At 71.0% G+C, this 452,714-nt stretch carries 431 protein-coding genes, 4 tRNA genes, 3 rRNA genes, 1 other RNA gene, 2 pseudogenes and 2 riboswitches (1 of these 443 running past the window's edge); of the genes and pseudogenes, 282 read left to right on the top strand and 159 right to left on the bottom strand.

The annotated features are described in order from the left end of the window. Window positions 1-154, bottom strand: partial view of a superoxide dismutase, Ni gene (gene sodN / locus KUV85_RS08300; RefSeq protein WP_219962739.1) — the 5' portion only. 248 nt of this gene lie to the left of the window's left edge; 154 of the gene's 402 nt are visible here — the first part of the coding sequence; its start codon is at window positions 152-154; its stop codon lies beyond the left edge, outside the window. A gap of 59 nt (window positions 155-213) precedes the next feature. On the opposite strand from sodN, the gene KUV85_RS08295 reads away from it, so the two are divergent. The 3 genes from KUV85_RS08295 (at window position 214) to KUV85_RS08285 (ending at window position 2,942) form a co-directional block, all read left to right on the top strand. Next, on the top strand, window positions 214-552 hold the full coding sequence (locus KUV85_RS08295) for a S24/S26 family peptidase (protein ID WP_219962738.1): 339 nt from the start codon (window positions 214-216) through the stop codon (window positions 550-552). A 116-nt stretch (window positions 553-668) separates the two neighbouring features. Then, the gene (locus KUV85_RS08290) at window positions 669-1,790 is read left to right on the top strand and encodes an NAD(P)-dependent malic enzyme (RefSeq protein ID WP_219962882.1); all 1,122 of its coding nucleotides are present in this window, start codon (window positions 669-671) and stop codon (window positions 1,788-1,790) included. Between the two features lie 183 nt (window positions 1,791-1,973). After that, entirely contained in the window at window positions 1,974-2,942 is a 969-nt protein-coding gene (locus tag KUV85_RS08285) for a zinc-binding dehydrogenase (RefSeq protein ID WP_219962737.1), read from the top strand. A 16-nt stretch (window positions 2,943-2,958) separates the two neighbouring features. Here KUV85_RS08285 and KUV85_RS08280 read toward each other — a convergent pair whose 3' ends face one another. The 4 genes from KUV85_RS08280 to KUV85_RS08265 are packed head-to-tail and all read right to left on the bottom strand — an operon-like array spanning window position 2,959 to window position 7,804. Continuing rightward, window positions 2,959-5,301: a CHAT domain-containing protein gene (locus KUV85_RS08280; RefSeq protein ID WP_219962736.1), complete on the bottom strand. Its 2,343-nt coding sequence runs from the start codon at window positions 5,299-5,301 to the stop codon at window positions 2,959-2,961. A gap of 12 nt (window positions 5,302-5,313) precedes the next feature. Beyond that, the gene (locus KUV85_RS08275) at window positions 5,314-6,783 is read right to left on the bottom strand and encodes a S8 family peptidase (protein ID WP_219962735.1); all 1,470 of its coding nucleotides are present in this window, start codon (window positions 6,781-6,783) and stop codon (window positions 5,314-5,316) included. 3 nt (window positions 6,784-6,786) lie between these two features. Next, the gene (locus KUV85_RS08270) at window positions 6,787-7,215 is read right to left on the bottom strand and encodes a hypothetical protein (protein ID WP_219962734.1); all 429 of its coding nucleotides are present in this window, start codon (window positions 7,213-7,215) and stop codon (window positions 6,787-6,789) included. After that, window positions 7,208-7,804, bottom strand: a complete 597-nt coding sequence (locus KUV85_RS08265) for an RNA polymerase sigma factor (RefSeq protein ID WP_219962733.1) — start codon at window positions 7,802-7,804, stop codon at window positions 7,208-7,210. The genes KUV85_RS08270 and KUV85_RS08265 overlap by 8 nt, the downstream gene beginning before the upstream one ends. Window positions 7,805-8,018: 214 nt before the next feature. Here KUV85_RS08265 and KUV85_RS08260 point away from each other — a divergent pair, with 214 nt between their 5' ends. Further along, window positions 8,019-9,527 carry an MDR family MFS transporter gene (locus KUV85_RS08260; protein ID WP_219962732.1) on the top strand — a complete coding sequence of 503 codons (1,509 nt, stop codon included), beginning with the start codon at window positions 8,019-8,021 and terminating at the stop codon, window positions 9,525-9,527. 22 nt (window positions 9,528-9,549) lie between these two features. Here the strand turns inward: KUV85_RS08260 and KUV85_RS08255 are convergent, their stop codons facing one another. Continuing rightward, window positions 9,550-10,173 carry a TetR family transcriptional regulator gene (locus tag KUV85_RS08255; RefSeq protein ID WP_219962731.1) on the bottom strand — a complete coding sequence of 208 codons (624 nt, stop codon included), beginning with the start codon at window positions 10,171-10,173 and terminating at the stop codon, window positions 9,550-9,552. A gap of 119 nt (window positions 10,174-10,292) precedes the next feature. On the opposite strand from KUV85_RS08255, the gene KUV85_RS08250 reads away from it, so the two are divergent. The 3 genes from KUV85_RS08250 (at window position 10,293) to KUV85_RS08240 (ending at window position 12,879) form a co-directional block, all read left to right on the top strand. After that, window positions 10,293-11,423, top strand: coding sequence for a ferredoxin reductase (locus tag KUV85_RS08250; RefSeq protein WP_219962730.1), 1,131 nt, complete (start codon window positions 10,293-10,295; stop codon window positions 11,421-11,423). A 62-nt stretch (window positions 11,424-11,485) separates the two neighbouring features. Next, complete coding sequence (locus tag KUV85_RS08245) at window positions 11,486-12,640, top strand: fatty acid desaturase family protein (RefSeq protein WP_219962729.1); 1,155 nt, start codon at window positions 11,486-11,488, stop codon at window positions 12,638-12,640. A gap of 23 nt (window positions 12,641-12,663) precedes the next feature. After that, window positions 12,664-12,879, top strand: coding sequence for a hypothetical protein (locus KUV85_RS08240; RefSeq protein WP_219962728.1), 216 nt, complete (start codon window positions 12,664-12,666; stop codon window positions 12,877-12,879). A 48-nt stretch (window positions 12,880-12,927) separates the two neighbouring features. On the opposite strand, the gene ptsP is transcribed toward KUV85_RS08240, so the two are convergent. Beyond that, window positions 12,928-14,595: a phosphoenolpyruvate--protein phosphotransferase gene (gene ptsP, locus KUV85_RS08235; RefSeq protein ID WP_219962727.1), complete on the bottom strand. Its 1,668-nt coding sequence runs from the start codon at window positions 14,593-14,595 to the stop codon at window positions 12,928-12,930. Window positions 14,596-14,684: 89 nt separating this feature from the next. On the opposite strand from ptsP, the gene KUV85_RS08230 reads away from it, so the two are divergent. The 4 genes from KUV85_RS08230 to KUV85_RS08215 are packed head-to-tail and all read left to right on the top strand — an operon-like array spanning window position 14,685 to window position 18,786. After that, entirely contained in the window at window positions 14,685-15,452 is a 768-nt protein-coding gene (locus KUV85_RS08230; RefSeq protein WP_219962726.1) for a DeoR/GlpR family DNA-binding transcription regulator, read from the top strand. Further along, complete coding sequence (locus KUV85_RS08225) at window positions 15,449-16,408, top strand: 1-phosphofructokinase family hexose kinase (RefSeq protein ID WP_219962725.1); 960 nt, start codon at window positions 15,449-15,451, stop codon at window positions 16,406-16,408. Before KUV85_RS08230 ends, KUV85_RS08225 begins: the two co-directional genes overlap by 4 nt. 11 nt (window positions 16,409-16,419) lie before the next feature. After that, a complete protein-coding gene (locus KUV85_RS08220; RefSeq protein WP_219962724.1) occupies window positions 16,420-18,483 on the top strand; it encodes a PTS fructose transporter subunit IIABC in 2,064 nt (687 codons plus the stop codon). 42 nt (window positions 18,484-18,525) lie between these two features. Further along, window positions 18,526-18,786 (top strand): HPr family phosphocarrier protein, encoded by a 261-nt coding sequence (locus tag KUV85_RS08215; RefSeq protein WP_219962723.1) that lies wholly within the window; start codon window positions 18,526-18,528, stop codon window positions 18,784-18,786. 2 nt (window positions 18,787-18,788) lie between these two features. Here KUV85_RS08215 and KUV85_RS08210 read toward each other — a convergent pair whose 3' ends face one another. From KUV85_RS08210 to KUV85_RS08195, 4 genes are read right to left on the bottom strand one after another with little or no spacing between them, the layout of a single operon-like run. Further along, the gene (locus KUV85_RS08210) at window positions 18,789-19,397 is read right to left on the bottom strand and encodes an acetoacetate decarboxylase family protein (RefSeq protein ID WP_219962722.1); all 609 of its coding nucleotides are present in this window, start codon (window positions 19,395-19,397) and stop codon (window positions 18,789-18,791) included. Next, on the bottom strand, window positions 19,394-20,083 hold the full coding sequence (locus KUV85_RS08205; protein ID WP_219962721.1) for a hypothetical protein: 690 nt from the start codon (window positions 20,081-20,083) through the stop codon (window positions 19,394-19,396). The genes KUV85_RS08210 and KUV85_RS08205 overlap by 4 nt, the downstream gene beginning before the upstream one ends. A 48-nt stretch (window positions 20,084-20,131) precedes the next feature. Next, complete coding sequence (locus tag KUV85_RS08200) at window positions 20,132-20,890, bottom strand: DeoR/GlpR family DNA-binding transcription regulator (protein WP_219962720.1); 759 nt, start codon at window positions 20,888-20,890, stop codon at window positions 20,132-20,134. Window positions 20,891-20,913: 23 nt separating this feature from the next. After that, window positions 20,914-22,899, bottom strand: coding sequence for a PTS mannitol transporter subunit IICBA (locus tag KUV85_RS08195; protein WP_219962719.1), 1,986 nt, complete (start codon window positions 22,897-22,899; stop codon window positions 20,914-20,916). A 191-nt stretch (window positions 22,900-23,090) separates the two neighbouring features. Between KUV85_RS08195 and KUV85_RS08190 the strand changes: the two genes are divergently transcribed. Next, window positions 23,091-24,149, top strand: a complete 1,059-nt coding sequence (locus KUV85_RS08190; protein ID WP_219962718.1) for a zinc-dependent dehydrogenase — start codon at window positions 23,091-23,093, stop codon at window positions 24,147-24,149. A 15-nt stretch (window positions 24,150-24,164) separates the two neighbouring features. Here KUV85_RS08190 and KUV85_RS08185 read toward each other — a convergent pair whose 3' ends face one another. After that, on the bottom strand, window positions 24,165-24,341 hold the full coding sequence (locus KUV85_RS08185; RefSeq protein ID WP_219962717.1) for a DUF6104 family protein: 177 nt from the start codon (window positions 24,339-24,341) through the stop codon (window positions 24,165-24,167). 18 nt (window positions 24,342-24,359) lie between these two features. Next, window positions 24,360-28,187, bottom strand: coding sequence for a multifunctional oxoglutarate decarboxylase/oxoglutarate dehydrogenase thiamine pyrophosphate-binding subunit/dihydrolipoyllysine-residue succinyltransferase subunit (locus KUV85_RS08180; protein WP_219962716.1), 3,828 nt, complete (start codon window positions 28,185-28,187; stop codon window positions 24,360-24,362). Between the two features lie 190 nt (window positions 28,188-28,377). Between KUV85_RS08180 and KUV85_RS08175 the strand changes: the two genes are divergently transcribed. Next, window positions 28,378-28,965 carry a hypothetical protein gene (locus KUV85_RS08175; protein WP_219962715.1) on the top strand — a complete coding sequence of 196 codons (588 nt, stop codon included), beginning with the start codon at window positions 28,378-28,380 and terminating at the stop codon, window positions 28,963-28,965. Next, complete coding sequence (locus tag KUV85_RS08170; protein WP_219962714.1) at window positions 28,965-29,870, top strand: LCP family protein; 906 nt, start codon at window positions 28,965-28,967, stop codon at window positions 29,868-29,870. Before KUV85_RS08175 ends, KUV85_RS08170 begins: the two co-directional genes overlap by 1 nt. Before the next feature lie 25 nt (window positions 29,871-29,895). Here the strand turns inward: KUV85_RS08170 and KUV85_RS08165 are convergent, their stop codons facing one another. Beyond that, entirely contained in the window at window positions 29,896-31,068 is a 1,173-nt protein-coding gene (locus tag KUV85_RS08165) for an MFS transporter (protein WP_219962713.1), read from the bottom strand. A 101-nt stretch (window positions 31,069-31,169) separates the two neighbouring features. On the opposite strand from KUV85_RS08165, the gene KUV85_RS08160 reads away from it, so the two are divergent. Next, a complete protein-coding gene (locus tag KUV85_RS08160; RefSeq protein ID WP_219962712.1) occupies window positions 31,170-31,889 on the top strand; it encodes an AzlC family ABC transporter permease in 720 nt (239 codons plus the stop codon). Continuing rightward, on the top strand, window positions 31,886-32,194 hold the full coding sequence (locus KUV85_RS08155; protein WP_219962711.1) for an AzlD domain-containing protein: 309 nt from the start codon (window positions 31,886-31,888) through the stop codon (window positions 32,192-32,194). The genes KUV85_RS08160 and KUV85_RS08155 overlap by 4 nt, the downstream gene beginning before the upstream one ends. Here KUV85_RS08155 and KUV85_RS08150 read toward each other — a convergent pair whose 3' ends face one another. Further along, window positions 32,195-32,641 carry an Lrp/AsnC family transcriptional regulator gene (locus tag KUV85_RS08150; protein WP_219962710.1) on the bottom strand — a complete coding sequence of 149 codons (447 nt, stop codon included), beginning with the start codon at window positions 32,639-32,641 and terminating at the stop codon, window positions 32,195-32,197. Between the two features lie 133 nt (window positions 32,642-32,774). Between KUV85_RS08150 and ddaH the strand changes: the two genes are divergently transcribed. Genes ddaH through KUV85_RS08130 form a run of 4 tightly spaced genes read left to right on the top strand, consistent with a single transcriptional unit; the run spans window position 32,775 to window position 36,552 of the window. Further along, window positions 32,775-33,617, top strand: a complete 843-nt coding sequence (gene ddaH / locus KUV85_RS08145) for a dimethylargininase (RefSeq protein ID WP_219962709.1) — start codon at window positions 32,775-32,777, stop codon at window positions 33,615-33,617. Window positions 33,618-33,664: 47 nt separating this feature from the next. After that, window positions 33,665-34,876: a YibE/F family protein gene (locus KUV85_RS08140; protein ID WP_219962708.1), complete on the top strand. Its 1,212-nt coding sequence runs from the start codon at window positions 33,665-33,667 to the stop codon at window positions 34,874-34,876. Between the two features lie 39 nt (window positions 34,877-34,915). Further along, window positions 34,916-35,668 (top strand): SurA N-terminal domain-containing protein, encoded by a 753-nt coding sequence (locus tag KUV85_RS08135; protein ID WP_219962707.1) that lies wholly within the window; start codon window positions 34,916-34,918, stop codon window positions 35,666-35,668. Window positions 35,669-35,685: 17 nt separating this feature from the next. Further along, entirely contained in the window at window positions 35,686-36,552 is an 867-nt protein-coding gene (locus KUV85_RS08130; protein WP_219962706.1) for an ATP-grasp domain-containing protein, read from the top strand. A gap of 418 nt (window positions 36,553-36,970) precedes the next feature. On the opposite strand, the gene KUV85_RS08125 is transcribed toward KUV85_RS08130, so the two are convergent. Continuing rightward, window positions 36,971-37,043: transfer RNA gene (locus KUV85_RS08125), tRNA-Arg, on the bottom strand. A gap of 84 nt (window positions 37,044-37,127) precedes the next feature. Here KUV85_RS08125 and argS point away from each other — a divergent pair. The 23 genes from argS (at window position 37,128) to KUV85_RS08010 (ending at window position 58,564) form a co-directional block, all read left to right on the top strand. Continuing rightward, the gene (gene argS, locus KUV85_RS08120; RefSeq protein ID WP_219962705.1) at window positions 37,128-38,801 is read left to right on the top strand and encodes an arginine--tRNA ligase; all 1,674 of its coding nucleotides are present in this window, start codon (window positions 37,128-37,130) and stop codon (window positions 38,799-38,801) included. A gap of 4 nt (window positions 38,802-38,805) precedes the next feature. Continuing rightward, window positions 38,806-40,212 carry a diaminopimelate decarboxylase gene (gene lysA, locus KUV85_RS08115; RefSeq protein WP_219962704.1) on the top strand — a complete coding sequence of 469 codons (1,407 nt, stop codon included), beginning with the start codon at window positions 38,806-38,808 and terminating at the stop codon, window positions 40,210-40,212. Further along, entirely contained in the window at window positions 40,209-41,501 is a 1,293-nt protein-coding gene (locus tag KUV85_RS08110) for a homoserine dehydrogenase (RefSeq protein ID WP_219962703.1), read from the top strand. The genes lysA and KUV85_RS08110 overlap by 4 nt, the downstream gene beginning before the upstream one ends. Further along, complete coding sequence (thrC, locus tag KUV85_RS08105; RefSeq protein WP_219962702.1) at window positions 41,498-42,580, top strand: threonine synthase; 1,083 nt, start codon at window positions 41,498-41,500, stop codon at window positions 42,578-42,580. Before KUV85_RS08110 ends, thrC begins: the two co-directional genes overlap by 4 nt. Next, window positions 42,577-43,473, top strand: coding sequence for a homoserine kinase (gene thrB, locus KUV85_RS08100; protein WP_219962701.1), 897 nt, complete (start codon window positions 42,577-42,579; stop codon window positions 43,471-43,473). Before thrC ends, thrB begins: the two co-directional genes overlap by 4 nt. A 210-nt stretch (window positions 43,474-43,683) precedes the next feature. Next, complete coding sequence (gene rho, locus KUV85_RS08095; protein ID WP_219962700.1) at window positions 43,684-45,465, top strand: transcription termination factor Rho; 1,782 nt, start codon at window positions 43,684-43,686, stop codon at window positions 45,463-45,465. 128 nt (window positions 45,466-45,593) lie between these two features. Continuing rightward, window positions 45,594-45,800, top strand: coding sequence for a 50S ribosomal protein L31 (gene rpmE / locus KUV85_RS08090; RefSeq protein ID WP_219962699.1), 207 nt, complete (start codon window positions 45,594-45,596; stop codon window positions 45,798-45,800). Window positions 45,801-45,944: 144 nt separating this feature from the next. Further along, window positions 45,945-47,021 carry a peptide chain release factor 1 gene (prfA, locus tag KUV85_RS08085; RefSeq protein ID WP_219962698.1) on the top strand — a complete coding sequence of 359 codons (1,077 nt, stop codon included), beginning with the start codon at window positions 45,945-45,947 and terminating at the stop codon, window positions 47,019-47,021. Beyond that, the gene (gene prmC / locus KUV85_RS08080) at window positions 47,014-47,892 is read left to right on the top strand and encodes a peptide chain release factor N(5)-glutamine methyltransferase (protein WP_219962697.1); all 879 of its coding nucleotides are present in this window, start codon (window positions 47,014-47,016) and stop codon (window positions 47,890-47,892) included. The genes prfA and prmC overlap by 8 nt, the downstream gene beginning before the upstream one ends. Further along, complete coding sequence (locus KUV85_RS08075; protein ID WP_219962696.1) at window positions 47,889-48,563, top strand: L-threonylcarbamoyladenylate synthase; 675 nt, start codon at window positions 47,889-47,891, stop codon at window positions 48,561-48,563. Before prmC ends, KUV85_RS08075 begins: the two co-directional genes overlap by 4 nt. 7 nt (window positions 48,564-48,570) lie before the next feature. Then, entirely contained in the window at window positions 48,571-49,734 is a 1,164-nt protein-coding gene (locus tag KUV85_RS08070) for a glycosyltransferase family 4 protein (RefSeq protein ID WP_219962695.1), read from the top strand. Between the two features lie 57 nt (window positions 49,735-49,791). Then, window positions 49,792-50,262: a hypothetical protein gene (locus KUV85_RS08065; protein WP_219962694.1), complete on the top strand. Its 471-nt coding sequence runs from the start codon at window positions 49,792-49,794 to the stop codon at window positions 50,260-50,262. Window positions 50,263-50,292: 30 nt separating this feature from the next. Next, window positions 50,293-50,547 (top strand): AtpZ/AtpI family protein, encoded by a 255-nt coding sequence (locus KUV85_RS08060; RefSeq protein ID WP_219962693.1) that lies wholly within the window; start codon window positions 50,293-50,295, stop codon window positions 50,545-50,547. A 13-nt stretch (window positions 50,548-50,560) separates the two neighbouring features. Beyond that, complete coding sequence (atpB, locus tag KUV85_RS08055) at window positions 50,561-51,331, top strand: F0F1 ATP synthase subunit A (protein WP_219962692.1); 771 nt, start codon at window positions 50,561-50,563, stop codon at window positions 51,329-51,331. Window positions 51,332-51,444: 113 nt separating this feature from the next. Then, a complete protein-coding gene (locus KUV85_RS08050; RefSeq protein ID WP_219962691.1) occupies window positions 51,445-51,648 on the top strand; it encodes an ATP synthase F0 subunit C in 204 nt (67 codons plus the stop codon). A gap of 48 nt (window positions 51,649-51,696) precedes the next feature. After that, window positions 51,697-52,251, top strand: coding sequence for a F0F1 ATP synthase subunit B (locus tag KUV85_RS08045; protein ID WP_219962690.1), 555 nt, complete (start codon window positions 51,697-51,699; stop codon window positions 52,249-52,251). Beyond that, a complete protein-coding gene (locus tag KUV85_RS08040) occupies window positions 52,251-53,075 on the top strand; it encodes a F0F1 ATP synthase subunit delta (protein WP_219962689.1) in 825 nt (274 codons plus the stop codon). The genes KUV85_RS08045 and KUV85_RS08040 overlap by 1 nt, the downstream gene beginning before the upstream one ends. A gap of 51 nt (window positions 53,076-53,126) precedes the next feature. Then, complete coding sequence (gene atpA / locus KUV85_RS08035; protein WP_219962688.1) at window positions 53,127-54,761, top strand: F0F1 ATP synthase subunit alpha; 1,635 nt, start codon at window positions 53,127-53,129, stop codon at window positions 54,759-54,761. 33 nt (window positions 54,762-54,794) lie between these two features. Beyond that, window positions 54,795-55,697 carry a F0F1 ATP synthase subunit gamma gene (locus KUV85_RS08030; protein WP_219962687.1) on the top strand — a complete coding sequence of 301 codons (903 nt, stop codon included), beginning with the start codon at window positions 54,795-54,797 and terminating at the stop codon, window positions 55,695-55,697. Between the two features lie 48 nt (window positions 55,698-55,745). Next, complete coding sequence (gene atpD, locus KUV85_RS08025; RefSeq protein WP_219962686.1) at window positions 55,746-57,206, top strand: F0F1 ATP synthase subunit beta; 1,461 nt, start codon at window positions 55,746-55,748, stop codon at window positions 57,204-57,206. Beyond that, window positions 57,203-57,613 carry a F0F1 ATP synthase subunit epsilon gene (locus KUV85_RS08020; RefSeq protein WP_219962685.1) on the top strand — a complete coding sequence of 137 codons (411 nt, stop codon included), beginning with the start codon at window positions 57,203-57,205 and terminating at the stop codon, window positions 57,611-57,613. The genes atpD and KUV85_RS08020 overlap by 4 nt, the downstream gene beginning before the upstream one ends. Window positions 57,614-57,625: 12 nt before the next feature. Next, the gene (locus KUV85_RS08015; RefSeq protein WP_219962684.1) at window positions 57,626-58,072 is read left to right on the top strand and encodes a DUF2550 domain-containing protein; all 447 of its coding nucleotides are present in this window, start codon (window positions 57,626-57,628) and stop codon (window positions 58,070-58,072) included. A 60-nt stretch (window positions 58,073-58,132) separates the two neighbouring features. Next, entirely contained in the window at window positions 58,133-58,564 is a 432-nt protein-coding gene (locus tag KUV85_RS08010; protein ID WP_219962683.1) for a hypothetical protein, read from the top strand. Between the two features lie 48 nt (window positions 58,565-58,612). Here the strand turns inward: KUV85_RS08010 and KUV85_RS08005 are convergent, their stop codons facing one another. Then, window positions 58,613-60,997, bottom strand: coding sequence for an immune inhibitor A domain-containing protein (locus KUV85_RS08005; RefSeq protein ID WP_219962682.1), 2,385 nt, complete (start codon window positions 60,995-60,997; stop codon window positions 58,613-58,615). 231 nt (window positions 60,998-61,228) lie between these two features. Between KUV85_RS08005 and KUV85_RS08000 the strand changes: the two genes are divergently transcribed. Continuing rightward, window positions 61,229-61,876 carry a LysE family translocator gene (locus KUV85_RS08000; protein WP_219962681.1) on the top strand — a complete coding sequence of 216 codons (648 nt, stop codon included), beginning with the start codon at window positions 61,229-61,231 and terminating at the stop codon, window positions 61,874-61,876. A 21-nt stretch (window positions 61,877-61,897) separates the two neighbouring features. Here KUV85_RS08000 and KUV85_RS07995 read toward each other — a convergent pair whose 3' ends face one another. Both KUV85_RS07995 and KUV85_RS07990 read right to left on the bottom strand, forming a co-directional pair. Then, complete coding sequence (locus KUV85_RS07995) at window positions 61,898-62,845, bottom strand: transglycosylase SLT domain-containing protein (protein WP_219962680.1); 948 nt, start codon at window positions 62,843-62,845, stop codon at window positions 61,898-61,900. Next, complete coding sequence (locus KUV85_RS07990; RefSeq protein WP_219962679.1) at window positions 62,842-63,477, bottom strand: cob(I)yrinic acid a,c-diamide adenosyltransferase; 636 nt, start codon at window positions 63,475-63,477, stop codon at window positions 62,842-62,844. The genes KUV85_RS07995 and KUV85_RS07990 overlap by 4 nt, the downstream gene beginning before the upstream one ends. 139 nt (window positions 63,478-63,616) lie before the next feature. Between KUV85_RS07990 and KUV85_RS07985 the strand changes: the two genes are divergently transcribed. The 31 genes from KUV85_RS07985 (at window position 63,617) to KUV85_RS07835 (ending at window position 104,706) form a co-directional block, all read left to right on the top strand. Continuing rightward, window positions 63,617-63,916 (top strand): STAS domain-containing protein, encoded by a 300-nt coding sequence (locus KUV85_RS07985; RefSeq protein WP_219962678.1) that lies wholly within the window; start codon window positions 63,617-63,619, stop codon window positions 63,914-63,916. A gap of 112 nt (window positions 63,917-64,028) precedes the next feature. Further along, a complete protein-coding gene (locus KUV85_RS07980; RefSeq protein ID WP_219962677.1) occupies window positions 64,029-64,889 on the top strand; it encodes a PP2C family protein-serine/threonine phosphatase in 861 nt (286 codons plus the stop codon). Further along, complete coding sequence (locus KUV85_RS07975) at window positions 64,886-65,956, top strand: FHA domain-containing protein (protein ID WP_219962676.1); 1,071 nt, start codon at window positions 64,886-64,888, stop codon at window positions 65,954-65,956. The genes KUV85_RS07980 and KUV85_RS07975 overlap by 4 nt, the downstream gene beginning before the upstream one ends. Continuing rightward, entirely contained in the window at window positions 65,953-67,494 is a 1,542-nt protein-coding gene (locus KUV85_RS07970; protein ID WP_219962675.1) for a serine/threonine-protein kinase, read from the top strand. Before KUV85_RS07975 ends, KUV85_RS07970 begins: the two co-directional genes overlap by 4 nt. A gap of 81 nt (window positions 67,495-67,575) precedes the next feature. Beyond that, window positions 67,576-68,286, top strand: a complete 711-nt coding sequence (locus tag KUV85_RS07965) for an FHA domain-containing protein (protein WP_219962674.1) — start codon at window positions 67,576-67,578, stop codon at window positions 68,284-68,286. Next, window positions 68,283-74,513: a fibronectin type III domain-containing protein gene (locus KUV85_RS07960; protein ID WP_219962673.1), complete on the top strand. Its 6,231-nt coding sequence runs from the start codon at window positions 68,283-68,285 to the stop codon at window positions 74,511-74,513. The genes KUV85_RS07965 and KUV85_RS07960 overlap by 4 nt, the downstream gene beginning before the upstream one ends. Window positions 74,514-74,541: 28 nt before the next feature. Continuing rightward, window positions 74,542-75,513: an AAA family ATPase gene (locus KUV85_RS07955; RefSeq protein ID WP_219962672.1), complete on the top strand. Its 972-nt coding sequence runs from the start codon at window positions 74,542-74,544 to the stop codon at window positions 75,511-75,513. Continuing rightward, complete coding sequence (locus KUV85_RS07950) at window positions 75,510-76,799, top strand: DUF58 domain-containing protein (protein WP_219962671.1); 1,290 nt, start codon at window positions 75,510-75,512, stop codon at window positions 76,797-76,799. Before KUV85_RS07955 ends, KUV85_RS07950 begins: the two co-directional genes overlap by 4 nt. Continuing rightward, entirely contained in the window at window positions 76,796-79,084 is a 2,289-nt protein-coding gene (locus tag KUV85_RS07945) for a transglutaminase-like domain-containing protein (RefSeq protein WP_219962670.1), read from the top strand. Before KUV85_RS07950 ends, KUV85_RS07945 begins: the two co-directional genes overlap by 4 nt. Window positions 79,085-79,097: 13 nt before the next feature. Continuing rightward, on the top strand, window positions 79,098-80,156 hold the full coding sequence (locus KUV85_RS07940) for an RDD family protein (protein WP_219962669.1): 1,059 nt from the start codon (window positions 79,098-79,100) through the stop codon (window positions 80,154-80,156). Continuing rightward, a complete protein-coding gene (locus tag KUV85_RS07935; RefSeq protein WP_219962668.1) occupies window positions 80,153-81,535 on the top strand; it encodes an RDD family protein in 1,383 nt (460 codons plus the stop codon). The genes KUV85_RS07940 and KUV85_RS07935 overlap by 4 nt, the downstream gene beginning before the upstream one ends. 56 nt (window positions 81,536-81,591) lie before the next feature. Further along, window positions 81,592-86,094: an FtsK/SpoIIIE domain-containing protein gene (locus KUV85_RS07930; RefSeq protein WP_219962667.1), complete on the top strand. Its 4,503-nt coding sequence runs from the start codon at window positions 81,592-81,594 to the stop codon at window positions 86,092-86,094. A gap of 110 nt (window positions 86,095-86,204) precedes the next feature. Continuing rightward, complete coding sequence (locus KUV85_RS07925) at window positions 86,205-86,492, top strand: WXG100 family type VII secretion target (RefSeq protein ID WP_425299390.1); 288 nt, start codon at window positions 86,205-86,207, stop codon at window positions 86,490-86,492. A 130-nt stretch (window positions 86,493-86,622) separates the two neighbouring features. Further along, the gene (locus KUV85_RS07920; protein WP_219962665.1) at window positions 86,623-86,922 is read left to right on the top strand and encodes a hypothetical protein; all 300 of its coding nucleotides are present in this window, start codon (window positions 86,623-86,625) and stop codon (window positions 86,920-86,922) included. 42 nt (window positions 86,923-86,964) lie between these two features. Then, window positions 86,965-88,173 carry a hypothetical protein gene (locus KUV85_RS07915; RefSeq protein WP_219962664.1) on the top strand — a complete coding sequence of 403 codons (1,209 nt, stop codon included), beginning with the start codon at window positions 86,965-86,967 and terminating at the stop codon, window positions 88,171-88,173. A gap of 48 nt (window positions 88,174-88,221) precedes the next feature. Next, window positions 88,222-88,863, top strand: a complete 642-nt coding sequence (locus KUV85_RS07910) for a hypothetical protein (RefSeq protein WP_219962663.1) — start codon at window positions 88,222-88,224, stop codon at window positions 88,861-88,863. A 9-nt stretch (window positions 88,864-88,872) separates the two neighbouring features. Further along, window positions 88,873-89,487 (top strand): hypothetical protein, encoded by a 615-nt coding sequence (locus tag KUV85_RS07905; protein ID WP_219962662.1) that lies wholly within the window; start codon window positions 88,873-88,875, stop codon window positions 89,485-89,487. A gap of 169 nt (window positions 89,488-89,656) precedes the next feature. Further along, window positions 89,657-90,328, top strand: coding sequence for a hypothetical protein (locus tag KUV85_RS07900; RefSeq protein WP_219962661.1), 672 nt, complete (start codon window positions 89,657-89,659; stop codon window positions 90,326-90,328). Window positions 90,329-90,349: 21 nt separating this feature from the next. Further along, window positions 90,350-90,682 carry a hypothetical protein gene (locus KUV85_RS07895; RefSeq protein WP_219962660.1) on the top strand — a complete coding sequence of 111 codons (333 nt, stop codon included), beginning with the start codon at window positions 90,350-90,352 and terminating at the stop codon, window positions 90,680-90,682. Between the two features lie 151 nt (window positions 90,683-90,833). Continuing rightward, on the top strand, window positions 90,834-91,433 hold the full coding sequence (locus KUV85_RS07890) for a hypothetical protein (RefSeq protein WP_219962659.1): 600 nt from the start codon (window positions 90,834-90,836) through the stop codon (window positions 91,431-91,433). Window positions 91,434-91,506: 73 nt separating this feature from the next. Then, complete coding sequence (locus tag KUV85_RS07885; RefSeq protein ID WP_219962658.1) at window positions 91,507-93,243, top strand: hypothetical protein; 1,737 nt, start codon at window positions 91,507-91,509, stop codon at window positions 93,241-93,243. Between the two features lie 7 nt (window positions 93,244-93,250). Beyond that, complete coding sequence (locus KUV85_RS07880) at window positions 93,251-94,147, top strand: spermidine synthase (protein ID WP_219962657.1); 897 nt, start codon at window positions 93,251-93,253, stop codon at window positions 94,145-94,147. A 61-nt stretch (window positions 94,148-94,208) separates the two neighbouring features. Continuing rightward, window positions 94,209-96,224 (top strand): protein meaA, encoded by a 2,016-nt coding sequence (locus tag KUV85_RS07875; RefSeq protein WP_425299400.1) that lies wholly within the window; start codon window positions 94,209-94,211, stop codon window positions 96,222-96,224. A 46-nt stretch (window positions 96,225-96,270) separates the two neighbouring features. Beyond that, window positions 96,271-97,647 (top strand): NAD(P)-binding protein, encoded by a 1,377-nt coding sequence (locus tag KUV85_RS07870; RefSeq protein WP_219962655.1) that lies wholly within the window; start codon window positions 96,271-96,273, stop codon window positions 97,645-97,647. Window positions 97,648-97,763: 116 nt separating this feature from the next. Next, window positions 97,764-98,984 carry a N(2)-acetyl-L-2,4-diaminobutanoate deacetylase DoeB2 gene (gene doeB2, locus KUV85_RS07865; protein WP_237690225.1) on the top strand — a complete coding sequence of 407 codons (1,221 nt, stop codon included), beginning with the start codon at window positions 97,764-97,766 and terminating at the stop codon, window positions 98,982-98,984. A 46-nt stretch (window positions 98,985-99,030) separates the two neighbouring features. Further along, window positions 99,031-100,290 carry an aspartate aminotransferase family protein gene (locus tag KUV85_RS07860; protein WP_237690224.1) on the top strand — a complete coding sequence of 420 codons (1,260 nt, stop codon included), beginning with the start codon at window positions 99,031-99,033 and terminating at the stop codon, window positions 100,288-100,290. Between the two features lies 1 nt (window position 100,291). Then, the gene (gene doeA, locus KUV85_RS07855) at window positions 100,292-101,506 is read left to right on the top strand and encodes an ectoine hydrolase (protein ID WP_219962654.1); all 1,215 of its coding nucleotides are present in this window, start codon (window positions 100,292-100,294) and stop codon (window positions 101,504-101,506) included. An 18-nt stretch (window positions 101,507-101,524) separates the two neighbouring features. Beyond that, a complete protein-coding gene (locus KUV85_RS07850) occupies window positions 101,525-102,916 on the top strand; it encodes an NAD-dependent succinate-semialdehyde dehydrogenase (protein ID WP_219962653.1) in 1,392 nt (463 codons plus the stop codon). An 80-nt stretch (window positions 102,917-102,996) separates the two neighbouring features. Then, window positions 102,997-103,185 carry a hypothetical protein gene (locus tag KUV85_RS07845; protein WP_219962652.1) on the top strand — a complete coding sequence of 63 codons (189 nt, stop codon included), beginning with the start codon at window positions 102,997-102,999 and terminating at the stop codon, window positions 103,183-103,185. A gap of 62 nt (window positions 103,186-103,247) precedes the next feature. Further along, on the top strand, window positions 103,248-103,772 hold the full coding sequence (locus KUV85_RS07840) for a ferritin (protein WP_219962651.1): 525 nt from the start codon (window positions 103,248-103,250) through the stop codon (window positions 103,770-103,772). Window positions 103,773-103,785: 13 nt separating this feature from the next. Further along, window positions 103,786-104,706 (top strand): FAD-dependent oxidoreductase, encoded by a 921-nt coding sequence (locus tag KUV85_RS07835; protein ID WP_219962650.1) that lies wholly within the window; start codon window positions 103,786-103,788, stop codon window positions 104,704-104,706. Here KUV85_RS07835 and KUV85_RS07830 read toward each other — a convergent pair. The 3 genes from KUV85_RS07830 to KUV85_RS07820 form a co-directional block, all read right to left on the bottom strand. Next, window positions 104,692-105,345: a DUF952 domain-containing protein gene (locus KUV85_RS07830; RefSeq protein ID WP_219962649.1), complete on the bottom strand. Its 654-nt coding sequence runs from the start codon at window positions 105,343-105,345 to the stop codon at window positions 104,692-104,694. The genes KUV85_RS07835 and KUV85_RS07830 overlap by 15 nt on opposite strands. Before the next feature lie 183 nt (window positions 105,346-105,528). Beyond that, entirely contained in the window at window positions 105,529-106,215 is a 687-nt protein-coding gene (gene nucS, locus KUV85_RS07825) for an endonuclease NucS (RefSeq protein WP_219962648.1), read from the bottom strand. A gap of 51 nt (window positions 106,216-106,266) precedes the next feature. Then, window positions 106,267-107,946: a class I SAM-dependent methyltransferase gene (locus KUV85_RS07820; RefSeq protein ID WP_219962647.1), complete on the bottom strand. Its 1,680-nt coding sequence runs from the start codon at window positions 107,944-107,946 to the stop codon at window positions 106,267-106,269. 243 nt (window positions 107,947-108,189) lie between these two features. Between KUV85_RS07820 and KUV85_RS07815 the strand changes: the two genes are divergently transcribed. Continuing rightward, window positions 108,190-109,359: a 3-hydroxyacyl-CoA dehydrogenase NAD-binding domain-containing protein gene (locus tag KUV85_RS07815; RefSeq protein WP_219962646.1), complete on the top strand. Its 1,170-nt coding sequence runs from the start codon at window positions 108,190-108,192 to the stop codon at window positions 109,357-109,359. A gap of 36 nt (window positions 109,360-109,395) precedes the next feature. Here KUV85_RS07815 and KUV85_RS07810 read toward each other — a convergent pair whose 3' ends face one another. Then, complete coding sequence (locus KUV85_RS07810; RefSeq protein ID WP_219962645.1) at window positions 109,396-109,848, bottom strand: DUF4189 domain-containing protein; 453 nt, start codon at window positions 109,846-109,848, stop codon at window positions 109,396-109,398. Window positions 109,849-109,927: 79 nt separating this feature from the next. Here KUV85_RS07810 and KUV85_RS07805 point away from each other — a divergent pair, with 79 nt between their 5' ends. Continuing rightward, a complete protein-coding gene (locus tag KUV85_RS07805) occupies window positions 109,928-110,713 on the top strand; it encodes an alpha/beta fold hydrolase (protein WP_219962644.1) in 786 nt (261 codons plus the stop codon). Between the two features lie 20 nt (window positions 110,714-110,733). Here KUV85_RS07805 and KUV85_RS07800 read toward each other — a convergent pair whose 3' ends face one another. Continuing rightward, window positions 110,734-111,282, bottom strand: a complete 549-nt coding sequence (locus KUV85_RS07800; protein WP_219962643.1) for a CGNR zinc finger domain-containing protein — start codon at window positions 111,280-111,282, stop codon at window positions 110,734-110,736. A gap of 48 nt (window positions 111,283-111,330) precedes the next feature. Between KUV85_RS07800 and KUV85_RS07795 the strand changes: the two genes are divergently transcribed. Then, window positions 111,331-112,290, top strand: coding sequence for an EamA family transporter (locus tag KUV85_RS07795; protein ID WP_219962642.1), 960 nt, complete (start codon window positions 111,331-111,333; stop codon window positions 112,288-112,290). A gap of 72 nt (window positions 112,291-112,362) precedes the next feature. Here the strand turns inward: KUV85_RS07795 and KUV85_RS07790 are convergent, their stop codons facing one another. The 3 genes from KUV85_RS07790 to mce form a co-directional block, all read right to left on the bottom strand. Beyond that, complete coding sequence (locus tag KUV85_RS07790; RefSeq protein WP_219962641.1) at window positions 112,363-113,433, bottom strand: hypothetical protein; 1,071 nt, start codon at window positions 113,431-113,433, stop codon at window positions 112,363-112,365. A gap of 266 nt (window positions 113,434-113,699) precedes the next feature. Continuing rightward, the gene (ccrA, locus tag KUV85_RS07785) at window positions 113,700-115,040 is read right to left on the bottom strand and encodes a crotonyl-CoA carboxylase/reductase (RefSeq protein ID WP_219962640.1); all 1,341 of its coding nucleotides are present in this window, start codon (window positions 115,038-115,040) and stop codon (window positions 113,700-113,702) included. A gap of 139 nt (window positions 115,041-115,179) precedes the next feature. Continuing rightward, the gene (mce, locus tag KUV85_RS07780; RefSeq protein ID WP_219962639.1) at window positions 115,180-115,629 is read right to left on the bottom strand and encodes a methylmalonyl-CoA epimerase; all 450 of its coding nucleotides are present in this window, start codon (window positions 115,627-115,629) and stop codon (window positions 115,180-115,182) included. A 196-nt stretch (window positions 115,630-115,825) separates the two neighbouring features. On the opposite strand from mce, the gene KUV85_RS07775 reads away from it, so the two are divergent. From KUV85_RS07775 to KUV85_RS07730, 10 genes are all read left to right on the top strand, one after another. Beyond that, a complete protein-coding gene (locus KUV85_RS07775; RefSeq protein ID WP_219962638.1) occupies window positions 115,826-117,022 on the top strand; it encodes an acetyl-CoA C-acetyltransferase in 1,197 nt (398 codons plus the stop codon). After that, window positions 117,019-118,002, top strand: coding sequence for a methylmalonyl Co-A mutase-associated GTPase MeaB (gene meaB / locus KUV85_RS07770; protein ID WP_237690266.1), 984 nt, complete (start codon window positions 117,019-117,021; stop codon window positions 118,000-118,002). The genes KUV85_RS07775 and meaB overlap by 4 nt, the downstream gene beginning before the upstream one ends. A 14-nt stretch (window positions 118,003-118,016) precedes the next feature. Continuing rightward, complete coding sequence (dxr, locus tag KUV85_RS07765) at window positions 118,017-119,132, top strand: 1-deoxy-D-xylulose-5-phosphate reductoisomerase (RefSeq protein ID WP_219962879.1); 1,116 nt, start codon at window positions 118,017-118,019, stop codon at window positions 119,130-119,132. Then, window positions 119,129-120,529, top strand: a complete 1,401-nt coding sequence (locus tag KUV85_RS07760; RefSeq protein WP_219962636.1) for a M50 family metallopeptidase — start codon at window positions 119,129-119,131, stop codon at window positions 120,527-120,529. Before dxr ends, KUV85_RS07760 begins: the two co-directional genes overlap by 4 nt. A gap of 48 nt (window positions 120,530-120,577) precedes the next feature. Beyond that, the gene (ispG, locus tag KUV85_RS07755) at window positions 120,578-121,729 is read left to right on the top strand and encodes a flavodoxin-dependent (E)-4-hydroxy-3-methylbut-2-enyl-diphosphate synthase (protein WP_219962635.1); all 1,152 of its coding nucleotides are present in this window, start codon (window positions 120,578-120,580) and stop codon (window positions 121,727-121,729) included. Beyond that, window positions 121,726-122,109 (top strand): DoxX family protein, encoded by a 384-nt coding sequence (locus KUV85_RS07750; protein WP_219962634.1) that lies wholly within the window; start codon window positions 121,726-121,728, stop codon window positions 122,107-122,109. The genes ispG and KUV85_RS07750 overlap by 4 nt, the downstream gene beginning before the upstream one ends. A gap of 29 nt (window positions 122,110-122,138) precedes the next feature. Next, window positions 122,139-122,987: a GNAT family N-acetyltransferase gene (locus tag KUV85_RS07745; protein WP_219962633.1), complete on the top strand. Its 849-nt coding sequence runs from the start codon at window positions 122,139-122,141 to the stop codon at window positions 122,985-122,987. 64 nt (window positions 122,988-123,051) lie between these two features. Beyond that, window positions 123,052-124,824, top strand: coding sequence for a proline--tRNA ligase (locus KUV85_RS07740; protein WP_219962632.1), 1,773 nt, complete (start codon window positions 123,052-123,054; stop codon window positions 124,822-124,824). 7 nt (window positions 124,825-124,831) lie between these two features. Then, window positions 124,832-125,398 (top strand): GNAT family N-acetyltransferase, encoded by a 567-nt coding sequence (locus KUV85_RS07735; RefSeq protein ID WP_219962631.1) that lies wholly within the window; start codon window positions 124,832-124,834, stop codon window positions 125,396-125,398. 10 nt (window positions 125,399-125,408) lie between these two features. After that, window positions 125,409-126,128: an HAD family hydrolase gene (locus KUV85_RS07730; RefSeq protein ID WP_219962630.1), complete on the top strand. Its 720-nt coding sequence runs from the start codon at window positions 125,409-125,411 to the stop codon at window positions 126,126-126,128. A 30-nt stretch (window positions 126,129-126,158) separates the two neighbouring features. Here the strand turns inward: KUV85_RS07730 and KUV85_RS07725 are convergent, their stop codons facing one another. Both KUV85_RS07725 and KUV85_RS07720 read right to left on the bottom strand, forming a co-directional pair. After that, window positions 126,159-126,572 carry a DUF4439 domain-containing protein gene (locus tag KUV85_RS07725; protein ID WP_219962629.1) on the bottom strand — a complete coding sequence of 138 codons (414 nt, stop codon included), beginning with the start codon at window positions 126,570-126,572 and terminating at the stop codon, window positions 126,159-126,161. Next, entirely contained in the window at window positions 126,569-127,033 is a 465-nt protein-coding gene (locus KUV85_RS07720; RefSeq protein ID WP_219962628.1) for a hypothetical protein, read from the bottom strand. The genes KUV85_RS07725 and KUV85_RS07720 overlap by 4 nt, the downstream gene beginning before the upstream one ends. A 133-nt stretch (window positions 127,034-127,166) precedes the next feature. On the opposite strand from KUV85_RS07720, the gene rimP reads away from it, so the two are divergent. The 8 genes from rimP (at window position 127,167) to KUV85_RS17565 (ending at window position 135,553) form a co-directional block, all read left to right on the top strand. Further along, window positions 127,167-127,661: a ribosome maturation factor RimP gene (gene rimP, locus KUV85_RS07715; RefSeq protein WP_219962627.1), complete on the top strand. Its 495-nt coding sequence runs from the start codon at window positions 127,167-127,169 to the stop codon at window positions 127,659-127,661. Continuing rightward, window positions 127,661-128,629: a transcription termination factor NusA gene (nusA, locus tag KUV85_RS07710; protein ID WP_219962626.1), complete on the top strand. Its 969-nt coding sequence runs from the start codon at window positions 127,661-127,663 to the stop codon at window positions 128,627-128,629. Before rimP ends, nusA begins: the two co-directional genes overlap by 1 nt. A gap of 87 nt (window positions 128,630-128,716) precedes the next feature. Beyond that, complete coding sequence (locus tag KUV85_RS07705; protein WP_219962625.1) at window positions 128,717-129,928, top strand: S1C family serine protease; 1,212 nt, start codon at window positions 128,717-128,719, stop codon at window positions 129,926-129,928. Between the two features lie 80 nt (window positions 129,929-130,008). Continuing rightward, the gene (locus KUV85_RS07700) at window positions 130,009-130,356 is read left to right on the top strand and encodes a YlxR family protein (protein WP_219962624.1); all 348 of its coding nucleotides are present in this window, start codon (window positions 130,009-130,011) and stop codon (window positions 130,354-130,356) included. A 93-nt stretch (window positions 130,357-130,449) separates the two neighbouring features. Beyond that, on the top strand, window positions 130,450-133,251 hold the full coding sequence (gene infB / locus KUV85_RS07695) for a translation initiation factor IF-2 (protein ID WP_219962623.1): 2,802 nt from the start codon (window positions 130,450-130,452) through the stop codon (window positions 133,249-133,251). Continuing rightward, complete coding sequence (gene rbfA, locus KUV85_RS07690) at window positions 133,248-133,712, top strand: 30S ribosome-binding factor RbfA (RefSeq protein WP_219962622.1); 465 nt, start codon at window positions 133,248-133,250, stop codon at window positions 133,710-133,712. Before infB ends, rbfA begins: the two co-directional genes overlap by 4 nt. Beyond that, the gene (gene truB / locus KUV85_RS07685; RefSeq protein WP_219962621.1) at window positions 133,705-134,568 is read left to right on the top strand and encodes a tRNA pseudouridine(55) synthase TruB; all 864 of its coding nucleotides are present in this window, start codon (window positions 133,705-133,707) and stop codon (window positions 134,566-134,568) included. Before rbfA ends, truB begins: the two co-directional genes overlap by 8 nt. A gap of 49 nt (window positions 134,569-134,617) precedes the next feature. Beyond that, complete coding sequence (locus KUV85_RS17565) at window positions 134,618-135,553, top strand: bifunctional riboflavin kinase/FAD synthetase (protein WP_237690265.1); 936 nt, start codon at window positions 134,618-134,620, stop codon at window positions 135,551-135,553. A gap of 233 nt (window positions 135,554-135,786) precedes the next feature. Here KUV85_RS17565 and KUV85_RS17560 read toward each other — a convergent pair. Next, window positions 135,787-136,224, bottom strand: a pseudogene (locus KUV85_RS17560) (O-antigen ligase family protein); the annotation flags it as partial. Between the two features lie 749 nt (window positions 136,225-136,973). Here KUV85_RS17560 and rpsO point away from each other — a divergent pair. From rpsO to KUV85_RS07660, 4 genes are all read left to right on the top strand, one after another. After that, on the top strand, window positions 136,974-137,249 hold the full coding sequence (rpsO, locus tag KUV85_RS07675; protein WP_219962619.1) for a 30S ribosomal protein S15: 276 nt from the start codon (window positions 136,974-136,976) through the stop codon (window positions 137,247-137,249). A gap of 259 nt (window positions 137,250-137,508) precedes the next feature. Beyond that, on the top strand, window positions 137,509-139,725 hold the full coding sequence (locus KUV85_RS07670; RefSeq protein WP_219962618.1) for a polyribonucleotide nucleotidyltransferase: 2,217 nt from the start codon (window positions 137,509-137,511) through the stop codon (window positions 139,723-139,725). Beyond that, window positions 139,722-141,083, top strand: coding sequence for a M16 family metallopeptidase (locus KUV85_RS07665; RefSeq protein ID WP_219962617.1), 1,362 nt, complete (start codon window positions 139,722-139,724; stop codon window positions 141,081-141,083). The genes KUV85_RS07670 and KUV85_RS07665 overlap by 4 nt, the downstream gene beginning before the upstream one ends. A 102-nt stretch (window positions 141,084-141,185) precedes the next feature. Continuing rightward, on the top strand, window positions 141,186-142,859 hold the full coding sequence (locus KUV85_RS07660) for a BCCT family transporter (protein ID WP_425299389.1): 1,674 nt from the start codon (window positions 141,186-141,188) through the stop codon (window positions 142,857-142,859). A 143-nt stretch (window positions 142,860-143,002) separates the two neighbouring features. Here KUV85_RS07660 and KUV85_RS07655 read toward each other — a convergent pair whose 3' ends face one another. Then, entirely contained in the window at window positions 143,003-143,521 is a 519-nt protein-coding gene (locus tag KUV85_RS07655) for a class I SAM-dependent methyltransferase (RefSeq protein ID WP_219962615.1), read from the bottom strand. Between the two features lie 52 nt (window positions 143,522-143,573). On the opposite strand from KUV85_RS07655, the gene dapB reads away from it, so the two are divergent. Continuing rightward, window positions 143,574-144,341, top strand: coding sequence for a 4-hydroxy-tetrahydrodipicolinate reductase (dapB, locus tag KUV85_RS07650; RefSeq protein ID WP_219962614.1), 768 nt, complete (start codon window positions 143,574-143,576; stop codon window positions 144,339-144,341). Here the strand turns inward: dapB and KUV85_RS07645 are convergent. Beyond that, window positions 144,338-144,916, bottom strand: a complete 579-nt coding sequence (locus KUV85_RS07645) for a GNAT family N-acetyltransferase (RefSeq protein WP_219962613.1) — start codon at window positions 144,914-144,916, stop codon at window positions 144,338-144,340. The two genes, dapB and KUV85_RS07645, sit on opposite strands and share 4 nt — an antisense overlap. A 67-nt stretch (window positions 144,917-144,983) precedes the next feature. On the opposite strand from KUV85_RS07645, the gene KUV85_RS07640 reads away from it, so the two are divergent. Next, window positions 144,984-145,979, top strand: coding sequence for an aldo/keto reductase family protein (locus KUV85_RS07640; RefSeq protein ID WP_219962612.1), 996 nt, complete (start codon window positions 144,984-144,986; stop codon window positions 145,977-145,979). Between the two features lie 30 nt (window positions 145,980-146,009). On the opposite strand, the gene KUV85_RS07635 is transcribed toward KUV85_RS07640, so the two are convergent. The 4 genes from KUV85_RS07635 to KUV85_RS07620 form a co-directional block, all read right to left on the bottom strand. Beyond that, window positions 146,010-146,591 carry a DUF3043 domain-containing protein gene (locus KUV85_RS07635; protein ID WP_219962611.1) on the bottom strand — a complete coding sequence of 194 codons (582 nt, stop codon included), beginning with the start codon at window positions 146,589-146,591 and terminating at the stop codon, window positions 146,010-146,012. Window positions 146,592-146,644: 53 nt separating this feature from the next. Further along, window positions 146,645-147,823 carry a quinolinate synthase NadA gene (gene nadA / locus KUV85_RS07630; RefSeq protein WP_219962610.1) on the bottom strand — a complete coding sequence of 393 codons (1,179 nt, stop codon included), beginning with the start codon at window positions 147,821-147,823 and terminating at the stop codon, window positions 146,645-146,647. A 24-nt stretch (window positions 147,824-147,847) separates the two neighbouring features. Then, a complete protein-coding gene (locus KUV85_RS07625) occupies window positions 147,848-148,732 on the bottom strand; it encodes a GNAT family N-acetyltransferase (RefSeq protein WP_219962609.1) in 885 nt (294 codons plus the stop codon). A gap of 66 nt (window positions 148,733-148,798) precedes the next feature. Next, complete coding sequence (locus KUV85_RS07620) at window positions 148,799-150,172, bottom strand: HNH endonuclease signature motif containing protein (RefSeq protein WP_219962608.1); 1,374 nt, start codon at window positions 150,170-150,172, stop codon at window positions 148,799-148,801. A 235-nt stretch (window positions 150,173-150,407) separates the two neighbouring features. Between KUV85_RS07620 and KUV85_RS07615 the strand changes: the two genes are divergently transcribed. The 5 genes from KUV85_RS07615 to era all read left to right on the top strand — a co-directional run bounded on the left by KUV85_RS07615 (window position 150,408) and on the right by era (window position 155,418). Next, window positions 150,408-150,755 carry a hypothetical protein gene (locus KUV85_RS07615; protein WP_219962607.1) on the top strand — a complete coding sequence of 116 codons (348 nt, stop codon included), beginning with the start codon at window positions 150,408-150,410 and terminating at the stop codon, window positions 150,753-150,755. Between the two features lie 72 nt (window positions 150,756-150,827). After that, complete coding sequence (locus KUV85_RS07610) at window positions 150,828-152,303, top strand: FAD-binding oxidoreductase (protein WP_219962606.1); 1,476 nt, start codon at window positions 150,828-150,830, stop codon at window positions 152,301-152,303. Between the two features lie 10 nt (window positions 152,304-152,313). Then, window positions 152,314-153,600 (top strand): SAM-dependent methyltransferase, encoded by a 1,287-nt coding sequence (locus KUV85_RS07605; protein ID WP_219962605.1) that lies wholly within the window; start codon window positions 152,314-152,316, stop codon window positions 153,598-153,600. A gap of 53 nt (window positions 153,601-153,653) precedes the next feature. Continuing rightward, a complete protein-coding gene (locus KUV85_RS07600; RefSeq protein WP_219962604.1) occupies window positions 153,654-154,439 on the top strand; it encodes a siderophore-interacting protein in 786 nt (261 codons plus the stop codon). 46 nt (window positions 154,440-154,485) lie between these two features. Next, entirely contained in the window at window positions 154,486-155,418 is a 933-nt protein-coding gene (era, locus tag KUV85_RS07595; RefSeq protein WP_219962878.1) for a GTPase Era, read from the top strand. 3 nt (window positions 155,419-155,421) lie between these two features. Here the strand turns inward: era and KUV85_RS07590 are convergent, their stop codons facing one another. Genes KUV85_RS07590 through KUV85_RS07580 form a run of 3 tightly spaced genes read right to left on the bottom strand, consistent with a single transcriptional unit; the run spans window position 155,422 to window position 157,596 of the window. Further along, window positions 155,422-156,234 carry a septum formation family protein gene (locus tag KUV85_RS07590; protein WP_219962603.1) on the bottom strand — a complete coding sequence of 271 codons (813 nt, stop codon included), beginning with the start codon at window positions 156,232-156,234 and terminating at the stop codon, window positions 155,422-155,424. 11 nt (window positions 156,235-156,245) lie between these two features. Next, window positions 156,246-157,043: a septum formation family protein gene (locus KUV85_RS07585; RefSeq protein ID WP_219962602.1), complete on the bottom strand. Its 798-nt coding sequence runs from the start codon at window positions 157,041-157,043 to the stop codon at window positions 156,246-156,248. A 43-nt stretch (window positions 157,044-157,086) separates the two neighbouring features. Beyond that, on the bottom strand, window positions 157,087-157,596 hold the full coding sequence (locus KUV85_RS07580; RefSeq protein ID WP_219962601.1) for an NAD(P)H-dependent oxidoreductase: 510 nt from the start codon (window positions 157,594-157,596) through the stop codon (window positions 157,087-157,089). 177 nt (window positions 157,597-157,773) lie between these two features. On the opposite strand from KUV85_RS07580, the gene leuA reads away from it, so the two are divergent. From leuA to KUV85_RS07565, 3 genes are all read left to right on the top strand, one after another. Continuing rightward, complete coding sequence (gene leuA / locus KUV85_RS07575; protein WP_237690222.1) at window positions 157,774-159,498, top strand: 2-isopropylmalate synthase; 1,725 nt, start codon at window positions 157,774-157,776, stop codon at window positions 159,496-159,498. A gap of 210 nt (window positions 159,499-159,708) precedes the next feature. Then, window positions 159,709-160,410, top strand: coding sequence for a matrixin family metalloprotease (locus tag KUV85_RS07570; protein ID WP_219962600.1), 702 nt, complete (start codon window positions 159,709-159,711; stop codon window positions 160,408-160,410). Between the two features lie 23 nt (window positions 160,411-160,433). Next, window positions 160,434-161,300, top strand: coding sequence for an alpha/beta fold hydrolase (locus KUV85_RS07565; protein ID WP_219962599.1), 867 nt, complete (start codon window positions 160,434-160,436; stop codon window positions 161,298-161,300). A 4-nt stretch (window positions 161,301-161,304) separates the two neighbouring features. On the opposite strand, the gene KUV85_RS07560 is transcribed toward KUV85_RS07565, so the two are convergent. Next, window positions 161,305-163,134, bottom strand: coding sequence for an SLC13 family permease (locus KUV85_RS07560; protein ID WP_219962598.1), 1,830 nt, complete (start codon window positions 163,132-163,134; stop codon window positions 161,305-161,307). 11 nt (window positions 163,135-163,145) lie between these two features. Beyond that, window positions 163,146-163,706 (bottom strand): gluconokinase, encoded by a 561-nt coding sequence (locus KUV85_RS07555; RefSeq protein WP_219962597.1) that lies wholly within the window; start codon window positions 163,704-163,706, stop codon window positions 163,146-163,148. A 56-nt stretch (window positions 163,707-163,762) separates the two neighbouring features. On the opposite strand from KUV85_RS07555, the gene KUV85_RS07550 reads away from it, so the two are divergent. Then, complete coding sequence (locus KUV85_RS07550) at window positions 163,763-164,452, top strand: FadR/GntR family transcriptional regulator (protein WP_219962596.1); 690 nt, start codon at window positions 163,763-163,765, stop codon at window positions 164,450-164,452. Window positions 164,453-164,475: 23 nt separating this feature from the next. Here KUV85_RS07550 and KUV85_RS07545 read toward each other — a convergent pair whose 3' ends face one another. Together KUV85_RS07545 and KUV85_RS07540 are read right to left on the bottom strand one after the other, a co-directional pair. After that, a complete protein-coding gene (locus KUV85_RS07545) occupies window positions 164,476-165,870 on the bottom strand; it encodes a GntP family permease (protein WP_219962595.1) in 1,395 nt (464 codons plus the stop codon). 105 nt (window positions 165,871-165,975) lie between these two features. Beyond that, window positions 165,976-166,779, bottom strand: a complete 804-nt coding sequence (locus tag KUV85_RS07540; RefSeq protein ID WP_219962594.1) for an ion transporter — start codon at window positions 166,777-166,779, stop codon at window positions 165,976-165,978. Between the two features lie 17 nt (window positions 166,780-166,796). On the opposite strand from KUV85_RS07540, the gene recO reads away from it, so the two are divergent. Further along, a complete protein-coding gene (gene recO, locus KUV85_RS07535) occupies window positions 166,797-167,525 on the top strand; it encodes a DNA repair protein RecO (RefSeq protein ID WP_219962593.1) in 729 nt (242 codons plus the stop codon). 35 nt (window positions 167,526-167,560) lie between these two features. After that, window positions 167,561-168,334 carry an isoprenyl transferase gene (locus tag KUV85_RS07530; protein ID WP_219962592.1) on the top strand — a complete coding sequence of 258 codons (774 nt, stop codon included), beginning with the start codon at window positions 167,561-167,563 and terminating at the stop codon, window positions 168,332-168,334. 120 nt (window positions 168,335-168,454) lie between these two features. Here KUV85_RS07530 and KUV85_RS07525 read toward each other — a convergent pair whose 3' ends face one another. The 3 genes from KUV85_RS07525 to KUV85_RS07515 are packed head-to-tail and all read right to left on the bottom strand — an operon-like array spanning window position 168,455 to window position 171,260. Next, complete coding sequence (locus KUV85_RS07525; RefSeq protein ID WP_219962591.1) at window positions 168,455-169,459, bottom strand: metal ABC transporter permease; 1,005 nt, start codon at window positions 169,457-169,459, stop codon at window positions 168,455-168,457. Next, window positions 169,456-170,262, bottom strand: a complete 807-nt coding sequence (locus KUV85_RS07520) for a metal ABC transporter ATP-binding protein (RefSeq protein ID WP_219962590.1) — start codon at window positions 170,260-170,262, stop codon at window positions 169,456-169,458. Before KUV85_RS07520 ends, KUV85_RS07525 begins: the two co-directional genes overlap by 4 nt. Continuing rightward, the gene (locus KUV85_RS07515) at window positions 170,259-171,260 is read right to left on the bottom strand and encodes a metal ABC transporter substrate-binding protein (RefSeq protein ID WP_219962589.1); all 1,002 of its coding nucleotides are present in this window, start codon (window positions 171,258-171,260) and stop codon (window positions 170,259-170,261) included. Before KUV85_RS07515 ends, KUV85_RS07520 begins: the two co-directional genes overlap by 4 nt. Before the next feature lie 53 nt (window positions 171,261-171,313). Here KUV85_RS07515 and KUV85_RS07510 point away from each other — a divergent pair, with 53 nt between their 5' ends. The 6 genes from KUV85_RS07510 to KUV85_RS07485 all read left to right on the top strand — a co-directional run bounded on the left by KUV85_RS07510 (window position 171,314) and on the right by KUV85_RS07485 (window position 177,376). After that, entirely contained in the window at window positions 171,314-171,628 is a 315-nt protein-coding gene (locus KUV85_RS07510) for an antibiotic biosynthesis monooxygenase family protein (protein ID WP_219962588.1), read from the top strand. Between the two features lie 84 nt (window positions 171,629-171,712). Beyond that, window positions 171,713-173,113: a glycine--tRNA ligase gene (locus KUV85_RS07505; protein WP_219962587.1), complete on the top strand. Its 1,401-nt coding sequence runs from the start codon at window positions 171,713-171,715 to the stop codon at window positions 173,111-173,113. A gap of 40 nt (window positions 173,114-173,153) precedes the next feature. Next, complete coding sequence (locus KUV85_RS07500; protein WP_219962586.1) at window positions 173,154-173,840, top strand: hypothetical protein; 687 nt, start codon at window positions 173,154-173,156, stop codon at window positions 173,838-173,840. After that, window positions 173,837-174,970 (top strand): tRNA dihydrouridine synthase DusB, encoded by a 1,134-nt coding sequence (gene dusB / locus KUV85_RS07495; RefSeq protein ID WP_219962585.1) that lies wholly within the window; start codon window positions 173,837-173,839, stop codon window positions 174,968-174,970. The genes KUV85_RS07500 and dusB overlap by 4 nt, the downstream gene beginning before the upstream one ends. Before the next feature lie 127 nt (window positions 174,971-175,097). Further along, window positions 175,098-175,988, top strand: coding sequence for a hypothetical protein (locus KUV85_RS07490; protein WP_219962584.1), 891 nt, complete (start codon window positions 175,098-175,100; stop codon window positions 175,986-175,988). Between the two features lie 128 nt (window positions 175,989-176,116). Next, window positions 176,117-177,376 (top strand): deoxyguanosinetriphosphate triphosphohydrolase, encoded by a 1,260-nt coding sequence (locus KUV85_RS07485; RefSeq protein WP_219962583.1) that lies wholly within the window; start codon window positions 176,117-176,119, stop codon window positions 177,374-177,376. A 27-nt stretch (window positions 177,377-177,403) separates the two neighbouring features. On the opposite strand, the gene KUV85_RS07480 is transcribed toward KUV85_RS07485, so the two are convergent. Together KUV85_RS07480 and KUV85_RS07475 are read right to left on the bottom strand one after the other, a co-directional pair. After that, complete coding sequence (locus KUV85_RS07480) at window positions 177,404-178,363, bottom strand: hypothetical protein (protein ID WP_219962582.1); 960 nt, start codon at window positions 178,361-178,363, stop codon at window positions 177,404-177,406. 71 nt (window positions 178,364-178,434) lie between these two features. After that, window positions 178,435-179,247 carry a L,D-transpeptidase gene (locus tag KUV85_RS07475; RefSeq protein ID WP_219962581.1) on the bottom strand — a complete coding sequence of 271 codons (813 nt, stop codon included), beginning with the start codon at window positions 179,245-179,247 and terminating at the stop codon, window positions 178,435-178,437. A gap of 179 nt (window positions 179,248-179,426) precedes the next feature. Between KUV85_RS07475 and dnaG the strand changes: the two genes are divergently transcribed. The 4 genes from dnaG (at window position 179,427) to KUV85_RS07455 (ending at window position 182,074) form a co-directional block, all read left to right on the top strand. Next, the gene (gene dnaG, locus KUV85_RS07470) at window positions 179,427-181,301 is read left to right on the top strand and encodes a DNA primase (RefSeq protein ID WP_219962580.1); all 1,875 of its coding nucleotides are present in this window, start codon (window positions 179,427-179,429) and stop codon (window positions 181,299-181,301) included. Further along, window positions 181,298-181,783, top strand: coding sequence for a hypothetical protein (locus KUV85_RS07465; protein ID WP_219962579.1), 486 nt, complete (start codon window positions 181,298-181,300; stop codon window positions 181,781-181,783). Before dnaG ends, KUV85_RS07465 begins: the two co-directional genes overlap by 4 nt. Window positions 181,784-181,863: 80 nt before the next feature. Continuing rightward, window positions 181,864-181,936, top strand: a tRNA-Asn gene (locus KUV85_RS07460). A gap of 64 nt (window positions 181,937-182,000) precedes the next feature. Next, a tRNA-Ile gene (locus KUV85_RS07455) sits at window positions 182,001-182,074 on the top strand. A gap of 36 nt (window positions 182,075-182,110) precedes the next feature. Here the strand turns inward: KUV85_RS07455 and KUV85_RS07450 are convergent. Next, window positions 182,111-182,857, bottom strand: coding sequence for a PIG-L deacetylase family protein (locus KUV85_RS07450; protein WP_219962578.1), 747 nt, complete (start codon window positions 182,855-182,857; stop codon window positions 182,111-182,113). Window positions 182,858-182,931: 74 nt separating this feature from the next. On the opposite strand from KUV85_RS07450, the gene KUV85_RS07445 reads away from it, so the two are divergent. Continuing rightward, entirely contained in the window at window positions 182,932-183,900 is a 969-nt protein-coding gene (locus KUV85_RS07445; RefSeq protein ID WP_219962577.1) for an NAD-dependent epimerase/dehydratase family protein, read from the top strand. Between the two features lie 36 nt (window positions 183,901-183,936). Then, on the top strand, window positions 183,937-185,004 hold the full coding sequence (locus KUV85_RS07440; RefSeq protein WP_219962576.1) for a DNA adenine methylase: 1,068 nt from the start codon (window positions 183,937-183,939) through the stop codon (window positions 185,002-185,004). Window positions 185,005-185,014: 10 nt separating this feature from the next. Here the strand turns inward: KUV85_RS07440 and KUV85_RS07435 are convergent, their stop codons facing one another. Further along, window positions 185,015-186,364, bottom strand: coding sequence for a serine/threonine-protein kinase (locus tag KUV85_RS07435; protein ID WP_219962575.1), 1,350 nt, complete (start codon window positions 186,362-186,364; stop codon window positions 185,015-185,017). Window positions 186,365-186,463: 99 nt separating this feature from the next. On the opposite strand from KUV85_RS07435, the gene tyrS reads away from it, so the two are divergent. From tyrS to KUV85_RS07410, 5 genes are all read left to right on the top strand, one after another. Continuing rightward, window positions 186,464-187,747 carry a tyrosine--tRNA ligase gene (gene tyrS, locus KUV85_RS07430; RefSeq protein ID WP_219962574.1) on the top strand — a complete coding sequence of 428 codons (1,284 nt, stop codon included), beginning with the start codon at window positions 186,464-186,466 and terminating at the stop codon, window positions 187,745-187,747. A 433-nt stretch (window positions 187,748-188,180) separates the two neighbouring features. Further along, window positions 188,181-189,710, top strand: a 16S ribosomal RNA gene (locus KUV85_RS07425). A gap of 372 nt (window positions 189,711-190,082) precedes the next feature. Continuing rightward, window positions 190,083-193,206: ribosomal RNA gene (locus tag KUV85_RS07420) — 23S ribosomal RNA — on the top strand. Between the two features lie 184 nt (window positions 193,207-193,390). Continuing rightward, a 5S ribosomal RNA gene (gene rrf / locus KUV85_RS07415) occupies window positions 193,391-193,508 on the top strand. Together the 16S, 23S and 5S rRNA genes form the textbook arrangement of a ribosomal RNA operon. A gap of 86 nt (window positions 193,509-193,594) precedes the next feature. Further along, window positions 193,595-194,458, top strand: a complete 864-nt coding sequence (locus tag KUV85_RS07410; protein ID WP_219962573.1) for a hypothetical protein — start codon at window positions 193,595-193,597, stop codon at window positions 194,456-194,458. 7 nt (window positions 194,459-194,465) lie between these two features. Here the strand turns inward: KUV85_RS07410 and KUV85_RS07405 are convergent, their stop codons facing one another. Beyond that, window positions 194,466-195,005 (bottom strand): hypothetical protein, encoded by a 540-nt coding sequence (locus tag KUV85_RS07405; protein WP_219962572.1) that lies wholly within the window; start codon window positions 195,003-195,005, stop codon window positions 194,466-194,468. 101 nt (window positions 195,006-195,106) lie between these two features. Between KUV85_RS07405 and KUV85_RS07400 the strand changes: the two genes are divergently transcribed. Further along, window positions 195,107-196,012 (top strand): alpha/beta fold hydrolase, encoded by a 906-nt coding sequence (locus KUV85_RS07400; protein WP_219962571.1) that lies wholly within the window; start codon window positions 195,107-195,109, stop codon window positions 196,010-196,012. 163 nt (window positions 196,013-196,175) lie between these two features. Next, a complete protein-coding gene (locus KUV85_RS07395) occupies window positions 196,176-196,685 on the top strand; it encodes a DUF3145 domain-containing protein (RefSeq protein WP_219962570.1) in 510 nt (169 codons plus the stop codon). A 113-nt stretch (window positions 196,686-196,798) separates the two neighbouring features. Here KUV85_RS07395 and KUV85_RS07390 read toward each other — a convergent pair whose 3' ends face one another. From KUV85_RS07390 to KUV85_RS07365, 6 genes are all read right to left on the bottom strand, one after another. Then, on the bottom strand, window positions 196,799-198,235 hold the full coding sequence (locus KUV85_RS07390) for an acyl-CoA carboxylase subunit beta (RefSeq protein ID WP_219962569.1): 1,437 nt from the start codon (window positions 198,233-198,235) through the stop codon (window positions 196,799-196,801). A 1-nt stretch (window position 198,236) separates the two neighbouring features. Then, window positions 198,237-199,511: a beta-ketoacyl-[acyl-carrier-protein] synthase family protein gene (locus KUV85_RS07385; protein ID WP_219962568.1), complete on the bottom strand. Its 1,275-nt coding sequence runs from the start codon at window positions 199,509-199,511 to the stop codon at window positions 198,237-198,239. Between the two features lie 27 nt (window positions 199,512-199,538). Next, window positions 199,539-199,784, bottom strand: a complete 246-nt coding sequence (locus tag KUV85_RS07380) for an acyl carrier protein (protein WP_219962567.1) — start codon at window positions 199,782-199,784, stop codon at window positions 199,539-199,541. 44 nt (window positions 199,785-199,828) lie between these two features. Then, window positions 199,829-200,830 carry a beta-ketoacyl-ACP synthase III gene (locus tag KUV85_RS07375; RefSeq protein WP_219962566.1) on the bottom strand — a complete coding sequence of 334 codons (1,002 nt, stop codon included), beginning with the start codon at window positions 200,828-200,830 and terminating at the stop codon, window positions 199,829-199,831. Between the two features lie 19 nt (window positions 200,831-200,849). Then, window positions 200,850-202,040 carry an acyltransferase domain-containing protein gene (locus KUV85_RS07370; RefSeq protein WP_219962565.1) on the bottom strand — a complete coding sequence of 397 codons (1,191 nt, stop codon included), beginning with the start codon at window positions 202,038-202,040 and terminating at the stop codon, window positions 200,850-200,852. A gap of 80 nt (window positions 202,041-202,120) precedes the next feature. Continuing rightward, the gene (locus KUV85_RS07365; protein ID WP_219962564.1) at window positions 202,121-203,320 is read right to left on the bottom strand and encodes a PucR family transcriptional regulator; all 1,200 of its coding nucleotides are present in this window, start codon (window positions 203,318-203,320) and stop codon (window positions 202,121-202,123) included. Window positions 203,321-203,458: 138 nt separating this feature from the next. Here KUV85_RS07365 and KUV85_RS07360 point away from each other — a divergent pair, with 138 nt between their 5' ends. Beyond that, window positions 203,459-204,436 (top strand): alpha/beta fold hydrolase, encoded by a 978-nt coding sequence (locus tag KUV85_RS07360; RefSeq protein ID WP_219962563.1) that lies wholly within the window; start codon window positions 203,459-203,461, stop codon window positions 204,434-204,436. 51 nt (window positions 204,437-204,487) lie between these two features. Here KUV85_RS07360 and aceE read toward each other — a convergent pair whose 3' ends face one another. Continuing rightward, the gene (gene aceE, locus KUV85_RS07355; protein ID WP_237690221.1) at window positions 204,488-207,268 is read right to left on the bottom strand and encodes a pyruvate dehydrogenase (acetyl-transferring), homodimeric type; all 2,781 of its coding nucleotides are present in this window, start codon (window positions 207,266-207,268) and stop codon (window positions 204,488-204,490) included. A gap of 190 nt (window positions 207,269-207,458) precedes the next feature. Here aceE and KUV85_RS07350 point away from each other — a divergent pair, with 190 nt between their 5' ends. The 6 genes from KUV85_RS07350 (at window position 207,459) to KUV85_RS07325 (ending at window position 211,812) form a co-directional block, all read left to right on the top strand. After that, window positions 207,459-207,836: a DUF3052 domain-containing protein gene (locus tag KUV85_RS07350; RefSeq protein ID WP_219962875.1), complete on the top strand. Its 378-nt coding sequence runs from the start codon at window positions 207,459-207,461 to the stop codon at window positions 207,834-207,836. A gap of 16 nt (window positions 207,837-207,852) precedes the next feature. Then, window positions 207,853-209,463 carry an AMP-binding protein gene (locus KUV85_RS07345; RefSeq protein WP_219962562.1) on the top strand — a complete coding sequence of 537 codons (1,611 nt, stop codon included), beginning with the start codon at window positions 207,853-207,855 and terminating at the stop codon, window positions 209,461-209,463. Window positions 209,464-209,487: 24 nt separating this feature from the next. Next, a complete protein-coding gene (locus KUV85_RS07340) occupies window positions 209,488-209,961 on the top strand; it encodes a peroxiredoxin (protein WP_219962561.1) in 474 nt (157 codons plus the stop codon). A gap of 213 nt (window positions 209,962-210,174) precedes the next feature. Further along, a tRNA-Val gene (locus KUV85_RS07335) sits at window positions 210,175-210,247 on the top strand. A 90-nt stretch (window positions 210,248-210,337) separates the two neighbouring features. Then, on the top strand, window positions 210,338-210,913 hold the full coding sequence (locus KUV85_RS07330) for a hypothetical protein (RefSeq protein ID WP_219962560.1): 576 nt from the start codon (window positions 210,338-210,340) through the stop codon (window positions 210,911-210,913). Next, entirely contained in the window at window positions 210,913-211,812 is a 900-nt protein-coding gene (locus KUV85_RS07325) for a serine/threonine-protein kinase (protein ID WP_219962559.1), read from the top strand. Before KUV85_RS07330 ends, KUV85_RS07325 begins: the two co-directional genes overlap by 1 nt. 13 nt (window positions 211,813-211,825) lie before the next feature. Here KUV85_RS07325 and KUV85_RS07320 read toward each other — a convergent pair whose 3' ends face one another. Genes KUV85_RS07320 through KUV85_RS07310 form a run of 3 tightly spaced genes read right to left on the bottom strand, consistent with a single transcriptional unit; the run spans window position 211,826 to window position 214,291 of the window. Then, complete coding sequence (locus KUV85_RS07320; RefSeq protein ID WP_219962558.1) at window positions 211,826-212,494, bottom strand: response regulator transcription factor; 669 nt, start codon at window positions 212,492-212,494, stop codon at window positions 211,826-211,828. Next, a complete protein-coding gene (locus KUV85_RS07315) occupies window positions 212,479-213,951 on the bottom strand; it encodes a sensor histidine kinase (RefSeq protein WP_219962557.1) in 1,473 nt (490 codons plus the stop codon). The genes KUV85_RS07320 and KUV85_RS07315 overlap by 16 nt, the downstream gene beginning before the upstream one ends. After that, window positions 213,917-214,291 (bottom strand): hypothetical protein, encoded by a 375-nt coding sequence (locus tag KUV85_RS07310; protein ID WP_219962556.1) that lies wholly within the window; start codon window positions 214,289-214,291, stop codon window positions 213,917-213,919. The genes KUV85_RS07315 and KUV85_RS07310 overlap by 35 nt, the downstream gene beginning before the upstream one ends. Window positions 214,292-214,478: 187 nt before the next feature. Between KUV85_RS07310 and KUV85_RS07305 the strand changes: the two genes are divergently transcribed. Continuing rightward, window positions 214,479-216,023: an AMP-binding protein gene (locus tag KUV85_RS07305; RefSeq protein ID WP_219962555.1), complete on the top strand. Its 1,545-nt coding sequence runs from the start codon at window positions 214,479-214,481 to the stop codon at window positions 216,021-216,023. Here the strand turns inward: KUV85_RS07305 and KUV85_RS07300 are convergent. After that, window positions 216,011-216,529, bottom strand: a complete 519-nt coding sequence (locus KUV85_RS07300; protein ID WP_219962554.1) for a hypothetical protein — start codon at window positions 216,527-216,529, stop codon at window positions 216,011-216,013. The genes KUV85_RS07305 and KUV85_RS07300 overlap by 13 nt on opposite strands. Beyond that, window positions 216,524-216,667, top strand: a riboswitch (cobalamin riboswitch). Its footprint overlaps the gene before it by 6 nt. A 31-nt stretch (window positions 216,668-216,698) precedes the next feature. Between KUV85_RS07300 and cobN the strand changes: the two genes are divergently transcribed. The 4 genes from cobN to KUV85_RS07280 all read left to right on the top strand — a co-directional run bounded on the left by cobN (window position 216,699) and on the right by KUV85_RS07280 (window position 223,350). Beyond that, window positions 216,699-220,412: a cobaltochelatase subunit CobN gene (gene cobN / locus KUV85_RS07295; RefSeq protein WP_219962553.1), complete on the top strand. Its 3,714-nt coding sequence runs from the start codon at window positions 216,699-216,701 to the stop codon at window positions 220,410-220,412. A gap of 37 nt (window positions 220,413-220,449) precedes the next feature. After that, on the top strand, window positions 220,450-221,139 hold the full coding sequence (locus tag KUV85_RS07290; RefSeq protein WP_219962552.1) for a precorrin 6A synthase: 690 nt from the start codon (window positions 220,450-220,452) through the stop codon (window positions 221,137-221,139). Between the two features lie 88 nt (window positions 221,140-221,227). After that, on the top strand, window positions 221,228-222,622 hold the full coding sequence (locus KUV85_RS07285; protein WP_219962551.1) for a cobyric acid synthase: 1,395 nt from the start codon (window positions 221,228-221,230) through the stop codon (window positions 222,620-222,622). Beyond that, window positions 222,622-223,350 carry a cobalt-precorrin-6A reductase gene (locus KUV85_RS07280; RefSeq protein ID WP_219962550.1) on the top strand — a complete coding sequence of 243 codons (729 nt, stop codon included), beginning with the start codon at window positions 222,622-222,624 and terminating at the stop codon, window positions 223,348-223,350. Before KUV85_RS07285 ends, KUV85_RS07280 begins: the two co-directional genes overlap by 1 nt. Here the strand turns inward: KUV85_RS07280 and KUV85_RS07275 are convergent. The 13 genes from KUV85_RS07275 to KUV85_RS07215 all read right to left on the bottom strand — a co-directional run bounded on the left by KUV85_RS07275 (window position 223,307) and on the right by KUV85_RS07215 (window position 236,405). Continuing rightward, window positions 223,307-224,227 carry a cobalamin biosynthesis protein gene (locus KUV85_RS07275; protein ID WP_219962549.1) on the bottom strand — a complete coding sequence of 307 codons (921 nt, stop codon included), beginning with the start codon at window positions 224,225-224,227 and terminating at the stop codon, window positions 223,307-223,309. The genes KUV85_RS07280 and KUV85_RS07275 overlap by 44 nt on opposite strands. A gap of 19 nt (window positions 224,228-224,246) precedes the next feature. After that, complete coding sequence (locus tag KUV85_RS07270; protein WP_219962548.1) at window positions 224,247-225,080, bottom strand: CbtA family protein; 834 nt, start codon at window positions 225,078-225,080, stop codon at window positions 224,247-224,249. 12 nt (window positions 225,081-225,092) lie between these two features. Beyond that, window positions 225,093-225,305, bottom strand: coding sequence for a CbtB domain-containing protein (locus KUV85_RS07265; RefSeq protein ID WP_219962547.1), 213 nt, complete (start codon window positions 225,303-225,305; stop codon window positions 225,093-225,095). A gap of 157 nt (window positions 225,306-225,462) precedes the next feature. Beyond that, the gene (gene cobC / locus KUV85_RS07260; RefSeq protein WP_219962546.1) at window positions 225,463-226,500 is read right to left on the bottom strand and encodes an Rv2231c family pyridoxal phosphate-dependent protein CobC; all 1,038 of its coding nucleotides are present in this window, start codon (window positions 226,498-226,500) and stop codon (window positions 225,463-225,465) included. Then, window positions 226,493-227,944, bottom strand: coding sequence for a cobyrinate a,c-diamide synthase (locus KUV85_RS07255; RefSeq protein ID WP_219962545.1), 1,452 nt, complete (start codon window positions 227,942-227,944; stop codon window positions 226,493-226,495). Before KUV85_RS07255 ends, cobC begins: the two co-directional genes overlap by 8 nt. Further along, on the bottom strand, window positions 227,941-228,555 hold the full coding sequence (cobO, locus tag KUV85_RS07250) for a cob(I)yrinic acid a,c-diamide adenosyltransferase (RefSeq protein ID WP_219962544.1): 615 nt from the start codon (window positions 228,553-228,555) through the stop codon (window positions 227,941-227,943). Before cobO ends, KUV85_RS07255 begins: the two co-directional genes overlap by 4 nt. Beyond that, entirely contained in the window at window positions 228,555-229,187 is a 633-nt protein-coding gene (gene bluB / locus KUV85_RS07245) for a 5,6-dimethylbenzimidazole synthase (protein WP_219962543.1), read from the bottom strand. Before bluB ends, cobO begins: the two co-directional genes overlap by 1 nt. Then, window positions 229,184-231,235, bottom strand: coding sequence for a VWA domain-containing protein (locus KUV85_RS07240; RefSeq protein WP_219962542.1), 2,052 nt, complete (start codon window positions 231,233-231,235; stop codon window positions 229,184-229,186). The genes bluB and KUV85_RS07240 overlap by 4 nt, the downstream gene beginning before the upstream one ends. Next, window positions 231,232-232,005, bottom strand: a complete 774-nt coding sequence (locus tag KUV85_RS07235) for a cobalt-precorrin-4/precorrin-4 C(11)-methyltransferase (RefSeq protein ID WP_219962541.1) — start codon at window positions 232,003-232,005, stop codon at window positions 231,232-231,234. The genes KUV85_RS07240 and KUV85_RS07235 overlap by 4 nt, the downstream gene beginning before the upstream one ends. Then, a complete protein-coding gene (gene cbiE, locus KUV85_RS07230; protein WP_219962540.1) occupies window positions 232,002-233,240 on the bottom strand; it encodes a precorrin-6y C5,15-methyltransferase (decarboxylating) subunit CbiE in 1,239 nt (412 codons plus the stop codon). The genes KUV85_RS07235 and cbiE overlap by 4 nt, the downstream gene beginning before the upstream one ends. Beyond that, window positions 233,237-234,892 (bottom strand): precorrin-3B C(17)-methyltransferase, encoded by a 1,656-nt coding sequence (gene cobJ, locus KUV85_RS07225; RefSeq protein WP_219962539.1) that lies wholly within the window; start codon window positions 234,890-234,892, stop codon window positions 233,237-233,239. The genes cbiE and cobJ overlap by 4 nt, the downstream gene beginning before the upstream one ends. Beyond that, window positions 234,892-235,554 (bottom strand): precorrin-8X methylmutase, encoded by a 663-nt coding sequence (locus tag KUV85_RS07220; protein ID WP_219962538.1) that lies wholly within the window; start codon window positions 235,552-235,554, stop codon window positions 234,892-234,894. Before KUV85_RS07220 ends, cobJ begins: the two co-directional genes overlap by 1 nt. After that, window positions 235,551-236,405: a hypothetical protein gene (locus tag KUV85_RS07215; RefSeq protein WP_219962537.1), complete on the bottom strand. Its 855-nt coding sequence runs from the start codon at window positions 236,403-236,405 to the stop codon at window positions 235,551-235,553. The genes KUV85_RS07220 and KUV85_RS07215 overlap by 4 nt, the downstream gene beginning before the upstream one ends. Window positions 236,406-236,458: 53 nt before the next feature. Beyond that, window positions 236,459-236,660: riboswitch (cobalamin riboswitch) on the bottom strand. Window positions 236,661-236,684: 24 nt separating this feature from the next. On the opposite strand from KUV85_RS07215, the gene KUV85_RS07210 reads away from it, so the two are divergent. The 3 genes from KUV85_RS07210 to KUV85_RS07200 are packed head-to-tail and all read left to right on the top strand — an operon-like array spanning window position 236,685 to window position 239,232. Next, window positions 236,685-237,797, top strand: coding sequence for a Nif3-like dinuclear metal center hexameric protein (locus KUV85_RS07210; RefSeq protein WP_219962536.1), 1,113 nt, complete (start codon window positions 236,685-236,687; stop codon window positions 237,795-237,797). Continuing rightward, on the top strand, window positions 237,794-238,537 hold the full coding sequence (locus KUV85_RS07205; protein ID WP_219962535.1) for a zinc ribbon domain-containing protein: 744 nt from the start codon (window positions 237,794-237,796) through the stop codon (window positions 238,535-238,537). Before KUV85_RS07210 ends, KUV85_RS07205 begins: the two co-directional genes overlap by 4 nt. Next, window positions 238,534-239,232: a histidine phosphatase family protein gene (locus tag KUV85_RS07200; RefSeq protein WP_219962534.1), complete on the top strand. Its 699-nt coding sequence runs from the start codon at window positions 238,534-238,536 to the stop codon at window positions 239,230-239,232. Before KUV85_RS07205 ends, KUV85_RS07200 begins: the two co-directional genes overlap by 4 nt. A gap of 64 nt (window positions 239,233-239,296) precedes the next feature. Here the strand turns inward: KUV85_RS07200 and yaaA are convergent, their stop codons facing one another. Next, the gene (gene yaaA, locus KUV85_RS07195; RefSeq protein WP_219962533.1) at window positions 239,297-240,076 is read right to left on the bottom strand and encodes a peroxide stress protein YaaA; all 780 of its coding nucleotides are present in this window, start codon (window positions 240,074-240,076) and stop codon (window positions 239,297-239,299) included. Window positions 240,077-240,129: 53 nt separating this feature from the next. Here yaaA and KUV85_RS07190 point away from each other — a divergent pair, with 53 nt between their 5' ends. Both KUV85_RS07190 and KUV85_RS07185 read left to right on the top strand, forming a co-directional pair. After that, complete coding sequence (locus tag KUV85_RS07190; RefSeq protein ID WP_219962532.1) at window positions 240,130-241,593, top strand: RNB domain-containing ribonuclease; 1,464 nt, start codon at window positions 240,130-240,132, stop codon at window positions 241,591-241,593. Further along, window positions 241,586-242,116 carry a bifunctional adenosylcobinamide kinase/adenosylcobinamide-phosphate guanylyltransferase gene (locus KUV85_RS07185; RefSeq protein WP_219962531.1) on the top strand — a complete coding sequence of 177 codons (531 nt, stop codon included), beginning with the start codon at window positions 241,586-241,588 and terminating at the stop codon, window positions 242,114-242,116. The genes KUV85_RS07190 and KUV85_RS07185 overlap by 8 nt, the downstream gene beginning before the upstream one ends. A 45-nt stretch (window positions 242,117-242,161) precedes the next feature. Here the strand turns inward: KUV85_RS07185 and KUV85_RS07180 are convergent, their stop codons facing one another. Together KUV85_RS07180 and cobT are read right to left on the bottom strand one after the other, a co-directional pair. Next, complete coding sequence (locus KUV85_RS07180; protein ID WP_219962530.1) at window positions 242,162-242,929, bottom strand: adenosylcobinamide-GDP ribazoletransferase; 768 nt, start codon at window positions 242,927-242,929, stop codon at window positions 242,162-242,164. After that, entirely contained in the window at window positions 242,929-243,966 is a 1,038-nt protein-coding gene (gene cobT, locus KUV85_RS07175; protein ID WP_219962529.1) for a nicotinate-nucleotide--dimethylbenzimidazole phosphoribosyltransferase, read from the bottom strand. The genes KUV85_RS07180 and cobT overlap by 1 nt, the downstream gene beginning before the upstream one ends. 68 nt (window positions 243,967-244,034) lie before the next feature. Here cobT and KUV85_RS07170 point away from each other — a divergent pair, with 68 nt between their 5' ends. The 3 genes from KUV85_RS07170 to KUV85_RS07160 all read left to right on the top strand — a co-directional run bounded on the left by KUV85_RS07170 (window position 244,035) and on the right by KUV85_RS07160 (window position 246,485). Next, window positions 244,035-245,561 carry a sulfatase family protein gene (locus KUV85_RS07170; RefSeq protein ID WP_219962528.1) on the top strand — a complete coding sequence of 509 codons (1,527 nt, stop codon included), beginning with the start codon at window positions 244,035-244,037 and terminating at the stop codon, window positions 245,559-245,561. Next, a complete protein-coding gene (locus KUV85_RS07165; RefSeq protein WP_219962527.1) occupies window positions 245,558-246,091 on the top strand; it encodes a 2'-5' RNA ligase family protein in 534 nt (177 codons plus the stop codon). The genes KUV85_RS07170 and KUV85_RS07165 overlap by 4 nt, the downstream gene beginning before the upstream one ends. Before the next feature lie 82 nt (window positions 246,092-246,173). Continuing rightward, complete coding sequence (locus KUV85_RS07160) at window positions 246,174-246,485, top strand: DUF7218 family protein (RefSeq protein ID WP_219962526.1); 312 nt, start codon at window positions 246,174-246,176, stop codon at window positions 246,483-246,485. A gap of 169 nt (window positions 246,486-246,654) precedes the next feature. Here the strand turns inward: KUV85_RS07160 and KUV85_RS07155 are convergent, their stop codons facing one another. Both KUV85_RS07155 and KUV85_RS07150 read right to left on the bottom strand, forming a co-directional pair. Next, window positions 246,655-247,326 (bottom strand): HAD family hydrolase, encoded by a 672-nt coding sequence (locus tag KUV85_RS07155; RefSeq protein WP_219962525.1) that lies wholly within the window; start codon window positions 247,324-247,326, stop codon window positions 246,655-246,657. After that, window positions 247,323-248,309 (bottom strand): LLM class F420-dependent oxidoreductase, encoded by a 987-nt coding sequence (locus tag KUV85_RS07150; RefSeq protein WP_219962524.1) that lies wholly within the window; start codon window positions 248,307-248,309, stop codon window positions 247,323-247,325. The genes KUV85_RS07155 and KUV85_RS07150 overlap by 4 nt, the downstream gene beginning before the upstream one ends. A 109-nt stretch (window positions 248,310-248,418) precedes the next feature. Here KUV85_RS07150 and KUV85_RS07145 point away from each other — a divergent pair, with 109 nt between their 5' ends. Further along, complete coding sequence (locus tag KUV85_RS07145) at window positions 248,419-250,386, top strand: aconitate hydratase (RefSeq protein WP_219962523.1); 1,968 nt, start codon at window positions 248,419-248,421, stop codon at window positions 250,384-250,386. 58 nt (window positions 250,387-250,444) lie between these two features. Continuing rightward, window positions 250,445-250,690 carry a hypothetical protein gene (locus KUV85_RS07140; protein ID WP_219962522.1) on the top strand — a complete coding sequence of 82 codons (246 nt, stop codon included), beginning with the start codon at window positions 250,445-250,447 and terminating at the stop codon, window positions 250,688-250,690. Window positions 250,691-250,798: 108 nt separating this feature from the next. On the opposite strand, the gene KUV85_RS07135 is transcribed toward KUV85_RS07140, so the two are convergent. Both KUV85_RS07135 and KUV85_RS07130 read right to left on the bottom strand, forming a co-directional pair. Continuing rightward, window positions 250,799-251,551 carry an SDR family NAD(P)-dependent oxidoreductase gene (locus KUV85_RS07135; protein WP_219962521.1) on the bottom strand — a complete coding sequence of 251 codons (753 nt, stop codon included), beginning with the start codon at window positions 251,549-251,551 and terminating at the stop codon, window positions 250,799-250,801. Next, window positions 251,548-252,912 carry an MFS transporter gene (locus tag KUV85_RS07130; protein WP_219962520.1) on the bottom strand — a complete coding sequence of 455 codons (1,365 nt, stop codon included), beginning with the start codon at window positions 252,910-252,912 and terminating at the stop codon, window positions 251,548-251,550. Before KUV85_RS07130 ends, KUV85_RS07135 begins: the two co-directional genes overlap by 4 nt. A gap of 161 nt (window positions 252,913-253,073) precedes the next feature. Between KUV85_RS07130 and KUV85_RS07125 the strand changes: the two genes are divergently transcribed. Next, on the top strand, window positions 253,074-253,982 hold the full coding sequence (locus KUV85_RS07125) for a LysR family transcriptional regulator (RefSeq protein WP_219962519.1): 909 nt from the start codon (window positions 253,074-253,076) through the stop codon (window positions 253,980-253,982). Window positions 253,983-254,219: 237 nt separating this feature from the next. Continuing rightward, on the top strand, window positions 254,220-254,645 hold the full coding sequence (locus KUV85_RS07120) for a DUF6069 family protein (protein WP_219962518.1): 426 nt from the start codon (window positions 254,220-254,222) through the stop codon (window positions 254,643-254,645). A gap of 12 nt (window positions 254,646-254,657) precedes the next feature. Here KUV85_RS07120 and KUV85_RS07115 read toward each other — a convergent pair whose 3' ends face one another. Together KUV85_RS07115 and KUV85_RS07110 are read right to left on the bottom strand one after the other, a co-directional pair. Next, a complete protein-coding gene (locus KUV85_RS07115; RefSeq protein WP_219962517.1) occupies window positions 254,658-256,115 on the bottom strand; it encodes an FAD-dependent monooxygenase in 1,458 nt (485 codons plus the stop codon). 691 nt (window positions 256,116-256,806) lie between these two features. Beyond that, window positions 256,807-257,409, bottom strand: a complete 603-nt coding sequence (locus tag KUV85_RS07110) for a class I SAM-dependent methyltransferase (RefSeq protein WP_219962516.1) — start codon at window positions 257,407-257,409, stop codon at window positions 256,807-256,809. 52 nt (window positions 257,410-257,461) lie between these two features. Here KUV85_RS07110 and KUV85_RS07105 point away from each other — a divergent pair, with 52 nt between their 5' ends. After that, on the top strand, window positions 257,462-257,818 hold the full coding sequence (locus KUV85_RS07105) for an ArsR/SmtB family transcription factor (RefSeq protein WP_219962515.1): 357 nt from the start codon (window positions 257,462-257,464) through the stop codon (window positions 257,816-257,818). Then, window positions 257,815-258,462, top strand: coding sequence for a cation transporter (locus KUV85_RS07100; RefSeq protein WP_219962514.1), 648 nt, complete (start codon window positions 257,815-257,817; stop codon window positions 258,460-258,462). The genes KUV85_RS07105 and KUV85_RS07100 overlap by 4 nt, the downstream gene beginning before the upstream one ends. Before the next feature lie 144 nt (window positions 258,463-258,606). Here KUV85_RS07100 and KUV85_RS07095 read toward each other — a convergent pair whose 3' ends face one another. From KUV85_RS07095 to KUV85_RS07085, 3 genes are all read right to left on the bottom strand, one after another. Then, window positions 258,607-259,650: a hypothetical protein gene (locus KUV85_RS07095; RefSeq protein ID WP_219962513.1), complete on the bottom strand. Its 1,044-nt coding sequence runs from the start codon at window positions 259,648-259,650 to the stop codon at window positions 258,607-258,609. Window positions 259,651-260,357: 707 nt separating this feature from the next. Next, window positions 260,358-262,082 carry a thiamine pyrophosphate-dependent enzyme gene (locus tag KUV85_RS07090; protein WP_219962512.1) on the bottom strand — a complete coding sequence of 575 codons (1,725 nt, stop codon included), beginning with the start codon at window positions 262,080-262,082 and terminating at the stop codon, window positions 260,358-260,360. 25 nt (window positions 262,083-262,107) lie between these two features. Continuing rightward, window positions 262,108-263,688, bottom strand: coding sequence for an FMN-binding glutamate synthase family protein (locus KUV85_RS07085; RefSeq protein ID WP_219962511.1), 1,581 nt, complete (start codon window positions 263,686-263,688; stop codon window positions 262,108-262,110). 565 nt (window positions 263,689-264,253) lie between these two features. Between KUV85_RS07085 and KUV85_RS07080 the strand changes: the two genes are divergently transcribed. The 13 genes from KUV85_RS07080 (at window position 264,254) to KUV85_RS07020 (ending at window position 275,872) form a co-directional block, all read left to right on the top strand. Then, entirely contained in the window at window positions 264,254-264,565 is a 312-nt protein-coding gene (locus KUV85_RS07080; RefSeq protein ID WP_219962510.1) for a metal-sensitive transcriptional regulator, read from the top strand. A gap of 97 nt (window positions 264,566-264,662) precedes the next feature. Then, the gene (locus KUV85_RS07075) at window positions 264,663-264,869 is read left to right on the top strand and encodes a heavy-metal-associated domain-containing protein (protein ID WP_219962509.1); all 207 of its coding nucleotides are present in this window, start codon (window positions 264,663-264,665) and stop codon (window positions 264,867-264,869) included. 92 nt (window positions 264,870-264,961) lie between these two features. Further along, complete coding sequence (locus tag KUV85_RS07070) at window positions 264,962-265,117, top strand: hypothetical protein (RefSeq protein WP_219962508.1); 156 nt, start codon at window positions 264,962-264,964, stop codon at window positions 265,115-265,117. A gap of 45 nt (window positions 265,118-265,162) precedes the next feature. After that, window positions 265,163-267,502: a heavy metal translocating P-type ATPase gene (locus tag KUV85_RS07065; RefSeq protein WP_425299388.1), complete on the top strand. Its 2,340-nt coding sequence runs from the start codon at window positions 265,163-265,165 to the stop codon at window positions 267,500-267,502. A gap of 6 nt (window positions 267,503-267,508) precedes the next feature. Further along, window positions 267,509-267,847, top strand: a complete 339-nt coding sequence (locus tag KUV85_RS07060) for an NADH-quinone oxidoreductase subunit A (protein ID WP_219962506.1) — start codon at window positions 267,509-267,511, stop codon at window positions 267,845-267,847. A 119-nt stretch (window positions 267,848-267,966) separates the two neighbouring features. Beyond that, window positions 267,967-268,935, top strand: coding sequence for a hypothetical protein (locus tag KUV85_RS07055; RefSeq protein ID WP_219962505.1), 969 nt, complete (start codon window positions 267,967-267,969; stop codon window positions 268,933-268,935). Next, window positions 268,928-269,845, top strand: coding sequence for an NADH-quinone oxidoreductase subunit H (locus tag KUV85_RS07050; RefSeq protein WP_219962504.1), 918 nt, complete (start codon window positions 268,928-268,930; stop codon window positions 269,843-269,845). Before KUV85_RS07055 ends, KUV85_RS07050 begins: the two co-directional genes overlap by 8 nt. Next, window positions 269,845-270,444: an NADH-quinone oxidoreductase subunit J gene (locus KUV85_RS07045; RefSeq protein ID WP_219962503.1), complete on the top strand. Its 600-nt coding sequence runs from the start codon at window positions 269,845-269,847 to the stop codon at window positions 270,442-270,444. Before KUV85_RS07050 ends, KUV85_RS07045 begins: the two co-directional genes overlap by 1 nt. Next, the gene (locus KUV85_RS07040; RefSeq protein WP_219962502.1) at window positions 270,441-270,743 is read left to right on the top strand and encodes an NADH-quinone oxidoreductase subunit NuoK; all 303 of its coding nucleotides are present in this window, start codon (window positions 270,441-270,443) and stop codon (window positions 270,741-270,743) included. Before KUV85_RS07045 ends, KUV85_RS07040 begins: the two co-directional genes overlap by 4 nt. Continuing rightward, window positions 270,740-272,638 (top strand): proton-conducting transporter membrane subunit, encoded by a 1,899-nt coding sequence (locus KUV85_RS07035; protein WP_219962501.1) that lies wholly within the window; start codon window positions 270,740-270,742, stop codon window positions 272,636-272,638. Before KUV85_RS07040 ends, KUV85_RS07035 begins: the two co-directional genes overlap by 4 nt. An 8-nt stretch (window positions 272,639-272,646) precedes the next feature. Beyond that, complete coding sequence (locus tag KUV85_RS07030; RefSeq protein WP_219962500.1) at window positions 272,647-274,134, top strand: complex I subunit 4 family protein; 1,488 nt, start codon at window positions 272,647-272,649, stop codon at window positions 274,132-274,134. Window positions 274,135-274,148: 14 nt separating this feature from the next. Next, the gene (locus tag KUV85_RS07025) at window positions 274,149-275,546 is read left to right on the top strand and encodes an NADH-quinone oxidoreductase subunit N (RefSeq protein ID WP_219962499.1); all 1,398 of its coding nucleotides are present in this window, start codon (window positions 274,149-274,151) and stop codon (window positions 275,544-275,546) included. A 38-nt stretch (window positions 275,547-275,584) separates the two neighbouring features. Then, window positions 275,585-275,872 (top strand): YrhK family protein, encoded by a 288-nt coding sequence (locus KUV85_RS07020; RefSeq protein WP_219962498.1) that lies wholly within the window; start codon window positions 275,585-275,587, stop codon window positions 275,870-275,872. 63 nt (window positions 275,873-275,935) lie between these two features. On the opposite strand, the gene KUV85_RS07015 is transcribed toward KUV85_RS07020, so the two are convergent. From KUV85_RS07015 to KUV85_RS06995, 5 genes are all read right to left on the bottom strand, one after another. Then, entirely contained in the window at window positions 275,936-276,790 is an 855-nt protein-coding gene (locus KUV85_RS07015; protein WP_219962497.1) for a F510_1955 family glycosylhydrolase, read from the bottom strand. Window positions 276,791-276,833: 43 nt separating this feature from the next. After that, complete coding sequence (locus tag KUV85_RS07010; RefSeq protein ID WP_219962496.1) at window positions 276,834-277,271, bottom strand: DUF2752 domain-containing protein; 438 nt, start codon at window positions 277,269-277,271, stop codon at window positions 276,834-276,836. A gap of 60 nt (window positions 277,272-277,331) precedes the next feature. Further along, entirely contained in the window at window positions 277,332-278,303 is a 972-nt protein-coding gene (gene ccsB, locus KUV85_RS07005; RefSeq protein ID WP_219962495.1) for a c-type cytochrome biogenesis protein CcsB, read from the bottom strand. Continuing rightward, on the bottom strand, window positions 278,300-279,781 hold the full coding sequence (resB, locus tag KUV85_RS07000; protein WP_219962494.1) for a cytochrome c biogenesis protein ResB: 1,482 nt from the start codon (window positions 279,779-279,781) through the stop codon (window positions 278,300-278,302). Before resB ends, ccsB begins: the two co-directional genes overlap by 4 nt. Window positions 279,782-279,954: 173 nt before the next feature. Further along, the gene (locus KUV85_RS06995; RefSeq protein ID WP_219962493.1) at window positions 279,955-280,773 is read right to left on the bottom strand and encodes a cytochrome c biogenesis CcdA family protein; all 819 of its coding nucleotides are present in this window, start codon (window positions 280,771-280,773) and stop codon (window positions 279,955-279,957) included. A 149-nt stretch (window positions 280,774-280,922) separates the two neighbouring features. Between KUV85_RS06995 and KUV85_RS06990 the strand changes: the two genes are divergently transcribed. Together KUV85_RS06990 and KUV85_RS06985 are read left to right on the top strand one after the other, a co-directional pair. Further along, window positions 280,923-281,291 (top strand): BlaI/MecI/CopY family transcriptional regulator, encoded by a 369-nt coding sequence (locus KUV85_RS06990; protein ID WP_219962492.1) that lies wholly within the window; start codon window positions 280,923-280,925, stop codon window positions 281,289-281,291. After that, window positions 281,288-282,238, top strand: a complete 951-nt coding sequence (locus KUV85_RS06985) for a M56 family metallopeptidase (RefSeq protein ID WP_219962491.1) — start codon at window positions 281,288-281,290, stop codon at window positions 282,236-282,238. Before KUV85_RS06990 ends, KUV85_RS06985 begins: the two co-directional genes overlap by 4 nt. Before the next feature lie 25 nt (window positions 282,239-282,263). Here the strand turns inward: KUV85_RS06985 and KUV85_RS06980 are convergent, their stop codons facing one another. The 3 genes from KUV85_RS06980 to KUV85_RS06970 all read right to left on the bottom strand — a co-directional run bounded on the left by KUV85_RS06980 (window position 282,264) and on the right by KUV85_RS06970 (window position 285,864). Further along, window positions 282,264-282,872, bottom strand: a complete 609-nt coding sequence (locus KUV85_RS06980; RefSeq protein WP_219962490.1) for a TlpA family protein disulfide reductase — start codon at window positions 282,870-282,872, stop codon at window positions 282,264-282,266. A 63-nt stretch (window positions 282,873-282,935) separates the two neighbouring features. After that, window positions 282,936-283,628, bottom strand: a complete 693-nt coding sequence (locus KUV85_RS06975; protein ID WP_219962489.1) for a hypothetical protein — start codon at window positions 283,626-283,628, stop codon at window positions 282,936-282,938. A 652-nt stretch (window positions 283,629-284,280) separates the two neighbouring features. Next, window positions 284,281-285,864 carry a multicopper oxidase family protein gene (locus KUV85_RS06970; protein ID WP_219962488.1) on the bottom strand — a complete coding sequence of 528 codons (1,584 nt, stop codon included), beginning with the start codon at window positions 285,862-285,864 and terminating at the stop codon, window positions 284,281-284,283. A 268-nt stretch (window positions 285,865-286,132) separates the two neighbouring features. Between KUV85_RS06970 and mobF the strand changes: the two genes are divergently transcribed. The 3 genes from mobF to KUV85_RS06955 all read left to right on the top strand — a co-directional run bounded on the left by mobF (window position 286,133) and on the right by KUV85_RS06955 (window position 290,540). Continuing rightward, on the top strand, window positions 286,133-288,916 hold the full coding sequence (mobF, locus tag KUV85_RS06965; protein ID WP_219962487.1) for a MobF family relaxase: 2,784 nt from the start codon (window positions 286,133-286,135) through the stop codon (window positions 288,914-288,916). A gap of 213 nt (window positions 288,917-289,129) precedes the next feature. Further along, window positions 289,130-289,363: a helix-turn-helix transcriptional regulator gene (locus KUV85_RS06960; RefSeq protein WP_219962486.1), complete on the top strand. Its 234-nt coding sequence runs from the start codon at window positions 289,130-289,132 to the stop codon at window positions 289,361-289,363. 37 nt (window positions 289,364-289,400) lie between these two features. Then, a complete protein-coding gene (locus KUV85_RS06955) occupies window positions 289,401-290,540 on the top strand; it encodes a tyrosine-type recombinase/integrase (RefSeq protein WP_219962485.1) in 1,140 nt (379 codons plus the stop codon). A gap of 281 nt (window positions 290,541-290,821) precedes the next feature. Here KUV85_RS06955 and rnpB read toward each other — a convergent pair. Next, window positions 290,822-291,175: RNase P RNA component class A (gene rnpB, locus KUV85_RS06950), an RNA gene on the bottom strand. A gap of 88 nt (window positions 291,176-291,263) precedes the next feature. Here rnpB and KUV85_RS06945 point away from each other — a divergent pair. Continuing rightward, the gene (locus KUV85_RS06945; RefSeq protein ID WP_219962484.1) at window positions 291,264-291,689 is read left to right on the top strand and encodes a tetratricopeptide repeat protein; all 426 of its coding nucleotides are present in this window, start codon (window positions 291,264-291,266) and stop codon (window positions 291,687-291,689) included. Window positions 291,690-291,752: 63 nt separating this feature from the next. Here the strand turns inward: KUV85_RS06945 and KUV85_RS06940 are convergent, their stop codons facing one another. Then, window positions 291,753-292,049: a GIY-YIG nuclease family protein gene (locus KUV85_RS06940; protein WP_219962483.1), complete on the bottom strand. Its 297-nt coding sequence runs from the start codon at window positions 292,047-292,049 to the stop codon at window positions 291,753-291,755. Between the two features lie 940 nt (window positions 292,050-292,989). Between KUV85_RS06940 and KUV85_RS06935 the strand changes: the two genes are divergently transcribed. Further along, a complete protein-coding gene (locus KUV85_RS06935; protein WP_219962482.1) occupies window positions 292,990-293,796 on the top strand; it encodes a DUF427 domain-containing protein in 807 nt (268 codons plus the stop codon). 3 nt (window positions 293,797-293,799) lie between these two features. Here the strand turns inward: KUV85_RS06935 and KUV85_RS06930 are convergent, their stop codons facing one another. Next, window positions 293,800-294,393 (bottom strand): TetR/AcrR family transcriptional regulator, encoded by a 594-nt coding sequence (locus tag KUV85_RS06930; RefSeq protein WP_219962481.1) that lies wholly within the window; start codon window positions 294,391-294,393, stop codon window positions 293,800-293,802. 39 nt (window positions 294,394-294,432) lie between these two features. Here KUV85_RS06930 and KUV85_RS06925 point away from each other — a divergent pair, with 39 nt between their 5' ends. From KUV85_RS06925 to KUV85_RS06910, 4 genes are all read left to right on the top strand, one after another. After that, entirely contained in the window at window positions 294,433-295,137 is a 705-nt protein-coding gene (locus KUV85_RS06925) for a hypothetical protein (protein WP_219962480.1), read from the top strand. A 362-nt stretch (window positions 295,138-295,499) separates the two neighbouring features. Continuing rightward, window positions 295,500-295,754 (top strand): hypothetical protein, encoded by a 255-nt coding sequence (locus tag KUV85_RS06920; RefSeq protein WP_219962479.1) that lies wholly within the window; start codon window positions 295,500-295,502, stop codon window positions 295,752-295,754. Continuing rightward, window positions 295,754-296,005, top strand: coding sequence for a DUF1918 domain-containing protein (locus KUV85_RS06915; RefSeq protein ID WP_219962478.1), 252 nt, complete (start codon window positions 295,754-295,756; stop codon window positions 296,003-296,005). The genes KUV85_RS06920 and KUV85_RS06915 overlap by 1 nt, the downstream gene beginning before the upstream one ends. A gap of 87 nt (window positions 296,006-296,092) precedes the next feature. Beyond that, complete coding sequence (locus KUV85_RS06910; protein ID WP_219962477.1) at window positions 296,093-296,827, top strand: TY-Chap domain-containing protein; 735 nt, start codon at window positions 296,093-296,095, stop codon at window positions 296,825-296,827. A gap of 3 nt (window positions 296,828-296,830) precedes the next feature. Here KUV85_RS06910 and KUV85_RS06905 read toward each other — a convergent pair whose 3' ends face one another. Further along, window positions 296,831-297,832 (bottom strand): 5'-3' exonuclease, encoded by a 1,002-nt coding sequence (locus KUV85_RS06905; protein ID WP_219962476.1) that lies wholly within the window; start codon window positions 297,830-297,832, stop codon window positions 296,831-296,833. 138 nt (window positions 297,833-297,970) lie between these two features. Here KUV85_RS06905 and aqpZ point away from each other — a divergent pair, with 138 nt between their 5' ends. Next, window positions 297,971-298,693, top strand: coding sequence for an aquaporin Z (gene aqpZ / locus KUV85_RS06900; RefSeq protein ID WP_219962475.1), 723 nt, complete (start codon window positions 297,971-297,973; stop codon window positions 298,691-298,693). Between the two features lie 15 nt (window positions 298,694-298,708). Here aqpZ and KUV85_RS06895 read toward each other — a convergent pair whose 3' ends face one another. After that, window positions 298,709-299,314 (bottom strand): hypothetical protein, encoded by a 606-nt coding sequence (locus KUV85_RS06895; protein ID WP_219962474.1) that lies wholly within the window; start codon window positions 299,312-299,314, stop codon window positions 298,709-298,711. 184 nt (window positions 299,315-299,498) lie between these two features. Between KUV85_RS06895 and KUV85_RS06890 the strand changes: the two genes are divergently transcribed. The 5 genes from KUV85_RS06890 (at window position 299,499) to KUV85_RS06870 (ending at window position 303,065) form a co-directional block, all read left to right on the top strand. Further along, complete coding sequence (locus tag KUV85_RS06890) at window positions 299,499-300,353, top strand: nuclease-related domain-containing protein (protein WP_219962473.1); 855 nt, start codon at window positions 299,499-299,501, stop codon at window positions 300,351-300,353. Between the two features lie 112 nt (window positions 300,354-300,465). Next, a complete protein-coding gene (locus KUV85_RS06885) occupies window positions 300,466-301,737 on the top strand; it encodes a DUF222 domain-containing protein (protein ID WP_219962472.1) in 1,272 nt (423 codons plus the stop codon). A gap of 42 nt (window positions 301,738-301,779) precedes the next feature. Continuing rightward, entirely contained in the window at window positions 301,780-302,568 is a 789-nt protein-coding gene (locus tag KUV85_RS06880) for an N-formylglutamate amidohydrolase (protein WP_219962471.1), read from the top strand. A gap of 9 nt (window positions 302,569-302,577) precedes the next feature. Next, window positions 302,578-302,769 (top strand): hypothetical protein, encoded by a 192-nt coding sequence (locus tag KUV85_RS06875; RefSeq protein WP_219962470.1) that lies wholly within the window; start codon window positions 302,578-302,580, stop codon window positions 302,767-302,769. Next, a complete protein-coding gene (locus KUV85_RS06870) occupies window positions 302,766-303,065 on the top strand; it encodes a hypothetical protein (RefSeq protein WP_219962469.1) in 300 nt (99 codons plus the stop codon). The genes KUV85_RS06875 and KUV85_RS06870 overlap by 4 nt, the downstream gene beginning before the upstream one ends. A gap of 8 nt (window positions 303,066-303,073) precedes the next feature. Here KUV85_RS06870 and KUV85_RS06865 read toward each other — a convergent pair whose 3' ends face one another. Together KUV85_RS06865 and KUV85_RS06860 are read right to left on the bottom strand one after the other, a co-directional pair. After that, entirely contained in the window at window positions 303,074-303,856 is a 783-nt protein-coding gene (locus KUV85_RS06865) for a PKD domain-containing protein (RefSeq protein WP_219962468.1), read from the bottom strand. Then, complete coding sequence (locus KUV85_RS06860; protein WP_219962467.1) at window positions 303,853-304,392, bottom strand: DUF6318 family protein; 540 nt, start codon at window positions 304,390-304,392, stop codon at window positions 303,853-303,855. Before KUV85_RS06860 ends, KUV85_RS06865 begins: the two co-directional genes overlap by 4 nt. Before the next feature lie 127 nt (window positions 304,393-304,519). Here KUV85_RS06860 and KUV85_RS06855 point away from each other — a divergent pair, with 127 nt between their 5' ends. The 17 genes from KUV85_RS06855 to KUV85_RS06775 all read left to right on the top strand — a co-directional run bounded on the left by KUV85_RS06855 (window position 304,520) and on the right by KUV85_RS06775 (window position 315,621). After that, window positions 304,520-305,083 carry an HhH-GPD-type base excision DNA repair protein gene (locus KUV85_RS06855; RefSeq protein ID WP_219962466.1) on the top strand — a complete coding sequence of 188 codons (564 nt, stop codon included), beginning with the start codon at window positions 304,520-304,522 and terminating at the stop codon, window positions 305,081-305,083. 142 nt (window positions 305,084-305,225) lie between these two features. Then, entirely contained in the window at window positions 305,226-306,815 is a 1,590-nt protein-coding gene (locus tag KUV85_RS06850; protein ID WP_237690220.1) for an RNA polymerase sigma factor, read from the top strand. Between the two features lie 117 nt (window positions 306,816-306,932). After that, complete coding sequence (locus KUV85_RS06845; protein WP_219962464.1) at window positions 306,933-307,850, top strand: tyrosine-type recombinase/integrase; 918 nt, start codon at window positions 306,933-306,935, stop codon at window positions 307,848-307,850. Window positions 307,851-308,134: 284 nt separating this feature from the next. Further along, window positions 308,135-308,404, top strand: coding sequence for a hypothetical protein (locus KUV85_RS06840; RefSeq protein ID WP_219962463.1), 270 nt, complete (start codon window positions 308,135-308,137; stop codon window positions 308,402-308,404). A 106-nt stretch (window positions 308,405-308,510) separates the two neighbouring features. Beyond that, window positions 308,511-308,762 (top strand): hypothetical protein, encoded by a 252-nt coding sequence (locus KUV85_RS06835; RefSeq protein WP_219962462.1) that lies wholly within the window; start codon window positions 308,511-308,513, stop codon window positions 308,760-308,762. Further along, window positions 308,759-308,992, top strand: coding sequence for a hypothetical protein (locus tag KUV85_RS06830; RefSeq protein ID WP_219962461.1), 234 nt, complete (start codon window positions 308,759-308,761; stop codon window positions 308,990-308,992). The genes KUV85_RS06835 and KUV85_RS06830 overlap by 4 nt, the downstream gene beginning before the upstream one ends. Then, complete coding sequence (locus KUV85_RS06825; RefSeq protein ID WP_219962460.1) at window positions 308,989-309,528, top strand: hypothetical protein; 540 nt, start codon at window positions 308,989-308,991, stop codon at window positions 309,526-309,528. Before KUV85_RS06830 ends, KUV85_RS06825 begins: the two co-directional genes overlap by 4 nt. Next, window positions 309,525-309,800, top strand: a complete 276-nt coding sequence (locus KUV85_RS06820; protein ID WP_219962459.1) for a WhiB family transcriptional regulator — start codon at window positions 309,525-309,527, stop codon at window positions 309,798-309,800. The genes KUV85_RS06825 and KUV85_RS06820 overlap by 4 nt, the downstream gene beginning before the upstream one ends. Further along, window positions 309,797-309,952: a hypothetical protein gene (locus KUV85_RS06815; protein ID WP_219962458.1), complete on the top strand. Its 156-nt coding sequence runs from the start codon at window positions 309,797-309,799 to the stop codon at window positions 309,950-309,952. Before KUV85_RS06820 ends, KUV85_RS06815 begins: the two co-directional genes overlap by 4 nt. After that, on the top strand, window positions 309,949-310,104 hold the full coding sequence (locus KUV85_RS06810) for a hypothetical protein (protein ID WP_219962457.1): 156 nt from the start codon (window positions 309,949-309,951) through the stop codon (window positions 310,102-310,104). The genes KUV85_RS06815 and KUV85_RS06810 overlap by 4 nt, the downstream gene beginning before the upstream one ends. Beyond that, window positions 310,101-310,358: a hypothetical protein gene (locus KUV85_RS06805; protein ID WP_219962456.1), complete on the top strand. Its 258-nt coding sequence runs from the start codon at window positions 310,101-310,103 to the stop codon at window positions 310,356-310,358. Before KUV85_RS06810 ends, KUV85_RS06805 begins: the two co-directional genes overlap by 4 nt. A gap of 2 nt (window positions 310,359-310,360) precedes the next feature. Further along, complete coding sequence (locus KUV85_RS06800) at window positions 310,361-311,218, top strand: hypothetical protein (RefSeq protein WP_219962455.1); 858 nt, start codon at window positions 310,361-310,363, stop codon at window positions 311,216-311,218. A 32-nt stretch (window positions 311,219-311,250) separates the two neighbouring features. After that, entirely contained in the window at window positions 311,251-311,427 is a 177-nt protein-coding gene (locus KUV85_RS06795) for a hypothetical protein (protein WP_219962454.1), read from the top strand. 157 nt (window positions 311,428-311,584) lie between these two features. Further along, window positions 311,585-311,839, top strand: a complete 255-nt coding sequence (locus KUV85_RS06790) for a hypothetical protein (protein WP_219962453.1) — start codon at window positions 311,585-311,587, stop codon at window positions 311,837-311,839. Then, a complete protein-coding gene (locus KUV85_RS06785; RefSeq protein ID WP_219962452.1) occupies window positions 311,836-314,553 on the top strand; it encodes a phage tail tape measure protein in 2,718 nt (905 codons plus the stop codon). Before KUV85_RS06790 ends, KUV85_RS06785 begins: the two co-directional genes overlap by 4 nt. A gap of 157 nt (window positions 314,554-314,710) precedes the next feature. Beyond that, complete coding sequence (locus KUV85_RS06780; protein ID WP_219962451.1) at window positions 314,711-315,244, top strand: Panacea domain-containing protein; 534 nt, start codon at window positions 314,711-314,713, stop codon at window positions 315,242-315,244. After that, a complete protein-coding gene (locus KUV85_RS06775) occupies window positions 315,241-315,621 on the top strand; it encodes a type II toxin-antitoxin system death-on-curing family toxin (RefSeq protein ID WP_219962450.1) in 381 nt (126 codons plus the stop codon). The genes KUV85_RS06780 and KUV85_RS06775 overlap by 4 nt, the downstream gene beginning before the upstream one ends. An 87-nt stretch (window positions 315,622-315,708) precedes the next feature. Here KUV85_RS06775 and KUV85_RS06770 read toward each other — a convergent pair whose 3' ends face one another. From KUV85_RS06770 to KUV85_RS06750, 5 genes are all read right to left on the bottom strand, one after another. Continuing rightward, entirely contained in the window at window positions 315,709-316,026 is a 318-nt protein-coding gene (locus tag KUV85_RS06770) for a DUF6907 domain-containing protein (protein WP_219962449.1), read from the bottom strand. After that, window positions 316,023-316,268 carry a hypothetical protein gene (locus tag KUV85_RS06765; protein WP_219962448.1) on the bottom strand — a complete coding sequence of 82 codons (246 nt, stop codon included), beginning with the start codon at window positions 316,266-316,268 and terminating at the stop codon, window positions 316,023-316,025. The genes KUV85_RS06770 and KUV85_RS06765 overlap by 4 nt, the downstream gene beginning before the upstream one ends. Continuing rightward, on the bottom strand, window positions 316,265-316,570 hold the full coding sequence (locus KUV85_RS06760; RefSeq protein ID WP_219962447.1) for a hypothetical protein: 306 nt from the start codon (window positions 316,568-316,570) through the stop codon (window positions 316,265-316,267). The genes KUV85_RS06765 and KUV85_RS06760 overlap by 4 nt, the downstream gene beginning before the upstream one ends. Before the next feature lie 401 nt (window positions 316,571-316,971). Continuing rightward, window positions 316,972-317,808 carry a DMT family transporter gene (locus tag KUV85_RS06755; protein ID WP_219962446.1) on the bottom strand — a complete coding sequence of 279 codons (837 nt, stop codon included), beginning with the start codon at window positions 317,806-317,808 and terminating at the stop codon, window positions 316,972-316,974. A gap of 118 nt (window positions 317,809-317,926) precedes the next feature. Beyond that, entirely contained in the window at window positions 317,927-318,133 is a 207-nt protein-coding gene (locus KUV85_RS06750) for a DUF7455 domain-containing protein (protein WP_219962445.1), read from the bottom strand. Window positions 318,134-318,368: 235 nt separating this feature from the next. Here KUV85_RS06750 and KUV85_RS06745 point away from each other — a divergent pair, with 235 nt between their 5' ends. Genes KUV85_RS06745 through KUV85_RS06735 form a run of 3 tightly spaced genes read left to right on the top strand, consistent with a single transcriptional unit; the run spans window position 318,369 to window position 321,207 of the window. Further along, entirely contained in the window at window positions 318,369-320,537 is a 2,169-nt protein-coding gene (locus KUV85_RS06745) for a DNA gyrase/topoisomerase IV subunit B (protein WP_219962444.1), read from the top strand. Then, the gene (locus KUV85_RS06740; protein ID WP_219962443.1) at window positions 320,534-320,830 is read left to right on the top strand and encodes a SelT/SelW/SelH family protein; all 297 of its coding nucleotides are present in this window, start codon (window positions 320,534-320,536) and stop codon (window positions 320,828-320,830) included. The genes KUV85_RS06745 and KUV85_RS06740 overlap by 4 nt, the downstream gene beginning before the upstream one ends. Window positions 320,831-320,832: 2 nt before the next feature. Further along, window positions 320,833-321,207 (top strand): hypothetical protein, encoded by a 375-nt coding sequence (locus KUV85_RS06735; protein WP_219962442.1) that lies wholly within the window; start codon window positions 320,833-320,835, stop codon window positions 321,205-321,207. Window positions 321,208-321,214: 7 nt separating this feature from the next. On the opposite strand, the gene KUV85_RS06730 is transcribed toward KUV85_RS06735, so the two are convergent. The 4 genes from KUV85_RS06730 to KUV85_RS06715 all read right to left on the bottom strand — a co-directional run bounded on the left by KUV85_RS06730 (window position 321,215) and on the right by KUV85_RS06715 (window position 326,785). After that, on the bottom strand, window positions 321,215-321,709 hold the full coding sequence (locus KUV85_RS06730) for a beta-class carbonic anhydrase (protein ID WP_219962441.1): 495 nt from the start codon (window positions 321,707-321,709) through the stop codon (window positions 321,215-321,217). Between the two features lie 80 nt (window positions 321,710-321,789). Next, complete coding sequence (locus KUV85_RS06725) at window positions 321,790-323,538, bottom strand: MFS transporter (RefSeq protein WP_219962440.1); 1,749 nt, start codon at window positions 323,536-323,538, stop codon at window positions 321,790-321,792. A gap of 8 nt (window positions 323,539-323,546) precedes the next feature. After that, window positions 323,547-324,272: an LppX_LprAFG lipoprotein gene (locus KUV85_RS06720; RefSeq protein ID WP_219962439.1), complete on the bottom strand. Its 726-nt coding sequence runs from the start codon at window positions 324,270-324,272 to the stop codon at window positions 323,547-323,549. 17 nt (window positions 324,273-324,289) lie between these two features. Then, window positions 324,290-326,785 (bottom strand): DNA gyrase/topoisomerase IV subunit A, encoded by a 2,496-nt coding sequence (locus KUV85_RS06715; RefSeq protein ID WP_219962438.1) that lies wholly within the window; start codon window positions 326,783-326,785, stop codon window positions 324,290-324,292. Window positions 326,786-326,864: 79 nt separating this feature from the next. On the opposite strand from KUV85_RS06715, the gene KUV85_RS06710 reads away from it, so the two are divergent. From KUV85_RS06710 to KUV85_RS06695, 4 genes are all read left to right on the top strand, one after another. After that, window positions 326,865-329,579 carry a bifunctional GNAT family N-acetyltransferase/acetate--CoA ligase family protein gene (locus KUV85_RS06710; RefSeq protein ID WP_219962437.1) on the top strand — a complete coding sequence of 905 codons (2,715 nt, stop codon included), beginning with the start codon at window positions 326,865-326,867 and terminating at the stop codon, window positions 329,577-329,579. Window positions 329,580-329,591: 12 nt separating this feature from the next. Next, window positions 329,592-330,179, top strand: a complete 588-nt coding sequence (locus KUV85_RS06705) for a DUF5998 family protein (protein WP_219962436.1) — start codon at window positions 329,592-329,594, stop codon at window positions 330,177-330,179. Continuing rightward, a complete protein-coding gene (locus tag KUV85_RS06700) occupies window positions 330,176-331,318 on the top strand; it encodes an alkaline phosphatase family protein (RefSeq protein ID WP_219962435.1) in 1,143 nt (380 codons plus the stop codon). Before KUV85_RS06705 ends, KUV85_RS06700 begins: the two co-directional genes overlap by 4 nt. Before the next feature lie 63 nt (window positions 331,319-331,381). Further along, complete coding sequence (locus tag KUV85_RS06695) at window positions 331,382-332,029, top strand: thymidine kinase (RefSeq protein WP_219962434.1); 648 nt, start codon at window positions 331,382-331,384, stop codon at window positions 332,027-332,029. A gap of 61 nt (window positions 332,030-332,090) precedes the next feature. Here KUV85_RS06695 and KUV85_RS06690 read toward each other — a convergent pair whose 3' ends face one another. Both KUV85_RS06690 and KUV85_RS06685 read right to left on the bottom strand, forming a co-directional pair. Beyond that, window positions 332,091-333,806, bottom strand: coding sequence for an aldehyde dehydrogenase family protein (locus KUV85_RS06690; RefSeq protein ID WP_219962433.1), 1,716 nt, complete (start codon window positions 333,804-333,806; stop codon window positions 332,091-332,093). Further along, window positions 333,803-335,395 (bottom strand): GMC family oxidoreductase, encoded by a 1,593-nt coding sequence (locus KUV85_RS06685; protein WP_219962432.1) that lies wholly within the window; start codon window positions 335,393-335,395, stop codon window positions 333,803-333,805. The genes KUV85_RS06690 and KUV85_RS06685 overlap by 4 nt, the downstream gene beginning before the upstream one ends. Before the next feature lie 170 nt (window positions 335,396-335,565). Here KUV85_RS06685 and KUV85_RS06680 point away from each other — a divergent pair, with 170 nt between their 5' ends. Next, window positions 335,566-336,780 carry a PucR family transcriptional regulator gene (locus KUV85_RS06680; RefSeq protein ID WP_219962431.1) on the top strand — a complete coding sequence of 405 codons (1,215 nt, stop codon included), beginning with the start codon at window positions 335,566-335,568 and terminating at the stop codon, window positions 336,778-336,780. 5 nt (window positions 336,781-336,785) lie between these two features. On the opposite strand, the gene panB is transcribed toward KUV85_RS06680, so the two are convergent. Continuing rightward, a complete protein-coding gene (gene panB, locus KUV85_RS06675; RefSeq protein ID WP_219962430.1) occupies window positions 336,786-337,643 on the bottom strand; it encodes a 3-methyl-2-oxobutanoate hydroxymethyltransferase in 858 nt (285 codons plus the stop codon). Window positions 337,644-337,811: 168 nt separating this feature from the next. Between panB and KUV85_RS06670 the strand changes: the two genes are divergently transcribed. The 7 genes from KUV85_RS06670 to KUV85_RS06640 all read left to right on the top strand — a co-directional run bounded on the left by KUV85_RS06670 (window position 337,812) and on the right by KUV85_RS06640 (window position 347,265). Then, entirely contained in the window at window positions 337,812-339,872 is a 2,061-nt protein-coding gene (locus tag KUV85_RS06670; RefSeq protein WP_219962429.1) for an NAD(+) synthase, read from the top strand. Window positions 339,873-339,939: 67 nt separating this feature from the next. Further along, complete coding sequence (locus KUV85_RS06665) at window positions 339,940-340,608, top strand: SatD family protein (protein WP_219962428.1); 669 nt, start codon at window positions 339,940-339,942, stop codon at window positions 340,606-340,608. After that, window positions 340,605-341,339, top strand: coding sequence for a hypothetical protein (locus KUV85_RS06660; protein ID WP_219962427.1), 735 nt, complete (start codon window positions 340,605-340,607; stop codon window positions 341,337-341,339). The genes KUV85_RS06665 and KUV85_RS06660 overlap by 4 nt, the downstream gene beginning before the upstream one ends. 76 nt (window positions 341,340-341,415) lie before the next feature. Then, the gene (locus tag KUV85_RS06655; protein WP_219962426.1) at window positions 341,416-342,213 is read left to right on the top strand and encodes a MerR family transcriptional regulator; all 798 of its coding nucleotides are present in this window, start codon (window positions 341,416-341,418) and stop codon (window positions 342,211-342,213) included. A 57-nt stretch (window positions 342,214-342,270) separates the two neighbouring features. Continuing rightward, window positions 342,271-343,608 (top strand): glutamine synthetase family protein, encoded by a 1,338-nt coding sequence (locus tag KUV85_RS06650; protein WP_219962425.1) that lies wholly within the window; start codon window positions 342,271-342,273, stop codon window positions 343,606-343,608. Between the two features lie 13 nt (window positions 343,609-343,621). Continuing rightward, entirely contained in the window at window positions 343,622-346,585 is a 2,964-nt protein-coding gene (locus KUV85_RS06645; protein WP_425299399.1) for a bifunctional [glutamine synthetase] adenylyltransferase/[glutamine synthetase]-adenylyl-L-tyrosine phosphorylase, read from the top strand. A gap of 125 nt (window positions 346,586-346,710) precedes the next feature. After that, window positions 346,711-347,265 carry a manganese efflux pump MntP family protein gene (locus KUV85_RS06640; protein ID WP_219962423.1) on the top strand — a complete coding sequence of 185 codons (555 nt, stop codon included), beginning with the start codon at window positions 346,711-346,713 and terminating at the stop codon, window positions 347,263-347,265. Window positions 347,266-347,280: 15 nt separating this feature from the next. On the opposite strand, the gene KUV85_RS06635 is transcribed toward KUV85_RS06640, so the two are convergent. Continuing rightward, a complete protein-coding gene (locus tag KUV85_RS06635; protein ID WP_219962422.1) occupies window positions 347,281-348,471 on the bottom strand; it encodes an acyl-CoA dehydrogenase family protein in 1,191 nt (396 codons plus the stop codon). A gap of 85 nt (window positions 348,472-348,556) precedes the next feature. Between KUV85_RS06635 and KUV85_RS06630 the strand changes: the two genes are divergently transcribed. After that, a complete protein-coding gene (locus tag KUV85_RS06630; RefSeq protein WP_219962421.1) occupies window positions 348,557-349,159 on the top strand; it encodes a TetR/AcrR family transcriptional regulator in 603 nt (200 codons plus the stop codon). 34 nt (window positions 349,160-349,193) lie between these two features. Here KUV85_RS06630 and KUV85_RS06625 read toward each other — a convergent pair whose 3' ends face one another. The 3 genes from KUV85_RS06625 to KUV85_RS06615 form a co-directional block, all read right to left on the bottom strand. Further along, window positions 349,194-350,348 (bottom strand): ScyD/ScyE family protein, encoded by a 1,155-nt coding sequence (locus KUV85_RS06625; protein WP_219962420.1) that lies wholly within the window; start codon window positions 350,346-350,348, stop codon window positions 349,194-349,196. A 158-nt stretch (window positions 350,349-350,506) separates the two neighbouring features. Then, window positions 350,507-352,726, bottom strand: a complete 2,220-nt coding sequence (locus KUV85_RS06620; RefSeq protein ID WP_219962419.1) for a DEAD/DEAH box helicase — start codon at window positions 352,724-352,726, stop codon at window positions 350,507-350,509. A 94-nt stretch (window positions 352,727-352,820) separates the two neighbouring features. Continuing rightward, window positions 352,821-355,262, bottom strand: a complete 2,442-nt coding sequence (locus tag KUV85_RS06615; protein ID WP_219962418.1) for an ExeM/NucH family extracellular endonuclease — start codon at window positions 355,260-355,262, stop codon at window positions 352,821-352,823. A gap of 213 nt (window positions 355,263-355,475) precedes the next feature. Here KUV85_RS06615 and KUV85_RS06610 point away from each other — a divergent pair, with 213 nt between their 5' ends. Continuing rightward, complete coding sequence (locus tag KUV85_RS06610) at window positions 355,476-356,642, top strand: acyl-CoA dehydrogenase family protein (RefSeq protein ID WP_219962417.1); 1,167 nt, start codon at window positions 355,476-355,478, stop codon at window positions 356,640-356,642. Between the two features lie 13 nt (window positions 356,643-356,655). Here KUV85_RS06610 and KUV85_RS06605 read toward each other — a convergent pair whose 3' ends face one another. Further along, complete coding sequence (locus tag KUV85_RS06605; RefSeq protein WP_219962416.1) at window positions 356,656-357,111, bottom strand: SRPBCC family protein; 456 nt, start codon at window positions 357,109-357,111, stop codon at window positions 356,656-356,658. A 75-nt stretch (window positions 357,112-357,186) separates the two neighbouring features. Between KUV85_RS06605 and KUV85_RS06600 the strand changes: the two genes are divergently transcribed. After that, a complete protein-coding gene (locus tag KUV85_RS06600; RefSeq protein ID WP_219962415.1) occupies window positions 357,187-357,606 on the top strand; it encodes a DUF1801 domain-containing protein in 420 nt (139 codons plus the stop codon). A gap of 35 nt (window positions 357,607-357,641) precedes the next feature. Here KUV85_RS06600 and KUV85_RS06595 read toward each other — a convergent pair whose 3' ends face one another. Together KUV85_RS06595 and KUV85_RS06590 are read right to left on the bottom strand one after the other, a co-directional pair. Continuing rightward, window positions 357,642-358,205 carry a sugar O-acetyltransferase gene (locus KUV85_RS06595; protein WP_273544002.1) on the bottom strand — a complete coding sequence of 188 codons (564 nt, stop codon included), beginning with the start codon at window positions 358,203-358,205 and terminating at the stop codon, window positions 357,642-357,644. 51 nt (window positions 358,206-358,256) lie between these two features. Next, window positions 358,257-359,423, bottom strand: a complete 1,167-nt coding sequence (locus tag KUV85_RS06590; RefSeq protein WP_219962414.1) for a hypothetical protein — start codon at window positions 359,421-359,423, stop codon at window positions 358,257-358,259. Between the two features lie 74 nt (window positions 359,424-359,497). Here KUV85_RS06590 and KUV85_RS06585 point away from each other — a divergent pair, with 74 nt between their 5' ends. Together KUV85_RS06585 and KUV85_RS06580 are read left to right on the top strand one after the other, a co-directional pair. Next, entirely contained in the window at window positions 359,498-360,199 is a 702-nt protein-coding gene (locus KUV85_RS06585) for a haloacid dehalogenase type II (protein ID WP_219962413.1), read from the top strand. An 85-nt stretch (window positions 360,200-360,284) separates the two neighbouring features. Further along, window positions 360,285-360,794, top strand: coding sequence for a peroxiredoxin-like family protein (locus KUV85_RS06580; protein ID WP_237690262.1), 510 nt, complete (start codon window positions 360,285-360,287; stop codon window positions 360,792-360,794). Window positions 360,795-360,822: 28 nt separating this feature from the next. Here KUV85_RS06580 and KUV85_RS06575 read toward each other — a convergent pair whose 3' ends face one another. The 9 genes from KUV85_RS06575 to lipB all read right to left on the bottom strand — a co-directional run bounded on the left by KUV85_RS06575 (window position 360,823) and on the right by lipB (window position 368,712). After that, window positions 360,823-361,407 carry a GNAT family N-acetyltransferase gene (locus tag KUV85_RS06575; RefSeq protein WP_219962411.1) on the bottom strand — a complete coding sequence of 195 codons (585 nt, stop codon included), beginning with the start codon at window positions 361,405-361,407 and terminating at the stop codon, window positions 360,823-360,825. A gap of 60 nt (window positions 361,408-361,467) precedes the next feature. Continuing rightward, window positions 361,468-361,968: an inorganic diphosphatase gene (locus tag KUV85_RS06570; protein WP_219962410.1), complete on the bottom strand. Its 501-nt coding sequence runs from the start codon at window positions 361,966-361,968 to the stop codon at window positions 361,468-361,470. Between the two features lie 212 nt (window positions 361,969-362,180). Then, window positions 362,181-363,284, bottom strand: a complete 1,104-nt coding sequence (locus KUV85_RS06565; protein ID WP_219962409.1) for a sensor histidine kinase — start codon at window positions 363,282-363,284, stop codon at window positions 362,181-362,183. A 35-nt stretch (window positions 363,285-363,319) separates the two neighbouring features. After that, on the bottom strand, window positions 363,320-363,964 hold the full coding sequence (locus tag KUV85_RS06560; protein WP_219962408.1) for a hypothetical protein: 645 nt from the start codon (window positions 363,962-363,964) through the stop codon (window positions 363,320-363,322). A gap of 160 nt (window positions 363,965-364,124) precedes the next feature. Further along, window positions 364,125-365,543 carry a type I glutamate--ammonia ligase gene (gene glnA / locus KUV85_RS06555; RefSeq protein WP_219962407.1) on the bottom strand — a complete coding sequence of 473 codons (1,419 nt, stop codon included), beginning with the start codon at window positions 365,541-365,543 and terminating at the stop codon, window positions 364,125-364,127. A gap of 180 nt (window positions 365,544-365,723) precedes the next feature. Beyond that, entirely contained in the window at window positions 365,724-366,146 is a 423-nt protein-coding gene (locus tag KUV85_RS06550; protein ID WP_219962406.1) for an RDD family protein, read from the bottom strand. Continuing rightward, window positions 366,136-366,873, bottom strand: coding sequence for a DUF4191 domain-containing protein (locus tag KUV85_RS06545; protein WP_219962405.1), 738 nt, complete (start codon window positions 366,871-366,873; stop codon window positions 366,136-366,138). Before KUV85_RS06545 ends, KUV85_RS06550 begins: the two co-directional genes overlap by 11 nt. A gap of 73 nt (window positions 366,874-366,946) precedes the next feature. After that, window positions 366,947-367,921 (bottom strand): lipoyl synthase, encoded by a 975-nt coding sequence (gene lipA, locus KUV85_RS06540; RefSeq protein WP_219962404.1) that lies wholly within the window; start codon window positions 367,919-367,921, stop codon window positions 366,947-366,949. Window positions 367,922-367,971: 50 nt separating this feature from the next. Then, the gene (gene lipB, locus KUV85_RS06535) at window positions 367,972-368,712 is read right to left on the bottom strand and encodes a lipoyl(octanoyl) transferase LipB (protein ID WP_219962403.1); all 741 of its coding nucleotides are present in this window, start codon (window positions 368,710-368,712) and stop codon (window positions 367,972-367,974) included. Window positions 368,713-368,794: 82 nt separating this feature from the next. Here lipB and KUV85_RS06530 point away from each other — a divergent pair, with 82 nt between their 5' ends. Next, a complete protein-coding gene (locus tag KUV85_RS06530; RefSeq protein WP_219962402.1) occupies window positions 368,795-369,445 on the top strand; it encodes a hypothetical protein in 651 nt (216 codons plus the stop codon). Here the strand turns inward: KUV85_RS06530 and KUV85_RS06525 are convergent. After that, entirely contained in the window at window positions 369,391-370,284 is an 894-nt protein-coding gene (locus tag KUV85_RS06525) for a TIGR01777 family oxidoreductase (protein ID WP_237690261.1), read from the bottom strand. The genes KUV85_RS06530 and KUV85_RS06525 overlap by 55 nt on opposite strands. A gap of 31 nt (window positions 370,285-370,315) precedes the next feature. Continuing rightward, window positions 370,316-372,076 carry a 2-oxoglutarate dehydrogenase, E2 component, dihydrolipoamide succinyltransferase gene (gene sucB, locus KUV85_RS06520; RefSeq protein WP_219962400.1) on the bottom strand — a complete coding sequence of 587 codons (1,761 nt, stop codon included), beginning with the start codon at window positions 372,074-372,076 and terminating at the stop codon, window positions 370,316-370,318. 134 nt (window positions 372,077-372,210) lie between these two features. Here sucB and KUV85_RS06515 point away from each other — a divergent pair, with 134 nt between their 5' ends. Continuing rightward, window positions 372,211-372,600, top strand: a complete 390-nt coding sequence (locus KUV85_RS06515; protein WP_219962399.1) for a hypothetical protein — start codon at window positions 372,211-372,213, stop codon at window positions 372,598-372,600. Between the two features lie 44 nt (window positions 372,601-372,644). On the opposite strand, the gene KUV85_RS06510 is transcribed toward KUV85_RS06515, so the two are convergent. Then, entirely contained in the window at window positions 372,645-374,156 is a 1,512-nt protein-coding gene (locus tag KUV85_RS06510; RefSeq protein ID WP_219962398.1) for a leucyl aminopeptidase, read from the bottom strand. Between the two features lie 53 nt (window positions 374,157-374,209). Here KUV85_RS06510 and gcvT point away from each other — a divergent pair, with 53 nt between their 5' ends. The 18 genes from gcvT (at window position 374,210) to KUV85_RS06420 (ending at window position 393,026) form a co-directional block, all read left to right on the top strand. Then, the gene (gcvT, locus tag KUV85_RS06505) at window positions 374,210-375,325 is read left to right on the top strand and encodes a glycine cleavage system aminomethyltransferase GcvT (RefSeq protein ID WP_219962397.1); all 1,116 of its coding nucleotides are present in this window, start codon (window positions 374,210-374,212) and stop codon (window positions 375,323-375,325) included. A gap of 1 nt (window position 375,326) precedes the next feature. Then, window positions 375,327-375,596, top strand: a complete 270-nt coding sequence (locus KUV85_RS06500; protein WP_219962396.1) for a hypothetical protein — start codon at window positions 375,327-375,329, stop codon at window positions 375,594-375,596. Between the two features lie 9 nt (window positions 375,597-375,605). Beyond that, window positions 375,606-376,400 (top strand): thymidylate synthase, encoded by a 795-nt coding sequence (locus tag KUV85_RS06495; protein ID WP_219962395.1) that lies wholly within the window; start codon window positions 375,606-375,608, stop codon window positions 376,398-376,400. An 88-nt stretch (window positions 376,401-376,488) separates the two neighbouring features. Then, on the top strand, window positions 376,489-377,010 hold the full coding sequence (locus tag KUV85_RS06490) for a dihydrofolate reductase (RefSeq protein ID WP_219962394.1): 522 nt from the start codon (window positions 376,489-376,491) through the stop codon (window positions 377,008-377,010). Between the two features lie 199 nt (window positions 377,011-377,209). Beyond that, window positions 377,210-378,112, top strand: a complete 903-nt coding sequence (ehuB, locus tag KUV85_RS06485; RefSeq protein WP_219962393.1) for an ectoine/hydroxyectoine ABC transporter substrate-binding protein EhuB — start codon at window positions 377,210-377,212, stop codon at window positions 378,110-378,112. An 80-nt stretch (window positions 378,113-378,192) separates the two neighbouring features. Next, the gene (locus KUV85_RS06480; protein WP_219962392.1) at window positions 378,193-378,939 is read left to right on the top strand and encodes an amino acid ABC transporter permease; all 747 of its coding nucleotides are present in this window, start codon (window positions 378,193-378,195) and stop codon (window positions 378,937-378,939) included. A gap of 8 nt (window positions 378,940-378,947) precedes the next feature. Beyond that, the gene (ehuD, locus tag KUV85_RS06475; protein WP_219962391.1) at window positions 378,948-379,793 is read left to right on the top strand and encodes an ectoine/hydroxyectoine ABC transporter permease subunit EhuD; all 846 of its coding nucleotides are present in this window, start codon (window positions 378,948-378,950) and stop codon (window positions 379,791-379,793) included. Further along, entirely contained in the window at window positions 379,780-380,595 is an 816-nt protein-coding gene (gene ehuA / locus KUV85_RS06470) for an ectoine/hydroxyectoine ABC transporter ATP-binding protein EhuA (RefSeq protein WP_219962390.1), read from the top strand. The genes ehuD and ehuA overlap by 14 nt, the downstream gene beginning before the upstream one ends. Window positions 380,596-380,662: 67 nt before the next feature. Continuing rightward, window positions 380,663-381,601 carry an LLM class F420-dependent oxidoreductase gene (locus KUV85_RS06465; protein WP_219962389.1) on the top strand — a complete coding sequence of 313 codons (939 nt, stop codon included), beginning with the start codon at window positions 380,663-380,665 and terminating at the stop codon, window positions 381,599-381,601. 22 nt (window positions 381,602-381,623) lie between these two features. Then, window positions 381,624-382,517, top strand: a complete 894-nt coding sequence (dapA, locus tag KUV85_RS06460; RefSeq protein ID WP_219962388.1) for a 4-hydroxy-tetrahydrodipicolinate synthase — start codon at window positions 381,624-381,626, stop codon at window positions 382,515-382,517. 42 nt (window positions 382,518-382,559) lie between these two features. Beyond that, entirely contained in the window at window positions 382,560-384,245 is a 1,686-nt protein-coding gene (locus tag KUV85_RS06455; RefSeq protein WP_237690219.1) for a ribonuclease J, read from the top strand. A 241-nt stretch (window positions 384,246-384,486) separates the two neighbouring features. Beyond that, window positions 384,487-387,060, top strand: coding sequence for a DNA translocase FtsK (locus KUV85_RS06450; RefSeq protein WP_219962387.1), 2,574 nt, complete (start codon window positions 384,487-384,489; stop codon window positions 387,058-387,060). Between the two features lie 6 nt (window positions 387,061-387,066). Next, on the top strand, window positions 387,067-388,806 hold the full coding sequence (locus KUV85_RS06445; protein WP_219962386.1) for a helix-turn-helix domain-containing protein: 1,740 nt from the start codon (window positions 387,067-387,069) through the stop codon (window positions 388,804-388,806). A gap of 53 nt (window positions 388,807-388,859) precedes the next feature. Further along, the gene (gene rimO, locus KUV85_RS06440) at window positions 388,860-390,293 is read left to right on the top strand and encodes a 30S ribosomal protein S12 methylthiotransferase RimO (RefSeq protein WP_219962385.1); all 1,434 of its coding nucleotides are present in this window, start codon (window positions 388,860-388,862) and stop codon (window positions 390,291-390,293) included. Next, window positions 390,290-390,928, top strand: a complete 639-nt coding sequence (gene pgsA / locus KUV85_RS06435; protein ID WP_219962384.1) for a CDP-diacylglycerol--glycerol-3-phosphate 3-phosphatidyltransferase — start codon at window positions 390,290-390,292, stop codon at window positions 390,926-390,928. Before rimO ends, pgsA begins: the two co-directional genes overlap by 4 nt. Further along, the gene (locus KUV85_RS06430) at window positions 390,928-391,425 is read left to right on the top strand and encodes a CinA family protein (protein WP_219962383.1); all 498 of its coding nucleotides are present in this window, start codon (window positions 390,928-390,930) and stop codon (window positions 391,423-391,425) included. Before pgsA ends, KUV85_RS06430 begins: the two co-directional genes overlap by 1 nt. A gap of 67 nt (window positions 391,426-391,492) precedes the next feature. Continuing rightward, the gene (locus KUV85_RS06425; RefSeq protein WP_219962382.1) at window positions 391,493-391,801 is read left to right on the top strand and encodes a helix-turn-helix domain-containing protein; all 309 of its coding nucleotides are present in this window, start codon (window positions 391,493-391,495) and stop codon (window positions 391,799-391,801) included. 64 nt (window positions 391,802-391,865) lie between these two features. Next, a complete protein-coding gene (locus KUV85_RS06420) occupies window positions 391,866-393,026 on the top strand; it encodes a PQQ-dependent sugar dehydrogenase (protein WP_219962381.1) in 1,161 nt (386 codons plus the stop codon). 25 nt (window positions 393,027-393,051) lie between these two features. Here KUV85_RS06420 and KUV85_RS06415 read toward each other — a convergent pair whose 3' ends face one another. The 7 genes from KUV85_RS06415 to KUV85_RS06385 all read right to left on the bottom strand — a co-directional run bounded on the left by KUV85_RS06415 (window position 393,052) and on the right by KUV85_RS06385 (window position 403,360). Next, window positions 393,052-394,413, bottom strand: a complete 1,362-nt coding sequence (locus KUV85_RS06415; protein WP_219962380.1) for an HNH endonuclease signature motif containing protein — start codon at window positions 394,411-394,413, stop codon at window positions 393,052-393,054. Between the two features lie 76 nt (window positions 394,414-394,489). Beyond that, on the bottom strand, window positions 394,490-395,359 hold the full coding sequence (gene htpX, locus KUV85_RS06410; RefSeq protein ID WP_219962379.1) for a zinc metalloprotease HtpX: 870 nt from the start codon (window positions 395,357-395,359) through the stop codon (window positions 394,490-394,492). A 59-nt stretch (window positions 395,360-395,418) separates the two neighbouring features. Then, entirely contained in the window at window positions 395,419-396,195 is a 777-nt protein-coding gene (locus KUV85_RS06405; protein WP_219962378.1) for a DNA-formamidopyrimidine glycosylase family protein, read from the bottom strand. Continuing rightward, complete coding sequence (locus KUV85_RS06400) at window positions 396,188-400,726, bottom strand: ATP-dependent helicase (RefSeq protein ID WP_219962377.1); 4,539 nt, start codon at window positions 400,724-400,726, stop codon at window positions 396,188-396,190. The genes KUV85_RS06405 and KUV85_RS06400 overlap by 8 nt, the downstream gene beginning before the upstream one ends. A 59-nt stretch (window positions 400,727-400,785) precedes the next feature. Then, window positions 400,786-401,502, bottom strand: coding sequence for an NUDIX hydrolase (locus tag KUV85_RS06395; RefSeq protein ID WP_219962376.1), 717 nt, complete (start codon window positions 401,500-401,502; stop codon window positions 400,786-400,788). After that, the gene (locus KUV85_RS06390) at window positions 401,499-402,080 is read right to left on the bottom strand and encodes an isochorismatase family protein (RefSeq protein ID WP_219962375.1); all 582 of its coding nucleotides are present in this window, start codon (window positions 402,078-402,080) and stop codon (window positions 401,499-401,501) included. The genes KUV85_RS06395 and KUV85_RS06390 overlap by 4 nt, the downstream gene beginning before the upstream one ends. Beyond that, window positions 402,077-403,360 carry a nicotinate phosphoribosyltransferase gene (locus KUV85_RS06385; RefSeq protein WP_219962374.1) on the bottom strand — a complete coding sequence of 428 codons (1,284 nt, stop codon included), beginning with the start codon at window positions 403,358-403,360 and terminating at the stop codon, window positions 402,077-402,079. Before KUV85_RS06385 ends, KUV85_RS06390 begins: the two co-directional genes overlap by 4 nt. Before the next feature lie 68 nt (window positions 403,361-403,428). Here KUV85_RS06385 and KUV85_RS06380 point away from each other — a divergent pair, with 68 nt between their 5' ends. Genes KUV85_RS06380 through KUV85_RS06355 form a run of 6 tightly spaced genes read left to right on the top strand, consistent with a single transcriptional unit; the run spans window position 403,429 to window position 409,488 of the window. Continuing rightward, window positions 403,429-404,985, top strand: coding sequence for an HsdM family class I SAM-dependent methyltransferase (locus KUV85_RS06380; RefSeq protein WP_219962373.1), 1,557 nt, complete (start codon window positions 403,429-403,431; stop codon window positions 404,983-404,985). A gap of 33 nt (window positions 404,986-405,018) precedes the next feature. Further along, complete coding sequence (locus tag KUV85_RS06375; RefSeq protein WP_219962372.1) at window positions 405,019-405,954, top strand: ABC transporter ATP-binding protein; 936 nt, start codon at window positions 405,019-405,021, stop codon at window positions 405,952-405,954. Next, entirely contained in the window at window positions 405,954-406,808 is an 855-nt protein-coding gene (locus KUV85_RS06370; protein ID WP_219962371.1) for an ABC transporter permease, read from the top strand. Before KUV85_RS06375 ends, KUV85_RS06370 begins: the two co-directional genes overlap by 1 nt. After that, window positions 406,805-407,608: an ABC transporter permease gene (locus KUV85_RS06365; RefSeq protein ID WP_219962370.1), complete on the top strand. Its 804-nt coding sequence runs from the start codon at window positions 406,805-406,807 to the stop codon at window positions 407,606-407,608. Before KUV85_RS06370 ends, KUV85_RS06365 begins: the two co-directional genes overlap by 4 nt. Before the next feature lie 27 nt (window positions 407,609-407,635). Beyond that, a complete protein-coding gene (locus tag KUV85_RS06360; RefSeq protein ID WP_219962369.1) occupies window positions 407,636-408,439 on the top strand; it encodes an S-methyl-5'-thioadenosine phosphorylase in 804 nt (267 codons plus the stop codon). Beyond that, a complete protein-coding gene (locus KUV85_RS06355) occupies window positions 408,436-409,488 on the top strand; it encodes an NAD-dependent epimerase/dehydratase family protein (RefSeq protein WP_219962368.1) in 1,053 nt (350 codons plus the stop codon). Before KUV85_RS06360 ends, KUV85_RS06355 begins: the two co-directional genes overlap by 4 nt. Window positions 409,489-409,609: 121 nt before the next feature. On the opposite strand, the gene KUV85_RS06350 is transcribed toward KUV85_RS06355, so the two are convergent. Then, window positions 409,610-410,998, bottom strand: a complete 1,389-nt coding sequence (locus KUV85_RS06350; RefSeq protein WP_219962367.1) for a hypothetical protein — start codon at window positions 410,996-410,998, stop codon at window positions 409,610-409,612. A 111-nt stretch (window positions 410,999-411,109) separates the two neighbouring features. Between KUV85_RS06350 and KUV85_RS06345 the strand changes: the two genes are divergently transcribed. Genes KUV85_RS06345 through KUV85_RS06315 form a run of 7 tightly spaced genes read left to right on the top strand, consistent with a single transcriptional unit; the run spans window position 411,110 to window position 416,438 of the window. Further along, on the top strand, window positions 411,110-411,784 hold the full coding sequence (locus tag KUV85_RS06345; protein WP_219962366.1) for a glycosyltransferase: 675 nt from the start codon (window positions 411,110-411,112) through the stop codon (window positions 411,782-411,784). After that, on the top strand, window positions 411,781-412,431 hold the full coding sequence (locus KUV85_RS06340) for a TIGR04282 family arsenosugar biosynthesis glycosyltransferase (RefSeq protein ID WP_219962365.1): 651 nt from the start codon (window positions 411,781-411,783) through the stop codon (window positions 412,429-412,431). The genes KUV85_RS06345 and KUV85_RS06340 overlap by 4 nt, the downstream gene beginning before the upstream one ends. Then, a complete protein-coding gene (locus KUV85_RS06335) occupies window positions 412,428-413,060 on the top strand; it encodes a class I SAM-dependent methyltransferase (RefSeq protein ID WP_219962364.1) in 633 nt (210 codons plus the stop codon). The genes KUV85_RS06340 and KUV85_RS06335 overlap by 4 nt, the downstream gene beginning before the upstream one ends. Continuing rightward, entirely contained in the window at window positions 413,057-414,196 is a 1,140-nt protein-coding gene (locus KUV85_RS06330; protein WP_219962363.1) for a molybdopterin-dependent oxidoreductase, read from the top strand. The genes KUV85_RS06335 and KUV85_RS06330 overlap by 4 nt, the downstream gene beginning before the upstream one ends. Further along, window positions 414,193-414,651: a hypothetical protein gene (locus tag KUV85_RS06325; protein WP_219962362.1), complete on the top strand. Its 459-nt coding sequence runs from the start codon at window positions 414,193-414,195 to the stop codon at window positions 414,649-414,651. Before KUV85_RS06330 ends, KUV85_RS06325 begins: the two co-directional genes overlap by 4 nt. Next, window positions 414,629-415,312, top strand: coding sequence for a response regulator transcription factor (locus tag KUV85_RS06320; RefSeq protein WP_219962361.1), 684 nt, complete (start codon window positions 414,629-414,631; stop codon window positions 415,310-415,312). The genes KUV85_RS06325 and KUV85_RS06320 overlap by 23 nt, the downstream gene beginning before the upstream one ends. Next, window positions 415,302-416,438, top strand: coding sequence for a sensor histidine kinase (locus KUV85_RS06315; RefSeq protein ID WP_219962360.1), 1,137 nt, complete (start codon window positions 415,302-415,304; stop codon window positions 416,436-416,438). The genes KUV85_RS06320 and KUV85_RS06315 overlap by 11 nt, the downstream gene beginning before the upstream one ends. Window positions 416,439-416,454: 16 nt before the next feature. On the opposite strand, the gene KUV85_RS06310 is transcribed toward KUV85_RS06315, so the two are convergent. Next, window positions 416,455-418,374 carry an alpha/beta fold hydrolase gene (locus KUV85_RS06310; RefSeq protein ID WP_219962359.1) on the bottom strand — a complete coding sequence of 640 codons (1,920 nt, stop codon included), beginning with the start codon at window positions 418,372-418,374 and terminating at the stop codon, window positions 416,455-416,457. A 121-nt stretch (window positions 418,375-418,495) separates the two neighbouring features. Between KUV85_RS06310 and KUV85_RS06305 the strand changes: the two genes are divergently transcribed. The 11 genes from KUV85_RS06305 (at window position 418,496) to KUV85_RS06255 (ending at window position 427,169) form a co-directional block, all read left to right on the top strand. Then, window positions 418,496-419,344, top strand: a complete 849-nt coding sequence (locus KUV85_RS06305) for an alpha/beta fold hydrolase (protein ID WP_219962358.1) — start codon at window positions 418,496-418,498, stop codon at window positions 419,342-419,344. A 53-nt stretch (window positions 419,345-419,397) separates the two neighbouring features. Beyond that, window positions 419,398-419,829 (top strand): ester cyclase, encoded by a 432-nt coding sequence (locus KUV85_RS06300; protein WP_219962357.1) that lies wholly within the window; start codon window positions 419,398-419,400, stop codon window positions 419,827-419,829. Window positions 419,830-419,978: 149 nt separating this feature from the next. Continuing rightward, window positions 419,979-421,232 carry a YeeE/YedE family protein gene (locus KUV85_RS06295; RefSeq protein WP_219962356.1) on the top strand — a complete coding sequence of 418 codons (1,254 nt, stop codon included), beginning with the start codon at window positions 419,979-419,981 and terminating at the stop codon, window positions 421,230-421,232. Between the two features lie 86 nt (window positions 421,233-421,318). Then, entirely contained in the window at window positions 421,319-421,846 is a 528-nt protein-coding gene (locus tag KUV85_RS06290; protein WP_219962355.1) for a DinB family protein, read from the top strand. Continuing rightward, window positions 421,846-422,040: a DUF3046 domain-containing protein gene (locus tag KUV85_RS06285; RefSeq protein WP_219962354.1), complete on the top strand. Its 195-nt coding sequence runs from the start codon at window positions 421,846-421,848 to the stop codon at window positions 422,038-422,040. The genes KUV85_RS06290 and KUV85_RS06285 overlap by 1 nt, the downstream gene beginning before the upstream one ends. Further along, window positions 422,037-423,314, top strand: a complete 1,278-nt coding sequence (locus KUV85_RS06280) for an MFS transporter (RefSeq protein WP_219962353.1) — start codon at window positions 422,037-422,039, stop codon at window positions 423,312-423,314. The genes KUV85_RS06285 and KUV85_RS06280 overlap by 4 nt, the downstream gene beginning before the upstream one ends. A 196-nt stretch (window positions 423,315-423,510) precedes the next feature. Further along, window positions 423,511-424,560 (top strand): recombinase RecA, encoded by a 1,050-nt coding sequence (gene recA / locus KUV85_RS06275; RefSeq protein WP_219962352.1) that lies wholly within the window; start codon window positions 423,511-423,513, stop codon window positions 424,558-424,560. Beyond that, the gene (locus KUV85_RS06270) at window positions 424,544-425,164 is read left to right on the top strand and encodes a regulatory protein RecX (protein WP_219962351.1); all 621 of its coding nucleotides are present in this window, start codon (window positions 424,544-424,546) and stop codon (window positions 425,162-425,164) included. Before recA ends, KUV85_RS06270 begins: the two co-directional genes overlap by 17 nt. A gap of 13 nt (window positions 425,165-425,177) precedes the next feature. Further along, the gene (locus KUV85_RS06265; protein ID WP_219962350.1) at window positions 425,178-426,017 is read left to right on the top strand and encodes a polyphosphate kinase 2 family protein; all 840 of its coding nucleotides are present in this window, start codon (window positions 425,178-425,180) and stop codon (window positions 426,015-426,017) included. Between the two features lie 4 nt (window positions 426,018-426,021). Continuing rightward, window positions 426,022-426,795, top strand: coding sequence for a HipA family kinase (locus tag KUV85_RS06260; protein ID WP_219962349.1), 774 nt, complete (start codon window positions 426,022-426,024; stop codon window positions 426,793-426,795). After that, window positions 426,792-427,169, top strand: a complete 378-nt coding sequence (locus KUV85_RS06255; RefSeq protein WP_219962348.1) for a DUF3037 domain-containing protein — start codon at window positions 426,792-426,794, stop codon at window positions 427,167-427,169. The genes KUV85_RS06260 and KUV85_RS06255 overlap by 4 nt, the downstream gene beginning before the upstream one ends. Before the next feature lie 4 nt (window positions 427,170-427,173). Here KUV85_RS06255 and KUV85_RS06250 read toward each other — a convergent pair whose 3' ends face one another. The 3 genes from KUV85_RS06250 to KUV85_RS06240 are packed head-to-tail and all read right to left on the bottom strand — an operon-like array spanning window position 427,174 to window position 430,466. After that, window positions 427,174-427,917 carry a sirohydrochlorin chelatase gene (locus KUV85_RS06250; RefSeq protein ID WP_219962347.1) on the bottom strand — a complete coding sequence of 248 codons (744 nt, stop codon included), beginning with the start codon at window positions 427,915-427,917 and terminating at the stop codon, window positions 427,174-427,176. A gap of 55 nt (window positions 427,918-427,972) precedes the next feature. After that, window positions 427,973-428,719, bottom strand: a complete 747-nt coding sequence (locus KUV85_RS06245; protein ID WP_219962346.1) for a phosphoadenylyl-sulfate reductase — start codon at window positions 428,717-428,719, stop codon at window positions 427,973-427,975. A gap of 19 nt (window positions 428,720-428,738) precedes the next feature. Continuing rightward, a complete protein-coding gene (locus KUV85_RS06240) occupies window positions 428,739-430,466 on the bottom strand; it encodes a nitrite/sulfite reductase (RefSeq protein ID WP_219962345.1) in 1,728 nt (575 codons plus the stop codon). Window positions 430,467-430,818: 352 nt separating this feature from the next. Between KUV85_RS06240 and KUV85_RS06235 the strand changes: the two genes are divergently transcribed. The 5 genes from KUV85_RS06235 to KUV85_RS06215 all read left to right on the top strand — a co-directional run bounded on the left by KUV85_RS06235 (window position 430,819) and on the right by KUV85_RS06215 (window position 436,257). Further along, the gene (locus tag KUV85_RS06235) at window positions 430,819-432,267 is read left to right on the top strand and encodes a glycine hydroxymethyltransferase (protein WP_219962344.1); all 1,449 of its coding nucleotides are present in this window, start codon (window positions 430,819-430,821) and stop codon (window positions 432,265-432,267) included. Between the two features lie 87 nt (window positions 432,268-432,354). Further along, window positions 432,355-433,326 carry a YihY/virulence factor BrkB family protein gene (locus KUV85_RS06230; RefSeq protein WP_219962343.1) on the top strand — a complete coding sequence of 324 codons (972 nt, stop codon included), beginning with the start codon at window positions 432,355-432,357 and terminating at the stop codon, window positions 433,324-433,326. 34 nt (window positions 433,327-433,360) lie between these two features. Then, entirely contained in the window at window positions 433,361-434,443 is a 1,083-nt protein-coding gene (locus KUV85_RS06225) for a potassium channel family protein (RefSeq protein WP_237690260.1), read from the top strand. A gap of 101 nt (window positions 434,444-434,544) precedes the next feature. Continuing rightward, window positions 434,545-435,255: a thermonuclease family protein gene (locus KUV85_RS06220; RefSeq protein WP_219962341.1), complete on the top strand. Its 711-nt coding sequence runs from the start codon at window positions 434,545-434,547 to the stop codon at window positions 435,253-435,255. A 96-nt stretch (window positions 435,256-435,351) separates the two neighbouring features. Continuing rightward, complete coding sequence (locus KUV85_RS06215; protein ID WP_219962340.1) at window positions 435,352-436,257, top strand: universal stress protein; 906 nt, start codon at window positions 435,352-435,354, stop codon at window positions 436,255-436,257. A gap of 26 nt (window positions 436,258-436,283) precedes the next feature. On the opposite strand, the gene KUV85_RS06210 is transcribed toward KUV85_RS06215, so the two are convergent. Then, window positions 436,284-436,928 carry a potassium channel family protein gene (locus KUV85_RS06210; protein ID WP_219962339.1) on the bottom strand — a complete coding sequence of 215 codons (645 nt, stop codon included), beginning with the start codon at window positions 436,926-436,928 and terminating at the stop codon, window positions 436,284-436,286. Between the two features lie 66 nt (window positions 436,929-436,994). Between KUV85_RS06210 and KUV85_RS06205 the strand changes: the two genes are divergently transcribed. Beyond that, on the top strand, window positions 436,995-437,210 hold the full coding sequence (locus KUV85_RS06205) for a hypothetical protein (protein ID WP_219962338.1): 216 nt from the start codon (window positions 436,995-436,997) through the stop codon (window positions 437,208-437,210). A 111-nt stretch (window positions 437,211-437,321) separates the two neighbouring features. Continuing rightward, a complete protein-coding gene (locus KUV85_RS06200) occupies window positions 437,322-437,588 on the top strand; it encodes a hypothetical protein (RefSeq protein WP_219962337.1) in 267 nt (88 codons plus the stop codon). Between the two features lie 25 nt (window positions 437,589-437,613). Here KUV85_RS06200 and KUV85_RS06195 read toward each other — a convergent pair whose 3' ends face one another. The 3 genes from KUV85_RS06195 to KUV85_RS06185 form a co-directional block, all read right to left on the bottom strand. Then, window positions 437,614-437,850: a hypothetical protein gene (locus KUV85_RS06195; protein ID WP_219962336.1), complete on the bottom strand. Its 237-nt coding sequence runs from the start codon at window positions 437,848-437,850 to the stop codon at window positions 437,614-437,616. Window positions 437,851-438,245: 395 nt separating this feature from the next. Then, entirely contained in the window at window positions 438,246-438,560 is a 315-nt protein-coding gene (locus KUV85_RS06190; protein ID WP_425299387.1) for a DUF86 domain-containing protein, read from the bottom strand. Next, window positions 438,557-438,877 carry a nucleotidyltransferase family protein gene (locus KUV85_RS06185; RefSeq protein WP_219962334.1) on the bottom strand — a complete coding sequence of 107 codons (321 nt, stop codon included), beginning with the start codon at window positions 438,875-438,877 and terminating at the stop codon, window positions 438,557-438,559. The genes KUV85_RS06190 and KUV85_RS06185 overlap by 4 nt, the downstream gene beginning before the upstream one ends. A gap of 130 nt (window positions 438,878-439,007) precedes the next feature. Between KUV85_RS06185 and KUV85_RS06180 the strand changes: the two genes are divergently transcribed. Both KUV85_RS06180 and KUV85_RS06175 read left to right on the top strand, forming a co-directional pair. Then, on the top strand, window positions 439,008-439,508 hold the full coding sequence (locus KUV85_RS06180) for a SigE family RNA polymerase sigma factor (RefSeq protein WP_219962333.1): 501 nt from the start codon (window positions 439,008-439,010) through the stop codon (window positions 439,506-439,508). Next, on the top strand, window positions 439,505-440,575 hold the full coding sequence (locus KUV85_RS06175; RefSeq protein ID WP_219962332.1) for an META domain-containing protein: 1,071 nt from the start codon (window positions 439,505-439,507) through the stop codon (window positions 440,573-440,575). Before KUV85_RS06180 ends, KUV85_RS06175 begins: the two co-directional genes overlap by 4 nt. A 97-nt stretch (window positions 440,576-440,672) precedes the next feature. On the opposite strand, the gene KUV85_RS06170 is transcribed toward KUV85_RS06175, so the two are convergent. The 4 genes from KUV85_RS06170 to KUV85_RS06155 all read right to left on the bottom strand — a co-directional run bounded on the left by KUV85_RS06170 (window position 440,673) and on the right by KUV85_RS06155 (window position 442,404). Continuing rightward, a complete protein-coding gene (locus tag KUV85_RS06170; protein ID WP_219962331.1) occupies window positions 440,673-441,179 on the bottom strand; it encodes a DUF5994 family protein in 507 nt (168 codons plus the stop codon). A 457-nt stretch (window positions 441,180-441,636) separates the two neighbouring features. Then, window positions 441,637-441,798 carry a hypothetical protein gene (locus tag KUV85_RS06165; protein WP_219962330.1) on the bottom strand — a complete coding sequence of 54 codons (162 nt, stop codon included), beginning with the start codon at window positions 441,796-441,798 and terminating at the stop codon, window positions 441,637-441,639. 64 nt (window positions 441,799-441,862) lie between these two features. After that, the gene (locus KUV85_RS06160; RefSeq protein ID WP_219962329.1) at window positions 441,863-442,102 is read right to left on the bottom strand and encodes a hypothetical protein; all 240 of its coding nucleotides are present in this window, start codon (window positions 442,100-442,102) and stop codon (window positions 441,863-441,865) included. Beyond that, complete coding sequence (locus KUV85_RS06155) at window positions 442,099-442,404, bottom strand: hypothetical protein (protein WP_219962328.1); 306 nt, start codon at window positions 442,402-442,404, stop codon at window positions 442,099-442,101. The genes KUV85_RS06160 and KUV85_RS06155 overlap by 4 nt, the downstream gene beginning before the upstream one ends. A 339-nt stretch (window positions 442,405-442,743) precedes the next feature. Between KUV85_RS06155 and KUV85_RS06150 the strand changes: the two genes are divergently transcribed. Next, window positions 442,744-443,838 (top strand): tyrosine-type recombinase/integrase, encoded by a 1,095-nt coding sequence (locus KUV85_RS06150; protein ID WP_219962327.1) that lies wholly within the window; start codon window positions 442,744-442,746, stop codon window positions 443,836-443,838. Window positions 443,839-443,869: 31 nt separating this feature from the next. Here KUV85_RS06150 and KUV85_RS06145 read toward each other — a convergent pair whose 3' ends face one another. Both KUV85_RS06145 and KUV85_RS06140 read right to left on the bottom strand, forming a co-directional pair. Then, window positions 443,870-444,184, bottom strand: a complete 315-nt coding sequence (locus KUV85_RS06145) for a DUF86 domain-containing protein (RefSeq protein WP_425299386.1) — start codon at window positions 444,182-444,184, stop codon at window positions 443,870-443,872. Further along, on the bottom strand, window positions 444,181-444,501 hold the full coding sequence (locus tag KUV85_RS06140; protein ID WP_219962325.1) for a nucleotidyltransferase family protein: 321 nt from the start codon (window positions 444,499-444,501) through the stop codon (window positions 444,181-444,183). The genes KUV85_RS06145 and KUV85_RS06140 overlap by 4 nt, the downstream gene beginning before the upstream one ends. A gap of 118 nt (window positions 444,502-444,619) precedes the next feature. On the opposite strand from KUV85_RS06140, the gene KUV85_RS06135 reads away from it, so the two are divergent. Next, on the top strand, window positions 444,620-445,441 hold the full coding sequence (locus KUV85_RS06135) for a hypothetical protein (RefSeq protein WP_219962324.1): 822 nt from the start codon (window positions 444,620-444,622) through the stop codon (window positions 445,439-445,441). Between the two features lie 76 nt (window positions 445,442-445,517). Here KUV85_RS06135 and KUV85_RS06130 read toward each other — a convergent pair whose 3' ends face one another. Then, window positions 445,518-446,309: an abortive infection family protein gene (locus KUV85_RS06130; RefSeq protein ID WP_219962323.1), complete on the bottom strand. Its 792-nt coding sequence runs from the start codon at window positions 446,307-446,309 to the stop codon at window positions 445,518-445,520. Window positions 446,310-446,781: 472 nt separating this feature from the next. Here KUV85_RS06130 and KUV85_RS17685 point away from each other — a divergent pair. Then, window positions 446,782-447,533: pseudogene (locus KUV85_RS17685) on the top strand (protein adenylyltransferase SelO family protein). Beyond that, window positions 447,503-447,964, top strand: a complete 462-nt coding sequence (locus KUV85_RS17545) for a recombinase family protein (RefSeq protein WP_273544001.1) — start codon at window positions 447,503-447,505, stop codon at window positions 447,962-447,964. Before KUV85_RS17685 ends, KUV85_RS17545 begins: the two are co-directional and overlap by 31 nt. 581 nt (window positions 447,965-448,545) lie before the next feature. On the opposite strand, the gene KUV85_RS06115 is transcribed toward KUV85_RS17545, so the two are convergent. From KUV85_RS06115 to KUV85_RS06105, 3 genes are all read right to left on the bottom strand, one after another. Beyond that, window positions 448,546-449,502: a matrixin family metalloprotease gene (locus KUV85_RS06115; RefSeq protein WP_219962322.1), complete on the bottom strand. Its 957-nt coding sequence runs from the start codon at window positions 449,500-449,502 to the stop codon at window positions 448,546-448,548. A 182-nt stretch (window positions 449,503-449,684) separates the two neighbouring features. Further along, window positions 449,685-450,269 carry a recombinase family protein gene (locus KUV85_RS06110; protein WP_425299385.1) on the bottom strand — a complete coding sequence of 195 codons (585 nt, stop codon included), beginning with the start codon at window positions 450,267-450,269 and terminating at the stop codon, window positions 449,685-449,687. Window positions 450,270-450,636: 367 nt separating this feature from the next. Beyond that, window positions 450,637-451,368 carry a hypothetical protein gene (locus tag KUV85_RS06105; RefSeq protein ID WP_219962320.1) on the bottom strand — a complete coding sequence of 244 codons (732 nt, stop codon included), beginning with the start codon at window positions 451,366-451,368 and terminating at the stop codon, window positions 450,637-450,639. Window positions 451,369-452,714 lie beyond the last annotated feature (1,346 nt).

The raw sequence follows: 452,714 nt of genomic DNA, 5'->3' as shown, positions 1-452,714 counted from the left end.
CACGGAAGTCCGGGTCGTCGCTGTCGAGCGCCTTCTGGATGACCATCTTGACCGACTCGGCCTCGATGCGGGCCTGGGCGGGGTCGTAGACGCCGCACGGCAGGTCGCAGTGGGCCGAGACCTCGATGGTGGGAGCGAACAGTCGCTGGAACATGCGTGTCCTCTCTGTGCTCTAGCTTTCGGTGGATGTGGCTGCCTGCGACACTACTCGCCGTGAGCGGTGAGGCAACGGGGGGTCGTCGGCGGCTGGGGCTGGCCGTGGTCAGCGGCGCCTCGATGCTCCCGACGCTGCGTGGCGGCGACCGGCTCCTGGTCCGCCACGGCGGCAACGCGCGCCCGGGGAGGGTCGTCGTCGCCCGACTCCCCGACGGCACGGTCGCGGTCAAGCGGGCCGTGGAGGAGCGCACCACCGCGAGCGGTGCCGCCGGCTGGTGGCTGCTCAGTGACAACCCCGACGCGGGCGTGGACTCGCGCCATCGCGGCCCCGTCGCGGACGGCGACGTCCTCGCCGTCGCCCTCGCGCGGGTGTGGCCGGCGCCACGCCTGCTCTGAGACCGTGTCGGCTGCGCGGGGGCGCTGTGGAAGAATCGCCGCCCGTGGCCGCTGACGTCCCTTCCACCCATCCCCGGGCAGGTGACCCGGTCTTCGACCTGCACCTCGGTGGGAAGATGGAGGTCCGCTCCTCGGTGGCCCTCGACAGTGCTGCGGAGCTCTCGCTGGCCTACACGCCGGGTGTCGCGCGCGTGTGCTCGGCGATCGCCGAGGACCCCACGCTGACCCGCTCCTACACCTGGGTGCCGAACACCGTCGCCGTGGTCACCGACGGCACCGCGGTCCTCGGTCTCGGCGACATCGGTCCCGCTGCGGCGATGCCGGTCATGGAGGGCAAGGCCGTCCTCTTCAAGCAGTTCGGCGGCGTCGACGGCATCCCGGTGTGCCTGGACACCACCGACACCGAGGAGATCATCGAGACCGTCGTCCGCATGGCGCCCAGCTTCGGTGGCATCAACCTCGAGGACATCTCGGCGCCGCGCTGCTTCGAGATCGAGGATCGGCTCAAGGAGCGCCTCGACATCCCGGTCTTCCACGACGACCAGCACGGCACCGCCGTGGTCACCCTCGCCGCGCTCGTCAACGCGCTGCGACTGACCGGTCGTGAGCCGGGGGAGACCCGCATCGTCATCTCCGGTGCCGGTGCCGCCGGCGTGGCGATCGCCAAGATCCTCCTCAACGCCGGTATGCACGACATCGTCGTCACCGACCGCAAGGGCGTGGTCAGCTCGGACCGCTCGGACCTGACGCCGGTCAAGAAGGAGCTCGCCGCCCTCACCGCCGACCCCAACGGACGCAGCGGCACCCTCGCCGACGCCTTCGACGGCGCCGACGTCTACATCGGCGTCTCCGGGGGCACCGTCCCCGAGGACGTCGTCGCGACCATGGCCGAGGACGCGATCATCTTCGCGATGGCCAACCCCGACCCCGAGGTGCACCCCGAGGTCGCCCACCGGTACGCCGCAGTGGTCGCCACCGGACGCTCCGACTTCCCCAACCAGATCAACAACGTGCTGGCGTTCCCCGGGATCTTCCGTGGCGCCTTCGACGCCCAGGCCACCGCCATCACGGAGGGGATGAAGGTCGCGGCGGCGACCGCGCTCGCCGACCTCGTCGGGGACGAGCTGCGTCCCGACCTGGTGATCCCCTCGCCGTTCGACGCACGGGTCGGCCCCGCGGTGGCCCAGGCGGTGTCCGGGGCCGCCCACGCCGACGGCGTCGCACGGGCCCCGCGCTGAAGCGGCGGGCTCGGCATCCCCCCAGAACGCCGACCCCGCCGCTGGCCCGCCCTGCTCGGGACGGCGGCGCGCGGTGCACCACTGCCGACGAGGAGTCGACCGACGGCGGCCTGATACGCCGCCGCGGAAGAAACCTTCCGACGGGCCGTTGCGGCGTCATCCGGGGTCGGTAGGGTCGCGGACATGTTCGCCGTCTACGCCGAGTCCTTCTCCACCGACGACCCGCTGTCCGGCCTCGTGGTCGGTGAGCGGCCCGACCCGGTCGCACCCGACGGGTGGACCACCGTGACGGTCAAGGCCGCATCGCTCAACCACCACGACCTGTGGTCGCTGCGCGGCGTGGGCCTGAAGGAGGACAAGCTGCCGATGATCCTGGGCTGCGACGCGGCCGGGATCGACGAGGACGGCAACGAGGTCGTCGTGCACGCCGTGGTCTCCGACCCCAACTGGCGCGGTGACGAGACCTTCGACCCGGGCCGCTCCCTGCTCTCCGAGCACCACCAGGGCAGCTTCGCGGACAAGGTCGTCGTACCGCGCGGCAACGTCGTGCCGAAGCCGGCCTCGCTCTCCTTCGAGCAGGCCGCCTGCCTGCCGACCGCATGGCTGACGGCGTACCGCATGCTGTTCACCCAGGGTGGCCTCAAGCCCGGTGACTCCGTGCTCGTCCAGGGAGCCGGTGGCGGTGTCGCCACCGCGCTGATCACCTTGGCCCGCGCCGGTGGCCTGAAGGTCTTCGCCACCAGTCGCGACGAGGCCAAGCGGGCCAAGGCGCTCGAGTTGGGCGCCCACGAGGTCTTCGAGTCCGGCGAGCGGCTGCCGTTCAAGGTCGACGCCGTGATGGAGACCGTGGGCCGCGCCACCTGGTCGCACTCCGTCCGGTCGCTGCGCCCCGGCGGCAAGATCGTCATCTCCGGCACCACCTCCGGGCCTGACGTGGACGACGCCGGCCTGATGCGGATCTTCTTCCTGCAGCTGCAGGTGATCGGCTCCACCATGGGCACGCGCGACGAGCTCGGGTCGCTGGTGCAGCTGCTGGACGCCTCCGGCTCCGCGCCGCTGATCGACCGCACCATGCCGATGGAGCAGGCCCGCGACGGGTTCGCCGCCATGGCCGACGGCGACGTCTTCGGCAAGATCGTCTTCACTCGCTGAGGTGGGCGCCGCGGGGTCACCCCGCGGTCGGCGACGGGCCGTAGCACTGGACCGCGCAGTCCAGTGCGTCCGCCCCGAACGCCTGGGCGACCGCGTCGGCGGGCGCCACGCCGTGGGCGAGCAGCTCATGGAGCCGCGGGAACCGCTCGGCGGCCGCTGACTCGGAGATGTCCGACGGGGCGGCGATGACGTGGCGCGCCCCGGCGTGCAGCCACGCGCGCGCCATCCCGAGCGAGCCGCCGCCGACCCCACAGGCGGAGAGCACGACGACCTCGGGCACCCTGCGCAGCGGCTCGACGTCGTGGCCGAACCAGGGGCCGTCGTGGAGCTCGGTCGCGGCGAACAGCCGATGGCCCTCACGGTCGCGGCCGTGGGCACACACGTGGAGCACGTCGACCGCGTCCGCCAGGGCCCGCAGCTCCGCGCAGGTCGCCGCGGGACGCACGCCGGCCTCGGCCACGCCCTGCCAGGCCGCCGCCACGGCCGTGGACTCCGCCGCGCCCGTGCGGGTGCCCGGCCCGAGGACCACGCCGACCGACCCGGGGGTGATCGGCCGGTGGGGAGCGCTCGCCCACGCCGTCGCCGAGAGGGGGAGGGCGACCGCGGTGCCCCGGAGACTCGCCAGCTGGCCCCAGGGGATCCTCGCCAGCTCGTCGGGCACCGTGAGCACGACCTGCCCCGCGTGCGCGAACGCCGGCGCCACGATGGCATCGATCGCCGCGAGGCGTGACCCGAGGCTGCGGCGTACGACGGCCGCCGTCGACTGGGCGGTCAGGGCCAGGTCGGCGGGCAGGCCCGTCAGGAGGGAGGCGAGGCGGGGCCACGGCCCCAGTCGGAGCACTTCGACCTCGTCGGGCGCGACGACGAGCGCGACGACCTCGTCCGCGACCCGCAGGATGCTGACGAAGCGGGCGTCCACCAGTGCGGTGCGGAGTCCGTCCAGGGAGAGCGGCGCGATCGACTGCACCGCCCCGCTGGCCCGCCAGCGACCGCGCCGGATCTGGTCGATCAGTCGTGCCCGCTCCTGCTGGTCACCCTCCGGGCCGAGGTGGCGCAGGCGGGCCAGCAGGTCGCCCAGCTCGTCGGGCGGGCGTGGGGGGATGCCGCGGGCCGCCACCTCACGGGCACGCTCGGACCACTCGAGCAACGCGGCGGGGTCGCCACTCGCGAGCGCGGCGCGCTGCCCCAGGAGCACCACGTGCTCGCCCCGGGTGAGGGTCGACCCCTGGAGCTCGAGGCTGCCGATGTGGCGTTGCCACTCCTCGAGCTCGTCGATGGCGGCGGCCGCCCGGCGCAGCGCCTGCTCGGTGTCACCTGCCGCCAGCGCCACCGCCGCGCCGACCTCACCGGCGAGGAGTCGGTTCGCCAGGGGCTCCTCGGAGCCGACGGTGCCCGGTGCCTCGCCCCGCAGCCCGGCGGCGTGGATGCGGAGGGCACGTGCAGCCGTCCGTGCTTCGGCCGCCTCGAGCCGGGTCGCCAGATCGGTCAGCTCCCCGACCGAGGGTGGGTCGGCGGTCCGCAGGCGCAGCTCCAGCTCCGTCGCGGCCGCCCGGTCCGCCTCCACGGCGTTGCCCTGGGCGGCGCACCGCGCCGCGGCCTCCTGCGCCAGTGAGACGGCGGCGGGGCCGGCCGTGAGGCGCGCCAACCGGATGTCGACGTCGGACTGCGCCCGCCAGAGCCCGCTGTCGGCGAGCCGGTCGCGGACCTCGCGCAGCAGCCCGACCGCCTCCTGGCGGAGTCCGGCGGCCTCCAGCGCCTCGCACCGGTCGATGTCGATCGGCGCGGTGACGAACGGACCGAGCGAGTCCAGGGTGGGTCGCGCGCCGTCCATCAGCTGCAGCGCATCCACCAGCTCCCCGCGCAGCAGATGCACGTAGCCCAGGTTGTGGGCGCACTTGGCGACCTCGAGTGCGTCACTGCCGCCGAGTCCGGTGGCGAAGTCGGCGGCGGCGCCGTCGAGCTCGCCCAGCCCCAGTTGCACCACGCCGCGGTTGTTCAGCACGCGGTCGCGTGCCGGTCCCGTCAGGTGCTCGAGCGCCTCGCTGAACAGCACGACCGCGTCCCGGGCGCGGCCCCCGAGCCAGCGCACGTACCCGACCTGTCCCACCAGGGTCGCCCGGCCGGCCGCGGACATCCCGGCACGTGACAGTGCCCGGTCGCAGCGCTGCCCGGCCGCGTCGACCGCCCCCTGCTCGGCCTCCACGAACGCCAGCGTGCCGTCGACCAGGGCGAGCTCGTCGACGTCCACGGCGAGCGGGAGGGCCCGCCGCAGCAGCGCCTCGGCCCCTCCGAGGTCCCCGGCGTTGGCGAGTTCGGTGGCGCGTCGGTGCAGATCGACGGCCGTGGCGTGGGCGCCCACCGCGTCATCGTGTCAGAACTGGCGGCGAGCCGCCCGGAGCGCCGCAGCGGCACCCTTGATGCGCTCGGCCCGCGTCCGCGTCGGCTTGAGGTGCGCGGCCACCCGGGCCGCGACGATCGGTGCAGCGAACGACGTACCGCTCCAGCAGGCGAAGCCGCTGCCGTAGTCGTCGGGATCGATGGTCTCGCGACCACCGGAGCGCACGAGCGGCTCGTACGCCGTGTTGACTCGCGGGTGGGTGCTCACCAGCGAGGCACCGACGACGTGCGCGGTCACCCACGGTCCGTCGTTGCTGAACGCCGCCACGGTGCCGTTGGGGTTGCGGGCGCCGACCGAGACCAGGGGTGCCACGTGCTTGGCGGTGCGGGTCGCGAACGCCGCCGGGTAGTGCGGACGGCTGGTGCCGGCGTTGCCCGCGGAGGCGACCACCGTGGTGCCCTGCGCCCGCAGCAGTTGGAGGACGGCGTAGAGCCCCTCGCTGTAGACCTGGTCGTCGTCGCTCTCGTGGGTGTAGCTCAGCGACAGGTTCACCACGTCGACCGGGTGGCCGCGGTGCTGGTGGGCGACGAGGTCGGCGAGGGTCCCGACGAGCGTGAACTCGTCGACCAGTCCGTCGCCCTGGCACACGCGGATCGCGAGGACGTCGGCGCCGGGAGCGAGCTGGCGCACCAGCCCGGCGATGAAGGTCCCGTGCCCGGCAGCCGGTTCGGCGAGCCCGTCCAACGGGGTGCCGTCGTCGGGCTCGCGCTCGGCGTCGATGCCGCCGAGCAGGCCGATGGGGGAGCCGTCGAGGTCGGGACGGGTGACGACCCCGTCCAGCCACGGGTGCGGTGCGCAACCGGTGTCGAGCACGGCGACCGTGACCGGGCGGCCGCGACCGGAGGGACGGGGCGGCGGCGGGGCCAGCACGGCGACCGGCTGCTTGCCGCCCGCGCCGGGCACCAGGTAGCTCGTCACCGGGTTGGTGGAGGTGACGGGGTTGGTCGAGGTGACGGGGTTCGTGGACGTGACCGGGTTGGTCGAGGTCACCGGGTTGGTCGAGGTCACCGGGTTGGTCGAGGTCACCGGACCGATGGCCAGCACGTGGTCGAGACCGACCACGCCCTTGCCGCGCTGCTCTCGCAGTGCACGGAGGAGCACGTGGGCATCGGGCGTGTCCGCGGGCGTGCCGGGAGCGCGGGCCACGCGCAGCCGCGTCACCCCCGACGGACCGGCCCCGCGGGGGAGCCCGGCACGGGTGAGGTCCTGCATGCTCGGCGCCCCCCGGGGAGGTGGCGTGAACTCGACCACGCCGTCGGCCTCGAGCACCCAGCCGCGTGCCTCCGCCAGGGAGCGCAGCGCCGCGAGCTCGTCCTCGGCGCCGGGCACCTGGGGGACCAGCAGCGCGTCGGGCACGTACGCCGTCGGGTACCGCCCGGCGTCCGGCTCGGCGGGGCTGACCCGCCACGACAACGTCCGGTACGCGTCCTGCCACGAAGCCACCGCTCACACCTCGATCTCGGGGGTCTGGAATGCCTTGCGCTCACCACGGAGCCGGAGACGGACCGGGCCCCGTGGGACGTCGTCGAACTCGAAGCGGCCACCGTCGCCCACGTCCGCCACCCGGCGCCCCACGGGCGTCAGCAGCTCGACCTGCCGCACGCCCTCGGACCACCCGTCCACCCGCCGGCTCCCGTCGGGTTCGTCGGAGATCCGCACCAGGAGCGTCAGCTCGTCGGTCGCGCACTCCAGGACCTGCGCCTCGTCGCCCCGCACGGCTGTCTCGGTGATCGCCGACAGCGAGAGCAACTCGAACTCCAGGTCCTCGGCGGCGATCGCGGCGACGATCCGGTCGGGAAGGTCGACCGGCATCGGGTCGCGGCGCTGCCACATCGCCTGCAGCTCGTTCAGCAGGACCTCGTCGGGCTCAGTCATGGTTCGCTCCCCGGGTCGGGCCGGCGCCGTTCGCGGCGAGCAGCGTGCGGAGCTTGGCGAGGCAGCGTCCGCGGGTCGGTCCGATGCTTCCCACCGGCATGTCGAGGTCCGCGGCGAGCCGCGCGTAGTCGGGTCGGTCGAGGAACGCCGCGACGCGGAGCAGCCGCTGGCACCGATCCGACAGTTGCGCCACCGCGTGCCACAGGCTCCGGTCACGCAGGTTGGTCGTCGCCTCCTCCTCCGCCGACCGGGACGCGGGCAGCGGGAGGTCCTCGTCCACCACGGGATCGGTGCGGCCGCGTTGGCGGGCCACCCGCCACGCCTCGCGTCGCGTGGCGGTGGTGAGCCAGCGCCCGACCGCGACGGGGTCACGCACGCTGTCGGGGTTGCGCACCAAGGCGAGCCATGCGGACTGGACGACGTCCCCGGCCGTCTCCTCGTCGAGGTGCTGGGCACGGGCGACCTGCCACAGGACGGGCGTGAGCAGCCGCACGAGTTCGTCCATGGCGGCGGTGTCGCCGTCCCGCCAGTGGACGAAGTGGCGCGTCGCGTCGTTCCAGAGCTGCTCGGTGCCGCCCGTGGTCGCCATGACAGGAGTGTTCACGGTCCACAGGTGTCCGCGCCACCCCTGCTGATACCGGAGGGGTGATTTCGGCGGATTCGGTGCCCACGGAAATGATTTCGCGATCAGCAACGTTGACCGCGATGATGGGTGCCGCGCTGCGGCCACGGCTCGGCGCCCACCGGCGGTCCCCGAGCGGGGACGGCGCCGCCCCGCTCGCACGACCTGCTGAGGATCGCCCATGACTGCGCCCGACCGGACTGCCACCGCTGCCGAGGGCCGTGCGGACGCGCCCCGGCGTACGCCGCCGGTCGTCCGGCTGCTGGTGCTCGCGGCGTTCGTGGTCATCCTGAACGAGACGATCATGGTCAACGCGATCCCGCGGCTGATGAGCAGCTTCGGGGTCACCGAGGCGTCGGCCCAGTGGGTCTCGACCGCGTTCATGCTCACCATGGCGGCGGTCATCCCGGTGACCGGTTGGTTCCTGCAGCGCTTCAGCACCCGACGCGCCTACGCGACCGCCATGGGCACCTTCCTGGTCGGCACCGCCATCGCCGGCCTCGCGCCGACGTTCGAGGTCCTGCTGCTGGGGCGCATCGTGCAGGCCGCCGGCACCGCGGTGATGGTGCCGCTGCTGATGACCACGCTGATGACCGTGGTGCCGCCCCACGACCGCGGCCGGGTGATGGGCAACGTCACGCTCGCCATCTCGGTCGCACCCGCCCTGGGCCCGACGATCTCCGGCGTCGTGCTGCAGACCGGGTCCTGGCGGCTGCTGTTCGCCGTGGTCCTCCCGATCGCCGCGTTCATCACGTGGTCGGGGCTGCGTCGCCTCGAGAACGTGGGGGAGTCCGGCACCGACCACGTCGACTGGGCCAGCGTCGTCATCGCCGCTGCCGGCTTCGGTGGCCTGGTCTACGGCCTGACCCGCTTCGCCGAGGGCGAGGTCGGGCTGCCGATCGCGATCGCCGGCGCCGGTCTCGCCCTGGTCGTGGTGTTCGTGCTGCGCCAGGTCCAGCTGATCCGCCGTGGATCGCCGCTGCTGGACCTGCGCGCGCTGCGCCACTCCACCTTCGCCCGCGGCCTGCTGCTGATGACGATCGCGTTCATGACCATGCTCGGCGCGATGATGCTGCTGCCGCTGTACCTGCAGAACCTGCGGGGGCTCTCGCCGCTGCAGACCGGCCTGCTGGTGATGCCCGGCGGCCTCGCGATGGGACTGCTCGGCCCCACCGTCGGGCGGCTCTTCGACGCCCACGGCAGTCGACCACTGGTGATCCCGGGCACCGTCGGCATCGTCGCCGCACTGGTCGGGCTCACCCAGCTCTCGCTCACCATGCCCTACGCCGTGGTGCTCGCGCTGCACGTGCTGCTGATGCTGTCGCTGGCGTTCACCTTCACCCCGGTCTTCACGCTGAGCCTGGGCGTCCTCCCGGCGCACCTGTACTCCCACGGCAGCTCCATCCTGGGCACGCTCCAGCAGGTGGCGGCCGCCTTCGGCACGGCACTGGCCGTGACGGTGATGACGGTCCGTGCCGACGCCGTGGTTGCCGAGGTGGGCCAGCGGGCCGCCACGGTCAGTGGCATGCGGTGGGCGTTCGGTGTGGCCGCCGCCATCGCGCTGCTGACGGTCGTGGCTGCGGTGATGCTGCCGCGCCGCGTCGAGGAGGTCGAGGCTCCGGTGGAGCCCCGTGACCCCGTCGACCCCGTCAACGCCGTCGAGCGTCTCGACGAGCCCGCGGGCGCCTGAGCCGAGCCGTGCCTCGGTTCGCCTAGGGGCGCGACTTCCAGCCGAGGGCGCCGATCAGGAGCATCCGCAGCTGGGTGCGCGCCTGGTCGACCAGTGCGCGTTCCTCGCTCGAGGCGGATCCGGTCTTGACCAGTGACTCGGTGGTCACCACGAGGACCGAGACGATGAGGTTGGCCAGCGTCCGCAGGTCGGCGTCGCTCCACTCGCCGACCACCGGCTGGTGGGCCAGGTCGGTCGCCAGTTCGCGCTCGAAGATCTCGATGTTGCGGTCGATCTCCGCGCGCACCGCCGGCGGGCCGGCGAAGCGTTCGCGGGCGATGAAGGCGAAGTGGCGGTCGCGCCGACGGACGTGGTCGACCAGCACGGCGACCGAGGAGTCGATCATGTCGCCGGCCTCTGCGGTGCCCTGGCGGCGTACGTCGCGCAGCATCTCGCGCAGTGTCGCGAAGGACTCCTCCACCAGGGCCAGGCCGAGCGCGTCGATGGAGTCGAAGTGGCGGTAGAACGCGGTGGGCACGATGCCCACCTCCTTGGCCACCTGTCGCAACGAGAGGGCGACGAGTGCGCGCTCCTGGCTGAGGTCCAGGGCGGCGTCGAGGATCGCGCGGCGCGTGCGCTCCTTGCGCTCGACTCGGGTCTCGGTCACGGGACGATCCTACGAAGTGAACATGTGTGCACCATCACCACGCCGGTTCCTTGACCCTCCGTTCGGCGGCACGGCACCATTTCGGTGTACGCACGTTCACTGAACGAGGAGTTCACCGCATGAGCATCGTCGCCGACACGACCGGACGGTTGCTGCGGTCGCGGCTGGCCGGCGCACTTGCCTCGCCGCACGGCGTGGACACCTACCTCCAGCTGCTCGACCCGATGCTGGCCGCCCACGACGTGCGAGCGCGCGTCGTGGACGTCACGCGGGAGACGACGGGCACCGGGAGCGCGCCGGTGGCGACCCTCACCCTGCAGCCCACCCGCACCTGGCGCGGTCACCGGGCCGGGCAGCACGTACTCGTGGGCGTCGACCTGCCGGGATCGGCCAAGCGCCACACCCGCGCCTTCACCATCTCTTCGGCCGGGTCCCAGCCGGGCGAGTGCTTCACCCTCACCGTGCGGGCGCACGAGGAGGGCCAGGTGTCGAAGTTCCTGGTCCGCGAGGCGCGCCCCGGGCAGCTCCTGCACCTCTCCCAGGCCCAGGGCGAGTTCACCCTCAACGAGAGCCCGGCCACCCCCACCAACAACCACCTGCTCTTCATCACCGGCGGCTCGGGTATCACGCCGGCCATGTCGATGCTGCGCACGCTGCTGCGGGACGGCTACGACGGCCACGCCGGCCGCAAGGTGACCTTCCTGCACTACGCCCGCAGTCCCGAGGACCAGATCTTCGCCGAGGAGCTCGCCGCGATCGCCGCGGCCGACAACGGCGTCGAGGTCCACCTGCGCCACGGCGACCAGACCTTCAGCGAGTTCGAGCTGCGCCGCCTCGTGCCGCACTTCCGCGACACCGACACCTGGCTGTGCGGGCCCCCGGGGCTGGTCGAGCTGGTCCGGGCGGCGTACGGCGACTCCGAGGGGGCGCGCCGCCGGCTGCGCATGGAGTTCTTCAAGCCCGCCGTGGCCCGCGCCGCCAGCGACGGCGAGCCCGCCGGTGGCGAGGTCAGCTTCACCCGCTCCGGCCGCACCGGCACCAACGGCGGCACCAGCCTGCTCGAGCAGGCCGAGGAGCTCGGGCTGAACCCCGAGTCCGGCTGCCGGATGGGCATCTGCTTCTCCTGCACGGCCCGCAAGACCGCCGGCACGACCCGCGACGTCCTCACCGGCGAGGAGTCCTCGCTGCCCGACGAGGACATCCGCATCTGCGTCAGCCAGCCCGTCGGCGAGTGCCACATCGACCTCTGAGGGTCTCGACGCGCCCGTTCGTACCCGCGGGCACACGACCACCGAATCCACCAGGAGTGACCATGAGTCAGACCACGACCGACCAGACCCCCACCGCGGCGACGTATCACGGCCTCACCGAGGAGCAGCTGGACTCCTTCGGTGCGGAGATGGACGCCATCCGCCAGCGCGTGCTCGCCGACCTCGGCGACGCCGACCGCGACTACCTGATGCGCGTGCTGAAGTGGCAGCGCGGGCTGGAGATCACCGGCCGGGCGCTGTTCTACCTGCCGCCGGCCTGGCCGATCGCCGTCGGCGCGCTGAGCGTGGCCAAGATCCTGGACAACATGGAGATCGGCCACAACGTGATGCACGGGCAGTACGACTGGATGGGCGATCCCGCCCTCAACTCCCGCATGTTCGAGTGGGACAACGTCTGCCCCAGCGACCAGTGGAAGTACTCGCACAACTACATCCACCACACCTTCACCAACGTGCTGGGCAAGGACCGCGACATCGGCTACGGCATCCTGCGCATGGACGAGGACCAGGCGTGGCACCCGTACTACCTGGGCAACCCGCTCTACGCCTTCCTGCTGATGGTCTTCTTCGAGTGGGGCGTTGCGTTGCACGACCTCGAGGTCGAGAACATCGTCAACGGGACCCGGAAGCTGGAGGACAACAAGGCGCTCCACGCCGGGATCATGCGCAAGGTCCGCAAGCAGGCGCTGAAGGACTACGTGCTGTTCCCGCTGCTCACCGGGCCGTTCTTCCCGCTGACCTTCCTGGGCAACGCCACGGCCAACCTCATCCGCAACGTGTGGGCCTTCAACATCATCTTCTGCGGCCACTTCCCGGCCGGCGTGGAGTCCTTCACCGAGGACGAGATCGTCGACGAGAACGGCGACGAGGCCCGCGGCAAGTGGTACCTGCGCCAGCTGCTGGGCTCGGCCAACATCACCGGTGGCCCGCTGTTCCACATCATGAGCGGCAACCTGTCCCACCAGATCGAGCACCACCTGTTCCCCGACCTGCCGGCGCGCCGGTACCCCGAGGTGGCCGGCGAGGTCCGTGAGATCTGTGAGCGCTACGGCCTGCAGTACAACACCGGTCCGCTGCGCAAGCAGCTGGGAAGCGTCTTCGCGAAGATCTGCCGCCTCGCGCTCCCGGACCGTACGCCGTCCGGGCGGGACGGCGACCGGGCCGGTCGCGTGACGCAGGACGCGTTGGCGGCCTGAGGCCGACGGGGCACACTGTTTCCATGGAGCACGACAAGGACCGCCTCAGCAGGGCCGAGATCGGCAAGGACGCGATCCAGTCGACCGCGGAGGCCGCCGCCACGACCGTCGGCGAGGTGTCCTCGATCATCGTCGGCGCCGTCCGAGACGTGGCCACCGCCGTCGGCGGGTTCGCGACCGAGGTGTTCGAGATCCGCGAGGCGAGCCGCCGCGCCGCGGAGGAGCACGCCGAGGACTGACGCCGCCGGGTGGTGGGACCGCCCCGTGGCGGGGGAGTGCCGGGTCGGTCAGGCCAGCGCTGTGGTCGCGGCCGTCCGAGCCGAGGCGGGGTCCGGCGCCGCCAGTGCGGCCGCCGCCGCGGCCTCGCACTGGGCGAGGGTGAGATCGCCGAGCCGGGCGCCCACCGATCGCACGGCCGCCGCCGCCATGGACAGCGACGTGACGCCGAGGCCGACCAGCACCGCGGCGAGCTGGGGGTCGGCCGCGGCCTCGCCGCACACGCCGACGGGCTTGTCGGCCGCGCGACCCGCCGCCGCTGCCAGGGAGACCAGGTGGAGGACGGCGGGCTGCCACGGGTCGGTCAGGTGGGCCAGGTCGGTCGCCATCCGGTCGGCCGCCATCGTGTACTGGGTGAGGTCGTTGGTGCCCAGTGAGCAGAAGTCGACCTCGTCGAGGATCTGGCGTGCCTGGATCGCGGCGCTGGGCACCTCGATCATCACCCCCGCCCGCAGGCCGCGGGCCCGCGCCAGGGTGGCGAAGGCGCGTGCCTCGCTCGGCGTGGCGATCATCGGGGCCATGACCGACGTGGCCACGCCACTGCGCCGGGCGGCCTCGGCGATGGCGTCGAGCTGGCGCTCGAGCAGCCCGGGGTTGCCCGCGCACAGTCGGTAGCCCCGCACGCCCAGCGCCGGGTTGTCCTCGTCGGTGTGCGAGGCGAACGCGATGGGCTTGTCCGACCCGGCGTCGAGCGTGCGGGCCACGACCTCCCGCTCGTCGGCGTACGGCGTGAATACCTCGGCGTAGATCGCGGCCTGCTCGTCCACCGACGGCTCGGTGTCGCGGTTGAGGAAGCACAACTCGGTGCGGAACAGTCCCACGCCGGCCACGGGCTCCAGGCCGGCGGTGCGCGCCGACTCGCCGTCGGCGACGTTGGCGAGCAGCTTGACCGGGTGGCCGTCGGCGGTGCTCCCGGGGCCGGACCAGCCCTCGAGCGCGGCTCGCTGGCGACGGTGCTCGGCGACCCGCTCGGTCGCGGTGGCCTCGTCCGGCTCGACCTCGGCGGTGCCGGCGGTCCCGTCGACCAGGACCCGTACGCCGGCCGCCAGGTCCAGCGCGCCCGCCGTGCCGACGACACAGGGGATGCCGAGCTGTCGCGCGATGATCGCGGTGTGGCTGGTCGGCCCGCCGCGCTCGGTCACGATCGCGAGCACGACCGAGGGGTCCAGCTCCGCGGTGTCGGCGGGCGCGAGGTCCTCGGCGACCAGGATCGACGGCTCCTCGGGGGTGGGGACGCCGGGCTCGGGGGCGCCGACGAGGTGGGCGAGCACGCGGCCGTGGATGTCGCGCAGGTCGGTGGCGCGCTCGGCCATCAGGCCGCCCTGGGTGGTGAACACCGTGACGAACTGCTCGATGGCGGCCCCGAGCGCGGGGACCAGGTCCTCACCGGCCCTGAGGTGCTTGCTCACCGCCGACCGCAGGCCCCGGTCGGTGGTGAGGCCGGCGCTGGCCGTGAGCACCTGGGCGGTGGCGCCGGCAGCGCTGGCCGCACGGCGCTGGAGGCCGTCGGCGACTGCCCGCGTTGCCGCGTCGTAGGCGGCGAGGGCGGCGTCGACGTCGGCGTGACCGCCGTCCCCGTACGCCGCGACGGCCTCGGCGGGGACCGCGTCGGAGGCGACCAGCGTGGGGCCGTAGGCGATGCCCGGGACGACCGGGGTGCCGTGCAACAAGGTGACCATGGTCACAACTGAAGCACGACTCACCCTTGACATGCAACAGAAACGGGCATAAAACAATACATACGAAGATCGTGACGGAGGCCACAACCATGTACGCAGAGGAACGGCAGCAGGCGATGGCGACGCAGGTCAGCGCCCAGGGCCGACGCTCCGTCGCGGACCTGGCACAGGACTACGGCGTGACCACCGAGACCGTGCGGCGCGACCTCTCGGTGTTGGAACGGTTGGGTTTGGTGCGGCGGGTGCACGGCGGTGCCGTCCCGGCGTCGGGGCTCACCTCCCTCGAGGTCACCCTCGGTGAGCGCGGACGTGCGCAGACCGAGGAGAAGCGGGCCATCGCCCGGGCCGCGCTCGACCTGCTGCCCCCGGCCGGGGCCTCGGTCCTGCTCGATGCCGGGAGCACGACGGCCCGCCTCGCGGCCGTGCTTCCCGAGGGCCACGCGCTCACCGTCTACACGCACGCGGTCCCGCTGCTCACCCGCCTGGTGTCGAACCCGGCGCTCGCGGTGCACGTCCTGCCCGGACGCGTGCGGCAGACGACGCGCGCCGCGGTCGGCCCGGACACGGTGGCCGCCCTGGCCGACCTGCGGGTCGACGTGGCCTTCGTTGGTGCCAACGGGGTGAGCCTCGCCCACGGGCTGTCCACCCCCGACCCCGAGGAGGCCGCGACGAAGCGGGCGCTGGTGTCCTCCGCCCGACGCGTGGTGGCCCTCGCCGACGCCTCCAAGATCGGCGTCGACGCGATGGTGCGCTTCGCGGGCCTCGACGACGTCGACACCCTGGTCACCGACTCCTCGGTCGACCCGGCGCAGCGCCGGGCGCTCACCGAGGCCGGACTCGAGGTCGTGGTCGGATGATCATCACCGTCACGCCCAACCCCAGCATCGACCGGACCATCGCACTTCCCGGCCCGCTCGAGCGCGGCGCCGTGCAGCGCGTGGACTCGGTGCTCTCCCAGCCGGGTGGCAAGGGAGTCAACATCTCCCGCGCCTGCGTCGCCGCCGGTGTCGACACCGTGGCCGTGCTGCCCGCTGCCGCGGACGACCCGATGGTCGCCGAGCTGTCGGCGACCGGTGTCGTGTGCCAGCCCGTCGCGCCGGCAGGGCCGATGCGGGTCAACCTCACCATCACCGAGCCCGACGGCGTCACGACCAAGCTCAACGCCGCGGGCGCCGCCGTCGGTCCACACGACCTCGACGCGTTGGTCGACGCCGCGCTCTCCGGGCCGCGGGGCGCCTGGGTGGTGCTCGCCGGCTCGCTGCCGCCCGGCGCCGACCCCCAGTGGTACGTCGGCGCCACCGCTCGGCTGCGTGCCGCAGGGATGCGGGTCGCGGTGGACACCAGTGGTGACGCCCTCGACGCGGTGATCGCGGCGCTCGCGCCCGGCGAGGGGCCCGACCTGCTCAAGCCCAACGCCGAGGAGCTCGCCGGCGCCACCGGCGCCGCTGTGTCCGACGTCCACGAGGACGCCGGCACGGCCGCCGCCGCGGCCCGGACGCTGCTCGACCGCGGCGCCGGCGCGGTCCTCGCCACCCTCGGGGGCGCTGGCGCCGTCCTCGTCGATGCGACCGGCGCGTGGCACGCCGTCCCCCCGCCGACGACCGTGGTCAGCACCGTCGGTGCGGGAGACGCCAGTCTCTTCGGCCACCTGGTGGCCGACCTCCGGGGCGCCGACGGCCCCGGTCGCCTCGCGTCCGCCGTGGCCCACGGCAGCGCCGCGGCCGGCCTGCCGGGCACCACGGCCCCGACCCCTGCCGACGTCCGGACCGACCTGGTCGGTGTTGCCGCGCTCGACCTGTCCACCGCCCACTGAAGGAAACCGCCATGACTGACCTGATGACCCGCGACCTCGTCGTCCTCGACGCCGACCTCGGCGGCGACCGCGAGGAGGTGATCGGCGCGCTCGCCCGGGTGGTCACCGATGCCGGCCGCGCCACCGACGGCGCTGCGCTGGAGCGCGACGTGCTCGCCCGCGAGGCCAAGGCCGCCACCGGCATGAAGGGCGGCATCGCGATCCCGCACTGCCGCTCCGCGGCCGTCACCGAGCCCACCCTGGCCTTCGCCCGGGTCAGCCCGAGCGTCGACTTCGGTGCCAAGGACGGGCCGGCCGAGCTGGTCTTCCTCATCGCCGCCCCGGAGGGCGGGGGCAACACCCACATGCAGATCCTCACCAAGCTCGCCCGAGCATTGGTCAAGCCCGAGTTCACCGATGCGCTCCGTGCCGCCGGCACCCCGGAGGAGGTCGTCGCCATCGTGGGTGAGCAGGTCGCCGCCCCGGCCGGTGCGGCGGCACAGCCGTCGTCCACCGGCGCCGAGCCGACCCCGCCGGACGCCGCCGGGAGCAGCGTCCGCCGCCTCGTGGCCGTGACCTCGTGCCCGACGGGCATCGCCCACACCTACATGGCCGCGGAGGCACTGGAGAACGCCGCGCGGCGCGCGGGCGTGGAGATCACCGTGGAGACGCAGGGATCGGCGGGCGGCTCCACCGTGGCGCAGGCCGACATCGATGCCGCGGACGCCGTCATCTTCGCCGCCGACGTCGGCGTACGTGACCGCGGTCGCTTCGCCGGCAAGCCGGTGGTCACGACCGGTGTGAAGGGACCCATCGACGACGGCGACGCCATCATCGCCGAGGCCTTGGCTCACGCCGCGTCCCCGAACCCGCCGCGCGTCGCCGCCGGTGGTGGCGACGGCGGCAGCCAGACGCAGGCGGGCGGCCAGGAGTCCTGGGGCGGACGGGTACGCCGCGTGCTGATGACCGGCGTCTCCTACATGATCCCGTTCGTCGCGGCCGGCGGCCTGCTGATCGCGCTCGGGTTCCTCCTCGGCGGCTACGAGATCACCGGCCCCGCCGACGACATCGTCGCGAACAACACGCTGTTCAACCTGCCCGACCTCCAGGAGTCCGGCCTGGAGCACGCGCTGCTCGACAGTGCGCTGCTCGCCTACCTCGGCGCGCTGCTGTTCAAGCTGGGGGCGCTCGCGTTCGGCTTCCTGGTCCCCGCGCTGGCGGGGTACATCGCCTACGCGATCGCGGACCGGCCCGGCATCGCCCCGGGCTTCGTGATGGGGGCCGTGGCCGGCGCCATCAACACCGGCTTCCTCGGCGGCATCGTCGGTGGCGTCCTCGCGGGCCTGGTGGCGCACTGGATCGCCGGGTGGCAGGTCCCGGCCGCGCTGCGGGGCCTCATGCCGGTGCTCGTGATCCCGCTGGGGGCGACCCTGGTCAGCGGACTGCTGATGCTGCTGGTGCTCGCCGAGCCGCTCGGCTCCCTGATGACCGCGCTCAACAACGGCCTGGACTCGATGAGCGGTGGCTCCGCGGTCGTCCTCGGTGCCGTCCTGGGCCTGATGATGGCCTTCGACATGGGCGGCCCCCTCAACAAGGTCGCCTACGGCTTCGCGACCGCCGGCCTCTCGGCAGCCGGGGCGGCATCGGATGCCCCGCAGCTGACCATCATGGCGGCGGTCATGCTGGCCGGCATGGTGCCGCCGATCGCCTTGGCACTCGCCACCGTCGTACGGCCGCGACTCTTCGACTCCGCGGAGCGGGAGAACGGCAAGGCGGCCTGGCTGATGGGCGCCTCGTTCATCACCGAGGGCGCGATCCCGTTCGCCGCGGCCGACCCGGTCCGCGTCATCCCCTCGATCATGCTCGGGAGCGCCGTCACCGGCGGCCTGGCGCAGGCCTTGGACGTGTCGCTGCGCGCACCGCACGGCGGCGTGTTCGTGCTGTTCGCCGTCGGCAACGTCGTCGGGTTCCTGATCAGCCTGGCTGCCGGCGTCCTGGTGGCCGCCGCTGCCGTCATCGCCCTCAAGTCGATCGGTCGTTCCGGCAGCACCGACCGTGCCGACGCCGAGGTCCCTCCCGCCCCGGTCCGGGCCTGACCCGACCGCAGCAGCACCCGACACCCACAGGAAGGTCCCACCATGGTCACCAAGTCCGTCGTCGTCGGCTCCGCCGTCGGCCTCCACGCCCGCCCGGCCGCACTCATCTCCGAGGCCGCCGAGGACCTCGCCTCCGAGGTGCTCATCGGGCTCCCCGGTGAGGAGCCGGTGGACGCGGCGTCCTCGCTGATGATCATGACGCTCGGAGCCGAGAACGGCGCCACCGTCGAGGTGTCGGGCGAGGTCGAGGCCGACGTCGTCAAGATCGCCGCCCTGGTCGAGCAGGACCTCGACGCCGAGTAGGGCTACCCGAACTGGAGCCGGAAGTCGCGCATCCGGAACGTCCCCAGCTGGCGTGCGCCGCGGAGGAACCCCAGCGGTCCGTCGGCGGCGAAGTGCCACTGCGCCCGCGCGGGCAGGGCACGAGCGGTCCCCTTCATCACCACGTGCGCGGTCGCGGGGTGGTCGGGGATCCCCGGCTGCACCACCCGTCCGGTGAAGGGGAGGCGTGGCGCCACCCGCGAGACGTCGGTGAACCGCGCCTCGGCGATGGGGGAGCGGCCCAGGGTGGCCGTCCAGCTGGTCCGGGTGAGTGGTCCGGTGGTCGCCGACTCGTGCTCGAAGTCGCACAGGTCCTTCGGGATCGCCCACAGCTCCCGGCCGCCGGCACGTGAGGCCGGTGAGTCGACCCAGATGTCGGTGATGCTGACAGTCTGGGGGCCGGTGGTCCCCGTCGCCACGCTGCGTGCGACGAGCAGCTCGCCGTAGGTGAGCGGGCTCGGCGCCCGGTAGTCCACCAGCGCCGCGCCGTAGATGCCGGCGGGGCGCGTCTCGTCGACGTCCTCGCGGACCCGGAAGACCGTGAGCCACATGGAGCCGTGCATCGGCCACGGCGCGGGGGGATAGGACGTCATGAGGGATCCACCTCTCGTGGGTCGGTCTCGGGGTCGAGGTAGCGGTCGGCTGTCTCGACGATCTCGGTCTCCAAGGCCCCGGGGAGGTCCTCGGTCAGCTCCTCGGCGCGGTCCGGTCCGGGGCCGAGGGAGGCGACGGCACGCCCCACGGCTCCGGAGACGTCGATCGTGCGGGCCCGGCGGACGTGCGGCTTCTCCACCTCACGCGCGACATAGCGCGCGACGAACCGGCACAGCTCGCGCTCGACGCCGGCGGCGTACCGGGTGATGGAGGCGGGCAGGCCCTGCGCCACGAGCTTCACCTCGACCTCGTGCGGCTCCGGAGCGACCACGTCGAGCTCGATGGCGAGGTCGGCGCGGGCGTGGACGGAGATCGACAGGGGCACCACGATGGCGGCGTCGAAGCGTTGCTTGTGCAGGCCCAGGTCGATGACGAACTCGAGGTCGACCGGCAGGTCGACGGCGAAGCACAGCGGGGCCCGCGCGACGCGACGCCCCGTCGCGGTGCCGATCCGGCCCCGGGCACGGACCCGGGCCAGGCGCCCCGGGCCGACACCGAGGGGGCCCACGTCGATCGGCTGCCCGGCGAGGACGTTGACGCCGGTCAGCACCCGCTCGGTCGTGACGGCCTCCGCGAAGAAGAGCTCGCCCCAGGCGGCGTACTCGATCCGTTCCTCGCGGGTCACGCGGACACCCTAGACCGCGCAGGTCGGGGCGACGGGGCGTGTCCGGCGTCAGACCCGGATGACGTGCGGACCGAGCGCCTCGTACCTCCGGGCGTCCTCGAGCGGGAGCTCGGTGCCGGTGACGATGGCCTCGAAGTCGGCGACGTCGGCGAAGCGCGTGAAGTTGCTGATGCCGAACTTGCTGTGGGCGGCCAGCAGCACGCGACGCCGGGACCGCTTGAGCGCCGCGTGCTTCACGGCGGCCACGGCCGGGTCCGGGGTCGTCAGGCCGTCGTCGGGAGTGATCGCGTTGGTGCCGAGGTAGGCGAGGTCGATGACGAGCTCGTCGAGCATGCGCAGCGCCCAGTGGTCCACCGTGGCGAGCGTCCGGCCGCGCATCCGGCCGCCCAGCAGCAGGACGGTGACGCTGTCACTGCCCGCGAGCGCCTCGGCGGCCAGCAGCGAGGAGGTCACCACCGTCAGCTCGCGGTCGGCGAGCTTCTCGGCCACCAGCCGCGGGCTGTAGCCCTCGTCGAGGTAGACGGTCTCCGCCCCGTGCAGCAGGTCGGCCGCAGCCGAGGCGATCCGGCGCTTCTGCGCCAGGTCGACCCGGCTGCGGTACTCGACCCCGGACTCGAAGCCCACGCTCTCCAGCGGGATCGCCCCGCCGTGCACCCGCTTCACCAGGCGACGGTCGGCGAGGGCCCGCAGGTCGCGACGGATGGTCTCCGTCGCCACGTCGAACTCACCGGCGAGGGGGATGACCTCCACCCGCCCGCGGGTCCGGGCGAACTCGAGGATCTGCGACTGCCGCGTGTCCGAATCCATGCAGGCATTGTGGTGCATGGCGCTCAGCCGTGCTCGGCCTCCAGCAGGTCCCGCACCTCCTCGGCGGTGCGGGCCGCGCGGAGCCGCTCGACGCGACCCTCGTCGACGAAGACGGCTGCGATCCGGCGGAGCAGGTCGAGGTGGTCCTGGCCCGCGCCCGCGATGCCGATCACGAACTCGGCCCGCTTGCCGTTCCAGTCGATGCCCTCGGGGTAGCGGACGAAGGAGAGCGCCGTACGCCGGATCGCACTCTTGGCCTCGTTGGTGCCGTGGGGGATGGCGAGCAGGTTGCCCATGTGGGTCGAGACCGAACGCTCGCGCTCGTGCATCGCCTCGACGTAGGAGGCCTCCACCGCGCCGGTCGTCACCAGCAGTTCGCCGGCCTCGGTGATCGCGCCGTCGCGCGTCGTGGCCGTCCCGTCCAGGGCGACGGCTCCGAGCTCGAGGGCCGACACCTTGGTCCCGGCAGCGCCGCCGGCCCCGGCGGTGTCCGATGCCGGAGCCGCGCCGGACGCAGGTGCACCGCGGTCGGACTCCTGGAGCATCTCCACGATCTCGTCATAGCGCGGGCTGCCCATGAAGTCGTCCACCGAGACGTGGACCGCCGACGGGGTCCGCTGCTCGGCACGGGCGGTGAGGTCACGGTGGGTGACGACGAGACCGTAGGTGTCGGTCAGGTTCGCGATCGCCTGGTTGACCACGGTGACGTCGGTCAGCCCCGCTGCGTCGATCTTGCGGCGGAGCACCGAGGCGCCCATGGCCGAGGAGCCCATGCCGGCGTCGCAGGCGAACACGATGCTCGTGATCGCCGGGGCGTCGCCCGAGCTGCCGACCAGGGCGCTGGAGGCCACCGAGCGCTTGCCCTTCATCGACTCCATGGCGCTCGTGGCGGTGGCCAGGTCGGCTTCGTCGTCGCTGCGGTCGGTCTTGAGCAGCACGGCGGCGATCAGGAAGGTGACGGTGGCGGCGCCGAGCACCGACAGCGTCACGCCGAGGTAGCTGTCGCTGGCGGTCTGGGCGTAGACGGCGAAGATCGAGCCCGGTGCGGCCGGGGCGCGCAGGCCGGAGTCGAAGGCGACGTTGATGAACACACCGGTCATGCCGCCGCCGATCATGGCCAGGATCAGCTTGGGCTTCATCAGCACGTAGGGGAAGTAGATCTCGTGGATGCCGCCGAGGAAGTGGATGATCGCCGCGCCGGGTGCGGAGGCACGGGCGAGGCCCTTGCCGAAGACCATGAAGGCCAGGAGCAGGCCGAGTCCGGGGCCGGGGTTGGCCTCGAGCAGGAACAGCACCGACTTGCCGTCCTCCAACGCCTGGTTGGTGCCCAGCGGGGTCAGCACGCCGTGGTTGATCGCGTTGTTGAGGAAGAGGACCTTCGCCGGCTCGATCAGGATCGAGGTGAGGGGGAGGAGCCCGGCGTCGACGAGGGTGTCGACGACCGTCTCGGCGAGCTCGCTGAAGCGGGTGACCGCCGGGCCGACGGCGAAGAAGCCGACGCTGGCGAGGATGCCGCCCCAGATCCCGGCGGAGAAGTTGTTGACCAGCATCTCGAAACCGGGCCGGATCTTGCCGTCCCAGAGCGCGTCGATGCGCTTCATCGACCAGCCGCCGAGCGGTCCCATGATCATGGCACCGAGGAACATCGGCACCTCCGAGCCGGCGATGACGCCCATGGTCGCGATCGCGCCGACGACGCCGCCACGGGTGTCGTAGACGATGCGACCGCCGGTGGCGCCGATGAGCACGGGCAGGAGGTAGACGATCATCGGACCGACGATGCCGCCGCCGGCGAAGTCGCCCCAGCCGCCGATCTTGGCGACCCAGCTGCCCGGGTCCTCACCGATCGCCATGCTGGTCAGCCAGCCGGTCTCGATGAACAGCGCGGTGATCAGGCCCCAGGCGATGAACGCGCCGATGTTGGGCATGACCATGTTGGACAGGAACGTGCCGAATTGCTGCACGCGGACCCGGACGCCGGTGCGGTGTGCAGGGGTGGTGGTGGACATCGTGGCTCCTCCAGGCGATCAAGTGATGTCGATCACATCGATGTCCAGTAAACCCCACGAACGGGCACATTGCCAAGAGAGTGGGCAAAAATGGGCACGTCTTTGTGTGGTTTTGTGCCCGATTCGCTGCTACGGTCAGTGGGCGACGTCACACCGACCTCGTGATCCGTCCCGCTGAAAGGACCCCTGAGATGAAGGCACTCCGCTTCTACGCCCCCGGCGACCTCCGGCTCGAGGACGTGCCGGAGCCCCAGTGCGGTCCGGGCGAGGTCAAGCTCCGGGTGCGCAACTGCTCCACGTGCGGCACGGACGTGAAGATCCAGCACAACGGCCACCAGAACCTCACCCCGCCGCGGATCACCGGCCACGAGATCGCCGGCGAGGTCGTCGAGGTCGGGGCCGACGTCAACGCCACCCACGGCACCGACTGGCAGGTCGGTGACCGGGCCCAGGTCATCGCCGCCGTCCCGTGCGGGGAGTGCCACGAGTGCCGCAAGGGCTGGATGGCGGTGTGCCAGAACCAGACCTCGGTCGGCTACCAGTACGACGGCGGGTTCGCGGAGTACATGGTCGTGCCGCGCGAGGTCCTCAAGGTCGACGGCCTCAACCAGATCCCCGACAACGTCGGGTTCGACGAGGCCTCGGCGGCCGAGCCGTTGGCCTGTGCCATCAACGCCCAGGAGCTGCTCGGGATCGAGCCCGGCGACAGCGTCGTGGTCTTCGGTGCCGGCCCCATCGGGTGCCTGCACATCCGCATCGCTCGCGGCGTGTACGACGTGGGCCCGGTCTACCTGGTCGACGTCAACGCCGAGCGGTTGGCCATGTCGGCCGACGCGGTGTCGCCGGACGAGACGATCAACGCCGCCGAGGTCGACGTGGTCGAGCGGGTCATGGAGCTGACCGACGGGCGCGGCGCCGACGTGGTCATCACCGCCACCTCGGCCAACCTCACCCAGGAGCAGGCGATCGCGATGGCGGCCCGCAACGGCCGGATCTCCTTCTTCGGCGGGCTGCCCAAGACCGACCCGACGATCACCTGCGACTCCAACGTCGTGCACTACCGGCAGCTGCACATCCACGGTGCCAACGGGTCGGCCCCCGCGCACAACAAGCGCGCACTGGAGTACATCGGGACGGGGCAGGTGCCGGTCAAGGACCTCATCACCCGCCACGTCCCGCTGGAGAAGGTGCTCGACGCCTTCGACGTGGTCAAGAACGGCGAGGCCATCAAGGTCACCGTCGAGCCCTGAGGAGGGCGGCGACCCTCAGTCGTCGGGGTCGTCCAGGCGTGCGAGCCAGGTCGCGAACCGCTCGATCGGCGTCTCGAACTCGGGGTGGACGTCGACGAATGCCTGCAGCTGGTCGCCCAGCCACGCCAGGGAGACCTCCTCGTCTCCCCGGCGTTGCTGGAGCTCCTCGATGCCGCGATCGGTGAAGTACATCGCTGACCTGCCCCTCGCTCAGTCGAACGCGCGCGCGACCAGGTCCTTCTGCTCCTCCAGGTGCCGCTTGGCGGTGCCGACGGCGGGGGAGGAGGATGCGACGCGCGTGATCTGCTCGACCTCGGCGTCGATCGCCGGCCACAGGTTGAGCCGCAGGTGGGGCGCCGGCCCCATGTTGAGCGGCTCGTCCTGCACCCAGCGCACGTGCTTGAGGTTCGGGTACTTCGCGATCTCGCTGGCGATCTGGTCGGCCGGGGTCGGGTAGAGCTGCTCGATCCGGCCGATCGCGTAGCTCTCGGCGTTGTCGCGGTTGCCGCGCTCGGCCATCAGGTCCCAGGTGACGCGGCCCGAGCACAGCAGCAGCGTCTCGACCTTGTCGGGGTCGGCCTCGGCGTCGCCGAGGAAGGGCTGGAAGGTGCCCTCGGTGAACGCGCTGACGGGGGAGGCCGCCTCCTTGCGGCGCAGCATCGACTTCGGCGTGAAGACGATGAGCGGCTTGTGCTCGCCGCCCAGCGAGTGCTTGCGCAGCAGGTGGAAGTGGGACGCCGGGCTCGACGGCTGGGCCACCACGAAGGCCTCGTCGGCGGCCATGGTGAGGAACCGCTCGATGCGCGCCGAGGAGTGGTCCGCGCCCTGGCCCTCGTAGCCGTGGGGGAGGAGCAGGACCACGCCGGACTGCTGCTGCCACTTGCTCTCACCGGCGGTGATGAACTCGTCGATGATGGTCTGGGCGCCGTTGACGAAGTCGCCGAACTGGGCCTCCCACGCCACGAGCGCGTCCGGACGAGCGACGGAGTAGCCGTACTCGAAACCGAGGGCGGCGAACTCCGAGAGCAGGCTGTCGTAGATGTGGAACTTCGCCTGCTCCTCACTGAGACCGCTCAGCGGCGTCCACTCGTCGGCGTTGTTGCGGTCGATGATCGTCGCGAACCGCTGGACGAACGTGCCACGACGCGAGTCCTGGCCGGACAGCCGCACCGGACGACCGTCGAGCAGCAGCGCGCCGAAGGCGAGGATCTCGCCGGTGCCCCAGTCGACCGGACCCTCGGTGATGGCCGAGGCGCGGCGCTGCAGCTGCGGCATCACCTTCGGGTGGACGGTGAAGCCCTCCGGCGGCGTCACGTAGGCGTCGGCGATCTGCTTCAGCGTCTCGAACGAGACCGCGGTGTTGGTCTCCGCCGCCGGCTTGTCGGGGTAGTCGGGGACGGTCGTCCACTCGTCGGGCTGGCTGGTCGCCTCGCGGACCTCGGTGAAGACCCGCTCGAGCTTCTCCTGGTAGTCCTTGACGACCTGCTCGGCCTCCTCCACGGTGATGTCACCGCGACCGATGAGCGACTCGGTGTAGAGCTTGCGCACCGAGCGCTTCTGCTCGATCAGGTCATACATCAGCGGCTGCGTGTACGACGGGTCGTCGCCCTCGTTGTGGCCGCGGCGCCGGTAGCAGACCAGGTCGATCACGACGTCCTTGTTGAACGCCTGGCGGTACTCGAAGGCCAGCCGAGCCACGCGGATGCAGGCCTCGGGGTCGTCGCCGTTGACGTGGAAGATCGGCGCCTGCACCATCCGGGCCACGTCGGTGCAGTACAGCGAGGACCGCGACGCGGCCGGCGCGGTGGTGAAGCCGACCTGGTTGTTGACCACGAGGTGGATCGTGCCGCCGGTGCGGTAGCCCCGCAGCTGCGAGAGGTTGAGCGTCTCTGCCACGACTCCCTGCCCGGCGAACGCGGCGTCACCGTGCACCAGCAGCGGCAGCACCGGGAACTCCTCGCCCCGGTCGAGCACGTCCTGCTTGGCGCGGGAGATGCCCTCCAGGACCGGGTCGACGGCCTCGAGGTGGGACGGGTTGGCGGCCACCGAGACCTTGACCTTGTCGCCGCGGTCCGCGACGAACTCGCCCTCGGCGCCGAGGTGGTACTTCACGTCGCCCGAGCCCTGCACGGTGCGGGGGTCGATGTTGCCCTCGAACTCGCGGAAGATCTGGGAGTAGTTCTTCCCCACGATGTTCGCGAGCACGTTGAGGCGGCCCCGGTGGGCCATGCCGATGGTGACCTCGTCGAGGCCGGACTCCGCGGAGGCCTCGCAGATCTCGTCGATGACCGGGACGGTGGTCTCGCCGCCCTCGAGGCTGAAGCGCTTCTGGCCGACGAACTTGGTCTGCAGGAAGGTCTCGAACGCCTCGGCCTGGTTGAGCTTGAGCAGGATCCGCAGCTGCTCCTCGCGGGGCGGCTTGGTGTGCGGCTGCTCGACGCGCTCCTGGATCCAGCGGCGCTGCTCGGGATCCATGATGTGCATGTACTCGATGCCGGTGGTGCGGCAGTAGGAGTCGCGCAGGATCCCCAGGATGTGGCGCAGCTTCATGAAGCGGCGACCCTCGCCGCCGAACGAGCCGGTCGCGAACTCGCGGTCCAGGTCCCACAGCGTCAGCCCGTGCGACTCGATCCGCAGGTCGGGGTGGCTGCGCTGCTGGTACTCCAGCGGGTCGGTGTCGGCCATCATGTGGCCGCGCACGCGGTAGGCGTGGATCAGCTCCAGGATGCGGGCCTGCTTGCTGATCTCGTCGTCGTGGGAGGTCGCGATGTCGGCGGACCAGCGGATCGGCTCGTACGGGATCCGCAGGGCGCGGAAGATGTCGTCGTAGAAGCCGTTCTCGCCCAGCAGCAGCTCGTGGACCCGCTTGAGGAACTCACCGGACTGCGCACCCTGGATGACGCGGTGGTCGTAGGTGGAGGTCATCGTCATGACCTTGCTGATGCCGTTGCGGGCGATCGCGTCCTCCGACGCCCCCTGCCAGGCGGCGGGGTAGTTCATCGCACCGACGCCGATGATGGCCGCCTGGCCCTTCATCAGCCGCGGGACGGAGTGGACCGTCCCCAGGCCGCCGACGTTGGTGAGGCTGACGGTCGTGCCGCCGTAGTCCTCCATCGTCAGCTTGTTGTCCTTGGCCTTGCGGATCATGTCCTCGTACGCCGTCCAGAAGGCCGCGAAGTCCATGGTCTCGCAGCCCTTGATCGAGGGCGCCACGAGCTGGCGGGTGCCGTCGGGCTTCTGCTGGTCGATCGCCAGGCCGAGGTTGATGTGGGCCGGGCTCACCATCGTGGGCTTGCCGTCGACCTCGCCGAAGGAGTTGTTCATCTCCGGCATCGAGGTCAGGGCGCGCACGAGCGCGTAGCCGATGATGTGGGTGAAGGAGACCTTGCCGCCGCGGGCGCGCTTGAGGTGGCTGTTGATGACGATGCGGTTGTCCCACAGCAGCTTCACCGGGATGTCGCGCACGGACGTCGCGGTCGGCACCGTCAGCGAGACGTCCATGTTCTTCGCGGTCGCCGCGGCGATGCCGCGCAGCGTGGTGTAGGTCGGCTCGTCGGTGGCCTCGGTCGGCTCGGGGCGGGGCGACTCCTTCGGGGTCGGCTTGCCGCCCTTCTCGCCCTTCCGACCCTTGTCGCCCTTCTTGGCCTCGTCGGACTTGCTCGACGTGTCCGACTTGCTCGACGTGCCGGACTTCTCGGACGTGGCCGGCTTCTCCGAGGTGGTGGCCTTCGCGGACTTCGTGGTGGACCCGTCCTTGCCGGACGCCTTCGCGGACTTCGCCGTCGACGCCGATGCCGAGCCCTGCGAGCCGGACGAGGCGGTCGCTCCGGCCGGCTGCGGCGAGCGGGCCTCGCCGCCGCGGCCGTTGCTGTGGCGTGCCTCGGCCGGACTGGCGCCCTCGCCGCGGAAGTACTCGGCCCACGCCGGATCCACGCTGTCGGGATCGGCGTCGAACCGTTCCTTCATCTCCTCGACGAGCCACTCGTTGGCTCCGAAGTCGACTGTGTTGTTGGACTGCTTGTCTGACGACTGCGCCACGACTCGCTTCGCCTCTTCCGCTGGCTCCGGGTTCGACCTCGCCCGCGTCCACGGGCGTCCGGGGACAAGGCTAGACCCACCACGGATGAAATGCCGCCTGCCACCCATCCTTTGGGGCACAGTGTGCGCAGCGTGACACTCTGGGGGCCGTTCCCGGGGGCCGTCCGGGCAGGAACAGGGAGGACGATCGGTGCGCAGGATCATGGCCGGAGCAGCGGGCCTGTTGCTCGCCTCGACGGTGCTCGTGGGGTGCACCGGCGACGAGGAGACCCCGGAGTCGGGTGGCGGCGGCGCCGGCTCGTCGACGACCCAGGCGCCGGTCGAGACCTCGGCATCGGTGGGCACCGTGGCGGGCAGGCTCGGCAAGAAGCAGCGTCGCCAGTTCCTCCAGGACGCCACGGCCACGGTCGACGAGTGGCTCGACGCGGCGTACGTCGCCGGCGACTACCCGCGCTCGGACTTCGGCAAGGCATTCCCCGGCTTCACGCAGGGTGCGGCGGCGCTGGCGCGCAAGCAGCCCAAGGTGATGAGCAACGCGGCCGTCGGTGACCGCGTCGAGCAGGTCACGGTGAAGAAGCGCAAGGTCACCGTCGACGTCCTCGCGCCGGGCGGCAAGCCCGCCGGCGCCACGGCGCGTGTGGTCCTGGTGGTCCAGCTCGACGGCGACGTGGAGCGCAAGGACCGCATCAGCGGTCGCCTGATGCTGACGCCGAAGGGGAAGCAGTGGAAGGTCTTCGGGTTCGACATGACGCGCAACGTGAAGGGGAAGGGCAAGTGATGACGCGCTGGCGCAACCCGGTGCGGACCGTGGTGCTCGGCCTGGTCCTGGCCCTGGCGGCGGTCGTGGTGCCCAACAGTTCGGTGGCCCCGACCCAGGCGGCCCTGGTGAAGTTCCAGCAGACCGACGGGGTCGACGTGCACCCGAACGTGGTCTGGGTGCTCGCGGTGGGGTCCGACGCCCGTCAGGGCCAGGACATGCTGCGCACCCGCGGGGACGCCCTGCAGATGATCGGCATCAACACCCGCACCGGCGCGGCCACCGCGATCGGCATCCCGCGTGACAGTTGGGTCCCGATCCCCGGTCGCGGCTCGAGCCGGGTCAACGCGGCGCTCTTCTTCGGGGGCCCGCAGCTGCTCGGCGAGACCGTGGGCAACCTGATCGGGGTGCAGCCGGACTACGTCTTCGTGACCCGTTTCCAGGGGCTGCGCGAGATGGTCAACTCCATCGGCGGCATCCGCGTCCAGAACCCGCGCTACTTCTCCGACTCCGACCTGTGGCCCCAGGGCTTCAAGCAGGGCTCGGTCCGGGTCAACGGCCACGGCGCCACCGCGTTCGGCCGCATCCGCAAGTCGCTGCCGGGCGGTGACTTCGACCGGTCCGCCAACCAGCAGCGCGTGCTGCGGGGCATCCACGAGCGGGTCCTCGAGCGCGCCGCCCAGCCGGGCTTCGTCGAGCGGGGCGTGACCTCGGTGATGCAGCACCTGCACACCGACCTCGGTCCCGTCGAGCTGTTCAAGCTCGCGCAGGCCGGCACCCAGGTCGACGCCGGCAAGATCACCAACTGCGTCCTGCCCGGCAGCATCGGCAACGTCGGCGGCGCCTCGGTCGTGTTCCCCTCGACCAGCAAGGCCCGCAGTTGGGGCGACCAGGCCCGCACCACGGGCGTCATCAAGAACTGCTGACCGGGCGCGCTCCCGCGGACGGCGCTCAGCGGCGTACGGCGGGCAGCACCAGCACGATGGCCAGGGCGGCCACGAGGAAGGCGCCGCCCATGTCCAGCGGCAGGGCGAGCACGCCGATCGCGTAGGCACCGAACCCGCTGCCCGCGTCGTAGGCGAGGTTCCACACCGTGCTGGCGCGTCCGTGCGCCCCGGGGCCGGCCCGCTGGAACATCAGCACCAGCGTCTCGTTCTGGATCGCCCCGAACCCGACGCCGTACGCCGCAGCGGCCGGGACGGCGAGGAGCGCCGCGCCGCTGTCCAGGTCCAGGGCGACGCCGAGGCCGGCCATGCCGAGCGCCGCGGTCGCGATGCCCGTCATCAGCAGCAGGGTGGTCGCTCCCGTGCGGTCGCTGAGGACGCCGGCCGCCCAGCGTCCGGTGATCATCGCCGCCGACGCGACGAAGAGCACGACCGACGCCACGTCCGAGGACGGCAGGGTCAGCGGCACGAAGGTCACCACGCCGCCGTAGGCGCACGCGACGGCCAGCAGCAGCACCCACGGGGCCAGCAGGGGCGTCCAGCGACGGCCGGAGGCGAGGGCATCGGTCGGCGTGGTGGGGGAGGCGACCAGCAGTCGGTCGTCGGTCATGCCGCGGAGCAGGGGGACCGCCGCGACCGCGAGCAGCGCAGCGGTCCAGAAGATCGGCGCGAACCCGACCTGCTCCACCAACCACACGCCGAGCGGGAGCAGCAGGACGGCGGGGAGCCCGACGGCCACGCCGTACTGTCCCGCGGCCCGGCCGCGTTCGGCCGGCGGGACGAGCACCGCCACCAGTGCGCTGCCGGCGACCACGACCATGCCGAAGCCGACGCCGCGCACCGCGGAGACCGCGAGCAGCCACCACAGCTCCTGGGAGGGCAGGTAGGCCAGCGTCGGGACGCCCAGCAGCAGGGCACCCAGGACGAACATCGAGCGGAGCGACAGCAGCCGCAGCAGCACGCCCATGCTGAGCTGGGCGGCGACCGTGCCGGCCATCATGACCGCGGTGAGCGAGCCGGCGCCCGCCGAGCCGGCGCCACCGGCGTCGGCCCAGAGAGCGCCGACCGAGAGCAGCGGGGCGTAGTTGGCGAAGGTCGCCAGCGTCGCGGCGAGCAGCAGCCGGAAGTCGCGCCCGGCGATCCCGCCGGGCGCCACGGAGCCCTCGGTCGCGCGCGTCACGACGAGCCCAACGGGCGGGCGGCCGCCGATGTTCCTGTCGCCGCAGATCGGGGGTGTCAACGATTGGGGCGCTGTCGGCGCCCGGTCCTAGGCTGAGCGCCGTGAGTGAGCCCGAGTCGGTGGTGTCGGGCGACCGGGCCCCGATCGTTCGTCGCGCCCTGCTCGACGCCGTTCCCCTGATCATCCCCGCGGTGCCGTTCGCCCTGGTGGTCGGGCTCGCCATCACCGAGTCCGGGCTCGGCAATCTCCTCGGGTGGACCACCGCCCCCGTCGTGTTCGCGGGCGCTGCCCAGCTGACGCTGATCACGCTCCTCGGCGGCGGCGCGTTCTGGGTGGCGGCAGTCGGCGCGGCCCTGGTGGTCAACGCCCGCCACCTGATGTACTCCGCCGCCCTCGCGCGGTACTTCCGCGGCCAGCCGCGCTGGTTCCGCTGGTTCGCGCCCTACCTGCTCATCGACCAGGTGTTCGCGCTGGCGACCCTGCGCCGGGGCGACGACCCGCGCACCTTCCGGACCTACTACCTGGCGATGGGCGCCGCGTTCGCGGTGTTCTGGTTCACCGCCGTGGCGCTGGGCCTGCTCATCGGGCCGGTCGTGCCCGAGGAGTGGCAGCTGAAGTTCGCGATCCCGGTGATGTTCACCGGCATCGTGGTGATGGCGATCGACCGTGCGCCGAAGCTGGTCGCGGCGACGGTGGCGGTGCTCGTCACCTGGCTCAGTGCCGGCCTGCCGAGCCAGTCGGGCCTGCTCGTCGGCGCCGTCGCGGGTGTCGCGGCCGGGTTCGGTGCCGGGTACCTCGCCGAACGGAGGTCGCGCCGATGACCGTCGCCCTCGCCATCGTGCTCACCGGACTCGGCACCTATGCCAGTCGCGCCGTCTTCATCGTCGCCTTCGCCGACCGGACCCTGCCGCCGCGCGTCGAGCAGGCCCTGGAGTACGTCGGGCCCGCCACGTTGGCGGCGCTGGTCGCCACGTTGCTCCTGGACGGGTCGGGGAGCCTGGCCGTCGGCGTACCGGAGGCAGCCGCCCTCGCCGTGGGCGCGGCGGTGGCGTGGCGGTTCCGAAACCTGCTGGCCGTCGTCGCAGCGGGCATGGGCGTCTTCTGGGTGACCGGTCTCTGGTTCTGACTACCCGGCGGTGCCGCGGGGGCGCTCGAAGAGCCGGGTCATCACGATCGAGCTCCGGGTGCGGTCGACCCGCATGTTCTGCCGGACCTGCTCCACGCAGGCCTCGACGTCGGCCATGTTGCGCGCCATGACGTGCACCAGCGCGTCCGCGTCGCCGGAGACGGTCCACACGCCGACCACCTGCGGGATGGTCTCCAGGCTCCGGCGCAGCTCGGCGGGCGAGACGTTGCCGCGGTAGTACACCTCCACGTAGGCCTCGGTGGACCACCCCAGGGCGGCGGGGTCGACGACGGCGGTGAAGCCCGCGATCTCGCCGCTGGCCCGCATGCGGTCGACACGGCGCTTGACGGCCGGGGCCGAGAGGCCCACGCCGCTGCCGATCTCGGCGAAGCTGGCGCGCCCGTCGCGCAGCAGGTGGCCGAGGATGTCGCGGTCGACCTCGTCCATGGTGCCTCCGATCCTTGCGTCACCGATCAACGAATCGACACCAAGTATGCCGAATCTGCAACGAAAGTCCCTCGTTGCGACGTTCTGCGCAACGTAGTGTCGCCCTGACCGTGCTCCGACCCGGGAGGTGCCCATGACCGCGACCACCGCGCCACTGACTGCTGTTCCCGAGCCGGAGGGCCGGGCGACGCCGCGTCGGTACCTGATGTGCCGGCCCGACCACTTCGAGGTCAGCTACGCCATCAACCCGTGGATGGACACCAGCACCCCGGTGGACCGCGCCCGGGCGATCGGCCAGTGGGAGGCCCTCCGGGCGGCGTACGTCGCCCACGGCCACACGGTCGAGACCCTCGCCCCGGAGCCGGGGCTGCCCGACATGGTGTTCGCGGCCAACGGCGGCATCGCCATCGGGGAGCGCGCCATGGCTGCGCGGTTCGTGCACCCCGAGCGCCAGCCCGAGGGCGACGCCTACCAGGCCTGGTTCGAGCAGGCGCACCGCGACGTCACGCGCTCCACCGACGACAACGAGGGCCAGGGCGACTTCCTCCAGGTCGGCGAGATCATGCTCGCCGGCACCGGCTTCCGCACCTCGGTGGCCGCACACCGTGAGGTGGAGCGCTTCTTCGGGGTCCCGGTGGTCACCCTCGAGCTCGTCGACCCGCGCTTCTACCACCTCGACACCGCGCTGGCCGTCCTCGACGCGGAGACCGTCGCGTACTACCCACCGGCCTTCACGCCGGCCAGCCGCACGCTGCTGCGCCGTCTCTTCCCCGACGCGATCATCGCCACCGACGAGGACGCCGCGGTGCTCGGCCTGAACGCGGTCTCTGATGGCCACCACGTGTTCCTCAGCGCCGCCGCGACCGGCCTCCACGACGCCCTCCGGGTGCGTGGCTTCGAGCCCGTCGGCATCGAGCTCTCCGAGCTGCTCAAGGCCGGCGGCAGCGTGAAGTGCTGCACCCTGGAGCTGCACTGAGGCCCGCTCGCCCCTGAGGTGAGGGCGACAGGGGACAATCTGCTGCCATGGGCAGCCACCACGCTCGGCACGCCGAGACCGACGACCACCCGATGCGGCGCATCGCGATCGCGGTGATCGCGCCGTTGGCGTTGGTCACGCTGGCGGGGCTGGTGTGGCTCTGGCCGCCGCCGGTCGAGGAGGCCCCCACGCCCGAGGGGGCCGGGGCGCAGTACGACGCCGAGGTGACCGCCATCGAGCAGGAGCCCTGCCCGGAGGAGCCCGAGGTTCCCGAGGCGCAGTCGCCGGCCGACCAGGTCAACGGGTGCGGGACCGCCACGGTGCGCGTGACCGAGGGGCAGCGCGAGGGCACCGAGTACGACGTCCCACTGCCCAACGGCCCCGGCGCGGCCGAGATCGTCGAGGGCGACCAGGTGGTGCTGCTGGAGTCCGAGACGCCCGACGGGGCGACGTACGCCATCGTCGACCACCAGCGCGACAGCCAGCTGTGGCTGCTGGGCATCGCGTTCGTGCTCGCGGTGGTCGCCTTCGGTCGCTGGCGGGGTGTCAGCGCGCTTGCCGGCCTCGCGGTGACCTTCTTCGTGCTGCTCTACTTCGTGGTGCCGGCCATCCTCGACGGCTCGCCGCCACTGCTGGTGGCCATCATCGGGTCGGCGGCGATCATGCTCACGGTGCTCTACCTGACCCACGGCCTCGCGTGGTCGACGACCGTCGCGGTGCTCGGCACGTTGGGCAGCCTCGCCCTGACCGGCGTGTTGGCGCTGGTCGCCGTCGAGGCGATGCACCTGACCGGCTTCGCCGACGACGCCTCCACCTTCGTCGGCGAGATCCACAGCGTGAACCTGCAGGGCCTCCTGCTCGCCGGCATCGTCATCGGGTCCCTGGGCGTCCTCGACGACGTGACCGTCACCCAGTCGGCGACCGTCACCGAGCTGGCTCGTGCGAACCCCACCTACCGCTTCGGCGACCTCTACCGCGCCGGCGCCCGGGTGGGGCGCTCCCACATCGCGTCGGTGATCAACACCATCATCCTCGCCTACGCCGGCTCGTCGCTGCCGCTGATGATCCTCATCATCGCCGGCAACCAGTCCTTCGGTGACGTGGTGACCGACCAGATCATCGCCCAGGAGATCGTCCGCAGCGCGGTGGCGACCATCGGCCTGGTCGCCGCCGTGCCGCTCACCACCGCCCTGGGTGCCGCCACGGCACGTCGCGGCGCCCCTCGCCGGGACGACGGTTCCCTTGCCCCGGGTCCGTAGGTTCGTCCGGACGCCACCAACGGAGAGGGAGTTCTCGCAGTGCGTGTGAAGAAGGTGCTCGCGGCCGCCCTGGTCGCGCCCACGGTGTTCCTGGCGGCCTGCTCGTCCGACGACGGGGCAGGTTCCGAGGCGACCTCGCAGGAGTCGTCCTCCTCCGCGGAGGAGGGCGCCGGCGGCGAGGCCGCCGCAGAGCCGGACCTCGACGGCGTTCCCGACGTCGTGGCCGAGGTCAACGGCGAGGAGATCAGCAAGGACGAGTTCGTGCCGGCGTACGAGCAGCAGTTCCAGCAGATGGCCGCCCAGTCGCAGATGACCGGGCAGCAGCCGGACCAGGACGAGCTCAAGAAGCAGGTCGCCGACCAGCTGGTCAACACCGAGCTGCTGGAGCAGGCGGCCGCCGAGCGTGGCATCGAGGCCAGTGAGAAGCAGGTCGACCGGACCCTCGCCGACCTGGCCAAGAGCAACCAGATGGGCTCGGCGGACGAGTTCATCTCCGCGCTGAAGGAGCAGGGCATGTCCGAGGACGAGGTCCTGTCCCAGGTCGCGGTGCAGGTCAAGCTCGACCAGCTGCTGGAGAAGGAGTCGGGCGGGGTGAAGATCACCGACGCCGAGCTCCGCAAGGCCTACGACCAGCTCAAGTCGCAGAGCAAGCAGACCGGCCAGAAGGCGCCGTCCTTCCAGAAGTCCCGTTCGCAGCTGGAGGAGCAGGTCAAGAGCGAGAAGCTCAACGGCGTCGCCCAGACGCTGCTGAAGGACCTCCGCAAGGACGCGGAGATCTCGGTCAACGTCTGATGGTGTGAGATGGCGCCGTGAGCGCGCTCCGTGACCCGTCGCCGACCGTGCTGCTCGCCACCTGCGAGCGGCTGCCCGACGGCGAGCCGGGGGCCGCGGCGCTCGAGGCAGCGTTGGCCGACCGGGGCATCGCGTCCCGGTGGGTGCGCTGGGACGATCCTGCGGTGGACTGGACCGCGGCCGACCTGGTCGCGGTCCGGTCCACCTGGGACTACGCCGAGCGGGTCGAGGAGTTCCTGGCGTGGTCGGCCCGCGTCGGGTCGCAGGTGGTGCACGGCCCGACGGTCTTCGGCTGGAACACCCACAAGGGCTACCTCGCCGAGCTCGGCGCCGCCGGGGTGCCGATCGTGCCCACCGAGGTCGCGACCACCACCGCGGAGGTGCGGGACCTGGTGGCTCGCGAGGGCTCCTGGGTGGTGAAGCCGGCCGTCGGCGCCGGTGGTCGGGGAGTGGTCCTGGTCGACGACCCGCGTGGCGTGGACCGTGTCGGCGGTGCGGGACCGTGGGTCGTGCAGCCCTTCGTGCCGAGCGTCGCCGAGGCGGGCGAGGCGTCGGTCTTCGTCATCGATGGCGCACCGGTCGCGCAGGTCGCCAAACGGCCCGCGTCGGGGGAGATCCGGGTTCACGAGACCTACGGCGGCACCTCGACCCCCGTGGCCCTCACCGAGGCGGCGACCACCCCCGCACTCGACGCGTGCGCGACCGTCTCCCGGCTGCTCGGGGTCGACCTGGTCTATGCGCGCGTCGACCTGTTGTGGTGGCGCGACGCCTGGGTCGTGAGCGAGGTCGAGCTCACCGAGCCCGGCCTCTACCTCGACGTCATGCCGGAGAACGCCGGTCCCTTCGCCGACGCGCTCGCGAGGCGGCTGGGCCGCTCGGGCTGAGCGGCTGCGGAGGTCTCGACACGGTGCCGCTCGTCCCTCGCGACACCGGCTCGACCACCAAGTCATTGCCGCCCGAGGATCGAGCGGCTCTGCTGGTCGAGCCGGCGGAGCGTGGTCGGACCCTCGAGTGAGCTCGGTGGTCGAGCCGTGTCGGCCCCCGAGTGAGTGGCCTTGGTGGTCGAGCCGTGTCGGCCCCCGAGTGAGTGGCCTTGGTGGTCGAGCCGGCGAAGCGTGGTCGGGACCGTCGAGTGAGGTCGGTGGTCGAGCCGTGTCGGCCCCCGAGTGAGTGGCCTTGGTGGTCGAGCCGGCGAGCGCCAGCGAGCCGTGTCGAGACCCCCGGAGCGTCCAGGGTCGGGTGCCCCTGTCGGTCGAACCGTGTCGGGACCCGTCGCAGTCGACGACGGAAAGAGGGGGTGGGCGCCTCCGGCAGGATTCGAACCTGCGACTCCTGGTACCGGAAACCAGTGCTCTATCCCCTGAGCTACGGAGGCATGCGCCGGCGACCGGCGCAGTCGCGAACACTACCGGTCGACATCGGCTGCGGGGAAACCAGCACCGGTCGATAGGCTTGACCGGTGACTCCGCAGCAACTCTCCGCCACCATCGTCGACTGCCTCACCGCGCTCGTCGACCGTGGTGAATTGGCCCTGTCCGACGGCGTTCCGGGCGAGGTCAGGGTGGAGCGACCGCGGCAGCAGGGCCACGGCGACTACGCCACCAACATCGCGATGCAGCTGGCCAAGTCCGCCGGCGCCAACCCCCGTGCCATCGGTGAGCTGCTCGCCGCCGAGCTCCAGCAGGCGGCGGGCATCAGCGACGTCGAGGTGGCTGGACCCGGCTTCGTCAACATCACCGTCGAGGCCGACGCCCAGGGCAAGGTCGCGGCCGACATCGTGGCGGCCGGTGCGGCGTACGGCCGCACCGAGACGCTGGCCGGCCAGCACATCAACGTGGAGTTCATCTCCGCCAACCCCACCGGCCCCCTCCACCTGGGGCACACCCGGTGGGCCGTGCTCGGGGACGCGATCGGCCGGGTGCTCGCCGCCGCCGGCGCCGAGGTGACGCGCGAGTTCTACATCAACGACCGCGGCGTGCAGATGAACCACTTCGCCGACTCCGTGATCGCGGCCGCGACGGGGCAGCCCACCCCGGAGAACGGCTACGCGGGCGGCTACATCGAGGACCTCGCCGCGGCGGTGGCCGAGGCGTCACCGGGCATCTTCGACCTGCCCGAGGACGAGCGCCGGGTCGCGGTGCGCGAGCAGGCCTACGCCCTGCAGCTGCGCGAGCAGCAGGACCAGCTCGCGGGCTTCCACACCCACTTCGACGTGTGGTTCTCCGAACTGTCGCTGCACGAGTCCGGCTCGGTGCCCGACACCCTGGCCCACCTCAAGGAGCTCGGCCACGTCTACGACGAGGACGGCGCGCTGTGGATGCGCACCACCGACTTCGGCGACGACAAGGACCGGGTGCTGATCAAGTCCGACGGCGAACTGACCTACTTCGCCTCCGACACCGCCTACTACCTGGACAAGCGGCGCCGCGGGTTCGACCACTGCATCTACCTGCTCGGCGCCGACCACCACGGCTACGTCGGCAGGCTGCGGGCGATGGCCGCCTGCGTGGGCGACGACCCGGACCAGACGCTCAACGTGATGATCGGCCAGCTGGTCAAGATCCTGCGGGACGGCGCGGAGCTGAAGCTCTCCAAGCGCGCCGGCACGATCGTGACGCTCCACGAGCTCGCCGAGGAGATCGGGGTGGACGCCCTGCGCTACTCCCTGGCGCGCTATCCCGCGGACAGCCCGCTGACCCTCGACGTCGCCGAGATCACCAAGGCCTCCAACGACAACCCGGTCTACTACGTGCAGTACGCCCACGCGCGCACCTGCCGGATGCGGGAGAACGCGAGCGACCTCGGCATGACGCTCCCCGAGGGCGACGCCTTCGACCCCTCCCTGCTCAGTCACGAGCGCGACGGGCAGCTGCTGCGGGCGCTGGCCGAGTTCCCGCGCGTGGTCGCCAGTGCGGCGGAGCTGCGCGAGCCGCACCGCATCGCCCGCTACCTGGAGGACACCGCCTCGGTGTTCAACAAGTGGTACGACACCAAGGAGTGCCGCATGCTGCCCCAGGGCGACGAGCCGGTGACGCCCACCAACGAGGCGCGCCTGCTGCTGGTCGCGGCGATCCAGACGGTGCTCGCCGGCGGCCTGGACCTGCTGGGCGTCACCGCCCCGGAACGGATGTGAGCACATGACCCACGAAGCAGGCTGGGCCCACGCGCCCGGCGCACTGCGCGGCCCGTCGTGGCTGGATCGCCCCACCGACGTCAACGCGCTGGTGCCCCAGCTGTGGTCCCGCACCGCCCGCAAGGTCGACGGCGACCTGGTCATCGGTGGCGTGGCGGTCGCGGACCTGGTCGCCGAGCACAACACCCCGGCGTACGTACTGGACGAGGAGGACTTCCGCCACCGTGCGCGCGCCTTCCGGGACGCGTTCGACGAGGCGGGCTGGGACGTCTACTACGCGGGCAAGGCCTTCCTGTGCACCACGGTCGCCCAGTGGGTGGCCGAGGAGGGCCTCTGCCTCGACGTCTGCTCCGACGGCGAGCTGACCGTCGCCCTGCGTGCCGGGTTCCCGGCCGAGCGCATCGGCTACCACGGCAACAACAAGGCCCACGTCGAGTTGCGGCGGGCAGTGGCCGAGGGCGTGGGCCGGATCGTCGTCGACTCCTTCGACGAGGTCGAGCGGCTGGTCGCGATCACCGAGGAGACCGGGACCACTGCCCGCGTCATGGTGCGGGTCACCGCCGGCGTCGAGGCCCACACCCACGAGTACATCGCCACGGCGCACGAGGACCAGAAGTTCGGCTTCTCCATCACCTCCGGCGATGCGCTCGAGGCCGTACGCCGCCTCGTCGCGGCCCCGCGCGTGGAGTTCCTCGGCCTGCACTCCCACATCGGCAGCCAGATCTTCGACACCTCCGGCTTCGAGGTCGCGGCCCGACGCGTCCTGCGCCTCCACGCCCAGGTGGCCGAGGAGCTCGGGGTCACCGCACCCGAGCTGGACCTCGGTGGCGGCTTCGGCATCGCCTACACCACGCAGGACGACCCGGCCGACCCGGCCGACCTCGCGGCGGGGATGCAGCAGATCGTCACCGGCGAGTGCGCTGCGCTGGGCATCGAACGGCCGCGCCTGTCCATCGAGCCCGGACGGGCCGTGGTGGGCCCGTCGATGTGCACCGTCTACACCGTGGGCACGGTCAAGCCGGTCACGCTCGACGCCGGGGCGGTGCGCACCTACGTCAGCGTCGACGGCGGCATGAGCGACAACGTCCGCACGGCGCTCTACGACGCCGACTACTCCTGCACCCTGGCCGGCCGCACCTCCGAGGCGCCGCCCGTCCTGGGCCGTGTCGTGGGCAAGCACTGCGAGGCCGGCGACATCGTGGTGCGCGACGAGTTCGTGCCCGCCGACGTCGCCCCCGGAGACCTCGTGGCGGTGCCGGGCACCGGCGCCTACTGCCGCTCGATGGCCTCCAACTACAACCACGCCCTCCGCCCACCGGTGATCGCGGTGCGGGACGGCGCAGCGCGCGTCGTCCTCCGGCGGGAGACTGTGGACGACCTGTTGGCGACGGACATGGGAGCGCACGCGTGAGTGACAAGCCGCTGAAGGTGGCCGTGCTGGGCTGTGGCTCGGTCGGCTCCCAGGTGGTGCGCCTGCTCGGGGAGCAGGCCGACGACCTCGCCGCCCGCATCGGCGCCCCTGTCGAGCTGGCCGGGGTCGCCGTACGCCGCCTCGAGGGCGACCGCGAGATCGACGTGCCCGCCGACCTGCTCACCACCGATGCCGAGGGACTGGTGTCCCGCGAGGACGTCGACGTGGTCGTCGAGCTCATCGGCGGGTTCGAACCGGCGCGCACCCTGATCCTGTCGGCCCTGCGCCACGGCGCGAGCGTCGTCAGCGCCAACAAGGCACTGATCGCCGAGCACGGACCCGAGCTGTTCCAGGCCGCCGAGGACGCCGGCCGCGACCTCTACTACGAGGCCGCCGCCGCGGGCGCCATCCCGATCGTGCGGCCGTTGCGGGAGTCGTTGGCCGGCGACCGCGTCACGCGGGTGCTGGGGATCGTCAACGGCACCACCAACTACGTGCTGGACAAGATGGACTCGGTGGGCGCCGGCTACGAGGAGACCCTCACCGAGGCCCAGGAGCTGGGCTACGCCGAGGCGGACCCGACGGCCGACGTCGAGGGATTCGACGCGGCGGCGAAGGCGGCGATCCTGGCCAGCCTCGCCTTCCACACCCGGGTCACGGCGGCGGACGTCTACCGCGAGGGCATCAGTGAGATCACCGCGGCCGACGCCCGCTCCGCGCAGGCGATGGGCTGCGTGGTCAAGCTGCTGGCCATCGCCGAGCTGCACGATGACGCGGTCTCGGTGCGCGTGCACCCCGCGATGATCCCGCGGTCGCACCCGCTGGCGAGCGTCCGCGAGGCCTTCAACGCCGTCTTCGTGGAGTCCGACGCCGCGGGCCAGCTGATGTTCTACGGCCCGGGCGCGGGCGGGTCGCCGACGGCGAGTGCCGTGCTCGGCGACCTGGTCACCGTGGCGCGCAACCGCCAGCTCGACACCAAGGGCATGGGGGAGTCGACCTACGCCGCCCGCCGCGTGCTCCCGATCGGGGAGGCCCGCACCCGCTACCACGTCAACATCGGCGTCGACGACCGTGCGGGCGTGCTGGCCGCGGTGGCCAACGCCTTCGCCACCCACGACGTCTCCATCCAGACCGTCCGGCAGCAGGGCCGCGGTGAGGAGGCCGAGCTGGTGGTCGTCTCCCACGAGGCCACCGATGCCCAGCTCTCCGCCACGGTGCGGGAGCTCAAGGGCATGGACATCGTGCGCGACGTCACCTCGGTGATGCGGGTGGAAGGGGAGATGGAATGAGCCCGACGACCCACCAGTGGCGCGGCGTCATCGAGGAGTACCGCGACCTGCTCGAGATCCCCGCGGACACGCCCGCCGTCACGCTGCGCGAGGGTGGCACGCCGTTGGTCCACTCCGAGTGGCTCTCCGACGAGACCGGTGCGGAGGTCTGGCTCAAGGTCGAGGGGGACAACCCGACCGGCTCCTTCAAGGACCGCGGCATGACGTGCGCGATCTCGGTGGCCCGGCACCAGGGCGCGGAGGCGGTCGTGTGTGCCTCCACCGGCAACACCTCGGCGTCGATGTCGGCGTACGCCGCCAAGGCCGGGCTGAAGCCCATCGTGCTGGTGCCCGAGGGCAAGATCGCCGCCGGCAAGATGGCGCAGGCGATCATGCACGGCGGCCGCGTGATCATGGTGCGCGGCAACTTCGACGACTGCCTGGGCCTCGCACGCGGCCTGGCCGACCAGCACCCGGTGGCCCTGGTGAACTCGGTGAACCCGGTCCGGCTCCAGGGCCAGAAGACGGCCGCGTTCGAGGTCGTGGACTTCCTCGGCGACGCACCCGACCTCCACTTCCTGCCGGTCGGCAACGCCGGCAACATCTCGGCGTACTGGATGGGCTACACCGAGTACGCCGCGCTGGGACGCGCGAGCAGGAGCCCGGCGATGCGGGGCTTCCAGGCCGAGGGCGCCAGCCCGCTGGTCACCGGTGAGCCCTTCCCGGAGCCGGAGACCGTGGCGACGGCGATCCGGGTCGGCAACCCCGCCTCGTGGAAGCTGGCCGAGGCGGCGGCGGCCGAGTCCGGCGGTGGCTTCGCCGCGCTGAGCGACCACGCGATCCTCAGCGCCCAGCGCGAGCTGGCCCGCACCGGCGTCTTCGTGGAGCCGGCCAGCGCGGCGGGCGTGGCCGGCCTGCTGGCCGCCGTGCAACGTGGCGAGTCCTTCGCGGGCCGCACCGTCGTCGTCACCGTCACCGGCCACGGGCTCAAGGACACCGACACCGCGCTGTCCTTCCACGACGAGGTGGGCGACACCGTGGTGGACGAGGTCATCGACGCCGAGGTCGCCGCGGCGGCGGCTGCGGCGGGCCTGACGTGACGTCGTTCGTCCAGGGGCCGGTCCGCACGAGCGTGGCCGCGACGTCGGCCAACCTCGGTCCCGGGTTCGACTCCCTCGGCCTCGCCCTGGGCCTGCGGGACCGGTTGGAGGCCGAGGTCGTCCCCGACGGCCTCGCCGTGACGGTCGAGGGTGTCGGCCAGGGCGAGGTGCCGCTGGGGGAGGAGCACCTGGTCGTGCGCGCGATGCGGGCCGCCTTCGCCCGGCTCGCCGTGGAGCCACCGGGGCTGCGCCTGCACTGTCGCAACGTGATCCCGCACGCCCGCGGCCTCGGGTCGTCCTCGGCAGCGATCGTGGGCGGGCTGTGGCTGGCGCGTGACCTGGTGGCCGGTGGGCGCCTGCTGCTCGACGACGACGCGCTGCTGGACCTGGCCACCGGCCTCGAGGGACACCCCGACAACGTCGCGCCGGCCCTCTTCGGCGGCTTCGTCATCTCCGGCCAGGACGAGGACGGCGCCAGCTATGCCGTCGCCTCCGACGTCGATCCACGCATCGGCGCCGCCGTGTTCGTCCCGCCCGAGCCGGTCTCCACCGAGGCCGCCCGGGGCCTGCTCCCCGACGCGGTCCCGCACGCCGACGCCGCCGCCAACGCCGGCCGTACGGCGCTGCTCGTGGCCGCGCTCGCGGGCCGGCCCGACCAGCTGCTGCGCGCGACGCGCGACCTGTTGCACCAGCCGTACCGGCGACCGGCGATGCCGGCGAGCCTGGACCTGGTCGAGCAACTGCGCGGCGACGGTCATCCGGCCATCGTCTCGGGTGCGGGGCCGACGGTCCTGGTCTTCACCGACACCACCGACGGGGTGCTCGACCGGTGCCCCGTGGGGTGGACGGCCCACCGGCTCGGTGTCGACACGCACGGCCCGCTGCCGTGGTGATGGCGGACGTGGAGACCGCGGGTGTTACATTGGCGACACGCCGCCATTTCGGCGCATGCTCACGGGGCCGCGCTCCGGAGCACATCCTCCTTCCTCGCCCGTTGCGGGCCTCGCGTCCGTGTGCTCTGACGGGGAAGATCTGACCAGCTCGCCGTGCTACTCCGCCCCGGGGTTGAGCAGGACGGCCGCACAACGTGGGAAGGACCTCACGTGACCGAAGCATCCGACGCCACCACGCCGGCGCCCGAGAAGGCGCCGAAGAAGCGCGGTGGGCTCAACTCCATGCTCATCGCCGACCTGAAGGCGATGGCGAACGGCATGGGTGTCGCCGGCGCCAACAACATGAAGAAGGCGCAGCTCGTCGAGGCGATCAAGGCCCAGCAGTCGCAGGCCACGTCCGACGCGCAGCAGGCGGCCGACGCCAAGCAGTCAGGCCAGTCGGGCCAGTCCGCCCAGTCGGGCGGGTCGAACCGGCCCGACCGTGCCGACGCGCCGAACGGCGAGGACCAGCGTGCGAAGCCGGCCCGCGAGGACCGCGGCCAGGGCAAGTCCGACCAGGGCAAGTCCGACCAGGGCAAGTCCGACCAGGGCAAGCCGACCAAGCAGGACCAGCCCGACCAGCGCAAGCAGGGCAGGCCCGACCAGGCCAAGGGCCGCGGCAAGGACCAGGACCGGGGCAAGGACGACTCCGAGGAGAAGTCCGGCCAGGGCAACCGCCCGGGGCAGCAGAACCCGCAGGGGGGCGGCAACCAGGGCGGCGGCCAGGGTGACGACGGCCGCAACCGCAACCGCAACCGCCGCCGCGGCCGTGGTCGGGGCGGCAACCGCGAGCCCGACACCGAGATCCGTGAGGACGACGTCCTCGTGCCGGCGGCCGGCATCCTCGACGTGCTCGACAACTACGCCTTCGTGCGGACCAGCGGCTACCTGCCCGGTCCCGACGACGTCTACCTGTCGCTGTCGCTGGTGCGGAAGTACGGCCTGCGGCGCGGTGACGCCATCGTCGGCCAGGTGCGCCAGCCCCGCGAGGGGGAGCGCCGGGAGAAGTTCAACCCGATGGTGCGCATCGACAGCGTCAACGGGATCGACCCCGAGCAGGCCAAGGAGCGGCCGGAGTTCTCCAAGCTGACCCCGCTCTACCCGAGCGAGCGGCTGCGCCTCGAGACCGGTCCGGACAACCTCATCGGACGCGTCATCGACATCGCGGCGCCCATCGGCAAGGGCCAGCGTGGCCTCATCGTCTCGCCCGCCAAGGCCGGCAAGACCATGATCCTGCAGTCGGTCGCGAACTCCATCACCGCCAACAACCCCGAGTGCCACCTGATGGTGGTCCTCGTGGACGAGCGGCCCGAGGAGGTCACCGACTTCCAGCGTTCGGTCAAGGGCGAGGTCATCTCCTCCACCTTCGACCGGCCCGCCACCGACCACACCACGGTCGCCGAGCTGAGCATCGAGCGTGCCAAGCGGCTGGTGGAGGCCGGCCACGACGTCGTCGTGCTGCTGGACGGCATCACCCGCCTCGGCCGGGCCTACAACCTCGCCGCCCCCGCCAGCGGCCGGATCCTCTCCGGCGGCGTGGACTCCGCGGCGCTCTACCCGCCCAAGAAGTTCTTCGGCGCCGCCCGCAACATCGAGGGCGGCGGCTCGCTGACGATCCTGGCGACCGCCCTGATCGAGAGCGGCTCGAAGATGGATGAAGTGATCTTCGAGGAGTTCAAGGGCACCGGCAACATGGAGCTGCGGCTGCGGCGCGACTTCGCCGAGAAGCGGCTCTTCCCCGCCATCGACGCCGTCGCCTCGGGCACCCGCCGCGAGGAGCTGCTGATGAGCAGCGACGAGCTCCAGATCGTGTGGAAGCTGCGCCGGGTGCTGTCAGCACTCGACGGTCAGCAGGCCCTCGAGCTGCTGATGGGCAAGCTGAAGAAGTCCCGGACCAACGTGGAGTTCCTCATGGAGGTCCAGAAGACCACCCCCAAGCCCGAGGACTCCTGAGGACCAGGCCCCCTGCCCGGTGCGGGAATCACCGATTCGCCCGCAGCGTTGGGGCTCCGTAGGATGGCACGTCGATTCCGGTTCACGCCCACACCCCGTGCGGCGACCCGGCGTCATGAGAGGACACCATGAAGAAGGACATCCACCCCGACTACGTCGTGACCGAGGTGACCTGCACCTGCGGCAACACCTTCACGACCCGTAGCACCTCCGAGAGCGGCAGCCTGCACGCGGACGTGTGTGCCAAGTGCCACCCGTTCTACACCGGCAAGCAGAAGATCCTCGACACCGGTGGTCGCGTCGCCAAGTTCGAGAAGAAGTACGGCAAGCGCTAGCCCCAGCGCCGCTCGGCACGCGCACTCGCTGCGTTGTCGTCGGTCGCCGGCCCGCTTCGCTAGGAGGCCGACTCCCTCCTCCGCCTTGCGATCGCACGCACCGAACGACGCTGCGATCCATCCTGCGGAGGAGGGACTTCTCTCATGTTCGAGGCCGTTGAAGGTCTCCTGGTCGAGCACGGCGAGATCGAGCAGCGTCTCGCCGAGCCCGAGACGCATGCCGACGCCCGCCTCGCGCGGCGGCTGAACCGGCGCTACGCCGAGCTCGGCCGCATCATCGCCGGGTGGCGGGAGTGGCAGCAGCTCGGCGAGGACGAGTCCGCTGCGCGTGAGCTCGCCGTCGACGACGGCGCCTTCGCCGAGGAGGCCGACGACCTCGCCACGTCGCGGGAGGAGTCGGCCGAGCGGTTGCGCCGGCTCCTCGTCCCGCGGGACCCGGCGGACGACAAGGACGCGTTGCTGGAGGTCAAGTCCGGCGAGGGCGGCGAGGAGAGCGCGCTGTTCGCCGCCGACCTGCTGCGGATGTACTCCCGGTTCGCCGAGCGCACCGGCTGGCAGACCGAGCTGATCGACGCCACCGAGTCCGACCTCGGGGGCTACAAGTCCGTGACGGTCGCGGTGAAGGGCGCCAGCGCCGAGGAGACGCCGTACGCCCTGTTGAAGTTCGAGGGTGGCGTCCACCGCGTGCAGCGCGTCCCCGTGACCGAGTCCCAGGGCCGCATCCACACCAGCGCAGCCGGCGTCCTGGTGCTGCCCGAGGCCGAGGCCATCGACGTGGAGATCCACGACAACGACCTGCGCATCGACGTCTTCCGCAGCTCGGGGCCCGGCGGCCAGAGCGTCAACACGACCGACTCGGCCGTCCGGATCACCCACGAGCCGACCGGCATCGTGGTGAGCTGCCAGAACGAGAAGAGCCAGCTGCAGAACAAGGAGCAGGCGCTGCGGATCCTCCGTGCCCGACTCCTGGCCGCCGCGCAGGAGGAGGCCGACGCCGCCGCCGGCGAGGCCCGCCGCAGCCAGGTCCGCACCGTGGACCGTTCCGAGCGGATCCGCACCTACAACTTCCCCGAGAACCGGATCTCCGACCACCGCACTGGCTACAAGGCCTACAACCTCGACCAAGTGCTCGACGGCGACCTCGGTCCGGTCCTCGCCTCCTGTGTCGACGCCGACATGGCCGAGCGCCTCGCCGCACTCGAGGAGGGCTCCGGTGGGTGAGCCGCCACCGCTGGTGAGCCCGTCGACGCCCCGCGACCTCGTCCGCGAGGCCACCACGCGGCTGGCCGCGGCCGGCGTACCCAGCCCGGAGCACGACGCCGGGGCCTTGTTGGCACACGTACTCGGCCGCTCCCGCGGCGAGCTCGTCCTGGTCGACGACGTGGCCGGCGCTGACGCCGCGACGTACGACGCGCTGGTCGCGCGACGCGCCGAGCGGGAGCCGCTGCAGCACCTGACCGGCGTCGCGGCGTTCCGCCACGTCGAGCTGGCGGTCGGACCGGGCGTGTTCGTCCCCCGCCCCGAGACCGAGCTGCTGGCCGGCTGGGCGATCGAGGCGGCGACGGCGCCCGGCCTCACCGGCCCCCCGGTCGTCGTCGACCTGTGCACCGGGTCGGGCGCGATCGCGCGCGCGATCGCCGACGAGGTTCCCGAGGCCCGGGTGCACGCGGTCGAGCTCGACGAGGCGGCGCACGGGTGGGCCTCCCGCAACCTCGCCGGCACCGGGGTCGACCTGCGGCGTGGCGACTTCGCTGCCGCCTTCGACGACCTCGTCGGCAGCGTCGACGTCGTGGTGTGCAACCCGCCCTACGTCCCCCTCGACGCCTGGGAGTCGGTGGCCCCCGAGGCCCGCGACCACGACCCGCACCTCGCACTCTTCTCCGGACGCGACGGGCTCGACGCGATCCGGGTGCTGGAGCACCGCGCGGCGCTCCTGCTGCGGCGCGGGGGAGTGCTCGGGGTCGAGCACGCCGACGCCCAGGGCGACGCGGTGCCCGCCGTCTTCGTCCGGTCGGGACGGTGGAGCACGGTTCGTGACCACCACGACCTGGCGGGCCGTCCCCGCTTCACCACGGCACGACTGGCAACATGACCTCCGTGACGCAGCGGTTGCCCACCACGAGTGCGGAGGAGTACGACGACGCCCTGGAGGCGGCGAGCCGAGCCATCCAGCGCGGCGAGCTGGTCGTCTTCCCGACCGACACCGTCTACGGCCTGGCCGCCGACGCCTTCGACCCGGCGGCGGTCAAGCGCCTGCTCGAGGCGAAGGGGCGCGGCCGGGACATGCCGCCGCCGGTGCTGGTCTCCTCACCGGGCACGGTCGACGCGCTCGCCACGCGCGTCCCCGACTACGCCCGCAGCCTGATCACCGCCCACTGGCCCGGTGCGCTGACCCTGGTCTGCCACCAGCAGCAGTCGCTGCGATGGGACCTGGGCGACACCCGCGGCACCGTCGCCGTGCGGATGCCCGACCACGACCTCGCCCGCGACCTGCTGGAGCGGACCGGCCCGCTCGCGGTGAGCTCGGCCAACCTCACCGGCGAGCCGGCGGCGGTCGACGCCGACGCCGCCGAGCAGATGCTGGACGGCCGGGTGGCCCTCGTCGTCGACGGCGGTGCCTCGGGCGGAGCGACGCCGTCGACGATCATCGACGCCACGGCCGAGCGGCCGCGGCTGCTGCGCCGGGGCGCGATCGACGTCGCCGACCTGGACGCCACGTTGGCCGACCTCGACGTGACCGTCGAGACCGAGTCGGGGGACTAGCCCCCGGATGCGCGAGTACGTCGTCGTCTTCCTGGTCGCCGGGGCGGTGACCTTCCTGCTGACCGTGATCGCCCGCGAGATCGCCGTGCGGACCGGTGCGGTGGCCAAGGTCCGCGACCGCGACGTGCACGCCGAGCCGATCCCGTACCTGGGCGGGCTGGCGATGCTCGGCGGCCTCGCGTCGGCGTACGTCGTGGCGCGGGAGCTGCCGTTCCTGGGGTCCAACCTCGGCCCCTTCGCCCGGGAGGACGCGGCCGGGGTGCTCGTCGCCGGCGCGCTGATCTGCGCGGTGGGCGTCCTGGACGACATCTTCGACCTCGACGCGCTGACCAAGTTCGGCGGCCAGGTGCTCGCGGTCGGGATCCTGGTCTACTCCGGAGTCCGGTACCGCTTCTTCATCCAGCCCAACGGCGAGCAGTTCTCGCTCGACGAGGCCCAGGCGGTCCTGCTCACCGCGCTGGTCGTGCTGGCCACCGTCAACGCGGTCAACTTCATCGACGGGCTCGACGGGCTGGCCGCGGGCGTGATCGGCATCGGGGCCACGGCGTTCTTCCTGTTCTGCTACCTCCTCACCGTGGTCAACGACGTCGGTCGGGCCAGCACGGGGGCCCTGCTGTCGGCCGCGCTGGCCGGTGCCTGCGCCGGCTTCCTGGTGCACAACTTCCATCCGGCGCGGCTGTTCATGGGCGACAGCGGCTCCATGCTGATCGGGCTGGTGCTCTCGGGGGCGGCGATCTCGGTGACCACGGGGTTCTCCTCGGTCGACATCGCCAGTGGTGCCGACGGGGCGCGGGCGAGCCTGCTGCCGCTGCTGCTGCCCATCGCGATACCGATCCTGATCCTGATCGTGCCGTTGGCCGACCTCGTGCTCGCGGTGGTGCGGCGTACGGCGGCCGGACGCTCGCCGTTCGCCCCGGACAAGCAGCACCTGCACCACCGGCTGCTCGAGATCGGGCACTCCCACCGCCGCGCGGTGCTGATCATGTGGCTCTGGGCCGCGCTCATCGGTTTCGGCACCGTGCTGGCCAGCCTGCTGACCGGGTGGCTGGTCTGGGTGGGGGTCGGCGTGGGCTTTGCGGTGACCCTGGCGCTCACGCTGGTCGTGCCCACGCTGCCGGACGTGCACCACCTGGGGGAGTCGACCGGTTCGGAGTCCGAGCACCCCTTGTGATAGTTTTCACGAGCGTCGCCACGACGCCTCGTGACCCCGAGCAGAACGGCCGCCATCATGACGACCGACAGCCCGCTGACCAGGCCCCTGCCTGGCTCGCTGGGCGCGGATCCGCAGGTCCGGGCGGTCCTCTGGGTCGGGCTGGGATGCGCCGCCGTCGGAGCCGGTGCCGCTGTGCTGGGCGGGCTCCTCGTCGGACCGTCCGCTGCCCGTGGCGCGGGTGTCGGGACCGCGATGGCGCTGGGCATCTTCCTCACCGGGGCACTGGTCGTCGCCGTCGTCTCCCGGCTCCTTCCGGCGGCCGCGCTGCTGGTCGCCCTGGTGACCTACGCCGGCCAGGTGGTGCTCGCCGTGGCCGTCTTCGCGCGACTCCAGGGCAGTGAGGTGCTCGTCGACGGCACCCTCGACGCGGGCTGGCTGGCCGGCGTCATGGTGGCCTGCACGCTGCTGTGGATGGGGGTCCAGGTGCGCACCGTCGCGACCCGTCGCGAGCTGCTCTTCGATCTGACCGAGGGCGGTGTCCGATGATCACGACCGCCTGCTATCGTCCGTCGCGCGATGGCTCAGCAGGACGATCAAGCTGCAGGTCCGCACGACGACTCCCCGCCGGGCGATCCCTGGCACGCATTCGGTTACCTCGTGGCGGGCGTGCTGTTCTATGGTCTGATCGGCTGGGCACTCGACCGGTGGCTGGGGACGTCGTTCCTGGTCGTCATCGGGATCCTCTTCGGAGCGGGTCTCGGCACGTACATGACCTTCGCCCGCTTCGGCGGCCTTCCGAACAAGCACGAGACCACCAAGCACGACAAGTAGGGCAGGAGACCAAGTGAGCGTGACCGCCGCCGAGGAGTTCATCGCGCCGGGCCCCGGGCTCTTCGAGCTCCCTCCCATCGTCTGGGAGATCACCAAGCCGATGGTCCTGCTGACGCTGTCGGCCGTCATCGTCATCGGCGTCATGCACCTCGCCTCCCGCCAGGCCGCGGTGGTGCCGGGCCGCCTGCAGTTCGCCGGCGAGCAGGCCTATGACTTCGTGCGCAACTCGATCGCGCGCGACAACATCGGTGCCGACCACTACATGAAGTTCGTGCCGTACCTCTTCGGCCTCTTCATGTTCATCATCATCAACAACTACTACGGCATCGTCCCGCTGTTGCAGTTCCCCACGTTCTCGCGGATCGGCTACATCATCCCGATGGCGCTGGTCTCGTGGCTGGTGTTCATCGGTGCCGGCATGTGGCGCCACGGAGCGCTGGGCTACTTCAAGCACGCGACCGTCCCCAGCGGCGTCCCGCCCTGGATCCTGGTCCTGCTGGTGCCGCTGGAGTTCCTCTCCAACATCGTCGTCCGGCCGTTCACGCTCACGCTGCGTCTGTTCGGCAACATGTTCGCCGGGCACCTGCTGCTGGCGCTGTTCGCGACCGGCGGTGCCTACCTGCTGACCAGTGGCAACGTGCTGTACGCCGCGACCGGCGTGCTCGCGTTCGTCATGGGCGTGCTCGTGGGCTTCCTGGAGATCATCGTGATGTTCCTCCAGGCCTACGTCTTCACCCTGTTGTCGGCCATGTACATCGGCGAGGCCATCGCCGAGGACCACTGAGCCGCACCGCGTCGTGCTGGCCACCCGGCCACACCGACCACCTCCACAACTGAAACCCACGATTTTCGCCAACAGCGGCGCGACCGACGCGTCGCCGACGAAAGGAAAAGCCCATGGACGGCAACCTCAACCTGATCGGTCTCGGCCTCTCGGCGATCGGCCCCGGTGTCGCGATCGGCCTGATCTTCGCTGCCCTGATCAGCGGGATCGCCCGTCAGCCCGAGGCTGCGAACGTGCTGTTCGGCCGCGCGATCCTCGGCTTCGTGCTGGCTGAGGCCCTGTTCATCATCACGCTCGCCATCGCGTTCGTCCTCTAGGACTGACCCGCTCGCAACATCGGAGAGTCCGGGACAGGGAGATCCACGATGACCACTGAAGTTCTGCTCGCAGCAGCCGAGGGAGAGCACAACCCGCTCGTGCCCGTCGTGTCCGAGATCATCCTCGGCGCGATCATCTTCGCGATCGTCATCTACGGCATCTGGAAGTTCGTCGTACCCAACTTCGAGAAGGCCTACGCCGAGCGCACGGCCGCCATCGAGGGAGGGCTCAACGCGGCGGAGACCAAGCAGGCCGAGGCCGACGCCAAGCTGGCCGAGCTCGAGCAGCAGCTCGCCGATGCCCGTCACGAGGCGGCTCGCATCCGCGAGGAGGCCCGTGAGCAGGGTGCCGCGATCGTCGCGGAGATGCGCGAGCAGGCCAACAGCGAGTCCGAGCGCATCCTCGAGCACGGTCGCACCCAGATCGAGGCCGAGCGGCAGCAGGCGGTGGCCTCGCTGCGCAGCGAGGTCGGCAGCCTGGCCACCGGCCTGGCTGGTCGCATCGTCGGGGAGTCGCTCGAGGACGACGCACGCCAGTCGCGCGTCGTGGAGCGCTTCCTCGCCGACCTCGAGACCGACGGCGCAGGCGGGACGGCGAACTGATGACGGTTCGATACGGCTTCCGTGGCGGCTCGTCCGACGCCGTGGCCGAGCTCACCGACCAGCTCGCCTCCCTCGCCGACACGGCGAGCGGTGAGCTGGGTGCGGTGGCCGAGGAGCTGTTCTCGGTCGCCGGCACCCTGCGGGGTGAGGGTGCGCTGCGGCGCTTCGCGACCGACAGCTCGGTCCCGGCCGAGGCCCGCACGGGCCTGGTCGAGGAGCTGTTCTCCGCGAAGGTCACCGGCGGCACGCTGGACCTGGTCCGCTCGGCGGTGCAGCACCGGTGGAGTCGCGCGCGCGACCTCGCCGACGCCCTGGAGCACCTCGGCGTCATCGCCGCGGTCCGCTCGACCGGCAGCGACACCGAGAAGCTCGTGGGGGAGCTGTTCTCCCTGCGCTCGCTCGTGGACGACCACGCCGAGCTGCGCACCGCGCTCTCGGACCCGGCACGTCCCGTGGTGGCCAAGCAGGAGCTGCTGTCCTCGCTGCTGGACGGCAAGGCGCTGGCAGCCACGGTGCTGCTGGCCCGGCAGTCACTGACCGGGGGCCACCGCTCGGTGTCGGTCGCCCTCGAGGAGTACCAGGAGGTGGCCGCGGACGTGCACGGTGAGAACGTCGCCACGGTCCGCGTTGCCCGGGAGCTCTCCGAGGCCGACACGCAGCGCCTCGCCGAGTCGCTCAGCCGGCAGTACGGCCGCCCCGTGCACCTCAATGTCGTCGTCGACCCCGAGGTCGTCGGCGGTATCCGGGTCGAGATCGGGGACGATGTCATCGACGGCACCGTCTCCAGCCGCTTGGCCGACGCCCGACGACTCCTCGCTGGTTGATCCAGCGACCCTGACATTCGACCCACGAATCCGAGAGAGAAGGACGAGACGATGACGGAACTCTCCATCCGTCCCGATGAGATCCGCGACGCGCTGGCCAAGCACGTCGCCGACTACCAGCCGGACGCGGCCAGCAAGGAAGAGGTCGGCACCGTCGCGGCCGCCGCGGACGGCATCGCACGCGTCAGCGGTCTCCCCTCGGCGATGGCCAACGAGCTGCTCGAGTTCGAGGACGGCACCCTCGGCCTCGCCCTGAACCTCGAGGAGCGCGAGATCGGTGTCGTCGTCCTCGGTGACTTCGACCAGATCGAGGAGGGCCAGGAGGTCCGCCGCACCGGCGAGATCCTCTCGGTCCCGGTCGGCGACAAGTTCATGGGCCGCGTGGTCGACCCGCTGGGCAAGCCCATCGACGGTCTCGGCGACATCGAGTCGACCGCCCGCCGTGCGCTGGAGCTCCAGGCCCCGTCGGTGACCCAGCGCAAGTCGGTCCACGAGCCCATGGCGACCGGTATCAAGGCGATCGACGCCATGACGCCGATCGGCCGTGGCCAGCGCCAGCTCATCATCGGCGACCGCGCGACGGGCAAGACCACGATCGCGATCGACACCATCATCAACCAGAAGCAGAACTGGGACTCCGGCGACCCGGACAAGCAGGTGCGCTGCGTCTATGTCGCCATCGGCCAGAAGGGCTCCACCATCGCATCGGTGCGCGGTGCCCTCGAGGAGGCGGGTGCGCTGGAGTACACCACCATCGTTGCGGCGCCCGCCTCCGACAGTGCCGGTTTCAAGTACCTCGCGCCCTACACGGGGTCCGCGATCGGCCAGCACTGGATGTATGAGGGCAAGCACGTTCTGGTGGTCTTCGACGACCTCACCAAGCAGGCCGAGGCCTACCGCGCCGTGTCGCTGCTGCTGCGCCGTCCGCCGGGCCGTGAGGCCTACCCGGGCGACGTGTTCTACCTGCACTCCCGCCTGCTGGAGCGCTGCGCGAAGCTCTCCGACGAGATGGGCAAGGGCTCGATGACCGGCCTGCCGATCATCGAGACCAAGGCCAACGACGTGTCGGCCTACATCCCGACCAACGTCATCTCGATCACCGACGGCCAGATCTTCCTGCAGTCGGACCTGTTCGCGTCCAACCAGCGCCCTGCGATCGACGTCGGTGTGTCGGTCTCCCGGGTGGGGGGGTCGGCGATGACCAAGGCGCTCAAGGGAGTCACCGGTTCGCTGAAGGTCGACCTGGCGCAGTACCGCGCCATGGAGGCGTTCGCGATGTTCGCCTCCGACCTCGACGCCGCGTCGAAGAAGCAGCTCGAGCGGGGCCAGCGGCTCATGGCGCTGCTCAAGCAGCCGGCGTACTCCCCGTACCCGCTGGAGGACATGACCCTGTCACTGTGGCTGGGCACCACCGGCCGCCTGGACAAGGTGCCGACCGACGACGTCCTCCGCTTCGAGCAGGAGTTCATCGACTACGTCAAGCGCTCCCACGCCGGGATCATGGACGGCATCCGTGAGACCAACCGCTTCGAGGACGAGGACGCTGCCGCGGCGGCGTACGACGAGTTCCTCAAGCAGTTCGAGACCACCGAGGGTGGCGGCATCCACGCCGGCACCGAGTCCTCGGACGCGATGGAGGACGACGAGGTCGGTCAGGAGCAGATCGTCAAGCAGAAGCGGAGCTGACGGCGTGCGCAACGAAGACAAGGGTGGTCGCTGATGGCTGTATCGCTGCGTGAGTACCGTGCGCGGATCAAGTCGACGGAGTCGATGAAGAAGATCACGCGCGCCATGGAGCTCATTGCTGCGTCGCGGATCATCAAGGCCCAGCAGCGGGCCAAGGCGGCGGCGCCGTATGCCCACGAGCTCACCCGCGCGGTGTCGGCGGTGGCCACGTACTCCAACGTGGACCACCCGCTGACCACCGAGCCGGAGGAGCCGCGGCGTGCCGCCGTGCTGATCGTGACCAGCGACCGTGGACTGGCCGGTGCGTACTCCTCGAGCGTGCTCAAGGAGGCCGACCGGCTCACGACTCTCCTCCGTGAGGAGGGCAAGGACGTCCAGCACTACATCACCGGCCGCAAGGGTGAGGCGTACTTCAAGTTCCGCCAGCGCCCGGTCGTGCAGTCCTGGACCGGGTTCTCCGACCAGCCGACCTATGACGTCGCGGCCGAGATCGGCCAGACGCTCATCGACACCTTCGTCGACGACGAGGGGGTCGACGAGGTCCACGTGGTCTACACCCGGTTCAAGTCGATGCTGGTGCAGGAGCCGACCGCGATTCGCCTGCTGCCGCTGTCGGTGGTCGAGGGCGAGGAGACTCCCGACGACGCCGACCTGCTGCCGCTGTACGAGTTCGAGCCGTCCCCGGAGTCGGTGCTGGACTCGCTGCTGCCCCAGTACGTGCAGAGCCGGATCTTCTTCTGCCTGCTGCAGGCGGCGGCCTCCGAGCTCGCCGCGCGCCAGAAGGCGATGAAGGCGGCGACCGACAACGCCGACGAGCTCATCAAGAAGTTCACCCGGATCGCCAACCAGGCGCGCCAGGCCGGCATCACCCAGGAGATCAGCGAGATCGTCGGTGGCGTCAATGCGTTGGCCGACGCCCAGGCTGCCAACGACTGACCATCCGGCCCACCCAAGCAACGGCCACGAAATTCATGGAGTGAAGCAATGACTGCAACGGTTGAAGAGACCACCACCAGTGGTGCGGCCGGCTCGACGGGTCGGATCGCGCGCGTCATCGGGCCGGTCGTCGACGTGGAGTTCCCCGTCGACGCGATGCCCGACATCTATAACAAGCTCACCACCGAGGTCACCCTCGGTGGCGAGACCGCCACCCTGCCCCTCGAGGTCGCGCAGCACATCGGTGACGGCATGGTCCGCGCCATCTCGCTGAAGCCCACCGACGGTTTGGTCCGGGGCGCCACCGTCGTCGACACCGGTGGGCCGATCAGTGTCCCGGTCGGCGAGGCGACCCTCGGCAAGGTGTTCAACGCGACCGGCGACTGCCTCAACCTCGCCGAGGGCGAGACCCTCGAGGTCGACGAGCGCTGGGGCATCCACCGCAAGGCCCCGGCCTTCGACCAGCTGGAGTCCAAGACCCAGATGTTCGAGACGGGCATCAAGGTCATCGACCTCCTCACGCCCTACGTCCAGGGCGGCAAGATCGGCCTGTTCGGCGGCGCCGGCGTCGGCAAGACGGTGCTCATCCAGGAGATGATCGCCCGCGTCGCGAAGGACCACGGCGGCGTCTCGGTGTTCGCCGGCGTCGGCGAGCGCACCCGCGAGGGCAACGACCTGATCGTCGAGATGGAGGAGGCCGGCGTCATCGGCCAGACCGCCCTGGTCTTCGGCCAGATGGACGAGCCCCCGGGCACTCGGCTGCGGGTGGCGCTGTCCGCGCTCACGATGGCGGAGTACTTCCGTGACGTGCAGGAGCAGGACGTGCTGCTGTTCATCGACAACATCTTCCGGTTCACCCAGGCCGGCCAAGAGGTCTCGACCCTGCTGGGCCGCATGCCCTCGGCCGTGGGCTACCAGCCGACACTGGCCGACGAGATGGGTGTCCTGCAGGAGCGCATCACCTCCACGCGTGGCCACTCGATCACCTCGATGCAGGCGATCTACGTGCCGGCCGACGACTACACCGACCCGGCGCCGGCCACGACGTTCGCGCACCTGGACGCCACCACGGAGTTGAACCGCGAGATCGCGTCGATGGGCATCTACCCGGCGGTGGACCCGCTGACCTCGACCTCGCGGATCCTTGACCCCCAGTACATCGGCAATGCGCACTACGACTGCGCGATCCGCGTCAAGCAGATCCTGCAGCGCAACAAGGAGCTCCAGGACATCATCGCGATCCTCGGTGTGGACGAGCTGTCCGAGGAGGACAAGGTCATCGTCTCCCGGGCGCGCCGCATCCAGCGCTTCCTGTCGCAGAACACCTACGTCGCCAAGCAGTTCACCGGCATGGAGGGCTCGACGGTCCCGGTCTCGGAGACCATCGAGGCGTTCAACAAGATCTGTGACGGCGAGTACGACCACGTCGCGGAGCAGGCGTTCTTCATGTGCGGTGGCCTCGAGGACGTCGAGCGCAACTGGGACGAGATCCAGAAGGACCTGGGATGACCGAGGTCTCGCCGCTGCACGTCGAGCTCGTTGCCGCCGACCGGACCGTGTGGTCCGGTGACGCGGCGATGGTGATCGCGCGCACCACCGAGGGTGACGTCGGCATCCTGCGCGGCCACGCCCCGATGCTGTCGGTGCTCACCGACGCGGTGGTGGAGATCCAGGTCGACGGCACCGAGGAGGTCGTCATCGCTGCGGCCGACGGTGGCTTCATCTCGGTGGCCGACGACCGGGTCTCGATCCTCTCCGAGCACATCGTGCTCGCGGAGGACATCGTCGTGGACAAGGCCAAGGTCGAGTTGGAGGAGGCCGGCCAGCTCATCGGGGTCGACGACGACGCCATCCGCCGGATCCGTCGTGCCGAGGCCCGGATCCGGGCAGCGGAGAAGATCGCCTCACGCCGATGATGCGTCGCTGACATGACGTGGTGGGAGTGGCTGCTGCAGTTCTGCGGCTTGATGCTGCTCCTCGCCGTGGCCGCCGTGCTGGGCATGGTGCTCCGACGCCGGCTCCTGGCACGTCACGGTGGCACGTTCGAACTCAGCCACCGGCTCCGGCCCGAGCAGTCGGGCCGGGGCTGGGTGCTGGGGCTGGGACGCTACTCCGGGGAGCGCCTGGAGTGGTTCCGCATCTTCACGCTGTGGCCCGGGCCCAAGGTTGTCTGGGAGCGCGACCAGCTCAGCTACGACGGCCGCCGCGAACCGATGGGGGCCGAGCAGGCCTCGTTGTACCCCGACCACCTCGTGATCCGGTGCGGGTCGCCGGACGGCGAGGTCGAGTTCGCCATGAGCGCCGCCTCGCTGATGGGCTTCCAGGCCTGGCTGGAGGCGCGACCCCCCGGCACCGACTGGAACCGGCTCGCCTGAGGTCGGATCCGAACCGGGGCCGGCCGGGAACCGGCGGCGGACGTCGTACGTCCCAGAGTCATGACCGTTCCCCGCACCCGCCAGGTCCCGTCCTGGTGTGCCCCGGGCCTCGTGGCGCTCGTGGTCCTCTGCCTGGGCATCACCGCCTGTGGCGATGCGACGCAGCGAGCGTCGGACGACGGCGAGCCTGCCACGAGCCCCGGAACGGCGACGCCGCTGCCCACGTCGGCCGCCCCCACCCGCCCGCCGACGACGCCCTCCGATGCGGGTACCAAGGTGCGCCTGGTCGGCGTGGTCGTCTCGGTGGGTGATGACCACGCCGTGCTCGAGGACGGCAACGGGGTGCGCTGGGCGCTCGTCGGCGGTGACGTGACCGCGCTCCGCGTCGACCAGTCCGTCCGGGTGACGGGCCAGTCGCGTCCGGACCGCGAGCACTCCGGTCACCCGGTCGTCGTGGTGGTCGGTGACATGACGACGCCCCGCGGTTCCTGACACGCAGGACCCGCGGGGCGCCGGTCGGTCACCTCCCGCCGGGGGAGGTCACCTGACGCGAATCGTCATCCGCGGTCCCTTCTGCTTGAGCACCTTGATCTTCACCCCGGCGCCGGCGACCTTGACGCCGATCCGCTCCATGCCCGCCTCGGCGTACGGCGCGTAGTAGCGGTCGGGGTCGTTGTCCTTGAAGACGTTGTTGCCCTTGCCGCCGCGCACGTAGCTGCGCTTGCCGTCCACGTGGAGGGGGAAGGAGTCAACGCGCTCCTTGCCGAACGGCGCGTCGTAGGTCTGGATACGACCACGCCACGCCTCACCCTCGAGGTTGTAGTCGACCTCGGGGTGGGCATCGACCGGCAGCACCAGGCCGTGGCCGGGGTGCTGGCTGGTGTTGTTGTCGGTGTAGGAGGTGTCCCAGTAGTTGACCAGCAGTCCGTTCTGGTACGGGAAGTGCTCCGCCCGGTCAGGCTGCTCGGGGAACCCGAAGTTGTACGGGCCCGTCTCGAGGTAGCGGTCGTAGGACACGTACGCCCGGTTGCTCGCCAGGTAGAACTGGTCGAACTCCTGGGTCTGCTCCCCGCCCACGGCCTGGAACCCGTTGAGGCTCCACCCGTTCGGCGGGTTCTCCGCACCGTCGGCGAACAGCGTCTGGCCACCGGAGGTGAGGACGATGTCGTCGACGAACAGCCCGGACCAGTCCAGCTCGGGGTCCTGGCCCTGCACGGCACCGTCGGTGCGGTACTGGGCGCGGAAGCCGATCGTCTGGCCGGCGTAGGGCGTCAGGTCGTAGCTGGCGTCGACGTAGCCACCGCTGACGCCGTCGATGCCGTCCTCCACCGCGGCGCCGTCACCGTCGTCGTCGAACTGGTCGGTCGGCAGCGTGGTCCAGTTGCCGCTCCCGGCCGGGACCTCGACCTCGAGGTAGCCGTAGTCGTAGTCCTCCTCGATGTTGTAGTTCAGCTTCAGGTCCAGCTGGGCACCCGCAGCGGGTACCTCGAGGTCGGCACGCGACATCGTGGCCGTGTAGTCGTCGCCGGAGCCGCTCCACCACTGCTGCTCGCCCTCGGCGGGATCGGGCAGGTCAGTGGTGACCTCCTTGTCGGGCAGCACCACGGCCACGCCCTGCGCCCGCGGCGAGTTGTACTCGTGGGGGCCGAGGTCGATCTTGCGGTTCTGGCCCGCGACGACCGTCTCGTAGTCGAGCCAGCCCAGCTGCAGCTTGTCCCACACACCCAGGTCGGCGGCACGGGTGCCGAGGCCCTGGTCGCCCTTCGCCGACACGCGGCTCTGGGCCATCAGTGTCCACCAGCTGACGGGGTTGTCGCCGCTCGCGGCGGTGTCGTAGTGGTCGGGCAGGCCGAGGTCGTGGCCGTACTCGTGGGCGATGACCGACAGCCCGCCGTTCTCGGGCTGCACGGTGTAGTCACCGACCCACAGGCCGGTGTCACCGATCTCGGTGCCGCCGGAGAGGTTCTCCGAGGGACCCGTCTGTCCGAAGTCCTGGTAGTTGGTGTACCAGCGGTGGCTCCAGATGGCGTCCTCGCCGTAGATCGGGTCACCGTCGGCCTGGTCGCCGCCGGCGTGGACGATCTGGAAGCGGTCGAGGTAACCGTCGGGCTCGTCGAAGTTGCCGTCGCCGTCGTAGTCGTAGCGGTCACGGACGTCGAAGGTCGCCAGTTCCTCGCGGATCGCTGCGTCGGACTTGCCGGCAGCACGCTGGTCCTCGACCCACTGCTCCATGCCGTCCTCGATCAGCGCCCAGGTGTTGTTGCACACGATCCCGGCGCACGGCTCGCCGTTGCTCCGGCCGTAGCGCGCCTGGTTGTACTGGACCTTGGTGAACTCGGTGACGTTGCCCTCGACGGAGTAGCGACCCGAGGACTGCTTCTCGTAGTAGGTCTTGAGCGACTCCACGCCCTGGCCCTCACCGAAGTAGAGGTCCTCGTAGTACTCCCGGTCGTACTCGGGCTCCCACTGGGTGGTGTTGTCGTTCGGACCGGGCTCGGGGATCTCGTTGAAGCGCGGTCCGTCGAACCTCGCCGGACCCTCGGTGTCGGGGTCGGTGTCCTGGTCGGGGAAGTCGGGGTGGCGCTCGTCGCCGAACTCGACCAGGAACACGAACACGCGGTCGGTGCGCTCGTTGTCGAGCTCGACGTACTGCGGCTGGCGCTCGGTCTTGGCCTGCGAGCGCCGGGTGTGGCCCCGCTGGGACGTCGCCGCGGCCGGCTCGTCACCCAGACGCACCACCCGGTTGCCGTTGATGCGGCGCGGCTTGGTCTCACCCTTGAGCACCTGGGCCACGGCCTCCTGCCGGAGGCGGTCCTGCTTGTCCGAGATCGGGTTCGGCAGCGCGTCGGTCGGCGTGGCCGTGTCCGGATCGGGTTGGCCGACCACCGGGGGTGTGGCGGTCGCCGGGCCGTCAGCGTAGGTCACGCTGAGCCCGGTGGCGGCGAAAGCCAGACTGATCAGTCCGGCAGCCTTCCTCGAGATTCTCACGAAGTGTTCCCTTCAGTTCCGAGATGAAAACGACTCCGCGGTCCGTGCCGCCGAGTCGACCGGTGGACCGACTCTAGACGCCTTAAATGATCTTGAACACACCCTGAACGGACTCATTTGGTCGCGCGCGACTGGTGCCGACGACGGGGGAGCGGCGATACTTGCGCCGTGCCGACGACCAGCCAGTTCCTCGCCTTCGCGGTCGCCTCCCTGCTGTTCATCCAGGTGCCCGGCCCGAGCCTGTTGTTCACCATCGGGCGCGCGCTGACCGTGGGGCGGCGCGACGCCCTCCTCTCGGTCGTGGGCAACGCCCTCGGCCTGGTGCTCCAGGTCGTGTGCGTCGCGGTCGGGCTCGGCGCACTCGTGGCGGCCTCCTCGACCGCGTTCACCGTGCTGAAGGTCCTCGGCGCGGGCTACGTGGTCTACCTCGGCGTCCAGGCGATCCGGCACCGTGGAGCCGCACGGGCGGCGCTGGAGCTCGACGTGGCGATGGAGCGGGCGCCGGCGTGGCGTTCGGTCCGCACCGGCCTGGTGGTCGGCGCGACGAACCCGAAGACGATCGTCTTCTTCGCCGCCTTCCTGCCGCAGTTCGTCACCGCCGGGGCACCCGCGGCGCCGCAGGTCGTCGTCCTGGGCGTGCTGTTCGGCGTGCTCGCGGTGCTCTCGGACTCGATCTGGGCGCTGGCGGCCGGCAAGGCGCGCACCTGGTTCGCCCGTCGCCCCCATCGTCTCGACGCCCTCGGCGCGACCGGCGGCACGATGATGATCGGCCTGGGCGCCACCCTCGTGCTGCAGGGCAGTGGCTCGACGCACTGAGCGCGTGCGGCCCGGGACCGGTCAGCTGGTGGCGGTGCTGAGCCGGTGGCCGGGGTTCTCGCGCAGGTAGCGCCGCACCGGGACGGGATCGGCGCGGTCGTAGCCCACCGGGAGCCAGACGTCGCCGACCTCGGACAGGTAGATGATGCGCCAGTGGTAGAAACCGCGGAATGCGCGCGCGTCCTCGGTCATGATCGATGCCCACGCCTTCACCGCGGCGACGTACGCCGGGTGGTTGTTGTAGCGGAACAGGGCGTTGTCGATGCGGCCCGAACCCCCACCGTTGTGGGCGAGGTAGCGGGCCGCGGCCATGATGGCGTCCCGCGGATCGTTGATGTCGCCCCGGCCGAACGCGTCCCAGGTGGAGGGGATGAACTGCATCGGTCCCTGCGCGCCGGCCACCGAGGTCCCGCGGATACGGCCCATGCCGGTCTCGACGAGGTTGACCGCCGCGAGCACTTCCCACGGCACCCCGAACTCCGCCTCGGCGTCGCGGTAGTGGCGGCGCAGCTGCGCCGCCGGCGCCGGGTCGACGATCCGCCACGCGGGCAGCGTGTCCGACAGCGAGCTGTGCATCGACCGGAGCTCGGTCCGTGCGGTGATGTGGGCACGCACCGTGTCCCGGTGGCGCGGCGGCACCGCCGCGACCACCCGGTCGTGCCATCCGCCACGCCGCCCCAGCTGGCGGTAGAGCACCTGGAGCTCGAACGCCGCCGCCCGGACCTGCTCGCCCGGCGTTGCCGAGCGGCGTACGGCGTCCTCGGCGTCGGTGACCCGCCGGGCGAGGTCTGCCGGACCGTCGGCCGGCTCCTGCGGGTCGAAGCGGGGCGGTGAAGTGGTCTCCACCGCGGACGGAGCCGGTGCGTCCGGCCCCGCGGTGCCCGGCGCCCCGTCCGGTCCGTTGCTGCAGGCAGCGAGCAACGTGGCCGCCGCGAGGACGGCCGCGACGGTGCGGCGCCGCCGGGTCATCGGCCCCGCTCACCGCCGCGCTGGTCCGCGGTGTCGCGGACTCCGCTCGTTCCTCGCTCCGTCCGCTCACCGCCGGGCACCCACAGCACGTCCCCCTCCGCCCGGTTCGCGTACCGCGCCAGGATGAACAGCAGGTCGGAGAGCCGGTTGAGGTAGGTGATGGCCAGCTTGTTCATCGTCTCGCCGTGCTCGGCGTACGCCGCCCAGCCGGCCCGCTCGGCACGGCGGGTGACGGTGCGCGCGACATGGAGGTGTGCCGCGGCGGGGGTCCCGCCGTTGAGGATGAACGAGCGCAACTTCGGCAGGTCCTCGTTGTAGCGGTCGCACCACTCCTCGAGCCGGTCGACGTAGTCCTGCTCGACCCGCAGCGGCGGGTACTCGGGATCGGGGGTGACGGGGTTGGACAGGTCCGCCCCGACGTCGAAGAGGTCGTTCTGGACGTGATGGAGCACGGCCACCACGTCCGCGTCCAGCCCGCCGGTGGCCACGGCCACGCCGAGGTGGGCGTTGGCCTCGTCGGAGTTGGCGTAGGCCTCGAGCCGCAGGTCGGTCTTGGCGGCGAGGCTCATGTCGCCCAGGCGCGTCTCGCCGGCGTCCCCGGTGCGGGTGTAGATGCGGGTCAGGTTGACCACTGTTGCTCCTGTCTCGTGCCGGTCCGCGGGTGCTCCCGAGGATCTCGTTGCCGCCGGGATGCAACCAAACCGGGCCGTCGTGCGTCTGGAGGGGTGGAAGCACCCAGTTCTCGGGGTGTGCCCCCACCGAGAGGGACACATGGACATCATGGCTGACGGCACCACGCTGCGGTTGTCGGGCGACCTGACGGGACGCTCGACCGCCGCGATCCGCGGGGAGGTCCACCGGCACCTGGACCGGTACGGCGACCGGGCCGTGCTGGACGTCGCGGACGTGACCGCCGTGGACGCGACCGCCCTGCGGATGCTCGCGGCGGCCAGCTGCCGCGCGGGACGGCAGGTCAGGCTCCGGGGAGCCTCGGCCCCGATCCGGCGCCTGCTCCACCTGACCCGGTTGCACCGGTTCGTCCGTGCCGAGTCCACGCCCGTCGGCGCGTGAGCGGCGGCGGGATCGCCCGATGGGGAGTCGTCCCCATCGCGTGAGGCGTCCTTCGCGCCCTAGTATGTGGGCCGGTGTACGCCCATGGGGGACGCAGGAAGGACGCTGCCCAGTGACGGCTGACGAACTGTCCGACGTGCGATGGTCCCCACCCGCGACGGGGACGACGACGCAGTTGCAGTACTCCGCCGACACCCACGTCGGCCAGGTGCGCGCCGTCAACGAGGACTCCTTCCTCGCTGGTCCGCCGGTCTTCGTCGTCGCCGACGGCATGGGCGGCTACGAGCGGGGCGACATCGCCTCAGCCATCGTCGTGGAGGAGTTCGAGGCGCTGGTCGGTCGTGACCACGTCGCGCCCACGGACCTCGAGAACTGCATTGCGAACGCCCGCGTCCGGATCCGGTCGCTCGCCACCGAACGGGTCTCGCCGGGCTCCACGGTGCTCGCGGCGGCGTACGTCGAGCAGTCCGGACGGGGCTACTGGGCCATCGCCCACGAGGGCGACTCCCGCGCCTACCAGTGGCGCCGGGGCACCCTGGTGCGGATCACCACGGACCACTCGATCGTGCAGGAGATGGTCGACGACGGGGAGATCACCGAGGAGGAGGCACGGGTCCACCCCGAGCGCCACGTGATCACTCGTGCGCTGGGCGGCACCGGCGGCACCGGGCCCGAGTTCTCCCTGGTCCCGGTCGAGGCCGGCGCCCGGCTGCTGCTGTGCAGCGACGGACTGACCGGGGAGCTCAGCGAGCACTCGATCTCGCAGGTCCTGGGCGACGAGCCGGGGTCGGCGGCCGCGGTCGACCTGCTGGTGCGCCGCGCCGTCGAGGCGGGCGGGCACGACAACGTCACCGTGGTGATCGTCGACGTGGTCTCGGTGGGGGACCGGGCCGTGGTCGAGGACACCCTGGACTCGCTGTCCCCGGTGGCCGTGGCCGAGGACACCATCCCGAGCGGACGGAGGAGCCGATGAACGCCTGGTACGCGCCGGGGGAGCGTGCCGTCGCCGTGGGGCCGCGGGCGGTCGTGATGGCTGCCGGCGAGCGTGCGGCCGACCTCGCGGCGCTCGCGGAGGGGGCCGCCACGCCGCTGGGCGTCCTGTCGGCGCTGTCCGGTGGCGACGTGGCGCGGCTCCCCGAGTTCGCCGCCGTGGTCGTCGACGGCGAGGAGTACGTCGTCATGGTCCGCGGGCAGTACCGGATCGAGCGGGGCGAGGAGGCGTGGTCGGGCGGCGACGTGGCCACCTGGCGTGAGCACCGGGTCGCGGCCGGCGATACCGACTTCGTCGTCGTGGCCGCGGAATCCGCCGTGGAGGACACGACGCTGCCGCTGGACGGGGGCGTCGTGCTCGCCGCCCGCGTCGCCTGGCACGCCGGGGCACCAGCGACGTCGGCCGACGCAGTGGCAGCACCCGTGCCACCGCTCGCGGCGCCGGACGCCGCGGCCGCACCGGGCCCTGCGCCAGCGCCTGCCCCGCCCGCCGAGCCGGACCCCGAGTTCACCCTGTCCGAGGAGGACTCCTTCGACGAGGTGGTCGGCGCGACCATCCAGGGACAGCGAGCACCCGAGCCGCCACCTGCTCCGCCGGCGCCCGAGCAGCCCGCCGGTGACCACGACGGCCGGACCATCACCGCTGCGCAGTTGCAGGAGCTCCGTGAGCAGAGCGCGCCCAGCGGTCCGGGTGCCGTGGGTCCGCGCGCGAGCGCGACCCTGATGATGAGCGACGGCGAGGCGGTGGAGCTGACCCAGCCCGTGGTCATCGGCCGCTCTCCCCGGGCCGACCGGATGAGCAGCACCCAGCTGCCGCGACTGGTCGTCGTCGACGACCCCTACGTGTCAGGCACCCACCTGGAGGTCGCCGTGGAGGACGACGCCGTGGTCGCCATCGATCGCTCGACCAACGGCACCACGCTGACCCGGCCCGGACGCGAGCCACAGCGACTGACGCGTGACGAGCCGACGGTCCTCGGCGACGGCTGCGTCCTGGGGCTCTCCGACGACGTCACCGCGACGCTCGCGGTCCGGGGAGCGGATACGTGACGTCTGGCTCCCCTCCACAGATCCCCGGCTTCTCCTTCGTCGAACCCATCGGCACCGGTGGGTTCGCCGACGTCCACCTCTACCAGCAGGAGCTGCCGGCGCGCCGTGTCGCGGTGAAGGTGCTGCGTGAGTCGGCGACCCAGGTCGGCCGCGAGCAGTTCCACGCCGAGGCCAACGTGATGGCCCAGTTGTCGGGGCACCCCTCGATCGTCTCCATCCACCAGGCCGACGTCAGCACCGACGGCCGGGCGTTCCTGGTGATGGAGTACTGCCCGCCGCCCCACATCGCCCAGCGCTACCGCCACGAGCGCATCCCGGTACCCGAGGTCCTCGACATCGGCGTCAAGATCGCCAGCGCCGTCGAGACCGCCCACCGCGTCGGGATCCTGCACCGCGACATCAAGCCGCACAACATCCTGACCAGCCCGTTCGGGGCGCCGTTGCTGACCGACTTCGGCATCGCGGCCGTGGCCAGCGAGGACACCGAGGCCAGCCGCGGCATGTCGGTGCCCTGGTCCCCGCCCGAGGTCCTGGGGGAGGACGCCCCCCTCGACGTCCGCAGCGACGTCTACGCGCTCGCGGCGACGGTCTACTCGCTGCTCGCCGGACGCTCGCCGTTCGAGGTTCCCGGCGCCGCCAACGACACGGCGACGCTGATCCACCGGATCGAGAACAAGGTGCCGAGCCGGGTCCTGCGTCCCGACGTGCCGGAGGCTCTCAACGACCTGCTGGCCCGGGCCCTGTCGCGCCGGATGGCGGACCGGCCCTCCTCGGCGATGGCGTTCGCGCGGCTGCTGCAGGAGGTGCAGATCGAGCTCCAGCTCGCACCCACCCGGCTCGAGGTCATGGACGCCTCGCCGGAGGGCGACGCAGGGACCGCGGTGGCCGACGAGCGCACGCTGGTCAAGCCGGTACAGGTCATCGTCCCCGAGGAGATCGCCCGGCAGGGCACGCTGCTGCGGCCGCGCGAGGTCGCCCAGGTCGATGACCGGACTGCTCTCCCGCCCCGCCGTGAGCCCGCCCCGGACACGATCCACCAGCGACCGCCCACCCCGGTGGGGGCGCCGGAGGTCGGGCCGGGCGTGGCCGCACCGTCCGAGGACACCCGACCCCACCTGCGCCGCTCCCGGCTGCTGCTGGGCGTCGGGCTCCTGCTCGCGGTCGTCGTCGGCGTGGGGGCGGCTCTCGCACTGGGCACCGGGCCGGACCCCGAGGACCCCGGGAACGTGGCCGCTCCGCCGTCGGTCGACGTGGTGGTCGGCGGCCCCCTCGCACCGGTCGACCTGGAGCACCGCGTGCGCGAGGGCCGTGCGGTCTTCACCTGGCGCAACCCCTCCCCGGAGGTCGGCGACACCTTCCAGGTGCGGGCCGGCGAGACGATCGCGACCATGTCGGAGCAGTACCGCGGAGAGCGCAACCGCGTGGGCGTCCCGGTCAGTCCGGGAGACCAGGCCTGCATCTCGATCACCGTGGTCCGCAGCGGTGCCGTGTCCGAGGCGCTGACCGAGTGCATCGTCGTGCCGCAACAGGGCGCCTGACCGGTTCGTCACTTCGGGGGATCAACGACGTTGAACATGGGTACGATGCCCGCGACCATCACTCGGGAAAGGCGACAGACCTTGACGGCCGAACTCACCGTTGAGTACTGCGGCGAGGAGTTTCCGCTCAGCGGCGACCGCAACTTCACCATCGGCCGCGACGCCGACCTCGTCGTCGACGACAACGCCTACCTGCACCGCCAGCTGGCCGAGCTCTCCTTCGCCGACGGCTTCTGGTGGGTCGCCAACGTCGGGACCCGGCTCTCGCTCACGGTCAGCGGGGAGGCCGGCACGCTGCACGCCGTCCTCGCCCCGGGCGCCCGGGTGCCGATCGTGCTGCCCTCGGTGGCGTTGCTCTTCACCGCGGGCCAGACCACCTACGAGGTCAACGTGAGCTGCGACGTGCCCACCTTCAACGCCGTCCCGCAGTCCGCCGGTCCCGACGGCCTCGACAACACGGACATGACGCTGGGCAGCGTCAACCTCACCTCCAGCCAGTTCCTGATGGTGCTCTCGCTGTGCGAGAACGCGTTGCGGCGCAGCGGCACCGGGCCGACCGACCTGCCGACCAACGCCCAGGCCGCCGACCGGCTCGGCTGGCCGATCACCCGGTTCAACCGCAAGCTCGACAACGTCTGCGACAAGTTCGACCGTGCCGGCGTGCAGGGGCTGCGCGGTGGCCGCGGCAACAACGCCACCCAGCGCCGCGCCCGGCTGGTGGAGTACGCCGTCACCGCCCGCATCGTCCGCCCCGAGCACCTCCCGCTCCTGGACGAGGAGACGGCGCCGTGAGGTGGCGGCCGCGGCTGCCCGGCCGCGCCACCCGTCGCCACCCGCGCCGCCGCACGGCCCAGGCGCTCGCGATCACGCTGGTCGCCGGTGTGCTGACCGTCCTCGCGATCAACCACGACGGTTCGCCGATCAACGACGTCGACCTCAACGACGGCGGCGTGTGGGTCAGCAACCAGAACCTGCAGATGATGGGTCGGCTGAACTCGCAGGTCAAGGAGCTCGACATGGGCATCCTGACCTCGTCGACCAGCGACGACATCTTCCAGCAGGGCGCCAGCGTGCAGGTCTACGACGACGGTGGAGGCAACGCCGAGCGCGCGCTGCGGCTCGCCGACCCGGTCACCGGCACCGCCGAGCCCGTCGATCTCCCCGAGTCCTTCCTCGCCCGGGCCGGCGGCGGCACGGTCGCGATCACCGATCGGGAGACCGGCAGCGTGTGGGTCCGGCGCGCCGACCAGCTCGACTCCTTCACCGAGAACACCCCGCCGGACTTCGAGGTGGCCCCCCGCGGCCAGCTCGTGGTCACCGAGCGCGGCACGGCGCTCGTGGCGGACCGACCCGCCGGCACCGTGACGGCGTACCGCCTCGACGTCTCGGGGGTCCCGCTGGAGGAGGACGTCCACGACTTCGGCACCGAGTTCACCGACGACGTGGCGCTCACCGCGGTCGGCGAGGTCCCGGTCGCCCTGCAGGAGGGCACCCTGCTGCGTGCCGGCGAGGAGCCGGTCCCCGTGGCCGGCGACGGCGCGGTGCTGCAGCAGGTCGGTCCGGCCTCCTCCACCGTGCAGGTCGCCACCGACGAGGCGCTGTGGCAGGGCGAGCTGTCCGGCGGCGGACTCGAGGAGCGCACGGCAGTGCCCGCCGGTGGCCCCGCCGCGGCGCCGGCCGTCGTCGCCGGGTGCGTCCACGCGGCCTGGCTCGCGCCGGGCGAGGACAACTACCAGCGGCAGTGCGGCGACGACGAGCCGTTCACCGACCGCATCGAGCCGTTGAGCCGCGACGGCGAGCTGGTCTTCCGCAGCAACCGCGACGTGGTGGTCATCAACGACGTCGCCACCGGCGGTGCGTGGCTGGTGGAGCAGAACGGCCTGACGCTGGTGGACAACTGGCCCTCGGTCAACCCCAACGCCCGCGACCCCCAGGTGGCCGAGGCCTCCGACGAGAAGTCGAGCTCGAAGCGCAACAAGCCTCCCCAGGCGGTCGACGACACCTTCGGTGGTCGGCCGGGCGCGACCGTGGTGCTGCCGGTCACGCTCAACGACATCGACCCCGACGGTGACGTCCTCACCCTCACCAAGGCGCCGGGATCGACCCGGCAGGCGAGCTTCAGCATCACCGGCGGCGGCACCCAGGTGCAGGCCCGACTCGCACCGAACGTGGAGGGCTCGGTCAGCTTCACCTACGAGATCTCCGACGGTCGGCCGGCCAACCCGCCCTCGGAGGCGAAGGTCACGATCCAGGTGTTCGGGGAGGACGTGGACAAGAAGCCAGCGCTGATCGAGGGCCAGAAGAACGAGCTCACCGTGGCCTCGGGCCACGAGGCGACGACCAACGTGCTGCCGGGCTGGATCGACCCCGAGGGTGACTCCCTGGTCCTCGCCGAGGCGAGCAGCGAGGGAGGCGAGGTCGGGTTCCGGCCCGACGGCACCGTGGACTTCCTCGACGACGGCACCGGCGGGGGACGCAAGACGATCGACTTCGTCGTCCGTGGCGGTGAGGCGACGGCCGAGGGCAGCGTCGAGCTGACCGTGGTCGACCCGGAGAAGGCACGGCCGGAGGTGGTCGCCGACCGGTTCTCCGGCCCGGTCGGCTCCTCGATCCTGCTCGAGCCGCTGGAGAACGACACCGACCCCCTCGGGGGCCAGCTCACCCTGCCGCGCGTGCAGGTCGTGGCCGGTGGCGCGGCGTCGATCGCCAAGGACACCGAGCGCGGCACGGCCACCTTCGAGTCCGACCGGCACGGCACCTACTACCTCGAGTACGAGGCCTCCAGCTCCAACGGGCAGCCGTCGGACACCGAGGTCATCCGGGTCGACGTGCTGCCCCGCAGCGGCAACAACCGGCCCCCGGTGGCCACCCGCGACGTCGCCGCCGTGCAGTCCGACGGCACCGTGCTGGTCGACGTCCTGGCCAACGACGTGGACCCCGACGGCGACGTCATGGTGGTGCAGGGCGTGCGGGTGCCCCCGGAGTGGCAGGACTCCGTGACCGCCTCGCTGATCAACAAGCGCTTCGTGCGCGTGGAGGTCACCGGCGACCTGCAGGACGAGCGTCCCGAGTTCGAGTACCTCGTCTCCGACGGCGAGAGCGACCAGGTGAGCGGTCAGGTGTCGGTCGCGCTGTCGGACAACCTGAAGAACCGTCGACCGGTTGCGCGGGAGGACGTCGTCACCGTCCGTGCCGGCACGATCGTCACCGTCCCGGTGCTCGACAACGACGAGGACCCCGACGGCGACTCGCTCTCGGTCTACCAACAAGACCTCTTCGACGTCGACACCCACACCGAGTGGGTCGCCGACGGCACCGTCCCGATCGTCGCCACCGGCGACGGCATCCGGGTCAAGGTGCCCGACGACGGCACCACCCAGATGCAGGTCGGGTACGGCGTACGCGACCGCGAGCAGGCGCGCGCCGACGCGCGGCTGGTGCTCAACATCAAGCCCGACGACCCGGACAACAACCGTGCGCCCGAGGCGCCGCCCATCGAGGACCGCACGGTCTCGGGACAGCGCATCCGGGTGCCCGTGGACATCTTCGGTGCCGACCCCGACGGCGACCCCGTGGTCTACACGGGGCTGGAGGAGCCGCCACGGTTCGGCCGGATCGTCCGTGCCGGCGCCGGCTGGTTCGAGTACGAGCCCTTCGAGGGAGAGAAGAACACCGGCACCGACCAGTTCAAGGTGCGCGTCAGCGACCCCTACGGTGCGTCGGGCACCGCCGACGTCCGCATCGGCGTGGCGGCCCGCAGCGCGGTCAACCAGGCGCCGGCCGCGCTCGACGACCGGCTGCTGGTCAAGCCCGGCCTCACCATCCAGTACCCCGTCACGCAGAACGACTCCGACCCCGACGGCGACCCGCTGATCCTGGAGGAGGACGAGTTCAGTGCACCCGAGGGCGTGGACGCCCGCATCGTCGACGACTTCGTCGAGATGAAGGTCCCGGCGCTGGGGGAGCAGTCCGAGGTCAGCAAGGGCGCGCTCTACTCGATCACCGACGGCCTCGGCACGTCGTCCTCGGCGCTGCTGACCGTCACTGCCCGCAAGGACGCGCCGGACCATGCGCCGCTCGCCGCCGACGACGTCGTCACCACCGACCAGATGGCCGGCAAGACGGCGGGGGAGACCGTCGACGTCGACGTGCTCGCCAACGACGGTGACCTGGACGGCTCCCGCGACGACCTCGAGCTCGAGGCGGTCGAGACCGACGGCTCCTCGATCGAGGGTCGTCAGTTGCAGGTGGAGCTCCGGCCGGAGGCACGCACGGTGCCCTACAAGATCACCGATGCGACCGGGCAGTCCTCGTTCGGCTTCGTCTACGTCTCCGGCACCGAGAACACCCCGCCGCAGCTCAACACCGCGGCGGTGCCGGTCGAGGTCGTCGCCGGCGAGGAGGAGACGATCGCGCTCGAGGACGTGGTGGTCGTCCGCGACGGCCGCACGCCCAAGGTGGCGCGCACCGACCGCATCACCACCACCAACGGCGACACCCGCACCGAGGGCCTCACCGAGTTGCTCTTCCGTGCGCCGCCGGCCTACCACGGGCCGGCCTCGGTGACCCTGGACGTCATCGACGGCGAGGACCTCAACGACCCGACCGGCCTGACCGCGCAGGTCACGATCCCGATCAACGTGCTGCCGGCGAGCAACGTGGCGCCCGAGGTGCGCTCCACCGAGGTCGTCGTGTACGCCGGCGGTGAGCCCCGCACGGTCGACCTCGACCGCCTGGCGACCGACGTCAACGAGGACGACCTCGACTTCGAGGTCGAGGGAGCCCGCGACGGCGTCGAGGCCGGCATCGAGGACGGCGTCCTCGTCGTCTCCGCAGAGGACGGTGCGCCCAGCGGCGAGCTGGACCTCGAGGTGCGGGCCTCCGACGGCGATGCCGACCCGCAGGTGGGCACCGTGGGCGTCACCGTCATCGGTGTCGACCCCGATGAGGAGGAGGACGAGGAGGAGCAGGAGTCGGCGCCCCCGATGCAGCTGGTGGAGCTGCGCGTCGCCGACGGCGTCGCGGGCGAGCCGGTGACCGTCGACACCGCCGAGGCCGTCGCCTTCGACCCCTACCCGGGCCAGTCCAAGACCGTGACGTTCACCTCGACGGGCACGGCCTCGGGATCGACGATCACCCTGACTCCCGACGGTGCCGGCGAGATCGTGGTGACCTATCGCCTCGACGACGGGTCCGGCGACGCCGCACGCGAGGTCCAGGGCCGCGTGGTCGTGGTCGTCGCCGACGTGCCGGCTGCCCCGCTACCGCCCACGGCGGTCGAGGGTGGGCCGGACTCGGTGCAACTGACCTGGCGGGCGCCCGATGACCAGGGCAGCCCGATCCAGCACTACCTCGTCCGCCGCGTCGGCTCCGGCGACACCACCCGGTGCGTGGCGACCCAGTGCACCATCGAGGGCCTCGATGCGGGCGCCGAGTACCGCTTCACCGTCGCGGCAGTGAACGCGATCGGCGAGGGCGAGCCGAGTGCCGCCTCCGGTCCGGTCACGCCCGACACCGTGCCCGGGACCATGGTGGCGCCCGTGCTGAGCGAGTCCGACTACGAGGACCGCAACGGCAAGCTCCGACTGTCCTGGACCAAGCCGCAGAACGAGGGGTCCGACATCACCAGCTACGAGCTGGAGTCGCAGCCGGCGACCTCGCGCAAGTCGGTCGGTGCCGGGCAGACCCAGGTGACGTGGCAGGGCCTGCAGAACGGCACGTCGTACCGGTTCCGCGTCCGGGCGGTCAACGATCGGGGCGAGGGCGTGTGGTCGCCGTGGTCGGACACCCAGACACCGTTCACCAGGCCGTCGCAGATGTCGCCGCCCACGCTCGAGGCGGCCGGCAACGAGGACGGCAACGGTGAGGGCTACCTCGCCGTGCGCTGGGCCGAGCCCCAGCCGCCGGCCAACGGCCACGACCCGGTGACGTCGTACGAGGTCCAGGTCTTCCGCGACGGTGCGTTGTACCGGACCAAGCCGGCGACCGCGACGAGCACCGACTTCACCGTGCCCAACGGCTCCTCCTACACCGCCACCGTGCGGGCGACCAACCGGGCGGGCTGGAGCGACTGGTCGGGCCAGTCGGCCGCGCAGATCACCTATGACCAGGCATCGGCACCCCGCAACATCACCAAGGTCAACGACTGTGACAACTGCGGCGCGTCGACGTCGGCCTACCGCGGCGTCGTGCGCTTCCAGGCGCCCGCCGACAACGGTGGCTACCCGGTCGTCGCCTACGACTTCCGGACCACCGACGGCGTCACCGGTCGCTGGACCGTCGGCGCGGGTGAGACCACGGTCCAGCGCCGGGTGAACTTCACCTCCATCGGTGCCGGCAAGGACGTGACCATCACCCCGGTCACCCGACCACCGGGCCGCGGGGAGATCGCCGGCGCTGCGGCCCGCGGCGGCAACTTCAGCCCCTACGCCAAGCCGTTCCCGCCGAGCATCTCCTGGATCCAGGGTTACCGCATGGTCGGTGCGACGTGGAGCTGCGACGGCAACGGGCGTCCCGTGCAGGACTTCAACGCCGTCTACACCGGTGCCCAGTCCGGGCAGTCTGTCAACGGCGCCCGGTGCGGGCAGCGCCACACCGAGAGCCCGATCGAGGGCGGTGACTCGCGGTGCTTCAAGTCCTCGATCCGCACCGCGGGCGGCACCTCCACGGTCAACGAGCACGGCTGTCGCCGGGCCGACGATCCCACCGTGGACGTCAGCTTCGTGTCCGGTGCCAACGCCCCGGTGAGCGACTGCGCGCGTCCTTGCTACAACGTGCGCGTCTCCGCCGCCGGCTTCCTCCAGGGCTCCTGGACCATGACGGCACAGACCGGCTCGGGGCCGGGCAGCTGTGGCCCCGGCAACTTCGGCGGGTCCCGCAAGAGCATGGGCATCGGTTCCGACGGCCGCGGTGCCACCACCACCAGCTGGTTCATCTCCGGGAGCTGCAGTGGCACCCGGGTGACGGTGACCATCCAGGGCCGCCACGCCAACTGGTCCGGCTCGAGGAACGTGCCGTGACGACCCCTTCCATGACCGAGGAGCAGCAGTGACCCTGTCCGCCGAACAGACCCAGTGGTTCGCCCAGACCTTCGCGCAACTGGTCGCGAACGTCGAGCGCGCCGTCGTGGGCAAGCACGAGGTCGTGCAGCTCGCCTTCACCGCGCTCGTCGCCGAGGGCCACCTGCTGCTCGAGGACTTCCCCGGCACCGGCAAGACCTCGCTGGCCCGGGCGATGGCCGACACCCTCAAGGGCGAGCACCATCGCATCCAGTTCACCCCGGACCTGCTGCCCAGCGACGTGACCGGCGTGACGATCTTCGACCAGGCGACCCAGCGCTTCGAGTTCCGCCGCGGGCCGATCTTCGCCAACGTGGTCCTCGCCGACGAGATCAACCGCGCCTCGCCCAAGACGCAGTCCGCACTGCTGGAGGTCATGGAGGAGCACCAGGTCACCGTCGACGGCGTGACGCACAAGGTGGGGCGGCCCTTCATGGTGATCGCCACGCAGAACCCGATCGAGCAGGCCGGCACCTACCGCCTGCCGGAGGCGCAACTGGACCGCTTCATGATGAAGTCCTCCATCGGCTACCCCGACCACGGCAGCTCGGTGTCGATCCTGGCCAACCCCAAGGCCGGCCGCCACGGTGGCGGCCTCGACGCCATCATCAGCCCCGAGCACGTGGTGAGCATGGTCGAGCTCGCCGAGGAGGTCCACGCCGACGGCGCGGTCCTGGAGTACGTCGCCACTCTCTGCGAGGAGACGCGCAACGCCACCGACGTGGTGCTCGGGTGCAGCATCCGCGCCGGCCTCGCACTGATGCGTGCCGCTCGCGTGTGGGCCGCGGCCTGTGGCCGCAACTACGTGCTGCCCGACGACATCAAGGTGCTCGCGATCCCCGTGTTGGCCCACCGCATGGTGTTGGACCCGGAGGAGGAGTTCCGCGGCCTCACCAACGAGAAGGTCATCCAGCGCATCCTCGACACCGTGCCGGCACCCCAGGAGCGGCAGCCTGCATGACGTCGACGGTCGCGGAGCAGCGCGGCTCGTGGGGGCGACGCCTCACGGGCCTGCGGCGGCGCGCCGTCGGGCGGATGCTCGACGGCCGTGCGTGGCTCGCTGACCGCACCGAGCGGCCGCGGGCGGCGGTCGCCCCGGTCACGTCGGTGGTCTCGCCCGCAGCGTGGGTCCTGGCGTGCTGCGCGGTCGCATGCCTCTGGGCCGGACTCCGGCTGCACTGGAGCGAGCTCTGGCTCGTTGCCTGCTTCCTGGGGGTCGTGCTGCTCGTGGGCGTCGCCTTCGTCCTCGGCGGCCACCACGTCGCCGCCGAGCTCGACCTCAGTCGCAACCGCGTGGTCGTGGGAGAGCGGGCCACGGGCAGCCTCGTGGTCACCAACACCTCCCGCCGCCGGATCCTGCCGCTGACCATCCAGCTGCCGGTCGGCCCCACCACGGCCGACTTCGACCTGCCCTCGCTGCACGGGGAGGAACGCCACGAGGAACTCTTCGCCATCCCCACCCAGCGGCGCGCCGTCCTCGACCTCGGCCCGGTGCGGGCCGTGCGGGCCGATCCGCTCTGGCTGCTGCGCCGCGACCAGGACCTCACCGAGCCCGACGTGTTGCACGTGCATCCCCGCACGGTGCCGATCGGCAGCTCCTCCTCCGGCTTCATCCGCGACCTCGAGGGCACCACGGTCCGCAAGATCTCCGACCACGACGTCGCGTTCCACGCGCTGCGGGAGTACGTCCCCGGCGACGACCGGCGCTTCATCCACTGGAAGACCAGCGCGCGCACCGGCACGCTCATGGTGCGGCAGTTCGAGGAGACCCGACGGGCGCACCTGATGGTCGTGCTGAGCACCCGGCTCGACGACTACGTCTCGGATGAGGAGTTCGAGCTCGCCGTCTCCGTGGCCGGCTCGCTCGGGGCACAGACCCTCCGCGACGGACACACGCTCTCGGAGATGACCTCCACCGCCCACCTGCGTTCCGAGCACCCCGTGGTCCTCCTCGACCAGCTCTCCGGCGTCGACTACGAGGGTCAGGCGCCCCGCCTGGTCGACACGGTCCGCCGGTTGGGCGGCGAGGTCTCCGGCGCCAGCGTCGCCATCTTCGTCGTCGGCTCGCTGGTCCCCGACGCCGATCTGCGCCGCGCCCGCCGGCAGCTGCCGCTGGACGTGCGCACGATCGTCGTGCGGGCCACCCTCGGCTCCGAGGTGCTGCTGCGCACCATGGCTGACCTCGACACCACCATGCTCGGTGAACTCGACGAGCTGCCACTGCTGATGCGGAGGCTGGCGGGATGAGCCGCGCCGACCTCCGGCTGCGCGTCGCCGACACCGCGTGCCTGGCGCTCGCGCTCGCGATCGCGGTCTCGCCGCTCACCGACGTCTGGGCCGACCGCACGTGGATGGTCACCGTCGCGGTCGGCCTGCTGCTGGCAGTGGGCACCACACTGGTGGCCGAGCGCTACCGGTTGGGACCGGTGCTCACCGGTCTGCTGGTGGCGCTCGGCTACCTGGTCGTGGCGCCGGCTGCGGCCGCCCCGAGCCAGACCGTCGGCGGCGTCGTACCGACCCCCGATGCCGCGCGGACGGTGGTCGTCGGGCTCGTCGAGTCCTGGCGCAGCGTGATCACGCTGCCCCTGCCGCTGGGCGTCGATCGCGGCGAACTCGTGGTGCCCTTCGTCATCGCGCTGGGCGCGGGCGTCCTGGCGACCACCTTCCTGTGGCGGACGCGGTTCCCGGGACTCGCCCACCTCACGGTCGCGGCCGCGTTCCTGGCGGCAGCAGCGTTCGGCAGCAGCGAGGCCGCGCTGCCGCTGGCGCGCGGCCTCCTGCTGGTCGTCGTGCTGGTGCTGTGGAACCGTTGGCGGTCGCTGCGGACGTTGCGCACCTCGTGGGTACGCCGCGTCGCGATGGGTGCCGCCGTGGTCACGGTCGCCGGCCTCGCCGGGTGGGGGCTGGCCACGGCCACCGCGGGCCCTGAGCGGGAGGTGCTGCGCGACCACGTGGAGCCGCCCCTGGCCGAGCTCGACCTCAAGAGCCCGCTCGCCCGCTACCGCCATTACTACAAGGCCCACAAGACCGACGTCCTGTTCCGGTTCGACAACGTCCCCGCGGGTGACCCGCACGTACGGCTCGCCACGATGGACAGCTTCGACGGCCTCGTCTGGAACGTCACCACCTCCGACCTCGCCAGCGGCACCAGCGCCTACCGGCCGGCTCCCAGCGCCCAGGGCGGTGGCTCCCTGCGGGTCACCTCCGAGGAGTACACCGGCACCTGGGTGCCTTCGGTCGGCACCGCGACGGCCGCCACGCTGGACAGCGACGCCGCGCCCGACGTGCCGCGTGAGCTGCTGCTCAACACCGCCACGGGCGGCGTGGCGATGTCGGGGGAGGTGCGACCCGGGGACGAGTTCCTCGTCGACTGGGCGCCCCGGCCCGAGCGCACAAACGCGCTGCTGTCGCGTGACGCCGACCGCTCCGTCCTGGTGCCGGAGTCCTCCTCGCCACCGATCGAGAAGCTGGACCAGCTCGCGCAGCAGTGGGTGGGGCAGTCCGGGGCGTCCTCGGACTTCCAACGGGCCGTGGCGCTCGAACAGGGCTTCCGCGACAACGGCTACTTCAACGACGGGGAGGACCCCGAGCGCTTCGGCTTCTCCGCCTCCGGCCACGGCACCAAGCGGTTGGCCGACCTGGTGCAGGACGAGAAGCGGATGGTCGGCAACGACGAGCAGTACGCCTCCGCGATGGCGTACGCCGCGCAACGCCTCGGCCTCCCGGCCCGGGTCGCGCTCGGGTTCGAGGAGATCAGCGGCACCGGCACCGTGACCGGCGACGACATCGCGGCCTGGGTCGAGATCGCCTTCGCCGACCACGGCTGGGTGCCGTTCGACCCCACGCCGCCCGAGGACCGCACGCCCCCGCCGCTGGACGAGAAGAACAACCCGGTGCCGCAGCCCTACGTGGTCCAGCCGCCGGTCATCCCCGAGGAGCCCGAGGACGTCCAGGGCGTGCCGCCCGAAGGCGCCGGCAAGGACCTCGCTGACGAGCTCTGGGACTGGCTGTTCGACCTGCTGGGCTACCTCTGGATCCTGCTGCAGGTGCTGCTCCTCCTCTCACCGCTGTGGCTGATCGTGCTGATCAAGCGGATCCGCCGTCGGCGCCGCCGCAAGGCGGCCGACCCGCTGGTGCGGCTCAGCGGCGGGTGGCGCGAGATCACCGACCGCGCGAAGGACCTGGGCACGACGATCCCGGTCGGCCACACCCGCAGTGAGAACTGCGCGGTGCTCGTGGGGCGCTTCGGCGAGAGCGCGCCGACCGACCTCGCCGTGACCGCGGACCGGCACACCTTCGGTCCCGGCACGTTGAGCGAGGAGGAGGTCGCGGCGTACTGGGAGGACGTCGGGACGGCGTTGAAGCGGATGCGTCGCGAGGTGCCGCGCTGGCGGCGCTGGTGGGCGGTACTCTCACCGGCGTCGTTGCCGTGGCGCGAGGCCGGACGTGCCGTCCGGCGGGCTCCGCGGCGGTGGACGTCGGCCGTCGTGGGCCGCCTCGGTGGGCTGGCCCGTCGTGGCGGTCGGGACTGAGGGAGGTGCGGGCATGACCGGACAGCAACAGGTCGGCATCGGGACGCGCCTCGCTGCGCGACTGGTGGACGGTGTGGTCGTCGCGCCCCTGCTCGGTGGCGGCTACGCGCTCCTGCTCCTCGCCGACGGACTGCCGGCACTCCTCGGAGTCGCGCTGGTCGTCCTCGCGGTCGCGTTCTCGTTCTACAACCAGGTCGTCCGGGTGGGTCGTCGTGGGCAGAGCATCGGCAAGCAGGTGCTGGGGTTGCGGGTGCAGGACCAGGACACCGGCGCGCCGGTCGGGGTCGGCCGCGCCCTCGGCCGGGACTTCGTGTTCGGGTTGCTCTTCGCCGCGTGCTGGGTCCCCGGACTCGCGAACGTCGTCATCACGGCCCGGGACCTCCGCCGGCAGGGCTGGCACGACAAGGCGGTCCGTTCCGTGGTCGTCGCGACCGGTGACCGCGCGCCGGCCGTGGCGCCCGCCGACCCGGCGACCGGGGCGGCGGCGTACAACCCGTCCGCGCCGCCGGCGGCCCCGGTCTCGGCCCCGCCCCCGCCACCGACCACGGGCGGTCGGCCACAGGAGGAGACGGTGACGCCCGCGGCAAAGGCGACACCGCCGACCGGGATGGTGGTCGGTCCGCCGCCCGGCGTGGTGCCGCCCCCGCCGGAGCCGAGCACGCCGCCGGAGTCGAGCACGCCGGTCGAGCAGACGGTCACCCCTGACGTCGCGGCGACGCCGTCTCCGTCTCCCGCACAGCCCTCGCCGGCGTGGCGGCTGACCACCGCGGCCGGTCCCTCGCACGTCCTCGACGGCCCCCTCCTCGTGGGACGCGACCCCGACCCCGACCTGGTCGCCGGAGCGGCGGCATGGGCACTGGACGACCCCCAGTTGACGATGTCCAAGACCCACGCACTGCTCGGCGTCGAGGACGGCACGGCCTGGGTCGAGGACTGGCATTCGACCAACGGCGTCACCCTGCACCGGGACACCGCCGCCACCGCACTCGAGCCCCACTCGCGGACCACGCTGCGTGAGGGTGACGTCGTCGAGTTCGGTGCCTTCACCGTCACCGTGGAGGTCGACCGATGAGCTCGCCCCACACCCCGATCTGGGAGTTGCCCGACGAGGACGAGCGGGTCGACGGCCTCGACGAGTACGGCGACCCCGACCCGGCGTACGCCGCCGCGTTGGGCCTGCTGCCGGCTCCGCTCGGGCGACGCGCGGGTGCCGCCGCGGTGGACATCGGCCTCTACCTGCTGCTGCAGGTCCCGTACTGGGTGTTCTCGTTGCCGCTGCTGGTCAGCCTGCTCGCCGGACGCATCAGCTGGTACGGGTTCGTGAACCACCCCGACTTCATCCTGGCGGTGGTCATGGCCTCGGTCACGACCGTGCTCACCCTCGCCTTCGTCATCGTGCAGCTGGCCCTCCTGGGGCGGTCGGGTGTCACCCTCGGCAAGGCCGTGACCGGCCTGCGGGCGGTCAACGTCAGGACCCTCGCCAAGCCGGGCTTCTGGCGGGTCGCACTGCGCGGGCTGGTGCTGTGGGGATCGGCGGCCGCGGTGGTCGGGCCGCTGGTCTTCCTGCTGTCCCCGCTCTTCGATCCCCAGCGCCGCGGACGCGGCTGGCACGACGTGATCGGCCAGCTGTGGCTGGTCGACGTCCGGCACGGCCTGCACCCGTACGACAAGAAGCGGATGCGCATCGCCCGCAAGACGGTGACGGCTGCGCCGGCCCCGCAGGCCAAGGCACTCCCGTCGCTCGCGACGGCCACCGAGGCCGGTCACGAGGGGGAGTACCGCCCGGCCGGCCGGACGAGCGCGGGTGTCCTCGGTGTCGCCCGCCCCCACGGCGCCCAGGGACGCACCCGGGTGGGCCTGACGGGGCTGGAGCAGTCCGACACCCCGCCCGCCGGCACCTCCGGCGCCGCACCGGGACGCCCGGTGATCGGTGGCTACCTCTCCTCCCAGTCCGACCGGCCGGCGGCGCCCACCGACGCCGCACCTCCCACGGCACCGTCGTCGGTCCCGTCCCCGCAGCCCCCGGCGTCGCCCGCGCCTCCGGCACCGGAGGCTGGGCAGGCGTCGTCCCCGCCACCCGCGCCACCGGCACCGGGGGCGCGGCGCGACGACGGCACGGCGACGTCGCCGTTGGCCGAGTTCCTCGTGCGTCTGGACACTGGCGACCGGATCGAGATCGCCGAGCCACTGCTGGTCGGGCGGATGCCGGCCGACCGCGAGGGGGCACGAACGGTGGCGATCGACGACGACTCGCTGTCGGTCTCCAAGACACACCTGGTGCTGCGCCCGGCCGAGGACGGCGTGGAGGTCGTGGACCAAGGATCGACCAACGGGACGTCGATCGTCCACGACGGCAAGGAGCGGTCGTTGCCGGTCGGCGAGGCGGGGGTCGCGGTCCCCGGCGACACGATCCGGTTCGGCGACCGGAGCGCTGCGGTGGCGCGCACATGAGTGGCCGGCGTGACCGGCCCGGCCTGACGCAGACACGGTCCGAGGTGAGGTGAGGGATGAAGGTCAAGCTGACGTTGCACCGTGACGGGGTCGAGCCCACGGACGTGATCGTGACCGCCGACTCGACGGCGACCGCGGCCGACGTCGCCCGCCACATCGCCGAGTCGGACCCGGCCCGCACGATCCTCGCGGCCGCCGACGACGTGCTCACCCTCGCCGTGGCGCCGCCGACCGATGACCGTCTCGAGCCGCTGGAGCCGGGGGTGCACATCGGCGAGGCCGCGATCGGTTCGGGCTTCTCGGCCACCGTGGTCAACCTGGGGCCGCGGACGGAGGCCTCGGCGCCGGTGGGCGCGGGCGCCCACCGGGACACGATCGGCGTCCTGCTGGCGGCCGACGGTCCGTTGCGCGGCCAGGAGTTCCCGCTGAGCACCGGCCACGCGACGATCGGCCGCCTGCCCGGCAACGACATCGTGCTCGACGACCCGATGGTGTCCAAGACCCACGCCCGCATCGAGGTGAGCAGTTCGGTCGAGCTGGTCGACCTCAACTCCGCCAACGGCGTACTCGTCGACGGTGCTCCGGTGCAGCGCGTCCGCGTCGCGCCCGGCAAGTCCTTCGTCATCGGCGGCACGACGCTGGTGCTCTACCTCGCCCGCGACTTCGACGGCGTCGACGACCCGGTCCTCGAACGTGGCGGCGGCCTGCTGTTCAACCGCAGCCCGCGGGTCGACGTGCGCTACCCGGGCATCGCCCACCCGCCACCGCGCATGCCGACCGAGGCGATCGGCAAGCTCTTCCCGTGGACGATGCTCGTCGCACCGATCATCATGGCGGCCGCGATCTACGCCATCACCGGCCGCGAGCGTGCGCTGTTGCTGATCTTCATGACGCCCATGATGGCGATGGGCAACTTCATCAACCAACGCACCCAGACCGCCAACAAGAAGAACCACGAGATCGAGCTCTTCGAGCGGCAGTTCGAGTACCTCGAGGAGACGCTCTTCCGGGCCAAGCCGGAGGAGGAGCAGGCGCGCAACGACGAGGTCCCGCCCGTCGCGGAGGTCTACGAGCACGCGATGCGGCTGGGCCCGATGCTGTGGACGCGCCGCCCCGAGCACTGGAACTACTTGGCGTTGCGCCTCGGCACGACCCGTGCCGTCTCACGCAACTCCATCGCCGAGCAGGACACCCAGGACGGCCTGCCCGAGTACATCGAGCGGCTCGACCGCCTCCGGGCGCGCTACCGCTACGTCGACGGCGTCCCGCTGCTGGAGTCGCTGCGCGCGGTCGGGTCGGTCGGCGTGGCAGGACCGACGGGCCCGGCTTCGGATGCGATGCGCGGGCTCGCGGTCCAACTCTTCGGCCTCCACGCACCCAACGAGGTCGTCAGCGTCGCCTTCGCCGACAGCGACTGGGCGGGCGAGCTGGAGTGGATCAAGTGGCTGCCCCACACGACCAGCGAGACGAGCCCCTTCAAGGACCTGCCGCTGGCCGACTCCGCGCCCACGGCCAACGCGCTGCTCAGTGCGCTGGAGGAGTACGTCCTCCGCGCCGGTCGCGCCCCCGAGCAGCGGGGTCCGTTCGCGGAACGCTGGAACCCCATGCAGTACGGCACCGACGTGCACCGTGCGGGGGAGGAGACCTCGACCCGGGAGCAGGTCTCGGTCATCGTCTTCGTCACCAACGACGCGCCGGTCGACCGACCGCGGCTGACCCAGGTGCTCGAGCGGGGGGCCGACGTGGGGGTCCACGCGGTCTTCCTGTCGCCGACGGTCGAGTCGCTGCCGGCGGCGTGCCGCAGCTTCATGGACGTCACCGCGGGCCTGGACGACACTGCGGTGGGGTTGGTCCGCAACGGCTCCTTCCACGCGCACGTCGCGGTCGAGGGCGTCTCCAACGCCTACATGCACACCTTCGCCAAGCGCATGGCGCCCGTCGTGGACGCCAGCACCGTGGTGCACGACGCCTCCGACATCCCGAACTCGGTCATGTTCCTGTCGCTGGTCGGTCAGGAGGTCGCCGAGGAGCCCGACTCGGTCGTGGAGCGGTGGCAGCAGAACAACACCATCATCGACCGCAGTGCCGCGGACCGTCCGCAGCTGAAGAAGGCGGGCAACCTCCGCGCGATCATCGGACAGGGCGCGAGCGACGCGATGACCCTCGATCTCCGCGCACAGGGCCCGCACGCGTTGGTCGGCGGCACGACGGGTGCCGGCAAGTCCGAGTTCCTCCAGGCCTGGGTGCTGGGCATCGCCTCCGCGCACAGCCCGGACCGCGTCACCTTCCTCTTCGTCGACTACAAGGGGGGCTCGGCCTTCGCCGACTGCGTCGACCTGCCCCACTGCGTCGGCCTGGTCACCGACCTCAGCCCGCACCTGGTACGTCGGGCGCTGACCAGCCTGCGGGCCGAGCTCCACTACCGGGAGCACCTGTTCAACCGCAAGAAGGCCAAGGACCTGCTGGAGCTGGAGAAGCGGCAGGACCCGGAGTGTCCGCCGGCCCTGGTGCTGGTGATCGACGAGTTCGCTGCGCTCGCCGGTGAGGTCCCCGAGTTCGTCGACGGGGTGGTCGACATCGCCCAGCGTGGTCGCTCGCTGGGGATCCACCTGATCATGGCGACGCAGCGACCGGCCGGTGTCATCAAGGACAACCTGCGCGCCAACACCAACCTGCGGGTCGCGCTGCGCATGGCCGACGAGTCCGACTCGCGCGACGTCGTCGACGACCCGGTGGCCGCGACGTTCCCGGCCACGTTGCCGGGCCGGGGCATCGCCAAGACCGGCCCGGGACGCCTGACGCCCTTCCAGTCGGCGTACGCCGGCGGGTGGACCCGCGACGACGAGGTCGTCACCGCGGAGGTGAAGGTCGCCGAGCTCCGGTTCGGGTCCACGGTGGAGTGGGAGCCCGAACGGGCGCCGGAGTCCGACGCCCACGAGGAGGACCTCGGCCCCAACGACCAGAAGCGCGTGGTCACCACGCTCATCCGCGCAGCGGACTCCGCCGGCCTGCCCACGCCCCGTCGGCCGTGGCTCGACGACCTCTCCCCGGTGGTGGACCTGCAGGACCTGCCGGGGGAGGGCGACGGTCGCATCCTGCTCGGCCTGGCCGACGTCCCCGAGCGGCAGCAGCAGAACGCGACGTACTTCGTGCCCGATCGTGACGGTTCGCTGTTGGTGTTCGGCACGTCCGGATCGGGCAAGTCGACGGTGCTGAAGACCATCGCGACGGCCGCGGGCATGCGGCCCGACCTCGGTACGGCGGAGGTCTACGGCCTCGACTTCGCCTCCGGCGCGCTGGGCGCGGTCGAGCGGCTCCCGCACGTCGGGTCGATCATCGACGGTGACGACGCCGAGCGACTGCAGCGGCTCTTCCGCACCATCGGTCGGGAGATGGACGCGCGAGCGGAGGCCTTCGCCGGCGCGAGCGCCGCCAACCTGACCGAGTACCGCGAGCTGGTGGATCCCAAGCTGCCCCGCATCATCCTGCTCATCGACAACTACCCGGAGTTCAAGAACGAGTGGGAGATCAACTCCGCGCGGGCGCCGTACTACCAGGCGTTCATGCGGATCCTGGGCGAGGGACGGCCCTTGGGCGTGCATGCGGTCATCACTGCCGACCGGGGCGGCGCGGTGCCGACGGCGGTCGCGGCGAACATCTCGCGTCGCGTGGTGCTACGGCTGGCCGACCAGAACCAGTACACCCTGCTCGGCGCGCCCAAGGACGTCCTGGACGACCAGTCGGCGCCGGGACGTGCGGTGATCGACAAGCACGAGGTGCAGCTGGCCGTGTTGGGGGGCACCGCGAACGTCGCCGAGCAGTCACGGGCACTGGCTGCCCTCGCCGCCGAGCTGCGGGAGAGCGGCGTGCCCGACGTCGCCGAGATCGGGTCCCTGCCGACGCGGATCGACTGCGCCGAGCTGCCCGGGGACGTCGGCGGCCTGCCCGTGTTCGGCATCGCCGAGGACACCCTGGCGCCGAGCGGGTTCGACCCGATCGGCTCCTTCGTCGTCACCGGGCCACCGCAGTCGGGCAAGACGAACGCACTGCGTGCGCTGGTGATCGCCGTGGAGCGCCACGACCCCGACGTGAAGCTGTTCCACTTCGGCAGCCGCCGCTCGCAGCTCGCCGGCTTCCGCGACTGGGTGCGCAGTGCGACGAGGCCCGAGGAGGAGAAGGAGCTCGCCACCGAGCTCGCCGAGATCATCGCCGACGAGGCGACGCCGGGTCGGATCATGGTGGTCGTCGAGGACGTACCGCACCTCGCCGACGGCCCCGCCGACCGCGCGATGCGCGCGTTGCTGCAGGCGATCGACAACAGCGAGCACCTGCTGGTCGGCGAGGCGGACATCACCCGCGCCGGCAGCAGTGCCGGCGTACTCGGTGCCTGGAAGGCGGGGCGACAGGGCATCGCACTGAAGCCGGACACCCACGACGGGGACACGCTGTTCAAGGTGCCCTTCGGCCGCATGAAGCGCACCGACCACCCCGACGGGCGCGGGATCTTCGTGCAGGCCGGACGAGCGGTGACCATGCAGGTGCCGATGGCCCCCTACTAGGCCCTCGGGCATGGGGAGTGCTCCCCATTGAGCGGTCGCGGGGGCTCCCCTAGCCTTCGTGGCACTGGACCACCAGGACACAGGAACCGACAACGAAAGGGTTGGGATCGATGAGCGACTTCGGCGCAACTTATGACGAGATGGAAACCACCGCCACCAAGCTGGACGACGGCAAGGAGTCCATCGTCAGCGCGCTGGACGAGTGCCAGGGCTACGTGGACGAGCTCGTCCAGGACGGCTTCAAGACCGAGAAGGCCTCCGGCAAGTTCCAGGAGGGCCTCGAGGACATGACCAGCGGCCTGAAGGAGGCGTCCGAGGGCGTCTCGGAGATGGCGCAGGCCCTGCGCGACATGGCCCAGGCGATCCGCGACCTGGACGACCAGCTCGCCGGCGGCTGACCCGGCTGAGCGTCTCGGCGGTGGACCCGACGGTCTCGTCGGCCCACCGCCGGGGCCGGCACGACGACCACGGCATCGCGTTCGCGGTGCCTCGACCCCAGCCCACCGCGTACCGCAGGAGCCGTGAGAAATGACCGACGTCTACATCGCTCTCGACCAGCTCAACGAGGTCAAGACGCAGTTGGATGCGATCATCACCGAGTTCGAGAACGCCACCGCGAACTCGGAAGCGCTGGAGGCGGCCATCGGCAACCCGTTCGGTGAGAGCTCCCTGCGGGACAAGGCGCGCGACTTCGAGGAGCGCTGGGATGACAAGCGCAACGACCTCAAGGAGGGGCTGGCGGGGGTCCGGGATCATGTCCAGGGCGTGATCGAGGGCGTCGAGCAGTGGGATTCCGAAACGGCGATCGCCCTCACCTCCGAGGGATGAGCCCCCGCGCAGCGGGCACGGCAACGAAGGAGCAGCAGGGCGATGCAGTACTCCCCCAAGGGACGCTTCATCCAGTACGTCGAAGGATCAGCCGGCGACATCATCGAGCGTGGCGAGGCCATCACGGTCCTGGGTGACCAGATGCTCGACAGCGCAGATGTCCTGGAGCGCATCAAGAACAACGCGATGGACGCGGGTGGCCAGAAGGGGCAGGCCATCGAGAAACTGCGCGAATCGATCGGCGACTCCTACGCCACCCTGCGTGAAGCCGGCAACCTCTACCAGCCGGTCGGGCCCGTCATCAGTACCTACGGTCAAGCGCTGGACTCGGTGCAGCCGTTGATCAAGGCCGCTGTCGACGACAGCCACGACCTGTGGGACACCTACATGTCCTTGCCCGGCCAGGTCGAGCCGCGCGGGACCGGCGGCCTGTTCCAGCCCGACGAGGGCAGCCCGGAGGCGGCCGACCAGGCCGCGGAGGACGCGGCCAAGAAGGCGGCGTACGACGCGTGGGAGGCGCGGACCGAGGACTTCGACTCCCACTACGACACCTGGGAGGACGCCTTCGACACGGCGGTGACGGGGGTGAGCGACGAGCTCTCCGGCGCCATCGAGGACAGCTTCTGGGACAATTTCGGGGACGTCATCAACGTCCTCACCGAGATCCTCAGTTGGGCGGCCCTGATCGTGGGTATCGTCGCGCTCTTCGCGGGAGGCTGGATCCTCGCGCTCGCGGCGGTCCTCGCGCTGGCTGCCTTCGCCCTGACAGCGGTGAAGTTCGCCAACGGGCAGGCCAGCGGCTGGGACCTGGCCTTCGCCGCACTTGCGATCATCCCCGTCGGCAAGGTGACGAACCTGACCAAGTTCGCCCAGTTCCCCCAGCTGATGCGGGGCGCCGGCGGCACCAGCAACGCCTTGGGCCGGACATGGAAGGTGCTGAGCAAGGGACCGATCGAGAAGTTGGCCAGCAACGCGGGGAAGTCGTTCCAGTGGCTCCCCAGGACCCAGGTGATGGACAACTTGGTGGGCAAGAGCTACTCGGCATACCGCACCGCCAACATCAGTCTCTACGTCGGCAACAGGGCACTGCTGGAGAGCCGTCTGCCCTTGGTGCGCGCACTCTCGGGGATCGACCGTGGTGCTGGCCTCCTCGGCGCGATGAGCAGCCACTACGGAAGGGTTGCGACCGCGGTCAACAACACCACCAGCGTCGACATCGGTCTCCCGAAGCCGGTGGGGGTGTTCATCTAGCGTGGTGAAGCGTTTGTGCGCCACTCGTTCGCAGGAGAGTGAACCGTGGTGACGTCGACCGACCGTTGGTCCCTCGACTTCGCCGAGGACGTCGACCTCCCGGGGTGGGTCTTCCTGCCTGTCGGACTCGAGGAGGAGGACCGAGAACTGTGGCTGACCGAGGTGTCGACGGCACTGTCGGACCTCGTCGGCTCCCGGTCGATCGACGGTGTGCCGATGACGACCGCGGAGGCCCGGTCCGTGCTGGAGTCAGGCCTCGCGGCGCGAGCCGAGTCCGAGTCCTACGTGTTGTACCAGGTGTGGCCCGTCACTGCGCCGGCCACGGTCCTGTGCCATGTCAACCCGGTCAGGAGCGAGGACCTGCCCGACTGGAGTCAGTTGGAGGGTCGGATCCATGCCGCAGAGGCGCGGTACATCGGACCGGGCCTGCAGTACTCGACCCGGCGAACCGTCGAGAGCGATGAGGGTCCGGTGGAGGTGAACTCCGTCCATTTCGTCTTCGACGACGGCGAGGCAGCCCTGATGCTCAACCTCGAGGAATCTGTCTCTGCGCTGATATCCCAGGCGCTGGTGGGTTTCTCATTGCTCAAGAATGCGCTCGTGATGACGCGCGACGACGGCAGTAGGTTCACCTCGACCACTCCGGCCGTGCTCCTCGAGGACGAGTACTGGCCCGACGACCAGGACTGATGGGGTGCCATGACATTGCGTGACGAGTTGGGTGTGCGGCCGGATCCCGAGTTCGACCTCGACTTGCCGGACGGATGGGCGCGCCACGGTGTCGACGAGGAGTCATTGCAGGGGCTCCTGGCGGCGGTGCGACGCCGCTGCATGGATGCCCACAAGCCCGATCTGTACGCCGAGATGCGGCTGCAGATGGAGGAGGCTTTCGCCAACATGCGTCGCGGTGGGGTGTTCGCCTATTTCTGCCCGAGCGATCCCGATCCCGGGACGCTTGCGATCCCGGCCTCGATCAATGCCTCGGTGCGACGAGCAGAGCCGGGGCAGTCCCTCGACGACTTGGCACGGACCCTGATCCGCCAACACGGGGCAACACCGCTCCTCGGCGACAAGCGCACGTTGCGGTGCGAACGCGAGCGGACATCCCGTCTGGGAACGGAGACACTCGTGCACCATTCGGTGGTCTACCTCACGCCGATTCCCGGCGCCAAGCGTCGGCGTGCGCTGTCCCTCGTGGCCGGGTTCGCGAGGGCGCCCGAGGTGCCCACCGACGCCGAGTCGATCGAAGCGACCCGCTTCTTGTTCGATGCCTGCATCTCGACCCTGCGGTGGCGCGCACCCGTCACGGCGTAGCGTGTTCCCGACGCCGTTCATGAGCTCGGGAGGTCGCGTGGTCCAGGGACAATCGGTGGAGGAGTGGGCCCGGGGCGCCCAGTTCGCGCAGCCGTTGCCCTGGGGGGAGGTCGAGGCGGGGATCCTCGCTCGAGAGCCTCGCTCGCACGGCGGGCGACTGTCTCCGGCGATGGCACTGCGGGTCAGTGCGTCCTGGGTGGGCATCGTGCTCTTCGGGCTGTTGATCTACGGCTCGTCGCTGATCGGCTTCGTCGTCGTCCTGTTCGGCGCCGTCGGTGAGGATGCCTCCTGGGACTGGACGACGCCGGCACGGGTCGCGTTCGCGGTCGCGGTCCTGACTGAGGTGGTCTTCCTGCTGATCTGGTGGGAGATCCGACGGCGGCCGCCGCTGGTCCTTCCGGTCAGTGCACTCACCGTCCTCGCGTCGCTGACGACGTACGGCGTCCTGTTGGCGGCCGCGGAGGAGGCGAGTGTGTCCTGGTTGCCGATCCTCGTGCTGGTGGCTGCAGCCAGCGGTGTCGCGATGCTCGCGACCGGGTTCTTGTCGAAACCCGAAGGCAGGGACCGGAGCAAGAAGCCGCCGGTGCGCGGACCGAGGAGGTCGCGGCTGCGGGACGACTACCTGGCGTCGCGTGCTCGGGTCCTGGACATCCTCACCGAGCGGGGACTGGTCGATCTTCACGAGGCCGACCGCAAGCGTGTGTTGGAGATGCCGTTGGGGTACTGGGACGAGCTCGACGGCCTCGACGAGCGGGAGTGGCGCCGCGTACTGGAACTTCGGCTGGTCGGGTGGCGAGAGTTCGACGAGTCGGACCGGCGCCGATGGCCACCGGCCGAGTGACGAAATTGCTAGCATCAGGACATGCCTTCCCTGGCCGAATCTCGGATTGACGTTCCCCTCTCGCCAGTTGCAGCCAGCGAAGCGCTGGTGCCGGTCCTGCAGGAGCAGGGGTTCCACCTCGCTGAGGACGCAGTGCCCGGCGCTGCGGAACTCGGTTTCTTCGCCAAGCGCAAGGTGCTCCGCGCCAAGTTGTGGGGCGCCGCGAGGATCACCGACAACGGCTCCGGCTCGACGATCGAGCTCGGACTCGACGTGGCCCCGAACGAACCCGGCGGCCTGCTGGACGGCAAGCGGAACCGTCGCACCCTCGACGAACTGACCGAGCAGGTCATCACGACCCTTGGCGCCCGCTGAGGGCCACCGGCACATGACTCCTCCGCCGCCACTGGAGGAATGGGCTCCGGACGCTGCGGAGTGGGCGTGGCAGTGCGACGTCGCGCAGCCGCCTGACCTGGGGTTGATCGAGGACGAGGTGATGCGCAGGCGCCTCCCGCCGATGAGGACCATGGACAGCGCGCTCGTCAGCACCGTTCGTCGGCTGGTCAACCTGGTCCTGGTCCTCGGATCCCTGGCGGTACTGTCGGCGCCGCTGATCGGTCTCGCGCTGGTCGCCCTCGTCGGCGGCGGCACCTTGGCGGTGGGCTGGCTCGTTGCCGCCCAGCTGGCCTTCGTCGTCGCGCTGGCCAATGTCGTCTCCTCCCTGTTCAAGTGGTCGGAGTCCGGCAGGTTGCGCGACCCGTGGAGCGTGCTGCTCACCGGCGTCACCGGCGTCCTGTCCGCGGCGGCCCTCGGGTTGTTGTGGACGCAGTTCGACGACTCCGGCGGGTGGGCACCGATGATCGCGGGGGCCGGGGCCCTGGTGGGGATCGTGGGGTGCGGGGTCGTGGTCGTGGCTTCGACGGGTGCGTCGGGCACCGGACTGGGGCGCCGTGTGTTCGGGCCGGCCGGCATCCTGAACCTCGATCCGACCCGGGAGCACCGGTACGTCGTGGCGCGTGGACAGGTGTTGGACATCTTGATCCACCGCGGCCAGGTCCCGATCAACCAACAACGACGCGACGAGCTGGTCCGGATGGCACTCGGCGCGTGGCGCACCGTGTCGTGATCGCAGCACCGGACCGAGGTCCCTCCCACTAGACTCTCGGCGTTGCTCCGCCGCAGGAAGCGAGGAATCCCCAGTGCCGCGTTGCTTGCTCGGGCGGGTCGGCGCCGTCGCCATCGGTTGCCTCGCGGTGGGCCTCGCCGCCTGCACGCCCGACCTCCCGGCGTCGGTGTCGGAGGGGTCGACGGTGACGGTTGGCTGGTCCGGCACCCTGACGAGTGCCAACGCCGCCGTCGCCACGGGGGCCACGCAGGGCAACCGCGAGGTCGCGTCCCTGACGCGGGGCCGCTTCGCCCGTGCCGACGGCGGGGAGATCGCACCCGACGAGGGGTTCGGTCGCGTCGAGGTCATTGACCCAGACCCGGAGTCCTTCACGGTCCGCTACGACCTCGCGGAGACGGCGTGGTCGGACGGTATCCCCGTCGACGGAGCCGACCTGATGCTGGCGTGGGCGGCCGGCTCGAACGCCCTCGCACCGGACGCCTTCGACTCCGGTCCGGGCGACCTCACCACGAGCACCGAGGTGCCCGAGCTCGACGAGTTCGACCGGCGCATCGACGTGCGCTTCGACGCACCCGTCCGCGACTGGCACACCGCGCTCGACGTCGCCGCTCCGGCGCACGTCGTCGGGATGGCCGCACTCGGGATCGACGACCCGATGGAGGCCAAGCAGGCGGTCATCACCGCGATCGATGACGGCGACGCCGACGACCTCGCGGCGATCGCCGAGGAGTGGAACACCGGGTTCGAGCTCGACCCCGGGGCCGCCGAGCTGCCCGAGCGGCTGACGGTCTCCAGCGGCCCGTACCGACTCGACACCGTCGAGGAGGACGACGCGGGGGACCGGGTCCGGCTCGTCGTCAACCGGGAGTACGACGGCTCCACCCCGCCCACGTATGAGGCCATCGAACTCGCCCCAGCCGGCGCCACCCGAGGACTGGAGCAGATCGGCGACGGTCTCGACGTGGTGCAGGTGTCGCCGACGGAGGAGAACTTCTCCGCCGTCCGCGCACTGGAGCGGCGCGACCACCAGGTCGCCACCACCCATCAGGGCGCGCTCTGGGCGCTGCTGCTGCGCACCGACCGCGGCGTCTTCCGCTCCCCGGAGGCACGGCTGGCCTTCCTGCGCACCGTGCCCCGCTCCGACCTCCGCTCGGCCGGGGCCGGGGCGTGGTCGGAGGCCTACGCGGCGTCGGACTCGTTGCTGTTCGATCCCGAGTCGTCGGGCTACACCGTGGCGACCGAGGACGCGGGCCTGCGCCAGGCGCTCAACGGCAGTGAGTCCGAGGCCGCCGTCGAACGCGACCGTGCCGGCGTACCCGCCGGCACCACGGTCTGCGTCCTGCACGACTCCCGCGAGCCATTCGCGGGCCGCGCGGTCCAGGCGCTGCGCACCGCGATCGCGGAGTCGGAGTCCGGCTGGCGGGTCCGGGGCTGTGGGGCGAAGGGCGCCGACACGGCCGCGCAGCGGCGTACGGACTGGCAGGCGGTGCTGACGCGCATCCCGATCCCGGAGTCCCCCCGTGAGCTGGCGGCGCAGTGGGGGAGCGACGCCCCGATCGCGAGCGACACCGAGACCGCGGCCCAGCGCGACCGGATCCTCACCGAGCTGGCCCGCACTGCAGACCCCTACGTCGCCCGCGACCTCCGCGTCGCGCTGGAGACGCTCGTCGTCAGCGACGCCGTGGCCGTGCCGCTCGCGACCGATCCGGTGGTGACCGTCACCGACCGCGAGGTCGAGGGCGTGCAGCCCGCCTCGGGGCGGTCGGCCACCCTGCTCTCCGGGGCCGCCGGCTGGAGCCCGGCGGACTGACGGGCCGATGACGACGCCGCTGGACCCACCCGACGGTGACGCGACCGTCCGGGAGCCGCTCACCCTCGCGGACGGTACGCCGGTCGAGCTGGTCGCGCGCGACGGTGGCTGGACGCTCGAGGTCGACGGCATCCGGCAGTCCCACGTCGGACCGCCGGGAGAACCGCCGGCCCTGGCGTCGGTGCGGTGGATGCTCGCGGGGCTCGGCGCGGCGCCAGCCACCTGCGCCCACCTCGGTGGTGGGCTGCTCACCCTCCCGCGGGCGCTGGCATCGATGCGCCCCGACTCCAGGCAGCACGTCGTCGAGCTCGACCCCGTGCTCGCCGACGTGGCACGACGCCGGTTCGGCCTCCCGCCGGGGGTCACCCTGGAGGTGGGCGACGCCCGTGCCTGGCTCGACACCGCGGCCCCGGCGGCGTGGGACGCCCTGGTGGTGGACGTGTTCTCCGGCGGCCGGATCCCGCCGCCGTTCACCTCACGCGAGTGCTTCGCCCACGCGCGCGCAGCGCTCGCCGAGGGCGGGCTCCTGGTCCTCAACTCCGTGGCGGCCCCGGACCTCACCTTCACGCGGCGCCAGCTCGCGGGCCTGCGGTCCGAGTTCGCCCACGTGGCGATGGTCGTGCAGGGCTCGGCACTCCACGGCCTGCGGTTCGGCAACGCGGTGCTGCTCGCCTCCGCGACCCCCCTCGACGCCGCGGCGATCTGCGCCGGGCTCGCCGGCGACCCGTCCAAGGGCGCCCTGGTGACCGACCTCGACGCGATCGTCGACGGCGCCGTCCCCGCGACCGACGCCGACGGTCTCTGGTCGCCCGTCCCGGACCTGCCCGACGTCAGCGGCGCGCTGCGGATGCTCGACGCGACGCAGCGGGCCGTGCGCGACGTCGTACGCCGTCCCGAGGACTGACCCCGGCTGTGGACAAGGCCACAGTGGGACACGGTTACTCACCGTTCACTTTCGGCCTAGGCTGCGCACCATGAGCGAGACTCCCCAGAAGGACCGCCCGTGGGTGATGCGTACCTACGCGGGTCATTCGACCGCTGAGGCGTCCAACGAGCTGTACCGCGGCAACCTGGCCAAGGGGCAGACCGGCCTCTCGGTGGCCTTCGACCTGCCCACCCAGACCGGCTACGACCCCGACGACGCGCTCTCGCGGGGTGAGGTCGGCAAGGTCGGCGTGCCCGTGCCGCACCTGGGGGAGATGCGCAAGCTCTTCGACCAGATCCCGCTCACCGAGATGAACACCTCGATGACGATCAACGCGACCGCGATGTGGCTGCTCGCGATGTACCAGGTCGTCGCCGAGGAGCAGAACCCCGAGGCCACGCCCGAGGAGGTGGCGGCCCAGCTCGCCGGCACCACCCAGAACGACATCATCAAGGAGTACCTCTCCCGCGGGACCTACGTCTTCCCGCCCGAGCACTCCCTGCGGCTGATCTCGGACATGATCAGCTACACCGTCAACCAGATCCCCAAGTGGAACCCGATCAACATCTGCAGCTACCACCTGCAGGAGGCGGGCGCCACGCCGACGCAGGAGATCGCCTACGCGCTGTCGACCGCGATCGCGGTGCTGGACGCGGTCAAGGACTCCGGCCAGGTCTCGGAGGAGGACTTCGAGCGGACCGTCGGCCGGATCTCCTTCTTCGTCAACGCCGGTGTCCGGTTCGTCGAGGAAATGTGCAAGATGCGCGCCTTCGTCGAACTGTGGGACGAGATCACCCGCGAACGCTATGGCGTGCAGGACCCCAAGATGCGTCGCTTCCGCTACGGCGTGCAGGTCAACTCGCTCGGCCTGACCGAGGCGCAGCCGGAGAACAACGTCCAGCGCATCGTGCTGGAGATGCTCGCCGTCACCCTGTCCAAGGGCGCCCGCGCCCGCGCCGTCCAGCTGCCGGCGTGGAACGAGGCCCTCGGCCTGCCGCGTCCCTGGGACCAGCAGTGGTCGCTGCGGCTGCAGCAGGTGCTGGCCTTCGAGTCCGACCTGCTGGAGTACGACGACCTCTTCGACGGGTCGCCGGTGGTCGAGGCGAAGGTGAACGAGCTCATCGAGGGCGCCAAGGCCGAGATGGATCGCGTCCAGGCCATGGGGGGCGCGATCGCCGCCGTGGACTCGGGCTACATGAAGCAGGAGCTGGTCTCCAGCCACGCCGCCCGCCGCGCCCGGGTCGAGTCGGGCGAAGAGGTCATCGTCGGCGTCAACAAGTACGAGACGACCGAGCCGAGCCCGCTGACCGCCGACCTGGACACCGCGATCATGACCGCCGACCCCGGCGCGGAGCAGGCGGCGAAGGACTCGGTCGAGGCCTGGAAGGCCCAGCGCGACCAGTCCGAGGTCGACGCCGCGCTGGAGCGGCTGGCGGTCGACGCCAAGTCCGGCACCAACCTGATGGAGGCCACCCTGGCGGCCGCCCGTGCGGGCGCGACGACGGGGGAGTGGGCCGGCACGCTGCGGGGTGTCTTCGGCGAGTTCCGCGCCCCGACCGGTGTCGCCGGTGCGGTGGGCGTCGCCGAGGCCGGCGAGGAGCTGGCCACCGTCCGCGACGCCGTGAAGTCCACCGGGGAGGAGCTCGGCGGACGTCTCCGGCTGCTGGTGGGCAAGCCCGGTCTCGACGGCCACTCCAACGGTGCCGAGCAGGTCGCCGTCCGAGCCCGCGACGCCGGGTTCGAGGTCGTCTACCAGGGCATCCGGCTCACCCCGGAGCAGATCGTGGCGGCCGCCGTGGCCGAGGACGTGCACTGCGTGGGACTCTCGATCCTCTCCGGCTCCCACATGGAGCTGGTGCCCAGCGTGCTCGAGGGCCTGCGGGAGGCCGGCATGTCCGACGTACCCGTCATCGTGGGCGGCATCATCCCCGACAAGGACGCCCGGGAGCTGCTCGAGTCGGGCGTGGCGGCGGTCTACACCCCCAAGGACTACGGCCTGACCGAGATCATGGGCGGGATCGTCGACGTGATCCGCAGGGCCAACGACCTGTCCTGACACCGGCCGACCGGTGACCAACCCGGCGCCGCATAGGCTCACGCCCATGCGGGGTGAGCTGGCGTGTGACCACCTGGTCGTCGGTGCCGGCGCGGCCGGAATGGCCTTCGTCGACGCCTTGGTCGACCACAGTGACGCCGAGGTCGTCATCGTCGACCGCCGCCATGCGCCGGGCGGCCACTGGCTCGACGCCTACCCGTTCGTGCGGCTGCACCAGGCGTCGGTCTTCTACGGTGTCGCCTCGACCCGATTCGGCGAGGGTGCCGCGCAACGCTCCGGCCCCGAGGTGGGCCTGCACGAACGCGCGACCGCGGCGGAGGTCTGCGCCTACTACGACCGGGCGATGGACCGCCTCCTGGAGACCGGACGGGTGCACTTCCTCGCCGGGCACGAGTACGAGGGCGACGGCGTGGTGCGCTCTCGCGTCAGCGGCCGCACGTACGACGTCCGGGTCCGGCGCAGCGTGGTCGACGCCCACTACCTGGAGCCGGACATCCCCGCGACGTCGCCGCCGCCCTTCGCCGTCGACGAGGACGCCGCGGCGGTGCCGGTCAACGACCTCGTCGAGGTCGACGGGGCGCCGCGGTCCTTCGTCATCGTCGGCTCGGGCAAGACGGCCACCGACGCCTGCGTCTGGCTCCTCGGGCAGGGCGTCGACCCCGATGCGATCTGCTGGGTGCGGCCACGGGACCCGTGGATGCTCAACCGCGCGGTCGTCCAGCCCGATCCCGCGGTCTTCCTCGGCATGGCCGCCGACACCTTCCAGGCGGCGGCGGAGTCCGCTGACGTCGACGACATGTTCCTGCGGCTGGAGGAGTCCGGGGTCATGATCCGCATCGACCCGACGGTGCGGCCGACGATGGCCCGGGCACCCACGCTCGCCACCTGCGAGCTCGACCACCTGCGCAGCATCGAGAACGTCGTCCGGCGGGGGCACGTCCGGCGGGTGCGCTCCGACCGACTCGTGATGGACGACGGGGAGGTGTCGGTGCCGCGCGACAGCCTGGTCGTCCACTGCGCCTCGGCCGGCCTGCGGGGCGCGCCGCCGGTGCCGATCTGGGGCGACGGCACCATCACGCTGCAACCCATCCGTGCGGGATTCCCCTGCTTCGGCGCTGCGCTCGCCGGCTACGTCGAGGCGACCCGCGCGACCGTCGAGGAGAAGAACCGGCTGTGCCCGTCCTCGCCGTACGGCAACACGCCGGCCGGCTGGGCGCGCATGCAGGCGCTCGGCACGCGGGCGGCGGCCGCCTTCGGTGCCGAACCCGACATCGCTGCCTGGGCGCGGGAGTGCTGGCTCAATCCCGCCAGGGTCCCGTCAGGGCGCCGGGACGACCCGGCCGTGACCGCGGCGCAGGAGCGGATCCGGCGGTTCACGCCCGCTGCGCTGGAGCGCCTCGACCGGTACGCCGCGCTGGCCTGAACCGGTCAACCGTGCGACACGTGCGCCCCGGTGCGACATCGGTTGCCCCGGGGGTCTAGCGTCTGCTGCAGAGCAGCCTTGACGGCTGGGAGCGCACGGCACGGAGCGGAGGCGAGTTGGCATCGGCACGTCTGATCGGCGTCGACGGCGCGGACGCCTGGCAGGAGCTCCTGAGCGCTGCGACCTCACTGCGCCATGAGCTGCACCGCCGGCCGGAGCTCGGCTGGTCCGAGCACCTGACCGCTGGCCGCATCCGCGACGAGCTGGACTCGATCGGCGTTTCTTGGCGTGCCTGCGCCACGACCGGCACCGTCGCACGCCTCGCCCCGGACGCGCCGGGCCGCCACGTCGCGCTGCGCGGCGACATCGATGCCATGCCGATCGATGAGGACTCCGGTGCGGTGTGGACCTCCCAGCACGAGGGCGTCATGCACGCGTGCGGGCACGACGGCCACACCGCGGTCCTGCTGGCGGCCGCTCGCTGGCTCGCGCAGCACGAGGAGGCCCTGCCGGGCCCGGTCAGCCTGCTCTTCCAGCCCGCCGAGGAGGGCGGGCACGGTGCCAAGGGCATGATCGACGACGGCGCGCTGGAGGGCGTCGACGTGGTGTTCGGCTGGCACAACTGGCCGGCCCTGGGCCGCGGTCGCATGGCCTGCCCGGACGGTCCGGTGATGTCGGCCAACGGCACGTTCGCCGTCGAGGTCACCGGGGTGGGTGGCCACGCCAGCCAGCCCGAGAGCACCCGCGACCCGGTGCTGGCAGCGGCCGCGATCACGATTGCGCTGCAGCAGCTCGTCGCGCGGCGGCTCTCGCCCCAGACCGCGGCCGTGGTGGCCGTCACCTGGATCGACGCCCCGAGCAACGACACCGTCACTCCCGCGACGGCGCGGCTCGGGGGCAGCATCCGGGTGCCCGACACCACGTTGCGCGACGAGATCTTCACGATGATCGCCGAGGTCGCCGAGTCGACCGCCCGGGCGTACGCGACGACCGCCACCACCACGACGACGACGCGGTACGCCGCCACCGTCAACCACGCCGACCCGGCGTTCGAGTTGCGCGAGGCCCTCGCGCCCGAGCTCGCGGCGGCGTTCGGCGGGAATGATCCCACTCCCGACATTGCTGTGCCGGTGATGGCCTCGGAGGACTTCAGCTACTACCTGGCCGAGGTGCCGGGTGCCTTCGCGCTGGTGGGTGCGGGGGACCCACATCCGTGCCACAGTGCCCACTACGACTTCAACGACGAGTTGATCGCGCCGGTGGTGCGGGCCTATGCCCGCCTCGCCGGCGCCCCCGTTCTCCCCGCCGGCACGACCGATGGGGAAGCACAGCAGTAACGCCCGAGGTGAGTGGTACCGAGTACGACCCGAGAGGAGTCCGATCATGGACATGAGTCCGTTCGAGCAGTGGGAGTCCGAGATCCGCGGTTACTGCCGCGCCTATCCGACCGTGTTCTCCCATGCGTCCAACGCGCGTCAGGTCGCCGAGGACGGGACGAGCTACATCGACTTCTTCGGCGGCGCCGGGGTGCTCAACTTCGGGCACAACAACCCGAGGATGAAGGAGGCGATGATCGCCTTCCTCGAGGCCGACGGCATCGCCCACAGCCTCGACACCTACACCACCACCAAGCGGGACTTCGTGCAGAAGTTCCACGACGTGGTGCTCGAGCCCCGCGGCATGGACCACAAGATGCAGTTCATGGGCCCGACCGGCACCAATGCGGTCGAGGCGGCGCTGAAGCTCGCCCGCGTGGCCACCGGCCGCCAGGACGTCGTCGCGTTCTCCCACGGCTTCCACGGCATGACGCTCGGCGCCCTGGCCGCGACGGCCAACGATGCCTTCCGCAAGTGGTCGGGGGTCTCCCTCGACCACGTCGTGCGGCTGCCGAACGAGGCCGCGCCCGGTGGCGGCACGGCCGCCCTCGACGCCTACCGGGCGGCGCTCGCCGACGCCTCCTCGGGCCTGCGGCCACCGGCCGCCTTCCTCGTGGAGGCGATCCAGGCCGAGGGCGGCGTCTGGGTGCACTCGCAGGAGTGGTTGCAGGCGGTGCAGCAGCTCGCCCGGGACACCGGCGCGCTGTTCATCGTCGACGACATCCAGGCCGGCTGCGGCCGCACCGGGTCCTACTTCAGCTTCGACGGGATGGGCCTGGACCCCGACATCATCACCCTGGCCAAGGGGCTGGGTGGCTACGGCACGCCCATCGCGATGAACCTGAACAAGCCCGAGGTCGACGCCCACTGGGCGCCCGGCGCGCACACCGGCACCTTCCGCGGCCAGGGCCTGTCCTTCGTGGCCGGTGCCGTCGGCCTGGACTACTTCACCGACGACCAGCTGATGGACGAGGTGCGGACCAAGGGCGCCCGGATGGCCGACAAGCTCCAGGCGATCGCCGCGGGCCACCCCGACTGGGAGGTGCGCGGCAAGGGCATGATGCAGGCCCTGGACGTGGGCGAGGGTGCCCTGGCCAAGAAGGTCCAGGCCGAGTCGTTCGCCAACGGGCTGCTCATCGGCCCCTGCGGCACCGACGGCCGCGTCGTCAAGCTCATCCCGCCGCTGACGATCCCCGACGAGGACCTCGACGAGGGCCTCGCCATCCTGGAGAAGGCGGTCGCCAGCGCTGCCGGGGGAGGTGCCTGACATGCGGATGCGCGACGACATGACCTTCCCGCCGGAGGAGTACCAGCAACGGCTGGAGGACCTCCGGACCCGGATGCAGCAGCGCCTCCTGGACGCGGTGGTGATCACCGACCCGGAGAACCTGATGTACCTCACCGACTACCAGACGACGGGGTACTCGTTCTTCCAGGCGCTGGTGGTGCCGCTGGAGGCGGAGCCGTTCATGATCACGCGGCAGATGGAGGAGTCCAACGTCATCGAGCGGACCTGGGTCGAGGTCACGCGGCCCTACCCCGACACCGGTGACGCGATCCAGCAGCTGGTCACCTCGCTGCGGGAGTTCGGCCTCGACACCAAGCGGGTCGGGTACGAGCGCAACAGCTACTTCTTCCCCGCCTACCAGCAGGACCGCATCCACACCTCGTTCCAGTTCGGCACGCTGATGGACTGCTTCGGCATCGTCGAGCAGGGGCGCATGCGCAAGTCGCCGGCCGAGATCGAGGTCATGCGCAAGGCCGCCCATGCGACCGAGCAGGGCATGAAGGCCGGCATCGCCGCCGCCGAGGTCGGCGCCACCGAGAACGACGTCGCGGGCGAGATCGCGCGCGGCATGTTCACCGCCGGCGGCGAGTACCCCGCCGTCATGCCCTACGTCACCAGCGGGCCGCGGACCATGATCGGCCACGCGACCTGGGAGGGTCGCGAGATCCAGGCCGGCGACGCGGTGTTCCTCGAGGTGGGCGGCTGCTACCGCCGCTACCACACCGCGATGATGCGCACGGTGCTCATGCACGACATGACCCCGGCGATGGAGCAGTCGCAGCAGCGCATGCGACAGGCGCTGCGGGACCTGAAGTCGGTCATGCGACCGGGCGTCACGGTCTCCGACGTCGACTCGATCGTGCGCACGATCATCTCCGACAACAACGTCGGCGGGCAGCTCGTCACCCGCGCCGGCTACTCCATCGGGATCGCCTTCCCGCCCAGCTGGGACGAGGGCTACATCCTCAGCCTCAAGTCCGGTGACTTCACCGTGCTGGAGGAGGGGATGACCTTCCACGTGATCCCGTGGATGTGGGGCGTGGAGGGCACCCGCACCGTCGGCATCTCCGACACCATCCGAGTCACCGACACCGGCTGTGAGTCCTTCTTCGACCTCGACGAGAAGTTCACGGTCAAGGCGAGCGGTGAGGCGGCCGGCGAGGACGAGGGTCCCGTCGGCCTGAGCGCGGTCTGAGCCGCGGAGGAGGACGCAATGAGTGAGACGTTCGTCGCGACCGACCCCACCACGGGCACGGTCGTGCGCGAGATCCCCACGCTCGACGCGGCGGCACTCGAGGACGTGCTCGCCCGCGCCGAGAGCGCCTACGACGCGTGGCGGCAGTGGAGCATCGCCGACCGCGCCGCGGTGCTCAACGGCGTCGCCGCGGCGATGCGCGAGGACAAGGAGCGCCTGGCGCTGCTGATGACCGAGGAGATGGGCAAGCCCATCACCGAGGCCCGCGGCGAGGTCGAGAAGGCCTGCTGGGCCGCCGAGCACTACGCCGAGCACGCGGCGGCGTACCTCGCACCGGAGGAGCTGGCCAGCGACGCGAGCCGGTCCTACGTCCAGCACCTGCCGCTCGGGCCGGTGCTCGGCGTACTGCCGTGGAACGCGCCGTTCTGGCTCGCCTTCCGGTTCTGCGCACCCGCGCTGATGGCCGGCAACACGTGCGTGATGAAGCACGACCGCCACGTGCCGGGCTGCGCCGAGGCGATCGGTGAGGTGATCGCCCGCGTCGCCGAGGAGCACGGCGCGCCGCGCGACATCCTGCAGAGCGCCCCGATGGGGCACGACCTGGCCGAGCGGGCGCTGCGTGACCCCCGGATCCGGGCCGTCTCGCTGACCGGGTCGGAGAAGGCCGGTGCTGCGGTCGCCGCGACCGCGGCGAGCGAGATCAAGCCGTCCGTGCTCGAGCTGGGCGGCTCCGACCCCGCCATCGTGCTGGCTGACGCCGACCTGGAGCACGCGGCCGACGTCATCACCACGATGCGCATCATCAACGCCGGCCAGTCGTGCATCGCCGCCAAGCGGGTGATCGTGGAGCGCTCGGTCTATGACGACTTCGTCGCGCTGTACGCCGAGCGGCTGGCCGCGCTGCGCGTCGGGGACCCGCGCCAGGAGGACACCCAGGTCGGGCCGATCGCGCGCGACGACCTGCGGCAGAACCTGCACCGGCAGGTCACCGAGTCCGTCGACCAGGGCGCCAAGCTGCACTTCGGCGGCGAGGTCCCGGGCGGCGAGGGCTACTTCTACCCGGTGACCCTGCTCTCCGACGTGACGCCGGGCATGACGGCGTGCGCGGAGGAGACCTTCGGCCCCGTGGCCGTGGTCATGCCCGTCGACTCGGCCGAGGAGGCGATCACGGTCGCCAACGACTCGCCGTACGGACTCGCGGCCAGCGTGTGGACGACCGCCGAGCGCGGCGTCGAGATGGCCGCGCGGATCGAGAGCGGCCAGGTGGCCGTCAACGGCATCGTCAAGACCGACCCGCGGCTGCCCAGCGGGGGAGTGAAGCGCTCCGGCTTCGGCCGCGAGCTCGGTCCCCACGGCATCCGCGAGTTCGTCAACCACCAGCAGGTCTGGGTCGGCCCCAAGCAGGACTGACCAGACTGCAGGCGTCACGGCCAAGGTGAGGCTCACCACCAATAGGTAAGCCTCACCTTGGCCGTGTTACGGTCCCGGGCATGGGCAAGGGCAAGAAGAACGTGCCGAAGATCGAGTGCTGCGTCTCCAAGTCGCGCTGCAAGCGCTGCCCGATCCGCATGCTCAAGGACGGCACCCTGCCCGAGGGCTACACCGTGAAGCGGCGCAAGCTGGTGCGGCTGGACGGCAAGAAGGTCAAGAAGAAGAAGCTCGAGAAGGTCGCCGCGTGATCAGGGCTTCGGTGAGCCTTCGCTGGGAGGCGACCGCGCACGGTCGCCACTAGGCTGGAGCCATGACTGCCACGCGATTCGCCGACCAGCTCAACGTCCAGATCGGCAACGAGCTCTCCGCGCACAACCAGTACCTCGCCTGCGCGATCTACTACGACGCGCTGACGATGCCGCAGATGGCGGCGTTCTTCTACGGGCAGGCCATGGAGGAGCGCGGCCACGCGATGATGATGGTCAACTTCCTCCTCGACACCGACATGGAGGTGTCGATCCCGGCCATCCCGGCCGCCAACTCCGACTTCCCCGACGTCGTCGCACCCGTCCAGCTCGCGCTGGAGCAGGAGAAGACGGTCACCGACCAGATCAACGAGCTGGTCAAGATCGCCCGCGAGGAGCACGACTACGCCGCCGACCAGTTCATGGCGTGGTTCGTCAAGGAGCAGGTCGAGGAGGTCGCCACGATGAGCGACCTGCTGGCCGTCGTCACCCGCAGCAAGGACGACATCAACGACATCGAGGAGTACGTCGCCCGCGAGCAGGGCGGCGAGGAGGCCGACCCGACCGCTCCGCCCGAGGCCGGCGCCTGAGCGCGGGAGCGCGATGAGCAGGGTCATCGTCGTCGGTGCGGGCGTCGTCGGCCTCACGGCCGCCGTACGCCTCGCCGAGGCCGGCCACCGCGTCGACGTGGTGGCGCGCGACCGCCCCCGAGAGACGACGTCCTCGGTGGCGGCCGCGCTCTGGTACCCCTACCTGGCCGCGCCCCACGACCGGGTCGCGGCGTGGGCCGCGCGCGCCCGCGAGGCCTTCGTCGAGGACGCCGAAGACCCGCGCAGCGGCGTCACGCTGCGGGAGGGCACCGAGGCCTTCAGCGCTCCCGAGCCGGACCCGTGGTGGGCCTCGACCATCGGGGCGTACCACCGCACCACGGACCTGCCGCAGGGGTTCGTCGACGGCTGGCGCTTCACCGCCCCGGTGATCGAGATGCCCGTGCACCTGGACTGGCTGGTCGGGCGACTCGAGGCCGCCGGCGGCACACTCACGCGGATGAACCTCTCCGCGCTGCCGGTGCCCGGTGACGGCGGCGCCGACGTGGTGGTCAACTGCACCGGCCTGGGCTCACGCCTCTTCGGCGGCGACCTCTCGGTGGTGCCGGTGCGCGGCCAGGTGGTCGTCGTGGAGCAGGTGGGCCTGGCGGAGTGGTGGCTCGCACCCAGCGCCGGTGCGCCGACGTACGTCATCCCGCGCTCGCGCGACATCGTGCTCGGCGGCACCGAGCAGCACAACGAGTGGAGCCGCACGCCGGACCCGACGACGGCCGGCGAGATCCTGTCCCGGGCGGCGCGCCTGGTGCCCGAGGTGGCCGACGCGAAGGTCATCCAGCACAAGGTCGGCCTCCGGCCAGCACGCCCCGAGGTGCGCCTGGAGCGGGTCGGGGACGTCATCCACTGCTACGGGCACGGTGGCGCTGGCGTCACCCTCGGGTGGGGCTGCGCCGACGAGGTGGTCTCACTGCTCGACTGAGCCCCGCTGGAGCCGCCGGTGGACCAGCCTGGCCAGGGGGACCCCGACGACGGCACCCGCCACCAGTCCACCGATCGCACCCCACCCGTCGTCACGGTAGGCATCACCGACGATCGACCCCACCACGACGCAGCCGAGCAGCGTCGCGAGCACCAGCACGTTGCGGAAGACCTCCCGCAGGAAGATCGGCCCGAAGTCCTCCTGCCGCACGGCCGCGGTGGTGGAGGTGTTCCGGGTGGTCGAGCCGTCCCCGGTGGTCGAGGCGGTCCCGGTGGTCGAGGCGGTCCCGGTGGTCGAGCCTGTCGAGACCCCGGTGCCCCCGTCGAGCGGGATCACCCGGGTCACCGCGTCCAGCGGCAGCGGCCCGTAGACGTGCGGAAAGGTCTCGGTGCCGCCGGGCATCCCCGGTTCGTCGACGACCGGTACGTCGAGGCGGGCAGGGTCGATCTTCAACAGCACCAGCGGCTCGGTCACGTCGTCGTACAACGCCTCGCGCACCCGCGGCCACTGGTCGCCGCGACTGCAGTGCACGAACCCGACCTCGGCCAGGCTCCGGCCCCGCGTCGAACCGGTGTAGCTGCCCGCGGCCCGGGCAGCGTCCCACTCGGCTGCCGTGGTCAGGTGGAAGATCGGCCCCATGGGGCACAGTCTGGCGCAGTCCCCGTGCCGAGTCGGCGCCAACTCGGCTCACGATCGCGCGCGGCGCCCACGGGTCGGCCGAGTTCACGCCGACTCGACGGTCCGTTGAGCCGAGTTCACGCCGACTCGGCGGTTCCGTGAGCCGAGTTCACGCCGACTCGGCACGGGGGAGCGCGGCGCGGGCTAGAAGAGGCGCTCGGTGGGGTCGTCCAGGCCGCGGAGCGCGTTGTAGTCCACGGTGGCGCAGATGATGCCGCGGTCGGTGGCGAGGACGCGGGCCTGGGGCTTGATCTCCTGGGCGGCGAAGATGCCGCGTACCTCGCCCTTGCCGGTCAGCAGGGGGTCACGGTTGAGCAGCTCGAGGTAGCGGGTGAGCTGCTCGACGCCGTCGATCTCCCCGCGGCGCTTGATCTCCACCGCGACGCTCACCCCGTCGGCGTCACGGCACATCAGGTCCACCGGGCCGATCGCGGTGGGGTACTCGCGGCGTACCAGCGTCAGGCCGTCGGCCAGCGTCGCCGGGTGGTCGGCCAGCAGCTCCTGCAGGTGCTTCTCCACGCCGTCCTTGACCAGGCCGGGATCCTCGCCCAGGTCGTGGGTGGCGTCGTGCAGGACCTCGTCGATGACGATGCGCAGGGTGTCGTCGGTCTTCTCCGCCGTGACGGTCCACTCCGGCCGGCCGTCCTCGTCGGTGTCCTCCCGCAGCGTGCACGGCGGGGACATCCAGTTCAGCGGCTTGTAGGAGCCGCCGTCGGAGTGCACCAGCACCGAACCGTCGGACTTGATCATCAGCACCCGCGTGGCCATCGGCAGGTGGGCGGTCAGGCGGCCGGCATAGTCGACCTGGCAGCGAGCGACGACGAGTCTCACGGGGCGCGAGGCTACCGTGCCCGCGGTCGTCGTGCTCGCTGCCGGGTGCGGTCAGGAGCGCGCGTGGAAGATCCCCCACGTCAGGTCGCCGGCGTGGCCCCCGTCGACCCAGTGGCGCAGGCCGACCTTCATCTTGTCGAGGTACTCCTCGCTGACGTGCTCGGCAATCTCGTCGTGACGACGCTCGGTCTCCTCCAGCACCCGCCCGTAGTGGGTCGCGAGCTGGTCACTGTGGTCCTCGAAGGTCACCGACCCGAGGCCGACCCGGCCCAGCTCGTGGCGGTAGAAGCCGGGCGAGCCCATCGACTCCAGGTGCAGCCGGTCCAGGATGGGCTCGAGCCCGCTCCGGTCGGCATCGTCGGCAGCCATCGGGTCGGTGAAGACGACCTCGCCGCCCGGCGCCAGCACCCGGGCGACCTCCTGCAGCACCCGCACGCGGTCGCCGGAGTGCAGCAGCGCGTCCTGCGACCACACCACGTCGAAGGAGTTGTCGTCACACGGGATGTCCTCGAACGACCCGTCGACGACCTCGATCAGGTCGGCCAGGCCCTGCTCGTGGTTCATGTCGCGGTTGCGCTGGTTCTCCACCTCGGAGAGGTTCAGGCAGGTCACGTGGCACCCGTAGGTCCGCGCGAGGTGGCGCGCGGCTCCGCCGTACCCGGCGCCCACGTCGATGACGCGGGCCTCCGGCCCCAGCCGCACCGTGCCGGCGAGCCGCTCCACGGTGCGCCGGCTCGCGGTGGCGATGTCCTCGTCCGGGGTGTCGTAGAGGCCGACGTGGATGTCCTCCCCGCCCCACACCTGGGCGTAGAAGTGGTCGGCGTCGTCGGAGTTGTAGTAGTCGCGGGCCACGTTCACCGCCTGGGAGTACGCCGCCGCGCCCTCCTGGGTGGGGCTGTAGGACTTCTCGGCGACATGGACCAGGAAGTCCGGCTGCTCGGCACGGAAGGTCTGCTGGAAGTCCCCGAAGGTCTCCAGTCGCTGGAACCCCACCTCGCGCAGCAGGCGGCGCGTGTAGTCCTTGCGCAGCGGGAACATGTTGAGGTGGTACTCGGACCCGTCAGGGAAGTTGTACCGGAACCGCGCGAGCCCCTCGTCCATGTGCTCGGGCTCGGCGGTGACCTCCTCGCCGCAGTAGTAGTAGGTGTGCGTGCTGGAGAAGCCGGTGTCGAGGATCGCGTCGTAGTTGCGCTGGTCCAGGATCAGGATCCCGTCGTGCTTGAGCACGGCGTAGAACTCCGCGAGCGCCTTGCGCCGGTCCCGCTCGGAGAAGAGGTGGGTGAAGGAGTTGCCCAGGCAGATGACGGCGTCGAAGCGGGCATGGACGTCGCGGGTGAGCCAGCGCCAGTCGGCGTGGACCACCCGCAGGATGTGGCCGCCGTACGTGCGCCCGTTGGTGAAGGCCTTGGCGAGCATCTCCGGGCTGCCGTCGGCGCTGACCGTCTCGAAGCCGTGCTCGACGAGCCGGACGGAGTGGAAGCCGGTGCCGGTGGCGACGTCGAGCACCGAGGTGACGTCGTGGCGCTTGAGCAGGTCGATGAAGAAGCTGCCCTCGCTGTCGTAGCGACGCTTCCAGTCGATGAGCTCGTCCCACTTCTCGACGAACCCGCCGACGTACTCGGCGGTGTAGTGGTCGGACTCCCGCACCGCGGTCGGATCGGCGCCGAACTCCTGGTGCTCGTCCAGGGTGGGGTCCGTGGTCGGAGTGGTCGTGTCAATTGCCGAGCCCATCTGGCTCCCTTCGTCAGTGGCATGCTGGCGGGGGGTGCCGCAGGAGTGATCGTCGTTGACCGAGCACCCGTTCGACCGTAGGCAGATCACCTCGGGGCTGCAACCGCATCCGTGTCAACACTGGGTGAACCGATCCCGGTCACCACCGGTGACCGCGACGAGGCGCCCGAGGGGACCGCGGGGACCGTCTCGCATAGTTACCGATGGGTACTCGGTACCGCCCGGTGATGTCACACTGCGTCCATGACGCTGAGCAACGAGCAGATCTTCACCACCCTGGTCCTGCCCTACCTCAACCACGCGGTGCGCATGTACGAGGCCTCCTACGCGACGGTCACCGACATCGACAACGCGATGCGGTTCGGCTGCGGCTACCCCAAGGGTCCGCTGACCGTGGTCGACGAGCTCGGTGCCGCGACGGTGCGCGACCGGCTCGCCGAGCGGTACGCCGCCACGGGTGATCGGCTGCACCAGCCCGCGGACCTGCTGGAGAAGCTCGCCGACGAGGGTCGCACCCTCGCCGGGGAGGCCGGCGAGGGCGGCGCAGCCGCTCCCGCGCTGCAGCACGAGGTCAGCCGGGTCGGCGTCGTCGGCACCGGCACCATGGCCTCGGGCATCGTGCAGGTCTTCGCCCAGGCTGGGTACGACGTGGTGTTCGTCGGCCGGAGCCAGGACAAGACCGACGGCGTCATCTCCTTCGTCGACAAGGGTCTGGGCAAGCTCGTCGCCAAGGAGAAGATCGACGAGGACGCCAAGGCGGCCGCGCTGGCCCGGCTCACCCCGAGCACGTCGCGTGAGGACCTCGCCGACGTCGACATCGTGGTCGAGGCCATCGCCGAGGACCTCGCCATCAAGACCGAGCTCTTCGCCGACCTGGACCGGATCTGCAAGCCCGGCGCGATCCTGGCCACCACGACCTCATCGATGCCCATCACCAAGCTCGGTGCAGCCACGCAGCGGCCGGCGTCGGTCATCGGCATGCACTTCTTCAACCCCGCCACGGTCATGAAGCTGGTGGAGGTCGTCACCACCGAGGACACCGCGGCCGACGTCGACGAGACCGTCAAGGCACTGTGCACCGAGGTCGGCAAGGTCGCCGTCTCCTGTGGTGACCGTGCCGGGTTCATCGTCAACTGCCTGCTCTTCCCCTACCTCAACGACGCCGTCACGCTGCACGAGTCCGGCGTGGCGATGGAGACCATCGACGAGGCCATCAAGGAGCAGGCCGGGTTCCCCATGGGTCCGTTCCAGCTGCTCGACGTGGTCGGCAACGACGTCGCCCTGGCCATCCAGACCGAGCTGCAGTCCGAGTTCGGTGAACCCGGCTTCGCGCCGGCACCGCTGCTGCAGCAGAAGGTCACCGACGGCGAGCTGGGTCGCAAGACCGGCAAGGGCTTCCACGACTACAGCTGAGCCGTGGCCGAGCCACGGTCACGCCGATCGCCGGGGTCAGCCGTTGCAGACCCCGGCGATGAGGTGGCGCTGTCGCTGGGGGCCGTCGAGCGCGGCCTCCGCGGCTGTGAGGGCCGCGCGGTAGCCCTGGCGGAGCGCGGTGTCGTGGGCGACCACGGCGCCCTGGCGCACCCGCATCGCGGCGCCGATGCAGGTCGCGCCACGCGAGGTCCGCAGGACGCGGCACCGGCCCGGCCGGTCGCGCTCGTCGGTGCAGGCCTGCTGGGCAGCGGTCCGCGCCGCCTCCGCGGTGGGGTGGTTGCGCGACTTGGCCCAGAAGCCGGTCGCGGGATTGAACGCCACGGCGGCGAAGCAGTCCGGCATGGCGCATCCCTCCTCGGCTGCGGGAGGGGTCGCGCCGGCGCCGGCACCGGTGACCGAGGCCGCGACGACGAGCACGAGCGCGAGCACTGCCTGACGCAGGCGGCGTGGGCTGAGTGGGCGTGCCATGGGACCTCCAGCGGGCCGGACGTGGGCAACCAGCTCCACACTTACCCGCTCGCCGACCGGCGATGACACACTGAGCCGCGTGTCGCTCCACAAAGTCGAGTACGGCGAGCACGGCCGTCGCGTCGTCTTCTGCCACGGGCTCTTCGGCCAGGGTCGCAACTGGACCCAGCACGCCAAGCAGCTCGCGCCCGACCACCGGGTCACGCTCGTCGACATCCCCAACCACGGCCGCTCGCCGTGGACGCAGCGGTGGGACTTCCTCGAGGCCGCCGACCTGGTCGCCGAGTTGCTCGATCCCGCCGACCCGGTCGCGTTGGTCGGGCACTCGCTGGGCGGCAAGATCGTCATGGCGCTCGCGCTGCGGCACCCCGAGCTGGTCGAGCGCCTCTGCGTCGTCGACGTCTCGCCGGTCCGGTACTCCGGCGCGGGCCAGTTCGGCCGTTACATCGACGCCATGCTCGACATCGACCTCGCGAGCCTGGAGCAGCGCGGCGATGCCGACGCCGCGCTGCGCGAGGCCGTGCCCGACGACACCATCCGTGGCTTCCTGCTGCAGAACCTGCGGCGCGAGGACGGCGTGTGGCGCTGGCAGCCGAACCTGGAGCTGCTGCGCGCCGACCTCGACCGGCTGGGGGACTGGCCCTCCGACGCGCTCGGCGAGGTGCCGGCGTACGACGGCCCGGTGCTGTGGCTGGGCGGCTCGGAGTCGGACTACGTCACCGAGGAGTACGCGCCGGCGATGGACGCGCTGTTCCCGCGCAACCGTCGGGTGACGGTGAAGGGCGCCGGGCACTGGGTGCACTCGGAGCGGCCCGAGGTCTTCGGCGAGGTGCTGCGGGCCTTCCTCGACCGGTCGCCCGACTGACGCGACCGACCCGGATCGGCTCAGTCCGTCGCCGACCGGGACTGCTGCCGCTCCCGGTAGGCCGCGACCGCGTTGCGGTTGCCGCAGGCGGTGGAGCAGAACCGGCGCGACCGGTTGCGGGAGAGGTCCAGCACGACGCCGTCGCACTCCTCGTCCGCGCACGTCGCCAGGCGTGAGAGCTCCCCGAGCCGGATCACGTCGGTCATGGCCATCGCGGTCTCGACCACGATGCGCTCGGCGAGCGGCCGGTCCGAGGCGACCGCGTGGACGTGCCAGTCGTGGCCGTCGTGGCGCACGAGCTGGGGGAGTGCGCTGGCCTCGACCAGCATCTCGTTGACCAGGGCGACGGCCCGGACCTCGTCGGCGACCAGGACCTCGCGGAGGCGGGGGCGGAGGGCGCGCACCTCCTCCAGCTCGGCCCGCGTGCCGTCGATGCGGCCGCTGTAGCCGTGCTCGCGGAAGAACGTGGCGAGGTCGGCGGTGGTGGTCAGTGCGTCGGGCTCGTCGTCGGAGTTGGCCAGCCACACGGCGCTCTGCAGCCCCGACTCGACGTCATGGGCGAATGTCATGTTGACAGGTTACGTCATCGAGTCGTAGTGTAAGGAACCATGACGACGATGACTCATGACACCGCGGCGGTGACGCCGCCTGCCCGCACCGCTGCCGGACTGGGCTTCGCCGCGCTGTCCGCGGTGTCCTTCGGGGTGTCGGGGGCGCTGGCGCGACCGCTGCTCGACAGTGGCTGGAGCCCCGGCGCCGTGGTGCTGGTGCGCATCGCGTTGGGAGCGCTCGTCGTCGTGCCCTTCGGCCTGGCCGCCCTCCGTGGGCGCTGGGGCCTGCTCGCGCGCAACGCGCCGACGATCCTGCTCTACGGCCTGACCGGCGTCGCCGGCGCCCAGTTCTGCTACTTCTCCGCGGTGCAGTACCTCCAGGTCGGGCCCGCGCTGCTCATCGAGTTCACCGCGCCCGCGGCGGTCGTGACGTGGATGTGGCTGCGCCACGGCCAGCGTCCCGGGCCGGTCACGCTGGCCGGCGCAGCGGTCGCCGGCGTTGGGTTGCTGCTGGTCATCGAGATCTTCTCCGGCGGTGACTTCCACCTGCTGGGCACGGCCTGGGCGCTGGGCGCGATGGTCGGTTGCGCGGTGTACTTCGTCATCTCCGCCGACGAGACCAACGGGCTGCCGCCGCTGACGCTGGCCGCCGGTGGCCTCGTGGTCGGGTCGGCGCTCCTCGGCGTCCTCGCGGTCGCCGGCGTGCTGCCGATGCACGCCGCCGACCTGCCGGTCAGCTACGCCGGGGTGCAGACGTCGTGGTGGCTGCCGCTGCTGCTGCTCGGCATCGTCACGGCCGCCGTCGCCTACACCAGTGGCATCGCCGCCGGAAGGCGCCTGGGCTCGCGGCTCGCCTCGTTCGTGGGGCTCAACGAGGTGCTGGCCGCGGTGATCTTCGCCTGGCTCCTGCTGGGTGAGCTGCCCAGCGGCTGGCAGTTCGTCGGCGGGGTGCTCATCCTGCTCGGCGTGGTTGCGGTCAAGGCGGGCGAGCGCACGGTCGTGCGCGAGGAGCCCCTCTCGGCCTGACCGGCGCCACACGCACCGACGGCCTGACCCCGACGTGGGGTCAGGCCGTCAGTCGCGTCGTACGCCGTCGCCTCAGGAGCCCTGCCCCTCCGCGGACTCGTCCGACTCGCCCTCGTCCTCGGCCGGCTCCTCGTCGCCGAACCCGGCCACGAGGTCGGCCAGCGAGGTCAGCTGGGTGGTGATGGCGGCGCGGCGCTTGGTGAGCCGGTCCAGCTCGGCCTTGGTCGCGGCCAGCTTGCGCTGCGTCTCCGCCTCGCCGCCTGCGGTGATCGCCTCGGCCTGGGTGCGTGCGGAGGTCACGATCTGCTCGGCCTCGCGGCGTGCCCGCGTGATCATCGCGTCGGCCTCGCGCTGGGCGGAGGTCCGTGTCTCGGCGGCCTGCTTGCTGGCCTCGGAGGCGCGCTCCTCGGCGGAGTTGGCGCGCGACTCGGCCTCCTCGACCAGGCGCTGGGTCTCGGCGAGCGCGGAGTCGTGGTGTTCGCTGGCCTCCTTGGCGAGCCGCTCCTTCTCCAGGGCGAGCGCGCGACGCGCCTCCTGCACCTCGCGGTCGGCGGCGGCGCGGGTCTGCTCCGCCTCGCGCTGGGCGCGCTGGCGGAGCTCGCTGGTCTCCTGCTCGGCCGCGAGGCGCAGCTGGTCGGCCTCCCGCTTGGCGCTGGACTTCAGGTCCACGGCCTCGCTGCGGGCGAGGGTGCGCTCCTGCTCGGCGTCGCCGAGCATCCGGTTGCGGGTCTCGTCCAGCTCCTGCAACTGCACGGCGCGCATGTCGTCGCCCTCCCGGGCGGCGGCCGCGCGCACGGCGTTGGCGTCCAGGGTGGCCTGGTCGCGGATCTCCGACGCCTCGCGCTCGGCGACGGCGCGGATCTCCTCGGCCTCCTGCTCGGCCATCGCCAGCAGGGAGGACGCGCGGCTGCCGAGGCCGGCGTAGGAGGGGTTCTCGGCCTCCGCGAGCTGCTGCTTGCTGTCGGCTACCTGCTTCTCGAGCGCGCTGATGCGCTCGTGGGCCTCACCCAGCTGCGCGGCGGTGGTGGCGTGGTCGCTGGAGAGGCGGCGGATCGCCTCGTCGACGGCGGCCTGGTCGTAGCCACCCTTGCGGACGGTGGGGAGCGAGGGTGGGTTCTTCGGGGTCGGCGCGGTCGGGGCCACGGTCGGTATCACCTGGGTCCTGTCGTGGGAACGGGATGAGGAGTGCGCAGGTTCGTCCGACGGATCGTTGAAGATGGACAGTCGTTCATCACCCATGGCGTCCCTCCGCGTGTGCTGGTGTGCAACTGGGGTGCAACGGGGCAATCATCACCGATGGGACAAGGAGAACCCAGCCGCACCGCACGGTTTCGCCGGGAATTTCCTTCGAGTGCGCCGGGGTACGCCGGCCCGGTCCGGCGTACCCCCGCGTGTCGCGTTCGATGACCTCAGAGGCCGCGGAACGCGTTGATCTGGTCCAGGTGCTTGGACCGCTTGTCGTGGTCCAGGACGCCCAGGCCCTCCTCGGGGGAGAGGCAGAGGACGCCGACCTTGCCCTGGTGCTTGTTGTGGTGCACGTCCAGGGCCGCCTGGCCGGTCTCCTCCAGGGAGTAGGTCCGCGACAGCGTCGGGTGGATCTTGCCCTGGCTGATGAGGCGGTTGGCCTCCCAGGACTCGCGGTAGTTGGCGAAGTGGCTGGAGACGATGCGCTTGAGCTTCATCCACAGGTGGCGGTTGTCGTACTCGTGCATGTAGCCCGAGGTCGAAGCACAGGTGGTGATGGTGCCGCCCTTGCGGGTGACGTAGACGCTCGCGCCGAAGGTCTCGCGGCCGGGGTGCTCGAAGACGATGTCGACGTCCTCGCCACCGGTGAGCTCACGGATCTTCTTGCCGAACCGGCTCCACTCCTTGGGGTTCTGCTCGGTCCGGTCCTCGTTCCAGAATTGGTAGTTCTCCTCGGAGCGGTTGATGATCATCTCCGCGCCCATTCTGCGGCAGATGTCGGCCTTCTCGTCGTTGGAGACCACGCAGATGGGGTTCGCGCCACCGTTGAGGGCGTACTGCGTGGCGAAGCCGCCGAGGCCGCCCGAGGCGCCCCAGATCAGCACGTTGTCGCCCTGCTTCATGTTGCCGCCGTTGGCCGAGACCAGCTGCCGGTAGGCGGTGCAGTTGACCAGGCCCGGGGAGGCGGCCTCCTCCCAGGTGAGGTGCTCGGGCTTGGGCATGAGCTGGTTGGCCTTGACCATCGCGACGTCGGCGAGGCCGCCGAAGTTGGTCTCGAAGCCCCAGATGCGCTGGGAGGTGTCCAGCATCGTGTCGTTGTGGCCATCAGGGCCCTCGAGCTCGACCGAGAGGCAGTGCGCGACGACGCGGTCGCCGGGCTGCCACTTGGTGACGCCGGGGCCGGTGGCCAGCACGACGCCGGACAGGTCCGAGCCCACGATGTGGTAAGGCAGGTCGTGGCGTGCGCCGAGCTCGGACTCGCGGCCGTACTTCTCCAGGAAGCCGAACGTCGCGAGCGGCTCGAAGATCGAGGTCCACACGGTGTTGTAGTTGATGGCCGAGGCCATCACGGCGACGAAGGCCTCGCCGGGGCCCAGCTCGGGCAGCGGCACCTCGTCGAGGTGGAGGGACTTGCGGGGGTCCTTGTCACGGGACTCCAGGCCCTCGAACATGTCGACGTCCTCCTTGTGCACCGTCATGGCGCGGTAGGACTCGGGCAGCTCGAGGTTCGCGAAGTCCTCCGAGGAGGTGTCGCCTGCCTGGATGGCGTCGAGGATGTGCTGCACGGGTGTGCTCCCTTGGGTCGGCGGTCCGGTTCACCGCTACTGGGCGGTAGGTCCTTGGTGGAGTGAGGATAAGGCGGCCGATGGCCCGCCACGCGCTGCGCCCGGACCCCGGACGGCAGGTGTGACGTAGATCAAACGGTCAGTGTCCCTCGTCGCTGGGCTCGACGAGCTCGACCAGCACACCGCCGGCGTCCTTGGGGTGGACGAAGTTGATCCGGCTGTTGGCCGTGCCCCGCTTGGGCTCGGGGTAGAGCAGCCGTACGCCGCGCTCGCGCAGCGTGGCGCTGACCGTGTCCAGGTCGGTCACCCGGTAGGCCATCTGCTGGACGCCGGGACCGTTCTTGTCGAGGAACTTCGCGATCGTCGACTCCTCGTTGAGCGGGGCGAGGAGCTGGATGCACGACCCGGAGTCGCCCACGGCGACCATCGCCTCACGGACGCCCTGCTCCTCGTTGGTCTCCTCGTGGACGGTCTCCATGCCGAAGGTGTCGCGGTAGAACGCGATGGCGGCGTCGAGGTCGGCCACCGCGATGCCCACGTGGTCGATGGCGGTGAAGAGGTGCTGGGGGAGTGCGTCGCTGGTGCTCATGGTGGGTCATTGTGGCCCGGCCGAGCCGGTCCGGCCACCGACGGGTGGAGAGTGAGACGCACGCGGCCGGGGGTCGCCCGCGGTCGTGTGACGAGTGCCGCACCGATCAGCCGTGGACACCCTCGCCGCGCCACGGCGTCGCGGATAGGCTCGCGGGCAACCGACAACCGTCCGTCTCGAAACCTTCGGAGGCACCATGTCCGACACCGCCAACCCCAGCGTGATCGTCGCCGGGGCACGCACCCCGATCGGCCGCCTGCTCGGCGGTCTGAAGTCGCAGTCGGCGGCAGACCTGGGCGGCATCGCGATCAAGGGTGCCCTCGAGAAGGCCGGCGTGGCCCCCGACAAGGTCGACTACCTGATCATGGGCCAGGTCATCCTCGCCGGTGCCGGCCAGAACCCGGCCCGCTCCGCAGGCATCGCGGCCGGCCTGCCGCTGAACGTGCCGTCGATGACCATCAACAAGGTCTGCCTGTCCGGCCTCAACGCCATCGCCACCGCCGACCAGCTGGTCCGTGCCGGCGAGGCCGACATCATCGTGGCCGGCGGCATGGAGTCGATGACCAACGCCCCGCACCTGCTCCCCAAGTCGCGTGAGGGCTTCAAGTACGGCGACACCGCGCTGGTCGACTCGATGGCCTACGACGCGCTCTACGACCAGGCCACCGGCCAGGCGATGATCAACCTGACCGACGGCTGCAACGCCGAGCGCGACAAGTTCACCCGCGAGGAGCAGGACACCTTCGCGGCCCAGTCGCACCAGCGTGCCGCGGAGGCGCAGAAGAACGGCGTCTTCGACGACGAGATCGTCCCGGTCACGATCTCCTCGCGGCGCGGTGACACCACCGTCAGCGAGGACGAGGGCGTGCGGGCCGACACCACCGCCGAGAGCCTCTCCGGGCTCCGCCCCGTGAGCAAGGACGGCACGATCACCGCCGGGTCGGCCTCGCAGATCTCCGACGGCGCCTGCGCGGTCGTGGTGATGAGCAAGGCCAAGGCCGAGGAGCTCGGCCTGCCCTACCTCGCCGAGATCGGTGCCCACGGGATGGTCGCCGGCCCCGACTCCACGCTGCAGCTCCAGCCGGCCAACGCCACCAGCAAGGCGTTGGAGAAGGAGGGCATCAGCGCCGGCGACCTCGACCTGGTCGAGTTCAACGAGGCCTTCGCCGCGGTCGGCATCGCCTCCGCCCGCGCCCTGGACATCGACGAGGACAAGGTCAACGTCAACGGTGGCGCCATCGCGCTGGGCCACCCCGTCGGCATGTCCGGTGCCCGCCTCGCGCTGCACCTCGGGCTGGAGCTCAAGCGCCGCGGCGGCGGCACCGGCGTGGCCGCCCTCTGTGGCGGCGGCGGTCAGGGCGACGCCCTGGTCCTGCGCGTTCCCGCCAGCTGACGGTGCGGCGTACCGACTCCGTCGACGACCTGGTCGCCCGGGCCCGCGAAGGGCAGGCCCGGGCGGTCGGGCGGCTGATCTCGCTGGTCGAGGACGCCCAGGTCGGACCCGGCCGGGAGCAGCTGCGTGAGGTGATGTCGCGGCTCGCCCCGCACAGCGGAGGTGCCCAGGTCGTGGGCATCACCGGTGCGCCCGGCGTGGGCAAGTCGACCTCGACCAGTGCCCTGGTGGGGGAGTTGCGCTCGCGCGGGCTGCGCGTCGGCGTGCTGGCGATCGACCCCTCCTCCCCGTTCTCCGGGGGCGCGCTGCTGGGCGACCGCATCCGGATGTCGGAGCACGCGACCGACCCGGCCGTGTTCATCCGGTCCATGGCGGCCCGGGGCCACCTCGGTGGCCTGTCGTGGGCGACGCCGCAGGCGGTGCGCGTCCTCGACGCGGCGGGGTACGACGTCATCCTGGTCGAGACCGTCGGCGTCGGCCAGAGCGAGGTCGAGATCGCCGGCCGGGCCGACTCCACGATCGTGCTGCTCGCCCCGGGCATGGGCGACGGCATCCAGGCAGCCAAGGCCGGCATCCTCGAGATCGGCGACGTGTACGTCGTCAACAAGGCCGACCGTGACGGCGCGCGCCAGGTGCGGCGCGACCTGCGCAACATGCTGTCGCTGGCCGAGCGGCCCGAGGGCGCGTGGCGGCCGTCGGTGCTGATGACCACCGCGACCGACCGGACGGGCACCGACGAGGTGGTGGACGCGCTGGCTGCGCACTTCACCCACCTGACCGACTCCGGCGAGCTGACCCGGCGCCGGGTGCGGCGGACCCGTGAGGAGGTCGAGGCGATCGCGCTCACCACGCTGCGCGAGCGCTGGGGTGAGCTGGGCACCGACGACGTCGAGGAGCTGGCGGCGGCGGTCGTGGCGGGGGAGACCGACCCCTACGCGGCAGCCGACCGGCTGCTGGCGGAGAGCGGCCTGAAAGACTGAGCCGCGTGCCTGCAGTGCGAGACGTCGTCATCCTCGGCTCCACCGGTTCGATCGGCACCCAGGCGCTGGACCTGGTGCGAGCCCACCCGGACCGGTTCCGCGTCGTCGGCCTCACCGCCGGGGGATCTAACCCCGAGTTGTTCGCGCAGCAGGTCGCCGAGTTCGCCCCGGCGTACTCCGGCACCGGCGAGGAGGCCTCGGTGGAGGCGGCCGGTCGTCCGTGTGATGTCGTGCTCAACGGCATCACCGGCGCCGTCGGGCTGCGGCCGACCCTGGCCGCGCTCGATGCTGGCACGACACTGGCGCTGGCCAACAAGGAGTCGTTGGTCATGGGCGGACCCCTGGTCCTCGAGCGTGCCGCTCCGGGGCAGATCGTCCCGGTCGACTCCGAGCACAGCGCGCTGGCCCAGTGCCTGCGGGCCTCGTCGGGCCCGACCACCGGCCACCACCACGACGTTCGCCGGCTGGTCCTGACCGCGAGCGGCGGCCCGTTCCGGGGACGCACCCGCGAGGAACTGGCCACGGTGACGCCGGAGCAGGCCATGGCCCACCCGACCTGGGACATGGGACCGGTCATCACCATCAACTCCGCCACGCTGGTCAACAAGGGGCTCGAGGTCATCGAGGCCCACCTGCTCTTCGGCGTGCCGTACGAGGACATCGAGGTCGTCGTGCACCCCACCAGCGTCGTCCACTCGATGGTGGAGTTCGTCGACGGCTCGACGCTGGTGCAGGCGAGCCCGCCGACGATGATGATCCCGATCGCGCTCGGCCTCTCCTGGCCCGAGCGGGTGCCGGACGCGGCCCCGCCGGTGGACTGGACCCGGTCGGAGACCTGGCAGTTCGACCCGCTCGACGACGTGGCGTTCCCGGCAGTGGCGCTGGCCCGGGACGCGGGTGCCCGTGGCGGCACCGCCCCGGCGGTCTACAACGCCGCGAACGAGGTGTGCGTGGCGGCATTCCGTGAGGGCCGGCTGCGCTTCACCGGCATCGTCGAGGTGATTGCCGACGTCGTAGCCGATCACGACGTACCCTCGAAGGAGGGCTTGACGGTGGCGGACGTGCTCGCCGCCGATGCCTGGGCCCGCGAGGCCGCCGCCACCACCATCGCCGCACGAGGGACGTCATGACCGCACTGCTCTACCTGCTCGGCGTGCTGGTGTTCGCCTTCGCGCTCGCCGCCTCCATCGGGCTGCACGAGCTGGGGCACATGATCCCCGCGAAGCGCTTCGGCGGGAAGGTCACGCAGTACTTCATCGGCTTCGGCCCCACGGTCTGGTCCACGCAGCGCGGTGAGACCGAGTACGGCCTCAAGGCCATCCCGCTCGGCGGCTACGTCAAGATCGTCGGGATGCTCCCGCCCGGGGCCGGCCCGGCCGACGGGGCCGAGCACGTCGGGTACGACGAGGACGGCAACGAGGTCCACAAGGTCCGCAAGTCCAACACCGGACTCTTCACCCAGCTGATCTCCGACGCCCGCGCGGCGGAGTGGGAGCTGGTGCAGCCCGGCGACGAGGACCGGTTGTTCTACAAGATGTCGTGGTGGAAGAAGGTCGTGGTGATGGCCGGCGGCCCGTCGGTCAACATCGCCATCGCATTCTTCTGCTTCCTGGCGCTGTTCGGGCTCTACGGCGAGCGGACCGTGGAGGCCGATGAGGGGCGCCCCGTGCTGGCCTCGGTCTCCGAGTGCGTGATCCCCTACAGCGACGAGGGGCGCGAGTGCCGGGCCGACGACCCCGCCAGCCCGGCCAGCGAGCTCGGGCTGCAGCCGGGTGACGAGGTCGTGGAGCTGCAGACCCTGGCCGACGGTGCGGTGACCGGACGCTACGAGATCACCGGCTGGGAGCAGTTCCGCACCCTGATCCGGGACAACGAGTCCGGTCAGATCCGCATCGTCTACGAACGCGACGGCGCGCTGCTGGGGCAGGACCGCACCACGAACACCACCGTCGAGGCCCGCCCCACGGGCGACACCGGCGAGGAGCTGGTGGAGGTCGGGTTCCTCGGGGTCAGCCCGACCACCCAGGAGATCGTCACCCGGGGTGGCCCCCTGTTCACCCTGGAGCGCATGGGCGAGATGACCGTCCGCACCGTCGAGGCGCTCGCCACGCTGCCGGTCAAGGTGTGGGACGTCGCGAAGGCCATCGTCGGTGTCCAGGAGCGTGCGGCCGACAGCCCCGTCAGCATCGTCGGCGGCGGCAGGCTGGCCGGCGAGGCAACGGCCGCGACCGAGCCCTCGGTCGCGGACAAGGCGGCGTTCCTGGTCAGCCTCATCGCCGGCTTCAACCTCTTCATCGGGCTGTTCAACTTCGTGCCGCTGCTGCCCCTGGACGGCGGCCACATCGCGAGCGCGTTGTGGGAGGCGCTGCGGCGCGGGTTCGCCCGGCTGCGAGGACGCCCGGACCCGGGCCACGTGGATGCCGCCAAGCTGCTGCCGGTGGCGTACGTCGCGGCCGCGGGCATCCTGGTGATGGGCGTGGTGCTGATCGTGGCCGACTTCGTGGTGCCGATCAGCCTCTACGGGTGACCCCTGCCGAGTCGGCCCGGCGCTGGCGCCGGCAGTAGCCTTGGGCCCATGAGCGAGATCAGCCTGGGCATGCCCGAGGCACCCCCGCCGGTGCTGGCCCCGCGTCGGAGGACGCGGCAGATCCAGGTCGGCAAGGTCGGGGTCGGCAGCGACCACCCGATCTCGGTGCAGTCGATGACCACGACGCCCACCCACGAGGTCAACACCACGCTGCAGCAGATCGCCGAGCTGACCGCTGCCGGCTGTGACATCGTCCGGGTGGCCTGTCCCCGCCAGGAGGACGCCGACGCGCTGCCGGAGATCGCCCAGCACAGCCAGATCCCGGTCATCGCCGACATCCACTTCCAGCCCAAGTACGTCTTCGCCGCGATCGAGGCCGGTTGCGCCGCGGTGCGCGTCAACCCGGGCAACATCAAGAAGTTCGACGACCAGGTGCGTGAGATCGCCGCGGCCGCGAAGGACCACGGCACCTCCATCCGGATCGGCGTCAACGCCGGCAGCCTCGACAAGCGCCAGCTGGAGAAGTACGGCAAGGCCACGCCCGAGGCGCTGGTCGAGTCGGCGGTGTGGGAGGCGAGCCTGTTCGAGGAGCACGACTTCCACGACTTCAAGATCTCGGTCAAGCACAACGACCCGGTCGTCATGGTGCGCGCCTACGAGCTGCTCGCCGAGGCCGGGGACTGGCCGCTGCACCTGGGCGTCACCGAGGCCGGTCCGGCCTTCCAGGGCACGATCAAGTCCGCCACCGCGTTCGGCGCACTGCTCAGCCACGGCATCGGCGACACCATCCGCGTCTCGCTGTCCGCGCCGCCGGTGGAGGAGGTCAAGGTCGGCCAGCAGATCCTGGAGTCGCTCAACCTGCGACCGCGCCGCCTCGAGATCGTGTCCTGCCCCAGCTGCGGCCGTGCGCAGGTCGACGTCTACAAGCTCGCCGACGAGGTCACCGCCGGCCTCGACGGCCTCGAGGTGCCCCTGCGCGTGGCCGTGATGGGCTGCGTCGTCAACGGCCCCGGCGAGGCCCGTGAGGCCGACCTCGGAGTCGCGTCGGGCAACGGCAAGGGCCAGATCTTCGTCAAGGGCGAGGTCATCAAGACCGTGCCGGAGGCCAAGATCGTGGAGACCCTGATCGAGGAGGCCATGCGCATCGCCGAGGACATGGAGTCCGTCGAGGGCGCAGGCGCCGAGGTGAGCGTCTCGTGAGCCGCCGCAAGTCCCCGCCCGCGCCCCTGGAGCGCGACGCCAAGGTGGTCGTCGGAGCCTTCCTGGTCTCCGGCGTGGTGCACCTGGTCAAGCCCGAGGTGTTCGAACCCACCATGCCCGCCTGGGTGCCGGCCCACCGCGAGGTCATCGTGTGGTCCGGCGTGGCCGAGATCGCCGGTGCGCTGGGGATGGTGTTCCGCCCCACCCGCCGGCTCGCGGGGGCGGCCAGCGCCGCCCTCCTCGTGGGCGTGTACCCCGCCAACGTGCAGATGGCCGCCGACGCACTCCGGGGCTCCAACCGTGCGTTCCAGGCCGCCACGCTGGCGCGGCTCCCGCTGCAGTTGCCGATGATCCGCGGCGCCCTGCGCGCGGGACGCTGACCCATCAGCCCATGGCCTAGGCTCGCGACGTGCTGACCACACGTGGCGGCGTACGAGTGCTGGCGCCTTCGGACCTCGACGACTTCCTCGCGCTGGCCGGTCAGGACCCGGTGGTGAACGTGTTCGCCATCCACCGCGCGATGACCACCAACCTGGACCCCCGGTGGCTCGGCGGGGAGATGTGGGGCCGCTACGACGGCGGCGAGCTCGTCGCGGCCTGCCACGCCGCCGCCAACCTGGTGCCGGTCCAGGCGGGGGAGGACGACGCCGTCGCCTTCGCCGACCGTGCGGCCGCCCACGACCGCACCACGTCCACCATCGTCGGGCCCCAGCGGGCCGTTCGGCCCTTCTGGGAACGGCTCGGCGACGCGTGGGGGACCCCGCGGGAGCTGCGGTGGGACCAGCGCCACCTGGTGCTGGACCGGGCGCCGCTCGTGACCCCGGACCCGGAGGTCCGGTTCTCCGAACGCGGTGACCTCGACGCCCTCTACCCGGCCTGCGTGGCGATGTACACCGAGGAGGTCGGCGTCTCCCCGCAGACCAGCCGCGGCAGCGGCGACCTCTACCGCGCCCGTGTCGTGCAGCTGATCAACCGCGGCTGGTCCTTCGTGCGCTACGACGGCGACGAGGTGGTCTTCAAGGCCGAGGTGGCGTGGGCGACGCCGCAGTGCGCCCAGGTCCAGGGAGTCTGGGTGCCGCCCCACCGGAGGGGCGAAGGCCTGGCCTCGGCCGGCATGGCGGCCGTCGTCGCGCTGGTGCTGGAGGAGGTCGCGCCCGTGGTGTCCCTCTACGTCAACGAGTGGAACCAGCCGGCGCGGCAGGCCTACGAGAGCGTCGGGTTCATCGAGACCGCCCGCTTCGCCACCGTGATGTTCTGACCGCGGGACCACCGGGCCGATACCCGTTCGATCGATCAGTGGCCGAGGTCCTAACCTTGCGGCCATGACTGCTCGCGTGTCCCGGATGTCGGCCACCTTCCTGCGCACCCTGCGCGACGACCCGGCGGATGCGGAGGTCCCCAGCCACAAGCTGCTCGTCCGCGCGGGCTACATCCGTCGTGCCGCGCCGGGCATCTACTCCTGGCTGCCGCTCGGGCTGCGGGTGCTGCGCCGGATCGAGCACGTCATCCGTGAGGAGATGGACGGCATCGGCGCCCAGGAGGTGACGTTCCCGGCCCTGCTCCCGCGCGAGCCCTACGAGGCGACCGGCCGTTGGTCCGACTACGGCGACGCCCTTTTCCGGGTCTCGGACCGCAAGGAGGCCGACTACCTCCTCGGCCCGACCCACGAGGAGATGTTCACGCTCCTGGTCAAGGACCTGTTCTCCTCCTACAAGGACCTGCCGCTCGCGCTCTACCAGGTGCAGACGAAGTACCGCGACGAGGCGCGTCCGCGGGCGGGCCTGCTGCGGGGCCGCGAGTTCACGATGAAGGACTCCTACTCCTTCGACGTCGACGACGCCGGACTGGACGCGTCCTACCAGCGGCACCGCGACGCCTACGTGCGGATCTTCGACCGGCTCGGCTTCGACTACGTCGTGGTCAAGGCGACCTCCGGCGCCATGGGGGGCTCGCGGTCGGAGGAGTTCCTCGCCCGTGCCGAGGTCGGCGAGGACACCTATGTGCGCTGCACCAGCTGCGACTACGCCGCCAACGTCGAGGCCGTCGAGGTCCCCACGCCGCCCGCGGTGCCCCACGACGACGCGCCCGCCGCGCATGCCGAGCAGACCCCCGACACCCCGACCATCGCCACCCTGGTGGACCACCTCAACGAGGCGTTCCCGCGCGGGGACCGGCCGTGGGGCGCCGCGGACACCCTCAAGAACGTGCTGGTGGTGCTGCACCACCCCGACGGCACCCGTGAGCCGCTGGCCATCGGTGTCCCCGGCGACCGCGACGTCGACCTCAAGCGCCTCGAGGGGCAGCTGGAGCCGATCGAGGTCGAGCCGATGACCGACGAGCAGCTGCGGGAGCACCCCGCGCTCGTCAAGGGCTACATCGGGCCGGGCGTGCTCGGCGAGGAGTCCGCCAGCGGCATCCGCTACCTGGTCGACCCCCGTGTCGTGTCCGGCACCCGCTGGGTGACCGGCGCCGACGTCGCCGGCAGCCACGTCCTGGACCTCGTCGCGGGTCGTGACTTCACCCCCGACGGCACCATCGAGGCCGCCGACGTGCGTGACGGGGACGCCTGCCCCCGCTGCAACGGCGCGCTCGAGTCCGCACGCGGCATCGAGATGGGCCACATCTTCCAGCTCGGCCGCAAGTACGCCGACGCCCTGGACCTGCAGGTGCTGGACGAGAACGGCAAGCTCGTCACCGTCACCATGGGTTCCTACGGCATCGGCGTGACCCGCGCCGTCGCCGCGATCGCCGAGAACACCCTCGACGAGATCGGGCTGTGCTGGCCGCGCAACGTGGCGCCGTACGACGTGCACCTGGTCGCCACCGGCAAGGACCAGGCGGTCTTCGACGCGGCCGAGGAGCTGGCCGAGGAGTTGGCGGCCGACGGCATCGAGGTGCTCCTCGACGACCGGCCGAAGGTGAGCCCGGGCGTGAAGTTCAAGGACGCCGAGCTGATCGGCGTGCCGACGATCGTCGTGGTCGGCAAGGGCCTGGCGCAGGGCACGATCGAGGTGAAGGACCGGGCGAGCGGTGAGCGCACCGAGGTGCCCGTCGCCGAGGCGGCCGCCCACGTCATGGACGTGGTCCGCGGGTGATCTGCTGGTGAGCGTGCCGGCGACGATCCGGACCGAGCGACTGCTGCTGCGGCCCTACGTCCACGCCGACGCGCCGCGGGTCCTCGACATCCATTCGCGGATGGAGGTGATCCGCTGGCTGTCCAACCCGCCGTTCGTGCCGATGGCCGACCTCGACGCGGCGCGGGCCTGGATCGACCGGTCCCGGGACAAGCCGCACCCGGCGAGGACGCTCGCGATCGAGGTCCACGACGGCGGGCCGCGCGACGGCACGGTGGCCGGGTCGGTCGCCGTCAGTCGGCTCGAGCGGATCGAGGGCGGCCACGTGGGGGAGCACGAGGTCGGGTGGCACCTGCACCCCGACTGCACCGGCCACGGCTACGTGACCGAGGCCGCGACGGCGCTGCTCGACCGCGTGCTGGGCGGCGGTGAGCTCGGTGAGGTGTGGTGCGACATGTACGCCGACAACGCGCCGTCGGTCGCGGTCGCGCGTCGCCTCGGACTCGCGGACCGCGGCGTCATCGACGACGACCCCTGGTACGGCGGCCCGAGCCGGCTCTTCCACGTCTCGGCGGCCGACTGGCGCGGGCGTTAGGTTGGCCCGCATGGCGAGCACCGGCATCGACGCGGTCATCTTCGACTGGGGCGGCACCCTCACCCGCTGGCACGACATCGACTTCCACGCCGAGTCACTGGCGTTGGCGCACGCGGTGGCGGCCACCCCGACCGGGGCCGATGACCACCACGCGTGGGCGGCCCGGCTGCACGAGGCCGGTGCCGAGGTCTGGCGCCGCAGCCGTGACGAGCAGCGCAGCGCCCGCATCGACGACCTCTTCGACGCGGCCGGCCTGGACCACGATCCCGCCCTGCTCAGTGCCTATTACGAGTTCTGGGAGCCACACACCCTCACCGACCCGGACGTGCGACCCCTGTGGGAGTCGCTGCGCGGCGACGGCATCCGTGTCGGTGTCCTCTCCAACACCATCTGGCCGCGTGCCTGGCACCGTGACTTCTTCGCCCGCGACGGTGTGCTGGACCTGATCGACGGCGACGTCTACACCAGCGAGGTGCCGTGGACGAAGCCGTCACCGCGGGCGTTCGAGGCCGCGATGGAGGCCGCGGGCGCGACGGACGCGACCCGGTGCGTGTACGTCGGGGACCGGCTCTACGACGACGTGTGGGGAGCACAGCAGGCCGGGATGCGCGCGGTCCACGTGCCGCACAGCAGCATCCCCGCCTCCCAGATCGGGCACACCGAGGGCGAGCCCGACGCCGTCATCGACCGACTGGCCGACCTCCACGCCGTGGTGCGCGACTGGACCTGAGTCCGCCCACGTCGTCACGGGGCCGGGGCGTCACAGGCCGGGCAGCCGTCGTGGCTTGCCGCCGAAGTCCAGCTCCCGTGTGGCGGCGTCGACCAGCCACGAGATGCCCAGGTCCCGGTCGGTGCCGGTGGTCGTCGCCACCAGGTGTGCATACGTCGCCGCGCAGTCGCGCTCGACCCGCAGCGCGCGGCGGCGTACGGCGCCGGTGCCGTTGAGGTCGGCCGGGATCCGGTAGCCGGGCTCGGCGGCGATCGGGTCCGCGCCGAGCTGGTCGAGCCGGGCGATCAGGCGCGACCGTCGCTGCAGGTGCACGCGGTAGGCGGCGGTGAGCGCCTCGGCCAGGTCGGGAGCGTCCGAGCGCGAGGTCCGGGCCCCGAGGGCGCTGTGCAGGAAGATCGCGGCGTGCTCGGCGGCCAACGCTTCCTGCAGCGCGACGGCACTCATCGGTCCGCCTTGCGCTGTTGGGCCACGGCGGCGGCCATCGCGGCCAGTGCCTGGGCGAGTGCGCCGCTCTGGGCGGTGCCGGCGGCCTGGGCGAGCCGCTGCTGCAGGTCACGCTCGCCGTCCCGGAGCGCCTGACGGGCCCGCTGCCGGCGCACCCGGGACGGGTCGACGTCCGGCAGGCCGCCCAGCAGCTGCCCGTGGCCGCGGTGCAGGGCGACGTACGGCGCCGCCAGCCCCGCGAGGCCGGGCAGGCTCGCGACCCGCTCGGCGAGCGCGAGGGTCCGCGCCAGGGCGTCGGTGACCGCGGCGATGAGCGCCTCGTCCCCGGTGGCCGGCTCGGCCTGCTCGCGGCGTGGCGCCGGTGCGGGTGCGGAGCCCTCGACGACGTCGCAGCCGGCGACGAGCGCTGCTGCAGCGACGACGACCGGTCGCCGACCGACGGGGAGCCTGCCTCCTGACACGCAGGGGACCCTATCGCCCCCGCGAGCCGGAACCGGCCGCCGTGGTCCACGGGCTATCGTGGGACGCACCGCGTGCGCAGCACGATGAACGGACGACACTGCACCGCGACAACAGGACATGGGAGCCGCAGCGATGAGTTCGAACCAGCGACCGGGCAACCGGGCCGCGGCGCAGATCGAGGAGATCACCGCGGCCCTGACCGACCCGCTCTCGGAGCTGGACATGGATGTCGAGGCCGTCGAGTTGACCCCGGCCGGCAAGCGCCGGATCCTGCGCGTGGCCGTCGACGCCGACGGCGGTGTCACGCTCGACGACGTCGCGGCGGCGACCAAGGCCGTCGAGCAGGTGATCGACGGTTCCGACGTCATGGGCGAGCAGCCCTACACCCTCGAGGTGACCTCCCGCGGGGTCGACCGCCCCCTGACGCAGCCCCGCCACTGGCGCCGCAGCCGCGGCCGTCTGGTCAAGGTGACGTTGCAGCAGGGGGACGTCGTCGAGGGCCGCATCGTGTCCTCCGACGGGGAGCGGGTGCGTCTCGACGTCGACGGCACCGAGCGGGAGATCGCCTACGCCGAGGTGGCCAAGGCGTTCGTGCAGATCGAATTCAATCGGAAGGGCCAGGCCTGATGGACATCGACATGCGGATCCTGCGGATGATGGAGCAGGAGAAGGAGATCAAGTTCGAGGTCCTCGTCGAGGCCATCGAGCAAGCGCTCCTCACGGCGTACCAGAAGAGCCCCGGCGCGCGTCCCGACGCCCGCGTCGAGCTGGACCGCAAGAGCGGCCACGTGCGCGTGCTCGCCCCCGAGCGCGACGCCGAGGGCGAGGAGATCGGCGAGTACGACGACACCCCGGAGGGGTTCGGCCGGATCGCTGCCACCACCGCGAAGCAGATCATGATGCAGCGCCTCCGAGACGCCGAGGACGAGGTGCGCTTCGGCGAGTTCTCCGGCAAGGAGGGCGACATCGTCTCCGGCATCATCCAGCAGGGGCGCAACCCCGACGACGTCCTGGTCGACCTGGGGCGCATGGAGGCGCTGCTGCCGCTGAGCGAGCGGGTCCCGGACGAGGACTACAGCCACGGCACCCGCATCAAGTGCCTGGTGGTGTCGGTCCGCAAGGGCATGCGCGGTCCGCAGGTGACACTGTCACGCTCCCACCCGCACCTGGTGCAGAAGCTCTTCGCGCTGGAGGTGCCCGAGATCGCCGACGGGACCGTCGAGATCGCCGCCATCGCGCGCGAGGCGGGCCACCGGACCAAGATCGCGGTGCGGTCGACCGCTGCCGGGGTCAACCCCAAGGGTGCCTGCATCGGCCCGATGGGACAGCGCGTGCGCAACGTGATGTCCGAGCTGGGCGGGGAGAAGATCGACATCGTCGACTGGTCCGAGGACCCCCGCGAGCTGGTCTCCAACGCGCTCTCGCCCGCGCGGGTGAGCGAGGTCAGCGTCGTGGACGAAGCGGCCAAGTCGGCGCGCGTGGTCGTCCCCGACTTCCAGCTCTCCCTGGCCATCGGCAAGGAGGGGCAGAACGCCCGCCTCGCCGCGCGCCTCACCGGGTGGCGCATCGACATCCACTCCGACGAGGAGGCGTGAGGCGGCAGTTGCGCTGATCGGCTGGTTCACAGCCGATGCTCAGCAAGATCTGGGCCCATCACAAGGCTGGTGCGATGGAGTCGGAGCATGACCACTCCCGAGGCACCCCGCCCGCAGTACTCCTCGTCGTACCCGCCCCCGCCGCCACCCGCGGCGCCGGCGCCCGCGCGACGGCGCGGTCCGGTGCTGATCGGGATCGCGGCGGCCGCCACGGGGGCAGTCCTCGGCGCCGCACTCGCCGCCCCGGTGGCGTGGGTCGTCGCGGACCACACGCTGACCTCGACCTCGGCCGGCGATGAGCTCGTCGAGGGCGCCGACGGTCAGGACGGGCCCCGGGGCATCACCCCCGAGTGGGGACAGGGCCAGTCCCCGGACCTCCCCGGGACGACCAACTCCTCCTCCTTCGAGGACGCGACCGAGGAGGAGTCGACGGGCGTGATGCTGATCGACGTCGCGGCCAACGGCAGCCGCGGGGCCGGCACCGGGTGGGTCGTGGACGACTCCGGACTCGTCGTGACGAACTACCACGTCGTCTCGGGCAGCAACGAGGTCCGGGCCACCGACGCCGCCACGGGCGACTCCTGGACCGCCTCGGTCGTGGGCCACGACGCCGAGGCCGACGTGGCGCTGCTCCAGCTGGAGGACGCCGACGACCTGACCGAGGTCACGCTCGACGACGACGGCGACCCGGCCGTCGGCGACGACGTGACGGCGGTCGGCAACGCCTCGGGCCAGGGCTTCCTGTCCGCCTCCGACGGCGCGGTGGTCGGACTCGGGCAGGACATCGAGACCACCAACCCCGCCACCGGCGCGACCTCGCCGCTGAGCGGACTGATCCAGACCGACGCCCGCGTCGTACAGGGCTTCTCCGGAGGCGTGCTGATCGACGACGAGGACGAGGTCGTCGGCATCACCACGGCGGCCTCGGCCGGCCGTGGGGCCGCGCAGAGCTACGCGGTGCCGATCGAGGACGCACTGGACATCGTGGACCAGATCCGGGCCGACGACGAGTCGGGCTCGGTGCAGATCGGCCCCGGTGCCTACCTCGGCATCAGCGTGGCCGGCAACGGCCAGGTCCGGGTGCAGGGTGTGCAGGAGGACGGTGCCGCAGCGGAGGCCGGGCTCGAGCCCGGCTCGACCATCACCGGCCTCGACGGTCAGGACGTGACCGACTTCGCCCGACTGCAGGAGATCCTGCGCGGACTCGAGCCGGGCGACACCACGACCCTCACGTGGACCGGGCCCGGCGGCGCGCAGCAGGACGCCTCCATCACGCTGGGCGAGTCGCCCCAGAACTGACCCGGCGGCGCCCGCGCGGGGCGCCGGGTCGGGGGTGCCGGTTCGGCATGCCGTGGGGGAGCCGGTAGAGTTGTCGGTCGGTGGCACGTCGAAGCGAACCTGTCCGGTCCGGACCCGTCCGGACCTGCCTCGGTTGTCGGACGCGTGCAGCCAAGCACGAGTTGTTGCGGGTGACCGCGGAACCGGCCGAGGACGGCGGAGCAGTCGTCCTCCCGGACCCGTCGGGCACCGCACCCGGACGTGGGGCGCACCTGCATCCCACGACCGAGTGTTACGACCTCGCGGTGCGGCGGAAGGCCTTCCCCCGAGCCCTCAGGCTCGCCGGTGGGTCCTCCAGCGCACCGGTGGGGGAGCACCTCGCAGCCCGACCCGTGCCCGACCATCACAGCAGTGACCGACCGACACAGAACCGGAGCAGCAGCTCATGAGCACTCGATGAGTATCTCGCGATGAGCGTGTTCACCCCCTACGTGAGGTCGTAAGCACCCCCTGGACCGGGACTTGCGGCCATAAGGAGAGAAGTGGCCAAGACCCGAGTCCATGAACTCGCCAAGGAGTTCGGAGTCGAGAGCAAGTTCGTTCTCGAGAAGTTCAAGGAGATGGGGGAGTTCGTCAAGTCGGCGAGCTCGACCGTCGAGCTTCCCGCAGAGATGCGGTTCCGCAAGGAGTACGGCGAGAAGCTGAAGACGGAGCAGTCCGCCGAGCCGGCCGCCGAGAAGCCGGCCAAGAAGGCCGCGGCGAAGAAGGCTCCCGCCAAGAAGGCCGCCGCGAAGAAGGCGCCGGCCAAGAAGGCCGCGGCGAAGAAGACCGCCGAGCCGGCGCCCGACGACGCCCCCGACGCCCCCGAGGCGACCGAGGCCACCGCCGAGGAGATCCCGGAGACCCCTGCTGCCGAGGAGCCGGCGGCTCCGCCGGCGCCCAAGCCGGGCCCGAAGCCCGGCCCGCCGGCCGAGCCCAAGGGCGAGGAGCCCCCGAAGCCCGGCCCCACCCCGGGCCCCAAGCCCAAGGCGCCCGCTCCCCGTCCGGTCGGCAAGCCCAAGGGCACGCCGCGTCCGGGCAACAACCCGTTCGCGTCCAGTCAGGGCATGGGCCGTCGCCCGGCCCCGCGCCGCGACGGTGGTGCCCCCGCGGGCGGAGCCGGCGGCGAGCGTCGCGGTCCGCGTCCCGAGGGCGGCCAGGGCGGCCGTCCGGGCAGCATGCCGCGTCCCAACCCGGCGATGATGCCCAAGTCCCCGGCGGCCTTCGGCTCCGGTCCCGGCGGCAAGCCGGGTCCGGGCCGTGGCCGTGGTCCCGGTCGCGGTGGCCCCGGCGGCGGACCGGGCGGTCCCGGTGGCCCTCCGGGTCGCGGTGGACCCGGTGGCCCGCGCGGCTTCCGCGGTCGCGGCGGCCGTGGCCAGACCCAGGGTGCGTTCGGACGCCCCGGCGGTCCGGCGCGCCGTGGTCGCAAGTCCAAGCGGGCGCGTCGCCAGGAGTTCGAGGCCATGGAGGCCCCGTCGATCGGCGGCGTGCGGGTCCGCAAGGGCAACGGCGAGACGGTCCGCATCCCGCGGGGCTCCTCGCTGACCGACTTCGCCGAGAAGATCGGTGTCGACGCCGCAGCGCTGGTGCAGATGCTCTTCCACCTCGGCGAGATGGTGACCGCCACCGAGTCCGTCGGTGACGAGACCCTCGAGCTGCTCGGCGAAGAGCTGAACTACCAGGTCCAGGTCGTCTCGCCCGAGGACGAGGACCGGGAACTGCTGGAGTCCTTCGACATCGAGTTCGGCGCCGACGAGGGCGGCGAGGAGGACATGGTCGTCCGGCCGCCGGTCGTGACCGTCATGGGTCACGTCGACCACGGCAAGACCAAGCTCCTCGACGCTCTGCGCAACGCCAACATGGTCGACGCCGAGGCCGGGGGCATCACCCAGCACATCGGCGCCTACCAGGTGCACACCGAGGTCGAGGGCGCGGACCGGCGCATCACGCTGATCGACACCCCCGGTCACGAGGCGTTCACCGCCATGCGTGCCCGTGGTGCCCAGGCCACCGACATCGCCGTGCTGGTGGTGGCCGCCGACGACGGCGTGATGCCGCAGACCATCGAGGCGCTCAACCACGCCAAGGCGGCCGACGTCCCGATCGTGGTCGCGGTCAACAAGATCGACAAGCCCGGTGCGGACCCGCAGAAGGTCCGTGGCGAGCTGTCCGAGTACGGCATCGTGCCCGAGGAGTACGGCGGCGAGACGATGTACGTCGACGTCTCGGCCAAGGCGGGCCAGGGCCTCGACGAGCTGCTGGAGGCGGTCGTGCTGACCGCCGACGCCTCGCTGGACCTGCTCGCCAACCCGACCCAGGAGGCCCAGGGCCTCGTGGTGGAGGCGCACCTGGACCGCGGTCGCGGTCCGGTGGCCACGGTGCTGGTGCAGCGCGGCACGCTCCGGGTGGGCGAGTCGATCGTCGCCGGTCCGGCCCACGGGCGCGTCCGGGCGATGCTCGACGAGCACGGCCAGCAGATCCAGCAGGCCGACCCGTCCCGTCCTGCGCTCGTGCTCGGCCTCTCCGCCGTGCCGGGTGCCGGCCAGAACTTCATCGTGGTCGACGACGACAAGGTCGCCCGGCAGATCGCGGAGAAGCGTGAGGCACGGGAGCGCGCGGCCCAGCAGGCCAAGCGTCGCGCACGTCGTACGCTCGAGGAGTTCATGGCGGCCGCCGAGAAGGGCGAGACCCAAGAGCTCAACCTCATCCTCAAGGGCGACGTGTCCGGTTCGGTCGAGGCCCTCGAGGACGCGCTGAGCAAGATCGAGGTCGGCGACGAGGTGTCGATCCGCGTGATCGACCGCGGCGTCGGTGCGATCACCAAGGCCAACGTCGACCTGGCGGCGGCATCGGACGCCACGATCATCGGCTTCAACGTCCGGCCGGAGGGCAAGGTCTCCGAGCTGGCCGACGCCGAGGGTGTGGAGATCCGGTTCTACTCCGTCATCTACCAGGCGATCGAGGAGATCGAGGCCGCGCTCAAGGGCATGCTCAAGCCGGTCTACGAGGAGGTCACCCTCGGTCAGGCGGAGATCCGGGCGCTGTTCAAGTCCTCCAAGGTCGGCAACATCGCCGGTTGCATGGTCACCAGTGGCCTGATCAAGCGCAAGGCCAAGGTGCGCCTCATCCGCGACAGTGCCGTGGTGGCCGACAACCTCGACCTGCTGTCGCTGCGCCGGGAGAAGGACGACGTGTCCGAGGTCCGCGAGGGCTTCGAGTGCGGTCTGGTCATCCGGAACTACGGCGACATCAAGGAGGGCGACGTCGTCGAGGCGTTCGAGATGAAGGAGATCCCGCGGGTATGACCAGTCCGCGGGTCCGCAAGGTCGCGGACCGCATCCAGGTGATCGTGGCGGAGCTGCTGGAGCGGCGGATCAAGGATCCGCGGCTCGGCTTCGTCACGGTCACCGACGTCCGCCTCACCGGCGACACCCAGCAGGCCACGGTGTACTACACCGTCCTGGGGGAGGACGCCGACCAGGAGGCGACCGCTGCCGCACTGGCCTCGGCCCGGGGCATGATCCGCTCCGAGGTCAGCCGGCAGCTGGGGATGCGGCACGCCCCCACGGTCGACTTCGAGTACGACGGTGTTCCGGCCAATGCGCGTCACGTCGACGAGGTGCTGGCCCGGGCGAAGGAGTCCGACGCCGCCGTTGCCGCTGCCCGGGAGGGCAAGGCGCCGGCGGGGGAGGCCGACCCGTACCGCAAGCCCCGCGAGGACGACGAGGCCGTGTCCGACGAGGCCGTGTCCGACGAGGATGGCTGAGGCGGTCACCCCCGGCCTGGTCGTGGTCGACAAGCCGGCCGGGATGACCTCCCACGACGTCGTCGGCCGGACGCGCCGCCTGTTGGGCACCCGCAAGGTCGGCCACGCCGGCACGCTGGACCCGATGGCCACCGGTGTGCTGGTGCTCGGCGTCGGGCGGGCCACGCGCCTGCTCGGACACCTCACGCTCAGTGAGAAGTCCTACGACGCCACCATCCGCCTGGGGGCGCGCACCACCACCGACGACGCCGAGGGTGACGTGGTCACCGCCACCTCCGCCGAGGCGGTCACCGACGAGCGGGTCCGCGCGGTGCTGGCGGACTTCGTCGGCGACCTCGACCAGGTGCCGTCCGCGGTCTCCGCGATCAAGGTCGACGGCCGTCGGGCCTACGACCGGGTCCGCGCGGGCGAGGACGTCACCCTCGACGCGCGTCCGGTGACCGTCCACGAGCTCACGGTGGCGTCGGTGACGCCGCCGGGTGAGGTCGTCGACGTCGAGATCTCGCTGCGCTGCTCCAGCGGCACCTACGTCCGCGCGATCGCCCGCGACCTCGGCGCCGCGCTCGGCGTCGGCGGGCACCTGACGGCGCTGCGGCGTACGACGGTCGGGCCGTTCACGCTCGCGGCCGCCAGCGACCTCGAGGAGCCGGTGGTGACCCCGATCGCCACGGCGGCACGGACGGCGTTCCCGGCGGTCGACCTCGACGTCGCGCAGGCGACCGACGTGCGGTTCGGCCGCAAGCTCGACCTCGACCTGCCCGAGCTGTCGGCGCTGTTCGCGCCCGACGGTGAGTTCCTCGCGCTCTACCGGCCCGACGGTGGCCGGGCGCGCGCCGTCGCGGTCTTCGCCTCGTGAGCGCTCGCCCCGTGCGGGTGCCGGACCGGAGTGTGGGAGAGTGACCGACGTGCGAGTCTGGCGCGATCTGGCCGAGGTGCCCGCGGACCTCGGCCGCACCGTGGTCACCATCGGCAATTTCGACGGCCTCCACCGTGGCCACCGGCACGTCGTCGGGCGCGCTCGCGAGGCGGCGCACCGGGTCGGCGTGGACACCGTCGTCGCGGTGACCTTCGACCCGCACCCGATCGCGGTGCTGCGTCCCGACCACGCGCCGTCGATGCTGACCACGATCACCGAGCGTGCGCGGCTCCTGGCCGGGGCCGGGGTCGACGACGTGCTCGTCATCCCGTTCTCGCGCGAGATCGCCGCGTGGTCGCCGCAGGAGTTCATCGAGCGGATCCTCGTCGGCGCGCTGCACGCGCGCGCGGTCGTCGTCGGCGCCAACTTCCGCTTCGGTCATCGTGCCGCCGGTGACGCCGCCACGCTGGCGGAGGCGGGCGAGGAACACGACTTCGCCGTCGACGCCGTCGCGCTCGACGGCGGGCCGCAGGTGTGGTCCTCGACCTACGTCCGGACCTGCCTCGCCGAGGGCGACGTCTCCGGCGCCGCCGAGGCGCTCGGGCGCCCGTTCGCGGTCACCGGCGTGGTCGTCCGTGGCGACCAGCGCGGCCGCGACCTGGGCTACCCCACCGCCAACGTCCCGGTGTCGCCGGGCGTCGCGGTCCCCGCCGACGGCGTGTACGCCGGCTGGTTGCGCCGCGCGGACGGCGGGGAGGAGCTGCCCGCCGCGATCAGCGTGGGCACCAATCCCACCTTCGCCGGCGAGCGGGCCCGCAGCGTCGAGGCCTACGTCCTGGACCGCGACGACCTCGACCTCTACGGCGTCGAGGTGGTGGTCTCCTTCGTGGAGCGGATCCGCGGCATGGTGCGCTTCGACGGCGTGGCGGAGTTGGTCGAGGCGATGGCCGGCGACGTCGAGACGGCCCGCGAGCTGCTGTCCTGAGCCGTGGCCGGCGGGTCCGGCGCGAGGCGGAGGTCGAAGAGCACGAGGGCGGCCAGCAGTGCCGCCAGCGTGAACGGCACCACGTGGTAGAAGAGTCCGTCGAGCTGGGCGTAGGCGAACAGGCCGAGGAACATGGCCGCCGCGGTACGCCGTTCCGGCGCGAGATCGCTGGCGCCGGCGGTGCGCAGGGCGCGCACCAGCAGCCAGGCGCACAGGCCCACGACGAGGACGGTGCCGAGCACGCCGAACTCCAGCAGCCACTGCACGGTCGCGTTGTGCGGCTGCACGATGCGCTGGTCGGCGCCGAGCACGCTCGGCGGTCCGAGCCGGAGCCGGTCGAAGGCGTCGGGGCCGAGGCCGAACAGCCAGGCACCCGGGCTGTCGAGCTGCGCGAGACTCTCCTGCCACAGCCGCAGCCGCCCCGAGGAGACGGCCTCGAGGTCGCCGTCGGCGGTGCGTGCCACCTGCTGCCGCAGCAGCGGCGAGCCGCCCAGCGCGGTCACCGCGACGGCGCCGAGGCCCAGGGCCGCCGGGACCAGCCACGTCCGGGGGCGGGCCCACCGCACGGCGCCACCGGTCACGAGCACCACGACCACCACCGCCAGGGCGATCAGCTGGGCGCGACCGCCGGACCAGACGGCGAACCAGGACAGGACGCCCAGGAGCCCCATCAGGCCGAGGACGGCGGCGCGGGTGCGGGCGACCTGGACCAGGTGCGCGACCACGACCAGCAGGAGCGCGACGTCGTAGTTGAGGTGGCGCACGTTGCGGTAGATCGGCAGCGAGTCCGGCCGCGCGTCCTGCAGCAGGGTCCCGGCGACCAGGGCCACGGCCAGCAGGGTGAGGAGCACCTTGGCCGCGACCAGCAGCCGGAGCCCGGGCCGTCGGTGCCACGACAGCCAGCCCGCGAAGGCCGGCACCAGTGCCAGCACGCCGGCGTAGAGCCAGAACCGCGACTCGGTGACCCAGGGCTGGCCGGTCAGCGTCCACCCGGCCAGGCACACGACTGCACTGAGCGCCATGGCGCGGGGGAGCAGCGACCGGCGGTGGCGGCGTACGACGGCCGCGACCTCGGGTGCCATGAGTGCGACGAAGACCCACACCAGCACGGTGCCGAGCAGGTTGGTGTACTGGGTGCCGATGCCCATGGTCGCGAGGACCGGGGCGACCAGCAGTGCCAGGAGTGCCGCGGTGGCCGTTGGTCGTCGCACGGCGGCGACGCTACGGGGGCAGCCCACACGCTGTCTGTGCGCGCCCTCACGATTGGGCCGGCGGGCCGCCGGCGGGCTAGGCTGTCCCGGTTGCCCGGACGTGACGCGTCGTGCCGGGCGGCACCGCCGTCAGATCGGCCGCGGAGACAGAGTGCCCCGGTGAACAGGCCCGGGCGCGCCGCGCAACGAGTGAACCGAGAGGTTGCCCCATGGCAGTAGGAACCGACGCCGAGACCAAGGCGAAGATCATGGCCGAGTACGCCACGACCGAGGGTGACACCGGTTCGCCCGAGGTGCAGGTCGCACTGCTGACGCACCGCATCAGCCACCTGACCGAGCACCTCAAGGGTCACAAGCAGGACCACCACGGTCGCCGGGGGCTGCTGCTCCTGGTCGGCCAGCGCCGGCGCCTGCTGAACTACTTGAAGAAGTCCGACATCGAGCGCTACCGCGCGCTCGTCGAGAAGCTCGGCCTTCGCCGCTGACCAGATCGAAGGGACCTACCCGCCCGGGTGGGTCCCTTCGATACATTGCGGCCAGCGTCGCTTGACGCACAATTGAAGAAACACCATCACACTGGCGCGATCCGCGCGGCCGTGACGGTTGGTCCTCGGTAGTGATCTGCAGGTCCCAGGGGCCCGGTGTTCCGGGCGGGAGCTGCGGGTCTCGATCGAAGACCGGCCACCACCCCCTGGGGTCGGCACGCGGTCAGCGGGTCGCACCGCGACGAGAAGGAAGCATTACGTGACGGAACCAGTCATCTCCGCCGTCGAGACCGTTCTGGACAACGGCAAGTTCGGCACCCGCACCGTCAAGTTCGAGACCGGGCTGCTCGCCCGGCAGGCCGCCGGCTCGGTCACGGCCTACCTCGACGACGACACCATGCTGCTCTCGGCGACCACCGCCGGCAAGCACCCCAAGGACCACTTCGACTTCTTCCCGCTCACCATCGACGTGGAGGAGCGGATGTACGCCGCGGGTCGCATCCCCGGCTCGTTCTTCCGCCGTGAGGGCCGGCCCGGCGAGGAGGCCATCCTCACCTGCCGCCTGACCGACCGCCCGCTGCGCCCGACCTTCAAGAAGGGCCTGCGCAACGAGGTCCAAGTCGTGCTGACCGTCCTGGCGCTCAACCCGGACACGCCGTACGACGTGCTCGCCATCAACGCGGCCTCGATCTCCACCCAGCTCTCCGGCCTGCCGTTCTCCGGCCCGGTCGGCGGCGTCCGGGTCGCGCTGATCGACGGCCAGTGGGTCGCCTTCCCCAGCCACAGCCAGCTCGACGACGCCGTGTTCGACATGGTCGTCGCCGGTCGGGTCACCGACTCCGGTGACGTCGCGATCATGATGGTCGAGGCCGAGGCCACCGAGAACACCTTCGACCTGGTCCAGTCCGGCGCGCAGGCGCCGACCGAGGACGTCGTGGCCAGCGGGCTCGAGGCGGCCAAGCCGTTCATCAAGCAGCTGTGCGACGCCCAGGCCGAGCTGGCCAAGCAGGCCGCCAAGCCGGTCGCGGACTTCCCGGTCTTCCTCGACTACGAGGACGACGCCTACGACGCCGTCGTGGCGCGGGTGAAGGACCAGACCGCCGAGGCGCTGACCATCGCCGGCAAGCAGGAGCGCGACACCAAGCTCGACGAGATCAAGGACGGTCTCCTCGAGGCACTCGGCGAGCAGTTCGAGGGCCGCGAGAAGGAGCTCGGCGCGGCGTTCCGCACCGTGACCAAGGAGCTGATGCGCGAGCGCGTGCTGCGCGAGCACATCCGCATGGACGGCCGCGGCCCCAAGGACATCCGGCCGCTGCACGCCGAGGTCGGCGTGGTCCCGCGGGTCCACGGCTCGGCGCTGTTCGAGCGCGGCGAGACCCAGATCCTGGGCATCACCACGCTCAACATGCTCGACCTGGAGCAGAAGCTGGACACGCTATCGCCGGAGACCAGCCGTCGCTACATGCACGACTACGTCTTCCCGCCGTACTCGACCGGTGAGACCGGTCGCGTCGGCTCGCCCAAGCGCCGCGAGGTCGGCCACGGCGCCCTGGCGCGCCGTGCGCTGCTGCCGGTGCTGCCCTCTCGCGAGGAGTTCCCCTACGCGATCCGCCAGGTCTCGGAGGCCATGGGCTCCAACGGCTCCACCTCGATGGGGTCGGTGTGCGCCTCCACGCTGGCGATGCTGCAGGCCGGTGTGCCGCTGAAGGCGCCGGTCGCGGGCATCGCGATGGGCCTCATCTCCGGTGAGGTCGACGGCGACCAGAAGTACCTCGCCATCACCGACATCCTCGGCGCCGAGGACGCGATGGGCGACATGGACTTCAAGGTGGCCGGCACCCGCGAGTTCGTCACGGCGCTCCAGCTCGACACCAAGCTCGACGGCATCCCCGCCGACGTGCTCGCTGGCGCGCTGACCCAGGCGCGTGACGCCCGGATGGCGATCCTGGACGTGATGCACGAGGCGATCGACGAGCCCGGCGAGATGTCGGTCCACGCGCCGCGCATCATCACCGTCAAGGTCCCCGTGGACAAGATCGGTGAGGTCATCGGCCCCAAGGGCAAGGTGATCAACCAGATCCAGGAGGACACCGGCGCCAACCTGTCCATCGAGGACGACGGCACCGTCTACATCGGCGCCACCACCGGCGACGCGGCCGAGGCCGCGCGGGCCGCGGTCAACTCGATCGCGAACCCGACGATGCCCGAGGTCGGCGAGCGCTACCTCGGCACCGTGGTGAAGTGCACCAACTTCGGTGCCTTCGTCTCGCTGCTGCCGGGCAAGGACGGGCTGCTGCACATCAGCAAGCTCCGCGGCCTCAACGACGGCAAGCGCGTCGAGGCGGTCGAGGACGTCGTCTCGGTGGGCCAGAAGCTGCAGGTCGAGATCGCCGAGATCGACGACCGCGGCAAGCTCTCGCTCGTCCCCGTCGTCGAGGGTGACGACGCCGCGGAGAGCGACGCCGAGGACGCGTGACACGCGGAGGTCGCACGACCTCCCCTGACGCGGAGGTGGCCCGGTCGGTCGACCGGGCCACCACGCGCACCCTGGAGGACGTGCGCGACGCCGACGGCCTCACCACCTCCCGGGTGCAGCACACCCAGCTGCCCTGTGGGCTGCGCATCGTCACCGAGGAGATGGCGGGGGCCCGCTCGGCGGCCCTGGGCGTCCTGGTCGACGTCGGCTCGCGCGACGAGTCCGACGAGACCCACGGGGCTTCTCACTTCCTCGAGCACTTGCTCTTCAAGGGGACCGGCCGGCGTACGGCGCTGGACATCTCGATCGCCTTCGACGCCGTCGGCGGTGAGTTCAACGCCTTCACCGCCAAGGAGTACACCTGCTTCCACGCGATCGTGCTCGCCGACGACCTGCCGATGGCGATCGACGCGTTCGGCGACATGGTCACCGACCCGCTGCTGACCAGCGAGGACGTCGACGCCGAGCGGGAAGTGATCCTCGACGAGATCGCCATGCACGCAGACGACCCCGAGGACGTCGCCCACAACCTGATGGCCGAGGCCGCCTGGGGCGCCGGCACCTCGCTGGGTCGTCCCATCGCCGGCACGGTCGGGTCTATCCGGGCCATGGAGCCCGACACCATCCGGCGCTTCCATCGCGACCACTACCGCCCCGAGTCCATGGTCATCGCGGCTGCGGGCGCGGTCGACCACGCGAGCGTGGTCGCGCAGGTCGAGGCCGCGTTCGCCGGCAACGACTTCCTCCTCGGCACGCGCCCGCCCCGCGCACCGCGCCCGTCGCGGCCGGCCCTCCCGGTGACGCCGGGGGAGCGTCGCGTGAGCCGGCCGCTGGAGCAGGTCAGCGTGGTGCTGGCCCACGAGGGCCTGGACCGCTACGACGAGCGTCGCTTCGCCCTGGGGGTGCTCGGCACCGCGCTGGGCGGCGGCACGTCGAGCCGGCTGTTCCAGGAGGTCCGCGAGCGCCGGGGGCTCGCGTACGGCGTCTACTCCTTCCTCGGGCACTACGCCGACTCCGGCCTCGCGGGCGTGGCCGTCGGGTGCCTGCCCGAGCGGGTGGAGGAGACCCTTGTTACGGTGAGGGAGGAGCTCGGCAAGGTTGCCTCCGAGGGCATCACCGGCGCGGAGCTGGCTCGAGGCAAGAGCCAGTTGATCGGTGGCCTGGTGCTCGGACTGGAGGACCCCGGGTCGCGGATGATGCGAATCGGTCGGGCCGAGCTCAACCACGGTGAGGTGCTGGGGATCGACGAGATCACCGAGCGCGTCAACGCAGTCTCGGGCGAGGACGTACGTCGCGTCGCAGCGCACGTCTTCGAGGGCCCAGAAGTGCTCGCCGTGGTGGGGCCCGACGGGGCCTGAACGCCCGGGCACGTGCCCGGTGTGACTTCTGGGACGAATGCGACGCGAGAAGTTCCACGGTATCGTGGAAAGTTGTCTGCTCACGACGGAAAGGTCAATGACATGGCTGGTCAGCCTGAAACAGGCCCCGGGCCTGCTGTCGAGAGCCACGAATCACCGGCATCCGGTGGACGACCCATCGGGCCGATCACGGCTCCGCGGGTCTTCATCCCCTCCGCGAGCCTGTTGATCCTCTTCGTGGCCGCGACGGCACTGTTCCCGGAGAAGATGGGGGACTGGATCGGGAAGGCGAACAATCTCGTCGTCACCGACCTGGCGTGGTGGTACGTCGCCGCGGTCACCGGCTTCCTCGCCTTCTCCATCTGGATCGCGGTCTCCCACATGGGCAACGTCGTCCTCGGCAAGGACGGCGAGGAGCCCGAGTTCTCCCTGCCCTCCTGGTTCGCGATGCTCTTCGCGGCCGGCATGGGCATCGGTCTCGTCTTCTGGGGCGTGGCCGAGCCGATGAGCCACTACGCGTTCCCGCCGCCGGGCCTGCCCGGCGCGAACGCCGCCGAGCAGGGCGAGACGGCGATGAACGTCACGTTCCTCCACTGGGGCCTGCACGCGTGGGCCATCTACGTGGTCGTGGGTCTCGCCGTGGCGTACTCCGTGCACCGCCGGGGCAACCCGGTGTCGCTGCGCTGGGCACTCGAGCCGCTGCTCGGCGACCGCATCAAGGGCTTCTGGGGTGACGTCGTCGACGTCATCGCGGTCCTCGGCACGCTCTTCGGTGTCGCGACCTCGCTCGGCCTGGGTGTCAGCCAGGTCAGCGCCGGCATGGGCTACCTGGACTGGGTCAGCGACCCGGGCACGTGGCTCAAGGTCGTCCTGATCATCGTCATCACCGCCATCGCCGTGACCTCGGTGGTCACCGGCGTGGACAAGGGCATCAAGTTCCTGTCCAACCTCAACATGGTCATGGCGGTGCTGCTGGTCGCGTTCGTGATGATCGCCGGCCCGACGGTGTTCATCCTCAGCGACTACGTCACCCAGTTGGGGTCCTACTTCCAGGACTTCTTCGCCCTGTCGTTCAACGTGATGCCCTTCCAGGGCGAGGAGGGTGAGACCTTCCTCAGCGGCTGGACGACGTTCTACTGGGGCTGGTGGATCAGCTGGGCGCCCTTCGTCGGCGTCTTCATCGCCCGCATCTCCCGCGGCCGCACGGTGCGTGAGTTCATCGTCGGCGTGCTCGTGGTGCCCACCCTGGTGAACTTCCTCTGGTTCTCCGTCATGGGCGGCACCGCACTGCGCGAGGAGATCTTCGGCGACGGCAACCTCGAGGCGCTCGCCAACGAGGACTACGCCCTGTTCCGCGACACCGCGATGTACCGGATGCTGGAGTACCTGCCGCTGGCAGCGATCACGGCCGGCATCGCCATGATCCTCGTGGTGGTCTTCTTCGTGACGAGCTCGGACTCGGGTTCGTTCGTGGTGGACATGCTGTCCTCGGGCGGCGACCCGAACCCGCCGGCCTGGAGCCGCGCGTTCTGGGCCGTCCTCGAGGGCGCGGTCGCAGCCGTGCTGCTCGCCGCCGGCAGTGCCGGGGGTGATCCACTCGGGGCGTTGCAGACCATGGCGATCCTGTTGGGTGCGCCCTTCAGCATCGTGATGGTGTTCATGGCCATCGCCACGGCCAAGGTCCTCCTCGCCGAGGACCGCGACCGCAAGCGCCGCGAGCGGCGTTGGCTGGCCGAGGACGTGGCCCGGGAGATCGAGGCCAGCTCGAGCTCCTAGTCACGGCATCCGCCTGATGCAGCAGTCGGCCCGTCCCGGTTCGCCCGGGGCGGGCCGACCTGCGTTGCGGCGGGTCTCGACACGCGCCCACCATGCTTGCTGATCATCGTCGACGGCCTCGCGAGCTCGGCCGAGGACGATGATCAGCGGCGCCCGATGATGCCGACGACCTTGGGGTCGTCGGAGGTCGCGATGTAGACGCGGAACCCGCCCTTGGTCAGGGACTCGGCCGACTTGGAGATGATCTCCTTGACGTGCTCGGGCCGGTTGGCGTCGTAGAAGAGGTTCACCGAGCCGCCGGGCACGATGCGGTCGTGCAGCAGCGCGATCTCGTCGCTGCAGTCGCGGACCCAGAAGAGGTTGACGTTGAAGGCGAACGCCTTCGTCACGCGCTTGACGGGCACGCGCAGCGTGGCGAGGTCGATCTGGCGGACCTTGAGGCGACCGGAGTCGACGTGGGGCTTGCAGCGGGCCTTGGTGCGGTCGACGCCGGCCTCGGCCCGGTCGATCGCGAACATCTTGCCCTTGCCGTCCAGGCGGCGGCAGATGAGCTCTGCCGCGTGCCCGGAACCGCACCCGATCTCGAGCACGTGGTCATCGCTCTTGACGTCGATGAAGTCCACCGCCCAACGGATGCGAGCAGGGATCGTCTGCGCTGCCATGGGGAACAGCCTGCCAGATCGGTCGGGCGTGCGGCGGCGTAGGTTGGACTACGTGAGTCCAGATGTCGAGAGCAAGACCCGTGTCGGAGTGCTCGGAGCCCGCGGCAAGGTGGGCACCGAGGTGTGTCGCGCCGTGACCGAGGCGAGCGACCTCACGCTGGTCGCCGAGGTCGACCAGGGCGACGAGATCGACGCCCTGGTGGAGGCCGGCGCCGAGGTCGTCGTGGACTTCACCCACCCCGACGTGGTGATGGACAACCTGGAGTTCTGCATCGACCACGGCATCCACGCCGTCGTCGGCACCACCGGGTTCGACGACGAGCGGCTGGAGGCGCTGCGGGCCATGCTCGCGAAGTCGCCCGCCACCGGGGTGCTGATCGCCCCGAACTTCTCCATCGGTGCGATCTTGATGATGCGCTTCGCCCAGGTCGCGGCACCGTTCTACGAGTCGGTGGAGGTCGCGGAGTACCACCACCCGACCAAGGCCGACGCCCCCAGCGGCACCGCGCGGCGTACGGCGCAGCTCATCGCCCGTGCCCGCGAGGAGGCGGGCTGTGACCCGGTCCCGGACGCCACGTCCAGCGAGCTCGAGGGCGCGCGGGGCGCGGACGTCGACGGCATCCGCGTCCACGGGCTGCGGATCCGCGGGATGCTCGCGCACCAAGAGGTGCTGCTGGGCGGACCGGGGGAGACGCTGACGATCCGGCACGACTCGATGGACCGCGCGTCGTTCGCACCCGGGGTGCTCACCGGCGTACGCCGTGTCGGGCAGCGGCCCGGCCTCACGGTTGGGCTGGAGGAGTTCCTCGACCTGGACTAGACGGCGTCCGCCGGGGACGCGTCGCCGAGGTCGGTGTGCAACCGCACCTGCTTGACCTCGCCGGCACCACCCTCGTCGGCGAGGCTGCGGCTGGCGCCGTCGGCACCCCATCCGGCGCCGACCAGGAACTCGCGCAGCTGGTCGTCGGTGCTGTCCAGCCAGCACACGGCCCGGCTGAAGCCGTCTGCCTGCAACGTCTCGACCACGGCCTGCACCAGCCGCGAGCCGTGCCCCTTGCCGGTCCACTCCGGATCGATGGTGAACTCGACGACCTCGCCCTCGGAGGCGGGATCGGCGTCGGGATCGGTCGCCGGCCCGGTGAGGGCGAAGCCGACGACGTGGTCGTGGGCGAGCGCCACCAGGGCACGGTTCTCGGCCAGCGGCGGATGCTTCAGTGACTCCTGCCAGGCCGCTGCGTGGCTGCTGGCGTCGAGGCCGCGTTCGGCGAGGAGGCGGGGCAGCAGGTCGCCGTAGCGCTGCTCCCAGGCCCGCAACTGCACGGCTGCGATGCCACTGGCGTCCGCGGGCCACGCCACGCGGACCGAGACGTCGGGACCACCCTCGGGATCGCTCATGGGGGCATCCTGTCAGTCCGCTCTCCGCCGCTCCGCGGCCCCTTGCCGCGGCGCCTAGGCTGAGGATATGGAGACCCGCAACCTCGGCGCGAGCGGCATGAAGGTCTCGGCGCTCGCCTACGGCAACTGGATCACCCACGGCTCGCAGGTCGCCGAGGACGGCGCCATCGCCTGCGTCCGACAGGCGCTCGACGAGGGGATCACGACCTTCGACACCGCCGACGTCTACGCCAACACCGCGGCCGAGACCGTGCTGGGCAAGGCGCTGGCCGGTGAGCGGCGTGAGGGGTTGGAGGTCTTCACCAAGGTCTACTGGCCGACCGGTCCGCGGGCGCACAACGACATGGGGCTCTCGCGCAAGCACATCCTGGAGTCCATCGACGGCTCGCTGCGGCGGCTGGGCACCGACTACGTCGACCTCTACCAGGCGCACCGCTTCGACCACGGCACGCCGCTGGAGGAGACGATGGTCGCCTTCGCCGACGTCGTCCGCTCCGGCAAGGCGCTCTACATCGGCGTCTCGGAGTGGCGGGCCGAGGAGATCCGCGCCGCCGCGGAGTGGGCCAAGGAGCTGCGCATCCCGCTGGTGTCCAACCAGCCGCAGTACTCGATGCTGTGGCGCGTCATCGAGTCCGAGGTCGTCCCGGCCTGCCGCGAGCTCGGGCTGGGCCAGGTCGTCTGGTCGCCGATCGCCCAGGGCGTGCTCACCGGCAAGTACCGCGTGGGTCAGGCGCCGCCGGAGGGCTCGCGTGCCACCGACGAGAAGGGCGGCGCCGACGACATCAGCCGGTGGATGCGCGACGAGGTGCTCGAGCGCGTCGCGCTGCTGCAGCCGATCGCCGACGATCTCGGGCTGAGCATGGCGCAGCTGGCCGTGGCCTGGGTGCTGCAGAACGACAACGTGTCCTCGGCCATCATCGGCGCGAGCCGACCCGAGCAGGTCACCGAGAACGTCAAGGCGGCCGGGATCACCCTCGAGGAGTCCACGATGCGCGCCATCGACGACGCGGTGGGGCCGGTCGTCACCGACGACCCGGCCCTGACGAAGTCGCCGCAGCGCTGATGCGCCGGTGGCCGGGCTCCGCGGGGCCGGCTACCGGTAGGTGGGCGGCAGCTCTTGGCCGAACTTCACCTGTGCCTTGGGCAGTCGCATGAACTTCATCTGCAGCGCCCGCATGCTGGCGTAGTAGGTGGTGCCCTTGTAGGACTCGTCGGGGAAGCGGCGTACGAGCTCGCGGCGGAGCCGGAAGCGCAGCACGACCAGGTCGACGATCACGAACAGCACCGTCGCCATCATCACCAGCGAGCTGGCCTGCATCAGTTCCTGCTGGCCGCTCCAGCCCAGCACGAGGCTGATGATCAGCAGCGGGATGATCATCTCCACGATGGAGAACCGCGAGTCCACGAAGTCGCGCACAAAGCGCCGCATCGGCCCCTTGTCCCGGGGGAGCAGGTAGCGCTCGTCGCCGTCCTTCATCGCCTGCCGGATCTTGCGGCTCTCCTCGCCGCGGGCCTCGCGGGCACGCTTGTTGGCCTCCTTGCGGTCGCGGGGCGCCTTGGCGCGCGCCTTCGCGGCCGCTTCGGCCTCCTTGCGCGTCGGCGTCGGGCGGCCCTTGCCGTCGGGCTTGGCCACCGCCTGCGCGGTCTCCGGCTCGGACTTCGTACGACGGAACACGAGTTGCTCAGGCCTTCCTGGGCTGGCGAGGTGGACGGGGGACGTGGGGCCGCTCAGTCATCGGCGGCCAGCTTGCTGGGCAGCGAGAGCATCCGCTCGAGTGCGACGAGGGCCTCGGCCTCGGTCTGGTCGTCGACCTCGATGCGGTTGACCACGGTGCCCTCGACGAGCGACTCCAGCGCCCACACGAAGTGGGGCAGGTCGATGCGGTTCATCGTGGAGCAGTAGCACACGTTGCGGTCGAGGAACGCGATGTCCTTGTCCGGGTGGGCCCGGGCGAGCCGCTGCACGAGGTTGAGCTCGGTGCCGATGGCCCAGCTCGAGCCGGCGGGGGCGTTCTCGATGGTGTTGATGATGTACTCGGTGGAGCCGATGTGGTCGGCCTTGAGGACGACCTCGTGCTGGCACTCGGGGTGGACCAGGATGTTGATGTCGGGGTCCTTCGCCCGGAGCTCGTCGACGACGTCGGGGGAGAACCGGCCGTGGACCGAGCAGTGGCCCTTCCACAGGATCATCCGCGCATCGGCCAGCTCCTGCTCGGTGAGGCCGCCGCCGGGGAGCAGCGGGTTCCACACCACGCAGTCGTCGAGCTCGAGCCCGAGGTCGAGTACGGCCGTGTTGCGCCCGAGGTGCTGGTCGGGGAGGAAGAGCACCTTGGTGTCGGCGCCCCGCTGCTCATAGGCCCAGCGCAGCGCCGTCTCGGCGTTGGAGGAGGTGCAGACCAGGCCGCCGTGGCGCCCGCAGAAGGCCTTGATGTCGGCGCTGGAGTTCATGTAGGTCACCGGGACGACCTGGTCGGCCACGCCGGCCTCGGTGAGGGCCTCCCAGGCCTTCTCCACCTGGGCGATGCGCGCCATGTCGGCCATGGAGCAGCCCGCGGCGAGGTCGGGCAGGATGACCTGCTGGTCGTCGCTGGTGAGGATGTCGGCCGACTCGGCCATGAAGTGCACGCCGCAGAAGACGATGTACTCCGCCTCCGGGCGGGCCGCCGCGTCCTTGGCGAGCTTGAAGGAGTCGCCGGTGACGTCGGCGAACTGGATGACCTCGTCGCGCTGGTAGTGGTGCCCGAGCACGAACAGCTTCTCGCCGAGTGCCTCCTTGGCGGCGCGGGCGCGCTCGACCAGGTCGGGGTCCGACGCCGGGGGCAGGTCACCGGGACAGTCCACGCCGCGCTCGGAGAGCGGGTCCGAGCCTCGGCCCAGTGGCAGCAGCGGCAGGTCGACGGTCGTCATGGCCCAATCCTAGGCCGCACGCCGTCAGAGCAGCGAGGAGTGGGGGAGGTACGGCGTCGGCTCCCGCAGCCCGCGCAGGGCGAGGTAGCCGCGGCTGGTCGGGGTGAGGCCGGCGGGGAGCGCGACGTCGAACACCCACTGGTTGGCGCCGGTCACGTAGTCGATGCTCAGCTCGGTGGCCTCGCACAGTGCCATGGACGCCCACAGCAGCCGGGTCGCGGTGCGCCGGTTGGTCGCGGCGAGCAGCTGCGGTCCGCGGGCGGGGTCGACGTGGACGTAGCCCGCACCGGTCGTGGTGTCCGACACGAGCGTGGCGCAGTGGGCGAGCAGGAACTCGTGGTCGGGACCGTGGCCGGCGCCGCGCGTACGGCGGTCGACGGAGTCCATCAGCTCCACGTCCGCGGGACTCGCCTCGCGCACCTTCTCCAGCACGGGCAGCGCTGACCGGTCGACGACGCCGCGGAAGGTCATCTTGGGGTGCAGGTCGAAGCCGGCGGCGCGGTAGCGGCGTACGGCGCGCGGGTCGCCGGTGGCGCCGAGCATGCCGTGCAGGCAGTGGCGGCCGTGCCCCATCGCCGCCTCCAGCAGCGGCTTGCCGACGCCGCGGCCCTGCTCGCCGGGCCGGACGGCGTACGTCGCAAGGATCCAGGTGGTCTCACGGACGAAGGAGACGGCCGCGGCCAGCACCCCCTGGTCGTCCTCGCACACCCAGCAGCCGCCCGGGTCCGTGGCGAGCAGGTGCTCGGCGCGCTGCCGCCAGGTCGCGGCACGGACCTCCGAGCGCAGTTCGGGTGTCGGGTCACCCGGACGCAGGTCCGCCCGGTCGACCTCGCGGAAGGCGTGGGCGGTGAGCCGCTCGACCGCAGCGACGTCCTCACGCTGCATCGGCCGGATCATCACGTCGCTCACGCCCGCGACCCTAGCGGTGCGTGGCAGCCCACCGGCCCCGCCCGGAGGCGGGGTCTGGCGGCGGGGTCATCGTCGGTGGGTCTGCCGGTGGTCGAGCCTGTCGAGACCGTGCTCGAGGGTGCGGGTGCCGTGGTGGTCGACGAGGAATTGGTGGCCGTGCGGTGAGGTCCAGAGGTACTGGCCGGGGTCGAGGACGGTGTAGCCCCAGGTGGAGTGGGTCTTGGCCCGGTGGTGACTGCGGCAGAGCGGGACCAGGTTGCAGGGACATGTCGAGCCACCCGCGGCGTGGGGTGTGGCGTGGTCGAGGTCGCAACGTTCGGCGCGGCGTTGGCAGTGGGGGAAGGCGCAGTGGGGGTCGCGGAGCTGCACGTGGCGGCGGTGGCGGTCGGGGATCTCGTAGGCCTCGACAGGCTCGTGGCCGGTCAGGTCGATGACGGGCCGGACGATGACGGTGGTGCCCGGGGTGCCGCACCAGTCGCGGACCTGTTCGGTGGTGATCGGGGTCCGGGTGTTGCCCAACCGCCCGATGGTCTCGCCGCCGGTGGTGAGGGCGGTGTCGGTGAGGTGGACGTGCAGGCCGACGGTGCGGCGTTTCCTGGAGGTGGGGTCCTTGGTGGTCGAGCCGTGCTCGTGAGGGACGAGCGAGCGCGTGTCGAGACCGGCCGCGCCGGTCTCGTGTCCCAACCCCAGTGTCTGGTCGCCGCGGGCGAGGTCGCCGGCGGCCATGGAGCGGCGTACGTCGCGTGAGGCGTCACAGCCCAGGTCGGCGAGCTCTCGGGCGCGGTCGCTGATCGCGGCGTCCAGGTCGAGGGCGTCGGCGGTGTCGAGGATCCCGTCGACGGCGACGGTGCCCTCAGTCCCGGCGTCGTGGGTGTGGACGTCGAACCGGCGCCCGTCGGCGGCCTCCCGGCGTCGCTGCTCGGCGGCGGTGGGGTCGAACCGGGCCAGCGCCTCCTCGACCAGCCGGTCGACCTGGGCGAAAGTGCAGGTCGCGGCGAACGTGGCGAGATGCCGGTCGACGTGGGCCGCAGCGTCTGCCGGGAGCAGTCGGGTGCCCTCGGCGATCCTCAGTGCCCGCCACACCGGCACCCGTCCCGCGAGCACGGCGTCCCAGACCGAGGGCAGCCGATACGCAGCCTCGAGGACCTTCCCCACATGGTCCCGCCCCGCGATCGTGGACCGTCCGAGGACCGCGCACAGCTCCATCAACGCGACCTCACTGACCAGCGGGGCGCCCTCACCGGCGATCGGGACGCCGGTGTCGACGTACCCATCACTGATCGTCGCCGCGTCCGCGGGCGCGTGGACGGTGTTGAGCCCGGCCCAGGCCACGATGTGACGTGCCGAGGCGATCTCGGCGTCGCGCTTGGCCTGCTCCTGCTCACGCAGCGCAACCAACAACTCCGCCGTGGAGTCGGAAGGCGTCGGCTGCGTGGACATGGGTTCAGTAGATCACCGGCCACCGACATCTCGACCCCGTCCGAGAGGGGGTTGTGGACGAGTCGCGAGGAGCGGTTCGACGGGGTCTCGACACGACGCCGCTCGTCCCTCACGGCGGCGGCTCGACCAGCAAGGGCCCGCGTTCCTCACGGCGTCGGCTCGACCAGCAGGACCATCCTCCGTGCCGGGACTCGACCGGGAAGGCGGTCCGTGGCGGTGGCCCTAGGCTGGTGCCATGACGAGCGAACTCTCGGCGGAGGACAAGAAGTTGGTCACCCTGGCGCGGTCGACGCGGGCGCGGGTGCAGGCCGCCGAGGGGGCGGCCGCGCGTGACGCCGACGGGCGCACCTACGCGGCGGCGACCGTGGACCTTCCTTCGTTGCACCTCTCCGCGGTGCAGGCCTGCGTCGCGATGGCCGTGGCATCCGGCGCGACCGGTATCGCCGCGTGTGTCGTGCTCGGCGAGGCCGAGGAGCTGACGGCCGCCGACGACGCCGTCCTGGCCGACTTCCGCGCCGGCGACGCGGTGGTCGTCCACGCGGGCGACGCCAAGGGACAGATCAGCACCACCACGAGCGTCTGACGGCCCCGTCCCGAGCCGCGCCACGCGCTATCCACTGGCGGCACGTCCGCGCCGATCGCTAGCATTGGTGACATGTCTCGGCGTGCTGGGAGGGAGCACGAGCGAGCCGTTGCCCGGCTCGCCTCGTCGTATGCCGCCATCCCGGTGGGGGAGCCGGTGCGGCTGGCCAAGCCCACGACCAACCTCTTCCGTGCCCGGTCCGCACCGGACGCCCCGGGCCTCGACGTCAGTGGCCTGACCGGCGTCCTCGAGGTCCACGACGGCCCCGACGGAGCGTGGGCCGACGTGCAGGGCATGTGCACCTATGAGGACCTCGTCGACGAGACCCTCGCCCACGGGCTGCTGCCGCTCGTCGTCCCGCAGCTGCGCACCATCACCCTCGGCGGCGCGGTCACCGGGCTGGGCATCGAGTCCACCAGCTTCCGCAACGGCCTCCCGCACGAGTCGGTGCTGGAGATGGACGTCTTCACCGGTGCCGGTGAGGTCGTCACGACCCGGCCCGGCGACGGCCTCTTCGACGCCTTCCCCAACTCCTACGGGAGCCTCGGCTACGCGACCCGGCTGCGCATCCGGCTCGAGCGGGCGCCGACGTACGTCGCGCTGCAGCACGTGCGCTGCGACGACCTCGGCCTGCTGGTGAAGGCGATCGACGAGATCGCGGCGTCCGGAGAACTCGACGGGGAGCCCGTCTTCGGACTGGACGGCGTGGCCTTCGCGCCGGGGGAGTACTACCTCACGGTGGCGCACGCGACCGACCGGATCGCCCTGCCCGCTCGAGTGCCACAGAACGACGCATCCGTCGACCCCGACTGGCCCAGTGACTACACGGGCCAGCAGGTGTACTACCGCTCGATCCAGCAGCGACCGGTCGATCTGCTCACGATCCACGACTATCTGTGGCGCTGGGACACCGACTGGTTCTGGTGCTCCGGGGCGTTCGGCGCCCAGCACCCGCTCGTGCGGCGCCTGTGGCCGCGGCGCCTGCGGCGCTCCGATGTCTACATGCGCCTGCTGCGACTCGACCACCGGTTCGGCATCGCCGACCGGCTCGACCGCCGTGCCCGTCGCCCCGCCCGTGAGCGGGTCATCCAGGACATCGAGGTGCCCGTCGAGCGCCTCCCGGAGTTCCTGGACTGGTTCGACGCCGAGGTCGGCATGCGGCCGGTGTGGTTGTGCCCGTTGGTCTCGACAGGCTCGACCACCGAGGGCGGCTCGACCACCGAGAGTGGCTCGACCGCCGAGCGCGGCTCGACCATCGGGCGGCCCTGGACGGCGTACCCGCTCGAGCCCGGGCGCACCTACGTCAACGTCGGCTTCTGGGGCACCGTCCACGTCGGTCCCGAACGCGACGAGGCGCCCCTCAACCGCGCCATCGAGGCGAAGGTCCACCAGCTCGGCGGCCACAAGTCGCTCTACTCCGAGGCCTACTACGACCGGGAGACCTTCGACCGGCTCTACCACGGCGACGCGCTGGCCGAGGTCAAGCGCCGCCACGACCCCGACGACCGGCTGACCTCGCTGTACGACAAGGCGGTCGCCCGACAGTGAGGAGGACACCATGACCATCGACACCAGGACCAGGCTCAGCATCGCCGACGCCTTCACCTCGCTGCTGCGCGAGGAGCTGCCACTGCGGTTCACCGCCTACGACGGCAGCAGCAGCGGTCCCGAGGACGCGCCGTACCACTTCCACCTGCGCACCGAGCGCGGCCTGTCCTACCTGATGAGCTCCCCGGACCCGGATCTCGCGCTGGCACGCGCGTACGTCGCCGGCGACCTCGAGCTCTCCGGCGCCCACCCCGGCGACCCCTACCCGGCGCTGGTGGCGCTCAAGGAGGGCATCAAGTTCCGGCGGCCGAGCGCGAGCGAGCTGGTGACACTGGTCCGCTCGCTGGGCGTCTCCCACCTGCGCGCCCCGGCTCCGCCGCCGCAGGAGGCCCCCTCGCGCACCCGGCGGGTGCTGGAGGGCGTGCGCCACAGCCTCGGCCGCGACGCCGAGGCGATCCACCACCACTACGACGTCTCCAACCGGTTCTACGAGCTGGTCCTCGGGCCGTCGATGACCTACACCTGCGCCCTCTACCCCCACGAGGACGCCACGCTGGAGGAGGCCCAGGCGGCCAAATACGACCTGGTGGCGCGCAAGCTGGACCTGCGCCCGGGCCAGCGACTGCTCGACATCGGCTGCGGCTGGGGCGGCATGGTCCGCCACGCCGCCCGCGAGTACGGCGTCCGCGCCCTCGGGGTGACCCTGTCGCGCGAGCAGGCGACCTGGGCCCAGGAGGAGATCAAGGCGCAGGGCCTGGACGACCTCGCCGAGGTGCGCCACCTGGACTACCGCCACGTCGCCGAGTCCGACTTCGACGCCATCAGCTCCATCGGGCTGACCGAGCACATCGGCGTGCAGCACTACCCGGAGTACTTCGGGTTCCTGCACCGCAAGCTCGCTCCCCACGGCCGGCTGCTCAACCACTGCATCACCCGCGCCCACAACCGGGCGACCTCGACGGGCAAGTTCATCGACCGCTACGTCTTCCCCGACGGCGAGCTCACCGGGTCCGGCACCATCGTCCGCGCGGTGGAGGACGCCGGGCTGGAGGTGCAGCACCACGAGAACATCCGGCTCCACTACGCCCGGACCCTCGCCGCGTGGGGCGCCAACCTGGCCGAGCACTGGGACGAGTGCGTCGCCGAGGTCGGTCCCAACACCGCGCGCGTGTGGGGCCTGTACATGGCCGGCTCGCGACTCGCGTTCGAGCGCAACGAGATCCAGCTGCACCACGTGCTCGCCTCGCGGGTCGACGACGCCGGCGCCACCGGCTACCCCCTCCGCCACACCTTCTGAGGACGCGGGTCGCGGGTTCACGCCGCGTGCCGCGGGGCCGATAACCTGCCGGGGTGAGCACTCCCGCCCAGCAGTACGCCGCCGAGGTCCTCGGCCGTGAGGAGATCTCGCCGCACCTGGTGCGCCTGCGACTCGGCGGTCCCGGACTCGCCGACTTCACCTCCACCGGCACCCCGGACGAGTGGGTCGGCCTGGTGGTGCCCGACCAGTTCCAGAGCCGCTACTACACCGTCCGCTCCTGGGACGGTCACGAGCTGGTGCTCGACGTGGTGGTGCACGACCAGGGACTCGTCACCGAGTGGGCCGCCGGCGACCCCGTCGGCGACACCGTGACCATCAGCGAGCCCAAGGGCTCCTTCACGCTGCCGCCGGACGCGCAGTGGCTGCTGCTGGTCGGCGACCTGACCGCGCTGCCGGCGATGGCGCGGATCCACGCCACGCACGGCGCCTCGCTGCCGACCACGATCCACGCCGAGGCCGAGGACGCCGCCGAGCTCGCGGCGTACCTCCCGGAGGGCACGCACTGGTCGGCCCCCGGCCCGCAGGGCAGCCGACTCGCCGAGATCGTGGAGGCCCTGGACTGGCCCGAGGGCGAGGGCTACTTCTGGATGGCCGGGGAGTCCGCGCAGATGCGCGCCATCCGCAAGCACCTGATGCGCGGTCGACGCCTGCCGTCGACGGCGTACGACGTCATGGGCTACTGGCGGGCCCAGGCCCGCCAGCCGCGGTCGGTCGACCCGGGCCCGATCTGGCGTGCCGGCAAGGCGGCCGGCAAGACCGACGAGGAGATCTGGGCCGACTACGACGCGGCCCAGGAGGGGCGGAGCAGGCATGGCTGAGGAGTACGACGAGGACTTCGGCGGCCTCCCGCCGCCGGCCCCGCTGATGTCGGGTGAGGCTCCGGAGGGCCACCGCAGCGGGTTCGCCTGCTTCGTCGGGCGGCCCAACGTCGGCAAGTCGACGCTGACCAACGCCCTGGTCGGCCAGAAGGTGGTCATCACCTCCGACAAGCCGCAGACCACCCGCAACGCGGTGCGCGGCATCGTGCACCGCGAGGACGGCCAGCTGGTGCTGGTCGACACCCCCGGACTGCACCGCCCGCGCACCCTGCTCGGTGAGCGGCTCAACGACCTGGTGATGACCACGTGGGCCGAGGTCGACGTGGTCGCGGTGTGCTTCCCCGCGGACGAGAAGATCGGCCCGGGGGACCGGTTCCTGGTCAACGAGCTGGCGAAGGTGCGGCGCTCGGTCAAGATCGCGGTGGCCACCAAGACCGACCTCGCCTCGCCGGACCGGCTCGCCGAGCACCTGATGCAGATCGCGGCGCTGGGGGAGGAGACCGGCACCGAGTGGGCCGAGATCGTGCCGGTGTCCTCGGTGTCGGGCGAGCAGATCGAGCTGCTGGCCGAGCTGCTGGTGGGCCTGATGCCCGAGGGGCCTCCGCTCTACCCCGACGGTGACCTCACCGACGCCCCGGACGAGGTGCTGGCGGCCGAGCTGATCCGCGAGGCCGCGCTGGACGGCGTACGCGACGAGCTGCCGCACTCCATCGCCGTGGTCGTGGAGGAGATGCTGCCGCGGGAGGACCGTCCCGCGGACAAGCCGTTGCTGGACGTGCACGCCAACCTGTTCGTGGAGCGGGAGTCGCAGAAGGGCATCGTCATCGGTCGCCGCGGCGCCCGGCTGCGTGAGGTCGGATCGGCCGCCCGCGAGCAGCTCGAGGCGATGTTCGGCACGAAGGTGCACCTGGACCTGCACGTCAAGGTCGCCAAGGAGTGGCAGCGCGACCCGCGCAAGCTGCGCCGTCTCGGCTTCTGAGGGTCAGTCGGGGACCCAGCACCGACCGAAGGTCATGCCCGCCTGCCACTGCTCCGCGGTGGGCCACTCGTAGCTCCACCGGTAGTCCAGCGGGTCCTCGGCCTCGTCCGCGCCCACGTCCTCACACGTCTGCTGGCCGCGCTGGCGGGCGGCGTCCCGGCCGGGATACTGCTGCGCCTCGAACCCGACGACGCTGACGGCCCGCCAGCCGTGGTCGGCCGAGCACACGACGCGCTCGAACCCCGGCGCGTCCGGCGCGGCGGTGCCACACATCGCGTAGCGGTCCGGGACCCCGTCGGCGAAGCCGTTGCGCAGGCTGCCCGAGGACGTGGCGAGCTGCTGGTCGCCGCTGACGACCACCGCGTCGCACCGCAGCCACTGGGAGCCGGCGTCGGACTGCTCCAGCGTCGGGGTGAACCAGATCGGACGCACCATGCTCAGGCGGAGACCGGCCTGGTCGGTGCCGAGGAACTCCGGCAGCCCCTCGGGGCAGCGGCGCGCCGCCTGGTCCTGGACCTGCGGGGAGTCCACGGCGACCTGGTGGCCGTCGACGACGAGGTCGAGCTGGGCGACCCGGTAGGTCTCCGACGCGTGCGGCTTGCCGCAGGGCCGATCGGCCGCCTCGGGCTGCTCGGGGGCCAGCGCCTCCTCGAACCCCAGCTGGTAGCAGCGGTTGTTCGGCGGGTCCGGGGGTGGCTCCGCGGCGCGGGTCGGGGTGGCCCCCGTGCTCTCGGTGGGCGTCGGCTCGGCGGCGTCGGGGGTGCTGCAGCCGACGAGGACCGCCGCCACGAGCAGCAGCACGGCGGTCATGCGCATGGTGGGTGGCCTCATTCCGTGGTGCGGGCCCAGCACACCGAGAGTCGGTTGCCGGCGTCCCACTGCTGTTCGTCGAACCAGGTGATCGCGAACTCGTAGTCGGCAGGGTAGTTGAGCCACGCACGCACCGAGCTCTCGCAGAAGGAGTCGGTACGGCTGGCGACGGTGTCGTCGCCGGGGTAGGGGTCCTCGGGCTCGCCCACCTTGATGGTGGTCACCGCGCGCCAGTCGTGGGCCTCGTCGCAGGGCACCTTGGTCGCGGCGCGGAAGGCGCGGCCGGCCGCACACACCAGCCAGCGGTCCTTCGGTCGTCCGGAGAGTACGCCGCGGGTCGTGCCGGGCAGGATGCGCAGCTTCTCGGCCTCCGCGGTGCCGCCGATGACGTCGCACCGGATCCAGCGTGCGCCGTCGCCCCATGCCTGGCGGGACGGGCGGAACCACGCCCAGCTGAGGACCGTGCGGAGCGCGTTGCTCGCGTCGGCGCCGATGAACTTGCGGAACTGGGTCGAGCACCGCTGGTAGGCGAAGTCGGCGACCGCGGGGTCGTCGTACTCCACCTCCTCGAGCTCGTCGGGCGTCTCGGCGACGTGGAAGGTCTCCGCGGTGTGCCGGTCCGTGCAGGGCGTGGTCTGGGTGGCGTTGACCGGCTTTGCCACGTCGGCGGGCGCGAGCACGCGGCAGGTGCCCTCCGCGGGTGCCTCGACCGCGTCGACCAGGTCGGGGTCGGTGTTGGAGCCCTGCGGCTCCGAGGCGCAGCCGGCCGCGGTCAACGCCGCCAGCACGACGGCGACGACACCGGCACGCTTCATCGGTGTGACCCCTTCGACCCTGCGGGACCCGGCTCCTGCCGGGTCAGTTGCTCAACAGTGCCGCGATCGTAGCGCCGAGCTCGTAGGCCGACGATTCCTCGCCCTCACCCACGTCGCCGAGCACCGAGAGCACCTCGGCGGACTGCGTCCAGCCCAGTGCCTCGATGATCGACTGGACCGAGCGCACGGCCCCGGTGGTGTCGTAGCGACCGTGGACCAGCAGCCCGTACGGCTTGCGGGACGCCTTGCCGGTGGAACCGTCCCCGTCCGCGGCGCCGTCCTCACCCAGCGAGCCGCCGGCGTGGAGGAAGATCGTGTCGAAGAAGTGCTTCAACGCCCCGGACATGTAGCCGAAGTTGGCCGGGGTGGCGATCAGGTAGCCGTCGGCGGCGAGCACCTCCTCCGCCCCCTCGGCGGAGGCCGCGTCCAGAGCGCTGCGGACGACGACCTCGACGCCCTCGATCTCCTCGTCCCGGGCGCCGGCGACCAGCGCGTCGGTGAGCTGCGTGACGCCGGGAGTGGGTGAGTGGTGCACGATCAGCAGACGGGACATGGCCGCCACTCTAGGGACCGCGCGTGTAGGGTGGTCACATCATGACGCGCACGCTGCTTCTCCAGGGCCCGGTCGCAGGGCTCCTTAGCTGCCGCAGCGAGGTCTGAGAGCCGGACCCCTCGCTGCGGAGTGTTGATGCGCCCGGCGCCCACCGACCGCAATCGCACCGAGGTAGTCATGACCAGCATTCCTTCCCAACAGCCCAGTGGCATGCCGTTCGAGCGGTACATGCCGTTTGAGCCCGTCACCGTCCCGGACCGCACGTGGCCCGACCAGCGCATCACCGCGGCGCCCCGGTGGCTCTCCACCGACCTGCGCGACGGCAACCAGGCCCTCATCGACCCGATGACGCCGACCCGCAAGTTGGTGATGTTCGAGCTCCTGGTCGAGATGGGCTACAAGGAGATCGAGGTCGGCTTCCCGGCGGCGAGCCAGACCGACTTCGACTTCGTGCGCGACCTGATCGAGCAGGACCGGATCCCCGACGACGTCCGCATCTCGGTGCTGACCCAGTCGCGGGAGGACCTCATCGAGCGCACCGTGCAGTCGCTGGTGGGCGCCGACAAGGCGACGGTGCACCTCTACAACGCCACGGCGCCGCTGTTCCGCCGCGTCGTGTTCGGGTTCACCGAGGCCGACTGCATCGGCATCGCCACCCAGGGCACCGAGTGGGTGATGAAGTACGCCGACCAGCTGCTGCCGGGCACCGACTTCGGCTACCAGTACAGCCCCGAGATTTTCACCCAGACGCCGACCGACTTCGCGCTGGAGGTGTGTGAGCGGGTCTCGGACGTGTGGCAGCCCGAGGCGGGGCGCGAGATCATCCTGAACCTGCCGGCGACGGTGGAGATGTCGACCCCCAACACCTACGCCGACCAGATCGAGTACTTCTCCCGCCACCTGACCCGTCGCGAGCACTCGGCGATCAGTCTGCACCCGCACAACGACCGCGGCACCGCGGTCGCTGCCACCGAGCTGGCGATGATGGCCGGCGCGGACCGGGTCGAGGGCTGCCTGTTCGGGCACGGTGAGCGCACCGGCAACGTGTGCCTGGTCACGCTGGGCATGAACCTGTTCAGCCAGGGCATCGACCCGCAGGTGAACTTCTCCGACATCGACGAGATCCGTCGCACGGTGGAGTACTGCACCCAGCTGCCGGTCCACCCGCGCCACCCCTACGCGGGCGACCTGGTCTACACCGCCTTCTCCGGGTCCCACCAGGACGCGATCAAGAAGGGCCTGGAGGACCTGGACCGGGTTGCCCACGAGCAGGGCAAGCCGGTCGGCGAGGTCCCGTGGGAGGCGCCTTACCTGCCGATCGACCCCAAGGACGTCGGACGCAGCTACGAGGCCGTGATTCGGGTCAACAGCCAGTCCGGCAAGGGCGGCGTGGCCTACGTCCTCAAGGCCGACCACCACCTCGACCTGCCGCGGCGTGCCCAGATCGAGTTCAGCCGCGTGATCCAGCGTCGCAGCGACACCGACGGTGGCGAGGTCACCCCGGACGAGATCTGGTCGATCTTCAACTCCGAGTACCTCGGCCGCGACGAGCCGCTGCGCCTCAACTCGGTCCACACCGAGAGCGCGGTGGGGGAGAAGGACGCACTGACGGTCAACGTCTACGTCGACGGCGCCTCGCGGGAGCTGCACGGCGTCGGCAACGGCCCGCTCTCCGCCTTCGTCGACGCGATCAACGGCCTCGAGGGCGGGTTCGACATCCGAGTGCTGGACTACCACGAGCACGCGCTGTCCTCGGGCGGTGACGCCATCGCCGCGGCGTACGTCGAGTGCGCGGTCGGCGAGGAGGTCCTGTGGGGCGTGGGCATGGACGCCAACATCGTCACCGCGTCCCTCAAGGCCGTCCTCAGCGCGGTCAACCGCAGCGCCGCCCACCGCGTCTGAGGACCGGCGCCCGGCGGGACCCGATTTCGCCGATCCCCGGACGCAGGGGGCAGCCCCGTGCAGGATGGCTCCGTGTTCGGGCGGAATCGGAAGTACCGGCGTCTGCGACGTCGACTGCGCGAGTTGGACCGCGTGGATGCCCGTCACGGCCTCGGTGCCTCGCCGCGACGAACGCCCCGCTCAGGACGCCGAGGCCAGTCGGTCGCGGTCGTGGTGACGCTGGTCGTCGTTGCCGCGCTGTTCCTGGTGCCGGGGCTCCTGCCCAACCGCCTGCGGTCGTTGGTCGGGTTCGGGGATGACCGGATCCTGCCCCCGGTCGTCGCGTCGACGCAGGGTGCGTACTCCTTCCTGGCGACCACCGGTGGCGGACCGGTCCGGTGGGACCCCTGTCGCCCGGTGCGCTACGAGGTGAACCCGGAGGGGGCCGAGCCGGCGTGGGTCGAGCTCGTCCACGCAGCGGCGGAGGAGATCGAGCACCTCACCGGCCTCCGCCTCGAGTACGCCGGGGAGTCCCGTCGGCGGCCCGGGTGGGAGGCCGATTTCGTCCCGGTGACCTTCGGGTCGGGGGCTCCCGCCCTCATCGCGTGGGCCACCGCCGAGGAGGTCCCCCGGCTCGCCGGTGATGTCGCCGGGCTCGGTGGTGCGGCGCCACGTGCTGACCAGTACGGCGGCGAGTCCCTCTCGCGCGGAGGGATCACCCTGGACATCGACTCCTTCGAGGCGATGGCGCAGCGTCGCGATGGTCGCGCAGCCCAGCGATCGGTGGTGCTGCACGAGTTCGGTCACCTGGTGGGGCTCGGCCACGTCGATGATCCCGAGCAGTTGATGTATCACGGTGGCACACCGGCATTGCAGTTCCGGGACGGTGACCGCGCGGGACTCGCCGCGGCGGGTCAAGGGCCCTGTCGATAGGACCGTACTGTCAGGATGTTGGCGTGAGTGAAGCGATCCTGGTCTCGGAGCGCATCGGTCAGTTCCACGTGGAGTCCGACCGCGGGCGCGACCGGCTGGAGTACACCGAGTACGGCAGCGGCGACCGCTGGGTGGTGCTGCTGCCCGGCCTGCTGATCCCGCGGCGGATGCACGACGGGCTCGCACGCTCGCTCGCCGGCGCCGGCCTGCACGTGGTGACGCTGGATCCGCTCGGGCACGGCGGCTCGGACCGGCCGGCCGACCCGTTGGCCTACTCGACCACCCACTGGGCACAGCAGGTGGTGGCCCTGCTGGACCATCTCGGTGCCAAGGACGCGGTCCTGGGCGGCACCTCGCTGGGTGCGAACGTCGCCCTCGAGGTGGCGGCCATCGCGCCCAAGCGGGTGCGCGGCCTCATCCTGGAGATGCCGGTGCTGCACAACGGCCTCGGTGCGGGCATCGGCGCGTTCGCACCGCTGATGTTCACGGCGCGGCGGCTCCCGTTCGCGATCACCGGCCTGCGGTGGGCCACCCGTGCGGTGCCCCGCCGCGCGGTGCCGGGGTGGACCGGCGTGGTGCTCGACACGCTGGGCCAGTACCCCGCCGCGATGGCCGCCTACACCCACGGCCTGTTCTTCGGGCGCGTTGCGCCCCTTGCCCACGAGCGGCGTCGGATCACCGCCCCGGCGCTCGTCATCGGTCATCCGTGGGATCCGATCCACCTGCGTGCCGACGCGGCGCTGCTCGCCGAGGAGCTGCCCAACGCCACCTTCGAGGAGGCGCGCTCGATCGTCGAGTGGCGGGTCAGCCCCGGGCGCCTCGACGAGCTCGCCGTCGACTTCGCGCGGGCGCGCTGGCAGGCCCGGGCGCGCACACGGCGTACGTCCTGAGGGGTCAGGCCCAGATCGCCCAGATCGCGGTCGAGGTCACCGCCATCAGTACGAGATTGAGTGGCCCGCCCACCTTGGCGAAGTCGGTGAACCGGTACAGCCCGGTGCCGTAGACCATGGCGTTGGTCTGGTAGCCGACGGGGGAGAGGAAGCTGGTCGACGCGGCGAACATCACCGTCAAGACCAACGGGAGTACGCCGATCCCCAGCTCGGCCGAGAGCGACACCGCGACGGGCACGAGGATCACGACGGAGGCGTTGTTGCTGACCACTTCGGTGAGCACCGTGGTGAAGGCGTAGAGGGCCATCAGCACCACCAGCGGGTGCCAGTCGACCGCCGCGCCGGCCAGCAGGCCACCGAGCCACTCCGCGCCACCGGACTTGGTCATCGCCACGCCGAGGGGGATCACGCCCGCGAGCAGGAAGATGACTTCCCACGGCACGCCCGAGTAGAGGTCGTCCTTGGTGACGCACTCGGTCACGGCCATGGCGATCACGCCCAGCAACGCCGTCACCACGATCGGCAACGGTGTCAGTGCGGCGGCGCCGACCACTGCCAGGACGATGCCCCCGGCCAGCCACATGCGTCGTGCGTCGAACTCGTCCTCGAACTCGCTGAGCAGCACCAGGTCGGGGTGACGGCGCAGGGCGGCCATGTCCTCCTCGGCGACCTCGAGCAGCAGGATCTCCCCGACATTCAGGCGTTCCTCCGAGAGTCGTGCGGAGACGGTCTGCTGTGCCTCGATCCCGACGAGTCGGGCCCGGTAGCGCACCCAGAAGCCGATCGTCCGGGCTCGGCGACCGGTGAAGAGCAGTCGGTTGCGCACCAGGGCCCGGACCAGGACGCCGTTGCCGCTCGCCCGGGTGTTGCGGTGGGTGTCGGTGAGGACGACCACGTCCTCGTCCTTGATCAGGTCCGCCACCTGCCGGGTGGTGCCGCGCACCTTCACCACGTCGTCCTCGGTCAGCCGCAAGCGCTCGGCGTCCTCGCGGTGGGACGCGCCGTCGCGGATCAGGCGGGTGACCGTCACGCCGGCGTCGCTGGCCCGGCCGGACTCCGCCAGGCTCGCGCCCAGCCAGCCGCTGCCGGCGGGGAAGCCGAGCTCGACCACGAACTCCTCCTCGGCCTCGTCCTCGCCGCCGAGATCGGTGCTGGGCAGGAGGAACCGTCCCACCAGCGCGAAGTAGACCAGGCCGGTCAGCAGGACGAGGGCACCGACGGGTGCGAACTCGAACATGCCGATGCTGCGTCCCAGCGCGTCGTCGCCGGTGACGAGAGTCGAGGCGAGGATGTTGGTCGAGGTGCCGACCAGGGTGAGCATCCCGCCGAGCATCCCGAAGAAGCTCAGCGGCATCAGCAGCCGGGACGCCCGCAGCCCGAGCTGTCGGCTCATGTCGAGCACGAAGGGGATCGTGACGGCCACGGCCGCGGTGTTGTTGACGAAGCCGGAGACCACGCCGACGACCGGCATCAGCACGAAGAAGAGCCGCAGCTCCGAGCTGCCGACGAACGGCACCAGTCGGCGCCCCAGCGCGTGCATCAGGCCCGATCGCTGTACCCCGGCGGAGAGGATGAACATCGCCAGCACCGTCACCGTCGCCGGGCTCGACAGCCCGGACAGCCCCTCGGTGACGGTCGGGAAGGCGCCGGCCAGGTCGATGTCGCGATCGCGCAGCCAGGGGACGGCGTCGACCAGCGGGTCCCCGGCCAACGGGATCACCATCAGGGTCACCATGATCAGCAGCGCCGAGACGTCCAGGGGAAGGCGCTGGCTGGCGAAGAGGTACAACGCGGCCGCGATGACGAGCAGCACCAGCCCGATCTCGACGGTCATGGGCGCTGATCCTACGGCGCCTCCTCCGGCGGCATCGCCGCCGTCACCAGCCGTACGGCGTCGGCCACGACCCGCTCCACGGGCAGGTCGGTGTCGACCACGCCGCCGGCCTCGTCCGCCTCGAGCGGCTCCAGCGTGGCGAACTGCGAGTCCAGCAGCGAGGACGGCATGAAGTGCTCACGGTGCTCCATGCGCTCCACCAGGACCGCGCGCGATCCCACGAGGTGCACGAACACGGTCGGCTCGGGTACGGCGCCGCGGAGGACGTCGCGGTAGGTGCGCCGCAGCGCCGAACAGGTCAGCACGGTCGCGGTCCCGGCCTCGTGGTGTCGTGCGGTCCAGGTCGCGAGGTCGGCGAGCCACGGCGCACGGTCGTCGTCGGTGAGCGGCGTACCGGCCGACATCTTGGCCACGTTGGCCGGTGGATGGTGGTCGTCGCCCTCGGTGAGCACCAGTCCCAGCTCGGCAGCGAGTGCCTGGGCGACGGTGGACTTGCCGGTCCCCGAGACGCCCATGACGACCACGTGCCGATGGGCGCGTACGCCGTCCGCCTGCGCGGCGCCGCGGGTCATGGTGTGCCCCGTCCCGGCCCACCACGCCGGAGCGCTCGCCTCGGTAGGGTCGGGACATGGCGACCCTCTACAGCAGCGTGCTGGACGAGATCGGGCGTCGCATCGTCGACGGCGACCCGGCCGCCGACACCGCGCTCACCCTCGAGGGGATCGGGCAGGAGTTCGGCGTCTCCCGCACCGTTGCCCGCGAGGTCGTCCAGGTCCTGGTGTCGCTGGGGCTCGTGGAGAGCCGGCGCCGCACCGGGGTGCGGGTGTTGGGCGCCACGCACTGGGACGTCATGGACCCTGCGGTCCTGCGGTGGCGCCTCGCCAGCGTCGAGCGGCGACGGGTCGTCCACGAGCTCTCGGAGTTCCGGCTCGCGGTGGAGCCGACCGCGGTCGCCCTCGCGGCACGCCACGCCACCGACGCGCAGCGCGAGGAGCTGCGGGACCTGGCGGCGCGCATGGAGGAGACGGGCAGCCGCGGCGAGCTGGCGGCGTTCCTCGAGCACGACGTGGCCTTCCACCGGCTGCTGCTGCAGGCCTCGGGCAACCTGCAGTTCGCCCGCATGGCCGGCATGGTCGAGGAGGTGCTGCGCGGCCGCACCGACCACGACCTGATGCCGCCCGAGCCCAAGCCCGAGGCCAGGCGGCTGCACCAGATGGTGGCCGACGCGGTCGCCGAGGGCCAGCCGCAGCTGGCGGAGTCCGCGATGGCCACGCTGTGCGCCGAGGTGCTGACGGAGATGTCGGACCCACCGGCCTGACGGCCGGGGGCCCGTGGCTGCGGTCATGCGCCGACGGCGGCGGCGACCGGCCACAGCAGCACCGCGAGCACGAAGGCACTGAGACCCAGCGTCGTCTCCATCACCGTCCAGGTGCGCAGCGTCTGCTTCTCGTCCATGCCGAAGAAGCGGCTCACCAGCCAGAAGCCCGAGTCGTTGACGTGGGAGAGCACGGTGGCGCCTGCGGCGATCGCGATGACCACGAGCGCGATGCGGAAGTCGCCCAGGCCCTCGCTGGCGACCAGTGGGCTGATGAGCCCTGCCGTGGTGGTCAGCGCGACGGTCGCCGAGCCCTGCGACACCCGCAGCAGCGTGGCGATGACGAACGCCTGCAACAGCACGGGCATGCCGAGGTCGCCCAGCGAGTCGGTCATGGCCGTGCCGATGCCGCTGGTGCGCAGTACGCCGCCGAACATGCCGCCGGCACCGGTGATGAGGATGATGGTGCAGATCGGGCCCAGTGCGGCGTCGAGCACGCCGGTCACCTCGCCCACCGAGCCGACCCGCGACCCGATCACCGCGATCGCCGTCAGCAGCGTGATGAGCAGCGCGATCGGTGTCTCGCCGACCAGTCGCACCGTGTCGACGGTCGCGGTGGCCGTGAGGACGCCGGAGTCGACCAGCGTGCTGAGGACGGTGTTGAGCGCGATGAGCCCCATCGGGAGCAGCAGCAGGCCGAGGACCAGCGGGAAGGACGGCCGCGGCGCGTCGGCCGCGGTGGCGTCGTTCTCCTCGCCGAAGAGCAGCGTCGGCACGTCGACCACGATCCGCCGACCGATCCAACGGGCGTAGAGGTAGGAGCCCACGAACCAGGCGACCACGGCCACCGGGAGGCCGACGAGCAGCCCGACGCCCACGTCGCCGCCGAGGGCGACCGTGGCGGCGACCGGGCCGGGGTGGGGCGGCACGATCGCGTGCATCGCGGCGAACGCACCCGCGGCGGGGAACGCGTAGAGGATCAGCGAGCCGCCGAAGCGCCGCGCCACGGTGAAGATGATCGGGAGGAAGACCACCAGCCCGGCGTCGAAGAAGATCGGGAAGCCGAACAGCAGTGCCGCCACGCCCAGTGCGAACGGTGCGCGCTGCTCACCGAACCGCCCGATCAGCGTGTCGGCGAGGACCTGTGCCCCTCCGGTCACCTCCAGCAGCCGGCCGAGCATGACGCCGAAGCCGACCAGCAGCGCGACCGCTCCCAGCGTGCCGCCGAAGCCGGCCAGGAGTGCGTCGGGGACGTCGGCGACCGGGATGCCGGCCACGACCGCGGTCAGCGTGCTGACCAGCACGAGGGACACGAATGCGTGGAGCCGGAGCTTCATGATGAGCACGAGGAGGAGCGCGACCGCGCCGGCGGCGATCAGCAGCAGCACTCCGGTGCCGTGCACGGGGGTGATCGGATCCATGGGTGCCTTTCGGGAAGCGCCGGCGTACCGGTGCTGTGAGTGTGGTCACGCCATGGTGAACGAAAGGTACTATCTTTGACAACCCGGCGCCCCGCGCGCCCGGGGTCAGGCGCCGCGGCGCTCCTCGTGGTCACCGGCGCGGACAGCGATCCGCAGCTGGGCGGCGGAGTCCTGGATGGCGTCGGCGATGAGCTCGTGCGTGCGCGGGTCGCGCAGGCCGTCGCCCACGATCGCCACCACCGTGTCGCTGACCAGGCGGACCACGTCGTCGTGGAACGGCACGTACTTCAGGCGTCCCGTGCGCTGGTTCTGCCGGATCAGGTCGACCACCAGGTCGTCGAGGTCGTCGCGATTGCGCTCCAGCGCGGAGGCCACGTGGTCGGCGTACGTGCCGGTCTGGATGACCGCGATCACCTCGTCGAGCACCGCCACGGTCACCGGCTTGCGGATGATGTTGACGATCGTGGTGGAGAAGCGGCCCACGACGTACGCCGCCGCGCGATCCCCGAACGCACGGTCGATCGCCCGGCCCAGGCGGGCCACGATGATCACGATGCGCAGCAGCCGGAAGCTGCGGAACGCCGGGTGCGACAGCGGGATCATGCCGATGATCTCGTACCAGTAGGTGCGCAGGAACCGCCATCCCATGCCCGAGCGACGCCAGCGCCACGCGAACTCGACGGCGAACACGCCGCACACCACGTAGTCGGCCACGATCACGCGCCGTTCGGTGGTCGGGTCCACCTCGAAGAACGTCACCCACGACAGCAGGACCACCGAGGCGATCGCCAGCAGCAGCATCAACCAGTCCACGATCGTCACCGGCGGTGCGGCGGGCCTGCCCGGCTTGCGTGGCGGCCCGCTTCCGTGCGGTGACGTCGGGGTGGCGACCTCGGCTGACGCACTCATGCCCGCACAATAGAAGGGTGCCGCTCTACCGCGACGAGGCGATCGTGCTGCGCACCCACAAGCTGGGTGAGGCCGATCGGATCATCACCCTGCTCACCCGGGAACAGGGACTGGTGCGTGCCGTCGCCAAGGGAGTGCGGCGTACGACCTCGCGCTGGGGGTCCCGGCTGGAGCCGTTCACCCACGTCGACCTGCAGTTGGCCGAGGGGCGGACGCTGGACACCATCACCCAGGCCGAGACGCGCGGCGCGTACGCCGGCCGGCTCGGTGGCGACTACGACCGCTACACCGCGGGCACGGTGATGCTCGAGACCGCCCAGCAGGTCGTCATCGAGGAGCGGGAGCCGGCGGTGCAGCAGTTCTCGCTGCTGCTCGGCGGGCTGCGCGCGATGGCGTCCGGCGAGCGCCGGCCGGTCCACGTGCTCGACGCCTACCTGCTGCGAGCCCTCGCGATCGCCGGCTACGCGCCGTCGTTCACCGACTGCGCCCACTGCGGCCGCTCGGGGCCGCACCGCTGGTTCAACCCGGGCATGGGCGGGGTGCTGTGTGCGACCTGCCGCGTCCCGGGGTCGGCGACCCCGGCGCCGGAGACGCTCGCCCTGCTCGGCGCGCTGCTCTCGGGCGACTGGCCGGTGGCCGAGGCCGCCGAGGAGCGCCACGTCCGCGAGGGCAGCGGCCTGGTCGCGGCGTTCGTGCAGTGGCACCTGGAGCGTGGCCTGCGCTCCCTCGCCTACGTCGAGCGCTGACCCGTCGGCGGCTCGGTGGCCGCTACGCTGCAGCCGTGTCACGTCCCACGCCCGTCCCGCCGACCCCGCACCCCTCCGGCGCGCGGCCGCCGGAGATCCCGGCCGAGCTGGTGCCCGAGCACGTCGCCGTGATCATGGACGGCAACGGTCGGTGGGCCAAGGAGCGCGGGCTGCCGCGCACGGCGGGCCACGCCGAGGGGGAGTCCTCGCTGTTCGACGTCGTCGAGGGGGCGATCGAGATCGGGGTGAAGGCCGTGTCGGCCTACGCCTTCTCGACCGAGAACTGGAAGCGGTCGCCTGAGGAGGTCCGGTGGCTGATGGGCTTCAACCGCGACGTCGTACGACGGCGCCGCGAGGAGATGCACGAGCGCGGCATCCGCGTGCGGTGGGCCGGGCGTGCGCCGAGGCTGTGGAAGTCGGTCATCAAGGAGCTGCGCACCTCCGAGGAGCTCACGGCCGACAACGACGTGCTCACGCTGACGATGTGCGTGAACTACGGCGGGCGCAGCGAGATCGTCGACACCGCCCGCGAACTCGCCCGCGAGGCCGCGGCCGGACGACTGGACCCCGAGCGCATCGACGAGCGGTCCTTCGCGCGCCGCCTCTACGTGCCCGACGTGCCCGAGGTCGACCTGGTGTGGCGCACGTCGGGGGAGCAGCGCCTCTCGAACTTCCTGCCCTGGCAGGCGGCGTACGCCGAGTTCGTCTTCTCCGACGTCCAGTGGCCCGACGTCGACCGACGCCACCTGTGGGACGCCATCGAGACCTACGCCCGCCGCGACCGCCGGTACGGCGGCGCCCAGGGTTGAGTGCTCACTTGTTGCACCCCGAGTCGGCACTTGTTCGCGGTTGAGTCGGCAGTGGGGCCGATTCGACCCGCAGGAAGTGAGCACTCGACGCGCAACAAGTGAGCACTCGACCTGCCGGTGTCAGTGCTCGTCGTAGTGCTCCCCGTGCGGGGCGTGGCGGTGGCCGTCGTGGACGTAGTCGACGTGGTCGTCGTGGGGGACCGCGAGGTGCCCGCACCCGGGACCGTGGACGTGCGGGTGCTCGCGCGTCGGCTCGTGGCCGGGTACGCCGCCGGTCGGGAAGGGTTCCCGGAGTCGTTGCCGTCGGCGCAGCCAGGCGCCGACCGGCCAGGCGAGCGCGAAGCCCGCCAGCGAGACGAGCACGATCGTGGCTCCCGGCGCGAAGTCGGCGCGGTAGGAGGCGAGCGCGGCGAACAGCAGGCCGCCGAGCGCGGCCAGCGCCCCGAGTCCCATGGCCGCGACCATCGTCGAGCGGAACGAGCGGGTCACCTGCTGTGCCGTCGCGACCGGCACGATCATCAACGCCGACACCAGCAGCAGGCCGACCGTGCGCATCGCGACCGTCACGCTCACCGCGGTGAGGACGGCGACGACGAGGTTGTAGGAACGCACCCGCAGGCCCGCGACGATCGCGAACTCGGGGTCCTGTGCGACGGCGAAGAGCTGCGGGGCCAGCCCGATGCACACCGCCAGCACGCCGGCCGCGAGCACCATCGTGGTGAGCACGTCGGCCTCGGAGATGGTGGTGATCGACCCGAAGAGGTACTGGTCCATTTTCGCGGTACTCTCGCCGTCGAGCCCTGCCACGAACAGGCCTCCCGCGAGGCCGCCGTAGAACAGCAGTGCCAGGGCGACGTCGGCGCCGGTCTGGCCGCGTTCGCGCAGCGTCTCGATCAGCACCGCGCCCACGATCGCCGCGGCGACCGCGGTCCACGTGGGCGAGCTGCTGGTCACCAGTCCGATCGCCACGCCGGTGATGGCGACGTGCCCGATGCCGTCGCCCATCAGGGAGACGCGGCGCTGGACCAGGTAGGTGCCCACGGCGGGCGCGGCGAGCCCGGTGACGAACGCCGCGAGGAACGCGCGCTGCATGAAGGGCAGCGTCAGCAGCTCGATGGGACTCACGGGTGCTCTCCCTCGGTCGCCTCCAGCGGCGCATTGACCGTGGGAGCGTGGTCGGGCGACTCGCCGGTGGCGTGGTGATGGTGGGTGTGCGGGTCGGCCAACCAGGGCTGGTGCACGTCGTGGTCGCCCAGCGGGGGGCCGTCGTAGGCGATGCGGCCGTCCCGCATCACCACGGCGCGGTCGATCAGGCGTGCCATGGGGCCGAGCTCGTGGGCGACGAGGACGACGGTCGCGCCGCGTTGCTTGAGTCGCTCGAGGGTGTCGGCGAGCGCCTGTTGGTTGGGCAGGTCCACGCCGGCGTTGGGCTCGTCGAGCAGCAACAGCTCCGGGCGGCCGGCCAACGCCCGGGCGATGAGCACCCGCTGCTGCTGGCCGCCGGAGAGCATGCTGACGGTGTCGTGGCGACGGTCGCCGAGGCCGACGACGTCCAGGGCGTCCTCGATGGCGGTGCGGTCGTCGCGGGACAGTGGCCGGAGGAGTCGCCGGTGGGTGAGTCGGCCGGAGGCGACGAGTTCCCACACCGACGCCGGTACGCCGGAGGTCGCCGACGCGCGCTGCGGCACGAAGCCGACACGGTGCCACTCCTCGAAGCGGTCCAGCCGGCTGCCGAGCATCTCGACCTCGCCCTCGGTGAGGGGGTGCAGGCCGAGCAGGGACCGCACGAGCGTGGACTTGCCGGAGCCGTTGGCGCCCATCAGGGCGAGGAACTGGCCGTGCTCGACGGTGAGGTCGATGTGGCGCAGCACGGGTCGGCCGCCCAGGGCGACCGACCCGTGCCGGACGGAGAGTGCAGGTGTGGTCATCGACATCCGTTGGCGCTGCGGAGGGCTTCGAGGTTCGCTGCCATCAGGGAAGCGTAGTCCTCCTCGGCCGTCTCGTCGTCCAGCCCGGCGATCGGGTCCAGGACCTCGCTCTGCAGGCCGAGGTCGCCGGCGATGGTGTCGGCGGCGGCCGACGGTGCCAGCCGCTCGGTGAAGACCGTGGTGAGGCCCTCCTCGCGGATCAGCTCCTGGAGCTCGGCGATGTGGGCGGGCGTCGCCTCCGCGTCGGGTGCCAGTCCGGCGATCGCCTCGAACTCCAGCCCGTACTTGTCCAGGTAGGAGAAGGCGTCGTGGGAGGTCACCACGGTCGAGCGCTCACACTCGGCGAGGCCGGAGGCGAAGTCCTCGTCGATGCCCTCCAGCTCGGTGCGGAGGTCGGCCGCGTTGCTGCGGAAGTCCTCGGCGTGGTCGGGGTCGACCTCGGCGAGCTGCTCGGCGACCTCGTCCCCGAGGTCGGCCATGCGCAGCGGGTCGTGCCAGAAGTGCGGATCGTGGGTGCCGTGGTCGTGGTCGTGCTCGCCCTCGGCGCCGGACTCCTCGGCGTGGTCGTGGTCCTCGTGCCCCTCCTCGTCGGAGTGCTCCTCCTCGGAGTGGCCCTCGCCGGCGTGCTCGGCGTGCTCGTCCCCGCCCTCGCCGAACAGCCGCTGGTCGACGGCGTCGGCGGCGTCGTACGTCGCGCCCTCGGCGTTGGTGTCGACCGCGGCGTCGATGGCGGGCTGGAACTCGCTGAGGTAGACGACCAGGTCGGCGCCGGTGATCTCGGCGGTCTGGTTGACCGTGAGCTCCAGGTCGTGCGGGTCGCGGCCCGGCTGGGTGATCAGCGAGACGTCCGCGTGCTCGCCCGCGACCTGGTCGGTGACGTACTGGAGGGGGTAGAACGCCGTGGCGACCTCGACGCCGTCGCCGTCGTCGGTGCCGCCGAAGGCGCTGCAACCCGACAGGGCGAGGGGGAGGGCGAGGAGCGGGAGAAGTCTGCGCATGAGAATCATTCTCAACTATCTCCGGGGCACGGTCAAATCGATAGGCTGCCGACGTGCTGGTGGTGAACCGATTCCGTGAAGCAGGCGACGCGACCGCGCTCGCCGAGGAGCTCACCGACGTCCGGGCGGTCCTGGCGCGCCAGGCGGGGTACGTCGAGGGGTGGGTCGGTCGCAACGTCGACGAGCCCGACCTGTGGGTGCTGACCACCCGGTGGGAGCACGTCGGGGCCTATCGCCGCGCCCTGTCCGCCTACGAGGTGAAGATGGAGGCGTGGGCGACGCTCGGGCGCGCGCTCGACGAGCCCGGCGCCTACGAGGTGGTCGAGCCCGACACCGTGCTCAACGTCGCGAGCCCTCGCGTAACCTGACGCCTGTGCCCCAGGGCGCAGCGCGCCCGCGCCTGCTCCCGCACCAGCGATACCTGCACCATCGTCCCGAGAAGGATCATCTCCGTGGCCAAGCCGCCCCCCTCCACGCTCGACCAGGTCGTCTCGCTCGCCAAGCGGCGTGGCTTCGTCTTCCCCTGCGGCGAGATCTACGGCGGCACGCGTTCAGCCTGGGACTACGGTCCGCTCGGCGTGGAGCTGAAGGAGAACATCAAGCGTCAGTGGTGGCGGGCCATGGTGACCGGCCGCGAGGACGTCGTGGGCCTGGACTCCTCGGTGATCCTGCCCAAGCGCACCTGGGAGGCCAGCGGCCACCTGAGCACCTTCAGCGACCCGTTGACCGAGTGCCAGTCCTGCCACAAGCGCTTCCGCGAGGATCACCTCCAGGAGGACTACGCGGGCAAGAAGGGCATCGAGGACCCCGATTCGGTCGACATCAACGAGTCGGTCCCGTGCCCCAACTGCGGCAACCGGCAGACCTGGACCGAGGCCCGCGAGTTCAACATGATGCTCAAGACCTACCTCGGCGTCATCGAGGACGAGTCCGGGCTCCACTACCTGCGCCCCGAGACTGCGCAGGGCATCTTCCTCAACTTCGCCAACGTGGTGACCACGAGCCGCAAGAAGCCGCCGTTCGGCATCGCCCAGATGGGCAAGAGCTTCCGCAACGAGATCACCCCGGGCAACTTCATCTTCCGCACGCGCGAGTTCGAGCAGATGGAGATGGAGTACTTCGTCAAGCCCGGTGAGGACGAGGAGCTCCACCAGTACTGGATCGACGAGCGCACCAAGTGGTACGTCGACCTCGGCATCAACCCCGACAACCTGCGGCACTTCGAGCACCCCAAGGAGAAGCTGTCGCACTACTCCAAGCGCACCGTCGACATCGAGTACGACTTCGGCTTCTCCGAGCGGGGCTTCGAGGAGCTCGAGGGCATCGCCAACCGCACCGACTACGACCTGACGCAGCACTCGGAGTACTCCGGCCAGGACCTGTCCTACTTCGACCAGGCCGCCGACGAGCGCTACGTGCCGTACGTCATCGAGCCGGCGGCGGGCCTGACCCGCTCGATCATGGCGTTCCTGCTCGACGCCTACACCGAGGACGAGGCCCCCAACACCAAGGGCGGCGTCGACAAGCGCACGGTCATGCGCCTGGACCACCGGCTCGCGCCGGTCAAGGTCGCGGTGCTGCCGCTCTCGCGCAACGCCGACCTGACCCCGAAGGCCCGGGACCTCGCCACGCGGCTGCGCCAGCACTGGAACGTCGAGTTCGACGACTCCGGCGCCATCGGCCGTCGCTACCGCCGCCAGGACGAGATCGGCACGCCGTACTGCGTCACGGTGGACTTCGACACCCTCGACGACCACGCGGTCACCGTCCGCGAGCGCGACACGATGGCGCAGGAGCGGGTGTCGTTGGACCAGGTCGAGGGGTGGCTGGCCCAGCGCCTGCTCGGTTGCTGATTTGCAGTCAGACCCCCCTCCGACTGACACAATGGGGTCCGTGAACACCGTGACGTCCGTCCTCCTCCGGCTGCTGGCCGGCGCGCTCGCGCTGACCGTGCTCGCTGCGTGCGGAGGCGGTGACGACGGCGCCGACGCCGACAGCGCCCCCTCCAGCGAGGCGGAGGCCCCCGCCTCGCCCAGCGAGTCGGCCGCCGAGGACTACGTCGAGGTCCCGCAGGGCGTGACGCTGTCCGAGGCCGGCAGCGAGTTCGAGCTGCGCGACACCGCGACCGTGGCGTGGCAGCCGCGCCAGAAGCAGGTCGCCGTGGCTGACGTCACGGTCCGCAGCGTCGAGCGCACCTCCTTCGACGAGGCGTTCGCCGGCTACCGCATCACCGACCAGATGGCGGCGATGACCCCGTACTTCGTCCGGGCGCGCGTGGTGAACCCGACCGGCACCAACCTCGGGAAGGTCGCGGTGCCGATCTACCTGCGCGACGACGCCGGCACCCTGGTGGAGGAGACGACGCTGCAGGGCAGCTTCAAGCCCTGCACCGGTGGCTCGCTGCCGAAGAAGTTCAAGAAGAACGCCAAGACGACCGTCTGCCTGGTCTTCCTGCTGTCCCAGGGGCGCAGCTTCGACTCGGTCGCCTTCCAGCTGCCCGGCGGCATCGAGCCGGTTACCTGGACCGGCAAGGCCACCAAGTACAAGGCGCCGCGCCAGGGCGGCGACGGCAACTCGTGACCCGCGGCCCGCTGGACCTCGGGTCGTTGCAGGTCGACCCGCCCGTCGTCCTCGCGCCGATGGCCGGCGTGACCAACGCGGCGTTCCGGCGCCTCTGCGCCGAGCACGGTGCCGGGCTCTACGTCTGCGAGATGATCACCAGCCGCGGACTCGTGGAGCGGGACCCCACGACCCACCGGATGCTGGTCTTCGACGACGCCGAGCAGGTGCGGTCGGTCCAGCTCTACGGCACCGACCCGCACTACGTCGGCAGGGCCACCGAGATCCTCTGCGCCGAGTACGGCGTGGCCCACGTCGACCTGAACTTCGGCTGCCCGGTGCCCAAGGTGACCCGCAAGGGCGGTGGCGGTGCGCTGCCCTGGAAGCGGGGGCTGCTCGCACAGATCCTCGAGGCGGCGGTTGCCGCCGCCGCGCCGTACGACGTCCCGGTCACCATGAAGACCCGCAAGGGCATCGACGAGGACCACCTGACCCACCTCGACGCCGGTCGGATCGCGCAGGAGTCCGGCTGTGCGGCCATCGCCCTGCACGGCCGGACGGTGGCGCAGGCATACTCCGGCGCCGCGGACTGGGACGCGATCGCCGAGCTGGTCGACCACGTGGACATCCCCGTGCTGGGCAACGGCGACATCTGGGAGGCCGCGGACGCCCTGCGGATGGTGGACCGGACGGGGGCCGCCGGCGTCGTGATCGGTCGGGGCTGCCTCGGGCGGCCGTGGCTCTTCCGCGACCTCGCGGCGGCGTTCGCGGGGGAGGAGGTCACCACCCTGCCGACGCTGGGCGAGGTGTCGACGATGATGCGGCGCCATGCCGAGCTGCTCTCCGAGCACATGGGGGAGGAGCGCGGCTGCAAGGAGTTCCGCAAGCACGTCACGTGGTACCTCAAGGGCTTCCCGGCTGGCGGGGAGCTGCGCCACCGGCTCGCCAAGATCGACCGCCTCACCGACCTCGATGCGCTCATCGCCGACCTCGACCCGGCCCACCCGTTCCCCGAGCAGGAGCTGGGCAAGCCGCGGGGGCGACAGGGCTCCCCACGCAAGCGGGTGGTGGTCCCCGAGGGGTGGCTGGACGACGCCGACGGGCGCGACTGCCACCTCACCGAGGAGCTCACCGAGACCACCGGCGGGTGAGCGGGAACACCCGGGCAACACGCCGTCACAATTCGGCATCGTTTGTCACGTGTGCTTCACTCGATCCTTGTGCCGCCGCCACCTCGGCGCTGCACGAGTCCGAGCAAGCGAACGAAGGAGTCACGCCGTGGCCAACAGCCACAAGCGCGACCTGAAGATCTCCCGGCGCCGAACCGCCGCGATCGCCGCCCCTCTTGCCGCCGCCACCACCGTGGCCACCATCGCCGTCGGCGTGCTGGGCAATGAGGACGAGGGCGACGCGACGATGGCCATCGACACCAGCCAATTCTCGGGCTCGGTCGCGGACACCAGCGATCGTGGCGAGGTGCTCTCGCGCAGCGGCAGCGACCGCGACCGCGCGGAGATCCAGGACGGCAAGACCATCAAGCTCGCGCCGACCAAGGCCGACAAGATGATGCGCCCGCAGCAGGTCAAGTCCGCCGTCAACGGCGCCGACACCAACCTGTGGACCACCGAGGTGCTCAACCTGTGGACCCGTCCCGACGGCAAGGCCGACAAGGTCGGTGAGGTCGACGAGGTCGAGAAGGTGCTCGTCACCGGCCGTGAGCTCGGCGACCGCGAGGAGATCGTGGTCGAGGGCAAGTCCCGCTGGGTCACCGCCGGCTACCTGGACGAGGAGAAGCCGGTCGCGCAGTCGGGCACCGGCGGCACCTGCAGCAACGGCACGTCCGTGCCGGCGGGGGTCTCCTCCAACATCCGTGCGATCCACCAGGCCGTCTGCTCCCGCTGGGCGCAGATCAGCACCTACGGCACGCTCCGCGGCGGTGGCGGCGACCACGGTGCGGGTCGTGCGGTGGACATCATGGTCTCCGGTGCCACGGGCTGGGAGGTCGCGGAGTACGTCCGCGCCAACGCCTCCGCGCTCGGCGTCAAGTACGTCATCTACTCCCAGCAGATCTGGTCGGTGGAGCGTGGCGGCGAGGGCTGGCGCGGCATGTCCGACCGCGGCTCGACGACGGCCAACCACTTCGACCACGTCCACGTCTCGACCTTCTGAGCCGAGTCGGCGTGAACTCGGCTCGGCAACGGGTCGAGTCGGCGTGAACTCGGTTGCCAAGTGGGTCGAGTCGGCGTGAACTCGGCTGCTGCGTGGGTACGTCGCGGGGTCCTCTAGGCTTCGGACCCGTGCAGGAGTACGACGAGCTCGCTCGCGAACGCATCGTCCCGGAGCCGCCCAAGCGCGTCGACGCGCCGGAGCGTACGCCGTTCGAGCGGGACCGGGCGCGGGTGGTCCACGCCGCGTCGTTCCGGCGACTCGCCGCCAAGACCCAGGTGGTGGGGCCGCAGAGCGACGACTTCGTCCGCAATCGGCTGACGCACAGCCTGGAGGTCGCCCAGGTCTCCCGGGACCTGGCCCGCGCGTTGGGGAGCCATCCCGACATCGCCGAGACGGCGGCCATGGCTCACGACCTCGGGCACCCCCCGTTCGGCCACAACGGTGAGCGGGCGCTGGACGAGTTGGCGGCCGACTGTGGCGGGTTCGAGGGCAACGCCCAGACGTTGCGCCTGCTGAGTCGGCTGGAGGCCAAGACCTTCGACGACCAGGGGCGCTCGGTCGGCCTCAACCTGACCCGGGCCACGCTCGACGCCTGTGTGAAGTACCCGTGGACGCTCGCCGATGCCCCGGCACCCGGCGGTGTCCACGCCGACGGGAGCCCCCGCCAGGGCACCAAGTTCGGCGCCTACGAGGACGACCTGCCGGCGTTCACCTGGCTCCGGCGCGACGCTCCCCGCGGGCGTCGGTGCGTGGAGGCGCAGATCATGGACCTCGCCGACGACGTCGCCTACTCCGTCCACGACGTCGAGGACGGCACCGTGGCGGGCCGACTGGACCTGACTGTGCTGGACCGCGCAGCGGTGTGGGAGACGGTGCGCTCGTGGTACCTGCCGGGCGCCACCGACGACGACCTGGACGCCACGATCGCGCGGCTGGAGGCCGTCGGCAGCTGGCCGCGGGCGGCGTACGACGGCACGCGGCGCAGCCAGGCGGCCCTGAAGAACCTCACCAGCGACCTGATCGGCCGGTTCTGCGGCTCGGTGCAGGCGGCGACGTTCGGCGCTGCCGACGGCCCGCCGGTCCGGCACCGCGCCGAGCTCGTGGTGCCCGACGAGACCCGCCTGGAGATCACGGTGCTCAAGGGGATCGCGGCGTACTACGTGATGCAGGCCGACGACCGCCTGGCCGAGCAGGAGCGCCAGCGCGTCCTGCTCTCCGAGCTCGTCGCGGCGCTGCTCGAGCGTGGGGAGGACGGGCTGGACCCCTCGCTGGTGGAGAATTGGAAGACGGCCCGCACGGATGCGGACCGTCTTCGCGTGGTGCTGGACCAGGTGGCGTCGCTCACCGATGCCAGCGCCCTGGCGTGGCACGCCCGCCTCACCGGGTGAGGCGGGCCCGCCAGCCCTGGGGTTCGATCAGCCGGTCACCGGCAGGTTGGTCGGGACCGGGGTCGGCGACGGGGCGTCCGGCTGGTCCGGGGAGTCCGGCGTGTCGCGGGTGACCTCGCCGCAGGTGGCCGAGGCGACGGTCAGCTCGATCTGCCCGTCGAACAGGTCCACGTGCAGCCCCTCGACGGTGAACGTGCCGTCGGCGTTCGCGGTCTGGCGGTTGGTGGTGATCTCCGCGACGTCCTCGAGGCCGAGGGCGCTGTTGGCGATCGTGTCCACCACCGTGCGGAACGCCGAGAGACCCGCGCCGGCGATGTTGGCGGTGCCGGTGTCGCCGTTGCACTCGGCCTGGATGACACCCAGGTCGATAGCACCGGCGCCCTCGAGCACGTCGCACAGGCCGTTGACGATGTTCTCCAGCTGGACGTCGTCGAGGTTCTCCGGCAGCTCCAGGCCGGCGAGCACCGAGGCGAGCAGCGGCGTGTCCTGCGTGCCCTGGTCGACCTGCTCGAAGAGGTCCTGGAGTGCGTCGCCCAGCGGGGCGGTGATCTGGTTCAGCGCCTGGTCGAGTGCCGCGAGCTCGCTCGCGAGGTCACCGCACGCGGTGCCCAGCTGGTCGAAGAATGCCTGGCCCTGGCCGGTGGGGTCCTGCGCGATGAGCGCACCCACCAGGTTCAGCCGGACGCCGGCGACCTCGGAGCTCGCGCGACCGTTCTCGGCCTCGACGGTGAGCAGGTCCAGGTTCAGTCCGAGCGGGTTGTCGGGGACGCCGCCACCCTGGTTGGTGACCGGCGAACCGTCGGTGGAGACCACGCTCACGGTGTCAGCGGCGATGATGTCGTTGCCGGCTGCGGTGAGCTCGAGCGCGTAGGCCGAGGACGGCGTACCTGCTGCCTGACTGGCCGTGGAGCCTCCGATGAGCGCCACGGATGCTGCCGAGGCGGCGAGCGCCAGTGCGCTCAGTCCCGCGGTGAGGCTCTTCTTCATCCCGAATCCCTTTCGTTGCTTCCTGCTCGGACTAACGACGCACACCGGGTTTGGTGATTGGCGTCACCGATCTATTTGTCATCAATGAGGACAGTGGTGCCCAGTGGTACGGCGCGCAGCTGCTCGAGTGCCTCGTCCGGCACCCGGATGCAGCCGTGACTGACGGCCTGGCCGAACACCGAGGAGTCGCCCCAGCCGTGGAAGGCGACGGTCCCGGGGCCGCCGCCGTAGGTGTCGAGGGTGTCGCTGTGCATCCCGAGCGGGATGATCACCGGCGAGAACGACTGCTGGGTGTCGCTGAACTGGCCCAGGACGAAGGTGCGGCCCGAGGGGGTCGGGGAGTCCTGGGCGCCGACGGCGACGGTCCACTCGCCGAGGCGCTGGTCGTCGCGGAACAGCTCCACGGTGCGGCTGCCCGTGTGGACGCGCACGAGGTAGCGGGTCGTGGCGCGCTCGAGGTTGCGGTCCTGGATCCAGCCGGTGGAGCCGTTGGGGCGCGAGGGCAGCATCACCCGGAGCCAGCCGGACCGCTCGTCGATGACCGGCAGCCACAGGTCGCCGAACTCCTTGCGGCGCACCTTGGCGATGGCGTCACCGCCCGGGGCGTCGAAGACGGGGGTGACCTTGCGGGGGTGCACGATCGTGCCGTCGGTGGGCCGGCGGGCGTCGTCGCCCGGTGCCCGGCTCACGGTGGTGTGGGTCGTGCTCGCGGTCAGCTGGCGCAGCTCCGCGGCGCTGAGCGTGACGGTCTCGGGGCCGGTGTCGGCCGCGCCGTCGTCGCCACCGCCCAGGCCGCCGAGGTAGTAGACCAGTGCGGCCAGCAGCAGGACGACGATGACCGTGGCCTCCGGCCAGGTCGAACGTCGTTGCGTGGTCTCGGTCATGCGGTGCTCCCTGTTCCCTCCACCCACGCCGCCGGCGTGGCCGACGGGACCGTGGATGCTTCCCTCGTCCTCGTCAACGACGATGAGCATAGGGGGTCACGGCCGTTTCTCAGGTGAGGTTCAGGCGGCGGACCGTGCGGCCCCGCGGCGCGTCCCCGGCGGTCGATAGGATCCGCGGCATGGCGGGCCTGATACGCGACGACGACATCGCCACGTTGCGCGAGAAGGCGCGGATCGACGACGTGGTGTCCTCCTACGTCACCCTCCGCAACGCCGGTGGCGGGTCGATGAAGGGGTTGTGCCCCTTCCACGACGAGAAGTCGCCGTCCTTCCACGTGACGCCGAGCCGCGGCTTCTACCACTGTTTCGGTTGCCAGGCCGGCGGGGACGTCATCAACTTCGTGATGGAGATCGACGGGCTGACCTTCACCGAGGCCGTCGAGCGGCTCGCCGACAAGTACGGCGTCCAGTTGCGTCGCGAGGACGGGGGAGACGCCCGCGCGGACAAGCCGAAGGGGCCACAGCGTCGTCGCCTCGTCCAGGCACACCACCTCGCGCAGGAGTGGTACGCCGAGCAGCTCGCCGGCCCCGAGGCGCTGCCCGCCCGCCAGTTCCTCGACGAGCGCGGGTTCGGCCAGGACGCGGCCGAGACCTTCGGGCTCGGGTTTGCTCCTCGTGACGGTGACGCGCTGTGGCGCCTGTTGCGCGCGGAGGGGTTCACCCTGGAGGAGGTCACCGCGGCGGGACTGGTGGCGGTCGGCCACTCCTCGCCCTACGACCGGTTCCGGGGGCGGCTGCTGTGGCCGATCCGGGAGGCGTCGGGCGACACCATCGGGTTCGGGGCGCGGCGGATCTTCGAGGACGACCGCATCGACGCGAAGTACCTCAACACCCCCGAGACCCCGATCTACAAGAAGAGCAACGTGCTCTACGGCATCGACCTGGCGCGCCGCGAGATCGCTCGGTCCTCCCAGGCGGTGGTGGTCGAGGGCTACACCGACGTCATGGCCTGTCACCTCGCCGGTGTCGGCACCGCCGTGGCGACCTGCGGCACGGCGTTCGGCACCGATCACGCCCGGATCCTGCGGCGCTTCATGGACGACCACGAGGAGTTCCGCGGCGAGGTGATCTTCACCTTCGACGGCGATGCTGCGGGGCAGAAGGCCGCGCTGCGAGCCTTCGAGGGCGACCAGAACTTCGTCTCCCAGACCTACGTCGCGGTCGAGCCCGACGGCCGGGACCCGTGCGACCTGCGGATGGAGCAGGGCGACGCCGCCGTCCGTGAGCTCATCGCCACCCGGCAGCCGCTCTACCGTTTCGTGCTCGGCAACGTGGTCGGTCGCTACGACCTCGACCGCGCCGACGGCCGGGTCGACGCGCTGCGCGCGGCCGCGACGCTGGTCGCCAGCATCCGCGACCGGTCGAAGGTCGACGCCTTCGCCCGCGAGCTGGCCCAGATGGTCGGGGCCGATCCCAACGAGGCCCGGGAGGAGGTACGCCGCGCCGCCGCCCGGGGGCCGCGGGCGCAGCCCGAGGAGCGCCCGGCGCCGCCACCTCCCACCCGGCGCGAGGTGCCCGACCTGCTCGATCCCCGGTTCGGCATCGAGCGGCAGACGCTGAAGCTGGTGCTGCAGCACCCGATGGCGGTCGGGCGCATCACCGCCGACATCGGTGGCAACGACTTCGTCCACCCGACCTACCGACAGGTGTGGGAGCTGGTCGCCGCGGCCGGCGGGCCGGCTGCGGGCCAGGGCGACCCCGGTTGGGCGGCCCGGATCGGTGACGCCGCCCGGGAGCCGGAGGTCTCCGCTGCGGTGAGCGCGCTGGCGGTGGAGCCGATCCCGGCGAAGGATCCCGACGGCTCCTACGTCGCCCACCACGTCTTCCGGCTGCTGGAGCTGACCGCACTACGTCGCATCGCCGACCTCAAGTCGCGACTCCAGCGCACCAACCCGGTGGACCAGTCGGCGGAGTACAACAAGATGTTCGGCGAGCTCGCCGCGCTCGAGCAGCACCGCCGGACGCTGCGTGACCGGATCGTGGGGGACGGATGAGGTGGCCGGGACGCACCCGTCCCGCCGTCGACGTGGCCCGGGGGGAGCGGCTGCTCGCCTCCGCCGAGCGCACCGACGGTGCGGGCGCGGTCGGTGGCACCCGGGACGCTCTCTACCTCCCCGAGCGCGTCGCGTGGGAGCAGGTCGCCACCGCCGAGTGGGACCGTGACGAGGAGGTGCTGCGGGTGGTGGTCCTCGCCGAGTTCGGCTCGCCGCAGCCCACGCACGACATCGGCCTGCACGACCCGGACCGGCTGCTGCAGCTGGTGCGTGAGCGGGTCAGCGCCAGCTTCGTGGTGCAACGCTTCGTGGAGGTCGCCGGCGGTCGCGGAGCCCGCATCCTCGCGCGGCGCCCGCCCGCCGGCGGGGAGATCCGTTGGCTCGTCGAGTACGACGACGGCCTCGACCCCGCCGCCCCGGGGGTCGCCGCGGTCGTCGAGCCCGCCGTTGCCGCCACTCGCGCCGAGATCGCCGCGGGTTGAGCCCGGACCCACCGGGCGATTTCGGGTCCGCGCCGGCCGGTTGCTAACCTTGCCACGCACTCGGCACGCGCCGATGCCGATCCCCTGTAGCTCAATTGGCAGAGCATTCGGCTGTTAACCGGAGGGTTGCTGGTTCGAATCCAGCCGGGGGAGCCGACGAACCGCCCCTGACCTGCACGCCGGGTCGGGGGCGGTTCTGCATAGGGTGTCCGGACCCGGGGCGTTAGCTCAGCTGGTCAGAGCAAGGGACTCATAATCCCTGGGTCGTCGGTTCAAGTCCGACACGCCCCACTGCGACGGGTCGACCGCGTTGGCCGCGGCCGCCGATCATTCGCCCCATCCCATCGGGAACACCTCGAACGGCGCCGCCAGCGCGACGCCGAGCCGCGACCCGGCCTGGCGCGCGATGCCCTCGAGGAACTCCCGCGGGTCCCAGTTCTCCCACCCGAGCCCGTCGATGTACGCGCGGTGGGCCTCCAGCGAGGCGACCCCGGCGTCGAAGGTCGCCGTGGTGTCGACCGCGTGCTCGGCCACGGGGGAGCCGAACGCCCACACCTCGCCGACGCCGCCCCACGGCTCCAGGCCATCGCTGAGCTGCTCGGGGAAGATCCAGCGGTTGCCCGCATCACGCACCGCGTCGACCACGGCGCGACCCACGGCGATGTGGTCGGCCTGGTTGAGGTTGGCGCCGCCCCAGGTGTCGCGGAAGTTGCCCGTGATGACGATCTCGGGGCGGTGACGGCGTACGACGTGCGCGATCGTGCGGCGCAGCGGTACGCCGTACTCCAGGATGCCGTCGGGCTCGCCGAGGAATTCGACCTCCTCGACGCCGACGATCCGGGCGGAGTCGACCTGCTCGGCCTCGCGCACCTCCCGGCAGCGGTCCGGGTGCAGGCCGTCGATGCCCGCCTCACCACTGGTCACCATGCAGTAGACGACCGACTTGCCCTGACCGGTCCACCGCGCGACCGCGGCTGCGGCGCCGAACTCCATGTCGTCGGGGTGGGCGACCACGGCGAGTGCCCGGTCCCAGTCCTCGGTCAGTGGCGCGAGCGGCGGTGGGGTGTCGTCCATGGCCCCAGCATGCCCCCGTTCTGCTCTCGGCGGGAGGGGTTGCCCCACGACGTGGGAGCCGCTGGAGTGGACCCATGCGACTGCTGGTGCTCGGTGGCACGGTCTTCCTCTCCGCGACGGTCGCGGAGGAGGGGGTGCGGCGTGGCCACGCGGTGACCTGCGCCTCCCGCGGCCTCACCGGCTCGCCGCCACCGGGTGCCCGTTTCGTGCGGTGGGACCGGAGCGACGACCCGCCGGCCGACCTGGGCGACCACGACGCGGTCGTCGACGTCACCCGCGTGCCGTCGCAGGCGCGCAGCGCGGTGGCGGCGGTGCCCGAGGCGCACTGGGTCTTCGTCTCCTCGATCTCGGCCTACGCCGATGCCGCCGAGCCGGGCGGCGGCCCCGGTCGTACGCCGCTGCTGGCACCGGTCCACGACGACCTGGACCCGACGTCGTCGCCGGAGGCGTACGGCGCGATGAAGGTCGCCTGCGAGGAGGCCATCACGGCGGGGGCGGCGTCCGCGACCGTGGTGCGCCCGGGCCTGATCGTCGGCCCCGGCGACCCGAGCGGTCGCTTCGCCTACTGGCCGCGCCGGTTCGCACGGCCAGGAGAGGTGCTCGCACCGGGGCGTCCCGACGACGGTGTGCAGGTCGTCGACGTACGCGACCTGGCGGGCTGGCTGGTCGACCTCGCCGAGGGGCGCACCGTGGCCACGGTGGATGCGGTGGGGCCGGTGGAGCCGCTCGCCGGCGTGCTGGCATCGATGGCGCCGGACGCCGACCTCACCTGGGTCGACCAGGACTTCCTCGCCGAGCACGGGGTCCAGCCGTGGACCGGGCCCGACTCGATCCCGCTGTGGCTGCCTCGCCCGGCGTACGACGGACTGCTGGCCCACGATCCGGAGCCGGCCCACCGCCTGGGACTCCGCACGCGACCCGTCGCCGACACCGCACGTGACACGGCGGCCTGGCTGGCATCCGACGCTGCCGCGACCGTCACCGGGATCGGCGCCGACCGGGAGCGCGACCTCCTCGCTGCGTGGCACGACCGGCCGCGCTGAACCGGGCGGGCGGCCGCCACGCCTAGGCTGGCGCCCGTGATCAAGTACCTCGGCTCCAAGCGGACGCTGGTGCCGATGCTGGGGGACCTCGCGGTCGCGACGGGCGCGCGGACGGCGCTCGACCTCTTCACCGGCACGACGCGGGTCGCGCAGGAGTTCAAGCGGCGCGGGCTCGTCGTCACGGCCGCCGACGCCGCCTCCTACAGCGCCGTGCTGGGGGAGTGCTACATCAGCACCGACGGCGCGACCGTCGATCTCGACGAGCTCGACGCGGTCCTGGGCCGCCTCGACGCGCTGCCGGGTGCGCCGGGGTACGTCACCGATACCTTCTGCGAGCAGGCGCGCTACTTCCAGCCCAAGAACGGCGCCCGCATCGACGCGGTCCGGGAGGCGATCGAGGCCGACCACCCGGTGGGCGACCCGTTGCGTCCGGTGCTGTTGACCGCGCTGATGCTGGCCGCGGACCGGGTCGACTCCACGACGGGCCTCCAGATGGCCTACCTCAAGGAGTGGGCGCCGCGCGCCCACCGCGACATGGTGCTGCGTCGTCCCGACCTGCTCCCCGGCCCCGGCCGCACGCTCCACGGGGACGCGACGCTGCTCGTGGACGAGGTCGCCCCGGTCGACCTCGCCTATGTCGACCCGCCCTACAACCAGCACCGCTACTTCACCAACTACCACGTGTGGGAGACCCTCATGCGGTGGGACGCTCCGGAGCACTACGGCGTCGCCTGCAAGCGCATCGACAGCCGCTCGGCCGAGACGCGCAGCGTGTTCAACAGCCGCCGCACGATGCCGGCGGCACTGGCCGACCTGCTGGGCCGGCTGCGCGCCGAGACCGTTGTCCTCTCCTACAACGACGAGGCCTGGCTCACCGCGGAGGAGCTGATGGACATGCTCCGCGAGGCCGGTCACGAGGAGGTGCGGATGCTCGCGTTCGACCGCAAGCGGTACGTCGGTGCGCTCATCGGGATCCACGACCGCTCCGGCCGACGGGTCGGGGAGGTACGTCGTCGGCGCAACGTCGAGTACGTCTTCGTCGCCGGTGACCGTGGACGGGTCGAGGCCGCCACAGAGGTCGTGCCCGCCGACCGGGCGGGCTGACGCCGGTCGCTCAGGGGCGGAAGTCGCCGTCGATGAGCAGGTCGTCGCCCTGCTGGACCAACTGCAGGCCCACGCCCTCGGTGCGCCGTCCCTGGTCGGCGACGGCGTACTCGTAGGTGTAGACGACCTGCAGGGCCTCGGGGTCGCCGGTCACCTCCAGGATCTCGGGGTCGCTGACGGACCCCCAGAACTCCCGGTACTGCGGGCTGGCCGCCTGGTAGTCGGCCGTGAGCATCTCGAAACCGGCGGCCGGGTCGCTGCTGGCGGTCTGCACGTAGGTGCGTGCGAAGTCCTCCAGCTCGGCGGCGGTCGGCTGCGACGGCTCCGGGGTCGTGCTGGTCGGCGAGGACGAGACGCCGCCACCGGCGGTGTCGGCGTCGTCACCTCCCAGCGAGCCGAGGGCGAGGCCGCCGACCACTGCCAGGACGAGCGCGGCGACCGCGGCCATGGCGACCAGGACCCGGCGCCCGTGTCGGCGTCCGGCGGGCGGCGCGGGCGCCGGCTCGACCTGTGGGATCGTCTGGGTGTCGCTGCTCGGTGCCGGGGCCGGCACGGTCTCGGGTGCACCGAACCAGCCGGCGAGCTCCTCGGCGGTGGGCCGCTGGTCCTGACGGTGGCTCATGGTCGCACCGAGCACCGCGGCGGCCCATGGTTCGGTCTCGACCGTGGGTGGTGCCTCGTGGGCGATGCGGTAGAGCGTCGCGACCGGGTTCGTGGTGGCGTCCTGGCCCTGGTAGGGCGGGGCGCCGGACAGGGCGTGGAAGAGCGTCGCCCCCAGGGACCACACGTCGCTGGCCGGGGATGCGGACGCGCCCGTCGCGATCTCGGGAGCGAGGTACGCCGGCGACCCGGTCACCAGACCGGTCTGGGTCAACGAGACGTCGCTCGTGCCGCGTGCGATCCCGAAGTCGGAGAGCTTCACCGCCCCGTCGCGCCCGAGGAGGATGTTGGACGGCTTGACGTCGCGGTGGACGATCCCCAGCGCGTGTGCGGCCGCCAGGCCGCGAGCGGCCTCGGCCAGGATGCGCGCCGCCTCGGACGGGGGGAGGGGGCCGCGCTCGCGCACCATGCGCGCCAGGTTGGTGCCGTCGACGTACTCCATCACCAGCCAGTGCTCGTCGCTCCCGGCGACGAAGTCGAAGACCGCCACCACGTTGGCGTGGGTGACCTGGGCCGCCAGCCGGGCCTCGCGCTCGGCGCGTTCGACGTCCACGTCCTCGGCGCCCGGCGGCAGCCCGATGCGCTTGAGCGCCACCTCACGGCCGAGGATCTCGTCCACGGCCAGCCACACAGCGCCCGCGCCACCACGCCCGACCTCGTGGCGGAGGGTGTACCGGTCAGCGACCTTGTGCATCGTCATGGTGGTCTCAGCGTACGGCGGCCCGCCCACGGACCGGTTGGTGGCAGTGAGCCCGGATGAGGCACTCTTGTCCCGGCAGCGACCGACGCGGCCCCACGCATGGAAAGGCACACCGTGACCGTCGACCCCTCCCTGCTCGACGAGCTCGAGTGGCGCGGCCTGATCGCCGAGGCCACCGACCGAGAGGCGCTGCGCGCAGCCCTCGCCGAGGGCGTCCGGTTCTATGTCGGCTTCGACCCGACGGCGCCCAGCCTGCACATGGGCCACCTGGTCCAGGTGCTCACCGCTCGGCGGCTGCAGCTGGCCGGCCACACGCCGTACGCGCTCGTCGGCGGCGCAACGGGCATGATCGGCGACCCCAAGGAGTCGGGGGAGCGGTCGATGAACTCCCTGGACGTGGTCCGGGAGTGGACCGACCGGGTCCGTGGTCAGATCGAGCCCTTCCTCGACTTCGACGGCCCCAACGGCGCGACGATGGTCAACAACTACGACTGGACCGAGAACCTCTCCACGATCGACTTCCTCCGCGACGTCGGCAAGCACTTCCCGGTCAACCGGATGCTGGCGCGCGACGTGGTGCGGTCCCGGCTCGAGGACGGCATCAGCTTCACCGAGTTCTCCTACGTCCTCCTGCAGTCGATGGATTTCCTCGAGCTCTTCCGCCAGCACGGGGTGACCGTGCAGTTCGGCGGCTCGGACCAGTGGGGCAACATCACCGGCGGCGTGGAGCTGATCCGCAGGGTGACCGGCGACCGCACCCACGCCTTCACCACGCCGCTGCTAACCCGGGCCGACGGGACCAAGTACGGCAAGACCGAGGGTGGCGCACTGTGGCTCGACCCCGAGCTGATGTCGCCCTACGCCTTCCACCAGTTCTGGCTCAACGTCGAGGACGCGAAGGTCGGCGAGCTGCTGCGGGTCTTCACCTTCCTCGAGCGCGAGGAGATCGAGGCGCTCGAGGAGCGGCACGCCGCCGAGCCCTTCCGGCGCGAGGCGCAGCGCGTCCTGGCCGATGAGGTGACGACACTCGTGCACGGCGCGCAGGAGACCGAGCAGGCCAAGCAGGCCGCGCAGGCGTTGTTCGGCTCCGGAGACATCAGCGAGCTCACCGAGTCGACCCTCGCCGCCGCGCTCAGCGAGACCGGCGTGGCCGAGGTACCGACCGGGCAACCGATGCCGGACATCGTCGAGCTACTGGTGATGTCGGGGCTCACCCAGAGCAAGGGCGAGGCGCGTCGTGCGGTCAAGGACGGCGGTGCGTACCTCAACAACCACCGGGTCGCCGACGAGGCCTACGCGCCCACGCAGGAGGACCTACTGGCCGGGCGCTGGCTGGTGCTGCGCCGCGGCAAGAAGCGCTTCGCGGGGGTCCGCGTGGGCTGACGCGGAGCGGACGCGAGCGCTTGTGGCGCGGGTCACCAGCCCCCGACTTGCATGCGCCACCCCACGTCCTGCTAATGTTTACTTCGTCGCCAGGGAGCGGCGGAGGGCAAGACTTCGGTCGGGCCCTCGGCCCCGGGTGACCATCTCTCGCACCATCCCGGTGCTTGCACCACGTTTCCACGTGGACCGCACGAACGCCGGGCACAACGGTGTGCGGGGGACACAGTGCGGGATCGGCTCGCGAGAGTCGGACCGGGCGTGTGATGTTTGAGAACTCAACAGTGTGTCATGCAATAGTGATTTGTTGTTTGTGTGTTTGTTTTGCGCTGGCTGCCCTGTTTGGGGTGGTTGGTGTGATTCGGCAAGTCAATGAATTCTGGCGATTTACGTCTAGGGTTTGTTTGTTTGCTGGGTTTGAGGTTTCTGTAGTTTTTGTACGGAGAGTTTGATCCTGGCTCAGGACGAACGCTGGCGGCGTGCTTAACACATGCAAGTCGAGCGGAAAGGCCTCTTCCTTTGGTTGGGGTACTCGAGCGGCGAACGGGTGAGTAACACGTGAGTAATCTGCCCTCCACTCTGGGATAAGCCTTGGAAACGAGGTCTAATACCGGATATGACCCATCCCTGCATGGGGTGTGGGTGGAAAGCGTTTAGCGGTGGTGGATGTGCTCGCGGCCTATCAGCTTGTTGGTGGGGTAATGGCCTACCAAGGCTTTGACGGGTAGCCGGCCTGAGAGGGTGACCGGTCACACTGGGACTGAGACACGGCCCAGACTCCTACGGGAGGCAGCAGTGGGGAATATTGGACAATGGGCGGAAGCCTGATCCAGCAACGCCGCGTGGGGGATGAAGGCCTTCGGGTTGTAAACCTCTTTCAGTACCGACGAAGCTTTTTGTGACGGTAGGTACAGAAGAAGCACCGGCCAACTACGTGCCAGCAGCCGCGGTAATACGTAGGGTGCGAGCGTTGTCCGGAATTATTGGGCGTAAAGGGCTCGTAGGCGGTCTGTCGCGTCGGAAGTGTAAACATCTGGCTCAACCGGGTGCTTGCTTTCGATACGGGCAGACTTGAGGCATGCAGGGGAGAATGGAATTCCTGGTGTAGCGGTGAAATGCGCAGATATCAGGAGGAACACCGGTGGCGAAGGCGGTTCTCTGGGCATGTCCTGACGCTGAGGAGCGAAAGTGTGGGGAGCGAACAGGATTAGATACCCTGGTAGTCCACACCGTAAACGTTGGGCGCTAGGTGTGGGGTCCTTTCCACGGATTCCGTGCCGTAGCTAACGCATTAAGCGCCCCGCCTGGGGAGTACGGCCGCAAGGCTAAAACTCAAAGGAATTGACGGGGGCCCGCACAAGCGGCGGAGCATGCGGATTAATTCGATGCAACGCGAAGAACCTTACCTGGGTTTGACATACACCAGAAGCCTGCAGAGATGTGGGTCTCTTTGGACACTGGTGTACAGGTGGTGCATGGCTGTCGTCAGCTCGTGTCGTGAGATGTTGGGTTAAGTCCCGCAACGAGCGCAACCCTCGTTCCATGTTGCCAGCATTTGGTTGGGGACTCATGGGAGACTGCCGGGGTCAACTCGGAGGAAGGTGGGGATGACGTCAAGTCATCATGCCCCTTATGTCCAGGGCTTCACGCATGCTACAATGGCCGGTACAGAGGGCTGCGATCCAGTGATGGTGAGCGAATCCCAAAAAGCCGGTCTCAGTTCGGATTGGGGTCTGCAACTCGACCCCATGAAGTCGGAGTCGCTAGTAATCGCAGATCAGCAACGCTGCGGTGAATACGTTCCCGGGCCTTGTACACACCGCCCGTCACGTCACGAAAGTTGGCAACACCCGAAGCCCACGGCCCAACCCCTTGTGGGGGGGAGTGGTCGAAGGTGGGGCTGGCGATTGGGACGAAGTCGTAACAAGGTAGCCGTACCGGAAGGTGCGGCTGGATCACCTCCTTTCTAAGGAGCACACCCGTGATGGGTCCCTCACAGTGGGGGGCCTGCGTAGTGGGGTGTTCACTAGTGGAAACACGGATGGCTTATTGCTTTGTGTGGCACGCTGTTGGGTGTCTGAGGCATCAGACGCTTGATACCTCTGGCACTCCTGGGTGCTGGGTCTCCTTGGTGGGGGTCCGGGTCTGGGGTGTGCGGGTTGTTTGATTATTGGATAGTGGACGCGAGCAGGCACCTGCTGCTGACCGGTTTGGTTGGTGGTTGGTGTTTGTAGTGTGAATGTTTGTGTCTTTGATTGTTTTGTGTGTCTGAAACCTTTGTGGTCGCAGCGAGTCTGCTGGCATGCGCGTGTTTGTTGTGTGTGTTGGTGGTTTGTTGTGGCAAGTTGGTAAGGGCGCATGGTGGATGCCTTGGCATCGAGAGCCGATGAAGGACGTAGGAGCCTGCGATAAGCCCTGGGGAGTTGGCAACCGAGCGTTGATCCGGGGATGTCCGAATGGGGAAACCCAGCTGGAGTTGTGTCCAGTTACCTGCACCTGAATGAAATAGGGTGTTGGGAGGGAACGCCGGGAAGTGAAACATCTCAGTACCGGTAGGAAGAGAAAACAACAGTGATTCCGTTAGTAGTGGCGAGCGAACGCGGATGAGGCCAAACCGCCTCCGTGTGATACCCGGCAGGGGTTGCGGTGGCGGGGTTGTGGGGCCGTTGGTGGTGCATCTGCCGGTGTGCCGCAGCTGGTGTGTGTGAAGTCGAAGTCCGTTGGAAAGCGGCGCCGTAGACGGTGAGAGCCCGGTAGACGTGAGCAGGCATCGGTTGTTCGACGTGTTCCCAAGTAACATGCCACTCCTGGAATGGTGTGTGAATCTGGCGGGACCACCCGTTAAGCCTAAATACTTCTCGATGACCGATAGCGGACCAGTACCGTGAGGGAAAGGTGAAAAGTACCCCTGGCGGGGAGTGAAATAGTACCTGAAACCATGCGCCTACAATCCGTCAGAGCCTGCCTTGTGTGGGTGATGGCGTGCCTTTTGAAGAATGAGCCTGCGAGTTTGCGTTGTGTGGCGAGGTTAACCCGTGTGGGGAAGCCGTAGCGAAAGCGAGTCCGAACAGGGCGTTCGAGTCGCACGATCAAGACCCGAAGCGGAGTGATCTATCCATGGGCAGGTTGAAGCGTCGGTAAGACGACGTGGAGGACCGAACCCACCTAGGTTGAAAACTGGGGGGATGACCTGTGGATAGGGGTGAAAGGCCAATCAAACTTCGTGATAGCTGGTTCTCCCCGAAATGCATTTAGGTGCAGCGTTGCGTGTTTCTTGCCGGAGGTAGAGCACTGGATAGCCGATGGGCCCGACCAGGTTACTGACGTTAACCAAACTCCGAATGCCGGTAAGCCAGAGCGTGGCAGTGAGACTGCGGGGGATAAGCTTCGTAGTCGAGAGGGAAACAGCCCAGACCATCGGTTAAGGCCCCTAAGAGGCGGCTAAGTGGAAAAGGATGTGGAGTTGCACGGACAACCAGGAGGTTGGCTTGGAAGCAGCCACCCTTGAAAGAGTGCGTAATAGCTCACTGGTCAAGTGACTCCGCGCCGATAATGTAGCGGGGCTCAAGCCGCCCGCCGAAGCCATGGCAGCCACATGCCCGTTTGGGCAACCCGAGCCTTCGTGGTTCAGGGGTGTGGCTGGGTAGGGGAGCGTCGTGCCACGAGTGAAGCAGCCGAGTGATCGAGTTGTGGATGTGGCACGAGTGAGAATGCAGGCATGAGTAGCGAATCACATGTGAGAAACATGTGCGCCGAATGATCAAGGGTTCCAGGGTCAAGCTAATCTTCCCTGGGTAAGTCGGGACCTAAGGCGAGGCCGACAGGCGTAGTCGATGGACAACCAGTTGATATTCTGGTACCGGCTACACGACGCCCATGACGAATCCGGTGATGCTAACCACCCGAACCATGCCTGACCGAGCCCTTCGGGGTGAGGCAGGCGATGGGGAGCGTGGGACCCGAACCGGTAGTAGTCAAGTGATGGGGTGACACAGGAAGGCAGCCCAACCACGCCGATGGTAGAGCGTGGGCAAGCACGTAGCCCGCACCGTCAGGTAAATCCGTCGGTGCACACGGGTGAGATGTGACGCCGACCCCGTAGGGGGGAAGTGGGTGATCCTATGCTGTCGAGAAAAACCTCTAGCGATGTCGTGTGCCGCCCGTACCCCAAACCAACTCAGGTGATCAGGTAGAGAATACCAAGGCGATCGAGACAACCATGGTTAAGGAACTCGGCAAAATGCCCCCGTAACTTCGGGAGAAGGGGGGCCCGATCCGTGAACCCACTTGCTGGGGGTAGCGGTGAGGGCCGCAGAGACCAGGCCCGAGCGACTGTTTACTAAAAACACAGGTCCGTGCGAAGAAGCAATTCGATGTATACGGACTGACTCCTGCCCGGTGCTGGAAGGTTAAGAGGACCCGTCAGCCCCCTCGTGGGGTGAAGCGGAGAATTTAAGCCCCAGTAAACGGCGGTGGTAACTATAACCATCCTAAGGTAGCGAAATTCCTTGTCGGGTAAGTTCCGACCTGCACGAATGGAGTAACGACTCGGGCGCTGTCTCAACCATGGACTCGGCGAAATTGCACTACGAGTAAAGATGCTCGTTACGCGCGGCAGGACGGAAAGACCCCGGGACCTTTACTATAGTTTGGCATTGGTGTTTGGTTCGGTTTGTGTAGGATAGGTGGGAGACTGTGAAGCACACACGCCAGTGTGTGTGGAGTCATCGTTGAAATACCACTCTGGTCGTACTAGACATCTAACCTCGGGCCATTATCTGGTTCAGGGACAGTGCCTGATGGGTAGTTTAACTGGGGCGGTTGCCTCCCAAAGAGTAACGGAGGCGCTCAAAGGTTCCCTCAGCCTGGTTGGCAATCAGGTATCGAGTGTAAGTGCACAAGGGAGCTTGACTGTGAGACAGACATGTCGAGCAGGGACGAAAGTCGGAACTAGTGATCCGGCCACGGCATGTGGAAGCGTGGTCGCTCAACGGATAAAAGGTACCCCGGGGATAACAGGCTGATCTTCCCCAAGAGTCCATATCGACGGGATGGTTTGGCACCTCGATGTCGGCTCGTCGCATCCTGGGGCTGGAGTAGGTCCCAAGGGTTGGGCTGTTCGCCCATTAAAGCGGCACGCGAGCTGGGTTTAGAACGTCGTGAGACAGTTCGGTCCCTATCCGCCGCGCGCGTAGGAAACTTGAGAAAACCTGTCCCTAGTACGAGAGGACCGGGATGGACGAACCTCTGGTATGCCAGTTGTACCGCCAGGTGCACCGCTGGTTAGCTACGTTCGGAAGTGATAACCGCTGAACGCATCTAAGCGGGAAGCACGTTTCAAGATGAGGTTTCCCCCACCCCAGAGGTGGTAAGGCCCCCAACAGACGATTGGGTTGATAGGCCAGAAGTCGACAACCGTGAGGTAGAGCTGACTGGTACTAATAGGCCGAACACTTGCCACACAAACCCCCAACACAACCAACAACCACCCAACGGTTCACGGTCTGTGAAAGCCGGGGAAAGTACACAGCACACGAACCACCACTGCACACGCACCACACCACACACAACCCCCGAACACACCCGGGCCACATGTGTGAACGCGTCCACAATCCAACCCCACCACACACGATGGGGTACAAGAGTTACGGCGGCCACAGCGACAGGGAAACACCCGGACCCCATACCGAACCCGGAAGTTAAGCCTGCCAGCGCCGATGGTACTGCAACCCCACGGTTGTGGGAGAGTAGGACGCCGCCGGACAAACATTTCCGCAGGGGCCATTCCGCAATGGGATGGCCCCTGCGCTATTTTCAACTCCACAGCGACGTGACGACGAAGGAATGACCGTGGCACACAGCGGACGCAAGCCCGAACGCCGGGGCGGTCCCGGCAAGCCGGCCAGGGGCCGAGGGCGCGACGACCGGCGGGACCAGCGCCGTGGTGGCGGTCGCGACGACCGCCGCCGTGACCAGGGGCGCGGCAAGCCTCGCGACGTGTCGCCGGAGAAGGCGGCCGAGAAGGCTGCCTACGACGGCCCGCCGCTCCCGGACGGGATCACGGGCAAGGAGCTCGCTCCCGAGGTGCGGGCCCAGCTCAAGGGTCTCCCGGAGAAGCTCGCTGCCCGCGTCGCGCGTCACCTCGCTGCTGCCGGCGAACTGGTGGAGGCGGACCCGGAGACGGCGTACCGCCACGCGAAGGCGGCGCGTGCCCGGGCACCTCGTCTGGCAGTCGCCCGAGAGGCGCTCGGCGAGACGGCGTACGCCGCGGGTCACTACGCGGAGGCGCTCTCGGAGCTGCGCGCAGCGAAGCGCATCAACGGCGCCACCGCCTACCTGCCGATCATGGCCGACTGCCATCGTGCCCTCGGCAACGCCGAGCGTGCCCTCGAGTTGGCCAAGAGCCCGGCGGTGGAGAAGTTCTCCAACGCACTCAAGGCCGAGATGACGATCGTCGAGGCCGGGGCCCGTCGGGACCTCGGCCAGCATGACGCAGCACTGCGCACCCTGGAGCGCGCACCGCTGCACAGCCAGAGCCGCGAGCCCTGGGTGGTGCGGTTGCGCTACACCTACGCCGACACACTGGCCGAGGCCGGCCGGGTCGAGGACGCGGTGAGCTGGTTCCACCGCACCGTCGCGATCGACGGTGAGCAGCTCACCGACGCGAACGAGCGTGCGGCGGCACTGGAGCGGTCCGGCGACTCCGACTCCTGATGGGGGGTCAGTTGCCGGCGGCGCTGAAGGTCAGGCTGGCGCCGGCGATCCCGGCCGGTGCCGTGGTCGAGCGCAGGTCCTGCTGGAAGCCGACGCGGATCCGGTCGATCTCGACGCGGGCCGCGTCGTCGGAGCCGACCTGGAGCACGATCGAGTCGGTGTCGCTGAACTCCTCACCCTCGGTGTCGACCAGTTCGCTACAGAACTGCTCGGGTCGCGTCGTGACCCCCACGGCACCGTCCCGACACACCAGGGGCGTGATGTCGACCGATCGCGAGGCCTGCGCGTCCACCTTGACCCCGATGATGCGGATGGTGCGGTCGAAACCACTCGGGGCGTTGTACATCCCCACGTAGAGCGGGGTCCCGGCAACCGAGGTGCCACTGGCCTGGCGGCCGTCGGTGCCCAGCGGCGGGGGAGTGTTGACGAACCAGGCCACCCACGACAGCGGGATCACGATGGCGAGCGCGACCAGCACGATGTTGGTCGTCCGACGTGACGGCCGACGCTGCCGCGCGTCTGCGGGCAGCTCGAGGGAGCTGGTCATGGCCGCAGCGTAGGACACCGCGCGGCGCGGTGCAGGCACATCGCGAAGTCGCATGGCGAGCGTGCACCGGCGTCCGCCGACGGCGTGGGATACTCCACCGCATGTCTGAGCGGGTCCGGCTGGAACCACCGCGTCTCGAGGGTGTCGTGCGGGTCGCCCCCGGACGGCGCCTGGGCTTCGCCGAGTACGGCGACCCCGACGGGCCCGCCGTGGCGTGGTTCCACGGCACGCCGGGTGGTCGCCGTCAGGTCCCCGTCGAGGCACGGACGTACGCCGCGGACGCCGGCCTGCGCCTGATCGGCATCGACCGGCCCGGCATCGGTCGCTCCACGCCGCACCTGCACCGCGACGTGCTGTCCTTCACCGGGGACCTCGCCGCGCTGCTGGACGCGCGAGGCATCGACACCGTGCGCACGATCGGCCTCTCCGGCGGCGGCCCCTACGCGCTGGCCGCAGCCGTGGGGATGCCCGACCGCGTGCCCGGCGTGGCGGTCCTCGGCGGCGTCGCACCGACGCGCGGCGTCGACGCGATCGGTGGCGGACCGATCCAGCTGGCGGTGCGGCTCGCGCCGCTGCTCCGGGCGGCGCGGGTGCCGGTGGGTGCGCTGCTCCCTCCGCTGATCCAGCTGATCAAGCCCGCAGGCGGCTCGATCCTCGACCTCTACGCCGCGGTACAACCGCGCGGGGACAAGGAGCTGCTGGCGATCCCCGAGTTCAAGGCGATGTTCCTCGACGACCTGATCGGGGGGACGCGACGCTCCGCGCAGGCCCCGCTGGCGGACCTGGTCCTCTTCTCGCGGCCGTGGGGCTTCGACCTCGCCGACGTGGCGGTGCCGGTGCGGTGGTGGCACGGCGACGCCGACCACATCGTCCCGCTCCACCACGGCGAGCACTGCATCGGACGGCTGCCGGACGCCACCTTGAGCGTGTTGCCCGGCGTGAGCCACCTGGGCGGACTCAGCGAGGCGCGCGACGTACTCAAGGAGATCACCGACATCGGTGGGTGACCCCGCTGGTCGCCACGCTCGGTCGACACTGGCAAAATTGCGTCCCATGGGCCACAATGGGAGCAACAATCACACAGGTGTCATTGATCTCGCGCTGTCGCGCCGGACGAGTCCGCTGGGGAAGGCGTAACTCGCGCCGAAGGCAAGGCAGAGGAGATCCGTGGTGACCGCAAGCAACAGTGCAACCCGTGGCGTGTTCTACGTCCACTCCGCACCGTCCGCGTTGTGCCCCCACATCGAGTGGGCCGTGGGCGGCGTACTCGGCGTGTCCGTGCAGCCCAGCTGGACGCCGCAGCCGGCCCAGTCCGGCAGTTACCGGTGCGAGTTCTCCTGGACCGGAGAGGTCGGCGCCGCGGCGGCGATCGCGTCAGCGCTGCGCGGCTGGAACCAGCTGCGTTTCGAGGTGACCGAGGAGCCGACCGCCCGCAGCGAGGGCGCCCGGTACTCCTACACGCCCGACCTGGGCATCTTCCACGCCGTGACGGGCCTCCACGGCGACATCATGATTCCCGAGGACCGGCTCAAGGCCGCTGCCGTGAAGGCGGCCCTGGGCGAGACCACGCTCGAGGTCGAGGTCGACCGGTTGGTCGGCAAGGCCTGGGACGACGAGCTGGAGACCTTCCGACACGCCGGCGAGGGCGCCCCGGTGCGCTGGCTGCACCAAGTCGTCTGAGCGTTGAGTCTGCACTTTTTTCGGGTCGAGTCGTGAGTTCTTGACGCCGGCCGCGGACGACCGGGGCAACAAGTCACGACTCGACCCGAAAAGAGTGCAGACTCAACCCGGAACTAGAGCGGGATGTTGCCGTGGGCGCCGCGGTGGACGCCGTCGCGCTGGACCGCCTCGACGATGGCGTGGGCCAGGGCGGAGCGGGTGGCGGCCGGGCTGACGACCTCGTCGACCACGCCGATCTCGACTGCCTTGTCGACGCCGCCGGCGATGCGCTCGTGCTCGGCGGCCAGCTCCTCCTCGACACGTGGACGCAGGTCGGGGGAGACCTCGGCCAGCTTGCGCCGGTGCAGGATTCGTACTGCGGCGACCGCGCCCATGACCGCGACCTCGGCGCCCGGCCAGGCGAACACCTTCGTCGCGCCGAGCGAGCGGGAGTTCATCGCGATGTAGGCGCCGCCATAGGTCTTGCGGGTCACCAGCGTCACGCGAGGCACGGTGCACTCGCCGAACGCGTGCAGCAGCTTGGCGCCACGGCGTACGACGCCGTCCCACTCCTGCCCGACGCCCGGCAGGTAGCCCGGCACGTCGACCAGCACCACCAGCGGCACGCCGAACGCGTCGCACATGCGCACGAAGCGAGCGGCCTTCTCCGCCGACTGGGAGTCCAGGCAGCCGCCGAGTCGCAGCGGGTTGTTGGCGACCACGCCGACGGTCCGGCCGCCCATGCGGCCGAGCGCGGTGACCACGTTCGGTGCCCAGCGCGCGTGGAGCTCCAGCGTGGTGCCCTCGTCGAGCACGCTCTCGACCAGCGGGTGCACGTCGTAGGCGCGCTTCATGGACTCGGGCAGGTTCTCGGCAAGGTCGCGGTCGACGACCTGGTCGGCCTCGAGGCTGCCCTGGTCACCCAACAGCGACGCGGTGTCGCGCGCCTGCTGCAGTGCTGCCGCCTCGGTGTCGGCGATGAGGTGCACGACACCGGAACGACGACCGTGGGGCTCGGGTCCGCCCAGGCGCAGCATGTCCACGGCCTCGCCGGTCACCGACCGCACCACGTCGGGCCCGGTCACAAAGATGCGGCCCTCGGGGCCGAGGATGACCACGTCGGTCAGCGCCGGACCGTACGCCGCGCCACCGGCGGCGGGGCCGAGCACGACCGAGACCTGGGGGATCTCGCCGGAGGCCTGGGTCATGATCTGGAAGATCCGGCCGACGGCGTGCAGTGACAGCACGCCCTCGGCGAGCCGTGCGCCGCCGGAGTGCCAGAGCCCGATGATCGGGATCCGGTCGGTCATCGCCCGGTGGTAGGCGTCCACGACCACGCGGCAGCCGTCGTCGCCCATCGCACCGCCCATCACGGTGGCGTCGGAGCAGAACGCGACGACGCGGGCGCCGTCGACGGTGCCGATGGCCGCGAGCATGCCCGAGTCGTCGACGGGGGAGAGCAGTTCGAGGCTCCCCTCGTCCAGCAGGGCGGTGAGGCGGGTCAGCGGGTACCGCGGGTCGTCCTCGCGCGGGGGCTTGGTGGCGGCAGGTGCGTTGGCCGTGGTCGTCATGTCACTCCGTCCCGAAAGCGACCGCGACGTTGGCACCGCCGAAGCCGAAGGAGTTGTTGAGGGCCACGCCACCGCCGACGGGCAGGTCGCGTGGCTTGGTGGCGATGTCGAGGTCCACCTCGGGGTCGCGGTCGTCGAGGTTGATCGTCGGCGGCGACTGGCGGTGGTGCAGCGCCAGCACGGTGGCGACGGCCTCCAGTGCACCGGCGCCGCCGAGCAGGTGCCCGGTCATCGACTTGGTGCTGGTGACCACCACGTCGGTGGCGTGCCCGCCGAGGGTGGCGTGCAGCATGAGGGCCTCGGCGACGTCACCCAGCGGGGTGGAGGTCGCGTGGGCGTTGACGTGGACGATCGACGCGGGGTCGATGTCGCCGTCGCGCAGCGCCAGGGTGATGGCGCGCGACCCGCCGCGACCCTCGGGGTCGGGCTGGGCGATGTCGTGGCAGTCGGCGGTGATGCCGGCGCCGACGACCTCGGCCCAGATCCGCGCCCCGCGGGCCTTGGCGTGCTCCTCGGACTCCAGGACGAGTGCGCCGGCACCCTCGCCGAGCACGAAGCCGTCGCGGCCGGTGTCCCACGGGCGGGAGACCGCTGCCGGGTCCTCGGACTTCTTCGACAGCGCCATCATGTTGGCGAACGCTGCGATGGGCAGCGGGTGGATCGCGGCCTCGGTGCCGCCGGCGACGACGACGTCGGCGCGGCCCAGGCGGATCTGGTCCGCGGCCAGGGCGATCGCCTCGTTGCCCGATGCGCAGGCCGACACCGGCGTGTTGACGGCGGCCCGGGCACCGATCTCGAGGCTGATGGTCGCCGCGGGGGCGTTGGCCATCAGCATCGGCACCGCGATCGGGGAGACCCGTCGCGGCCCCTTGGCGAGCATCGCGTCGTAGTTGGACAGCAGGGTCTGCACGCCGCCGATGCCCGAGGCCATCGCGACGCCGACCCGCTCGCCGTCCAGCTCACCGGCCTCCTGCGGACCGTCCAGTCCCGCGTCGCGCCACGCCTCCTGCGCAGCGACGAGCGCGAACTGCGAGGAGCGGTCGAGCCGCCGTGCGCGCACCCGCTCCAGCACCTCGGTCGGCTCGACGGCGGCGGTGCCGGCGATGCTGACCGCGAGGTCCGGTGCGGAGCCCTCGTGGGCGGCCCAGGCGGCTGATCCCGCGAGGGGTGTGACGCCGGAACGGCCCGCGAGCAGGCCGTCCCAGGTGGAGGGGACGTCGCCCCCGAGCGGGTTGGTGGTGCCCAGCCCGGTGACGACTACGCGACGGCGACTCATGTGGCTCCTCGAACTGGTCGGAGTGGTTCAGGCGGCCTGGTTGCGCTCGATGTAGGAGACGGCGTCGCCGACGGTCTTGAGGTTCTTGACCTCTTCGTCGGGGATGGTGACGCCGAACTTCTCCTCGGCCTCGACGACGACCTCGACCATCGACAGCGAGTCCACGTCGAGGTCGTCGACGAAGGACTTGTCGAGCTGGACGTCCTCGGCGTCGACTCCGGCGACCTCGTTGACGATGTCGGCCAGGGCGGTGCGGATCTCTTCGGTGCTCATGGTTCTCCTGTTTCTGTGGGGTTGGTGCGGTCAGTCGTGACGGTTCAGGGGACGACGACGACCTGGGCGGCGTACGCCAGGCCGGCGCCGAAGGCGACCAGCAGCGCGAGGTCACCGGAGGCGGCGTCGCCGTCGTCGGCCATGCGCTGCAGGGCGAGGGGGATCGACGCGGCGGAGGTGTTGCCGGCGTCGATGATGTCGCGCGCGATGCGGACCGAAGCCGGGAGCTTCATGGCCCGCGCCATCGCGTCGGTGATGCGGTTGTTGGCCTGGTGGGGGACGAAGCAGTCGATGTCCTCGGCGCGTACGCCGGCGCGGTCCATCGCCTGCTGGGCGACCTTGGCCATCGAGTAGGAGGCCCACCGGAACACGGCGTTGCCCTCCATGCGCAGGTGCGGCATCGAGGGCGCGTCGCTGGCGATGACGTCGCGCCAGTCCTCGCGCTGCCGGATGAGGTCGTACTGCTCACCGTCGGAGCCCCACACCACCGGACCGATGCCGGGGGTGTCGGACGGACCGACCACCACGGCGCCCGCGCCGTCGGCGAAGATGAAGGCCGTGCCGCGGTCGGTCGGGTCGGTGATCTCGGAGAGCTTCTCCACGCCGATCACCAGCACGTGGCGCGCGCTGCCAGCGCGGATCATGTCGTTGGCGAGTGCGACGCCGTGGGAGAACCCGGCGCATGCCGCGGAGATGTCGAACGCCGCGGGCTGCTCGGTGCCCAGCTGGTGGGCGATCATGGTGGCCGCCGACGGCGTCTGCAGCAGGTGGCTCACCGTGGCCACGATGACGGCGTCGACCTGCCGCGCGTCGATGCCGGCCTGCGCCAACGCGTCGCGCGAGGCCGCGACCGACATCGACACCACGGTCTCGTCAGGACCGGCGAAGCGGCGGGTCCGGATGCCCGAGCGCTGCTGGATCCACTCGTCGCTGGAATCGATCGCCTCGACGACCTCGGAGTTGGGGACCACCCGCGCAGGGCGGTAGACGCCGAGCCCCAGCAGGGCGGCGTACGTCGAGGTGTCGGCGGCGGCGAGCGTGGCCATCAGGCACCGTCCCGGGCGCTCATGCGGCACCCAACGGGTGCAGCCGCAGCAGGGGCTGGCCGGGGGAGACGGGGTCGCCGTCCTCGACGAGCCACTCCACGACCTGGCCGCCGTGGGCGGCGGTGACCGGGATGCGGTCGCGCAGGCTGGCCACCGAGCCGATGGGGACACCGGCCTCCAGGGCGTCGGCGTCGGCGGCGGCCTCGTCGCGGTGGAAGACGCCCTTGGCGGGCGAGACGACCATGCGCCAGGTGGGCGTGGAGTCGATGGTCGAGGCCTCACCGTGCTGTTCGCAGAAGTCGCGTGCGGCGTCGAGCTGGTCGGGGGAGTCCAGCGCGAAGGTCTCCACGCCCTGGCCTCGGAAGTAGCGCTTGGCGATGCCGGTGAGGGTGCCGGCCGGCGGCATCTCCAGGATGCCGGTCACACCGAGGTCGGCCATGGTCTCCAGGCACAGGTCCCAGCGCACCGGACGCGCGATCTGGCCCACGATGCGACGCAGCACGTCGGTGCCGTCGTGGACGGCCTGGCCGTCGCGGTTGGAGATGAACGGCGTGCGGGGGTCGTGCACCGAGACCGACCGGGCGAGCCGGGCGACGTGGTCCACGGCCGGAGCCATGTGCTCGGTGTGGAACGCCCCGGCGACCGACAGCGGGCGCAGCTTGGCCTTGGCCGGCGGGTCCGCCGCGAGCGCGTCGAGCTGCTCCAGCGTGCCGGCGGCGACGAGCTGGCCGGGACCGTTGTCGTTGGCCGCGACGACGCCGTGGCGCTCGAGCGTGGCGAGCACCTCCTCGCGGTCGCCGCCCAGCACGGCGGTCATGCCGGTGGGGGTGGCGTCGGCGGCGGCCGCCATGGCGTTGCCGCGCTCGCGCACCAGCACCATCGCCTGCTCGGCGGTGATGGTCCGGGCACCGGCCGCGGCGGCGATCTCGCCGACGCTGTGGCCGGTGACGGCGCCGATCTTGTCGAAGGCGTCGGCCGGGTGCGGGAAGAGCTCCAGCGCGGCGACGAGGCCGGTGGCGACCAGCAGCGGCTGCGCGATCCGGGTGTCCCGGATCTGCTCGGCGTCGCCCTCGGTGCCGTAGTGCGCCAGGTCGACGCCGGCGACGGTCGAGAGCCAGTCGAAGCGGGCAGCGAAGGTCGGGTCCTCCAGCCACGGCTGCAGGAATCCTGGGGTCTGCGCGCCCTGTCCGGGCGCCACGATCACGAGCACGTCACCTACAGTGCCCGGCCGCGTGCCGTGACCACGACTGCGGCGCCCACGAAACCTGCGCGCGGGACTTTGTGGGGTTCCTACAAGTCGGTCGGCGCGGCGGCCGCATCGGCCTGCCGCCCCAGCGTGAGCGCGAGCTGGAGGGCCAGTGCGTCGCGGGGCTCGGAGGGGGAGTAGCCGGTCAGCTCGGCCACCTGGCCCAGGCGGTAGCGGACCGTGTTGGCGTGGACGAAGAGGGCACGGGCGGTGGCCTCGATGCCGCAGCCGGCAGCGAAGTAGGCGCTGAGGGTGTCGTCCAGGCCCGCACGGGACTCGGCCAGGGGTCGGTAGAGGTGGTCCACGGCATGGCGCAACGCCGCCTCGTCGCCGGCGAGCACCCGCTCGGGGAGCAGGTCGTCGGTGCGCACCGGGCGGGGAGCGTCCGGCCAGCCGGCGACGGCCCGCATCCCGGCCATCGCGGCCTGGGCGGACACGTGGGCCTGGCTGAGGTCGGCGGCGGCAGGACCGATCACGACGGGCCCGTCGTCGAAGAGCGCGACCACGGCGTCACCGGCCTTGTCCAGGTCGGCGACCCCACCGAGGATGACGACCAGGCGGTGCCCCTGCACCGCGCACAGCGCATCCATGTCCACGGCGCGGGCGGCGCGGCGTACGTCGTCGAACACGCCGGCCTCGGGGCGGCCCGCGGGCACGGTGCCGATCAGCACCGCCACCTCGCCGCGGGCGCTGCCCCAGCCCACCGCACTGGCGCGGGACAGCACGTCCTCGTCGGTCTCGGCGCGCAGGATGGCGTCGACGACCAGCGCCTCCAGCCGGGCGTCCCACGCGCCGCGCACCTCCGCGGCCCGGGCGTAGACCTCCGCCGTGGCGAAGGCGACCTCCCGGGCGAAGCGCGTGACCGCACGGTGGACGTCCCCGGCGATCTCGTCGTCGCCCAGGATCGGCTCGATGTTGTCCTCGACGACGTGGATGGTCAGCCGAACCAGCTCGACTGTCTGCTGCAGCGAGATCACGCCCGCGAGGGCGCGGGGCGCGGCGCCGAACACCGACGCGGCGAGCTCGGTGCCCCGCGGTGTGCGGGCGTGGTCGCCGTCGTACCAGTCGATGAAGCCCTGGACACCGGACTGCACGATCGCGCCGACCCAGGACCGGTCCTCGGCGCTGAGCGCGGCGAACCAGTCGAGGTCGGCCTCCATCTGCGCCATGGCCGCGGTGCTGAGGGAGCCGCCGGCGGCCCGGAGCTTGCGGATCACCTCGGCGCGCGAGTCGAGCGTCGTCACCGGTCCAGACTACGGGGAGCGGGTGACGTCGCTCACCGCCGGATGGCGCCGATTTTCCCCGATTTTACGTGGTCCGTGCCCCGCGCCGGTGTCGCTGCGTGGTTGAATCCTTGTCCGACCGAGCCCGAGGAGACACACGTGACGACGGCACGATCAGCGGCAGGGGACGCCGCAGTTCCGGAGGTCGAGTACCTCACCGTGCACGGGCACGACCGTGCATTCGTGAAGATGGGGCGCGGACCTGCGCTGCTCCTGCTGCACGGACTGGCCTGCGACCACCGCACCTGGCGCGACGTCCTGCCCGCGCTCGCCGAGCACTACACCGTGATTGCGCCGGACCTGCTCGGTCACGGCCAGTCGGCCAAGCCCCGCGCCGACTACACCCTCGGCGGCTACGCCAACGCCATGCGCGACCTGCTGACGCTGTTGGGCATCGACAAGGTGACGGTCGTCGGCCACAGCTTCGGCGGCGGCGTCGCGATGCAGTTCGCCTACCAGTTCCCCGAGCGCACCGAGCGCATGGTGCTGGTCTCGCCCGGCGGGCTCGGTCGCGAGGTGTCACTGGCGATCAAGCTGATCCAGGCGCCGGGCTGGGAGGGCGTCATGCGGCTGCTGACCCAGCCGGGACTGCGCCACCTCGAGGGCGCGGCACTGCGGGCGCTCGCACCCGTGGCGCCGGCGTACACCCGCGACCTGGCGGAGGCGGCCGACATCCTCGACTCCTGGCGCGACCGGCGCACCCGGTTCGCGATCCGCCACCTCGTCCGCGCCGTGATCGACTGGCGGGGGCAGGTGGTGACCATGAGCGACCGCGCCTACCTGACCGAGGCGATGCCCGTCGCCGTGATCTGGGGCGAGGACGACCGGGTGCTGCCGGTCCGGCAGGCCGAGGAGCTCTCCCGCATCGCTCCGGGGGCGCGGGTCGAGATCGTCCCCGACGCGGGCCACTTCGTGCACCGGGACCACCCCGAGCAGTTCGTGCGGTTCCTGCACGACTTCATCACCGAGACCGCACCGGCGAAGTACTCCCGGGGCAAGTGGCGTCGCCTGCTGAGCAACGGCCCCGACGAGCCCCTCACGACGCCCGCGCTGCGGGTCGCCGCCGGCACCGCCTGAGGTGCCCTGTCGGGGCCGTCGCTCGACGGCCCCGACAGGCACGGGCCGACGTCAGGCGTCGGCGCCCTCCTGCTTGCGGCCCGAGACGGCCGTCGGGTCGTCGATGCGGTAGCGCTGGAAGGCCTCCTTGACCTTGCTGCGCTCGATCTCGCCGAGGTCCGCGAGCGCCTGCAGCGCCTGGACCACGACCGACTCGGCGTCGACGTGGAAGTGGCGGCGGGCGGCCGGTCGGGTGTCGGCGAAGCCGAAACCGTCGGTGCCCAGCACCCGGAACTCGGTCGGCACCCAGCGGGCGATCTGCAGCGGCACGGCAGCCTGGTAGTCGGTCACCGCGACCGCCGGGCCGTCGGCGTCCTCCATCGCGGTGGTGACGTACGCCGTCCGCGGGGTCTCCTCGGGGTGCAGCAGGTTCCACTCCTCGCTGGCGATCGCCTCCCGGGCGAGCTCGTTCCAGGAGGTCACCGACCAGGTGTCGGCCTGCACGCCCCAGTCCTCGGCGAGGATCCGCTGCGCCTCCGCGACCCACGGGAACGCGACGCCGGAGGCCATCAGCTGGACCCGCGGTCCGTCGCCGTCGCCGGTGGAGACCCGGTGCAGGCCCTTGAGGAGCGCGTCGACGTCGAGGTCGTCGGGCTCGGCCGGCTGGTGGACCGGCTCGTTGTAGACGGTGATGTAGAAGATCACGTCCTCGGGGCCGTTGCCGTCGGGACCGTCGCCGTACATCCGCTCCAGTCCGGAGCGCATGATGTGCGCCACCTCGTAGGAGAACGCCGGGTCGTAGTGCACGATCGCGGGGTTGGTCGCTGCGATGAGCGGCGAGTGGCCGTCGGCGTGCTGCAGGCCCTCACCGGTCAGCGTGGTGCGGCCCGCGGTGGCACCGATCAGGAAGCCCCGCGCCATCTGGTCGGCCATCGCCCAGATCGAGTCGCCGGTGCGCTGGAACCCGAACATCGAGTAGAAGATGTAGAACGGGATCATGTGCTCGCCGTGCGTGGCGTAGGAGGAGCCGGCCGCGATCGCCGAGCCCATGGCCCCGGCCTCGGAGATGCCCTCGTGCAGCATCTGGCCGTCGTTGGCCTCCTTGTAGGACAGCAGCAGGTTGCGGTCCACCGAGGGGTACTGCTGGCCGCCGTGGGCGTAGACCTTCGCGGTGGAGAACATCGAGTCCATGCCGAAGGTGCGGTACTCGTCCGGCGCGATCGGCACGATGCGCTTGCCGAGCTCCTTGTCCTTCATCCACTCGCGCAGCAGCCGCACCGTGGCCATGGTGGTGGCGATCTTGTTCTCGCCGGCGCCCTTGCGCAGCTCGGCGTAGGCCTTGTCGCCGGGCAGCGTCAGCGGGCGCGAGCGGTTGACCCGCTTGGGGGCGGACCCGCCGAGCTGGCTGCGACGCTCGAGCATGTACTCGATCTCGGGCGACTTCTCGCCGGGGTGGAAGAACGGCGCGCCGCCGGTCTCCTCGTACGCCCGGTCGATGTCGCGGTCGCTGATGGGCATGTAGAGCCGGTCCCGGAACTTCTTGACGTCCTCGGGGGTCAGCTTCTTCATCTGGTGCGTCGCGTTCTTGCCCTCGAGCGCGTCGATCGTCCAGCCCTTCACGGTCTTGGCGAGGATGACCGTCGGCTGGCCGACGTGCTTGGTGGCGGCGTCGAAGGCGGCGTACACCTTGCGGTAGTCGTGCCCACCGCGCGGCAGCTTGTAGATCTGGTCGTCGGTCATGTGCTCGACCATCTTGCGCAGCCGCGGGTCGGCGCCGAAGAAGTGCTCGCGCGCGAAGCTGCCCTCCTCGACGGAGTAGGTCTGGAACGCACCGTCGGGGGTGGTGTTCATCTGGTTGACCAGGACGCCGTCGACGTCGCGGGCGAGCAGCTCGTCCCACTCGCGGCCCCAGATCACCTTGATGACGTTCCAACCGGCGCCGCGGAAGTTGGACTCCAGCTCCTGGATGATCTTGCCGTTGCCGGTCACCGGGCCGTCGAGCTGCTGCAGGTTACAGTTGACCACCCACACCAGGTTGTCCAGCTCCTCCCGGGCGGCGACCCGGATGGCGCCCAGCGACTCGGGCTCGGCCATCTCACCGTCGCCGAGGAAGGCCCACACCCGCTGGTCGCTGGTGTCCTTGATGCCGCGGTTCTGCAGGTAGCGGTTGAACCGTGCCTGGTAGATCGAGTTGATCCCGGTCAGACCCATCGAGACCGTCGGGAACTCCCAGAAGTCCGGCATCAGCCGCGGGTGCGGGTACGACGGCAGCCCGGCCTGCTGACCGTGCTGCACCTCCTGGCGGAAGCGGTAGAGCTGCTCCTCGCTCAGGCGCCCCTCGAGGTAGGCGCGGGCGTAGATGCCGGGAGAGCCGTGACCCTGGATGAAGACCTGGTCGCCGAGGTCGTCGGCGTCCTTGCCCCGGAAGAAGTGGTTGAAGCCGACCTCGTACAACGACGCGGAGGACTGGTAGGTCGCGATGTGTCCGCCGACCTCGAGGCCCTTGCGGTTGGCATTGGTGACCATGACCGCGGCGTTCCACCGGATGAACGCCCGGATGCGGCGCTCGACCTCCTCATCGCCCGGGAACCACGGCTCCCGCTCGGAGGGGATCGTGTTGATGTAGTCGGTGCTGCGCAGCGCCGGGACGCCGATCTGCTGCTCGCGCGAACGCTCCAGCAGGCGCAGCATCAGGTAGCGCGCGCGGGCCCGACCGCGCTCGCTGACCATGTCGTCGAAGGACGCGATCCAGTCCTGGGTCTCCTCCGGATCGATGTCGGGCAGCTGGGTGGGCAGGCCCTCGTGGATCACGGTGCGGGCAGTGGGCTGGGGGGTTTCGGGATCTCCGGTCACCCGACCATTGTGGCGCCCAAGTCGCGTCGGGAAAATCTACTCACGAGTACGCCCCTCACGGACCCTGGGTTGCGCCCTCGCCCCAACTCCGGTGGACTACTACCACCGACATCCCGTTCGACTGGAGGAGATACCCGTGAGCTCGACCGCCGGTGGCGACACCGCCGCCGCGAACCGACCGGCTGCCCGGATGGGCTTCAAGCAGGGCATGGTGGTCCAGGAACTCGGTTGGGACACCGACACCGACGACGACCTGCGCATCGCGATCGAGGACGAGGTCGACGGGGACATGGTCGACGGGGACTACGGCAACGTGGTCGACAACGTCGTGCTCTGGTGGCGCGAGGACGACGGCGACCTGGTCGACGGCCTGGTGGACGCACTGACCGACCTGGTCGGCGGGGGCGCCATCTGGCTGCTGACGCCCAAGGTCGGCCGCGCCGGGGAGGTCAACCCCTCCGACATCGCCGAGGCGGCTCCAGTCGCTGGACTGTCCCAGACCACGACGGACTCGGTGAGCAAGGATTGGCTCGGGACACGATTGGTTGCTCCCAAGACTCCTGCCTGAGAACGGAACACCACGCATGGGAATCACGTCGCTGGCGCGCGACGCGGCCGTCAGCGCGCGCATCCTGGTCAGCTCCGGCATCGTCCGGCCCTACGGGCCCGCCACCGTGGCGCGCATGGGGCGGACGCTGCAGCAGTGGGGCACCGTCCCCGCGGGCGGATTCAAGACCATGGCGCTGCGCAAGCCCGACGGTGTGGCGCTGATCGACGAGCTCGGGTCGCTGACCTGGCGTGAGATCCACGAGCGCACCAACGCCCTCGCCACCGCACTGCGCCGACGCGGCGTCGTGGAGGGCGACGGCGTCGCGGTCATGTGCCGCAACCACCGGGGGTTCGTCGAGTCCTCGATCGCGGTGAGCAAGCTCGGCGCCGACGTGCTCTACCTCAACACCGCCTTCGCCGGTCCGCAGCTCGCGGACGTGCTGGAGCGGGAGCGGCCGCGCGTGGTGATCCACGACGAGGAGTTCGCCGACCTGCTGGAGGGTGCCGAGGTCGAGGACCGGGTGATCGCCTGGACCGACGGGCCGGCCGGCCCCGACACGCTCGAGGGCCTGATCAACAGCGTCGCGACCGACGAGCCGACGCCGCCGCAGCGCGCGGGGCGCACGATCATCCTCACCTCGGGCACGACCGGTACGCCGAAGGGCGCGCCACGGCCGCAGGGCGGCGTACCCGCCGCGGTGTCGCTGCTGTCGCTGATGCCGCTCCGGAGCGACTGGACCTGCCACATCGCCGCGCCGCTGTTCCACACCTGGGGCTTCGCCCACTACCAGCTGTCGATGCTGCTGGGCACCACCATGGTGCTGCGCCGTCGGTTCGACCCCGAGGACGCGCTGCGCACGCTGGAGGAGCACGACTGTGACTCCTTCGCCGTCATCCCGGTGATGCTGCAACGCATCCTGCAGCTGGACGAGGACACCCTGCAGCAGCACCGGCTGCCGCGGCTCAAGGCCGTCGCCTCGTCCGGTTCTGCCCTGCCCGGTGGGCTGCCCGAGGCATGGATGGACCGCTTCGGCGACAACCTGTACAGCATCTATGGCTCCACCGAGGTGGCCTGGGCCAGCATCGCCACCCCGCAGGACTTGCGCGAGGCGCCCGGGACCGCGGGGCGGATCCCGCACCAGACCGTGGTGCGCATCTGCGGCGAGGACGGCCGTGAGCTGCCGACGGGGGAGTCGGGCCGGATCTTCGTCGGCAACGACCTGCAGATCGAGGGCTACACCGGTGGCGGTGGCAAGGAGGTCGTCGACGGACTGATGTCCTCCGGTGACGTGGGCCGCTTCGACGAGACCGGCCGGCTCTTCGTCGAGGGCCGCGACGACGAGATGATCGTCTCCGGCGGTGAGAACGTCTTCCCCAAGGAGGTCGAGGACTGCCTCGCCGACCACGACGGCGTCGAGGACGTCGCCGCGATCGGTGTCGATGACGACGACTTCGGCAAGCGGCTGCGCGCGTTCGTGGTCCGCTCCGGCCGCGGTGACGCCGTCGACGAGGACGTACTGAAGTCGCACGTCAAGGCCCGCCTCGCGCGCTACAAGGTGCCGCGCGAGATCGTCTTCGTCGAGGAGTTGCCGCGCAACGCGACCGGGAAGGTCCTCAAGCGGGAACTCGCCGATCGGGACGACTAGGGGCATGCCCTAGGGTTCGACCTGATGAGCGTCGGACTGGTGGTCGGGGAGTCGGCGCCGGACTTCACCCTGCGGGACCAGTTCGGCGCCGACGTGGCGCTGTCCTCCTTCCGCGGCCGCAAGTCGGTGCTGTTGTTGTTCTATCCGTTCGCGTTCTCGGGGGTGTGCACCGGCGAGCTGCACCAGGTCCGGGAGCGGCTGGCGGAGTTCGTCACCTTCGACACCGAGGTGCTGGCTCTCTCGTGCGACCCGATGTTCTCGCTGCGCGCGTACGCCGACTCCGACGGCCTGAACTTCCCGCTGCTCAGCGACTTCTGGCCCCACGGCGAGGTCGCCCGCGCCTATGAGGTGTTCGACGAGCAGTCCGGCTGCCCGTGCCGGTCCTCCTACGTCGTGGACCGCGAGGGGCGGCTCACCTGGGCGGTCCACAACGCCGTCTCGGTGGGGCGGGACCTCGACGAGCACCTCGTCCAGCTCCGGGCGGCGGCCGAGGCCTGAGGTGTCCCGGCGGGGCCGGCAGAAAAACTCCGCCAGAAAATCTGGTCAAAAGTTTGGCAACCCGTCCGCGAGGTTGTAGAGTACGTGTTGTTGAACCGCTGGTGACCCGAGACGCCAGCGGTTCAACTCTGTTTTGGCCCGGTGTGCGTGCCCGGGGTCTTGGTACCGGTTTCGGTCCGGCCCCTCCCGCCCGGTAGCCTTTCGCGCGATCCGGGGCGTATAGCTCAGTTGGTAGAGCGCTTCCCTTACAAGGAAGATGTCAGGGGTTCAAGTCCCTTTGCGCCCACCGATGAGAACTCCCTCATCGCCGCCTCACCCGCCCATCACCGCGCGGCGGCAGCGTTCCCCTCGTTCGCAACCGACACGAGGAGGACCCATGAGGATCGACCTGTTCCGTACGACCACCGTCGGTCTCGCCGGCCTGGTCGGCGCCGGGCTGCTGGCGCTGCAGGTGCCGAGCACGTCCACTGCCGGCGCCGAGCTGCTCAAGCGCGACGAGGACGGCGCGCAGCTCACCGTCGTCACCGAGGAGGACGAGGCCGAGGACGACGACCTCGCACTCGTGGCCGAAACCCGCTCGCGCGACACCTCGCGCAGCAAGGCGTCGCGCAACAGTCGCGGCGACGACTCCCGCACCGGGCGCGCCAGCGGCCGCGACGACAGCCGCAGCGGCCGCCACGCCGCCGGCGCGGACTGGACCCGCGACGGCAAGGGTGGGCTCAAGCGCGACTGGTCGCGCCACCACACCAACGACAAGTCGCGCAACAACACCGCGATGTCGTGGAACACCCGCGGCGACAAGTCCCGGACCAACCAGCGCAGCGGGATCGACGAGAGCCGCAGCGGCCGCAAGGCGGGCGGCAAGGACTGGACCCGCGACGGCAAGGGTGGGCTGAAGCGCGACTGGTCGCGCCACCACACCAACGACAAGTCGCGGAACAACACCCGCTGATGGCGACGCTGCCCAGCGGCGCGGTGGACGAGAGCTGGCACCTGCGCCGCGGTGACGCCATCACCCCCGAGCTGACCGCGATGCGGCTGCTCGGGGGAGGGTCGGCGTACGAGGCATTCCTGGCCTTCGACGAGGTGACCTGTGGCCCGGTGGTCGCCAAGGTCGTCCGTCCCAGTGAGGTGGACGACCACCAGACGCTGGCCGGACTCGAGCGCGAGGCCGCTGCGCTCGAGGTCGCGAACCACCCCGTGGTGGTGCGCGGGCTGCGCCACGACGTCGACGGCCCCCGGCCGCACCTGGTGCTGGAGTTCGTGGAGGGACCGCGGCTGTCGCGGCTGATCCGCCGCTACGGCAGGCTCTCGGAGCAGCAGTACCTGCCGCTGGCGATCGAGGTCGCCGCAGCACTGCACTTCTTCGGCCACCGCGACGTGTGCCACCTCGACATCAAGCCCAGCAACATCATCATGGGCTCGCCGGCGCGACTCATCGACCTCTCCGTGGCGCGCCCCGCCCACCGTGCGGCCGAGATCGAGGGCCTGATCGGCACCGACGCCTACCTGGCCCCCGAGCAGGCCGACCCGGGCGGTCGGTACGGCGTCCCGGCGTACGCCAGCGACGTGTGGGGGCTGGGTGCGACGCTGTTCCACGCCATCGCCGGCGAGCGTCCCTTCGCGTCAGGTGACCCGGACGCCGCCACGCCCGAGGAGCGTCACCCCCAGGTGCGCTACGCCCCCGGTCCGCTGCCCACGGACCTGCCGTCCGGGGTCGGGTCGCTGGTGCTGGCGATGCTCGAGCCCGACCCGGTCCACCGGCCGCTGCCACGTGAGGTCGTCGACGCGCTCACGCCCGCGCTGGACGCTCTCCCGGCCCCACGGGCGCTGAGCTTCAAGGTGCGATGAGGCGCCTGCGGCATCAGCGGTTGAACCGGTAGCCCATCCCACGCACCGTGCTGATGGCCTCCGCGCCGAACTTGCGGCGCAGGTAGCCGACGTAGACGTCGACGACGTTGGAGCCCGGGTCGAAGTCCAGGCCCCACACCTGGTCCAGCAGCTGCTCGCGGGAAAGCACCTGGCCGGCGTTGACCAGGAAGGTCTCGGCCAGTGCGTACTCCCGGGCCGACAGGTCGACCTGCCGGCCGGCCACGGTCGCACGACGCGTGCGCTGGTCCAGGACGACGCCGCCGGCGGTCAGCGACCCGGACACCTCCGCCTCCCGGTCGGCGGCCTGCCGGAGCCGCAGCTTGATGCGGGCGCTGAGCTCGGCGTACCGGAACGGCTTGGCCATGTAGTCGTCCGCGCCGCCCTCCAGAGCGCTGACGGTGTCGGTCACCGAGTCCCGCGCCGTGAGCACGATGACCGGCACCCGAGACCCCTGCGCGCGCAGCTGCGCCAGCAGCGTGAACCCGTCCAGGTCGGGCAGGCCGATGTCGAGCACGACGAGGTCGACCCCGTCGGCGAGGGCCTCGTCGAGTCCGGTCCGGCCGTCGGTCGCCACCGTCGCACGGTGCCCCTCGGCAGTGAGCCCCTTGGCGACGAAGGAGGCGATCCGCTCCTCGTCCTCGACGATCAGGATGCGGGCCACGGGTCCTCCTCGTGTCGTGGGGCGCGCCGCAGGACGGGCACGGTGATGACGAAGCGCGCTCCGACGTCGTCGGGTACGACGGCGGCCGACCCGCCGTGGGAGGCCGCGATGGCCGCCACGATCGAGAGCCCCAGGCCGAACCCCTCGTCGCCGTCGGGGACGTGGGCGCGGCCGAAGCGCTCGAAGATCCGCTCGCGGTCGGCGGGTGCGATGCCTGGGCCGGTGTCGCGGACCCAGAACCGGACGCCGCCGGCGTCGAGGTCGGCGCCGAACCCGATCTCGTCGCCGGCGCGGGTGTGCTTGACGGCGTTGTCGGCGAGCGCCAGCAGGGCCTGGGTGAGGCGCTGCTCGTCCAGCACGAGGGGATCCGCCGGCCCGGGCACGTCCAGGGTCCAGGCGCGGTCCCCGAGTGCCCGGGCCTTGGCCAGCACGGTGGTCACCAGCTCGTCGGGTCGGACCTCGGCGAGGTCGAGGAAGTCGGGGCGGCTGCTCTTGGCCAGCAGGATCAGGTCGGCGACCAGGCGCGACATCCGGTCGACCTCGTCCAGCAACAGGTCCCGCGTCTCGGCGACCTCGGCCGGGGTGCCGGTGTCGAGCAGCTCCAGGTGCCCGCGCAGCACGGTGAGAGGCGTACGCAGTTCGTGGCCGGCGTCGTCGAGGAAGCGGCGCTGGTCGGCGAAGGCGCTCTCGAGGCGGTCCAGCATTGTGTTGACGGTGCGGGTCAGTGCGGTGATGTCGTCGTTGCCGGTCTCGGGGATCCGTCGGGTCAGGTCACTGCCGCTGATCTCGTCGGCGGTGGCCCGCAGTGCGCGCAGCGGCTGCAGCAGCCGCCCGGACTGCCAGGCCGCCGCGCCGGTGACCACGAGCAGCGCGAGCGCGGCGACGATCGCGTAGGTCCGCATGGTGTCGGCGAGCTCGGCGCGGTCCTCCTCGAGGTAGGCGACGACGAGCAGCGCGCCGCTGCGCTCGCCCTGCCGCACGGGCTGAGCGGTGATGCGCACCTCCCCATCGGGGGTGTCGAGCCGGGTGCTGCCGCCGTCGCGCACCAGGGGTGCCGCGGCGTCGAGGAACTCCGGGGTGGTGATCAGCGCGCGACCGTCGGCGGGGAACCAGTACAGGGGAGCGTCGTCGACCCAGCCGACCAGCAGCTCGTCGTCGTCGGGCACGTTGCGCTGCAGGAAACGCTCCAGCAGCGTGTCGACCACGAACGGCTCGCCGGTCTCGGGATCGATGCCCTCGGCCTGCAGCCGCTGGAACTCGTCGAGCTCCTGCTCGACCTCCCGCTGCACCGAGGCCTCGACCCGTTGGGACTCCAGCAAGTGCACGATCAGGCCCGCGCCGCCGAGCGCCACCGCCACCAGCACGGCGACGGTGGCGGCGATGCGGGCGCGGACGGTCAGCAGCGGCTGCGCGGCACGCGCATCAGTCGTCGTCCTCCCGCTCGTCGTCCTCGTCATCCTCGTCCCCGTCGTCGTCCCGGTCGTCGTCATCATCGTCGTCGTCCGCGTCGTCCCGGTCCTCGGCGTCGTCCCGGTCATCATCCCGGTCGCGTGGTCCGGCCGGTACCGGGCGATCGGGCCCGGTCTCCTCGGCACTGCCCGGCCGCGGCGCCACCGGCGTCGGGTCGGGGGAGCGCGGTGGCTGCTCGGGCGGGACCGTGGTGGGCACCTCGGTCAGCTGCAGGGGCGGTCGCGCCGGTGGTTCGTCGGCCGCGGTCGCGACCAGGGAGCCGACCACGAACGCCGCGATCGGCAGCACCAGGGCGAGGGGCAGCAGGACCCGGGCGAACGTCGGCACGGGCTCACCGTGCGTGGCCGGGATGGCGCCGGGATGAGAGCCGGATGAGGAGGTTCTCATCCACGGTGGGGTGGCCCCGCTCGTCGCGAGGGAAACACCGTCCGCCGACGGCGATCCCCGGCCGCCTGCCGCGGGTCAGGGGCGCCGTCCTAGGGTGGCGCACGTCACGTCGTCGACAGGAGGACCCATGTTCGTTCCGTTCAGCGCCAGCGACTTCCTCGACCGCGCCGTCACCGTGTACGGCGACCGGGTCGGCGTGATCGACGAGCCGGACCAGCCGGCCGCCAGCCAGGGCGAACTGACCTATGACCAGATGGGTGCGCTCGCCCGGCGTCAGGCGGCGAAGCTGGACGAGCTCGGCATCGAGGTCGGCGACCGGGTGGCGGTGGTGAGCCACAACTCCAGCCGGCTCCTCACCTCCTTCTACGGCGTGTGCGGCTGGGGCCGGGTGCTGGTGCCGGTCAACTTCCGGCTCAGCCCGGACGAGGTCGCCTACATCGTCGAGCACTCCGGCGCCCGGGTCCTCTACGTCGACCCCGAGCTGGAGGAGTCGTTGAAGGACGTCGAGTGCGAGCACACGTTCGTCCTCGGCCGCGACGAGGACCTCTACGCGCCCGAGGGCACCGAGCCGCGGCCGTGGGAGCACGACGAGACGGCGACCGCGACCATCAACTACACCTCCGGCACCACCGCGCGGCCCAAGGGCGTCCAGATCACCCACCGCAACATCTGGACCAACGCCGTCACCTTCGGCCTGCACACCCAGATCAGCGACCGCGACGTCTACCTCCACACGCTGCCGCAGTTCCACGCCAACGGGTGGGGCATGCCCTTCGCGATGACCGGCGTCGGTGCGCAGCACGTGATCATCCGCAAGATCGACGGCGCCGAGATCCTGCGACGCGTGCGCGACCACGGCGTGACCGTCATGTGTGCCGCCCCGGCGGTGGCGGCCGCCGTACTCGACGCCGCGCAGGACTGGGAGGGCGCGATCCCGGGCCGCGACCGGGTGCGGATCATCATGGCCGGCGCCCCGCCGCCGACCAAGACCGTCGCCAGGGTGGAGGAGGAGCTCGGTTGGGAGTTCATCCAGATCTACGGCCTCACCGAGACCTCGCCGCTGCTGACGATCAACCGCACGCGTGCGGAGTGGGACCACCTCGACGCCGAGGAGCGCGCCACGCGGCTCACCCGCGCCGGGGCGCCCGCGCTCGGCGTCGAGCTCGCCATCGACCAGTCCGAGGAGGGCGCGGGCGAGGTGCTGGCCCGGTCCAACGTGGTGCTGGAGGGCTACTGGGAGCAGCCCGAGGAGTCGGCCAAGTCGCTCGCCGGCGGCTGGTTCCACACCGGTGACGGCGGCTACATCGGCGAGGACGGCTACCTGACCATCGCCGACCGCAAGAAGGACGTCATCATCACCGGCGGCGAGAACGTCTCCTCGATCGAGGTCGAGGACTGCCTCTTCTCCCACCCCGCCGTCGCCGAGGTCGCCGTCATCGGCGTCCCGAGCGAGAAGTGGGGCGAGACCATCAAGGCACTGGTCGTGCTGGCCCCCGACACCGAGGCGACCGAGGCCGACCTCATCGCCTGGTGCAAGGAGCGGATCGCCGGTTACAAGGCACCCACGTCGGTGGAGTTCCGCGACGAGCTCGCCCGCACGGCCACCGGCAAGCTGCAGAAGTACAAGCTGCGCCAGGCCTACTGGGAGGGGCAGGACCGTCAGGTGAACTGATCGGTCTCGGCGAGCTCCACCGGCCAGCCGGCCGACTTCCACGCCTCGGCGGTACGCCGCGTCCATGCGGCCGCGGAGCCGGCCACGAAGGTCAGCGTCGTCGCCACCCGCGGCGGGGGCGGCGACTCCGGCAGCGGCTGGCCGCTGATCGGGTCGTCGGCCTCGCGGCCGCCGATGCAGGCCACCTCGGTCAGGCCCACCCCCAGTCGCCGTTGGTGGACCGCCATCGCCAGCGCGGCGACCGCGGCCTCGTCGTACCCCACGAGCGTGAGGTCGTCGGGCGGGTGCACCGCGGTCTCGCGGGCGTAGCGAAGTGAGCGCAGCAGGTCGCGACCGTCGTGCCAGGTCGGCTCCACCACCCGCTTGCCGCGGTTGGCGATGCGCGCGGCGAGGTCGGTGATGCGGGTGTCGCCCTCGGGCACCGCCGGGTGCCACAACAGCACCGTCTCGTGGTTGGGATGGCCGTGGACGCGGATCGGGAGGGCGGGCTGCTGCTCGTCGTTCACCGGACCACCGTAGGCTGCGGTGCGAGCAGGTCCCACGGCGCAGGAACCCGGTGAGACTCCGGGGCGGTTCCGCCACTGTGACTCCGCCGGGCGATGCCCGGGGGACAGCCAGACACTGGCCGCGGGACGACCCATCCGAAGACGGGGCGAGAACCCCCAGGAGGTACCCGTGCGCATCGCACTCCTGTCCACGTCCGACACCGATCTCCTCTCCGCGCGCGGCAGCGGTGCGGACTTCACCTGGGCGAACCCCTCGCGCAGCGACCTCGACGGCTTGGCCGACCTCGCCGCCGACGCCGACCTCGCCGTCGTACGCCTCCTCGGCTCGCCGCAGGAGTACGCCGCCGAGCTGGACGCCGTACGCCGTGCCGGCAACCCCGTGGTCGTGCTCGGCGGCGAGCAGACGCCCAGCGCGGAGCTGATGGAGGCCTCCACGGTGCCCGTGGGCGTGGCGGCGGACGCCCACCGCTACCTCGCCGAGGGAGGCCCGGCCAACCTCGAACAGCTGCACGCCTTCCTCTCCGACACCGTCCTGCTGACCGGTGAGGGCTTCGAGCCACCGGTCGCCATCCCTGCCTGGGGCATTCGCGAGGGCGCGAGCCGGATAGTCCCTGACGAAAAGCACCGGAAAATGGCCGATCCGGGTGCTTTTGGTCAGGGACTATCGCGAGTCGGTGTGCTCTACTACCGCGCCCACGAGGCCAGCGGCAACACCGCCTTCGTCGACGCGATCGCCGAGGCGATCGAGGCCACCGGCACGGCGACCGCCGTGCCGATCTTCGCCGGGTCGCTGCGCTCGGCCCCCGACGACCTCTTCGACGCGCTCGGCACGCTGGATGCCCTGGTGGTGACCGTGCTGGCCGCCGGTGGTGCGACCCCGGCGGCAGCGAGCGCCGGCGGCGACGACGAGACCTGGGACGTCACCCGCATCGCCGCGCTGGACATCCCCGTCATCCAGGGGCTCTGCCTGACCAGCAGCTGCGCGGAGTGGGAGGAGAACGACGACGGCGTCAGCCCGATCGACTACGCCAACCAGGTCGCCATCCCCGAGTTCGACGGCCGGATCATCACGGTGCCGTTCTCCTTCAAGGAGATCGACGCCGACGGGCTTCCGCACTACGTCGCGGACCCGGAGCGGTGCCGGCGCGTGTCCTCGATCGCCGCGCACCACGCGCGGTTGCGGCGTACGCCGAACGCGGACAAGCGGATCGCGGTGATGCTCAGCGCCTACCCGACCAAGCACTCCCGGGTGGGCAACGCGGTCGGCCTCGACACCCCGGTGTCGGCGGTGCGGATGTTGCGGCGGCTGCGCGCGGAGGGCTACGACCTCGGCGGGGACAACGAGGTCACCCGGATCCTCGACGCCTCGGCGGCCGAGCCCGTCGAGCCCATCGAGCCCGTCGACAGTGCCACGGCGGGACCGTCGGAGGCCGACACCGAGGCCGGCGACGCGCTGATCCATGCGCTCATCGACGCGGGCGGCCAGGACGAGGAGTGGCTGACCCACGCCCAGCTCACCGACGCGCACGTGCGGATCACGCGCGAGGACTACCTGCGCTGGACCGCGGACCTGCCCGAGGACCTGCGCAGCGACATGGTCGAGACCTGGGGCGAGGCACCGGGGGAGCTGTTCGTCAACGACGCCGGCGAGGTCGTGCTCGCCACGCTGCAGGCCGGCAACGTCGTGGTGATGATCCAGCCGCCGCGCGGCTTCGGCGAGAACCCCGTCGCGATCTACCACGACCCCGACCTGGCGCCCAGCCACCACTACCTCGCGGCGTACCGCTGGCTGCGGGCCGGCCCCGACGACGGCGGCTTCGGCGCCCACGCGGTGGTGCACCTGGGCAAGCACGGCTCGATGGAGTGGCTGCCCGGCAAGAACGCCGCACTCTCGGCCTCGTGCGCGACCGACGCCGCGATCGCCGACCTGCCGCTGATCTACCCCTTCCTGGTCAACGACCCCGGTGAGGGTGCGCAGGCCAAGCGCCGCGCCCACGCGCTGATCGTGGACCACCTGGTGCCGCCGATGGCGCGGGCCGACTCCTACGGCGACATCGCACGCCTCGAGCAACTGCTGGAGGAGTACGACAAGATCGCCGCGATGGACCCCGGCAAGCTGGCCGCGATCCGGGGCGAGATCTGGCAGCTCATGCGGTCCGCGGAGATGCACCGTGACCTCGGCATGGAGGAGCGGCCCGACGACGAGGAGTTCGACGACTTCCTGCTCCACGTCGACGGCTGGCTGTGCGAGATCAAGGACGCCCAGATCCGCGACGGCCTCCACGTCCTCGGTGATGCCCCGGCCGCGGACGCGCGGGTGAACCTCGTGCTGGCGATGCTGCGTGCGGCGCAGGTCTGGGGAGGCCAGAACAACGCCGTCCCCGGTCTGCGGGCCGCGCTCGGGCTCAAGGACGGCGAGGCCACCACGATCGTCGACGAGATCGAGCAGCAGGCCCGCTCGCTGGTGCAGGCGATGGACGACCGCGGGTGGGACCGGGCTGCCGCCGCCGAGCTGCACGACGACCCGGGCGTGCAACAGGTGCTGGAGTTCGCCGCGACCGAGGTGGTGCCCCGACTCGAGCGCACCACCGACGAGATGGACGCCGTCCTGCACGCGCTCGCGGGCGGCTTCGTCGCCGCCGGTCCCTCCGGCTCGCCGCTGCGCGGCCTGGTCAACGTGCTGCCCACCGGGCGCAACTTCTACACCGTCGACCCGCGTGCGGTGCCCTCCCGGCTGGCGTGGGACACCGGCCAGGCCATGGCCGACTCCCTGTTGCAGCGCTACCTCGACGAGGAGGGCCGCCACCCCGAGTCGGTCGGGCTGTCGGTCTGGGGCACCTCCGCGATGCGCACGGCCGGTGACGACATCGCCGAGGTGCTCGCACTGCTGGGCGTGCGCCCCGAGTGGGACGAGGCGTCGCGCCGCGTCAGCGAACTGGTCGTGGTGCCACTGGAGGAGCTCGGCCGGCCACGCATCGACGTCACCGTGCGGATCTCGGGCTTCTTCCGCGACGCCTTCCCGCACGTGGTCGCGATGCTGGACGACGCGGTGCGCATGGTCGCCGAGCGCGACGAGCCCGAGGACATGAACTACGTGCGCAAGCACGCGCAGGCCGACCTCGCCGAGCACGGCGACGAGCGGCGCGCGACCATCCGCATCTTCGGCTCCAAGCCGGGCTCGTACGGAGCCGGCATCCTGCAGGCCGTGGAGTCGGGCAGTTGGCGCAACGACCAGGACCTCGCCGAGGTCTACACCGCGTGGGGCGGCTTCGCCTACGGTCGCGACCTCGACGGTGCGCCGGCCGCGGAGGACATGCGGACGGCGTACCGCCGCATCCAGGTGGCGGCGAAGAACATCGACACCCGCGAGCACGACATCGCCGACAGCGACGACTACTTCCAGTACCACGGCGGGATGGTCGCCACGATCCGTGCGCTGACCGGGAGCGACCCGAAGGCCTACGTGGGCGACTCGACGTCGCCGGACGCGGTGCGGACGCGGACCCTGGCCGAGGAGACCACGCGGGTCTTCCGGGCGCGCGTGGTGAACCCGCGCTGGATCTCCGCGATGCAGCGACACGGCTACAAGGGCGCCTTCGAGCTGGCGGCGACGGTGGACTACCTGTTCGGGTTCGACGCGACGGCCGGCGTCGTCCACGACTGGATGTATGAGTCCCTAGCACGTGAGTACGTGCTCGACGAGACCAACCAGGCGTTCTTGAGGAAGTCCAACCCGTGGGCGCTGCGCGGGATCGTCGAGCGGCTGCACGAGGCCGCCGAGCGCGACCTGTGGGCCGAGCCCGACCCCGACGTCATGGCAGCGCTGCAGCAGGTCTACCTCGAGGTCGAGGGCGACCTGGAAGCGCAAGCCGCCGGTGAGTGAGGTCGGGGCGCCGCAGATCCGGGTGCTGGGTTGTGGCATGGGGCCCCAGCACGTCACCCCGGAGGTCGCCGCGGCACTGCGCGACTGCGACTGGGTGCTGGCGCCGGAGAAGCGGCCCGGGGACGAGCTCACGGCCGTGCGGCGAGCGGTCTGCGACGCGCACGGCGTACCGCTGGTGGTCGTGACCGATCCCGAGCGTGACCGGACGCCCGGCATGGGCCGGGAGCGCTACGAGGCGGCGGTCGCGGACTGGTACGCCGCGCGGCGCGACGCCTACCGGCGCGAGATCGACGCCCGCGGCGGCACCGTCGGGATGCTGGTGTGGGGGGACCCGTCGCTCTACGACGGCACGCTCCGCGTCGTCGCCGACCTCGGCCTGCCGTACGACGTGCTGCCCGGGATCAGTGCGCCGCAGGTGCTGGCCGCGCGGCACCGGATCGTGCTGCACGAGGTCGGTCACCCGGTCCACGTCACGACCGCTCGCCGGATGCGGGAGGCGATCGCCGGGGGCCAGCGCAACCTGGTCGTCATGCTGACCAGCGGCGTCGACCTCGACGGCCTGGAGGACTGGCACGTGTGGTGGGGCGCCAACCTCGGTGCGGACGGCGAGCGCCTCGTCGCCGGCCGGGTCGGCGACGTGGCCGAGGAGATCGCGGCCGCGCGGGACGGCGTACGCGCCCACGCCGGCTGGGTGATGGACCTCTTCCTGCTGCGGGCGCCGTCATGAGGCGCACTGGCGAGGGTTTCCTGTTACTTCTCAGGTCTTGCAAGACCTCAGAAGTACCGGGATCCCCGGTCAACCGGGGATCCCGACCGTGAGCGCGCTCCTCATCGCCGGCACCACCTCCGACGCCGGGAAGTCGGTGGTGACGACGGGGCTGTGCCGGGCGCTGGCGCGACGGGGGATCGCGGTGGCGCCGTACAAGGCACAGAACATGTCGAACAACTCCATGGTCGTCCCGCTGCGCGGGGGTGGGTACGGCGAGATCGGGCGGGCGCAGTGGATCCAGGCCCGCGCGGCGGGGGTGGCGCCGGAGGTGGCGATGAACCCGGTGCTGCTCAAGCCGGGGAGCGACCGCCGCAGCCACGTGATCCGCGACGGCCTGCCCGACGGCGAGGTGTCGGCGCGCGACTTCACCGACGGTCGGGCGCGGCTGGCGGCCTCGGCGTTCGCTGCCGTGGACGACCTGCGGTCGCGCTTCGACGTCGTCGTCGCCGAGGGGGCGGGCAGTCCCGCCGAGATCAACCTGCGTGACTCCGACTACGTCAACATGGGGCTCGCCCGCCACGGCGACCTGCCCGTCGTGGTCGTCGGCGACATCGACCGGGGCGGCTGGTTCGCAGCCTGCTACGGCACTTGGGGGCTCCTCGACGACGCCGACCGCCGCCTCGTCGCCGGCTTCGTCGCCAACAAGTTCCGCGGCGACGTCACCCTGCTCGAGCCCGGCCTGGCCGACCTGGCACGGCGCACCGGGCTGCCGACGTACGGCGTGCTGCCCTGGCACGACGACCTGTGGCTGGACTCCGAGGACGCCCTCGACCTCCGGGGGCGCCGGGGCGACGGGGGAGCGACGCGGACGGTCGCCGTGGTCCGGTTGCCGCGGATCAGCAACTTCACCGACGTCGACGCGCTCGGGCTCGAACCCGATCTCGACGTCGAGTTCGTCACCGACCCGGCACGGCTCGCCGCCGCCGACCTCGTCGTGCTGCCCGGCACCCGCGCCACGCTCGCCGACCTGGCCTGGCTGCGGGCACGCGGGCTCGACCGGGCGATCACCGCGCACGCGGCCGCGGGCCGCCCGGTGCTCGGCATCTGCGGCGGCTGCCAGATGCTCGGCCGGACCATCGACGACCCCGACGGCGTGGAGGGGGCGGCCGGTGCGTCCGTCGCGGGCCTCGGGCTGCTGGACCTCGCCACCACCTTCACCGCCGGGAAGCGGCTGGCGCTGCACGACCCTGCCGGCTACGAGATCCACCACGGCCGCATCGCCGGCGAGCGCGAGTGTGGCCCGGTCACCGGGACGATGGTGCACGGGTCGCTCGAGGACGACGCCACCCGCGCGGCGTACCTCCGCGACGCCCTCGGCGTGGACTCCCGCGCCTCGTTCCCGGCCGCCCGGGAACGCCGGCTCGACCTGCTCGGCGACCTGGTCGAGCAGCACCTGGACGTCGACGCGCTGCTGGCGCTCGCGCGGGACGGGGTGCGCTGATGCGGGTACTGCTGCTCGGTGGCACCTCGGAGGCACGCGACCTCGCCGCAGCGCTCGTCGCCGACGGCGTCCCCGTCACCTCCTCCCTCGCCGGCCGCGTCGCGCGGCCGCGGCTGCCCGAGGGCGAGGTCCGCATCGGCGGCTTCGGCGGGGTCGACGGGCTGCGTGCGGCCCTGGCCGACTACGACGTGGTCGTCGACGCCACCCACCCCTTCGCCCTCGGCATGAGCCGCAACGCCGCCGCGGCCTGTGCGGCCGAGGACGTGCCGCTGCTGCGGCTGGAGCGTCCCGGCTGGGCCGAGCAGGCGCTCCCGTCCTGGATCTGGGTCGACACCCACGAGCAGGCCGCGACGGTGGCCGGCGAGCTCGGCTCCCGCCCCTTCCTCACCGTCGGCCGCCAGGAGCTGGCCCGGTTCGTCCCGGCGCTCGCGGAGCGGGAGGTGCTGGCGCGGGTGGTCGACGTCCCCGACGTCACGCTGCCCCCCGCGTGGGTACTGCGTACCAGCCGTGGCCCCTACGACCTGGCCGGCGAACGCGACCTGATGCAGGACCACGCGATCGACGTCGTGGTCACCAAGGACTCCGGCGGGTCCTACACCTGGCCCAAGATGGCTGCCGCCGCCGAGCTCGGGATCCCGGTGGTCGTCGTACGCCGCACGCCCGGGCCGACCGGCGTCCTGACGGTCACCGACGTCGCCGCGGCACGCGACTGGCTGTCGCGGCGGTGACCAGCAGCGCGGCTGCGTCGAGCCGTCGCGTCAGAGCCACCGCGCGCGACAGGTCGGCGACCGTCGGCGGGCGGCCCGTGCCCATCACGGCACGGTGCTCGACCCGGTCGCCGTAGGTGTTGGTGCCGCCGAGCCGGATCCCCAATGCGCCGGCGTACGCCGCCTCGACGGGTCCGGCGTTCGGGCTCGGGTGGTGGGGGGCATCGCGACGCCTGGCGGCGAGGGCGCCACGGCGGTCGGGGCCGAGCGTGGTCGCGAGCGCGGCCGTGAGACGTGATCCCGGGAGGTTGAGCAGGTCGTCCAGCCGCGCCGCCGCCCAGCCGAACCGCTCGTGGCGTGGCGTGCGGTGACCGACCATCGCGTCGAGGGTGTTGGCCGCGCGGTGGCCGAGCAGTCCGGGCACCCCGGCGAGAGCGCCCCAGACGAGGGAGGAGACGACGGCGTCGGAGGTGTTCTCCGCCAGGGACTCCACGGTCGCGCGCACGACCTCCGCCTCGTCCAGGCCGGTCGGGTCGCGGCCGACGAGGTGGGTCAGCTGTCGCCGGGCGTCGTCGAGTCGTCCCTCCCGCAGTTGCCGCTCGATCGTGGTGACCTCACGCTCGAGACTGGTCCCGCCGAGCACCGCCCACGTGGCGACGGCGGTGACGAGCGTCCGGGCGAGGGGGGAGCGGGGCCGGTCGGCGGCCCGCCCCACGACGACGGCCCCACCCACCAGGGCTGCGACGTGGACGACCCCGGCGGCCCGATCGTCGCGCCAGGTGTGGCGCTCGAGGCGTGCGGCGAGCGCGCCGAAACCCGCGACGGGGTGGCCCCGTCGCGGGTCGGCGAACACGCGGTCGGCGGCGTACCCGAGCAGCAGCCCGACCGCGCGGCTCACGGTGTGGCGGCCCGGCCGGTCACAGGCTCGCGGCCAGCGCCCGACGCTCCGCGTCGCGACCGGCGCGGTCGTGCAGCCGGCCGACGAGGGCCACCAGCGTCACGCCGAGGGCGGCCCAGAGCGCCGCGAGCGTGAGCAGCGAGGAGGTGCGGAACTCCCACAACGTGTCGGCCGGGAAGTCGCCCACCTCGTTGACGGCCGGCATCGCGAGTCCCGCCACCGTCATGACGGCCAGGTAGCCGGCCACGACGGCCGCTGCGGCGCCGTACCCGCCGAGTGTGCCGACGAGGCGCGGTGCCACCACGACGGCGGCGATGCCGGCCAGGACCGAGAGCACCAGGAAGCCGAAGTAGTAGACGGTGCGGCTGTCCATCGTCTCCGCCGCGCCGACGGCGGGTGGGGTCGAGGGGTACTTCCAGAACGGCACCAGCGCGACGGTGACGAACCCGACGAGGGTGACCAGGGCGGTCGAGCCCCGTGCCGAGATCGAGCCGAGGCGTCCCATCGCCGCGGCCGCAGCGAGGCCGGTGAGGCCCCCCAGCGCCGGGCCGACCAGGACCAGTCCGGTGAGCAGGCCCCAGCTCTTCTGGGTGCCGCGGCTGACCTCGGTGCCGCCCGCATCGGCGGGATCGGCCTCCTCCGCCGGGGCGGGCTCGGCCGCGGCGGCGGCCTCCTCGACGGCGATGGCGTCGTCGATGGCGGGCTCACCGACGGCGAACCCGACGAGGAAGGCGAACAGGCCGGCGACCAGGCCCGCGGCGAGGCCACGGACCAGGAAGTCGACCGGGCGCAGGGTCGATCGCGTGGCCGACCCCGTCCGGGCAGAGTTCTCCTGCGGAACGTGCTGCGTCATCGGGGCCCCCGCTCAGTGGCAGGGGAAGCCGAGCAGGTGGCGGGCGTCGTGCACCCACTCGTGTACGCCGTCGCCGGCCGGCAGGGCCAGGGCGCCCTGGCTGGCGCTGACGAAGAAGATCGCGATCATCGCGAGCAGCCCGAAGAAGACGACCCAGGGGCCGATCTGGAGCAGCGGGATGGTGGGCAGCGCCACGGGAGCGGGCGCAGCGGTCGTCGCAGACATGTGTCCTCCTCAGGGATTCATGCGTCCCTGTTCGATGGGATGGGATCGACGGACACTCGGGTCTGACTTCACCGCCCACCGATTCGGAGGGCGATGTCACAGTAGCGCGACTGTGCCGGACTTCCACCGGCTTCCTCGTGCCCGTACGCGGTGAACTCTAGGGCATGTCGAGGGGGTGGTGTGGCACCGCCCGCGGGGCGTCCCAGCAATCGGGCAACACGGCGAGCAGTCGGTCGGTCATCTGCGGTGGACGGACCGCGATCCGCAGCCACGCACGGCCCAGTCCGGGGAAGGTGTCGGCGCGCCGGCAGGCGATGCCGGCCTCCCGCAACTCCTCGTGTACGCCGGCACCCGGCCGGGCGAGGACGAAGGAGGTCGCCGAGGGGACGTAGGGGATGTTCAGCGAGGTCAGGCCGTTGCACAGGTGGGTGCGCCAGGCCGCGATCTCGTGGGCACGCCGGCGTGCCTCGGCCTCGGCCACGGGGCTGGCGCACGCCGCCATCGCGGCGGCGGCCGTGGTCGAGACCGACCACGGCACCTGACCGTGGGCGAGATCGCCCACGGTGGCGGCATCGGCGAGCAGGTAGCCCGCGCGGATGCCGGGCATGGTCCAGTGCTTGGTCAGCGAGCGCAGGACGACCAGGCCGGAGGCCGCCTCGCCCGCGAGCGACTCGGTCTCCCCGGGCACGGTGTCCATGAAGGCCTCGTCGACCACGACGAGGCGGCCGGGTTTCAGCAGCGCCCGGATGGCGTCGGCCGGGTGCAGCACACCGGTGGGGTTGGTGGGGTTGCCGATGACGACCAGGTCGGCGTCGTCGGGGATCTGTCGCGGGTCGAGCCCGAACGGCTCGCGGAGCACGACCTCGGTGACGCGGCAGCCGGCCTGTTCCAGGGCGGCGTGCGGCTCGGTGAACTGCGGGTGCACCACGACGGGGCGTTCCCACGGCACGGCGCGTGCGATCAGCGTGAAGGCCTCCGCGGCGCCGGCGGTGGGCAGCACCTCGCTGGGGGAGCGTCCGTGGTGGCGGGCGATGGCCGCGCGCGCCTTCGTCGGGTCGGGGTAGCGGTCGATCGCGGACAGCGAGTTGCGCAGCGTGGCCTCGAGCCACGGCGGCCGCGGGCCGGCGTAGGTGTTGACGGCGAAGTCGAGCAGGTCGCCCACCTCGACGTCGCCGTGGTGGCGCAGGTCAACCACGGGCGTGCACCGCCTCGGCGAACCGCCGCGCGAGCTGCGGATGACCCGCCCAGTGCGTGTGCAGGTAGGAGGCGTGCAGCGTCGAACCCGAGAATCCCATGTCCTTCTCCTCGATCGTCCAAGCGGGCGTGCTGCCCGTTGTCGGCGTGACGGTCGTGCGGTGGAACTCGTGGCCGGTGACCTGCTCGCCGGCTCTGGTGAGCAGGGTGTCCACGGGCGCCGTCGCGACGGGGTAGCGCAGGGTCAGCCCGTCACTCATGGCGGCGTCGGCGTCGAGTATGCCAGCCATCGGTTGCCCGTCGAGAGTACGACAGAGGTAGAGCAGCCCGGCACACTCGGCCACCGTGGGGAGTCCGTCGCCCACGGCGTCGCGGATCTCCTCGCGCAGCGCCGCGTTGGCGCTCAGGTCGGCGGCGTGGACCTCGGGGAACCCGCCGCCCAGGTAGAGCCCCGCCGTGCCCGGCGGGAGCGAGGCGTCCTGCGCGGGGTCGAAGCTGCGCACCTCGCACCCGGCGGCCTCGAGCAGCTCCGCGGTCTCGGCGTACCGGAAGGTGAACGCCCGCCCGCCGGCGACGGCGACCACCGGGCGACCAACGTTGCCGAGTCGGCGCCAACTCGGCTCCCCACCGTGCCGAGTCGGCGTGAACTCGGCTCCCGTGAGCCGAGTTGGCGCCGACTCGGCACTCGTGGCGTCACCGGGGTGCAGCGCTGCGGTGGGATCCCACGGCGCGGCCTTGAGGGCGGGCGCCGAGCGGGCGAGGTCGAGGACGGCCGCGAGGTCCACGTGCTCGGTCAGGAGCTCGGCCAGGCGGGCGACGACCGCCGCGGACTCGTCACGCTCGGCGGCGGTGACCAGGCCCAGGTGGCGCGACGGAGTGGCGATCCGGTCGTCGCGGGGGAGGACGCCGAGGACGGGCAGGTCGATCGAGGAGGCGACCTCGTCGGCGTGGCGGCGGGAGCCGGCCTGGTTGAGGATCACCCCGGCGACCTCGACGTCCGCGTCCCAGGTGGCCATCCCGTGCACGACGGCCCCGATCGAGCGCGAGGAGCGCGAGATGTCGACGACCAGCACCACCGGTGTCCGGGTCAACGCGGCCACGTGTGCGGTCGAGGCGAACCCGCGCCCGCCCACGCGGCCGTCGTACAGGCCCATCACGCCCTCGACGACCGACACGTCGGCGCCGCGGGCGCCGTGCCGCAGCAGGGGTACGACGCGCTCCTCGCCGACGAGGTGCGGGTCGAGGTTGCGACCGGGGCGGCCGCACGCGAGCGCGTGGTAGCCGGGGTCGATGTAGTCGGGGCCGACCTTGTGGCCGCTCACCTCGTGGCCGGCTGCCGCGAGGGCCGCCATCAGCCCGGTGGCGACGGTGGTCTTGCCCTGGCCGGTGGCCGGGGCGGCGACGACGAGTCGTGGGGTCGTGCCGGGGTCGACCACCGCGGTCACCACTCGATCCCGCGCTGGCCCTTCTGGCCGGCGTCCATCGGGTGCTTGGTCTTGCCCATCTCGGTGACGAGGTCGGCGGCCGCCACCAGCCGGGGATCGGCGTCGCGGCCGGTGATCACCACGTGCTGCTTGCCGGGGCGCTCGGCCAGGGTCGCGACGACCTCCTCGACGTCGACCCAGCCCCACTTCAGCGGATAGGTGAACTCGTCGAGCACGTAGAGGTCGTGGGTCTGTGCGGCGAGGCGCCGCCGGATCTCGGCCCAGCCCTCGGCGGCGTCGGCGGCGTGGTCGTCCTCGCTGCCGGCCTTGCGGCGCCAGGACCACCCCGAGCCCATCTTGTGCCACTCGACGGGACCGCCCTCGCCCGTCTCCTCGTGCAGCTGCCCGAGTCGCTCCAGCACGGCCTGCTCGCCGATGCGCCACTTGGCCGACTTCACGAACTGGAAGACGCCGATGCGGAACCCGGCGTTCCAGCCGCGCAGGGCCAGCCCGAAGGCGGCAGTGGACTTCCCCTTGCCGGGGCCGGTGTGCACCATCACCAGCGGCTGGTTGCGGCGCTGCTTCGTGGTCAGCCCGTCGTCGGGCACGGTCAGCGGCTGTCCCTTGGGCATCAGGCTCGGTACCTCTCCTCGTGGATGGCGTCCTGCAGGGGTCGGCGGCGGCGCCAGCCGGCGCGCTCGAGGTCGGGCTGCTCCGCGAGGTGCGAGACCGTGCCCAGGCACAGCCACGCGACCGGGCGGACGTGGTCGGGGATCGCGAGCAGGTCCCGCAGGAAGGGCTCGCGGTAGAACGACACCCAGCCCAGGCCCAGGCCCTCGGCGGTCGCGGCGAGCCAGAGGTTCTGGATGGCCAGGCAGGTGGAGTAGAGGCCGGCGTCGTCGATGGCGTGCCGGCCCAGGACCTGCGGGCCACCGCGCGTGGGGTCGTAGGTGATGACCACACCGAGGGAGGACTCGCAGATCCCCTCGACCTTGATCCGCGCGAACGTCTCCCGACGCTCGGGCGGCAGCGAGGCCGCGAACCCGTCGCGTTCGCTGCGCACGTGCTCCCGAAACGCCTCGCGGGTCGCCCGGTCGCGCACCAGCACGAAGTCCCACGGCTGGCTGAGCCCGACGCTCGGCGCGCGGTGGGCGGCGCCCAGCACCCGGAGCAGCACCTCCTCGGACAGTGGCTCGCCGGTGAACTCGCGGCGTACGTCGCGCCGCTGCTCGATCGCGTCGTAGAGCGCGGTCGTGGGCCTCATGCGGCCCCCTTGGCGAGGTCGACCAGCTGGGTGGCGGTGACCTCGCCCATGCCAACGTACTCGGCCTGCAGGTGCTCGGCGAGGCGGCGTGCGAGGCCGAGCCGCATCGGGCCGGACTCGCAGTCCACCACCAGCGAGGCGACTCCCTGCCGGGCGAGGTGGTCGGCGACCTGCCGGGAGCGGACCACCGGGTCGTTGCCGGCCGTCGCGCGGCCGTCGGTGACGACGACCAGCAGCGGGCGTCGCCGCGGGTCGCGGATCCGCTCGGTCTCCAGCACGGCCGCCGCCTCGAGCAGGCCCTCGGCGAGCGGCGTACGGCCCCCGGCCGGGAGGTCGGCCAGGCGTGCGGCCGCGGCGTCGACGGAGTTCGTCGGCGGCAGCGCGAGGGCGGCGTGGTCCTGGCGGAAGGTCACCAGTCCCACCTTGTCGCGGCGCTGGTAGGCGTCCAGGAGCAGGCTCAGCACGGCCGTCTTGACCTGCTCCATGCGACGCCGGGCCGCCATCGAGCCGGAGGCGTCGACGCAGAAGAGCACCAGGTTGGACTCGCGCCCCTCGAGGACGGCGCGGCGCAGGTCCTCGCGCTGCAGCATGAGGCGGCCACCGGTGCGGCCACGGCGGTGCTGGTGGCCGGCCGCTGCCCGGACCGTCTCGATCAGGTGCAGCGGACCGCCGCTGCCGGTGAGCGGCTCGGCACCCACCCGGCGGCCGGTCTCGGTGCGGGCGCGGCTGCGGCGTCCGGCGCTCCCCGCACCGGTCCCGCGCACTGCGAAGAGCCGGGTGCGGTACGGCGTGCCCGGAGCGACCGTGGTGCCCGGGTCCTCGCTCGCTCCCGCGCCCGGCGGTGCTGCGGGCTGCTCGGCCTCGTCCGCACCGTCGGCTCCGTCGGCCTCGTCGCTCGCGGGTTCGGGGCTGTCGCTGCTGTCCTCGGCCGAACCGTCGTCGCCACTGCCGTCCTCGCCGCGACCCGGCGACGGGGTCGGGTCACCCGGGCCGTGCTCGCCGTCCGGACCGTCCTGGTCGGACGCGTCCTCGGTGCCCTGCGGCGGGTCGGTGTCGGGGTCGCCCTCGGGCGGTTCCGGGGGCTCGGGCGGCAGGTCGTCGCCCAGCACCTGGTCGAGCAGGTCCTCGTCGAGGCCGGGGGCGTCGAAGGGGTTGCGGCGTCGCCGGTGCGGCAGCGTCAGCCGCGCCGCGACCCGGATGTCGTCCAGCGTGACGTGGTCGCGGCCGTGCCACGCCGCGTGGGCGGTCGCGGCGCGGGCGGTGACGATGTCAGCACGGAGTCCGTCGACCTCGAACGCCGCGCACACCTCGGCGATCTTGAGCAGTGCCGCATCGGTCAGCCGGACCCGGCCCACGGCGTACTGCGCCTCGCGGATGCGCTCGGTCAGCCGCTTCTCGGCGTCGGCGTACTGCGCGGCGAACCCGTCGGGATCGGCGTCGTAGGCGATCCGGCGGCGGATGACCTCCACCCGCGCGGCCGGGTCGCGCGGAGCGGCGACCTCGACGGTCAGACCGAACCGGTCCAGCAGTTGGGGCCGGAGCTCGCCCTCCTCGGGGTTCATGGTGCCGACCAGGACGAACTTCGCGTCGTGCGACATCGAGATGCCGTCACGCTCCACGGTGCAGCGCCCCATCGCGGCGGCGTCGAGCAGCAGGTCGACCAAGTGGTCGTGGAGCAGGTTGACCTCGTCGACGTAGAGCAGGCCGCGGTGGGCCTTGGCCAGCAACCCGGGCTGGTACTGCGCCTTGCCGGCGGTGAGCGCACTCTCGAGGTCGATCGAGCCCACGACCCGGTCCTCGGTGGCGCCGACCGGGAGCTCCACGAGCGGCACCTGCGACCCGTCCACGCTCGGCAGCACGGCCGCGAGGGCGCGGACGATCGTCGACTTCGCGGTGCCCTTCTCACCGCGCACCAGCACGCCGCCGACCTCGGGCGAGATCGTGGTGAGGATCAACGCGAGTGCCATCGGGTCCGGTCCGTCGGGGCCGTCGGCACCGACCACGGCGCTGAACGGGAAGTGCGTCGGAGCGCTGGGGGCAGTCGTCATGCGGTCTCCTCTGGTCTCGGGTGACGGGGACGGGTGGGGGAGTAGAGCCAGGACTCGCCACCACGGGCGGCGGCCAGGGCGGGACCGACCAGCACCACGGCGGCCTGCCGCAGCCCGGCCGCCTCGACCGCGTCGGCGATCGGCTGAGCGCCGCCCACGGTGCCGCGCAGCACGACCTCCTCGGGCTGGCTCGCACGGTGGACGACCACCACCGGGCAGTCCTCGCCGTAGTGCGGCGCGACCTCGGCCATCAGCTCCCGGGTGCGGGTGATGGCCAGGTGCAGCACCAGCGTCGCGCCGGTGGCCGCGAAGTCGGCCAGCCGCTCGCGGTCCGGCATCGCGCTGGACCGCGCCTGCGTGCGGGTGAGCACCACCGACTGCGCGACGAGGGGCACCGTGAGCTCGCGGCCCACGCGTGCGGCCGCGGCGGCGTACGCCGGCACCCCGGGGGTGACGTCCCACGCCACGCCCGCGGCGTCGAGCCGCCGGGCCTGCTCGTGCAACGCGGAGTAGAGCGACGGGTCGCCCGATGTCAGCCGGCACACGTCGCGCCCCGCCGCGTCGGCCTCGACCATGACGGCGGTGATGCGGTCCAGGTCCAGGCCCTGGGTGTCGACCAGGTCGGCATCGGCCCGGCAGTGGCCGAGCACGTCGGCGTCGAGGTAGGTGCCGGGATAGAGCACCACGTCGGCCTCGCCCAGCAGCCGGGCCGACCGCAGCGTCAGCAGGTCGGCCGCACCCGGACCCGCGCCGAGGAAGTGGACCGTCATCGCTCGCCTCCAAGGACTGTCGGCTTGTGCCAGGCCCACTGCGTGACCGCGCGGGCGGGCTGCCACCCGGTGAAGCGTTCGCCAATTGGTGCTGCCTGCTCGACCGCGAGCCGGGTCAGCTCACCGCCGTGGGAGGCGTACGCCGCCACCAGCAGCTGCTCGGTCTCCAGCGTCACGCCGTGGACGACCAGGCGGCCCCCGGGGGCCAGGGCGTCGCGGCAGCGGTCCAGCAGGCCGGGCTCGGTGGCGCCGCCGCCGACGAAGACCGCGTCCGGCGCCGGGAGGTCGGTGAGCGCGGCCGGCGCCCGGCCCCGGACGACCTCGAGCGACGGGACGCCCAGCCGGCCTGCGTTGTGCCGGATGCGACACGCCCGCTCGGGACGGTCCTCGACCGCGACCGCCCGACAGGTGCGGTGGGCGCGGAGCCACTCGATCGCGACCGATCCCGCACCGGCGCCGACGTCCCACAGCAGCTCGCCGGGCCGAGGCGCCAGCCGGGCCAGCGCGCTGGCGCGCACGTCGCGCTTGGTGAGCTGCCCGTCGTGGTCGAAGCGGTCGTCGGCCAGGCCGGGCGCCCACGAACTCCGCCCGGCCCCGGCGACCTCGATCGCGAGCACGTGCAGCCGGGGGAGGTGACGACCCCAGCGCGCCACCTCCGCGGCCGTGCCCGCGACGCGACTCTCCTCGGGCGCGCCGAGGTCACCGAGCACCGTCAGCCGACTGGCGCCGCAGCCCTCCTCGGCCAGGGTCGCCGCCACCGTGGCGGGGGTGGTCTCGTCGGAGGAGAGCACCAGCAGCCGGCGGCCCGGCGCGAGTTCGCGGCGTACGACGTCCGGGGCGCGGCCGACGAGGGTGATCACCTCGGTCTCCTCCGCGGCCCAGCCCATCCGGGCGCGAGCGAGGGCGACCGAGGAGACGGCGGGGACGACGGTGAGGCGGTCGCCGAGGTGGCGACGCAGCGTGGTGGCGACGCCGGAGAGGTAGGGGTCGCCGGAGGCGAGCGCGACGACGTCGTCCTCGGGATGGGCGGCGAGCAGGTCGGGCAGGTTGGCCATCGGCGAGGGCCACGCGTGGCGCACCTGGCCGTCGACGTGGGGCACCATCGCGAGGTGGCGACGTCCGCCGAGCAGCACGGTCGCCCCGCAGAGGCGGGTGCGCGAGGCCTCGGGCAGGACCGACCAGCCGTCGGCGCCGATCCCGATCACGGTGACGTGGGGCAGTGGCGCCGCGGTCACGGTGCCGCCTCGGTCGTGTCCTCGACCCAGCGCGGGGTCCAGACGCCGGCGGGGTCGACGCGGGTGGTGCTGGCCCCCACCAGGAGCAGGCACTTCATGTCGATCGTGTCGGTGTCGAGGGCGCTGAGCGTGGTGACGGTGAGCTCCTCCTCGGCGCGTCCGACGTCGCGACCGACGACCACCACGGTGTCGGGGGAGCGGTGCTCGAGGAGCAGCTTCTGGGCGTCGACGACCTGCTGGCGGCGGCTGCGGGAGGCGGGGTTGTAGAGGCCGAGGACCAGGTCCGCCTCCGCGATCGCCCGGAGCCGGTCGGCGATCACCGACCACGGCTTGAGTCGGTCCGAGAGGCTCATCACGGCGAAGTCGGCGCCGATGGGGGCGCCCGCCCGTGCGGCGACGGCCTGGATCGCGCTCACGCCGGGGACGACGCGGACCCCGACGTCGGCGTACGCCGGGTCGGCAGCGGCCTCGAAGACCGCCGCTGCCATGCCGAAGACGCCGGCGTCACCCCCGGAGACCACGGCGACGCGTTCGCCGGCGGCGGCCAGGTCGAGGGCGTGCCGGGCGCGGTCGACCTCGACGGTGTTGCCCGAGGCGTGCCGCTGGAGCCCGGCGCGCTGCGGCACCCGTGCGACGTACGGCCCGTAGCCCACGACGTGCTCGACCTCGGCCAGCACCTCGCGGGCCTCCGGTGTCAGCCACGCCTCGGGTCCGGGCCCGAGACCGACCACCACCACCTCGTTGACTCGGCACTTTCCCTCGTCGAGTCGGCACTTGTTGCCGGTCGAGTCGGCACTTGTTGTCGCGCCGCCGTGAACCGGGGTGCGACTCGACGGAGAAGAAGTGAGCACTGGAGTGGCAACAAGTGAGGACTCGGCGGGAGAAGGTGAGTACTCGACCCGATGGCGGAGCCGGGTGGCGTCGCTGGGGGAGGCGGCCGAGTCGCCCGGGACGACGATGAGGGAGAAGTACGGCACCGAGTCGGGGTCGACGTCGGCGACCGGGAGCCAGCGCTGCTCGGGCTGGGCGGCGCGCTCGACGTAGAGCGCTCCGTCGAGCCGGCCGGCCTCGGCGAGGGCGCGGCGTACGGCGGGGAAGGTGCGGCCGAGCTTCATGATCACCGCGCCGTCGGTGTCGGCCAGCCGCCGTGCGAGCTCGGGCTCGGGCAGCGTGCCGGGCAGCACGGTGAGCACGTCGGCCTGGCGCACCAGCGGGGTGGCGACCGCAGCGGTCGCGGCGGCGTACGCCGGCACCCCGGGCACCACCTCGGTGGCGAACCGCGGCGCGAGCCGGTCGTGGAGGTACATCGAGGAGCCGTAGAAGAGCGGGTCGCCCTCGGCGAGCAGCACGACCCGTCGCCCGACCGTCAGGTGCGTGGTGAGCCGCTCGGCGGACTCCTCGTAGAAGTCGGCCAGTGCGCCGACGTAGCCGCCGGGGTGGTCGGTGGTGCCGGTCGTGACCGGGTAGCGCAGCTCTTCCTCGACCGCGTCGGTCGGGATGAGGTCGGCGGCGATGCGCCGCGCGTGGGACTGCTTGCGGACGCCGGCGTGGTAGGCGACGACGTCGGCCTCGCCGATGAGGCGGGCGGCCTTGCGGGTGATCAGTTCGGGGTCGCCGGGCCCCAGCCCCACGATCGCCAGTGAGCCGGCCATCACTCGGCCTCCTGTGCGAGCGCGTTGAGGGCCGAGGAGGTCACCGCCGAGCCGCCGCGGCGGCCACGGACGGTGACGAACGGGACGTCGATGCCGTGGTCGGCGGCGAGTGACGCGAGCGCGTCCTTGGACTCCGCCGCACCGATGAAGCCGACCGGACAGCCGACGATCGCGGCGGGGCGCGGCGCGCCGTCGACGAGCATCTCCAGCAGGTGGAACAGCGCCGTCGGGGCGTTGCCGATCGCGACGACGGCGCCGGCCAGGTGGGGCTCCCACAGCGAGACCGCCGCCGCGGTGCGGGTGGTGCCCCAAGCCGCCGCCAGCCCCGGCACGCGCTCGTCGCCGAGGAAGCAGTGGACGGGGTTGCCCGCGGGCAACCGTCCGGCCGTCACGCCGTCGGCGACCATCCGGGTGTCGCACAGGATGGGGGCACCGACCTCGAGCGCGGTCCGGCCGGCGTCGACCAGATCGGGGTGGATGACCAGGTCCTCGACCAGGTCGGTCTGCCCGCTGCCGTGGATCATCCGTACGGCGACCTTCTCCGCGCTCTCGGGGACCCGGCCGAGGTCGGCCTCGGCCCGGATCGTGGCGAAGGAGTCGACGTAGATCGCCGGGCCGTCGGTCAGGTAGTCATAGCGCCGGGGCGGCGGTTGCAGGCTCATCGAGCACCTCCGGTGGGGACGAGTACGCCGCGCCACGGCGTGAGGACGACGGTGTCGGTGACGCGTGCCCACCGAGCGACGTGGGCGCCGGTGATGCCCGCCTCGACCGGTTCGTGGCAGCCGCCGGGGACGGGGCCGTGGGGGAGCGGGGTCGCGTCTACGACCTGCTCGGCCGTGTGGGCCGCGTCGGTCGCGAGCAACGGCGTGGTGAGCTCGTCGACGTGCCACGCGGCGGCGGGGCCCTCCCCGCGGGCGTCGAGGAACTCCCGGGCGAGGTCGACGAGCGCTGCGGGGGCGTCGGCGAGGGCGACGACGGGACCCCACGCCGCGCCGACGCGCAGCCGCGCGGTGGTGGCGTCCAGGGCGACGAGGCCGAGGTCGCGGTGGTGGTCGTGCAGGTCGCCGCGGCCGTCGTCGAGGGTGAAGAGGAAGCGCCCCGGCAGGTCACCGAGCCGGTCGTCGGCGAGCAGCAGCCGGTCCAGCTCGGCGAGGACCGGACGCAGGTCCGCGAGACCGCCGGCGAGGCCGGTCTGCGGGGAGGCGAGCACGTTGCGGACCAGGTCGTGGCGCCGCGAGGGCAGCAGGCCGGTCGTCTCGATCGCGGTCAGCACGTCGCCGCGCAGCGCGCCGTCGTGGGCCGGGAGTGCCCGGAGCTGCAGGTTGGCGCGACCGGTGAGGTGGACGCGGCGCTCGCCGTACTCCTCGGCCACGGCGAGCAGCGCGCGGAGCGCACCGACGGCGAGCTGGCCGCCGGGCACCCGGAGGCGCACCAGGGCGCCGTCGTGGGCCGGCCACGGGCGGAGTACGCCGGGACACCGGTCGGGTCGCGTCCTGACGGGCGGCGGGACCATCGTTCTCCTTCGAGGTCCGGAGCTCTGCGCGTCGCTCCGCATCGACCTCGCGGCGGACACCGCAAGGGCCAGCAGGTCTTCGGACTCGGGATCGTCCGGGTCGGGACGCCTTCCCGGGGCGGGGTCGACCCGTCCCAGTGACCGCACTCGCGTGCCTGTCCCGCCCGTCACCCACACCGCTGCGCGTCAGTCCCGGATTCGCACCGGGTTCCCTGACCTCCACGGGAGAGGTCGACTGGCCCGCTGAGCCTAACAAGCCCGACGGATAGATTGGCTCCCATGCCAGCCCTGAAGGACCTCACTGCTCTCATCCACGACTGGTATCCGCCCGCGACCGCCGAGCCGTGGGACGCGGTGGGCCTGGTCCACGGCGACCCCGAGCAGGCGGTGAAGAAGGTGATGTTCGCCGTCGACCCGACCCCGGAGGTCGCCGAGGAGGCGGCGGACGTGAAGGCGGACCTCCTGGTGGTCCACCACCCGCTGTTCCTCAAGCCGGTCCACGGGTTCGCGGCGACCACGCCCAAGGGGCGCACGCTCTCGCGCCTGGTGAAGGCCGACTGCGCCCTGCTGACCGCCCACACCAACGCCGACAAGGCCGTCGAGGGCGTCTCCGACGCGCTCGCCACCGCGCTGGGGCTGAGCGACGTCACGCCGCTGGTGCCCACGCCCGGCCCGGCGCGGGACAAGCTGATCGCCTTCGCGCCGGCCGACGCCGCGCCCCCGGTCCGGGCCGCGCTCGCCGAGGCCGGCGCGGGCCGCATCGGCGACTACGAGTTCGCCTCCTTCTCCTCCTCCGGCCAGGGCCGGTTCCGGCCGCTGGAGGGCGCGAACCCCACGATCGGCGCCGTCGGGCAGATCGAGACCGTCGAGGAGGAGCGGATCGAGGTCATCTTCGACCGCGTCCACCGCGCCGACGTGGTCCGCGCGCTGCTGGCCGCCCACCCATACGAGGAGCCGGCGTACGACGTCCTCGAACTCGCCGACCCCGGTGTCACCGACGTCGGGCTCGGCCGCATCGGCACGGTGCCGGGCGGGACGCTGGCGCAGTTCGCCGAGCGGGTGGCCGAGGTGCTGCCCGCGACCTCGCACGGCGTACGCGTCGCGGGTGACCCGCAGCGCACGGTGAAGCGGGTCGCGGTGTGCGGTGGTGCCGGCGACTCACTGCTGGGGCAGCTGGCCGGCAGCGACGCCGACGTCTACCTGACCAGCGACCTGCGCCACCACCCGGCGGCGGAGTTCCTCGAGCAGGACGGTCCGGCGCTGGTCGACGTCGCCCACTGGGCGGCAGAATGGACGTGGCTGCCGGTCGTCGCCGAGCGGCTCGCGGCCGCGATCGACGTGGACACCCACGTCAGCACGCTCAACACCGACCCGTGGACAATGCACCTGTGAATGCCGACCCCTTCGCCCAGCTGAAGCTCCTCGACGTCCAGGCCCTGGACTCCGAGACCGACCAACTGCGTCACCGGCTGAGCAACCTGCCCGAGGACGCCGAGTTGGCCACCCTCACCACCGAGCAGGCGCGGGTCCGCGACGCGGTGCGCGACCAGCAGGTCGTGGTCGACGACCTCGACCTGGCCCAGCGCAAGGCCGACCGCGACGTCGAGCAGGTCAAGGAGCGCCGCGAGCGCGACCGGGCACGCATGGACAGCGGCCAGGTCACCGATCCCAAGGCGCTGGAGCAGCTGCAGCACGAGATGGACAGCCTCGAGCGGCGCATCAGCACGCTGGAGGACGAGGAGCTCGAGGTGATGGAGCAGCTCGAGGACGCCCAGCGCACCCTCACCGCCGCGCAGGAGCGCGAGGCGAGCCTGGCCGCCGACGTCGAGGCGCTGACCGCGACCCGCGACCGCAAGCGCACCGAGATCGAGGACGAGCTCGCCCGCGTCATCGCCGGGCGCGACCCGATGATCGCCGACATGCCCGAGGACCTGCTCGCGCTGTACGAGAAGCTCCGCGCCAACAAGGGCGGCATCGGTGCCGCGCTGCTGCGTGCCAAGCAGTGCGGTGGCTGCATGCTCAGCCTGGACGCCTCCGAGATCGAGCGGCTGCGGCAGCTGCCGACCGAGTCGGTCGCCCGCTGCGAGGAGTGCCAGCGGATCCTGGTGCGCACCGGCGAGAGCGGCCTGTGAGCCAACCGCGTGCGGTCGGGCCCGGTGTGGCCCGGCCGCCGGCCAGCTGGGGCGCGACCGCGGCCACGACCCTGGTCCTGGTGCGCCACGGGGTCACCCACCACACCTCGGCGAAGCGCTTCTCCGGTGGCCTGGGCGGTGACAACCCGCCGCTGTCGCAGGAGGGCCGCGACCAGGTCGCGGCGACGGCCGACTGGCTGGCCGCGCAGGGCCACGACCCGGTCGCGGTGGTGGCCTCGCCGGTACGCCGCACCCGCGAGTCCGCCGACCTCGTCGCCGACCGCCTCGGGCTGGCCGTGAGCGAGGAGCCCGGGTTCGCCGAGATGGAGTTCGGCGCCTGGGACGGGCAGACCTTCAGCGAGGTCGCCGAGCAGCACGGCGAGGACTTCCGTGCCTGGCTCGGTGACACCTCGGTCGCCCCGCCGGGCGGGGAGTCGATCCAGCAGGTGCGCGAGCGGGTGCACGCCGGACTCGACCGCGTGCTCGCCGAGCACGCTGGCCGCACGGTCGTGGTCGTCAGCCACGTCACGCCCATCAAGGCGCTGGTCGCCGGGGCCCTCGAGGCACCGCTGGAGGCGGCGTACCGGATGGCGCTGGAGCCGGCCTCGGTGAGCGTGCTGAACTACTTCACCGACGACGAGGGTGCGGTCCGCGGCGCCCTGCGGATGTTCAACGCGGGTCCGCACCGCGCCTGAGCGTCGTCACAAGCGTTCTTGTCCTCCCGAGGCGTCGGAGAGGACAAATTCGCTTGTGACGACGTCAGAGGTCGGTGACCACCACGTCGAGCTGGGTGCCCTTGCCGGTCGGCTCACCGGTCTCGACCTTCCAGCCCAGGTCGGTCAGGGCGTCGGCCAGTTGGGCGGGCGTGCGTGGGTCGGCGCCGTCCTCGAGCAGCGTCCGCACGAGGCGCCCCTTGGTGGCCTTGTTGAAGTGGCTGACGACCTTGCGCTCGCCACCGACCTCGTGCAGCACCCGCAGCGTCGCCACGCGCGGCGCGAGCGCCGTGGACGGCCGCCAGAACCCGGCGTACATCCCCGACCGCAGGTCGACCAGCAGGCCGCGCCCGACGGCGTCGGTGGCGACCGGGTCGAGGGCGTCGCGCCACAGCCCGGCGATCTGGCCGGCACCGGGCAGGTTGACGTCACCGGAGAGGCGGTACGCCGGGATCCGGTCGGTCAGCCGCACCAACCCGAACAGGCTCGAGGTCACCGCCACCCGCGACGCCGCGCGCCGCTTGGCCGTGGTGGAGAGCGTGCCGGCCTCGAGCGCGTCGTAGAGCACCCCGTCATAGATCCGGTCCGCCCGCGCCGTGGGGGCGCTGGCCAGCGACGCGTTGCGCTCGACCAGGTCGCCCTGCTTCGCCGAGAGCCCGAGCACCGTGCAGGCGTGGTCGGGCTCGCGGTGGCAGAGCCGCTCGAGCGCGCCGAGGATCCGCTCCCGCGTCGGGGTCAGCTCGGGCGAGGAGAGCGAGGCCAGGTCCAGCGGCCGCCCCCGCGCCGGCGCTGCCTTGCCCTCGCTGGGCGGGAGAAGGATCAGCATGGGGCGCGATCCTACGTGGTCGGTCCCGACGGGCAGGTCCTAGTCTCGGAGCCATGCCGAGCAACGTCGTGGTGCGGATCCGCAGCGAGTCGCCGGCCCTGCGCGAGGGGTTGGCCCGCATCGAGGACGAGCTGGACCTGCCCGCTGCCTTCCCCGAGGAGGTGCGGGCCGCAGCGGCCGAGGCGGCCCGGGGCCGCGACGGATCCGACCAGTCGCCGGACGCGGCCAGGCGCGACCTGACAGACGTCGGGTTCGTGACCATCGACCCGCCCGGCTCGATGGACCTGGACCAGGCGATGCACCTCTCCCGCGAGGGCGACGGCTACCTGGTGGAGTACGCGATCGCCGACGTGGCGGCGTACGTCGCACCCGACGGGGCGATCGATCGCGAGGCCCACCGACGCGGCGAGACGCTCTACGGCGCCGACCGGCGGATCCCGCTGCACCCGCCGGAGCTGTCCGAGGACGCCGCCTCCCTGCTGCCCGACCGGGTGCGGCCGGCGCTGGTGTGGCGGATCGCGCTCGACGCGAAGGGCGCCATCACCGACGTCCACGTCGAGCGGGCGCTGGTCCGGTCCGTGGCGCGGTGGACGTACGCCGAGGCGCACGCGGCGATCGCCGACGGCTCGGCGGGGGAGACGCTGCAGCTCCTCGCCGAGATCGGGCCGCTGCGCGAGGACGTCGAGACCGCCCGGGGCGGCATCTCGCTGCCGCTGCCCGAGCAGGAGGTCGTGGAGGAGGACGGGCACTTCCGGTTGGAGTTCCGCCAGAGCCTGCCGGTGGAGGGCTGGAACGCCCAGGTCTCGTTGCTGACCGGCATCGCGGCCGCACGGCTGATGCTCCAGGGAGGGGTCGGGATCCTGCGCACGTTGCCCGAGGCCGACCCGCGCGACGTGACCGAGCTGCGTCGGGTCGCGAAGGGGCTCGGTGTGTCGTGGCCCGCCGACTGGACCCATGCGGAGTTCATCCGCTCATTGGACCCGAGCCGGCCCGCCCACCAGGCGATGACCGCCGCCTGCACCCGGCTGCTGCGCGGCAGCGGCTACCACGCCTTCGACGGCGAGCTGCCGGAGCAGACCCGCCACGAGGCGATCGCGGCGGAGTACGCCCACGTCACCGCCCCGCTGCGCCGGCTCGGCGACCGCTACGCCCTGGAGACCTGCGTCGCCCTGTGTGCCGGTGAGCCGGTGCCGGACTGGGTGCGCGAGGCGCTGCCCGGCCTGCCGGAGACCCTGCGTGACTCCGCCCGCCGTGCGGGCGCCTACGAGAGCCAGGTCGTCAACCTGCTCGAGGCGGCGGTGCTGCGCGACCACGTCGGACAGGCCTACGACGGCGTCATCGTCCGGGTCGACGACGACGGCGACCGGGGAGTCGTGGTGATCGGGTCGCTCGGCGTCGAGGCGCGCGTACGCCGCCGCCCCGGCAGCACGGCCGACCTGCCCCTGGGCGAGAGCGTCACGGTGCGGCTGGTGGACGCCGACCTGGCCGCGCGACGGGTGGAGTTCGAGCATGGCTGAGCCGCTGCGGGTCCTGGTGACCGGGGGAGTCCGGTCGGGGAAGTCCACCCACGCCGAGGAGCTGCTCGCCGGTGCGCCGACGGTGACCTACGTGGCGCCGGGGCCCACCTTTGACGACGCGGACTGGGCGGCCCGGATCGCGCAGCACCGCGCACGCCGTCCCGAGCACTGGGAGACCGTGGAGACCGCCGACCTCGCGGCGGCGCTCGCCACGCCCTCGGCCGTCCTCGTGGACTGCCTCGGCACCTGGCTGACCGCCCTCGTCGACGGGGCCGGGCTGTGGGAGGCGCCCACCGGTGAGGTGGAGGCGCTCGTCGTCGACCGGGTCGACGCGGCCGTCGAGGCGCTGCGGGCGCGCACCGAGGTCACCGTGCTGGTCACCAACGAGGTCGGCATGGGCGTCCACCCCGACCACCGGTCCGGCCGCCTCTTCCGCGACCTGCTGGGCACGGTCAACCAGCGCATCGGCTCGGCCGCCGACGAGGTCCACCTCGTCGTCGCCGGCCGCGTCCTGCGCCTCTGACCGCGCCTTGTGGTCGAGCCTGTCGAGACCCGGCGGACGGCGACCTCAGACGCTGACCGCGGCCCCGACCAACAGCACCGCGAGCGCCACCTCGATCGCGGCACCGAAGACGTCACCGGTGACCCCGCCGAAGCGGGCGCGGGCGCGGCCGATCAGCACCAGCACCAGCAGCGCGGCGACGCCGACGGTGACGGGGCCGGCGGTCGGGGCGACGAGCGTGGCCAGGGCAGCGATCCCGACCCAGCCCAGCAGCGCGACCAGCACCGGCACGCGTGAGGTGAAGGTGGCGCCGAGGCCGTCGGGGCGTGCGGCGGGCACCGGCCGTGCGCACACCAGCCACAGCGCGGCACGGGAGGTGCACACCGCCGCACCGATGACGACGGCGACGGGGGTGTCGCCCAGCACCGCGAGCTCGGCGACGGCGGTGGCCTGCACCCCGAGCACCACGACGAGCGCCGCGACCCCTGCGGGTCCGGCGGTGCCGCCCTTCATGACTTCCAGGGACCGGGCGCGGTCGTAGGAGGCGGTGAGGCCGTCGGCGACGTCGGAGAGCCCGTCCAGGTGCAGCGCGCGGGACCCGAGCGCGAGCACCCCGACGACGAGGAAGCCCGTCACCAGCGGCGGCAGCTCCACCCAGGCGCCACCGCGTACGACGCCACCGGCCAGCACGGCCAGCGGGAGCGCCGCCACGGGCGCGAGCAGCATCGCCCCGGTGGCGGTGGCCGGGGTCACCCGCAGCACGGCGGGCACGGGGATCGCGGTCAGGGTGCCGAGCGCGAGGCGGAGGCTGCGGCCCAGGTCGGCGACCTGCATCACTCGGCGATCAGTTCACTGAGCAGCGCCACGTCACGCAGGCAGGCGACGGCCGAGCGCAGCACGGGCACCGCCGCGACGGCACCCGAGCCCTCGCCGAGCCGCAGCCCTAGGTCGAGCACGGGCTCCAGGCCCAGCTTGGCCAGCGCGAGCGACTGCGCGGGCTCGGTGGAGCGGTGGCCGGCGGCGAACCACGCCGCGGCGCCCGGTGCGATCCGGTCGGCGACGAGGGCGCAGGCGACCGACATCAGGCCGTCCAGCAGCACCGGTACGCCGGCCTCGACGGCCTCGAGCAGGTAGCCCACGGTGGCGGCGAGGTCGGCACTCGCCAGCCCCTGCACGCAGTCGACGGGGTCGCCGACGCGCTCGCCCATCCGGTCCAGGGCCTGCTGCACGACGGTCGTCTTGTGGGCCAGGGCCGCGTCGTCGACACCCGTGCCGCGGCCGGTGACCTCCGCGGCCGGCAGGCCGAGCATCGCCGCGACGAGTGCGGCAGCGGGCGTGGTGTTGCCGATCCCCATGTCGCCCGAGAGCAGCAGTTGGGCGCCGGCGTCGATCTCCTCCCGGGCCACGGTGCGGCCGGCGTCGAGTGCCTGCCGGGTCTCGGCCGGGGTGAGCGCGTCCTCGAGGTGGATCGCGCCGGAGCCGCGGCATACCTTGTGTGCGCCCACGGCCGCGGGCACGTCGGCGAGGTCGTCGTCGACGCCCAGGTCGAGCACGCGGACCTGCACGCCGTGGGTGGCGGCGAGGGCGTTGACGCCCGCGCGGCCCGCGACGAAGGTCCGCACCATCGCGCCCGTGATCGCCGGGGGATAGGCGGAGACGCCGTGCTGGGCGACGCCGTGGTCGCCGGCGAAGATCACCAGCCGTACGACGTCCAGCGGCGCCGGCGGGACCTGCCCCTGGGTCGCCGCGAGCCACACGCCCAGGTCGCCCAGCCGACCGAGCGCACCGGCGGGAGTGGCGAGGCCGGCGAGCCGTTCGGTGGCGGCGGCCGCGGCGGCGGCGTCGGGCGGGGTCACGGCAGAGGTCGTCACGCCGCCGCACTCTAGCCCCGGCGGCGAGCCGCGCCGACCGCCCGCACGCATGCTGGTTGACTCAGCCCGTGTCGTACCTGCGCCGGTGGCTTCTCGGGACCCTGGTGGTGCTGCTCGTGGCGACCGCCTGCAGCAGCGCCGGCGACGGCGAGTCCGCCGGGCCGAGTGAGCGGAGCGAGGAGGCCCTGCCCTCGGGCACGCCGCCGGCCTCGCGGTCGGTCGAGCCCACGCCGCAGGGGCAGCAGAAGCCCAACATCGTCCTCTTCCTCACCGACGACCAGACCCTGGAGGAGATGGCGGTCATGCCGCAGACGCGGCGGCTGATCGGCGACCGCGGTGTCACCTTCACCAGGGCGTTCGCGCAGTACCCGTTGTGCTGCCCCATGCGCGCGACGCTGATGACCGGCCAGCTGCCGCACAACCACGGCGTGCTGGGCAACGAGCCGCCCTGGGGCGGCTACTCCGCCTTCGACGCCTCGAGCACGATGCCGCAGTGGCTGCAGGAGGCGGGCTACCGCACGGGCATCGTGGGCAAGTGGTTCAACGGCTACCCGGTCGAGGGCGACGTCACCCACATCGACCCGGGGTGGGACGACTGGTACGTCCCGGTCTGGCAGCCGTACAACTACCGCCGGTTCAACGTCAACGAGAACGGCACCGTCCGGCGGCACCGGCAGTACCAGACCGACTGGCAGGCCGACCAGATGTCGGAGCTGGTGGGCAGGTACGCCGCCGAGGACGTGCCCTTCTTCCTCTACGGCTCCTTCCTGGCCCCGCACGTCGGCACCCCGCGCGAGCCGGACGACCCGCCGCAGCAGAAGACGCCCAACGTCGCTGACGAGTACCGCGGCCGGTTCGGCAAACCGCTGCCGGACAAGCCGAACCGACCCGAGCGCGACCTCTCGGACAAGAACGAGTGGTGGTTCCAGCAGCGGCTGTCCAAGCGGTTCACCACCGCCGGGATGACCGCGGCCTACCAGCAGCGCCGCGAGTCGCTGCTCTCCGTCGACGACGCCGTCGCCCAGGTGGTGCAGCGGCTGCGCGAGGAGGGCGAGCTCGACGACACGCTGTTGGTCTTCACCAGCGACAACGGCTACCTGCTCGGTGAGCACGGCCAGCGCAACCAGAAGATCTTCGGCTACGAGGACTCCATCCGGGTGCCGCTGCTGGTGGCCGGTCCCGGCATCCCGGCGGGCGAGGAACGTGACCAGCCGGTCTCGCTGGTGGACCTGCCCGCGACCTTCCTGCGCCGGGCCGGGGCGGAGCCGGGGCTGCGCCAGGACGGGCTGGACCTGCAGCGCGTCGTCGACGACCCGGCGTACGCCGCGGACCGGCGGTTGCTGCTGGAGGCCGGCGGGTGGCCCAAGCCCGACATCGACCGGATGTACACCGGCATCCGCACCGCCGACGGCCGCGTGCTGCTGCGCTACTGGAACGACCACGTGGAGACCTACGACCTCGCCGAGGACCCGCACCAGCTCGACGGCACCACGTCGCGGGCGGAGGAGGCGTGGCGGGAGGACCTGCTGGCCGAGCTGGACGAGCTCGAGACCTGTGCGGGGGCACGGGCCTGCAACCCGGGCGTGGGGGAGTGAGCGCCGGCCACCACGTGTTGGTCGTGCCGGTCCCGGAGCTGGAGGGGTTCGTGCGCGGCCGGTGGCACCACCACGCGCCTGCGTGGGTGGCGAGCGACCCGGCCTTCACCCATGCGCACGTCACCGCGCTCGCGCCGTTCACCGCGGCGTGGGCGCGGCGTTCGGGACCGCCCGCTCCGGAGCGGCTGGCCGCGGTGGCGGCGGTGACCGCGCCGTTCGACTTCACACTGGCCGAGGTCGCGGCGTTCCCCAACGGCTGCCTCCACCTCCCGCCCGAGCCGAGCGGTCCCTTCACCGCGCTCACCGACCGGCTGGTGGCGACGTACCCGGGGACCGTGCCCTACGGCGGCCGGTACGACGCCGTCCCGCACCTGACGCTGGACCACGAGGCGCCGGGCATCACCCTCGACTCGACGCGTGCCGCGCTCGGTGACCTGCTGCCGGTCACCTGTCGTGCCGAGCGACTCGAGCTGCACTGGTACGAGGAGGGCAACTGCCACGTCCGCGGGACGTGGCCACTGGGCGGGTGAGGGTTGACCGCGGCGCCAGTGGGTACTGACGCGCCGGTCGCACGACGTGACACGAACCCCGTCCCCGAGGAAGGATCGCGCCATGGGCAAGAAGCGCAAGGAGAAGAAGAAGCAGAAGAAGCTCGAGCAGGAGCGCCAGCAGCGTGCGAGCGTGAAGGACCCCGAGACCTACGAGGCCCTGCGCGACGAGGGCGCGAGCAAGGAGAAGGCGGCCCGCATCGCCAACGCCAGCGCCGACGAGGGTCGCCAGGAGGTGGGCCGCAAGGGCGGCGAGGCCCCGGCGTACGACGACTGGACGGTCGACGAGCTCCGCGAGCGCGCCGCCGAGATCGGCATCTCGGGCCGCTCCTCGATGCGCAAGTCCGAGCTCATCGACGCCCTCCGCCGCCACTGACTCCATCGGTGGTCGAGCTCGTCGAGACCTCGGTCGACGTCCACGCCCGACTCGCCTTGCTGGTCGAGCCGTGTCGAGACCTTGGTGGACGTCCACGCCCGACCTGCCTTGCTGGTCGAGCCGGCGAGCGCCAGCGAGCCGTGTCGAGACCCGGCGGCGGCCGGGACCCTCAGCTCCGCGCGACGTCCCACCAGTCGACGCCACACAGGTCCACGGGGTGCTCGACGATGCAGGCGGCCCCGGCCTCCTCGAGCTCGTCCAGCCCGAACCCACCACTGAGCAGGGCGACACAAGGGATGTCGGCCCGACGAGCGGCCTCGACGTCGTAGACGGTGTCGCCGACCATGACGGCGTACGCCGGGTGGCCCAGTCGCGCGAGGGCCTCGCCGACGAGGTCGGGCTCGGGCTTGGAGGCGTCGACGTCCGCCGAGCTCAGCACGAGCTCGAGGTGGTCGCCGATGCGGAGGAAGTCCACGGCGTCCTGCGCGAACTGTGGGTCGCCGGAGGAGGCGACCGCCACGCGGTGTCCGGCGTCGGCGATCTCGGCGACCATGGTGGCGGCCCCGGGCAGCGCGGCGACCTCGCCGCGGAGCTGGAGGTACTCCTCGCGCCAGTCGGCGCGCAACTGGTCGCCGAGCCGGTCCTCGGTCTGTTGACTCGTGACGTGGGCGACGAGCTTGTCGCCGCCCATCCCGATGGCGCGGTGCAGCCGCGCCATCGGCGGTGGGGTGGTGTGACGGGTGAAGGCCCGTTGCCACGCCAGGGCGTGGTGGTAGGTCGAGTCGATCAGCGTGCCGTCGACGTCGAGCAGCACGGCGAGGTCGGCGTCGGTGAGGGTCACGCGGCGGCCTCCCGCAGCTTCTCCAGCAGCGGCCCGGCGGCCTCGGCGAGGAACCGGTCCTGGCTCTCGTCGCCGATCTGGACCAGCGCGACGTCGGTGTAGCCGGCCTCCCAGAAGGCCGAGGCCTTCGCCACGATGTGGTCCAGGTCGGGACCGCAGGGGATGTTGGCGGCGACGTCCTCGGGCCGGATGAAGGAGGTTGCGCCGGCGAACCCGGCCGGCGTGGGCAGGTCGGCGTTGACGGCCCAGCCGCCGGCGAACCAGCGGAACTGCTCGTGGGCGCGCTCGACCGCGGCGTCCTCATCGGGGTCCCAGCAGATCGGGATCTGCCCGACGGCGCGGGCGGAGCCGCCGACCTGCGGTGCGCCGTGGGTGGCGTTCCATCGCCGGATGAGGTCCGCATCGGGCGCGACGCCGATGAGGTGGTCGGCGAGCGGGGCGAGGTTGGCGATGCTGCGCTCGCCGGAGATGGCGAGCCCGATCTCGACGGGCTCCTCGGGCAGGTCCCACAGCCGCGCGGAGTCGACCTGGAAGTGCTCCCCGTGATGGTCGACCAGATCGCCGCTGAAGAGGCGCTGCATGATCTCCACGGCCTCGCGCAGCATGTCCTGCCGCTCGCGCAGCGCCGGCCAGCGGTGGCCGACGACGTGCTCGTTGAGGTTCTCCCCGCTGCCGAGGCCGAGGGTGAACCGCCCCTCGGCGAGCAGCTGCATGGTCGCGGCCTTCTGCGCGACGACGGCGGGGTGGTAGCGCATCGTCGGGCAGGTCACGAAGCTCATCAGTCCCACCCGCGAGGTGGCCTGCGCGACCGCGCCGAGCGTGCTCCAGGCGTACGGCGCGTGCCCCTGCTCGGTCAGCCACGGCGAGTAGTGGTCGCTCATGACCTCGAAGTCGAAGCCGACCTCCTCGGCCGCGGCGGCGTACCGCACGAGCTCGCGCGGCCCGCTCTGCTCGGTCATCAGCGTGTAACCGAAGTTCGTCATGCGCGCGCAGTACCCGATCCGCCGACGATCAATCCCGAGGAGTCCCTGACGCGAAGAATTCGCCCACCGATGGGGGTTCGACCGCCCGGAGATCGGGTAGGACTGGGGTATGTCCAGCGCGCGCAACGTCACGCAGAAGTTGATCGCCGACCACCTGGTCGCCGGCGCGCTCGAGCCGGGCACCGAGATCGGGCTGCACATGGACCAGACGCTCACCCAGGACGCCACCGGCACCCTGGTGATGCTCGAGCTCGAGGCGATGGGTCTGGACCGTGCCCGCACGGACGTGTCGGTGCAGTACGTCGACCACAACCTGCTGCAGTCGGGCAGTCGCAACGCCGAGGACCACGAGTTCCTGCGCTCGGCCTGCCAGCGGTTCGGGATCTGGTACTCCAAGCCCGGCAACGGCGTCTCCCACCCCACGCACATGCAGCGCTTCGGCGTCCCCGGCGCGACGCTGGCCGGCTCCGACAGCCACACCCCGGCGGCGGGATCGCTCGGGATGCTCGCCATCGGTCTCGGTGGCATCGAGGTAGCGCAGGCGATCGCCGGCGACCCGGTGCACCTGCAGATGCCCCAGGTGTGGGGCGTGCACCTGACCGGCGAGCTGCCGCCGTGGGTGAGCGCCAAGGACGTCATCCTGGAGATGCTGCGCCGCCACGACGTCAAGGGCGGCACCAACCGGGTCATCGAATACCACGGTCCCGGGGTCGCGACCCTGACGGCGATGGACCGGCACGTGATCGCCAACATGGGCGCCGAGCTGGGCGCCACGAGCTCGGTCTTCCCCTCCGATGAGCGCGTGCGGGAGTTCCTCGCCGCCGAGCACCGGGAGGACGACTACCGCGAGCTGGTCGCCGACGAGGGCGCGACGTACGACGTCACCGAGGAGATCGACCTCGGATCGCTCGAGCCGCTCATCGCGCTGCCGAGCTCGCCGGGCAAGGTCGTGCCGGTGACCGAGGTGGCCGGCACCGAGATCGAGCAGGCAGTGATCGGGTCCTCGGCCAACCCGGGCCTGCGGGACTTCGCGATCGCCGCAGCGATGGTCAAGGGACGCCAGACCGACGACCGGGTCTCCTTCGACATCAACCCGACCTCGCGGGAGATCCTGCAGGACCTGACGAGGATGGGCGCGACGTTCGACCTGATCGGCGCCGGTGCGCGGCTGCACCAGTCGGGCTGCCTGGGCTGCATCGGCATGGGTCAGACGCCCACGAGCCACGGCAACAGCCTGCGCACCATGCCGCGCAACTTCCCCGGACGGTCCGGCACGCCGGACGACCACGTCTTCCTCTGCTCCCCGGAGACCGCGGCCGCGTCGGCGCTGACCGGCGAGATCACCGATCCGCGCCGGCTCGCCGAGGAGCTGGGGCTGACCTGGGGCGTGGAGCTGCCGAGCGAGGCGAGCGTCAACACCGAGATGCTGCTGGCGCCCCCGCCGCCCGAGGAGGCTGCCGAGGTCGCGCTGGTCAAGGGCGACAACATCGCCGAGCTGCCCGACTTCGAGGCCTACCCCGACACGGTGGAGACCACGGTGCTCATCGACGTCGGCGACAACATCTCCACCGACACCATCATGCCGGCCGGGGCGGACGCGCTGCCGTTCCGCAGCAACATCCCGAAGCTGGCCGAGTTCGCCTTCCGCGACGTCGACCCCGACTACGCGCGCAAGGCGCTCGAGGTCGCCGAGGACGGTGGTCACGCGATCGTCGGCGGCGCGACGTACGGCCAGGGGTCCTCGCGTGAGCACGCGGCGCTGGCGCCGCGCTATCTCGGGTTGCGACTGGTGGTCGCGGAGTCGTTCGCCCGCATCCACTGGCAGAACCTGGTCAACTTCGGCGTGCTGCCGGTCGAGTTCGTCGACCCGGCCGACCACGCCGCGGTCGAGGTGGGGGACCGGCTCCGGCTCGACGGTGTCCGGGCGGCGCTGGAGCAGGACGAGCTGGAGCTGCACAACACCACCCAGGGCACGACGTACGCCGTGCGGCACCGGCTCTCGCCGCGCCAGCTCGAGGTGCTACTCGACGGCGGGTTGGTGCCGCAGCTGCGCAACCGCACCACGGACGAGGAATGACTCCTCGTGCGGTGGGTACTGACCGTGTGACCCACTGAACGAGAGGACGGGGCTGGACATGATCATCGGGCGACGCCCGGACCGCGAGATCGAGGCGATCGTGAGCGCACTGCGCGAGCGCGGCCCCCTCGGTGCGGCGGCCCTGCAGTACGAGGTCGGCGCCAAGCGGTGGCGCGCGGGCCGCTTCCGCGCGGCCCTGCGCACGGCGCTGGCCGAGGGACTGGTGGTCCGCGCCGGCCGGCGGCAGCGCTTCGCCGTTCCCGCCGACGCCGCCGCGGACCACCACACCACCAACGGCGCCTGACCTCGCCGTCTTGTCGTTCGAGCCGGCGAGGCCCGAGCCGACCTTGCTGGTCGAGCCGGCGAGCGCCAGCGAGCCGTGTCGAGACCACCCGCACCCGCAGCGCACGCCCTACCGGGCGCTCCAGCCCCCGTCCATGGTCCAGGAGCTCCCGGTGACCATGCTCCCGTCGGGACCGGTGACCCACCCGACCAGCGAGGCTACCTCGTCGGGCTCGACGAGCCGCTTGATCGCGGCCGGTGCGAGCAGCACGTCGGCGACGACGTCCTCCTCGGCCAGTCCGTGGGCGCGGGCCTGGTCGGCGACCTGGGCCTCGACCAGCGGTGTCCGCACGTAGCCCGGGTTGATGCACACGCTCGTGACGCCGCGGTCGCCGGACTCCAGCGCGACGGTCTTCGACAGCCCCTCCAGAGCGTGCTTGGCCGAGACGTAGGCGCTCTTGTACGGCGACGCGACGAGTCCGTGCACCGAGGAGAGGTTGACGATCCGGCCCCAGCCGCCGGCGTACATGTGCGGCAGCGCGGCCCGCATCAGCAGGAACGGCGCCTCCACCATGAGCCGGTGGATGAAGCGGAAGTCGTCGGGCACGAAGGACTCGACAGGGTTGACCCGCTGGACGCCGGCGTTGTTGACCAGCACGTCGACCTCGAGGGTGAGGTCGTCCAGTGCGTGGGTGTCGGCGAGGTCCACGACCCAGGCCTCGCCGCCGAGCTCGTCGGCGAGGCGCTTGGTGGGGTCGGGGTCGACGTCGGCGAGGGTGACGTGGGCGCCCCGGTCGGCGAGCTCGCGGGCACAGGCGGCCCCGATGCCGGACGCCGCCCCCGTGACGAGGGCGCGGCGTCCGGCCAGGGTGGGTTCGGTCATCGGGCGACCGCCGTGTGGTGCTCGCGGTCCTGGGCGTCGACCTCACGCAGCGAGATGCCGCGCGTCTCACGGAGGCTGAGCACCGCCGCGGTGGTGATGCTGCAGGCGACCAGCAGGTAGATCGCGGTCGGCCACCAGGAGCCGGTGTTGCGCAGCCAGGTGGTGGCGAGCACCGGCGCCAGCGACCCGGCGACGATCGAGGTCACCTGGTAGCTGATGGAGACGCCGGAGTAGCGCATCCGGGTCGGGAACATCTCCGACATGATGGCCGGCTGCCCGGCGTACATCAGGGCGTGGAAGCCGAGGCCGACCATGATCACCAGCAGCGCGACGGTGGTGCTCTCCGTGCCGAAGGCAGGGAAGGCCCACAGGCCCCAAGTGCCGCCCAGGAGGGCGCCGGCGAGGTAGACGGGGCGGCGGCCGAACTTGTCGGCCATGCGCCCGACCCACAGGATCACGAAGAAGTGGAACGCGTGGGCGATGGCGATGACGCCGAGGATGTCGGAGGTGTCCATGCCCAGGCCGGTGCCGAGGTAGACGATGGAGAAGCTGACGACGAGGTAGTACATGATGTTCTCGCCGAAGCGCAGCCCCATGCCGGTCAGCACGCCGCGGGGGTAGCGCCGGACGACGTCGATGACGCCGTAGCTGGAGGCCTTGCCCTCCTCGAGGTCGGCCTTGGCCTCCTCGAAGATCGGGGCGTCGGTGATGGTGGTGCGGATCCAGTAGCCCACGACCACGACGACCGCGGACAGCAGGAACGCGATGCGCCAGCCCCAGCTGAGGAACTCGGCGTCGGAGAGCGTGGTGGACATGATCCACAGCACGGCGGTCGCGAGCAGGTTGCCGACCGGGACGGCGGCCTGTGGCCAGGCGGCCCAGGTGGCGCGGCTGTGGTTGGGGGAGTGCTCGGAGACGAGCAGCACGGCGCCGCCCCACTCACCACCCAGGGCGAGGCCCTGGATGAAGCGGAGCACGACCAGCATGATCGGCGCGGCGATGCCGATGGAGTCGTACGTCGGCAGGCAGCCCATCAGGACCGTGGCGATGCCGACCATCATGATCGTGACCTGCAGCGTGTGCTTGCGGCCGAGCTTGTCGCCGATGTGGCCGAAGACGATGCCACCCAGGGGGCGGGCGAGGAAGCCGACGGCGTAGGTGACGAACGCGGCGATGATGGCGTCGTACTCGTTGTCGCTGGGCGGCATGAGCACCTTGTTGAAGACCAGGGCGGCCGCGGTGGCGTAGAGGAAGAAGTCGTACCACTCCACGACGGTGCCGGCCATGGAGGCCGAGACGGTACGCCGGAGCAGCGAGGCGTCCTCCGCGCCCGACGGGGTGGGGGATGGGGCCGTGCTCATGGGGGTCCTCCCGAGTTGGCGGATGTGCGGGCCGGTGTGGCGCGCGGTGTGGCGTCGGCCACATCTGACCTTGAGGATGCTGCCGGGTCGCCGATGTGCGCACAACAACCAATCAGGCAGCCGGGATGTGCACGAATGCAGATCAGGGCTAGGTTGGCGTGATGGCCACGCCCGTCTCGCCGGTGTCCCCGGACCAGTTGCTGGTGCTGCTGGAGGTCGCCCGGACGGGGCGCTACACGACGGCGGCGCACCGGCTGGGGATCAACCACACGACGGTGGCGCGCAACGTGCGCGCGCTGGAGCGGGCGCTGGGCGACAAATTGCTGGTGCGGGGCGCGGACGGCTGGGAGCTGACCGCGCTGGGGGAGCGGGCCGCCCGAGCGGCGGAGTCGGTGTCGGACGCGATGGCGGGCCTGGGCGAGGACGGCGACGCGGACCCGGTCGCGGGCGTGGTGCGGCTGACGACGACGGATGGCTTCGCGGCGTACGTCGCCTCGCCGGCGATCGCGGCGCTGCGCGAGGAGCACCCGGACCTGTCGGCGGAGCTGGTGACGGTGACGCGGCGGGCGGCCTCGCACCGGTCGGGCACCGACATCGAGGTGGTGGTGGGGGAGCCGCAGGTGGAGCGGGCGCGGGCGTTCCGGCTGGGGGAGTACGAGCTGGGGATGTACGCCGCCCGCGACTACCTGGCGCGTCACGGCACTCCGTCGTCGGTCTCCGAACTGGCCGGCCACGGGCTGGTGTACTTCGTCGACTCGATGCTGCAGGTCGACGACCTGGACGCGCCACGGCGGCTGCTGCCCGGCATCCGTGATTCGCTGACCTCGACGAACGTCTTCGTCCACGTCGAGGCGACCCGCGCCGGCGCGGGCGTGGGCTTCCTTCCGGCGTTCTGCGCCGACCGCCATCCGGACCTGGTCCGCCTGCTGCCCGAGCAGCTCCGCGAGCGTCTGCCCTACTGGGCCGTCGTCCGCCCCGAGGCCTGGCGCCGCCCCGCCGTCGTCGCCGTCCTCGAGGCCCTCCGCGCCCAGGTCGCCCGCTCCCGCCCGATGCTCGTCCCCACCGAGTAGCGCTTCTCGCTGGTCGAGCCGCCCCACCGTTGGTCGAGCCTGTCGAGACCTTCCGGGCCGATCCACCCGACCGACCTTGCTGGTCGAGCCGGCGAGCGCCAGCGAGCCGTGTCGAGACCCCCGAGCCGATCCCGTTGGTCGAGCCTGTCGAGACCTGTCGATTCCCACCCACCCCGTTCGTGGAGAGGACAGAACGAGCCGCCACCACGCGGCTTCCAACCCCCTCAAGAGATCGACATGACCACGACGTACCCCACCTCCACCGCACCCGTCACCGAGACCCGCCGACCCGTCTGGCGCGCCGGACTGGCGGTGTCAGCCGCAGCCGCGGCGATCATCACCGTCCTGGCGGCCGCTGCGTCCGCCGCGGGCGTGAGCTTCGCCGGCGAGACCGGCGAGAGCATCCCGCTGCTGGGCTTCACCCAGCTCACCTTCGTCTTCTCGCTGGTCGGCGTCGGACTGGCGGCCGTACTGGCGCGGCGCGCCCGTCGCCCCCGCTCGACCTTCGTCCGCACGACGGTCGCGCTGACCGTGCTGTCGTGCGTCCCGGACGTGATGGTCGGCTTCGACGCCCTGAGCGCGGTGACCCTGATGGCGCTCCACGTGGTCGCCGCCGCGATCGTCATCCCAGTCCTCGCCGGGCGGCTGGCGACGACCCGCTGACGAATGCCCCGATCAGGCCGGGCCGAACCAGCACTCCAGGCTGGCCTCGAGCCCGGCCCGGTCGTCCCCGACCCACGCCACGTGCCCGTCCGGCCGCACCAGGATCGATACACCGTTGGTCGAGCCTGTCGAGACCACCTGGCCCACCCCGCCGTTGGTCGAGCTTGTCGAGACCGGGACCACCTCGACCCGAGCCGCCCACGCCCCCACCCCGAGCCCGACCGGATCGACGAGCAACCCCCGCCCACGGTGCATTCGGTCGTAGAGCCAGCCGTCCTCGAGTTCCAGGTCCGGCATCCGCTTCCCGAGCAACGCGTGCCCGTCGCCGCAGTCGTAGCGGACCCCGGTGCCGGTGGTCATCTCGGTGAGGCGGAGGTTGACCTCGTCGATGTCCATGAGGTCCGCCAGCAGGCGGCGTACGGCCAAGACGTCGCCGTTGGGCCAGACGAGCTCGCTCTGGGCGCGGGTGGCGGCGAGGACGTCGTCGGCGGCGGGGCGGCGTTCGGCCTCGTAGGTGTCGAGCAGTCCGGCGGGCGCGCTGCCGTGGAGGGTGGCGGCGAGCTTCCAGCCGAGGTTGACGGCGTCGGCGATGCCGAGGTTGAGGCCCTGTCCGCCGATGGGGGCGTGGACGTGGGCGGCGTCGCCGGCGAGCAGCACGCGGCCGTCGCGGTAGCGCTCGGCGAGCCGGGTGCCGTCGCCGAACCGGGACACCGAGCGGGGGGAGTGGACCCCGAGGTCGCCGCCGACGGTCGCGCGGAGGCGTGCGACGAACTCCTCGAACGTCGGCGCGACGCTGCGGTCCTCGACGGGGGCGTCGGTGGTCATCACGAACCGGTGGACGCCGGCCTCGTGGGGCGAGGGCCCGAACATGAGCCCGAGGGGTCGTCCCGCGGCCATCGCGTCGGCGATGTCCTCCTCGGTGGCCTCGAGCTCGGCCTCGACGAGCAGCCATTCCTGCCGTGGCGGATCGCCGGTGAAGTCGATGCCGAGGAGCCGGCGGACGGTGCTGCGTCCGCCGTCGCACCCGACGACGTACGCCGCCCGCTCGCACCTGCCGTCGGCGAGTTCGACGGTGACGCCGTCGTCGTCCTGGTTGAGCGCGACGACCTCGGCCCCGCGGCGGAGCTCGGCGCCGAGCTCGACGGCGCGTTCGGCGAGGAGCCGGTCGGTGGTGGGCTGCGGGATCCCGAGGATGTGCGCGTGCCGCGACTCCAGCGGCTGGGGGAGCGGCTTGCTGATGCCGGCGAACGTGCCCCCGAGCGGGTAGGTCTGCCCGTGCTCGAGGAACCGGTCGAGCAGTCCCCGCATCGCCATGATCTCGATACTGCGCATGTGCAGCCCGAGCGAGCGCACCATCCGCATCGGCTCGGTGTCGCGCTCCAGGAGGAGTACGTCGATGTCGTGCAGCCGCAGCTCGCTGGCGAGCATCGTGCCGGTCGGTCCGCCTCCGGCGATGATCACGTCGTGCATGGGTCCCCCTCGCTCCCGCGGACGCCCGATGCGCCCGGTCCAGCGGCTGATTCTGAGGCACCACCGGGGCCTTGCGGCAAGCCCCACCTGCCGCTATACCTTGTAACTGAGAGGGGCGAGTTCCGCGTCAGAGATCGACCGAGATGGCGACGCGGCAGTGGTCGCTCGGCCCCCACTCCTCGACGCCGTTCAGGGCCTACATGCTGACGGCGTCGGCAGGTTCCCGTCGGTGAAACCACGTCGAGTCGGCGCGAGGCGAGCGCGGGGACGGGCCGGCCTGTAAGCCGGAGAGTAGCCCCGCCTGGGTGGTGGGTGGTGGTCATTGGTGTCACATGCCACCTGACCTGCGAAAACGTGATTCTGGCTAATGGCTGTTGATGGTGAGAAGGGGAAATCTTGCGGACAGTTTGCGGACAGTAGAGCGTCGGGAGTTGGCTGGTCCGCGTTGCACGGACTTGGCTCTTCCAACCGCCGAGGGCTATCGCTCCGGATAGCCCTCCGGTCCCGGTGAATGCACCGGACAGGGCATACGGGACGCCTCAGCCATCACTCCCGCCTGTTGATGCGGTGGGCGCCGTTGGTGGTTCGCTTGCGGGACGGTGCCGCTCAAACAACACCCGACTCTCGCGGAGTGACGTGGCCGCTCGGGCGCTTTCGAACCTCGCGGCTGGCGAGCGCCAATGGTTGTGGCCTAGCGGTGGGCCACGCCCAGGAGGTAGTCGCCACCAACGATCGTGGTCCACCGCTCCGCGACATCCAGCCCTGCGCTGTTCAGTCCGGCGAGGAACTCGCCAGCGGAGAACCGGTCGTGCTCGGGGTGGTCGAACAGCCGGCGGTAGCTGGGTCGGGCGAGGGCGGTGGCGGTGACCTCGACGAAGTAGAGCCTCCCGCCTGGTTTGAGCACGCGCCACACCTCGTGCAGTGCGGCGCGCCAGTCGTCGATGTGGTGGATGATCGCGAAGTCGAACACGGCGTCATAGACGGGCTCGGTGCTGCCCGCGACCGTGACGAGGTCGGTGACGCTGCCCTGCTCGACGCGGGACCGGTCCCCATAGCGGTGCAACCGTCGTCGCGCTCGCTCCACCATCGCCGGATCTAGGTCGATGGCGTCGAGGCTGGCCGCGCCGAACTGGTCCAGGATCAGCTTGCTGCCATACCCGGAACCGCAGCCGATCTCCAGCGCGTGGGCCCCTGCGGCGCGACCGCCCAGTCGACGCAGGATCGGCGTCTCGACGTACCGCTGAAGTGCTCGGCGTGGCGGGCTGTTGACCGCCATGGTCTCAAGCCGGTTCATCAACATGTGTACCTCCGCCTATTGATCGTCGATGACCGGTTATCATCGGGATATGACGATTGATACCACATCTCCGGCAGCAGGGGTTGCCCTGTTCCGCTCCCTGGGGGACCCCACCCGCCTGGGGATCATCCAACGACTGGCACACGGGGAGGCGCGGGTAACTGACCTGGTCAGCGACCTGGGCCTGGCGCAATCCACCATCTCGGCACACCTGGCGTGCCTACGCGACTGTCACCTCGTGACCAGCCGCGCCGCCGGACGACAGGTTTTCTACGCCCTGGCTTACCCCGAGTTGCTCGACTTCCTGCGCGCCGCGGAGGCCCTGCTGGCGCTCACCGGAGAGCAGGTCACCCTGTGTCCCAACTACGGCAGCCAGACCGTCCAATCGCGGAGGGCGACCGTATGAGCGGCACCGTGACCCCGGCAGACACCGAAAGACTGACCCGCCGCGGCATGCGGTTGGCGCAGTTCACCGTCGCGTACAACGTCATCGAAGGCGCGGTCGCCATTACCGCGGGCCTACTGGCCGGGCTCGTGTCGGTCGTCGGGTTCGGCATCGACTCCGCGATCGAGTCCATCGCCGGCGTGCTGGTGGCGCTACGTCTGTCGGCCCGCCTTCGCCACGGCGTGGCCGATGAGGCCAAGGAGCGCCGCGCGCTGCGGATGGTCGCGTTGACGTTCTTTCTCCTGGCCGCCTATGTCACCTTCGAGGGCATCCGCAGTCTGGTCGAGGGCGAGGCCCCCGAGAGTTCACCGGTGGCCATCGTGCTGCTGGCTGCGTCGGTGATCGTGATGCCGGTGCTGGCCGCCGCCAAGAAGCGGGTCGCGTTGGCGTTGGGCGGGGACCAACTGATCCTGGCCGACGCCGCCGAGACTCGCATCTGTGTGCTGTTGAGCATCTCTACCCTGCTCGCCGTCGGGCTGTTCCAGATCACCGGTGCCGCCTGGCTGGATCCCGTTGCCGGGTTCGTCATCGCGCTCTTCGCCATCCACGAAGGCCGCGAGGCTTGGGAAGGCGAACTGGTGGAGGGCCAAGATGACGCGAACTGACAACAGGTTTGAGCCCGGGATGGCCGTCACAGCGCCACCAACCGCACCCCTAACTGCCGTATGTTCCATAGACGGATCCGCGTGCGGGACGCCGGTTAAGCGCGCAGCGCTCGAAGTCAGGTCGCGCGGCGTCCTCGAAGGTGGTCAGCGCCGTTTGCGATTGCGCCGGGCGGCGGCCTCCAGCCGCTGCTTGATTGCCGGGGTGTCGTTCTCGTACAGCAACCCCATTCCCATGGTCTCGACGGTGATGCGGTAACCGGGCCCGTCCGCTTCGAGGGGCGGGTTGAGGAGCTGGTCGATCTTGTCTACGGGCAGCGGCGCGAGCGGGCTCGAGCCGTCCATGCGCAGGTAACGGTGCCGAGCAACCGTCCAGAGGTTCTCGATCTGCTGAATGACCACGAATGTGAGGGCGAGCCTCCGGTCCGGCGAGACCCAGTGGGTGGTCTGGCGCCAGCGCTTTCGTCCGACCTGGGAGTCGGTCGTAGCCTCAAGGAGAGTGATAGATGGTCCGCTCGCGGAGAGGACGGGCTCGTCCCGGTCGCCGAGCTGCATCGCTGTGTTCCCGGGAACGGCACTGAGGCCATGCTTGGCAGAGTTGTATAACGGAGCCTCGCCGTCGAGCTTCGCGCAGCACTCGTCCAGAAGGACCGTGACGCCCTCCATCGAGGTGGTCCATGCCTCCGTCGGGACATTGTCCGGTGGAGAGTTCCGGTCGCGGCGACCGTAGAAGATCCGCGCGAGCCTGTCCTGGGTGGCATCGTCGCGAAGGCGGCTGCGGAGTTCCTTGACCCTGCCGGAGTACGCCCCGGGCTGCTTGAGTCGTGCGACCTCTAGCCACGGGCATGCCGCGCCGTTCTCGAGCGCCAACACCAGCCGCAGCAACGTCTCGGCTGCGTGGTGGAACAGCACGATGGCCTCGAGGGCGGCGAAGTGCACGCGATCCTGCTCGGCTTCGTCCTCCGACGCGCTGCCGGCGCGCATGTCCCCTCTACTTCGGAGTTCGCCGACCTGCACCCCAGCATCCAGGGCCGCTTGCACGTGCTCGCCCCCGTCACCCATCAGCAGCGCACCCTGGAGACGGTGCTTTAAGAACACGTGGGGGGCATGCCGGGCGTTGAAGAACTGCCGGTTCAGATCGTCAAATTGGTCGCCCACCAGACCGATGTCTTCGACTCGCTCGCCTTTCATGGCTCGAATGTAGGCGACGGCGCCGACACCCGCCCGCCGTCATCCTGGGGGCCGGGTGTAGGCGTGCCCGCCACGGTCAGATGCCACGGCAGGACTCCACCGCTCATGGCGAGACCTGGACGGTAGTCCCGCTCGCCGATCCGCTTTCGGCGCGATGGTCCCGTATCCGACACCTCAACCCGACGCCGGCGCCAAGGCTGTGGGTCGCCGCGCACTACCGGTGGCTCCGGGTTGCTGGGCCCGGATCGTGTAACTCGTCGACATATTGAACATTCAACCGATAACCTGAGGTCGGCCGCTCCGGTTGAAGGTTCCCGAGTGGCTCCGCCTTGGTGCTCGGACTAGGCCGCAGCGATCCCACCGCTCTGGGGGGACGGCGGGAGCGCTGCGGCCACGTGGGGGTCCCGCTGTGGTCACGCGCGTTACGACGTCACTGGCTCCGCGCTTGACCGTGCCGCTCCGGGCCACCGGTATCTGGTGGTGGCCAACTCGACCGCCTGGCCGAGAGTCGCTCCCAGATCCCTCGACTCCAGCCATCGCCCATGAACTTCCGCTGTCAACGTTTGGGCCAGGTCGAGGTGTTCGAGTCCGACCTGACCCAACTCCGCGTCGTCGAGGGCACGCAGGTCGCCGAGGCCATGAGCCGACTACAAGGCACGTTGCGCATGGTCGGCCGGAGGCAAGAGCGACTTCTGGGGGCCTGAGTCCTACTCGCGGCTGGTCAGGAACTCCTTGGTCTTGGCAATGGCGAAGCCCCAGCCCTGCTCGAGGGTGGGCCTGCTCGGCACGGCGACCTCGTCGGCATTGATGAGCACGTCGAGCAGCACCGGCCCCGGATGGGCCACGGCGTCGGCGATCGCACCATCGACGTCCTTGGGGTCGGTGACCCGCACGCCGTGCCATCCCATCGCACGCGCCACGCCTGCCAAGTCGGGGTGATCCAGCTGGGTTCCGAACTCCGGCATGCCGACCTGTTCCATCTCGAGCTTGACCATGCCCAATCGCTCGTTGTTGAACACCACCACCGTGATCGGCAGCTCGTAGGTGACCGCGGTGAGCAGGTCGCCCAATAGCATCGTGATGCCACCATCGCCCGACAGTGCGATCACTTGGCGTTCTCGTTCCAGGGCCTGCACGCCCAGGGCCTGCGGCATCGCGTTGGCCATCGACCCCAGGTTGTAGGAGCCGAGTAGGCGCCGATCGCCGGTCATCCGGATGAACCGCGACAACCACACCGTCGGCATGCCGGTGTCGGTGGTGAAGACAGCATCGGGCGCGGCGTGACGCTCGAGCGCAGCAGCGACCACCTCGGGCCGAATGCGATCGTCGGGGTTGTCCACAGTGCTGCGGACTCGACCGGCCAGTGTCTCGTCGTGGGCCGGATCGGCCAGTCTGGCCTGCGCCTTGCCCCACTCCTGATAGATGCGCCGCGCGGCAGCGAGATGGCGACCACTCTGTTGCGCCGCCAACAGTGGGAGCAACTCATCGAGTGTGGCGGCGGTGTCGCCGACGAGCGGGTGGGCCACCGGCGTACGCCGGCCGATGTGGCCGACCCTGCTGTCCAACTGGATGACGGTGACGTCGTCGGGCAGGAACTCTCGGTAAGGGAAGTCGGTGCCGAGGAGGAAGAGCACGTCACAGGAGGCGAACGCCTCGGCCGTCGCAGGGTTGCCGATCAGGCCGGACTGCCCGATCTCGTAAGGGTTGTCGTCGTCGAAGCCGTCCTTGGCCTTCAACGACAGCACCATGGGCGCCTGAAGACGTTCAGCGAGAGCTAGAACCTGCTCACGAGCTTCACGGGCTCCCTGACCGACCAGGAGCGTGACCCGTTCGGCGTCCTGCAGCACTGCCGCCGCTTCGGAGACGGCGTCGGGTGCGGCCGCGGAGGGACGGGCCGGCCGGGCGAAGCGCGGCGGCTCGGTGTGGCGCGGCAGGTCGAGTCCGCCGACATCGCCGGGCACGGAGAGCACCGCGACACCGGGACGCTCATAGGCCGCATTGACCGCCTCCTCGAGCAGGTGAGGCATTTGTGCCACCTCGGTGACCGTGCGCGTCCACGAGGCGACGTCGGCGAACAGCGCGTCGTTGTCGACCTCCTGGAAGAAGTCCGAGCCGATCTCCTCCCGGGGCACCTGGCCGACGATGGCCAGGACTGGCGCATGTGACTTCCGGGCGTCGTAGAGGCCGTTGAGCAGGTGGATCGCGCCGGGGCCGACGGTGCCCATGCACACGCCGACGCGGCCGGTCAGCTGGGCCTGTGCTCCGGCCGCGAAGGCGGCGACCTCCTCGTGCCGGACGCCGACCCAGTCGACGCCGTCGTTGCGCCGGATCGCGTCGGAGAAGGGATTGAGTGCGTCACCGACGATGCCCCACACAGTGCGTACGCCGTGTTCGTCGAGCGCTTCGACGATCATCTCCGCGACAGTGCTCATGCGGTGTCCTTTCGTTGGTCAGCCGTCAGGGCGTGAAGCGGTCGGCCGTCGCGGCCTCCCACTCCTCCCGCCACGCCGGCGGCGGGTTGTCGAGCAGTTGGCCGGGCTCGAGCCGATCAAAGAGCTCGGCGTAGCTGGCGACCTTCCCGTGGTCGATCTGGCGACGCAGCATGCGCGGCGCCAGTTGGTCGAAGGAGTCCAGTCCCATCGAGGCGAGCACCTGGGTGGCCTGCACGACGATCCCGTCCTGGTAGCGGGTCACCCGTTCGGCCTTGGACGGCACGTGGAGCGCCCGCACGCGCTTGGGATCTTGGGTGGCGACACCTACCGGACACGTGTTGGTGTGACAGGTCTGGGCCTGAATGCACCCCACGGCCATCATCATCGCCCGCGCGGAGAGGGTGTAGTCGGCGCCCTGGATGAGCCGTTTGACGATGTCCATGCCGTCGGTCACCTTGCCGGCGGCGCCGATCTTGATGGTCTCGCGCAGACCGACTCCGGTGAGCACCTCGTGCACGGTCATCAACCCCTCGGTCAGCGGCATGCCCACGTGGTCCTGATAGGCCAGCGGTGCCGCACCGGTGCCACCCTCGGCGCCGTCCACGACGATGAAGTCCGGCCGGATGTCCTCGGCGACCATCGCCTTGGCGATGGCCAGCACGTCGACCCGCGAGCCGACGCAGAGCTTGAATCCCACCGGTCGCCCCTCGGAGAGCTCACGCAGCCGGGCGACGAAGTGCAGCAACTCCCGCGGGGTGCCGAAGGCCGAGTGGTAGGGCGGCGACACGCACGTCTCCCCGACGGGGATCCCACGGGTGGCGGCGATCTCGCGGTTCACCTTCGCCCCCGGGAGTACGCCGCCGAGCCCCGGCTTCGCGCCCTGGCTCAGCTTGATGCTGGTCATCTTGACCTGCTCGTCGCGGACGACGTCGACGTACTGCTGCTCGTCGAAATGGCCGTCAGGTGTGCGGCACCCGAAGTAGCCCGACCCGATCTCCCACACCAGGTCACCGCCGTGCCGGTGGTACGGCGAGATCCCGCCCTCGCCAGTCTCGTGCGCGAAGCCACCGGCCGCGGCGCCGCGGTTCATCGCCTCCACGGCATGCGAGCTCAGCGACCCGAAGCTCATCGAGGAGATGTTGGCCAGGGCAATGTCGTAAGGGAGGGCGCAGTCGCGGCCACCGATGCGGACCGAGGGGGTCACCTCCATCCGGGGCTTGGGATGGGCGGAGTGCACGAGGTACTCGTAGCCGATCCGGTAGACGTCGCGCTCGGTGCCGAAGGGATGCTGCCCCTTAGTGCCCTTGGCCCGTTGATAGATCGCCGTGCGGGTGTCGCGGTCGAAGGGGCGACCGTCGTAGTTGCGCTCGATGAAGTACTGCTGCAACTCGGGCCGGATCCCCTCCAGCAGATAGCGCACGTGCCCCAGGATCGGGTAGTTGCGCAGGATCGAGTGCCGGGTCTGGACCACGTCATAAATGCCGAGCACGAGCAGGGCACCTGTCACGGCCACCAGCAACCACCAGGCCAGCCCGCCCACCGCGCCGGCAAAGACGGTAACCACCGCGAGGAAAGCCAGGACCCCGAAAAGGTAGAAACGCAACACCCTTCGGAGTCTAGGAGCCTCGCTCAGTCGCCAGAATCAGGCTTGGACTCTCGCGTGCGCTTCGCCGGGTCCACGTGCCACACCCGGTCGGTGCCGAGCTCCTTCGGTTTCACCGCGTCGCGGCTCTCGAACACCGCGGCCGCCCCGATTTCGTGGCACATGTTGCCTGCGAGAAACGTGATCTTGGTGATGGCTGTCGGATGGTGAGTAGCGGCAGTGCTGCCGACAAGGGTTGCGGCGAGAACGATCCCGTAGAGGCATCACGATCAGCTTGTTTCCTCGTCGTGGACGAAACGACGGGGCAGGGGGAGTGGGTGCCCGAGATTGGGGAAGTCGGGCACCCACCGAGGTGGCAACCTCGCCGGACATACTACCCTAGATAGTACGTAACGTGACGGACTGTGCGTGTCTGCACCTGGTCCCGTGTCGTGCCCTTGGCCTTCGGTGGCCTCGGAGGGTCTTGCTGAATACCGTAGGGGGGTATAGTGTTGTCGTGAGTCGAGTGGTCGACGGTCGTCTGCACCGCGTCGGCTCGGTGAGTTGCACAGAAAGGAATCACACGCCCATGAGCACGGACTCCGATGACGCCACCGAGCGTGGCTACATCCAGAGCAAGGACGCCTACCTGCGGCGGCTTCGGCGCATCGAAGGTCAGGCTCGTGGTCTGCAGCGGATGGTCGAAGAGGAGAAGTACTGCATCGACATCCTCACCCAGGTCTCAGCCATGACGAAGGCGCTGCAATCGGTGTCGCTGGGGCTTCTGGAGGAGCACCTGAGCCATTGCGTGGTCAACGCGGCGGCGAGCGGCGGCAGCGATGTCGACGAGAAGGTGCGCGAAGCCTCGGAGGCGATCGCGCGCTTGGTGCGGTCCACCTGACCAACCCCGGGTCTTCGGCCCTCCTCTCGAGGCCGAGGAGTGACCCACAGCCGGCGATGGCAAACGTTCGGCACAGGCAACGAAAGGAAGCAATCCGATGAGCACAGCCACCTACACCGTGGTCGGCATGACCTGCGGGCACTGCGTCAGTTCAGTCACCGAAGAGGTCAGCGAGGTGGCGGGCGTCACCGACGTCGCCGTCGACCTCGACACGGGCACGATGACCGTGACCGGCGATGCTCCGATCGACGACGGCAGCGTCCGCGGAGCGGTCGCGGAAGCTGGCTACGAGATCGCGGACTGACGCCCAACAGTCGCTGTGCGGTGACCCAAGGTCGCTCCAGGTCACCGCACAGCCTTCCCTGGCGACAACCACAGGTCAGGAGACCGCCTCCCGTGAATCCAGTTGGCAAGCTCGTCGGCTTCATCGTGATGCTCGCCGTCGTTCTCACCGTCGCCATCGGCGTCGGCAACGCTGTCGGCCCGATCGGACCCACGTCCGACCATGAGTCGACACACATCACCGACCCGAACCCCGGCAGCAGCCACTGACCAGACGGGACCCCGCACACAACCCATCTTCGAGGAGACCCGGCAATGAACACCGCGAATGATGCCGCCACAAGCGACACGAGCGAGAGTCAGATCGAACTCGCCATTGGTGGGATGACCTGCGCTTCCTGCGCGAACCGGGTCGAGCGCAAACTCAACAAGCTCGACGGCGTGACCGCCACGGTCAACTACGCGACCGAGAAGGCCAAGATCTCCTTCGGCGACAGCGTCGACCGCAAGTCCCTGGTCTCAACGGTCGAGCAGGCGGGCTACACGGCACTGCTGCCCCCGTCGACGCCCGGCGACACCGGTCATGCCGCAAGGGCAAGCGATGCGACCGAGGACAATCCAGTCCGCGCGCTGCGGCAACGACTCGTAGTGTCGACGGTGCTCTCGGTGCCAGTGATCGCGATGGCGATGATCCCTTCACTGCAGTTCACCTTTTGGCAGTGGCTCTCCCTCACCTTGGCAGCCCCGGTCGTCGTGTGGGGTGCCTGGCCGTTCCACCGCGCTGCTTGGACCAACCTCAAGCACGCCACCTCGACCATGGACACCTTGATCTCCATGGGCACCGTGGCTGCGCTGGGTTGGTCGGTCTATGCGCTGTTCTTCGGGACGGCCGGAACCCCGGGCATGACACACCCCTTCGAGCTGACCGTGTCCCGCACCGATGGGTCAGCGAACATCTACCTCGAAGCGGCCGCCGGCGTCACGACCTTCATCCTCGCCGGCCGCTACTTCGAGGCACGGTCCAAGCGACGGGCAGGCGCCGCACTCCGGGCGCTGCTGGAACTGGGCGCCAAGGAAGTCTCCGTGCTCCGCAATGGCCGGGAGGAGCGCATCGGCGTCGACCAACTGCAGGTGGGTGACATGTTCGTCGTCCGACCGGGTGAGAAGGTCGCCACCGACGGCACCATCCTCGAGGGCTCCTCGGCAGTGGACGCGTCGATGCTCACCGGTGAGTCGATGCCGGTCGAGGTCGCTCCCGGCGACACGGTGGTCGGTGCCACCGTGAATGCAGGGGGACGCATCGTGGTCGAGGCCACGCGCATCGGCTCCGACACCCAGTTGGCCCAGATGGCCAAGCTCGTCGAGGACGCCCAGAACGGCAAGGCCGAGGCTCAGCGGTTGGCCGACCGGATCTCGGGAGTCTTCGTTCCGATCGTGATCGCCCTGGCCGTGGCCACGCTCGGGTTCTGGATCGGCAACGGGGCGGGGCTCAATGCGGCGTTCACCGCGGCGGTCTCGGTACTGATCATCGCCTGCCCGTGCGCCCTCGGCCTGGCCACGCCGACTGCGCTCATGGTGGGCACCGGCCGCGGCGCCCAGCTCGGCATCCTGATCAAGGGCCCGGAGGTGTTGGAGAACACCCGCCGCATCGACACCGTCGTACTGGACAAGACCGGCACAGTGACGACCGGCCAGATGGCCCTGCTCGACGCCATCGCGGCCCAGGGACAGGACCGCGGCGAGCTGCTGCGGCTGGCCGGAGCACTGGAGGAGGCTTCCGAGCATCCCATTGCCCAGGCCATCGCCAAAGGCGCCACCGCCGAGGTCGGCACCCTGCCTCGGGTCGAGAACTTCGCCAACATCGAGGGCCTCGGTGTGCAGGGCACTGTGGAGGGTCATGCGGTCCTGGTCGGACGCTCCCGGCTGCTCGATGAACGGTCCCAACACCTCTCCCCGGAGCTGGAACAAGCCATGCAAGCCGCCGCCGAGCAAGGCCAGACGGCGGTCGCGGTCGGCTGGGGCGGCGAGGCTCGCGGCGTGCTCGTCGTCGCTGACTCCGTCAAGCCAACCTCTGCCGAGGCGATCGCACAGTTGCGTGATCTCGGGCTCACCCCGGTGCTGCTCACCGGAGACAACGCCACCGTCGCGACTGCGGTGGCCGAGGAGGTCGGCATCGATGTCGGTCCGGAGACGGTGATCGCCGAGGTCATGCCCTCCGACAAGGTCGACGTGGTCGCGCGGCTGCAGGGCCAGGGCAAGCAGGTCGCCATGGTCGGCGATGGCGTCAACGACGCCGCGGCGCTGGCCCAGGCCGACCTCGGTCTGGCGATGGGTACGGGCACCGACGTCGCCATCGAGGCCAGCGACCTGACGCTGGTCCGCGGGGACCTGGGCGCCGCCGTCGACGCGATCCGCCTGTCCCGGCGCACGCTGTCGACCATCAAGGGCAACCTGTTCTGGGCCTTCGCCTACAACGTGGCCGCCCTACCCCTGGCCGCGGCGGGCCTGCTCAACCCGATGCTGGCCGGCGCCGCGATGGCGTTCTCGTCGGTCTTCGTCGTCTCCAACAGTCTCCGGCTCCGGCGCTTCCGAGCACTGGCCGACGACCAGCACCTCGTGACGCCGGAGAGCCCCGTCGCCGCAGCCGGGCGGTGATCGACGGTGGTCCTGGTCGCTCTGGTGGCGATGAGCGCGCTCGGCGTGCTCACGTTGTGGGTACTTCACCGTGCCGTGGCCCCGGCGCCCACGGCTCTCACGGTGCTGCCGCAGGCCTCGGGTCGGGTGCCCGCACAGCACGCGCTGTCGCGCTACCACGCGCGTTGGTATGCCGCGAGCGTGGTGTTCCTGGCCTTCGATGTCGAGATGCTGTTCATGTACCCGTGGGCCGTGGTGGTGACCGACCTCGGTGTCGGCGCGGTGGTGGAGATGTTCGCCTTCCTCGCCGTCCTCCTGGCCGCGGTGGCATGGGCGCGTCGTGAGGGTGCGTTCCGATGGGCCTGATGCTCCGGTTCGCCCAGCGGGCGGCCGCACGTCCTCGCTGCTACGTGGTCGAGGCTCCGGACGGTGTCGTGGCACGGCGAGCGGTCGAGGCCGCGCTGGATCGTCGTGGTTGGCGGACCGTGCTGGCGCCGGCGCACGCCGACGCCTTGGTGGTGACCGGCGACCTGCCGGATCAACTGCGGTCCGCCGCCGACCTGCTGTGGTCCCAACTCCCCGGACCCCGGTGCCGTATCGACGTCACCGGTGCCGACGACGTCGACGAGGCGTTGGACGCACTGCCCGGGCGGTTGGCGGACGTCGCGAGCCATGTCCACGATGCCCGGGAGCGCTCCGACGAGGCTGCTCCGTGGACCGCTGGGGACGGCGATGCCGGCGAGCACCATGAGCACGAGGACCACGACGAGCACGAGGACCACGACGAGCACGAGGACCACGAAGGCCACGACGAGCACGAAGGCCACGGTGGTCATGGCGGCCATGATCACGGTGGAATGTCGATGAGCCCGTCCGGTATCCCACTGGCCGACGGGGCCGAAGATCGTGACGGGTTGGAGATGGACGAGCTGGTCCATCCCTGGGGGCCGTTGCTCGACCACTGGCCGGGCGGGCTGGAGCTGCGGTTGCGCCTCCACGGTGATGTGGTCGCAGGCGCGGAGGCTCACTGGTCGGGGCAGGCGCGTGATCGAGCGTGGACCGCGGCCGACGGGTGGGACGCGATCGCCACGACGCTGGCCCTGGTCGGGGACGATCGGTGGGCCCGCCGAGCACGCGGGGTCCGCGATGGTGACGAATCCGGCGCAGCCCAGGTGGCGGGCCATCTGCGGCGGCTGGCTCGTCTCGGCGTGCTCCCCGGGGCGGCGAGCGAGATCCTGACGGCCGTCGCGGACGGGATCGCGGTTCCCTCGTTCGTGGGTGTGGTCGATCCGGTGGACCTGGTAGTGGGCCTGGACCTTGCTGACGCCCGGTTGGTCATTGCCGCCCACGGTCCGGTCTTGGCACGTGATCTCGGCGCGGTAGTGGAACACCCGCATCGTGAGGGGCACGAGCCCGACGATGCCTCCGACCACCAGGGGAGCGGGCATGGTTGAGCTGGTGGGTGCTCTCGCGGCAGCTGCCGGCGTCACTGTGGGGTGCGTGGCGCTGGCCTGGGTGTCGAGCGTGGCGGTGGCGTACGGCGGCGGCCGGGGCTGGCGTCTGGCGTTGACCGACCCGGTGGTGGAGACGGCGCGTCTGGTGCGACAGCGGCGCCGCCGCACTGTCGAGGCCGATGTGTTGTTGTGGCGGATCGGCGGCTGGGGACTGCTTCCGGTTGCGGTCCTGCTCCTCGCGCTGGTCCCGTGGGGCGGCTTCACCGCCCTGCCGTCGGGGCATGGCGTGGTGTGGGCCAATGCGCTGGATGTGGCGGTGTGGGCCCTGGTGTGGCTGCTCGGCTGGGGGGCCAACTCGGTCATGGGCCTCGTCGGGGGGTATCGCTTCCTCGCGCTCGCGCTCGGATACGAGTTGCCGCTGATGTTCGCCTTGGTGGCACCCGCGTTGGCGGCCGGCAGCCTGGATCTCGGCGACATCGCTGCCGCTCAGGACGGTGTGTGGTTCGGCCTGTGGATGCCGGTGGCGCTCCTCGCCTACCTCATCGGTGTGGTGGGTTTCGCTGTTCACGGGCCGTTGGCTGCGCCCGCGGGTGCGGAGACCGCGGGGGGCGTGATGGCAGAGCTGTCGGGGCCGGACCTCCTGGTCGTGCGACTGGGCCGCCATGCTCTGCTGGGCGCGGGTGCCGCGGTGGCGGTGCCGCTGTTCCTGGGTGGTGGAGCAGGTCCCGTACTGCCGGCGGCGGCCTGGGTCGCCCTCAAGGCCGTCGGGTTGACCGCCGGTCTGGCGTGGTGCGCGGGTCGACTTCCCACCCTGCGGGTGCCGCGGCTGTTGGAGCCGCTGTGGGTCGTGCTGTTGCCGTTGGTCGTGGTGCAGGACCTGGTGGTCGCGATCGTGATGGAGGTGGCTTGATGAGTCCTCCGGTGCTGGTCGACATCGCTTTCTGGGCGGTCGGTGTCGTGGCCGTCGTGGCCGGTGTCCTGGTGTTCGTCGTCGACTCGATGGCTCGCGCGACGTACGCGCTGGCGACGTCCTTCGTCGCCGTCGGTGCTGCTCTGCTGCTGATGGAGCAGACCTACCTGGGCGTGATCGTCATCTTGATGATGATCATGGAGATGGCCGTGATGGCGGTCTACATGGTCATGTTCATGGGGATGAATCCGGCGCTGATGCCGATGACGATGGTGCACTCACACCGTGCCGCGATCGGCACGGCGGTCACCGCGTTCCTCGTCCTGGGAGGAGGGGCCGTGCTGGTGCCGTGGCCGACAGGCGGAGCGGCCGCCGGAGCCGGTGTCTCGGGAGTCACCGAGGCGCTCGGCACGGCGATCATGGAGAGCCAGATGTTGGTGATGATGGCGATCGGCCCGGTCATGGTCGCCACGATCGTGGTCGGGGTGCTGCTCTCGTCGTCCCGCACTCGTTATGACCGGATGGGCGATGATCTGGACGAAGCGCCGGCGGATCCTCCCGCTCCATCTCGCTCCGCTCGCGACGGGGGTGGCGCATGACCCTGGAGACCGTGCTGCTCGTGGCCGCCGCCCTGGTGTCCGTCGGCCTCTACGGTGCCCTGTCCCAGCAGGTCGTCGTCATGGTGATGATGGGCCTGGAGCTGATGATCGGCGGCGTTCTCTTGGCCCTGGGCGGCTTCTGGTGGTTCCTCGCACCCGACCCGTCGGGTCAGGTCCTCCTGCTGGTGGTGCTGGCCGCCATGACCGTCGAAATGGCGATCGGGTTCGCCATGGCGACGCTGCTGCACCGTCGCGCGGAAGTGGACATGACCGACATGACGGCGGAGCTGCACGAATGAGCGCGCCGATGATCATGCTCGCCGTCCTGCTGCCCGCTGTGGCGGGGAGTGCCCTCGCCGGTCTCGGGCACGTGATCCCGGCCCGAGTTGCGACGGTCGCGGGGTGGCTGGCGACCCTCGTCCTCGCGCTCAGCACTGCCTTCGGTATCGCGGCGACGGCGACCGGTGCCGCGGTGCAGGCGTCCTTCGTCCTGGGCAGCGACCTCGGTCTGGCCGCCGACGGCATCGGAGGTCTACTGCTCCCCGCCATCCTCGGCGTCGCGGCGCTCGTGCAGCTGGCCGCCACCGGCGCCGGTGAGACACGAGAGCCACGGTTCGCCGGTCTGATGCTGCTCTTCGCCGCGGCAGCCGCGCTCACGGTGCTGGCCACGACGCTGCCCACCCTGCTCCTGGGGTGGGAGGTCATGGGCGCGACGTCCTACGCGCTCATCGGCTACCGGTACGACGAGCCGCGACCCGTCGCTTCGGGTGCCACCGCGCTGCTCACCACCCGTGCCACCGACCTCGGGCTGTACCTCGCCGTCGCGGCCGCGGTGGCCGGTGGCGGGGCCAACGGGTTGTCGTTGGACGGACTGGCCGGTCTGGAGTCGGAGTGGCGCCACCTGGCCGCGGCCGGCATCCTGGTCGCCGCTTGTGGCAAGGCAGCCCAACTGCCGTTCTCGTGGTGGTTGTCGCGGGCGATGGACGGTCCCAGTCCCGTCTCGGCGCTGCTGCACTCCGCGGCCATGGTCGCACTCGGTGCCTATCTCCTGCTGCGCGTCGCGCCGCTGCTGACGGCCACCGGGTGGGCCGACGACGCCGCGGCCTGGGTCGGTGGCCTGACCGCGGTCGTCCTGGGTGCGGTGGCCCTCACGCAGACCGACCTGAAGCAGCTCCTCGCTGCGTCCACGGCGGCGCAGCTGGGGTTCGTGGTCCTGGCCGCCGGGGTCGGAGCGACCAGCGCGGGCACGGCACACCTCGTGGGCCATGCCGCGGTCAAGGCGCTGCTGTTCCTGGTGGCCGGCGCGTGGCTGGAGGCCCTCGGCAGCAAGCGCTTGGACCACCTCACTGGCGTCGCCAGGCGTTGGCCGGTCGTGGGCGCCCTCGCCGCGGTCGCGCTGCTCTCCCTGGCGGGCATCCCGCCGCTGACCCTGTGGGCCACGAAGGATGTCGTGCTCGCGGCCGCACTGGAGTCCTCGACGGCCCTCTACGTGGTCGGGGTCGTGGCCACCGTGCTGGCGACCGCCTACGCCGCGGTCGCGCTCGTGACGGTGCTGCGCACCGCATCGGAGGGTGCGCCGCACGGGGAGCTCGAGCAGCCTCCCACGGGGCGGGTGCCCGTGGTGGTGCCGGTGGCGCTGGCGCCACTGGCGCTGGGAGCGGTGACGCTCGGGGTCTTGGCACTTCCGGCGGTGGTCACCTCGCTGCCCGGGGCCGAGTCGCCCGAGCCGCACCTGTGGGAGCTGGCCCTGTCGGGCGCCGCCGCAGTGGTGACGGCCGTGCTGATCTCGACGCGGATGCTGCGCCGGTCGCGCACACCGTCCCGGCGAGCCGCCTCGCCGCTGTATCGATGGCTGCACGGCTGGCTGGGCCTCGAACCGGCGGCACGTGCGATCCTCGTCCGCCCGACCGTGGCCGTCGCCGCGGCAGCCGGCCGGTTCGACGACCGTGTGGTCGCCGTGATCGTGGATCGACTGGCGGGGCTGGTGTTGCAGGCGGGCCGCGCCACCGCAGCGGGTGACACGTTGATCACGCGCATCGTGGACGGTGTCGCCGCAGTGTCGCGCCGTGCCGGTGGCGGCGTACGCCGCAGCGGCAGAAGCGGCCAACTGCACCACTACTACCTGCAACTGGTCGGCGGCGTACTCCTGGTGGCCGTCGTCGTGTCCATCGCCCTCGTCACGAGTCCGAGGTGAACTGAGAAGTGCTGTCCGTCCTGGTGTTCCTCCCGCTCGTCGTGGCGGGGCTCCTCCTCGTCCTCCCGGCGTCGGCCGCCTGGGCCCGGTGGGTCTTCGTGGTGACCACCCTCGTCGAGGTCGTTCTCGCCGCTGTCCTGTGGGCCGACTACCGGAGTCCGGGGCCGGAGAGCCTGGCCTTCGATCAGCAGGTCGACTGGATCCCCGACATCGGTGTCAGCTACCACGTGGGACTGGACGGACTGTCGCTGCCCTTGGTGGTGATGACCACGGTCGTCTTCGCTGCCTGCGCGGTCTTCGCACTGCGCGACCAACATCGGCCACGCACCCAGGCGGCGCTGTTCCTGGCACTGGAGACCACCTGCCTGGGGCTGTTCGCCGCCGCCGACCTGGTGCTCTTCTTCGTGTTCTTCGACCTCTCGATCGTGGGCATGTACCTCTCGCTGCACGGCTGGGGACACGGTGAGCGTCGGCGGTCCGCGCTGTTGTTCTTCCTCTACACCTTCCTCGGGTCGCTGGCGCTCCTCCTCGGCTTCGTCGGCCTCTACGTCGCCTCGGATCCGCACACCTTCGACATGGTTGCGCTTGCCGCCGACCCACCGCTGCAGGGGTCGGGCACCGCCGGCGCGCTCGTGCTGGCGGCGGTGCTCCTGGGCCTGGCCGTGAAGACGCCGACCGTGCCGTTCCACACCTGGCTGCCGCCGGCCCACACCGATGCCCCGGCCATCGGATCGGCCGTGCTGGCCGCGGTGCTGCTCAAGATGGGCACCTACGGTTTCGTGCGGATCGGGATGCCGATGTTGCCCGAGGCCTGGCGTGCGTGGGCCGTCCCGCTGATCGTGATCGGCCTGCTGTCGATCTTCTGGGGTGCTCTGGTCGCCCTCGTCCAGTCGAACTTCAAGCGGATGGTCGCCTACACCTCGGTCAACCACATGGGCTACGTCGTCCTCGCCGTGGGTGCCGCGGGTGTCGTCGGCGGCTCGTCGGCCGAGGATCGTTCCACCGCGGTCTCGGGTGCGGTCACCCAGATGGTCAGCCACGGCCTGCTGACCGGCGCACTGTTCCTCCTGGCGGGCGTGATGTGGACCCGACGCGAGAGCTACCACCTGGCGGGCTACGGCGGCCTCGCCCGCCATGCCCCCGGGTTCGCGGTGCTGCTCGTCGTCGCCGCCCTCGGTTCCTTCGGCCTGCCCGGCCTGTCGGGCTTCGTCGCCGAGCTCCAGATCTTCGCCGGGAGCATTCCCGTCGTGCCTGCGGTCGCCACGGGCCTGCTGGGCATCCTGTTGATGACCGCGGTCCTGCTCCGTGCGGTGCAGCAGGTGCTGACCGGACCGGTCGGTGCACTCTCGGAGGCATTCGCGGACGTCCGTCCGCACGAGTGGCTACCGGTCGCGGTCCTGCTGGCGCTCTCGATCGGCCTGGGGCTCGCGCCGCAGCCGTTCCTCGACGTCGTCGGTCCTGCCGCTGACACCGTGGCCGAGCTGGTGGCGCGATGAACGGTGGCTCCGGCATGGACATGACCGCCGACATCGTGGCCGTGCTGCCCGAGGGCATCCTCGTCATCGGTGCCGTTGCGTGCCTGATGCTCGGCTCGTGGACTCCCCGCTCACGCCAAGCACGGGTTCGCGCGACGGCCGCCGCGACCACGGTGGTGATGCTGGCCTTCGCCGTGGCCGGTCTGGTGCGCGAGCCGACGACCGCGTTCTCCGGCACCGTCGCCATCGACGAGCTCACCGGCGTCCTGCGACTGGTGGTCGGTGGATCGTTGCTGGTGTTGCTCCTCCTCGCCGGTGGCGAGGTCCGCGGCCACCCACGGGAGAGTGAGCTGGCGGTGCTCCTGCTGCTCGGTGGCGCCGGCGTACTGCTGCTCGGGGCGGCGACGGACACCGCGGTGCTCGTCGTGGCCTTCCTGCTCGCCTCGATCCCGCTCTACGGCATGGTCGGGCTCTCCACCGATCCGCGGGCGCCCGAGGCCGCCATGAAGACCTACCTCATCGGCGCGCTGTGCGGCATCCTGATGTTGTTGGGCGCGTCGGTGCTGTACGGCTTGGCCGGGACCACGGCGTACGCCGGCCTCGACGCGCTCGCGTCGGCCCCGGCCGCGGGCGCGGCGGCGGGAGTGGCCCTGCTGGCCGTCGGCCTGATGTTCAAGGCCGGCGCCGTACCGGCCCACTTCTGGGTACCCGACGCCACACAGGGGACCTGGATCACCACGGCGAGCTTCCTGACCACCGTGCCCAAGCTCGGTGCCGTCCTCGCGGTGGTCCGACTACTCCAGGCACTACCGCCCGACCGCGTCTGGGTCCTGCTAGTGGCGGCCGTCGCGGCCGTCACGATGACCGTGGGCAACCTCGCCGCGCTCACCCAGCACGACGTACGCCGGCTGCTGGCGTGGTCGACCATCAGCCAGGTCGGCTACCTGCTCGCCATCGCCGCCGCGGTACCCGGCTCCGACCTCGCCCTTCCCACACTCGTGCTCTTCCTCGCCGGCTACGCCGCCACCAACCTCGGGGCTTTCGCCGTGCTCGCCACCGACCCTGGCCGCACCGAGATCGATGACTGGCGAGGCGTGGGCCGGCGGCGGCCGGGAGTCGTGGCGGCCCTGGCCGTCCTCCTCCTCGGACTGGTCGGCACGCCACCGACCGCCGTGTTCGTGGCCAAGGCCTTGACCCTGACCGCGACCTGGGAGGCCGGACTGGCATGGCTCGCAGTCCTGGTGGCCGCCAACACCGTGCTCAGCCTCGCCTACTACCTGCGGTGGCTGACCGCCTGCCTGCGCCGACCGGATGTCCCTCGAACCGGAGAGGACCGCGCCAGCACTCAAGCAACCCGGGTGGCCGTTGTCTGCGCTGCTGTTGCCATCGGCTTGGGGATCGGCGCGGCGCCCGTGCTGGGCCTCGTGGGCTGAGACGACCGCCAGATGTGCTGGCTGGGAGGCTGGAGACCATGACCACGAGCAGGAACCTGTCCACCTCGATCCCACTCGGACCAGAGCGACTCGTGATCGATCGTCGCTACGAGACGCTGTCCATCGCCAACGACTTCCTGATCGGGCTGTGGTTCCTGGTCGGCAGCGTCCTGTTCTACTTCAAGGCCGTGGAGACCTCGGCCATCACGTGCTTCGTGGTGGGCAGTGCGCAGTTCCTGGTGCGACCGGGCATCCGCCTTGGCCGCCGCGTGCACCTCCGCCGTCGCGGTCTGGACGACCCACGCGATCCGAGCGGGGACTACTAGCAACTCCGTGTGGACGTCGACTCGTCCGGGTGCCGCCCGACGCCGTGGCGGCGAGGTGCCTGACTACCAGGAGGGGGCGCTCTCCAGGGACGCCCCACCGTCGGTGCTCTTCTGGAGTCCCTGGCCGTCGAGGACCCACACGGTGCCGTCCGGTCCGGCCGTGAACGCCTGGAGCTGGTCGTCGGCCCGAGCGCCGGTGGCCCGCCAATCGCCGTCGGCGACGGTCTGGAGCTCGCCCGTGGGTGCGATGCCGACCAGCGATCCGTCCGGTGCGAAGTCCACCAGGACGAGGGTGGGGGCGTTCGTCACTGCCGTGAACGTGGCGCCGCCGTCGGTGCTCTCGACGAGCTCGCCGTTGCCCGTGGTGCCGACCAGTCGCGGGGAGGTCGGGTCGGCGGCGAGGTCGATAAAGCCCTCCTCGGTCGGCACGTCTTCCCAGTCCTCGCCATCGGTGCTGGTCCGGAGGACGCTGTTGGCGGCATCGAAGCCGACGACGCCGTCCTCGTCGGCGGTCAGTGCGTGGAAGTCCGCCTCCCCGGAGAGGCTGACTGCCTCCCAGCTGTCCCCCTCGTCGGTGGAGCTGATCAGGCCGAGGGCGAGTGGTGCGTCTTCGTCGCTGCCCGGGTGCCCGCTGGCGAAGAGTCGACCATCTGGTCCGGTGGCGAAGCCCATGAAGTCGCTGGTTGCCTGCCCGACCCGACGTACCCCGTCGGACTCGGTGTAGCGCCCGAGTCCTTCGTGTGTGGCGACGAAGAGCGCCGAGGGGTCGTTCGGATCCACGGCCAGGGCATGGACGTGGCTCACCTCCATGGTCTCACCGTCGACGGCCGGATCGTCGCCGCAGGCCGTGAGCAGGCCCAGGCCGAGTGTGGTGGTGACGATCGTGGCGCGGACGGCGCTGCTGGACAGGGGGGTCACGAATGGTCCTTTCGCGGTGGAGGTCGGAGCGTGCCGAGGAGGGTCAGTGCTGCATGAGCAGGGGAGCGATGCTCTGTTGGCGGGCCCAGAGGGCGGCCACCAGAGCGAGCAAGCCGACGATGGCGAGCCATCGCGGAGCGCCCGCCAGGTGGAGTCGAGGCGTCCACCAGGTGCGGGTGAGGCCACCGACGGCGGCACGGGCCAGCAACAGTGCTGCGCCCACCACCACGACGATGCCCAGCGGGTTGTAGGTCCAAGCGCCGGGGAGGTCGCCCATCGCGGTGAGTCGCGCGGCGCGGGTGCCACCACATGTCGGACTCATCAGGCCCCACTGGTGCTGCGGTCCGTGCAGGTCGACGCCGGGCAGTCCGAGGATCGCGAGGCCCGCGGCGGTCAGGGTGAGGAGCCCGGCCGCGAGCGTGGCGACGCGCCACGGATCGCGCCGGTCGCGGCTCCAGGAGAGGCCCGCCCGGTGGGTCATTGCCGACACCTCCTCGTCCCGCGGCAACGCTGAATACTATCGACCATAGTGGATGTGCGGTCAGAGGCCGGCGTACGCATGGAGCCCGGACCCGAACAGGTTGATGCCGATGAAGCTGAACAGCACCGTGCCGACCCCCAGGAGGGACAGCGCCGCGGCGCCGCGCCCCTTCCAGCCTGCCGTGACGCGGGCGTGCAGGTAGGCCGCGTAGACGACCCAGGTGATGAACGCCCAGACCTCCTTGGGGTCCCAGGCCCAGTAGCGCCCCCAGGAGTACTTGGCCCACACCGGGCCCGCGATGAGGGCGGCGAAGGTCCACACCGGGAACGCGAAGGCGTGGATCCGGTAGGCGAGTTCGTCGAGGTCATCTCGGTGGGGCAGCCGCGACAGGTAGCCGCTCGATCCGTCGCGTCCGCGTCGAGCTGCGCGGTGCTGGCACAGATAGAGCGCGGAGACGATGCCACCGAAGACGAAGGCGCCGGCGGCGATGAGGGCGGCAGCGACGTGGATGACCAGCCAGTACGACTGCAACGCCGGCACGAGTGGACCGGCGGGTACCCAGAGCAGCAGGACGGCCAGCATGAGCATGACCAGGGTGGTGGCGAGGACCGGGAGGCCGAGAGGGCGCACGCGATCCACACGGACCAGCAGGAGGTAGCTGGCCACCAGACAGAGCGTGCCGACGAGGGTGAACTCGTACATGTTGCCCCAGGGGGCACGGGAGGCGGCCACGCCCCGGAGGACGACACCCAGGGTGTGTGTGGCGAAGCCGGCGAGTGTGAGCGTGAGCGCGCTGCGGCCGAGGAGGTCGGTGCCGCGGGTGGGTGCGGGTGTGGTGGGCGCCTCGAGCGTGGTGGCACCGTCCCCGGCGGCCGTGTGTCCGGACGCCGTGCTCGCCTCGGCCGGTGGCGCGGTCGCCAAGCGGCGCGCCCGTGACCATTCCGCGAGGAAGGCCAGGAAGGCCAGGCCGTACAGCACCGCGGTGGCCATCACGGCGCGGTCGCTGAGGAGCGAGTAGGACTCGATGGTCATGAGGGGCCTCCGGTTTCGGTGGGGCGGTTCAGCTGTCGGGTGAGCCGGTCGATCTCTCGCGCCACTCCGCCCGAACGTCCGCGATCGAGGCCCGCCACCTCGACGACAGTCGCGCCGGAGCCGCCGTGAGTCTTGACCCAGATCCGTTGGGGGCGTACGTAGAGGGAGGCCACTAGTCCCGTGGTTGCCAGCAGTACGCCGAGCAATGCGACGGGGTCGCCCGGCGACTGGCTGACCTGGAAGCGTGCGAACCGATCGAGGCCGTCGAAGGTGATCGATCCCGCTCCCTCGGGCAGCTCCACCGTCTCGCCAAGTGGGAGGTCGACACGGAAGTCCCGACCATCGGGCTTGGTGAATGTGGCGAGCCCCGACTTGTCCAGGGCGTAGACCGACTGTGACTCCCCGGAGTCCAGGCCGAGGTCGCCGCGATAGGCGAGCATCGACAGGGCCGGGTTGGCCGGCTGGGGGAAGGTGGAGAACGGCCCCGTCTCCATCGTGAATCCGTAGGTCGGGAAGAACTGTCCCTCGAACGCCAGGGACACCGGGGATGCGTCGGGAGCCTTGATCACCCCGAAGGAGCGGAAGTTGCCGTTCTCGGGCAGGAAGATCGTCGGTCCGCTGTAGGCGACGTCGCCCGCGCCGTCGGTGACCGTGACGCGGGGTGCGTACCCGTGACCGACCAGGTAGACGTCGGTGTCGCCGATCCGAAGCGGATGGTTGACCTCGACGGTCGCCTCGTCGACCACCTCCTGCTGCCCGAAGCCGGTCCGATAGGTCACCTCGGCCGCGAAGTGCACCGGTTGGCCGGCCTGGGGACCGTTGGTGAGGAAGTCGGCGTCGAAGTCGTCCACATCCAGCGCGAACGGATCCAACCGGTCGGGCGCGAAGAGCGAACCCGGCACGAACTCGTCGTACTGGCTCGAGGAGTTGGTGAAGGTGCTGCCCTCCACGACCGCGACGGCACCCGTGTAGCCGAAGAGCTTGCCGTAGGCGAAGGCGACGAGCACGACGATGATGGCGGTGTGGAAGACCAGGTTGCCGGCCTCTCTCAGGTAGCCACGCTCGGCGGCAATCGACCCGTCGAGGCGCCGGACCCGGAAGCGCCGCCGACGCAGCGTCGCCATGGCCTCGTCCAGCGCCTCCTGAGGTGTCGCCCTCACCCACTCCTCGCGCCACTCGGGGAGACGAGCGAGGTTGCGTGGCGTCCGGGGCGGCTGCGCCCGAATGCCGCGCCAGTAGACCCGGAGACGCGGAATGATGCAGCCGACGAGTGACACCATCAGCAACAGGTAGATGGCGCTGAACCAGAAGGAGTCGTAGACCGAGAACATCTGCAGGGACTCGTAGTACGGAGTCAGGTCGGGATGTTGCGACTTCCACGCGGTCACCGCGTAGGCGTCGACGTCCTCCTGGGGGATCACCGAGCCGGGCACCGATGCGAGGGCCAGCAGGAGCAGCAGGATCAAGGCGGTTCGCATCGAGGTCAACTGGCGCCACGCCCACCGCAACAGCGCAGCAGGACCCAGGGCGGGTGGCTTCGGTCGTGCCCCATCGGTCTCGGCGGCCGCGCCCCCGGTCGTGCGCTGGTGCGATGCTCTGTCCACAAATATCTACTATGCAACATAGTAGATAAGCTGGAGGGGGCGCCCCGCTATATGGGTGGCTGCCACCCGACGATCACGCCCTGCAGGTGGCTCATCAGCACGGTCCAGAGGCCGCTGGCTTGGACGATTCCCAGGACGATGAGCATGCCGCCGCCGATGCGCGTGACGAGGCGGGCGTGGTGTCGCGCCCACTGCGTGGAGGCCATGAACCGCTCCAGTGAGGCCGCGGCGAGGACGAACGGTATGCCGAGCCCGACGCTGTAGGCCAGGGAAAGGACGGCGCCGCGGCCTGCGTCCGCGGAGCTCGTGGCCAGGGTGAGGACGGCGGCCAAGGTGGGGCCGATGCACGGCGTCCACCCGATGCCGAACACCATCCCCACTAGGGGTGCTCCAGCCAGTCCGGCGCGCGGGCGGAACCGGGGACGGAAGGAACGCATGGCTCCGGGGACGCGCCACAGGGCACCGGTGAAGAGCAGGCCCAGGGCAATCGTGACGACTCCCATGACCCGGATGATCGTCTCCTGGTGAGTCGCGAGCGCCGCGCCGAGCGATCCGAAGAGGGCGCCGTAGCCAACGAAGACGGCCGAGAATCCGGAGACGAACAGGGCTGCGCCCCACGTGGCGCGCCGACGCGCCCGTGTCCGGGTCTTCACTGAGGTGGAGGCGGTGGACGGGGCGGGGCCTCGCTCTCCGGCGAGCAGGTCCTCGCCGGCCAGTCCTGCGGCGTAGGAGAGGTAGCCCGGCACGAGGGGCAGGCAGCAGGGGGAGAAGAACGACACGACGCCGGCCGCAACCGCCAGGACGGCAGCCACTGCGACGGGGCCGTCGAGGACGATGTCCTGCAGTCCCTGGATCGCGGATGTCAACTGCCGACTCCTCGTCCTGCGGTGGCGATGTCGCCCGGATGGCAGACTGTGGCCTGGTCCGGGTGGACGTATTACTATGGCAGATAGTACGTCGGTGAGTTCGGGGCGTCGGCAACGGGCGAAACGTCGGTCGGGGAGAGGTGGGTGCGGTGCACCAGTTGGGTCGGCTCGAGGCGACGGTGATGGAGCGCGTCTGGACGGGTGGTCGCCCCGTGCTCGTGCGGGAAGTGCTCGAGGATCTCCGGTCGGACCGCAAGATCGCCTACACCACCGTGATGACGGTGATGGAGAACCTGTATCGCAAGGGTTTCCTGACCCGCGAGCGCGACGGACGGGCCTACCGCTACACCGCCGCCCGGACGCGAGCCGAGCACACTGCCGGTGTGATGGAGGAGGTGCTGGCCTCCGCCGGCGATCGCTCGGCCACCCTGTTGCACTTCGTCGAGCACATCTCCGCGGATGACCTCGCTGAACTGCGAGCGGTCCTGGGTGAGGCGGACGAGGAGGAGACGTCATGACCGCGGTCGCCCTGTTGGCCTACGTGCTCGTGGTCGGCGGCGTCGGACACCGGCTCGCGCGTCGCGCCACGTGGCTCGAGCGGGCACCGCGCGTGGGCATCCTCGCCTGGCAGGCCCTGACCTACTCGGTGGTGCTCGCGGCAGCGCTCGCCGGTGCGGCGCTGTGGCTCCCGGCGCTGCCCGGCACCGAGTCGTTGGCCCATTTCCTGAACTCCTGCGTTGCCATGGTGCGGCAGCAGTACGCCACCCCGGGCGGGGCGATTGCGACCACGGCAGGAGGGGTCCTCGTGGTCGCGGTGGTGACGCGGGCGCTCACGGCGCTCGTCCGTCGTTGGGTCCGCGTTTCTCGCGGGCGCGCGGAGCAGCGTCGACAGCTGAGCGTGCTGGCCAGGAGCCGGGTGGCGCGGGACGTCGTGGTGGTCGAGCACGACCGTCCCGCGGCGTACTGCCTGCCCGGGCGGCATTCCACGGTGGTCGTGACGTCGTCGGCCGTGGAGTGCCTGACCGACGACGAACTCGAGGCGGTGCTCGCCCACGAGCGGGCACACCTGCGTGGTCGTCACGATCTCGTCGTCGCGAGCAGTGCAGCGCTGGCTGACGCGTTCGGGTTCCTGCCGCTGTTTCGATGTGGTGCGACGGAGGTGGCGCGACTGATCGAGCTCCGTGCCGACGATGTCGCGCAACGTCGCACTGGTCGCCTGACTCTCGCCCGGGCGCTGGTGCGGCTGGCGGGGTCGGCTGCTCCTGTCGGCGCGCTGGGTGCCGGCGGTCCTGACACCGTGCGCCGCGTCCGACGCCTGGTGCACCCGGTGGAGGGCATCGGCGTACTGCGCGCGACGGCCGTGCTCGGGACCGGGATGGCGTTGTTGGCCTTCCCGGTGGCCATGGCGTTGTTGCCCGCAGTGATGGCGATGTATGCGACCTACTGCCCCCTCCCCATGGCCTGAGCTCGGCAGGCGAAGGCGCGGCGGCTCAGGAAGCCGGTGACGACTCGGCGAGCACGTCCTCGATGAGCGTCAGGAAGGTGGTGACCGTGCTTCCGCCGATGACGCGGGCCGCGATGCGACCCTCGGTGTCGACGACCAGGGTGCTGGGGATGGCATTGCGCGGGAGCGCGGTGCCGACGGCCAGCATCGCCGGCCCGGAGGCGTCGGTCGTGATGCTGGGGTAGTCGATGTCGTACTTGCGCTCGAACGCGAGACCGGCTGCGTCGTTGTCACGGACGTCGATGCCGACGAACTGGACGTCCTCGCCCCGGGATGACTGCCACGCCTCTCGCAGTTCAGGCGCCTCCTTGCGGCACGGCGGGCACCACGACCCCCAGACGTTGATCACGAGAACCCGCCCGTCCTGGTCCCGGGTGTCGAAGTGCCCGCCGTCCAGGGTCTCGCCCTCGAAGTCCGGGAGCGGGCGACGGTCGGACTCGGGGACCTCCTCGACGACCCCCTCGCCCTCGATGTACCCCTGACTGTTCGCAGACGAATCACCGGACGGCGCCCCACACGCGGCGAGCGCCACGGCCGCGAGTGCGACAGGCACGACGGCGCGGAAGCCGAGTGATCGATGAGCGATGGTGGGCACGTCCCACCCCCTTTCTACTAAGAATGATAGTAGGAAGGGGGTGGGCGTGTGGCGGGAGTCCGCTCAGTGGCTGTGCGGGACCTCGTCGTGGTCATCGCCTGCGCCGTCCTGAGTGGTGGGCGCCGAGGAGGGATCGGCTGGCTGCGACGGCGTCGGCGACGGGTCGATCGTCACCTCGTCATGCGGCGTCGCGTCCTCGTGGGGCTCGGTGTCGTCATGGCCGTCGTCGTGCGACCCGGCCCCGCCGTGCTCCTCGCCCTCGGCGTGCTCGTGACCCGCGGCCCCGGTCAGGACCGCCGGCCCGACGAGGACTGCAACCACGGCGGCGACCGCGGCCAAGGAGCCCCGGTACCAGCCGAGCCGTACGGCGGCGTACTGCGTGCGGGGGATCCACGCCCAGGCGACGGTGACCGCGACGAAGACCGCCAGCAGGGTCGCCACGATGTCGGCAATCGCCACGCCCTCGGGAACGCCGGTTGCGGGACCGAACGGCATCCCCCACACGCGGCTCACCGCCCACCCGCCGATGGCAGCGAGATTGACGGGCAGTGCCAGCAGGAGCCAACGCGAGGTCGGCGCCAGGAACGCGGCGAGCGCCCAGAGTGTCTGGAACACGGCAAGGGCGCCGAAGGCAGCGCCCAGTGGGGGCCATTCGGTCCAGTGCGCGGGCGTGACGGCGAAGTGGATGAGTCCGGCTCCGAGGGATCCGAACGCAGCGGCGTGGGTCCCCAGTCGAGTGTCGGTGGTTGAACGCATGAGAAAACTCCTTGTCTGATCACGGGTGAAGGCGCCGACACGTCGTGGCGAATCGGCGAAGTGTGTCGCAGAGACACTGGGTGCGAGCCCGGTGTGCGGGCGCGCTGATCAGACGCGGATGACTTGGAGTTCGGAGGCGAGGTCGGGGGGTGGGAGCCCGTCGGCAGCGGTCGCGGGACGAAGGCCCGACGGCGAGGCGAGGTCGTCGGACAGGAGGCACGGTTGCGTCGTGTCGACCATCGCAGCTGGGAGGTGGTGGCCGGCGGTGACCATGAGGCCGCACGAGTCGCCGTCGTGATCGTGCCCGTCGTGGTCGCTCCCGGACGAGCGCGGCGAGTGCCCCGTCGTGGCGTGGCCCGCGTCGTCGCCCCGGTCGTGTGCGTCGCCCGCGTGGGGCGTGGCTGCGGATTGGTGGTGACCGGGGTCATGCCACAGCGACATCGCGGGCCCGCCGATGTGCAGAACCAGGGCGCCTGCTGCCACGGCGGCAGCCAGCAGTGACCGCCAGTGGAGCAAAACGCGCGCTGGGGCGCGTCTGCTCGCGTCGGGTCCGGTCACTGCGATCACCACCACGGGGAGGAATCGCGGTGAAACTACGTGACCGTGCCGACCGGTGCAACACGGCGCGCCGCCGCGGCCGCCGGGTCGAGCCTCAGTCGAGGTAGGACAGCACTGTCTTCATGCCGGTCTCCCCGTGGTAGAGGTTGTGACAGTGCGTGAGCCACTGACCCGGGTTCACCGCATCGAACTCCACCTCCAGTTCCTGGTGGGGGAGGAGCAGCACCGTGTCCTTGCGAGGGCCGCCGCCGTCGCGACCACGCACCTGCACCGTGTGCCCGTGGAGGTGCACCGGGTGGAACATCATCGACGCGTTGCGCAGGCGGAGGCGCACACGTTGACCGGTTCGCACCGGAAGTCCCTCGTCCGGGTCGTAGGTCTGGTCGTTGATGAGCCAGTTCCCGCGGCGATCAGGGCCGGAGAGCACCAGGTCGTGCGTCACGTCGGGCTCACCCGGATCGATGCGGACCCGCTCGCTGGCGACGAGGTCGAGACTGCCCGCGACCCCGCTCCCTGCCAGCCGCGCGGCGGCAGCTGTGGTGTCAACGGCGCTCGAGGTGGTTCCCACGCGAAGGACCACGGCCGCGTGCGATCCCCGCCCCTCCGCGAGGGCGACCACGGGCGTGGACGCCTCCGGCACAGTGACGATCGCGTCGACTCGCTCACCCATACCCAACAGCAGGGAGTCCGCCACCATCGGTTCCACGGGGAATCCGTCGGTGTGGGTGATACGGAGCGGCGTACCGGGGACGCCGACTCGAAAGGCGGTGTCCGCGGCGGCGTTGATGATCCGCAGCCGAAGCCGTTGCCCTGCCCGTGCGCGAACGGTGTGGGGCGCGTCTGCCGTCCGGCCGTTGGCCAGCATGTGCGGGTAGTCGACCTCGCCCGCAGGGCCGATGAGGTCCGACGTCGGGAAGTCGCTGCCCATCATGCCGCCGTGGCCTCCGGCCCTGCCCATTCCGCTGTCGCGGACGCTGCGAAGCACCTCGTCCGGGTCGGAGCTGATGCCGTCGAGCCAGTCGTCGAGGACGACCACCAGCTCGTCGTCGTAGTCGGCGCCGTCCGCCGGATCCTCGACAATCAGCGGCGCGTAGAGGCCGCGGTCCCGTTGCGCCCCCACGTGCGAATGGAACCAATGGGTGCCCGCCGTGGCCGCCACGAACTCGTAATCCATGGCGCTCCCGGTGGGAATGGCCTCCTGGGTCAGCCCCGGAACCCCGTCCATGTCGTTGCGCAACTCCAGGCCGTGCCAGTGAATCGTGGTCGGCTGGGGCAACTTGTTCTCCACGCGCGCACGCAGCACGTCGCCCCGCTGGACCCGGACCACCTCGCCCGGCACCGCGTCGCCGTACGCCCAGGTGCGCACCTGGGCCCCGCCGAGGTCGACGTCGCGCGCGTCGGCTCGAAGGTTGAGAGTCGTCGTACGAGCCCCCGCGAAGCGCCGAGCGCGCTCGGCCTGCTCCACGAGCGGAGAGGTCGGTTCGACCCGCCGGGATCCCAGTCGGGTGAGGTCGGAGGAGTCGGACGAGCACGCCGCGGTGCCCATGGCGACGGCTGCGGCCCCAGTCGAGATCAGGAAGCGCCGTCGATCGAATCGGGCCGCGGCGAGCGAGAAGGGCGCATTCATGACATCCAAAGTCCTCTCGACTTGCCGGCAGCAGCTAGTACTATCACGCATAGTAGCTGGCGCTGCGGCGAGTGTTGAAACGCCGGTGAATCTGCCAAGCGCACGACCGACTGCTCGAATGCCTGGCCCGCGAAGTGACGACGGTTGACGGACCGCAGTGGTTGTCAGGACACCGCCAAAATGGCCTCGAAACCCGCCTCGCTGAGCCTTCCAAACAAGCGGCACGCATGCTACGAAGGTTCGTAGAGTGGGTCGCCCTTCGGGGCGGCCCCGACTGCGTTTTCAGGGTAGTTGGTGGTTGTCGACGGGTGGTGAGGGCATGCATGGCGGGGTCAAGATCTACCGCGGAGCTGCCGGTGCGGCGCGCACCTATCTCGAGGCGGACAGGTCGCGGGTCGATGACTACTACTTGGCCGAGGGCACCGGGCTGGCCGACCGGTACGTAGCCTCACCATCCACCACAATCGGATGCCAGCCCGGTGGGGACCGGATGGATCTCGAGCCGGGTGTCCGCACTGGTGGGGTGCTCGATGGTGATGCCTACGAGCGGTGGGTCGCCGGCCGCGACGTCGACACCGGTGCCCCGAAGGGCCGGCTCCGCACCGACGACAAGGGTGTCCGGTTCGTCGAGGTGGTGGTGAACGGTCCGAAGACGTGGTCGCTGGCCGCAGCGTTGCATCCGGAGGTCGCAGCGGCCTACGACGCGGCGCAGGAGCGTGCCGCTCGGCAGACCATCGGATGGGTGGCCGATCATGCGACGACCCGGGTCGGTCCGAAGGGACGCCAAGTGCAGGTGCCGGTGGAGCAGATCGAGGCCGCGGTGGTGCGGCACTACACCTCCCGTGCCGGTGACCCCCACCGTCACCTCCACCTCCAGGTCAACGCCCGCGTCTGGGCGGCCGGCAGATGGCGCGGCATCCACACCGTCGGGATCCGGGACAGCCTGGAGGCGATCAACGGCATCGGCCACGCCGCCGTGGCCAGCGACCCGGAGTTCCGCGCCGTCCTGGCGGCACACGGCTACACCCTCGACACCGCGACCGGGGAGGTCAACGAACTGTCCCCGTATACGGGGGCGTTCAGTGCCCGCGCCGGTCAGATCGCACGCAACGTCGACCGCTACGAGGCCGAATGGCGTGGCGAGCATCCCGACGAGGAGCCGGGACCGCGGCTCCGCCGCGCCTGGGACGCCCGGGCCTGGGCCGATGCCCGCCCCGACAAGGTGGTCCCCACCGACGGCGCCCAGCTCGCACGGCGTTGGGTCGAGGAGCTCCACGACCTCGGATACCGGCCACCGAACCGTCCCGCTGCGTTGACTTCGCTGCCGGTCGGTGCGCTCGACCGGCCGGCGGCGGTCGAGACGATCCTGGTGCGACTGGGTGCGCGGCGGTCGGGATGGAACGCCGCCGACATCCGCGGTGCCGCCGAACAACTCATCGCCGAGACCGGGATCGTGGCTCCCGACCAGGTTCGTGTGGAGCTGGCCGAGGACCTCACCGCCCGCGCACTCGAAGAGTGCGTGCCGCTGCTCGAGCGCGACGACGTGCCCGAGCATGTCCGGAGCCTCACCTCACCGCACGTGCTCGCCGTGGAGGCCGACCTCACCAAACGGCTCACCAACCGACTCATGGGCCCGCCGCTCACTGGTTCGCTCACCAAACGGCTCACCAGTTCGCTCACTAGCCACGCCGCCTCGGTGACAGCCAGCGACGACCGCGGACGTTCACTGGACGGGCTGGACCAGGCACAGCGCACGGTCGTGGACGCACTCACAGACCGCAGCAGCAACCTGGTCGTGGTCGAGGGTGCGGCCGGGACCGGCAAGACCACCACCCTCGCTGCCGCCAACGACCTGCTCACACAACGCGGCGAGCGGCTGCTCGTTGCCACGCCGACACTGAAGGCGGCCGACGTGGCCGCCCGCCAGGTCGGCACCCACGCCTGTTCTGCCGCCCGGCTGGCCCACCAGTACGGGTTCCGGTGGGACGAGGACGGCCGCTGGTGGCGTGACCACGCGAACAACCCGCCAGCGGCGTCCGGGCGGCTGCAACCCGGCGACGTGCTGCTGGTCGATGAGGCCGGGATGCTCGACCAGGACACCGCCCGAGCCCTGCTGAGGATCGCCGACGAGTCCGGGGCACGCGTCGCGTTCGTCGGCGACCGGCACCAGCTGCCGGCCGTGGGGCGTGGGGGAGTGCTCGACCTCGCCGCCCGCTGGGCCCACCCCGAGACCTGCCTGACCCTGGACGGGGTCCACCGGTTCACCGACCCGGCCTATGCCGACCTCAGCCTGCGGATGCGCACCGGCGAGGACCCCGGCGAGACCTTCGACCAGCTCATGGCACGCGGCGAGATCATCATCCACGCCAGCGACCTCGAAGCACAGCGCGCCCTCGCCACCCTCGGAACAGACAACGCTGACACCCTGGTGGTTGCCGACACCCGCGAACAGGTCGGCAGTCTCAACGCCTCCATCCGTGACGCCCGGGTGGCCGACGGTGAGGTGTCCGACACCGGCGCGATCGTCACCGCTGCGGGGGAGCGGCTCGGACTCGGCGACCGGGTCGCGACCCGCCGCAACGACCCCGACCTCGGCGTCGCCAACCGCGATACCTGGACCATCACCGGCACCGGGGACGACGGCGTGCTCGCGCTGACCGGCCGCAACGGCGTCCGGTTCCTCCCCGCAGCCTATGTCCGTGAGTATGTGGAGCTTGCCTATGCCACCACCGCCTACGGCGCCCAGGGCGTGACCGTCGACGAGGCGCACCGGCTGGTGGGGGAGCAGACTGGCGCCGCCGCGGCCTACGTCGGCATGACCCGCGGACGGGACCACAACATCGCCCACCTCGTCGCCGAATCCCCCGAGGACGCCCGCGACCAGTGGATCGCGGTCTTCTCCCGCGACCGCGCCGACCTCGGCCCTGGCCACGCCGCCGACCAAGCCGCCGAGGATGTCGACCGCTACGGGCCCACCACCAAGCAGACCCGGCCGGTCGCGATGCAACTCGCCGCACTCCGCGACCAGCCCGGTCAACCGCGACGACCTCAACCTCCGACACCTCCGGCCGCGCCAGCGCCAGGGCCCGCAATGCCACGGTGAAGGGCGCCGCCAGCGGACTCCGAGTGGTGCAGGGAAACGCCGCTGCGCGGCCAATCCCTGGCATGACCTTGGAAAACCTCGACGGTTCGTGTCCGAAATCAGTGAGAAGTGGTTGCTCTTCAGAGTGAGGGATCGATCCGGAGCGGGTCGGGTCCGCGGCGACGATGTCGACCAATGACGTCGGCAGTGAGACGACAACGACAGGAGAGAGCCATGAGTACCCACACCAACGCGCTGCCGCCCGCGGTAGATGACGACGCCATCCTGACTCTGCCGGAAGTCGCTGGCATTCTGAGGAGGTCGATCAACACCATGTACTGGTGGCGCCAGCAAGGAGAGGGACCTCCTCTCTTCAAGATGGGACGCAAGCTAGCCATCACTGTCGGCGACCTCCGGCGCTGGATCAACGACCAGAAAACGAAGGACGCCGGACCGGACGCCGCCTGAGCCACCGCGTCGGGCGCCTGGAGCCAAGGAGACCATCGTGGCCAGCATCAAGAAGCGGACCATCCATTGGAGAACCACCTCCGGCGCCGAGCGCACCGGTGTGCGCTACCAAGCGCGCTACCGGGACCGCGGCGGCAAGGAACACGCACGGCTCTTCCAGCGAAAGCGTGAGGCCCAGGATTGGCTCGACGCGCAAAGTGCGGGACTCATCACAGGCCAGTGGGCCGACCCGCGCGCCGGCAAGGAGACCCTGCAGGCCTACGCCGAGCGCTGGCGCAAACGCCAGATCCACGCCCCGAGCACCGAATCGTCGATCCGGACCGCACTGACCGTGCACATATATCCGGTGCTCGGGGCAACGCGCCTGGACCAGATCACCCGCGACGACGTACAGATGCTCGTCAAGTCCTGGTCGCAATCAGCAGCGGCGACCACCGTCAAGAACCGATACCTGATTCTCGCCATGGTGCTCCGTGCTGCCGTGCGGGATCGAGTGATCCCCCTCTCGCCATGCGAGGACATCAAGCTTCCCAAGCTCGACTCGAAGTCGGCGCTCGTCCCGATCACCACCCAGACCGTCCTCGCGCTGCGCGATGTCATGCCGGAGCGCTATCGGCTCTTCGTCACGCTCGGTGCCGGCACCGGAATGCGGCGCGGCGAACTCCTCGGACTGACCGACGACCGGATCTCGCTCGACTTCGGCACCATTCGGGTCGACCGACAGCTCGACCGCGAGGCGACAGGCGACAACGTCACATTCACGCGCCCCAAGACCCAAGCCTCGGTCCGGACGATTCCGGTCGCCGACGTCGTCCTGGAAGCAGTCAAGGACCACATCGAGAAGTTCGGAGTCCACGAGACCGGGCTCCTGTTCACCAGCGAGTACGGCGCCCCCGTCCGCACCAGCACCCTGTGGACTGTCTGGAAGAACGCGGCGACCGCGGTCGGGACCGACGCGACGCCGCACGACCTGCGCCACTACTTCGCTTCGATACACATCTCCGGCGGCACCTCGATCAAGGCACTGCAGAGCATGCTCGGCCACAAGTCGGCCTCGGAAACCTGGGACACCTACGGTCACCTCATGGGAGACGAGGACGATCGCTCGCGAACGGTGATCCAGAATGCGCTGGGCCCGATACCGACCGGCGACGAGCCCTCCGCTCTGCCTGAATGACGCCCGTCAACCTAGTTCGATGAGCCGGCTCCAGGCCGTGACCATCTCGACGATCTGATCGATGTATGGCTCGAACCACGCGAGGAGAGCGGGACGCCGAGCGTTCCCGACCCGCACTCACACCACGGCTGGTGCGTCACGGCCGGTCGCAACCATGTCGGCGTTGGTGATCATCCATGGTTCGTGACGGTCACTCTCGACCAAGAACGAAAAATCTTGCGGACAGTATGCGGACAGTAGAGGTGCCTGAAGCACATTCTCGCAGGTCAGAAGGGGGTTAAGGGACGGGCCGGCCTGTAAGCCGGATTCTGTGGTGGTGACCATCCATCTAGGGCCGCCGTTGCCGACGGCCTCCAGCGGCCTACCCGCGTGCTCGGGCGAGCAGCCCTCGAACGCACGCTGTCTGGCCTTGCTCCGGGTGGGGTTTGCCGAGCTGCGACGGTCGCCCGCCGCACTGGTGGGCCCTTACCCCACCGTTTCACCCTTACCCCGCCTCGCGGCGGGGCGGTCTGTTCTCTGTGGCACTGTCCCGCGAGTCACCTCGGGTGGGTGTTACCCACCACCCTGCTCTGTGGAGTCCGGACTTTCCTCGGGAGTCCGATCGCTCGAACTCACGCGGTCACCCGGCCGGCCCGTCCGCGGCAAGGCTATCGAACTCGGTGCGGATCGTCGTGGTCGAGAGCCTGCGGGAATCGACGCACCCGTCGTAGCGTTGGCAGCATCATGTCCGAGCAGTACGACGACCTCCCCGCTCCCGCCGTGGTCTTCCCCGGCGCGTCCGAGCGTCCCGAGTCGGCGTACCGCACTGCCCACGACCTGCTGACCCGCCGCGCGCCACGCGAAGCACTGGAGCTCCTCGAACCAGCGCTGGAGCAGGAGCCGACCAACAAGGGCCTGCGCGCCCTTCGTGCCTGGGCCTACATGCAGCGTGCCCAGGTCGCGAAGGCAGAGGCCGAGCTCAGTGCGCTGGTCGAGGACGACCCGTCGGACACGTGGGCCCGCCACGCCCTCGGACGCGCGCTGGAGCGCCAATCCAAGCACCGTGACGCCCTCCCGCACCTCCGTATGGCGGCCGCCATGTCCGGCGACGTCCAGCACGAGGTCGACGTACTCCGCGTCGAGCGCTTGGCTGGTGAACTTCCGGGCTAGAGGGCGTCAGGCTCAGTCACAAGCCTCGGTGAGTCATGGTGGGGCTGCGGTAGCACTTGGAGGTCAGTTCCTGTTGTGACCGAGTGACCGAGCATGAAGCACGTTCTTCCAGTATGGCTCGCGTTCAAGGACGTGGTCATCGTCCGTACGCATCGACCAGTACTCCAGGAGCGCGAATCGCATGTTTGTCCGGTAGTACTCCTCGCCCTTGCGCTCAACCAGGTCCTTCAGGCCGAAGTTGCCGCCGTGCAGCGTGGCTGCGTACGACGTCCAGCGTTGCCAGATGCCGGTGTCGCCGTACGCGGATTCGACGTACCGTTGCCCGGTCTCCTGGTCGTGGATGACATAGACCCCCTTCATGCTCCCCAACGCGATGCGCCAGTCGGCCCGCGACTGACTGACGATCGTCTGAAGGTCGGCAAGGCTGTGGTTGATTTGGTCGTGTCCCGGAAAGGGTCACCGGCAAACGGCTCTTCGAGGATCGCCGAGACCGTCATCGTGGGAAGCACTGACTCCATCGTGCGGCGAATGTTCCTTCCGGACCGCTTGTGTCGGAAATACAGCCGACGGATGAACGGTCCCACTGGGTCTTCGCGCAGCGTCACAGTGTATCGCGAGTTGAAGTGGTTCGCCGACTCCGCTGGACTTCGCCCTCCGAGCCATGTGCGAGTCCCCTTTGCTGAACGGACGTTACGTCGGGGATTCGTCAGCCTGCGTGGCGAGAGTCTGGTTGCGACTGTCCGCATTCATCGCGACCCCGGGACGGGCATGCGGTTCAAGCAAGCGCAGGGCCGACTGCTCTACCGGAACGGGTTCTCGGACCTGAGGCCCAAGCGGGGGGTGCGTTCCCGAGATCTCGCGATGTGGGCGAAGGCGGAAGGGCTTCTTGGTTGACGGAACTTCGGGTTCAAGATGCTTGAGCATGCCCGCGTCTTTCTGGGCGGAGTGACGCCGTTCCGTTCTTGTGTGGCGAACGTGAGGGGAAGGGGACGAACCTGGCGTCACGGAGGTTCGTCGTGGAAAGGCGTTCGGGGACAGGTTCACGCCGATGGTCAGGCACAGGATGCCGAGGATGAGTGGTACCGAGATCTCGGCGTTCGGGCCTGCTGTGCTCTCGTGCTCGTCCTCGTCCGTAAGGCGGCCGTAGGGCGATGGGCTTCGGTCCGTGGGCGGACACGCTCGGGGTCTCGACACGGCTCTCTGGCGCTCGCCGGCTCGACCAACAAGTGGCTCTGGACGGACAAGGGGTGCTCAAGCAGGAGGGTGGCTCGGGAGGGACTACGGTGGGAGGATGCGAGGCATGGCCGTTCGGTTCTCCGAGGTCGCTCCGCCGATCTCGAACGAGATGCGCTATGAGCCGCGCCCGCAGCGGGTGCGGGTGAGTCATGACGGTCGTCCCGTCGCCGACACGTACGACGCGTGGCTCGTCTGGGAGCCGCGGCGCGTCGTACCGCGGTATGCACTGCCCGCGAGTGACTTCGTCGCCGACCTCGAGACCGGTGACGAGATCGCGGTCGACCTCGCGGAGCTGCCGCCGCTGGTGCCGCCGAACGTGACGACGTACACCACGCCGGGCACCGAGGTCGCTGTCGTCGTCGACGGTGAGCGCGTCGGCGGGTCGGCGTACCGGCCGGCGGATCCGGACCTCGCCGACCGGATCGTGCTCGACCACGCGCCGTTCAGCTGGCACGAGGAGGAGCAGGAGGTCATCGGGCACCCGCGCGACCCGTTCAAGCGGATCGACTGCCTCCCGACCTCCCGCCACGTCACATTCGCCCTCGACGGCGTCACGCTGGCCGACTCCACCCGACCGGTGCTCCTGCTCGAGACGCACCTGCCGCCGCGGTGGTACCTGCCACCCGAGGACGTCCAGCTCGACCTGCTCACGCCGAGCGACACCACCTCGGTCTGCGCCTACAAGGGCGTCGCCTCCTACCTCAGCCACGCGCCGTCGGGAGACGACGGCGCCGACATCGCGTGGAGCTATCCCGAGCCGCTCAACGACGCCGCGCCCGTGCGGGACCTCGTCTGCTTCTACGCCGAACGTCTCGACGTCACCGTCGACGGGGTCGCACTGCCGCGGCCGCGGACGCAGTGGTCGCGGTAGGGCTCACGGCCGCATCAGTCGTCGAACGGCGTCGCTGAGCATCGTCTGCTCGCTCGCCTGGTCGAAGCCGGGAGCCGACGCCAGCCGGCCGACGTACCCGTCGACGATCGCCAGCACCCACTCGGCCAGCCGCCCCGCGGACAGGTCATCGCGCACGCCGCCCGCCCGCTGCGCGCGCCCCACCCACGGTGTGAGTCCGCTGCGGACCGCGTCGTCGTCGCGCGCGAGGGCGTGGGCTACCTCGGGCACGCCCATCAGCGCACCCACGGCGCGGACGAACCCGGGCAGGCGTGGGTCGGCGAAGTCTTCCGCCGCATGCTCGACGTAGTCGAGCACGACCCGGGCGCCGTCGTCGCGACCCTCCTGGGCGGCGAACCAGTCGCGGGTCTCCGCGGTGCCGAGGTCGAGGATCGCCAGCAGCAGCCCCAGCTTGGTGGGGAAGTAGTGGAAGAACGTGCCCGAGGAGATGCCCGCCTCCCGGCAGATCGCCGCTGTCGTCGCGCGCTCGTAGCCGTCCGCGGCGAACCGAGTGAGCGCGGCGTCGATGATCACCAGTCGTCGCGCCTCGTGGCGCTCGGGGTCGACGGTGCGGGCCATCGGCTTCCTTTCCTAGAGTGGTCACTCTATTATTACCTGATGGCGACGCAGGAGCGGTGGCACCTGGCCGTCGAGGGCCGGGCCTTCGAGATCGTGCTCACCCACGCCGGTCTGGGGCGCGAGATCGTGTGGCTGGCCGACGGCGAGGAGATCGCGCGGAAGAGGACCAGCGACGAGAAGGTCGTCCTCGCCGGCGGTGACGCCGGTGCCGTGGGCGTGCGGCTGCCCGCGTTCCTCGGGCCCGCGCGCCGCGTCACCCACTTCGCGCCGAGCGGGTCCGAGTCCAGTGACGCTGCGACCCAGGCACACCTCGGCGTCGGCGGGACCGACTTCGATCCCGCGCCGGGCTCGGCCGCAGCCAGGCGGGAGGCCTGGATCCGCGCCCATCCCCGTCAGTACGGCGCCCGCCGGGTCGCCGCAGCGGTCGCGGGGGTCGTCGTACCGCTCCTGCTGCTCTGGCTGCTCGCTCGCTACGCCCTGCCCGCGATCCCGTGGCCCGACTGGGACCTGCCGCTGCCGGACCTGCCGAGCCTCCCGCTGCCCGACATCCCGTGGCCCGACCTCTCCCTGCCCGACTGGTCATTGCCGGGCTGGCTGGAGCCGGTCCGCGATGCGCTCAAGTTCGTCGGTCCGGTGCTGCTCGCCGGAGGCATCGCGTACGCGGAGGTCAAGCGTCGTCGTGACCAGGACGCGCGCAAGCAGGCAGGTCGTGCGGGTGGGCCGATCGGGGACGAGGATCGCTGAGGGTTCGGCCGACGCCGGGTCTCGACACGGTCGCTCGTTCCTCGCGACCTGCTCGACCAGCAAGGGTCAGGCCAGCGGGTGCAAGGCTCGAGCGGCTCCACCAGAAGGGTCTCGACAGGCTCGACCAACGGCGGTCTCGACAAGCTCGACCAACGGGGGTCTCGGCAAGCTCGACCAAGGGGCGCCATCCCCAGTTCTTGGGAAAACTCGGGGCGTAGGTGAACAACAGGCGACGAGCGGGGGAACATCGGGGCAGGAGCCACCGAGCATCGCCACACGGGTGGTTCCACGCCACTCAAGCCCGGTCTCGGGCACCGCACCACCCGCATCACGCAGCACCCGAGTCTGATCCAGGGGGGATCATGACGATCAACGAGGTGAAACAAGCACGGCAGGAACTGCTGGACGGCGTCGCACAGCTCGTCGAGGAGTACGACGACCACCCGGCCGGGGTGGTCATGCGTTGCTACTCGCGCGCCGTCCACTTCGCACGGGCGGCCGGTTGTCCGCCGAGCGAGCTCCCGCGGGAGGTGGAGCGGCGTACGCGACTGCTGCTCGCCGCCCGACGGGGTTCGTTCGACGACGGTTGGCTGCCGGTCATGGACGAGGTGTCGTGATGAGCATCGACGACGCCCCGCGCGAGACCGCTCGCCGACAGCGACTCGAGGTCCACGTCGGCGACCGCATCTTCATCCCCGGCCCCGACCCGGCCGCACCCGTCCGCGACGGACTCGTGCTCCAGGTACGCCGCCGGGACGGCAGCCCGCCGTACCGCGTCCGCTGGTCCGACACCCACTACGTGTCGCTGGTCGACCCCGGTCCGGACGCCTACGTCAACCATCACGACTACGACCCCGAAGCCACCTGAGGACGCCCGCCGCGGCGCCCTCACCACTTCTGGGGAATCTCCCGCGCGACGCTGGGAGCCACCGATCGGCGGTGGGACATTGAGGACATGAGCTCCTCAGGTCCCACCGCCGACTGGTTCCTCCGGGCGCTGGTGTGGCGGCTGCAGCAGCTCGCCGCCGACGAGTTCCTCATCATCTGGGTCGACGCGCCGCCCGAGGCCGACGTCGCCACCCCGTTCGTGCGCCTCACCCACGCCGAGGACCGGCTGCTCATCGAGGTCTCCTCCAACACCTTCCTCGACGACTTCTGCCGCCTCACCGACGAGGACGAGTTCGCGCTGCTCGAGCTCGGGTTCCACCCACCCGTGGGGGAGCAGCAGTGCTTCTGGTTCGTCGGTACGCCGGCGCAGTACGCCGGGTTCGCCGCCCTCGCCTGCTGCGCCCTCGCCGAGGTCCTCGACGTCACCGACGTCCGCACCCTCGCCTACGACGGCGGCACCGTCCCCGAGGCGACCACCCCGATGCTCGCCTCCCCGGTCTCGCTGCTGCACCACGCGGGCACCCTCACCGTGTGGGCCGACTACGACGACCAGGGCGCCCTGCTGATCACCGGCCAGGACATCGGCGGCCTGCCCGGCATCCGCGAGTACGCCTACGTCCTCGTCATCCCCGCCGCCGCGTTCCCGCTGCTGCGCACCGCGCTCGACGCGCCGAGTGACGTCGACGTCCGCACCCTCGCGACGGCGTACGGGCCCGTGCTGGCCGGTGGTGGCGAGATCGCCTGGCTGGACGAGCACGGCATCCCGTACGAGTTCACCAGCCGCATCGACACCGGCCCCTGAGGATCACCGCGACGGCGTCGGCGGCTGGGTCAGCACCCGCAGCGCCAGGTCGGTGGTCGCGACCACGTCCAGGTGTCCGACCACCCGCGCCACCCGGTCCGGGTGCAGCGGCAGCAGGCCCGGCGTACCCGGTACGTCCGGGGTGATGCCGAGCGCCACGTCGTCGCGGCACACCATGATGCGGCGGTTGAAGTCGAACCGCTCCCGCGCGTCCGGCGCGGCCAGCTTGCGCACGACCCCGGCGCCGATGCGGCGTACGCCCCGCTCCTCGCACCACGAGTCCATTGCCGCCACCAGCGTCTCGCCGCCGCACGCGTCGATGTCCGCCCATACCACGTCCATCGACCCCGCGACCGCGAGCAGGGTGGCGGCCGACTTCTCGCCGATGCCGCGTACACCGGGCAGGTTGTCGCTGGCGTCCCCGCGCAGCGCCGCGTAGTCGAGGTAGTGCTCGGCGGCGACGCCGTACATCGTGTGCAGCCGGGCCGGGGTGAGCAGCGGGGAGCCGCCGATGCCGCCGTCGATCAGCCGCAGCACGCGGGTGTGGTCGTCGATGAGCGCGAACGCGTCGCGGTCGGAGGTGACGATGACGCAGTTCCAGCCGTGCTCCCGCGCCCAGGCCGCCGCCGACGCGTTGACGTCGTCGGCCTCCAACCCGGGCGGCGTGACCGTCGCCAGGCCCAGTGCGTCCAGCAGCGCCCCGGCGCGGCCGAGCTGCTCCACCAGCGCCGGGTCCTTCTCGGCGCGACCCGCCTTGTAGTCGGGGTACCACTCCGCCCGCACCGACGACTCCCGGTCGTCCAACCCGAAGAGCACCGCGTCCGGGGTGAACTGGTCGATCGCGTCCAGGATCTGGCGCAGCATCCCGTGCAGCGCCCACGCCGGGCGGCCCGACCGGTCCCGCAGCCCGGAGGTCGCCCGCGCGTGGTGGTTGCGGTGCAGCAGCGACGGCGCGTCGACGGCGAGCAACAGCCGGCGGTCGTGGGGCGGGGGAGGAGGGCTCATGGGTGGCGCCATGCTGCCATCTCCCCGGGCCGTGCCGATGAGACCTCTGGCATTCGAGTGTGACCTGGATCACAATGAAGGCGGGCCCGGGTGGACCGGGCGACGGCGCCCCGCGCCGATCACGGGAGAGGTCGTGCGATGGCCCCCATGCAGCAGCGCCTTGCCGCCGAGTTCTTCGGCACCTTCTGGTTGGTCCTCGGCGGCTGTGGCACCGCCGTCCTCGCCGGCGAACAGGTCGGCTTCATCGGCGTCGCGTTCGCCTTCGGCCTCACCGTCCTCACCATGGCCTACGCCGTCGGCCACGTCTCCGGCGGCCACTTCAACCCCGCCGTCACCATCGGTGTCACGCTGGCCAGGCGGTTCGACGCCAAGGACGTGCCCGCGTACGTCGCCACGCAGGTCGTCGGCGCCACCGCCGCTGCCGCGGTGCTCTTCGCCATCGCCAGCGGCACCGACGGCTTCAGCGCCTCCGACGGCTTCGCCGCCAACGGGTACGGCGACCACTCACCCATGGGCTACGCGCTCTGGTCGGTGATCATCGCCGAGGTGGTGCTGACCGCCTTCTTCCTCTACGTCATCCTCGGCGCGACCGACACCCGTGCCCCGAGGGGGTTCGCACCGTTGGCGATCGGCCTCGCGCTGACGCTGATCCACCTCATCTCGATCCCGGTCAGCAACACCTCGGTCAACCCGGCCCGCTCGATAAGCCAGGCGCTCTTCGCCGGCTCCGACGCGTTGATCCAACTGTGGGTCTTCCTGCTCGCGCCGGTGGTCGGCGCGGTGCTGGCCGGAGTGAGCTACGCGCTGTTCTTCGGCAGCGGCGTGGAGCCGGTCTCGCTGGAGGAGGCCAGCGAGGCCTGACCCCACGCCGCGTGCTCAGGCCACCCGCAGGATCGGCGCGCGGCCGGCCACCGCGTCCTGCGCCCAGTCGGCGACAGTCCGTCCGACCTGTTCGCCGGTGAGGTCCGTCGTGTCGAACACGGTCATCTCCCATCCGGGGAGGTCGCCGCGGCCGACCCAGCGGTCCCAGCGCATCTCCTCCCAGGCGTCGGTGGTGACCGCCTCGGGCACGCACGTCGGGTCGGTCGCGTGGCGGCGCAGCCAGTCGGCGAACGCCACGTGGCGATCCAACAGCTCCTCGGGATGGCCGGCCGCACGCAGCCGTGCAGTCTGCGCTTCCGCGGACGCGTCGAGCAGCAGCACGGCGACCTCGACCCGGTCCGCCGACGGCGCCGCGACGACCTCGCCGGCCGGCACCGGGTCACCCGCGAACAACACGTGGCGACCCTCCCCGGCCAGGTCGACCGAGCGGCGTACGACCTCCTCGGTCTGCTGCTGGCGCCACGCGACCGTCGGCACCGGCGGGATCTCGGTGAGCATCATGAACTCCACCGGATCGAACGTGTCCGGCAGCAGGTGGCGGGCGTGGAGCCGCGCAGTGGACTTGCCGACGCCGGAGGCGCCGGAGACGAGCAGCAACATGCTTCCTCCAAGGGTTGACTCGGTGGCGCTGCCGGGCGGCAGCGCTCGGGGCGGGGCGAGTCAGCCCAGGTGGAAGACGTACTGCTGCATCACGCGGGTGACGCTAGGTACACGGCGACTGAGCTGTCGAGGGTTTTTCGGCAATGCTCGCGAATGCGTCGGGCGCCCTCGATACCGTCCGATGGTGACCGGAGAGAACGTCAAGCAGATGCGGCTTCGGTACGCCGGCACCTGCCGGGTGTGCAACGTTGAGCTGGCCGCTCGCACCGAGGCGCTCTACGAGCGCGACACGAAGACCGTGCGTTGCTTGTCGTGTGACGATGCCTCCCGATCCGACTCCGCCGAGGCTTCGCCTCCCGACGCTCGGGGCCGATCCGAACCCGAGCGCACGCAGGAGACGATCTCGGGCGCGGGTGCGGGCGCCTCGGCCAGGCGGGAGTACGAGCGTCGAATGGCTGCTCGCGACAAGCGGGTCCGCGAGCGATTCCCACGCATCGGCGGCTTGCTGTTGGCGGTCTTCGAGGAGGAGCAGAGCATCAAGGCGTGGGAGACCGGTGCGATCGGCGAAGAGCAACTGGGACGATCGCTGGACCGACTCGCCGAGGACGGCATCGCCACGCTCCACGATCGGGGCGTCCCCGGCACACGGGCGAACATCGACCACCTGGCGGTCACGTCAGCCGGGGTCTGGGTGATTGACGCCAAGAAGTACAAGGGTCGTCCGACGCACCGAGTCGAGGGCGGGGTGCTCCGACCTCGCGTGGAGAAGCTGATGGTTGCGGGCCGAGACCGCACGAAGCTGGTGGACGGGGTGATCAAGCAGGTCGAGGTCGTGCGATCCGTGGTGCCAGATGTGCCGGTTCAGGGCGCGCTGTGCTTCATCGATGCTGACTGGCCCCTGTTGGACGGATCGTTCGTGATGCGCGACATCAAGGTTCTCTGGCCCAAGCGGCTCTACAAGCGACTGCGCCAGGACGCCGGCGACATCGACGTGGAGGAAACGACTCTTCGTCTCCATGAGGTGCTCCGGCCCGCCTGAGGCACACGCTCGTCGTCGGGACTGCGGCGTGCGTTGCGAGTTCTCCACAGGCGACCTCGCCGACCTCGCCGAGCGCGGTCGGATGTCGGTGGTCGCGGCTAGCGTCAGTGACATGAGTTGGCACGCATCCGGTTCGACGAGGCATCCGCTCCTCGCGGCTGCCGACCGGATGCTGGCCGCGCTCGACGACACCGATGCGGCAGACCCGCTCTACCTCTCGACCGACGACAAGGCCGAGCTGTTGGGTTGCCTGGCCCGCGTCGAGCAGCGCGTGGAGGCGCGCATCGCCGACACGCTGGCCGTCTCCGACGACGTTGCCCAATCGGGGGCGGCACGATCCGCGGGCGCGTGGTTGGCCCACCGGCAGCGCGTGCCCCACGCGCGGTACGTCGGCGTCGAGCGACTTGGCGAGCGGCTCCGGGAGCACCCGGTCCCGGCCCGCGCGGCCGCAACGGGCGACATCTCGCTGGCACACGCGCGGGCCGTCGTCGACGCCGTCGAGGAGCTGCCCGCCGACATCCCCGGCCACGACGCCGAGGGCCGACGTGACCTCGTGGCCCGCGCTGAGTGCGACCTCGTCAAGCTCGCCGCCGACCACCGCCCACGAGAGGTGCGCGTGCTCGGCCGTCGCATTCTCGAGGTCACCGCACCCGAGGTCGCCGACGAGATCGAGGGCCGGCTGCTCCGCGCCGAGGAGCGGCGTGCCCGCGAACGCACCGAACTGCGCTTCCTTCGTGCCGGGCCGGGCCGCACGCGCATTCGTGCCGAGCTGCCCGACCACGCCGCCGACCTGCTGCGCAAGGCGCTGGCGGCCATCAGCAACCCCCGCCGGGCGGCGGACGACGACAGCGTCAACGGCGATGACGACCGACGTAGCCACACCGAGCGACAGGGCGAGGCGTTCTGCCAGCTCCTCGAGCACCTGCCGGTCGACGGCTTGCCCACCCACGGCGGCACGCCCGTCAGCCTGGTCGTCACCATCGATGAGCGGCGACTGCGCGCGGAGGTGGGCGCCGCGCAGCTCGACACCGGTGAGCGGCTCTCGACCTCCGCCGTACGCCGCCTCGCGTGCCAGCACGGCCTCCAACCGGCCGTGCTGGACGGGCATGGGCGCGTGCTCGATCTCGGGCGCAGTCAACGGCTCTTCACCGCGGCGCAGCGCACCGCCCACACTGCGACGCACACGGCCTGTCAGGCAGCCGGGTGCGACATCCCCACGGCCTGGTGCGAGGCGCACCACAAGCGCCGTACCTGGGCAGAGGGCGGCACGACGGACCTCGCGGACCTGGCCACACTGTGCTCGTTCCACCACCACCGCGCACACGACCCGCAGTACGACCACCACTGGGACGGTGAGGAAGCACACTTCCGACGACAGGGGTGAACCCGTTCGAATCTGCCGGAGGTGCGTCCTACGGTCGAGGACATGAGCACCCACAGCCCGTTCGAGGTGATCCCGGGGGACCCGGACGCCCCAGTGGTGCTGCACGTCCCTCACGCCTCGACCCACATCCCCGCCGACGTCCGTGAAGGCATCCTGCTCGACGACGACGCGCTCGCGGCCGAGTTGCAACACGTCACCGATGCCGGCACGGACAACCTCGCCCGCGAGGCAGCGGACCTCGCCGGAGTCCGGCCGTGGATCTTCGTCAACCACCTCTCACGGCTCGTCGTCGACCCGGAGCGGTTCATCGACGACCTCGAGCGGATCCGTCCCGTCGAGCTCGACGCGGTGGTGTACGAGCGCACCAGTGACCTGAGCCAGTTGCGCCAGCCCACCGATGCCCAGCGCGAAGCGCTCATCGACGACTACTTCACGCCGTACGTCGAGGCGCTCGCGGACCTGGTCGACGAGCGCTTGGCCGTGGCCGGTGAGGTGACGGTGATCGACCTGCACTCCTACCCGCAGGACCCGTTGCCCTACGAGATGGACGACGGCCGCCCGCGGCCGGAGGTGGCGGTCGGTGTGGACGACTTCCACACGCCGCGCTCGTTGCGGGACGCAGCCATCGGTGCGATGCGCCCCGTCACGCCGTCGGGCCGCGTCCTGGTCGACACCCCCTTCGCGGGCTGCTACGTGCCGCCGCGCCACCGCGGGACCGACGCTGCGGTGCAGGCGGTGATGCTGGAGGTGCGCCGCGACGTGTTCGCCTCCTACGCCGACAAGCTGGCACGCGGCGTCACTGACCTGCTCGACGCGGTCGCGCCGCGGTAGGTTCGCCGCATGACGGCGTACTGGTACTGCATCAAGCACAACCGCGTCGAGCGCGAGGACGAGGGCTGCGCCAACAAGGAGCGCCTCGGCCCGTACGACACCTACGCCGAGGCGTCCGAGGCGCTCGAGCTCGCCGCCCGTCGGACCGAGGCGTGGGAGAACGACCCCGACTGGAACGACGAGATCGAGTCGGGGGAGTGAGGTTGATCCAGCGCCGCCGACGCGTCCAGCCCCACAACCCCAACAAGGTCTCGTTCAAGCCCTTCCTCGGGATGATCCTGATGGCGGCGTCGTTCTTCCTGTACGCCACCAGCGGCACCGTCGCCCCGTGGTGGGGGGTGCTCGGGCTGATGCTCGTCTGGGCGTTCCTGCTGAGCCTGTGCGTCGTGTGGTGGTCGCACTACCCGGAGCGGCTGCCCGTCGTGGGCGTCGTGTCGATCATCATCTACTTCGTGGTGATCTTCGGCGGCGCCTTCGCGCTCGGCTGGAGCGCCTGAGCGATCGGTCAGTTCCCGTCCGGTGCGACCAGCACGGGGGAGGCCGTGGTCGCCTCCAGCGACTGCGGCGCATCCGCGACGGTGAGCTCGCCCGGCACGGTGGCCCAGCCGCCGCCGTTGACCCGGTACTCCGCCGTGTACGTCGTTGTCAGCTGCGGCTGGAAGGTGCCCTTCTGCAGGTAGCGGTGGGTCACGTCCAGCGCCGGGTACGGCGCGCCCGGCGTCTGCGTCGTCCGTGCGCTGCCGTCACCGAAGCGCCAGGTGTAGGACTGCGGAATGATCCGGAACTCGATCGACTGACCCAGCAGGGTCGTGCTGCGGCGCAGCACCTCGGACTCGGTGTAGAAGTTCGTGTCGAAGTTGACCAGCGTCTCGCCGTCCGGCGGCTGGATCACCATCTCCGGGGCCGGGATCTCGAACGAGTCCACCGCCTGCCGGATCAGGCCCGGCGTGAGCTGGGGTGCGGCAGTTTCTTCGTCGCCTTCGAGGAGGATGTGGTCGCCGCATTGGAAGTCGTCACCGATTGCCAAGTCGTACTCGTTTGCCCAGTACTCGCAGGAGCTCGGCTCGCTGGTCTCGAACTCTTGGGGTGACTGTGCACTAGTCTCCGCTCCAGACGAGTAGCCGTGGGCACTCGATGGACCACAGACCTTTACTGCGGTTGCCACAGGCTCGTCCTTCACGATCTTGGTGACGGTCTTCGTGTGGCAATGGTTGGCGATTGCACGCCGGTTCATACCGTCGCTCACGGTGATCGCGACGGCCGAGAGGCTAGTGAAGACGACGATCACTCCAAGAACACGATTTCGGAGATGCGCCATTCGCTGTCACCCCCCTGCAGCTCGAACGAGATGATGTGGTCCTCAGCGGGGTAGGACTTCGGCTTTGCTCCCGAACTCTTAGTGACTTGGCCCGCGGGGAATCGAATCGCTGCGGCGACCGTGCGTGAGTCTGGCCAGTCCCGGTCGCGGGAGACGTCGATGACCTTCCAGCCTGGGTCGTCGTAGGACCCACCGTTGCTGTGTGTTTCAAGCACCGGCGCGAGCAGGTTCTCGCACGTCTCGCAGGCCGCTGCAGTGAGTTCACGCACGTCCATCGGATCGCCTGTGTCGACCGTTCGGTTATACGCCTTCACCCATGCCCGCACCGTTTGCAACGGACCAAGAGCCTTCTCGGTCGGCTCATCGGTGGGGCTGGGGGAGGAGGCGGCCGAGGTGGGCGGCGTACTGGACGCCTCGGGTTCCTCGGCGGGGGCGTCGTTGCCGCAGCCGGCCGCCGTGAGGGCGAGGGCGAGCGCGGCGGTGGCGGCGTACGGCCTGCGCACCATGGTGCGAACCTCCGGAGACGTGGAGCACGAACGACTTGCACGGTTCCACGGCCGCGCCCGGGGCGCAACCAAGTCGACCCCGCCCTGTGGACGAACGGCCACGCTCCGGCTCTGGGAGAATGCGCCCATGGCCATCCACATCACCGGCGACGAGGCCGCCGACCAGCTGCTGACCGACTCACCCTTCGCGCTGCTCGCCGGCATGATGCTGGACCAGCAGTACCCGATGGAGCATGCCTTCCGCGGCGGCGCCAAGGTCAAGGACCGCTTCGGCAACTTCGACCCGACCGCGATCGCGGGTGCGGACCCGGAGGAGTTCAAGGAGATCTGCGCGACGACGCCGGCGATCCACCGGTTCCCCGGCTCCATGGCCGGCCGTCTGCAGGACCTCGCCCGCATCGTCGTCGAGGAGTACGACGGCCGCACTGAGCGGATCTGGACCGAGGCCGCCGACGCCAAGGACCTGGCCAAACGGCTCAAGGCGCTGCCCGGGTTCGGCCCGCAGAAGGTGAAGATCTTCGTCGCGCTCCTCGCCAAGCAGCTCGACGTACGCCCCGACGGGTGGGAGGCCGTCGCGGGCGACTACGCACTGGAGGGCCACCGCTCCGTCGCGGACGTCGTGGACCCCGACAGCCTGCAGAAGGTGCGCGACTACAAGAAGGAGAAGAAGGCGGCCGCGAAGGCCGGCTGAGAGCGCCGGATCAGGCGGCGAAGGCCGGCGCACCCCCGTGCCGGTGCGGGGGATCCGAGGGTCGCGTGGCAGAATGAGTAGTCGCGGCCTTGACGACTCCGGGCATGGTCGCGCCCATTGGCAGATCAGCACGTATCGAGAGGTGTTCGTGTCCTCGCACGCACGCAAGGTTCCCGCTCCGGTGCTCGCGCACCCCGCCATCGCCGCCCTCGTCGAGCGGGCCACCCCGATCGGCAGTGTGACCCCGGAGGAGCTCCGGCAGGCCTGTGCTGAGGCCGACGTGCCCGTGAAGTCCCTCAAGCCGCTCGTCGGCCACCTCGCGTCGCTCGGCATCGGCGTCGACGTCCAGGGCCACGACAAGGCCGTCGCCGCGACCAGCGCGAAGAAGACCGCCACGAAGAAGGCGCCCGCGAAGAAGGCTGCAGCGAAGAAGGCCCCGGCCAAGAAGGCCGCCGCGAAGAAGGCGCCCGCCAAGAAGGCTGCGGCGAAGAAGGCCCCGGCCAAGAAGGCGGCCGCCAAGACCGCCGAGGTGCCGCCGGCCGAGCCCGCCGTCGACCCCGCGGTCGAGCCCGACCTCGACCCCACCGCCGAGGTCGTGCCCGACGTCGAGGGAGACCCCGACGTCGAGGCCGCCGCCCTGCAGACCCCCGTCGGCCCGGACGGCAAGAAGGCGCTGCCCGACATCCCCGACGACCAGTTCGAGGCCGACGTCAAGGCCGACCCCACGATCAAGCGCGACGAGAAGGAGGCCGAGTCCGGCGCCTTCGTCGTCTCCACCGTCGACGACAGCGACGAGCCCGAGCAGACCGTCACGGTCGCCGGTGCGACCGCGGACCCGGTCAAGGACTACCTCAAGCAGATCGGCAAGGTGCAGCTGCTCAACGCTGCGATGGAGGTCGAGCTGGCCAAGCGCATCGAGGCCGGCCTCTTCGCCGAGGAGAAGGTCGCCAAGGGCGGCCGCATCTCCCCGCAGCGCCTGGAGGAGCTGGAGTGGATCATCGATGACGGCCAGAAGGCCAAGAACCACCTGCTCGAGGCCAACCTCCGGCTCGTCGTCTCCCTCGCCAAGCGCTACACCGGCCGCGGCATGCTCTTCCTGGACCTCATCCAGGAGGGCAACCTCGGCCTGATCCGCGCGGTGGAAAAGTTCGACTACACCAAGGGCTACAAGTTCTCCACCTATGCGACCTGGTGGATCCGGCAGGCCATCACCCGTGCGATGGCCGACCAGGCCCGCACCATCCGCATCCCGGTGCACATGGTGGAGGTCATCAACAAGCTCGCCCGCGTCCAGCGGCAGATGCTGCAGGACCTCGGCCGCGAGCCCACCCCGGAGGAGCTCGCCCACGAGCTCGACATGACGCCGGAGAAGGTCGTCGAGGTGCAGAAGTACGGCCGCGAGCCGATCTCGCTGCACACCCCGCTGGGCGAGGACGGCGACTCCGAGTTCGGTGACCTCATCGAGGACTCCGAGGCCATCGTCCCCGCCGACGCCGTGAGTTTCACGCTGCTGCAGGAGCAGCTCCACGCCGTGCTCGACACGCTCTCCGAGCGCGAGGCCGGCGTGGTGAGCATGCGCTTCGGCCTGACCGACGGTCAGCCCAAGACGCTGGACGAGATCGGCCGCGTCTACGGCGTCACCCGCGAGCGCATCCGCCAGATCGAGTCCAAGACGATGTCGAAGCTGCGCCACCCGAGCCGTTCGCAGATCCTGCGCGACTATTTGGAGTGAGGCTCACGGGCCCTGAAAGCCGTTTGTGCAGGTAGAGCGCGGTTTCTGGGGTCCAACGACCGACACGCTAACACCGCACAGCGCTGCTAGTCCAGATATTCGAGTAGACTGCATGTCGTGACGCACTCTCCAGCCGATGCCGCCGCACTCGCCGAGTCCTGGCAGGTATCGCTGCGAGCCGAGCGCAAGAGCCCACAGACGCTCAAGTCCTACGAGACCAGCGTCCGCCGCTACCTCGACTGGTGCACCGAGCAGGACCGCGCTCCGTTCGACCGCACTAGCCTCAATGCTTGGATCGCCGACCTGATCGAGTCCGGCTCGGCGCCGGCCACCGCTCGCTCCCGACAGCTCGGCGTCCGCAGGTTCGCCGCCTGGGCCACAGAGGAGGACGAGCTCGAGGCCGACCCATTCCTCGGCGTGAAGGCACCCAAGCTGGACGAGGCCGTCGTGGAACCACTGAGTGACGACGAGTTGCGGGCACTGCTCAAGACCTGCACCGTCCCGCGCGGCACCGACACCAAGGCCGCGCTGCGCCACCGACGCGACGAGGCCATCATCCGCTTCATGTTCGAGACCGGAGCCCGTGCCGGGGAAGTGGTCGCGATGGAGCTCGACGACCTAGACCTCAAGGAACAGCTCGCCACCATCCGCCGCGGGAAGGGCGGAAAGGGCCGCGTGGTGCCGTTCGGTCCCGACGCCGCCCGCGCACTGGATCGCTACGTGCGCCTGCGCCGTGGACACCGCCTCGCTGCCGACCCCGCCCTGTGGTTGGGCGATCGCGGCAAGCGCTACTCCTACGACGCCCTGCACAACAGCCTCGGGCAGCGTGCCGACGAGGCCGGGATCGTCGGCTTCACGCCACACAAGCTCCGCCACACGGCCGCGCATCGTTGGCTCGCCGCTGGGGGCTCCGAGACCGGCCTCATGGCCGTCGCCGGCTGGACCCGCCACGACATGCTCCAGCGCTACACCAAGGCCCAGGCTGCCTCCCGCGCAGCCGAGGAAGCCCGCGGTCTGAACTTGGGGGAGTTGTAGCAGGTTCCACAACACGCGCCGGCTGGAGAGCTCGGCGGTGTAGCGGTACACCGTGTAGAATCGGTATCAACAAGAGAACACCGAGTTCCGTTCCGAGTTGCCTGAAGCGCGATGCCGACGCCTCGGAATGGCTGAGAAGCGGTAGAGATACGCGGGTGCGACGCCCGGGCAGTGTCCCTACGCCGAGCCAGCGGCCTGAAGCGCGATGCTGACGCCGAGTGACAACAACGCCCCGGATGGGCGTAGTTGCTTGCTCGGCGTTTGTGCTTTTCAGGAGTGTCGCCATGAGCGCCGCCACCGACAGCGAGCTCAGCATCGCTGGACGCATCGGAGCCCACGCCAGTTGGGCCAACACGAAAGACCGCAGCGCACGCACCGCCCCCGCCCGTCGCGCCTTGGAGCAGAAGTTCCTCGATCTCGCTGACGGCGATCCTGTTCGAGCGGAACACCTTCGCAAGGCTCACTTCCAGCGCCTCGCCCTGCGCTCGGCGCAGGCCCGCAGGAAGGCCGCACGGCCCGCAAGTGAGGTCGGCGGTGATCGCATTGACGCCTGACGAACGCGAAAGCCGCCGGGGGGCTAACCCGACGGCCTCAGATTCGCTGGCTCGCGATACGGCAATTCTACCCCGTCTCACGCTTCTCGACGGTCTACAGCGTCGGGTGCTCCAGGACGCCCTCGCGCAGGCCACGGCCGCGTTCTGGGAGCGCCGGGCGGCTGACTTCGAGGCCGCCAAGCCGGACCCGGCACGCGACTTCCTCGGCCGCGCCACGGTCGAGGAGCTGCGCGAACAGTGGCGACGCTGTGACGCCAACGCACACGCCTGTCGCGCGCACGCACTGCTCTGGCGCGATGACCCCGGCCAGGTTGCCAAGGCCGAGGTCGACGCCGCCATCGAGGAGGTGGCCGCGTGAGCAGCACCGCCATCCGCGTCACGTTCCACAACCGATCGTGCGCCTTCGTGGCCGGCTACGGCACGCGGGAGATGCTGATCGATCTCCGAAAGGGGCGACCGCCCGTCTGGTCGCGTCAGGAGAAGGCGTGGGCCACGCAGCCGCACACGGCGCGTGACTTGATCGCGCTCGCCGAGAGCCGCGGTCGCCTGGTGCTCGTCAACGACCCTCGGCAGGGGGCGCTGTTGTGAGTCGCAAGATCGACTTCGGCGGCCGGGACTGGGCCGCTCACGCGCAGGATCACTGGCTGGAGTTCGCCGGGCACCCGCACTTCCCTGACTACCTGAGGGTCGTGTTCGTCGCCTACGGCCGGCACAAGGCCAACGGTCACGCCAAGCTCAACCGGGGCGACCTGACCCGCTACCTCGTGCGCAAGGACGGCACGCTGCCTGAGCGTCGGACGGTGTCACGGGCGGTCGACAAGGCAGTGCAGTTGGGCTACCTGCTCGAGGGCTCGCGGATGCTGTGCCTGATCGTCAGCAGCGACCACGTGCAGGGCGGGAAGGGCCAGCCCGAGGACCGTTGCTCCCGGGATCACACGTCTCGCAAGCAACCGAACGTCGGCAACGACTGCGGACGTTTCGGTTCGAACGTCCGCAGTGATTCTGGTCGTTCCGGGGTGAACGTCGGCAACGGTTGCGGACGTTCTGAGCCTGAGCCCTCTCTCTCTTCTACAACCGGTCCGGCAGGACCGGAGCACCCCCAAACCCAGGGGGCACGGGCATGACCAACCGACTGGGCCTCAAGCCCGACGCCGCACCTCGATTCATCGAACTGCTCCACCTCGTCGACCAGAACACGCCCTGTGTCGTCGACCCGGCCCCGTTCTCATCCGACGACCGGGCAGAGCGTGCCGAGGCCGCCGAGGCGTGCCAGTGGTGCCCAGCCCTCGAGGCGTGCGCCGCCTACGCCGATGCCCAGCGCGAGACCTGGCACGTGTGGGCCGGCGTCGACCGCACACCCAAACCCCGAGCTTCCAAGAAGGAGCAAGCCGCATGACCGAGTTCGCCGACGTCGCCGTAGTGACACTGCGCTGCGACACCGACGGCTGCCACCGATGGGCCACCGCCTACGGCAAGCACCTCGACAACCTCCTGGCCGCCGGCCCCTGGCGCTGCCCCGACCACAACGTGCAGGAGGCCACCCGATGAACACCGCCGATCGCCTCGCCAGCATCCCCGACCGGCTCCTGGCCACAACCGATAGCGCGCTGCTCGAGCAGTGGCTCCTGGCTGCCGGCCTCTCACCCACGCAGCGCGAGCTCGACCGCGAGCGCCTGCGCCGAGGACTGGTGACCCGATGACCAACCAGCCACGACCTTCGCTGCGGCAAGAGTTCGCCGACATGCTCACCGATCTGGCCGCCGCCCGGGCGCAGGAACGGGAACGCACCGAGACCGCGCGCCGCGACGCCCGCGCTGACCGCAGGCAGGTCGCACACGACGCGCTCGCGCCGCTGTTCCTGGCCCCGGCCCCCGAGCCCGAACCGCACCCGGACCCCAACTTCGCCGACGACCTGATGGCCCAGATCGAGGCCGACACCAACGAGAGGAACTGACCATGCCGACCACTGACTCCACGACCCACTACCAACTACCGAGCACATCGGGCGGAAACGCGCAGCTCGACGCGCTCCGAGCAGCGTGCGCCGCTTTCGACATCGACCACGACATCAGCCGCGTCAACCATGCCGACCTTGAGCTGTCGACCATGCCGACCGAAGCGGTTGCGGCCGCCGAACTCGCCGACGAGGCCGTCCTGGTGTCGGCCACCGAGGCCGCCACCTGGGTAGAACACGCAGCGGCCCGCCTCGCCCAAGCCCGCGACATGGACCACCTGCGAGCAGCACTGCTCAAGCACCGTGACCCTGCCGCTCACCGGCGCTACCGAGCAGACCGAGACGACGTGCTGGCGCGTCTCACCGAGCCGGTCGCCACGGCGATCGAGGCGTTGACCAAGGACGTCAAGAAGTTGCCCGCGTCGGCCCCACTCGACACCGAGGCAGTGATTGCCACGGACGCATCGGCCGCCTACAAGCGGGTCAAGGCCACGCTCTCCAGCCTCGGCACCGTGGCCGCACTACTGCTCCCGAGCAGCCGCGCCGGCCTGCGCGCCCACGTCGTGTTGCCGTTCGTCGACGTGCCAGACCTCGGGGCGGAGCCCGTCAACGCTCGCGGGCAGTCCCTCGAGGACGAGAACCCGGACCGCGCCGCGCTCCACCGGCTCCATCGCGACGCCCAACTCAACCGCGACCTGACGCTCTTGGCGGCTGCCCGAGGCGACTACGGAGAGCGCATCACCCTCAGCGCCGCCGCGACCCGACAGGAAGTTGCCGACCGGGTTGCCCGACTGGACCGGGCACTGACTCGCAGCGCGCAGCGCAGTGACCAGGCCACGACGTTCCGTCTTACCCCCTGAACAAGTACCCACCACATGTAAGGAGCACCCCCATGTATGACCGCACCGACATCCGAATGGCACTCGCGATCGCTGGCTGGAGCGGCGATGACGCCGACCTGGCGGCCGCGCTCGAGAACGAGCAGCCCGTCCACCGACCCCGTGGCGGCGAGAAGTGGACCCACGCCCAAGTCGTGCGCATCGCAACCGCGTTGAGCGTGACGCTGTGATGAGCGCCGCCACACACGCCCACTCCCACCGCGCCAGCCACGTGCTGGCCGGTAGGGGGTGGGGGCAGCACACCGCCACGGCAGGACAGCGGGGGAGGCGAATTCCGGTTTGTACGGTTCCCGGAGTTCACAAGCGCACAAGCCTTGAGGGGGCGAAATGACCTCTCAGGGGGACTACATCGCGACGCTGCCGCCGGAGGTTCGGCGGGCACTCGAGCGCGTCGTCCGTGGCATCGCCGGCATGTCGCGAGACGAGAAGGCGGTGGCTCACGGCTACCTCCAGACCGCTGTGGCCGAGCTCCGCATCGCCACCGCCGGCACTGACCTGGTCGCACCGACCGCAGACCTACTCGATGCCGTGCATGGGCTCGTCGTCGGGATTCATGCAGAGACCAAGAGGAGCAGCGCATGACAGAGCGCAGCGTCAGCTACAGGTTCGTAGCGAAGTTCGACTCGTTCAAGTCCCAGGTGGCCGCCGCGCAGCGGTCAGTCAACGGGTTCGCGGACGACCTGACCAAGCTCGACAAGCGCGGCGAGACCATGCGCCGCGGTCTGACTGAGCTCGGCAACGGCGCCGGCAAGATGGGCCTGATCGCAGCGGGCGGACTTGCGGCCTCGGCCAAGGCTGCCATTGACTGGGAGACCGCCTGGGCGGGCGTCACCAAGACGGTCGACGGCTCCTCGACTCAGTTGCAGCAGCTCGAGGACGACCTGCGTGAGATGGCGCGGACCCTCCCGGCTTCCCATCAGGAGATCGCGGCGGTTGCTGAGGCTGCGGGCCAGTTGGGTGTGCAGACCGAGTCGGTGGCCGAGTTCACCGAGACGATGATCGCGCTCGGCGAGACGACGAACCTGACCGCCGAGGAGGCGGCCACGTCGATCGCCCGATTCACGAACATCATGGGCACCTCGGCGGGCGAGGTCGAGAACATCGGCTCCGCACTGGTGGACCTGGGTAACAACTCGGCGACCACTGAGGCCGAGATCCTGACTCTCGGCACGCGCCTTGCTGCTGCTGGCTCGATCGCGGGCCTGTCTGAGTCGGACGTGCTGGCGTTCGCGTCGACCCTGACTTCGGTGGGTGTCGAGGCTGAGGCTGGTGGCACGGCGCTGTCGAAGGTGTTCACGACGATGCGCGATGCCGTGATCGACGGTGGCGACAAGTTGGACACGTTCGCCTCGACGGCCGGCGTGACCGCTTCAGAGTTCCAGCAGCAATGGGGCGACAATCCCGCCTCTGCCGTGAACGCCTTCATTCAGGGCCTCGGTGAGATGAACGCGGCGGGCGAGTCGACCTCCAGTGTGTTTGACGCGCTCTCCCTGACCGATCAGCGCTTGATGCGGGCACTGCTGTCCACGGCGGAGTCTGGTGACCTGCTGACGGAGTCGTTGACTCGGGGGTCGGATGCCTACGTGGAGAACGGGGCGCTGGCCGAGGAGTTCGGCAAGCGGCAGGAGACCACTGGCGCTCAGGTGGCCGTGGCTTGGAACAACATTCGCGACGCGGCCATCGAGGCGGGCGACGTGCTGTTGCCCATCATCGCGGAGGGTGCAGAGGGGGCCGCCGCCCTCGCCAGCGCCTTCGGAAGGCTGCCAGAGCCGGTACAGAACACCGTCGTGGCGCTGGGCGGCCTCGTTGCGATCTTCGGGGGTGGCCTGTGGTTCACCTCCCGCGTCATCAACGGGGTGGCCAGCATGAAGGGCGCGCTGGCCGACCTCGGCATCCAGGCCGACGGCACCCGCGCCTCACTGGCCCAGACCGCGGCCGCCGGCACCGCGTTCGCCACCGTGGCCGCCTCCATCCCGAGCCTGATCAGTGACTACGACACCTGGCAGCGTGGCCGCGACGCCCTCGACGCCACGGCAGGCAGCCTCGAGGACCTGACCGAGATCCTGTCCGAGTCCAACCTGGGCAAGTACGCCGGTGACCTCGGCATCAACGTCCAGCGCCTCGCGCAGGACCTCCACATGAACGGCGAGAACGGCGAGTACGCCACCCGCGTCCTCGACGAGCTCGCCGCCTCCACCGACGGCTTCGGCGATCGCGCCAAGGCCGCAGCGGGGGACTGGCTGCCGTTCTGGACTGGCGAGGCCAACAAGGCATGGGACGCCCAGCAGGATCTGGGCAACATCCTCGACACCAATGCCGACCTCCTCGGGGCCGGTGCCGATGCCGCCGCTGGCAACGCGACGGCACATTCCGCGCTCGAGGAGGCGCTGCTCGGGGCCGATTCTGCGACCGAGAGCCTGACCGGGGCGATCGAGGACTACGTCGGGGCCAATCTCGCCGCCTTCGGCGCCACCACGGCATGGCGCGAGGCACTGGTGAACGCCCGCGAGCAGGCCAACGGGAACCGCGCCGGCATCCAGGGACTCTCTGACGCCGCGCTCCAGAACCGAGGCGCACTGGATCAGCTCGCCCAGGCGTGGGCCAAGCAGGTCGAGGCCGGCAACGCCACTGAGCAGACGCTCAAGCGGGCACGGCGCCAGTTCATCGACACCGCTGTGGCGATGGGTGTCGGTAGGGACCGGGCGCGGGAGCTGGCCGACCAGTTGCTGTCGGTGCCGAAGAACGTGCAGACCACCGTCTCCCAGCTCGGGATGGCGAACAGTCTGCGCGACATCGCCTCCTACAAGGCGTCCCTTGCCGGCGTCCCGCGCACGATCCGCACCACACTCATCACCGAGTACCGGCGCGACAGTGCACGGGTGAATCAGCAGGGCGCGAACATCGGCGGCTCGCCGATCGAGCGGGCCGACGGCGGCACGGTCCCCGGCTTTCGGTTCCCCTACGGAGACAAGGTCAGTGCACGCCTCGCGCCGGGCGAGTTCGTGGTCTCGAACCGCTACGGCCAGGCTGACCGGCACCACGAACTCCTCAGCGCGATCAACGCCAACCGATACGCGGACGGCGGAACCGTTGGCCGAACTGCGCCAGTTCCCGTCGGAACCGGTGGCTCGGGCGGGACCGTCATCCACCGCGTCGAGGTCAAGGTCACTGGCGACATGGACCTCAACCGGGCCAAGGCCCAGATCCACCAGGTCGCTGAGTCGGTCTCCCGGACCGTGTCACGCCAGGAGATCGACGCAGACGCTGCGTGGCAACAGGCGCAGGGGTACAGATGATGGGATCGAAGAACGTAGGTGTTGTGTCGGCGGCGCCCACTAGCATTCGCACGTTCTTGAAGACCATGAGATCATTACCGCTTGACGTGAGTGGCGTCCCAAGTGCGCATAGCACATGTGAGTACAGTCGAAAGAGCTCCGAGAGGAGGGGTCCTGAATGGCTACGGCAGTAGACGTCATGCGCTACATAAAGTCGCAAATGAACGTGAATGGCGAGGTGCAGCTGCAGAAATTGGTCTACTACGCGCAGGCTTGGAGCTTGGCGTGGGATGGGCGCCCCCTGTTCCACGACCGCATTGAGGCGTGGCGGATGGGCCCAGTGGCTCCGAACCTTCGGTATCGAATCGACGAAGGAGACTCGAAGGCCCTTCGGGCTGAGGACCGTGCCACCGTGGATGCCGTCATTCGGCACTATGGAAGCCACCATGGCCAAGCCCTTGCCACGATGACTCACTCTGAGCGCCCTTGGGCAGAAGCGTGGGAGAAGCGTCCTGACGGCGCGAACCGCTGCGACGAAGTGATCTCGCACGATGCCATCCGGCAGTTCTATACGGAGAAGGCGCTGAGCGGTGCGGACGTGCCCGAGCGCGCCCCGGTCAGGCCGGGACGGGTCGATGACGACACGATCCGTGAGATCGCGGCTGCCAACTCGCAGCGCTGGAAGAAGACACTAGCGATTCTCGCGGAGTGATCAACGAGTTGCCTGTAGATCAGGCCATTCTGATCTACGAGTCGGAAGTAAGGGCCGGTCACCTGCGTGACCACGGCCTTCTGGCGGGCGCGGTTGGTGCTCCGTACCAGCATGTCTTCGGTACAGAGTTGTTCCCGACGGTCGTGCTCAAGGCATCGAAGTTGATAGAGGGCATCTCCAGGGTGCAGGCGTACACCAACGGGAACAAGCGTCTCGCGTGGCACTGCGGCATGGCGCTCTTGGAGATGAACGGCCTACTGATGCTGGAGGTCGACCAAGATGACGCAGCCCAGTTCGTCCTGAACCTTCGCGGGGACGATTCGGGCCTCCGCGAAGGAGCGATCTGGCTCAACTCTCGAGTTGTATCGCTGGAGTGACAGCGCCCCGACCTGCCGGTCGGGGCGCTGTGCCGCCGTTGGGAGTGGGCTCTCAACGGAAGACGGTGGGAGCGACGGTGCTGTCTGTCACGGACCGCGTAGGGTCGTCGTCCTCTCCAGTGTGTCCGCTGCCTTGAGCAGCGCCGCAGCCAGTTCCCGCGCCTGAGCGATCGCCAGGCCGCGACCGTCGTACTCAACGGTGGCCTCCCCGTCCGGATCGGGCATGCCGTCCGGCGTCATCACCGCCATGACGCACACGACCTCGGCCGTGTCGCTGGCGTGGATGACGAAGCCCTCCTGGTTCCGCAGGTCGGCGATGTGCTCATCCTTGGAGACCGTGCACCACTCCGGACAGACGATCTCCGGGGGAGTCGTGGTGGCAACGACGTAGGGCGCGGCGCTCATCGCCGAGCCTGTCGCAACGGCGTGGCACTCTCGCGGCCAAGCTCGAACGCCTGACGGATGTGGCGGTTCTGTTCCACGAGGTAGTGCCGGACCGTCGCGGTTGCCGCTACGGCAGCAACTGCGACGCCGACCTGGCCGAGGTGTTCCATGCCGAGCACCCAGCCGAGGGTCACCAAGGTCGCAACCACGACCCACAGAAGACACGCCGCCAGCCAGCCTGCACTCACTTCGCGGTCGATCATCGCTGGATCGCCTCCAGCCACTCGGCCGCCTGCTGCGCGTCTTCGGCAAGGGCGCGAACACCGACGAGCGTGAGAGAGAGCTGATCGGCGTCCATCCAGGTCGTGACTTGGCCAGTGACGGCGTCGGTCGCCCCAAAGCAGCCGAGGTGGCCAAAGCGGGGTCCGATGTGGCTGCGTTCTAGCGTTGGGCCGGCGTCGCCGTCGCAGGCTTCCCAGTCGCCGTGATCGCGGTGCACGTCGCTGGTGTCAACGCACCAGGGCGGACATTCGAGGTGCAGGGGGTTGTCGGTTGCTGCGGTCATGCCGAGTCCTCTCAATCGGTAGTGTTCTGAACACCTTGGAGTGAGGTTTCGGCACAGGAATCGTCAATCCAAGGTATTGCACCCCACGACGCTCACCACCTGTCCGCTGGCTTTGCTGAACCGCACAGCGTTCACTCGTTCCTAGTGCGCGACTACCTGGAGTGAGCCGAGGAGCCCCCGCGGAGGTACGCCGAGCGCCAGCGAGGTGTGCCGGAGCGAGGCACCGCAGCGCTGGCTCCGAGGGCAGGTTGGAGTGAGCCGAGGAGCCCCGCGGAGGTACGCCGAGGCCTGCCGTAGCGGCTGCGGGGGTCTCGACACGGCCTCGCCGGAGCTCGGCCGGCTCGACCAGCAAGGTGTGGATCTCCAGCCGACCCGGCCGGTCAGTACGAGTGGCTCGTTGGTCAGGCGACGGTGACGAGGGTGACGGCGACGGCGGAGATGCCGAGGCCGACCCACTGGGCGCGCCAGACGTGCTCGCGCAGCACCAGGCGGGCCAGCAGCACCGTGAAGGCGGGGTAGAGGGCCGCGACCATGACCGCGGCCAGGGTCAGCAGGCCGGTCTGCACCGCGAGCGTGTAGCCCAGCATCGCGACCGTGCCCAGCGCCCCGGCGACCAGTCCCCAGGCGTGCACGCGGTGCGTCGGGCGCAGCGGGGCGGCGTACGCCAGCCCGAGGCCGACGGCCGCCACCAAGGTGCCGGTCTGGGAGGTCGCGATCGGCCAGAAGCCGGCCGACTCGGGTACCTGCCCCAAGCCGATGAAGAGGATGCCGAAGCCGGCACCGGACAGCAGGCCGTCACGCAGGCCTTCGGCCAGCTTGGTCTCGCCGGGCTCCTGGGCCACCAACCAGACGCCGGGCAGGGCCAGCACGATGCCGCACCAGGCGAGCAGCGGGGGCCGTTCGCCGAGAGCGAACCCGACCGCCACCGGCAGCAGTGCGGCGCCGACCGCCGACACCGGACCGACCACGCCGAGCCGCCCGGCGGCCATGCCGCGGTAGAGGTAGGCCACCCCGAGTCCGCCGCCGAGGCCCGCTGCGAGGCCCCAGCCGAGGTCGACCGCGGTCGGGTCACCGGGGCGCCACAGGCCGAGCCCGACGGCGCCGACCAGGCCGCCGACGGCGGAGAGGAGCGTCACCGGCCAGGGCGACGTACGCCGCGACGCGACGCCGCCGACGAAGTCGGAGACGCCGTAGGCCATGCCCGCCAGCAGCGCGAAGCCCACGCCCAGCAGTGACACGTCCCACTCCTTCGCTGCAGACGGCGATGGCCCCGGGCCGTGCCCGGGGCCATCCCTGGAAGATCAGTGGGTCAGCGTGGTGACTGGCGCAGCGCGGCGCCGCACGCCGACCCGGCGCTCAGGCGCCGTGCTCGCCCTCCGGCGCGATCGCCGGGGTCTCGTCGAGCTTGTCGGTCTCGTCCTGGACGTGCACCGCTACCTCGCGGATCTTGGCGTCGTGCTCGCGGCCGTGGTGGGCGCAGAACAACAGCTCGCCACCGGTGGAGAGCTCCACGCGGATGTAGGCCTGGGCGCCGCACCGGTCGCAGCGGTGCTCAGCGGTCATCGGGGCGTTGGGAGCGACTGTGGTCGTCACATCTGCCTCTTTCCATCGGTCGGTGCCGGTACAACGTAGCGGCCGGTGCAAATGATTCCCGGACGCCTGTGGTGTTCGGCATGTCCATCAAACCACGCCCCTGGGGGCCGTTGACGGCTTTTCCACGCGGCGAAACACCACCGTGATGTGAAGTTGTTCCCGCTGTCGTGTGTCGCTGTCCTGCACGGCCCGAGCCGGTCCGGTCATGGTGGCCCCGGTCACGTGGTGTGCCTGCGACGAGCCCCGGCGTGTCGCAGGTAGATTCGGACACGCACGTTCGCATCACTCATGCACCACCCAGGAGCCGATCATCGCCGACCACACCTACGACGCCGCCCACCTGCTCGTGCTGGAGGGCCTCGAGGCCGTCCGCAAGCGGCCCGGCATGTACATCGGCTCCACCGACACCCGCGGTCTCATGCACTGCCTGTGGGAGATCATCGACAACGGTGTCGACGAGGCGCTGGCCGGCTACGCCCACCGCGTCGAGGTGACGCTCCACGAGGACGACTCGGTCGAGGTGCACGACGACGGCCGCGGCATCCCCACCGACAAGGAGCCCAAGACCGGGCTGCCGGGCGTGGAGGTCGTGGCGACCAAGCTGCACGCCGGCGGCAAGTTCGGCGGCGGCTCGTACGTCGCCACCGGCGGCCTGCACGGTGTCGGCCTGTCAGTGGTCAACGCACTCTCCTCGCGGATGGACATCGACATCGACCGCTCGCCCTCGCAGAAGGGTCTCTCGTTCCAGCGCGGCGTGCCGGGCATCTTCGACGGCGAGGGCCCCACGGCCGGCTTCGAGGCCAAGTCGGGGCTCACCCGCACCGGCAAGCGGGTCGCGAAGACCAAGTCCGGCACCCGGATCCGGTTCTGGCCGGACCGGCAGATCTTCACCCGCGACGCGAGGTTCGAGATCGACGGGCTGGTGCAGCGCGCCCGCCAGACGGCGTACATCGTCCCGGGACTGGAGCTGGTCGTGCGCGACCTGCGCGGCCCGGAGCTCTTCGAGGAGAAGATCCGCCACGACGGCGGCATCGCCGAGATGGCCGAGGCGCTGAGCCACGGCGAGCCGGTCACCGACGTGCTGCGGATCCAGGGCGAGAGCAAGTTCACCGAGACCGTGCCGCTGCTCGACGACCAGGGCCACATGACGCCCCAGGAGGTCGAGCGCGACCTGACCGTCGACATCGCGCTGCGCTGGGACACCGGCTACGAGGCCGAGAACCGGTCCTTCGTCAACGTGATCGCCACGCCCAAGGGCGGCACGCACGTGCAGGGGTTCGAGGCAGCACTGACCAAGACCTTCAACGAGGCGATGCGTGCGAGCAAGGCGCTCAAGGTCAACGACGCCGACGTGGTCAAGGACGACATCCTCGAGGGCCTGACGGCCGTGGTGACGGTGCGGCTGGCCGAGCCGCAGTTCGAGGGGCAGACCAAGGAGATCCTCGGCACGCCCCAGGTGCGCACCGGCGTACGCAAGGTCGTGTCGGAGGAGCTGAAGAAGTTCCTCACCTCCACCAAGCGTGCGGAGAAGGCGCAGGCCAAGCGGCTGATGGAGAAGGTCGTCTCGGCCTCCAAGACGCGGCTCACGCTGCGCCAGCAGAAGGAGAACCAGCGCCGCAAGAACGCGCTGGAGTCCTCCTCGCTGCCGGAGAAGCTCAAGGACTGCCGCAGCAACGACATGGAGAGGTCCGAGCTGTTCATCGTCGAGGGCGACTCGGCGATGGGCACGGCCAAGGCGGCCCGCAACTCGGAGTTCCAGGCGCTGCTGCCCATCCGCGGCAAGATCCTGAACGTGCAGAAGGCCTCGATGGGCGACATGCTCAAGAACGCCGAGTGCTCCTCGATCATCCAGGTCGTGGGCGCGGGCTCGGGGCGCACCTTCGACATCGACGCCGCCCGCTACGGCCGGATCATCTTCATGGCCGACGCCGACTCCGACGGCGCGCACATCCGGTGCCTGCTGGCGACGCTGTTCTTCAAGTACATGCCCGAGATGGTCGCCGCCGGTCGCGTCTACACCGCCGTGCCGCCGCTGCACCGCATCGAGCTGTCCAACCCGAAGAAGGGAATGGACAAGTACGTCTACACCTATTCCGACGACGAGCTGCAGCGCAAGCTCGCCGAGCTGAAGAAACGATCCGTGCGCTGGAAGGAGCCGGTCCAGCGCTACAAGGGCCTGGGCGAGATGGATGCCGACCAGCTGGCCGAGACCACCATGGACCCGCGCCACCGCACGCTGCGGCGCCTCACCGTCGACGACGCCGAGGCCGCCACGAACGTCTTCGAGCTGCTGATGGGCTCCGAGGTCGCCCCGCGCAAGGACTTCATCGTCCAAGGTGCCTACGAGGTCGACATGGAGGCGCTCGACGCATGAGCGGCGCCCGCGTGGAGATCACCTACTGCGTGCGGTGCCAGTGGCTGCTGCGGGCGCAGTGGTACGCCGGCGAGCTGCTGCAGACCTTCGCCGAGGAGGTCGGCGAGGTGGCGCTGCGGCCGGGCACCGACGAGCGTGACCAGGGCGTTTTCCGCGTCGTCGTCGACGGCACGGTGGTGTGGAACCGCAAGCGAGACGGTGGGTTCCCCGACATCGGCGAGCTCAAGCGGCGCGTGCGCGACCACGTCGCGCCCGAGCGGTCGCTGGGGCACCTGGACCGCGCCGCGGACTGATCATGGACGTGGGCAAGGCGCGGACCGCCGTCGGCAAGGCGATCAAGGCGCGCGGCGCGAAGTCGCGACGCGGTCATCTCCGCTGGGGGGTCGGCGACCTGTGGTGGTACCTCGACGCACTCGCCGAGGGCGTGGGGCCGCAGGCGCCGCTGCGCCTGGAGGTGGGGTGCTGGGTGCCGGCGCTGCCGCCGGAGCCCGAGGGCGGCGCGGTCGACTGTCCGCTGCTCGCGGAGTTCCCGCTCGGTGAGGACCCGGTCGCCGCCACCGAGCAGGTGCTGGACCTGGTCGGCGGCATCGGCGACCTCGCCACGCTCGGCGAGCGGCTGGGGGAGTTCCCCGACCCGCTGGTCGACGCGGCGCTGCGCGAGCTGCTCTGAGCCTCGCTCAGACCTTCTGGGTCAGCGTCCCGGTGTCGACGTCGTAGAGGAACCCGGCCACGCTCACCGAGTCGGGGACGAGCGGGTGCTCGCGCAGGCGGCGTACGTCGTCGGCGAGCGCGGCGTCCTGGTCGTCGGTGACGGGCAGCGGCACGTCGGAGACGTCCTGCCCCGAGGCGTCGGCGAGCTTCTGCCGCAGCTCGGCCTCGGTGTTGCTCGCGACGGCGCAGCGGGTGTGGGGGACGACCATGATCCGCTCGACGCCGAGCAGGTGGACGCCGAGCACCATCGCCTCAAGGGCGGCGTCGGTGACGCGGCCGCCGGGGTTGCGCACGATCTTCGCGTCGCCGATGCCGAGCCCGACCATCGCCAGCGGGTCGATGCGGGAGTCCATGCAGGTCACCATGCCGACCCGGGCGGCGGCCGCGCCGGGCAGGCCGCTGCGGTCGAACTCCTCCGCGAAGGTCTGGTTCGCGCTCAGCAGGTCGTCGAAGTTGCTCATGGGGTCAGGTTAAGCGGTCCATCGCAACAAGCGTTCTTGCGGTCTCCGAGGGTGGGCGACGACGAATTCGCTTGTGACGATCACATGCGCAGCGCGTCCGCGGTGCGTACGCCGCGGGTCGGGGCCCCGCGGAAGAGCACCAGCGCGGCGAGAGCGGCCAACGCGGCCGTGGCGGCGGCGCCGTAGAAGACGGTCTGCTCCTGCACGATGGCCAGCTCGACCGGCGACAGGCTCGGGTCGGCGCGCTGGGCCTCGTAGAAGCGGTTGAGGCCCCACGTGGTGAGCACCGAGATCCCCACCAGCATGCCGACCATGCGTGCGACCACCACGAGTGCGCTCGCGAGGCCGTGGACGTGGTGGCGGGTGGTGGCGAGCATGGCTGCGTTGACCGGGGCCAGCGCGACGCCGAAGCCGAGCCCGGCGACGACCAGCGGCACGTTGGACACGGCCGACTCCAGGGCCGTCTCGTCCCACTGCGCCATCCACCAGAAGCCGACGGCACCGGCGAGCAGGCCCACCGCGGCGATCGGGCCCGCCGGCAGTCGGCGCAGCAGCCAGCCGCCGATCACGGCCCCGATCGGCAGGGCGGCGAGGAAGCGCAGCAGGATCAGGGCCGCGCCGAGCTGTGACTCGCGTTGGGTGGTGGTGCGGGCGAAGAGGGGGATGTCGACCAGTGCGGCGATGAGGGCCCAGCCGATCAGGAAGCTCACCACCAGCGATCCCCAGGCCGCGACCGCCGACAGGTCGCGCGGCTGCACGATGGGGGCGGGCGTGCGCCACACGTGGATGCCGAACACCACCGCCGCGGCCGCCGAAACGAGCAGGAACCACGTGGCCTGCTCGTGCAGCACGGCCACCTCGGGATCGGCGGTGGCGAAGGCCAGCACGACGCCACCCAGCGCCACGGCGAGGAGTACGGCGCCCCGCAGGTCGGCCTCGACCATCGCCCGCAGCGCGGAGCGCAGGTTGATCAGCGGTCGGGCGGCGAGCAGGCTGCGGGCGAGCAGCACCAGGCCCGCGCCGACGGTGATGGCGCCGATGGGCGTGATCCACCGGCTGTCGGTCTCGACGTAGGGGACGAAGAGCTCGCCCCAGCGCAGGCTGCGTCGTAGCGCGATCGGCTCGACGAAGAGCACGAGTCCCGCGACGACGGTGGTCGCGAGCGCGGCGATCGAGAGGAGGTCGGGCAGGGGCCTCGAGCGGCGGCCGTCCGGTGGGTCCACCGCTGTCGGGCGGTCGCCGCGATGACGGCCGAGCGTCCGCACGGCGGCGGCCAGCAGCAGGCCGACGGCCAGGTTGATCGCAAAGATCCCGTGCCAGCTGGTGAAGGTCAGCACCAGCGCCCCGAAGAGTGGTCCGAGGACCGCGCCGAACTCCTGCACCGCCGAGACCAGCCCCAGCGGCATGCCGCGCCGTTCGACCGGGTAGAGCGCCGCGACCAGCGCCATCGTCGCCGGCACGAGGCCACCTCCGCCGACGCCCTGGAGGAAGCGACCGGCAACCATCGTGGCCAGGTCGTAGGAGACCGCCGTCAGCAGCGAGCCGACCGCGAACACCACCAACGAGGCGACCAGCACCGGCACCTGGCCCCGGAGGTCGGCGATGCGGCCGATCAGCGGCAGCATCGCGACGTAGCCCAGCAGGAAGCCCGAGACGATGGGTGCCGCGCGCTGCAGCTCGGTCACCTCGATCTGGGCCGAGGCCATCATGTCGGGCAGCGCCAGCACCACCACGTAGGTGTCGATGGCGGCGAAGCCGACCGCGGCCGCGCACAGCGCGAGCAGGACGCGGGAGCCCCGGTCGGGGCCGGCGACGGTCGGGGAGGTCACGGCCGGCCCTAGACGGGCGGCTGGATGTCTGCCTCGACGTCGTACGCCGGCACGTCGAGCACGTAGGTGAGCTCGGTGCCGGTGTCGTAGACGTCGCCGGTCACGGTCGCCTTGCGCAGCGCACCGTCACCGTCCACGGCGTACTCGACGGTGAAGTCCTGGCCACCGGCGGAGGGGATGACGGCGCCGACCTGCTCGGCGGTCACCGTGCCGTCGTAGTAGCAGAGCGTGCGGCTCGCGTCGCCCTCGTCGCGCTGCAGTTCGCCGTCGCTGAGCTCCTCGGTGCCGACCAGCAGCGTGGACAGGCCGTCGGCGGCGAGCAGTCCGTTGATGTCGGGCAGGTTGAACTGGCTCGGGTCGACCGTGGTCCAGTTCGTGAACAGCGGCGGGGCCTTGACCCACAGCGTGTCGCCGATGCCAACGGCTTCGCCGGAGCCGGCGCCCAGCGGGGTCTGCACGGTGAAGTCGCCGCGGAAGGCGTCGGGGCGCACCACCGTGAGGTCGGCCGTGACCAAGCCGGTGCCGTCGACCTCGTCGTCGGTGCCGAGCGTGAACTCCGCCCCCGAGGTGTCGTCCAGGACGCCCTTGGCGGTCTCCATCGCCGCCTCGGGCGCCGCGCAGTCCTCACCGGACTCCGAGGAGCCGCCGTCACCGCCTCCGCCGACGCAGCCGGAGAGGCCGAACACTGAGACGAGGCCGACCACCGTGCCGGCGGTCCAGCGCTGGAGCATCATGCTCACACCTTGGCACATCACTGGGAGTCCCGGTCGCCGGTTCTCGCGGGCAGGTTCGCGGACAGCGGGCCGGCGCAGGCGATGATCGGCTGCGAGCCGGGCACGCCGGACCCGTCGCGGCGCCCCTCGGCGGCGGGCAGGTCGACCGGGGCACCGCTGCTGGCCGTGGCGCGTGCCGGAGCAGGGCCGGCCCAGGCGAAGACGAGGGCGTCCTCGCCCTTGAGGAACCGGTGGCAGCGGACGCCGCCGGTGCCGCGACCCTTGGCGGGGTACTCCGAGAAGGGGGTCACCTTGACCGCGCCGGCCTCGGTGCCGGGCAGCGAGGAGGACGAGCCCGACGAGGTCACGACGACCGGGCCGTCACCGTCGGCGTCGGTGGCGACCGTCCCGAACCAGGCCACCCGCTCGCCGTCGCCGATGCGGACGCCGGCGATGCCGCCACCGCTGCGCCCCTGGGCACGCACGCCGTCGGCGGGGAAGTGCAGCAGGCGCGCGTCGGCGGTGATGAAACACAGCTCCTCCGAGCCGGTCCTCAGCTGGACCGCGCCGACGACCTCGTCGTCGTCCTTGAGGGAGATGACGTCCCAGTCGTCCTTGCCCAGCACCTCGGGCCGGACCCGCTTGACGATGCCGTTGCGGGTGCCGAGCGCCAGTCCGGGGCCGTCCTCGGCGAGGGTGCACAGCGCCAGTGGGCGTTCGTCGGACTCCAGCGAGAGCACCTCGGTCAGCGGTACGCCGCCCTGCAGGTTGGGCTCGTTGGCCGAGGCCGGGATGGCGGGCAGCTCGAGCACCGACAGCCGCACCAGTCGTCCCGTCGAGGTGAGGACGCCCACCTCGCCGCGAGCCGTGGTCGGCACCGCGGAGACGACCACGTCGTGGTTGGCGCGGGCGCCGCCGGCGCCGACCTCCTCGCCGTCCGCGGTCCGGGCCAGGAGGCCGGTCGCGCCCAGCAGTGCGAAGCACGGGTCGTCGGGGACCTCCAGCGGAGCGGCCGCCGCCTGCACGGCCTGGCTGCCGGCGGTCTCCAGCAGGACCGTGCGGCGGGCGTCGCCGTAGGTCTTGGCGACCTCGGCGAGCTCGTCGGAGACCGTCCTCTTCAGCAGCTCGTCGTCGGCCAGGATCGCCTCGAGCTCCTCGATCTCGCGCTGGAGGTCCTCCTGCTCCTTCTCCAGCTCCAGCCGGGAGAACTTGGTCAGCCGGCGCAGCTGCATCTCCAGGATGTAGTCGGCCTGCCGCTCGCTGAGGTCGAAGACCTCCATCAGCCGCTGGCGTGCGGTCGCCGCGTCCTCGCTGGAGCGGATCACCTGGATCACCTCGTCGATGTCCAGCAGCGCCAGCAGCAGCCCCTCGACGAGGTGGAGCCGGTCGGTGCGCTTGCCGAGGCGGTAGCGGGAGCGGCGGCGTACGACGTCGTAGCGGTGGTCGAGGAAGACCTCCAGCATCTGCTTCAGCGTCAGCGTCTTGGGCTGGCCGTCGACCAGCGCGACGTTGTTGATGCCGAAGCTGTCCTCCATCGGTGTCTGCTTGTAGAGCTGCTCGAGCAGCGCCTCGGGGACGAAACCGTTCTTGACGATGATCTGCAGCCGCAGGCCGTGCTCGCGGTCCGTGAGGTCCTTGACGTCGGCGATGCCCTGGAGCTTCTTGTTCTGCACCAGGGTCTTGATGCGCTCGATGACCTTCTCGGTACCCACGCCGTAGGGGAGCTCGGTGACCACGATGGCCTTGCGGCGTCCGACGGGCTCCACCCGCGCGGTCGCGCGCATCTTGAAGCTGCCCTTGCCGGTCTCGTAGGCGTCGCGGATGCCGTCCAGTCCCACGATCTTGCCGCCGGTGGGCAGGTCGGGCCCGGGGATGAACCGCATCAGGCCCTCGACGCCGGTGCCGGGGTGCTTGATCAGGTGGCGCAGCGCCTGGACGACCTCGACCAGGTTGTGGGGCGCACAGTTGGTTGCCATGCCGACCGCGATGCCGGTCGTGCCGTTGACCAGCAGGTTCGGGATCGCCGCGGGCAGCACCGACGGCTCGAACTCGCGGCTGTCGTAGTTGGCCCGGAACTCGACGGTGTCCTCGTCGATGGAGTCGGTCATCGCCATCGCCGCGGGCGCCATCCGGCACTCGGTGTAGCGCATGGCCGCCGGAGGGTCGTCAGGAGATCCGAAGTTGCCGTGGCCGTCGACCAGGGGGAGCCGGACCGACCAGGACTGCGCGATGCGGACCAGGGCGTCGTAGATGGCGCCGTCGCCGTGGGGGTGGAGGCGACCCATGACCTCACCGACGACACGGGCCGACTTCACGTGGCCGCGGTCGGGGCGGAGGTTCATGTCGGTCATGGTGTGCAGGATCCGCCGCTGCACCGGCTTGAGGCCGTCGCGGGCGTCGGGCAGGGCCCGGGAGTAGATGACCGAGTAGGCGTACTCGAGGAACGAGGACTCCATCTCGTCCCGGATGTCGGTGTCGAGGATGTGCTCCTCGAAGTCCTCGGGCTCCACTTGCTTCGTGCTACGACGTGCCATGGGCGCCATTGTTCACCGCGGCGCCGACGGGCCCGCGCTCGGCACGCCCGCCGGGGGTGCCTGCCTGTAGATTTTCCCTGTGAGTCGCGACAAGCAGGACGCCATCTCCACCGACGAGATCCCGGTCCCCCCGAAGCACTGGGCCGCCGACGTCATCCTGCGCGACGGACGCACCGCCCACATCCGGCCCATCAACGCCGATGACGCCGAGCTGCTGGAGGACTTCTACTCCCGCGTCTCGGACCAGTCGAAGTACTACCGGTTCTTCAGCCCGATGCCACGGCTCTCCGACCGCGAGGTGCACCGGTTCACCCACGTGGACCACACCACGCGGGTCGCGCTGGTGATGACGGTCTCGCAGCAGATGATCGCGGTCGGACGCTACGAGCCGGTCGCCGACCACGAGGCCGAGGTCGCCTTCCTCGTCGAGGACGAGCACCAGGGTCGCGGCATCGGCCAGCTGCTCCTCGAGCACCTCGCCCAGGCGGCACGGGAGAACGGCATCGAGCGCTTCACCGCCGAGGTGCTGCCCGACAACACCCGGATGATCCAGACCTTCCGCGACGCCGGCTTCCGCACCGTCAGTGGCTACTCCGACGGCGTCATCACCCTCGACTTCCCGATCGACGCCACCGACACCGCCATCGGGGTGATGCACAACCGGGAGCACCGCGCCGAGGCGGTCTCCATCCACCGGTTCTTCCACCCGCGCTCGGTGGCGATCATCGGTGCCAGCCGTCGCCAGGACACGATCGGTCGGCTGCTGGTGCACAACCTCGTCACCGCCGACTTCACCGGCCGGGTGTACGTCGTCAACCCGACCGCCGCCGCGGTGTCGGGCATGCCGGCGTACGACACGGTCAGCGACATCCCCGACGACGTCGACGTGGCGATCGTCGCCGTGCCCGCCGACAAGGTCAACGACGTGGTGCTCGACTGCGCCGCCAAGGGCGTGCACGGCATGGTCGTGATCTCGTCGGGCTTCGCCGAGACCGGGGAGGAGGGGCGCGGGCGGCAGCGGCACCTGGCCGGGCTGTCGCGCTCCTACGGGCTGCGCCTGATCGGACCCAACTGCCTGGGCATCATCAACACCGACCCCGAGGTGCAGGTCAACGCCTCGCTGTCCTCGGTGATGCCGGCCCGCGGCCGTGCCGGGTTCTTCTGCCAGTCCGGTGCGCTGGGGTCGGCGATCCTGGAGACGGTGCGCAACCGCGGCCTGGGCATCTCCACCTTCGTCAGCGCCGGCAACCGCGCCGACGTCTCCGGCAACGACCTCCTGCAGTACTGGGAGGAGGACGACGCCACCGAGGTCGTCATGATGTACCTGGAGTCCATCGGCAACCCGCGCAAGTTCTCCCGCATCGCCCGCCGGGTCTCCACGCGCAAGCCGATCGTCGCGGTCCGCTCCGGTCGCACCACCCAGGGCGTGCCGATGGGCCACAGCGTGCGCCGCATCGACGCCCCCTCGGCGGCCGTCGACGCGATGTTCCGGCAGGCCGGCATCATCCAGGTCGACACCCTCGAGGAGATGTTCGACGTCGCGCAGCTCCTGGCCCACCAGCCGCTGCCGCGCGGCGCCAAGGTGGCCATCGTCGGCAACTCCGACGCGCTCGGCCTCCTCGCCGGCGACGCCGCCTCCGCGATCGGCCTCACCGTGACCCACACCGCGGCCCTCGGTGCCGATGCCACCGCCGACGACTTCGAGGACGCCCTCGACGAGGCCATCGACGACCCCGAGGTCGACTCGGTGGTCGCGGTCTACATCCCGCCGCTCAACGTCTCCGGCGAGGAGGTCGCCAACGTGCTCGCGGCTGTGGGGGAGCAGTCCGACAAGCCGTTGGTCTCCTCCTTCCTCGCCGCGGCCGGCATCCCCGAGCTGCTGCGGGTCCCCGACGTCGCGGGATCGACCGCGGGCCGCGGCTCGGTCCCGTCCTACCCGGCCGTGGAGGGCGCCGTCCGCGCGCTCGCGCGCGTGGTGGAGTACGCCCTCTGGCTCCGCGAGCCGGAGGGCACCGCGCCGGAGCTGCGACCCATCGACGTGCACGGCGCGCAGAGCATGGTGCACAAGGTCCTCGACGCCGCCGACGAGGTCGAGCTCGACGACGAGCAGCTCACCCAGCTGCTGGCGGCCTACGACATCGAGCTGTGGCCGCAGTACGCCGTCGGCAGCCTCGAGGAGGCCGTCTCGCGGGCCGAGGAGCTCGGCTGGGACGTCGTGCTCAAGGCCACCCAGGAGTCGATGCGCGACCGGCCCGACCAGGCCCACGTGTGGCGCAACATCGACACCGAACACGAGATGGGGGAGGCCTGGCAGTCCCTCAACCTCGTCGTGCCGCGCGGCACCCCGGCCGAGTTCGTCATCCAGCAGACCGCACCGCCCGGCGTACCGGTCTCGATCCGGTGCTTCGAGGACAGCCTCTTCGGCCCCGTCGTCTCCTTCGGCGTCTCCGGCCCCGTCGTCGAGCTGCTCGGCGACCGCGCCTACCGGATCCCGCCGCTGGGGCAGAAGGACCTCTCCTCGATGGTGCGCGAGATCAAGAGCTCGCCGCTGCTGTTCGGCTACCGCGGCGCCGAGCACGTCGACGTCGCCGCCATCGAGGCACTCATCGCCCAGGTGGCGGAGATGAAGGACGACCTGCCGCAGATCAAGGCGCTCGACCTCTCACTGGTGCTGGTCGGCGTCGAGGGCCTGCAGGTGCTGACCGGCTCGGCGACCCTGGCCCGGGTGACCGACCCCCGGCCCGACTCCCACGTGCGCCGGATGCCCGACGTCACCGCGACGCTGCCGCAGTGACAGGATCGGGGCATGGCTGTGCGTGACAGGGGCATCGGTCGCGACCGTGCGGGGTCGCTGCGCAAGGCGCTGGACCGCACCGGGTTCTACCCGGAGGTCGTGGCGGAGGCGGTCGACGAGTCGTTGGCCGGCGAGGCCGTGGTGTCCTACTACGTCCACCACGAGCCGACCTTCGACCGCGACGAGGTGCGCCGCCACCAGAGCGTGCTGGTGCTCACCCCCAGCCGGCTCCTCTTCGCCCACACCGACGAGCACGCCGGCGACGACCTGCTGCCCGAGCCCTACACCTCCACCACCACCGAGGCGGTCAGCCTGGACTCGGTGAAGTCGGTGGTCATCACCCGGATGAGCACCGACCCCAGCGGCGGACCGAAGCCGCCCGCCGAGGCGTTGGTGACCATCGGCTGGGGTGGTGTCGGCCGGGTCGAGCTCGAGCCCGCCGCCTGCAGTGATCCGCAGTGCGAGGCCGACCACGGCTACACCGGCGTGCTGAGCTCGGACGACTTCTCGCTGCGGGTCTCCGCCGCCGCCGACGGGCCCGACGCCGTCGACGGACTGCTCGCCTTCGCCGGCGCCCTCTCCGCGAGCACCCACGGATGACCACGCCGCCGGGGCCGCCCCCGCACGACTGGTGCGAGCCGGCGTACGGCGACCGGTCGCTGGGGGACGTCGTCCCCGCCGTGGCGCGGGCACTGGGCCGTCCGATGGCCTCCTGGCCCACCGGCCTGGAGCTGCCCGAGGCCGCCTCCTACGTGGTGTTCCTCGTCGACGGGCTCGGCCACCGGCTGCTGGAGAGGTACGCCGCGGCCGCGCCGTACCTCTCCTCGCTGCTGGCGGCCTCGACCCCGGCGACCGCCGGTGTGCCGTCCACGACCGTCACCAGCCTCAGCTCGCTCGGCACGGCGCTGACGCCCGGCGGACACGGGCTGGTCGGGTTCTCCTCGCGGGTGCCCGGCACCGACGAACTGCTCAACGCGCTGCTGTGGGACGCCGACGTCGACCCGCAGGAGTGGCAGCCGCACCCGACGGCGTTCGGGACGCTGCAGGCCGCGGGCGTGCAGGTCAGCGTGGTCAGCGAGCGCAAGTTCGAGCACAGCGGCCTCACGGTCGCCTCCCAGCGCGGCGGCACCTTCGTCGGCGCCGACCGGGTCGGTGAGCGGATCGCCGCCGTGGCGCAGGTGTCGGCGGAGCGGCCGTCGCTGACCTATGTCTACGACGGTGACCTGGACTGGACCGGTCACCGGTGGGGTGTCGCGTCGAGCCAGTGGCTGCAGCAGCTGGCGATGATCGACGCCGAGGCCGAGCAGCTCCGCGAGGCGCTGCCCGCGGACCGTCGCCTCGTGGTCGTGGCCGACCACGGCATGGTCGACGTGCCGGACGGCTCCCGCGTCGACGTGGCCGACCACCCCGAGCTCTCCGACGGCGTGGCCCTCGTGGGCGGCGAGGCTCGCTTCCGCCACCTCTACTGCCGCGGCGGTGCCGTCGAGGACGTCGCCGCCGCCTGGCGCGCCACGCTGGGGGAGCGGGCTGAGGTCCTGACGCGCCCCGAGGCGATCCGGCGCGGCTGGTTCGGCGCCGTCGACAGCACCGTCCTGCCGCGCATCGGCGACGTGGTCGTGGCCTGCAGCGGGGACACCGCCGTGCTGTGCAGCGACACCTTCCCCTACGAGCACCACCTGGTCGGGATGCACGGCTCGCTGACTCCCGCGGAGATGCTCATCCCGGTCCTGGTCGACTGACCCGACGCTGCCATCGTCGCCTGCCGGTCACCGGTCGGTCGTACGCGTGGCAGGATCGGCCGCGTGGCGGAACTGACCTTCTGGACCGGGACGATGGATGCGGGGAAGTCCACCCTCGCGCTGCAGACCGACCACAACCACGCCGCGCGCGGGCGGATCGGGCGGCTCTTCACCTGCCAGGACCGGGCCGGGGACGCCACGGTCTCCTCCCGGCTCGGGCTCACCCGCACCGCGGTCGAGGTCGCGCCCGACTTCGACTTCTGGCGCTACACCGTCGACGCGCTCACCCGCGGCGCCCGGATCGACTACTTCGTCTGCGACGAGGCGCAGTTCTACGAGCCGCAGCAGATCGACGCCCTCGCCAAGGTCGTCGACGAGCTGCAGATCGACGTGTTCTGCTTCGGCATCCTCACCGACTTCCGCACCCGGCTCTTCCCGGGGGCTGCCCGGCTGGTCGAGCTCGCCGACCGCACCGAGGTGCTCCAGGTCCAGACGCTGTGCTGGTGCGGGGAGCGTGCCACGCACAACGCCCGCACCGAGAACGGCGTCATGATCACCGAGGGTGAGGTCATCGTCGTCGGCGACGTCGCCGCGCCCGCGGAGACCGAGGTCTCCTACGAGGTGCTGTGCCGCCAGCACCACCGGCGGGGCATGACCGCCGCCCGCGCGCGGGCGGTGTCACTCGTCTCCGAGCCGCTCCCGTTCGGATAGTCCCTGACGAAAAGCACCTCGGTCGGGCCGATTCGGCTGCTTTTTGTCAGGGACTATCGCCTCAGCCGCGCAGGGCCGAGGCGAAGACCCCGGGGAGCTTGCGCCAGGCGGGGGCGGCGGCGAAGTCGACGAGGCGACGGCCGGTGGTGGCGGCAGTCTTGTTGTCGACGAACCACGGCGGGTTCGGCGTCAACGACATCTCGCGGTGCAGCACCGAGCGCGGGTAGGGGCGGAACGGGCCGCGGACGACGGTGCGCTCGGCGTCGGCGAGCAGCAGCGCGTTGTGCACCACGCCCCGGCCGGACTGCACGTCATCCAGCGGGTGGCCGGGGAAGGCTCCCCAGGTCGCGTACGGCGCGAGGTAGCCCACCGCGGTCCAGCAGTTCACCGCGACGGTGCCGTAGCGCAGGTCGGCCAGCAGCTCCTCGAAGCGGTCGGCGCCGATGGCCTGCTCGTCCTCGGGCCGGACGATGACGTTGGCGCCGAGCGTGCCGCGCAGCCGCTGGTTGGCGTGCTCGATCGCCTCGGCGAGGAAGTCCGCCCCGGTCCCGGCGACCTCGGCGACACCCAGCACGGGACCGAAGTACTCCTGGCTGAAGGCGCTCTCGGTGGCATCGGTGAGGTCGAGGCCGGTCAGCAGCGTGCGCTCGGGCGTCCCGCCGACCGCCTGCGTGCGGCCGGCGTACGTCGACCGGGCGGCCTCCGCGCGGTCGGCCATGCCGGGGTACCACGCCGGTCGCGCCGGGGCATCGGCCAGCGCACGGCGCAGCGCCGCCAGGAACTCCCTCTTCTGCGGCCAGTCCTCGCTGACCACGACGACCTGCGAGGCGACGCAGTTGGCCCCGGAGTTGTGCAGCCGCTGGGTGGCCACGTGCTGGGCCTGGAACTCCAGGTCGCGGCGTGACCACTCACCGGGCACCACGATCACCGGTGAGACACCGCCGAGCTCGCTGGAGATCGGCTTGGTCAGGCGGGGCGTGCCGGCCGACTTGTTGGCGTCCCCCTCCTCACCCGGCCCCCACACGATCGCGTCGTGCGTCTGCTCCGAGCCGGTCATGTGGACCGCGTCGATGCCCTCGTGTTGGGCCAGGATCCCGCCGAGCTCGACGTCACTGGTGAAGACCTGGACCGCGCCGACCTCGATGTAGGGCGCGAAGATCGTCTCGAGGACACCGAGCAGGTCGTCGGTGATCGGGTTGAGCTTGAGCGCGACCGACCGGTTGTCGGCGTGCAGCACGTAGAGCGCGTCCAGCGGCGCGATGGAGAAGATGTTGCCCGCCCCGAGCACCAGGCAGGTGCCCCGCGTCTTCTCCGGCTCCGCGCTGCCCAGACCGGCGTGGCGGCGTACGTCGTCCTCGGTGACGCCGGGCTCGCACCACACCTCGGCGGAGAAGCCCGACAGCAGCAGGCGGTCCCACGTGGAGTGGGGGAGCACCTCGACGGCCACCCGGTCGCCGGGCACGTCGCGGACGTCGAAGCCGTCGGTGGGACCGCGACCCCGCTCCATCCGCTCGAGGGTCTCGCTCAGGTGCTGGGCGTAGTGGACCGTGGCCCACGGCCCGGACATCCACTCCTCACCGAGCAGTGGCGAGTCGGCCGCCAGCCCCTTGATGCGGGCGGCGATCTCGACCCACTCGGCGGCGCGGGCGCGGGTGAGCCCGACGAAGCGCTGCAGCATCGCCCGGCGCTCGGCGACGCCGAGCCGCCCCCAGGCCTGTTCGCCCTCCCGCGCGCGGGTGACGATCCGCTCGGCGCGGTCACGGTTGTCGGTGCTCATGCGCGGCTCCCGGTGCGGATCATGTCGGCAGCCTTCTCGCCGATGAGGACGGTGGGGGCGTGGGTGTTGCCGTGGGTGATGCGCGGCATCGCGGAGGCGTCCACGACGCGCAGGCCCCGCACTCCGTGGACCCGGAGGTCGGCCCCGAGGACACCGTCGTCCTCGGTCCCCATCCGCGCCGTGCAGGAGGGGTGGAAGGTGTGGGTGACGTTGCGGCGGATCTCGGCCTCGACCTCGTCGCGCCCGGCGCCGACTCCCGGCCCCGGGTGCACCTCCTTGCCGATCGAGCCCTTGACCGCGTTGGTCGCGAAGACCTCCCGAGCCCGCTCGATGCCGGTGACCATGGCGTCCATGTCGGAGCGCTCGGCGAAGTAGTTGTGCCGCACCTTCGGCTTGTCGTGCGGATCGGCGCTGGCCAGCGAGACCCGACCCTCGCTCTCCGCGCCCACCATGGAGAGCCCGATGCACACCACGGGGCTCTCCTCGTAGGCGACGGTGCCGCCCTGCCAGAAGTAGACCGGGCCGGCGATCAGTTGCATGTACGGCGCCTCGTCGCCGTCGCGGGTGTGGAAGAAGCCGCCGACCTCGCCGACGTTGGAGGTCAGCAGGCCCTTGCGCGTGGTGAGGTACTGCAGCAGCGACTTCGGCTTCTCCGCCTCGAAGAGGGTGCCGGTGGCGCTGGTCTCGTAGTTCACGCAGTAGAGCGGGTGGTCCATCAGGTGGGCGCCGACGTGGTCGTTGTCCACGACCACCTCGATGCCGTGCTCGCGCAGGTGGTCGGCCGGGCCGATGCCGGAGAGCATCAGCAGCTGCGGCGTCTGGTAGGCACCGGCGGCGAGGATCACCTCCTTGGCGGCGTGCACCGTCCGGGTCGTCCCGTCGATCTCGACCTCCACGCCGGTGGCGACGTCCCCGGCGAGCAGGACGCGGCGTACGAACGCGCCGGTGCGGATGGTCAGGTTGGGCCGCTTGCGGTGCGGGCGGAGGTAGCCGTCGTAGGTCGTCCAGCGCTGGCCGGACTTCTGGGTCACCTGGTACTCCGCGACGCCCTCCTGGCGCTCGCCGTTGTAGTTGTCGATGCGCTCCAGCCCGGTCTCGACCATGCCGTCGAGCAGCTGCTCGCTCGCGGGGTTGAGCGAACGGTGGTACTCGATGTGCAGCGGGCCCGACCCGCCGTGGTGCTCGTCGGGGCCGAGCACGTGGTGCTCGGCGCGCTTGTAGAGGGGGAGGACCTCGTCGTAGGACCAGCCGGTGGCCCCGGCCTTGGCCCAGTTGTCGTAGTCGGACCGGTTGCCGCGCACCCACATCTGGGCGTTCATGCCGCTGCAGCCGCCGAGCATCTTGCCGCGCGGCTGGTAGATCTCGCGACCGTCGAGGTGCGGCTCGGGCTCGGTGTAGAACTCCCAGTCCAGGTCGGTCTTGAACTGCTTGGCGAACGCCGCGGGGACCTGCACGTTCATGTGCGGGCGGCTCCGGCCGCCGGCCTCGAGCACGAGCACGCTCACGCCCGGGTCCTCGCTGAGGCGGCCCGCCACCACGGCGCCGCCCGATCCGCTGCCGACCACGATGTAGTCGTAGGTCTCGCTCATGCGATGCGTCCTCTCCTCGACGGCTTCCACCGTGACACGCACCACAGCGCGGCTGCTTGTGACGTGCTCCACACCTCGCTAGCGTGCTTGTCTGCTGCCACAACGGCGCGCCGGTCGCTCGGGGGACGGGGCCGCAGGGCCTGTGGGGCAACACAACCCGGGGAGGAGCCGTGGCGCAGTCGGAGCTGGCCGCATGGCTGAGCGACTTCACCGAGGAGGCGCTGCAGCCGGCATCGGTCGAGCAGTTCGTCGACGAGATCGACGCCGAGATCCTCGACGCCGTGCCGGAGGTGGCCGCGGACCGGGTCCTGGTCGAGGAGCTCCACGCCTCCACGCGCGCCCACTGGCGCAACTTCCTGGTGACGCTCGCCGACGACTACCGGCTCGCCCTGCCGCCGGCGGCGGTGGCGCTGTCGCAGTCGATCGCGCGTCGGCACCTGGACATCAACGTGCTGCTCAAGATCTACCGCGTCGCCAACATGGGCGTGTTCCGGCACCTCACCGAGCGCACCCACGCCGACGCGCTGCCGGAAGGCCTGCCGCGCGACGAGGTCCTGGTCCACCTGTGGAACCGCGCCGCCCGCTGGATCGACGACTCCGTCGAGGACCTCATCGACGACTTCACCGCCGAGGTCGACCGGCTGCAGGAGGGCGCACTCGCCCGACGCGAGGAGACCATCGAGGCGTTGATCGCCGGGACCGACCCCGGCCCCGGCGCCGAGCAGGCGCTGGGGCAGCCGCTGGACCGGTGGCACACCGCCTTCGTGCTCTGGGCGGCCGAGTCCTCGTCCCAGGAGCAGCTCGCGCTCTCGGACACCGCCGCCCGGATGTGCGACGAGCTCGACCTCGGCCGGCCCCTGACGACCCTCGCCGGCAGTCGCGAGGTCTGGGGCTGGGTCTCGACGGTGACGGAGCCGGTGATCCCCGAGGCCGCTGCGCCCACGCTCGAGGCGCGGGGACTCCGCGTCGCCTGGGGCAGGCCCGCGCACGGTGTCGCCGGGTTCCGCACCACCCACCTGCAGGCCCGCGCCGCGCACCGCCTGGCACTGGCCGGGCAGGAGCCCGCCCAGCGCTACGCCGACCTCGAGCTGCTCGCCCTGGTGGGGGAGGGCGAGCTGACCAAGGAGATGGTGCGCCGGGAGATCGCCGGGCTGACCGGCGTACGCCGCGGCGACGAGGCGGTGCGTGCCACCGTGCTGACGCACCTGCGCAACGGGCAGGACGTCGAGTCGACCGCCCGGACGCACTTCATCCATCCCAACACCGTCCGTTACCGCATCGGCAAGGCCGAGAGTGCGCTCGGGCGCCGCATCGGTGACAGGCCCGCGCAGCTCGAGATCGCGCTGGCATGGCTCGCCTGGCACGGCCTCGACGCGCTGGGCTGAACGCCTCAGAAGGTGTGGTCGGCCCCCGGGAACGTGCCGCCCTTGACGTCGGCGTCGTAGGCGCGGGCCGCCTCGAGGAGCACTCCGTGCAGGTCGGCGTACTGCTTGACGAAGCGCGGCATCCGCCCGGTGCGGAGGCCGAAGGCGTCCTGCCACACCAGCACCTGGCCGTCGCACTCCACGCCGGCGCCGATGCCGATCGTGGGGATGGCCAGCTCCTCGGTGACGCGGGCGGCGACGTCGCCGGGCACCATCTCCATCACCACGGCGAACGCGCCGGCCTCCTGCACCGCGTGGGCGTCGGCGAGGATGCGGTCCGCCGTCTCGCCACGGCCCTGCACGCGGTAGCCGCCGAGCGCGTGCTCGGCCTGCGGCGTGAAGCCGATGTGGGCCATCACCGGAATGCCTCCAGAGGTCATCCGCTCGATCTGGGGCGCCATCTCCGCGCCGCCCTCGAGCTTGACCGCGTGGGCGAGGCCCTCCTTCATGAAGCGCGCCGCCGTCAGGTAGCCCTGCTCGGGCGAGGCCTGGTAGGAGCCGAAGGGCAGGTCGCCCACCACCAGCGCGCGCGAGGCCGCGCCGGCGACCGCACGGGTCAGCGGCAGCAGCTCGTCCACGGTCACCGGCAGCGAGGTCGCGTGCCCGTAGACGTTGTTCGACGCGCTGTCACCCACGAGGAGGACGTCGATGCCCGCCTCGTCGAAGGTCGCGGCGGCGTACATGTCGTACGCGGTGAGCATCGAGAAGCGCTCGCCGCGCTCCTTCATCTCCCGCAGGTGGGCGGTGCGGACCTTCGCCACCGGCTTCGCGGGCTCGGTCGGCTTCGCTGCTCCGGCGCCGTACGGCGCGGTCTCCTCGGCCATGGCGGCCTCCGTCTCTCTCGACTCGCGGCTCCGCCGGGGGAGTCCACGGACATGTGCACGGACCCCCCGAGGCTAGTCCGCGCGGCGGGTCGCGTGGGCGTGAGCCTCCTCACGCCACCGAGCGCGCACACTCGACGCGGGAGGCGTGAGGACTCCTAGACTCACCGCGTGGACTTCTACTCCGCCTACGACCAGGGATTCGCCCGGGTGGCCGCCTGCACCGTGCCGGTCGCGCTCGCGGACCCCGCGACGAACGTCCAGCACGTCCTCGAGCAGGCCCGCGCCTGCCACGACGAGGGCGTGGCGGTGGCGGTGTTCCCCGAGCTCGGCCTGAGCGGGTACGCCGTGGACGACCTGTTCCTCTCCGACGCCCTGCTGCGCGCGGTCGAGGACGCGATCGTCGACCTCGCCGTCGCCTCGGCGGACCTGCGCCCGGTGCTGGTCGTCGGAGCGCCGATCGTCCACCGCAACCGCGTCCTCAACTGCGGCGTGGTGGTGCACGGCGGACGGGTGCTCGGCGTGGCGCCCAAGTCCCACCTGCCGACCTACCGCGAGTTCTACGAGCGCCGCTGGTTCGCGCCCGGCGACGACCTCGCCGGGCAGCACGTCCGCCTGGCCGGGGAGGACGTGCCGCTCGGGCCGGACCTCATCTTCAGTGCCGCCGACCTGCCGGGCCTGGACCTGCACGTGGAGGTGTGCGAGGACCTGTGGGTGCCGGTGCCACCCAGCGCCGAGGCGGCGCTGGCCGGGGCCACGGTGCTCGCCAACCTCTCGGCCAGCCCGATCACCATCGCGCGCGCCGAGGACCGCCACCTGCACGCCCGCAGTGCGAGCGCCCGTTGCAACGCGGCGTACCTCTACGCCGCGGCCGGGGCGGGGGAGTCGACCACCGACCTGTCCTGGGACGGCCAGACCATGGTCTACGAGTGCGGCGAGCTGCTGGGCGAGAGCGAGCGCTTCCCGACCGAGGCGCGGCGTACGGTCGTCGACGTGGACCTGGCGCGGATCCGCGCCGAGCGGCTGCGCCAGGGCACCTTCGACGACAACCGCCGCAGTGTCTCCGGTCGTGGCGCCGGTACGCCGTTCCGCACGATCGCCTTCGACCTCACGCCGCCGATCGGTGACATCGGACTGCGGCGCAAGGTCGACCGCTACCCGTTCGTGCCCGACGACCCCGAGCGGCTCGCGCAGGACTGCTACGAGGCCTACAACATCCAGGTCACCGGCCTGGAGCGGCGCCTGCGGGCGATCGGCGACCCGGTCGTCGTCATCGGCGTCAGCGGCGGGCTGGACTCCACCCACGCCCTGATCGTCGCGGCGCGGGCGATGGACCGCATGGGGCGTCCCCGCAGCGACATCCACGCCTTCACGATGCCGGGGTTCGCGACCGGTGACACGACGAAGTCCTACGCCACGCGGCTGGCGACGGCGCTGGGCTGCACCTTCGCCGAGCTCGACATCACCCCGGCGGCGCGGCAGATGCTGGCCGACCTCGACCACCCTTTCCACGGGGGCGAACCGGTCTACGACGTCACCTTCGAGAACGTGCAGGCCGGGCTCCGCACCGACTACCTCTTCCGGCTCGCCAACCACCGCGGCGGCATCGTGCTCGGCACCGGTGACCTCTCCGAGCTGGCGCTGGGCTGGTGCACCTACGGCGTCGGTGACCAGATGTCGCACTACAACGTCAACGCTGGGGTGCCCAAGACGCTGATCCAGCACCTCATCCGCTGGGTGATCGACACCGGCCAGCTCCACGGTGGCAGCTACGACCGGGACACCGACCTGGTGCTGCAGGAGATCCTGGACCAGGAGATCACCCCCGAGCTCGTGCCGACCGCGGCGGGCGAGCGGCCGCAGTCCACCGAGGCCGCGATCGGGCCCTACGCACTGCAGGACTTCCATCTCTTCCACACGGTGCGGCACGGGGCGATGCCGTCGCGGGTCGCGTTCCTGGCCTGGCACGCGTGGCGCGACGCCACGCAGGGGGAGTGGCCACCCGGCCATCCCGAGGACCACCGACCGGCCTACGAGCTGGCCACGATCCGGCGGTGGCTCGCGGTGTTCCTGCGGCGCTTCTTCTCCTCCCAGTTCAAGCGGTCGGCGTTGCCCAACGGTCCGAAGGTGAGCCCCGGCGGGACGATGTCGCCCCGGGGCGACTGGCGCATGCCCTCCGACGCGGCGGCGACCGCGTGGCTGGCCGACCTCGACAACGTCCCCGACGAGTGAAGCGATGGACTTCCTTCTGGTCAAGTGAAGGTGATACCTTCATTGGCGAGGAATGAAGGTGAGGCCCATGACCGCAACCACCGTTGTCGCCACCGTCATCGGCGACGTCCTGGGATCCCGCGGGGCCGAGGACCGTCCCGCACTGCACGAGGCACTGGCCGCCGCGCTCGCGGAGGTCAATGACGAGACGGACCCGGTCGCCCCGCTCCGCATCACCGTCGGTGATGAGTACCAAGGTGCCTTCGCCGACGTCGGGAGCGCGCTCCGCGCGGCCTTCCGCCTCCGTCTGCGGCTGCAGGAGTCCGCGGACGTCGCCGTCCGCCACGGCGTCGGCTGGGGACCCGTCGAGGTGCTCAGCGAGGAGCCCCGGGTCGAGGACGGCCCCGGCTGGTGGTCCGCGCGGACGGCCATCGAGACCGTCCACGACGCCGAGGAGCGGCCGGCCTCGCGGGCACTGCGGACGGCGTACCACCGCGCCGACGGGTGCCGCGGTCCCGATCCCGCTGCCGTCAACGCCGCGCTGGTCGCTCGCGACCAGCTCGTGGCCGGGCTGGGACCGGAGTCCGTGTCGGTGGTGGGCGGCATGCTCGCGGGCATGAGCCAACGACACCTCGCCGAGCAGCTGGGGGTGAGTGCCTCGGCGGTCTCGCAGCGCATCCGGCGTGACGGCCTGGCCGCGGTGGTGCGGGTCGATGAGCTGTTGGCCGGGCTGGACGACCCCGAGGGGGAGGCATGAGCTGGCTCGGCCTGCTGCTGATCGGCGTCGCCGTCACCGACCTCGGCCACTCCCTGCGTCCACGCCCGTGGCTGCCCGAGATCGCGGGAGCCGCAGCCGTCGTGGTGACCGTCCTCCTCGCGGGACTCGTGGGCCCGTGGGACCTGCTCGCCGCAGCGCTCGTCCTCGTGGTGGTGCTCGGCTGGGCGACGGCCGTGCGCCACGGCCTCGACCGCGACCGGCCGTGGCTGCCGCTGACCCTGCTCGGCGGCGCGGTGACGGCGGCCGTGGCCTGTGCGCCGTGGGCAGGTGAGGGCGGCGGACCGCTCGGGGAGTGGCTCGCCGCGGCGCCGTGGCAGGCGCTCGCGGGCGTGGAGGTGGGCCAGCTGCTGGCCGTGACCGGCGGTCTGCTGGTGCAGTGCTCGACGGGCAACCTGGTGGTGCGTCTGGTCCTGTCCTTGACCGACACCACCAACCCCGTCGACGCCGCCGGCGTCGGCACGGCACTCAAGGGCGGCCGCCTGCTCGGCCCGATGGAGCGCGTGGTCATCCTCGGACTCGGCCTGGCCGGGCAGGTCACCGCCGCGAGCCTGGTCATCGCGGCCAAGGGCCTGATCCGGTGGCCGGAGATCCAGTCCTTCCGTCGCTCCGACGGCGGCCCCTCGATCACCGACGTCACCGAGTACTTCCTGCTGGGCAGCTTCGTGTCGTGGCTGGTCGCGCTCGCCACGCTCGTGCTGGTGATGCCGTGACGCCGCAGGGCACGACACCCCGCGACGGGCCGTGCTTGCACCTCACACGGTGTCAGGTCCTGGAGTGGTCCTCGTCATGTTGAGTATCGGAGAGTTCGCACGCTTTGCCGGGGTGTCGGTGCGCATGCTGCGCCACTACGACTCCCTCGGCCTGTTGTCGCCGTCGCGGGTCGACCCGTTCTCGGGGCACCGCTCCTACGACCCCGCACTGCTGGCGCGGGCCGACGCGTTGGTCGCGTTCAAGGAGCTGGGCTTCAGCCTCGAGCAGGTCGGTGCGTTGCTGGACCGCGGCGAGGAGCCCGAGCAGCTGCTCGCGCTCCTGGCGCGGCGACGCGACGAGCTGCGGGACCAGCTGCGGCAGGACCGCCGGCGCCTCGGCGAGGTCGAGCGACGTCTCCGGATGATCGAAGGAGGCACCATGTCCACACTGGAGTACGTCGAGAAGCCGCTACCCGCGCTGCGGCTGGTCCAACGGACCGGTCGGGTCGAGGACGTGGCCGAGATCGGCCAGCGGATCGGCCCGATGTTCGAGCAGCTCTACGCCGACCTCGGGGCGGCCGGGCTGACGCCCACGGGGCCCTCGGTCGCCTGGTATGCCCCGGACGGCGACGGCATGCGGTTCGCCGCGGCCGCTCCGCTGACCGAGGGAGCACTCGCCGACGCCGAGGTCACCGACCTCCCGGCGATCCCGCGTGCGGTCACCGCGACCTACCGCGGTTCCATGGCCGGCATCGGTGCCGCGTGGCAGGAGCTGAGCCGCCACGTGGCCGAGTCCGAGCACGAGTTCGCCGGCCCGTGCCGTGAGGTCTACCTCGACATGCCCGAGGGCGACCCCGACGGCTGGGTCACCGAGCTGCAGCAGCCGGTGGCCTGAGGCGTCTGGCGGCTGGGCCTCGGATGCCCGCGGCGTCCGAGGCCCTAGGCTGCTGGCATGAGCAAGCAAGAGGACTTCGTGCTGCGGGCGCTCGAGGAACGAGACGTCCGATTCGTCCGGCTGTGGTTCACCGACGTGCTCGGTTCGCTGAAGTCGGTCGCGGTCGCGCCCGCCGAGTTGGAGGGCGCCTTCGCCGAGGGGATCGGCTTCGACGGCTCCGCGATCGAGGGCTTCGCCCGCATCTACGAGTCCGACATGCTCGCCCTGCCCGACCCCTCGACGTTCCAGATCCTGCCGTGGGCCAGTGAGGGCCCGGCGACCGCGCGGATGTTCTGCGACATCGTGATGCCGGACGGGTCGCCCTCCTACGCCGACCCGCGCAACGTGCTCAAGCGCACCCTGGAGAAGGCCGGCGACAAGGGCTTCACCTTCTACACCCACCCCGAGATCGAGTTCTACCTCCTCGACGACGCGCCGCAGCGCGGCCGCGTCCCGGTCCCCGTCGACCGCAGCGGGTACTTCGACCACACCGCCCACTCCCACGGCACCGACTTCCGCCGCGAGGCGATCTCGGTGCTGGAGGCCATGGGCATCTCGGTCGAGTTCAGCCACCACGAGGCCGGGCCGGGACAGCAGGAGATCGACCTGCGCTACGCCGACGCGCTCTCGACCGCGGACAACATCATGACCTTCCGCAGCGTGATCCGCGAGGTCGCCCTGAGCCAGGGCATCTGGGCGACGTTCATGCCCAAGCCCTTCACCAAGCACCCCGGGTCGGGCATGCACACCCACGTCTCGCTGTTCGAGGGCGACCAGAACGCCTTCCACGAGGCGGGCGCGGAGTACCAGCTCTCCAAGGTCGGCCGGCAGTTCATCGCCGGCATCCTGACCCACGCCAAGGAGATCACCGTGGTCACCAACCAGTGGGTGAACTCCTACAAGCGCACCATGTTCGGCGGCGAGGCCCCCTCCCACGTGTGCTGGGGGCACAACAACCGCTCCGCCATGGTGCGCGTGCCGATGTACAAGCCCAACAAGGGGCCGTCCACGCGCATCGAGCTGCGCACCGTCGACGCCGCCTGCAACCCCTACCTCGCCTTCGCGGTCATGCTCGGGGCGGGCCTGAAGGGCATCGAGGAGGACTACGACCTCCCGCGCGAGGCCGAGGACGACGTGTGGTCGCTCAGCGACCGCGAGCTCGAGGCCCTCGGCATCGAGCCGCTGCCCAAGAGCCTCAACGAGGCCATCCACGTCGCCGAGTCCTCCGAACTGCTGGCCGACACCCTCGGCGAACAGGTCTTCGACTACTTCCTGCGTAACAAGCGCAAGGAGTGGGACGACTATCGCGGACAGGTCTCCAGCTACGAGCGGGACCAGATGCTGCCGGTGATCTGAGCCCATGACGCGGCTGACCCGACGCAGCGAGGTCCTGCGAGTCGGCTTCACCGACGTCGACGCCGCCACGGACGCGCTCGCGCGGTTGGGCGCCGACGGGGAGCCGCTGCTGGGTCACTTCGACCGGACGGCCGACCCCGACCTCGCACTGGCCGGCCTGGTCCGGCTCGCCGACGCGGTCGAGGACCGCGCCGACTTCCTCGGTCACCTGGCCGAGGACCCGGACGCCGCGACCCGGCTGCTCGCGGTGCTGGGTGCCAGCACCGCGCTCTCGGACCACCTGGTCACGCACCCGCAGCACTGGCGAGACCTCACCGATCCGACGCTGGCCACGACCCGCGTGCCGGCGTTCGCGATGCGGGCATCGTTGCTTGACGCGGTCGGGGCGGACCCGGGCGACGAGGCACCGGTGGCGACGGTGCCCGACGCGGAGGCGGTCGACGCCCTCCGCGTGGACTACCGGCGCCAGCTGATGCTGCTGGCGGCGCGGGACCTGGCCCACGACGTACGCGTCGACGACGTGGCCGCCGAGCTCGCCGACCTCGCGGCGGGCACCCTGGAGGCGGCGCTGGCCCTCGCGCGGCAGCACGTGGGCGAGGACGCCCGGACGGTCAGCCTCGCCGTGATCGGCATGGGCAAGTGCGGTGGGCACGAGCTCAACTACCTCTCCGACGTCGACGTCGTGTTCGTCCACGAGCCGGTCGGCGAGACCGATGAACAGGATGCCGCTCGCATCGCGGCGAAGCTCGCCTCCCACCTGATCCGGACCTGCTCCACCCCGACGCGCGAGGGCAGCATCTGGGAGGTCGACGCCGCGCTGCGTCCCGAGGGCAAGGCGGGTCCGCTGAGCCGGACGCTCGCCAGCCACGAGCGCTACTACGAGCGCTGGGCCGAGCCGTGGGAGTTCCAGGCGATGCTCAAGGCCAGGCCCGTGGCCGGCGATCGCGACCTCGGCACGCGGTTCGTCGCCATGGTCGATCCGCTGGTGTGGTCGGTGGCCGAGCGCGACGGCTTCGTCGACGCCGCCCGCGCCATGCGGCGGCGGGTCGTCGACCACATCCCGGCCCGGTCGGTCGCGCGTGAGCTCAAGCTCGGTGAGGGTGGGCTGCGCGACGTGGAGTTCGCGGTCCAGTTGCTGCAGTTGGTGCACGGACGCGCCGACGAGCGGATCCGGCAACCCACCACGCTCAGTGCGCTGCACGAACTCACCCAGCACGGCTACATCGGCCGCAAGGACGGGGAGGCGCTCCACGAGGCCTACGCCTTCCTGCGGCGCCTGGAGCACCGCATCCAGCTGCACCGCATGCGGCGCACCCACCTGGTGCCCGAGGACCCGCGGGTCCTGCGACTGCTCGGGCGCAGCCTGGGGTTTGCGGCCCAACCGGCCGAGGAGGTCGAGCGGGCGTGGGAGCACCACCGGCGCGAAGTCACCCGACTGCACCAGAAGATCTTCTACCGGCCGCTGCTCAATGCCGTCGCGCGCATCGCCGGTGACGAGGTACGGCTCTCCTCCGACGCCGCGGCCGACCGCCTCAAGGCCCTCGGGTACGGCGACCCCACGGCCGCCCTGCGCAACCTCGACGCGTTGACCGCGGGCGTCTCCCGCACTGCGACCATCCAGCGCGCCCTCCTGCCGGCGATGCTCCAGTGGTTCGCCGAGGGGGCCAATCCCGACGCCGGGCTCTTCGGGTTCCGCCGGATCAGCGAGACCCTCGGCCGGACCCCGTGGTACCTCAAGACACTGCGGGACGAGGGGCAGGTCGCCGAGCGTCTCGCCACCCTGTTGGCGACCTCGCGCTACTGCACCGACCTGCTCGAGCGGGAACCGGCCGGCGTACGCCTCCTCGGTGGTGACCTGCAGCCGCAGCGCGGCGAGGACGTGGTGGGGGAGATGCTCGCCACCGGACGCCGCCAGGACGACCCCGGTGAGGCGGTCCGTGCCGTCCGCGCCGTACGCCGCCGCGAGCTGCTGCGCATCGCCGCCGGCGACGTGCTGGGGCTGACCGAGGTCGCCGAGGTCGAGCGCGGTCTCTCCTCGCTCACCGATGCCACGCTCGAGGCGACGCTGACGGTGGTCGAGGAGGCGGTGCGACGGGAGAAGGGCATCGATCGTGCGCCCACCCGCTTCGCGATCATCGCCATGGGGCGTTACGGCGGCTTCGAGCTGTCCTACGGCAGCGATGCGGACGTCATGTTCGTGCACGACCCCGAGGAGGGGGCGGAGCCGGAGGAGGCCGCCTCCTTCGCGCAGGCGGTGGCGAACGAGCTGCGGCGCACCCTGGGCGCCCCGGGCAGTGATCCGCCGCTGGAGGTCGACGCCGACCTGCGTCCCGAGGGGCGACAGGGGCCGCTGGTGCGGACGCTGGACTCCTACGCGGGCTACTACGCGAAGTGGTCGGAGGTCTGGGAGGCCCAGGCGCTCCTGCGGGCGGACGCAGTGGTCGGTGATGACGGTCTGCGCCAGCGGTTCATCGCGATGATCGACCCGCTGCGCTACCCCGAGGGCGGTCTGAGCGAGAAGGACATCACTGAGATCCGGCGGATCAAGGCGCGGGTGGACAACGAGCGGATGCCGCGCGGCGTGGATCCGAAGATGCACCTCAAGCTCGGGCGCGGGGGACTCGCCGACATCGAGTGGACCGTGCAGCTGCTGCAGTTGCGCCACGGCGCAGCGGTGGCCGACCTGCGCACGCCGCGCACCCTTGCCGCACTGGACGCCGCCCGCGAGCACGGTCTGCTCACCGAGGAGGACGCGGGCACCCTGCTCACCGCGTGGCGCATGGCCAGCAGGCTGCGCAACGCGGTCACCCTCGCCCGGGGGAAGGCGGCCGACCACGTGCCGCGGGACTCCACCGAGCGCCGCGCCGTCGCCCAGATCATGGGCTTCTCCGCCCTCGAAACTGATGCAATGATCAACGACTACCTGAAGGCGACACGGCGGGCCCGGCGAGTGGTCGAGCACCTTTTTTGGGGATGAGGGTCCATAGTTGCGACGTCGTTGCTCTCGTGTGCCATGATGTCGTCGTCGGGCCGTGACCGACCCCCCCAGAGGTCACGGCCCGACTCCTTTTTTCCTCCGGGGCCGCACGACGAGCAGGTGCCATGAGCCACGCCGAACTGCTCGCCGTCGCGGTGGCGCTGGCGATGGACGCCGTGGCGGTGTCGTTGGCGCTCGGCCTGCAGCTGCAGCGTCCGGACCGACGTGTCGCCCTGCTGGCGGCGGCCATGTTCGGCGGCTTCCAGGGCCTTATGCCGGTGCTCGGGTGGGGCCTGTCGTTCTGGTTCGCCGACGCGGTCTCGGCGGTGACGCCGTGGGTGGCCTTCGTGCTGCTGGCGCTGATCGGCGGAAAGATGGTGCTGGAGGGGATCCGTGACGAGACGGAGGACGCCTTCGGCGACGTCACCGTGCTGGTCCTGCTGCCGCTGGCGATCGCGACCTCGATCGACGCCGCCGCGGTCGGGGTGACCTTCGCCTTCCTCGACGTCGCGGTCCTGCCCGCCGTGGTCCTCATCGGCGTGGTGACCTTCGTGCTCTCCCTCGGCGCGGTGCTGCTCGGCGCGCGCGTCGGCGAGCACCTCGGTCGGTGGGCGACCCTGGCCGGCGGGACGGTGCTGGTGCTCATCGGGCTGCGGATCCTGCTCGCCCACCTGCTCTGAGCACGGACCGGTGTGTCAGTAGCTGCGGGGGAGCTTGAGCATCTGCGTGCCGATGTGGGCCAGGATCAGCTCCTCGGCGACGGGGATGTTCTTGCCGATCCGCGCGTCACGGAAGAGTCGCTCGATCGGGTACTCCTTGGAGTAGGCCATCCCGCCGAAGGTCTGGAACGCCCGGTCCGCCGCTTCCCACGCCACCTGGGCTCCGGTGAGCTTGGCGACGTTGGTCTCGTTGCCGCAGGGGCGGCCCTGGTCGAAGAGCCATGCCGCCTTGTAGGTCATGAGCCGTGCGAGCTCGGTCTTGGCCTTGAGCTGGGCGAGCGGGAACTGCACCCCCTGGTTGGCGCCGATCGGCCGCCCGAAGACCTCGCGCTCGCGCGCGTACTCCGCGGCCAGGCGCAGGGCGACCTCGGCGCCGCCCACGCCGCCGGCTGCGGCGAGGATCCGCTCGGGGTTGAGCACGTCCCACAGCACCGGGAACCCCTCGTCGACAGCGCCGATGACGTTGCTGAGTGGCACCCGGACGTCGTCGAAGTACACCTGGCTGGAGGTCACGACGTTGCCGCCGAGCTTGGGGATCGGGGCGTACTCCAGCGTGCCGGCGGCGAGCGCCTCCGGTACGTCGACCAGGGCGAGGGTGAAGCCGCCCGTCCGCGACCCCAGCTTGTCCTGCGCCTCGTCGGCGGGCGTGGTGCGGGCGACCACCAGCATCCAGCGAGCGTTCTCCACGCCCGAGATCCAGACCTTCTGGCCCTTGATGACCAGCTCGTCGCCGTCGACGCGTCCGGAGGTCGTGATCTCGATCGCGTTCGAACCGGCGTCGGGCTCGGTGAGCGCCATGCAGAACTGCGTCTCTCCCGTCGCCACGCCGGGGAGGATCTGCTGCTTCTGTTCCTCGGTGCCGTGACGGGCCAGTGTCATCGCACCGAACCCGGGGGTGAGGATGTAGAGGAAGATCCCCGCCGTGCCGCCGGAGGCGGCGAGCGTCTCGCACGCGACGGCGAGCTCGAGCATGCCGGCGCCACCGCCGCCGTACTCCTCGGGGATGCACAGGCCGATCCAGCCGCCGTCGGCGAGGTCCTGCCACGCCTCGGTGGGGAAGCGGTGCTCCTCCTCGCAGCGCGACCAGTACTCGTGGTCGTACTTGGCGGCGACGGCGGCGACGCCGTCGCGCACGGCGACGGCGGTCTCGGGGAGGTCGAAGTCCATGGTGAGACATCCTTCGGGGTGGCGCTTGTTGGCGGAGTGCCAATAATAGGATGGAGTCGGCAGGGATTCCAGAGAGGGTGGAGCGATGACGGCGCAACGAGTGGTGCGGGGCAGGCGGCTGCCGCCGGACGAACGGCGCGAGCAGATCGTCGACTGCGCCGAGGCGCTCTTCGCCAACCGCGCCTACGCCGACGTGTCCACGACCGAGATCGCCCGACGGGCGGGCGTCGCCCGCGGCCTGCTCAACCATTACTTCGGCGACAAGCGATCCCTCTACCTCGAGGTCGTACGCCGGTCGGCGCTGCTGACGCCGTTGGAGGATCTGGTGGTCGCCGAGGGCCCGCTGGCCGAGCGCGTCGACCAGAGCGTGGCATGGTTCCTGGACTCCATCGAGCCCCACCGGACGACGTACCTCACGGTGAGCGGAGCGGTCGGGCTCGGGGAGGACCCCGAGGTCACCGCGATCCTGGACGAGGCGGCCGACCTCGCGGCCCGCCGCGTCCTGGAGATGGTCGGGGTCGACGCCGAGGACGAGACCGCGCGTGCCGTCATGCGCGCCTACGGCGGCCTGGTGCGCGAGTCCATCCGCGAGTGGTCCCGCGGCGGCCGGCTGACGCGCGACCAGGCGCACCACCTGTTGTGCGAGGCGCTGCTCGCCATCGTGGAGCGGGTGCTGCCGAGGACCTGACGCCCCCGGCAGCACCCGTACGCCGCGGCTCGGGTCAGCGGACCCGTAGCAACGCCCCGGGACCGAACAGCGGGCCGACCACGCGGATCTGGTGGCCGCGCACGTCCACCCCGCCCGGGATCATCAGCTGGTCGGGCGCGATCTCCCGGGTCCACGTGCGGTGGCCCCGCTTGCCGACGAGGTACAGCCCACCGACCTCGGCACCGGGGGCACCGAACTCCAGCGGCAGCCACCCGGCCTTGGACAGGCTGAGGGCATAGATGCCGCGACTGCCCGTCGCCAGGTCGGTGATGGAGGTCAGGCCGTCGGCGTAGCGGGTGCAGCGCCCCCGCCACCAGCGCTCGGAGTCACAGACCGCATCGGTGCTGCCCGGCTTGATCCGCCAGATCTGGGAGGTGCCCGGTGTCGCCGGGAAGCCGCGCAGCTCGCCGACGTACCAGTAGCCGTCCTTGCCGACCGTGACCGACGTCGGGACCGACTCGGCCGGGATGGGCGTGCCGGCCGGGGGCAGCGGCCCGCCCTCCTCCGGCGGCACCTCCGGCAGCCCCTCGGGGGTCTCGACGACTCGCGGGGTGAACCGGGCCACCGTCTTGATGCGACCGCCCGGCCACACCCGCAGCAGGTCGTTGCCGGCCGCGTCCGCGACCAGCACCGTGCCGTCCTTGAGAGCGGCGAGCCCGAACGGGTTGCTCTCCTCGGGATGGCCCTCCTGGTCGTAGGGGTCCAGGTCGCGGGCCTGGTAGGCGCCGATGTCGGCCACCGGGCGCGGTGCCGACCAGCCCCAGCGCCACTTGTAGAGGGTCGGGCTGGCTGCGGGCTCGGCGTCGGTGCCCAGCTCCGGCACGGTCTCCTCCTCCGGTGGCCCGGCCGCACCGACCAGCAGGTAGATGGTGCCGTGGCGGCCCTGGGCGATCGCCGGCGGGATGCCGCTGGGCACCGTGCCGAGCTCGATCACCTTCGCGGGGCCGCGCTTGCGCTCGATGACCAGGCTGAAGGCACCGCCGGTCTCGGTCACCAGGGTCTTGCCGCGCCCGACGATGTCGACCCCGCGAGGGCCGTCGAGCTCGGTGATGGTCTGCGGGGTCGCGCCGTTGCCGCCGTGACCGTGTCCTGCCAGTGCCGGGGCGCCCGCCGTCGCGAGTGCGAGGGCGGCCACCCCCGTTCCGATCCGTACCGCCGTCCTGTTCATGCGGAGTCCTTTGGTCTGCGCGGGGGGACCGTCCTCCCAGAGATCATTGGGCGACCAACCGGTGCGGTTGTCATCGCCGATTTGGGAGAGGACGCGCGGTCCCACGCAGGACGGAGGTCACCCGGCCGGCAGCGGTACGCCGCCGGGTGGCTCCGGGCTCAGGCCTCGCGGTCGGCCAGGGCGTCGGTGAGCAGCGCGGCGAGCGCCTCGAGGCGGATGTCCTCGGTCGAGGCGATCTCCTCGCCGGACCCGTCCAGCGCTCGTGCTGCCAGCCCCGCCTTGGCGTCGATCAGACCGGCGATCCGCGCGTCGATCGTCTGCGCGGCGATCATCCGCCACGCCGTGACCGGCTCGCTCTGGCCGATGCGGTGGACGCGGTCGATCGCCTGGGTCTGCTCGGCGTCGGTCCACGACAGCTCGGCGAGCACGACGTCGGAGGCGACCTGCAGGTTGATGCCCACGCCGGCCGCGGTGAGCGAGCAGACGATGACCTGCACCTCGGGGTCCTCGGTGAAGGCGCGGATCGCCTCCTCGCGGGCGGCCTTGGTCTGGTCCCCCCGGATCTCGGTGTAGCCCACGTCGCGCTTGGCGAACACCTCACCCGCGGCGTCCATGACGTCGAGGTGCTTGGCGAAGAAGACGACCTTGCCGGCGCTGCGGGCCAGCTGGGCGGCGTAGTCCGCCGCCGGGGCGGCCTTGGCGCGGCCGATGGTGCGCACCATCGCGAACACGTTGTCCCCGGACTCGGAGTCGTCGGCGTCGGAGAGCTCCCACTGCGCGACCTGGCGCACCAGGTCCTGGTCCACGCCGTCCTGCTCGCCGCCGCTGCGACGTGTCGCCAGGGCCATCTCGTAGCGCTTGACCAGTCGCTCGGCGAGCTCGCGCTCGGCCTCGCGGATCGAGCGTGCCTCGGCGGCATCCAGCTCGACCGGCAGGTCGGCGATCCGCCGGGCGGGGATGTCGGAGGCGACGTCGACCTTGCGGCGACGGACGATGCCCATGTCCACCACGGCCTGCCGGGCGGCCGGGTAGAAGCCGAGGTCGGCCGGGGTCAGGCCGGTCTCCTCCAGCTTCCCCATGAGTTCACTGCGCGGCTTCTTCTCGTCGATCCAGCCCAGGAACTGCCAGATGTTGAGGAAGTCCTCGATGTCGTTGATCAGGGGCGTGCCGGTCAGCGCCATCATCAGCGGTCGCGCGACGCGCTGCCGGATCCGGTCGGCGACGTCGAGCACGTTCTGGGAGCGCTGGGACTTCTTGTTCTTGATGAAGTGGGCCTCGTCCACGATCATCCCGCGGAACCCGTGCTCGCCGATCCAGTCGACGTGCCGGTCGAGGATCTCGTAGTTGACGACCATGATGTCGGCGAAGCCGTCGACGTTGTCGCCGTCGCCGTGCACGACCGTGACGCTGCGGTGCGGCGTCCACATGCGCGCCTCGTTGGCCCAGTTCTGCTTGACCACGTTGGGCACCACGGCGAGCAGGGGGTAGGCGTCGACGGCCTTGGCCGCGAGCAGCGCCTGCGCGGTCTTGCCCAGACCCGGCTCGTCGGCGAGCAGGAAGGTGCGGTGCCCCTCCGCCACGGCCGCGAGCACGCGCGACTGGTGGGCCATCAGCTCCATGCCCTCGGGCAGCAGCAGCGGCTTCGGCTCGGGCAGCTCCAGGCACGAGGAGGCGCCCGGCTCGGCGTTCTCGAACGACTTCAGCAGCGGCTCGATGAGCTCCCAGCCCATCAGTCGCCGGTCGGTGGACTTCTTCTTCGCCGGGGCGGCGCTGAAGTCCGGCACCATGAACGGGTTGGCCAGTTGGGCCCGGGTGACCGAGGCGGGCGGCGGCGTACGCCGCTCCGGGCGTGGCGTGTCGGTGCCATTGGTGGTCTGCCGCTGGGGCTCGGGAGTCGGCTTGAGGCCGGCGTCGAGCTCCATCTCGCGCTTGAGGCGCCGCGTGGCGTCGCTGACGTCGGCGTCCTCCTGGAGCAGGTCGAACAGCGACGGCTCGCGCGCGGCGGACTGCGCCAGGATCGTGGCGATCCCGTCGAGGCGCTTGAGTTGGGCGTCACGTTGGGAGTCGTTGAGGTCGGCGTCGGACTTGAGCCGGGCCCGCTCCTCCCGCGCGATGAGCGCGATGGCCTGGAAGCGGGTGCGCTCGACCCGTCCTCGCTTGATGGCGTTCTCGACCGAGCGCACCGCCTGCGCGAGGACGGGGATGATCCCCTCGTTGTCCTGCGGGCGGCGACGCCCACGCTGCGCGGACCGGTTGCGACCGGACCTGCGCTGACCTGTTGTGGCCAACCGGTACTCCTTCTCGCACGACACGCTGTCGTCGTCGGCGACGGACCTGCTGCGCTCGGGCTGCCTGCGCCCGGGGCGGGTCCTCGTCACGTGCTCGACCGAGTGGTCGAGCCCTGCGACTCAAGAGTACATCCTCCGGCCTCGTACGTCCCGTCGAGACCACACGTTGGCCCGGCCGTGTCGGTCAGCGGCCCCCGGCCCGGGTCGGGCCGCCGCGACGCTCGTCGCCGTGGCCCTTCCGGTGACCCTTCCCGTTGCCCTGGTGGTGGCCGTGTCCGCGACGGTCCAGCGACACCAGCACCGGGTCGTGGTCGGAGGAGGCCTGGGCGGAGGAGTCGACCGGGTCGTTGTAATAGAGGTGACCGACCGGCGCCCGGGAGTTCACCTGCCACACCTCCGCGTCGGCCACGCGTCGGGCGAGCGAGGGCGAGGCGAATGCGTAGTCGAGTCGGCCGTAGCGTCCGTCGAACTTGTAGGTGAAGGCGTCGTCGCCCTGCTCCTGGACCAGGTCGGTGAAGCCGGCGTCGACGAGCACCTCGATCGGGTCCTCCTCCTCGTAGGAGTTGAAGTCACCCAGCAGCAGGGTGTCCTTCGCGCGGGGGCGGGTGGGGCCGTCCTGGACCCAGTCGACGAGGCGTCGCGCCGCGTGGGTGCGGGTCAGGTTGCAGTTGCCGGTCAGCGCGGTCTCGACGTCCTCGCCGAGGGCGAAGTCGGGGCCGGCGGTGTCGGTGCAGGTCGAGCCCTTCGACTTCAGGTGGTTGACCACGACCGTGACCTTCTGGCGGTCGACCTTGAAGGTCTGCGCCAGCGGCCAACGGTTGTTCTCGGCGTCGCCGCTGAGTTCGCTGTCGATGTCGAACGTCGCGGCCGGGCCCATCGGGCGGGCGCGGTCGGGCTGGTAGATCAGTGCCTGGGCGATCGCGTCGGTCCCGAGTCCGCCACCGCCGAGGCCCTCGGTGGTGAGGTCGCGCTCGCGCGGCTTGATCCAGTCGTAGGTGCCGGCCCCGGCGACGGCGTTGAGCTCGTCGACCAAGGTCTGTGCCGAGGGCACCGTGGTGGGGTCACCGTCGTAGAGGTCCTCGTAGTCGTTCTCGATCTCGATCAGGCCGTAGACCGCGGCGTCCATCTCGGTGATGGCGGCGACGATCTTGTCGGTCTGCCGGCGGAACTGGGCCTCGTTCTGCGCGCCGCGCAGCACCTCGGAGTCACCGAAGGTGTTGAAGTAGTTCAGCACGTTGAAGCTCACGACGTCGTTGCCCTTGCGCAGCTCCGGCGCGGCGGGCACCGGGCTGGTGTCCTCGCTCTCGGGGAAGTCGCGGTCGGGCAGCGGCTCGACCTTGAACTCGTCGAAGGAGTACCCCAGGGCACCGGTGACGCTGCCGGCGCGCATCGTGTCGCCGGCCGAGAGGTCCTCGTCGAAGCGCTCCCACGGGTAGGGGTCGTAGGAGCCGGGTGCCTCCTGCCGGTCGTTGACCTTGAGGAAGGAGGCCGCGTTCTGCTCCAGCAGCGCGGTCGCCGCCGGGTCGTCGGGCGCGAACGCCGACGTGGGCTGCTCCAGCACGTCGGGGTGGGCGAGCCCGAGCTCGCCGAAGGCGTAGGCGGCGAAGAGGCCGCTCACCGCGAGGTCCTGGCTGGTGGTGACCAGCATCGACTCCAGCGCCTCGCGTCCGGCGTCGTCCAGCGGGAGGGCCAGCGGCGTCGGGTCGATCGAGGTCGGCGCGACATCGCAGACCGCGGTCTCGGGTGAGGAGAGCTGGGTGAGGCCGAAGTACGCCGTCACGCGTCCGGTGAGCTCCACGGTGCTGCCCGCCTCGGGCAGCTCTCCGTCGGGCTGGAAGACGAAGAGTCCCTCCGAGGAGGTCGGGTCGTCGTCATGGTCGGCCGGCTCCTCCTGCACGAAGTAGCCGTCCAGGTCGGTGTCGCCCATCGTCACCACGGCGCGGACCGTGTGGGTCTCGCCGTCGAGGGGGGAGTCGTAGCGCTGGGACGGGTCCGCGCCACTGCCCTGGATCGCGCTGATGCGGGTCAGGTCACCGTCGGAGGTGTCGCAGGTGGCCGGTTCCGGCTCGGGGTCCGGGTCGCCGCCACCGTCGGGGTAGGCGCCCAGCTGGTCCACGGTGTCGGCAGGGTGGGAGGTGAACGCGTCGAGGGTGAAGGCGTCCTCGGGTGCGGTGTCCCGGGTGAGGTCGGTACGCCGCAGCGTCACGTCGGCGGCGAAGCTGGTGTCGTCGCCGACCTGTCCGATGCTGTCGAGCACGGCGTCGCTGGCGGCGTCGGCCAGGACGACGGCGTCGTTGCCGTTGAAGTTCACCGCGGACGAGGTGGCGTCCACCTCGCCGGCCAGGGTGAAGCCCTCGTCGTCGTTGAACCGCGGGTTGGCCAGCACGTAGGTGTCGCCGTCCGCGAGCGTCCCGGTGAAGGCATGCGTGGCCGTGGGGCCGTCGGCGAGCGGGCGACCGTTGGAGTAGAGCCGGAACTCGACGTCGGCGAGGTCGACCGCCGCTCCGGTGCCGTTGTAGATCTCGACGGCCTTGTTGAAGCTGGAGCCCTCGACGTACTCGGTGAGGACGAGCCCGTCGGTGGCGGGATCGGCGGCGAGCGCCGGCACGGCGAGGGGGCCGGCCACGAGGGCCAGTCCGCCAACGAGGACGGGGAGGGGAGAGCGCACGAGAACTCCGGGAGGTCGCTGCGAACGGGCCGGCTGGCCCCGGACAGGCTCATCGTGCCCCAAACGGGTGACGAACGGGAGAGCGGCAGGCAGAGTTTCGGTGACGCGATAGGAAGGGGGGCAGCGTCACCGACGCCCACCGCCGCCGCCACCTGCCGGAAAGTGACCACCATGCCCCAGTCGACCTTCGAGCTCTTCGACATCGATTCCCTGCTCTCGGACGAGGAGCGCGCGATGCGCGACACGGTGCGTTCCTTCGTCGAGGCGAAGGTGAGCCCCCACCTGGCGCAGTGGTACGAGGAGGCCGCGATCCCCGCTCGGGACCTCGCCCGCGAGCTCGGCGGGCTCGGCGTGCTGGGGATGCACCTGGAGGGATACGGCTGTGCCGGCACCAGTGCGACGGCGTACGGCCTGGCGTGCCTGGAGCTCGAGGCCGCCGACTCCGGGCTGCGGTCGTTGGTCTCGGTGCAGGGGTCGCTGGCGATGTATGCGATCTGGCAGTGGGGGAGCGAGGAGCACCGGGAGCGGTGGCTGCCCGCCATGGCGGCGGGCGAGGCGATCGGGTGCTTCGGGCTCACCGAGCCCGACTTCGGCTCCAACCCCGCCGGCATGCGGACCCGGGCGGTCGCCGACGGCGACGGGTGGGTCCTCAACGGCACCAAGATGTGGATCACCAACGGCTCGGTGGCCGACGTGGCGGTGGTGTGGGCGCAGACCGAGGAGGGCATCCGCGGCTTCGTCGTGCCGACCGACACCGCCGGGTTCTCCGCGCCGGAGATCACCCGCAAGATGTCGCTGCGGGCCTCGGTGACCAGCGAGCTGGTGCTCGAGGACGTCCGGCTGCCGGCCGATGCTGCCTTTCCCGAGGTGCGGGGCCTGAAGGGCCCGCTCTCCTGCCTCAACGAGGCCCGGTTCGGCATCGTCTTCGGTGCCCTGGGCGCGGCCCGGACCTGCCTGGACACCGCGATCGCGTACGCCGGGGAGCGGGAGATCTTCGACCGCTCGCTGGCGTCCTACCAGCTCACCCAGGCCAAGCTCGCCGACATGTCACTCGAGCTGGGCAAGGGCATGCTGCTGGCGCTCCACCTGGCGCGCAAGAAGGATGCCGGCACGCTCTCCTCGGAGCAGGTCAGCCTCGGCAAGCTCAACAACGTCCGCGAGGCGATCGACATCGCGCGCGAGTGCCGCACCATCCTCGGCGCCGCCGGGATCACGCTGGAGTACCCGGTCATGCGCCACGCCAACAACCTCGAGTCGGTGCTGACCTACGAGGGGACCTCCGAGGTCCACCAGCTGGTCATCGGGCGGGCGTTGACCGGCGAGGCCGCCTTCCGCTGAGGGGGACCGCTCCTCACCTGCCCTCGGCGACGTCCTTGAGCTGGGCGAGACCGCGGTCGAAGTCCTGCCCGACACGCTTGTCGAAGAGCAGCTTGCCGACCACGTGCATCACCGGGTTGCGCTGTCCCGAGTGCGTCCACGCCACGTCGGTGCCGGTGCCGGAGGGCCGAAGGTCGAACACGATCTTGCTGCGCGCCTTGAAGGGGGCGGTGAACTCCAGGTCGATGTCGATCCGCTCCGGCGTGGAGTCGGTGATCTCCATCGTGCCGCTGCCGGCCTTCTTGTTGCCCGACCACTCGTAGCGGGCGCCCACGCCGGCGTCCGGGCCGCGGTAGGTGCGCTGGAGGTCGGGGTCCAGGTCCTCCCACGGCGACCAGCGCTGCCAGGCACGCAGGTCGTTGATCAGCGCGTGCACCGTGGCCTGGTCGGCGACGATGGTGATGCGGTGGGTGCTGGCGAAGTCGGGCATCTGCCGATCCTAGTCCCGCGATGCGCTGCGCGGGAGGGGTGACGAGGGCGGCTGCCGGCGGCCTACGGTGTTGCCATGAGCAAGCGCGGCGACCGGATGACCGAACGCAACGACGGCAGCGTCGAGGCATTCCTCGACGGCGTGACCCCCGAGCGACGCCGCGAGGACGGGTACGCCGCACTTGACCTGCTGAGCCGCGTCACCGGTGAGGAGCCGGTGATGTGGGGAGCGTCGATCGTCGGCTTCGGTCGGCAGCCCTACACGACGGCCGACGGCAAGGAGCGGGAGTGGTTCGCCGTGGGGTTCTCCCCGCGCAAGCAGGCGCTCACCTTCTACGGGCTGACCTACTACGGCTCCCGTGAGGACCTGCTCGATCGGCTGGGTCCGCACACGACCGGCAAGGGGTGCCTCTACGTCAAGCGGCTCGGCGACCTCGACGCGCAGGCGCTGGAGGAGCTGGTCGGGCGCGCCTGGGAGGAGAACCACACCCCCTGAGCGCCCCCGATCGCCGGTCGCACCGGCGCTGCCTGCTAGGTCCGGCGGACCACCCGTGCCGGTGACCCCGCGGCGAGGACGCCGGCCGGGAGGTCACGGGTGACCACCGATCCCGCACCCACGACGGTGTCGTCGCCGATCGTGACGCCGGGACACACGATGACCCTACCGCCGAGCCAGACGTTGTCGCCGATCGTGATGGGGATGCCCGACTCCCACTTCTCGCGCCGTTGGGCGGCGTCGAGCGGGTGGGTGGCGGTGAGCAGCTGCACGTGGGGACCGATCTGCACGTCCTTCCCGATATCGACGCGGACGACGTCGAGCACGACCAGCCCGAAGTTGGCGAAGGAGCCGGCACCGAAGGTGATCTGCGAGCCGTAGTCGCACCGGAACGGCGGGCGGATCTCGGCGCCGTCGCCGTACTCGCCCAGCAGCTCCACGAACAGGGCACGCAAGGACTCCCCGTCGGTGGGCTCGGTCGTGTTGATCCGATGGGTGAGGCCCTGGGCGCGCGCGGACGCGGCAGCGATCTCGGGGTCGTCGGCGAGGTAGGGCTCACCGGCGCGCATGCGGGCCAGCATCGACGGTTCGGTGGTCACGTCGCCAACCTACGAGGCGACTGGCGCGCGACCCGTGATCGGCCGACCCGGTCAGCCGAGCCGCAGGAGCGCGAGGAGGCGCCGTGCCGGCCCACCGCCGACCTCCTCGGCGCGGTCGAGGGCGGTCGGGACGTCGAGTCCGTCGCGCAACGGCGCGACGACCCGGTCGTCGCCGTCCTGGTCACCGGCGCGACCGGCGGCCGCGTAGAGCCGCTCCAGCCGTGACTGCGCGGCCGCGAGGTCGTCCTCGCGATAGTTCCACGGCTCGTCGTGGCGTCGGTCGATGAGCAGCGTGCGCAGTGCGGCAGGGGAGTGGGAGGCGAGGACATCGTCGACCAGGACCAGGTTACCGGTGGACTTGGCCATCTTCTGCCCGCCGACGCGGACCTCCCCGACGTGCAGAGCTGCCCGCTGGAACGGTCGTACGCCGCTGGCTGCCTCGACCATCGCCGACTGGTAGGCGTGGTGGGGGAAGCGCAGGTCCTCGCCACCGACGAGCACGTCGACCGCGGCCCCGTGGATCGCCAGGGCCATCGCGGCGCACTCGGCGTGCCATCCCGGACGGCCCCAGCCCCACGGACTGGACCACGCGGGATGGTCGGCCGGCGACGGCTGCCACACCGGGACGTCGAACGGGTCGTCCTTGTCCGTGGCGTCCGGGTCGTCGCCGTACTCCCGCGAGAGCGACAACGCCTCCTCGCGCGCCAGTCCGGCGCGGTCGAGCACGTCGCGGCCGCGGAACCAGACCGTGCCGTCGCGCTCGTACGCCGCGCCCGACTCGAGCAGCGCCGCCGCGAGCTGGACCACGGCGTCGACGTGGTGGCGGGCACGCGGCTGGTGGGTGGGCGTGGCGACGCGGAGCGCACGCATGCTCTGGTCGAAGACGCCCTCCTGGAGCAGCGCCAGCTCGTCGTAGTGGCGGCCGCGCTCGGCTGCCGCGGCGGTGAGTACGTCGTCGACGTCGGTGACGTTGCGGCACACGCTGGTGGCCAGGCCGGTGCTCTCCAGCACCGAGGACAGCACGTCGGCCCACACGAAGGTCGCGGCGTGGCCGAGGTGGGTGACGTCGTAGGGGGTGATGCCGCAGACGTAGACGCGGGCGGTGCCGACGGCGGAGACGGTGGTGTCGCCGAGCCGGACCCAGGCGGGGCTGGCGGGCAGGCGTCCGGTGCGGTGGGCGGGGTCCAGGGTGCCGGAGCTCATCGACGTGGAGGCCATGCCTCATTGTCACACTCCGGCGCGTCGCGCCGTCGCGGACCGTGGTGCGGCGCGATGCGCACTATCGTCGTGCCATGGCCCCCGAAGTGCCGCCCCGTCCCGAGCTCGTGGTGCTCGACGTCAACGAGACGCTGTCGGACCTCGCACCGCTGCGTGACGCCTTCGCCTCGGTGGGGCTCGGCGAGCACGAGGTGGAGGCGTGGTTCGCCGGCCTGCTGCGGGACGCCTTCGCGCTGACCGTGCTGGGGGACAACCCCGAGTTCGCCGACATCGCGTCGGCCTCGTTGCAGGCGCGGTTGAGCGCGGCCGGGATCGGCGTGAACTCGTCGGAGACCCAACAGGCGCTGGCACAGGAGGTGATGGCGCAGTTCCTCGCGCTGCGTCCGCACCCCGACGTGGTGCCGGCGCTGGTCGGTCTGGCCCATTCGGGGTGCCGCATCGTCACGTTGAGCAACGGCTCGTCCGCGGTCGCCCGCGCGCTGCTGGAGGGGACCGAGGCCGACGCGGTGATCGAGCGCTACCTCTCGGTCACCGACGCGGGAGCGTGGAAGCCCCACCCGAGCGCCTACGCGTATGCCCTGAGTGAGACCGGCGTCCCGGCGGAGCGGGCGATGCTGGTCGCGGTGCACCCGTGGGACCTCGCCGGGGCTCGGCGGGCCGGCCTGCGCACGGCCTGGATCGCGCGGGGGAGCGCGGCCTACCCCGGCCACTTCCCGGCGGCCGAGGTGGAGGCGTCGTCGATGACTGAGCTCGCCGACCTCTTCGCCGGCCACTGAGGGAGTGACGGAACCCACGGAATGGCAGGGATCGGTCCGCGGGTTCCCCACGGCGTAGGTACGACAACGTCGAGGAGTGAGCACCATGCCCCTGCCGCAGTCGCCGGCCCCGTCCCTGGACCTCCCGCTCGTCTCCGGCGGCCGGTTCCGCCTCGCCGACCAGGAGCCGGAGAACTTCACGCTCGTGGTGTTCTACCGGGGACTCCACTGTCCGATCTGCAGCCAGCAGCTCAAGGAGATCGACCGTCGCCACGACGAGCTCCGAGCGGCCGGCATCACGCCGGTCGCCGTCAGCGGTGACAGTGCCGAGCGCGCTGCCCGGAGCGTGGAGAAGTGGCACCTCGAGCAGCTGCCGGTGGCCCACGGCCAGACCGTCGAGTCGATGCGTGAGTGGGGCCTGTTCGTCAGCAAGGGCATCAACGACCAGGAGCCGGAGCTCTTCGGCGAGCCCGGCGTCTTCCTGATCCGCCCCGACGGGACGATCTACTGGCAGGTCCTCGGGTCGATGCCGTTCGGTCGTCCGCACCTCGACGACGTCCTCAACGCCGTGACGTTCGTCGTCGAGAACGACTACCCGGCGCGGGGCGAGGCCTGAGGCGTCGGACCGGTGGGGCCGGCGCGGGTCACCGCGTCGGCCCCATGGTCCGCCGCATCACCAGTCGTGGGAGCCGGCTGGCCACCGCGTCGGTGGTGCCGACGACCTCGAAGCCGGCGGCCGCGAACATCGCGCGCGTGCCGACGAACGCCATCGTGGTGTCCATCCGTCCGGTCGGCTCGACCGGATGGGCCTCGACCGCGGGTGCGCCGCGGGAGGCGGCGTACGCGACGGCGCCCTCGAGCAGCGGGAGCGTGTGACCCCGCTTGCGGTGTCCGCCGCGGATGACCACGCAGATGATGCTCCACACGGCGACCTCATCGACCGGCCGGATGAGCCGCGAGGCCTCCAGCTTCGGGATCTCCGAGCGCGGGGCGATCGAGCACCAGCCGACCGGCTCGCCGTCGGCGTACCCGATGACACCCGGAGGTACGTCACCCGCGACCAGGCACCGCATCGCCCGTTCGCGGTCGCCGTCACCGAGCTCCTCGATGCGGCGTGCGGGGAGCCGGTGGGAGAGGCACCAACAGTGGGTGGCACGACGGTTGGGGTTGACCACGTCGGCGAAGTCCTCGAACCGGTCGGTGGTCAGCGGGCGGACGTCGAAGGCCATGGGACCGTCCTACCCCCGACCACCGACGGCGTCGACGTACGCCGACCGGCGCGGCGACGACTAGTCCGTCAGCAGCGCGACGGCGCGGTCGCGGTCCTGGTGGTCCAGCACGTCGACGACCTTGTCCTCCAACATCCGGTAGGCGCGGAAGAAGGCGTCGAGCTCCTCCAGGAATGCTGACGGCAGGTCGTGCAGGTCCCCGAGGTGGTCGGCATGGTGGTCGTGCAGGGGAACGGCGATGATCTTGGACTCGTCGATGTCGCCCACCCGGAGCAGGAACGATCCGATGACCCGGCAGCGGATGTGGATGCCGGGGAAGGTCGGCTCGTCGAGCAGCACGAGCGCGTCGAGCTCGTCGCCGTCCTCGCCGTCGACGCCGACGACGTAGCCGTAGTCGCCGGGGAACCCGGCCGGCCCGCCGAGGCGGCGGTCGAACCACATCTCCCCGTCGTCGCCGACCTCGTACTTGTTCTGGCTGCCGCGCGGGATCTCCACGACGACGTCACACACGCCGTCGGCGTGCATCGCGGCACGGTCGGTCCAGTCCGAGTGGTGGCCCATGCGCCGACCCTAGCCACTGCCCCCCCACGAGAAACGCCCCCGAGCGACCGTGGGTTGCTCGGGGGCGTCTGCTCGGAGCCTCAACCGATCGCATGTCGCAATGGAGCCTCGTGGACAACAAGACGAGCCTCTGACATGCACAAGTGCTCTAGGGGCGCGTCCGCTCGCGCACGGCGGAGCGGGGGGCGGACCCACCCGTCCCCTGGGCACGACTAACCGATGCGATTTAGGCGAAGAGTGAATCGGGTGAGATAGCGGGCGGGGAAAGTGTCGTCTTCCGTCTCAGCTTGATCAACTCTTAGGTCGAGGTTGAGTACGTCTGAGATCTGCCTCGCAGTCGCTAGGCCGACCCCGAGCCCACTGAGTTCGACCCGACGGGCGGCTTCCGCTCTGTATTGAGGAAGAAAGATCTTGATCCGCTCAGATGGCTCGATCTTGGGTCCGAGTGACTCAAACGTGAGGGCGACGTGTTCCTCCGTCTCCTCGAGGATCACGGCCGCTTGCGAATTCGCCGGAGCATACTTGACCAAGTTATCGAGTAGACCTTGGATTACCGCTCCAATGGCATCGTTGTTGTAGTACGAATATGCATAACACGTTCCAAGCAAATCAATCTGCAAATGTTTTTGCTCGGCTTGCCACCTGTATATGCGGAGGTACTTGAGCGCGAACGGGTGAATCTGGAATCGCCTTTCTCCACCGGCCGCCCTGTTGGCCTCGTTGAGAAACAGCATCGAGTCCATTTTTACCAGCATCAACTCGGTTGAGTAGAAGATCGCCCCCTCCGTTGGGAGTTTGTTCGCTGCTTCTTCTGGCGCCAGTTTTGGGTGTTGAGCGTGAAGAAGTTGTTCGGCGTGCCCGCGGACCAACTTCACGAGCTGCAGGAAATCGTGACTCTGGTTCAAGTTGTCGGCGAAATCTTCACGGAGCTTTCGAGCGATCGCGTCATAGACCGCGGGCTTGCTCTCCAAGTCGTGTAGAAGAGCAGTCTGCATCAACTCGTAGTCGTCGATGACACCTGGCCCAAGGCGTCGCGCGCGTTGTGCGGATTCTTCAAGGTCATGCTTGCGGACATGTCTGCTCCGCTCGGTTCGTGCCCGCTTCTTGGATCGCTTCGTGTTCGAAGGAAGGTCGACCGCCACCACTCCATTGATGAGGCGCGAATCGTCAATGCGGGCGTATGTCAAGCCGTACCGACAAGTCGATGCCTCGCCGATGGGTGTCGTTCCGTCGTCAAGACACTCGCGCGTAGTGCAAGACGAGCAGTCGGGATGAGAACTAATGAGCGTTCCATCAGTCAGCTGCTCACGGGTCATTGTTGGAAATGGAAACAAGTTCCAGACGTTTCCCGTCATGCGGCTGCGATGGTCGAGACAACCTTGATGCCGACCGAGATTAGATGGACAACGGTGTCGACTCGATCGCGATCTGGTAAGTGAGATCCTAGGTATCGTTGTAGGTCATCGGTTTTCCCAGTATTGAAAGCTCGGAGCGCCTTCGACACGGCCCGCGGCGCCAGGGCCGCACTCTCCCCGAGTTCCCGATTCATGGCCGCGATGAAGTAGCCGGGTGAAGCGTGACGTACGAGGAGGTCGTCGATCTTCGCCTTGTAGTCGACATAACTTTGTCCCTTGTCGAACACGGCGTCGGCCAGAAACAGGTACTCACTGGAGGAGACCAACTGTCGCTGGGCGGAATACACGATGACGGCCTGAGCCGGATTGGAGTGTTTGACGTGCTGAAGAATCCCCAGGCCCTGCAAGTCCGGACTCTCTTTGAGCCCCACGCCTTGGATGTCGAGCAGGATTACGTCCCAGTGACCATCGGTGAGTTGAGACAGGTTCTTGATGTCCGGCCACCGCTCGAAATGATACCCGTCTCGCTCGAAGCTCTTCTGCGCGGGAAAAGCATGATCGTCGATCACCAGAACACGGGCGCGCTTGCGGACAGTCTCGATGTCCGGTGGCGAGGTCGAAACCTGACGCTTCCACAGCATCTCATGAGCCTAGTCGCTCGCCGACGCGCTTGGGGGCGTTGGGGCTAGTTGGGCAGTGTGTGCTCTCTGTAAGGGGGAGACTGATGGAAAACAACGAACGACGTTTCCGCAGGTCAGAGTGCCTGCGGAAACGTCGTCGCTGGTCAGCTAACGGGGCTGATCAGATGTCGTAGTAGAGCTCGAACTCGTGCGGGTGCGGCCGCAGCTGCACCGGCGCGATCTCCTCGTCACGCTTGTAGGAGATCCAGGTGTCGATCAGGTCGGGGGTGAACACGTCGCCCTCGGTGAGGAACTCGTGGTCGTCCTCGAGTGCGTCGAGCACCTTGTCCAGCGAGGTCGGGACCTGGTCGATCTCCGACATCTCGTCCGGCGGGAGCTCGTAGATGTCCTTGTCGATCGGGGCCGGCGGCTCGATCTTGTTCTTGATGCCGTCCACACCGGCCAGCATTAGCGCCGAGAAGGCCAGGTACGGGTTGGCCGACGGGTCCGGGAAGCGGCACTCCACGCGCTTGGCCTTCGGGTTCGCACCCGTGATCGGGATCCGCACCGACGCGGAGCGGTTCCGCGAGGAGTAGACCAGCGAGATCGGGGCCTCGAAGCCCGGCACCAGGCGGTGGTAGGAGTTCACCGACGGGTTGGTGAAGGCCAGCAGCGACGGAGCGTGCTTGAGGATGCCGCCGATGTACCAGCGAGCCGTCTCCGACAGGCCGCCGTAGCCGGACTCGTCGTAGAACAGCGGCTCGCCGCCCTTCCACAGCGAGGAGTGCACGTGCATGCCGGAGCCGTTGTCCTCGAAGATCGGCTTGGGCATGAAGGTGACCGACTTGTTGTTCTGCCAGGCCGTGTTCTTGATGATGTACTTGAACTTCATCACGTCGTCGGCGGCCTTGAGCAGCGTGTCGAACTTGTAGTTGATCTCCGCCTGGCCCGCGGTGCCGACCTCGTGGTGGGCGCGCTCGACCAGCAGCCCGGACTGCTCGAGGTTCTTCACCATCTCGTCGCGCAGGTCGCTGTAGTGGTCGTACGGCGCGACCGGGAAGTAACCGCCCTTGAAGCGGGTCTTGTAGCCCAGGTTGTCGCCGTCGGCGCCGGTGTTCCACCAGCCCTCGACGGAGTCGATGTGGTAGTACGACTCGTTCGGCGAGGTGTTGTAACGCACCTTGTCGAAGATGTAGAACTCCGCCTCCGGCGCGAAGAAAGCGGTGTCGGCGATGCCGGTCGTGTCGAGGTAGGCCAGCGCCTTCCGCGCGATGTTGCGCGGGTCGCGGGAGTAGGCCTCGCCGGTGATCGGGTCGTGGATGAAGAAGTTCACCACGAGGGTCTTGGAGTCACGGAACGGGTCCAGGTACGCCGTGGTCGGGTCCGGGAAGAGCGCCATGTCGGACTCGTTGATGGCCTGGAAGCCACGGATCGAGGAGCCGTCGAAGGCGAGGCCGGTCTCGAACACGTCGGCGTCGAAGGAGGACACGGGCACGGTGAAGTGCTGCATGATGCCCGGCAGGTCGCAGAAGCGGATGTCAACGAACTCGACCCCCTCATCCTTGACGTACTTGAGCAGCTCGTCGCTGTTGCTGAACATGCATCTCCTCCTCGGCCGGCTCGGGCCAGCTCTGTCAGGTCGCCTCGGGATCGAGAACGTCGTGGGGGATGTTACCGACGCCACGTGGCGCGGGTTCCACCTGTTCGAAACCTAGGGAGCGCCAGTTTCTCGACGGTCATCGCCGTGTTTCGTGCATGTAACAGGTTCGGAGGCGGACGCTCAGTGCCCGGCCCGGCCCATCAACTCCTGGAACGTCGTGCGCGAGACGGTGGCCGTGCCAGCCATCAGGTCGTGCAGGCCGCGGCCGTCGGGGCGGAAGACCAGCGGCGGGATCACCAGCACGATGGCGGCCTGACGCACCAGGATGCGCAGCGGGTTGATGAACAGCATCCGACCGTCCGCCGGCACGACGCGCAGGCCGAGCAGCAGCTTGCCGAACGAGCCGCCCACCAGCCAGGTGAGCAGTGCCGACTGGGCGACGTACGCCGCCAGGACCCACCACTGTGCCGAGGAGGCGGGCTCGGAGTAGGCGTCCAGCCCGACCACCGCGATCACGGCCAGGGTGCAGGCGATCCAGTCCACGAAGAGCGCGGCGGCGCGCCGGCCCCACGAGGCGGTCGCGAACGTCGGGTCAGCGACCACGGAGGTTCTGCCGCATGCCCTTCATGCTGGTGGGCATCGGGCCGTGGGGCATCGGCACCTTCGGACGCTGGGAGTCCAGCGCCTTGAGGCGGTGGAGGATGTCGGTGATCTCGGCGGGCTTGACGTTGCGGCCGAGCTTGCGCACATGCTTGACCAGGCGGGGGAGCGGGACCTGCCCGTCTCCGTCGCCGACCATCACCTCGTGCACCGGCACGCCGTCCAGCACCCGCTCGTGCTTGCGGCGCTCGCCGGCCAGCAGCTGCTTGAGCCGCTGCGGGTTGCCCTCACCGACCAGCACGATCCCCGGCGGCCCCACCACCCGGTGGACCATGTCCTGCTGCTTGTTGAAGCCGACCATCTCCTCGATCTTCCAACCGCGGCGGAGCATGGTCAGGGCACGGGCGCCGGCGCCGAGCTGGCCCTCCATCTGGCGGTAGGCGGCCTTCTGGGCGCGGCGACCGAAGATGATCATCGCGGCCAACAGGCCCAGCAGGATGCCGGAAATGACGGCCATGACCAGGCCGAAGGTGCCCTGCGGCGGGATCAGGTAGATCAGGTAGCCACCGACGAGGCCGGCGAGCAGGAAGCTCCCCAGCAGCAACCAGCCGATGACGGGGTCGACCCGCTTGGTCATGCGGTAGGTCTCGACCATCTGCTGGCGACGGTTCATCGCTGCGGGGTCGCTGGGCTTGGCGGCCTTCTCGGCCTTCTTGTCCTTCTTCGCCATCGTCAGTGGTGCTGCCTTCTGCTGGTGGGTGGTGCGGAGGTCTCGCCGGGCGCGACCACCGGTGGAGTTGCGCTCAGGCGGTCGCCTGGTCGGCGCGCGCGTCCATCGCCTGACGGTACAACCGCCCGGCCCGGTACGACGACCGCACCAGCGGACCGGACATCACGCCGGAGAAGCCGATCTCGAGGGCCTCGTCGTGGAGTTCGACGAACTCCTCGGGCTTCACCCAGCGCTCCACCGGGTGATGCCGCGCCGAGGGACGAAGGTACTGGGTGATGGTCACCAGCTCGCACCCGGCCTCGTGCAGGTCGCGCAGCGCCTCGCTGACCTCCTCACGGGTCTCGCCCATGCCCAGGATCAGGTTGGACTTGGTCACCAGCCCGTAGTCACGCGCCGCGGTGAGGACGCCCAGCGACCGCTCGTAGCGGAACGCCGGCCGGATCCGGCGGAAGATCCGCGGCACGGTCTCCACGTTGTGGGCCAGCACCTCCGGCCGCGAGGAGAAGACCTCCTCGAGCAGGTCCGGCTCGGCGTTGAAGTCCGGAATCAGGTTCTCCACGCCGGTGTCGGGGTTGAGCTCGTGGATCTTGCGCACGGTCTCGGCGTAGAGCCACGCACCGCCGTCGTCGAGGTCGTCACGGGCCACGCCGGTGATGGTGGCGTAGCGCAGCTCCATCCGCTGCACCGACTCGGCCACGCGGCGCGGCTCGTCGCGGTCCAGCGGGCTCGGCTTGCCGGTGTCGATCTGGCAGAAGTCGCACCGGCGGGTGCACTGGTCACCACCGATGAGGAAGGTCGCCTCACGGTCCTCCCAGCACTCGAAGATGTTGGGACAACCGGCCTCCTGGCAGACCGTGTGGAGACCTTCGGACTTCACCAGGTCCTGCAGCTGCTTGTACTGCGGACCCATCTTCGCCTTGGTCTTGATCCACGACGGCTTGCGCTCGATCGGGGTCTCGGCGTTGCGGACCTCCAGCCGGAGGAGCTTGCGGCCCTCGGGGGCTGGTGCGGCGTTGGACTCGGGGCTCGACTGCTGCGACGAAGTCACCCGCCCAGTCTACGCGCGGAGCCAGCGTGTCCCGATTCCCCGCGGCCGGCTCAGGCGGTGCCGGGACGGACCAGTTCGATGCGCGGCTCACGGGCCGGGTCGGGCTTCGCCGGATAGTCCGGAGTCGCCTCGTAGTCACCCCACGCGAGCAGCCCACCCAGGTGACGGCGTACGCCGGGCAACACGTCGCGGACCGTGACGGCGCGACCGGTCTCCTGGGTCAGCGAGGTGACGCCGGCGTCGGCGATGCCGCACGGCACGAAGCGGTCGTACCAACCGAGGTCGACGTCGCAGTTGAGGGCGAACCCGTGCATGGTGATGCCGCGACTGACGCGGATCCCGATCGCGGCGATCTTGCGCTCGGGCAGCCCACGGGAGGGGTCCTCGCGCAGCCAGACGCCGCTGCGGCCCGGCACGCGGGCGGTGGTGACACCGAAGTCGGCGCACACCGAGATCAGGGCCTCCTCGACCCGACGGACGTAGTCGACGACCTTCACGTGGTCGGGGAGGCGCACGATCGGGTAGCCCACGAGCTGGCCGGGGCCGTGGAAGGTGATCTTGCCGCCGCGGTCGACGTCGATCACGTCCGCGCCACCGGGATCGGCCGGCACCTCCTCGGGACGCGTGCGCTTGCCGGCGGTGAAGACCGGTGGGTGCTCCAGCAGCAGCACCGTGTCCGGTCGCGTGCCCTCCACGACCTCGGCGTGCACGCTGCGCTGGAGGTCCCAGGCTGCGCGGTAGTCGATCGCGTGCTCGCCGAGCCCGGCCTCACTGAACTCCACATCGCTCACCTCCCCGACACTACTCCCGTGACCGGGCCGTGCCTGTGGACGGCGGGATGCGGGCGAGGCCGACGCCGGGTAGGACTACCGCATGTCCGACACGGGTTCCGGGGTTGCCAGCGACACCAGTGGCACGAGCGCCACCGTGACGGCCGCGTCGATCGCGGTCCTCGTCGCCGTCGTGGGCCTGGTGGTCTCGACGTGGCTCTGGGGCGCGGCCACCGACGGTCCGTCCGGGACCCCGGCCGATGCCACCGCCGGCGACACCGCGGGCGCCGCCGCCACGCTCGACTCGACCTCGGCCCCGGCGCCCGTCGCCGGCGAGTCGCCGGTCGGGGTGCTGCGGGCGTGGGACCGGCGGCGCGCCGACGCGTGGTCGACAGGAGACGCGGCCGGGCTGGCCCGCCTGTACGCCGACGGCGCCGAGGCCGGACGACGCGACGTCGCGATGCTGCGCCGGTGGAACGATCGCGGCCTGCGGGTGCACGGGATGCGGATGCAGGTCCTCGACGTCGACGTCCGGCGCGCCACCGACCGACGGGTCGTGGTGCACGTGACCGACCGGCTGACGGGAGCGGTCGCCGAACGGGTCGACGACGGCCGACGGTGGGAGCTGCCCGCCGACCGGGCGGAGACGCGGCGGCTGGTGTTCCGGCGTACGACGTCGGGGTGGGTGCTGGCCGCGGCCTACGACAGGCCGTTGGCCACGATCGCGGCGACGTCGGGGTCGGACATCTCGTGACCCCAGTCGGCGAGCGCCGCCGGCACCGTGTTGAGTGAGTTGAGCACCTCGGGGGCCATCGGACCCGCCGCGAGCCGGATCGCGGGACCCGGCACGTGGGCGAACGCTGGGCGACCCACCGCGCGGGCGAGGGCCGCGGTGAACTCGGCGTTGGTCGGCGTGCGGGTGCTGCACAGGTTGACCGGCCCCGCAGCGGTCGGGTGCTCGGCCAGGAAGGCGACGGCACCGATCCAGTCGCGCAGCGAGATCATGGGCATGTGCTGACGGCCGCTGCCCAGGCGACCTCCCAGTCCGGCGCGGAACTGCAGCCGCATCGCCTTCAGCGGCATGCTGGCGCCGTCCATCACCGGCGACGTGCGCAGGATGCACACGCGGGCGCCGGCGTCCTGCGCCGGAGCGGTCGCCGCCTGCCAGTCGCGGCACACCTCGGTGAGGAGGCCGTGGCCACGGGTGTCGGCGGTTTCGGGCAGCTCGGTGGTGCCGTGGTCGCCGTACCAGCTGATCCCGTTGCCGGCGAGGAAGGCGGGCTTGGCGCCGGGTGCGGTGGCGATCGCCTCGGCGAGCAGGCCGGTGCTCATCACCCGGCTCTCCCGGAGCTCGGTCGCCCACCGCGAGGAGTGCGGGTTGCCGATGGTCGGCGAGCCCGCGAGGTTCACCACCACGTCGGACTCATGGATGACATGGGTGTCGATGTCACCGGCGGCCGGGTCCCAGCGCGACTCGTCCGGCCCCTCGGGGGCACGACGGACCAGGCGGACGACCCGGTGGCCGCGCTGCTCGAGCTCGGCGCACAGGTGGCCGCCGAGGAAGCCGGAGCTCCCACCGACGGCCACCTGCATGCTCACGTCCGGTCCTTCCTGAGCCGAGGACTCACACCTGGAACTCGGCCGACTCCAGGCGCTGCTTGACCTCCTGCAGGAACCGGCCCGCGTCGGCGCCGTCGATCAGCCGGTGGTCGTAGGTCAGCGCGAAGTGGACCATGTGCCGCACCGCGATGGTCTCGCCGAGGTTCGGGTCGTCGATGACCACCGGGCGCTTGACCACCGAACCGGGACCCAGGATCGCGACCTGGGGCTGGTTGATGATCGGGGTGTCCCACAGCGCGCCGACGCTGCCGAGGTTGGTGATGGTGAACGTGCCCCCGGTCAGCTCGTCCGGACCGATCTTGTTGGTACGGGTCCGCTCCGCGACGTCGGCGATCTTCTTCGCCAGCCCCGAGATGGACAGGTCGCCCGCGTCCCGGATCACCGGGGTGAGCAGGCCCTTCTCGGTGTCGACCGCGATCGAGAGGTTCTCGTGGTCGTAGTAGGTGACCGTGCCCTCGTCGGTGTCGATCGTGGCGTTGATCGACGGGTGCTGCTTCAGCGCGTCGATCGCTGCCTTGGCGAAGAACGGCAGGTAGGACAGCTTCACGCCCTCGCGGGCGAGGAAGTCCTCCTTGGCCTTCTCCCGCAACCGCGCGATCCCGGTGACGTCGATCTCCACGACCTGGGTGAGCTGGGCCGACTGCTGCAGCGACTCCACCATCCGGGCCGAGATGACCTTGCGCAGGCGCGACATCTTCTCGGTCTTGCCCCGCAGCGGGGAGGGGCTGTCGCTGGGCGCGCTCGGCGCCTGGCTGCTCGCCGCCGGAGCCGACGCGGCGGGGGCCGCGGACTCCTGCGTGCCGCGCTCCGCGGCGTCGAGCACGTCCTGCTTGCGGATACGGCCGCCGACCCCGGAGCCCTCGACCGTGGCCAGGTCGACGCCGTGCCGGGACGCGAGCTTGCGCACCAGCGGCGTGACGTAGCCGTGGCCATCGCCGGAGGAGCTGCTCGCCGCGGACGGTGCGGACTTCTGCGCAGCGGGCTCGGGTGCCGACTCCTGCTTGGGTGCCGGCTCCTCGGCCTTCTTCGGCTCCGGCTCCGGCTCGGGCTCCTCGGCCTTCGCGGGCTCCGGCTCGGGCTTCTTCTCCTCGGCGGGCTTCGCAGCCGGCTTCCCGGAGCCGACGACGGCCAGCTCGGCGCCGACCTCGACGGTCTCGTCCTCGTCGGCCTTGATCTCGAGCAGGGTGCCGCCCACGGGGGAGGGGATCTCGGTGTCGACCTTGTCGGTGGAGACCTCGAGCAGCGGCTCGTCGACCTCGACCTCGTCGCCGACCTGCTTGAGCCAGCGGGTGATCGTGCCCTCGGTGACGGACTCACCCAGCGCCGGCAGCGTGACCGGCGTACCCTCGCCGCCGCCGGAGCCTCCGGAGTCGTCGGATCCGCCGGACTCCTCGGAGTCCTCCTGGGCCGCCGGCTGCTCCTCCGGCTCCGAGGACTGCTCCTCGTCCGCGCCGGAATCGGCCTCGGCCTCGCCGCCGGCCTCGTCCTCGTCGTCGCCGTCGTCGCCACCGTCGGAGGTGGCCTCGTCGGACTCGCCGATCAGCGCCAGGACGGCGCCGACCTCGACGGTCTCGTCGTCCTCGGCCTTGATCTCGAGCAGGGTGCCGCCGACCGGGGACGGGATCTCGGTGTCGACCTTGTCGGTGGACACTTCGAGTAGGGGTTCGTCGACCGCGACCTCCTCACCGACCTGCTTGAGCCAGCGGGTGACAGTGCCCTCGGTGACGGATTCTCCGAGGGCGGGGAGGGTGACTTCGGTCGCCATGAATTCCTCGTCTCACATCGGGTGTCGGGACGAGTATCGCGCACGTCGGCAACCCATGTGCAAGGCCCCGTGCTCACGCGTCCCGATCCGGTCGCCGTACGACCCCCGCCGAGCCATGCGGCACACTGGTGTGCATGGGCATGTGGGACCGGTTCCGTCGGCGTCGTCCTCGGATGAGCAAGCCGGCGCGCGACGCCGCTCGCACCGGTTCGACCCGGGTACGGGCGTCGGACAAGGCCGACACCGAGCACCTGACGTCGTGGGTGAGCGAGCGGCGCGGCGTCGAGGGATTCGTCGAGCCGCGCACCGCCGTCAGCGAGGTGACGCTGCTGCTGGTCGCCCATGACGGGGAGTGGACGCGTCGCCGCGTGCCGAGCGTGAAGTGGGCCCACGACTTCTGCAACGACCAGCGACTGCCGTCCTACGACGCCGCCGTGGTGGGCGTGCCGCAGCGCATGCGGGAGTACAACTCGCGGGTCCGCCAACGGCGCAAGGCCGCCGAGCGCCGCGACGCGACCGACTGAGCCGGACCCGGGGGAGCCCGGCGGTCGCCGGCGCCCCGAGCGGGTCAGTCCGACTCGGCGAGCGAGCGCGCCAGCTCCACCAGCGTCGCCACGCCGTAGCCGGTGCCACCCGGCGTCCAGTGACCCACGGCCCCGCCGGAGTTGTAGCCGGGGCCGGCGATGTCCAGGTGGGCCCAGGGCCGGCCGGCCGTGAACTCACGCAGGAACGCGGCCGCCATCAGGCCGCCACCCCACCGGACCCAGTCGTGCTGGGCGAGGTCGGCGATCTTGCTGCCGTGCACCCGGGACTCGATGTACTCGTGGATCGGCATCGGCCAGGCGTCCTCGCCCGCCGTCTCGGCAGCCGCGAGCACCTGGGCGACCGACGGGTCGTCCCCGAGCACGCCGGCGATCCGGTCACCCAGGGCCTGGACCATGTGGCCGGTCAGGGTGGCGACGTCGACGATGAGGTCCGGCTCCTTCTCGGTCGCCATCGTCAGCGCGTCGGCGAGCACGAGGCGGCCCTCGGCGTCGGTGTTGGTGATCTCCACGGTCTTGCCCGAGTACGTGCGCAGCACGTCGCCGGGGCGCATCGAGGCGCCACTGACCATGTTCTCGGCCATCGCGGCGTACGTCGTCACCCGGACGGGGAGCCCGAGCTCGGCGATCGCGAGGGTCGCCATGACCACCGCAGCGGCGCCGGCCATGTCGCTCTTCATCGTGGCCATGCCGCTGCCGGGCTTGAGCGTGAGCCCACCGGAGTCGTAGGTGATGCCCTTGCCGACGAGCGCCAGGTGCGTGGTCGCGCCCTTGGGCCTGTACTCCATCTCCAGCAGACGCGGGGGAGCGGCGGAGCCCTGGCCCACGCCGAGGATGCCGCCGCAGCCGAGCTTCGCGAGTTCCTTCTCGTCGCGCACCGTGACCCGCACCTTGCTGCCCGAGGCCTTGGTGGCCGCGCGGACGGCGCGGGTCACCGACTCTGCGAACACCGGTGGGGTCAGGTCGGCGCCGGGGACGTTGACCCAGTCGCGCGTGGTGGTCGTGGCGGTGGTGACGGCGAGCGCCGCCTCCAGCGCCGCCGTCGCCTCCTTGCGGCGGGCGAGCGGGGTCAGCAGCACGATCTCGGCCGCGCTCTCGCGCTCGGCGCCGTTGCTGCGGTAGTCGGTGAAGGTGTAGCCCCCGAGCAGGTAGCCCTCCATCGCGGCGCGCACCAGCTCGACGCCGTCGGCGGGCAGCGCGAGCGCGACGGACGCGGCGTTGGTCACCGCGCGGGCGGCGTTGCCCGCGGCCGCGCGCACCTCACGCGGCCCGGGCTCCTCGCCGAGCCCGACGAAGACCAGCAGCGGGGACTTGATCGTGCCGTGGGTGGGGACCTTGGCCACCTCGCCGGCCTTGCCGCGGACACCCAGGGAGGACAGCATCGGCGCGAGCCTGCGGCCGTACGCCGACGCCACGTCCTGGGCACCCTCCGCGAGCTGCGGGGTGCCCCGGCGACCCTTGCCGGGAACCACCCCGATCACGACGGCGTCGGCGCGGGACTTGGCCGGGCTGGCGTTGCGGAGTGCATAGGACGTCACACGCCGCAGGATAGCCAGCCGCCACGTCGTGGGGTTCGGATAGGTTCGGCGGCATGGCCGATACGACGAGCAGCCACCTCCACCGGTCGCCGTTGCACGAGCGCCACGAGGCGCTGGGCGCGAAGTTCGCCGAGTTCGGCGGCTGGTCGATGCCGTTGGAGTACCCCACCGGCGTCGTCACCGAGCACAAGGCCGTGCGCAGCGCCGCCGGGATCTTCGACGTCAGCCACCTCGGCAAGGCCGTGGTCCGCGGCCCCGGGGCAGCGGAGTTCGTCAACGCGACGCTCACCAACGACCTCGGCAAGGTAGCTCCCGGCAAGGCGCAGTACACGCTGTGCTGTGACGACGACGGCGGGATCCTCGATGACCTGATCAGCTACTACCGCGCCGACGACGAGGTGCTGCTGGTCCCCAACGCCGCGAACACCTCCGGTGTCGTGGGTCGGTTGCAGGCCGCGGCGCCGGAGGGCGTCGAGGTGGTCGACCAGCACCACGACCTCGCCGTCCTCGCCGTCCAGGGACCTCGCTCCGCCGACCTGCTGCGCGACCTGGGCCTGCCCACGGACCACGACTTCATGAGCTTCGCCGACGCCGAGGTCGACGGCGCATCCGTGGTCGTGTGCCGCAGCGGCTACACCGGCGAGCGTGGTTACGAGCTGATCGTGCCCAACGACGCCGCGGCCGCGGTCTGGGACGCCCTGCTGGCGGCGGGGGAGCCTCACGGCCTCACCCCGGCCGGGCTCGGCGCCCGCGACACGTTGCGCACCGAGATGGGCTACCCGCTGCACGGGCAGGACATCTCGCCGGCCGTCACGCCCAACGAGGCACGGCTGGGTTGGGCGGTCGGCTGGAAGAAGCAGTCCTTCTGGGGCCGCGACGCCCTCCTCGCGGAGCGGGAGCAGGGCGCCCGCCGCAAGCTGGTCGGTCTGGTGGCCACCGGGCGAGCCATTCCCCGCCCGCAGATGCAGGTCAGCCTGCTGCCCGACGTACCGCTCGGAGAGATCACCTCCGGCACGTTCTCGCCCACCCTGCGCAAGGGCGTCGGCCTCGCCCTGCTGGCGACCAGCGTCGACGACGACGCCGAGGTCTCGGTGGACGTCCGGGGGCGTCGCGAGGTGTTCCGGGTGACCAAGCCCCCGTTCGTCGACCCGTCGGTGAAGGAGTCCTGAGATGAACCTGCCCGAGCCCCCGAGCGCCTTCCGCGCCCCGACCCCGAGTGAGCGGCCGTGGTCGTGGCGTCACGAGACCGCCGACGGCGCCGAGGTCGACCTCAGCACCACCGAAGCGGCGGACCTGGCCGACGAGCGGTTCGCCAGCCAGTCCGACGCCGAGTCCTGGATCGGCGAGACCTGGCAGGACCTGCTCGATGCCGGGGTCGCCCAGGTGACCCTCCTCGAGGTCGATCGCGTGGTCTACGGGCCCATGTCGCTGAGCGCCTAGGCTGGTCGCGTGCAGGCTTACCTCGATCTCGTCCGCCGCATCCTCGACGAGGGCGTGGCCAAGTCCGACCGCACCGGCACCGGCACGCTGAGCGTCTTCGGGCACCAGATGCGCTTCGAGCTCGGGGCCGGCTTCCCGCTGGTGACGACCAAGAAGGTCCACACGCGCTCGGTGTTCGGTGAGCTGCTGTGGTTCCTGCGGGGCGACACCAACGTGCGGTGGCTCCAGGAGCGCGGCATCTCCATCTGGGACGAGTGGGCCGACGAGCAGGGCGACCTCGGGCCGGTGTACGGCGCGCAGTGGCGCTCCTGGCCCGCGCCCGACGGGCGCCACATCGACCAGCTGGCACAGGTCATCGAGCAGATCCGCAGTCATCCCGACAGCCGGCGGCACGTGGTCTCGGCGTGGAACCCCGCGGACGTGCCGGACATGGCGCTCGCGCCGTGCCACAGCCTGTTCCAGTTCTACGTCGCCGACGGACGCCTGAGCTGCCAGCTCTACCAACGTTCGGGCGACGTGTTCCTCGGTGTGCCGTTCAACATCGCCTCCTACGCGCTGCTCACCCACATGGTGGCGCAGGTGACCGGACTGCGGGTCGGCGACTTCGTGCACACCCTCGGGGACGCGCACCTCTACTCCAACCACCTGGAGCAGGCGCGGCTCCAGCTCACCCGCGAGCCGCGGCCGCTCCCGACGCTGCGGCTCAACCCAGCGGTCACCGCCATCGACGAGTTCGAGCTCGAGGACATCACCGTCGAGGGGTACGACCCGCACCCGGGGATCAAGGCGCCCATCGCCGTATGAGCGCGAGGAGCCCCCACGGAGGTACGGCGAGCGCCAGCGAGGTGTGCCGGAGTGAGGCACCGCAGGGCGAGTGCGAGACGAGTGCCGTATGAGCACGCCTCGAGGACGCCGCGTGACGATGGTCGCCGCGCTCGCCGAGAACGGCGTGATCGGTGCCGAGGGCAACATCCCCTGGCACGTGCCGGCCGACTTCCAGCACTTCAAGGCCACCACGTCGGGCCACGTGCTCATCGTGGGACGGACCACGCACGAGGGCATCGGCAGGCCGTTGCCGGACCGCCACACCATCGTGCTCACGAGCAACCGCGACTGGCGCGGCGAGGGCGTCGACGTCGCACACGACATCACCGAGGCACTCGAGCTGGCGGACCGGGTCATCGACGGGCGCGAAGAGGAGTGCGAGGTGATGATCGGTGGTGGGTCGGTCGTCTACGAGGCGGCGCTGCCCTACGCCGACGTCCAGGTGCTCAGCGAGATCCCGGTGTCGCCGGAGGGCGACACCCACTACCCGGAGTTCGACCGTCGCCGCTGGTCCGAGGCCAGTCGGGAGCCCCGCGACGGCTTCACCGTGGTGCGCTGGGAGCGCACCTTCGGCTGCGGTGGGAGCTGAGCGGACCGCGGGGCCGGGGCCCCGACACTGCGCCCGATCGACGCATGCGGCAGGGTCGTGGTCGTGCCCATCGGGCCAGCTCGGGGTGCCGTGGCGGACTCGCCGGTGTTGAAAAGTTGACCGGATTGATACCTGCCCACCCCCGACGAGCCCCCTAGGGTGAGGTGCAAACGACATCGAGGGACGAGGAGTGGATCCCATGCGGCCCAACCGCAATGGCAGGACTCGGACGAAGATGCTGGCGCTGACCGGCGTGGCGGCACTGATGAGCGTCGGCCTCGCTGCGTGCGGCAGCGACGACGGCGGCGGCGACGGGGCCGAGGGGGACCTCCCGCCCAAGGACGAGACGATCCAGATCGGCATCGCCAACGAGCAGCCCTACGGCTACATGGGCGACGACGGCGAGGCCACGGGCTTCTCGCCCGACATCGCGCGGACCGTGCTCGAGGACATGGGCTACACCGACCTGGAGTTCAGCGTGGTCGAGTTCGGCCAGCTGATCAGCGGCATCAACGCCGGTCAGTTCGACATGGTCGCGGCCGGCATGTACCTCAACCCCGAGCGGTCCAAGCAGGTGCTGTTCACCGACCCGAACTACTGCATCCCCGAGGGCCTCGCGGTCGCCAAGGGCAACCCCGAGGGCATCGAGAGCTACGCGACGTTCCGGGAGAACTCCGACCTCACGCTGGCCGTCGCCAGTGGCACGGTCGAGGTCGGCTACGCCGAGTCCGCAGGAGTGCCCAAGGAGCAGGTGAAGACCTTCTCCGGCATCGACCAGATGTACAACGCGCTGGAGGCCGGTGAGGTCGACGCCGTGACCGGCACCGCGCCGACCGTCGACGGCCAGGTCAAGGGCCGCGGCGCGGTCGAGGCCATCGAGCCGTTCTACCCCGAGGCCGCCGAGGGCAACGACCCGATCGTGCAGCCCTGCGGTGGTGTGGCCTTCAACCTCGAGGACCAGGCCTTCAGGGACGCCTTCAACGACGTGCTGACCGAGTACAAGGAGGACGGCACGACCGAGGAGATCATCACCGGCTACCCGGGCTTCTCCACGGAGAACGTCGAGCAGGCCAACGAGCTCACGGCCGACGACTTCAAGTGAGCTGACGCGCTCGGGCCCCGGGCCGGACCCCACGGGGTCGGCCCCGGGCCCGCGGCGCGCGGTCGGAAAGGCTGAAAACCGTGGGTGACCTCCTGCTCGAGCCGAGCCAGTACGAGCTCCTCATCGAGTCGTCGCTGATGACGATCCGGATCCTCGTCGGCGCCTTCGTCCTCGGCATCGTGCTCTCGCTGATCTTCGGCGTGGCCCGGCTGTCCGACGTGGAGTGGGTGCGCGGCGCCGCGTTGGTGTTCGTCGAGCTGGCGCGTGGCAGCTCCTCGATCATCCTGCTGTTCATGGCGGCGTACGCCCTCCCGGCGATCCTGGACATCGACCAGCCACCGTTGCAGTACGCCGCGATCGTGGCACTCGGCATCAACATGGGTGGCTACGGCGCGGAGATCATCCGCGGCGCCATCCTCTCGGTGCCGAAGGGGCAGAACGAGGCGTCGATCTCGCTCAACCTCAGCCCGTTCCAGCGGCTGCGCCACGTGGTGCTGCCGCAGGCGATGACGGTGATCCTGCCGCCGATGGGCAACCTGACCATCGAGATCCTCAAGGGCACGGCGCTGGTGAGCCTGATCGGGGTCACCGACATCATGGGGATGGCCAACAACATCCGCCAGCAGCAGCTCGCGAACGCTTCTGGTTCATTGCCGATCCTCTACCTCAACGTGCTGGTCCTCTACTTCATCCTCTCCCAGGTCGTGAGCATCGCGTTCCGGTTCCTGGAGTGGCAGAACACGAAGCGGTTCAAGGGCGGGCCGACCCTCTCGGCCGACGAACTCCCCGCCTCCATCCGTAGCCAACAGCCGGGAGCAGGAGGATGAGCGCGGACATGACGACCGACACCGACGTGCGCGACGAGCCGCAGATCGAGGAGTTCCGGCCGCACCGCAAGTGGTACCGCCGCCCCGACATCATGGTGCCGCTGGTGCTGGTGCTGCTCGGCTACTCCCTGCTCGTCGGCGGTGTGGACCGGGTCAACTCCTACGACACCTCGATGGAGGCACCCGGCGGCCTGGTCACGTTCGATTGGGCCTTCTTCTTCCACATGGTGCCGCTGATGGTGCAGGGCATGCTGGTCACTGCCAAGGGTGCGCTGCTCGGGTTCGCAGTGGCGATCGTCCTCGGCTTCTTCCTGGCACTCGGACGACGCACGACGTTCAAGCCGGTCAGCTGGCCCACGGCGTTCCTCATCGAGTTCATCCGCTCGACGCCGCTGCTGGTCCAGCTCTTCTTCTGGCAGGCCTTCTTCCGCTACGTCGAGGTCGGTCTCAGCCCGATGACGATCCTGATGGTGGGCCTCGGCATCCACTACGCGACGTACTGCTCGGAGGCCTACCGTGCCGGCATCAACTCCGTCGATGCCGGTCAGTGGGAGGCCGCTACCGCCCTCAACCTCGGCCCCACGACGAAGTGGACGCGGGTGATCATCCCGCAGGCCGTGCCGAACGTGTTGCCCGCGCTGGGCAACTTCCTGGTGGCGGCGTTCAAGGACGCGCCGATGGGCGTGGCCGTCAACGTCCACGGCATGCTCTTTTTTGCGAACCAAGTGCGGGCCGACACCTTCCGCGACACCGAGCCCTACCTGCTGATCGGCCTCGGCTTCCTGATGCTGAGCCTCCCGGCGGCGTGGGCCGTCCGACAACTCGAGAGGAAGATCGCCTATGAGCGCGTCTGAGACCACCGCATCCGTGACGGCTGCCGACAAGAGTGCCGCCGGTGTCACCTTCCGCAACGTCAACAAGGCCTTCGGCACCAACGTGGTGCTGCGCGACCTCGACCTCGACGTCGCGCCGGGGGAGAAGGTCGTCATCATCGGGCCCTCCGGCTCCGGCAAGACCACCATCCTGCGGGTCACCATGACCCTGGAGCGGCCGGACTCGGGCACCGTCAAGATCGGCGACCGGCACCTCTACCACGAGCCGCACGGCGACAAGTTGCGTCCGGCGGGGGAGAAGCACGTCTCCGAGGTGCGCTCCGACATCGGGATGGTGTTCCAGCACTTCAACCTGTTCCCGCACATGACCGCGCTGGAGAACATCATGCTGGCGCCGATGAAGGTGCACGGGAAGTCCCGCGACGAGGCCAGCGAGAAGGGCATGCGGCTGCTGGACCAGGTCGGGCTCGCGCACGCGGCGAACCAGACCCCGGGCCAGCTCTCGGGTGGCCAGAAGCAGCGCGTCGCGATCGCCCGGTCACTGGCCTGCGAGCCGCGCGTGATGCTCTTCGACGAGGTCACCTCCGCGCTCGACCCCGAGCTGGTCGGCGAGGTGCTCAACGTGCTGCGCGACATCGCCGAGGAGGGCAACACCACGATGCTGCTGGTGACCCACGAGATGGGCTTCGCCCGGGAGATGGCCGACCGCCTCCTGATGTTCGACGGCGGCCAGATCATCGAGGAGGGGCGCCCGGCCGACGTCCTGGACAACCCGCGGCACGAGCGCACCCAGGCGTTCCTCGGCGCGGTCAAGGGGCACTGAGGCCCGGCGAGGTCGACGGTCCCGACAGGCTCGACCAACGGCGGGACCGTTCTGGCAGGCTGTCGCCATGGAACTGCGCGTCTTCACCGAGCCCCAGCAGGGCGCGACGTACGACGACCTGCTGGCCGTCGCCCGCACTGCCGAGGAGTTGGGTTTCGGGGCCTTCTTCCGGTCCGACCACTACCTGCAGATGGGCGGAGACGGCCTGCCCGGCCCGACCGACGCGTGGACCACGCTGGCCGGCCTCGCACGCGACACCAGCACGATCCGGCTCGGCACGCTGATGACCAGCGCCACCTTCCGCCACCCCGGCGTGCTCGCCATCCAGGCCGCCGGCGTGGACCAGATGAGCGGCGGACGGGTCGAGTTCGGCATCGGTGCCGGCTGGTTCACCGAGGAGCACACCGCCTACGGCATCCCGTTCCCGGACACCAAGGAGCGCTTCGACCGCTACGCCGAGCAGCTCGAGGTCATCACCGGGCTGTGGGGCACGACGGCGGGGGAGACCTACTCCTTCCACGGCGAACACTACGACCTCACCGACTCCCCGGCACTGCCCAAGCCGACCCAGGACGGCGGTCACCGAGGTGGCCCGCCGGTACTCATCGGCGGCAAGGGGCCACGCCGTACGCCGGCCCTCGCGGCCCGCTACGCCGACGAGTTCAACCTGCCCTTCGTCGACGAGGACTTCACCGCCGCGCAGTTCGGCCGCGTCCGCGCCGCGTGCGAGGAGATCGACCGCGACCCCGACGACCTGACCTGGTCCAACGCCCTCGTGCTCTGCGTGGGCTCCGACGAGGACGAGCTCGCCCGCCGCGCCGCCGCGATCGGCCGGGACGTCGCCGAACTGCGGGAGAACGGGTTCGCCGGCACGCCCGAGGAGGTCATCGACAAGGCCGGGCGGTTCGCCGCCCTCGGCACCGAGCGGCTGTACCTGCAGGTGCTCGACCTGGGCGACCTGGATCACCTCCGGCAGGTCGCGGCCGACGTCATGCCCCATGTCTGATGCGAAGGGATAGCCTGCACCCATGAACGCGCCCCACGCCCCCTTCGGCACCGTGCTGACTGCCATGGCCACGCCGTTCAAGTCCGACGGGACCCTGGACCTGGAGTCCGCACAGCGGGTCGCGCGTCACCTGATCGACCACGGCCACGACGGCATCGTCGTCTCCGGCACCACGGGTGAGTCGGCGACCACGACCAAGGAGCAGGACGGCGAGCTGCTCGCCGCCATCAAGGACGAGGTCAAGGACGACGCCGTCATCGTCGCCGGCATCGGCACCAACGACACCAGCACCTCGACCTGGCTCGCCCAGCAGGCCAAGAAGGTCGGCGCCGACGGCGTGCTGCTGGTGACGCCGTACTACAACAAGCCCGGCCAGCGCGGCATCCTCACCCACTTCCGCCACGCGGTCGACGCCGCCGAGCTGCCGGTGATGCTCTACGACATCCCCGGCCGCACCGGCAGCCAGATCGCGCTCGAGTCCTACCTCGAGATGTCCTCGTGGGAGCAGGTCCTCGCGGTCAAGGACGCCGTGGGCAACTATGCCCGCGGCATCCGGATCGCTGAGCTCGGCTTCGCCATCTACTCCGGGGACGACATCGCCAACCTCGGCTGGCTCGCCCACGGCGCCTCCGGCTTCGTGTCGGTGTGTGGCCACGTGGTCGGCGACCGTCTCCGGGCCATGTACGACGCCTTCCACCACGGCGACCCGCGCTCCGCGCTGGACATCTACACCTCGATGCTGCCCGCCATCGACGCCATCATGGGGCCCGACAACTACGGCGCCACGACCGCCAAGGCATCCCTGCAGCTCCTCGGCGTGCTGGACAACCGTCGCGTGCGGCCGCCGCTGGTCGAGCTCGACGAGGCCGAGGTCGCCGTCCTGCGGGCAGGGCTGGACGCCGCCGGCGTCCTGTGACCCACGACCGCACCCCTTCCCACCCCTGATCCGAGGAGACTCTTGAGTCACCCCCACCCCGACCTGACCGCGCCACCGGAGCTGCCCAAGGGCGGACTCCGCGTCATCCCCCTGGGTGGCCTGGGCGAGGTCGGTCGCAACATGACCGTGTTCGAGTACGACGGCCGCCTGCTCGTCGTCGACTGCGGCGTCCTCTTCCCCGACGACCACCAGCCCGGCGTGGACCTGATCCTGCCGGACTTCTCCGCGATCCGGGACCGCCTCGACGCGATCGAGGCCCTGGTGCTGACGCACGGCCACGAGGACCACATCGGCGCGGTGCCCTACCTGCTGCGCGAGCGGGAGAACATCCCGCTGGTCGGCTCCGAGCTCACCCTGGCCCTGGTGGGCAGCAAGCTGCGCGAGCACCGGCTCAAGCAGACCGTGCAGCACCAGGTCGCCGAGGGCGACACCATCGACTTCGGGCCGTTCCAGCTCGAGTTCGTCGCCGTCAACCACTCGATCCCCGACGCCCTCGCGGTCGCGATCCGCACCGGCGCCGGCACCGTGCTGCACACCGGTGACTTCAAGATGGACCAGTTGCCGCTCGACGGCCGGATCACCGACCTGCGCGCCTTCGCCCGACTGGGGGAGGAGGGGGTCGACCTCTTCCTGGTCGACTCCACCAACGCCGAGGTCCCCGGGTTCACGACCGCTGAGAAGAACATCGGGCCCGTGCTGGAGCAGGTGTTCCGCGAGTCCGACCAACGGATCATCGTGGCCTGCTTCGCCTCCCACGTGCACCGTGTCCAGCAGGCGCTGGACGCCGCGGTCAAGCACGACCGCAAGGTCGCCTACGTCGGCCGCTCCATGGTGCGCAACATGGGCATCGCCCGCGACCTCGGCCACCTCACCGTCCCCCCGGACGTGATGGTCGACGCCAAGGAGCTCGCCGAGCTGCCGCCGGAGAAGCAGGTGCTGATCTCCACCGGCTCCCAGGGGGAGCCGCTGAGTGCGCTCTCGCGCATCGCCCAGCGCAACCACAACTTCGTGCACCTCGAGGAGGGCGACACCGTCGTCCTCGCCTCCAGCCTGATCCCGGGCAACGAGAACGCCGTCTACCGCGTCATCAACGGCCTCGCCCGCTGGGGCGCCCGCGTGGTGCACAAGGCCAACGCGCTCGTCCACGTCAGCGGCCACGCCAGCGCCGGCGAGCTCCTCTACTGCTACAACATCGTCCAGCCGCGCAACGTGCTGCCGGTCCACGGCGAGATGCGGCACATGCTCGCCAACGCCGACATCGCCAGGGCCACCGGCGTGGAGAATGTCGTCATCGCCGAGGACGGTGTGGTGGTGGACCTGGTCGACGGCGTGGCATCGGTGACCGGCAAGGTCGACTGCGGCTACGTGTTCGTCGACGGCCAGACCGTCGGTGACGTCACCGAGTCCGAGCTCAAGGACCGTCGCATCCTCGGCGAGGAGGGGTTCATCTCGGTGATCGTGGTGATCGACTCCGTGGCCGGCAAGGTCTCGGCAGGCCCCGAGATCCACGCCCGCGGCCACGCCTGGGAGGACTCGGACTTCCACGAGATCACCCAGCCGATCATCGATGCGGTCAACCGCTCCATCAACGAGGGCAACACCGACACCTACCAGCTGCAGCAGACCATCCGGCGCACCATCGGCCGCTGGGTCAACAAGACCCACAAGCGCCGCCCGATGATCATCCCGGTGGTCGTGGAAGCCTGATGTTCGTGCCGCGGTGACGCCGCGCGTCGCGACGAGCCCTTCCGTCGCAGAGCACCTGCGCCACGCACGGCGCGACGGATCGGGGAAGCGGATGGTGGCGCGCCGCGCGCGTCTCCGGCGATGCTCCACGGGCTCGTCGCGCCGCACGTCGCCACCGCGGCGGGCGCTCACCTCGACTCCCGCGGCCGACACGCACCTGTGATCCATGGGACTGGTGTGACTTCTGAGTAGGGTCCTCACCATGGCGACCCGTACGTCTTCCCCGCCGCGGTCGCGCAACAAGTCGAGTCAGTCCAAGAAGAAGGGCTCGACGAGTTCGCGGTCGCGGAGTACGTCCCAGAACCGGTCCCGCAAGCCGCGCAGCACCGCGGCCCGGCGACCGGCCCCTCGTGCTGTCCGCAACGGCCCCGGCCCGATCGCGACGGTGTTCCAGGCCCTTGCGCGCGGCATCGCCGCGGTCTGGCTCGGCCTGGCGCACGGCATCGGCGCCATGGCGCGCGGGATCGGCCAGAGCGCGAGGGAGATCGAGCCCGAGCAGCGCCGTGACGGCGCCGGGCTCCTGCTGATCGCACTGGCGGTCGTGGTCGCCGCCGCGGTGTGGTTCCAGGTGCCGGGTGGCTTCATGGACTTCATGCGTGCCGCGACCTCGGGCACGGTCGGCAAGATCGGGTGGCTGGTGCCACTGCTGGTCCTGCTCGCTGCCTGGCGGGTCATGCGCGACCCGGTGCAGAACGGCCCCGCCGGACGGCAGGTCATCGGCTGGGCGTCGTTCGCCTTCGGCATCCTCGGGATCGTCCACATCGCCAACGGCAGCCCCGAGCCCGTGGCCGGCGACACCACGCCGCTGCGCGAGGGCGGCGGCGCCGTCGGGTACGTCGTCTCCGCGCTCCTGCTGGACCTCCTGCGGACGCCGTTCGTGGTGGTGCCCCTGTTGGTGCTGCTGGCCTGCTTCGGCGTGCTCGTCATCACGGCGACGCCGGTCTACCGCGTGCCCGAGCGACTGCGCGACCTGCGTGACTCGGTGTTCGGCCTGCACCCCGCCGACGCCGACGGCGAGGACACCCAGCCGATCGGCCGGGGCAAGCGCCACGCCGGCGACATCGACCCCGAGATGGGCGACCCCGCCTACGACACCCCGGTCGTGGCGGAGCCGAAGAAGAAGCGGCGCCGCAAGAAGGACGGCGACCCCGACGCCACCGAGGAGAGCGCAGTCGTCAACAAGGCCGCCGGCGACGAGGCCCCCGCGGCTGCGTCCTCGAAGGCGGTCGAGCCGGAGACCGGCGAGATCGAGCCGCCGCCGCACGCGGACCTGCCCCAGCGCGTGGAGCAGCTCGCCCTGGCCGGCGACGTCACCTACACGCTGCCCGCGGGCGACGTGCTCAAGCCGGGCACGCCCCACCGGGCGCGCTCCAAGGCCAGCGACGAGGTCGTCAACCGCCTCACGCAGGTGCTCGACGAGTTCGGGATCGACGCCGAGGTCATCGGCTACACCCGCGGTCCGACCGTGACGCGCTACGAGATCGGGCTCGGCGCGGGCGTGAAGGTCGAGAAGATCACCAACATCCAGAAGAACATCGCCTACGCGGTGGCCTCCTCCGACGTGCGCATCCTCAGCCCGATCCCGGGCAAGTCCGCGGTCGGTGTGGAGATCCCCAACACCGACAAGGAGATCGTCTCGCTGGGTGACGTGCTGCGCTCCAACGGCGCCCGCAGCGCCCACCACCCGCTGGTCACCGGACTGGGCAAGGATGTCGAGGGCGGCTTCGTGGTCACGAACCTGTCCAAGATGCCCCACCTGCTGGTCGCCGGTGCGACCGGCTCGGGCAAGTCGAGCTTCATCAACTCCATGATCACCTCGGTGCTGATGCGGGCCACGCCCGATGAGGTGCGGATGATCATGGTCGACCCCAAGCGGGTGGAGCTCAACGCCTACGAGGGCGTGCCGCACCTGATCACGCCGATCATCACCAACCCGAAGAAGGCAGCCGATGCGCTGCAGTGGGTCGTGCGCGAGATGGACATGCGCTACGACGACCTGGCGCACTTCGGGTTCCGCCACCTGGACGACTTCAACAAGGCCGTCCGTGCCGGCACGATCGAGACGCCCCCGGGCAGCGAGCGCGTGCTGCAGCCCTACCCGTACCTGCTGGTCATCGTCGACGAGCTGGCCGACCTGATGATGGTCGCCCCGCGTGACGTCGAGGACGCGGTCGTCCGCATCACCCAGCTGGCGCGTGCCGCCGGCATCCACCTGGTGCTCGCGACCCAGCGTCCCTCGGTCGACGTCGTCACCGGCCTGATCAAGGCCAACGTGCCCTCGCGGCTCGCCTTCGCGACCTCCAGCCTCGCCGACAGCCGGGTCATCCTCGACCAGCCGGGAGCCGAGAAGCTGGTCGGCCAGGGTGACGGACTCTTCCTCCCGATGGGGGAGTCGAAGACGATCCGTGTGCAGGGTGCCTGGGTCACCGAGGCCGAGATCGCCCAGGTCGTCAAGCACTGCAAGGGTCAGCTGGACCCGGTCTACCGCGAGGACGTCACCGCGCCCGCGCAGAGCAACAAGGTGCTCGACGACGACATCGGCGACGACATGGACCTGGTGGTGCAAGCCATCGAGCTCGTGGTCTCCACGCAGTTCGGGTCGACCTCGATGCTGCAGCGCAAGCTCCGCGTCGGCTTCGCCAAGGCCGGGCGGTTGATGGACATCCTCGAGAGCCGCGGCGTGGTCGGGCCGAGCGAGGGTTCGAAGGCACGAGACGTCCTCGTCAAGCCCGACGAGGTCGATGGCGTCATCGCGACGATCCAAGGGGAGGGGTGAGCACCGGTGCACACGACAGAGACCGAGGCCGAGCAGGGCGAGGGTGTGGAGACCGGTGCGACCGCACCGGAGACGATCGAGGTACGCCGCAATGCCGGGCTGTCCGGCGTACTGGTCCTCGCGGCCGGTGCGCTGGCGGTGGCCTTCGGGCTGCGCGCCGTCGACGGCGGCGGCATGCTCGCCTGGGCGCTGTTCGGCGTGATGGCGCTGGTGGGCGTGGTGCACCTCGCAGGCCTGCTGGACAGCCGTGCCCCGCTGCTGGTCGCCGACGACCAGGGCGTGCGGCTGCGTGAGGGCAGCGCTTGGCACGGCATCGGCTGGCGCGACGTCGAGTGCCTGGAGTACCTCCCGCGGCGTGGCCTGCGTGATGGCCACCTGCTCCTCCTGGGTCCCGACCGCGACCAGCTGCTCGTGCCACTGACGCTGGCGACGCGGGTCGGCGGCGCCGATGCCGACTCGCTCAGTGACGAGCTCGCGGGCATGGCCGACGGCCAGGCCGACGTCGTCGAGGTCGTGCCCGGCCTGGACGAGGACGAGCGTGACGACCACGACGACGGCTCCGACGGACCCGGTGGCGACACCGGTGGTGCGCCTGCGGCGTCCCGGGACGAGGACACCCGCTTCATGCCCGAGCTCCGCGAGGGCGACCAGCACTGGAGTGACCTGACCGCGGACGTGCCGCGGCTGCCCACGCCGCGCGAGGGCGTGACCGTCGTGACGACCGAGAGCTCGCTGGCCGGCCAGACCGCGCCGTTGGCCGACCGGGGCCGCCGGGCCGTGGACCGGGTCAGCTCCCTGCTGCACCGTGCCCTCCCGCACGCCCCGCGCACCGACGGCGCCACGGCCCTCGACCACGACCCGGTCACCGAGACGCTGCCGGAGTACGAGGAGCTCACCCGCACCGTCGTGGCCGAGGAAGTCGACGTGGAGGAGGTCGATGTCGACGAGGAGGAGACCCACGTCTTCGGCGTCCGGGTCCTCGGCGCCCCCGCGGCGGACGAGACCGCGCACACCGAGGTGATCGCCCCGGCCACCGCTGCCCAGGACGCGGTCATCGGTGGTGAGCTGCGGCGCGCCCGCGAACGCCTCCGGCTCGGCATCGACCAGCTCTCCGAGCGCACCCGCATCCGCCCCCACGTGCTGGAGGCCATGGAGGCCGACGACTTCGCCGCGTGCGGTGGCGACTTCTACGCCCGCGGCCACCTGCGCACCATCAGCCGCGTCCTCGGCCTGGAGTCGGCTCCGCTCGTGGCGGCGTACGACGAGACCCACGCCGACGCGCCCATCGACCCCAAGCGGGTGTTCGAGTCCGAGCTCGCCACCGGTGCCGGCGGTGCCATCCGCGGCACCCGCGGTGGTCGCAACTGGTCGGTGCTCATCGCGGCCGTCATGGGCGCGGTGCTCATCTGGTCGGTGGCCAGTCTGGTCATGGACGACCCGGCCCCGGTCGGTGACGCGCCCGTGCTCAACCAGAGCGGTGGCATCACCAACCAGGCGCCGGCGGCCGAGGCCGTCCCGGTCACGCTCACCGCAGTCGGCGGCGGCGCCAAGTTGGTCGTGCGCGACGGTGGCGGCGAGATCGTCTTCGACGGCCGACTCGCGTTCGGCCAGAGCACGCAGCTCGACGTGGCACCGCCGGTGCGGATCTCGAGCTCCGACGGCTCGGTGACCGCCTCGCTGGACGGCGCGGAGGCCTCGCGGCTGGGTGAGACCGGCGAGAACGTGACGAAGACCCTCGTCCCGTAGCGCCACCCGATTTCGTCGCCCAGCCCGTCCACGCGCCATACTCATGGACAGCCATGACCACCTCCATCCCATCCGACCGCTCCGCCGAGCCGCTCTCCGTGGCCCTGCTGACGCTGGGTTGTGCCCGCAACGACGTCGACTCCGAGGAGATGGCCGGACGACTGGCCGCCGACGGGTTCCGGCTGGTCGAGGACGCCAGCGAGGCCGACACCGTGGTCGTCAACACCTGCGGCTTCGTCGAGGCGGCCAAGAAGGACTCCATCGACACCGTCCTGGAAGCCGCTGACCTCAAGGACTCGGCCGGCAACGGCGGCCGGGCCCAGGCCGTGGTCGCCGTCGGTTGCCTCGCCGAGCGCTACGGTAGCGAGCTCGCCGACTCCCTGCCCGAGGCCGACGCGGTCCTGGGTTTCGACGACTACGACGACATCGCCGGACGCCTGCGGTCGATCGTGTCCGGCGAGCGCCCACACCCGCACACGCCGCAGGACCGTCGCAAGCTGCTCCCGATCAGTCCCGCGGAGCGGCCCGCCGCGGCCGCCCCGACGAGCGCGGCGCGTACCCGGCTCGACAGCGGGCCGATGGCGCCGCTGAAGCTCGCCAGCGGCTGCGACCGCCGGTGCACGTTCTGCGCGATCCCGATGTTCCGGGGGTCCTTCGTGAGCCGGCGCCCCTCCGACGTCATCACCGAGGCCCGGTGGCTGGCCGACGAGGGCGCGCGCGAGCTGTTCCTGGTCTCGGAGAACTCCTCCTCCTACGGCAAGGACCTCGGCGACATCCGGCTGCTGGAGACGCTGCTGCCCGAGTTGGCGGCCGTGGACGGCATCGCGCGGGTGCGGGTCTCCTACCTGCAGCCGGCGGAGACCCGCCCCGGCCTGGTGGAGCGCATCGCGACGACGCCGGGAGTGGCGCCGTACTTCGACCTGTCCTTCCAGCACGCCGCGCCGACGGTGCTGCGCCGGATGCGTCGCTTCGGTGACCCCGAGAGCTTCCTCGGCCTGCTGGAGCAGGTACGCCGCTACGCCCCCGAGGCGGGCGTGCGCTCCAACGTGATCGTCGGGTTCCCCGGGGAGACCGAGGAGGACCTGCAGACGCTGTGCGACTTCCTGGTCGCCGCGCGGATGGATGTGACGGGTGTGTTCGGCTACTCCGACGAGGACGGCACCGAGGCGGCGGGCTTCGACGGCAAGCACGACGAGGAGGAGATCGCGGCGCGGGTGCGCCACGTCACCGACCTCGTCGGCGAGCTCAACAACGCCCGCGCCGAGGAACGCATCGGCACCACGGTGGAGGTGCTGGTCGAGGACCTCGAGCCCGAGGACCACCCGGCCAGTGCCGTCGAGGGCCGCGCTGCCCACCAGGGGCCCGAGGTCGACGGCACCACCGTGGTCACCGGCGCCGAGAGGGCGCGCGTGGGTGACATCGTGACCGCGACGGTGACCGACCACGACGGGGTCGACCTGATCGCCGCAGCGGGAGGATCCGCATGACCGAGGCCACGCCGGCACCGCCGAGCAACTGGAACCTGCCCAACGCGCTCACCACGCTGCGCATCGTCATGGTGCCGTTCTTCGGGTGGGCGCTGCTGGTCGACGGTGGCGAGTCGATCCTGTGGCGCTGCGTGGCGTTCGCGCTCTTCGCCGCCGCGATGATCACCGACAAGATCGACGGTGACCTGGCCCGCGCCCGAGGCCTGGTCACCGACTTCGGCAAGATCGCCGACCCGATCGCGGACAAGGCCATCACCGGCATGGCCTTCATCGGCCTCTCGATCGTCGAGGCCACCTGGTGGTGGTGGGCGATCACCGCCGTCGTGCTCTTCCGCGAGTGGAGCGTGACCCTGCTGCGGCTGTCGATCCTGAAGAAGGTCGTCGTGCCCGCCGACAAGCTGGGCAAGTGGAAGACCACCGCACAGGGAGGCGCGCTCGGTGCCCTCTGCCTGCCGCTGCTGGACCCGGACCTGCCGTCGGGGCTCCAGACGCCCTTCGAGGTCTGGTACTACCTCGCGCTCGTGCTGTTGGCCGTCGCGGTCGCGCTCACGATGGTCTCGGGCTACCAGTTCTTCAAGGGCGTGTGGGACCAGCGCCACGAGTTGCGCGCACCGGCCGACGACGCCGCACGCTGATGCACGGGACCGGCGCCGCCGAGGCTGCCGAGGAGTGGGCGCGACTGCTGCCCGTGCTCCGCGAGCGGCAGGCCACCGTCGCGACCGCGGAGTCGCTGACCGGCGGACAGCTGGCCGCAGCCCTGACCTCCGTGCCCGGGGCGTCGGCCGCCTTCGCCGGCGGCGTGGTCAGCTACGCGACGGCCGTGAAGGTGTCGCTGCTCGGGGTTCCCGAGGAGCTCGTCGCCGAGCACGGCGTGGTCTCGGCGGCCTGCGCCCGCGCGATGGCGAGCGGGGTCCGCGAGCTCGTCGGGACGTCGTACGGCGTCGCCACCACGGGGGTCGCGGGACCGGAGCAGCAGGAGGGGCACCCGGTCGGCACGGTGTTCGTCGCCGTGGCCGACGCGGACGCCACGGAGGTCCGACAGTTGGCCCTGACCGGCGATCGTGCGGCGATCCAGGCGCGGGCGCTCGTGGCGGCAGTGTCGGAGCTGGCAGCGATGATGGGGACGGAGTGACCCACCCTCGCCCGGAAGTTATCCGACTCCGGTAGCGTTGGTCCCAGCGAGATGAGAGGAGACCGGCATGGCGCTGTTCCGCACCCAGTTGGGTGACGTCCTGCGTGAGCGTCGCGCAGAGCTCGGTCTCACCCTGCGTGAGGTCTCCAAGGAGGCCCAGGTCAGCCTCGGCTACATCTCCGAGATCGAGCGCGGGCAGAAGGAGGCCTCCTCCGAGCTCCTCGGCTCGCTGTGCGTGGCGCTCGACGTCCCGTTGTCGCAGGTCCTGCGCGACGTGGCGGACGCGATCGCGGTCGTCGAGAGCGCCTCGGTCGAGCCGGTGCCCACGCCGATCGGTGCTCGTCGCACCGACGACGTCGTCGCGTCCGCGGCCTGAGTCCCAACCGCTGCGAAGCGGTCGGGATCGCCCCGGTCTTGGACCGGTTGCGCACGATGGAGGCATGAGTTCGCGCTCCCACCGCCCCCGCCGCTCGCCGTCGATCGTGGCACTGGGTCTCGTCGGCGCCCTCGCCGCCGCCTGCGCTGCCGACACCGCCGGTCTCACCAGTGGTGCCGACGTGGCGGACCGACCGTTCGTGATGGAAGAGGTCGACGAGTTCGCCGAGCCGTGGGCGATGGCCTTCCTGCCCGACAGCGGCGACCTCCTGATCAGCGAGCGGGGCGGCACCCTGCACCTGCGGGATGCCGAGACGGGCGACCGCGTCGAGGTGGACGGCGTACCCGACGTCGTGGACGCCGGCCAGGGCGGCCTGGGTGACGTCCAGCCGGGTCCCGACTTCGCCGAGGACCGTCAGGTGTACCTGAGCTGGGTCGAGGAGGGGGACGGTGGATCGGGTGCCGTCGTGGGTCGCGGACGCCTGGCGACCTCCGGGGGCGAGGCGTCGTTGGAGGACCTCGAGGTCATCTGGCGCCAGACCCCGAAGACGTCGGGCAACGGCCACTTCGGGCACCGCATCGAGTTCGACCCCGAGGGCAAGCACCTGTACGTGACCTCGGGTGAACGTCAGATGCAGGACCCGGCGCAGGACACCTCCAACACGCTGGGGTCGATCGTGCGTCTCACCCTCGACGGCGACCCGGCGCCGGGCAATCCGCTGGCCGAGGAGGGCGGTCCGACGGCGGAGATCTGGACGTGGGGCCACCGCAACCCGCTGGGGCTGGACTTCGCGCCGGACGGACGGCTGTGGTCCTCGGAGATGGGGCCCGAGGGTGGCGACGAGCTGAACCTGATCGAGCGCGGTGAGAACTACGGCTGGCCGGAGGCTTCCGACGGCAGCAACTACGGGGGCGGCGAGATCCCCGACCACGAGGAGGGCGACGGGTACGCCGCTCCCGCTGTCTCCTGGAACCCGAGCATCTCGCCGGGCAACCTGCTCGTCTACGGCGGGGACCTGTTCCCGGAATGGCAGGGGGATGCGTTGCTGGGTGGCCTGTCCGGGCAGGCCCTGGTCCGTGTCGACCTCGACGGCGCCACGGCGGGGGACACCGAGACCTTCGACCTGGGTGAGCGCATCCGCGCGGTCGAGGAGGGCCCCGACGGTGCGATCTGGCTGCTCGAGGACGAGGGCGCGGGCCGGCTGCTGCGACTGACCCCGAGCTGACGGGGACCGTCGCCGACTCCGTCGGCTAGGTCGGTGGTCGGGCCACCGTGATGCGGCGGGAGGAATCCTGTGGCGGCGGTCTGCGTCGTCGGTGGAGGATCCACTCGCTCGCACCGAGGTGGTGCAGCTCGAAGCGGTCGTCGTGGGCAGCGCGGTGGTGGTGCCAGCACAGGGGGAGTGCGTTGGCCAGGTCGGTGGTGCCGCCGTCGCCCCAGGCGTGGGGGTGGTGGACCTCGGTCCAGGCGAAGGGCCGGTCGCAGGTGGCGATCGCGCACGAGTCGTGGGTGAGCGCGAGCGCCTGGCGCTGCTTGTCGGTGTGGAGCCTGGTGGTCCGTCCGAGGTCGAGCGGGGTGGACCCGGTGCCGAGGACGGCGGGGACGAGGCCGGCCTCGCACGCGAGTCGTCGGGCGTCGGAGGCGGTGAGGTCGGCGCCTGAGGTCATCGTGGCCACGCCGGCGTCGACGAGGTCCGAGCGCAGGGTGTCGAGGTCGACGGTGACGAGCAGGTTGACCGCGGAGCGGGGGAGACGGTCGGTGGGGAGGTGCTCGATGAGTTCGCACAGCGCGATCCCGAGACGGTCGGCCCAGCCGAGTTCGCTGCCGGGCCCGCCGATGGTGTCGTCGTAGCGCGCCGTGCCGCGGTGGTCGTGGCCGTAGCGGCGCGGCGTGCAGAGGCTGTGCAGCACGGTCTGGAGGAGTTGGCCGTGACGCTCGGGGAGGGTGAACCGGCCGACGTAGCGGCCGTCGCCACGGTCGTGCAGCGTGAGCCAGGTGTCGTTCTCCCCGGTGCGCTCGCTGCGGCGCACCGAGGCGGTGAGGTGGCGTCGGTGCAACTCGGTGTCGATGGTGCGGTAGATGCGGCGCCCGACCCGGCGGAGCTGGGGCGCGGTCATGGGCGCTCCCGAACGGTTGGCCTCACCGGTGGCCTTGCCGATCAGCAGCTCCTGGGCCGCCTCGCGTTGCGCCGGCGTGGCCTCGTCCTCGGTCGCGGCCAGCACGTCGACGATGGTGCGGGCCTGCTCGAGCCTGATCGACCCCTCGGCCAGGGCGGCGACGGTGGTCGGATAGGTCTCCTCGAGTCGCTGCGCCAACAACAGGCCGCCCTTGAGCATCTCCCGACGCGTCCCCGTCAACCGCGCCAACCACGCATCCGTGCCCGTGTCCGCCGCCGCCTCGGCCACCCGCCGCCGGTCCGCCTCCGCAGCGAGCTCGAGCTGCCAGGCCTGCACCTGCGACTCCAACCGCGCCAATGAGGCCACCGAGTCGGCGAGCTCGTGATCGCTGAGCCGGCTCACCTGCGCAGCGGCGCCGGCCATGACCTGGCGCCGCGCCGCGCCGACCCGGTCCAGCACCTCGGTGCTGGTCGGTAGGTCGGCTGCGATGCCCATGGATGAATTCAAGCAGGCACCACCGACATCGAGTCCGGCTCCACACCGGTCCCGGACCCCCGCGTGGGAAGGATCCTCAGGCGCGGGTGATGGCCTCCAGACGGGCGATGCGCTCGGCCATCGGCGGGTGGGTGGAGAACATCTGCTTCAGGTCCTGCGCCCGGAAGGGGTTCGCGATCATCGCGTGGCTGGCGTTCTGCAGCTGTGGCGTGGGGCGCAGCGGCGCCGCGCGGGTGCCCTGCTCGAGCTTGCGCAGCGCCGAGGCCAGGGCCAGCGGGTCGCCGGTGAGAGCGGCGCCGTCCTGGTCGGCGTCGTACTCGCGGGTGCGGGAGATCGCGAACTGGATCACCGATGCCGCGAACGGTGCCAGCAGGGCCATGGCGATCATCGCCAGCGGGTTGGGGGAGTCCTCGTCGTTGCCGCCGAAGAGCGAGGAGAAGGCCAGGAACTGGCCGATGGAGCTGATGATGCCGGCGATCGCCGCGGCGACCGAGGAGGTCAGGATGTCGCGGTTGTAGACGTGCATCAGCTCGTGGCCGAGCACGCCACGCAGCTCACGCTCGTCGAGCAGCTCCAGGATGCCGACCGTGCAGCACACCGCGGCGTTCTCCGGGTTGCGTCCGGTCGCGAAGGCGTTCGGCGCCTGAGTGGGCGACACGTAGAGCCGCGGCATCGGCTTGTCGGCGCGGGCGGAGAGCTCCCGCACGATGCGGTACATCGCCGGGGCCTGCTGCTCGGTCACCGGCTGCGCGCCCATGGCGCGGATCGCCAGCTTGTCGGAGTTCCAGTAGCTGTAGGCAGTGGTGCCGACACCGATCAGCGCGAAGATCCAGATGAAGGCGCTGTTGCCGGTGCCGGCGGCGATCACGCCGCCGACCGCCAGCAGCAGCGCGAAGATCGCGCCGAAGAGGCCGGCCGTCTTGAGTCCATTGAAGTGGCGGTGCACATCTGGTCAACGAACTGCGCCGGGACCCGGTTCCCGACGGTCCGGCGACGTGACGAAGATCAAGTGCGCGGTTGGCAGCCCGGACACCAGTACGTCGTGCGCTCCCGTCCCGGCGGTCCGACCGGCCCGGCCTCGACGGTGGTGCCGCAGCGGCGGCACGGCTGGCGGTGTCGCCGGTAGACCCACATCGGTGCTCGTTGGTTGCCGGTGGTGATCGGCCGCCCGCGCTCCACCGCGACGTGGAGCATCCGGCGGACGCGCTCCACGAACCGCGCGGGGTCGGCGACCTGTGACACGGGACCCTGCGGGTGGACGCCGTGGGCGAAGCAGGACTCGGCGACCCAGATCGTGCCCATCCCCGCGACCACCGTCTGGTCCAGCAGCGCCTCGCCGAGCACGCGGTCGGGATCCTCCGCGAGGCGTGCGCCGGCCGCTGCCGCGTCCCACTCGGCCCCCAGGAGGTCCGGCCCGAGGCGGTCGGTCACCGTCGCCTCCTCCGTGGTCGGGAACAGCTCCACCAGGCCGAGCGCGAAGCCGACGGCGCTACCGTGCTCGGTGGTGAGGACGACCCGGGCGAGGTGTCCCGGACGGTCCCATCGCGCCCCCGGCCGGTAGCTGCGCCAGGTGCCCTCCATCTTCAGGTGCGTGTGCAGCGTCAGCTCGCCGATGCGGGTGAAGAGGTGCTTGCCGTGCGTGGCGGTGCCGTGCACCACGCGGCCGCGGAGGTCGCTGGTGGCGAGCTGCGGCACCCGGAAGTCGCTGCGGGTCACCTCACGGCCGGCCAGTGCGCGGTCCAGCCGGAGCGCGGTGCGGCGTACGGCGTCGCCCTCAGGCACGGATCCGCAGTCCCTGCGGCGTCGCGACGAAGCCCGCCGCCTCCAGGGCGGCGCGCAGTGGTGTCTCCCCGGCGCCCAGCAGCGCCTCGCCGTCGGCGCGCTCGACAGTGAGATGACCCGCGCTGCCGCGGCGTACGGCGTCCGCGAGCGCCGCGGCCGCGGGGCCGAGCTGTGCCGCCTCCTCGCTCCAGGTGAGGAGCGTGCGTCCGCCCCGCTCGACGTAGAGCACCAGCTCGCCGTCGACCAGCACCACCAGACCTCCCGCCTTGCGGCCCGGCCGGTGCCCCCCGTCGCGCGGTGACGGCCAGGCCAGTGCGGCGCCGTAGGGGTTCGCCGGGTCGGTCGCAGCCAGGGCGACGGCTTCGGGCTCGTGGTGGTCGGGCAGGTCGGTGAAGGTGCGCAACCGGTCGACGGCGCCGTTGGTGCCGAACTGGGCGGCTCCGAGCCCCTCAACGAAGTACCCCCGACGACACCGTCCCTGCTCCTCGAACACCGACAGGACGCGGTACGCCGCCGCGAAGCCGCCCGGCAGGTTCTCCGAGGTCACGGCGCCGCGGGTGACCACGCCGTGCCGGTCGAGCAGCCGTTCGGCGCTGGCGTGGCCACGTCGGGTGGGGTCGTCGTCGACCGCCGGCAGCAGCGACCAGCGCCCGGGGGTGTCCGGCGGCCCGGAGCGTGCCACGCGCCCGGGGCGTGCCGGGGCACGCCGCCTCCGGTGGGTCGGCCGCCCACCGCGGACGCGCGCCCGCAGCGGCGCGAGCGAGTCGTTGGTCGCGTGGCCGGACCACACCAGGTCCCACAGCGCGGCGGCCACCTCGGCATCGGTCGGTCGGGTCTCGAGGTCCGCCATCACCTGGTCGGCCAGCTGCCGGAAGAACCAGGCCGCGCCGGGGGTGAAGGCGGTCAGCAGCCGCTCCTGCAACGCCCCCGCGGCATCCTCGGGCTCGGGCAGCGTCAGGTCCGCTTGGTCGGCGAGGTGGAGCGACACCCAGCCGTCGCCACCGGCGAGCGCGCCGTGGCCGGCCCAGAGCACCTCGCCGGAGGTGGTGAGCTCGTCGAGCATGCCCGGCTCGTAGTCCCGCACCCGCGCCGGCAGCACCAAGGCCTCCAACGCGCTCGCCGGGACCGGCGCCCCCGCCAGCTGCTCGACGGCGCGCACGACACCGTCGACGCCGCGGAGCCCCCGGCCGGGGCGGGCGTTCGTCGTGGTCGTGGCGACCTGTTGCCAGGCCTGCGTGAAGCGGGCCAGCGCTGCCGGTGGCACCGGCTCGACCTGCTGTCGCAACCGCGCCAGCGAGCGCCGACGGATCCGGCGCAGGACCTCGGCGTCGCACCACTCCTCGCCCGCGCCGGACGGCCGGAACTCGCCGACCACGACCCGTCCCTGGGCCACCAGTCGGTCGAGGGTGTGGCGCACCACGGCCACGCCGAGTCCCAGGCGGATGGCGACATCGGCGGGCGTGAAGGGCCCGTGGGTTCGGGCGTAGCGCCCGATCAGGTCACCGAGCGGGTCGTCGACGGGCTCGGTGAAGGCGGCCGGGACCCCCGGCGGGACCGGGACGCCCAACCCGTCGCGGAGGCGGGCGACGTCCTCGATGCTGGCCCAGGCCGGCCCGCCCGGCAGCCGCACCTGCACGATCCGCCCGTCGCGGGCCAGCCCGGTCACCCATCCGGTGACGTCGGCGCCGTCGACGGTGCGGTCGGTGACCTCCTCCTGGGTCAGTGGACCGAGCAGGCGCAGCAGGTCGGCGACGCCCTCGGCATCACGGGCGCGTCGGTCGGTGGCGGTGCGCTGCAGCTCCGCGGCCACCTCGGCGAGCACGTCGGCATCGAGCAGCTCGCGCAGCTCGGCGCGGCCGAGCAGCTCGGCGAGCAGTCCCTGGTCGAGCGTCAGCGCCGCCGCCCGGCGCTCCGCCAGCGGCGAGTCACCCTCGTAGACGAACTGGGCGACGTAGCCGAACAGCAGGGTCTGGGCGAACGGCGAGGCCTGCTGGGTGGTGACGTCGGTGACGGTGACCTCGCGACGCTGCACGCGGGTGAGCAGCTGCACCAGGGCCGGGAGGTCGTAGACGTCGTTGAGACACTCGCGGACCGTCTCCAGCAGCATCGGGAAGGACGGGTAGCGGGAGGCGACCTCGAGCAGCTGGGCGGCGCGCTGCCGCTGCTGCCACAACGGGGACCGCCGCCCCGGGTCCCGGCGGGGGAGCAGCAGCGCCCGCGCAGCGCTCTCCCGGAACCGTGCGGCGAAGAGCGCGGAGTTGCCGACCTCGGTGGTGACGAGGTCCTCGATCTCGTCGGGGGTGAAGACCACGAGATCGGCCTCCGGCGGCTCGGCGTCGGTGTCGGGCACCCGGATCACGATGCCGTCGTCGGCGGCCGTCGCCTGCGCCTCGATGCCGTAGCGCTCGCGCAGCCGCACGTTGATCGCCAACGCCCAGGGCGCGTGCACGGCCGTGCCGTAGGGACTGTGCAGCACGAGTCGCCAGTCGCCCAGCTCGTCGCGGCAGCGCTCGACCAACAGCGTCTGGTCGTGCGGCACGATCGTGGTCGCCTCGGCCTGCTCACGCACGTAGGCCACCAGGTTGTCCGCCGCCCAGGCGTCCAGTCCGTCGGCGCGGGCCCGGTCGCGGGCACGGTCGTCGGGCAGCTGCGACAACTCGCGGGTGAAGGCGCCGATCGCCTCGCCGAGCTCGGCGGACCGACCCAGCGTGTCGCCCTTCCAGAACGGCAGCCGCCCCGGCACGCCCGGCGCCGGCGTCACGACGACCCGGTCGTGGGTGATGTCCTCGATGCGCCAGCTGGTCGCGCCCAGGGCGAAGACGTCGCCGACACGGCTCTCGTAGACCATCTCCTCGTCGAGCTCCCCGACCCGTCGACCGGTGCCCTCGCCGGCGAGGAAGACGCCGTACAGCCCGCGGTCGGGGATGGTGCCGCCGCTGGTGACGGCCAGCCGCTGCGCCCCGGGCCGTCCGCTGAGCGTGCCGGTGACCCGGTCCCAGGTGATGCGTGGACGCAGCTCGGCGAACTCGTCGCTGGGGTAGCGGCCCGCGAGCAGGTCGAGCACCGACTCGTACGCCGACCGCGGCAGTCCGGAGTAGGAGGCGGTGCGACGCACCACCTCGAAGAGCTCGTCGACGTGCCAGTCGTCGACCGCGGTGGCGGCCACGACCTGCTGGGCGAGCACGTCCAGGGGGTTGGCGGGGATGCGCAGCGCCTCGATCTCCCCGGTGCGCATCCGGGCGACGCTGACCGCCGCCGAGGCGAGGTCGCCGCGGTGCTGGGGGAAGAAGACGCCTCGCGAGGTCTCGCCGACCTGGTGGCCCGCCCGGCCGACGCGCTGCAGGGCGCTCGCGACGCTCGGCGGGGAGGAGATCTGCAGCACCTGGTCGACCGCGCCCATGTCGATGCCGAGCTCGAGGCTGCTGGTGGCGACGACGGCCGGCAGCCGGCCGCCCTTGAGGTCGTCCTCGATCCGCGCGCGCTGCTCGGCCGAGACCGAGCCGTGGTGGGCGCGGGCGAGGACGCCCTCGCTCCCGGCCGAGGTGCCGGACTGGGCGATCACCTGGGCCGGCGGCTCCAGGTCGTCGGCGGACTCGCCGGTCGCGATCTCGTTGAGTCGTGCGGTGAGGCGTTCGGCGGTGCGGCGGGCGTTGGCGAACACGATGGTCGAGCGGTGCTGCTCGATCAGCTCGGCCACCCGTTCCTCCACGTGGGGCCAGATCGAGGACCGTCGGCGGCCGGCCTCGGCGTCGCCCACGTCGGCCGCCTCCGAGGCGGACGCCCCCAGGTCGGTCATGTCCTCGACCGGCACGACCACCTCGAGGTCCCACTCCTTGGCGGCCGGTGGCGCGACGATGTCGACCGGGTCGGTGCCGCCGAGGAAGCGGGCGACCTCCTCGGTCGGCCGCACCGTGGCCGAGAGGCCGATGCGCTGCGCCGGCCGGGGGAGCAGCGCGTCCAGCCGGGCGAGGCTGAGGCCCAGGTGGGCGCCGCGCTTGGTGCCCGCCACGGCGTGCACCTCGTCGACGATGACGGTGTCGACGTTGCGCAGCGTCTCGCGGACCCGGCTGGTCAGCATCAGGAACAGCGACTCGGGCGTGGTGATGAGTACGTCGGGTGGCCGGCTGCCGAGGCGGCGCCGCTCGGCCGCACTGGTGTCGCCGGAGCGGATGCCGACGGTCACGTCCGGCAGGTCGGTCCCACCCCCGAGCCGCTCGGCGGTCTGCCGGATGCCGGTCAGGGGGGCGCGGAGGTTGCGCTCGACGTCGACGGCCAGCGCCTTGAGCGGGGAGACGTAGAGCACGCGCGTGCGTTGGGAGCGCTCGGCCGGCGGCTCGCTGCTCAACAGGCGGTCGATCGCGGAGAGGAACGCGCTCAGCGTCTTGCCCGAGCCCGTGGGCGCCACCACGAGGGTGTGACGGCCCCGCGCGATCGCGTCCCACGCGCCCTCCTGGGCCGGCGTCGGCTCCGGGAAGGCGGCGGTGAACCACGACCGCGTCGCATCGCTGAAGGAGGCGAGGGCGTCGGTCACCTCCCCAGTCTCACCCACGGCACCGACAGCGCCACCGACGGCGGCACCACGGGGTCGGCTCACCCCTCGGAGCGGACCGTGTGGCGCGCCATCGGCGGGAAGACGGATCGTGCCGGACCGCGGCGGTAGAGCGCTGCCCGCCGGCCACCGGACTCGCCCGGTGCCCCCTGGTCGGCGGTGGGGACGACGAAGCCGTCAGTGCCGAGCACCTTGCGCCGGAAATTGCCCAGGTCCGGCGCGGTGCCCCAGACCGCGGCGTACACCCGTCGCAGCTCGGGCAGGGTGAACGGTTCGGCGACGAACTCGCAGGCCAGCGTGGTGTACTCCAGCTTCGCCCGCACCCGCTCCCGCGCATCCAGCAGGATCTGCCGGTGGTCGAAGGCGAGGTCCGGGGCGTCCTCGCCCTCGAGCAGGTCGTCCACGACCCACCAGCGGGCGTCGGCGGCGTCCGTGCCCGCCTGCGGCTCGGGGAGGTCGGGCGCGAGCGCGACGTGGGCGATCGACACCACCCGCATGCGCGGGTCACGGTCGGGATCGGAGTAGGTGCGCAGCTGCTCCAGGTGCCCGGCGAAGAGCTCCACTCCGGTCTCCTCGTGCAGCTCGCGCCACGCCGCCTGCTCGGCATCCTCCCGCGGCTCGACGAACCCTCCGGGCAGCGCCCAGGCGCCGGCGTACGGCGCCCCGCCGCGCTCGACCAGGAGCACCGACAGCGCACCCTCGCGGATCGTGAAGACGGCCAGGTCGACCGCCACCGCGAACGGCGGGTGGTCGCTCACGGAGCGCTGACCCGCGCGCCGGCGGCGGTCATCTCCTCCAGCGCCGCGGCACTCGTCCCCTCGGCCACGCCTGCGTGGAGGCCGAAGAGGAGACGTACGTCGAACCCCTCGCGGCAGGCGTCGAGCACGCTGGCGCGCACGCAGTAGTCGGTGGCGATCCCGACGACGTCCACCTCGGTGACGCCCGCCTCGCGCAGCACCGTGGCGAGCGCCTCGCCCTGCTCGGTGACGCCCTCGAAGGCGGAGTAGGCGGGCACACCCATGCCCTTGCGGACGTGGTGGGTGACGTGGCCGGTGTCGAAGTCGGGTGCGTACTCCGACCCGTGATCCCCGGACACGCAGTGGACCGGCCAGGTCCGGTTGAAGTCCGGTTCCTCGCCGGGGGCGTGGAAGTGGCCGCCGTTGTCGCTGTCGGCCGCGTGCCAGTCGCGCGAGGCGGCGACCACGGCGTACTCGGTCGCGTGCGCGGCGACGTGGTGGGAGATCCCGCGGGCGACCTCGGTGCCGCCGGTGACGCCGAGGGCGCCGCCCTCGACGAAGTCGTTCTGCACGTCCACGATCAGGATTGCTCGGCTCATCGCTCCTCCTCGGCGATCAGGTACGGCGCCCCGTGGGCCACGGAGCGGGCGTCGGGTGGCAGCGTCGCGAGGGCGCTGCGCGTGAACTCGCGGACCTCGTCCGGCGTCGGCGCGTGCACGACCTCGCCGCGCCGCACGAGCCGCACCTGCACCGGCGCGGCGCCGTCGGGCACCCCGGTGCCGCTGCGGTCGAAGCGCTCGGCGGCGAGGACACCGTCGGCGTCGTACCGGCGCCACGCCTGCTTGCGGCCGCCCACCGAGACCTTCTCGGCCGAGGACTTCGCGACCGGGTGGAGGTGGTCGGCGTCGTCGCCGATGGCGACCAGCTTGTAGACCATGCCTGCGGCCGGGTGGCCGGACCCGGTGACCAGGTGGGTGCCGACGCCGTACCCGTCGACGGGGGAGTCGGCGAGCGCGTCGATCGCGTGCTCGTCCAGGTCGCTGGTGACGATGATGCGGGTCTGCGTCGCGCCGAGCTCGTCGAGCAGCGCCCTGGCCTTGCCGGCCTCCTCGGCGAGGTCGCCGGAATCGATGCGGACGCCACCGAGCGCGGTGCCGGCGACCTCGACGGCGGTGCGGATGCCGTCGGCGATGTCGTAGGTGTCGACCAGGAGCGTGGTGCCCGCCCCGAGTGAGGCGACCTGGCGGCGGAACGCCTCCGCCTCGGTCGGGTGGGACAGGATGAAGGAGTGCGCGGCGGTGCCGATGGTGGGCACGCCGTGGCGCCGTCCCGCCGCGAGGTTGCTGGTGCCGGCGAAGCCGGTGAGGTACGCCGTCCGGGCGGCCGCGACGGCCGCCTTCTCGTGGGTGCGGCGGGAGCCCATCTCCAGCAGCGGCCGGTCGCCCGCGGCGCTGACCATGCGTGCGGCGGCGCTGGCGATCGCGCTGTCGTGGTTGAGCACGCTGAGGACCAGCGTCTCCAGGACCGCGCACTCGCCGAGCGTCCCGGTCACGGTCAGGACGGGGCTGCCGGGGAAGTAGAGCTCGCCCTCGCGGTAGCCCTCGATGTCACCACCGAAGCGGAAGTCCGCGAGGTAGGTGGCGGTGCGGGAGCCGATCACGCCGCTCTCGCGCAGCCAGGCGACCTCGGCGGGGTCGAACCGGAAGTCGGCGAGCTGGGGGAGCAGGCGGCCGAGGCCGCCGAGCACGCCGTAGCGCCGCCCGACGGGCAGGGACCGGGCGAAGGCCTCGAAGACGGCGGGCCGGGCCGCCGCTCCGGACTGGACCCAGGAGTCGAGCATGGTCAGCTCGTAGTGGTCGGTGAACAGTCCGCTCGTCATCGCCCCTCCGGCGTTGTAGTCACTGTGACTATAACACGCCGGGCATTGGCACGACCTAGGCTGCCGCCATGGGTGAGGAGCGACGGCGGACCGAGGCGCTCGCCGTCGCCCACGAGGACCGGATGGCGCGCGTGGACCCCGAGGGACGCCGCCGGCGCGGCGCCTTCTACACCCCGCCGGAGCTCGTCGCCTGGGTGCTGGACCGCGCGCTGGAGGCGGACACCCGCACCGTGCTGGACCCCGCCTGCGGCACCGGCCACTTCCTGGTCGCCGTGGCGCGACGGCTGGGTGTGCGGGCGGCGTACGGCTCCGACACCGACGCGGAGGCGGTCCGGATCGCGCGGCTGCGGTTGCGGGCGGAGGACCCCACGCTCTCCGCGGCCGAGGCGGCACGCCAGGTCCGCGTCGCCGACGGCCTGTCCAGCTGGTCGCCGGGCCGCTTCGACGCCGTCGTCGGCAACCCGCCGTTCCTGGGGCAGCTCCGTCGCCGCACGGCCGGTCGCAGCGCGGGTGTCGGCGCCTACACCGACACCTCGGCGGTGTTCCTGCACCACGCGCTGTCCCTGGTCCGCGAGGGCGGCACCGTGGCGCTGGTCCAGCCCCTGTCGGTCCTCGGGGCGCGGGATGCTGCGCCGGTGCGGGACGCGGTGCTCGCGGTCGGCGGGGTGGTCGCGTTCTGGAGCAGCGCCGCCCCGGTCTTCGGCGGGACGGCCGTGCGCACCTGCGTGCCCGTCGTACGCCGCGGCGCAGCGAGCGCGGACGTCGCCACCTGGCACGGTGCGGACTTCCGCGACAGCGGCACGGTCGCGATGCCCGACGAGCCGTCGGGGGAGTGGGGCGCCCTCGCGGCGCCAGCCTTCGGCGTCCCGTCGGTCGCGCCCGGCCGTGCCGACGGCGGCGTGGTGGGCGACCTGGCGACCTGCACGGCCGACTTCCGCGACCAGTACTACGGGCTGGTGCCCCTCGTGCGGGAGGCCGAGCAGGTGCCCGCCGTGCACCGGGTGCCGCTCGTCACCAGCGGGCTGCTCGAACCGGGGCAGTGCCGGTGGGGTGAGACGCCGACCCGGTTCGCCAAGCAGCGCTTCGCCGCGCCGTCGGTCGACCGCACCGATCTCGCCCACAGCGAGCTCGCCGGCTGGGCGAGCGGCCGCCTCGTCCCCAAGGTCCTCGTCGCGGGGCAGGGGCGAGTCATCGAGGCCGCCGTCGACGCCCGGGGCGACTGGCTGCCCTCGGTGCCCGTGCTCAGCGTCGTACCGCACGACCCGGACGACCCCGACGACCTCTGGCGCCTGCTGGCGGTGACCCTGGCGCCCCCGGTGGTGGCCCACGCGGCGGGCCGCTACCTCGGCACCGGGCTGACGCCCGGCTCGGTGAAGGTGAGCGCCCGGCAGCTCGCCGCGCTCCCACTGCCGGTCGACCGGGCGCCCTGGGACGAGGCCGCCGCCGTGCTTCGCGAGAGCCGCGAGGGGGTAGTCCCTGACGAAAAGCACCCCGAACCGGCGAGTTCGCGTGCTCTTCGTCAGGGACTATCCCGCGTGGCGAGCCTGATGTGCGCGGCGTACGCCGTCACCGACCCGGCCGTGCTCGACTGGTGGCTGGCACGCGCCGGTCGCAAACCCGGGTGAACCCTGTCGGCGCCGCTGCCTAGGATCGGTGGAGTGAGTGACGCGATGATCCGGGCCCGCGGGCTCCGCAAGAGCTTCGGCAGCTTCGAGGCCGTCAAGGGCATCGATGTCGACGTCCGCACCGGCGAGGCGTTCGGCTTCCTCGGTCCCAACGGCGCCGGCAAGTCCTCGACCATGCGGATGGTCGCGGCGGTCTCGCCGGTGACCAGTGGCGAGCTCCGCATCCTCGGGCTCGACCCCGAGCACGACGGCGCCGCCATCCGCAGCCGCCTGGGCGTGTGTCCGCAGGAGGACACCCTCGACCCCGAGCTCACCGTCTACGACAACCTCTTCGTCTACGGCCGGTTCTTCGGCATCCCGCGCCGCGAGGTGCGCCAGCGGGTCGAGGAGCTGCTCGACTTCGTCCAGCTCAGCGACCGCGCCCGTTCCAAGGTCGAGTCGCTCAGCGGCGGCATGAAGCGCCGCGTCACCATCGCGCGTGCCCTGATCAACAAGCCCGACATCCTGCTGCTCGACGAGCCGACCACCGGCCTGGATCCGCAGGCGCGGCACGTGCTGTGGGACCGGTTGTTCCGGCTCAAGCAGCGCGGCGTCACCCTCGTGCTCACCACCCACTACATGGACGAGGCCGAGCAGCTGTGCGACCGCCTCGTCGTGATGGACGGCGGCCGGATCGTGGCCGAGGGCGCCCCGAGCGAGCTGATCCGCGAGCACTCCACCCGCGAGGTGGCCGAGCTCCGGTTCGGCCTCGGCGCCGACGGCAGCCACGAGGCGTACGCCGAGAAGCTGGCCGACCTGGGCCTGCGGGTCGAGGTGCTGCCCGACCGGGTGCTGCTCTACACCGACGACGGCGAGCACGCCCTCGCGCAGGTGCACGAGCGGGGTCTCGACCCCGTCGGCACGCTCGTGCGGCGCGCGAGCCTGGAGGACGTCTTCCTCAAGCTCACCGGCCGGACCCTGGTGGACTGATGACCGATCCCGACCCGCTGGTCGAGCACGTCGAGACGCCTGATCGAGCGGCGACGCGCGCGGCCGAGGACGCCCCCACGGGTTCGCTCGCGCCGCGCCTGCTCGACTACTGGCTCATCGTCCACCGCCGCACCTGGCGGGGCACCGTGCTGTCCTCGCTGCTCTCGCCGTTGCTCTACGTGGTGGCCATGGGCGTCGTGCTGGGTGGGTTCATCGAGGACGACCCGGCACGCCTGGAGGGGGCGGCGTCCTACCTCGCGTTCGTGGCGCCCGGCCTGCTCTCGGCCCAGGTGATGATCACCGCGTTCGGGGAGATGGCCTGGCCGGTGATGGGCGCGGTCAAGTGGGCCCGCACCTACGAGGCCATGCTCGCCAGCCCGTTGCGCGTGCGCGACGTCGTCCACGGCCACCTGGCATTCGCGCTGTCGCGGATCGTGCTGGTGAGCGTGGTGTTCACCGCAGTGCTGGTGCCGTTCGGCGTCTTCGCGACCTGGTGGGCGCCGTTCGCCATCATCGCGGCGCAGGTGCCGCTGGGACTGGCGTTCTGCGCGGCGGTGCACGCCTACACGCTGACGATGCTGAGCGAGTCGGGGATGATGCTGCTCTTCCGGGTCGGGATGCTGCCGATGTTCCTGTTCTCCGGCGCGTTCTTCCCCGTCGCCAACCTGCCGACGGTCCTGGAGTGGCTGGCCCGCGTCACGCCGCTGTGGCACGGCGTCGATCTCACCCGGATGCTCGCGATCGGCGAGGTCGACGTCGGTCTGGCCTTCCTGCACCTGTCCTACCTGTGCGCGATGGCGGCCGCCGGCGTGTGGATCGCGACGCGGGCACTGGAGCGGAGGATGCGCACATGAGCAGCGTGACGCCACCGCGCGCCCGCGACCTGCCCGGTCGCGGCTTCATGGTCGGGCGCATCGTCCACCGCCAGGCCTTGGTGTTCCGCAGCGCCTGGAAGGGGATGCTCTTCGCCTTCCTCGAGCCGATCTTCTACCTGCTCTCGATCGGCATCGGCGTCGGCGCGCTCATCGACGAGTTCAACTACAACGGACAGGTCATCCCCTACGCCGAGTTCGTCGCGCCCGGCATGCTCGCGGCCGCCGCGATGAACGGTGCGATCTTCGACGCGACCTACAACTTCTACTCCTACCTGAAGTTCGACAAGGTCTTCGAGCAGTGGCTCACCACCCCGATGTCGACCATGGACCTCGCGGCCGGCCAGGTCGCCTGGACGCTGGTGCGCGGCGGGCTCTACTCCGGCATCTTCCTGGTCGTCATGCTCGCGATGGGCCTCGTCTCGTCGTGGTGGGCCGTCCTCGCACTGCCGGCGGCCGCACTGCTGACCGCCACCTTCGCCGCGATCGGCATGGCCGCGACGAGCTTCATGCGCTCCTGGCAGGACTTCGACTTCGTCAACCTGCTCGTCCTGCCGATGCTGCTCTTCTCCGGCACCTTCTTCCCGGTCACCGAGCTGCCGGGTGCGGTGCGGTGGGTCGTGGAGTTCACCCCGCTCTACCGCGGCGTCGTGCTCTGCCGTGAGCTGAGCACCGGTGCCCTCAGCGTGGCGTCGTTGGTGTCGGTCGTCTACCTCGTGGCGCTGCTCGGCCTCGGCCTGGTCGTCGTACGACGTCGGCTGGACCGGCTGCTGCTCACCTGAGCGCCACCGGCTGGCAGAGTGGCGGCCATGAGCGCACCAACTGCGGACGTGGCCGTCATCGGCGGCAGTGGCTTCTACTCCTTCCTCAGCGACGTGACCGAGCACGAGGTCGAGACGCCGTACGGCGCCCCGTCGGCGCCGGTCGCGATCGGCACCGTCGCCGGCCGCACCGTCGCCTTCCTGCCACGCCACGGCAAGCAGCACGAGCACCCGCCGCACGGGATCCCGTTCCGCGCGAACCTGTGGGCCCTGGCGTCGCTCGGCGTCCGGCAGGTCCTCGCCCCGAGCGCGGTCGGCGGGCTCCGCGACGAGGTGGCGCCGCGCGACCTGGTGGTGCCCGACCAGCTCGTCGACCGCACCCACCGCCGCACCTCGTCCTACGTCGACGGGCCCGGTGCCACCCACGTGCCCTTCGCCGACCCCTACTGCGCCCGGCTCGGGTCGGCCCTGGCCGAGCGCGACGGCGTGAGCGCCGGCGGCACGCTGGTCGTGATCGAGGGACCCCGCTTCTCCACGCGCGCGGAGTCCCAGCACTACGCCGCCCAGGGGTGGAACCTGATCGGGATGACGGCGGCCCCCGAGGCGATGCTCGCCCGGGAGATGCAGCTGTGCTACCAGACGATCGCACTGGTCACCGACATGGACGCCGGCGTCCCCGGTGGCGCGGCGGTGAGCCAGGCGGAAGTGTTCGCGGTGTTCAAGGAGAACCTCGAGCGGGTCAAGGACGTCATCGTCGAGACGATCGGCGACCTGCCCGACCCGGCCGGGTGCAGCTGTGCCACGTGGGCCGACGGCATCGACTTGACCTACGACGTCCCGGCGCCCCGATGAGGGTGCTGCTGACCGGCGCCGCCGGCTTCATCGGCGGCGCCATCGCCGACCAGCTGCGTGCCGCGGGCGACGAGGTCGTCGCCGTCGACTGCATGCTCCCCGCCGCCCACGGCAGCGCGGCGGTGCCCGAGGGCGTCCACGACCTCGACGTGCGTCAGGCGGCCGACGCCGAGGAGTGGGCCGCACTGCTCGACGGCATCGACGTGGTGTGCCACCAGGCCGCGATGGTCGGGGCGGGCGTCACGCCGGCCGACCTGCCGGCGTACGCCGGCCACAACGACCTGGGCAACGCCGCGCTGCTCGCCGGCATGTACGCCGCTGGCGTCTCGCGGTTCGTCTTCGCCTCCTCGATGGTCGTCTACGGCGAGGGCCGCTACGCGTGCCCGACCCACGGCGTACGCGTCCCGCAGCCGCGGGCCGTCGCCGCCCTGGACGCCGGCGACTTCGACAACCACTGCGACGAGTGCGGTGCCGTGCTGGCATGGGAGAGCGTCGCCGAGGAGACCGAGCTCGCGCCGCGCAGCTCCTACGCCGCCTCGAAGGTCGCCCAGGAGCACTACACGCTCGCGTGGGCTCGGCAGGCCGGGGGAGCGGCGATCGGGCTGCGCTACCACAACGTCTACGGGCCGCTGATGCCCAAGGACACGCCGTACTCCGGTGTCGCGGCGATCTTCCGGTCCTCCCTGGAGCGCGGCGAGGCACCGCAGGTCTTCGAGGACGGTGCCCAGATGCGCGACTTCGTGCACGTCGACGACGTCGCCCGGGCCAACGTGCTCGCACTGCGGGCGGTCGCGGAGGCGCCGGCGGAGTCCTACGCGGCCTACAACGTCGCCTCGGGGCACCCGATCGCGATCAGGGAGGTCGCCGAGATGGTCGGCGAGGGGGCCGGACGCCCCATCCCGCCCGAGGTCACCGGCCAGTACCGCCTCGGCGACGTGCGCCACATCGTCGCCTCGCCCGAGCGCGCCCGCACCGAGCTCGGCTTCACCGCCGAGGTCACCCCCGACGTCGGCCTGCCGGCCTTCGCCACCGCCCCGCTGCGCTCCTAGGTGCCGAGTCGGCGCCAACTCGGCCCACGACCCCGTCGAGTCGGCGCCAACTCGGCCCGGGAATCCATCGAGTCGGCGCCCACTCGGCCCGGCAGAGCCGAGTGGGCGCCGACTCGGCAGGTCACCAGCTGGTGTAGAGCAGGTGCTGCACGATCAGGGCGGCGGCCACCTGCAGGCCGAGGCCGTGGCGGCGCCATCTCTCGGGCAGCAGCGCGCACGAGACCAGGAGCCAGGGCACGAAGATCAGCCAGATGCGCTCGACCTCGGACTTGCTCATCCCCGAGACGTCGGCCAACACCACGCAGGCGACACCCGCGACCGCGATCAGGACGGCCACTCGCCGACCGGCGACGTCCCCGTCCTCGGCGTGCTCCGCGGCGCTCGACCGCCGCAGCACCCCGGGCGCCGCGACGGCGACCGCACCGAGCCCGGCGCCGACAAGTGGCCCGGTCGAGACCAGCAACGCCCCGATGTTGCCCCACCACCAGTAGGTCATCGGACGGTCGGCGGCGATGCCGTCGTGGTAGCGCTCGACGAGCACCGGGTAGGCCTCCCACCAGGCGAAGCCGTACGCCGCGAACACGCCGACGACCACGAGTGCGGCGGGCACCGACACCAGCAAGGGCCGCCAGGAGCGGGCCGCCACCAGGACCGCCACGGCGACCAGCCCGAGGATGGCGAACCCGTAGGAGCAGAAGACGCCGTAGCCCAGCAGCAGGCCGCTGAGGGCGCCCCAACCCACCAGGCCGGCGGTGCGGCCCTCGCGGTCGGCGCGTGCCGCCAGTGCGACGGCGACCATGCCCCAGCAGGCGAGCGCGGTGAACGCGGCGTCGGCGGAGACGGCGAGGAAGAGCGCTGCGGGCGCCATGACCAGGAACGGCGCGGCCCGCCGGGCGACCGACTCCGCCCCGAGCGTGCGCAGCAGCACGAGGACCGCCACCGGGATGGTGGCCGCGATGAGCGTGACGACCGCGCCGGCCGCGAAGTCACCGCCGAGGCCGAGGCGGGCGAGGAGGACGAAGAACAGCAGAGCCCCCGGCGGGTGCCCGGCCACGTGGGTGGGCCAGTTGTCCTCGGCGGGCTTGGGGATCCGGTCGATGAAGCCGTCCAGCAGCGCCGGGACGTCGTCGACGGCCCGCGCGGTCTGCAGGTACTCGTAGGGGTTGCCCAGCACCCGGCTGATCCCGGACTCGCCGTCGACCAGGGCGAGGGAGAACAGCCACGCCGTCCCGACGACGAACGACACGAGCAGCAGTCGCCGCCACGGCAGCCGGTCGGCCAGCTGCACGGCGTACCGCCAGGCGAGCAGCGCGAGCAGCAGCGCGGGCAGCGTGCCGGGGCCGAACCACGTCGGCTCCCAGTACCCGTGCAGCGGGGGTACGACGCCGTCGACCGCCGACCTCGGTGCGCGGGTCCGCACGTCCCAGTCGAGCAGGTGGGGGAGCGTGAAGGTGAGCGCGAGGACACCGAAGGCAGCGAGCAGGCCGAGGAGGGGAGCACGCGTCCGCATGGCTCGACTGTAGGGGGCGCGCACCACCCGGTGAGGGCTGCCGGGGCAGGGTTCAGCGGTTCGTAAGGAGATTCGGTGCCGACACTCAGCCGGACCGGCGACAATGGTGGGATGGCGATCTGTGATCTGGTGCTCCCGTGTCGGGACGAGGCACCTGCTCTCGAGGCACTGTTGCCCCGCATTCCCGCTGAGTTCGCGGTGATCGTGGCCGACAACGGCTCCACCGACGACACCGCGACGGTGGCGCGCCGACTGGGCGCGCGGGTTGTCACCGAGCACCAGCCCGGCTACGGCGCTGCCGTGGCCGCCGGCATCGGCGCCGCGACGGCGGAGTACCTCGCGGTGATGGACGGGGACGGCTCGTTCGACCCCGATGACCTGCTCCCGCTGCTGGCCGAGGTGACCGCAGGCCGCGCGGAGATGGCAGTCGGTCGCCGCCGTCCGGTACGCCGCGGCGTCTGGCCCTGGCACGCCCGCCTGGGCAACCGCCTGGTCCTGGCCTGGTTGCGTCGCCGCGCCGCCCTGACCGTCCACGACATCGCCCCGATCCGGGTGTGCCGGCTGGCCGACCTCGAGGGCCTCCGCGTGACGGACCGTCGCTTCGGCTACCCGGTGGAGCTGCTGCAGAAGGCGACGCGCGCGGGCTGGCGGATCGCCGAGCACGACGTCGCCTACCACCCGCGCGCCGAGGGCACGCGGTCGAAGGTGTCCGGCTCGGTGCGTGGCACCGTCCGCGCTGCCCGGGACTTCGCCCGGGTGCTGTCCGAGGGCGAGCGTGCCGCATGAGCGCCCGGATGCTGGTGATCGCCAAGGCACCGGTGCCCGGTCGGGTCAAGACCAGGCTGGGGGCCGACGTCGGGATGGAGGTCGCCGCCGAGGTGGCGGCGGCATCGCTGCTGGACACGCTGGAGGCCTGTGCCGAGGCGGTAGGTCCGGACCACTGCCACGTGGCGCTGGCGGGTGACCTGGCCGACGCCGTCCGCGGTGATGAGCTGCGCGCTGCGCTCGAGGGCTGGCACGTCACGCCGCAGCGTGGCGACGGTCTCGGCGAGCGTCTCGCCGCCGCCCACGCCGATGTCGCCGGGCCGCGCGTCCAGGTCGGCATGGACACCCCGCAGGTCACCGCTCCGCTGCTCCGCGACGTGGCGACCGGGCTCGACACCCACGACGCGGTGCTCGGCCGTGCCGTCGACGGCGGGTGGTGGGTGCTCGCCCTGCGTGACGCCGCCCCGGCCCGGGTGCTGCCACACGTGCCGATGTCGAGCGAGGAGACCCACGACGCGACCCTCGCCGCGCTGCGTGGTGAGGCGTTGACGGTCGGGGACACGGTCGAGCTGCGCGACGTCGACCACGTCGCCGACGCCGACGCGGTGGCCGCCGACGCGCCGGACAGCCACTTCGCCCGCTGCTGGTCGGGGGTGGTCGTGCGATGAGCCCCGTCGCCGCTGAGAACTTCGCCCGTGCCCTCCAGGGTGAATCGGTCGCCGTCATCGGGCCCGGCGACGAGCGCATGGTGCTCCCGATGGGGGAGTGGCTGCGCGACGCCGACGAGCAGGACCGTGAGTTCCTCGCCCACTGCGTGGGACCCACGATCGACGTGGGCTGTGGCCCCGGCCGGATGACGGCTGCACTCGCCGAGGCCGGCCACGTCACGCTGGGCGTCGACGCCGTCTCCGAGGCCGTGGCCACCACGCTGCGCCGTGGCGGGGTCGCGCTGCACCGCGACCTCCACGACACCCTGCCGGGTGAGGGCCGCTGGGGCACGGCGCTCCTCGTGGACGGCAACATCGGGATCGGTGGTGACCCGGTGGGGCTGCTGCGCCGCATGCGTACCCTGCTCGCCCCCGGTGGCCGCGTGGTCGTGGAGGTCGAGGCGCCCGGCGTCGCCAGCGAGTCGGTCAGCCTGCAGCTGGACTGCGACGGCGAGTTCAGCGAACCCTTCCCGTGGTCCTTCGTCGGAGCCGACGGCATTGAGGAGATCGGTGCCGAGGCGGGCCTGGGGCTGACCGCGCTCCACGCCCACGGGACTCGCTGGTGCGCGGTGTTGGAAGTACCGGCATGAAGCTCCGCGCGCCGGCTCCGGAGCACTTCACCTCGCGACTGCGAGGGGTGGCCACCACGGCGCGCGTCGGCACCTGGCTCGGCATCTGCTTCGGGTTGTGCTTCCTCACCGGCCTGGTGAGCCACTACGCGCAGAACGTCGACCAACCCGTGCCGTTCCCCACCAGCCCGGCCTGGGGCTACCAGGTCACCCAGGGGCTCCACGTGATCAGTGGCACGGCAGCCGTCCCGCTGCTGCTGGTGAAGCTGTGGCTGGTCTACCCGCGGCTGTTCCAGCGTCCGCCCCGCGAGCCGCGACGGCTGCCGCTGGAGGCCCTCGAGCGCGGCTCGATCGCGGTCCTCGTCGCCTCCGGTGTCTTCCTTCTCGCGAGCGGCCTGATGAACGCCGCCCAGTGGTACCCGTGGGAGTTCTCCTTCCGCCGCACCCACTACGCCGCGGCCTGGCTGGCCATCGGCGCCCTGCTGGTGCACATCGGCGTGAAGCTCGCCCTGGTCCGCGAGGGCTGGGCCGAACGCCCCGACACCGAGCCGACCGAGGGTGGTGGCCTCAGCCGCCGTGGCCTGCTGCGCACGACCGCGGCCGCGGCCGGCGTCGCGGTGCTCGCGACCGCCGGCAACACCGTGGGCTGGCTCCGGGAGGTGTCGGCGTTCGCCGTCCGCTCCGGCGAGGGCCCGCAGGGAGTCCCGATCAACAAGTCCGCCGCGGCCGCCGGCGTCACCGAGACGGCCACCGCCGAGGACTACCGCCTCGAGGTCGCGTACGGCGCCACGACGGTCTCGCTGAGCCGTGAGGACCTGCTCGCCCTCCCGCAGCACACCGAGGAACTGCCGATCGCCTGCGTGGAGGGCTGGAGTGCGACGGGCGCGTGGACCGGCCCGCGTGTTCGTGACCTGCTGGAGCTGGTCGGTGCACCCGCCGAGAGCACCGTCGAGGTGATCTCGCTGCAGGAGAGCGGGCCGTTCCGCGCCTCGACCCTGCAGGGCAACTTCGCCGCCGACGACCGCACCCTGCTCGCGCTCGCCCTGGCCGGCGAGCCGCTGGACCTCGACCACGGCTACCCGGCACGGGTCATCGCCCCGAACCGTCCGGGCGTGCTGCAGACCAAGTGGGTCACCCGGCTGGAGGTGCCGGCATGACCGCGCTGCGGATCGCGCTCATCGGGCTCGGTACCCTCGTGGCGGCGTACGGCGGCTATGTGCTGGTGACGCGGCAGGACGGCGACAACCTCCTCTCGGCGGGCACCTGGCTGGTCGGCGGTGTCGTGCTCCACGACGCCGTGCTCGCGCCGCTGACGCTCGCCGTCGCCTTCGTCGCGGTCCGCCTGCTGGCGGCGCCGTGGCGGTTGCCGGCGACGGTGGCGCTGGTGGTCCTGGCGCCGCTGACGCTGCTGGCGGTCCCGGTGCTGGGGCGGTTCGGGGCGCTGGAGGACAACCCGACGCTGCTCGACCGCCCCTACCTCGCCTCGTGGCTCGTCCTCGTGGCCGTCGCGGCGCTGACGGTGGCGGTGGTGGGGTGGGTCCGTGCTCGCGGACCGGCGGTGCGGGGTCGATCAGGAGAGGAGCAGGCCGATGGCACGCGTACTCGTCGTTGACGACGACCCGACGGTGCGGGAGGTCGTGGTGTCCTACCTCCGCGCCCACGAGCACGAGGTGCGCGAGGTGGGCGACGGCGAGAGCGCGCTGAGCACCATGGCGGACTGGTCGGCCGAGCTGGTCGTGCTCGACCTGATGCTGCCCGGCGTCGACGGGCTCGAGGTCTGCACGCGGCTGCGGCGCGACAACGAGGTGCCGATCATCATGCTCACCGCCCTGGGCGGCGAGGCCGACCGCGTCGTTGGGCTCGAGCACGGCGCCGACGACTACGTCGTCAAGCCCTTCAGCCCGCGGGAGCTGGCGCTGCGGGTGGACTCGGTCCTGCGTCGCGCCGGGGCCGGGCCGGCGCTGCCCGAGGTGGTCACCGACGGTGATCTCGTCATCGACGCGGGCCGCCACGAGGCCACGCTGGGCGGCCGTGCACTGTCGCTCACCAGCCGTGAGTTCGACCTGCTACGGTTCCTCGTCGCCCGCGCCGGCACCGCGTTCTCCCGGGAGGACCTGCTGCAGGAGGTGTGGGGCTGGTCGTTCGGCGACAGCTCCACCGTGACCGTGCACGTACGACGCCTGCGCGAGAAGGTCGAGGACGACCCGACGCGGCCGGGTCGCCTCGTGACCGTGTGGGGCGTCGGCTATCGATGGGAGAGTGATGGAGCCTGAGGTCGAGATCGCCCTGGTGGCGGCGATCGCCGCACTGGCGGTCGGCGTGCTCGGGCTGGGCGCGGGATGGCTCGTACGCCGCCGCTCGCTCGCCTTCCAACTGGGGCTCGTCGCACTCGTCGCGGTCACCGCCGTCCTGGCAGGTGTGCTGGCCGTGGCCTGGCGGATGTTCCTCTCCCGCCCCGACCTCGGGGTGGTCACCACGATCACCCTCGTCGCCGGTGTCGTGTCGCTGCTGGTGGCCCTCGTCGTGGGTCGGTTCCTCGCGGCCTGGTCCGAGGCGTTGCGCCAGGAGGTGCGCCAGGTCGGTGACGGCGCGCCGTACGTCCCCGACGGGCGGGGCCCGGCGGAGTTCCGCACGCTGTCGGAGGAGCTGTCCGCCACCCGGGAGCGCCTCGAGGCCGCCCGCACCCGCGAGCAGCGGCTCGAGGAGTCCCGCCGCGAGCTGATCTCGTGGGTCTCGCACGACCTGCGCACGCCGCTGGCCGGCATGCGGGCGATGACCGAGGCCCTCGAGGACGGCATCGCCGTCGACCCGGAGCGCTACCACGCCCAGATCCGCGCCGAGGTGGACCGGATGGTCCGCATGGTCGACGACCTCTTCGAGCTCTCCCGCATCCACGCGGGCGTGCTGCGGCTCGACCCGCAGCCGGTCGTCCTCGGCGACGTCGTGAGTGAGTCCCTCGCCGCTGCCGACCCGATCGCGATGGCCCGCCGGGTGCGGGTCGGCGGCTCGGTCGAGCCGGGCCTGCAGGTGACCGCCGATCCTGCGGGGCTGTCCCGGGTGCTGTCCAACCTGGTCATCAACGCGATCCGGCACACGCCCTCCGACGGTGCCGTCGAGGTCACCGGCCGGATGGCGCCGGAGTGGATCGAGGTCGCCGTGACCGACCAGTGCGGCGGTCTCACCGACGAGGAGCAGTCCCGCGTCTTCGACGTCGCCTGGCAGGGCGGCGCGGCCCGCACCCCCGAACCCGGCGAACAGCGCGGCTCGGGCATCGGGCTCGCCATCGTCAAGGGCATCGTCGAGGCCCACCGCGGCAGGGTCAGCGTGGAGAACGTCGCCGCCGGCTGCCGGTTCCTCGTGCGCCTGCCGCTCGAGGCCCCGGTGTCCGGCCAGCCGTAGCCGGCCCCGTACGGCGTCACCCCGGTCGGTCGCCGGTGGTCGTCCAGTGCAGGTCGCGCTCGGGCGCGTAGCTGCAGTAGGTCCCGGTGTGGACGGCGTGGTGCAGGTGGCGACCGAGGACCGGATGGGCACGATCGATGCGGCGAAGTGCGTCGGCCACGCGCCGGTAGACCGCCTTGCGGGCTCGCTCCACCTCGTCGGGGACGCTCCGCGCGCGTCCCCCGAGGCCGTAGGCGGCCTCGAGCTCGTGCACCAGCCACGCGCGTTCCTCGGCGAGGTGCGCGGAGGGCTCCGCCCGCTCCTCGGCCAGGGTCAGGGCGTCCTCGAGCTCGAGGAGTCGTCGCCGGTAACGGGTGCGGGCCTCGGCGTCGAGGATCGGTGCTGCGGTCCGGGCGACCCGCAGCCCCGGCTCGTCCGGCGGCCCCGCCGCAGCGGCCGACGCCGTCCCCGCCCACAGGTCGATGACGTGTCGTTCCCGCCCGGGCGTGGCGAGCAGCGCTGCGAGGTCGTGCATGCCCTTGCTGTCGCGCAGCGTGACGACGCGACCCTCGAAGGCCACCGTCCAGTACTCGCCGTCGAGTCGGAAGACGTGCTGCATCCCCTCCCGTGGCGTGGTCGACGACGCGGCACGCCCGTCGGGCCGTGCCACCGTCATCACCACGAGCGCCTCGACGATCCCGGGCAACGACACCCGCCGTTCGTCGGTGAACGCGATGCCCGAACCGGGGAGCACGTCGCGGACGGTCCCGGTGACCACGACGCGACCGGCGAGCCCATGGCGCAGCAGGGCGGCGGGAACGGCGGACGCGGGTCCGGCCACGGCGCCGTCCCGGACCTCGCACTCGGCCGTGTGCACCGCGACCACCAGTCGGGCACCGCGCTCCGGGGCGGCCTCGGCCAACCCCGCAGCACATCGCACCGCGCGTGAGGCCGAGTCGAAGAGGATGGCTGACGTGCCCGACGCGGTGATGACCTCCGTGCCGCCCCACCGGCGGGCGTGACGCCGGACGAGCGCCGACGTGGCGGGCTCCTCGGCGTCGGTGGCGAGCAGCGTCACCAGGCGGCGGGTGGCGGGCGCCGCCACCCGTGGGACCCCGAGGAAGTCCCGGACGGCCGCCACGACCGAGGCGGCATCACCCACGTAGGGCAGGTGGTCGACACCCTCCAGCTCGACGAGTCGGGCCCCCGGGATCCTGCGTGCGACGTGCGCGGCGCTGCTGGAGGGGACGATGGAGTCCTGCGACCGATGGAGGACCAGCGTCGGGACCTGCACCGCGGGATAGACCTCGTCGAGGTCGTAGCGGGTCACCGTGTCCATGAAGCGCACCACGGCGTCACGACTGAGCGAGAGCCGCTGCTGCCGGGCGAACCAGGCCACGTAGTCGGGGTCCTCGACGGCCGAGGGCGCGATGAGCCGCACGTGGGCCGCTGCTCCCCGCGCGGTGCCCCAGTCGCGGAAGACGGGGCCGAAGGCGGCGTCGTACTGCTCGGCGTCGAGCAGGCCCCACGGGTGGTCCGCGTCCCGCAGCAGCCGAGAGATACCGCCGTAGAGCACCAGCCGTCCCGTCCGGTCGGGGTACATGGAGGCGAACAGCACCGCCAGGGCACACCCCTCGGACACGCCGAAGATCGAGGCGCGGTGGGAGCCCACGGCGTCCAGGACCGCGACGACGTCCTCGACCCGTTCCTCCAGCGTCGGTGCGAGATGGCGGTCACCGCGGTCGGAGAGCCCACATCCCCGCCGGTCGAAGAGGATCAACCGGGCGAAGCGCGAGAGCTCCTCGAGCATCGCGGCGAGGGACGGCTCCTCCCACTTCACCTCGAGGTGGGTCATCAACCCGAACGCCCAGACCAGGTCGACGGGGCCGCCTCCCACCGTCTGGAAGGCGATCTCGACGTCCCCGGCGCGGGTGTAGCGCGTCTCCGGTGGCTGCATGGCCGTGTCCCTCCGAACCCCCATCTTGGCACGTTCGGCGTCCCGCGACGGCCCACGTCGCGGTGCGACGTACGACGTCGCGCCCACCGGGTGACCGTCCCGGCGACCCGAGGAGAGCACGATGTCCACCACCACCCAACCGATGCAGACCGTCCCGATCGGCGACCACGAGCTGGCCCACCGCACGAGCGGTGACGGCGAGCCAGTCGTGCTGGTCCACGGCGGGTGGGCCGCAGACATGTTGGCCCCCGTCGAACGGGCCGACGCCCTCGCCGGCTACCGGCGGGTGCTCTACCACCGGCATGGCCACGGCCAGAGCCCGCGCCCGCGACCGGTGCGACCGATGACGCTCTCCGACCACGCCCACGACCTGATGGGCCTCCTGGACCGTCTCGACGTCGAGTCGGCACACCTCGTCGGCCACTCACTGGGTGCACTCATCGCACTGACGGCCGCCGCGGATCGTCCCGACCGGGTGGCCTCGCTCAGCCTGCTCGAGCCGCCGGCCCCGTTCTCGCATCCTGCGGCCGCAGACTGGCTGGCGGACGTCGCGCCGGTGGCCGACCGGTACGCCGCCGGCGACGTCGAGGAGGCCGTGACCGCGTTCTACGACGCCACCCTCGCGACGGCGTGGCGCGAACGCATGGACCGGGCCGCCCCGACGGCGTTCGTCGACTCGGTGGACGGTGCGCCCATGGCCATCGAGTCCGACCTGCCGGGGATGGAGTGGACCGAGGGGCTCACCGCCGACCAGGTGGCCGCCGTGCGCTGCCCGGTGCTCCTCGTCGTGGGTGAGAGCACGCGTCCGGTGTTCCAGGCGGCGAGGGAGGTGATCCAGGGGTGGTTCCCCTGGTGCGAGTACACCGGGGTCGCGGGTGCGGACCACCTGCTCCCCGTGCTGGAACCCGACCTCGTCGCGACCACGATCGACCGGTTCCTGCGCGGCGTCGCACGCCAGGAGGCTCGCTAGTCGGCGATGATCGTGGCGAGCGCCGGATCGTCCCCGGCGCGGAGGAGGGGGCCGTGCAGCCGATCGACGAGGTCGTGCGGAGCTACCTGGCCGCAGGTGACGCAGCGGACTACGCGGCCCTCGCCGATCTCCTCCACGACGACCTCGTGACGCACTCGCCGGGTGGCGCGACGACCTTCGGCGTCGCCGACAACGTCGCGGCGTGGCGTACCGCTCACGACGGGCTCGACCGGCTCGGCCACCGGGTCCTGTCGATGGTCACCGCCGGCGAGACCGTCGCGGCACGGGTGCTGGTCACCGGCATCCACGCCGGTCACTTCCTCGGTGTGCCTCCCACCGGTGCCCACCTCAGGGTGGACCAGGCGCTCTTCGCCCGGCTCTCGGGTGGCCGGATCGTGGAGCTGTGGGAGATCGTGGACACCGGGTCGGGACTGCAGCAGATCGGCGTCCTGGGAGACCAGGACCTGGGCCCCGCTCCAGGGTGACGTCCGCCGGCGTGGCAGGTGATGGGCAACACGACGCGCTGGGATCGGATGGGTCCAGGAATGAGTGAGCGCTGGGCGCCGTTGCGCCCAGACCTCCCGGTGAGGGCCGGGGCGCGCCACTGACCCCGCCGACCCGTTCGGGAGGACCCGTGTCCACGACCGCTGCCACGCAGCCACCCCCGTCGGCCCGCTCTGCCGACCAACAGCCCGAGCCGCCGGCGCCCCCGCAGCCGCGGGTCGTCGTCCTCGGGGTGCTCGCGGCCCTGGGGCTGGGCGGTCTGGTGTGGTCGTCCTCCGGCCCGACGACCGCGGCCCTCTACGCGGTCGGTCTGGCGTTCGGTGTGGTGCTCTTCCACGCCCGGTTCGGCTTCACCTCCGCGTGGCGGCAGCTGGTCGCCGTCCGTCAGGGCGCCGGTCTGCGCGCGCACATGCTCATGCTGGCCGTGGCGTGCACCCTCTTCGCGCCGATCCTGGCGACCGGCCTCTCGTTCGGTGGTCCGACGCCGAGTGCGTCGCTCGCACCGCTGGGAGTGGGCGTCGTCGTGGGCGCCCTGCTGTTCGGCGCCGGGATGCAGATCGGGGGCGCCTGTGCCTCCGGCACCCTGTTCGCCATCGGCAGCGGCCAGTCCGCGATCGTGCTGACCCTGGGCGGGTTCATCGGCGGCTCGGTGCTCGGCGCCCGCACCCTCGGGTTCTGGGAGGACGGTCTCCCGGCCGCCGAACCGGTCTCCCTGGCCGACACGCCTGCCGGCTACACCGGCGCCTGGCTGATCTCGCTGACGGTCATCGGCGCGATCGTCGCTGCCACCGTGCTCCTGCAGCGCCGCGGCACGGTCCCGCCCATCGGGCGACCGCCCCACGCGGCCGGCATCGCCCGCGTCCTCCGGGGCACCTGGCCGCTGTGGGTCGGTGCGCTCCTGCTCGCCGGCCTCAACGCGCTCACCCTGCTCCTGCGCGGTGCCCCGTGGGGCATCACCTCGGCGTTCGCGCTGTGGGGCTCCAAGCTCCTCGACCTCGTCGGGGTGGACGTGACCAGCTGGTCCTACTGGCAGGACAACCAGGCCTCCTACGAGGCAGGGGTGCTCGGCGATGTCACGTCGGTGATGGACCTCGGCATCATCCTCGGCGCGCTCATCGCGACCGGACTGGCCGGCAGCTGGGCACTGCATCGTCGAATCCCCGGCCGCCTCGCGCTGGGGGCGGTCATCGGCGGTGTCCTGATGGGCTACGGCGCCCGGATCGCCTACGGCTGCAACATCGGCGCCTACTTCGGCGGCATCGCCTCCTTCAGCCTGCACGGCTGGATCTGGGGCGTCGTGGCGCTGCTCGGGACCTTCGTCGGACTGAAGCTGCGGCCCCTCTTCGGGCTGGGCAACCCCCGCGCCACCGACTCCGCCTGCTGAGGACGGGTGCTCGGCTGGCAGGCATTCGAGCAGCGATGGCCGTGACCCGCTCGTGGCCACGCCACGGACTTGGCAGGATGGTGCCCGTGAGTGACGCACCGCCGTACGAGCCCGACACCAAGGACTGGACCTGGGTGCTGGACCGCCCCTGCCCCGACTGTGGCTTCGATGCCGCCGCCGTAGCGGTGGCGGACCTGGGCGAGGAGGTGCGTGCCAACGCCGCGGCCTGGCCGGAGGTGCTCGGCCGCCCGGGCGCCACGACGCGCCCGGAGCCGACGACGTGGTCGCCCACCGAGTACGCCTGCCACGTGCGCGACGTCCACGGCGTCTTCGCCGGCCGGGTCGCGCAGGTCCTGGCCGAGGACGGTGCCCGCTTCGACAACTGGGACCAGGACGAGGCGGCCGTCGTGGACCGCTACGACCTGCAGTCGCCCGAGGCGGTGCTGCCGTCGTTGGCCGCGGCCGCCGAGCGGGTCGCCGCGGCGTACGACGCCGTGCCCGCCACGGCGTGGGAACGCACGGGGCTGCGCAGCAACGGCAGCCACTTCACGCTCGCCGGGCTGGGCCGCTACCACCTGCACGACGTCGTGCACCACCTGTGGGACGTGGGCTGATGCGACACTCGGAGTTCTGGGACCGGCTGGAGCACCACCTGGGCGACGGGTACGCCGGCGTGTGGGCCGAGCAGTTCGTCATCGGCGACCTCGGGCACCGCACCGTCAAGGAAGCACTCGCGGCCGGCATGACGCCCAAGCAGGTGTGGGCGGCCGTCTGGCCCGCCCTGGAGCTGCCGGCGACCGAGCGATGACCGCCGTCGCGCCCACGGGCGCGGTCGAGCGGGCACGCGTGCACCGACGCACCGTCCGGGTGCTCGTGCTGACCCAGGCCGTCGGCGCCCTCGGCATCACGATCGGCATCGCCACCGCCTCACTGCTCGCCCGTGAGCTCTCCGGCTCCGAGACCCTCTCGGGCCTCGCCCAGACCGCGCAGGTGCTCGGTGCGGCGGTGATCTCGTTCCTCCTGGCGCCGCTGATGCAGGCCCGCGGCCGGCGTGCGGGGCTGGTGACCGGCTACCTCGTGGGCGGCGCCGGTGGGGCGCTGATGGTGCTCGCGGGTGTCGTCGGCTCGATGGTGCTGCTGCTCGTCGGTGCCGTCATGCTCGGCGCCGGCACGTCGGCCAACAGCGCCGCCCGCTACGCCGCGACCGACCTCGCCACCGACGCGACCCGCGGCCGCTCGCTCTCGCTGGTGGTCTGGGCGACCACGATCGGGGCGGTGCTCGGCCCCAACCTGACCGGGCCGGCGGGCTCCTTCGCCCGAGCCGTCGACATCCCGGCCCTGACCGGCCCGTTCGCGTTCGGGGCGATGGGCATGCTGCTGGCCGCGCTGGTGGTCGGCACCCTGCTGCGTCCGGACCCGTTGCGGCTCGCGCAGGCCGCGGAGCGCGACGCCGGCGCCGTCGCGGTGGTGACGGGCACGGTGCTGGGCCGCGCCGTCGCGGCGGTGCGGCAGCGCCCCGTCCTGGGGTACGCCGTCGCCGGGCTCGCGCTCGCGCACGCCTCGATGGTCGGGGTGATGGTGATGACACCGCTGCACATGGAGCACGGCGGCTCGCGGCTCGAGGTGATCGGGCTGGTCATCAGCGTCCACGTCCTGGGCATGTTCGCCTTCTCACCCCTCGTCGGGCTCCTCGTCGACCGGGTGGGTGGTGCCCCGGTCCTCGGTGCCGGGGGAGTGGTTCTCGTGGTGTCCCTGGTCCTGTGCGCCGCCGCCCCGGAGGGCACGTCGTGGCAGGTCTCCACCGGACTCTTCCTGCTCGGCCTGGGCTGGTCGCTGGCGATGGTGTCGTCCTCCACGATGGTCGCCGCACACGCGCCGGCCGAGGCCCGCACCGACGTCCAGGGCGCCTCCGACCTGGCGATGGGGCTGTCCGCGGCGGGTGCCGGGGCCGTGGCCGGGGTGGTGGTCGGCGTGGCCGACTACCCGACGCTGTCACTGGTGACGCTGGCCCTCGCTGCGGGCGTGGTGGGCTGCGGGTGGCGCGCGTACGTGGTCCGTGACGCGACACGCCGCCGCACCTGATCGCCTTCGAACAGGTGTTCGTCTAGATTGGGGCACGTCGCAACGGCACCGACCTCCTCCACAGGCAACGGCCGACGGTTCGTCCACAGGTCAGCGCCTGCCGGACCGAACGGTGCGGCTGGTGTCGGAGGTCGCGGCTAGCGTCCACCGCGAGAGATCGAGAACAACCCACAGACTCCACGAGAAGGAGACCCCCATGGCTGGTGATGAGCGGCAGAAGGCCCTCGACACCGCACTGCTCAACATCGAGAAGCAGTACGGCAAGGGCTCGGTGATGCGGTTGGGCGACGAGTCGCGCGCACCGCTGGAAGTGATCCCGACCGGGTCGATCGCCCTCGACGTCGCGCTCGGCCTGGGCGGCTTGCCCCGCGGCCGCGTGGTCGAGATCTACGGTCCCGAGTCCAGCGGTAAGACCACGGTGGCGCTGCACGCGGCCGCGAGTGCCCAGGCAAGTGGCGGCATCGTGGCCTTCATCGACGCCGAGCACGCCCTGGACCCGGAGTACGCGAAGGCACTGGGGGTGGACACGGATTCCCTGTTGGTCTCCCAGCCCGACTCCGGTGAGCAGGCGCTGGAGATCGCCGACATGCTGATCCGCTCCGGTGCCCTGGACCTGATCGTGATCGACTCCGTCGCGGCGCTGGTGCCCCGTGCCGAGATCGAGGGCGAGATGGGCGACAGCCACGTCGGCCTCCAGGCCCGCCTGATGAGCCAGGCACTGCGCAAGATGGCCAGCGGACTCAACGCCTCGGGCACGACGGCGATCTTCATCAACCAGCTGCGCGAGAAGATCGGCGTGATGTTCGGGTCCCCCGAGACCACCACCGGTGGTCGGGCGCTGAAGTTCTACTCCTCGGTGCGCCTGGACGTGCGTCGCATCGAGACCCTCAAGGACGGCTCCGACATGGTCGGCAACCGCACCCGGGTCAAGGTCGTCAAGAACAAGGTCGCGCCGCCGTTCAAGCAGGCCGAGTTCGACATCATGTACGGCCGCGGCATCAGCCGCGAGGGTGGCCTGATCGACGTCGGTGTCGAGGCGGGCCTGGTCCGCAAGGCCGGCGCTTGGTACACCTACGAGGGCGACCAGCTCGGCCAGGGCAAGGAGAACGCCCGCCAGTTCCTGGCCGACAACCCCGACCTGGCCAACGAGCTGGAGAAGCGGATCCTGGAGCACCTCGGCGTGGGGCCGCAGGTGGACGCCAAGGACGACCTCTCCGACGAGCCGATCGGTGTCGACAGCTTCTGAGCCGTCCTGGGACGGTGACGTCCGCGTCGGTGTCCGGGCGTGGGTCGGCGACCGAGCCGAACCCACGCCGGAGGCCGAGGTGCCACCCGAGCAGGACCCCGAACCCGACCAGGAGCAGGTCGCCCGCAAGATCCTGCTCGACCAGCTGACCGGGCAGGCACGCAGCCGCTCCGAGCTGGCCGAGCGGCTGCAGCGCCGCAACGTGCCGGACACGGTGGCGAGGCGACTCCTGGACCGGTTCGAGGAGGTCGGCCTCGTCGACGACGAGGCCTTCGCCCGGATGTGGGTGGAGAGCCGGCAACGCTCGCGAGGACTGGCCCGCCGTGCCCTGGCCCAGGAGCTGCGGCGCAAGGGCATCGCCGACGACACCGCACGCCACGTGCTCGACGACGTCGATCCCGATGACGAGGAGGAGGCGGCGCGACGCCTGGTGCGCAGGAAGCTGGGCTCCGTGCGCCACGTCGACGACGTCAAGGCCACCCGGCGGCTTGCGGGCATGCTGGCCCGCAAGGGTTACGGTCCCGGCGTTGCCTTCGGGGTGGTCCGCGAGGAGCTGGCCGCGGCCGGCCGGGACGGCGACGTCGACGAGCCACCCACCGAGTGATGGGATGGGCGCCATGACCCATCCGTTGCGGCTGGCCCCCGGGCCGGTGGACCTGTCGGCGTTGTCGACCGAGGAGACCCCCGACTTCGACGGCGGCAAGTCCGAGGGCAAGGAGGAGCTCGCCGAGCTCGGCCCGGAGCTCGCCGACCTGCAGGAGAAGCTCTTCGCCGAGGGCCGTTCGGGTGGCCGGCGCAGCGTGCTGCTGGTGCTGCAGGGGATGGACACCTCCGGCAAGGGCGGCACGGTGCGCCACACGATGGGCCTGGTCGACCCGCAGGGCGTCAGCATCACTGCGTTCGGACCGCCCACGGCCGAGGAGCTCGAGCACGACTTCCTGTGGCGCATCGAGCAGCAGTTGCCCGAGCCGGGACGCATCGGCGTCTTCGACCGCTCCCACTACGAGGACGTGCTGATCGGTCGCGTTCGCGCCCTGGCCGGGCCCGAGGAGATCGAACGCCGCTACGAGGCGATCAACGACTTCGAGGCGCGGGTGGCGGCGTCGGGCACGACGATCGTGAAGTGCCTCTTGCACATCTCGGCGGCGGAGCAGAAGGAGCGTCTCGCCAAGCGGCTCGACCGGCCCGACAAGCACTGGAAGTTCCAGCCCGGGGACATCGACGACCGGAGCCTCTGGCCGGCGTTCCAGGAGGCCTACGAGATCGCGCTGGAGCGCACCAACACCGAGGCCGCCCCGTGGTACGTCGTCCCGGCCGACCGCAAGTGGTACCGCAACCTGGCCGTGGCACGGCTCCTGGTCGACACGCTGCGGGAGATGGACCTCGCCTGGCCGGAGGCCGACTTCGACGTCGCCGAGCAGCAGCGGCGGCTGCGCGACGCGGACCCACTCGGGTGAGCCGGTGCTGACCACCACGGCCGTACGCCGTTACGTGACCCCGCTGCGGGAGGGTGGCTCGCTGCCCGGGCTGGTCGAGGCCGAGGACCTCGGCACCTACGTCTGCAAGTTCCGTGGTGCCGGACAGGGCGCACGCGTGCTGGTGGCGGAGGTCATCGTGGCCGGCATCGCCACCAGGCTCGGGCTGCGCACGCCACGGCTCGCGGTGCTCGACCTCGACCCGGAGATCGCCCGGTTCGAGGCCGACGAGGAGGTGCAGGACCTGCTCAACGCCAGCGCCGGGCCCAACCTCGGCATCGACTTCCTGCCCGGCGCGTTCGGCTTCGACGGCGATCCTGGGGCCACCGCGGGCACCCCGGACGTCGGTGCCACGGTGCTGTGGCTCGACGCGTTCTGTGCCAACGTCGACCGCTCGTGGCGCAACCCCAACCTGCTGCGCTGGCACGGCGAGGTGTGGGTCATCGACCACGGTGCCGCGCTCTACTTCCACCACGCGTGGTCCGGCGGCGTCGGCAGCCCCGATCGTTTCGCCGCCCAGGAGTGGCGCATCGACGACCACGTCTTCGCCGACCGGGTCGAGGCGCTGCCGCGGATCGATGCGGAGGCGCGTGGTCGGCTCGACCGGGCCGTCTTCGAGGAGGTCCTGGCCGAGGTGCCCGATGCCTGGCTCGAGCCGGTTCCCGGGGCGGAGGACCCTGCCGCGTTGCGGGCGGCGTACGTCGCGTTCCTGCTGGCACGGCTCGACAGCACGGCCTGGCTGCCGGGGGTGGCGGCATGAGCCACGCCTACGAGTACGTCGTGCTCCGGTGCGTCCCGCGGGTGGATCGCGAGGAGTTCGTCAACGTCGCCGTGGTGCTGCACTGCCAGGCGGCCGACTTCCTCGACGTGGTGTGGCAGTGCGACGCCGCCCGGCTCCGTGCGCTCGACCCGGACGTCGACGTCGAGTCCGTGTGCGATGCGCTGGACTTCGTCGACGGCGTGTGCGCTGGCGACGCCCGTGGCGGCGCTGCGGCGGCGCGTCCGCGCACCCAGCGCTTCGGCTTCCTCAAGGCGCCGCGCAGCACGGTGGTCCAGCCGGGCCCGGTCCACGGCGGACTCACCGCGGACCCGGACGCCGAGCTGGAACGCCTGGCCGACCGCCTGGTGCGGTGAGGGCCTAGACCGGGACGAGTTCGACGGCGCCCACCGCGTAGCGCGCCAGGACCGCACGGGCGATCTCGGGATGCGCCCCCAACGGCTCCGACACCGCGACGGCGCCGGCCTCGAGGGCGAGCTCACGGGCCCGGTCGTCCAGTGGACCGGGCGCGAGGAAGAGCGAGGCGACCGCGATGTGGCGCCGGCCCTCGGCACGGAAGGCGCGCACCGCCTCGCCGGTCGCGGGCGGCGCCGAGGAGGCGTACGCCGCGGTCACGGGCAGCCTGTGGTGGGCGCCCCACACCCGGGCCAGCCGGGCGACGGCCTGGTTGGCGAGCGGGTCGGTGGAGCCCGCCGCGGCGAGCACCAGGGCGTCCAGCTCACGCACCCGGGCGTCCTTCAACGCCGCGCGCATGCGCTCGTCGAGCACCTCGAGGAACCGCGGCTCGAGACCGAGCACGTCGGTGGTGTGGATCCGCAGGCTGCCGTGTCGTGCCTGGGCACGCTCGAGCTCGTCCGTCACGCGGTCGCCGGACTCCTCGAACTGGGTCAGCAGGAGCGGGACGACCACGATCTCCTCGTGTCCCGCTGCCACCACGCGGTCCACCACGTCCTGGAAGGCCGGCCGGGAGTGGTCGAGGAACGCCCGCTCGATGCGGAGGTCGCGCCGCTGGGCCTTGACCTCCTTGACCAGGGCGGTGACGGTCTTCGAGGTCCGGGTGTCGCGACTGCCGTGCGCCAAGCAGATGAGTGCAGGAGCGGCCATCAGTGCGATCTCCTCTCGGTGGTGGTGGGAGCAGTGGGGAGCTGGTCGTGACGGCTCACGAGTGGATCCCGCACTCGGTCTTGTTGGTGCCGGCCCAACGCCCGCTGCGCGGATCCTCGCCCGGAGCGACCCTGCGGGTGCAGGGAGCGCAGCCGATCGACGGATAGCCGTCGTAGGTCAGCGGGTTGACCAGGACACCGTTGTCCCGGATGTAGTCGTCGACCTGCTGGTCGGTCCAGCGGGCCAGGGGAGAGACCTTGACCTTGGCCTTCTTCGCGTCCCAGCCGACGACGGGTGCGATCACGCGGTTGTGCGTCTCGGCGCGGCGCAGCCCGGTCGCCCAGGCGTCGTACCCGGCGAGCGCGTCACGCAGCGGCGCCACCTTGCGCAGCGCGCAGCACAGGTCCGGATCGCGGCGGAAGAGGTCCTTGCCGTACTCCGCGTCCTGCTCGGCCACGCTCTGCTCGGGCGTGACGTTGACCAGGTTGACGTCCATGGTCGCCTCGACCGCGTCGCGGGTGCCGATGGTCTCGGCGAAGTGGTAGCCGGTGTCGAGGAAGACGACGTCGATCCCGGGCACCACCTTCGATGCGAGGTCGGCCAGCACGGCGTCGGCCATGGAGGACGTCACGCAGAAGCGGTCGCCGAACGTGGCGGCCGCCCACTCGATGATCACCTCGGCCGGCGCCAGCTCGAGCTCGGCGCCCCAGTGGGACACCAGCTCGCGCAGCTCCTCGGGGGAGCGGCCGCCGGGGTGACTGCCGCGGTTGTTGCGGGCTGCCTCGGTCGCGGGCGCAGTCATGCGATGCTCCCGGCCGCGCTCACGACGAGGCTCCCTGGAGCTGCTTGTCGCCGCGCAGCAGGTCTTCCTCCGCACGGGCGACCCAGTCCACGAACGACTCGCTGCCGTCGTTGCGGTCGGCGAGGTAGTTGCCGACCACGGCGCTGACGTAGTCGTCCAGTCCGGCGCTGGTGACCTTGTGGGCGCGCAGCTTGCGGCCGAAGTTGGCCTGCAGGCCGGTCGCGCCGCCCAGGTGGACCTGGAAGCCCTCGACCTGGTTGCCGTCCTCGTCCATCACCAGCTGGCCCTTGAGGCCGATGTCGGCGACCTGCGTGCGGGCGCAGGCGTTGGGGCAGCCGTTGACGTTGACGGTGATCGGCTGGTCCAGGTCGGGGAATCGCCGCTCGAGCTCGGCGATCAGGTCACGCGAGCGGTCCTTGGTGTCGACGATGGCGAGCTTGCAGAACTCGATGCCCGTGCAGGCCATCGTGTTGCGTCGCCAGTTCGACGGCCGTGCCGAGAGACCGATGGCGTCCAGCTTCTCCACCAGCGCCTCGACGTGCTCGTTCTCGACGCCGATCAGCACGATCTTCTGGTACGGCGTGAGTCGGGCGCCCGCGACGCCGTACTCGGCCATCAGGTCGCCCAGGTCGGCCAGCATCGTGCCCGAGACGCGGCCCACGGTCGGTGCGACGCCGATGTAGGACTTGCCGTCGTGCTGCGGGTGGACGCCGATGTGGTCGCGGTGGCCGACGGGGGACTGCGGCGACTCGAGGGTCACCATCTCCTTGCCGAGGTACTCCTTCTCCAGCACCTCGCGGAACTTCTCGCCGCCCCAGTCCTTGACCAGGAACTTCAGCCGGGCGCGGGAGCGCAGTCGGCGGTAGCCGTAGTCGCGGAAGATCGAGGTGACGCCCTCCCAGACGTCGGGGACGTCCTCCAGGGGCACCCACACGCCGAGCTTGGTGGTCAGCTGCGGGTTCGTCGACAGGCCGCCGCCGACCCAGACGTCGAAGCCGGGCCCGTGCTCGGGGTGCATGCTGCCGACGAAGGAGACGTCATTCGTCTCCGGCGACACGTCGTGGCCCGGGTGGCCGGTGAGCGCGGTCTTGTACTTGCGCGGCAGGTTGGAGAACTCGGGGTTGCCGATGTAGCGCCGCTTGATCTCCTCCAGCGCGCTGGTGCCGTCGATGATCTCCTCGGTGGAGACGCCGGCGACGGGGGAACCGAGGAAGGGACGGGGCGAGTCGCCGCAAGCCTCCATCGAGGTGAGGCCGACGTCCTCGAGGCGCTGCCAGATCTCGGGCACGTCCTCGATGCGGATCCAGTGGTACTGGATGTTCTCCCGGTCGGTGACGTCGGCGGTGTCGCGGGCGAAGTCCCGGCCGATCGTGCCGAGCGCGCGGACGGCCTCGGGCGCGAGCAGCGCGCCGTCGGAGCGGACGCGCATCATGAAGTAGCGGTCGTCGAGCTCGTGCTCCTCCAGGGCGCCGGTCTTGCCGCCGTCGATACCGGGCTTGCGCTGGGTGTAGAGGCCCATCCAGCGGAAGCGGCCGCCCAGGTCGGCGGGGTCGATGGAGTCGAAGCCGCGCTTGGAGTAGATGTAGAGGATGCGGTCCCGCACGTTGAGCGGGTCGTCGTTCTTCTTGCCCTCTTCGTTCTTGTTCAGCGGCTCGCGGTAGCCGAACGCCCACTGTCCCTCGGCACGGCGGGGACGCGGCACGTCGGTGTGCTGGGGCGGCTGGGATTCGTAGCGCAGGTCGACCATGGGGTGATGTGTCCTTCGGTGGCTGGCGCCGGCGGCGCCGGTGATCGGGTCGGCAGGGGAGAGGTCAGCCGAGCCGACACATCATGCTGCGGGTGCGCCCGAGATCGACGTGGCGGCGTACCACGAGGTGCGCGTGAGTCGCAGCAGTGACCATGTCAAGAAGTCTCACGGTGCGGACGCGGCTGCCACAAGGCGAGTTCTCATGATGCGGACCCGAGTGTCAGTATGTGGAACACGTGGGGCGTCGTCCCGCGGGGAAGGCGCCGGGGTTGCGACACACGTCACACGGTCGGGCGGGCGCTCCGCGGAGTCGACGGCCCGCTCGTCGCCGCTGCCGCCTAGTGTGTCCTCCATGAGCGACAGTTCCTCCGCCAACCTGGTCAGCAGCGCCTACTCCCAGGCCCTCGAGGTGATCGGACAGGTCGAGCCGCGGGTCGCGGAGGCGACCCGGAAGGAGCTCGCCGACCAGCGCAGCTCGCTGAAGCTGATCGCGAGCGAGAACTACGCCTCGCCGGCGGTGCTGATGACGATGGGCACCTGGTTCAGCGACAAGTACGCCGAGGGCACCATCGGCCACCGTTTCTACGCCGGCTGCCAGAACGTCGACACCGTCGAGGCGCTCGCCGCCGAGCACGCCCGCGAGCTGTTCGGCGCGCCGTACGCCTATGTGCAGCCGCACTCGGGCATCGACGCCAACCTGGTGGCCTTCTGGTCCATCCTTGCCCACCGGGTCGAGGCGCCCACCCTGGAGAAGCTCGGCGCCAAGAACGTCGCCCAGCTCTCCGAGCAGGACTGGGAGGACCTGCGCCGGGAGCTGGGCAACCAGCGGCTGCTGGGCATGTCGCTGGACGCCGGTGGCCACCTCACCCACGGCTTCCGGCCCAACATCAGCGGCAAGATGTTCCACCAGCAGCAGTACGGCACCGACCCCGAGACCGGGCTGCTGGACTACGACGCGGTGCGCGCCAAGGCGCGCGAGTTCAAGCCGCTGGTGCTGATCGCGGGCTACTCGGCCTACCCGCGCCGAGTGAACTTCGCCAAGATGCGCGAGATCGCCGACGAGGTCGGCGCCACGCTGATGGTCGACATGGCCCACTTCGCCGGCCTGGTCGCGGGCAAGGTGTTCACCGGCGACGAGGACCCGGTGCCCCACGCCCACATCGTCACCACCACCACGCACAAGTCCCTGCGCGGCCCCCGCGGCGGCCTGGTCCTCGCCCAGGAGGAGTTCGCGCCCTCGGTGGACAAGGGCTGCCCCATGGTGCTCGGCGGCCCGCTCTCGCACGTCATGGCCGCCAAGGCCGTGGCGCTGGCCGAGGCGCGCACGCAGGAGTTCCGCGACTACGCGCAGCGCATCGCCGACAACGCCCAGTCGCTGGCCGAGGGCTTCCGTTCCCGCGGGGCCAACCTGGTCACCGGCGGCACGGACAACCACCTCGTGCTGCTCGACGTCTCCTCCTTCGGCCTCACCGGTCGGCAGGCCGAGTCGGCGCTGCTCGAGGCCGGGGTGGTCACCAACCGCAACTCGGTGCCGCGCGACCCCAACGGCGCCTGGTACACCTCCGGCATCCGCCTGGGCACCCCCGCGCTCACCACGCGCGGCTTCGGCCACGACGAGTTCGACGCCGTCGCGGACCTGATCGTCCACGTGCTCGAGCACACCCAGCCCGGCACCACCAAGGCCGGCGACACCTCCAAGGCGTCCTTCGTGCTCGGTGACGGCGTCGCGGACAAGGTGCGCGGCGCCTCGGCGGAGATGCTGGACAAGCACCCGCTCTACCCGGGCCTGGAGCTGTCCTGACGAGGCGGCGTACGACGTCCTGACGCGCCGCGATCTCGGTGCGGGCCCTCCCGCGACCGGGGTCGGTTGCTCGCTACCGTGGAGGCCATGACCGCTGAGGAGCTGGGCGCAGCACGCACTGCTGCGTCCGGGTCCTCGCTCCGCCGCTCCCTGCACGTGTCGTGGCGGATCGTGGTCACGACCGTCGGGTCCTGCCTGAAGTACCGCGTCACCGGCCTGGCCGCGGAGGCCGCCTTCTTCGCCGTGCTGTCGGTGCCGCCCCTGGTCTTCGCGCTCGCGGGCGCCGTCGGCTACGTCTCCGACCGCTTCACCGCGGCCCAGGTGGACCAGATCACCTCCTCGGTGGTCGACCTGTTCTCCACCTTCCTCACCGACTCCGCGGTCAACCGGGTGATCCAGCCGACGATGGCGGAGGTGCTCGACGGCGGTCGCTTCGACGTGATCTCGCTCGGCTTCGTGCTGGCACTGTGGTCGGGTTCGCGTGCCCTCAACGTCTTCGTCGACACCATCACGATCATGCACGGGCTCGGCGGTCACCGAGGGATCGTCAAGACGCGGGCCCTGTCGTTCTCGCTCTACATCATGGCGATGGTCACCGGGGGAGTGACGATCCCGCTGGTCGTGGCCGGTCCGACGATCGTGCGCGGGATCCTGCCCGAACGGGCGCTGTTCCTGATGAACTTCTACTGGCCCGTCGTCGTCGTGCTGTGCATCTGCTTCCTCGCCACGCTCTACCACGTGTCGGTGCCGGTCCGGACCAAGTGGCGCTTCAACCTGCCCGGGGCCACGTTCGCACTCCTCGCATGGATCGTCGGCTCGGGCCTGCTGCGGTGGATCCTCACCGTGACGGCGCAGGACTCACGGTCGATCTACGGCCCGTTGGCTGCTCCGATCGCGGTGCTGATCTGGCTCTACGTGGTCGCGATCGCGGTCCTGATCGGCGCCGCGGTCAACGCCGCCTGCGACACCGTCTTCCAGCCCGAGAGCACGACGACCGCCCGCCGCGAGCTCATGGCGCGGCTGCGATCTCGCGTCGCTGAGGCGAGGGAGCGCTGGTGAGACGACCTGATCCTCTAGATTCGGGGCCGTGAGGATGCGAGGAGGCCAGGCGGAGGGCTCCGCCAACGTCGCGCTGCCCGAGCGTGATGCGTCACCGTGGCGACAGCTCGCGGTGCGCCTCGGCGCGGCCGCCGGCATCCTGGTCGGCGCCGCACTGCTGGTCTACTTCGACCGCAGCGCCTACACCGACACCAGCGACGGCTCGGTCTCGCTGGTCGACGCCTTCTACTACACGACCGTCACCCTGAGCACGACCGGCTACGGCGACATCGCGCCCATCGAGACCCACGCCCGGCTGATCAACGCCTTCATCATCACGCCGGCGCGGATCGCGTTCCTGGTCCTGCTGATCGGGACGACGCTCGAAGTCCTGGCCGCCCAGGGGCGCGAACAGTTCCGGATCGCCCGGTGGAGGAAGAACATGGCAAACCACGTGGTGGTCATCGGCTACGGCACCAAGGGCCGTAGCGCGGTGGAGACCCTGATCAACAACGGCCAGGAGCGCGAGCGGGTGGTCGTCGTGGACCCGAGCCAGGACGCGCTCGTCGACGCCCACGCCGACCAACTGGCCGTGATCACCGGTGACGCCACGCGTCGCGACGTCCTGCGTCGGGCCGGCGTCAGCTCCGCCGACCAGGTCATCATCACCACCGACCGCGACGACACCAACGTGCTCGCGACGCTGACGGTGCGCCAGATCAACCCCGACGTGTTCATCGTGGCCGCGGTGCGCGAGGACGAGAACGGCAAGCTGATGCGCCAGTCCGGTGCGAACTCGGTCATCACCTCCGCCGACGCGGTCGGCCGGCTGCTGGGCCTCTCCTCGGTCTCGCCGAGCCTGGGCGAGGTCATGGAGGACCTGCTCTCCTACGGGTCCGGCCTCGAGGTCGCCGAGCGCGAGCTGCTGGTCTCCGAGGTCGGCCAGCCGCCCCAGTCACTGTCGGACCAGGTGATCGCGATCGTGCGCGACGAGAAGGTCTACCGGTACTTCGACCCCGTCGTCGGCGTGCTCGCGCGCGGCGACCGACTGATCGTCGTACGCCCCGCCGAGGAGATGCCGTGGGCGCCGCGGCCGGGCACCCACAACGAGGACCTCGCGGCGGAGGACCGCGGCTGAGCGAGCCGTCGCCTGGTCCGTAGGGACCACCGTCACCCGACCGATCGGGCAGACCTGTGCGACATTGGTCGAATCAACGGCGGTGACTTGAGGATCGCCGGATGATTCTCGCCATGCACCCACTCGCGCCGCTCGCGCGTCTCCTCGTCCTCGGGCTCCTGCTCGGCCACCTCGCCGTCCTCGGGATCGGCACCGCACCCCACGCGGCCGCTGCCGACAAGGATTGCGGCGACTTCGACACCCAGGCCCAGGCCCAGCGGTTCTTCCTCAACAACAACCCCGGCGCCGACCCCCACCGCCTCGACGCCGACGGCGACCGGGTGGCCTGCGAGACCCTGCCCTGCCCGTGCAACAACAGCACCAAGCCCTCCGGCGGCACAAAGGGCACCACGACGCAGCCGAAGGCGAAGAAGACGCTGCGCCAGCGCGGCCGCGTCGTCCGCGTGATCGACGGCGACACCGTCGACGTGCGCCTGGGCAAGCGCGTCAAGCGGGTCCGGATGATCGGCATCAACACCCCCGAGCGTGGACGCTGCGGCTACGGCACGGCGACGCGCAAGCTGACGAGGTTCCTGCCGAAGGGGCAGCGGGTCCTGCTCGTGTCCGACCCGACGCAGGACTACAAGGACCGCTACGGCCGGCTGCTGCGCTACGTGAAGAAGGGCAACTCCGACGCCAACCGACGCCAGGTGAAGTCCGGGATGTCGAGGGTCTACGTCTACCGCAAGCCGTTCAAGAAGGTGTCGTCCTTCCGGTCGGCGCAGCGGATGGCCAAGAACCACAACCGCGGTCTCTGGCGCCAGTGCTGGTGAGCTGACGATCGCCCCGCCGGTCGGGGGACCTTCGTCCCTCGACCGTGGCCCGTCCGACGGGTGCCGTGGCGCCGCCCCACCGTCGAGGCTGGGGGCATGAACACCTCAACGATCCCCAGCGGCGCCGTCGTTGTCGCCTTCGACGGTTCCGACCACGCCGAGCGCGCCGCGCAGTGGGCCGCCACCGTGGCCGACCGCGAGCACCGGCCACTGGTCCTGGTGCACGCCGCCGAGCCGCCCCACCCGTCGTGGGTTGCCTTCCCGGCCGTGCCGCCGGGGGACCTCGCCGCACTCCAGGACTCGGCCCGCGAGGCCGGGACCGCGATGCTGGAGTCCGCTGCCGCCCGGATCCGGGAGGGCCACCCCGAGGTGGAGGTCGTGACCCACGTCGAGATCGGCGACGCGCGCGAGGTGCTTGTCGCACTCTCCGACGGTGCGCACCTGGTCGCGATCGGGTCCCGCGGTCACGGCGCGGTCCGTCGCCTGCTGCTGGGATCCGTCGCCGCGGCGGTGACGCGCCACGCCGCCTGCCCGGTCGCCGTCCTGCGCCCCCACGTCGAGGCGTCGTCGGGTGGCGGCGTACTCGTCGGCATCGATGCCGACGAGCCGGCCGGGGGGACGCTGGACCACGCCTTCCGGGCGGCCTCCTGGGTGCAGTCCCCGCTCACCATCCTGTACTGCTTCTGGGACCCCACCCGGGGCGAGGACGGCGACGCGCTCATCGCCGAGGACGACGCGGCGTACGCCGAGGAGCGGGCGTCGGTGAGCGAGTCGATGGCCGGGCTGCGCGAGAAGTACCCCGACGTCGAGGTGCACGTGCAGCTCGCGCGGGGACTCGTGGACCGGATCATGGTGGAACAAGCGCGCGGTCGCGACCTGCTCGTCGTCGGTGCCCGCTCCCACGGTGCCGTCGCCGAGGCGCTGCTCGGCTCGGTCGCGACCACGATGGTGGAGTACGCGCCGTGCCCGGTCGTCGTCGTGCCGCGCTCCGACGACGCCTGACGGGGGAGGAGCGTGTCAGCCGCCGGTCACCCCTCGGGGGCCTGGTCGTTCTCGGCCTGCAGCTGCTCGACGAACCAGCTGGCCACGGCGGCCGTCACCGAACCGACGAGCGCGATGCCGACCAGCATCAGCGCACCGGCGATGAACCGGCCCTCCGTGGTGACGGGGTAGTGGTCGCCGTAGCCCACGGTCGTCACGGTCACGCAGGCCCACCAGATCCCGTCGCCGACCTCGGTGAGGTTGGCGTCGGGGTGGCCGCGCTCGGCGTCGACGACGGCGAGCGCCGAGAGCCCGATCGTCATCACGGTGGCCCCGACGACGTACGTCGTCACGCGCCGGGCGAGGTTGCGGGTCGCCGACCGCCCGAGCAGGCGGGTCAGCGCGAGCAGCCGCAGCAGGCGTAGGGGCCGCAGCATCGGCAGCGCGATCATTGCGACGTCGTACCAGTGTGTCTTCGCGTAGTGGACGCGCTGCTCGGCCAACGCGAGGCGCACCGCGAAGTCGATCGCGAACGCCGCCCAGACCGTCCAGGACACCACCCACAACCACGTGCGGACGTCGCCGTCGAGGGTGGTGTCGAGGATCGGCCATGCGTAGGCCACCAGGAACGCCAGTGCGAGGAGCACGAGCGGGATCTCCGTGCGCCGCTCCCAGGATTCGACTCGGGTCATGCCTGGTCACGCTAGTGCCACGGTCCGCGCGATAGTGGGATCGAACATGTGTTCTACTGTGGTGTGGTGGCAGCAGGACGGATCAGGCACGTGTGGGCCCGCCCCGACGGGCCCACCGAGATGCCCGGCCTGCTCCTGGGCTGGCAGCGGCAGCGCGACGGCTCGTGGACGGCGCTGGTCACCTATGTGACCCCGCGCGAGCGCATCGTGACCGAGTGGCTCACTCTCGACCAGCTGCGACCCGCTGACACCGCGTCGTACGGCGGCTCCGCCTACGGGTGAACTCGGGCCGGGGCATGACCAAGGTCGTCTCCGACCCGTTGATGAGGCATGTCCTCGAACTCGAGTCCCGTCGACCGCGATGCTCCTGCCACTGGTGAGCAGGTGGTGGCCGTGGGCGCCATCGCCGTCAGCGTCGTGCTGGGTGCGGGTGCGTCCGTCCTACTGGCCGGCGGCGGGAGCGGCTTCTTGGTGGGCGTTCTCGGCGTCTGCGTGCTGGCGGTGGCAGCTGCCATCCGCGTGCCGGTGCGCAACGCCACCGAGGAGCAACTCGGTCGTGCGGCGGCGGCGACGTTCTGGGTGTTGCTCACCGTCGGGTTGTACGCCGTCCTTGCTGCGCATGGGCTCGCGCCGGTCGCGCCGTGGTCCGCGCTCGCCTGACGGGGCCAGCAGCGGCAGCGACGTCCTACCGGTCGCCGTCGTCGAACAGTTGGCCCGCGAGGGCAGCAATGGCCGGCCACCAGGGCGATGCCAGCAGTGCGACCGCGAGGACTGTCAACGCTCCGGCCCACATGCCGGCGATCACCAGGAACGAGGCGAACGCATCACTGACCGTGATCCTCGGCCGATCCTCGCGCTCCGCGCGTTGCCGGTCGCGGATCCTGGCCGCCCAGGCCTCGAAGTCGGGTTCCTCCCGGTGCATCGATACCACCCCCAGGGTCGTCCCGGACCACGCTAGGTGCGGTGCGTGCAGACGGCACGCCCCAAACTGGGGACCGGAACGACACGCTCACGGGCAATACATCACCGCAGACCTGGTCGGCGACTGGCACTACTGGATGGGGGGCGGCACGCTGACCGCCCGCGCGCCCAGTGGGCCCGACCTGAGGTTCCACGACCTGCGGCACACCGGGGCGGTACTCGCCGCCTCCACCGGAGCGACACTGGCCGAGCTCATGTCGAGGCTCGGACACTCCACGGCCGGCGCGGCCCTTCGGTACCAGCACGCCGCGCAAGATCGCGACAAGGCGATCGCGGAAGCGCTGTCTGCACTGGCGGGGGAGTGGGCGCCCACGGTCAACTGGATGTGTGCCGAGGTCAGTCCAACTCGGTGAGCAAAGCCGCCAGTTGGTTGTCGACGATGTCCCTGACAAGTTCCGGGTTGACCCGGAAGTACTCGTGGACAACGACGTTGCGCAGGCCCGCGATCGAGGTCCAAGGGATGCTCGCGCGCTCGTGTTTGAAGTCATCGGGCAGAGCCTTGACCGCCTCGCCGATCACCGCGAGGTTGCGGAGCATGGCGTCGTAGGCCATCGGTCCCAACTCCGCCGAATCGAGATGGTCGCGGTATGCGATGCATCTCGAGATCGCACCGCGGATGTCTGCCAACCGCTGCGCTTCCGAGCGACTCACACAGCCACCGCGTCCTTGAGCGCGGTTGCAGAGACCTCATCGCGCAGGAGCGGCGCGGCCACGACATCGACCCGGACCCCAAGAAGCTCACTCAGCTCCTCCGCAAGCCCCGCCACGCGGAGTAGCTCATTGCCTGCCCCTGGCGTCAGGTCGACGAGAAGATCGAGGTCGCTGCCCTCTTCGGCGTCACCGCGCGCCACCGATCCGAACAACCGCGGGTTCGCCGCACTGAACCTTTCCAGCGTCCCAGTCAGCTCACTGCGCTGCTGTTCGAGCGCAGCGCGGAGCCTCAATGCGTGGTCCGTTGGCTCGCTCATGTCACAAGCGTAGCGATATGTGCAGTTGAGTGGAGCGTGCATGAGCCCGATCGCTACGGGGGCGAGGAGGGAACCCTGGCCGGGAGTTGGCGCGTCTACGGTATGAGGACCTCGAGCGAAACGGGCTGGGATGGACAGGAACGCCGAGTTCAGCGCGTACGTCGCGGCCAGGTGGTCGCGGCTCGTTCGGGCTGCTGTCCTACTCGGCTGCTCACAAGTGGAGGCCGAGGACGTGGTGCAGACGGCGCTGATGCGCTGCCTGATTCACTGGAGCAAGGTCCAACGGGCGGAGGACCGTGACGCGTACGTGCACCGCATCGTCGTCAACACCTTCACTTCGTCACGACGACGACGGTGGACACGCGAAAAAGCGACCGCGGACATGCCGGAGGCGTCTACCCCCGATCAGACCTCGAGCATCGACACCGCCGACGCTGTGCTGCGCAGTCTCGATCGGCTCAGCGGCGACCAGCGAACTGCGGTGGTGCTGCGCTACTACGCCCACCTGAGTGAGCATCAGATGGCCGTCGTCCTCGGCGTGGCTCCTGGAACCGTCAAGAGCCGCCTGTCACGAGCGTTGCAGGTCCTCGCCGACGACTCCGACCTGGCCGAACTGCGAGGGACGCCATGACGAACGACCAGCGACTCACCGAACTGCTCGAGCACACCGCCGGTCAGGTCTATGTTCGACCACCACCCGTGGAATCCATGGTCGGTGCCGCCGATCGGGTCCGCCGCCGGCGACGCGCCGGCACCGCAGTCGTGACATCGATACTGGTCATCCTGCTCGGAGGTGTCGCGTTTGCGATCCACGACGCGAACGCCCCCCGAACTCCGGTCGCAGGCGAGGACCACGACTTGGCCAACCCGGATACCGACACGGCGACCGTGTTCCGAGCAGAGTTCAGCTCGATGACCGGGGCCGAGACGCGGGCAGGGGAGTGCCCGACGCTGACCGGGTTCCGACCCGAGGCCGTACCAATTCCCAGCACCGGTGACCGAGCGCGTCATGCTGTCCAAGCCCTCGTAGCCGACCAGAGCCCCGGTCGACCCGCGATTCGCGCATTCTCGCGACCAGACGGGTCCTACAGGGTTCGTTCGGTCGTTCACGACGGCTCGGTGATCAACGTCGACCTCGACAAGGACCCCTGGGACCCGTACCCGACCATCGACATGGCCTGCCCTCCTGACGGGGCGGTGGCGATGCAGCAGATCGTCCGCACCGCTCAAGAGGCTCTCGACTCCGAGGACGCGGTACTGCTCACCGTCAACGGGACCCCCGCACGCGGCATCTGGCTGCACCGGTTGAAAGGTCCCGTCGCTGCCTGGGCAGACACCACCACAGGAACCGACGCGCTGAACGGCAGCTGGGACGTCGTCGCACTCGTCGGCAAGTCGGGCAAGTCGGTGCTGCCGGCGGAGCTGCAGGGCGAGGTGTCCTTGACCTTGGACAATGGCAACCTCGTCGGTGACACCGGCTGCAACTCGCTACGTGGCACCTATGACCGCCGCTCCAACAACAATGGGGCGGGGCAGCGGCTCAGCATCGAGGACCTGGCGGCCACCACTGCCGATTGCGACGTGGAGGCACCATTGCTCGAGCGCCTCAAAGCAGTGCGCTACACCACCGCCGTGGGCGGGGACCGCTACCTCCACTCCGCGACGTGGATGATTGTCGCGCGACTCCAGCGTCGATGATGCTGGCTCGCTTGCGAGCGCGCGCGGCGGGCGACACCTGACAGCACGAACGACCGTCTCCCGTTGCAGCGCAACGAGAGGAGGCCGCGACGTGGCGTCACAGAGGATGGCTGCCGCTGTCGTCGTCCCATACTTCCTCGCCGACCGTCTCCTGTCGCGGATGGGCAATGCCGAGCAGGTCGGCGGCTGAGGCATCGTCACCGTCGTCGGAAGCCCGCTTCAGTATCTGCTCAGCCTTCTGGCGGGGACAGTCCCAGGGGATGACCGCCAGGCGGAGACGGTCCCCCGATTGCAGTCGGACCACCATCAGATGCGTGTCGTCGCTCGGGAACGAACCAATCTTCACGGTCCCGCGGCTGACGCGTACTCGGCGAAGACCGCCAGGACCCGTCCAGTCCGGGCGTGAGTACAACAAGCGGGACACTCGGCCGGTGTCAGGCGGAAAACCATCAACGAGGTCGGCCGATTCGCTCTCCAGGTCCGCGGACTGTGGCCACCAGGCCCCGTCGACCAGGGACGATCGCCCCGATGATTTGAGAGCCAGTCTCAGGGGGATGCGAGGGTGGCCTGCGCTGCTGCTCGAGATGTTCGGGGACGTCTGCACGACGCCTGCCCTTCCTTGCCATCCGGGGCATTCGACGAATGCAGCCCTACGGCGCGATTGATCTACATCCTACTCCCGGCATTCGATTCGGCGGCAATCGCGAACCGTCCGGGCCGGCTTGCGCGTGGTGCTCAAGGAGACGGTGGGAGGTTAGTCAGAGAATGGTCCCCGGGTGCGACACGCCGCAGCGGGCCATATGCGTGCGACGATCAAGCCTGGGGGTGGCCCGGGGAGAACTGATCAGCTCTCCGGGCTGTCGCGGAGGCTGTTCGGCGAATGACTCATGCTCGGTGCGCAAGGAAAGCCACCCACCTCTGGGGGGTGCGAGGCGAGTGGCTTCCAAGGATTGACATTAGGCACGAGAGGACGAGGTGTCACGGGCCGCGTGTGGCCGTCCTCTCCAGCGTGTCCGCTGCCTTGAGCAGCGCCGCAGCCAGCTCCGGCGTCCGAGTGGTCGTCAGTCGCGGCCGTCGTACTCAACGGTGGCCTCTTCGTCTGGGGCGGGCATGCCGTCCGGCGTCATAACGGCCATGACGTACACGAGCTCAGCCGGGTCGCTGGCGTGGATGACGAAGCCCTCCTGGTTCCCCAGATCGGCGATGTGCTCATCCTTGTACACCGTGCACCACTCCGGGCAGACGATCTCCGGGCGAGTCGTGGTGGCAACGACGTAGGGCGCGCGCTCATCGCTGAGCCTGCCGCATCGGCGTGGCACTCTCGCGGCCAAGCTCGAACGCTTGACGGATGTGGCGGTTCTGTTCCACGAGATAGTGGCGCGCTGTTGCTGCCGCCGCGGCAACAGCGACAGCGACCTGGCCGAAGGGGTCAATGCCGAGCACCCAGCCGAGGGGCATCACGGTCGCAACCGTGACCCACAGGGAACAGGCCACAAGCCAGCCTGCACTCACTCCGCGGTCGATCATCGCTGGATCGCCTCCAGCCACTCGGCTGCCCGCTGCGCGTCTTCGGCAAGAGCGCGAACGCCCACGAGCGTAGGAGAGAGCTGCGCCGCATCCATCCAGGTCGTGACCTCACCCGTGACGGCGTCGGTTGCCCCAAAGCAGCCGAGTTGGCCAAAGCGGGGACCGATGTGGCTGCGTTCTAGCGTTGGGCCGGCCTCGCCGTCGGCGGCTTCCCAGTCGCCGTGATCGCGGTTCACCTCGCTGGTATCGACGCACCAGGCCGGACATTCGAGGTGCAGGGGAGTGTCGGTTGCTGTAGTCATGCCGGCGAGGCTGCCCTGGGCCCTCCGACTGAACTTCTTGGGTCATGCCGAGTCCTCTCAATCGGGTGAGAGGGGCGGACCATCGGACACGTGGCCGACACGCAGCCAAACAGAACCGCCCCTGATTCCTGCGTTTCCGCAGGTCAGGGGCGGTTTCCTAACTGTGGGCGATACTGGGTTTGAAATCTACCGAGACGGTTCGGGCGATACTGGACATTGCTGGACAAATGTGTCCTGACCTGCGTAAACGCTATTTTGTATCGCTCGTCCACCTAGACGCACATGGACAGATTCTGACACTCTAGTTGCACGTTGTTGCACGGAATCGGAGGTCAGGAAGTGGCGAGCAGGCGCGGCTTCGGAGCGATCCGCAAGCTCCCCAGCAAGCGGTTCCAAGCCAGCTACACCGGTCCTGACATGGTGCGCCACAAGGCCCCACGGACCTTCCAGGCACGGGAGGACGCGGAGGCATGGCTGGCCGCCCGGCGCGCAGAGATCAACGGCGATGAGTGGAGTCCACCGACCAAGCAGAAGCCGATCACGTTCGGGGAGCACGCGGAACGTTGGTTGACCAACAGGCCGTTGAAGCCGCGGAGCCGATACCACTACCGGGGGATCCTCGACCGTCACATCCTGCCCACGTTCGCCGGTGTGCCGTTGAAGCACATCACCGCAGACCTGGTCGACGACTGGCACTACCGGATGGGGGACGGCACGCCGACCGCCCGAGCGCATGCCTACGGACTGCTGCGGACGATCCTCGGAGACGCGGTGCAACGTCGGTTGATCGAGTACAACCCGTGCCACATCCGGGGCGCGGGCAACACCAAGCGCGTGAAGCAGATCGAGCCCGCCTCCCTCGAGGAGTTGGCAACGCTCACCGAGGCGATGCCGCAGCGGTACCGACTCATGGTTCTGCTGGCAGCTTGGTGCGGCCTCCGGTTCGGGGAGCTTTCTGAGCTGCGCCGCAAGGACCTGGATCTGGCCAACGGCGTGGTGAGGGTCCGCCGCGCCGTCGTCCGCGTGAAGGGTGAGTTCATCGTCGGAACCCCGAAGTCCGACGCCGGAACACGCGACGTGGCGATCCCACCGCACCTACTGCCTGTCGCGAAGGAACACCTGGCAAGCGACATCACCGGTGGCCGTGACGGGCTCCTGTTCCCTGCGGCCGGCGACCCGGGCAAGCATCTGGCCCCAGCGACCCTCTACCGCGTGTTCTACAAGGCCCGCGACGCCGCCGGTAGGCCCGACTTGAGGTTCCACGACCTCCGGCACACCGGCGCGGTACTCGCCGCGTCCACCGGAGCGACACTGGCCGAGCTCATGTCGAGGCTCGGACACTCCACGGCCGGCGCGGCGCTCCGATATCAGCATGCCGCGCAAGATCGCGACAAGGCGATCGCGGAAGCGCTGTCTGCATTGGCGGGGGAGTAGGCGCCCACCGTCAAGTGGATGTGTGCCGAGATCAGTCCAACTCGGTCAGCAGGGCGGCCAGCTGGTTGTCGACGATGTCCCTGACAAGTTCCGGGTTGACCCGGAAGTACTCGTGGACAACGGCGTTGCGCAGGCCTGCGATCGAGGTCCAAGGGATGCTCGCGCGCTCGTGCTTGAAGTCATCGGGCAGAGCCTTGACCGCCTCGCCGATCACCGCGAGGTTGCGGAGCACGGCGTCGTAAGCCATCGGCCCCAACTCTGCCGAATCGAGATGGTCGCGGTATGCGATGCATCTCGAGATCGCACCGCGGATGTCTGCCAACCGCTCCGCTTCCGAGCGACTCACACAGCCACCGCGTCCTTGAGTGCAGTAGCGGAGACCTCATCGCGCAGGAGCGGCGCGGCCACGACGTCGACCTGAGTGCCGAGAAGCTCGCTCAGCTCCTCGCTCAGCCCTGCTAGGCGGAGCAGATCGTTGCCCGCGCCCGGTGCCAGGTCGACGAGGAGGTCCAGATCACTGCCCTCTCGGGCGTCACCGCGAGCCACCGACCCGAACAACCTCGGGTTCGCCGCACTGAACCGGTCCAACACCTCAGTCAGCCCACTGCGCTGCTGGTCCAGCGCAGCGCGAAGCCGCAAAGCGTGGTCAGTCGGTTCGCTCATGACCCAAGCGTAGCGAGATGGGCGTCTGAATGTGGCGTGCCACAACGGATGGGCTCACAGGGCGACCCAGTGCGGGATCGTGCTCCAGTTGCCCTGAGTCGCGCGTACGGTCATGGCTGTGGTCATTGATATGCAGCGAAGCGTCCTGCTGGGCGTGCGAGAGAAGCGCGCGCTTATCGCCGTGCCGACTCCGAAGCCTCCCCCGGGCACCGCGTTCCCGCCACGGCGGCTGATGCTTCGGGGAGTACCTGTCTTCGAGCTGGGCCTGTGGTGCGGGACCTGCCCCGCACTCTTCAATAAGTTGAACGAGCCCGAAGTCGCGGACCTCAGCGTTGCGAACGAGCGCCTCAATGTCGGCCTCGATGCGATTGACGCTGAGATCTTGCGAGCCTTCGGGAGGGTTCTGCCCAAGTCGGACTACACGGCGCTCTTGCTGGATCTATCCCCCCAACTGGTGACGCCCGGGAGCACGTCCGACTACTTCAGTCACGAGCAGGTCGCCACCTGGGGCGTGGACCCCGTCGTCGGTTCACCCGAGAACCCGGCCACGCCCTACTACCGAACCTTCGAGACTCCGCTCGGGCAGGAGCAGCACCTATACGAGTTCGTCGTGCCGATGGTTCCGCCCGCCTGGAATGACCAACAACGCGTCGATGAGTACAGCGACAATCCTGGAACGACGCCAGCGACCGCTGTTGCGTACTCGCTCCTCGACGTAATCCAGCCCGCCATGGACGAAGGCGATGACTACTACGAGCACTGGGTGCTCAGCCACTTCCTGCTCGACGGTCACCACAAGGTGTACGCGGCTGCGACTGCCGGGAGACCGATCCGGCTGCTCAGTTTCTTAGACGAGCACATAAGCATTGCGTCGCAGAATGAACTCTCGACACTCGTACAGGCACGCTCCAAGAAGCGTCAGGCGAGAAGCCGACCATAGACCGAGCCCAACCCTTGCGCGCGCTCATCGGCATCTCCGCGCGTTCCGCAAGGGGATCGTCTACCGAGACCTGCGTTCAAGGTCTTGTGTGATCCGGCTTCTCGACGTGGGTATCGATGAGGAATCCGGCGATTGCGAACCCCGTGTTGACGGCTAACTTGGCGTGTCGTGGTGCCGGGCCGACCGAACGCTTTCCCCGCCCGTGAGCGTCGCTGAGCGCGTTCCGCATTGCTGCCAAACCGCCCACAAGTGTCGCCGCACCGCTGAGTATCTGCTTGATGATCTGCTCGGTGTGCTGGTCAGGAGATACCTCCATGGCTGCCGACGCCGTCTTGTAGAGCCTGGAGAGGTCCCAACTGTCGTCATAGTCCACAGCGCGCTCGTCACAGATGTGCTTACAGACGCTCTCAAGAGTTGTTCGCGTGGCGGTGATCGCTCCGTCGGGATCGGTGGTCACTTTGTTCAATGCAGCGTTCCAGGACTTGGCGACCGCCTGCCAGTTCTCCAATCTCACCAAGGCTGCGCTTGCCGCATCAGCGCCAAGCGCTCCCTCGGAGAGGAGCAGGGAGCGTAGCTTCGCAAGTTCGTCCTCAGTGGGCATACCGTGTGCGACCCTGCCCTCGTACTCGCATAGTTCGAACAGGAATGCCTTTTGTTGCTCAAGAGGCATCGACTTGAGGCCATCTTGGAAGATCTGCCACCGAGATGGACTGCCGCCGCCCCAGCCCTGATAGGGCCCGAGCGCGTCGGTGTAATCGGCGAAGAGTTCGTGGAGTTCCGGGCCGCTAAAGCCCGTCTCGCGCGCAAACAGGTCAGTCGCAAGTTTGATGATCTTGTACGGAAGCTCGGCCGTCTTCGGAGGAGGCATGCGCCCATTCTCCAGGTTCAGTCCGACTCCAGAGGCCAGATCAAGACCCCGCTACTGGCGTCGACGATGGATAGCGGACCGTTTGGTGCTGAGCAACCCAGATCCACGCCCGGGCCACGACCGGTATGCGGTGATCGAGGCCGACACGGACGGCCATGTGCGTGGGACGCCCGGAACGGTCTGGCTTGTAAGCCCGTCGGCGACCGGATCGTCGGGCGGGATGCCTTCGGCCTCGCAGACCAGAGACGGACCCATCCCATCGGCGAACTACTTGGCCGGACACGTTCGGAGTGGGCCCGGCCAGGAGGGTAATTGGCACGAACTCGGCGCTCTTCGAGAGCTCGCCGGCCAGGTCACGCGGACTGACCGCGGGTCGTCGTGATCGGACTCGAAGCTGGGATGGGCCATCAGACCTCCACCCGTCCCCGATGGCAGGGAGGGGTGGCGTGGTGAGGGGCCGTGGCGTGGAGGTATGAGCGTCGCACTGACCTCGAGCATCACCCTCGGCAATCGCTTCGCAGGCGAGCTGCCGGAGTTGGCCGTCGGCTGGCAGGCCGAGGAGTTCCCCGACCCGCGCGTGCTGGTGCTCAACGAGCTGCTGGCCGTTGACCTCGGGCTCGACCCGGCGTGGCTGCGGGAGCCCGAGGGCGTCCGGCTCCTGGTCGGCGGCGGGGTGCCCGACGGCGCCACTCCGGTGGCGCAGGCCTATGCCGGCCACCAGTTCGGCGGCTACGTCCCGCGCCTGGGTGATGGCCGTGCCCTTCTCCTCGGCGAGGTCACCGATGTCGAGGGCCGGCAGCGGACCTGCACCTGAAGGGCTCAGGCCGGACGCCGTTCGCCCGCGGCGGGGACGGGCTGGCCGCGGTCGGCCCGATGCTGCGTGAGTACGTCGTGAGTGAGGCGATGCACGCCCTCGGCGTGCCCACCACCCGGTCGCTGGCGGTGGTGGCGACCGGCCAACGGGTCTTCCGCGAGACTGCCCTGCCCGGGGCGGTGCTCAGCCGCGTGGCCAGCAGCCACCTGCGGGTGCGCAGCTTCCAGTTCGCGCGCGCCAACGGCGACGTTGATCTGCTGCGCCGGCTGGCCGACCACGCGATCGCGCGCCACTACCCGGCCGCAGCCGGGTCCGACCGTCCTACCGGGCGCTGTTCGAGGCCGTCATCGCCGCCCAGGCGTCACTGGTCGCCCGGTGGATGCTGCTCGGCTTCGTGCATGGAGTCATGAATACCGACAACATGACGATCTCCGGGGAGACCATCGACTACGGCCCCTGTGCGTTCATCGACCTGGAGAACTTGATCGAGCTGTCCAAGCACCTGGAGACCAAGGGGGTGGACCTGGTGGTGCTCGACCAGGGCGTCGACACCTCCACCGCCGCCGGAAAGATGTTCTTCCAGATCCTCGGCGCCATCGCTGAGTTTGAGCACGCCCTGATGTCCGAACGAACGCGGGACGGCCTCGCGGCCGCCCGAGCACGCGGCCGCACCGGTGGCCAGAAGCCGAAGCTCGGGCCCCGCCAGGTGAAGCTGGCGCGCCAGATGTACGAGGAGACCGGCGCCGATGGAAAACGGCGCTACACCGTGCAGCAGGTCGCCGACGAGTTCGGCGTCAGCAGGCCCACCATCTACCGACACCTCGACAGCCAACACGGGTAGCCGACGGTCCTGGCTCGTTGGCGGCTGGTGACAGCGTCCATACCGGCACCCCTAGTTCTAAAGACACTGAACAAAGGCTCAGCGTCTCGGCGCCTCCACCATCGTCAACGCCCAGCAGCGGTGGGAGCAGCCCCGCTCCTCGACGGCCCGGCCCGAAGAAGCACCGGCTGGCCGCCAACTCGTTTGCGGTTCACTCGTCCGCGCAGCGTGCCTGGGCCACGCTACAGGGGTCCTGAGATTCCTCGACGTAGAGGAAGGCCTCGCTGCCGAGCTCCGCTACGAATGCCGTGGCCGCATCGGTGCCGGGGAGCGCCCAGGCGGGCACAACGTCGTCGCTGTCAATGCAGCTCGTGAACCGCGCCTCACCGAGTCGCTGAGTCCTGGGGAGTTGCTTCACGTGCGGTGTTTCCTGGTAGGTCCTGCCCTCAAACACAAGCTCCGCAGGGCAACTTGCCCCCTCGGCGCCGGTGAGGTCCTCACCACCGCCAGCAGAGGACGACGAATCGGTCCCACAGGCCGCTAGTAGGCCGACGAGGGCAAGCGCGAAGGAACGGCTCCACCACCGTCGCAGCTGCGCTGATCTAGCTGATCCGGTGGCAGTTCTGGTTGAGGCAGTAGAGGAGCTGGAGGCCATGGATGTCGCCCTTTCCGAGTGTCCTTGCCGAGCCGCTGCACTTGGCGATTCCGGGGCTCATCGTCATCCTCGGGTACCTACTTTCGGAGACGTGTCCGAGACCGACCGAGTGTCCGAACTCGTGCATCAGCACTGATCTGACGTCCCACTTGCCCGAGCAGTTCCATGGTGTCGTGGTGAAGTCGAAGTCGCGGATGTTGAAACGTACGTCGGACTCAACGATGTCGCGGCGGGAGCCACTGTTGGTCGTCCACGTGCACTCGGCTGCCAAGGGCGGGTTACCGCTCTTGTCGAGGTTGCCGGCGTCGAGCGTACTGCGACCGTCGCGGCTCGCGCACTTGCTGACACCGTTCTCGATCTTGAAGTCGGACTCATAGGAGGTCTTGCCGCCGAACGTCGTTTGCAGCTGGCTGATCTTGTCGCTGAACCCGCAGTCGTTGTGCGCGCTCTTGATCCTCCCGATGGTCTGTTGCGCGATCTGCCGGAACGCGGAGTATCCAAGCGCAGCTGGATAGCTGCCGTCGCCGATGTACCACGTCCAGCGGTTGTTGTGCCGTTCATTGCGGATGTTCCAGTTGTCCTGCCGACACTCGGACGGCCCAGACGCGGAGGCCGAGACGGAGGCCTCGTCCTCCTCCACCGCCCCGTCGAGCATCGACTCAGTTTCGTAGGAGACGATGCCTTCCTCATCGACGGCGATCTCGAGGATCACCGCTCCCGACGGGTAGACGTGCTCCAGCATGACCCGCATCCCGGGCTCGGGGATCTCCAGCTCGAGTCCGCCGGCACGTACATCGCGACCGATGGCATCACAGTCCACAGCCGATGCGCCTTCCGGCAGATCCCCGATCGTGAGGTCCCCGGCTGGCAGCTGACAGCCAGCAGCAACCGCCGGACCAGACACGGGAGTCCAAGCTGCGAACGCGAGCGGCAGGACCAAGGCAATGGCGGAGACTGGAAGGACCCGCCTCATCCCGAGAGTTTTTATGAGCGGATGCTATAGCCGTTGAGCGCCGCCCGGGCTCGAATCGCCGCAAACGGGTCCACGGACACTTTCGACGACACTCCGGGGCATCGACCCAACACTCAGCGACGCTCGGAAGCCACCTTCTCATGGCGGTACAACGTCGCCCTGGACCACCCGACCAAGCGGGCCGCCTCGGTTGCAGTGCGTCCCTTCGCGCGAGCATCGCGCGCGATGGCGAGCTTCTCTTCGACCTCGGCCGGGTCCACCGGCGGTCGACCGAACCGGGTCCCGCTCGCCTTCGCGGCGACGATGCCGGCGTTGATCCGCTCGGTGATCAACTCACGCTCGTACTCGGCCAGCGTGGCCAACATGCCGAGCATCATCCGGCCCGACGCGGTCTCGGGGTCGATCCCGTCCGAGACCGACCGGACCTTGACCTCCCGTTCGCGCAACAGGTTCACGGTGTCGAGCACGTCGACCAGCGACCGGCCGAGCCGGTCGATCCGCCAGACCACCACGGTGTCTCCGGACTCGACGTAGGCCAGCAAAAGCTTCATCCCCGGCCGTTCGACCGCGGACCGGCTGCCCGAGGTCACATCCGAGAACACGTCCCGGCGCTCAACCCCGGCACCAACGAGCGCATCCACCTGGAGCTGCGCATCCTGCGCGGCAGTGCTCACCCTGGTGTATCCCAGTAGCCGCATGGGTCATAGCGTTTCATCAACCCCCAGCCAGGTCGAGCATTGAGACACGCGCCGTCGAGACGACTTCGCAAGACGAGGTGTCCCGCCTGGATAGCTGTCGGGCTGTCAATGTTCGAAGTCGACTGCACGAGTGCCCGAAGTCCTCTGCACATGGCCGTCCGGGCTTCGGATGAGGATGGGCACGCGGGAGCGTGCCATAGGGTTCTCTGAGTGTTCGATGAGCAGCGCCGCGGGTTGGACCTCAGCTCGCCGACTTCACCGTGGTTGGGTTGGGATGCCTCGCTCGCGGCTGCCGCCGATTCCATTTTCGATACCTTGGTCTGGTCGGCCGCTCTGTAGTCCTCGACTGCCTATGGGGTCGCAGTTGTCAACTGCCCGGGTCGCTGGGGCTCCAGCCCAGTGCGGTGGCGTCCTGCCAGATCCCCATCCAGTGGTTCCGTGCAGTGTCTATCCGGTCTGCGTTATCGGCCTCGAACGCGTCGAGTGCGTCCTCGACGTCATCGCCCAGTCCGGCGCGGATGTCTCGCCGACACTCCCAGTCGGCGCCGACGAACTCGGACTCCTGCTCTAGGTACTCTTCCCACTCCGGGGTCGCCGGGTCCCCGTCCAATGCAACGAGGTCGGGCGGTACCGAGGTGGCCAACATGGTTCGCGCTTCCTCCGAGGTGTTCGCACCGAGTCGTTCCAGTACTCCGGTTTGTGTGATGCACCGCTCGTAGTCCGCGTAGGGGGCGCCGGCAAGGAACACTTGTGCCATGGCTTCGGACCACGCGTTCCGGAGTTCCTCAACGACCTTTGGGGTGCGTATCGCTCGTGTGCGTTCCTCATCGACCGCAGGGTTTTGGTCGCGGCAGGTGCTCTCGGCGTCGGCTTCGTCTCCGGTAGCTTCGACCGTGTTGAGACGTTGTTCGATGCGCCAGCCTTGAGCTTCCTCGATGCGCATCTGCCGGTAGTAGCCATCGAGATTTCGTGCGGCCCAGAGGGTGTAGGACAGCGGGTGATCGTAGCCGCCCACAGGGAAGATCGAGTCCTGCCACGGCCGAGAGAAGCCAAGGCCGCTCATGCACTCGTCGAAGTCGCCGTTGAGCGCGTGGGCCACGAGTGCCTCCGCAGCTTGGCGTTCTTGGTACGTCCCTGCCCAGGACGAGTAGACGTCATCGGCTCGGACTGCCCACGGTTCCAGGTCCTTGTCGGCCGCGGGCGAAGGAGCTGCGAAGACCCGTTGGGTCGAGCTCGGGGCGGCGGCGTCCCTGTTCGACCCGTCTGTTCCCGCGGATACCATGACTGTCGCAATCGCGATCACGCTCGCGACGCCAAGTGCCGCTGCTCCGACGGCCGCGCCTGCAGGCAGCCTGCGTGTCGTAGACATCAGTAACAGAACCCTCCGCTGCTTCCGGGGTAGCCTTGCCAACTCTGGCGACCCGCGCACCGGACCGGGCCGTGGTAATGGCTGAAGACGGTGCCGTTGTCGTAGAGCGTTCGGATCCGTTGGGACCAACTGGAACTTGGAAGCGCGCGATCCGGCGGGCCCCCATAGCGATTCTTGTCGTTCCTGATGTGACTCAGGTCGTGGTCGGTGAAGTCGTAGGATCCCACCCGTTGGACGCGCCTAACGTCAGCCTCATCGAAATCGGCCGGATCTTGCCAGAATCCATCTCCGCCTGGATCCGTCTCGATGAATCCCCCTGGATTGCAGTTGCGCACGACACGTGCGTCGTAGTGGCCCGTACCGTTGGTGTTCCAGTCGACAACGGCGTCTGTGCATCGGTTTCCCGTACCGCCTGAGGGTCCACCAAATCTGACCCAGATTCGGATCTTGTGTTGGTTCACGTTCCACTTCATGTACTGCTTCGCATCCGACCAATGCCCGACGAAGGACGTGTACCAACCGTCACTGTTGTTCCCACCCTGCCCTGCGGTGGCCGGGGCAGCCCATCCTGCGACAACCATCAGCGACAAGACAAGGCTCGCGCCCATCAATCGCGGCCTAACTCGGCGCGTCGCACGTTCCAGGCGCCCGGCAGCTTGAGAGCCGAAACTCAAGCGTTCTGCTGACGAGAACTCGACACCAGCTTCGACGGAAACCCGCGTTCGTCGAGAATGACCTCTCACCAACCCGCCCCCTCGGTATCTGCTTTAGTCCACATCTCAGCCAGGCATCGGCATCACACGGGAACCACGGCACTCGTTGTTACGCTCGCTTATACCAGACCATACTTCCGACTCGGGCGCCACCGGTTCGCCAACGTTGGGGAATTCAAACTCCTGAACCGTAGGCCGCTTGTGGCCGCTAAGTCGCAACCGAGCGGAACCTTGGAAACAACAATGCGCGTGGAGTTGCGGCCCGCCGTGGGTTTCGGCGTTCTGGAGGAACCACATCCCAGTCGATCCCGCCGAGCGAAACCGGAAACCGTGTCGACAAGCCGAGTCGATGTCGCGCAAGAG

It is taken from the genome of Nocardioides panacisoli, from assembly GCF_019448235.1.
GTDB classification, from domain to species: domain Bacteria; phylum Actinomycetota; class Actinomycetes; order Propionibacteriales; family Nocardioidaceae; genus Nocardioides; species Nocardioides panacisoli_A.
Note: the sequence above shows the minus strand (reverse complement) of the source record. Positions and strands in the feature narration are given on the sequence as shown.

Bases quoted from the DNA above. Each gene is read 5' to 3' on its own strand.
- KUV85_RS08290 (WP_219962882.1), top strand. From the start codon at position 669: ATGGAGGTCCGCTCCTCGGTGGCCCTCGACAGTGCTGCGGAGCTCTCG.
- KUV85_RS08285 (WP_219962737.1), top strand. From the start codon at position 1,974: ATGTTCGCCGTCTACGCCGAGTCCTTCTCCACCGACGACCCGCTGTCC.
- KUV85_RS08270 (WP_219962734.1), bottom strand. From the start codon at position 7,215: ATGACTGAGCCCGACGAGGTCCTGCTGAACGAGCTGCAGGCGATGTGG.
- KUV85_RS08265 (WP_219962733.1), bottom strand. From the start codon at position 7,804: ATGGCGACCACGGGCGGCACCGAGCAGCTCTGGAACGACGCGACGCGC.
- KUV85_RS08260 (WP_219962732.1), top strand. From the start codon at position 8,019: ATGACTGCGCCCGACCGGACTGCCACCGCTGCCGAGGGCCGTGCGGAC.
- KUV85_RS08250 (WP_219962730.1), top strand. From the start codon at position 10,293: ATGAGCATCGTCGCCGACACGACCGGACGGTTGCTGCGGTCGCGGCTG.
- KUV85_RS08245 (WP_219962729.1), top strand. From the start codon at position 11,486: ATGAGTCAGACCACGACCGACCAGACCCCCACCGCGGCGACGTATCAC.
- KUV85_RS08240 (WP_219962728.1), top strand. From the start codon at position 12,664: ATGGAGCACGACAAGGACCGCCTCAGCAGGGCCGAGATCGGCAAGGAC.
- ptsP (WP_219962727.1), bottom strand. From the start codon at position 14,595: ATGGTCACCTTGTTGCACGGCACCCCGGTCGTCCCGGGCATCGCCTAC.
- KUV85_RS08230 (WP_219962726.1), top strand. From the start codon at position 14,685: ATGTACGCAGAGGAACGGCAGCAGGCGATGGCGACGCAGGTCAGCGCC.
- KUV85_RS08225 (WP_219962725.1), top strand. From the start codon at position 15,449: ATGATCATCACCGTCACGCCCAACCCCAGCATCGACCGGACCATCGCA.
- KUV85_RS08220 (WP_219962724.1), top strand. From the start codon at position 16,420: ATGACTGACCTGATGACCCGCGACCTCGTCGTCCTCGACGCCGACCTC.
- KUV85_RS08215 (WP_219962723.1), top strand. From the start codon at position 18,526: ATGGTCACCAAGTCCGTCGTCGTCGGCTCCGCCGTCGGCCTCCACGCC.
- KUV85_RS08210 (WP_219962722.1), bottom strand. From the start codon at position 19,397: ATGACGTCCTATCCCCCCGCGCCGTGGCCGATGCACGGCTCCATGTGG.
- KUV85_RS08200 (WP_219962720.1), bottom strand. From the start codon at position 20,890: ATGGATTCGGACACGCGGCAGTCGCAGATCCTCGAGTTCGCCCGGACC.
- KUV85_RS08195 (WP_219962719.1), bottom strand. From the start codon at position 22,899: ATGTCCACCACCACCCCTGCACACCGCACCGGCGTCCGGGTCCGCGTG.
- KUV85_RS08190 (WP_219962718.1), top strand. From the start codon at position 23,091: ATGAAGGCACTCCGCTTCTACGCCCCCGGCGACCTCCGGCTCGAGGAC.
- KUV85_RS08185 (WP_219962717.1), bottom strand. From the start codon at position 24,341: ATGTACTTCACCGATCGCGGCATCGAGGAGCTCCAGCAACGCCGGGGA.
- KUV85_RS08170 (WP_219962714.1), top strand. From the start codon at position 28,965: ATGACGCGCTGGCGCAACCCGGTGCGGACCGTGGTGCTCGGCCTGGTC.
- KUV85_RS08155 (WP_219962711.1), top strand. From the start codon at position 31,886: ATGACCGTCGCCCTCGCCATCGTGCTCACCGGACTCGGCACCTATGCC.
- KUV85_RS08150 (WP_219962710.1), bottom strand. From the start codon at position 32,641: ATGGACGAGGTCGACCGCGACATCCTCGGCCACCTGCTGCGCGACGGG.
- ddaH (WP_219962709.1), top strand. From the start codon at position 32,775: ATGACCGCGACCACCGCGCCACTGACTGCTGTTCCCGAGCCGGAGGGC.
- KUV85_RS08140 (WP_219962708.1), top strand. From the start codon at position 33,665: ATGGGCAGCCACCACGCTCGGCACGCCGAGACCGACGACCACCCGATG.
- lysA (WP_219962704.1), top strand. From the start codon at position 38,806: ATGACCCACGAAGCAGGCTGGGCCCACGCGCCCGGCGCACTGCGCGGC.
- thrC (WP_219962702.1), top strand. From the start codon at position 41,498: ATGAGCCCGACGACCCACCAGTGGCGCGGCGTCATCGAGGAGTACCGC.
- rpmE (WP_219962699.1), top strand. From the start codon at position 45,594: ATGAAGAAGGACATCCACCCCGACTACGTCGTGACCGAGGTGACCTGC.
- prfA (WP_219962698.1), top strand. From the start codon at position 45,945: ATGTTCGAGGCCGTTGAAGGTCTCCTGGTCGAGCACGGCGAGATCGAG.
- KUV85_RS08075 (WP_219962696.1), top strand. From the start codon at position 47,889: ATGACCTCCGTGACGCAGCGGTTGCCCACCACGAGTGCGGAGGAGTAC.
- KUV85_RS08070 (WP_219962695.1), top strand. From the start codon at position 48,571: ATGCGCGAGTACGTCGTCGTCTTCCTGGTCGCCGGGGCGGTGACCTTC.
- KUV85_RS08065 (WP_219962694.1), top strand. From the start codon at position 49,792: ATGACGACCGACAGCCCGCTGACCAGGCCCCTGCCTGGCTCGCTGGGC.
- KUV85_RS08060 (WP_219962693.1), top strand. From the start codon at position 50,293: ATGGCTCAGCAGGACGATCAAGCTGCAGGTCCGCACGACGACTCCCCG.
- KUV85_RS08050 (WP_219962691.1), top strand. From the start codon at position 51,445: ATGGACGGCAACCTCAACCTGATCGGTCTCGGCCTCTCGGCGATCGGC.
- KUV85_RS08045 (WP_219962690.1), top strand. From the start codon at position 51,697: ATGACCACTGAAGTTCTGCTCGCAGCAGCCGAGGGAGAGCACAACCCG.
- KUV85_RS08040 (WP_219962689.1), top strand. From the start codon at position 52,251: ATGACGGTTCGATACGGCTTCCGTGGCGGCTCGTCCGACGCCGTGGCC.
- atpA (WP_219962688.1), top strand. From the start codon at position 53,127: ATGACGGAACTCTCCATCCGTCCCGATGAGATCCGCGACGCGCTGGCC.
- KUV85_RS08030 (WP_219962687.1), top strand. From the start codon at position 54,795: ATGGCTGTATCGCTGCGTGAGTACCGTGCGCGGATCAAGTCGACGGAG.
- atpD (WP_219962686.1), top strand. From the start codon at position 55,746: ATGACTGCAACGGTTGAAGAGACCACCACCAGTGGTGCGGCCGGCTCG.
- KUV85_RS08020 (WP_219962685.1), top strand. From the start codon at position 57,203: ATGACCGAGGTCTCGCCGCTGCACGTCGAGCTCGTTGCCGCCGACCGG.
- KUV85_RS08015 (WP_219962684.1), top strand. From the start codon at position 57,626: ATGACGTGGTGGGAGTGGCTGCTGCAGTTCTGCGGCTTGATGCTGCTC.
- KUV85_RS08010 (WP_219962683.1), top strand. From the start codon at position 58,133: ATGACCGTTCCCCGCACCCGCCAGGTCCCGTCCTGGTGTGCCCCGGGC.
- KUV85_RS07995 (WP_219962680.1), bottom strand. From the start codon at position 62,845: ATGACCCGGCGGCGCCGCACCGTCGCGGCCGTCCTCGCGGCGGCCACG.
- KUV85_RS07985 (WP_219962678.1), top strand. From the start codon at position 63,617: ATGGACATCATGGCTGACGGCACCACGCTGCGGTTGTCGGGCGACCTG.
- KUV85_RS07975 (WP_219962676.1), top strand. From the start codon at position 64,886: ATGAACGCCTGGTACGCGCCGGGGGAGCGTGCCGTCGCCGTGGGGCCG.
- KUV85_RS07950 (WP_219962671.1), top strand. From the start codon at position 75,510: ATGACGTCGACGGTCGCGGAGCAGCGCGGCTCGTGGGGGCGACGCCTC.
- KUV85_RS07945 (WP_219962670.1), top strand. From the start codon at position 76,796: ATGAGCCGCGCCGACCTCCGGCTGCGCGTCGCCGACACCGCGTGCCTG.
- KUV85_RS07940 (WP_219962669.1), top strand. From the start codon at position 79,098: ATGACCGGACAGCAACAGGTCGGCATCGGGACGCGCCTCGCTGCGCGA.
- KUV85_RS07935 (WP_219962668.1), top strand. From the start codon at position 80,153: ATGAGCTCGCCCCACACCCCGATCTGGGAGTTGCCCGACGAGGACGAG.
- KUV85_RS07930 (WP_219962667.1), top strand. From the start codon at position 81,592: ATGAAGGTCAAGCTGACGTTGCACCGTGACGGGGTCGAGCCCACGGAC.
- KUV85_RS07925 (WP_425299390.1), top strand. From the start codon at position 86,205: ATGAGCGACTTCGGCGCAACTTATGACGAGATGGAAACCACCGCCACC.
- KUV85_RS07920 (WP_219962665.1), top strand. From the start codon at position 86,623: ATGACCGACGTCTACATCGCTCTCGACCAGCTCAACGAGGTCAAGACG.
- KUV85_RS07915 (WP_219962664.1), top strand. From the start codon at position 86,965: ATGCAGTACTCCCCCAAGGGACGCTTCATCCAGTACGTCGAAGGATCA.
- KUV85_RS07905 (WP_219962662.1), top strand. From the start codon at position 88,873: ATGACATTGCGTGACGAGTTGGGTGTGCGGCCGGATCCCGAGTTCGAC.
- KUV85_RS07900 (WP_219962661.1), top strand. From the start codon at position 89,657: ATGGCACTGCGGGTCAGTGCGTCCTGGGTGGGCATCGTGCTCTTCGGG.
- KUV85_RS07895 (WP_219962660.1), top strand. From the start codon at position 90,350: ATGCCTTCCCTGGCCGAATCTCGGATTGACGTTCCCCTCTCGCCAGTT.
- KUV85_RS07890 (WP_219962659.1), top strand. From the start codon at position 90,834: ATGGACAGCGCGCTCGTCAGCACCGTTCGTCGGCTGGTCAACCTGGTC.
- KUV85_RS07880 (WP_219962657.1), top strand. From the start codon at position 93,251: ATGACGACGCCGCTGGACCCACCCGACGGTGACGCGACCGTCCGGGAG.
- KUV85_RS07870 (WP_219962655.1), top strand. From the start codon at position 96,271: ATGCGGGGTGAGCTGGCGTGTGACCACCTGGTCGTCGGTGCCGGCGCG.
- KUV85_RS07860 (WP_237690224.1), top strand. From the start codon at position 99,031: ATGGACATGAGTCCGTTCGAGCAGTGGGAGTCCGAGATCCGCGGTTAC.
- doeA (WP_219962654.1), top strand. From the start codon at position 100,292: ATGCGGATGCGCGACGACATGACCTTCCCGCCGGAGGAGTACCAGCAA.
- KUV85_RS07850 (WP_219962653.1), top strand. From the start codon at position 101,525: ATGAGTGAGACGTTCGTCGCGACCGACCCCACCACGGGCACGGTCGTG.
- KUV85_RS07845 (WP_219962652.1), top strand. From the start codon at position 102,997: ATGGGCAAGGGCAAGAAGAACGTGCCGAAGATCGAGTGCTGCGTCTCC.
- KUV85_RS07840 (WP_219962651.1), top strand. From the start codon at position 103,248: ATGACTGCCACGCGATTCGCCGACCAGCTCAACGTCCAGATCGGCAAC.
- KUV85_RS07835 (WP_219962650.1), top strand. From the start codon at position 103,786: ATGAGCAGGGTCATCGTCGTCGGTGCGGGCGTCGTCGGCCTCACGGCC.
- KUV85_RS07830 (WP_219962649.1), bottom strand. From the start codon at position 105,345: ATGGGGCCGATCTTCCACCTGACCACGGCAGCCGAGTGGGACGCTGCC.
- KUV85_RS07820 (WP_219962647.1), bottom strand. From the start codon at position 107,946: ATGGGCTCGGCAATTGACACGACCACTCCGACCACGGACCCCACCCTG.
- KUV85_RS07815 (WP_219962646.1), top strand. From the start codon at position 108,190: ATGACGCTGAGCAACGAGCAGATCTTCACCACCCTGGTCCTGCCCTAC.
- KUV85_RS07810 (WP_219962645.1), bottom strand. From the start codon at position 109,848: ATGGCACGCCCACTCAGCCCACGCCGCCTGCGTCAGGCAGTGCTCGCG.
- KUV85_RS07800 (WP_219962643.1), bottom strand. From the start codon at position 111,282: ATGACATTCGCCCATGACGTCGAGTCGGGGCTGCAGAGCGCCGTGTGG.
- KUV85_RS07795 (WP_219962642.1), top strand. From the start codon at position 111,331: ATGACTCATGACACCGCGGCGGTGACGCCGCCTGCCCGCACCGCTGCC.
- mce (WP_219962639.1), bottom strand. From the start codon at position 115,629: ATGAGCACCAGCGACGCACTCCCCCAGCACCTCTTCACCGCCATCGAC.
- KUV85_RS07775 (WP_219962638.1), top strand. From the start codon at position 115,826: ATGTCCGACACCGCCAACCCCAGCGTGATCGTCGCCGGGGCACGCACC.
- KUV85_RS07760 (WP_219962636.1), top strand. From the start codon at position 119,129: ATGACCGCACTGCTCTACCTGCTCGGCGTGCTGGTGTTCGCCTTCGCG.
- ispG (WP_219962635.1), top strand. From the start codon at position 120,578: ATGAGCGAGATCAGCCTGGGCATGCCCGAGGCACCCCCGCCGGTGCTG.
- KUV85_RS07740 (WP_219962632.1), top strand. From the start codon at position 123,052: ATGACTGCTCGCGTGTCCCGGATGTCGGCCACCTTCCTGCGCACCCTG.
- KUV85_RS07730 (WP_219962630.1), top strand. From the start codon at position 125,409: ATGGCGAGCACCGGCATCGACGCGGTCATCTTCGACTGGGGCGGCACC.
- KUV85_RS07725 (WP_219962629.1), bottom strand. From the start codon at position 126,572: ATGAGTGCCGTCGCGCTGCAGGAAGCGTTGGCCGCCGAGCACGCCGCG.
- rimP (WP_219962627.1), top strand. From the start codon at position 127,167: ATGAGTTCGAACCAGCGACCGGGCAACCGGGCCGCGGCGCAGATCGAG.
- nusA (WP_219962626.1), top strand. From the start codon at position 127,661: ATGGACATCGACATGCGGATCCTGCGGATGATGGAGCAGGAGAAGGAG.
- KUV85_RS07705 (WP_219962625.1), top strand. From the start codon at position 128,717: ATGACCACTCCCGAGGCACCCCGCCCGCAGTACTCCTCGTCGTACCCG.
- rbfA (WP_219962622.1), top strand. From the start codon at position 133,248: ATGACCAGTCCGCGGGTCCGCAAGGTCGCGGACCGCATCCAGGTGATC.
- truB (WP_219962621.1), top strand. From the start codon at position 133,705: ATGGCTGAGGCGGTCACCCCCGGCCTGGTCGTGGTCGACAAGCCGGCC.
- rpsO (WP_219962619.1), top strand. From the start codon at position 136,974: ATGGCAGTAGGAACCGACGCCGAGACCAAGGCGAAGATCATGGCCGAG.
- KUV85_RS07660 (WP_425299389.1), top strand. From the start codon at position 141,186: ATGGCTGGTCAGCCTGAAACAGGCCCCGGGCCTGCTGTCGAGAGCCAC.
- KUV85_RS07655 (WP_219962615.1), bottom strand. From the start codon at position 143,521: ATGGCAGCGCAGACGATCCCTGCTCGCATCCGTTGGGCGGTGGACTTC.
- KUV85_RS07645 (WP_219962613.1), bottom strand. From the start codon at position 144,916: ATGAGCGATCCCGAGGGTGGTCCCGACGTCTCGGTCCGCGTGGCGTGG.
- KUV85_RS07640 (WP_219962612.1), top strand. From the start codon at position 144,984: ATGGAGACCCGCAACCTCGGCGCGAGCGGCATGAAGGTCTCGGCGCTC.
- nadA (WP_219962610.1), bottom strand. From the start codon at position 147,823: ATGACGACCGTCGACCTGCCGCTGCTGCCACTGGGCCGAGGCTCGGAC.
- KUV85_RS07620 (WP_219962608.1), bottom strand. From the start codon at position 150,172: ATGTCCACGCAGCCGACGCCTTCCGACTCCACGGCGGAGTTGTTGGTT.
- KUV85_RS07615 (WP_219962607.1), top strand. From the start codon at position 150,408: ATGACGAGCGAACTCTCGGCGGAGGACAAGAAGTTGGTCACCCTGGCG.
- KUV85_RS07610 (WP_219962606.1), top strand. From the start codon at position 150,828: ATGTCTCGGCGTGCTGGGAGGGAGCACGAGCGAGCCGTTGCCCGGCTC.
- KUV85_RS07605 (WP_219962605.1), top strand. From the start codon at position 152,314: ATGACCATCGACACCAGGACCAGGCTCAGCATCGCCGACGCCTTCACC.
- era (WP_219962878.1), top strand. From the start codon at position 154,486: ATGTCGGGTGAGGCTCCGGAGGGCCACCGCAGCGGGTTCGCCTGCTTC.
- KUV85_RS07590 (WP_219962603.1), bottom strand. From the start codon at position 156,234: ATGCGCATGACCGCCGTGCTGCTGCTCGTGGCGGCGGTCCTCGTCGGC.
- KUV85_RS07585 (WP_219962602.1), bottom strand. From the start codon at position 157,043: ATGAAGCGTGCCGGTGTCGTCGCCGTCGTGCTGGCGGCGTTGACCGCG.
- KUV85_RS07580 (WP_219962601.1), bottom strand. From the start codon at position 157,596: ATGTCCCGTCTGCTGATCGTGCACCACTCACCCACTCCCGGCGTCACG.
- leuA (WP_237690222.1), top strand. From the start codon at position 157,774: ATGACCAGCATTCCTTCCCAACAGCCCAGTGGCATGCCGTTCGAGCGG.
- KUV85_RS07560 (WP_219962598.1), bottom strand. From the start codon at position 163,134: ATGACCGTCGAGATCGGGCTGGTGCTGCTCGTCATCGCGGCCGCGTTG.
- KUV85_RS07555 (WP_219962597.1), bottom strand. From the start codon at position 163,706: ATGACCCGCGGCGCCGCGCAGGCGGACGGCGTACGCGCCCATCGGCAC.
- KUV85_RS07550 (WP_219962596.1), top strand. From the start codon at position 163,763: ATGGCGACCCTCTACAGCAGCGTGCTGGACGAGATCGGGCGTCGCATC.
- KUV85_RS07545 (WP_219962595.1), bottom strand. From the start codon at position 165,870: ATGGATCCGATCACCCCCGTGCACGGCACCGGAGTGCTGCTGCTGATC.
- KUV85_RS07540 (WP_219962594.1), bottom strand. From the start codon at position 166,779: ATGAGTGCGTCAGCCGAGGTCGCCACCCCGACGTCACCGCACGGAAGC.
- KUV85_RS07520 (WP_219962590.1), bottom strand. From the start codon at position 170,262: ATGACCACACCTGCACTCTCCGTCCGGCACGGGTCGGTCGCCCTGGGC.
- KUV85_RS07515 (WP_219962589.1), bottom strand. From the start codon at position 171,260: ATGCGCAGACTTCTCCCGCTCCTCGCCCTCCCCCTCGCCCTGTCGGGT.
- KUV85_RS07480 (WP_219962582.1), bottom strand. From the start codon at position 178,363: ATGAAGAAGAGCCTCACCGCGGGACTGAGCGCACTGGCGCTCGCCGCC.
- KUV85_RS07475 (WP_219962581.1), bottom strand. From the start codon at position 179,247: ATGACCGAGACCACGCAACGACGTTCGACCTGGCCGGAGGCCACGGTC.
- dnaG (WP_219962580.1), top strand. From the start codon at position 179,427: ATGGCGGGCCTGATACGCGACGACGACATCGCCACGTTGCGCGAGAAG.
- KUV85_RS07465 (WP_219962579.1), top strand. From the start codon at position 181,298: ATGAGGTGGCCGGGACGCACCCGTCCCGCCGTCGACGTGGCCCGGGGG.
- KUV85_RS07450 (WP_219962578.1), bottom strand. From the start codon at position 182,857: ATGGACGACACCCCACCGCCGCTCGCGCCACTGACCGAGGACTGGGAC.
- KUV85_RS07445 (WP_219962577.1), top strand. From the start codon at position 182,932: ATGCGACTGCTGGTGCTCGGTGGCACGGTCTTCCTCTCCGCGACGGTC.
- KUV85_RS07435 (WP_219962575.1), bottom strand. From the start codon at position 186,364: ATGACGATGCACAAGGTCGCTGACCGGTACACCCTCCGCCACGAGGTC.
- tyrS (WP_219962574.1), top strand. From the start codon at position 186,464: ATGGAAAGGCACACCGTGACCGTCGACCCCTCCCTGCTCGACGAGCTC.
- KUV85_RS07405 (WP_219962572.1), bottom strand. From the start codon at position 195,005: ATGACCAGCTCCCTCGAGCTGCCCGCAGACGCGCGGCAGCGTCGGCCG.
- KUV85_RS07400 (WP_219962571.1), top strand. From the start codon at position 195,107: ATGTCTGAGCGGGTCCGGCTGGAACCACCGCGTCTCGAGGGTGTCGTG.
- KUV85_RS07390 (WP_219962569.1), bottom strand. From the start codon at position 198,235: ATGACGACCACGGCCAACGCACCTGCCGCCACCAAGCCCCCGCGCGAG.
- KUV85_RS07385 (WP_219962568.1), bottom strand. From the start codon at position 199,511: ATGAGTCGCCGTCGCGTAGTCGTCACCGGGCTGGGCACCACCAACCCG.
- KUV85_RS07380 (WP_219962567.1), bottom strand. From the start codon at position 199,784: ATGAGCACCGAAGAGATCCGCACCGCCCTGGCCGACATCGTCAACGAG.
- KUV85_RS07375 (WP_219962566.1), bottom strand. From the start codon at position 200,830: ATGGCCACGCTCGCCGCCGCCGACACCTCGACGTACGCCGCCCTGCTG.
- KUV85_RS07350 (WP_219962875.1), top strand. From the start codon at position 207,459: ATGGGCTTCAAGCAGGGCATGGTGGTCCAGGAACTCGGTTGGGACACC.
- KUV85_RS07345 (WP_219962562.1), top strand. From the start codon at position 207,853: ATGGGAATCACGTCGCTGGCGCGCGACGCGGCCGTCAGCGCGCGCATC.
- KUV85_RS07340 (WP_219962561.1), top strand. From the start codon at position 209,488: ATGAGCGTCGGACTGGTGGTCGGGGAGTCGGCGCCGGACTTCACCCTG.
- KUV85_RS07330 (WP_219962560.1), top strand. From the start codon at position 210,338: ATGAGGATCGACCTGTTCCGTACGACCACCGTCGGTCTCGCCGGCCTG.
- KUV85_RS07325 (WP_219962559.1), top strand. From the start codon at position 210,913: ATGGCGACGCTGCCCAGCGGCGCGGTGGACGAGAGCTGGCACCTGCGC.
- KUV85_RS07315 (WP_219962557.1), bottom strand. From the start codon at position 213,951: ATGACGAGGACGACGAGCGGGAGGACGACGACTGATGCGCGTGCCGCG.
- KUV85_RS07305 (WP_219962555.1), top strand. From the start codon at position 214,479: ATGTTCGTTCCGTTCAGCGCCAGCGACTTCCTCGACCGCGCCGTCACC.
- KUV85_RS07290 (WP_219962552.1), top strand. From the start codon at position 220,450: ATGGGGCCCCAGCACGTCACCCCGGAGGTCGCCGCGGCACTGCGCGAC.
- KUV85_RS07280 (WP_219962550.1), top strand. From the start codon at position 222,622: ATGCGGGTACTGCTGCTCGGTGGCACCTCGGAGGCACGCGACCTCGCC.
- KUV85_RS07270 (WP_219962548.1), bottom strand. From the start codon at position 225,080: ATGACGCAGCACGTTCCGCAGGAGAACTCTGCCCGGACGGGGTCGGCC.
- KUV85_RS07265 (WP_219962547.1), bottom strand. From the start codon at position 225,305: ATGTCTGCGACGACCGCTGCGCCCGCTCCCGTGGCGCTGCCCACCATC.
- cobO (WP_219962544.1), bottom strand. From the start codon at position 228,555: ATGCCCAAGGGACAGCCGCTGACCGTGCCCGACGACGGGCTGACCACG.
- bluB (WP_219962543.1), bottom strand. From the start codon at position 229,187: ATGAGGCCCACGACCGCGCTCTACGACGCGATCGAGCAGCGGCGCGAC.
- KUV85_RS07240 (WP_219962542.1), bottom strand. From the start codon at position 231,235: ATGACGACTGCCCCCAGCGCTCCGACGCACTTCCCGTTCAGCGCCGTG.
- KUV85_RS07235 (WP_219962541.1), bottom strand. From the start codon at position 232,005: ATGACGGTCCACTTCCTCGGCGCGGGTCCGGGTGCGGCCGACCTGCTG.
- cobJ (WP_219962539.1), bottom strand. From the start codon at position 234,892: ATGGCCGGCTCACTGGCGATCGTGGGGCTGGGGCCCGGCGACCCCGAA.
- KUV85_RS07220 (WP_219962538.1), bottom strand. From the start codon at position 235,554: ATGAGCCTGCAACCGCCGCCCCGGCGCTATGACTACCTGACCGACGGC.
- KUV85_RS07215 (WP_219962537.1), bottom strand. From the start codon at position 236,405: ATGGTCCCGCCGCCCGTCAGGACGCGACCCGACCGGTGTCCCGGCGTA.
- KUV85_RS07210 (WP_219962536.1), top strand. From the start codon at position 236,685: ATGCCAGCCCTGAAGGACCTCACTGCTCTCATCCACGACTGGTATCCG.
- yaaA (WP_219962533.1), bottom strand. From the start codon at position 240,076: ATGCTGATCCTTCTCCCGCCCAGCGAGGGCAAGGCAGCGCCGGCGCGG.
- KUV85_RS07190 (WP_219962532.1), top strand. From the start codon at position 240,130: ATGCCGAGCAACGTCGTGGTGCGGATCCGCAGCGAGTCGCCGGCCCTG.
- KUV85_RS07185 (WP_219962531.1), top strand. From the start codon at position 241,586: ATGGCTGAGCCGCTGCGGGTCCTGGTGACCGGGGGAGTCCGGTCGGGG.
- KUV85_RS07180 (WP_219962530.1), bottom strand. From the start codon at position 242,929: ATGCAGGTCGCCGACCTGGGCCGCAGCCTCCGCCTCGCGCTCGGCACC.
- KUV85_RS07160 (WP_219962526.1), top strand. From the start codon at position 246,174: ATGGGCAAGAAGCGCAAGGAGAAGAAGAAGCAGAAGAAGCTCGAGCAG.
- KUV85_RS07150 (WP_219962524.1), bottom strand. From the start codon at position 248,309: ATGACGAACTTCGGTTACACGCTGATGACCGAGCAGAGCGGGCCGCGC.
- KUV85_RS07145 (WP_219962523.1), top strand. From the start codon at position 248,419: ATGTCCAGCGCGCGCAACGTCACGCAGAAGTTGATCGCCGACCACCTG.
- KUV85_RS07140 (WP_219962522.1), top strand. From the start codon at position 250,445: ATGATCATCGGGCGACGCCCGGACCGCGAGATCGAGGCGATCGTGAGC.
- KUV85_RS07135 (WP_219962521.1), bottom strand. From the start codon at position 251,551: ATGACCGAACCCACCCTGGCCGGACGCCGCGCCCTCGTCACGGGGGCG.
- KUV85_RS07130 (WP_219962520.1), bottom strand. From the start codon at position 252,912: ATGAGCACGGCCCCATCCCCCACCCCGTCGGGCGCGGAGGACGCCTCG.
- KUV85_RS07125 (WP_219962519.1), top strand. From the start codon at position 253,074: ATGGCCACGCCCGTCTCGCCGGTGTCCCCGGACCAGTTGCTGGTGCTG.
- KUV85_RS07120 (WP_219962518.1), top strand. From the start codon at position 254,220: ATGACCACGACGTACCCCACCTCCACCGCACCCGTCACCGAGACCCGC.
- KUV85_RS07115 (WP_219962517.1), bottom strand. From the start codon at position 256,115: ATGCACGACGTGATCATCGCCGGAGGCGGACCGACCGGCACGATGCTC.
- KUV85_RS07110 (WP_219962516.1), bottom strand. From the start codon at position 257,409: ATGAACCGGCTTGAGACCATGGCGGTCAACAGCCCGCCACGCCGAGCA.
- KUV85_RS07105 (WP_219962515.1), top strand. From the start codon at position 257,462: ATGACGATTGATACCACATCTCCGGCAGCAGGGGTTGCCCTGTTCCGC.
- KUV85_RS07100 (WP_219962514.1), top strand. From the start codon at position 257,815: ATGAGCGGCACCGTGACCCCGGCAGACACCGAAAGACTGACCCGCCGC.
- KUV85_RS07095 (WP_219962513.1), bottom strand. From the start codon at position 259,650: ATGAAAGGCGAGCGAGTCGAAGACATCGGTCTGGTGGGCGACCAATTT.
- KUV85_RS07090 (WP_219962512.1), bottom strand. From the start codon at position 262,082: ATGAGCACTGTCGCGGAGATGATCGTCGAAGCGCTCGACGAACACGGC.
- KUV85_RS07080 (WP_219962510.1), top strand. From the start codon at position 264,254: ATGAGCACGGACTCCGATGACGCCACCGAGCGTGGCTACATCCAGAGC.
- KUV85_RS07075 (WP_219962509.1), top strand. From the start codon at position 264,663: ATGAGCACAGCCACCTACACCGTGGTCGGCATGACCTGCGGGCACTGC.
- KUV85_RS07065 (WP_425299388.1), top strand. From the start codon at position 265,163: ATGAACACCGCGAATGATGCCGCCACAAGCGACACGAGCGAGAGTCAG.
- KUV85_RS07050 (WP_219962504.1), top strand. From the start codon at position 268,928: ATGGTTGAGCTGGTGGGTGCTCTCGCGGCAGCTGCCGGCGTCACTGTG.
- KUV85_RS07045 (WP_219962503.1), top strand. From the start codon at position 269,845: ATGAGTCCTCCGGTGCTGGTCGACATCGCTTTCTGGGCGGTCGGTGTC.
- KUV85_RS07040 (WP_219962502.1), top strand. From the start codon at position 270,441: ATGACCCTGGAGACCGTGCTGCTCGTGGCCGCCGCCCTGGTGTCCGTC.
- KUV85_RS07035 (WP_219962501.1), top strand. From the start codon at position 270,740: ATGAGCGCGCCGATGATCATGCTCGCCGTCCTGCTGCCCGCTGTGGCG.
- KUV85_RS07025 (WP_219962499.1), top strand. From the start codon at position 274,149: ATGGACATGACCGCCGACATCGTGGCCGTGCTGCCCGAGGGCATCCTC.
- KUV85_RS07020 (WP_219962498.1), top strand. From the start codon at position 275,585: ATGACCACGAGCAGGAACCTGTCCACCTCGATCCCACTCGGACCAGAG.
- KUV85_RS07010 (WP_219962496.1), bottom strand. From the start codon at position 277,271: ATGACCCACCGGGCGGGCCTCTCCTGGAGCCGCGACCGGCGCGATCCG.
- ccsB (WP_219962495.1), bottom strand. From the start codon at position 278,303: ATGACCATCGAGTCCTACTCGCTCCTCAGCGACCGCGCCGTGATGGCC.
- resB (WP_219962494.1), bottom strand. From the start codon at position 279,781: ATGCGAACCGCCTTGATCCTGCTGCTCCTGCTGGCCCTCGCATCGGTG.
- KUV85_RS06985 (WP_219962491.1), top strand. From the start codon at position 281,288: ATGACCGCGGTCGCCCTGTTGGCCTACGTGCTCGTGGTCGGCGGCGTC.
- KUV85_RS06975 (WP_219962489.1), bottom strand. From the start codon at position 283,628: ATGCGTTCAACCACCGACACTCGACTGGGGACCCACGCCGCTGCGTTC.
- KUV85_RS06970 (WP_219962488.1), bottom strand. From the start codon at position 285,864: ATGCGTGATAGTACTAGCTGCTGCCGGCAAGTCGAGAGGACTTTGGAT.
- mobF (WP_219962487.1), top strand. From the start codon at position 286,133: ATGCATGGCGGGGTCAAGATCTACCGCGGAGCTGCCGGTGCGGCGCGC.
- KUV85_RS06960 (WP_219962486.1), top strand. From the start codon at position 289,130: ATGAGTACCCACACCAACGCGCTGCCGCCCGCGGTAGATGACGACGCC.
- KUV85_RS06945 (WP_219962484.1), top strand. From the start codon at position 291,264: ATGTCCGAGCAGTACGACGACCTCCCCGCTCCCGCCGTGGTCTTCCCC.
- KUV85_RS06940 (WP_219962483.1), bottom strand. From the start codon at position 292,049: ATGAAGGGGGTCTATGTCATCCACGACCAGGAGACCGGGCAACGGTAC.
- KUV85_RS06935 (WP_219962482.1), top strand. From the start codon at position 292,990: ATGGCCGTTCGGTTCTCCGAGGTCGCTCCGCCGATCTCGAACGAGATG.
- KUV85_RS06930 (WP_219962481.1), bottom strand. From the start codon at position 294,393: ATGGCCCGCACCGTCGACCCCGAGCGCCACGAGGCGCGACGACTGGTG.
- KUV85_RS06925 (WP_219962480.1), top strand. From the start codon at position 294,433: ATGGCGACGCAGGAGCGGTGGCACCTGGCCGTCGAGGGCCGGGCCTTC.
- KUV85_RS06920 (WP_219962479.1), top strand. From the start codon at position 295,500: ATGACGATCAACGAGGTGAAACAAGCACGGCAGGAACTGCTGGACGGC.
- KUV85_RS06915 (WP_219962478.1), top strand. From the start codon at position 295,754: ATGAGCATCGACGACGCCCCGCGCGAGACCGCTCGCCGACAGCGACTC.
- KUV85_RS06910 (WP_219962477.1), top strand. From the start codon at position 296,093: ATGAGCTCCTCAGGTCCCACCGCCGACTGGTTCCTCCGGGCGCTGGTG.
- KUV85_RS06905 (WP_219962476.1), bottom strand. From the start codon at position 297,832: ATGAGCCCTCCTCCCCCGCCCCACGACCGCCGGCTGTTGCTCGCCGTC.
- aqpZ (WP_219962475.1), top strand. From the start codon at position 297,971: ATGGCCCCCATGCAGCAGCGCCTTGCCGCCGAGTTCTTCGGCACCTTC.
- KUV85_RS06895 (WP_219962474.1), bottom strand. From the start codon at position 299,314: ATGTTGCTGCTCGTCTCCGGCGCCTCCGGCGTCGGCAAGTCCACTGCG.
- KUV85_RS06885 (WP_219962472.1), top strand. From the start codon at position 300,466: ATGAGTTGGCACGCATCCGGTTCGACGAGGCATCCGCTCCTCGCGGCT.
- KUV85_RS06880 (WP_219962471.1), top strand. From the start codon at position 301,780: ATGAGCACCCACAGCCCGTTCGAGGTGATCCCGGGGGACCCGGACGCC.
- KUV85_RS06875 (WP_219962470.1), top strand. From the start codon at position 302,578: ATGACGGCGTACTGGTACTGCATCAAGCACAACCGCGTCGAGCGCGAG.
- KUV85_RS06860 (WP_219962467.1), bottom strand. From the start codon at position 304,392: ATGGTGCGCAGGCCGTACGCCGCCACCGCCGCGCTCGCCCTCGCCCTC.
- KUV85_RS06855 (WP_219962466.1), top strand. From the start codon at position 304,520: ATGGCCATCCACATCACCGGCGACGAGGCCGCCGACCAGCTGCTGACC.
- KUV85_RS06840 (WP_219962463.1), top strand. From the start codon at position 308,135: ATGAGCGCCGCCACCGACAGCGAGCTCAGCATCGCTGGACGCATCGGA.
- KUV85_RS06820 (WP_219962459.1), top strand. From the start codon at position 309,525: ATGACCAACCGACTGGGCCTCAAGCCCGACGCCGCACCTCGATTCATC.
- KUV85_RS06815 (WP_219962458.1), top strand. From the start codon at position 309,797: ATGACCGAGTTCGCCGACGTCGCCGTAGTGACACTGCGCTGCGACACC.
- KUV85_RS06810 (WP_219962457.1), top strand. From the start codon at position 309,949: ATGAACACCGCCGATCGCCTCGCCAGCATCCCCGACCGGCTCCTGGCC.
- KUV85_RS06805 (WP_219962456.1), top strand. From the start codon at position 310,101: ATGACCAACCAGCCACGACCTTCGCTGCGGCAAGAGTTCGCCGACATG.
- KUV85_RS06800 (WP_219962455.1), top strand. From the start codon at position 310,361: ATGCCGACCACTGACTCCACGACCCACTACCAACTACCGAGCACATCG.
- KUV85_RS06795 (WP_219962454.1), top strand. From the start codon at position 311,251: ATGTATGACCGCACCGACATCCGAATGGCACTCGCGATCGCTGGCTGG.
- KUV85_RS06790 (WP_219962453.1), top strand. From the start codon at position 311,585: ATGACCTCTCAGGGGGACTACATCGCGACGCTGCCGCCGGAGGTTCGG.
- KUV85_RS06785 (WP_219962452.1), top strand. From the start codon at position 311,836: ATGACAGAGCGCAGCGTCAGCTACAGGTTCGTAGCGAAGTTCGACTCG.
- KUV85_RS06780 (WP_219962451.1), top strand. From the start codon at position 314,711: ATGGCTACGGCAGTAGACGTCATGCGCTACATAAAGTCGCAAATGAAC.
- KUV85_RS06770 (WP_219962449.1), bottom strand. From the start codon at position 316,026: ATGAGCGCCGCGCCCTACGTCGTTGCCACCACGACTCCCCCGGAGATC.
- KUV85_RS06765 (WP_219962448.1), bottom strand. From the start codon at position 316,268: ATGATCGACCGCGAAGTGAGTGCAGGCTGGCTGGCGGCGTGTCTTCTG.
- KUV85_RS06760 (WP_219962447.1), bottom strand. From the start codon at position 316,570: ATGACCGCAGCAACCGACAACCCCCTGCACCTCGAATGTCCGCCCTGG.
- KUV85_RS06750 (WP_219962445.1), bottom strand. From the start codon at position 318,133: ATGACCGCTGAGCACCGCTGCGACCGGTGCGGCGCCCAGGCCTACATC.
- KUV85_RS06745 (WP_219962444.1), top strand. From the start codon at position 318,369: ATGGTGGCCCCGGTCACGTGGTGTGCCTGCGACGAGCCCCGGCGTGTC.
- KUV85_RS06740 (WP_219962443.1), top strand. From the start codon at position 320,534: ATGAGCGGCGCCCGCGTGGAGATCACCTACTGCGTGCGGTGCCAGTGG.
- KUV85_RS06735 (WP_219962442.1), top strand. From the start codon at position 320,833: ATGGACGTGGGCAAGGCGCGGACCGCCGTCGGCAAGGCGATCAAGGCG.
- KUV85_RS06730 (WP_219962441.1), bottom strand. From the start codon at position 321,709: ATGAGCAACTTCGACGACCTGCTGAGCGCGAACCAGACCTTCGCGGAG.
- KUV85_RS06720 (WP_219962439.1), bottom strand. From the start codon at position 324,272: ATGATGCTCCAGCGCTGGACCGCCGGCACGGTGGTCGGCCTCGTCTCA.
- KUV85_RS06715 (WP_219962438.1), bottom strand. From the start codon at position 326,785: ATGGCACGTCGTAGCACGAAGCAAGTGGAGCCCGAGGACTTCGAGGAG.
- KUV85_RS06705 (WP_219962436.1), top strand. From the start codon at position 329,592: ATGGCTGTGCGTGACAGGGGCATCGGTCGCGACCGTGCGGGGTCGCTG.
- KUV85_RS06700 (WP_219962435.1), top strand. From the start codon at position 330,176: ATGACCACGCCGCCGGGGCCGCCCCCGCACGACTGGTGCGAGCCGGCG.
- KUV85_RS06690 (WP_219962433.1), bottom strand. From the start codon at position 333,806: ATGAGCACCGACAACCGTGACCGCGCCGAGCGGATCGTCACCCGCGCG.
- KUV85_RS06685 (WP_219962432.1), bottom strand. From the start codon at position 335,395: ATGAGCGAGACCTACGACTACATCGTGGTCGGCAGCGGATCGGGCGGC.
- panB (WP_219962430.1), bottom strand. From the start codon at position 337,643: ATGGCCGAGGAGACCGCGCCGTACGGCGCCGGAGCAGCGAAGCCGACC.
- KUV85_RS06665 (WP_219962428.1), top strand. From the start codon at position 339,940: ATGACCGCAACCACCGTTGTCGCCACCGTCATCGGCGACGTCCTGGGA.
- KUV85_RS06660 (WP_219962427.1), top strand. From the start codon at position 340,605: ATGAGCTGGCTCGGCCTGCTGCTGATCGGCGTCGCCGTCACCGACCTC.
- KUV85_RS06655 (WP_219962426.1), top strand. From the start codon at position 341,416: ATGTTGAGTATCGGAGAGTTCGCACGCTTTGCCGGGGTGTCGGTGCGC.
- KUV85_RS06650 (WP_219962425.1), top strand. From the start codon at position 342,271: ATGAGCAAGCAAGAGGACTTCGTGCTGCGGGCGCTCGAGGAACGAGAC.
- KUV85_RS06640 (WP_219962423.1), top strand. From the start codon at position 346,711: ATGAGCCACGCCGAACTGCTCGCCGTCGCGGTGGCGCTGGCGATGGAC.
- KUV85_RS06635 (WP_219962422.1), bottom strand. From the start codon at position 348,471: ATGGACTTCGACCTCCCCGAGACCGCCGTCGCCGTGCGCGACGGCGTC.
- KUV85_RS06630 (WP_219962421.1), top strand. From the start codon at position 348,557: ATGACGGCGCAACGAGTGGTGCGGGGCAGGCGGCTGCCGCCGGACGAA.
- KUV85_RS06625 (WP_219962420.1), bottom strand. From the start codon at position 350,348: ATGAACAGGACGGCGGTACGGATCGGAACGGGGGTGGCCGCCCTCGCA.
- KUV85_RS06610 (WP_219962417.1), top strand. From the start codon at position 355,476: ATGCCCCAGTCGACCTTCGAGCTCTTCGACATCGATTCCCTGCTCTCG.
- KUV85_RS06605 (WP_219962416.1), bottom strand. From the start codon at position 357,111: ATGCCCGACTTCGCCAGCACCCACCGCATCACCATCGTCGCCGACCAG.
- KUV85_RS06600 (WP_219962415.1), top strand. From the start codon at position 357,187: ATGAGCAAGCGCGGCGACCGGATGACCGAACGCAACGACGGCAGCGTC.
- KUV85_RS06590 (WP_219962414.1), bottom strand. From the start codon at position 359,423: ATGGCCTCCACGTCGATGAGCTCCGGCACCCTGGACCCCGCCCACCGC.
- KUV85_RS06585 (WP_219962413.1), top strand. From the start codon at position 359,498: ATGGCCCCCGAAGTGCCGCCCCGTCCCGAGCTCGTGGTGCTCGACGTC.
- KUV85_RS06580 (WP_237690262.1), top strand. From the start codon at position 360,285: ATGCCCCTGCCGCAGTCGCCGGCCCCGTCCCTGGACCTCCCGCTCGTC.
- KUV85_RS06575 (WP_219962411.1), bottom strand. From the start codon at position 361,407: ATGGCCTTCGACGTCCGCCCGCTGACCACCGACCGGTTCGAGGACTTC.
- KUV85_RS06570 (WP_219962410.1), bottom strand. From the start codon at position 361,968: ATGGGCCACCACTCGGACTGGACCGACCGTGCCGCGATGCACGCCGAC.
- KUV85_RS06565 (WP_219962409.1), bottom strand. From the start codon at position 363,284: ATGACCCGTGAGCAGCTGACTGATGGAACGCTCATTAGTTCTCATCCC.
- KUV85_RS06560 (WP_219962408.1), bottom strand. From the start codon at position 363,964: ATGCTGTGGAAGCGTCAGGTTTCGACCTCGCCACCGGACATCGAGACT.
- glnA (WP_219962407.1), bottom strand. From the start codon at position 365,543: ATGTTCAGCAACAGCGACGAGCTGCTCAAGTACGTCAAGGATGAGGGG.
- KUV85_RS06545 (WP_219962405.1), bottom strand. From the start codon at position 366,873: ATGGCGAAGAAGGACAAGAAGGCCGAGAAGGCCGCCAAGCCCAGCGAC.
- KUV85_RS06530 (WP_219962402.1), top strand. From the start codon at position 368,795: ATGTCCGACACGGGTTCCGGGGTTGCCAGCGACACCAGTGGCACGAGC.
- KUV85_RS06525 (WP_237690261.1), bottom strand. From the start codon at position 370,284: ATGCAGGTGGCCGTCGGTGGGAGCTCCGGCTTCCTCGGCGGCCACCTG.
- sucB (WP_219962400.1), bottom strand. From the start codon at position 372,076: ATGGCGACCGAAGTCACCCTCCCCGCCCTCGGAGAATCCGTCACCGAG.
- KUV85_RS06515 (WP_219962399.1), top strand. From the start codon at position 372,211: ATGGGCATGTGGGACCGGTTCCGTCGGCGTCGTCCTCGGATGAGCAAG.
- gcvT (WP_219962397.1), top strand. From the start codon at position 374,210: ATGGCCGATACGACGAGCAGCCACCTCCACCGGTCGCCGTTGCACGAG.
- KUV85_RS06500 (WP_219962396.1), top strand. From the start codon at position 375,327: ATGAACCTGCCCGAGCCCCCGAGCGCCTTCCGCGCCCCGACCCCGAGT.
- KUV85_RS06490 (WP_219962394.1), top strand. From the start codon at position 376,489: ATGAGCACGCCTCGAGGACGCCGCGTGACGATGGTCGCCGCGCTCGCC.
- ehuB (WP_219962393.1), top strand. From the start codon at position 377,210: ATGCGGCCCAACCGCAATGGCAGGACTCGGACGAAGATGCTGGCGCTG.
- ehuD (WP_219962391.1), top strand. From the start codon at position 378,948: ATGACGACCGACACCGACGTGCGCGACGAGCCGCAGATCGAGGAGTTC.
- ehuA (WP_219962390.1), top strand. From the start codon at position 379,780: ATGAGCGCGTCTGAGACCACCGCATCCGTGACGGCTGCCGACAAGAGT.
- KUV85_RS06465 (WP_219962389.1), top strand. From the start codon at position 380,663: ATGGAACTGCGCGTCTTCACCGAGCCCCAGCAGGGCGCGACGTACGAC.
- dapA (WP_219962388.1), top strand. From the start codon at position 381,624: ATGAACGCGCCCCACGCCCCCTTCGGCACCGTGCTGACTGCCATGGCC.
- KUV85_RS06450 (WP_219962387.1), top strand. From the start codon at position 384,487: ATGGCGACCCGTACGTCTTCCCCGCCGCGGTCGCGCAACAAGTCGAGT.
- rimO (WP_219962385.1), top strand. From the start codon at position 388,860: ATGACCACCTCCATCCCATCCGACCGCTCCGCCGAGCCGCTCTCCGTG.
- pgsA (WP_219962384.1), top strand. From the start codon at position 390,290: ATGACCGAGGCCACGCCGGCACCGCCGAGCAACTGGAACCTGCCCAAC.
- KUV85_RS06430 (WP_219962383.1), top strand. From the start codon at position 390,928: ATGCACGGGACCGGCGCCGCCGAGGCTGCCGAGGAGTGGGCGCGACTG.
- KUV85_RS06425 (WP_219962382.1), top strand. From the start codon at position 391,493: ATGGCGCTGTTCCGCACCCAGTTGGGTGACGTCCTGCGTGAGCGTCGC.
- KUV85_RS06420 (WP_219962381.1), top strand. From the start codon at position 391,866: ATGAGTTCGCGCTCCCACCGCCCCCGCCGCTCGCCGTCGATCGTGGCA.
- KUV85_RS06415 (WP_219962380.1), bottom strand. From the start codon at position 394,413: ATGGGCATCGCAGCCGACCTACCGACCAGCACCGAGGTGCTGGACCGG.
- KUV85_RS06390 (WP_219962375.1), bottom strand. From the start codon at position 402,080: ATGAGCCGAGCAATCCTGATCGTGGACGTGCAGAACGACTTCGTCGAG.
- KUV85_RS06385 (WP_219962374.1), bottom strand. From the start codon at position 403,360: ATGACGAGCGGACTGTTCACCGACCACTACGAGCTGACCATGCTCGAC.
- KUV85_RS06380 (WP_219962373.1), top strand. From the start codon at position 403,429: ATGGGTGAGGAGCGACGGCGGACCGAGGCGCTCGCCGTCGCCCACGAG.
- KUV85_RS06370 (WP_219962371.1), top strand. From the start codon at position 405,954: ATGACCGATCCCGACCCGCTGGTCGAGCACGTCGAGACGCCTGATCGA.
- KUV85_RS06365 (WP_219962370.1), top strand. From the start codon at position 406,805: ATGAGCAGCGTGACGCCACCGCGCGCCCGCGACCTGCCCGGTCGCGGC.
- KUV85_RS06360 (WP_219962369.1), top strand. From the start codon at position 407,636: ATGAGCGCACCAACTGCGGACGTGGCCGTCATCGGCGGCAGTGGCTTC.
- KUV85_RS06355 (WP_219962368.1), top strand. From the start codon at position 408,436: ATGAGGGTGCTGCTGACCGGCGCCGCCGGCTTCATCGGCGGCGCCATC.
- KUV85_RS06350 (WP_219962367.1), bottom strand. From the start codon at position 410,998: ATGCGGACGCGTGCTCCCCTCCTCGGCCTGCTCGCTGCCTTCGGTGTC.
- KUV85_RS06345 (WP_219962366.1), top strand. From the start codon at position 411,110: ATGGCGATCTGTGATCTGGTGCTCCCGTGTCGGGACGAGGCACCTGCT.
- KUV85_RS06340 (WP_219962365.1), top strand. From the start codon at position 411,781: ATGAGCGCCCGGATGCTGGTGATCGCCAAGGCACCGGTGCCCGGTCGG.
- KUV85_RS06335 (WP_219962364.1), top strand. From the start codon at position 412,428: ATGAGCCCCGTCGCCGCTGAGAACTTCGCCCGTGCCCTCCAGGGTGAA.
- KUV85_RS06330 (WP_219962363.1), top strand. From the start codon at position 413,057: ATGAAGCTCCGCGCGCCGGCTCCGGAGCACTTCACCTCGCGACTGCGA.
- KUV85_RS06325 (WP_219962362.1), top strand. From the start codon at position 414,193: ATGACCGCGCTGCGGATCGCGCTCATCGGGCTCGGTACCCTCGTGGCG.
- KUV85_RS06320 (WP_219962361.1), top strand. From the start codon at position 414,629: ATGGCACGCGTACTCGTCGTTGACGACGACCCGACGGTGCGGGAGGTC.
- KUV85_RS06315 (WP_219962360.1), top strand. From the start codon at position 415,302: ATGGAGCCTGAGGTCGAGATCGCCCTGGTGGCGGCGATCGCCGCACTG.
- KUV85_RS06310 (WP_219962359.1), bottom strand. From the start codon at position 418,374: ATGCAGCCACCGGAGACGCGCTACACCCGCGCCGGGGACGTCGAGATC.
- KUV85_RS06305 (WP_219962358.1), top strand. From the start codon at position 418,496: ATGTCCACCACCACCCAACCGATGCAGACCGTCCCGATCGGCGACCAC.
- KUV85_RS06285 (WP_219962354.1), top strand. From the start codon at position 421,846: ATGCGACACTCGGAGTTCTGGGACCGGCTGGAGCACCACCTGGGCGAC.
- KUV85_RS06280 (WP_219962353.1), top strand. From the start codon at position 422,037: ATGACCGCCGTCGCGCCCACGGGCGCGGTCGAGCGGGCACGCGTGCAC.
- recA (WP_219962352.1), top strand. From the start codon at position 423,511: ATGGCTGGTGATGAGCGGCAGAAGGCCCTCGACACCGCACTGCTCAAC.
- KUV85_RS06265 (WP_219962350.1), top strand. From the start codon at position 425,178: ATGACCCATCCGTTGCGGCTGGCCCCCGGGCCGGTGGACCTGTCGGCG.
- KUV85_RS06255 (WP_219962348.1), top strand. From the start codon at position 426,792: ATGAGCCACGCCTACGAGTACGTCGTGCTCCGGTGCGTCCCGCGGGTG.
- KUV85_RS06250 (WP_219962347.1), bottom strand. From the start codon at position 427,917: ATGGCCGCTCCTGCACTCATCTGCTTGGCGCACGGCAGTCGCGACACC.
- KUV85_RS06245 (WP_219962346.1), bottom strand. From the start codon at position 428,719: ATGACTGCGCCCGCGACCGAGGCAGCCCGCAACAACCGCGGCAGTCAC.
- KUV85_RS06240 (WP_219962345.1), bottom strand. From the start codon at position 430,466: ATGGTCGACCTGCGCTACGAATCCCAGCCGCCCCAGCACACCGACGTG.
- KUV85_RS06235 (WP_219962344.1), top strand. From the start codon at position 430,819: ATGAGCGACAGTTCCTCCGCCAACCTGGTCAGCAGCGCCTACTCCCAG.
- KUV85_RS06230 (WP_219962343.1), top strand. From the start codon at position 432,355: ATGACCGCTGAGGAGCTGGGCGCAGCACGCACTGCTGCGTCCGGGTCC.
- KUV85_RS06225 (WP_237690260.1), top strand. From the start codon at position 433,361: ATGCGAGGAGGCCAGGCGGAGGGCTCCGCCAACGTCGCGCTGCCCGAG.
- KUV85_RS06220 (WP_219962341.1), top strand. From the start codon at position 434,545: ATGATTCTCGCCATGCACCCACTCGCGCCGCTCGCGCGTCTCCTCGTC.
- KUV85_RS06215 (WP_219962340.1), top strand. From the start codon at position 435,352: ATGAACACCTCAACGATCCCCAGCGGCGCCGTCGTTGTCGCCTTCGAC.
- KUV85_RS06210 (WP_219962339.1), bottom strand. From the start codon at position 436,928: ATGACCCGAGTCGAATCCTGGGAGCGGCGCACGGAGATCCCGCTCGTG.
- KUV85_RS06195 (WP_219962336.1), bottom strand. From the start codon at position 437,850: ATGCACCGGGAGGAACCCGACTTCGAGGCCTGGGCGGCCAGGATCCGC.
- KUV85_RS06185 (WP_219962334.1), bottom strand. From the start codon at position 438,877: ATGAGCGAGCCAACGGACCACGCATTGAGGCTCCGCGCTGCGCTCGAA.
- KUV85_RS06180 (WP_219962333.1), top strand. From the start codon at position 439,008: ATGGACAGGAACGCCGAGTTCAGCGCGTACGTCGCGGCCAGGTGGTCG.
- KUV85_RS06175 (WP_219962332.1), top strand. From the start codon at position 439,505: ATGACGAACGACCAGCGACTCACCGAACTGCTCGAGCACACCGCCGGT.
- KUV85_RS06160 (WP_219962329.1), bottom strand. From the start codon at position 442,102: ATGATCGACCGCGGAGTGAGTGCAGGCTGGCTTGTGGCCTGTTCCCTG.
- KUV85_RS06155 (WP_219962328.1), bottom strand. From the start codon at position 442,404: ATGACTACAGCAACCGACACTCCCCTGCACCTCGAATGTCCGGCCTGG.
- KUV85_RS06140 (WP_219962325.1), bottom strand. From the start codon at position 444,501: ATGAGCGAACCGACTGACCACGCTTTGCGGCTTCGCGCTGCGCTGGAC.
- KUV85_RS06130 (WP_219962323.1), bottom strand. From the start codon at position 446,309: ATGCCTCCTCCGAAGACGGCCGAGCTTCCGTACAAGATCATCAAACTT.
- KUV85_RS17545 (WP_273544001.1), top strand. From the start codon at position 447,503: ATGCTGCTCGGCTTCGTGCATGGAGTCATGAATACCGACAACATGACG.
- KUV85_RS06110 (WP_425299385.1), bottom strand. From the start codon at position 450,269: ATGCGGCTACTGGGATACACCAGGGTGAGCACTGCCGCGCAGGATGCG.